General features: G+C 66.0%; 413 protein-coding genes and 4 tRNA genes (2 of these 417 cut by a window edge). 206 read left to right on the top strand and 211 right to left on the bottom strand.

Translation table 11 applies throughout. The features are described 5' to 3' along the window. Positions 1-403, top strand: the 3' portion of a protein-coding gene (locus PS060_RS04615) for a PaaI family thioesterase (protein WP_273985820.1). Its footprint begins 5 nt before the window's first position; only the last 403 of its 408 coding nucleotides appear in the window; its start codon lies off the left edge, out of view; its stop codon occupies positions 401-403. Here PS060_RS04615 and PS060_RS04610 read toward each other — a convergent pair. Together PS060_RS04610 and PS060_RS04605 are read right to left on the bottom strand one after the other, a co-directional pair. Beyond that, positions 400-939, bottom strand: a complete 540-nt coding sequence (locus PS060_RS04610) for a nuclear transport factor 2 family protein (protein WP_273985819.1) — start codon at positions 937-939, stop codon at positions 400-402. The genes PS060_RS04615 and PS060_RS04610 overlap by 4 nt on opposite strands. Beyond that, entirely contained in the window at positions 936-1,937 is a 1,002-nt protein-coding gene (locus tag PS060_RS04605; protein WP_273985818.1) for an NADP-dependent oxidoreductase, read from the bottom strand. The genes PS060_RS04610 and PS060_RS04605 overlap by 4 nt, the downstream gene beginning before the upstream one ends. A gap of 145 nt (positions 1,938-2,082) precedes the next feature. Between PS060_RS04605 and PS060_RS04600 the strand changes: the two genes are divergently transcribed. Next, on the top strand, positions 2,083-3,030 hold the full coding sequence (locus PS060_RS04600; RefSeq protein ID WP_273985817.1) for an SDR family oxidoreductase: 948 nt from the start codon (positions 2,083-2,085) through the stop codon (positions 3,028-3,030). 107 nt (positions 3,031-3,137) lie between these two features. Here the strand turns inward: PS060_RS04600 and PS060_RS04595 are convergent, their stop codons facing one another. The 3 genes from PS060_RS04595 to PS060_RS04585 all read right to left on the bottom strand — a co-directional run bounded on the left by PS060_RS04595 (position 3,138) and on the right by PS060_RS04585 (position 8,486). Next, on the bottom strand, positions 3,138-4,367 hold the full coding sequence (locus tag PS060_RS04595; protein WP_273985816.1) for an aromatic ring-hydroxylating oxygenase subunit alpha: 1,230 nt from the start codon (positions 4,365-4,367) through the stop codon (positions 3,138-3,140). Positions 4,368-4,513: 146 nt separating this feature from the next. Then, positions 4,514-6,913, bottom strand: a complete 2,400-nt coding sequence (locus tag PS060_RS04590; protein ID WP_273985814.1) for a TonB-dependent receptor — start codon at positions 6,911-6,913, stop codon at positions 4,514-4,516. Positions 6,914-7,172: 259 nt separating this feature from the next. Then, positions 7,173-8,486 (bottom strand): aromatic ring-hydroxylating oxygenase subunit alpha, encoded by a 1,314-nt coding sequence (locus PS060_RS04585; protein ID WP_273985812.1) that lies wholly within the window; start codon positions 8,484-8,486, stop codon positions 7,173-7,175. A 129-nt stretch (positions 8,487-8,615) separates the two neighbouring features. Between PS060_RS04585 and PS060_RS04580 the strand changes: the two genes are divergently transcribed. Next, positions 8,616-9,395, top strand: coding sequence for an SDR family NAD(P)-dependent oxidoreductase (locus PS060_RS04580; protein ID WP_273985811.1), 780 nt, complete (start codon positions 8,616-8,618; stop codon positions 9,393-9,395). After that, a complete protein-coding gene (locus PS060_RS04575; RefSeq protein WP_273985810.1) occupies positions 9,367-10,671 on the top strand; it encodes a spinster family MFS transporter in 1,305 nt (434 codons plus the stop codon). Before PS060_RS04580 ends, PS060_RS04575 begins: the two co-directional genes overlap by 29 nt. On the opposite strand, the gene PS060_RS04570 is transcribed toward PS060_RS04575, so the two are convergent. Both PS060_RS04570 and PS060_RS04565 read right to left on the bottom strand, forming a co-directional pair. Further along, positions 10,668-11,435, bottom strand: coding sequence for an SDR family NAD(P)-dependent oxidoreductase (locus PS060_RS04570; RefSeq protein ID WP_273985809.1), 768 nt, complete (start codon positions 11,433-11,435; stop codon positions 10,668-10,670). The two genes, PS060_RS04575 and PS060_RS04570, sit on opposite strands and share 4 nt — an antisense overlap. Continuing rightward, positions 11,435-12,082 (bottom strand): glutathione S-transferase family protein, encoded by a 648-nt coding sequence (locus tag PS060_RS04565; RefSeq protein ID WP_273985807.1) that lies wholly within the window; start codon positions 12,080-12,082, stop codon positions 11,435-11,437. The genes PS060_RS04570 and PS060_RS04565 overlap by 1 nt, the downstream gene beginning before the upstream one ends. Positions 12,083-12,234: 152 nt before the next feature. On the opposite strand from PS060_RS04565, the gene PS060_RS04560 reads away from it, so the two are divergent. Further along, positions 12,235-12,747: a PH domain-containing protein gene (locus PS060_RS04560; RefSeq protein WP_273985806.1), complete on the top strand. Its 513-nt coding sequence runs from the start codon at positions 12,235-12,237 to the stop codon at positions 12,745-12,747. A gap of 10 nt (positions 12,748-12,757) precedes the next feature. Beyond that, entirely contained in the window at positions 12,758-14,278 is a 1,521-nt protein-coding gene (locus tag PS060_RS04555) for a PH domain-containing protein (RefSeq protein ID WP_273985804.1), read from the top strand. Here PS060_RS04555 and PS060_RS04550 read toward each other — a convergent pair. Next, positions 14,275-14,592 carry a GNAT family N-acetyltransferase gene (locus PS060_RS04550; protein WP_273985803.1) on the bottom strand — a complete coding sequence of 106 codons (318 nt, stop codon included), beginning with the start codon at positions 14,590-14,592 and terminating at the stop codon, positions 14,275-14,277. The two genes, PS060_RS04555 and PS060_RS04550, sit on opposite strands and share 4 nt — an antisense overlap. A gap of 53 nt (positions 14,593-14,645) precedes the next feature. Between PS060_RS04550 and PS060_RS04545 the strand changes: the two genes are divergently transcribed. Together PS060_RS04545 and PS060_RS04540 are read left to right on the top strand one after the other, a co-directional pair. Continuing rightward, positions 14,646-15,665 carry a threonine aldolase family protein gene (locus PS060_RS04545; RefSeq protein WP_273985802.1) on the top strand — a complete coding sequence of 340 codons (1,020 nt, stop codon included), beginning with the start codon at positions 14,646-14,648 and terminating at the stop codon, positions 15,663-15,665. A gap of 20 nt (positions 15,666-15,685) precedes the next feature. Then, entirely contained in the window at positions 15,686-16,573 is an 888-nt protein-coding gene (locus tag PS060_RS04540; protein ID WP_273986843.1) for a DMT family transporter, read from the top strand. Here PS060_RS04540 and PS060_RS04535 read toward each other — a convergent pair. After that, a complete protein-coding gene (locus PS060_RS04535; protein ID WP_273985801.1) occupies positions 16,556-17,350 on the bottom strand; it encodes an SDR family NAD(P)-dependent oxidoreductase in 795 nt (264 codons plus the stop codon). The genes PS060_RS04540 and PS060_RS04535 overlap by 18 nt on opposite strands. Before the next feature lie 52 nt (positions 17,351-17,402). Between PS060_RS04535 and pepN the strand changes: the two genes are divergently transcribed. From pepN to PS060_RS04475, 12 genes are all read left to right on the top strand, one after another. Continuing rightward, the gene (gene pepN / locus PS060_RS04530) at positions 17,403-20,063 is read left to right on the top strand and encodes an aminopeptidase N (protein ID WP_273985800.1); all 2,661 of its coding nucleotides are present in this window, start codon (positions 17,403-17,405) and stop codon (positions 20,061-20,063) included. A 4-nt stretch (positions 20,064-20,067) separates the two neighbouring features. Further along, the gene (gene pgeF, locus PS060_RS04525; protein WP_273985798.1) at positions 20,068-20,817 is read left to right on the top strand and encodes a peptidoglycan editing factor PgeF; all 750 of its coding nucleotides are present in this window, start codon (positions 20,068-20,070) and stop codon (positions 20,815-20,817) included. Positions 20,818-21,049: 232 nt separating this feature from the next. Then, on the top strand, positions 21,050-21,613 hold the full coding sequence (gene petA, locus PS060_RS04520; RefSeq protein WP_273985796.1) for a ubiquinol-cytochrome c reductase iron-sulfur subunit: 564 nt from the start codon (positions 21,050-21,052) through the stop codon (positions 21,611-21,613). Positions 21,614-21,678: 65 nt separating this feature from the next. Further along, on the top strand, positions 21,679-23,040 hold the full coding sequence (locus PS060_RS04515) for a cytochrome b (RefSeq protein WP_273985795.1): 1,362 nt from the start codon (positions 21,679-21,681) through the stop codon (positions 23,038-23,040). Between the two features lie 54 nt (positions 23,041-23,094). Next, positions 23,095-23,952 (top strand): cytochrome c1, encoded by an 858-nt coding sequence (locus PS060_RS04510; RefSeq protein ID WP_273985793.1) that lies wholly within the window; start codon positions 23,095-23,097, stop codon positions 23,950-23,952. Positions 23,953-24,044: 92 nt separating this feature from the next. Beyond that, on the top strand, positions 24,045-24,596 hold the full coding sequence (locus PS060_RS04505; RefSeq protein WP_273985792.1) for an adenine phosphoribosyltransferase: 552 nt from the start codon (positions 24,045-24,047) through the stop codon (positions 24,594-24,596). Between the two features lie 142 nt (positions 24,597-24,738). Beyond that, positions 24,739-27,576, top strand: coding sequence for a monovalent cation/H+ antiporter subunit A (locus PS060_RS04500; RefSeq protein WP_273985791.1), 2,838 nt, complete (start codon positions 24,739-24,741; stop codon positions 27,574-27,576). Then, positions 27,573-27,959, top strand: coding sequence for a Na+/H+ antiporter subunit C (locus tag PS060_RS04495; protein ID WP_273985788.1), 387 nt, complete (start codon positions 27,573-27,575; stop codon positions 27,957-27,959). The genes PS060_RS04500 and PS060_RS04495 overlap by 4 nt, the downstream gene beginning before the upstream one ends. Beyond that, on the top strand, positions 27,956-29,479 hold the full coding sequence (locus tag PS060_RS04490) for a monovalent cation/H+ antiporter subunit D (protein ID WP_273985786.1): 1,524 nt from the start codon (positions 27,956-27,958) through the stop codon (positions 29,477-29,479). Before PS060_RS04495 ends, PS060_RS04490 begins: the two co-directional genes overlap by 4 nt. Next, positions 29,476-29,961 (top strand): Na+/H+ antiporter subunit E, encoded by a 486-nt coding sequence (locus PS060_RS04485; RefSeq protein ID WP_273985783.1) that lies wholly within the window; start codon positions 29,476-29,478, stop codon positions 29,959-29,961. The genes PS060_RS04490 and PS060_RS04485 overlap by 4 nt, the downstream gene beginning before the upstream one ends. After that, complete coding sequence (locus tag PS060_RS04480) at positions 29,958-30,239, top strand: K+/H+ antiporter subunit F (protein ID WP_273985782.1); 282 nt, start codon at positions 29,958-29,960, stop codon at positions 30,237-30,239. The genes PS060_RS04485 and PS060_RS04480 overlap by 4 nt, the downstream gene beginning before the upstream one ends. Further along, the gene (locus PS060_RS04475) at positions 30,236-30,646 is read left to right on the top strand and encodes a Na+/H+ antiporter subunit G (protein ID WP_273985780.1); all 411 of its coding nucleotides are present in this window, start codon (positions 30,236-30,238) and stop codon (positions 30,644-30,646) included. The genes PS060_RS04480 and PS060_RS04475 overlap by 4 nt, the downstream gene beginning before the upstream one ends. Positions 30,647-30,775: 129 nt before the next feature. Here PS060_RS04475 and PS060_RS04470 read toward each other — a convergent pair whose 3' ends face one another. The 5 genes from PS060_RS04470 to panC form a co-directional block, all read right to left on the bottom strand. After that, positions 30,776-31,507, bottom strand: a complete 732-nt coding sequence (locus PS060_RS04470) for a superoxide dismutase (RefSeq protein WP_273985778.1) — start codon at positions 31,505-31,507, stop codon at positions 30,776-30,778. A gap of 109 nt (positions 31,508-31,616) precedes the next feature. After that, positions 31,617-32,990, bottom strand: a complete 1,374-nt coding sequence (locus PS060_RS04465) for a mannitol dehydrogenase family protein (RefSeq protein WP_273985777.1) — start codon at positions 32,988-32,990, stop codon at positions 31,617-31,619. Then, positions 32,987-34,399, bottom strand: a complete 1,413-nt coding sequence (gene uxaC, locus PS060_RS04460) for a glucuronate isomerase (RefSeq protein ID WP_273986842.1) — start codon at positions 34,397-34,399, stop codon at positions 32,987-32,989. The genes PS060_RS04465 and uxaC overlap by 4 nt, the downstream gene beginning before the upstream one ends. A gap of 215 nt (positions 34,400-34,614) precedes the next feature. Continuing rightward, positions 34,615-34,688, bottom strand: a tRNA-Gly gene (locus tag PS060_RS04455). A gap of 62 nt (positions 34,689-34,750) precedes the next feature. Further along, positions 34,751-35,629: a pantoate--beta-alanine ligase gene (gene panC / locus PS060_RS04450; protein WP_273985776.1), complete on the bottom strand. Its 879-nt coding sequence runs from the start codon at positions 35,627-35,629 to the stop codon at positions 34,751-34,753. 95 nt (positions 35,630-35,724) lie between these two features. Between panC and PS060_RS04445 the strand changes: the two genes are divergently transcribed. The 7 genes from PS060_RS04445 (at position 35,725) to PS060_RS04415 (ending at position 45,297) form a co-directional block, all read left to right on the top strand. Further along, entirely contained in the window at positions 35,725-36,591 is an 867-nt protein-coding gene (locus PS060_RS04445; RefSeq protein ID WP_443112414.1) for a division plane positioning ATPase MipZ, read from the top strand. Continuing rightward, on the top strand, positions 36,591-36,908 hold the full coding sequence (locus PS060_RS04440; RefSeq protein ID WP_273985775.1) for a J domain-containing protein: 318 nt from the start codon (positions 36,591-36,593) through the stop codon (positions 36,906-36,908). Before PS060_RS04445 ends, PS060_RS04440 begins: the two co-directional genes overlap by 1 nt. A gap of 157 nt (positions 36,909-37,065) precedes the next feature. Beyond that, complete coding sequence (gene pgmG, locus PS060_RS04435) at positions 37,066-38,481, top strand: phosphoglucomutase/phosphomannomutase PgmG (protein ID WP_273985774.1); 1,416 nt, start codon at positions 37,066-37,068, stop codon at positions 38,479-38,481. Positions 38,482-38,530: 49 nt separating this feature from the next. Continuing rightward, on the top strand, positions 38,531-40,237 hold the full coding sequence (locus tag PS060_RS04430) for an Hsp70 family protein (protein ID WP_273985773.1): 1,707 nt from the start codon (positions 38,531-38,533) through the stop codon (positions 40,235-40,237). After that, positions 40,234-41,874, top strand: coding sequence for a hypothetical protein (locus tag PS060_RS04425; RefSeq protein ID WP_273985770.1), 1,641 nt, complete (start codon positions 40,234-40,236; stop codon positions 41,872-41,874). The genes PS060_RS04430 and PS060_RS04425 overlap by 4 nt, the downstream gene beginning before the upstream one ends. Positions 41,875-41,933: 59 nt before the next feature. Next, positions 41,934-42,827, top strand: coding sequence for a DUF2059 domain-containing protein (locus PS060_RS04420; RefSeq protein WP_273985767.1), 894 nt, complete (start codon positions 41,934-41,936; stop codon positions 42,825-42,827). Between the two features lies 1 nt (position 42,828). After that, the gene (locus tag PS060_RS04415; RefSeq protein ID WP_273985765.1) at positions 42,829-45,297 is read left to right on the top strand and encodes a ligase-associated DNA damage response DEXH box helicase; all 2,469 of its coding nucleotides are present in this window, start codon (positions 42,829-42,831) and stop codon (positions 45,295-45,297) included. Here PS060_RS04415 and PS060_RS04410 read toward each other — a convergent pair. The 6 genes from PS060_RS04410 to PS060_RS04385 all read right to left on the bottom strand — a co-directional run bounded on the left by PS060_RS04410 (position 45,294) and on the right by PS060_RS04385 (position 49,213). Continuing rightward, positions 45,294-45,893 carry an ExbD/TolR family protein gene (locus PS060_RS04410; RefSeq protein ID WP_273985764.1) on the bottom strand — a complete coding sequence of 200 codons (600 nt, stop codon included), beginning with the start codon at positions 45,891-45,893 and terminating at the stop codon, positions 45,294-45,296. The genes PS060_RS04415 and PS060_RS04410 overlap by 4 nt on opposite strands. Next, entirely contained in the window at positions 45,893-46,324 is a 432-nt protein-coding gene (locus PS060_RS04405) for an ExbD/TolR family protein (protein ID WP_273985763.1), read from the bottom strand. The genes PS060_RS04410 and PS060_RS04405 overlap by 1 nt, the downstream gene beginning before the upstream one ends. Positions 46,325-46,564: 240 nt before the next feature. Then, a complete protein-coding gene (locus PS060_RS04400; RefSeq protein ID WP_273985762.1) occupies positions 46,565-46,996 on the bottom strand; it encodes an ExbD/TolR family protein in 432 nt (143 codons plus the stop codon). A gap of 24 nt (positions 46,997-47,020) precedes the next feature. Next, positions 47,021-47,551 (bottom strand): ExbD/TolR family protein, encoded by a 531-nt coding sequence (locus tag PS060_RS04395; protein ID WP_273985761.1) that lies wholly within the window; start codon positions 47,549-47,551, stop codon positions 47,021-47,023. Positions 47,552-47,676: 125 nt separating this feature from the next. Beyond that, positions 47,677-48,459, bottom strand: a complete 783-nt coding sequence (locus tag PS060_RS04390; RefSeq protein ID WP_273985760.1) for a MotA/TolQ/ExbB proton channel family protein — start codon at positions 48,457-48,459, stop codon at positions 47,677-47,679. Between the two features lie 76 nt (positions 48,460-48,535). Continuing rightward, the gene (locus tag PS060_RS04385) at positions 48,536-49,213 is read right to left on the bottom strand and encodes an energy transducer TonB (RefSeq protein ID WP_273985759.1); all 678 of its coding nucleotides are present in this window, start codon (positions 49,211-49,213) and stop codon (positions 48,536-48,538) included. Positions 49,214-49,609: 396 nt separating this feature from the next. On the opposite strand from PS060_RS04385, the gene PS060_RS04380 reads away from it, so the two are divergent. Continuing rightward, complete coding sequence (locus PS060_RS04380; protein ID WP_273985757.1) at positions 49,610-50,473, top strand: hypothetical protein; 864 nt, start codon at positions 49,610-49,612, stop codon at positions 50,471-50,473. A 72-nt stretch (positions 50,474-50,545) separates the two neighbouring features. Then, complete coding sequence (locus PS060_RS04375; RefSeq protein WP_273985756.1) at positions 50,546-51,871, top strand: homoserine dehydrogenase; 1,326 nt, start codon at positions 50,546-50,548, stop codon at positions 51,869-51,871. On the opposite strand, the gene PS060_RS04370 is transcribed toward PS060_RS04375, so the two are convergent. Genes PS060_RS04370 through PS060_RS04360 form a run of 3 tightly spaced genes read right to left on the bottom strand, consistent with a single transcriptional unit; the run spans position 51,868 to position 53,571 of the window. Beyond that, positions 51,868-52,302 carry an Imm39 family immunity protein gene (locus PS060_RS04370; RefSeq protein ID WP_273985755.1) on the bottom strand — a complete coding sequence of 145 codons (435 nt, stop codon included), beginning with the start codon at positions 52,300-52,302 and terminating at the stop codon, positions 51,868-51,870. The genes PS060_RS04375 and PS060_RS04370 overlap by 4 nt on opposite strands. Positions 52,303-52,306: 4 nt before the next feature. Continuing rightward, positions 52,307-52,996: a hypothetical protein gene (locus tag PS060_RS04365; RefSeq protein ID WP_273985754.1), complete on the bottom strand. Its 690-nt coding sequence runs from the start codon at positions 52,994-52,996 to the stop codon at positions 52,307-52,309. 11 nt (positions 52,997-53,007) lie between these two features. Continuing rightward, positions 53,008-53,571, bottom strand: a complete 564-nt coding sequence (locus tag PS060_RS04360; RefSeq protein ID WP_273985753.1) for a hypothetical protein — start codon at positions 53,569-53,571, stop codon at positions 53,008-53,010. A gap of 143 nt (positions 53,572-53,714) precedes the next feature. On the opposite strand from PS060_RS04360, the gene glpX reads away from it, so the two are divergent. Together glpX and PS060_RS04350 are read left to right on the top strand one after the other, a co-directional pair. Then, positions 53,715-54,731, top strand: a complete 1,017-nt coding sequence (gene glpX / locus PS060_RS04355; protein WP_273985750.1) for a class II fructose-bisphosphatase — start codon at positions 53,715-53,717, stop codon at positions 54,729-54,731. Positions 54,732-54,787: 56 nt separating this feature from the next. After that, positions 54,788-55,726, top strand: coding sequence for a hypothetical protein (locus tag PS060_RS04350; protein ID WP_273985748.1), 939 nt, complete (start codon positions 54,788-54,790; stop codon positions 55,724-55,726). 9 nt (positions 55,727-55,735) lie between these two features. Here PS060_RS04350 and PS060_RS04345 read toward each other — a convergent pair whose 3' ends face one another. From PS060_RS04345 to PS060_RS04335, 3 genes are all read right to left on the bottom strand, one after another. Beyond that, positions 55,736-56,824 (bottom strand): hypothetical protein, encoded by a 1,089-nt coding sequence (locus PS060_RS04345; RefSeq protein WP_273985747.1) that lies wholly within the window; start codon positions 56,822-56,824, stop codon positions 55,736-55,738. Between the two features lie 210 nt (positions 56,825-57,034). After that, positions 57,035-58,666, bottom strand: a complete 1,632-nt coding sequence (gene groL / locus PS060_RS04340; RefSeq protein WP_273985746.1) for a chaperonin GroEL — start codon at positions 58,664-58,666, stop codon at positions 57,035-57,037. Positions 58,667-58,719: 53 nt separating this feature from the next. Further along, a complete protein-coding gene (locus tag PS060_RS04335) occupies positions 58,720-59,007 on the bottom strand; it encodes a co-chaperone GroES (protein WP_273985744.1) in 288 nt (95 codons plus the stop codon). 206 nt (positions 59,008-59,213) lie between these two features. Between PS060_RS04335 and PS060_RS04330 the strand changes: the two genes are divergently transcribed. After that, on the top strand, positions 59,214-60,077 hold the full coding sequence (locus PS060_RS04330) for a mechanosensitive ion channel family protein (RefSeq protein WP_273985742.1): 864 nt from the start codon (positions 59,214-59,216) through the stop codon (positions 60,075-60,077). Here PS060_RS04330 and PS060_RS04325 read toward each other — a convergent pair. Then, complete coding sequence (locus tag PS060_RS04325; protein WP_273985740.1) at positions 60,074-61,480, bottom strand: MATE family efflux transporter; 1,407 nt, start codon at positions 61,478-61,480, stop codon at positions 60,074-60,076. The two genes, PS060_RS04330 and PS060_RS04325, sit on opposite strands and share 4 nt — an antisense overlap. Before the next feature lie 332 nt (positions 61,481-61,812). Between PS060_RS04325 and PS060_RS04320 the strand changes: the two genes are divergently transcribed. After that, entirely contained in the window at positions 61,813-63,264 is a 1,452-nt protein-coding gene (locus PS060_RS04320) for a hypothetical protein (protein ID WP_273985738.1), read from the top strand. A 12-nt stretch (positions 63,265-63,276) separates the two neighbouring features. On the opposite strand, the gene csgH is transcribed toward PS060_RS04320, so the two are convergent. The 15 genes from csgH to PS060_RS04245 form a co-directional block, all read right to left on the bottom strand. Next, entirely contained in the window at positions 63,277-63,633 is a 357-nt protein-coding gene (gene csgH, locus PS060_RS04315) for a curli-like amyloid fiber formation chaperone CsgH (protein WP_273985737.1), read from the bottom strand. Further along, positions 63,630-64,439 (bottom strand): hypothetical protein, encoded by an 810-nt coding sequence (locus PS060_RS04310; protein ID WP_273985736.1) that lies wholly within the window; start codon positions 64,437-64,439, stop codon positions 63,630-63,632. The genes csgH and PS060_RS04310 overlap by 4 nt, the downstream gene beginning before the upstream one ends. Then, the gene (locus PS060_RS04305; protein ID WP_273985734.1) at positions 64,426-65,076 is read right to left on the bottom strand and encodes a hypothetical protein; all 651 of its coding nucleotides are present in this window, start codon (positions 65,074-65,076) and stop codon (positions 64,426-64,428) included. Before PS060_RS04305 ends, PS060_RS04310 begins: the two co-directional genes overlap by 14 nt. A 66-nt stretch (positions 65,077-65,142) precedes the next feature. Further along, complete coding sequence (locus PS060_RS04300) at positions 65,143-66,801, bottom strand: beta strand repeat-containing protein (RefSeq protein WP_273985732.1); 1,659 nt, start codon at positions 66,799-66,801, stop codon at positions 65,143-65,145. 117 nt (positions 66,802-66,918) lie between these two features. Continuing rightward, positions 66,919-68,466, bottom strand: coding sequence for a beta strand repeat-containing protein (locus PS060_RS04295; protein ID WP_273985731.1), 1,548 nt, complete (start codon positions 68,464-68,466; stop codon positions 66,919-66,921). A gap of 70 nt (positions 68,467-68,536) precedes the next feature. Beyond that, positions 68,537-70,621: a beta strand repeat-containing protein gene (locus PS060_RS04290; protein ID WP_273985730.1), complete on the bottom strand. Its 2,085-nt coding sequence runs from the start codon at positions 70,619-70,621 to the stop codon at positions 68,537-68,539. A gap of 23 nt (positions 70,622-70,644) precedes the next feature. Further along, on the bottom strand, positions 70,645-70,818 hold the full coding sequence (locus PS060_RS04285) for a hypothetical protein (RefSeq protein WP_273985728.1): 174 nt from the start codon (positions 70,816-70,818) through the stop codon (positions 70,645-70,647). Between the two features lie 212 nt (positions 70,819-71,030). Continuing rightward, positions 71,031-72,005 carry a CsgG/HfaB family protein gene (locus PS060_RS04280; RefSeq protein WP_273985721.1) on the bottom strand — a complete coding sequence of 325 codons (975 nt, stop codon included), beginning with the start codon at positions 72,003-72,005 and terminating at the stop codon, positions 71,031-71,033. A gap of 8 nt (positions 72,006-72,013) precedes the next feature. Continuing rightward, positions 72,014-72,433, bottom strand: a complete 420-nt coding sequence (locus tag PS060_RS04275; RefSeq protein ID WP_273985719.1) for a curli assembly protein CsgF — start codon at positions 72,431-72,433, stop codon at positions 72,014-72,016. A 524-nt stretch (positions 72,434-72,957) separates the two neighbouring features. Next, on the bottom strand, positions 72,958-73,332 hold the full coding sequence (rplL, locus tag PS060_RS04270; protein WP_273985716.1) for a 50S ribosomal protein L7/L12: 375 nt from the start codon (positions 73,330-73,332) through the stop codon (positions 72,958-72,960). Positions 73,333-73,406: 74 nt separating this feature from the next. Beyond that, positions 73,407-73,922, bottom strand: coding sequence for a 50S ribosomal protein L10 (gene rplJ / locus PS060_RS04265; RefSeq protein WP_273985715.1), 516 nt, complete (start codon positions 73,920-73,922; stop codon positions 73,407-73,409). Positions 73,923-74,243: 321 nt separating this feature from the next. After that, on the bottom strand, positions 74,244-74,486 hold the full coding sequence (locus PS060_RS04260) for a helix-turn-helix domain-containing protein (protein WP_273985713.1): 243 nt from the start codon (positions 74,484-74,486) through the stop codon (positions 74,244-74,246). After that, on the bottom strand, positions 74,486-75,031 hold the full coding sequence (locus tag PS060_RS04255) for a DUF2975 domain-containing protein (RefSeq protein WP_273985712.1): 546 nt from the start codon (positions 75,029-75,031) through the stop codon (positions 74,486-74,488). Before PS060_RS04255 ends, PS060_RS04260 begins: the two co-directional genes overlap by 1 nt. 22 nt (positions 75,032-75,053) lie before the next feature. Beyond that, complete coding sequence (locus tag PS060_RS04250; RefSeq protein ID WP_273985711.1) at positions 75,054-75,191, bottom strand: hypothetical protein; 138 nt, start codon at positions 75,189-75,191, stop codon at positions 75,054-75,056. A 113-nt stretch (positions 75,192-75,304) separates the two neighbouring features. Further along, complete coding sequence (locus PS060_RS04245; RefSeq protein ID WP_273985710.1) at positions 75,305-76,369, bottom strand: 50S ribosomal protein L11 methyltransferase; 1,065 nt, start codon at positions 76,367-76,369, stop codon at positions 75,305-75,307. Between the two features lie 342 nt (positions 76,370-76,711). On the opposite strand from PS060_RS04245, the gene rpoB reads away from it, so the two are divergent. Together rpoB and rpoC are read left to right on the top strand one after the other, a co-directional pair. After that, on the top strand, positions 76,712-80,902 hold the full coding sequence (gene rpoB / locus PS060_RS04240; protein ID WP_273985709.1) for a DNA-directed RNA polymerase subunit beta: 4,191 nt from the start codon (positions 76,712-76,714) through the stop codon (positions 80,900-80,902). A 71-nt stretch (positions 80,903-80,973) separates the two neighbouring features. Then, positions 80,974-85,275 (top strand): DNA-directed RNA polymerase subunit beta', encoded by a 4,302-nt coding sequence (gene rpoC / locus PS060_RS04235; RefSeq protein ID WP_273985708.1) that lies wholly within the window; start codon positions 80,974-80,976, stop codon positions 85,273-85,275. An 88-nt stretch (positions 85,276-85,363) separates the two neighbouring features. On the opposite strand, the gene PS060_RS04230 is transcribed toward rpoC, so the two are convergent. Further along, positions 85,364-87,013, bottom strand: a complete 1,650-nt coding sequence (locus tag PS060_RS04230) for a hypothetical protein (RefSeq protein WP_273985706.1) — start codon at positions 87,011-87,013, stop codon at positions 85,364-85,366. A gap of 173 nt (positions 87,014-87,186) precedes the next feature. On the opposite strand from PS060_RS04230, the gene PS060_RS04225 reads away from it, so the two are divergent. Together PS060_RS04225 and gltX are read left to right on the top strand one after the other, a co-directional pair. Further along, a complete protein-coding gene (locus PS060_RS04225) occupies positions 87,187-87,627 on the top strand; it encodes a DNA-directed RNA polymerase subunit beta' (RefSeq protein ID WP_273985704.1) in 441 nt (146 codons plus the stop codon). Positions 87,628-87,667: 40 nt separating this feature from the next. Continuing rightward, a complete protein-coding gene (gene gltX / locus PS060_RS04220; protein ID WP_273985703.1) occupies positions 87,668-89,014 on the top strand; it encodes a glutamate--tRNA ligase in 1,347 nt (448 codons plus the stop codon). Here gltX and glgX read toward each other — a convergent pair. Genes glgX through PS060_RS04190 form a run of 6 tightly spaced genes read right to left on the bottom strand, consistent with a single transcriptional unit; the run spans position 89,011 to position 99,742 of the window. Further along, positions 89,011-90,789 carry a glycogen debranching protein GlgX gene (gene glgX / locus PS060_RS04215; RefSeq protein ID WP_273985702.1) on the bottom strand — a complete coding sequence of 593 codons (1,779 nt, stop codon included), beginning with the start codon at positions 90,787-90,789 and terminating at the stop codon, positions 89,011-89,013. The genes gltX and glgX overlap by 4 nt on opposite strands. Continuing rightward, positions 90,786-92,417, bottom strand: coding sequence for an alpha-D-glucose phosphate-specific phosphoglucomutase (locus tag PS060_RS04210; protein ID WP_273985701.1), 1,632 nt, complete (start codon positions 92,415-92,417; stop codon positions 90,786-90,788). The genes glgX and PS060_RS04210 overlap by 4 nt, the downstream gene beginning before the upstream one ends. Further along, a complete protein-coding gene (gene glgA / locus PS060_RS04205) occupies positions 92,414-93,874 on the bottom strand; it encodes a glycogen synthase GlgA (protein WP_273985700.1) in 1,461 nt (486 codons plus the stop codon). Before glgA ends, PS060_RS04210 begins: the two co-directional genes overlap by 4 nt. A gap of 3 nt (positions 93,875-93,877) precedes the next feature. Further along, complete coding sequence (gene glgC, locus PS060_RS04200; RefSeq protein ID WP_273985699.1) at positions 93,878-95,137, bottom strand: glucose-1-phosphate adenylyltransferase; 1,260 nt, start codon at positions 95,135-95,137, stop codon at positions 93,878-93,880. 31 nt (positions 95,138-95,168) lie between these two features. Beyond that, a complete protein-coding gene (glgB, locus tag PS060_RS04195) occupies positions 95,169-97,331 on the bottom strand; it encodes a 1,4-alpha-glucan branching protein GlgB (protein WP_273985697.1) in 2,163 nt (720 codons plus the stop codon). Continuing rightward, positions 97,328-99,742, bottom strand: a complete 2,415-nt coding sequence (locus PS060_RS04190; protein WP_443112403.1) for a glycogen/starch/alpha-glucan phosphorylase — start codon at positions 99,740-99,742, stop codon at positions 97,328-97,330. Before PS060_RS04190 ends, glgB begins: the two co-directional genes overlap by 4 nt. A 240-nt stretch (positions 99,743-99,982) precedes the next feature. Between PS060_RS04190 and malQ the strand changes: the two genes are divergently transcribed. Beyond that, on the top strand, positions 99,983-101,956 hold the full coding sequence (gene malQ, locus PS060_RS04185; protein WP_273985694.1) for a 4-alpha-glucanotransferase: 1,974 nt from the start codon (positions 99,983-99,985) through the stop codon (positions 101,954-101,956). Between the two features lie 69 nt (positions 101,957-102,025). Here the strand turns inward: malQ and PS060_RS04180 are convergent. Further along, positions 102,026-102,100: transfer RNA gene (locus PS060_RS04180), tRNA-Gly, on the bottom strand. A 215-nt stretch (positions 102,101-102,315) separates the two neighbouring features. On the opposite strand from PS060_RS04180, the gene PS060_RS04175 reads away from it, so the two are divergent. Next, positions 102,316-103,248, top strand: a complete 933-nt coding sequence (locus tag PS060_RS04175) for a tetratricopeptide repeat protein (RefSeq protein WP_273986840.1) — start codon at positions 102,316-102,318, stop codon at positions 103,246-103,248. Next, the gene (locus PS060_RS04170; RefSeq protein WP_273985692.1) at positions 103,245-103,856 is read left to right on the top strand and encodes an LON peptidase substrate-binding domain-containing protein; all 612 of its coding nucleotides are present in this window, start codon (positions 103,245-103,247) and stop codon (positions 103,854-103,856) included. The genes PS060_RS04175 and PS060_RS04170 overlap by 4 nt, the downstream gene beginning before the upstream one ends. Positions 103,857-103,859: 3 nt before the next feature. Here the strand turns inward: PS060_RS04170 and PS060_RS04165 are convergent, their stop codons facing one another. From PS060_RS04165 to PS060_RS04145, 5 genes are all read right to left on the bottom strand, one after another. Beyond that, complete coding sequence (locus PS060_RS04165; RefSeq protein WP_273985690.1) at positions 103,860-104,933, bottom strand: hypothetical protein; 1,074 nt, start codon at positions 104,931-104,933, stop codon at positions 103,860-103,862. Positions 104,934-104,937: 4 nt separating this feature from the next. Beyond that, complete coding sequence (locus PS060_RS04160; protein WP_273985688.1) at positions 104,938-105,987, bottom strand: phosphotransferase; 1,050 nt, start codon at positions 105,985-105,987, stop codon at positions 104,938-104,940. 64 nt (positions 105,988-106,051) lie between these two features. Beyond that, positions 106,052-106,411 (bottom strand): hypothetical protein, encoded by a 360-nt coding sequence (locus PS060_RS04155; RefSeq protein WP_273985686.1) that lies wholly within the window; start codon positions 106,409-106,411, stop codon positions 106,052-106,054. Between the two features lie 17 nt (positions 106,412-106,428). Next, on the bottom strand, positions 106,429-107,295 hold the full coding sequence (gene mtnP / locus PS060_RS04150; RefSeq protein ID WP_273985684.1) for an S-methyl-5'-thioadenosine phosphorylase: 867 nt from the start codon (positions 107,293-107,295) through the stop codon (positions 106,429-106,431). Positions 107,296-107,328: 33 nt separating this feature from the next. Beyond that, on the bottom strand, positions 107,329-108,033 hold the full coding sequence (locus tag PS060_RS04145) for a glutathione S-transferase family protein (protein ID WP_273985682.1): 705 nt from the start codon (positions 108,031-108,033) through the stop codon (positions 107,329-107,331). A 190-nt stretch (positions 108,034-108,223) separates the two neighbouring features. Between PS060_RS04145 and PS060_RS04140 the strand changes: the two genes are divergently transcribed. From PS060_RS04140 to PS060_RS04125, 4 genes are read left to right on the top strand one after another with little or no spacing between them, the layout of a single operon-like run. Further along, entirely contained in the window at positions 108,224-109,651 is a 1,428-nt protein-coding gene (locus PS060_RS04140; protein WP_273985681.1) for an aldehyde dehydrogenase family protein, read from the top strand. 49 nt (positions 109,652-109,700) lie between these two features. Further along, positions 109,701-110,471, top strand: a complete 771-nt coding sequence (locus tag PS060_RS04135; protein ID WP_273985679.1) for a M48 family metallopeptidase — start codon at positions 109,701-109,703, stop codon at positions 110,469-110,471. Beyond that, positions 110,468-111,811 carry a phosphotransferase gene (locus PS060_RS04130; protein WP_273985678.1) on the top strand — a complete coding sequence of 448 codons (1,344 nt, stop codon included), beginning with the start codon at positions 110,468-110,470 and terminating at the stop codon, positions 111,809-111,811. Before PS060_RS04135 ends, PS060_RS04130 begins: the two co-directional genes overlap by 4 nt. Before the next feature lie 3 nt (positions 111,812-111,814). Then, entirely contained in the window at positions 111,815-113,101 is a 1,287-nt protein-coding gene (locus PS060_RS04125; RefSeq protein WP_273985677.1) for an acyl-CoA dehydrogenase family protein, read from the top strand. Positions 113,102-113,184: 83 nt separating this feature from the next. Here PS060_RS04125 and PS060_RS04120 read toward each other — a convergent pair whose 3' ends face one another. Beyond that, positions 113,185-114,144 (bottom strand): bile acid:sodium symporter family protein, encoded by a 960-nt coding sequence (locus PS060_RS04120; RefSeq protein WP_273985675.1) that lies wholly within the window; start codon positions 114,142-114,144, stop codon positions 113,185-113,187. 117 nt (positions 114,145-114,261) lie between these two features. Between PS060_RS04120 and PS060_RS04115 the strand changes: the two genes are divergently transcribed. Continuing rightward, positions 114,262-117,045 carry a DUF3857 domain-containing protein gene (locus PS060_RS04115; RefSeq protein WP_273985673.1) on the top strand — a complete coding sequence of 928 codons (2,784 nt, stop codon included), beginning with the start codon at positions 114,262-114,264 and terminating at the stop codon, positions 117,043-117,045. Positions 117,046-117,073: 28 nt separating this feature from the next. On the opposite strand, the gene PS060_RS04110 is transcribed toward PS060_RS04115, so the two are convergent. The 6 genes from PS060_RS04110 to PS060_RS04085 all read right to left on the bottom strand — a co-directional run bounded on the left by PS060_RS04110 (position 117,074) and on the right by PS060_RS04085 (position 122,365). Continuing rightward, on the bottom strand, positions 117,074-117,799 hold the full coding sequence (locus PS060_RS04110; RefSeq protein WP_273985672.1) for a sigma-70 family RNA polymerase sigma factor: 726 nt from the start codon (positions 117,797-117,799) through the stop codon (positions 117,074-117,076). After that, the gene (locus PS060_RS04105) at positions 117,796-119,898 is read right to left on the bottom strand and encodes a flagellar biosynthesis protein FlhA (RefSeq protein ID WP_273985670.1); all 2,103 of its coding nucleotides are present in this window, start codon (positions 119,896-119,898) and stop codon (positions 117,796-117,798) included. Before PS060_RS04105 ends, PS060_RS04110 begins: the two co-directional genes overlap by 4 nt. An 8-nt stretch (positions 119,899-119,906) precedes the next feature. Beyond that, a complete protein-coding gene (locus tag PS060_RS04100) occupies positions 119,907-120,953 on the bottom strand; it encodes a transglycosylase SLT domain-containing protein (RefSeq protein WP_273985668.1) in 1,047 nt (348 codons plus the stop codon). A 104-nt stretch (positions 120,954-121,057) separates the two neighbouring features. Continuing rightward, positions 121,058-121,423: a flagellar protein FlgN gene (locus PS060_RS04095; RefSeq protein ID WP_273986839.1), complete on the bottom strand. Its 366-nt coding sequence runs from the start codon at positions 121,421-121,423 to the stop codon at positions 121,058-121,060. Between the two features lie 13 nt (positions 121,424-121,436). After that, positions 121,437-121,742 carry a flagellar biosynthesis anti-sigma factor FlgM gene (locus tag PS060_RS04090; RefSeq protein WP_273985666.1) on the bottom strand — a complete coding sequence of 102 codons (306 nt, stop codon included), beginning with the start codon at positions 121,740-121,742 and terminating at the stop codon, positions 121,437-121,439. A gap of 77 nt (positions 121,743-121,819) precedes the next feature. Next, positions 121,820-122,365: a flagella basal body P-ring formation protein FlgA gene (locus tag PS060_RS04085; RefSeq protein WP_273985665.1), complete on the bottom strand. Its 546-nt coding sequence runs from the start codon at positions 122,363-122,365 to the stop codon at positions 121,820-121,822. Positions 122,366-122,529: 164 nt separating this feature from the next. Here PS060_RS04085 and PS060_RS04080 point away from each other — a divergent pair, with 164 nt between their 5' ends. Continuing rightward, positions 122,530-123,606 carry a GGDEF domain-containing protein gene (locus PS060_RS04080; protein ID WP_273985663.1) on the top strand — a complete coding sequence of 359 codons (1,077 nt, stop codon included), beginning with the start codon at positions 122,530-122,532 and terminating at the stop codon, positions 123,604-123,606. Positions 123,607-123,640: 34 nt separating this feature from the next. Here the strand turns inward: PS060_RS04080 and PS060_RS04075 are convergent, their stop codons facing one another. Beyond that, the gene (locus PS060_RS04075) at positions 123,641-124,117 is read right to left on the bottom strand and encodes a hypothetical protein (protein WP_273985662.1); all 477 of its coding nucleotides are present in this window, start codon (positions 124,115-124,117) and stop codon (positions 123,641-123,643) included. Next, positions 124,114-124,788 carry a MotA/TolQ/ExbB proton channel family protein gene (locus PS060_RS04070; protein WP_273985661.1) on the bottom strand — a complete coding sequence of 225 codons (675 nt, stop codon included), beginning with the start codon at positions 124,786-124,788 and terminating at the stop codon, positions 124,114-124,116. The genes PS060_RS04075 and PS060_RS04070 overlap by 4 nt, the downstream gene beginning before the upstream one ends. Before the next feature lie 238 nt (positions 124,789-125,026). Between PS060_RS04070 and flgB the strand changes: the two genes are divergently transcribed. The 13 genes from flgB to PS060_RS04005 are packed head-to-tail and all read left to right on the top strand — an operon-like array spanning position 125,027 to position 134,798. After that, the gene (gene flgB / locus PS060_RS04065) at positions 125,027-125,383 is read left to right on the top strand and encodes a flagellar basal body rod protein FlgB (RefSeq protein WP_273985660.1); all 357 of its coding nucleotides are present in this window, start codon (positions 125,027-125,029) and stop codon (positions 125,381-125,383) included. A 1-nt stretch (position 125,384) separates the two neighbouring features. Then, the gene (gene flgC / locus PS060_RS04060) at positions 125,385-125,795 is read left to right on the top strand and encodes a flagellar basal body rod protein FlgC (protein WP_273985659.1); all 411 of its coding nucleotides are present in this window, start codon (positions 125,385-125,387) and stop codon (positions 125,793-125,795) included. Continuing rightward, a complete protein-coding gene (locus tag PS060_RS04055) occupies positions 125,795-126,118 on the top strand; it encodes a flagellar hook capping FlgD N-terminal domain-containing protein (RefSeq protein WP_273985658.1) in 324 nt (107 codons plus the stop codon). Before flgC ends, PS060_RS04055 begins: the two co-directional genes overlap by 1 nt. A 37-nt stretch (positions 126,119-126,155) precedes the next feature. Next, complete coding sequence (locus tag PS060_RS04050; protein ID WP_273985656.1) at positions 126,156-126,971, top strand: flagellar hook-basal body complex protein; 816 nt, start codon at positions 126,156-126,158, stop codon at positions 126,969-126,971. Positions 126,972-126,977: 6 nt separating this feature from the next. Next, a complete protein-coding gene (locus tag PS060_RS04045) occupies positions 126,978-127,724 on the top strand; it encodes a flagellar basal body rod protein FlgF (protein ID WP_273985655.1) in 747 nt (248 codons plus the stop codon). Between the two features lie 18 nt (positions 127,725-127,742). Continuing rightward, on the top strand, positions 127,743-128,534 hold the full coding sequence (gene flgG / locus PS060_RS04040; protein ID WP_273985653.1) for a flagellar basal-body rod protein FlgG: 792 nt from the start codon (positions 127,743-127,745) through the stop codon (positions 128,532-128,534). A gap of 20 nt (positions 128,535-128,554) precedes the next feature. Continuing rightward, positions 128,555-129,271, top strand: a complete 717-nt coding sequence (locus tag PS060_RS04035; protein WP_273985650.1) for a flagellar basal body L-ring protein FlgH — start codon at positions 128,555-128,557, stop codon at positions 129,269-129,271. Positions 129,272-129,294: 23 nt separating this feature from the next. Next, a complete protein-coding gene (locus PS060_RS04030; RefSeq protein ID WP_443112413.1) occupies positions 129,295-130,401 on the top strand; it encodes a flagellar basal body P-ring protein FlgI in 1,107 nt (368 codons plus the stop codon). Further along, positions 130,398-130,730 (top strand): hypothetical protein, encoded by a 333-nt coding sequence (locus tag PS060_RS04025; RefSeq protein WP_273985648.1) that lies wholly within the window; start codon positions 130,398-130,400, stop codon positions 130,728-130,730. Before PS060_RS04030 ends, PS060_RS04025 begins: the two co-directional genes overlap by 4 nt. Further along, positions 130,730-132,070: a flagellar hook-associated protein FlgK gene (gene flgK / locus PS060_RS04020; protein WP_273985647.1), complete on the top strand. Its 1,341-nt coding sequence runs from the start codon at positions 130,730-130,732 to the stop codon at positions 132,068-132,070. Before PS060_RS04025 ends, flgK begins: the two co-directional genes overlap by 1 nt. Before the next feature lie 14 nt (positions 132,071-132,084). Further along, positions 132,085-133,005, top strand: a complete 921-nt coding sequence (locus tag PS060_RS04015; RefSeq protein WP_273985646.1) for a flagellin N-terminal helical domain-containing protein — start codon at positions 132,085-132,087, stop codon at positions 133,003-133,005. A 13-nt stretch (positions 133,006-133,018) separates the two neighbouring features. Further along, positions 133,019-133,882: a flagellar motor stator protein MotA gene (motA, locus tag PS060_RS04010; RefSeq protein ID WP_273985645.1), complete on the top strand. Its 864-nt coding sequence runs from the start codon at positions 133,019-133,021 to the stop codon at positions 133,880-133,882. Between the two features lies 1 nt (position 133,883). Beyond that, positions 133,884-134,798, top strand: coding sequence for a flagellar motor protein MotB (locus tag PS060_RS04005; protein WP_273985644.1), 915 nt, complete (start codon positions 133,884-133,886; stop codon positions 134,796-134,798). Here PS060_RS04005 and PS060_RS04000 read toward each other — a convergent pair. Both PS060_RS04000 and PS060_RS03995 read right to left on the bottom strand, forming a co-directional pair. Then, positions 134,795-135,475, bottom strand: a complete 681-nt coding sequence (locus PS060_RS04000; RefSeq protein WP_273985643.1) for a response regulator — start codon at positions 135,473-135,475, stop codon at positions 134,795-134,797. The genes PS060_RS04005 and PS060_RS04000 overlap by 4 nt on opposite strands. 57 nt (positions 135,476-135,532) lie before the next feature. Next, positions 135,533-137,419 (bottom strand): sensor histidine kinase, encoded by a 1,887-nt coding sequence (locus tag PS060_RS03995; RefSeq protein WP_273985642.1) that lies wholly within the window; start codon positions 137,417-137,419, stop codon positions 135,533-135,535. Between the two features lie 175 nt (positions 137,420-137,594). On the opposite strand from PS060_RS03995, the gene PS060_RS03990 reads away from it, so the two are divergent. Both PS060_RS03990 and PS060_RS03985 read left to right on the top strand, forming a co-directional pair. Beyond that, on the top strand, positions 137,595-137,918 hold the full coding sequence (locus tag PS060_RS03990) for a hypothetical protein (RefSeq protein WP_273985641.1): 324 nt from the start codon (positions 137,595-137,597) through the stop codon (positions 137,916-137,918). 46 nt (positions 137,919-137,964) lie between these two features. Further along, positions 137,965-138,732 carry a hypothetical protein gene (locus PS060_RS03985; RefSeq protein WP_273985639.1) on the top strand — a complete coding sequence of 256 codons (768 nt, stop codon included), beginning with the start codon at positions 137,965-137,967 and terminating at the stop codon, positions 138,730-138,732. A 173-nt stretch (positions 138,733-138,905) separates the two neighbouring features. Here PS060_RS03985 and PS060_RS03980 read toward each other — a convergent pair whose 3' ends face one another. The 3 genes from PS060_RS03980 to PS060_RS03970 form a co-directional block, all read right to left on the bottom strand. Continuing rightward, positions 138,906-140,327 carry a beta strand repeat-containing protein gene (locus PS060_RS03980; RefSeq protein ID WP_273985638.1) on the bottom strand — a complete coding sequence of 474 codons (1,422 nt, stop codon included), beginning with the start codon at positions 140,325-140,327 and terminating at the stop codon, positions 138,906-138,908. Between the two features lie 225 nt (positions 140,328-140,552). Then, positions 140,553-141,944 carry an MFS transporter gene (locus PS060_RS03975; protein WP_273985636.1) on the bottom strand — a complete coding sequence of 464 codons (1,392 nt, stop codon included), beginning with the start codon at positions 141,942-141,944 and terminating at the stop codon, positions 140,553-140,555. A gap of 78 nt (positions 141,945-142,022) precedes the next feature. Further along, positions 142,023-142,853 (bottom strand): flagellin N-terminal helical domain-containing protein, encoded by an 831-nt coding sequence (locus PS060_RS03970; protein ID WP_273985634.1) that lies wholly within the window; start codon positions 142,851-142,853, stop codon positions 142,023-142,025. 291 nt (positions 142,854-143,144) lie between these two features. On the opposite strand from PS060_RS03970, the gene PS060_RS03965 reads away from it, so the two are divergent. From PS060_RS03965 to PS060_RS03880, 18 genes are read left to right on the top strand one after another with little or no spacing between them, the layout of a single operon-like run. Further along, on the top strand, positions 143,145-144,470 hold the full coding sequence (locus PS060_RS03965) for a sigma-54 interaction domain-containing protein (RefSeq protein ID WP_273985632.1): 1,326 nt from the start codon (positions 143,145-143,147) through the stop codon (positions 144,468-144,470). After that, positions 144,467-144,832 (top strand): flagellar hook-basal body complex protein FliE, encoded by a 366-nt coding sequence (fliE, locus tag PS060_RS03960; protein ID WP_273985631.1) that lies wholly within the window; start codon positions 144,467-144,469, stop codon positions 144,830-144,832. Before PS060_RS03965 ends, fliE begins: the two co-directional genes overlap by 4 nt. Positions 144,833-144,835: 3 nt before the next feature. Further along, complete coding sequence (gene fliF, locus PS060_RS03955) at positions 144,836-146,539, top strand: flagellar basal-body MS-ring/collar protein FliF (protein ID WP_273985630.1); 1,704 nt, start codon at positions 144,836-144,838, stop codon at positions 146,537-146,539. Beyond that, on the top strand, positions 146,536-147,579 hold the full coding sequence (gene fliG / locus PS060_RS03950; RefSeq protein ID WP_273985628.1) for a flagellar motor switch protein FliG: 1,044 nt from the start codon (positions 146,536-146,538) through the stop codon (positions 147,577-147,579). The genes fliF and fliG overlap by 4 nt, the downstream gene beginning before the upstream one ends. Continuing rightward, the gene (locus PS060_RS03945; RefSeq protein ID WP_273985627.1) at positions 147,566-148,228 is read left to right on the top strand and encodes a FliH/SctL family protein; all 663 of its coding nucleotides are present in this window, start codon (positions 147,566-147,568) and stop codon (positions 148,226-148,228) included. Before fliG ends, PS060_RS03945 begins: the two co-directional genes overlap by 14 nt. Next, positions 148,192-149,559, top strand: coding sequence for a FliI/YscN family ATPase (locus tag PS060_RS03940; RefSeq protein WP_443112402.1), 1,368 nt, complete (start codon positions 148,192-148,194; stop codon positions 149,557-149,559). Before PS060_RS03945 ends, PS060_RS03940 begins: the two co-directional genes overlap by 37 nt. Further along, the gene (locus PS060_RS03935) at positions 149,552-149,989 is read left to right on the top strand and encodes a hypothetical protein (protein WP_273985626.1); all 438 of its coding nucleotides are present in this window, start codon (positions 149,552-149,554) and stop codon (positions 149,987-149,989) included. Before PS060_RS03940 ends, PS060_RS03935 begins: the two co-directional genes overlap by 8 nt. Before the next feature lie 29 nt (positions 149,990-150,018). After that, on the top strand, positions 150,019-151,551 hold the full coding sequence (locus PS060_RS03930) for a hypothetical protein (RefSeq protein ID WP_273985625.1): 1,533 nt from the start codon (positions 150,019-150,021) through the stop codon (positions 151,549-151,551). 35 nt (positions 151,552-151,586) lie between these two features. Further along, complete coding sequence (locus PS060_RS03925) at positions 151,587-152,186, top strand: flagellar basal body-associated FliL family protein (protein ID WP_273985624.1); 600 nt, start codon at positions 151,587-151,589, stop codon at positions 152,184-152,186. Then, positions 152,183-153,142 (top strand): flagellar motor switch protein FliM, encoded by a 960-nt coding sequence (locus PS060_RS03920; protein WP_273985623.1) that lies wholly within the window; start codon positions 152,183-152,185, stop codon positions 153,140-153,142. Before PS060_RS03925 ends, PS060_RS03920 begins: the two co-directional genes overlap by 4 nt. After that, positions 153,139-153,564, top strand: coding sequence for a FliM/FliN family flagellar motor switch protein (locus PS060_RS03915; protein WP_273985622.1), 426 nt, complete (start codon positions 153,139-153,141; stop codon positions 153,562-153,564). The genes PS060_RS03920 and PS060_RS03915 overlap by 4 nt, the downstream gene beginning before the upstream one ends. Positions 153,565-153,580: 16 nt before the next feature. Continuing rightward, on the top strand, positions 153,581-153,868 hold the full coding sequence (locus PS060_RS03910; protein WP_273985621.1) for a flagellar biosynthetic protein FliO: 288 nt from the start codon (positions 153,581-153,583) through the stop codon (positions 153,866-153,868). 53 nt (positions 153,869-153,921) lie between these two features. Then, complete coding sequence (gene fliP, locus PS060_RS03905; protein WP_273985620.1) at positions 153,922-154,674, top strand: flagellar type III secretion system pore protein FliP; 753 nt, start codon at positions 153,922-153,924, stop codon at positions 154,672-154,674. After that, entirely contained in the window at positions 154,671-154,943 is a 273-nt protein-coding gene (locus tag PS060_RS03900) for a flagellar biosynthetic protein FliQ (protein WP_273985618.1), read from the top strand. The genes fliP and PS060_RS03900 overlap by 4 nt, the downstream gene beginning before the upstream one ends. Next, a complete protein-coding gene (locus tag PS060_RS03895) occupies positions 154,940-155,728 on the top strand; it encodes a flagellar biosynthetic protein FliR (protein WP_273985617.1) in 789 nt (262 codons plus the stop codon). The genes PS060_RS03900 and PS060_RS03895 overlap by 4 nt, the downstream gene beginning before the upstream one ends. A 1-nt stretch (position 155,729) precedes the next feature. Further along, complete coding sequence (locus PS060_RS03890) at positions 155,730-156,869, top strand: EscU/YscU/HrcU family type III secretion system export apparatus switch protein (RefSeq protein ID WP_273985615.1); 1,140 nt, start codon at positions 155,730-155,732, stop codon at positions 156,867-156,869. A 30-nt stretch (positions 156,870-156,899) separates the two neighbouring features. Then, entirely contained in the window at positions 156,900-158,330 is a 1,431-nt protein-coding gene (fliD, locus tag PS060_RS03885) for a flagellar filament capping protein FliD (RefSeq protein WP_273985614.1), read from the top strand. Between the two features lie 15 nt (positions 158,331-158,345). Continuing rightward, complete coding sequence (locus PS060_RS03880) at positions 158,346-158,741, top strand: hypothetical protein (protein WP_273985613.1); 396 nt, start codon at positions 158,346-158,348, stop codon at positions 158,739-158,741. Positions 158,742-158,818: 77 nt separating this feature from the next. Here the strand turns inward: PS060_RS03880 and PS060_RS03875 are convergent, their stop codons facing one another. From PS060_RS03875 to PS060_RS03855, 5 genes are all read right to left on the bottom strand, one after another. Continuing rightward, positions 158,819-159,691, bottom strand: a complete 873-nt coding sequence (locus tag PS060_RS03875) for an alpha/beta fold hydrolase (RefSeq protein WP_273985612.1) — start codon at positions 159,689-159,691, stop codon at positions 158,819-158,821. Positions 159,692-159,758: 67 nt separating this feature from the next. Next, complete coding sequence (locus tag PS060_RS03870; protein ID WP_273985611.1) at positions 159,759-161,273, bottom strand: lipopolysaccharide biosynthesis protein; 1,515 nt, start codon at positions 161,271-161,273, stop codon at positions 159,759-159,761. Further along, positions 161,266-162,378, bottom strand: coding sequence for a GNAT family N-acetyltransferase (locus tag PS060_RS03865; protein ID WP_273985610.1), 1,113 nt, complete (start codon positions 162,376-162,378; stop codon positions 161,266-161,268). Before PS060_RS03865 ends, PS060_RS03870 begins: the two co-directional genes overlap by 8 nt. A gap of 99 nt (positions 162,379-162,477) precedes the next feature. Next, a complete protein-coding gene (locus tag PS060_RS03860; protein ID WP_273985609.1) occupies positions 162,478-163,590 on the bottom strand; it encodes an S-(hydroxymethyl)glutathione dehydrogenase/class III alcohol dehydrogenase in 1,113 nt (370 codons plus the stop codon). A 54-nt stretch (positions 163,591-163,644) separates the two neighbouring features. Continuing rightward, positions 163,645-163,830: a DUF5522 domain-containing protein gene (locus PS060_RS03855; protein WP_273985606.1), complete on the bottom strand. Its 186-nt coding sequence runs from the start codon at positions 163,828-163,830 to the stop codon at positions 163,645-163,647. Positions 163,831-163,974: 144 nt separating this feature from the next. Between PS060_RS03855 and PS060_RS03850 the strand changes: the two genes are divergently transcribed. Both PS060_RS03850 and PS060_RS03845 read left to right on the top strand, forming a co-directional pair. Continuing rightward, on the top strand, positions 163,975-166,401 hold the full coding sequence (locus PS060_RS03850; protein ID WP_273986837.1) for a M1 family metallopeptidase: 2,427 nt from the start codon (positions 163,975-163,977) through the stop codon (positions 166,399-166,401). Next, a complete protein-coding gene (locus PS060_RS03845; RefSeq protein ID WP_273985605.1) occupies positions 166,398-166,925 on the top strand; it encodes a DUF6702 family protein in 528 nt (175 codons plus the stop codon). The genes PS060_RS03850 and PS060_RS03845 overlap by 4 nt, the downstream gene beginning before the upstream one ends. A 2-nt stretch (positions 166,926-166,927) precedes the next feature. Here PS060_RS03845 and PS060_RS03840 read toward each other — a convergent pair whose 3' ends face one another. Together PS060_RS03840 and PS060_RS03835 are read right to left on the bottom strand one after the other, a co-directional pair. Next, complete coding sequence (locus PS060_RS03840) at positions 166,928-169,123, bottom strand: putative bifunctional diguanylate cyclase/phosphodiesterase (RefSeq protein WP_273985604.1); 2,196 nt, start codon at positions 169,121-169,123, stop codon at positions 166,928-166,930. A gap of 121 nt (positions 169,124-169,244) precedes the next feature. Further along, positions 169,245-170,024, bottom strand: a complete 780-nt coding sequence (locus tag PS060_RS03835; RefSeq protein WP_273985602.1) for a citryl-CoA lyase — start codon at positions 170,022-170,024, stop codon at positions 169,245-169,247. 104 nt (positions 170,025-170,128) lie between these two features. On the opposite strand from PS060_RS03835, the gene PS060_RS03830 reads away from it, so the two are divergent. The 12 genes from PS060_RS03830 to PS060_RS03775 all read left to right on the top strand — a co-directional run bounded on the left by PS060_RS03830 (position 170,129) and on the right by PS060_RS03775 (position 181,822). Then, on the top strand, positions 170,129-171,289 hold the full coding sequence (locus tag PS060_RS03830; RefSeq protein ID WP_273985601.1) for a CaiB/BaiF CoA transferase family protein: 1,161 nt from the start codon (positions 170,129-170,131) through the stop codon (positions 171,287-171,289). Further along, positions 171,270-172,091: an IclR family transcriptional regulator domain-containing protein gene (locus PS060_RS03825; protein WP_273985599.1), complete on the top strand. Its 822-nt coding sequence runs from the start codon at positions 171,270-171,272 to the stop codon at positions 172,089-172,091. Before PS060_RS03830 ends, PS060_RS03825 begins: the two co-directional genes overlap by 20 nt. 361 nt (positions 172,092-172,452) lie before the next feature. Then, positions 172,453-174,669 (top strand): TonB-dependent receptor, encoded by a 2,217-nt coding sequence (locus tag PS060_RS03820; protein WP_273985598.1) that lies wholly within the window; start codon positions 172,453-172,455, stop codon positions 174,667-174,669. Between the two features lie 11 nt (positions 174,670-174,680). Further along, the gene (gene wrbA, locus PS060_RS03815; RefSeq protein ID WP_273985597.1) at positions 174,681-175,283 is read left to right on the top strand and encodes an NAD(P)H:quinone oxidoreductase; all 603 of its coding nucleotides are present in this window, start codon (positions 174,681-174,683) and stop codon (positions 175,281-175,283) included. Positions 175,284-175,309: 26 nt separating this feature from the next. Further along, entirely contained in the window at positions 175,310-175,855 is a 546-nt protein-coding gene (locus PS060_RS03810) for a VOC family protein (RefSeq protein WP_273985596.1), read from the top strand. Between the two features lie 24 nt (positions 175,856-175,879). Further along, on the top strand, positions 175,880-176,695 hold the full coding sequence (locus tag PS060_RS03805; protein WP_273985595.1) for an alpha/beta fold hydrolase: 816 nt from the start codon (positions 175,880-175,882) through the stop codon (positions 176,693-176,695). After that, positions 176,692-177,813, top strand: a complete 1,122-nt coding sequence (locus tag PS060_RS03800; protein WP_273985594.1) for a cobalamin-independent methionine synthase II family protein — start codon at positions 176,692-176,694, stop codon at positions 177,811-177,813. The genes PS060_RS03805 and PS060_RS03800 overlap by 4 nt, the downstream gene beginning before the upstream one ends. Positions 177,814-178,338: 525 nt before the next feature. Beyond that, entirely contained in the window at positions 178,339-178,584 is a 246-nt protein-coding gene (locus PS060_RS03795) for a helix-turn-helix domain-containing protein (protein ID WP_273985593.1), read from the top strand. Positions 178,585-178,765: 181 nt separating this feature from the next. Next, complete coding sequence (locus tag PS060_RS03790) at positions 178,766-179,911, top strand: hypothetical protein (RefSeq protein WP_273985590.1); 1,146 nt, start codon at positions 178,766-178,768, stop codon at positions 179,909-179,911. Beyond that, positions 179,892-180,512 carry a thermonuclease family protein gene (locus PS060_RS03785; RefSeq protein ID WP_273985588.1) on the top strand — a complete coding sequence of 207 codons (621 nt, stop codon included), beginning with the start codon at positions 179,892-179,894 and terminating at the stop codon, positions 180,510-180,512. The genes PS060_RS03790 and PS060_RS03785 overlap by 20 nt, the downstream gene beginning before the upstream one ends. 165 nt (positions 180,513-180,677) lie before the next feature. Then, positions 180,678-181,472 carry a type IV toxin-antitoxin system AbiEi family antitoxin gene (locus PS060_RS03780; protein ID WP_273985586.1) on the top strand — a complete coding sequence of 265 codons (795 nt, stop codon included), beginning with the start codon at positions 180,678-180,680 and terminating at the stop codon, positions 181,470-181,472. A 200-nt stretch (positions 181,473-181,672) separates the two neighbouring features. Continuing rightward, positions 181,673-181,822, top strand: a complete 150-nt coding sequence (locus tag PS060_RS03775; RefSeq protein ID WP_273985585.1) for a hypothetical protein — start codon at positions 181,673-181,675, stop codon at positions 181,820-181,822. A 35-nt stretch (positions 181,823-181,857) separates the two neighbouring features. Here PS060_RS03775 and PS060_RS03770 read toward each other — a convergent pair whose 3' ends face one another. Both PS060_RS03770 and PS060_RS03765 read right to left on the bottom strand, forming a co-directional pair. Continuing rightward, on the bottom strand, positions 181,858-182,763 hold the full coding sequence (locus tag PS060_RS03770) for a hypothetical protein (protein WP_273985584.1): 906 nt from the start codon (positions 182,761-182,763) through the stop codon (positions 181,858-181,860). A gap of 4 nt (positions 182,764-182,767) precedes the next feature. Beyond that, positions 182,768-185,062 (bottom strand): AAA family ATPase, encoded by a 2,295-nt coding sequence (locus PS060_RS03765; RefSeq protein ID WP_273985583.1) that lies wholly within the window; start codon positions 185,060-185,062, stop codon positions 182,768-182,770. 162 nt (positions 185,063-185,224) lie between these two features. On the opposite strand from PS060_RS03765, the gene PS060_RS03760 reads away from it, so the two are divergent. The 7 genes from PS060_RS03760 to PS060_RS03730 all read left to right on the top strand — a co-directional run bounded on the left by PS060_RS03760 (position 185,225) and on the right by PS060_RS03730 (position 192,690). After that, positions 185,225-185,359 carry a hypothetical protein gene (locus tag PS060_RS03760; protein WP_273985582.1) on the top strand — a complete coding sequence of 45 codons (135 nt, stop codon included), beginning with the start codon at positions 185,225-185,227 and terminating at the stop codon, positions 185,357-185,359. A 299-nt stretch (positions 185,360-185,658) separates the two neighbouring features. Further along, positions 185,659-185,850, top strand: coding sequence for a helix-turn-helix transcriptional regulator (locus tag PS060_RS03755; protein WP_023836545.1), 192 nt, complete (start codon positions 185,659-185,661; stop codon positions 185,848-185,850). A gap of 45 nt (positions 185,851-185,895) precedes the next feature. After that, positions 185,896-186,408, top strand: a complete 513-nt coding sequence (locus PS060_RS03750) for a hypothetical protein (RefSeq protein WP_273985575.1) — start codon at positions 185,896-185,898, stop codon at positions 186,406-186,408. A gap of 204 nt (positions 186,409-186,612) precedes the next feature. Further along, on the top strand, positions 186,613-186,984 hold the full coding sequence (locus tag PS060_RS03745) for a hypothetical protein (RefSeq protein ID WP_273985573.1): 372 nt from the start codon (positions 186,613-186,615) through the stop codon (positions 186,982-186,984). Continuing rightward, complete coding sequence (locus tag PS060_RS03740; protein WP_273985571.1) at positions 186,981-188,825, top strand: type IV secretion system DNA-binding domain-containing protein; 1,845 nt, start codon at positions 186,981-186,983, stop codon at positions 188,823-188,825. The genes PS060_RS03745 and PS060_RS03740 overlap by 4 nt, the downstream gene beginning before the upstream one ends. After that, positions 188,825-191,572 (top strand): MobF family relaxase, encoded by a 2,748-nt coding sequence (gene mobF / locus PS060_RS03735; RefSeq protein ID WP_273985569.1) that lies wholly within the window; start codon positions 188,825-188,827, stop codon positions 191,570-191,572. Before PS060_RS03740 ends, mobF begins: the two co-directional genes overlap by 1 nt. Positions 191,573-191,793: 221 nt before the next feature. Then, positions 191,794-192,690: an ArdC family protein gene (locus PS060_RS03730; protein WP_273985568.1), complete on the top strand. Its 897-nt coding sequence runs from the start codon at positions 191,794-191,796 to the stop codon at positions 192,688-192,690. A gap of 75 nt (positions 192,691-192,765) precedes the next feature. On the opposite strand, the gene PS060_RS03725 is transcribed toward PS060_RS03730, so the two are convergent. The 4 genes from PS060_RS03725 to PS060_RS03710 all read right to left on the bottom strand — a co-directional run bounded on the left by PS060_RS03725 (position 192,766) and on the right by PS060_RS03710 (position 203,203). After that, positions 192,766-198,225, bottom strand: a complete 5,460-nt coding sequence (locus PS060_RS03725) for an ATP-binding protein (RefSeq protein WP_273985566.1) — start codon at positions 198,223-198,225, stop codon at positions 192,766-192,768. Continuing rightward, positions 198,222-199,733: a hypothetical protein gene (locus tag PS060_RS03720; RefSeq protein ID WP_273985565.1), complete on the bottom strand. Its 1,512-nt coding sequence runs from the start codon at positions 199,731-199,733 to the stop codon at positions 198,222-198,224. The genes PS060_RS03725 and PS060_RS03720 overlap by 4 nt, the downstream gene beginning before the upstream one ends. Continuing rightward, positions 199,730-201,292, bottom strand: a complete 1,563-nt coding sequence (locus tag PS060_RS03715) for a hypothetical protein (RefSeq protein WP_273985563.1) — start codon at positions 201,290-201,292, stop codon at positions 199,730-199,732. Before PS060_RS03715 ends, PS060_RS03720 begins: the two co-directional genes overlap by 4 nt. A gap of 558 nt (positions 201,293-201,850) precedes the next feature. Then, a complete protein-coding gene (locus tag PS060_RS03710; protein ID WP_273985561.1) occupies positions 201,851-203,203 on the bottom strand; it encodes a DNA cytosine methyltransferase in 1,353 nt (450 codons plus the stop codon). A 761-nt stretch (positions 203,204-203,964) separates the two neighbouring features. Between PS060_RS03710 and PS060_RS03705 the strand changes: the two genes are divergently transcribed. Genes PS060_RS03705 through PS060_RS03695 form a run of 3 tightly spaced genes read left to right on the top strand, consistent with a single transcriptional unit; the run spans position 203,965 to position 204,942 of the window. Continuing rightward, the gene (locus PS060_RS03705; protein ID WP_264392712.1) at positions 203,965-204,153 is read left to right on the top strand and encodes a hypothetical protein; all 189 of its coding nucleotides are present in this window, start codon (positions 203,965-203,967) and stop codon (positions 204,151-204,153) included. Beyond that, the gene (locus tag PS060_RS03700; protein ID WP_273985557.1) at positions 204,150-204,533 is read left to right on the top strand and encodes a DUF3768 domain-containing protein; all 384 of its coding nucleotides are present in this window, start codon (positions 204,150-204,152) and stop codon (positions 204,531-204,533) included. The genes PS060_RS03705 and PS060_RS03700 overlap by 4 nt, the downstream gene beginning before the upstream one ends. A 22-nt stretch (positions 204,534-204,555) precedes the next feature. Next, the gene (locus tag PS060_RS03695; protein ID WP_273985555.1) at positions 204,556-204,942 is read left to right on the top strand and encodes a hypothetical protein; all 387 of its coding nucleotides are present in this window, start codon (positions 204,556-204,558) and stop codon (positions 204,940-204,942) included. A 48-nt stretch (positions 204,943-204,990) separates the two neighbouring features. Here the strand turns inward: PS060_RS03695 and PS060_RS03690 are convergent, their stop codons facing one another. Beyond that, complete coding sequence (locus PS060_RS03690) at positions 204,991-205,821, bottom strand: HNH endonuclease (protein WP_273985553.1); 831 nt, start codon at positions 205,819-205,821, stop codon at positions 204,991-204,993. Positions 205,822-206,057: 236 nt separating this feature from the next. Here PS060_RS03690 and PS060_RS03685 point away from each other — a divergent pair, with 236 nt between their 5' ends. Beyond that, entirely contained in the window at positions 206,058-206,300 is a 243-nt protein-coding gene (locus PS060_RS03685) for a hypothetical protein (RefSeq protein ID WP_273985552.1), read from the top strand. A gap of 339 nt (positions 206,301-206,639) precedes the next feature. On the opposite strand, the gene PS060_RS03680 is transcribed toward PS060_RS03685, so the two are convergent. After that, positions 206,640-206,783 (bottom strand): hypothetical protein, encoded by a 144-nt coding sequence (locus PS060_RS03680; RefSeq protein ID WP_156443348.1) that lies wholly within the window; start codon positions 206,781-206,783, stop codon positions 206,640-206,642. Positions 206,784-206,983: 200 nt separating this feature from the next. Between PS060_RS03680 and PS060_RS03675 the strand changes: the two genes are divergently transcribed. Together PS060_RS03675 and PS060_RS03670 are read left to right on the top strand one after the other, a co-directional pair. Then, on the top strand, positions 206,984-207,598 hold the full coding sequence (locus tag PS060_RS03675) for a hypothetical protein (protein WP_273985551.1): 615 nt from the start codon (positions 206,984-206,986) through the stop codon (positions 207,596-207,598). Continuing rightward, positions 207,599-208,531: a hypothetical protein gene (locus PS060_RS03670; protein ID WP_273985549.1), complete on the top strand. Its 933-nt coding sequence runs from the start codon at positions 207,599-207,601 to the stop codon at positions 208,529-208,531. It abuts the gene before it with no gap. A 486-nt stretch (positions 208,532-209,017) separates the two neighbouring features. On the opposite strand, the gene PS060_RS03665 is transcribed toward PS060_RS03670, so the two are convergent. Continuing rightward, complete coding sequence (locus PS060_RS03665; RefSeq protein ID WP_273985548.1) at positions 209,018-213,379, bottom strand: hypothetical protein; 4,362 nt, start codon at positions 213,377-213,379, stop codon at positions 209,018-209,020. A gap of 280 nt (positions 213,380-213,659) precedes the next feature. Between PS060_RS03665 and PS060_RS03660 the strand changes: the two genes are divergently transcribed. Further along, positions 213,660-214,235: a histidine phosphatase family protein gene (locus tag PS060_RS03660; RefSeq protein WP_273985546.1), complete on the top strand. Its 576-nt coding sequence runs from the start codon at positions 213,660-213,662 to the stop codon at positions 214,233-214,235. Positions 214,236-214,500: 265 nt separating this feature from the next. Here the strand turns inward: PS060_RS03660 and PS060_RS03655 are convergent, their stop codons facing one another. After that, entirely contained in the window at positions 214,501-215,703 is a 1,203-nt protein-coding gene (locus tag PS060_RS03655; RefSeq protein ID WP_273985545.1) for a tyrosine-type recombinase/integrase, read from the bottom strand. A gap of 177 nt (positions 215,704-215,880) precedes the next feature. Beyond that, positions 215,881-215,967, bottom strand: a tRNA-Leu gene (locus tag PS060_RS03650). A gap of 258 nt (positions 215,968-216,225) precedes the next feature. Here PS060_RS03650 and PS060_RS03645 point away from each other — a divergent pair. Further along, a complete protein-coding gene (locus tag PS060_RS03645) occupies positions 216,226-217,188 on the top strand; it encodes a complex I NDUFA9 subunit family protein (protein ID WP_273985543.1) in 963 nt (320 codons plus the stop codon). 378 nt (positions 217,189-217,566) lie between these two features. Here PS060_RS03645 and PS060_RS03640 read toward each other — a convergent pair whose 3' ends face one another. From PS060_RS03640 to PS060_RS03625, 4 genes are all read right to left on the bottom strand, one after another. Then, positions 217,567-218,028 carry an SAM-dependent methyltransferase gene (locus tag PS060_RS03640; protein ID WP_273985542.1) on the bottom strand — a complete coding sequence of 154 codons (462 nt, stop codon included), beginning with the start codon at positions 218,026-218,028 and terminating at the stop codon, positions 217,567-217,569. Then, positions 218,029-218,475, bottom strand: a complete 447-nt coding sequence (locus PS060_RS03635; RefSeq protein WP_273985540.1) for a GNAT family N-acetyltransferase — start codon at positions 218,473-218,475, stop codon at positions 218,029-218,031. Positions 218,476-218,740: 265 nt separating this feature from the next. Further along, positions 218,741-219,244, bottom strand: coding sequence for a hypothetical protein (locus PS060_RS03630; protein ID WP_273985539.1), 504 nt, complete (start codon positions 219,242-219,244; stop codon positions 218,741-218,743). Further along, entirely contained in the window at positions 219,241-220,119 is an 879-nt protein-coding gene (locus PS060_RS03625; RefSeq protein WP_273985537.1) for a dienelactone hydrolase family protein, read from the bottom strand. The genes PS060_RS03630 and PS060_RS03625 overlap by 4 nt, the downstream gene beginning before the upstream one ends. Before the next feature lie 166 nt (positions 220,120-220,285). Here PS060_RS03625 and PS060_RS03620 point away from each other — a divergent pair, with 166 nt between their 5' ends. Continuing rightward, complete coding sequence (locus PS060_RS03620) at positions 220,286-222,406, top strand: PQQ-dependent dehydrogenase, methanol/ethanol family (RefSeq protein WP_273986835.1); 2,121 nt, start codon at positions 220,286-220,288, stop codon at positions 222,404-222,406. Beyond that, positions 222,406-222,867 (top strand): beta-lactamase hydrolase domain-containing protein, encoded by a 462-nt coding sequence (locus tag PS060_RS03615; RefSeq protein WP_273985535.1) that lies wholly within the window; start codon positions 222,406-222,408, stop codon positions 222,865-222,867. Before PS060_RS03620 ends, PS060_RS03615 begins: the two co-directional genes overlap by 1 nt. A gap of 40 nt (positions 222,868-222,907) precedes the next feature. Here PS060_RS03615 and PS060_RS03610 read toward each other — a convergent pair whose 3' ends face one another. Beyond that, a complete protein-coding gene (locus tag PS060_RS03610; protein WP_273985534.1) occupies positions 222,908-223,309 on the bottom strand; it encodes a VOC family protein in 402 nt (133 codons plus the stop codon). A 49-nt stretch (positions 223,310-223,358) separates the two neighbouring features. Continuing rightward, positions 223,359-223,907, bottom strand: coding sequence for a DUF2306 domain-containing protein (locus tag PS060_RS03605; protein ID WP_273985533.1), 549 nt, complete (start codon positions 223,905-223,907; stop codon positions 223,359-223,361). 125 nt (positions 223,908-224,032) lie between these two features. Between PS060_RS03605 and PS060_RS03600 the strand changes: the two genes are divergently transcribed. Then, positions 224,033-224,839, top strand: a complete 807-nt coding sequence (locus PS060_RS03600; RefSeq protein ID WP_273985531.1) for a LytTR family DNA-binding domain-containing protein — start codon at positions 224,033-224,035, stop codon at positions 224,837-224,839. On the opposite strand, the gene purU is transcribed toward PS060_RS03600, so the two are convergent. The 6 genes from purU to PS060_RS03570 form a co-directional block, all read right to left on the bottom strand. Further along, a complete protein-coding gene (gene purU, locus PS060_RS03595) occupies positions 224,829-225,695 on the bottom strand; it encodes a formyltetrahydrofolate deformylase (protein WP_273985529.1) in 867 nt (288 codons plus the stop codon). The two genes, PS060_RS03600 and purU, sit on opposite strands and share 11 nt — an antisense overlap. 1 nt (position 225,696) lies before the next feature. Continuing rightward, a complete protein-coding gene (locus PS060_RS03590) occupies positions 225,697-226,710 on the bottom strand; it encodes an NAD(P)H-dependent flavin oxidoreductase (RefSeq protein WP_273985528.1) in 1,014 nt (337 codons plus the stop codon). Positions 226,711-226,721: 11 nt separating this feature from the next. Then, positions 226,722-227,906 (bottom strand): formate-dependent phosphoribosylglycinamide formyltransferase, encoded by a 1,185-nt coding sequence (gene purT / locus PS060_RS03585; protein WP_273985526.1) that lies wholly within the window; start codon positions 227,904-227,906, stop codon positions 226,722-226,724. A gap of 38 nt (positions 227,907-227,944) precedes the next feature. Continuing rightward, complete coding sequence (locus tag PS060_RS03580) at positions 227,945-228,865, bottom strand: sensor domain-containing diguanylate cyclase (protein ID WP_273985524.1); 921 nt, start codon at positions 228,863-228,865, stop codon at positions 227,945-227,947. 277 nt (positions 228,866-229,142) lie between these two features. Next, positions 229,143-229,826: a helix-turn-helix domain-containing protein gene (locus tag PS060_RS03575; RefSeq protein WP_273985522.1), complete on the bottom strand. Its 684-nt coding sequence runs from the start codon at positions 229,824-229,826 to the stop codon at positions 229,143-229,145. Positions 229,827-229,991: 165 nt separating this feature from the next. Next, positions 229,992-231,263 (bottom strand): aspartate kinase, encoded by a 1,272-nt coding sequence (locus PS060_RS03570; RefSeq protein ID WP_273985521.1) that lies wholly within the window; start codon positions 231,261-231,263, stop codon positions 229,992-229,994. A 318-nt stretch (positions 231,264-231,581) separates the two neighbouring features. On the opposite strand from PS060_RS03570, the gene ubiG reads away from it, so the two are divergent. Further along, positions 231,582-232,319 (top strand): bifunctional 2-polyprenyl-6-hydroxyphenol methylase/3-demethylubiquinol 3-O-methyltransferase UbiG, encoded by a 738-nt coding sequence (gene ubiG, locus PS060_RS03565; RefSeq protein WP_273985519.1) that lies wholly within the window; start codon positions 231,582-231,584, stop codon positions 232,317-232,319. Here ubiG and PS060_RS03560 read toward each other — a convergent pair. The 6 genes from PS060_RS03560 to PS060_RS03535 form a co-directional block, all read right to left on the bottom strand. Next, positions 232,316-233,353, bottom strand: coding sequence for a glycerophosphodiester phosphodiesterase family protein (locus tag PS060_RS03560; protein WP_443112401.1), 1,038 nt, complete (start codon positions 233,351-233,353; stop codon positions 232,316-232,318). The genes ubiG and PS060_RS03560 overlap by 4 nt on opposite strands. After that, positions 233,346-234,326 (bottom strand): AAA family ATPase, encoded by a 981-nt coding sequence (locus PS060_RS03555; protein ID WP_273985514.1) that lies wholly within the window; start codon positions 234,324-234,326, stop codon positions 233,346-233,348. Before PS060_RS03555 ends, PS060_RS03560 begins: the two co-directional genes overlap by 8 nt. Further along, positions 234,323-234,898: a nicotinamide riboside transporter PnuC gene (gene pnuC, locus PS060_RS03550; protein ID WP_273985513.1), complete on the bottom strand. Its 576-nt coding sequence runs from the start codon at positions 234,896-234,898 to the stop codon at positions 234,323-234,325. The genes PS060_RS03555 and pnuC overlap by 4 nt, the downstream gene beginning before the upstream one ends. Positions 234,899-234,914: 16 nt before the next feature. Further along, positions 234,915-235,262 (bottom strand): Spx/MgsR family RNA polymerase-binding regulatory protein, encoded by a 348-nt coding sequence (locus PS060_RS03545; protein ID WP_273985512.1) that lies wholly within the window; start codon positions 235,260-235,262, stop codon positions 234,915-234,917. 88 nt (positions 235,263-235,350) lie between these two features. Further along, positions 235,351-235,833: a crossover junction endodeoxyribonuclease RuvC gene (ruvC, locus tag PS060_RS03540; protein ID WP_273985509.1), complete on the bottom strand. Its 483-nt coding sequence runs from the start codon at positions 235,831-235,833 to the stop codon at positions 235,351-235,353. A gap of 97 nt (positions 235,834-235,930) precedes the next feature. Further along, positions 235,931-236,674 (bottom strand): YebC/PmpR family DNA-binding transcriptional regulator, encoded by a 744-nt coding sequence (locus PS060_RS03535; RefSeq protein ID WP_273985505.1) that lies wholly within the window; start codon positions 236,672-236,674, stop codon positions 235,931-235,933. Positions 236,675-236,853: 179 nt separating this feature from the next. On the opposite strand from PS060_RS03535, the gene PS060_RS03530 reads away from it, so the two are divergent. Then, positions 236,854-237,471, top strand: coding sequence for a CPBP family glutamic-type intramembrane protease (locus PS060_RS03530; protein WP_273985502.1), 618 nt, complete (start codon positions 236,854-236,856; stop codon positions 237,469-237,471). Positions 237,472-237,474: 3 nt separating this feature from the next. On the opposite strand, the gene PS060_RS03525 is transcribed toward PS060_RS03530, so the two are convergent. From PS060_RS03525 to PS060_RS03515, 3 genes are all read right to left on the bottom strand, one after another. Continuing rightward, the gene (locus PS060_RS03525; RefSeq protein ID WP_273985501.1) at positions 237,475-237,822 is read right to left on the bottom strand and encodes a heavy metal-binding domain-containing protein; all 348 of its coding nucleotides are present in this window, start codon (positions 237,820-237,822) and stop codon (positions 237,475-237,477) included. Positions 237,823-237,896: 74 nt separating this feature from the next. Continuing rightward, positions 237,897-238,133, bottom strand: a complete 237-nt coding sequence (locus PS060_RS03520; RefSeq protein ID WP_086606733.1) for a DUF2312 domain-containing protein — start codon at positions 238,131-238,133, stop codon at positions 237,897-237,899. 82 nt (positions 238,134-238,215) lie between these two features. After that, a complete protein-coding gene (locus tag PS060_RS03515; protein ID WP_273985499.1) occupies positions 238,216-238,527 on the bottom strand; it encodes a DUF1244 domain-containing protein in 312 nt (103 codons plus the stop codon). Between the two features lie 65 nt (positions 238,528-238,592). Here PS060_RS03515 and pyk point away from each other — a divergent pair, with 65 nt between their 5' ends. Next, complete coding sequence (gene pyk, locus PS060_RS03510; RefSeq protein WP_273985497.1) at positions 238,593-240,065, top strand: pyruvate kinase; 1,473 nt, start codon at positions 238,593-238,595, stop codon at positions 240,063-240,065. A 4-nt stretch (positions 240,066-240,069) separates the two neighbouring features. Here the strand turns inward: pyk and PS060_RS03505 are convergent, their stop codons facing one another. Further along, entirely contained in the window at positions 240,070-241,725 is a 1,656-nt protein-coding gene (locus tag PS060_RS03505) for a ShlB/FhaC/HecB family hemolysin secretion/activation protein (protein WP_273985495.1), read from the bottom strand. A 178-nt stretch (positions 241,726-241,903) separates the two neighbouring features. Between PS060_RS03505 and PS060_RS03500 the strand changes: the two genes are divergently transcribed. From PS060_RS03500 to PS060_RS03475, 6 genes are all read left to right on the top strand, one after another. Further along, positions 241,904-243,346, top strand: a complete 1,443-nt coding sequence (locus tag PS060_RS03500) for a FecR domain-containing protein (RefSeq protein ID WP_273985493.1) — start codon at positions 241,904-241,906, stop codon at positions 243,344-243,346. Positions 243,347-243,366: 20 nt separating this feature from the next. Further along, entirely contained in the window at positions 243,367-245,715 is a 2,349-nt protein-coding gene (locus PS060_RS03495) for a putative bifunctional diguanylate cyclase/phosphodiesterase (RefSeq protein ID WP_273985491.1), read from the top strand. A gap of 133 nt (positions 245,716-245,848) precedes the next feature. Next, positions 245,849-246,178: an I78 family peptidase inhibitor gene (locus tag PS060_RS03490; RefSeq protein WP_273985490.1), complete on the top strand. Its 330-nt coding sequence runs from the start codon at positions 245,849-245,851 to the stop codon at positions 246,176-246,178. Further along, the gene (locus PS060_RS03485) at positions 246,175-246,564 is read left to right on the top strand and encodes a RidA family protein (protein ID WP_273985489.1); all 390 of its coding nucleotides are present in this window, start codon (positions 246,175-246,177) and stop codon (positions 246,562-246,564) included. Before PS060_RS03490 ends, PS060_RS03485 begins: the two co-directional genes overlap by 4 nt. Continuing rightward, entirely contained in the window at positions 246,564-247,157 is a 594-nt protein-coding gene (locus PS060_RS03480) for a DUF1214 domain-containing protein (RefSeq protein ID WP_273985488.1), read from the top strand. Before PS060_RS03485 ends, PS060_RS03480 begins: the two co-directional genes overlap by 1 nt. Continuing rightward, on the top strand, positions 247,154-247,747 hold the full coding sequence (locus PS060_RS03475) for a DUF1254 domain-containing protein (RefSeq protein ID WP_273985487.1): 594 nt from the start codon (positions 247,154-247,156) through the stop codon (positions 247,745-247,747). Before PS060_RS03480 ends, PS060_RS03475 begins: the two co-directional genes overlap by 4 nt. Here PS060_RS03475 and PS060_RS03470 read toward each other — a convergent pair. Beyond that, on the bottom strand, positions 247,741-248,118 hold the full coding sequence (locus PS060_RS03470; protein ID WP_273985484.1) for a hypothetical protein: 378 nt from the start codon (positions 248,116-248,118) through the stop codon (positions 247,741-247,743). The genes PS060_RS03475 and PS060_RS03470 overlap by 7 nt on opposite strands. Before the next feature lie 126 nt (positions 248,119-248,244). Here PS060_RS03470 and PS060_RS03465 point away from each other — a divergent pair, with 126 nt between their 5' ends. From PS060_RS03465 to mmsB, 5 genes are all read left to right on the top strand, one after another. Beyond that, the gene (locus tag PS060_RS03465; RefSeq protein WP_273985482.1) at positions 248,245-249,390 is read left to right on the top strand and encodes an acyl-CoA dehydrogenase family protein; all 1,146 of its coding nucleotides are present in this window, start codon (positions 248,245-248,247) and stop codon (positions 249,388-249,390) included. Then, on the top strand, positions 249,391-249,786 hold the full coding sequence (locus PS060_RS03460; RefSeq protein WP_273985481.1) for a VOC family protein: 396 nt from the start codon (positions 249,391-249,393) through the stop codon (positions 249,784-249,786). It begins immediately after the preceding gene. Continuing rightward, positions 249,783-250,841 carry an enoyl-CoA hydratase/isomerase family protein gene (locus PS060_RS03455; RefSeq protein WP_273985479.1) on the top strand — a complete coding sequence of 353 codons (1,059 nt, stop codon included), beginning with the start codon at positions 249,783-249,785 and terminating at the stop codon, positions 250,839-250,841. The genes PS060_RS03460 and PS060_RS03455 overlap by 4 nt, the downstream gene beginning before the upstream one ends. A gap of 126 nt (positions 250,842-250,967) precedes the next feature. Further along, positions 250,968-251,762 (top strand): enoyl-CoA hydratase-related protein, encoded by a 795-nt coding sequence (locus PS060_RS03450; protein ID WP_273985478.1) that lies wholly within the window; start codon positions 250,968-250,970, stop codon positions 251,760-251,762. A 123-nt stretch (positions 251,763-251,885) separates the two neighbouring features. Further along, positions 251,886-252,752 (top strand): 3-hydroxyisobutyrate dehydrogenase, encoded by an 867-nt coding sequence (gene mmsB, locus PS060_RS03445; RefSeq protein ID WP_273985477.1) that lies wholly within the window; start codon positions 251,886-251,888, stop codon positions 252,750-252,752. On the opposite strand, the gene PS060_RS03440 is transcribed toward mmsB, so the two are convergent. From PS060_RS03440 to PS060_RS03390, 11 genes are all read right to left on the bottom strand, one after another. Then, positions 252,749-253,483: a hypothetical protein gene (locus PS060_RS03440; RefSeq protein ID WP_273985476.1), complete on the bottom strand. Its 735-nt coding sequence runs from the start codon at positions 253,481-253,483 to the stop codon at positions 252,749-252,751. The two genes, mmsB and PS060_RS03440, sit on opposite strands and share 4 nt — an antisense overlap. Next, entirely contained in the window at positions 253,480-254,790 is a 1,311-nt protein-coding gene (locus PS060_RS03435) for an O-antigen ligase family protein (RefSeq protein ID WP_273985475.1), read from the bottom strand. The genes PS060_RS03440 and PS060_RS03435 overlap by 4 nt, the downstream gene beginning before the upstream one ends. Before the next feature lie 145 nt (positions 254,791-254,935). Beyond that, positions 254,936-255,217, bottom strand: a complete 282-nt coding sequence (locus PS060_RS03430; protein WP_273985474.1) for a hypothetical protein — start codon at positions 255,215-255,217, stop codon at positions 254,936-254,938. Positions 255,218-255,391: 174 nt separating this feature from the next. Beyond that, positions 255,392-255,835: a lasso peptide biosynthesis B2 protein gene (locus tag PS060_RS03425; RefSeq protein ID WP_273985472.1), complete on the bottom strand. Its 444-nt coding sequence runs from the start codon at positions 255,833-255,835 to the stop codon at positions 255,392-255,394. A gap of 12 nt (positions 255,836-255,847) precedes the next feature. Then, the gene (locus tag PS060_RS03420; protein ID WP_273985471.1) at positions 255,848-256,126 is read right to left on the bottom strand and encodes a PqqD family protein; all 279 of its coding nucleotides are present in this window, start codon (positions 256,124-256,126) and stop codon (positions 255,848-255,850) included. 68 nt (positions 256,127-256,194) lie between these two features. Continuing rightward, positions 256,195-257,358, bottom strand: a complete 1,164-nt coding sequence (locus PS060_RS03415; protein ID WP_273985470.1) for a 50S ribosomal protein L11 methyltransferase — start codon at positions 257,356-257,358, stop codon at positions 256,195-256,197. Then, positions 257,355-258,146 (bottom strand): hypothetical protein, encoded by a 792-nt coding sequence (locus PS060_RS03410; protein WP_273985469.1) that lies wholly within the window; start codon positions 258,144-258,146, stop codon positions 257,355-257,357. The genes PS060_RS03415 and PS060_RS03410 overlap by 4 nt, the downstream gene beginning before the upstream one ends. Before the next feature lie 220 nt (positions 258,147-258,366). Next, the gene (locus tag PS060_RS03405; RefSeq protein ID WP_273985466.1) at positions 258,367-258,516 is read right to left on the bottom strand and encodes a lasso RiPP family leader peptide-containing protein; all 150 of its coding nucleotides are present in this window, start codon (positions 258,514-258,516) and stop codon (positions 258,367-258,369) included. 32 nt (positions 258,517-258,548) lie between these two features. Further along, positions 258,549-260,423 carry an asparagine synthase-related protein gene (locus PS060_RS03400; protein WP_273985465.1) on the bottom strand — a complete coding sequence of 625 codons (1,875 nt, stop codon included), beginning with the start codon at positions 260,421-260,423 and terminating at the stop codon, positions 258,549-258,551. Beyond that, positions 260,420-262,090, bottom strand: coding sequence for an ABC transporter ATP-binding protein (locus PS060_RS03395; protein ID WP_273985464.1), 1,671 nt, complete (start codon positions 262,088-262,090; stop codon positions 260,420-260,422). Before PS060_RS03395 ends, PS060_RS03400 begins: the two co-directional genes overlap by 4 nt. A gap of 1 nt (position 262,091) precedes the next feature. Next, on the bottom strand, positions 262,092-263,246 hold the full coding sequence (locus PS060_RS03390; protein WP_273985463.1) for a nucleotidyltransferase family protein: 1,155 nt from the start codon (positions 263,244-263,246) through the stop codon (positions 262,092-262,094). Between the two features lie 226 nt (positions 263,247-263,472). On the opposite strand from PS060_RS03390, the gene rfbA reads away from it, so the two are divergent. The 4 genes from rfbA to rfbB are packed head-to-tail and all read left to right on the top strand — an operon-like array spanning position 263,473 to position 266,807. After that, a complete protein-coding gene (gene rfbA / locus PS060_RS03385) occupies positions 263,473-264,369 on the top strand; it encodes a glucose-1-phosphate thymidylyltransferase RfbA (protein ID WP_273985461.1) in 897 nt (298 codons plus the stop codon). Beyond that, entirely contained in the window at positions 264,366-264,911 is a 546-nt protein-coding gene (gene rfbC / locus PS060_RS03380) for a dTDP-4-dehydrorhamnose 3,5-epimerase (protein ID WP_273985460.1), read from the top strand. Before rfbA ends, rfbC begins: the two co-directional genes overlap by 4 nt. Next, positions 264,908-265,765 (top strand): dTDP-4-dehydrorhamnose reductase, encoded by an 858-nt coding sequence (gene rfbD, locus PS060_RS03375; RefSeq protein ID WP_273985459.1) that lies wholly within the window; start codon positions 264,908-264,910, stop codon positions 265,763-265,765. The genes rfbC and rfbD overlap by 4 nt, the downstream gene beginning before the upstream one ends. Then, entirely contained in the window at positions 265,758-266,807 is a 1,050-nt protein-coding gene (rfbB, locus tag PS060_RS03370) for a dTDP-glucose 4,6-dehydratase (RefSeq protein WP_273985457.1), read from the top strand. Before rfbD ends, rfbB begins: the two co-directional genes overlap by 8 nt. Positions 266,808-266,810: 3 nt before the next feature. Here the strand turns inward: rfbB and PS060_RS03365 are convergent, their stop codons facing one another. After that, positions 266,811-267,536, bottom strand: a complete 726-nt coding sequence (locus PS060_RS03365; protein ID WP_273985455.1) for an SGNH/GDSL hydrolase family protein — start codon at positions 267,534-267,536, stop codon at positions 266,811-266,813. Positions 267,537-267,648: 112 nt separating this feature from the next. Here PS060_RS03365 and PS060_RS03360 point away from each other — a divergent pair, with 112 nt between their 5' ends. The 3 genes from PS060_RS03360 to PS060_RS03350 are packed head-to-tail and all read left to right on the top strand — an operon-like array spanning position 267,649 to position 270,647. Next, entirely contained in the window at positions 267,649-268,143 is a 495-nt protein-coding gene (locus tag PS060_RS03360; RefSeq protein ID WP_273985454.1) for an acyltransferase, read from the top strand. A 22-nt stretch (positions 268,144-268,165) separates the two neighbouring features. Further along, positions 268,166-269,425 (top strand): polysaccharide pyruvyl transferase family protein, encoded by a 1,260-nt coding sequence (locus PS060_RS03355; RefSeq protein WP_273985453.1) that lies wholly within the window; start codon positions 268,166-268,168, stop codon positions 269,423-269,425. Beyond that, positions 269,376-270,647, top strand: a complete 1,272-nt coding sequence (locus tag PS060_RS03350) for a Coenzyme F420 hydrogenase/dehydrogenase, beta subunit C-terminal domain (RefSeq protein WP_273985451.1) — start codon at positions 269,376-269,378, stop codon at positions 270,645-270,647. The genes PS060_RS03355 and PS060_RS03350 overlap by 50 nt, the downstream gene beginning before the upstream one ends. A gap of 45 nt (positions 270,648-270,692) precedes the next feature. Here PS060_RS03350 and PS060_RS03345 read toward each other — a convergent pair whose 3' ends face one another. The 6 genes from PS060_RS03345 to PS060_RS03320 form a co-directional block, all read right to left on the bottom strand. Then, positions 270,693-271,529, bottom strand: a complete 837-nt coding sequence (locus tag PS060_RS03345) for a 2OG-Fe(II) oxygenase (protein ID WP_273985448.1) — start codon at positions 271,527-271,529, stop codon at positions 270,693-270,695. 40 nt (positions 271,530-271,569) lie between these two features. Beyond that, a complete protein-coding gene (locus PS060_RS03340) occupies positions 271,570-272,418 on the bottom strand; it encodes an acyltransferase (protein WP_273985445.1) in 849 nt (282 codons plus the stop codon). A gap of 27 nt (positions 272,419-272,445) precedes the next feature. Then, complete coding sequence (locus PS060_RS03335; RefSeq protein WP_273985444.1) at positions 272,446-273,354, bottom strand: hypothetical protein; 909 nt, start codon at positions 273,352-273,354, stop codon at positions 272,446-272,448. Positions 273,355-273,374: 20 nt separating this feature from the next. Further along, positions 273,375-274,586 carry a lipopolysaccharide biosynthesis protein gene (locus tag PS060_RS03330; RefSeq protein ID WP_273985443.1) on the bottom strand — a complete coding sequence of 404 codons (1,212 nt, stop codon included), beginning with the start codon at positions 274,584-274,586 and terminating at the stop codon, positions 273,375-273,377. Between the two features lie 243 nt (positions 274,587-274,829). After that, entirely contained in the window at positions 274,830-277,322 is a 2,493-nt protein-coding gene (locus tag PS060_RS03325) for a hypothetical protein (protein WP_273985442.1), read from the bottom strand. After that, a complete protein-coding gene (locus PS060_RS03320) occupies positions 277,322-277,588 on the bottom strand; it encodes a spike base protein, RCAP_Rcc01079 family (RefSeq protein WP_273985441.1) in 267 nt (88 codons plus the stop codon). The genes PS060_RS03325 and PS060_RS03320 overlap by 1 nt, the downstream gene beginning before the upstream one ends. Before the next feature lie 328 nt (positions 277,589-277,916). Here PS060_RS03320 and PS060_RS03315 point away from each other — a divergent pair, with 328 nt between their 5' ends. Further along, on the top strand, positions 277,917-279,248 hold the full coding sequence (locus tag PS060_RS03315; RefSeq protein WP_273985440.1) for an O-antigen ligase family protein: 1,332 nt from the start codon (positions 277,917-277,919) through the stop codon (positions 279,246-279,248). Between the two features lie 16 nt (positions 279,249-279,264). Here the strand turns inward: PS060_RS03315 and PS060_RS03310 are convergent, their stop codons facing one another. The 4 genes from PS060_RS03310 to PS060_RS03295 all read right to left on the bottom strand — a co-directional run bounded on the left by PS060_RS03310 (position 279,265) and on the right by PS060_RS03295 (position 284,119). Beyond that, entirely contained in the window at positions 279,265-280,227 is a 963-nt protein-coding gene (locus PS060_RS03310) for a glycosyltransferase family 2 protein (RefSeq protein WP_273985437.1), read from the bottom strand. A 10-nt stretch (positions 280,228-280,237) separates the two neighbouring features. Beyond that, a complete protein-coding gene (locus PS060_RS03305; protein ID WP_273985435.1) occupies positions 280,238-281,110 on the bottom strand; it encodes a glycosyltransferase in 873 nt (290 codons plus the stop codon). 116 nt (positions 281,111-281,226) lie between these two features. Then, a complete protein-coding gene (locus PS060_RS03300) occupies positions 281,227-283,431 on the bottom strand; it encodes a GumC family protein (RefSeq protein WP_273985433.1) in 2,205 nt (734 codons plus the stop codon). A 4-nt stretch (positions 283,432-283,435) separates the two neighbouring features. Next, the gene (locus tag PS060_RS03295) at positions 283,436-284,119 is read right to left on the bottom strand and encodes a polysaccharide biosynthesis/export family protein (RefSeq protein WP_273985431.1); all 684 of its coding nucleotides are present in this window, start codon (positions 284,117-284,119) and stop codon (positions 283,436-283,438) included. Between the two features lie 312 nt (positions 284,120-284,431). Between PS060_RS03295 and PS060_RS03290 the strand changes: the two genes are divergently transcribed. Continuing rightward, a complete protein-coding gene (locus PS060_RS03290; protein WP_273985429.1) occupies positions 284,432-284,977 on the top strand; it encodes a hypothetical protein in 546 nt (181 codons plus the stop codon). On the opposite strand, the gene wecB is transcribed toward PS060_RS03290, so the two are convergent. From wecB to PS060_RS03235, 11 genes are all read right to left on the bottom strand, one after another. Continuing rightward, positions 284,974-286,110, bottom strand: coding sequence for a non-hydrolyzing UDP-N-acetylglucosamine 2-epimerase (gene wecB / locus PS060_RS03285; protein WP_273985427.1), 1,137 nt, complete (start codon positions 286,108-286,110; stop codon positions 284,974-284,976). The two genes, PS060_RS03290 and wecB, sit on opposite strands and share 4 nt — an antisense overlap. Beyond that, a complete protein-coding gene (wecC, locus tag PS060_RS03280; RefSeq protein WP_273985426.1) occupies positions 286,107-287,411 on the bottom strand; it encodes a UDP-N-acetyl-D-mannosamine dehydrogenase in 1,305 nt (434 codons plus the stop codon). The genes wecB and wecC overlap by 4 nt, the downstream gene beginning before the upstream one ends. 104 nt (positions 287,412-287,515) lie before the next feature. After that, entirely contained in the window at positions 287,516-287,989 is a 474-nt protein-coding gene (locus PS060_RS03275) for a glycosyltransferase (RefSeq protein WP_273985424.1), read from the bottom strand. After that, the gene (locus tag PS060_RS03270; RefSeq protein WP_273985423.1) at positions 287,986-288,444 is read right to left on the bottom strand and encodes a glucuronosyltransferase; all 459 of its coding nucleotides are present in this window, start codon (positions 288,442-288,444) and stop codon (positions 287,986-287,988) included. The genes PS060_RS03275 and PS060_RS03270 overlap by 4 nt, the downstream gene beginning before the upstream one ends. A 96-nt stretch (positions 288,445-288,540) precedes the next feature. Next, positions 288,541-289,851: a UDP-glucose dehydrogenase family protein gene (locus PS060_RS03265; RefSeq protein ID WP_273985422.1), complete on the bottom strand. Its 1,311-nt coding sequence runs from the start codon at positions 289,849-289,851 to the stop codon at positions 288,541-288,543. Positions 289,852-289,912: 61 nt separating this feature from the next. After that, on the bottom strand, positions 289,913-290,659 hold the full coding sequence (locus PS060_RS03260) for a 3'(2'),5'-bisphosphate nucleotidase CysQ (RefSeq protein WP_273985421.1): 747 nt from the start codon (positions 290,657-290,659) through the stop codon (positions 289,913-289,915). Further along, the gene (locus PS060_RS03255) at positions 290,656-290,922 is read right to left on the bottom strand and encodes a DUF2061 domain-containing protein (protein WP_273985420.1); all 267 of its coding nucleotides are present in this window, start codon (positions 290,920-290,922) and stop codon (positions 290,656-290,658) included. Before PS060_RS03255 ends, PS060_RS03260 begins: the two co-directional genes overlap by 4 nt. A gap of 21 nt (positions 290,923-290,943) precedes the next feature. Continuing rightward, complete coding sequence (gene cysN / locus PS060_RS03250; protein ID WP_273985418.1) at positions 290,944-292,887, bottom strand: sulfate adenylyltransferase subunit CysN; 1,944 nt, start codon at positions 292,885-292,887, stop codon at positions 290,944-290,946. Continuing rightward, complete coding sequence (gene cysD, locus PS060_RS03245; RefSeq protein WP_443112400.1) at positions 292,887-293,789, bottom strand: sulfate adenylyltransferase subunit CysD; 903 nt, start codon at positions 293,787-293,789, stop codon at positions 292,887-292,889. The genes cysN and cysD overlap by 1 nt, the downstream gene beginning before the upstream one ends. 104 nt (positions 293,790-293,893) lie before the next feature. After that, complete coding sequence (locus PS060_RS03240) at positions 293,894-294,667, bottom strand: class I mannose-6-phosphate isomerase (RefSeq protein ID WP_273986834.1); 774 nt, start codon at positions 294,665-294,667, stop codon at positions 293,894-293,896. Positions 294,668-294,705: 38 nt separating this feature from the next. Then, positions 294,706-295,752, bottom strand: coding sequence for a mannose-1-phosphate guanylyltransferase (locus tag PS060_RS03235; RefSeq protein WP_273985416.1), 1,047 nt, complete (start codon positions 295,750-295,752; stop codon positions 294,706-294,708). A 220-nt stretch (positions 295,753-295,972) separates the two neighbouring features. Here PS060_RS03235 and PS060_RS03230 point away from each other — a divergent pair, with 220 nt between their 5' ends. Beyond that, the gene (locus PS060_RS03230; protein ID WP_273985415.1) at positions 295,973-297,052 is read left to right on the top strand and encodes a CaiB/BaiF CoA transferase family protein; all 1,080 of its coding nucleotides are present in this window, start codon (positions 295,973-295,975) and stop codon (positions 297,050-297,052) included. Here PS060_RS03230 and PS060_RS03225 read toward each other — a convergent pair. From PS060_RS03225 to PS060_RS03210, 4 genes are all read right to left on the bottom strand, one after another. Continuing rightward, positions 297,049-298,461, bottom strand: coding sequence for an efflux transporter outer membrane subunit (locus tag PS060_RS03225; protein ID WP_273985414.1), 1,413 nt, complete (start codon positions 298,459-298,461; stop codon positions 297,049-297,051). The two genes, PS060_RS03230 and PS060_RS03225, sit on opposite strands and share 4 nt — an antisense overlap. Positions 298,462-298,465: 4 nt before the next feature. Continuing rightward, positions 298,466-299,449: an efflux RND transporter periplasmic adaptor subunit gene (locus PS060_RS03220; RefSeq protein WP_273985412.1), complete on the bottom strand. Its 984-nt coding sequence runs from the start codon at positions 299,447-299,449 to the stop codon at positions 298,466-298,468. 63 nt (positions 299,450-299,512) lie between these two features. Then, positions 299,513-300,262 carry an ABC transporter ATP-binding protein gene (locus tag PS060_RS03215; RefSeq protein WP_273985410.1) on the bottom strand — a complete coding sequence of 250 codons (750 nt, stop codon included), beginning with the start codon at positions 300,260-300,262 and terminating at the stop codon, positions 299,513-299,515. Beyond that, positions 300,259-301,395, bottom strand: a complete 1,137-nt coding sequence (locus PS060_RS03210) for an ABC transporter permease (RefSeq protein ID WP_273985409.1) — start codon at positions 301,393-301,395, stop codon at positions 300,259-300,261. The genes PS060_RS03215 and PS060_RS03210 overlap by 4 nt, the downstream gene beginning before the upstream one ends. Before the next feature lie 131 nt (positions 301,396-301,526). On the opposite strand from PS060_RS03210, the gene PS060_RS03205 reads away from it, so the two are divergent. From PS060_RS03205 to PS060_RS03195, 3 genes are all read left to right on the top strand, one after another. Continuing rightward, on the top strand, positions 301,527-302,165 hold the full coding sequence (locus PS060_RS03205; RefSeq protein WP_273985408.1) for a TetR/AcrR family transcriptional regulator: 639 nt from the start codon (positions 301,527-301,529) through the stop codon (positions 302,163-302,165). Positions 302,166-302,272: 107 nt separating this feature from the next. Continuing rightward, on the top strand, positions 302,273-304,240 hold the full coding sequence (gene ftsH, locus PS060_RS03200) for an ATP-dependent zinc metalloprotease FtsH (RefSeq protein ID WP_273985407.1): 1,968 nt from the start codon (positions 302,273-302,275) through the stop codon (positions 304,238-304,240). Positions 304,241-304,311: 71 nt separating this feature from the next. Further along, positions 304,312-305,229: an aspartyl protease family protein gene (locus tag PS060_RS03195; protein WP_273985405.1), complete on the top strand. Its 918-nt coding sequence runs from the start codon at positions 304,312-304,314 to the stop codon at positions 305,227-305,229. Between the two features lie 9 nt (positions 305,230-305,238). Here PS060_RS03195 and PS060_RS03190 read toward each other — a convergent pair whose 3' ends face one another. From PS060_RS03190 to PS060_RS03175, 4 genes are all read right to left on the bottom strand, one after another. Further along, the gene (locus PS060_RS03190; protein ID WP_273985404.1) at positions 305,239-306,294 is read right to left on the bottom strand and encodes a DUF3667 domain-containing protein; all 1,056 of its coding nucleotides are present in this window, start codon (positions 306,292-306,294) and stop codon (positions 305,239-305,241) included. 67 nt (positions 306,295-306,361) lie between these two features. Then, positions 306,362-307,093: a ParA family protein gene (locus PS060_RS03185; RefSeq protein WP_273985403.1), complete on the bottom strand. Its 732-nt coding sequence runs from the start codon at positions 307,091-307,093 to the stop codon at positions 306,362-306,364. Between the two features lie 211 nt (positions 307,094-307,304). After that, entirely contained in the window at positions 307,305-307,649 is a 345-nt protein-coding gene (gene rpoZ / locus PS060_RS03180) for a DNA-directed RNA polymerase subunit omega (RefSeq protein ID WP_141457295.1), read from the bottom strand. 95 nt (positions 307,650-307,744) lie between these two features. Further along, positions 307,745-308,629, bottom strand: a complete 885-nt coding sequence (locus PS060_RS03175) for a hypothetical protein (RefSeq protein WP_273985402.1) — start codon at positions 308,627-308,629, stop codon at positions 307,745-307,747. A 139-nt stretch (positions 308,630-308,768) separates the two neighbouring features. Between PS060_RS03175 and PS060_RS03170 the strand changes: the two genes are divergently transcribed. Beyond that, positions 308,769-309,947, top strand: coding sequence for a phospholipase D-like domain-containing protein (locus PS060_RS03170; RefSeq protein ID WP_273985401.1), 1,179 nt, complete (start codon positions 308,769-308,771; stop codon positions 309,945-309,947). Here PS060_RS03170 and PS060_RS03165 read toward each other — a convergent pair. Continuing rightward, positions 309,917-310,957: a CDP-alcohol phosphatidyltransferase family protein gene (locus PS060_RS03165; protein ID WP_273985400.1), complete on the bottom strand. Its 1,041-nt coding sequence runs from the start codon at positions 310,955-310,957 to the stop codon at positions 309,917-309,919. The two genes, PS060_RS03170 and PS060_RS03165, sit on opposite strands and share 31 nt — an antisense overlap. A gap of 103 nt (positions 310,958-311,060) precedes the next feature. Here PS060_RS03165 and PS060_RS03160 point away from each other — a divergent pair, with 103 nt between their 5' ends. Beyond that, positions 311,061-312,014, top strand: a complete 954-nt coding sequence (locus tag PS060_RS03160; protein WP_273985398.1) for a CDP-alcohol phosphatidyltransferase family protein — start codon at positions 311,061-311,063, stop codon at positions 312,012-312,014. Here the strand turns inward: PS060_RS03160 and PS060_RS03155 are convergent. Continuing rightward, entirely contained in the window at positions 311,957-313,129 is a 1,173-nt protein-coding gene (locus PS060_RS03155) for a glycosyltransferase family 4 protein (RefSeq protein ID WP_273985397.1), read from the bottom strand. The two genes, PS060_RS03160 and PS060_RS03155, sit on opposite strands and share 58 nt — an antisense overlap. Positions 313,130-313,429: 300 nt before the next feature. Between PS060_RS03155 and PS060_RS03150 the strand changes: the two genes are divergently transcribed. From PS060_RS03150 to PS060_RS03075, 16 genes are all read left to right on the top strand, one after another. After that, complete coding sequence (locus PS060_RS03150) at positions 313,430-314,530, top strand: inositol-3-phosphate synthase (protein WP_273985396.1); 1,101 nt, start codon at positions 313,430-313,432, stop codon at positions 314,528-314,530. A gap of 79 nt (positions 314,531-314,609) precedes the next feature. After that, on the top strand, positions 314,610-315,377 hold the full coding sequence (locus PS060_RS03145; protein ID WP_273985395.1) for a phosphocholine cytidylyltransferase family protein: 768 nt from the start codon (positions 314,610-314,612) through the stop codon (positions 315,375-315,377). Continuing rightward, a complete protein-coding gene (locus PS060_RS03140; RefSeq protein WP_273985393.1) occupies positions 315,374-316,645 on the top strand; it encodes a glycosyltransferase in 1,272 nt (423 codons plus the stop codon). The genes PS060_RS03145 and PS060_RS03140 overlap by 4 nt, the downstream gene beginning before the upstream one ends. Beyond that, positions 316,645-317,814 carry a hypothetical protein gene (locus PS060_RS03135; protein WP_273985391.1) on the top strand — a complete coding sequence of 390 codons (1,170 nt, stop codon included), beginning with the start codon at positions 316,645-316,647 and terminating at the stop codon, positions 317,812-317,814. Before PS060_RS03140 ends, PS060_RS03135 begins: the two co-directional genes overlap by 1 nt. A gap of 2 nt (positions 317,815-317,816) precedes the next feature. Next, positions 317,817-318,635: an ABC transporter permease gene (locus PS060_RS03130; protein WP_273985390.1), complete on the top strand. Its 819-nt coding sequence runs from the start codon at positions 317,817-317,819 to the stop codon at positions 318,633-318,635. After that, positions 318,632-320,050, top strand: coding sequence for an ABC transporter ATP-binding protein (locus PS060_RS17005; RefSeq protein WP_337960232.1), 1,419 nt, complete (start codon positions 318,632-318,634; stop codon positions 320,048-320,050). The genes PS060_RS03130 and PS060_RS17005 overlap by 4 nt, the downstream gene beginning before the upstream one ends. Then, a complete protein-coding gene (locus PS060_RS03120) occupies positions 320,047-320,946 on the top strand; it encodes an FkbM family methyltransferase (protein ID WP_273985389.1) in 900 nt (299 codons plus the stop codon). Before PS060_RS17005 ends, PS060_RS03120 begins: the two co-directional genes overlap by 4 nt. After that, positions 320,943-321,605, top strand: coding sequence for a hypothetical protein (locus tag PS060_RS03115; protein ID WP_273985388.1), 663 nt, complete (start codon positions 320,943-320,945; stop codon positions 321,603-321,605). The genes PS060_RS03120 and PS060_RS03115 overlap by 4 nt, the downstream gene beginning before the upstream one ends. Further along, entirely contained in the window at positions 321,602-323,845 is a 2,244-nt protein-coding gene (locus PS060_RS03110) for a glycosyltransferase (RefSeq protein ID WP_273985387.1), read from the top strand. Before PS060_RS03115 ends, PS060_RS03110 begins: the two co-directional genes overlap by 4 nt. Further along, positions 323,838-324,227: a hypothetical protein gene (locus tag PS060_RS03105; RefSeq protein ID WP_273985386.1), complete on the top strand. Its 390-nt coding sequence runs from the start codon at positions 323,838-323,840 to the stop codon at positions 324,225-324,227. Before PS060_RS03110 ends, PS060_RS03105 begins: the two co-directional genes overlap by 8 nt. 9 nt (positions 324,228-324,236) lie before the next feature. Next, entirely contained in the window at positions 324,237-325,106 is an 870-nt protein-coding gene (locus PS060_RS03100) for an FkbM family methyltransferase (RefSeq protein WP_273985385.1), read from the top strand. Beyond that, entirely contained in the window at positions 325,103-325,933 is an 831-nt protein-coding gene (locus tag PS060_RS03095) for a Stf0 family sulfotransferase (protein ID WP_273985384.1), read from the top strand. Before PS060_RS03100 ends, PS060_RS03095 begins: the two co-directional genes overlap by 4 nt. A gap of 30 nt (positions 325,934-325,963) precedes the next feature. Next, entirely contained in the window at positions 325,964-327,331 is a 1,368-nt protein-coding gene (locus PS060_RS03090) for a glycosyltransferase family 4 protein (RefSeq protein WP_273985383.1), read from the top strand. Beyond that, complete coding sequence (locus PS060_RS03085; RefSeq protein ID WP_273985382.1) at positions 327,328-328,512, top strand: polysaccharide biosynthesis/export family protein; 1,185 nt, start codon at positions 327,328-327,330, stop codon at positions 328,510-328,512. The genes PS060_RS03090 and PS060_RS03085 overlap by 4 nt, the downstream gene beginning before the upstream one ends. Before the next feature lie 92 nt (positions 328,513-328,604). Next, complete coding sequence (locus tag PS060_RS03080; RefSeq protein WP_273985381.1) at positions 328,605-329,750, top strand: GGDEF domain-containing protein; 1,146 nt, start codon at positions 328,605-328,607, stop codon at positions 329,748-329,750. Positions 329,751-329,880: 130 nt separating this feature from the next. After that, entirely contained in the window at positions 329,881-330,441 is a 561-nt protein-coding gene (locus tag PS060_RS03075) for a hypothetical protein (RefSeq protein WP_273985380.1), read from the top strand. Positions 330,442-330,450: 9 nt separating this feature from the next. Here the strand turns inward: PS060_RS03075 and PS060_RS03070 are convergent, their stop codons facing one another. After that, on the bottom strand, positions 330,451-331,971 hold the full coding sequence (locus PS060_RS03070; RefSeq protein ID WP_273985378.1) for a replicative DNA helicase: 1,521 nt from the start codon (positions 331,969-331,971) through the stop codon (positions 330,451-330,453). 137 nt (positions 331,972-332,108) lie between these two features. On the opposite strand from PS060_RS03070, the gene PS060_RS03065 reads away from it, so the two are divergent. Genes PS060_RS03065 through PS060_RS03055 form a run of 3 tightly spaced genes read left to right on the top strand, consistent with a single transcriptional unit; the run spans position 332,109 to position 333,790 of the window. Further along, entirely contained in the window at positions 332,109-332,642 is a 534-nt protein-coding gene (locus PS060_RS03065) for a UPF0262 family protein (protein ID WP_273985377.1), read from the top strand. Between the two features lie 3 nt (positions 332,643-332,645). Then, positions 332,646-333,368, top strand: coding sequence for a glycoside hydrolase family 25 protein (locus tag PS060_RS03060; protein ID WP_273985375.1), 723 nt, complete (start codon positions 332,646-332,648; stop codon positions 333,366-333,368). Next, complete coding sequence (locus tag PS060_RS03055) at positions 333,365-333,790, top strand: cytidine deaminase (protein WP_273985374.1); 426 nt, start codon at positions 333,365-333,367, stop codon at positions 333,788-333,790. The genes PS060_RS03060 and PS060_RS03055 overlap by 4 nt, the downstream gene beginning before the upstream one ends. A gap of 22 nt (positions 333,791-333,812) precedes the next feature. Here the strand turns inward: PS060_RS03055 and PS060_RS03050 are convergent, their stop codons facing one another. After that, on the bottom strand, positions 333,813-334,952 hold the full coding sequence (locus tag PS060_RS03050) for a M14 family metallopeptidase (RefSeq protein ID WP_273985373.1): 1,140 nt from the start codon (positions 334,950-334,952) through the stop codon (positions 333,813-333,815). Next, positions 334,949-335,584, bottom strand: a complete 636-nt coding sequence (locus PS060_RS03045) for a hypothetical protein (RefSeq protein ID WP_273985372.1) — start codon at positions 335,582-335,584, stop codon at positions 334,949-334,951. The genes PS060_RS03050 and PS060_RS03045 overlap by 4 nt, the downstream gene beginning before the upstream one ends. Before the next feature lie 90 nt (positions 335,585-335,674). Between PS060_RS03045 and galE the strand changes: the two genes are divergently transcribed. The 3 genes from galE (at position 335,675) to PS060_RS03030 (ending at position 337,599) form a co-directional block, all read left to right on the top strand. Further along, entirely contained in the window at positions 335,675-336,676 is a 1,002-nt protein-coding gene (gene galE, locus PS060_RS03040; RefSeq protein ID WP_273985371.1) for a UDP-glucose 4-epimerase GalE, read from the top strand. Between the two features lie 105 nt (positions 336,677-336,781). Beyond that, the gene (ykgO, locus tag PS060_RS03035) at positions 336,782-336,907 is read left to right on the top strand and encodes a type B 50S ribosomal protein L36 (RefSeq protein ID WP_017666014.1); all 126 of its coding nucleotides are present in this window, start codon (positions 336,782-336,784) and stop codon (positions 336,905-336,907) included. 89 nt (positions 336,908-336,996) lie between these two features. Beyond that, positions 336,997-337,599 carry an HAD-IA family hydrolase gene (locus PS060_RS03030; protein WP_273985369.1) on the top strand — a complete coding sequence of 201 codons (603 nt, stop codon included), beginning with the start codon at positions 336,997-336,999 and terminating at the stop codon, positions 337,597-337,599. Positions 337,600-337,885: 286 nt separating this feature from the next. On the opposite strand, the gene PS060_RS03025 is transcribed toward PS060_RS03030, so the two are convergent. Then, entirely contained in the window at positions 337,886-338,230 is a 345-nt protein-coding gene (locus tag PS060_RS03025) for a CC_3452 family protein (protein ID WP_273985368.1), read from the bottom strand. A gap of 208 nt (positions 338,231-338,438) precedes the next feature. On the opposite strand from PS060_RS03025, the gene PS060_RS03020 reads away from it, so the two are divergent. Continuing rightward, positions 338,439-338,990, top strand: coding sequence for a winged helix-turn-helix transcriptional regulator (locus PS060_RS03020; protein WP_273985366.1), 552 nt, complete (start codon positions 338,439-338,441; stop codon positions 338,988-338,990). Between the two features lie 76 nt (positions 338,991-339,066). Further along, positions 339,067-340,866, top strand: a complete 1,800-nt coding sequence (recQ, locus tag PS060_RS03015) for a DNA helicase RecQ (protein ID WP_273985364.1) — start codon at positions 339,067-339,069, stop codon at positions 340,864-340,866. Here recQ and PS060_RS03010 read toward each other — a convergent pair. Next, entirely contained in the window at positions 340,863-341,717 is an 855-nt protein-coding gene (locus PS060_RS03010; protein ID WP_273985363.1) for a hypothetical protein, read from the bottom strand. The two genes, recQ and PS060_RS03010, sit on opposite strands and share 4 nt — an antisense overlap. Positions 341,718-341,764: 47 nt before the next feature. Then, positions 341,765-343,255, bottom strand: coding sequence for a YifB family Mg chelatase-like AAA ATPase (locus tag PS060_RS03005; RefSeq protein WP_273985360.1), 1,491 nt, complete (start codon positions 343,253-343,255; stop codon positions 341,765-341,767). 179 nt (positions 343,256-343,434) lie between these two features. Here PS060_RS03005 and PS060_RS17000 point away from each other — a divergent pair, with 179 nt between their 5' ends. The 6 genes from PS060_RS17000 to yihA all read left to right on the top strand — a co-directional run bounded on the left by PS060_RS17000 (position 343,435) and on the right by yihA (position 347,995). Next, on the top strand, positions 343,435-344,490 hold the full coding sequence (locus PS060_RS17000) for a hypothetical protein (RefSeq protein ID WP_337960231.1): 1,056 nt from the start codon (positions 343,435-343,437) through the stop codon (positions 344,488-344,490). A gap of 99 nt (positions 344,491-344,589) precedes the next feature. Next, positions 344,590-344,724: a 50S ribosomal protein L34 gene (gene rpmH, locus PS060_RS02995; protein ID WP_026092078.1), complete on the top strand. Its 135-nt coding sequence runs from the start codon at positions 344,590-344,592 to the stop codon at positions 344,722-344,724. A gap of 126 nt (positions 344,725-344,850) precedes the next feature. Further along, positions 344,851-345,240, top strand: a complete 390-nt coding sequence (gene rnpA / locus PS060_RS02990; protein WP_273985358.1) for a ribonuclease P protein component — start codon at positions 344,851-344,853, stop codon at positions 345,238-345,240. After that, positions 345,237-345,446 (top strand): membrane protein insertion efficiency factor YidD, encoded by a 210-nt coding sequence (gene yidD, locus PS060_RS02985; RefSeq protein ID WP_273985357.1) that lies wholly within the window; start codon positions 345,237-345,239, stop codon positions 345,444-345,446. Before rnpA ends, yidD begins: the two co-directional genes overlap by 4 nt. A gap of 73 nt (positions 345,447-345,519) precedes the next feature. Further along, the gene (gene yidC, locus PS060_RS02980; RefSeq protein WP_273986833.1) at positions 345,520-347,310 is read left to right on the top strand and encodes a membrane protein insertase YidC; all 1,791 of its coding nucleotides are present in this window, start codon (positions 345,520-345,522) and stop codon (positions 347,308-347,310) included. A 4-nt stretch (positions 347,311-347,314) separates the two neighbouring features. Then, positions 347,315-347,995 carry a ribosome biogenesis GTP-binding protein YihA/YsxC gene (gene yihA / locus PS060_RS02975; protein WP_273985355.1) on the top strand — a complete coding sequence of 227 codons (681 nt, stop codon included), beginning with the start codon at positions 347,315-347,317 and terminating at the stop codon, positions 347,993-347,995. Positions 347,996-348,008: 13 nt separating this feature from the next. On the opposite strand, the gene PS060_RS02970 is transcribed toward yihA, so the two are convergent. From PS060_RS02970 to PS060_RS02955, 4 genes are read right to left on the bottom strand one after another with little or no spacing between them, the layout of a single operon-like run. Beyond that, positions 348,009-349,157, bottom strand: a complete 1,149-nt coding sequence (locus PS060_RS02970; RefSeq protein ID WP_273985352.1) for a M14 family metallopeptidase — start codon at positions 349,155-349,157, stop codon at positions 348,009-348,011. 26 nt (positions 349,158-349,183) lie between these two features. Next, the gene (locus PS060_RS02965) at positions 349,184-352,240 is read right to left on the bottom strand and encodes a TonB-dependent receptor domain-containing protein (RefSeq protein ID WP_273985351.1); all 3,057 of its coding nucleotides are present in this window, start codon (positions 352,238-352,240) and stop codon (positions 349,184-349,186) included. Positions 352,241-352,242: 2 nt separating this feature from the next. Continuing rightward, entirely contained in the window at positions 352,243-353,181 is a 939-nt protein-coding gene (locus tag PS060_RS02960) for an alpha/beta hydrolase (RefSeq protein WP_273985349.1), read from the bottom strand. Continuing rightward, positions 353,178-354,560, bottom strand: a complete 1,383-nt coding sequence (locus tag PS060_RS02955) for a dicarboxylate/amino acid:cation symporter (RefSeq protein WP_273985348.1) — start codon at positions 354,558-354,560, stop codon at positions 353,178-353,180. The genes PS060_RS02960 and PS060_RS02955 overlap by 4 nt, the downstream gene beginning before the upstream one ends. 211 nt (positions 354,561-354,771) lie before the next feature. On the opposite strand from PS060_RS02955, the gene PS060_RS02950 reads away from it, so the two are divergent. The 3 genes from PS060_RS02950 to PS060_RS02940 are packed head-to-tail and all read left to right on the top strand — an operon-like array spanning position 354,772 to position 358,556. Beyond that, positions 354,772-356,448 carry a sensor histidine kinase gene (locus tag PS060_RS02950; protein WP_273985347.1) on the top strand — a complete coding sequence of 559 codons (1,677 nt, stop codon included), beginning with the start codon at positions 354,772-354,774 and terminating at the stop codon, positions 356,446-356,448. Next, a complete protein-coding gene (locus PS060_RS02945) occupies positions 356,445-357,770 on the top strand; it encodes a sigma-54-dependent transcriptional regulator (protein ID WP_273985346.1) in 1,326 nt (441 codons plus the stop codon). Before PS060_RS02950 ends, PS060_RS02945 begins: the two co-directional genes overlap by 4 nt. A gap of 30 nt (positions 357,771-357,800) precedes the next feature. Then, complete coding sequence (locus tag PS060_RS02940) at positions 357,801-358,556, top strand: energy transducer TonB (protein ID WP_273985345.1); 756 nt, start codon at positions 357,801-357,803, stop codon at positions 358,554-358,556. On the opposite strand, the gene PS060_RS02935 is transcribed toward PS060_RS02940, so the two are convergent. Beyond that, positions 358,553-358,972 carry a VOC family protein gene (locus PS060_RS02935; protein WP_273985344.1) on the bottom strand — a complete coding sequence of 140 codons (420 nt, stop codon included), beginning with the start codon at positions 358,970-358,972 and terminating at the stop codon, positions 358,553-358,555. The two genes, PS060_RS02940 and PS060_RS02935, sit on opposite strands and share 4 nt — an antisense overlap. A gap of 106 nt (positions 358,973-359,078) precedes the next feature. Between PS060_RS02935 and PS060_RS02930 the strand changes: the two genes are divergently transcribed. Then, positions 359,079-359,741, top strand: coding sequence for a glutathione S-transferase family protein (locus PS060_RS02930; protein WP_273985342.1), 663 nt, complete (start codon positions 359,079-359,081; stop codon positions 359,739-359,741). Here the strand turns inward: PS060_RS02930 and PS060_RS02925 are convergent. Both PS060_RS02925 and PS060_RS02920 read right to left on the bottom strand, forming a co-directional pair. Further along, positions 359,738-360,358: a LysE family translocator gene (locus tag PS060_RS02925; RefSeq protein WP_273985340.1), complete on the bottom strand. Its 621-nt coding sequence runs from the start codon at positions 360,356-360,358 to the stop codon at positions 359,738-359,740. The genes PS060_RS02930 and PS060_RS02925 overlap by 4 nt on opposite strands. Continuing rightward, positions 360,355-360,822, bottom strand: a complete 468-nt coding sequence (locus PS060_RS02920) for a cupin domain-containing protein (RefSeq protein WP_273985338.1) — start codon at positions 360,820-360,822, stop codon at positions 360,355-360,357. Before PS060_RS02920 ends, PS060_RS02925 begins: the two co-directional genes overlap by 4 nt. A 28-nt stretch (positions 360,823-360,850) precedes the next feature. On the opposite strand from PS060_RS02920, the gene dapE reads away from it, so the two are divergent. Genes dapE through PS060_RS02905 form a run of 3 tightly spaced genes read left to right on the top strand, consistent with a single transcriptional unit; the run spans position 360,851 to position 364,090 of the window. Further along, complete coding sequence (gene dapE / locus PS060_RS02915) at positions 360,851-362,002, top strand: succinyl-diaminopimelate desuccinylase (protein WP_273985337.1); 1,152 nt, start codon at positions 360,851-360,853, stop codon at positions 362,000-362,002. A gap of 24 nt (positions 362,003-362,026) precedes the next feature. Beyond that, positions 362,027-363,355: a dicarboxylate/amino acid:cation symporter gene (locus PS060_RS02910; protein ID WP_273985336.1), complete on the top strand. Its 1,329-nt coding sequence runs from the start codon at positions 362,027-362,029 to the stop codon at positions 363,353-363,355. 18 nt (positions 363,356-363,373) lie between these two features. Beyond that, a complete protein-coding gene (locus PS060_RS02905; protein WP_273985334.1) occupies positions 363,374-364,090 on the top strand; it encodes a hypothetical protein in 717 nt (238 codons plus the stop codon). A gap of 7 nt (positions 364,091-364,097) precedes the next feature. On the opposite strand, the gene PS060_RS02900 is transcribed toward PS060_RS02905, so the two are convergent. The 6 genes from PS060_RS02900 to dapB form a co-directional block, all read right to left on the bottom strand. Next, positions 364,098-364,529 carry a hypothetical protein gene (locus PS060_RS02900; protein WP_273985331.1) on the bottom strand — a complete coding sequence of 144 codons (432 nt, stop codon included), beginning with the start codon at positions 364,527-364,529 and terminating at the stop codon, positions 364,098-364,100. Between the two features lie 73 nt (positions 364,530-364,602). Beyond that, complete coding sequence (locus tag PS060_RS02895; protein ID WP_273985328.1) at positions 364,603-366,351, bottom strand: vWA domain-containing protein; 1,749 nt, start codon at positions 366,349-366,351, stop codon at positions 364,603-364,605. 127 nt (positions 366,352-366,478) lie between these two features. Further along, positions 366,479-367,126, bottom strand: coding sequence for an endonuclease III (gene nth / locus PS060_RS02890; protein WP_273985326.1), 648 nt, complete (start codon positions 367,124-367,126; stop codon positions 366,479-366,481). Between the two features lie 3 nt (positions 367,127-367,129). Beyond that, complete coding sequence (locus PS060_RS02885; protein WP_273985325.1) at positions 367,130-367,774, bottom strand: DUF6891 domain-containing protein; 645 nt, start codon at positions 367,772-367,774, stop codon at positions 367,130-367,132. Positions 367,775-367,790: 16 nt separating this feature from the next. Continuing rightward, complete coding sequence (locus PS060_RS02880; RefSeq protein ID WP_273985324.1) at positions 367,791-368,966, bottom strand: M48 family metalloprotease; 1,176 nt, start codon at positions 368,964-368,966, stop codon at positions 367,791-367,793. A 58-nt stretch (positions 368,967-369,024) separates the two neighbouring features. Beyond that, the gene (dapB, locus tag PS060_RS02875; protein WP_273985323.1) at positions 369,025-369,756 is read right to left on the bottom strand and encodes a 4-hydroxy-tetrahydrodipicolinate reductase; all 732 of its coding nucleotides are present in this window, start codon (positions 369,754-369,756) and stop codon (positions 369,025-369,027) included. Positions 369,757-369,883: 127 nt separating this feature from the next. Here dapB and PS060_RS02870 point away from each other — a divergent pair, with 127 nt between their 5' ends. Beyond that, entirely contained in the window at positions 369,884-370,585 is a 702-nt protein-coding gene (locus PS060_RS02870) for an NAD-dependent deacylase (protein ID WP_273985321.1), read from the top strand. Here PS060_RS02870 and PS060_RS02865 read toward each other — a convergent pair. The 5 genes from PS060_RS02865 to mutM all read right to left on the bottom strand — a co-directional run bounded on the left by PS060_RS02865 (position 370,574) and on the right by mutM (position 375,014). Then, positions 370,574-371,347 (bottom strand): HesA/MoeB/ThiF family protein, encoded by a 774-nt coding sequence (locus tag PS060_RS02865; RefSeq protein WP_273985320.1) that lies wholly within the window; start codon positions 371,345-371,347, stop codon positions 370,574-370,576. The genes PS060_RS02870 and PS060_RS02865 overlap by 12 nt on opposite strands. Next, positions 371,344-371,763, bottom strand: a complete 420-nt coding sequence (locus PS060_RS02860) for a DUF983 domain-containing protein (RefSeq protein WP_273985319.1) — start codon at positions 371,761-371,763, stop codon at positions 371,344-371,346. Before PS060_RS02860 ends, PS060_RS02865 begins: the two co-directional genes overlap by 4 nt. A 97-nt stretch (positions 371,764-371,860) precedes the next feature. Further along, positions 371,861-373,264 (bottom strand): chromosomal replication initiator protein DnaA, encoded by a 1,404-nt coding sequence (gene dnaA / locus PS060_RS02855; protein ID WP_273985318.1) that lies wholly within the window; start codon positions 373,262-373,264, stop codon positions 371,861-371,863. 522 nt (positions 373,265-373,786) lie between these two features. Beyond that, entirely contained in the window at positions 373,787-374,047 is a 261-nt protein-coding gene (rpsT, locus tag PS060_RS02850) for a 30S ribosomal protein S20 (RefSeq protein ID WP_273985317.1), read from the bottom strand. Positions 374,048-374,198: 151 nt separating this feature from the next. Then, positions 374,199-375,014 carry a bifunctional DNA-formamidopyrimidine glycosylase/DNA-(apurinic or apyrimidinic site) lyase gene (gene mutM / locus PS060_RS02845; protein ID WP_273985316.1) on the bottom strand — a complete coding sequence of 272 codons (816 nt, stop codon included), beginning with the start codon at positions 375,012-375,014 and terminating at the stop codon, positions 374,199-374,201. A gap of 71 nt (positions 375,015-375,085) precedes the next feature. Between mutM and PS060_RS02840 the strand changes: the two genes are divergently transcribed. The 7 genes from PS060_RS02840 (at position 375,086) to PS060_RS02810 (ending at position 382,024) form a co-directional block, all read left to right on the top strand. Then, on the top strand, positions 375,086-375,841 hold the full coding sequence (locus tag PS060_RS02840) for a class I SAM-dependent methyltransferase (protein WP_273985315.1): 756 nt from the start codon (positions 375,086-375,088) through the stop codon (positions 375,839-375,841). Positions 375,842-375,845: 4 nt separating this feature from the next. Next, positions 375,846-377,402 carry a 2-polyprenylphenol 6-hydroxylase gene (ubiB, locus tag PS060_RS02835; protein WP_273985313.1) on the top strand — a complete coding sequence of 519 codons (1,557 nt, stop codon included), beginning with the start codon at positions 375,846-375,848 and terminating at the stop codon, positions 377,400-377,402. A gap of 17 nt (positions 377,403-377,419) precedes the next feature. After that, positions 377,420-378,568, top strand: a complete 1,149-nt coding sequence (locus PS060_RS02830; RefSeq protein ID WP_273985312.1) for a hypothetical protein — start codon at positions 377,420-377,422, stop codon at positions 378,566-378,568. Between the two features lie 27 nt (positions 378,569-378,595). Then, entirely contained in the window at positions 378,596-379,096 is a 501-nt protein-coding gene (locus PS060_RS02825; protein ID WP_273985310.1) for a hypothetical protein, read from the top strand. A 148-nt stretch (positions 379,097-379,244) separates the two neighbouring features. Next, on the top strand, positions 379,245-380,903 hold the full coding sequence (locus PS060_RS02820; protein WP_273985308.1) for a bifunctional phosphopantothenoylcysteine decarboxylase/phosphopantothenate synthase: 1,659 nt from the start codon (positions 379,245-379,247) through the stop codon (positions 380,901-380,903). Beyond that, positions 380,900-381,352: a dUTP diphosphatase gene (gene dut, locus PS060_RS02815; protein ID WP_273985306.1), complete on the top strand. Its 453-nt coding sequence runs from the start codon at positions 380,900-380,902 to the stop codon at positions 381,350-381,352. Before PS060_RS02820 ends, dut begins: the two co-directional genes overlap by 4 nt. 60 nt (positions 381,353-381,412) lie before the next feature. Beyond that, on the top strand, positions 381,413-382,024 hold the full coding sequence (locus tag PS060_RS02810; protein ID WP_273985305.1) for a hypothetical protein: 612 nt from the start codon (positions 381,413-381,415) through the stop codon (positions 382,022-382,024). On the opposite strand, the gene PS060_RS02805 is transcribed toward PS060_RS02810, so the two are convergent. After that, positions 382,021-382,980, bottom strand: a complete 960-nt coding sequence (locus PS060_RS02805; RefSeq protein ID WP_273985304.1) for an energy transducer TonB — start codon at positions 382,978-382,980, stop codon at positions 382,021-382,023. The genes PS060_RS02810 and PS060_RS02805 overlap by 4 nt on opposite strands. A 187-nt stretch (positions 382,981-383,167) precedes the next feature. Between PS060_RS02805 and PS060_RS02800 the strand changes: the two genes are divergently transcribed. Continuing rightward, on the top strand, positions 383,168-383,881 hold the full coding sequence (locus tag PS060_RS02800) for an RBBP9/YdeN family alpha/beta hydrolase (protein WP_273985303.1): 714 nt from the start codon (positions 383,168-383,170) through the stop codon (positions 383,879-383,881). Positions 383,882-383,979: 98 nt separating this feature from the next. Here PS060_RS02800 and PS060_RS02795 read toward each other — a convergent pair whose 3' ends face one another. The 4 genes from PS060_RS02795 to secB all read right to left on the bottom strand — a co-directional run bounded on the left by PS060_RS02795 (position 383,980) and on the right by secB (position 387,973). Then, positions 383,980-384,636: a DUF4136 domain-containing protein gene (locus PS060_RS02795; protein ID WP_443112412.1), complete on the bottom strand. Its 657-nt coding sequence runs from the start codon at positions 384,634-384,636 to the stop codon at positions 383,980-383,982. Positions 384,637-384,770: 134 nt separating this feature from the next. Then, positions 384,771-385,787: a tryptophan--tRNA ligase gene (gene trpS / locus PS060_RS02790; protein WP_273985299.1), complete on the bottom strand. Its 1,017-nt coding sequence runs from the start codon at positions 385,785-385,787 to the stop codon at positions 384,771-384,773. 1 nt (position 385,788) lies between these two features. Then, positions 385,789-387,408 carry a murein biosynthesis integral membrane protein MurJ gene (gene murJ / locus PS060_RS02785; protein ID WP_273985298.1) on the bottom strand — a complete coding sequence of 540 codons (1,620 nt, stop codon included), beginning with the start codon at positions 387,406-387,408 and terminating at the stop codon, positions 385,789-385,791. Positions 387,409-387,439: 31 nt separating this feature from the next. After that, the gene (gene secB / locus PS060_RS02780) at positions 387,440-387,973 is read right to left on the bottom strand and encodes a protein-export chaperone SecB (RefSeq protein WP_273985296.1); all 534 of its coding nucleotides are present in this window, start codon (positions 387,971-387,973) and stop codon (positions 387,440-387,442) included. A 273-nt stretch (positions 387,974-388,246) separates the two neighbouring features. Here secB and PS060_RS02775 point away from each other — a divergent pair, with 273 nt between their 5' ends. From PS060_RS02775 to PS060_RS02765, 3 genes are read left to right on the top strand one after another with little or no spacing between them, the layout of a single operon-like run. Then, positions 388,247-388,903, top strand: a complete 657-nt coding sequence (locus PS060_RS02775) for a Tim44/TimA family putative adaptor protein (protein ID WP_273986832.1) — start codon at positions 388,247-388,249, stop codon at positions 388,901-388,903. 45 nt (positions 388,904-388,948) lie between these two features. After that, positions 388,949-390,145 carry a murein transglycosylase A gene (gene mltA / locus PS060_RS02770; protein ID WP_273985295.1) on the top strand — a complete coding sequence of 399 codons (1,197 nt, stop codon included), beginning with the start codon at positions 388,949-388,951 and terminating at the stop codon, positions 390,143-390,145. Then, positions 390,142-390,723, top strand: a complete 582-nt coding sequence (locus PS060_RS02765; protein WP_273985294.1) for a Smr/MutS family protein — start codon at positions 390,142-390,144, stop codon at positions 390,721-390,723. The genes mltA and PS060_RS02765 overlap by 4 nt, the downstream gene beginning before the upstream one ends. A gap of 82 nt (positions 390,724-390,805) precedes the next feature. On the opposite strand, the gene PS060_RS02760 is transcribed toward PS060_RS02765, so the two are convergent. From PS060_RS02760 to PS060_RS02750, 3 genes are all read right to left on the bottom strand, one after another. Further along, positions 390,806-393,412 (bottom strand): hypothetical protein, encoded by a 2,607-nt coding sequence (locus PS060_RS02760; RefSeq protein ID WP_273985293.1) that lies wholly within the window; start codon positions 393,410-393,412, stop codon positions 390,806-390,808. 27 nt (positions 393,413-393,439) lie between these two features. Further along, on the bottom strand, positions 393,440-394,261 hold the full coding sequence (locus PS060_RS02755) for a molecular chaperone (RefSeq protein WP_273985292.1): 822 nt from the start codon (positions 394,259-394,261) through the stop codon (positions 393,440-393,442). A 106-nt stretch (positions 394,262-394,367) separates the two neighbouring features. Beyond that, positions 394,368-394,859 (bottom strand): DUF4402 domain-containing protein, encoded by a 492-nt coding sequence (locus PS060_RS02750; protein ID WP_273985290.1) that lies wholly within the window; start codon positions 394,857-394,859, stop codon positions 394,368-394,370. A gap of 282 nt (positions 394,860-395,141) precedes the next feature. Here PS060_RS02750 and PS060_RS02745 point away from each other — a divergent pair, with 282 nt between their 5' ends. Then, positions 395,142-397,166, top strand: coding sequence for a PAS domain-containing hybrid sensor histidine kinase/response regulator (locus tag PS060_RS02745; RefSeq protein ID WP_273985289.1), 2,025 nt, complete (start codon positions 395,142-395,144; stop codon positions 397,164-397,166). Then, entirely contained in the window at positions 397,166-397,777 is a 612-nt protein-coding gene (locus PS060_RS02740) for a response regulator transcription factor (protein WP_273985288.1), read from the top strand. Before PS060_RS02745 ends, PS060_RS02740 begins: the two co-directional genes overlap by 1 nt. Positions 397,778-398,139: 362 nt before the next feature. Here PS060_RS02740 and PS060_RS02735 read toward each other — a convergent pair whose 3' ends face one another. The 3 genes from PS060_RS02735 to PS060_RS02725 all read right to left on the bottom strand — a co-directional run bounded on the left by PS060_RS02735 (position 398,140) and on the right by PS060_RS02725 (position 402,324). Beyond that, positions 398,140-399,066: a hypothetical protein gene (locus PS060_RS02735; protein ID WP_273985286.1), complete on the bottom strand. Its 927-nt coding sequence runs from the start codon at positions 399,064-399,066 to the stop codon at positions 398,140-398,142. 89 nt (positions 399,067-399,155) lie between these two features. Next, on the bottom strand, positions 399,156-400,058 hold the full coding sequence (locus PS060_RS02730; RefSeq protein WP_273985285.1) for a CsgG/HfaB family protein: 903 nt from the start codon (positions 400,056-400,058) through the stop codon (positions 399,156-399,158). Between the two features lie 55 nt (positions 400,059-400,113). Further along, entirely contained in the window at positions 400,114-402,324 is a 2,211-nt protein-coding gene (locus tag PS060_RS02725; RefSeq protein WP_273985283.1) for a transglycosylase domain-containing protein, read from the bottom strand. Positions 402,325-402,920: 596 nt separating this feature from the next. On the opposite strand from PS060_RS02725, the gene PS060_RS02720 reads away from it, so the two are divergent. Genes PS060_RS02720 through PS060_RS02700 form a run of 5 tightly spaced genes read left to right on the top strand, consistent with a single transcriptional unit; the run spans position 402,921 to position 416,772 of the window. Beyond that, positions 402,921-404,585, top strand: a complete 1,665-nt coding sequence (locus tag PS060_RS02720) for a S8 family serine peptidase (protein WP_273985282.1) — start codon at positions 402,921-402,923, stop codon at positions 404,583-404,585. An 11-nt stretch (positions 404,586-404,596) separates the two neighbouring features. Then, the gene (locus PS060_RS02715; RefSeq protein ID WP_273985281.1) at positions 404,597-408,109 is read left to right on the top strand and encodes a DUF6603 domain-containing protein; all 3,513 of its coding nucleotides are present in this window, start codon (positions 404,597-404,599) and stop codon (positions 408,107-408,109) included. Beyond that, complete coding sequence (locus PS060_RS02710; RefSeq protein ID WP_273985280.1) at positions 408,109-410,847, top strand: hypothetical protein; 2,739 nt, start codon at positions 408,109-408,111, stop codon at positions 410,845-410,847. The genes PS060_RS02715 and PS060_RS02710 overlap by 1 nt, the downstream gene beginning before the upstream one ends. Further along, entirely contained in the window at positions 410,844-415,433 is a 4,590-nt protein-coding gene (locus PS060_RS02705) for a hypothetical protein (protein WP_273985279.1), read from the top strand. Before PS060_RS02710 ends, PS060_RS02705 begins: the two co-directional genes overlap by 4 nt. A 4-nt stretch (positions 415,434-415,437) precedes the next feature. Then, positions 415,438-416,772, top strand: a complete 1,335-nt coding sequence (locus PS060_RS02700; RefSeq protein WP_273985277.1) for a hypothetical protein — start codon at positions 415,438-415,440, stop codon at positions 416,770-416,772. A gap of 17 nt (positions 416,773-416,789) precedes the next feature. Here PS060_RS02700 and PS060_RS02695 read toward each other — a convergent pair whose 3' ends face one another. The 11 genes from PS060_RS02695 to PS060_RS02645 all read right to left on the bottom strand — a co-directional run bounded on the left by PS060_RS02695 (position 416,790) and on the right by PS060_RS02645 (position 431,263). Continuing rightward, positions 416,790-417,977, bottom strand: a complete 1,188-nt coding sequence (locus PS060_RS02695; RefSeq protein ID WP_273985276.1) for an acyl-CoA dehydrogenase family protein — start codon at positions 417,975-417,977, stop codon at positions 416,790-416,792. Between the two features lie 412 nt (positions 417,978-418,389). Then, a complete protein-coding gene (locus tag PS060_RS02690) occupies positions 418,390-419,571 on the bottom strand; it encodes a GIY-YIG nuclease family protein (RefSeq protein ID WP_273985275.1) in 1,182 nt (393 codons plus the stop codon). After that, positions 419,564-421,636 (bottom strand): DEAD/DEAH box helicase, encoded by a 2,073-nt coding sequence (locus PS060_RS02685; RefSeq protein ID WP_273985274.1) that lies wholly within the window; start codon positions 421,634-421,636, stop codon positions 419,564-419,566. Before PS060_RS02685 ends, PS060_RS02690 begins: the two co-directional genes overlap by 8 nt. Further along, positions 421,633-422,820: a hypothetical protein gene (locus PS060_RS02680; RefSeq protein ID WP_273985273.1), complete on the bottom strand. Its 1,188-nt coding sequence runs from the start codon at positions 422,818-422,820 to the stop codon at positions 421,633-421,635. Before PS060_RS02680 ends, PS060_RS02685 begins: the two co-directional genes overlap by 4 nt. After that, positions 422,817-425,576 carry a class I SAM-dependent DNA methyltransferase gene (locus PS060_RS02675; RefSeq protein WP_273985272.1) on the bottom strand — a complete coding sequence of 920 codons (2,760 nt, stop codon included), beginning with the start codon at positions 425,574-425,576 and terminating at the stop codon, positions 422,817-422,819. Before PS060_RS02675 ends, PS060_RS02680 begins: the two co-directional genes overlap by 4 nt. Positions 425,577-425,973: 397 nt before the next feature. Continuing rightward, positions 425,974-426,132, bottom strand: coding sequence for a hypothetical protein (locus PS060_RS02670; protein WP_273985271.1), 159 nt, complete (start codon positions 426,130-426,132; stop codon positions 425,974-425,976). A gap of 221 nt (positions 426,133-426,353) precedes the next feature. After that, entirely contained in the window at positions 426,354-427,253 is a 900-nt protein-coding gene (locus tag PS060_RS02665; RefSeq protein WP_273985270.1) for a haloalkane dehalogenase, read from the bottom strand. Next, the gene (locus PS060_RS02660; RefSeq protein WP_273985269.1) at positions 427,250-427,609 is read right to left on the bottom strand and encodes a hypothetical protein; all 360 of its coding nucleotides are present in this window, start codon (positions 427,607-427,609) and stop codon (positions 427,250-427,252) included. The genes PS060_RS02665 and PS060_RS02660 overlap by 4 nt, the downstream gene beginning before the upstream one ends. A 14-nt stretch (positions 427,610-427,623) precedes the next feature. Beyond that, on the bottom strand, positions 427,624-429,891 hold the full coding sequence (locus PS060_RS02655; RefSeq protein WP_273985268.1) for a molybdopterin-dependent oxidoreductase: 2,268 nt from the start codon (positions 429,889-429,891) through the stop codon (positions 427,624-427,626). Continuing rightward, the gene (locus PS060_RS02650) at positions 429,888-430,481 is read right to left on the bottom strand and encodes a TetR/AcrR family transcriptional regulator (protein ID WP_273985267.1); all 594 of its coding nucleotides are present in this window, start codon (positions 430,479-430,481) and stop codon (positions 429,888-429,890) included. Before PS060_RS02650 ends, PS060_RS02655 begins: the two co-directional genes overlap by 4 nt. Before the next feature lie 691 nt (positions 430,482-431,172). Continuing rightward, positions 431,173-431,263 (bottom strand) — tRNA-Ser (locus PS060_RS02645). Between the two features lie 277 nt (positions 431,264-431,540). Here PS060_RS02645 and PS060_RS02640 point away from each other — a divergent pair. The 3 genes from PS060_RS02640 to PS060_RS02630 all read left to right on the top strand — a co-directional run bounded on the left by PS060_RS02640 (position 431,541) and on the right by PS060_RS02630 (position 434,153). After that, positions 431,541-432,341, top strand: a complete 801-nt coding sequence (locus PS060_RS02640) for a DUF1134 domain-containing protein (protein ID WP_273986830.1) — start codon at positions 431,541-431,543, stop codon at positions 432,339-432,341. A gap of 72 nt (positions 432,342-432,413) precedes the next feature. Beyond that, positions 432,414-433,592, top strand: a complete 1,179-nt coding sequence (locus PS060_RS02635; protein WP_273986829.1) for an amino acid aminotransferase — start codon at positions 432,414-432,416, stop codon at positions 433,590-433,592. Between the two features lie 12 nt (positions 433,593-433,604). After that, positions 433,605-434,153, top strand: a complete 549-nt coding sequence (locus PS060_RS02630; protein ID WP_273985266.1) for a GNAT family N-acetyltransferase — start codon at positions 433,605-433,607, stop codon at positions 434,151-434,153. Here the strand turns inward: PS060_RS02630 and PS060_RS02625 are convergent, their stop codons facing one another. The 7 genes from PS060_RS02625 to PS060_RS02595 form a co-directional block, all read right to left on the bottom strand. After that, complete coding sequence (locus tag PS060_RS02625; RefSeq protein ID WP_273985264.1) at positions 434,154-437,504, bottom strand: S41 family peptidase; 3,351 nt, start codon at positions 437,502-437,504, stop codon at positions 434,154-434,156. It lies immediately after the preceding gene. A gap of 70 nt (positions 437,505-437,574) precedes the next feature. Beyond that, positions 437,575-438,198, bottom strand: coding sequence for a riboflavin synthase (locus PS060_RS02620; protein ID WP_273985262.1), 624 nt, complete (start codon positions 438,196-438,198; stop codon positions 437,575-437,577). 12 nt (positions 438,199-438,210) lie between these two features. Further along, the gene (gene ribD, locus PS060_RS02615; protein ID WP_337960241.1) at positions 438,211-439,182 is read right to left on the bottom strand and encodes a bifunctional diaminohydroxyphosphoribosylaminopyrimidine deaminase/5-amino-6-(5-phosphoribosylamino)uracil reductase RibD; all 972 of its coding nucleotides are present in this window, start codon (positions 439,180-439,182) and stop codon (positions 438,211-438,213) included. Positions 439,183-439,196: 14 nt separating this feature from the next. Continuing rightward, positions 439,197-439,664, bottom strand: a complete 468-nt coding sequence (locus tag PS060_RS02610) for a hypothetical protein (protein WP_273985258.1) — start codon at positions 439,662-439,664, stop codon at positions 439,197-439,199. Between the two features lie 56 nt (positions 439,665-439,720). Beyond that, on the bottom strand, positions 439,721-440,455 hold the full coding sequence (locus PS060_RS02605) for a M48 family metallopeptidase (RefSeq protein WP_273985257.1): 735 nt from the start codon (positions 440,453-440,455) through the stop codon (positions 439,721-439,723). Further along, positions 440,452-440,928, bottom strand: coding sequence for a YcgN family cysteine cluster protein (locus tag PS060_RS02600; RefSeq protein WP_273985256.1), 477 nt, complete (start codon positions 440,926-440,928; stop codon positions 440,452-440,454). Before PS060_RS02600 ends, PS060_RS02605 begins: the two co-directional genes overlap by 4 nt. Then, a complete protein-coding gene (locus tag PS060_RS02595; protein ID WP_273985253.1) occupies positions 440,916-441,524 on the bottom strand; it encodes an SCO family protein in 609 nt (202 codons plus the stop codon). The genes PS060_RS02600 and PS060_RS02595 overlap by 13 nt, the downstream gene beginning before the upstream one ends. A 164-nt stretch (positions 441,525-441,688) precedes the next feature. Here PS060_RS02595 and PS060_RS02590 point away from each other — a divergent pair, with 164 nt between their 5' ends. From PS060_RS02590 to ssb, 3 genes are all read left to right on the top strand, one after another. Beyond that, positions 441,689-442,273, top strand: coding sequence for an ankyrin repeat domain-containing protein (locus PS060_RS02590; RefSeq protein WP_273985250.1), 585 nt, complete (start codon positions 441,689-441,691; stop codon positions 442,271-442,273). A 1-nt stretch (position 442,274) separates the two neighbouring features. Next, on the top strand, positions 442,275-442,937 hold the full coding sequence (locus PS060_RS02585) for a COQ9 family protein (RefSeq protein ID WP_273985248.1): 663 nt from the start codon (positions 442,275-442,277) through the stop codon (positions 442,935-442,937). Positions 442,938-443,102: 165 nt separating this feature from the next. Continuing rightward, on the top strand, positions 443,103-443,636 hold the full coding sequence (gene ssb, locus PS060_RS02580; RefSeq protein ID WP_273985246.1) for a single-stranded DNA-binding protein: 534 nt from the start codon (positions 443,103-443,105) through the stop codon (positions 443,634-443,636). Positions 443,637-443,681: 45 nt separating this feature from the next. Here ssb and PS060_RS02575 read toward each other — a convergent pair whose 3' ends face one another. The 3 genes from PS060_RS02575 to PS060_RS02565 form a co-directional block, all read right to left on the bottom strand. Further along, a complete protein-coding gene (locus PS060_RS02575; RefSeq protein WP_273985245.1) occupies positions 443,682-444,326 on the bottom strand; it encodes a DUF2490 domain-containing protein in 645 nt (214 codons plus the stop codon). A gap of 118 nt (positions 444,327-444,444) precedes the next feature. Next, entirely contained in the window at positions 444,445-444,942 is a 498-nt protein-coding gene (locus PS060_RS02570) for a YceD family protein (protein ID WP_443112411.1), read from the bottom strand. A gap of 32 nt (positions 444,943-444,974) precedes the next feature. After that, a complete protein-coding gene (locus tag PS060_RS02565; RefSeq protein ID WP_273985243.1) occupies positions 444,975-445,502 on the bottom strand; it encodes a ubiquinol-cytochrome C chaperone family protein in 528 nt (175 codons plus the stop codon). Positions 445,503-445,768: 266 nt separating this feature from the next. On the opposite strand from PS060_RS02565, the gene PS060_RS02560 reads away from it, so the two are divergent. The 4 genes from PS060_RS02560 (at position 445,769) to PS060_RS02545 (ending at position 448,666) form a co-directional block, all read left to right on the top strand. Beyond that, positions 445,769-446,260 carry an outer membrane protein assembly factor BamE gene (locus PS060_RS02560; protein WP_273986828.1) on the top strand — a complete coding sequence of 164 codons (492 nt, stop codon included), beginning with the start codon at positions 445,769-445,771 and terminating at the stop codon, positions 446,258-446,260. A 60-nt stretch (positions 446,261-446,320) separates the two neighbouring features. After that, complete coding sequence (gene hslV / locus PS060_RS02555; protein ID WP_273985242.1) at positions 446,321-446,878, top strand: ATP-dependent protease subunit HslV; 558 nt, start codon at positions 446,321-446,323, stop codon at positions 446,876-446,878. 118 nt (positions 446,879-446,996) lie between these two features. Beyond that, the gene (gene hslU / locus PS060_RS02550) at positions 446,997-448,295 is read left to right on the top strand and encodes an ATP-dependent protease ATPase subunit HslU (RefSeq protein ID WP_273985241.1); all 1,299 of its coding nucleotides are present in this window, start codon (positions 446,997-446,999) and stop codon (positions 448,293-448,295) included. Continuing rightward, the gene (locus tag PS060_RS02545) at positions 448,292-448,666 is read left to right on the top strand and encodes an ACT domain-containing protein (protein ID WP_273985240.1); all 375 of its coding nucleotides are present in this window, start codon (positions 448,292-448,294) and stop codon (positions 448,664-448,666) included. Before hslU ends, PS060_RS02545 begins: the two co-directional genes overlap by 4 nt. On the opposite strand, the gene PS060_RS02540 is transcribed toward PS060_RS02545, so the two are convergent. Next, entirely contained in the window at positions 448,667-450,652 is a 1,986-nt protein-coding gene (locus PS060_RS02540; RefSeq protein ID WP_273985239.1) for a S9 family peptidase, read from the bottom strand. It abuts the gene before it with no gap. Positions 450,653-450,694: 42 nt separating this feature from the next. Further along, on the bottom strand, positions 450,695-451,627 hold the 3' portion of the coding sequence (locus tag PS060_RS02535) for an ABCB family ABC transporter ATP-binding protein/permease (protein ID WP_273985238.1). It continues 921 nt past the right edge of the window; only the last 933 of its 1,854 coding nucleotides appear in the window; the start codon falls outside the window, past its right edge — the gene reads right to left on this strand; it ends in the stop codon at positions 450,695-450,697.

Below are 451,627 nucleotides of genomic sequence, written 5' to 3'. Positions count from 1 at the left end.
GATACCTCAAGGCTTCGAACCCGCCGGCTTCACGCCCGGCTTTCTCGACCACGGCGGGCCTTACTATCTGGGGCCAGCGGTGGGCGGGGTGCGCGTGGTGGGCTTGGCTGTCTGCCCGCACCACATCAACTACCAGGACGCCGCCCACGGCGGGGTGATTTCGACCTTCGCCGATGTGGCGCTTTCGCACGCCGTGTATGATGCCGAGCGCCCCCGGCTCGCCCCGTCCACCGTGACGCTGACGGTCAATTATCTCGCGGGCGCAAAGCTGGGCGACTGGTTGGAAGCGCGCGTGCGGATTGATCGGCTGGGCGGGCGCACGGCCTACACCTCGGGCGGGGTGTGGCGCGGCGAGGAGCAGGTGGCGACGATGAGTGGGGTATTTGCGATCAAGCGGCCTTAGCCGAGCCACCGCCTCACCGCCGCGGTCGAGGGATCGCGCTCGTCGTGGTATCCCGCCGCGCCCTCGGGCGTGTCGGAGAGGTCGACGCCCTCCACCACCCGGAACTCGCGCCAGTCGTAAAGCCCCGTGCGCTGGGCGATGCGCCATTCTCCTGCCCGCTTCTCGAACCGGTCGACATAGCGCCCTGCGACGATCGCCGAGTAGATCACGCCCTTGTCGGGGAACACCGCCGCCAGCGGGTAGCCGGAGGGGATGGTGTGCATCGCGGTCATGTAAGTTTCGGTGTGGCAGATGGTGTCGCCGTCAAAGCCGAACACCGTTTGGCCAAGCTGGTGCTGGGTCGCGAGGCAGGGGTCAATCACCGCGCGGGCCTGATCGACGAAGCCGCGCCAATCGCCCTCGATCATCCCGAAGCGGAAGGTAGCGTCCGCGTGGAACAGGCGCTCCATCATCCCCCAGCGCCGCCGGTCGATGGCGTGGGCATAGGCGGCAAGAATGTCGCGGATCGCCTCGCGGTCTTCCAGGGTGCCGGTCATGGTTCAAGCTCCACGATCACCTTGCCGATATTCGCGCCATTGAACAGCTTGGCATAGGCGGTGAGGGTGTTTTCGAGGCCGTGCGTCACATCGTAAGGCATCACCAGATCGCCGCCTTCGGTCCATTCGCGCAGGCGGCGGGTGAGGGTTGGGCCTTCGTGCATGAAGTCGGGCGAGAAGAAGCCCTCGATCCGCAGGCGGCGCATCAGCACCTGATCGAATTCCTTGGGGGCGGTGCGGGTGCCTGCGGTGTAGTCCGCCAGCAATCCGCACACCGCGATCCGGCCATAGTGGTTCATGCGGGTGAGCACCGCATCGAGCAACGGGCCTCCGACATTGTCGAAATAGACATCGAAGCCGCCTGCTGCATCGAGTTGCCCGGCCAGATCACCCGATTTGTAATCGACCGCCCCGGCAATCCCCAATTCCTCCGTCAGGTAAGCGCATTTCGCTGCGCCGCCCGCGATGCCCCATGCCTCGCAGCCGAGCAATCTGGCGATCTGCACCGCGAGGATGCCGGTCGCCCCGGCAGCGGCGGAGACCAGCACCCGCTCGCCCGTTTGCGCAGCGCCGGTCTGCTCGATGCCCCACAGCGCGGTCCACCCGTTCATGCCCAGCGGCCCGAACCACGCACGCCGGTCAGCGACGGTGGGATCAAGCAGCAGCGCGCCCGACATGACCGCATCGACCGTGCTGATGTCGGCCCACTGCCCGAAGGCGCGCACCAGATCGCCCTCGGCGAAACCCTCGGCCCGGCTCTCGATCACCTCGCCGAGCACAAGGCCCGTCATCGGCCCGCCCACGGGCAGCGGCGGCTGATAGCCGTCCTCGCGGTCGGAGAGCCACATCCGGGTGCCTGCGTCCATCGACAGGTGGGTGTTGCGGATGCGGATCTCGCCCATCGCCAGCGGGGCGAGCGCGGTGTGCTCCAGCGCCAGCGCGGCGGCGAAATCGGTGCCCTCGGGGCGGCGCGCGATGCGCCAGATGCGGTTGTCCATGGCGGTTTGATGGCCCCCCAGACCGCTACGGCAACCTCGCCTTTTCGCTAGGGGCGGGTGGCCGCCCGGCTATCACTTTGGCGCGGTGCGGCAGGCGAGGGGGCTACCTAGTCTCGCCAGCACACAACATAAGGGAGAGAGACCAATGGCACTTGTTACAGTGATCGGCGCAAGCGGGCGGCAAGGCCTTGCGCAGGTGCGTCAGGCGCTCGCCGCCGGGTATGATGTCCGCGCGATCTCGCGCCGCCCCGATGCGCTGGAAGGCGCGCCGGTCGAGGGCGTCGAGCGGGTCGAGGTGCGGCCGATGGACCTCTACGACACCTCCACCTTCGAGGCCGCGCTCGAGGGCAGCGACTACATCTTTTACACCCACCCCCTGCAAGCCCGTGCCGACCGCGCCTACCTGATCGGGGAAGTCGGCAAGGTCGCCGCGCATCTGAACGTCAAGCGCGTGGTCTGGAACACCTCGAGCTGGATCCCCGACAAGCCCGGCGATCCCTTCACCTATGGTGAGAACACCAAGGGCATCAACGCCCTGTGGCGCTCCGGCGCGCCGGGAACGGTGTTCGGCAGCGTGCTGTTCATGGACAACCTGCTGACCAATTGGGCGCGGCCCTTCATCGTCAATGAGGGGCGCTATGTGTACCCCCACAACCCCAATCTGGAAGCCAACTGGATCAGCCTCGACGATGTCGCGCGGTTCATGCTGGCGAGCCTCGAACGGCCCGACATGGAAGGCGCCTGGCTCAACATCGGCGGCCCTGAGCGGCTGGTCGGCAAGCAGGTGACGCAGTGTCTGTCCGATGCGCTGGGCAAGGAGATCACATACGACCCCTGCTCGCCCGCGGAGTTCGGCCGCTACCTCGTCGAAGCTGCTGGGGATTCGATGCCCGCCGAAATGCGCGAGACCTTCGCCAAGGGGATCGAGGACTTCTACGAATACAACAACACCGCCCCCACCAAACCCTTCGCGGTCGACATGGACCACGTCTACGAACGCTTCCCTGAGCTTGAGGGCAAGCTTCAGACGATGGGCGAATGGACCAAGGCGCAGGATTGGGGCGAGAGCAATTATCGCCCGGCCTTCGGGTGATCTAACCCGGCCCCACCCCTAACCCCTCCCGCAAGCGGGAGGGGGATTGGGTGGCGCGAATTACCTCCCCTCCCGATTGCGGGAGGGGTCGGGGGTGGGAAAGCGGCCTACTCCGCCGCCTGCCGGTGTTCCTGTGCGAAAATCTCGACCAGATCATCGTCGCTGGCGTCCACGAGGCGCTTCACCCACTGGTGAAACACCTGGCCGCCCTTCTCGTTCTTGCCGAACAGCACTTCCTTCATCAGCCCTGACGCCAAGGCCTGCTGCTGGCGCTTGCCGGTGGCGTAATCCTCGTCGCGCACAACGATTTCGAGGAAGTTGAACTGGTCGTGCGCGGCCTGGACCTGCTCCGGGGTCTCGGGCTGGTTTTCCATGACGTAGAACTGGGTGGTATAGCTCTCGCCCACTGTGTCGCCCGGGAACAGTTGGCTGATCATCGCCCCGCGCTGGCCGCCGCCGTAGAAGCTGGCGATCGAGATGTGCGGGAAGATCGTCCACACGCCCTGCACCAGCACTTCCTGCGGCAGTTCGTCGTCGGCCATGGCTTCGAGGTCCATCTGCTGGTCGTCGTCCCCCTGCACCTTGATCGCGAACTTCGACGGGGTGCTGAGGCGCTGGTGCGGGCCGAAGGCGAAGTAGTTGGCGCGGTTGTAGAAATCGGCGCCGAAGGTGTCCTTGTGGAGCACGGGCAAGTGGTAGAAATCGAGATAGCCGTCATAGGCCGTCTTCCAGTTCGGCCCGGCGAGCGTGCGCTGCGAGAACAGCGTCCAGCCTTCGAATTCGAAGGCCTTCAGAAGCTCGTCATAGCCGCACAGATAGTCCGCGATGCTGAGCTTGGAATGGGGATCGAGCGTCACCCAGATCAGGCCCGCGTTCTCGTAGACCGGGAACTTGGTGAGGCAGTGCTGGCTCTTGTCGATCTTGCCGAAATCCTGCGGGCTGGCGACACCGATGAGGTCGCCATCGGCCTTGAAGGTCCAGCCGTGATAGCCGCAAGTGAAGCGGCTGGCATTGCCGCAGCCGGCGGCCAGAGGATTGCCGCGATGGGTGCACATATTGAGGAAGGCGCCCATGCTGCCGTCCTTCTGGCGGCTCAAAAGCAGCGGCACGCCGCAGATGTCCATCGCCTTGAAGTCGCCCACATTCGCCAGCTCGCACGAAGGGGCGACCATCAGCGGCAGGCGGCGGAAGATCTGCTTCTTCTCGGTCTCGAACACGTCCGGGTCGGTGTAGGCGCTGGCGGGCACACGCACGACCTCGTCGGCATATTCCATCGTGTCGGCCGCACCGTGGGCGACCAGATTGCGGGTCATTTCGACCAGCGTTTCGCGTGACATTGCCGTTCCTCCCAGATGTCTTTTGCAGGGCAGCATCCGCCTTCGCGCAGGTCACGGCAATGATCACTTTTGGCAAAGCAAGCCGGCCCAAGCAAAAGGGGCGAGCCATCGCTGGCCCGCCCCCCATGTTCCCCTGTTGAACCCGGTCAGAAGCGGAAGCTGACTTCCGCAAACACCTGACGGCCGCGGTTCTGTGTCAGGAAGATGTCGTCCCCGGTCGGCGACAGGAACGGACGCCCGCCGCTGGTGATGACGATGATCTTGTCGCTGAGGTTCTGGCCGACCAGCGACAGCTTCCAGTTGCCGTCCGGGTGGCCGATCGAGACGTTGGCATCGAACATCCAGAAGCTCTCCTGAACAAAGTCGTTCAGCGAGGTTTCGTCGGTGATGTAGCCATCATTGTAGGCGGCGTTGCCCGACAAGAACAGCTCGAGGCTGTCGCTGAGCGGGATCGCCCAGTCGGCGGCGACGTTGCCCGACCATTCGGGCGCCTGGCTGCCGCGACGGCCCTTGAGGTTGATGGTGCCGCCCTGACCGCCCGGCTGGAGGAAGTCATCGGTGTACTTCGCGTCGAGGTAGGAAATGTTCGACGAGAAGCTCAGCCCGTCGACCGGGGTGCGCCACTTGGCTTCGAGATCGACGCCCTTGGTGGTCAGTTCGCCCGCGTTGCTGGTGACGAACTGGATGGTCTGCGCGTTGAAGTTCTGCACCTGCAGATCCTTGAACACGTATTGGTAGGCGGTGACGTTCAAGGTCACGTCGCGGTTGTTGAACTGCGACTTGAAGCCCACTTCGCCGCCGATCGCTTCTTCCGACTTGAAGATCAGCGAGCTGAAATCACCGCTTGCCGCTGCCTGGCTAAGGCTGTTCGACGGCAGCGCGGAGTTGTCGATCCCGCCCGACTTGAAGCCGGTCTTGAACGAGGCGAAGACGTTGAAGTCCTCGCTCGCCTGATACTTCAGGGTCACTTCGGGCGAGAAGTTGTCATCGGCAAAGTTGATGGGGCCCGAGAAGAAGCCCGGCCGCACGAAGGCGGGGCCCTGCAGGAAGGTGTGCACGTAAGGCACGCTGATGGTCTGCACCTTCTGCTCGTCGGTCCAGCGGATCCCGCCCGACAGTTCGAGCTGTTCGGTCAGGTCGAACATCACGCTGCCGAAGAACGACAGGGCTTCGGTCTTGGTGAGGTGGGTCTTGTCCCAGTCATAGGTGAAGCCAGTCGCCGGGTCAGGCCCGAGGAACGAGATGTTCACGCCCTGTTGCGAGGTGTCGAAGGTGATCGTGCGATCTTCGTAGAAGGCGCCGAGCATGAAGTTGAACGGCCCGTCATTGTCCGAGGACAGGCGCAGTTCCTGGGTGTATTGTTCCAGGTTGTTGATCGGGTCGGACGATCCCGCGCCGCCCGGCAGGCGGGTGCCGTTGGGGCCGGGGATGAAGCCGCCGTAGGAATAGCTCTCGAAGTCGACCGCCTTCATGTTGAGCAGGCCCGTGACCGAGGTCAGCTTGAGCTTTTCACTGAGGTCGAGTTCGAACTGCAACCGGCCGAACCAGATGTCGGTCTCGCCGAAAGGCACGCCGTTGCGGCCAGCGGCCTTCGACGGGGTCGGCACGCCGCCGGCCAGCGGGGCGGCGGTGTCGGTGAAGTAGTAGAGCTCGTCATAGACGTTGCAGTTGTAGCCCGCGGGCAGCTGCACCGCCCCCTGGAGCAGGAAGATCGGATCGGCCACGCCGTTCGCGCCGCACGAGACTTCGCCGGTGCCCAGCGCGCCGTCATTTTCATGCTTGGTGTATTGCAGCTTGAAGTTGGCGCGAAACATATCCGAGGGCTGCCAGTCGAGCGTCAGGCGGCCGATGAAGTCGGTCAGGCCACGCTTCTGGTTGACCGCGGGCGATCCCGGCTGGGCCAGCTGGAATTCGTCGATGTCGTTGAACTGCGCGGCCAGACGGATGCCGAGCGTGTCGGTCAGCGGGCCGGAGATATAGCCGTTGAGGAGGTAGCCCTTCTCTTCGAATTCGTAGTTGGCGCGCATCCCGACTTCCCAGTCGGAGGTCGGGTTGGCCGAGCGCAGCGACAGCACGCCCGCGGTGGCCGACTTGCCGAAGAACAGCGATTGCGGGCCGCGCAGCACGTCGATCTGCTCGACGTCGAAGAAGCCGGCCTGCACCATGCGCATGGTCGAGACGACCACACCGTCATATTCGAAGGCCACCGCGGAATCGAACGCCGCCGAGATGTTCGACGAGCCCACACCGCGCAAGCTCAGCTGGCCGCCCGAGCCCGAGCCGCCGACCTGCACGTTCAAGGTGGGCACGCGGCTGGTGACGTCGGCGACCTGGTCGATGTTGAAGCGCTGGAGCGTCTCGCCGCCGATCGCGGTGACGGTGACAGGGACTTCCTGAAGGCTCTCGTTCTGGCGGCGGGCCTGCACGACGATCACGCGATCTTCCTCGGGCGCGTCAGCGCTTTCATCGGCATCCTGCGCATAGGCGGCAGACGGCATCGCAGCGAGGCCGCTCAGCGCGGCGCCGCACAGCAGGGCACGGCGCATTCCGGAGGCACGGGTTGCGCACGCAAATCGGGCACGAAGTGTGTTCATGGTTCTCTCTCCCCATCGGGCCGCGGCTCCCCCGCGTGCCCTGGTTTCCCCAACCCTCGGGCGTGTCTCCTCACGCCTTTCGGTATGGTGTGCAGGTGTATGTTCATGCGGCGAGCGCACCATCAGCAAAAGCGATAGTGACCCGGCGAAACTGCGACAATTGCGCCACACCCCGCTGTCAAAGCGGGCCGAACGCAGCAAAGCCGTAACGTCACTCTGCCGCCTCGCGGGGCTGTGCGGCCTCGCGCGACATCTGCGCGCGGCGCGGATCATTGGGCCACACCCACTCCGGCCCGATCACCTGTTCGACCTGGAGATGCGCGGGAATATTGGCCGCGCCGATCATCCGGTCGAGACTCTGGTGGAACGAATAGATCCGCGCCTCCTGATAGGACAGCGGCACCGAGCGGAAGGCCGAGCCCTGCATCGAATGCTGGATCGCCTCGCCGAACTGGGTGTCTTCGAGGATGATCGGGCTCATCTGGCGACCGTTCGGCTGGCTGGCATCGGGCACGGTCCAGAGGTCGGGCGCGGGCGCGTCGCCCCAGTCGAGTGCCATCGTCACCAGCTCCAGCCGGGTGGTGTTGAGGGACGTGGGCCAGAACAGCAGCGGCGGGACAAAGTAGTTGCTCAAGGGGCTGACCCAGTTGGGGAACAGGGTGTAGCTCTGGGTGCAGGTGCGGCCCAGCTCGCCGACGGTATCGATCTGCTGCCAGCCCGGCGGCGAGTCGATCGCGCGCACGTGCTCGCGGTCGGTTGCAAGCGGCGGCGGGGCGAGCATCCGCGCGTGGCCATTGGGATAGATGGTGTTGTAGTTGCGGGAACTGTCGACCAGCGGGGCGACCGTGTTGGGATGGATGAAGGGCACATGGTAGACCTCCATGTTGGCCTCCATTGCCACCTTCCAGTTGCACTTGAGGTCGAAGCTGTGCCGCGCCGCCAGCCTGATCCGGTCGAAGGCGAACTCGTCCCACTCGCGGGCGATGGGGCCGAGCCAGTCGAGCAGCGGCATCGCCTCCATATCGAAGTTGACGAAGATCACCTTGCCAAACAGCTCGCAGCGCACCGGCAGGAGACCCCGGCAGCTCATGTCGAAATCGGCCGGGAAGTCGCGCCTTTCGGGCACGCCGACGAGGCTCCCGTCGGTCTTGTAGGTCCAGTTGTGATAGCCGCACATCAACCGGCTGGATTTGCCGCGGTCTTCGGTGACCACCGGCGCGCCTCTGTGGCGGCAGGTGTTGTGGAAGGCGCGCACCACCCCGTCCATGCCGTGGACGATGACGATCGGATCGCCCGCATTGTGCCAGCGCATATAGCAGCCGGGTTCGGGAATTTCGTCGAGATGGCCGGCAAACAGCCAGCTCTTGCGGAAGATGTGCTGCTGTTCGAGCGCGAAATATTCCGCGCTGGTGTAGCGGCCGGCGGGCATATCGGGCAGCACCGGGAAGCCGTCCGGCACGGCGGTGCGGCGCCCCTCCCACTCCATCAGCGCCTTCAGCTGCGCGACTTCCTCGGCCTCGATCATGCTCGCCTCTCCCTTGCGCGGCAGAATACATTGCGAGCTGCGTTCGGCGCCCTCGCGCTTTCGACAGTGGCGGGTGCGCCTGCGCCCGATAGGCTGCGGACAACGGAAAAGCTTTTGGGAGAGAGCGCAATGGCAGGACGGGTAGCGGGCAAGGTTGCGCTCGTGACAGGGGGCGCAATGGGTCTGGGCAAGGCCGATTGCGAGGCATTGGCGCGCGAGGGCGCGAAGGTGATCGTCACCGACCGCGATGCCGAACTGGCGCACAAGGTGGCCGATTCCATCGGCGGCGATGCGCTTGCCCTCGACGTCACCAACGAAGAGCAATGGATCGAGGTGATGCGCGCGGTCGAGGAACGCCACGGCGGGCTCGACATCCTCGTCAACAATGCGGGCAACGTGATCTTCGAGAGCATCGAGGATTGCAGCCTTGCGCATTTCCGCCTGCACCTCGACATCCATGTGGTCGGCACCTTCCTCGGGTGCAAATATGCCGTCCCGCTGATGAAGCATCGCCACAAGACCGTGGGCGGGGGCGGCTCCTCGATCATCAACATGGCCTCGACCGCGGCGCTGATGGGCTATGGCAACATCCCCGCCTATGCCGCGTGCAAGGCCGGGATTGCGGGGATGACCCGCAGTCTGGCGGTCGACTTTCAGGACAAGGGCTACGGCATCCGGGTCAATGCGCTTGCGCCCGGCGGGATCGAGACGCCGATGGTGCGCGACATTTCGGGCCGGGCGGGGCAGGAATTGATGGCCGTGCCCGATGGCCCGCTTGACGCCAATGCACTGGGCGCACCCAAGGACGTCGCTGCTTGCGTGCTGTTCCTCGCCTCGGATGAAGCGCGCTTCCTCAACGGCCTGACGATCCCGGTGGACAATGGCCTCTACGCCCGGCCGCACCACTGAGGGAAGCAGACCCGGCGCATACCGCTGGTATGTGCTTGGCCTGCTGACGCTGACGAGCGCGTTCAGCGTTGCCGACCGGCTGGTGTTCTCGATCCTGCTGCAGGACATCAAGGCGGCCTTCAGCCTGACGGACACCGAGCTGGGCCTGCTCGGCGGAGCGGCGTTTTCGATCATCTACGTGATCGCAGGCTTCCCCGCCGCGCGGCTGGCCGACCGATCGACCCGCAAAACCATCGTCGCTGCCGCAATCAGCTTCTGGAGCCTGATGACGGCGGGTTGCGGGCTGGCGACGGGGTTCTGGACGCTGTTCCTCGCCCGCACCGGTGTGGGCGTGGGCGAGGGGTGTTCCGGCCCTTCATCGCAAAGTCTGGTCGCCGACTATTTCACCCGCGCCGAGCTTGCCAAGGCGATGGGGTTCCTGACCATCGGGGCGAGCATGGGCACGGCTGGCGGGCTCCTGATTGGCGGGCAGCTTGCCGAAATCTTCGACTGGCGCTGGGCCTTCGTGCTGATGGGCCTGCCGGGGGTGGTGCTGGGCGCGATCATCTATGTCACCATGCGCGAGGCGCCGCGCGGACGCTATGCCCCGGCGGGCACCGACATGGCGCAAAGGCCATTGGGTGAGACGATCCGCAGCCTTGCGACCAATCGCGTGTTCACCGGGCTGGCGCTGGGCTGGGCGGTGCAGATCATGATCGGCTATGCGCTCGCCTTCTGGATGGCCCCCGTGATGCTGCGCACCTTCGGCATCTCGACGGGCGATGTGGGTCTTTATCTGGGGCTGACCTTCTTTCTGGGCGGCATACCGGGGCCGATCCTCGGCGGCTATGTGACGCAATGGCTGTGCCTGCGCGATGAGCGCTGGCGCGCGTGGTTGCCGGGGGTGACGAGCCTGGGCTGCCTGATCCCGCTCGCTCTCAGCCTGACCTCGGAGAGCTTCGGCGCGTTCCTCGGCTGGTTCGGGCTTGCCTATGCGATCTATGTCGCCAGTCAGGCGGGGATCATGTCGGGGATACAGGCCGCGGTCGAACCGGCGAGCCGGGGCTTTGCGGTCGCCACCGCGCTGTTCTTCAACAACCTCATCGGGCAGGCGTTGAGCCTGTTCGTGATTGGCGCAATGAGCGACGCGCTGACCCCGATGCAGGGCGAGAGCGCGCTCGCCATCGCGATGTTCGGGGTGTCGCTGGCGGCCGGGATCGCCAGCCTGGCGATCTTCGTCTGGACCGCCCGCCAGATGGGGCCGAGCGGCTATCTGGAGAAGATGCGCGGCGGCTAGAACCCCGGATGGATGGCCATCATCCCGCCATCGACCAGCAGTTCCGCGCCGGTCATGTAAGGGCATTCGTCGCTGGCGAGGAAAGCAATCGCCGCCGCCGTTTCCGCCGGGTCGGCCAGCCGGTTCAGCGGCGAGGTCTTCGCCACCGCCGCCTTGAGCCCCGGCGTCACGCCCTCGGCATGGGTGAGGATGCCGGTATCGGTCGCGCCGGGGATCACCGTGTTGCAGCGGATGTCATAGCCCTTCTGGGCGCAATGCACAGCGACCGACCGGGTCAGCACTCTGACCGCGCCCTTGCTCGCCGAATAGGCGACATCGGTCGGCAAGGCGGCCATTGCGGTGGTCGAGGCGATGTTGACGATCGCCCCTTTCGATCCCCCCGGATTGCCCTTCATCGCGGCGATGGCTGCGCGGCATCCGGCCATCGTGCCCTTGACGTTGATGCCGAAAATCAGGTCCCACGCCTCGTCGGTGACATCCTCGATACTGAGCGCCGAGACGGTGCCGGCATTGTTGACGAGGATGTCGAGCCGTCCCCAGCGTTCCACCGCAGAAGCGACAATCGCGGGCCAGGCGGCGATATCGGCGACGTCGTGAGCGGCAAACCGCGCGCCTACCGCGTCGCACAGGGCTTGCCCCGCAGCCGCGTTCACATCGGTGCCGAGCACTTCGGCCCCGTCGGCGCGCAATCGCCGCACCGTCGCTGCGCCGATCCCGCTCGCGCAGCCGGTGACGATCGCCACCTTGCCGGACAGGTCGGGCATTATTCGGCCTGTTGCCAGATGGCGGCGCAGGGGCGCTGGTTGTGGGTTTCGACAAAGCGCGCGAGGTTGTCCGTTCCCTCCGGCAGCTTCCAGCCGACGGTGAAGCCGAAATTGGCAAAGGCGAAGATGATCAGGTCGGCAAAGGTGAAGCGGCCCAGCGCGATGTGGTTGCTGTCTCCCAGTATGGCATCGAACATCCGCCACTTCTCGTCGGCGAGAGCGAAAAGTTCCGCCCCGGCTTCGGGCGAGACGACCGTCATGCGCGGTTCGAACATCGGGCGGCCGGTGGTGGCCCGAAAGCCCATGGTCATGGGCACGACCACCTCCTGATCGAACAAGCGCACCCACTTGCGCACCGCGGCGCGTTCGAGCGCGGTCTCGCCAAACAGGTTGGGCGAGGGGTGCAGCTCCTCGACATATTCGCAGATCGGCCAGCTTTCGGTGAGACAGGTGCCGTCCTCGAGCTCGAGCGTCGGGGTGGTGCCTTGGGGATTCTTCGCCATGTAGCCGGCATCCTGCCGGTTCTGGCCGGTGATGATGTCGTAATGCACGCGGGCAAAATCGCGGCCTTCCTCAAGTCCCTTTTCGACCATGAACATCCGCACGAGGCGGGGGTTGGGCCCGAGGCTGGAATGGAGCGTGATCATGGCTTTGCGGCTCTCCCTGATAGTCGTTGGCGCTGGTTCTAGGGGGCTGCGCGGCCAGCGTCGCCCTCATAAATGCGCTAGGGGGCAGGGCAGGCGGGGCGTTCGATCAAAATTGCTTGCACGGGCAGGCTGTGTTGCGCACATAAACCACCATGGATCACGCCCCCACCCCCGCTCCGGCCGCGCTCGATGACGATGGCCCGCTCACCCGGCTGCACCCCAATTACGCCCATGCGTTGCGGGTGCGCACGACGCTGACCGCGATCCCCTTTCTGATCGGGGCGCTGGTGCTGGAAAGCGCGTTTCTGGGGGAGGGGCTGTTCCCGAGCGGGATCATCGCCGGAACGGTGCTGGTGATCGCGCTGGTGCTGATCATCCGCATCCCCGCGACACGCTACAATGCGCGCGGCTACCAGATCAGCGCCGACCGGCTGCGGGTGGTGCGCGGGCTGATGTTCCGGCGCGACACCGTGGTGCCGTTTGGCCGGGTGCAGCATATCGATCTCAACCAAGGCCCGCTCGACCGTTTCTTCGGCATCGCCAGCCTCACGCTGCACACGGCGGGCAATCACAATGCCAGTGTCTCCCTGCCGGGGCTCGGCGCGGATCTGGCGGCCACCATGCGCGAGGACATCCGCGCGCATATCCGGCGCGAGACGCAGTGAGGCGCGCCGCATGAGCGAGCCGCAACGCACCGCGCCGCTCAGCGTCGTGCTGGGCGGGCTGGGGGCCATCCGCAGCGCGATCTTCCCGGCCATCGCCATCGCCTTCTCGGGCATTGGCGGCGGCGGGCGGTTGTGGATCGCGCTGGGGGTCGGCCTTGCTTCGGCGGTGATCGGCTTTGCCTTCAGCTATGTCGGCTGGCGGCGCACCACCTATACCATCGGCGCGGCCGACATCCGGGTGGAAAGCGGGATCTTCAGCCGCTCGGCGCGCTCGGTGCCCTATGAGCGGATTCAGGATGTCAGCCTCGAGGCCAAGCCGATCCCCCGCCTCCTCGGGCTGGTGGCGGTCAAGTTCGAGACCGGTGCAGGCGGGGGCGATGATCTCGCGCTTGAATACCTCACCGCTGCGCAGGGCGAGGAATTGCGCCAGGTGGTGCGCGAGCGCCGCGACGAGGAGGCGGTTGCTGTGGCCGCGTCCGGCAGCGAGGCTGCGCCCATCGCACCGGTCGAAGGTGAGGGCGAGGTGCTCTACGCCCTCACGCCTGCGCGGCTGGTGACCTTCGGCCTGTTCGAGTTCTCGCTGGCGGTCTTCGCGGTGCTGGGCGGCGCGCTGCAATATCTCGACAATGTCAGTTCGATCGATGTCTGGGACGCCGATCTGTGGTGGGGCTGGCTGAAGGAAACCGGAAGCACCGCTGCCAGCCTTGGCCCCTATGCCCAGGCGGCCGGGGCGCTGGCCGGGCTGTTCGGGCTGGTGGTGATCGGCTTTGCCACCGGCGTGGTGCGCACGGTGATCCGCGACTGGGGCTTCACCCTCACGCGCTCGGCGCGCGGGTTCCGGCGGCAGCGCGGGCTGCTGACCCGCACCGATGTGGTGATGCCCGCGCACCGGGTGCAGGCGCTGGTGATCGGCACCGGCGTGCTACGCTATCGCTTTGGCTGGCACGGCCTCAGCTTCGTCAGTCTCGCGCAGGACGCGAAGGACGAAAGCCACATCGTCGCGCCCTTCGCAAGGATGGAGGAGATTGCCCCCATCGCCAGCGCGGCGGGGTTCCGCCTGCCCGGTGACGCGACACCCTGGCACCGCGCCAGCCCCCGGCAGCGCACCGATAGCCTGGTGCTGGGCGCTGGCCTGTTCGTGCTGGCGGCGATCCCGGTGGCGCTGTTCGCCCCGCCGGGGGTGTTCCTGATCCCGCTCGGCATCGCGGTGTTTGTGGCCGGGGCGAGCCTATACGCATGGGAATTCCGCCGCCACGCCATCGACGACAGCCAGATCTACGCCAGCCACGGCTTCCTTTCGCCCACCCGCACCATCGCCACCCGGCTCAAGCTGCACTCGGTCGAGATCGCGCAGAGCCCGCTGGCGCGCTGGCGAGGCTATGCGACGCTGCATCTGGGCCTTGCGGGCGGCACCATGGCGATGCGCGGGGTGCCGCTCGCCGAGGCGCGGGCGATCCGCGCGGCTGTGCTGGAGACGATCAGCGCGACCGATTATTCGCGGCTCGATTCGCCCGCAGGTGCCGCAACCTAGGCTCTGAGGTCGGCCCAGTCGGGGTTCTCGGCGAACTTCCTGGCGACATAGGAGCAATCCGGGCGGATGAGGAAGCCCTGCCGCCGGGCATCATCGATCAGGCGATCGACCAGAGCGCCCGCCACCCCCCGGCCGCCGATGGCGCGCGGCACGATGGTGTGCGCGGCGATCCGCACTTCCTTGCCATCGCGCGTGCCGCCCGCTTCCCATTCGAGATAGCCCTGCTCGCTCGCGCCTTCGAGGCAGGCCAGATAGCGTCCGCCCGTGCCGGCCACGTGGTGGGTGATGGTCAGCGCTTCGCTGTCTTCGCTCATGTGGCTGTGCTCCCGCTTGCCAAGCCCGCGCGCGCGGCTAGAGGCCTTGGCCGATGACTCTGTCCAAGCCCTTCCTGTCCGACAACGCCGCCGCCGTCCACCCCAAGCTGTGGGAGGCGATGCGCGCGGCCGATGCGCCGGACAATCCCTATGACGGGGACGCGCTCTCTGCCGAGCTCGATGCGCGCTTCACCGCGCTGTTCGGGCGCGAATGTGCCGCGCTGTGGGTGGCGACGGGGACGGCGGCGAATTGCCTCGCGCTGGCGACAATGTGCGCGCCCCACGGCGGGGTGGTGTGCCACCGCGAGGCGCATATCGAGGTGGACGAGGGCGGCGCGCCGGGGTTCTTCCTCCACGGGGCCAAGCTGATGCTGGCAGAAGGCGAGGGTGCGAAGCTGACCCCTGAGGGCATCGCCGCTCTGATCGACCCGATCCGCAATGACGTCCATCAGGTGCAGCCCCACGCCGTCGCGATCACGCAGGCGAGCGAATATGGCCGCGCTTATTCGCCCGCTGAGCTGGCGGCGTTGGGGGCTTTCGCAAAGGAACGTCGTCTCGGCCTGCACATGGACGGCGCGCGGTTTGCCAATGCGGCGGCTTTCCTTGGCGGTTCGCCCGAGGATGCCGCGCGCAATGCGAGCGGCCCGGTCGACAGCCTCGCCTTCGGCTTCATCAAGAACGGCGGGATGGGGGCGGAAGCCGTGGTGCTTTTCGATCCCGAGGCGGCGCATCAGGTGCGCTATCGCCGCAAGCGCGCCGGGCATCTGCAATGCAAGGGGCGCTATCTCGCCGCGCAGATCCTCGCGATGCTCGATGACGGGCTGTGGCTCGCCAACGCGACGCACGCCAATGCCGCCGCGCAAGAGGTGGCCGCGGGCTGCGGCGACCGCCTGCTCCACCCGGTCGAGGCGAACGAGCTGTTCGTCCGCCTGACGCCTGCCGAGCGAGAGGCGCTGCGGGCGCAGGATTTCGCCTTCTACGATTGGGGCGCGGATAGCGCGCGCTTCGTTACCGCATGGAACACCCGCAGCGAGGATGCCGTCGCGCTGGGCAAGGCGATTGCCGCGCTGTGAGTGACACCGCCGCTCCGTCGATGCTCAGCCCCAAGGTGCTGATCCCGTTCCTCGTGACGGGGACGATCTGGGGTTCGACCTGGTTCGTCATCACCGGCCAGATCGCCGATGTGCCCGCCGCGTGGGGTGTGTTCTACCGCTTCATGCTGGCGACCCCGGCGCTGTTCGCGCTGGCGATGGTCATGGGCCAGCGGTTGCGGCTCAACCGGCCCGAGCATCTGTTGGCGCTGGGCGTGGGGATCGCGCAGTTTTCGGGCAACTTCCTGTTCGTCTATCATTCCGAGCAGCACATTACCTCGGGCATCGTCGCGGTGATGTTCGCGCTGCTGATGGTGCCCAATGCGATCTTCGCACGGGTGTTTATCGGCGAGCGGGTGCAGGGCGGTTTTGTCGGCGGCAGCCTGGTGGCGATTGCAGGTGTGGCGATGCTGCTGGTGCACGAATGGAACGCCGCGCCGCTCGGTGGCAACGTGTTGCTGGGGATCGTGCTGGCTGTGGGCGGGATGATGGCGGCCTCGATCGCCAATGTGGTGCAGGCCAACCCCACCGGCAGGGGCGTGCCGATGGTCAGCTTCCTTGCCTGGGCGATGGTCTATGGGGTGCTCTTCGATCTCGTCTATGCCCTCGCCACCGAAGGCCCACCGGTGGTGCCGAGCGGGTGGCAGTTCTGGGCGGGGACGGCCTATCTCGCGATCATCGGATCGGTGGTGACCTTTCCGCTGCACTACAATCTGGTGCGCCAGATTGGCGCGGGGAAGACCGCCTATAACGGCATCGTGACGGTATGCGTGGCGATGGGGCTGTCGACCCTGTTCGAGGGCTTCGTGTGGGACGCGCTCTCGGCCGGCGGCATGGCGCTCGCGCTGCTCGGCATGGGGCTGGCGCTGCGTTCAAAGCAGCGCCGCTAACCCCTCGACATAGGTGGGATAGCGCGGCGACCACCCCAGCACCCGCTTGGCCTTGCCGTTGGCGACCCGGCGGTTCTCCATGTAGAACCCGCGCGCCATCTCGGAGAGGTTCGCTTTCTCCAGCGACTCCAGCGGCGGCAAGGCTAGGCCGAGCAGCCGGCACGCGTGCTCGGTGACTTCATTGCCGCTGCACGGCAGGTCGTCGCCCAGATTGTAGGCTCCCGCCGGGGCATCCTGCACCAGCGCCGCGACCACCCCGCTGGCGATGTCGTCGACGTGGACGCGGCTGAACACCTGTCCGGGCAAGTCGATCCGCCGCGCCTTGCCTTCCCTCACCCGGTCAAGCGCCGAGCGTCCCGGGCCGTAAATGCCCGGCAGCCGGAACACCCGCGCGCCCATGCCGAGCCATGCGAGGTCAGCCTCGGCCCGGGCGTTTCGGCGGCCTTCTCCGCTTTGCGCGATGGTCGGCGTCGCCTCGTCCACCCATGCGCCCGCGCGGTCGCCATAGACGCCGGTGGAGGAGAGGTAGAAGAGAGCCTTGCCTTGCAGCGCTTCGCCATAGGCCTCCAGCACCGGATCGCCGCCGCTCGCCCGTTCGGGCGGGACGGAGGAGAGGATATGCGTCGCCTCGCCCATCGCTGCCAGCACCGCATCGCGGTCGGCAAAGGCGATGTCGCCCGCGCTCCCTGTGGCGGCTACCTGCCAACCCCGCGCCCGCATCGCGGCGGCAATACGCCCGGCGGTGTAGCCGAGGCCGAAGATCAGCAAATGCGCCATGCGGCCAACCTAAAGATTGGACGCCCGTGCGAATCAACCTAAATCGGCGCTCATGGACATCGCAAGCACCCCGATCACCCCCGAAGCCAACCCCGAACTGGCCGACGCCGCCCCCACCCCGCACGAGCCGCCCGTCATTCGGCGCGAGGACTACACGCCCTTTGCCTGGGCTGTGCCGACGACGAAGCTCGATTTCCAGCTGGGGCTGAGCGCGACCCATGTCACCGCGACCCTCGCAGTCGAGCGCAACCCCGCCGCCGCGCCGACGAACGAACTGCGCCTCAACGGCGACAGCCTCACCGCGACAAGCGTGACAGTGGATGGCGCACCGGCCGAGTGGCGGATGGATGGGCCTGACCTGATCGTGACCCTGCCGGGCGACAAGCACATGGTCGAAGTGGTCACCACCATCGACCCCAGCGCCAACACCCAGCTGATGGGCCTCTACGCCTCGAACGGGATGCTCTGCACCCAGTGCGAATCGGAGGGCTTCCGCCGCATCACCTTCTTCCCCGATCGGCCCGACGTGCTTTCGACCTATGCGGTGCGGATGGAGGGTGACAAGGCGCTCTTCCCGATCCTGCTGTGCAACGGCAACCGCGTGGCCGAGGGCGAGAACGCCGACGGCACCCATTGGGCCGAATGGCACGATCCCTGGCCCAAGCCGTCCTATCTCTTCGCGCTGGTGGCGGGCGATCTGGTGGCGAACTCCAAGCCTTTCACCACCCGCTCGGGCCGCGTGGTCGAATGCAATGTCTGGGTGCGCAAGGAAGACCTCGAACGCACCGACCATGCACTCGAATCGCTCCACCGCTCGATGAAGTGGGACGAGGACACCTTCGGCCGCGAATATGACCTCGATCTCTACAACATCGTCGCGGTCAGCGATTTCAACATGGGGGCGATGGAGAACAAGGGGCTCAACGTCTTCAACACCAAGTATGTGCTGGCCGATCCCGACACCGCGACCGACGCGGACTTCGACGCGGTCGAGGGCGTGATCGCGCACGAATATTTCCACAACTGGTCGGGCAACCGCATCACCTGCCGCGATTGGTTCCAGCTGAGCCTCAAGGAAGGCTTCACCGTGCTGCGCGACCAGCTGTTCAGCCAGGATATGCGGGGCGAGGCGGTCAAGCGGATCGAGGATGTGCGCATCCTGCGCGCCGCGCAGTTCCCCGAGGATGCCGGGCCGCTCGCGCACCCGATCCGGCCTGACAGCTACCGCGAGATCAGCAATTTCTACACAGCCACCGTCTACAACAAGGGCGCGGAAGTCATCCGCATGATGCGCGCGATGGTGGGCGAGGCGCGGTTCCGCGCAGGGTGCGACCTCTACTTCGACCGCCACGATGGCGAGGCGGCGACCTGCGAGGATTTCATCAAGGCCATCGAAGACGGCGCGGGGATCGATCTCACCCAGTTCCGCCGCTGGTATGCGCAAGCCGGTACGCCGCGCATTGCCGTATCGCAGGTGGTCGCGGGCGACACGCTCAAGCTCACCCTCAAGCAGACAGTCCCTGTCACGCCGGGCCAGCCCGACAAGCTGCCGATGCCGATTCCCCTGCGGGTCGCCCTCCACGCACGCTCGGGCGCGCTTGGGGCTGAGCAGCTGATCGTGCTGACCGATGAGGATCAGTGCTTCGATCTGCCGCTCGCCGGCGCCGATCCGGTGGTCTCGATCAACCGCGGCTTTACTGCGCCTGTCGTGATCGAGCGTGATCTGGCGCGCGAGGATCTGGTGTTCCTCGCCGCGCATGACGATGATCCTTTCGCCCGTTCGGAAGCCTTGCAGGAACTCGCCGTCGGGCACCTCGTGGGCGCGGCGAGTGGCACGCTGTCGGCAGAAGCGCAGGCGGCGGGTGAGGCGGCGATCATCGGCGCGTTCCGGTCAAGCCTTACCGACAACGCGCTCGATGATGCGATGCGCGGCGAATTGCTGGTGCTGCCGTCCGAAACCTATCTGTTCGAAGCGATGGCGGTCGGAGAGCGCAAGGCCGATCCCGGTGCGATCCACGCCGCGCGCGAGGGGCTGAAGGCTGCCATCGGCACGGCGCTCGCGGCTGAACTCGCCGCACTCCACGCCCGAGCATCGGCGATTGCGCTTGACGATCCGGCCGGGCGCGGGGCGCGCAAGGTCAAGACCATCGCGCTCGCCCTGATCGCGGCGGCCGACCCGGCGACCGCGGCCACGCTGGCGGCGGCGCAATACGACGCCGCCGACAACATGACCGACCGGCAGGGCGCGCTGATGGTGCTGTGCGGGCTCGATTGCCCCCAGCGGCCTGAGCGGCTCGCCTCGTTCTACCAGCGCTACAAGGGCAACGAGCTGGTGATCGACAAGTGGTTCACCTTGCAGGCCTTGTCGCTCCACCCCGATGTGATCGCCCATGTCCGCCAGCTGGCCGAGCATCCCGACTTCACCATGAAGAACCCCAACCGCGTGCGCTCGCTGCACATGGCCTTTGCGGGCAACCCCAAGGGTTTCCACAAGGCGGATGGCGAAGGGTATCGGATGGTGGCCGATGTCATCCTCGCGCTCGATCCGATCAATCCGCAGACGGCGGCGCGCTTCGTCCCCTCGCTGGGGCGCTGGCGGCGGATCGAGGCGGGCCGGGCGGCGCTGATGAAGGGCGAGCTGGAGCGGATCCTCGCGGCGGGGAACCTGTCGCGCGATACCTTCGAGCAGGTCAGCCGCTCGCTGGAAGGTTGAGCAGGTGACGTTCCAGACCGACACCGCGCCGCTGCTTGAAGGCGTGCCGCATGGCTTTTTCGGCAGCAGCGGCGGCGCCCACCAGTTCGGTTTCGGCGGGCCGGGGGATGGGGCCGAGGTGCGGGCGCTGCGCGCCGCAGCAGCCGATGCGATCCTGCCCGGCGGCCAGCTCGCCGCGCCCCATCAGGTGCATTCGCCCGATGTCGTCACCGTCACTGCAGCATGGGACGACAGCGCCGAGGGCCGTCCGGTCGCCGATGCTGTCGTCACCGCCACGCCCGGCATCGTGCTCGGGATCGTCACGGCGGATTGCGGGCCGATCCTGTTTGCCGACCGCGCCGCAGGTGTCGTCGGCGCAGCCCATGCCGGGTGGCGCGGGGCCGTGGACGGCGTGCTCGAAAACACCATCGCCGCGATGGAGGCACTGGGGGCCACGCGGGCGAACATCGCCGCGGTGCTCGGGCCGACCATCGCGCAGGCGAGCTACGAGGTCGATGCTCCCTTCCGCGCCCATTTTGCCCCCGATGCCGCGCGCTTCTTTGCCGCGGCGCCTGACCGAGAGGGTGCCCCGCGCTGGCAGTTCGACCTGCCCGGGTTCATCATGGCGCGGCTGGCTGCGGCGGGGCTTAGCAAAATTGCTGATGTCGGGCGGGATACATTCTCACACGTCGCGCGTTACCATTCGCACAGGCGCGCCACCAAGGCGGGTGAGGCGAATTATGGCAGGCAGATCAGCATGATCGCGCTGCCCTGAGGTTGGCTTGCACGCTGCCGAACGTGGCTTGCTTAAAACACGGTTGGAATCTTGCTGGATTGCCGTTAATTGCCCCGCCCAAGTTTCGGGGGGAGGGTGCCGCAAGGCGCTCCAAACTCCGGAACAGGGACCAATCGACGGATACGCACCCCGGGGCGCAAGCCTCGCCATTGGAACATCACGCCGCGCGGGACGCCTCTCCGCCGCGGCAAAACGAGCAGGGTAAGACGAAATGGCTACTGACACGGCCGCCTCCAACGAACTCAGCACCGCCGATGGCGTGCGTCGCCGCGACTGGATCCACATTGCGGCACTGAGCACCGCGGGCGTTGGCGGCGCGTCGCTGCTGTTTCCGCTGGTCAGCCAGATGGCCCCTTCGGCCGACGTCAAGGCGGCGAGCACCACCGAAGTCGATGTCAGCGCGATCGCCGAAGGGCAGGCGATCAAGGCCGTGTTCCGCAAGCAGCCGCTGTTCGTGCGCCGCCTCACCGCCAAGGAAATCGAAGAGGCCAACAAGGTCGACGTCGGCAGCCTGCGCGATCCCCAGACCCTCGCCGAGCGCACCAAGGCCGGTCACGAAGACCTGCTCATCACCATGGGTGTCTGCACCCACCTCGGCTGCGTCCCGCTGGGTGCGGCCGAAGGTGAGAACCGCGGCGAGTTCGGCGGCTATTTCTGCCCCTGCCACGGTTCGCACTACGACACCGCCGCGCGCATCCGCAAAGGCCCGGCGCCCAAGAACCTCGTGGTTCCGGATTACGAGTTCACCTCCGACACCGTCATCCGCGTCGGCTAAGCCTGCGTATCTGACCGCACACCATAATCGACCCATCTTTTCATCGATCAAGCCGAGAGAACGCCATGAGTTTCGCCTGGGCCAAGCAGTACGAACCGCAAACCGCCTTGACCAAGTGGCTTGACGAGAAGCTTCCGCTTCCGCGTCTGGTCTACAATGCGGTCGGGGCCGGTTATCCGGTGCCGCGCAACCTCAACTATATGTGGAACTTCGGCGTGCTCGCCGGCTTCTGCCTGATGATCCAGATCGTCACTGGCGTCGTGCTTGCGATGCACTACGCCGCCAACGCGCAGGTCGCGTTCGGCACGGTCGAGCACATCATGCGCAACGTCAACTACGGCTGGATGCTGCGCTACGCCCACGCCAACGGGGCGAGCTTCTTCTTCATCGTGATCTACCTGCACATCTTCCGCGGGTTCTTCTACTCCTCCTACAAGGCCCCGCGCGAGATGATCTGGCTGCTGGGCGTGGTGATCTTCCTGCTGATGATGGCGACCGCCTTCATGGGCTACGTGCTGCCGTGGGGCCAGATGAGCTTCTGGGGCGCACAGGTCATCACCGGCCTGTTCAGCGCGATCCCGCTGGTGGGCGAGCCGCTGCAGATCTGGCTGCTGGGCGGCTTCGCGCCGGACAACGCCGCGCTGAACCGCTTCTTCTCGCTGCACTTCCTGATGCCCTTTGTGATCGCGGGCGTCGTGATCCTGCACATCTGGGCGCTGCACATCCCCGGCTCGTCGAACCCGACCGGCGTGGAAGTGAAGCAGGAATCGGACACCGTGCCGTTCCACCCCTACTACACCGCCAAGGACGGCTTCGGCCTCGGCGTGTTCCTGATCCTGTTCACCACCATGGTGTTCTTCCTGCCCAACGCGCTGGGTCACCCGGACAACTACATCGAGGCGAACCCGCTCTCGACGCCTGCACACATCGTGCCCGAATGGTACTTCTGGCCGTTCTACGCGATCCTGCGCGCCTTCACCGGCGACCTCAGCATCCCGTTCACCGGCATCGTGCTGATCCCGGCCAAGCTGCTTGGCGTGATCGCGATGTTCGGCTCGATCCTGCTGTGGTTCATCCTGCCCTGGCTGGACAAGAGCCCGGTGCGTTCGGGTCACTATCGTCCGATGTTCCGCAAGTTCTTCTGGTTCGGCCTGATCCCGACCATGATCGCGCTGTTCATCTGCGGCGGTGCGCCGGCGGAAGAGCCCTACGTGATCATCAGCCAGATCGCGACGGCGTACTACTTCCTGCACTTCCTCGTCGTGCTGCCGATCGTCAGCCAGATCGAGGTGCCCAAGCCCCTGCCCTTCTCGATCACCGAAGCGGTGGTCGGCAAGGACAAGGCGGCCGAAGCCCCGCGCGCTGGCAATGTCGACGGCGGTGACGCCGGCACCCTTCCTGATGGTTCGCTGCAACCGGCCGAGTAATCGGCCGGGGGCACGCCCCAGCAATCTGAACCGATAACGAGAAAGAGTTCGGTCATGTCTATTCGTCTCGGCGGCATCATTGCAGGCCTTGCCATCACCGCGGTGCTGGTGCTCTGGTCGCTCCTGCCCGGTGCCTACAACTTCGCCTTCGGCCCGGCGCCGGAAAAGCAGCCGTCCTATGCCTTCTACGAGCATGGCCATGGCCCCGAAGCCGGCTTCTCGTTCGACGGCGTGTTCGGCAAGTGGGACTATGCCCAGTTGCAGCGCGGCTATCAGGTCTACAAGGAGGTCTGCTCGGCCTGCCACAGCCTGAAGTTCGTCGCCTTCCGCAACCTGCAGGAACTCGGCTACACCGAAGCCGAAGTTGACGCCGAAGCGGCGGCCTGGACCGTCCCCGGCATCGACCCGGCGACCGGTGAGACCACCACCCGTCCGGGCGAGCCGACCGACGCTTTCCCGAGCCCCTACCCGAACAACATCGCGGCGGCTGCGGCCAACAACAACGCCATTCCGCCCGATCTTTCGCTGATGACCAAGGCGCGTCATGACGGTTCGAACTACGTCTATGACCTGCTGACCGGCTATGGCGAGCCCGATCCCGCCAAGGCAGCCAAGGTTGGTTTCGAGACCCCCGCGGGCCTCTACTTCAACAAGCACTTCCCCAACGTGAACATCGCCATGCCCCCGCCGCTTTCGATTGACGGGCAGGTGACCTATGCCGATGGCACCAAGGCGACCATCCCGCAGATGTCGGCTGACGTGGCCGCCTTCCTGACCTGGACCGCCGAGCCTTCGCTGGTGGAGCGCAAGCAGACCGGGATGTTCGTGATCGGCTTCCTGCTGTTCGCCACCGTGCTGGCCTTCCTCAGCTACAAGCAGATCTGGGCCGGGATGAAGCCGAAGAAGTCGTAAGCTTCTCTCGCTCCGGCACGCATTGGCGCCCCGTCATCCCTTGCGGATGGCGGGGCGCTCTGCTTTGAGGGGGCAAAAGGGGCTTCTCGGACATGGCATCACCGCATCTCTCTCCCGCCGAGCTGAAAGCGCTGGTGCGCACCGTGCCGGACTTTCCGCAACCGGGCATCCAGTTCCGCGATATCACCACGCTGATCGGCCACCATCAGGGCATGGCCGCGAGCGTCCACCACCTTGCCGCGCTCGCCGGTGATGTGGGCGCGCACAAGATCGCCGGGATGGAAGCGCGCGGCTTCATCTTCGGCGCGGCGGTGGCGGAGCAGCTGGGCGTGGGCTTCGTGCCTGTGAGGAAGCCGGGCAAGCTGCCGATCAATACCATCGGCATCGACTATGCGCTCGAATACGGCACCGACCGGCTCGAGATGGACCCTGGCGCGGTTGTGCCCGGGCAGAGCGTGGTGATCGTCGATGACCTGATCGCCACCGGCGGCACCGCGCTTGCCTCGGCGGAGCTGCTGCGCAAGGCGGGCGCTGTGGTCAGCCATGCGCTGTTCGTGATCGACCTGCCCGACCTCGGCGGTGCCGATCGCCTGCGGGCTGCGGGGATTACCGTCGCCTCGCTGATGGAATTCGAAGGCGACTGAACGCGCTGCCGCACGCCGGGGGAACCCGGGCGAGCCGCGCGGGGTTGTAATCATGTAACCCGCTCGTCTAAGCCCCTAATGGGTGCCGGGCGCGCCCGCTCGCCTCGCCGATCCACGCCAAAGGGAACCACCGGAACCGCCAATGGCTTATGCCTTGACGCTCTTGCTGCTGGTCACGCTGCCCTTTGCCGCCGCGCTCGCAATTGCGCTGCTGCACACGGCATCGCGCGCGCTCCATGCGGCACTGGCGGCAGGCGCAAGCGCGGGCGGGCTGGCCTTGCTGGCGAGCCTTGCGGGGCCGGTTATGGGCGGCGAAGTGCCCTCAGCCGCGTGGGCATGGGTGCCGGCCATCGGCCTCGATCTGACACTGATGGTCGATCCGCTGGGCTGGATGTTCGCGCTGCTGATCCTCGGGATCGGATTGCTGGTGGTGATCTTCGCCTATTTCTATCTCTATCCGGGCGAGGCGACCGGGCGCTTCTTTGCCAGCCTGATGCTGTTTCAGGGCGCGATGCTGGGCATCGTGATCGCGGGCAATGTGCTGCTGCTGCTGATCTTCTGGGAAATGACGAGCCTTGCCTCCTTCCTGCTGATCGGTTTCTGGCAGCACAAGCCCGAAGCGCGGCAGGGCGCGCGCATGGCGCTGGCGGTGACAGGCGGCGGCGGGCTCGCGCTGATTGCGGGGCTGCTGCTGCTGGGCATGACGGCGGGGAGTTTCGACCTCGCGACGATCCTGACGCGGGCGGAGGCGGTGCAGGCATCGCCGCTCTATCCGGCGATGCTGACGCTGATCCTGATCGGCTGCTTCACCAAATCCGCGCAGTTCCCGTTCCACTTCTGGCTTCCCCACGCGATGGCCGCGCCGACCCCGGTCAGCGCTTACCTGCACTCCGCGACTATGGTGAAGGCGGGGGTGTTCCTGCTCGCGCGGCTGTGGCCGGTGCTGGCGGGAACCGAACTCTACACCGTGACCGTCACCACGGTCGGTCTTGTGACGATGGTGTTCGGCGCGGGCGTCGCGCTGTTCCGGCACGATCTGAAGAGCATCCTTGCCTATTCCACGATCTCGCAGCTGGGGATGCTGGTGATGCTGCTGGGCTTCAGCCTTGAGGCGGCGGCGATGGCGGCGGTGCTGCACATCCTCAACCACGCGGCGTTCAAGGCCGCGCTGTTCATGTCCGCCGGGATTGTCGAGCACGAAACCGGCACGCGCGACATCCGCCGCCTTGGCGGGCTGGCCAAGGCCATGCCGATCACCGCCGCCGTCGCGACGCTCGCCGCCGCGTCGATGGCGGGGCTGCCGCCGCTGGGCGGGTTCATTTCCAAGGAGCTGATGCTCTACCAGACGCCCAAGCTGGCGCTGTTCGGAATGGCGTGGCTGCTGCCGGTGCTGGCGACGATCGGGGCAACATTCTCGGTCGGCTATTCGCTGCGCCTCGCCGGGCACCTGTTCTTCGGCCAACCGCGCGAGGCCGAGCCCTTTGCCCGCGCGCATGATCCGGGCGCAGGGATGTGGGCCGCGCCCGCCTTGCTGACCACGCTGGCGGTGCTGCTCGGCCTTGTCCCGATGGCGCTGGCCGCGCCGCTGGTGGGGGCGGTGACGGGGGCTGTCACCGGCCTGCCTCGCCCCGCGGTCGAGATTGGCCTGTGGCACGGGGTCAACCTCGCGCTGATCCTCAGCCTGATCGCGGTCGCGGGCGGGGCGCTGATGCTATGGCAACACAGGCTGCTGTTGGCCGCATGGGAGAGCGCCCGCCTGCCCGATGCCAAGCGCCTGTTCGAGCGGGTGATGGCCTTTGCCGACCGCTGGGTGCGCAAGGCGATGGTCGCGAGCCATACGCCCTCGCTCCAGACCATGCTGCTGGCGAGCTTCGCGGTGATCGCGCTGCTGGTGATCGAGGGGGCGATGATCGGCGGCGGCGTGCTGACCGGCGCGCGCCCCGGCATCCCCGCGCCCGTCCCGGCCGTGATCGCCTGGGCGCTGCTGATCGCGGCGACGGCTGCCGTGGTCAACGACAGCCGCAACCGGCTGCGCGTGCTGATCTATGTCAGCGTCATCGGCCTCGTCGTCAGCCTCGCCTTTGCCGTACTGTCCGCCCCCGATCTCGCGCTGACGCAGATTTCGGTCGAGGTGGTGACGATCCTGCTGATGCTGCTCGCGCTGCACCTCTTGCCCAAGAGCCCGCCGATGCTGTCCTCTGCCCCGCGCAAGTGGCGCGACGGGGCTTTGGCCGTGGGCCTTGGCGTATTGGTCGGCGGGATCGCCTGGGCGATGCTGACGCGCGATCCGGGCGCGAGCATCGCCGCCTTCCACCTCGCCAATGCCAAGCCCGGCGGCGGGGGCAGCAATGTCGTCAACGTCATCCTCGTCGACTTCCGCGCCTTCGATACCCTCGGCGAGATCATCGTGCTGGGGATCGCCGGCCTCGGCATCTTCGCGCTGCTCGACACCGCGGCGACCGGAGCGGCAGGCGCGCGGCTCAGGGCGTGGCGCGCGGATATGCCGCTCTCGCCCGAGCGCCATCCGATGATGCTGCTCATCGCGAGCCGGATCATCCTGCCGCTGACGCTGCTGGTGGGCATCTATCTGTTCCTGCGCGGCCACAACCAGCCGGGTGGCGGGTTCATCGCCGCGCTGGTGGTGGCAGCGGCGTTCCTCGTCCAGTATCTCGCCGCCGGGTTTGACTGGTCGGACGCGCGCAAGCCCTTCGCCGAGCACAGCCTGATTGCCTGGGGCGTGCTGGTGGCGATGGCCACGGGTCTCGGGGCGATGGCGCTGGGCGCGCCGTTCCTGACCAGCTGGTTCGACTATTTCAGCCTTCCGCTGATCGGCAAGTTCGAGCTCGCAAGCGCGATGCTGTTCGATACTGGCGTGTTCTTGACGGTGCTTGGCGCGGTGATGCTGGCGCTGGCGCAGCTGAGCCACATTTCCAAACGCGCTGACAGCGCCGCTGCCAAGGCGCAGGAGGACGCGGCATGAGCTACGAATTCCTCGTGGCGAGCGCGATCGGCGTGCTCGTGGCAGGCGGCGTATTCCTCGCCCTGCGAGCGCGCACCTTTCAGGTGGTGCTGGGGCTGACCCTGATCTCCTATGCGGTGAACCTGTTCCTGTTTGCCAGCGGCAGGCTTGTGATCGGCCGCCCGCCGATCTGGGACAAGACCGTGAGCGCCTATACCGATCCGCTGCCGCAGGCGCTGGTGCTGACGGCGATCGTCATCACCTTCGGCATGACGGCCTTTGTGGTGATCCTCGCCCTGCGCAGCTTCCTTGAGAGCGGCAGCGACCATGTCGACGGTGCGCGCGTCCCCTGCGATCCGCAGGACGGGCTGGCTGCGGACGAGGCGGAGGGCGACCAGCCGTGACCCTCGCCGATCATCTGCCGGTCGTTCCCATCGCGATCCCCGCGCTGGCAGCACCGATTATCCTGCTCATCATGCGCCGGCGGCGCGCGCTGGGCGCCGGGCTGGGCTTTGCCGCGTGCCTCGCCATGCTGGCCGCCGCGCTGGCGCTGATGGTTCAGGCGGCGGATGGGACGGTCTCGGTCTATGCGCTGGGCGATTGGCCCGCGCCCTTCGGGATCGTGCTGGTGGCAGACCGGCTCGCGGCGATGATGCTGGTGCTGACCGCGGTGCTGGCGCTCATAGCGCTTGCTCATGCGACAATCACGCGGGCCTCGGCCAAGGGCCAGCACTTCCACGCGCTGTTCCAGTTCCAGCTGATGGGTCTGAATGGCGCGTTCCTGACCGGCGACCTGTTCAACCTTTTCGTCTTTTTCGAGGTGCTGCTGATCGCCTCCTACGGCTTGATGCTGCACGGGCAGGGCGCGGCGCGGCTGAAGGCCGGGGTGCAATATGTGATCGTGAACCTCGTCGGCTCGGCGGTGTTCCTGATCGCGCTGGGGATGCTCTACGCGCTGACCGGCACGCTCAACATGGCCGACATGGGCCTGCGGGTTGCTGAGGTGCCGCCTGCTGACCAAGGCCTGCTGCGGATCGCCGCGCTGCTGCTGGTGAGCGTGTTTGCGCTGAAGGCCGCAGTGGTGCCGCTGCACCTGTGGTTGCCGCGCACCTATGCGGTGGCCACCCCGGCGGTCGCGGCGCTGTTTGCGATCATGACCAAGGTCGGCGTCTATGCCATCATCCGCGTGGTGCCGCAGGTGTTCGGCGTGGACGCGGTCGCAGCGGCGGGGGCGGGTTACGAGTGGCTGTGGATCGCCGCGCTGGTGAGCGCCTGCGTCGGCTTTGCCGGGGTGTTCACCGCGCGCAGCATGGCCGAACAGGCAGCTTACGGCGTGATCGGGTCGACCGGCACGCTCTTGATCGCGGTCGCCGCCTTCACCCGCCCGAGCCTTGGAGCGGGGCTCTATTACCTCGTCCATTCGACGCTGGCAGCCGCCGCGCTGTTCCTGATCGCCGACATTGCCGCTCGGCGCAGGGGGAGCTTTGGCGATGCCGCGCAGCCCGGCCCCGACTTTGCCGGGCGCAGCGGGGTCGCGCTGTTGTTCATGCTTGCCGCGATTGCCGCGGTCGGCCTGCCGCCGCTGTCGGGCTTCATCGGCAAGCTGCTGATCCTCACCGCCGCCGGAGGGCAATCCGGCTGGGGCTGGGTGTGGAGCGTGATCCTGGGGACGACCTTCATCGGCGTGGTCGGCTTTGCCCGCGTGGGCAGTGCAGTGTTCTGGAAGGTGCGGGAGGACTGCGATGCTCCAGCCCGGACGGTGTCCCGCCTCGACCATTTGCCCGCTGCTGTCGCACTGGCACTGCTGGCGGCGCTGTCGGCGGGTGCGGGCTGGGCGAGCGCCTATGCCGACGAGACGGCCTGGCAGGTGCTCGAACCGCTGGTCAACCGCGCTGCGGTGCTGGGACAGGAGCCTGCACCATGAGCCGCCTGTTGCCGCATCCCGGCCTCTCTGTCCTGCTGGTCGTCATGTGGATGGTGATGGTCGGCGACCTCACCTTCGGCGCGCTGTTCCTCGGGCTGGTGTTCGCCGTGCTGGTGCCGATCTTCACCGCACCCTGGTGGCCGGGGCGACCGCGGGTGCGGTTCGGCAAGGGGCTCGCTTTCTGCGCGCTGGTGGTGCGGGACATCATCGTCGCGAACTTCGAGGTCGCGGCGATCGTGCTGTTCAAGCCGACCCGCGATCTGCGCCCCGCATGGCTGACGATCCCGCTCGACCTTGCCTCGCCCGAGGCGGTCACGGTGCTGGCGGGCACGATCAGCCTGACCCCCGGCACGGTCTCTGCCGATGTTTCCGCCTGTGGCCGTTTCCTGCTCGTCCACGCGCTCCATGCCCCTGATCCGGCAGCGGAAATTGCCAAGATCAAGGCGCGCTACGAAGCCCGGCTGAAGGAGGTTTTCGCATGAGCCTGTCAGTGCTTGAGGGGGCGCTCGCCTTCGGCTTTGCGGCGCTGGGGCTCGCATTGGCGATGAACCTGTGGCGGCTGTTCAAGGGGCCGGGGGTGGCCGACCGGATCCTTGCGCTTGATACGATGGTGATCAATGTCATCGGCCTGATCGTGCTCGCCGGGATCGCCACCGGGAGCGGCACGTCCTTCGAGGCGGCGCTGCTGCTGGCGATGGTCGGTTTCATCGGCACGGCGGCCTATGCCAAGTTCGTGCTGCGCGGGAATATCATCGAATGACCGCTGCCGAGATCATTGTCAGCGCGTTGATCGTGCTGGGGGCCGGCTTTGCGCTGGTGGGCAGCTGGGGGCTGGTGCGCCTGCCTTCGCTGATGGAGCGGCTCCACGCCCCGACCAAGGCCACGACGTTGGGATTGGGCGCGATCCTTGTCGCGTCGGTGGTGTGGTTCCAACTTGGCGAGGGGGTGTGGACCACCCACGAGATCCTCGTTTCGGCCTTCCTCTTCCTCACCGCGCCGGTCAGCGCGAACCTGATCGCCAAGGTGCATCTGCACCGGTTGCGGCTGGGTGAGGGGGGCGAGGTGCCCGGCCCGGCAGGGCTTCCCGAGCGCCCTTCGCCCGATGCCGATTGGGCGACGCATGAGGCACCGCAACTGGGCAGCACAGGCGACATGGCGGGCGATTAGCCCCGCCGCGCCTCCTGCGATAGCGCCAGTGTTTCACGTGAAACATCACCGCAGCGCCGGTGCTTGCCGCGCCAGCGCTGCGTAACACCTGCGTAAAACCTGCAATGGCAGGGCAGCGCCAGCCGCCAATCAGCCCGCCTTGGTCGCCGCCGCATAACGCGCCGAGACCTTGCCCCAGTCGACCACCTGCCACCAGCCATCGAGATAGTCGCCGCGGCGGTTCTGCCACTTGAGGTAATAGGCGTGCTCCCACACGTCATTGCCCAGCACCGGCGTGCCCTTGACCTCGGCTGCGTCCATCAGCGGGTTGTCCTGATTGGGGGTCGATGTGATCGCCAGCTTGCCGTCCGCGCCCACGATCAGCCACACCCAGCCCGATCCGAACCGCGCCGTGCCCGCGGCCTTGAACGCCGCCTTGAACTTGTCCATCCCGCCGAACTGTGCGTCGATCGCCGCGGCCAGCTCAGGGGAAATCGCGCCGACCTTGTCTGCCGGCGCCATCGTCTCCCAGAAGAAGGTGTGGTTCCAGTGTCCGCCGGCATTGTTGCGGATCGCGGCCGGCAGCGTGCCCGCGCGCGCGACCAGCTGTTCAAGCGGCACCCCCGCGAGCGACGGATCGGCGGCGATCGCCTTGTTGAGATTGTCGACATAGGCCTGATGGTGCTTGCCATGGTGGATCCGCATCGTCTCGGCATCGATCACCGGTTCAAGCGCCTCGGGCGCATAGGGCAATGGCGCGAGCGTAAAGACGGCAGGCGCAGGCGCAGGCGCGCTCTGCTGTGCGCTCACCGCCAGCGGCAGCGCGGCAGCGGGCAGGGCGAGCGCAGCGATTGCGAGCGAAAAGGCCTTGGCACGGGTCATCACGAATTCTCCTGATCGGCGCGCGGGCGGGCCGGCGCGGCACCTTGTCTTGGCCTCACATTTGGCGACGGCGGCGCGCATGGCAAGGCCTGCTGCGACAAGCCGAGCCCTATGCGCTGGCCGGTGCCAGACGCGCGGCGATGAAGGCGCTCTCGTCAGGGGTGGGCACCCATGCCGAGCGCAGCAGCCCCTGCGGCCCGAACAGCGCGGTGACGATCCCGCCCGTGCCTTCCCTTGCCCACACGGCCGCCAGCTGATCGGCCAGCGGATCATCAACCGGCCCGTTGTCGCCGCGCACATGGCGCAGCCAGGCGGCAAGCGCGGTGAGGATCGCCGGGCAGCCGCGCTGCTGCGCCTGCGCGTCGGCCAGCGTCGCCAGCCAGCGCTGCGGGATCTTCTGGCTGCCGTCGATCGCGATCTGCGCCAGCCGGTGATTGAGCGCCGCATTGGCAAAGCGGGCGATGAGGTCATCGGCATAGGGGTCAAGGCGCTGGCCCGGCCCGGCGGCGATGGTGGGTGCGGCCTCCTCGCGCATCAGCGCCTCGGCCAGCGCGCGCAAGGCCGGATCGGCGATGGCCTGATGAACATAGGCGTGCCCGCGCGCCAACCCGCAATAGGCCAGCAGCGAATGGGCGCCGTTGAGCATCCTGAGCTTGGCGTTCTCGTAAGGCGCGACATTTGCGACGATCTGCACGCCGTGGTGCTCCCACGCGGGACGCGGCCCGGCAAAGCGTCCGGCGATCACCCACTGGCTGAACGGCTCGGCAAACACCGCGCCCTCGTCGCGCATCCCGATCATGGCCGCGATGTCATCACGATCGGCGGGAGAGGAGGCAGGCACGATGCGGTCGATCATGGTCTCGGGCGCGGTGCATTCCTGCGCGAACCAGCGCGCCAGCGCCGGATCGGCGGCATCGAGCCATGCGCCGACCAATTGGCCCAGAATCGTGCCATTGCCCGGCAGATTGTCGCAGCTGAGCAGGGTGAGGCCGGGAAGGCCCGCAGCGCGGCGGCGGCGCAGCGCCTCTTCCAGCAGCGGGTAGAAACCGCCAGCGGCCTGCGCCCGGTCAAGCGCCCCGTCAGGCGCGCGGGCATAGCCCTTTTCGGTGATGGTGAAGCTGGCGATGTGACATTCGGGTGCGGCCAGCCGGGCGATGATCGCCTGACGGTCAGGAGAGCCGACCAGCACCTCGCGCACCGCCCCGATCACGCGGGTCTCGGCGCGCGCTCCGGTGCGCGTGGTGAGGGTGTAGAGCCCGTCCTGCGGGTTCAGCTGCCGGGCCACGCTGTCCGATCGCAGCGACACGCCGCTGATCCCCCATTCCTGCGCGCCATCCGCGATGCAGGCCTCGGTGTACCACGCCTGATGCGCGCGGTGGAACGCGCCGATCCCGAAATGGACGATACCGCTGGCCTGCGGCAGCCGCTGCGGCCGCAGCACCGCGGGCGGCAGATGATCGAGCTGCGCGCGCGACAGCCTCACAGCCGGTAGGCCTGCTTGGCGAGGTTGTAGGCGAGATCGCGCGCCAGCTCGGCGGCCTCGTCCTCGCTCAGCCGGTGTTCGGCGACCAGTTCGGCAAGATAGCCGCAGTCGATCCGCCGGGCGAGATCGTGGCGCGCGGGGATCGAGAGGAAAGCGCGGGTATCGTCGTTGAAGCCGACCGTGTTGTAGAAGCCCGCCGTCTCGGTGGTCATCCGGCGGAAGCGGCGCATCCCCTCGGGGCTGTCATGGAACCACCACGCCGGGCCCAATCGCAGCGCGGGGTAATGCCCGGCCAGCGGTGCGAGTTCGCGGGCATAGGCGCTCTCGTCGAGCGTGAAGAGGATGATCGTCAGCCCCGCTTCGTTGCCGAACTTCGCCAGCAGCGGGCGCAGCGCGGTGACATAGTCGGTGCGGGTCGGGATGTCGGCGCCCTTGTCGCGGCCGAAGCGGTGGAACAGCTGCGGGTTGTGGTTGCGGAAAGATCCGGGGTGAATCTGCATCACCAGCCCGTCCTCAAGGCTCATCGCCGCCATTTCGGTGAGCATCTGCGCGCGGAACAGCTCGGCATCGGCGGGGGTGGCCTTCCCGCCGCGCACGCGGGCGAACAGCGCCGCGGCCTCGGCGCGGGGCAGGTCGGCGGTGGCTGCGGTGGGGTGGCCGTGATCGGTCGAGGTTGCGCCCATCTGCGCGAAGAACGCGCGGCGCTGGCGATGCGCGGCGAGATAGCCGTCCCAGCTCTCGCAGTCCTCCCCGGTGATCGCGGCAAGCTGGGCGAGATTATCGGCGAAGCCTTCGAATTCCGGGTCGACCACCGGATCGGGGCGATAGGCGGTGATCACCCGGCCCTGCCACCCGCTGTCGCGGATCGCCTGATGGTGGGCGAGCGGATCGAGCGGGCTTTCGGTGGTGGCGATCACCTCGATCCCGAAGCGTTCAAACAGCGCACGCGGGCGGAAGGCATCGCTGGCGAGGCGATCGGTGATGTGGTCGAAATAGTGATCGGCGGTGGCGGCGGAGAGCCGCACATCGAGCCCGAAGGCCTCGGCGAACACCCAGTCGAGCCAGATCTGCGAAGGCGTGCCGCGGAACAGGTGGTAATGGCTGGCAAACAGGCGCCACGCCGCGCGCGGATCGGCGCGGCTCTCCTCGCCGACCGGGGCAACGCCGAGGTCTTCCATCGCAATCCCTTGCGAATAGAGCATCCGCAGCACGTAGTGATCGGGCACCAGCAGCAGCTCGGTCGCATTGCCGAAGGGGGCATTGGTCGCAAACCAGGCCGGATCGGTGTGACCATGCGGGCTGATGATCGGCAGGCTTTTGACCGCGTTATAGAGCCGCCGGGCAATGTCGCGCATCGCCGGATCGACCGGCAGCAGGCGATCGGGGTGGAGGGTGAGGGCAGGCGTCATCATCGGCTCCGACATTGATTCGCGCGCGATCATTGCCACGCACGCGTTCTCTATGACACCGGTTTCTTCAAATCGGCCTGCACCGTCAGATCGCGCCGTGTTCGGACAAGGTGGCCAAGGTCGGCGGCACACACCTGCCCGCCGTGATCACAGCACGAACCGCCGAGGCGAAGTCGCCTCGGTGGGTGGCAAGATGGGGTTGGGAAAGGGAGGGCTGGAGCGGGTAGCGGGAATCGAACCCGCATAGCCAGCTTGGAAGGCTGGAGCTTTACCACTAAGCTATACCCGCTCACTGGGCTGGCGGCCCAATGCCATTGTTTGGCTTGGCAGGTCAACGGCGATTTGCCGGTGTCAGGACTGGCGCGGGGTGACCGCCATGTTGTCGATCAACCGTGTCCCGCCGATCCGGGCGGCGACCAGCAGGCGTGCGGGGGTGGGGCCGAGCGCGCCAAGCGGGGCGAGCGATGTGCTGTCGGCCAGCACGGCGTAATCGACGCTGGCAAAGCCTGCCGCGATCAAGGCGGCCTCCAACCCGGCGAGGGTGGCGGTTACCTGCGCGCCGCCCTCGATCGCGGCAATCGCCGTCTTCATCGCGCGGGGCAGCGCCGCTGCTGCGGCGCGCTGTTCGGGGGTGAGGTAGCGGTTGCGGCTGCTCATGGCGAGGCCGTCCGGCTCGCGCACGGTGGGAACCCCGATGATCGCGTCGACGTGCGGCGCGGTCAGATCAAGGTCGCGCGCCATCGTCCGGATCACCGCGAGCTGCTGGAAGTCCTTTTCCCCGAAGAAGGCCACATCGGGCTGCACCTGGTTGAACAGCTTGCACACCACCGTTGCCACGCCGTCGAAATGGCCGGGCCGGGCCGCGCCGCACAGGCCATCGCTGACCCCGGCGACGCTGATATTGCTGGCAAAGCCCGCCGGATACATCGCCTCCACCGTCGGCGCCCACAGCAGCGCCACGCCCTCGGCCTCCAGCAGCGCCGCGTCGGCGGCCAATTGGCGGGGGTAGGCGTCGAGATCCTCGTTGGGGCCGAACTGCTTGGGATTGACGAAAATCGAGGCGACCACGTGATCGGCCGCGGCCCGGGCGCGGCGGACCAGGGTCAGATGGCCTTCGTGCAGCGCGCCCATCGTGGGCACCAGCGCGATGCGTGAACGGGGCGATCCGCCTCCGCCGCGCAGCTGTGCCAAAGCGGTTCTCAACATCAGCAACCCATTGACCGTTTGCACCGCCACGCCTCCACGGTTAGACCGAAACCGCGCCCTAGCGGCGCTTCCTGTCCCAATTCAAGCCGATCCGCTGCCAGAGAGCCCCCGTGACTGCAATGCCGCCTGCATCGAGCGTCCAGCCTGCCGAACCCGTGCTCGCCGGGCGTCGCCTGCGCAAGGGGCAGGCGCATCGCATCGTCTTTGCCAATGAAAAGGGCGGCACCGGCAAGTCGACCACGGCGGTGCACGTGGCGGTGGCGCTGTCCTATCTGGGCGCGCGGGTGGCCGCGATCGACCTCGATCCGCGCCAGCGCACCACGCATCGCTACATCGAGAACCGGCTCGCGACGCTCGAAAAGCGCGGCCTCACGCTGCCGACCCCGGCGTGCGAGGTGTTTCGCGGGGAGACCACCGGCGATCTGATCGCGATGATCCGGCGGATGGAAGCCTCGTGCGATTTCCTCATCGTCGACAATCCGGGGCGCGATGATCCCTTCGCGCGGATCGCGGTCGAACACGCCGATACGCTGGTGACCCCGATGAACGACAGCTTCGTCGATTTCGACCTGATCGGGCAGGTCGATGCCGAGACCTTCAAGGTGCGCAAGCTTTCGTTCTTTGCCGAGTTGATCTGGGAGGCGCGGATGAAGCGCAGCCGGATGACGATCGAGCAGCAGCGGCCCGAGATGGACTGGATCGTGGTGCGCAACCGCACCGGCCACGTCGAGGCGCGCAACCAGGCGCGTCTGCACAAGGCGCTGAACGAGATGGCCAAGCGCGTCGGTTTCCGGGTGACGCAAGGCCTGTCGGAGCGCGTGATCTATCGCGAGCTGTTCCCGAGCGGGCTGACCTTGCTCGACAAGGGGCACCTCGGCGATCTTGGCACCAGCCACCTCGTCGCGCGGCAGGAGTTGCGCGCGCTGGTGAAGGCCTTGAGCCTGCCGGCCTTCGATCGTGAACAAGGGGAGCTGGAGTTGGCCTGATGCTGCGCGCGGTGATCCTGATTGCGGTGGCGTGCTTCTTCTGCCGCTGGGCGACCGGCAAATGGCCGTGGGATTTCCTGCGACCCACGCCGACCCGCAGCCAGGCGATCTTCCGCGCGCGCAAGCTGCTCGGGGTCGAGGCCGGGGCGGGGCGGGACGAGATTATCGCTGCCCATCGCCGGCTGGTGACGCTGGTCCATCCCGACAAGGGCGGCACCACGGCCGCGATGCAGGAAGCCAATGCGGCGCGCGATCTGCTGCTGGCCGAACTGCCGGGCGCACCGCTGCCGACTTCGGATGATGATGGCCTGCGGTAACCCCGCAATTGACACAAGGGCATCCTGGGGGTCTGACGATCCGGGCCGGGAATGGTGGGAATAGCCGGGAGGTTCAATCCGTTATGGATGCGAACATCGGCACGATCCTGCCGCCCGTCGGGTAGCCAGCCTGAGGCAAAGAGGAGCATCGCCCACCATGCAACATCATTTCCACCCGACCGTGCTGCGCGAATACGACATTCGCGGGATCATTGGCGAAACCCTAGGCGCCGATGATGCGCGGGCGATCGGCCGGGCGTTTGGCACGCTGCTGCGCGAGGCGGGCGGGAAGACCGTTGCGGTGGGTTACGACGGGCGCGTGAGTTCGCCCATGCTCGAACACGCGCTGGTCGAGGGGCTGACGGCGAGCGGTTGCGATGTCGTGCGGATCGGCCTCGCGGCGACGCCGATGCTCTATTACGCCGAAGCCTCAGCCGAACAGGTGGATGGCGGCATTCAGATAACTGGCAGCCACAATCCCCCCAATTACAATGGCTTCAAGATGGTATTTCTTGGCCGGCCGTTCTTCGGCGCCGATATCCAGAAGCTCGGGAAACTGGCAGCAGACGGCGCGTTCGCCAGCGGCATGGGCAGCGTCACCACGCGCGACATCCTCGGCGAGTATGTCGAGCGTCTGCTCGATGGGCTGGCCGGGATCGATCCCGAGGCGCTGGAGAAGATCCGCGTCGGCTGGGATGCGGGCAACGGCGCGGCTGGCCCCGCGCTCGAAGCGCTGGCGGCCCGGCTGCCGGGAGAACATCATCTGCTGTTTACTGATGTTGATGGACATTTTCCAAACCACCATCCTGATCCGACTGTGGAAGCCAATCTGACCGATCTGCGTGCGCTCGTCGCGGCAAAGAACCTCGATTTCGGAGTGGCTTTCGACGGGGATGGCGACCGGATCGGGGCGATCGACGGCACGGGCCGGGTGATCTGGGGCGATCAGCTGCTGATGATCTATGCCGAGGATCTGCTCAAAAACCGTCCGAATGCGACGATTATCGCCGATGTGAAGGCCAGCCGGGCGCTGTTCGACCGCGTGGCCGAACTCGGCGGCGAGCCGCTGATGTGGAAGACCGGCCACTCGCTGATCAAATCCAAAATGAAGGAAACTGGTGCGCCATTGGCGGGCGAGATGAGCGGCCATGTGTTCTTTGCGGACGAATATTACGGCTATGACGATGCGCTCTATGCTGGGGTGCGCCTGCTGGCGGCGGCGGCGCGACTCGGCAAATCGGTGACCGAACTGCGCTCCGCGATCCCGCCGATGCTCAACACCCCCGAACTGCGCTTTCAGGTCGATGAGGCGCGCAAATTCGCCGCGATGGCCGAAATCGCCGAGCGGCTTGCCACGGCGCCGGGGCCGGAGGTTGAAAGCGTCAACACCACCGATGGCGTGCGGGTGAACACGAAGGACGGCTGGTGGCTGCTGCGCGCGTCCAACACGCAGGACGTGCTGGTGGCCCGGGCGGAAAGCGACACGCAGGCGGGGCTCGACCGGCTGCTCGCGCAGATCGACGCGCAGCTTGCCGCATCAGGCCTCGAACGGGGCGAGAGCGTCGGCCACTAGCCCTGCAATTCCAATTGCCTGACGCGGGCGGTCGGCTATGACAACCGCCATGCTCGTAGGGATTGATCTTGGCACCACCAACAGCGCGGTCGCGGTGTGGAAGGATGGTGCGCCGCAGCTGGTGCCCAATGCGCTGGGCAAGGAGCTCACCCCCTCGGCGGTCAGCCTTGCCAAGGGCGGGCAGAGCTGGGTGGGAGAAGCCGCGCTAGACCGCATGGCGACCCATCCGGCGGACACCGTCACCAGCTTCAAGCGGATGATGGGCACCGCCTCCACCGTCACGCTGGCGGGGACGACCCTCAGCCCCGAAGACCTCTCGGCGATGGTGCTGCGCTCGCTGGCCGACGATGTCGAAGCGGCGATGGGCGAGCGGCCCACAGCGGCAGTCATCACTGTCCCTGCCTATTTCAACGAACGCCAGCGCCGCGCCACCCGCCGCGCGGGCGAGATCGCCGGGCTTGAGGTCAAGCGCCTCATCAATGAACCCACGGCCGCCGCGCTCGCCTTCGGCCTTGCCGACCGGGGTGACCGCGAGCCGTTTCTGGTGTTCGACCTTGGCGGGGGCACCTTCGACGTCTCGATTGTCGAGATGTTCGAAGGCATCGTCGAAGTGCGCGCCTCGGCGGGGGACAACCGGCTGGGCGGCGATGATTTCGACGAGGCGCTGGTGAAGCTGGTCGAGCCGCTGCTCGACAACCCCGGCGCTCTGGATCGCATCCCGGCAGACCGCCGCCGCGCGCTGCTCAACCTCGCCGCCGAACGCACGCGGCGCGCGCTCACCACCTCCGAAGCCGCCGACTTCAACGTGGTTGCCGATGGCACGCCGGTCACCGCAAGGGTCACCACCGAAGCCTTCGAGGAGGCCGCCGCCGGCCTCGTCAAGCGCCTGCGCGATCCGGTGATCCGCGCGCTGCGGGACTGCCATATCGATGTGAAGAGCCTGTCGGACATCGTGCTGGTCGGCGGGGCGACGCGGATGCCGGTGGTGAGGAAGGCGCTGACCCGGATGTTCGGGCGCTTCCCCAATTCCACCGTCCACCCCGATCATGCCGTCGCGCTGGGCGCGGCCATTCAGGCGGGGCTCTTGTCGGGCGGGGATGGGCTGGAGGAAATCCGCATCACCGACGTTGCGCCCTTCACGCTCGGGGTCAACACCGCCACCCGCGATGCGCATGGCCGGTTTCACGACGACATCTTCGCCCCGATCATCGAGCGCAACACCCCCGTGCCGGTGAGCCGGATCGAGCGGTTCTTCACGCTCGGCGACAACCAGCGCAAGGTGCTGTTCGCGATCTATCAGGGCGAAGCGCGTGACGTGAAGAAGAACGTCAAGCTGGGCGAACTTGAGGTTCCCGTCCCCCCGCGCCCGGCAGGCGAGGTGGGGGTCGATGTGCGCTTCACCTATGATACCAGCGGGCTGCTGGAGGTGGATGTCGAGGTGCCCGTGACCGGGCTCAAGCGCAATCTGGTGATCGTCGACGAGGATGACCGCCGCAGCCAGAAGGACATCGAGGCGCGGCGCAAGGCGCTGGACAAGCTGAAGGTGCATCCGCGCGATGAAGCGGAGAATGTCGCCATGCTGGCGCGCGCCGAACGCGCCTATGAAGGCTTCACCGGCCCGGTGCGCGATTATATCGGGCAGGCGCTCACCGAGTTTCAGGGCGCGCTCGACAAGCAGGACCCGCGCATCATCGCCGACGCGCGCGACGCGCTGGGCGGGCTGCTTGACCAGATCGAGGCCAATCCGCCGCTATGAGCCGGCCTTTTCCGTGGAGCCGGCTCGGGATCGATCCCACCAGCGATGCGGGGGCGATCCGCAAGGCCTATGCCGACATCCTGCGCGCGACCAATGTCGACGAGGATATCGCCGGCTATGCCGAACTGCGCCGCGCGCGCGATTCTGCCTTGTGGCTGGCGGCGCAGGGCGTGCGCGAGGACGCGGAGGAAACGGACGAGGACGAGGATGAGGGCGAGCTCTACGGCCTCGGCGCGCTTGACGATGATCCCGATGACGACTGGCTGGATGATGGCGGCGCATGGGACATCGCGCCCGGCATCCAGCGTCCCGGCGAGGCCGACCCGGATTTCGGCTCCGCGCCCCAGCCGGAGCTGACCGAAGACCAGCGGCGCGCCCGCGCGGCGTGGAACACGCTGCTCGATGTGCTCTATCCCGATGGCGCCAACAGCGACGAGGCCGTCACTCATGCCGAGCTGGAGGAAGGCCTTGCCGCGCTCGATGTGCTGATCGCGCGGGCCGAGGTCGCCGATCTGGCCGAAAATGATGCGCTTGATGACGGGCTGGCCGAAGTCTTCGCGCGCACCTGGCCGCGCTCGGCCCCCTTCGTCGAGCCTGCCAACGCCGCCTTCGGCTGGCTGGGCGAGGCTGGCGCGCTGGAGGAACGCCCGGCGCTGATGTTCCTCAACCAGCGATTGAAGGGGATGCGCTTCCACGAGAATGTGCAGAAGCCCGAACACCCGCTGCACAAGGCGTGGACGGAACTCTCGCGCCCCGGGCGGGCGGGGTTCTTCGACCGGCTCAAGGTCAAGCGGCTGGAGGTCGACAAGCTGCTGACCGGCATCCGCCAGCGCTATCCCGAACTGGAAAGCCACCTCGATCCCGAACGGGTCGCCTCGTGGGACAAGGGCGGGGCGCTGGACGGGACACCGGGCGGCACCGGGCCGAGCGTGGTGCGGTGGATTTTCATCCTGGTGCTGGTCGGATCGGCACTGGTGCGGCTGGCGGGCAATCTTGCCAGCGACGACAGCGACGGTTCGGCACCTTCGAGCGAAGAAGTCTCGCAGGCGCTGATCGAGGCCCAGTTGAGCATCGCGGCGGCTGAAGTGTTCGGCCCCGGCACCGATCTGGCTACCGTGCGCAAGGCCGATCCGGTGTTTGTCGATCAGTGGAAGCTCGCCGTCGGGCAGGGCAGCAACACCGATGCCGCGCTCGCCTTCGTGCGGTTCCGTGCGGCGGCTTCGGCCGAGGTGGCCGAGTATGACGAGCTGGTGGTGCGCGCCGACCTGCGCGGTAGCTGGATGCGCGCCGCGCTCGCCCAGTCGCCCGATGTCTGCCGCAACATCATGGCCGCCGACTTCGCGAGCTTGCCCTTGAAGCTCGACGAGAAGCAGCGCGGGAGGGAACAGGCGCTGCTCAAGCAATTGCTCGAAGCCAAGGTGCTGAACCACAAGCCAGAGGGCAGGCAAATCCGCTATTCGATCCCGGGCTGGCTGGTGGACCAGACCATCAAGGGCAGCGGCCTGCCCGAGGAGCGGCTGGTCGCTGCCCTGACCAAGCCCGATCACCCCGATCGCTGCAAGGCCGAAACCGCGCTGATCGAGGCGACGCTCAAGGCGCCGGGGCGGGTATCGAAGGAACTGCTGCAATCGCTTTAACCCCTATCCAGAGGGCCGATGCTGGGGCACTTAGGCTCCATCGAAATGGAGAGAATCGCATGAAATCCCTGCGCCTGATGCTTGCCGCCGGTTCGGCTCTGTCGCTGCTGGCGGCCCCTGCCACCCTTGCGGCGCAGGACGAAACCGTGCCGATGATCGAAGCCGAACCTGCAACCGATGACGGCGAGCAGCTTTCGGACGACGAGCAGGCAATGGCCGCGCTCGCCGGGATGATGGGCGGGATGGCGAAGGCCGAACCGCTCACCGCCGAACAGCAGGCACGCCTTCCTGCTGCCGAAAAGCTGATCGACCGGATCATGCCCAAGGGCGCGATGGCCGAGCTGACCAGCGGGATGTTCGACGGGCTGGGCGGACTTGGCGGGCTGGGGGATATGCCCTCCGGCCCCAAGCCTGCGCTCGCCCGCGCCTTGTCGCTGTCGCCGTTCGATGTGGAGCCGCTCTCCGATGAACAGGCAGCCGAGGCGCTCGCCCTGCTCGATCCGGCGTGGCAGGAGCGTGAGGCTGCCACCAAGGCGATGATCCCCGAACTGCTGGGCGAGGTCATGGACGTGATGGAGCCGCCGATGCGCCGCGCCATGGCCGAGCTTTACGCGATCCGCTTCTCCGAGACCGAACTTGCCGCGATCGACACCTTCTTCACGACCGAAGCGGGAAGCAAGTATGCGCGCGAATCCCTCTCGATGGCGAGCGACCCGCGCCTGATGGCCGCCAGCATGGAGGCCATGCCCGCGCTGTTTTCAATGATCGGCCAGATGGAATCGCGCATCACCGAGCGCACCGCGAACCTGCCCGCGGCGCGCAGCTTTTCTGATCTGAGCAAGGCCGACAAGGCCAAGGTCGCAAAGCTGACCGGCATGAGCGTCGAGGAGATCGAGAGCAGTATCGTCTCGACCTCCCCGGTGATGGCGCCCGAGCCGCCGCAAATCGACTGATGTGACCGCCGCCGAGGCCGCCGCTCCTCCGCTGCCGCCTGCCATCGCCGCGTGGTTTTCCGCGCGGGGGTGGCGCGTGCGCCGCCATCAGCTCGATATGCTCGCCGAGGCACGCGCGGGCCGCCATGCGCTGCTGGTGGCTGATACCGGGGCGGGCAAGACGCTCGCGGGCTTCCTGCCGACCCTGTGCGACTTTGCGGGCGACACGCCGCCGCATGACGGGCTGCACACGCTCTACGTCTCGCCATTGAAGGCGCTGGCGCAGGACGTGAAGCGCAACCTGCTGACGCCCATCGAAGAGATCGGCCTGCCCATCAAGGTCGAGACCCGCAGTGGCGACACACCTTCGGATCGCAAGAAACGCCAGCGCGAGCGCCCCCCGCACATCCTGCTGACCACGCCCGAGAGCCTCTCGCTGCTGCTCTCCTACCCCGAAAGCGCCGAGCTGTTTGGCGGTTTGAAGCGGGTCGTGATCGACGAGGTTCACGCCTTTGCCACCGACAAGCGCGGTGATCTGCTGGCGCTGAGCCTCGCGCGGCTTCACGCGCTCGCGCCTCAGGCCCAGCGGGTGGCACTGTCAGCCACTTTGGCCAACCCGCGCGACTTCCAGGAATGGCTCGCACCCCAGTCCGGCGCAGACGGCGAGATCGCGGCGGCGGCGCTGGTGCTAGGCGAGGAGGGCGCGGATCCCGAGGTCGAGATTCTGCTCCCGCAGGAAGAGCGCGTCCCTTGGGGCGGCCATGCCGGGCGCTGGGCCGTTCCGCAGCTTTACGAGGCGATCAAGGCCAATCGCACCACGCTGGTCTTCACCAACACGCGCTTCCTCGCCGAATTCATCTTCCAGTGCCTGTGGGAGGCGAACGAGGATCACCTCCCCATCGGCATCCACCACGGCTCGCTGAGCACCGAGGCGCGGCGCAAGGTCGAGGAGGCGATGGCGCGGGGGGACTTGCGCGCGCTGGTGTGCACCGCCAGCCTCGATCTCGGGATCGACTGGGGCGACATTGATCTGGTGGTGCAGATGGGCGCGCCCAAGGGGTCATCGCGCCTGCTCCAGCGGATCGGGCGCGCGGGGCACCGGCTCGATGTGCCGAGCCGCGCGGTGCTGGTGCCGGGCAACCGCTTCGAATTCCTCGAAGCCATGGCGGCAAAGGAAGCGGTCGACCAAGGCCAGCGCGATGGCGAGGCGTTCCGCCCCGGCAGCCTCGATGTGCTCGCCCAGCACGTGATGGCTTGCGCCTGCGCGGGGCCGTTCCATGAGGATGTGCTTTTGGCGGAGGTGCGGTCTGCGCTGGCCTATAGCTGGGTGGACGCGGCGACCTTCCAGCGCGTGCTGGGGTTCGTCTCCAACGGTGGCTATGCGCTCAAGGCCTATGACCGGTTCCAGCGGATCGTGCGGGGCAAGGACGGCGTGTGGCGACTCGCGCACCCCAATCAGGCGCAGCGCCACCGGATGAATGCCGGGATCATCGTCGATAGCGAGATGCTCAATGTGCGGTTCAAGAACGGCCGCAGCCTCGGCAAGGTCGAAGAACGCTTCGCCGCGCAACTCTCCCCGGGCGACACCTTCTTCTTCGCTGGCATGAGCCTTGAGGTCGAGGGTGTGAAGGACATGGATGTGACCGTCCGCGCCGCGAAGAAGAGCGCGACGATCCCCAGCTATGGCGGGTTGCGGCTGCCGCTCACCACCCACCTGTCCACGCGGGTGCAGGCGATGCTCTCCGACCGGGCGGGGTGGGCGCGCTTTCCCGATGATGTGCGCGAATGGCTGGAGATGCAGGACTACCGCTCGCGCCTGCCTGCGCCGGGCGAGCTGCTGGTCGAAAGCTTCCCGCACGGGGGCAAGCAATACACTTGCTACTACACCTTCGAGGGCTGGAACGCGAACCAGAGCCTCGGGATGCTCATCACCCGGCGGATGGAGGATCGCGGATTGCTCCCCGGCGGCTTCGTGGCGAACGACTATTGCCTTGCGGTGTGGGGATTGAAGCCCGTCACCGACCCCGCGCCGCTGCTCTCGCCTGACATTCTGACCCACGAGTTCACCGAATGGGTCACCGAAAGCCACCTGTTGCGCCGCGCCTTCCGTGAGGTCGCGGTGATCTCCGGCCTCGTCGAGCGTCAGCATCCGGGGCAGAAGAAGACCGGCAAGCAGGTCACCTTCTCGACCGATCTGATCTATGATGTGCTGCGGAAATACGAGCCCGATCACGTGTTGATCGAAGCCGCCTGGGCCGATGCGCGGGCGCGGATGACGGATGTGGGGCGCTTGGCTGACCTGCTTGAGCGCTCGGAGCGCGAGTTGGTCCATGTCGAGCTGGAGCGGGTCTCCCCGCTCGCGGTGCCGGTGATGACCATGATCGGGCGCGAGGCGGTGCCGCAGGGGGCGGTGGATGACGAATTGCTGCTCGAAGCCGAAGGGCTGATCGCCGCCGCGATGCGCCCGGATGCACCGCTCGAGGGGGATTAGCGCGGCTGGTGGAGCGGTGCGGGGATGCAGTCGGTATCGGTTTTCGGCAGCATCGCCTCGGCCCCCGGAACATCGAACTGGGGCCGGCCCTCCAACCGCAGGCTGAACAGCAAGGGCATGGGATGGCCGTAGCTCTTGCCGAAGTCCTTGTGCTGCCTCATCCCGTCCATGCAGAACCATTGGTCGATCATGCCCGCTCGCTGGATCAATGCGAGCGTATGGACAGAGAGATTATAGGAGGCGTTCCCATCGGGTTCGAAGGCCAGCAGCGCGCGCGGTTCGAGTGTGCTGGCGTGATTGAGCAGCACCTCCAATTGCCCGGAATCCACCGCCACGCCGTTGAACAAGATGGCATCCTCAGGGGTGACCCTTATGCGTAGCACGATTGGCGGATCGGCCTCGTCTGGCAGATTGGCGGGCGGGGGGCGCAGATCCACCAGCAGCGCGTGTGTGGGGACCTGGCTTGCGGCGAGCAGGAACACCACCGCGATGAACAGCGCGACGAACAGCATCGGGCGCGTGTCGATGCCGCGGATCGGTTGGCCGTGGTCGAAGCGCCGCGGTGCGGGGCTGCGGCGCATCGCCGGGTGGGGCATCAGTCGAGGTTCCGGAAGCGGTCGTTGCCGACGAAGGTGAAGCTTTCCGCCCCCTCCTCGCGGATCAGGGCGATGGTGCGCGCGGCCACATCGTAACTGGCGAGGGCATCGGGATCGAAGCGCAGCACGGGCTGATCGGCGCGCGCGCTGGCGGCGGCGATCTGGGCGCGCAGATCCTTGGCCGAGACGGCAGTTCCGTTCCATGACAGGCGGTCGTCGGCGTCGATGGTGACGGTATTGCTCTCCAGCACCGGGAGCCTCGCTTCGCCCTTGGGCAGGTCGACCGGGGTGACATTGACCGGGGCGGGGATGGCGAGGATCAGCATGATCAGCAGCACCAGCAACACGTCGATGAAGGGGGTGACGTTCATGTCGCCCATCGGGCGGGGGCGGGGGCCGTAGAGGTTGGGGCGGGACACGGTGTGCGGCATGGGGCGCTCTCCTCATTGCAGCATCGGCGGCAGGGGGCGGCCGTGCTGCTGGATGGAGTTTATCGCAAAACCAAGCAGTTGCCTAATGCGTACCGGTATCAGGACAGCAACCGAACAGCGCGCCGCGGCGCCCATGAAAAAGGGGCGCCGCGATCACTCGCAGCGCCCCTTGTCTCTGTGCAAAACCGTACAGCAGCGGTGCAAAACCCGACAAGGCGGGCCACCGCGTGACGGCGCGGCTTACTTGCCGAAGTCGCGGTAGCGGTCGTTGCCGACAAAACCGAACTTGGTCACGCCCGAGCCCTTGATGATCTGCAGCACGCGGGCCGACAGGTCATAGCTTGCGAGCGGTTCCGGTTCGAACTGCAGCTCCGGCTCAACCGCCATCGCCTTGGTCTGTTCGAGGATGGTCATCAGCTGACCTTCATCGACGACCGTGCCGTTCCACAGGATCTGCTCGTTCATGGTGAGCACGACCTTGTTCTTGACCGGATCGATCGGCGGCGGATTGTTGATCGGCGACGGGGTCGGCAGATCGATGTCGACCGAGTGGGTCGCCACCGGGATGGTGATGATGAACATGATGAGCAGAACGAGCAGAACGTCGATCAGCGGCGTCATGTTCATGTCCATCATCGGCTCGCCGTCGAGCTTGCCTCCAGACATACCCATGTCAGTTACTCCCTAGTGGCCGCGTCAGGCGCCCGGATCGACCGGGTTCGAAATGAACCCGACCACCGGATAGCCAGCGCGCTGGATGTTGTAGATCGTGCCCGCAACGCACTTCCAGGGCGCGTTGACGTCGCCACGGATGTGAACCTGGGGAATGTCCTCGGGGTTCTTCATCAGGTTCTCGGCCCCGCCTGCGCGCTTGACGATCGCGTCAAGCCGCTCGAACGCCTGCTTTTCCAGCTCGGCCGAGGTCACCGGAGTGATGTTGTTGAAGTAAACCCGGCATTCGCCGTTGCGCGAGGCGCCGGCAAAGCCCGGTTCCCCGGCTGCGCGGCCGGCATCGTCGGTGGTGCTGACCGTGAGCAGCAGGTTTTCCACCTTGGTCTTCGATTCGACCGATTCGAAGACCGGGATCTCCAGCTTCTCGATCGTCTGGATCGCCACGGGAACCGCGATGAGGAAGATGATCAGGAGCACCAGCATCACGTCCACCAGCGGCGTGGTGTTGATGTCGGACATGGGGGTATCGGCCCCGCCTCCCGTAGAAATCGCCATTGTGAATTCCTAGCCTGTCAAAACATTGACTTGATGAGCCTTCCCGGCGGCGGCGCGGTGCGCTGTGACCGGGGCAGCGGCGGGAGAGGCCGAAGCCAGCTCCCGCCGAGCAAAGGCAATGACGATCAGGACTTGTTGAGCGTCGGGTTGGCAGCGGGCTTGGCAGCCGGCTTGGCCGCCGGGGCCGGAGCCGCCGTCACAGCCGGCTTCACCGCGCCGTTCGAGTTCATGTAGGCGAGCAGGTCGGTCGAGAAGGTGCTCAGCAGCGCCGCGATCTTGCGGTTGCGGCCCTGCAGCCAGTTGAACGCGAACACCGCAGGCACAGCGACGAGCAGACCGATCGCGGTCATGATCAGCGCTTCACCGACCGGGCCGGCGACCTTGTCGATCGAGGCGTTGCCGGCGATGCCGATGTTGATCAGCGCGCGGTAGATCCCGATCACGGTGCCGAGCAGACCCACGAACGGCGCGGTCGCACCGACGGTGGCGAGGAAGGGCAGACCACCGGCCAGAACGGCGTTGATCGAATCTTCCGAACGCTGGAGCGAACCGTGCATGTAGTCATGCGATTCGAGGCTGTCGGTCATCTTGCCGTGGTCTTCCTGGGCCTTGACGGCGTCGTCGGCCAGCTGGCGCCATGCGCTGTTCTTCTCGAGCTTGGTCGCGCCTTCCTTGAGGCTCGGCGCGCGCCAGAAGGCGGTCTCGACAGTCTTGTACTGCTTCATCACCTTGTTCTGTTCGAACAGCTTGGTGAACATGATGTAGAACGAGCCGACCGACATGATCACCATGATGGCAAGGATCGACCAGGCGACCGGGCCGCCTTCCTTCATGGCTTGCACGAAGCCGAACTTGCTTTCGGGGGCTGCTTCGGCGGCGGCGCCGGCGGCGAGAAGGTAAAGGTTCATTGCGAAAAGTCCTCTTGAAAGAATTGTCTGGGTGGCCGGCGGCCCGAATGTCGGGGCCGCCCGCGCGATTGATCCGTCAGTTCAGCTTGTAGGTAATGCGGGTCGACCAGCTGGCGCTGATCGGTTCGCCCGCATCATTGAGCGCAGGCTCAAACCGGGCGTAGCGTTCCACCGCCTTGCAGGCAGCGCTGTCGAGAATGTCCGAACCGCTCGACGAGCTGACCGAACAATTGGTGGCGCGGCCTTCAGCGGTCACAGTGACGCGCACACCGACGGTGCCCTCGATCTCTTCCTGCGCAGCACGACGCGGATAGTCTTCCTGAATGCGCGCGGCCCAGCCACGTTCACCCTTGGTCTTCACCCCACGCGCCTTGGACGGCGGCTTGGGCTGGGTCGGCGGGCCCACGGGAGCCGGCTGCGGCGTGCTCGGCCGCGGATCGACGGGGGCAACCGGCGTGGGATCACGCGTGGTTTCTGCCTGGTTGTTGGTCGGCAGATCGAACGGCATCGGCGGCGCGTTGGGCGGCGGCGGCGAAGTCGGTTCGGGGGTGTCTTCCGGCGGCGGCGGCGGCTCGTCCGGTGGCGGCGGCTCTTCTTCCTTGACTTCGACGGTGGTGACGCGCTCGGCAATCTGCTTCACAGCGTCAATGGCAAGTCCGGTCACAAGCAGATACCCGACCGCGATGTGGATCAGCGCCACCATCACGATTGAGGTCGTCTTGTTCCCGGCCTGGGCTTGGCTAGCGTAGGACATCCAGCGCTTTCTCTCCAAATACTCGCCGATCATGCGATCGGCACACTCCCCACCCAGCCGGCCTTGCGGTCGGCGAGCGGATCCCGGTCATTTCGGTCCTCCCACGCCGGATGAGAAGCAGGGCGGCCTGCGCAATAAACGCAAAGCCCGAACTCTCCCCGGCTGGCACATACAGGGCTTAGGGACCCTATACGCAACCTGAACTGTCTGAGCGGCAATGTCCCCAGTCCCGCGCAATCAGCACTGCGGGCTTTAACGGGCAACCCCTAGTCGATCAAACGCTTTTGCGGTTCAGCGCCAATTCACTGCGAGCGATGTGCAATAAGACATGATAGGGGAGCATCGTTCGGGCGCCGTTCGCAGGCACCGGCAGGGCCACAGGTTAAGGATGAATTAATGCCGTTTTTCAATCCTCTGAAGCTTTCCATGACAGCGGTGGCAGGGCTGATCTGGGTGCCCGTTGCAGGGCAGGCGCAGACCCTTCCGGCCGCGCCCGCGGTGTCCGAAAACGGGCCGACCTATGCCGATCTGGCGACCCTTTCGGAGGCTTCCGAGCTGGTGATCCGGGTGCAGATTCGCGCCGCTACGGCTCTCAAGCCCGAGCGCGCGCCGGGCCTCGCACCGGGATTCGCGCGGCTTTATGTCGAGGCGCAGACCGTGGCGCTGATCGCCGGACGCAGCAGCATCGGGGGCGCGCTCAACTATGTCGTCGACGTTCCGCTGGACGCCAAGGGCAAGGTGCCGAAGCTGAAAAAGCGGGAGTTTCTGCTGTTCGCGCGCGCCGTGCCGGGCCGGGCGGGATCGGTGCAGCTGGTCTCGAAGCAGGGCCAGCTCGACTATTCCCCCGCGCTCGAGGCCCGGCTGCGCCCGATCCTGACCGAGCTTTACGGGCCCGACGTGCCGCCCCGGATCACCGGGATCAGCGACGCGCTGGCGGTGCCGGGCACGCTGGTAGGCGAATCGGAGACGCAGATCTTCCTCGCCACCGAAACTCGCGCACCGGTCGCCATCACGATCCTGCGCCGTCCGGGGCAGGCACCGCAGTGGGGCGTGTCGTGGGGCGAGATCATCGATTCGTCCGCACGCGCGCCAAGCCCTGAGACATTGCGCTGGTATCGCCTCGCCTGTTCGCTGCCCGATCAGCTGCCGAGCAGCGCCAACCTTGCCCGCGAGTCCGACGAGCGGCGGTTGGCGGCGGGCGATTATGCCTTCGTGCGCGCGGCACTCGGTGCTTGCGAGCGGCGGATCACGCAGGGCTAGGAAGACGTATCCACGCTTGACCGCAGGCCCGGCACGGTTAAGCGCCTGTCCCCGTCATTGATGGAGGGCCGCTTGACTACCGCCAACACCGCCGCCGCACCGCTGCGCATTGCCATTGCCGGGCTCGGCACCGTCGGCGCAGGCGTGATCCGGCTGCTCGATACCAACGCGAAGCTGATCGCCGCGCGCGCCGGGCGCCCGATCGAGGTGGTCGCGGTCAGCGCGCGCGAGCGGGGCAAGGATCGCGGCGTCGACATCGCCCGCTTCGCCTGGGAAGACGACATGACCGCGCTCGCCCGGCGCGATGACGTTGACGTGGTGGTCGAGCTGGTCGGCGGGTCGGATGGCCCGGCGCTCGCCTGCTCGCGCGCGGCGCTCGGGGCGGGCAAGGGGCTGGTCACCGCCAACAAGGCGATGATCGCGCATCACGGGCTGGAGCTTGCCCAGCTGGCAGAGGCGAACAATGCCGCGCTGAAGTTCGAGGCGGCGGTCGCGGGCGGGATCCCGGTCATCAAGGGCCTGCGCGAAGGCACCTCGGCCAACGCGCTCACCAAGGTCTACGGCATCCTCAACGGCACCTGCAATTACATCCTGTCCGAGATGGAAGCGACCGGCGCGGACTTCGCCGCCGTGCTGGCCGAAGCCCAACGCCTCGGGTTTGCGGAGGCTGATCCGGCCTTCGACATCGAGGGCGTGGACGCGGCGCACAAGCTCGCCATCCTCGCCGCGATCGGCTTCGGCACGCAGGTCGATTTCGCCAGCGTGCGGGTGACGGGCATCACGCAGGTGCGCGCTGCCGACATTGCCCAGGCCGATGCGCTGGGCTTTGTCATCAGGCTGATCGGCGAGGCCGATGTCGAGGAGGCCGCCGATGGCCCGCGCCTGCTCCAGCGCGTGCGCCCCTGCCTCGTCGCCAAGGGCCACCCCTTGAGCGCCGTCGATGGCCCCACCAACGCCGTGGTGGCCGAGGGCAATTTCTCCGGCCGCCTGCTGTTCCAGGGCGCAGGCGCAGGCGACGGCCCCACGGCGAGCGCGGTCGCCGCCGACCTCATCGACATCGCCCGCGACGAAGTGGGCGCGCCTTTCTCGATCCCCTCGGCCCAGCTCGCCGCGCTGCCGCCGGCCGAGCCGGGTGACCGGACCGAACGCACCTATCTGCGCTTCATGGTGAAAGACCGCCCCGGCGTGCTCGCCGAACTCACCGCCGCGCTGCGCGACGGGGACGTGTCGATCGAGAGCCTGATCCAGCAGGGTCGATCGCAGAGCGGGGGCGAGGTGATGGTGGCGATGGTCACCCACGAAGGCCCGGAACGCTGCGTCGCCAAGGCGCTGGCGCTGCTGGAGGGGTCGGAAAGCCTCGCTGGCGATCCGCTGGTGCTTCCGATCCTGCCGCTTTAGTTAAGCGAGCTTCCACGCAAAGTGCCTTGGTCAGCAAGGTCGCGCAACGCATTGATTGGGCGGTGATACTTCTCGCCAGCATGGATCAATGCACGAAGCGATGCCCGGCGAATGACAACCTTCAACTCATCCAAGGACGCTCCGAGCATCTCATGGACATCAACTTCCAACGACAAGGGTAGATCGCCATACTTTTTGGAGATCCGACCGTAGTGGGGCTTCTCCTCGTTCCTGAGGCCGTATCGTATCGCAAGGGTGATCCAGGAAAACGGCGCATCCTTGAAAAAGCCTGACGCGACCAATATCGGCTCCAGCTCCGCCTTTACAGCCGCAAACGCCTCGTACGTTGTCTTTGGCAGGCGTGCCGTTGTCAGCGCGACACCCGTGAAGCCCAGTTTGGTGTCATGAGGAGGTTTGGCTGGTGGCTGCATAAGCTTATTCCTCCTCCGGTCGACCAGCCTCCGGCAACCCCAGCTCCGCCGCGATCCGCCCTCGTGCGTCGGCATCGAGCGGCGCGTCGTCGCCTTCCACCGGCTTGAGCCCCTGTGCGACCCGCTCGGCGTCCGAGCCTGCGGGCGGGGTTGCAATCGCCTCGACATCGATCATCAGCGCCGGGGGCTTGGGGCAGGGGCCGAAGAAGCAGCCGATAATGGTGATCATCGGCACCATGCCCGCAGGCAGCCCGCTGCCATCGACATCGGGGGTGCTTGGCCCCTTGGTGCGCTCGGCATAGGCCTTGAGCCACGCCTCGCGGCTGCCGGAATAGAGCTGCGAGGTATCCGCCGGAAGCGCGCGGCACACCACGATCTCGCCCGCCACGACCCCGCGCTCGGTCTGGTCTTCGCACTCCTTCAACTCGGCAGCATTGGCGGCCTCGGAGGTTTGCGGGGGCGCGAGAATGTCGATCTGCTGCGGCGGTTCGGCCATCGGCGCATCGGGGCCAAGGTCGATCGGGATGCGCGGGCGTTCAGGCTCGGCGCGCTCGGCAGGCTTGGCGGGCTTGGGCGGCGCGGTGCCGGTCGGCAGGCGAAGCGTCTGCTGGGGCGGCACATAAGGCCCGATCGGCACCTGCGGTTCGGTGGCGACCTGGGCGGCCAGAGCGGCCACGATGAGGGCGGCAAGCACGGCGGGCGCTCCTATCCGCCCTTCCCCTTCTTGGGTCTGGGCGGCACGCTGGTCTTGATCCCCGCCGCCTCGCGCCGCGCCTTTTCTTCCTCTTCGGTGAGCTCGCGCTCCTCGCCCAGCGGCGCAAGCCCGCGCGCGATGCGATCCGCGTCGGAGCCTTCCGGTGCCTTGGGCAGCGCCGCGACATCGATCATGATTGCAGCCGGCGGCGGCTTGCCGAAGCCGATCCCCTTGCCATTGTCGGGGATGCCGAAAGCTTCGGGTGCGCGCGGTGCGCCCTTCAGCGCGGTTTCCTCGGCATAGCGCTTCTGCGTGGCGGCGCGATCCCCGGTCAGCGGGGTCTTGCCGTCCTGCCTGACTTCGCGGCAGACCACGATTTCGCCGCTGATCGTGCCCGCGTCGGTATCGTCACGGCACTCCTGCAATTGCGCCTCGCTGGCATCGCTGCGCGGCACGGTGACCATCAGGTCGATTCGCGGCCGAGGCTCGGCTGGCGCCGGCGGAGGTGGGGGTGTTTCGGCAGCGGGCGCAGGTGTCTCGGTCGTGTCATCCTGCGCGGCCAGTGGCATCGCCATCGTTCCGGCGATAACGGCCAGCACAATCCGCAATTGGGTGCGGGCAGACGTTGCTTTGCTCGACAAACCCGTCTCCATCCGCTTAAGCGCCGGTCTGATACATGGCTGGGACGCAACCAGAGCGAAGAAGGGCTGAATTGGACATGAACTCGACACCCGATACCGACCTCGTGCCTGCCGGGCAAGCTTCCGCCGAAAACGCGATCCAGCGCGTCCTGGTGCTGGAGATGGTGCGCGTCACCGAAGCGGCGGCGATTGCGGCAGCGCAGCTGGTCGGGCGCGGGGACGAGAAGGCGGCTGACGCAGCCGCGGTGGAAGCCATGCGCAAGGCCTTCGACAACCTCTATATCGACGGCACCGTGGTGATCGGCGAAGGCGAGCGTGACGAGGCACCGATGCTCTATATCGGCGAGAAGGTCGGCATGGGCAAAGGCCCGAAGATCGACATCGCATTGGATCCGCTCGAAGGCACCACCATCACCGCCAAGGCGGGGCCCAATGCGCTTGCGGTGCTGGCGGCGGCGGAAGAAGGCTGCCTGCTCAACGCACCCGACGTCTATATGGACAAGCTGGCGGTCGGCCCGGGCTATCCCGAGGGCATCATCGATCTCGCCAAGTCGCCCACCGAAAACGTCTGCGCGGTCGCCAAGGCCAAGGGTGTCGAACCGTCGCAGATCAACGTCTGCGTGCTCGATCGTCCGCGCCATGCTGACCTCATCGCCGAGCTGCGCAGCCTCGGCTGCGGCGTGGTGCTGATCGGCGACGGCGATGTCGCGGGGGTGATCGCGGTGACCGACGAGGAAACCACCATCGACCTCTACATGGGCCAGGGCGGCGCGCCCGAAGGCGTGCTGGCGGCGGCCGCGCTGCGCTGCGTCGGCGGGCAGTTCAACGGGCGGCTGGTGTTCCGCAACGATGACGAAAAGGCCCGTGCCGCCAAGTGGGGGATCGAAGACCTCAATCGCATCTACAAGCTGGAAGACCTCGCCAAGGGTGACTGCATCTTCGCCGCCACCGGGGTGACCGACGGTTCGCTGCTGGGCGGGGTCAAGCGCCGCCGCAAGCCGACCGGACAGACGATCCTGACCACCGAAAGCGTGGTGATGCGGGCCAGCTCTGGAACGGTGCGGTGGATCCGGGGCGAACACCGGATCGGGTGATCAGCGCGCACCGACCAGGCAGGACATGGTTGCGCCTGCTGGCGTGAACGGGGATCATGGTAACGCGCCCACCACCGACAAGCGAAACGCATCCGTGGACGACCTTCGGGCTCCAATTGCTGGCGCTCGGTTCGGTCGTTCCGGTCGCTTCCAAGCTGCTCGACAAGTTCTTTCCGGGCTGGCTCGGATCAATTCCGCAGTCTGGTAAGATCGCACTAGGTGTTTTGCTGGCTGCCATACTCGTTCTGCCCCTGATCCTTCTTGTCAGCCGCTTCCGACAGATCGTTCGCGAGGGCAAGGCACGGCAGCACGACAGGGATAGGGCGGCGCATCGTATTGCAACTACGCTCGCGTCTCCAATGGTCAGCGTAGAACCCTACGCCTTCTATGTGCGTCCATTCTTCTCGGATGACCGGTTCGCATGGGAGACAACCGACATCGGCAGCGATGATGTGGTGCGCTACGGCTTTCGCGTCGCGATTGAAGATATGCTGGCGCGAGCGATCGAGCCCCGACTGCCGCTAATCGCGCTATCCGGCAAGGGGGTCGGATTTGGCCCGGGCGAAATCAACAGCACGGATGCCGAATGGGAGGACAAGGCTCTGCTGCTGATGGAGCAGGCGCAGATCATTTTTGCCTTGCCATTCACTCAGCCCTCGACCTTGTCTGAGCTTGAGGTCATCCTGTCGTCCGAATACATTGAAAAGACGATTTTTGTCGTTCCGCCCCTGTATCGGCCACCAGTGACGAGCGGGCCGATCCGAGAGAGCTTTCTGGGCCGTAAGGCGGAACCGCTGGAAATCTACCGCGAATCTCACAAGATATTGTCCCGGATCGCGCCTGATATGCCTGTGTTTGCGAAGCCTGGGGGAGTCTTCTGGCATGAGCCCGGCCGATGGCGATCTCACCCCTTCAAGCGGCGTGAAGACTGGACGGAGGCGTGCTTGCGGGACGTTTTCTCCCTGAACGACCGGCTGCTGCCCTTTCTGGATTGAGGGCCAGCTTCAGCGCACCAAGGTGCCCGGTCGGCGTTCGGGCACTGCGGCCGCAAGGCCCGGCGCGGCCAGTAGGTCGGCGAAGGTCAGCGGCTCGGCCACCAGTGTGGGGTGCGGCGAGTAGCCGTCGTGCCAGTATTTGGTGTCGAGATGATCGCGCGCGATGCTCATGCCGAAGAACCGTCGCGGCTGGCCCGACCGGTTGTCCGGCCCGGCGTGGAGCAGGTCGCTGCGGTAGAGGATCACCGTCCCCTTGCGCGGCGCGACCTGTACCGGGCGGAACCGCTGATCGAGCGTCGCGCCCTTGCGCCACAACTGCCACAGCGTCCTCGGGCAGAGGTGGCGCAGGCTGAACTGCGAGTTCTTGCCCGCGAGGAAGCGCAGCAGATTGGGCTGGTGCTGATCCCACTTCATCGAGAACACCCGGTCGCGGAATTCGCCCGGTGCAAGCGGCGCCTCCGCCGATCCGCGCATCGCCCGCAGCTTGGCGAGATTGTGGCGGAAAATGCGCGCGTTGCACAGCGTGCGGAACAACTCCATCTGCCCGTAGGCACCGCCGCCATGCCGATAATCGGCCCCGCCAAACTGATGCGTGCCGGGCACGAACACCGTGCCGCCTTGCTGCGGCGAGATGTCCTCGACCGCCGCAAACATACTGATCACCCCTGCTGGATCGCGGTGGATATACTGGTGCGAGGAGCCAAGGTAGCTTGTGAAGGTCGCGATCTCGAGCACGGGGCGCGAGCGGCCGCAATATTCGCCGATCACGCCCTCGAGCCGCTGGGCGAGCATCGCCGCAAAGCCGGTTACCTCGGGGCTTGACGGCAAGGAGCAGAAATCGCGCCGAACGTAGAGATTGTCGGTCTCGCTGGCAAAGGTGCTGCGGGCGCGATCGGGATCGTCGATGGTCTGGCGGATCAGCGACAGCCCCGCATCGGCCTCGGCGCCGGACAAGAGCCCGGTGAGGACGACAAGGCCGTGGGTGTCCATCATCGCCAGCGCGCGGGCGACGCAAGCCGCCGTCAGCCGCCCCGCGCCATCGAGCGCGGCGGGGACTTCATAGGCCGAGGTGTCGTGGGAGATGCGCAGACCGTCCATGGTGCCGCTATGGCAGGGGAAGTTCACTAAGGGGTAAATGGAGGCTGGCACAGAAAAACCCCGGCGGATCGCTCCGCCGGGGTTTTCTTGTGTCTGGCTTGGGCCGCCTCGGGCAAAGCTCGAGTCGTCAGACGGGGCGTGGGCGCCCCGCTGACCGGCCTTGGGCGAGTGCGGAGCCAGCTTGCGCTGGCTCGCGCCCGCCCTAGCGGCTTAGAACCCCATGCCGCCCATGTCGGGCATGGCGGGGGCGGCCGGCTTGTCTTCCGGACGCTCGACGATCGCCGCTTCGGTGGTGATCAGCAGGCCGGCGACCGAAGCCGCATCCTGCAGCGCGGTGCGGACGACCTTGGTCGGGTCGATCACGCCGGCCTTCACCAGGTTCTCGTAGGTGTCGGTGGCGGCGTTGAAGCCCTGGGTTTCGTCATTCTCGCGCAGCAGGTTGCCCGCGACGACCGCGCCATCGTGACCGGCGTTGGTCGCGATCTGCTTGATCGGGGCGGTGATCGCCTTGCGGATGATGTCGATGCCGCGGGTCTGGTCTTCGTTCGCGCCCTTCAGCCCTTCGAGAGCCTTGGTGGCGTAGAGCAGCGCGGTACCGCCGCCCGGAACGATGCCTTCTTCCACCGCAGCGCGGGTCGCGTGGAGAGCGTCGTCGACGCGGTCCTTGCGCTCCTTCACTTCGACTTCGGTCGCACCGCCAACCTTGATCACGGCCACACCGCCGGCGAGCTTGGCGAGACGCTCCTGGAGCTTCTCGCGGTCATAGTCGCTGGTGGTGTTGTCGATCTGGGTGCGGATTTCGGCGACGCGCGCCTTGATGTCGTCAGCCGAACCGGCGCCATCGACGATGGTGGTGTTGTCCTTGTCGATCGAGACCTTCTTGGCCTGACCGAGCATGCCGACGGTGACGTTTTCCAGCTTGATGCCGAGGTCTTCGCTGATCATCTCGCCCTTGGTGAGGATCGCGATGTCCTGCAGCATCGCCTTGCGACGATCGCCGAAGCCCGGAGCCTTCACCGCTGCAACCTTGAGGCCGCCGCGCAGCTTGTTGACCACGAGGGTCGCCAGCGCTTCGCCTTCGATGTCCTCGGCGATGATCAGCAGCGGACGGCCCGACTGCACCACGGCTTCGAGGATCGGCAGCATCGACTGGAGGTTCGACAGCTTCTTCTCGTGGATCAGGATGTAGGGGTTATCCAGTTCCACGGTCATCTTGTCGGGGTTGGTGATGAAGTAGGGCGACAGGTAGCCGCGGTCGAACTGCATGCCTTCGACGACATCGAGTTCGAACTCGAGGCCCTTGGCTTCCTCGACGGTAATGACGCCTTCCTTGCCGACCTTTTCCATGGCTTCGGCGATCTTTTCGCCGACTTCACGGTCGCCATTCGCGGAGATGATGCCGACCTGCGCGATTTCCGAGCTGTCCGACACGTCCTTCGAACGGGCCTTGAGGTTTTCGACCACGGCGAGCACGGCCTGATCGATGCCGCGCTTCAGATCCATCGGGTTCATGCCGGCCGCGACCGACTTCATGCCTTCGGTGACGATCGCCTGAGCGAGCACGGTGGCGGTTGTGGTGCCGTCACCGGCAGCGTCATTCGCCTTCGAGGCCACTTCGCGCAGCATCTGCGCGCCCATGTTCTCGTACTTGTCCTTGAGCTCGATTTCCTTGGCGACGCTCACACCGTCCTTGGTGATGCGCGGCGCGCCGAAGCTCTTGTCGATGACAACGTTGCGGCCCTTGGGGCCGAGGGTCACCTTGACAGCGTTGGCGAGGATATCGACGCCGCGCAGAATGCCTTCACGGGCTTCGCGGCCGAACTTCACGTCCTTGGCAGCCATTTCGTTTCTCCTGAGATTTGGTTGTGTTTAGAAAGGGAAGAAGGGCGCGGCGCTTAGCCGACGATCCCCATGATGTCGCTTTCCTTCATGATCAGCAGGTCTTCGCCAGCGATCTTGACTTCGGTGCCCGACCACTTGCCGAACAGCACGCGGTCGCCGACCTTGACGTCGGGGGTGATGCGGTTGCCGGCATCGTCACGGGCGCCTTCGCCCACGGCGATGACTTCGCCTTCGCTCGGCTTTTCCTGAGCGCTGTCGGGGATGATGATGCCGCCGGCAGTCTTGGTGTCGGCTTCGATGCGACGGACCACAACGCGGTCGTGCAGCGGACGAAATGCCATGAGTATGACCTTTCCTTGAAATGGTGAGTTGGCTTGGCACTCTCCGTCCGAGAGTGCCAACGCGGGGGCATTTGGTCGTGGGGGCGGAATGAATCAAGCCCTGCGCGCGCAAAAAATTTCGCGCCGGATGCGATTTTGGGCGAGGGGTGGCCAGCACCCTTGGGGATGGTTATTGCAAGGCGCTCGCAAGCAGGAGCCCCGATCCCATGTCCGCCCCCAAACTGCCGCCCAAGATCGCCGCCAGTCTCGGCGACGAGATCAATTTCGCCCATGAGGCATGGCTGTGGCTGAAGACCAACCTCGCCTATCTGACCGGCGCGGTGGCGGTGCTGGTGATCGGGGTGATCCTCGCCCGGTGGCTCTCGCGCTGGGCCGACCGCGCGCTGACCCGATCGGGCCGGATCGAGCCGACGGTTGCCAAGTTCCTCAGCAATATCATCAAGTATGCGCTGTGGGTGGTGGTCGGCATCACGGTGCTGACCCAGTTCGGGGTGCAGACGACCTCGATCATCGCAGCGCTGGGCGGCCTCGCGCTGGCTGTGGGGCTGGCGCTTCAGGGCACGCTGTCGAATGTCGCGGCCGGGGTGATGATCCTGATCCAGCGGCCCTTCCGCGTGGGCGAGGCGATCACCGCGGGCGCTGTCACCGGGGTGGTTCAGGGCATCGGCCTGTTCACCACCGAACTGCTGCAATATGACGGGCTCTACGTCATGGTTCCCAATAACGAGCTGTGGAACAAGCCGATCATCAACTTCTCGCGGATGCCCAAGCGGCGGTTCGAGCTGCTGATCGGGATCGGCTATGACGACAGCATCGAACAGGCGCGGGCCGAGCTGCTGGCGCTGGCCAATGCCGATCAGCGGGTCTTGTCCGAACCCGCGCCCACCGTGTTCGTGGCGGCGCTGGCCGATAGTGCGGTGACGATGGGCCTGAGGGTATGGTGCAAGACCGAGGATTATCTCGGCCTGTCCTGGGCCTTGACCGAAGCGACCAAGCGGCGGTTCGACGAGGTCGGCATTTCGATCCCCTTCCCGCAGCGCGAGGTCAGGGCGCTGCCAGCCAAGTCCTAGGCCGCAGCGGCGTAGTCCGTCAGCCCCAGACGGTCGCGCCGCGCCCAGCGCCACAGCAGCCCGGCCGCAGCGAAGAACAGCCCGGTGGCAAGCCCGATCCACACGCCCGTTCCCTCAAGCGGGGTGTAGAAGCCAAGGCCGATGGCGAGACCGAAGCCGGGCACCCAATAGCTGAAGATCGCGATCCACATCGGCACCTGGGTGTCCTGCAAGCCCCTGAGCGCCCCCGCGCCCACCGCCTGCACGCCGTCGGCCAGCTGGAAGATCGCCGCCCACAGCAGATATTGCAGCGCAAAGCCCACCAGCGCTGCATTGGCCGGGGCGGCCGGGTCGATATAGACCTTGAGCAGCAGCGTCGGCATCAGCAGCATCGCAAGCGCGGTGGTGCTCATGAACCCCGTGCCGATCGCGAGCGCGACCCAGCCCGCCCGGCCCGCCGCTTGCGCGTCACCCGCACCATGGTGGAAGCCCACGCGGATCGTCGCCGCCTGTGCGGTGCCGAAGGGGATCTGGAAGGCGAGCGCGGCGAGGTTCAGCGCCAGCGTATGCGCGGCAAGCTCGGTCTCGCCGAAGCGGCCCATGAGCAGTGCCGCGCCGCTGAACAGCCCGGCCTCGGCCAGCACGGTGAGCGCAATCGGCGTGCCGATCACCATGATGTCGCGCAGCCGCCGCCATTCCGGCCGCCACCAGCGCCCGAAGATGCGATAGCGCCTGAGCGTGCGATCGCGGGTGATGACGACGACATAGGCCGCCAGCATCGCGAGCGCTGTGATGACGCTCGACAGCGCCGAGCCCATCAGGCCCAGCGCAGGCAGGCCGAGATTGCCGAACACCAGCGTCCAGTTGCCGAGGATATTGGTGCCCAGCGCCAGCAGCGTGATCGCGGTGGCATAGCCGGGCTTGCCCAGCGCGGCGACGAAGATGCGGAACACGCCGGCAAGGATCATGGGGATCATCGCGAAGGCCAGCACAAACAGGAAATCGCCCGCCATCGCCGCAATCGCGGGATCCTGACCGCTCGCCAGCAGCAGCCGCTCACCGGCAAAGGCAATCCCCATGCCGACGCAGCCGAATCCCGCGGCCACCCACATTCCCATCCGCACCGTGCGGCGGATCTCGCGCACCGCGTGCAAGCGCCGCCCGCGCTCGGCGGAGATCAGCGGCGCGCAGGCGCCGACGAGGCCGGTCATGGCCCAGACCGTGAGGCCGAAGATCGCGATCGCAAGGCTCGATGCGGCAAGCGGCGTGTCGCCGAGGCGCGCGATGAAGATCACGTCGACCGCGTGGATCAGCATTTGCAGCAGATTGGTCGCAGCCAGCGGCACCGCCAGCGCCAGCGTCGCGCGGATCTCCTGCCCCCAGCCGGGCGTGTCGAGAGTGGTGGTGGTATCGTGCATGGTCATAACGGTGCGCGCCGCAAGGCGAGCCGGCCCGGATAGGCGCAGGGGCGATTCGGGGGAAGCGCAATCGTAATCTGCGCCAAATTGGCACCACTGCCGCGCTGGTGTCCCCGTTGCCTCTTAGCCGGATCATTGAATATCAGCATCTTAGCAAAGTCGAATCCCGATCCGGGACGGATTTCTCTTTGCCGAATCGTTGCAGCGCCGCATAGGAACGTGCTCTGGGGGCTTTTGTGACAGATTGCAGACCACCACTCGATGCTGAGGCTGACGCGTGCGCAGACGGCGCTGACGCGGTTGCGCCCGTGCGTCGCAAGGGTCTGGGTCGGCGGGTGATGGCGCGGGTCGTCCCCGGCAGCGTGGTGGTGATCGCTGCGCTGACCGTTCCGGAATTCTCGGTGGGTGCCGGCGATGTCGACGGGAGCCTCGGGCGTGACGGGCTGCCCCCTCCGGTCCCGGCCAAGGATCCCGCCGCCAAACGGTTCGGCGTTGCAGCGGTATCTGGCCCTGCGCTGACAGGTGTGCGCTATGCCGCCTTGATCGCCGCAAATCCGTCGGCGGGCCTTGCTACCCTTCCGGCACAGACAGAACGCCTGATCGAGCCTGCGCCCTTGCCCGAGCCTGTGGCGCCTGTGCAAATGCCGCCCGCGCAGCTTGCGCCGCCAAGCTTGCCGCGCGCCGAGAGCAGCGCTCCGGCGCTGGTTGCTCCGGCCGCGCGCGTCACCGCGCTCGGCGAGGATGCGGGCGCGCTTGACGCTGTGACCGCGCCGTCCGCCCCGCAGGTGGAGCCGGTTGCCCGCGCCGTCCTGCCGGCCCAGCCCGTAGCGGTGACAACCGGAGCCGCCGCACCTGCCAAGCTCCCCGCAGCCGAGCCAGCGCCGCCAGCCGCGCGCCTTGCCGCTGCCGCGCCCGTGCCTGCCGCACCGATCAGCGCAGGCGGGGTGAACGCCGGTGTCGCGGTAGAACCGACAGCGCCATCGACCCCGGCGAGCGCTGCTCGTCCCGCGCCAGTGGCAGCAGCGCCATCGGCGCCGCAGGTCACGCCGACGGCAACGCTTGCTCCTGCATCCCCGCTGCCCGCCGCTGGCAGCGCCACCGGCCGCGCGCCTGCGCCGCGCGGGGCGATCGATCAGGTGACCACCGCGCAGACCATCGCGTCCCGAACCGCGCCGCCCGCCGCCACAGCTGCGCGTCCGGCCTCCGCACCCGCCAGCGCGCCGCTTGCAGCGGCTGCGCGTCCGGCCGCGCCAGTCAGCGCGAGCGCTGCTGCGGTGCCTGCCGCGCGCGCGCCGATTGCCGCGCCGCGCCCGGCGGCTGCTCCGGCCCCCGTCGCCGCGCCGACACCGACGGCAAAGCCCGCCAGCGTTCCTGCACCGGCACCAGCGGCCGTCGCCGCTTTGCCGAAACCCAAACCTGCGCTTGCCGCACCCGCTGGCGCGGCGAGCAGCCGCTATCAGCAGACCATCACATCCCGGCTTCTCACCCGGGTTGACGGCAAGACTGCCGGCATGGTCGATTTCCAGCAATCGCCCGAGGGGCTCAAGGTACGGCTCGGCTCGGTGGTCGAGCTGCTCGCCAACCGCTATGATCCCGCCCAGCTGGCCCGCATCCGTCAGTCATCGGCGGGCGACACCTATGTGGCGCTGTCCGCCTTGCAGGCGCAGGGCATCCCGATCAGCTATGATCCGGTCTATGACGAGTTCAATGTCGGCCTTACCGATACCCGGCCCAAGAATGCGCACAAGGTGCACATGGAGCAGATCAGCACGCCGATGCTCGGCCCCTGATCGGCACAATACCTACGGGGTGGGGCAAGCCCCGCGCGTGATCTCGTATGGCGCGCGGCCTTCTTCTTCGGCGACCAGTTTCACGCACCAGTCCGCCCCTGCCTTTGTGCGCATGGTCGAAAGCACCGCGCGGGTATCGGGCGCGAGCGTGGTCGAGCCGCGGTGGCGCGCGGTCGATTGCCCGGTCACTTCGAGCGCATAGCTGACCGCCTGCGCGCGCGGCGACAGGCCGATCAGCTGCACTTCGACCAGGCCGTCGTGTTCGTGGACATCGAGCGAGAGCGCGTGGGGCTGGTCGGTCATCGGGGCTCCTGTTGCCTGCGCAAGCAGAGCCAGCGCCGCAGCATAGGGCGGCAGGGCAGGGGTCATGGCGCGCCGCCTCCCAGCTGGTTGATGAGTGCATTGATCAGCGCCTGGGCCTCTTCGCCCAGACCAGCAGTGCTCTCGGGCTTTTCCTCGCGCGGGGGAGCAGGCTGGATGGTCGGATTGGAGCCCAATGCGATCGAGGCGATGGCCTGATTGCTGAAATCCCCGCTTGATGCCCCGCCGCGCGCCAGCCGTTCGATCACCTGCGCGACGCTGGGCAGCGAGGTGCTCTCAAGATTGCCGCGCAGCAGCTGATCCTCGGCGCTCGCCGAGGCGGGCGCAAGATTGGCAAACTCGCCCGAGCGGGTCTCGATCCGGTTGAGACAGAGCGCCTGAATGGCCGGGACATCGGGCGGGTTATCGCAGATGTCTGTGCCCTCGATCGCCTGCAACAGCACCCGGCGCTCGGCCGGGGAAAGCTGCGCGAGGGTGGCGTCGAGATCGACCTTGGACAGCTGGACCATGCCCGGCCCGCCTTGCCCGCGCGCGCTGATCTGGCTGGCGGGCGCGTTGCTGTCGCCGCGCGAGATCTGGCCGCCGGCGGTCTGCACCAGACTGGCGCGCGGCTGTGCGGCAGTGGCGGGGCGTCCGCTTTCGTCGAGATAGGCGCGTCCTGCGGCGCTGCTGCCCGAGGCCTGCGGCATTTCGATCTGGCTCGCCTCGGTGCGGCTGGCAGGCGGGAGCGCGTCGTCCTGCTGCGCGGACGCACCCGTTGTAAGACTGGCGAGGGCCAACCCAAAACCTGCCCCAAGGCCAGCAAGGCGCATCGGCTGCATCATCCCCGATCCGCCGACCTCAGCCGCCTGCACCGGCTGGCGGCATGAACTGCACGCCTTCGCCGGTGTTGCTCTGCGTGATCTCCATCGTCGCGCCGCCCGTTTGCGAGATCACGAGATCAGCCAGAGCATTGCCGTTCTGGGTCCATTGCAACGTATTGCCGCTGTCGATCTGGGTCGCGGTCATGGTGTTGCCGTCGCCCTGCTGGGTCAGGCTGGCGGTGTTGTCGCTGCCATCCTGTGCAAGGATGATGCGATTGCCATTGCCGCTCTGGATGATCTCGGCGCTGGTCGTAGCGGTCGCTGAGCTTTCCCGCTGGAGCACGAGGGCGGTATTGCCCAAGCCGTCCTGCAACAGCGCAAGGTCGGTCGCGCCGGCACCATCCTGCTCTGCCTTGACGACATTGTTGTCGCCATCCTGCACGATCCGGGCGCGGTGCGCGGCGATGCCGGTCTGGGCGAGGTCGACCTGGTTGTCGTTCCCCTCCTGCACGATGTTGGCGAGGCTGTCGGAATTCTGCTGGCTGACGGTCGCGCGGCTCCCATCGCCAATCTGTGCGACGAAGACACCGCGTGAGGGCTCTTCGCTCTGCGCGAGGGCGGGGACGGCGATAAGCGCTGCGGCCAAGGTGCCGCTGCGGACCACATCGAGGGGGGATCGCGCCATCATTCACCCTTCCATACTGCATAAAGCTGCCCCGGGCGAGAGCATTGCTCCCGCCCGGGCGCTTCGGGCTTACATACCCTGTGTGACCGTGGCCATGTTGCCAGTGCCCGTCTGGGTGACGAACGACTGGTGATCATCGCCGGTCTGCGAGACCTCGGCCGAGTTGTTGGCACCGTTCTGCGTGACGGTGCTGAGGTTGTCGGCGCCCAGCTGGGTCACTTCAGCCGAGTTGAAGCCGCCCAGGGACAGCGTGTCCGACTGGGTCACAGTGCTCGAGTTGCCGCTGCCGGTCTGAGTGATGTTGGCAGCCGTGTTGTCATCGCCGAGCACGTTGTTGCCGACCAAGTCGATATCGCCCTGCTGCACGGTGCTGGTGTTGACCGGCCCGCCGGTGTTGGTCTGGATCACCGTCGCCGAGTTGCGGCTTCCGGTGCCCTGACCAATGAACGAGTTGTTGAGGCCCGTCTGGGTCACATCGGCGGTGTTGTTGCTGCCCGGGCCGACATCGCCCTGGTACACCCGGCTGTAACCGCCCGTGCCGATCTGGTCGACAAAGGCGACGTTGCCCGAACTGCCCTGCACAATGCCCGAATCACCACCGGTGCCGCTCTGCGTCACGGTCAATTCGTTGCCGCTGCCGCTCTGGATGCTCTGCGACAGGTTGTCGGTGCCCGACTGGGTCACGCTGGCGATCTGGCCCGAACCACCTTGAATGACGAAGGCATCGCTGCCCGTGCCCGACTGGATCACGGTCGATTCGCCCGTATCCCCGTTCTGCTCAATGGTCGCATCCAGCTCGACGCCGTCCTGATTGACGCTCGAGTCGTTGAAGGTTCCGCTCTGGGTGACAGTTGCGGCATTCGACGAGGCGCCGGCCAGAACCGCGGTGTTGGCCTGGGTGATGGTGCTGTCGTTGTCGTCACCGTTCTGCGTGCTGGTGGCGGTCATCAGGCGGGCCGAGATGGTCGCCGTGCCGGGGCCGTTCTGGTTGATCGTGCTTTCGTTGCGATCACCGCCCTGGTTGATGGTCGCCGTCGCAACGCGCGGATCATTGCCGCCCGGAGGATTGGGCAGGTTGTTGACCGTCTGATTGATCGTGGCGATGTTGAAGTCGCCGCCCTGATTGACAAAAGCGTCCGACAGCTGGCCCGACTGGGTCACGAAGGCATCATTGTCGTTGCCCGACTGGTCGATCCCGACAAGCGCCGGATTCGTATCGTCGCCCGAGCTGTTGTCGAAGCCCGACTGGGTCAGCGTCGCATCGTTGTTGTTGCCACTCTGCGAAATGCTGAGATCGCTGCTGGTGCCCGACTGATTGGCGATGATGCCGTTGTCATCCCCGGCCTGCACCAGCAGTGCTTGCTGGCCGTTGGTCTGGTTGTTGCTGTTGGCAGCACGGCCCTGGATCAGCGATGCCTCGTTACGATCACCCGACTGCTCGATTTCGGCGACCGAATTGAGCGCGGTCTGGCCCACGGTTGCATTATTGTCGGCGCCGGTCTGAGTCACCGTGGCATCGCCGCCGGAATTGGCTTCCTGCGTGATCGTAGTGGTATTGTCGGCATTGCCCTGAACCACCGTCGCAGCGGCGTTCTGGCCGGTCTGCTGGACGGTTGCCGTCTGGGTTCCGCCCGTCTGGGTGATGGTGGACGAATTGTCCTGCGCAGCAGCAGGTGCCGCCATCGCGAAGGCCAGCACTGATACGCCGGCCAGAATTGCATACTTCATCTCAAATTCCTTCGAAGAACGAATGGCTTGGAAGTGAATGCGACGTCGGCACAGGCACAAGGCGACTGGGCCGAGAGAGCCCCGGGGCGATCAAAACCGCGCCCGGGGCTCCAGGCATTACATTCCGCCCTGCGTGACCGTCACCGAACCGCCGGTGCCCGACTGAACGATGTTCGACACGTTGCCGTTGTTGTTCTGCGTCACCAGTGCATCGTTCGACAGACCGCTCTGGGTGATGTCCGAATCGTTGCCGATACCGGTCTGCTTGACGTCGGCGAGGTTGTCGTCCCCGCCCTGGTTCAGCAGCGCATCGTTGAGCGAGCCCGACTGCATCACGTCGGATTCGCCGTTGGTGCCGGTCTGATTGACCGTTGCACGGTTGCTGACCGCCGTCGGTGCCAGATCGACATTGCCGGTCTGGGTGACTTCACTGTCGTTGCCGGCACCCGACTGGGTGATTTCGGCACGGCTGTTGAAGCCGGTCTGCGTCGCGACCGAGATGTTGTTGATCGCCGACTGGGTCACGAAGACATCATTGTTCTGATGCGTGGCGCCCACACCGTTCTGGGTGACGGTCGACTGCGAGCCGTCCGAACCCACCAGCTGGTCGATATAGGCCGCATTGCTGCGCCCACCGGTCTGGTTGACCGTCGAACGGACATTGTTGCCAGCCTGGAAGATGTCAGCCGTCTGGGTGTTGCCGATCTGATCGACCTTCGAGAAGTTGTCGTCACCGGTCTGCAGCACGGTTGCCGACATGAAGTTCGAACCGTTCTGCATCACCTCGCTCTCGTTGTTGTTACCCGACTGGGTAACCGAGGCATTGGCGATCTTGTTGAGCTGGTTCACGGTCGAGGTGTTGCCATCACCCGTCTGGGTGACGGTCGCGCTCAGCCGCTCGTCCTGGAAGCCGGTGGCGGGCAGCACGTCGTCCTGAGTCACGGTCGATTCGTTGCCGGTGCCGCGCTGGAACACGGTGGCGCTGTACCGGTTGGAATTGCCCAGCAGGAAGGTCTGTTCGACGGTCGAGGTGTTGACCCCGTCCTGATCGATGATCGCATCCTGGTTGATCGCCGATGCCCCGCTTGCCACCTGCGTGACGGTCGAGGTCGCGCCATTGGCCTGAGTGACGTTGGCGTTGAGATCGCCCGAACCTGCACCGCTGGCCGACTGGGTCACGGTCGACTTGCTGCCGTCGCCACTCTGGTTGACGCTGGCGATCAGGTCGAAGCTGACAGCGCTGTTGGTCTGGGTCACGGTCGACTCGTTGGAGTTGCCGGTCTGCGTGACGAAGGCTTCCGGATCCGAACCCGGCACGCCCAGGGTGCCGCCCGCATTCTCGTCGGTCTGGGTGATGTCGGACTGGTTGCTGTTACCGGTCTGCTCCACTTCGGCGAGGCCATCGATGGTGTCCTGCGTGGTGTTGGCGCGGTTGGTGTTGCCGGTCTGTGCGATCGTGGATTCGCCGCCGGTGCCATCCTGATCGACGGTCGCGGCGTTGGTCATGCCGTTCTGGTCGATGTCCGAGGTGTTCTGGCCGGCTTGCGTGACCGTTGCGCCATTGCTGGTGCCCGTCTGGTCAATCGTCGACACGTTCTGAGCGAGGCCGGGAGCGGCGATGGCAAGAGCCAGCACCGAAGCCCCGGAAATGATGATGTTCTTCATGGTATCATATCCTTTCGACGGACCGGAGGGGCATCACTCGGAGCCCCGTCCGGCACGATTGTTTCGATGCTTAGTTCTGGATCACCGTCGCCGTGTGGGTGTTGCCCGTCTGGCTGATCGCCGAATTGTTGCCGGTGGCGCTCTGGGTCACGTCGGCAATGTTGTTGTTGCCGTTCTGGGTGATGGCCGAGATGTTCGACATACCGCCGTCGAGCTGGTTCACATTGGCGGTGTTGAAGTCGCCGTTCTGGTTCACGCTCGACTCGCCATCGTCACCCGACTGGATCACGTCGGCAATGTTGCCGTCGCTCGCCGTGGTGCGGACCACGTTGAAGTCACCATTGGTGCCCTGGTTGATCGTCGAGGTGTTGCCATCGCCTTCCTGCAGCAGGGTCGCGAGCTGGTTTTCGCCCACCTGGGTGATGCCGGTCGCACCGCCGGGAACGCCCGAGGTGTTGCCTTCACCGATCTGGGTGATCGAAGCCACCTGATTGCGGCCGTACTGATCGACCTTCGACAGGTTGTTGTCGCCATCCTGCGTGACGGTCACGCTCTGGTTTTCGTTGATGATCGGCAGGTTGACGAAACCGACGCGGAGCAGCGCCGAGTTCTGATCGACTTCCGAACGGTTGCTGTTGCCATCCTGATTGATGGTCGCATCCGAACCGTTGGCGGTGCCGCGGACATCAGCGAAGTTGTCGTTGCCGTCCTGATCGACCAGCACGTCGGCGCGGCCAGCCAGCTGGCTGATCGTCGAGGTGTTGCGTTCGCCGTTCTGGATGACGTCGGCGTTGGTCAGACCTTCGAGCAGCACGCCCGTCTGGCCGACGGTGCTGTTGTTGTCGGTGCCGGTCTGGCTGACGTTGACGGTCGAGCCTGCACCGGTGCCGGTGACGCGCGAGACGTTGGTCTCACCGTCCTGGAAGATGTCGACTTCCGAACCGGCGCCGTTCTGGGTCACGCCCGAATCGTTGCCGGTGCCCAGCTGGGTGACAGCCAGGTTGGAGGCCGCGCCGGTTTCGCTCGCGGTCGAGATGTTGCCTTCGCCATCCTGGCTGATCACAGCAACCGCACCGAGGCCCGACTGGGTGATGCCCGAGTTGTTGAGGCTGCCGTTCTGGGTGACGTCGGTATCCGAGTTGATGCCGCTCTGCGTCACGGTCGAGGTGTTGCCGACCAGCATGGGATCGCTGTTGGTCTGCGTGACAGTGGTCGACGAGTTGAGGCCGCTCTGGCCCACGGTCGAAGTGTTGCGCGTGCCGTTCTGGTCGATGGTGACATCGGCAAGGCTGGCCGACTGGGTCACGGTCGAGTTGTTGCGGTCGCCATCCTGATCGACATTGGTCACCGAGCCCGAACCCGACTGGGTCACGGTCGACTTGTTGAGTTCGCCGTTCTGGACGATGTCGGTCACCGAGCTGACGCCGGTCTGGCCGATGTCGGACTCGTTGCCTTCACCCGTCTGGGAAACGAAGGCGTCGGCGAGCGATCCGCCCTGGATCACGCTGCTGTCGTTGCCGACACCATCCTGAGTGACTTCGGTCAGCGAACCGGCACCGGTCTGGGTGATGTTCGAGATGTTGCCCTGACCGGTCTGGCCGACGGTGGCCGACGAACCGTCGCCGCTCTGGGTGATGGCGGAGTCGTTGCCGTCGATCATGGGCTCGGTGTTGGTCTGGGTGACGTTCACGGTGGCGTTATCGCCGGTCTGGCCGACACTCGAGAAGTTGGCATTGCCATTCTGCGTGACGATCGTGGTGGCTTCCAGCGCGTTCTGGGTCACGCCCGAAACGTTGTCGGTGCCGTCCTGCGTGACTTCGACCGTGCTGTCGGTGCCCTCTTGGGTCACGTCGCTGTCGTTGCCTTCGCCCGTCTGTTCGACGGTCGCGGTGTTGCCGCTGGAGCCAGCGGCTTGCAGGATGTCGGAAACGTTGGTGCCGCCCGAAACGCTCGTCTGCGTGACGGTTGCGGTGTTGCCGCTGCCGTCCTGATCGATTTCGCTGTCGTTGGTGCCGGTGCCGCTCTGGGTCACTTCAGCGATTTCGTTCACGCCGGTCTGTTCGACATCGGACGTGTTGGGCACGGCCTGCGCCAGTGCCGCGCCCGCGAGGGACAGCGCCATCAGCGACACGCCTGCTTTGATTGCCTTCTTCATTGCCTAGTTCCTTCTGCTTTGGATCACTTGAAGTTGTGCGACAGGTTCAGGCCCAGCTGACGTACTTGCGTCGCTGGTGCCGGAATGGTGATGCGGGTGCGGTTGGTGCGGGAAGGACGGGCATGGCCAACCACAAGGCCAATGCGGGCCGGGTGGGTCGTGCTGGAGATGGCCGTCAATTTCCGCCGGGTATTCATGGTTGCATCCGCCCTAACGATAGGCGATACCCGGCGTTGGCCACGGCGCGTCAGACGCCGGACCAAACAGGTGATCGCATACCTTTTCCTCGCGCGCATCGGAGTTGCCGCTCCTTTGCGTGCTTTATTTTGCGGCCCAGCCGGCACCTTGCGGTGCTCTTCTGGTCTATCCCGTCAGACGATGAAGCCCCCCCGGGAATTCCTTTGCAGAGCTACGAACCGTCGCTCCGGTCATCCTGTTTGTCGCCATCGACCACCGTCAGGGCCGTGAGCGAACCCGCCCGCTTGACCGCTTTCTGGATGTCGCTGGCGTCATAAAGTCCATCGCGCTCGGCGCGGTAGGCGGCAAGCAGCGGCATGGCGGCGGCCATGTCGTTGAAGCGCCACAGATCGAGGTCCACGCCCTCAAGCACGAGGCCATAGACGGCCTTTTCGATCGCCTGCTGCAAGGCGACCTGATCGGGCTCGTTCGACGTGATCCCGGCCTCGGCCTCAAGCAGTTCGCGGAAGGCCACGAACTTGAAGGCACTGGCGCCGAGCGCCTGGCTGGCGATGGTCTTGGAAGCGGTGACGTTGGCCAGCACCTCGCCGGTGCGCACCGAAACGGCGCGCAGATAGACGGTCACGGTGTCCTGGCGGTATTCGGTGCGCGCGCCAATCCCGAGGAAGGCCGCGCCTGCGCCGCCGGTGACGGTGTTGGTGTCGTAGCCGACAATCCCGCCTTCCAGCAGCACGCCGGCAAACAGCAAGGCGGGCAGGGCATTGGGATCGACTTCCTGTTCGCCGAGATAGCGCTTGCGCATCTCGCCAATGATCTGGCGTTCCTTCAGAAGGTTATCCAGCCGCTCGCGCTCGACCACGGTGAACCAGCCACGGTTGCCCGCATCCTGCAACGCCTTGACCAGCATTGAACTGGCCCCTTGCGTCACGGCGCGCGACAGCGTCTGCCCGGTTTCGCTCGGCTTGAACTGGCCGGTCTGATCGGTGAAGCCATAGACCGCGATCGCCACCGGCCGCTGCGGAGCAGGCAGCTGGTTGAGCAGGGTCTGGGTCTGGGTCTTCTTCGGGAAATAGGCGAGGCTGGTGGTGGTCGCCATCGAATTGCGGCCGTCCTGCGGCATACTCATGCAACCCGACAGCGCCAGCGCGGTCACGGATGCCAGAGCAAGGGAGGCGAGCTTGCGCATTTCCGGCCTCAGTTCACTTCGATGAACAGCGGAACGACGATGCGGGTTTCCTCACCCGTGGTGTCGTTCTTGATGATGAGGGTCACTTCTTCCAGCGTGCGGAAAAACTCGATGGTCTGACCGCCAAAGCTGATCGTGCCGCTTTCCTGCGGGTTCTCGCCGAAGATGGCATCGACGATCTGCGACGACAGCGCCGAGAGCAGGCGCGATTGCAGCTGGCGGGCGAAGATGTCGGCCTGCGAGTTGCTGCTGGCGGCGCGCGGATCGCGGAAATCGTTGTTGGCGTTGGCAACGCCAAGCACGTGCTGCGAATTGAAGGGGTTGCCGCCAAAGGTGGGGCTGATCGGCTCATGCACGAGATCCTGCGCGGCCACCGGAGCAGCAGCAAGCAGTACGCACGCCACAAGGCCTGTCTTGCAGATCGACATCAAACCCCCCAAACTTACCGAGGAACCGCTGCTTGGGGTATCTTCCCCATTGCCACGTTCAAAGTCTTTCGACTCGGCGACTCGATGAGACAATGTTAGGGGTTATTAACAGGGTGTAAAGTAACTTCCCGTAGCCGCCGCAAAACCGTCCTTCGGCTAGACACCTGCAATCTTTGCACTTTATCTGCGGCCCCGAGGGCGGAGAGAAACCTCCAAAATGGTGGTTTTGTGCGAAAAATCACGGGCTTCCACGCCATTTCCGGCCTGTGGCACGCGTCAGGGGTGTCCTCGCACAGACCGGTTTGCGGCTCGTTTTCGTGCTTCGATGCATCCCATGCAAGCGGTTAACCTTATGATCCGGCTTGCACCGCGCGCTTCGGCCTGGAGTTATGCACAGGCGCGGCGGCGGCGGGCGAGTGCGCGCGGCATGGCGGCCGAGCCTCAACTGCCGCGACGCAAAAAAGGGCGGCGCCATTGCTGGCACCGCCCTTCTTGTTGTCGACCTGAAGGCCGCGGTTTCGAGCTTACTTGAGCTCGACGGTGCCGCCGGCTTCTTCGATCTTCTTCTTGATGTCTTCGGCTTCGGCCTTCGACACGCCTTCCTTGACGGCCTTCGGCGCGCCTTCGACAAGCGCCTTGGCTTCGGTCAGGCCCAGGCCGGTGATGGCGCGGACTTCCTTGATGACCTGGATCTTCTTGCCGCCGTCGCCGGTCAGGATGACGTCGAACTCGGTCTGCTCTTCGGCAGCCGGGGCATCGCCGCCAGCGGCGGGCGCAGCAACGGCAACCGCAGCAGCGGCGCTCACGCCCCACGCTTCTTCAAGCGCCTTGGCGAGGTCGGCGGCTTCGAGCACGGTCAGCTTCGAAAGTTCTTCAACAAGCTTGGCAATATCGGCCATGATGGTTCACTCCAAATTGGTGGCGGGGCGGGAAAATGCCCCAACAGATTGTTTCGTCTGGCGAAAAACGTCTCTTACGCTGCGTCCTTGTCCGCGTAGGCGGCGAAAACACGGGCGACCTTCGCAGCGGGTGCGGTGACGACCTGGGCGATCTTCGTCGCCGGGGCGTTGACCAGCCCGATGAGCTTGGCGCGCATCTCGTCGAGGCTCGGCATCGTGGCGAGCGCCTTGATCCCTGCTTCGTCGAGCACGACCGAACCCATCGACCCGCCGACGATTTCGAGCTTGTCGTTCGTCTTGGCGAAATCGACAGCGGCCTTGGCAGCCGCGACCGGGTCGGTCGACCAGGCCAGCCCGACCGGGCCGGTGAGCATATCACCGAGCCCGACATAGTCGGTGTTCTCGAGGGCGAGCTTGGCGAGACGGTTCTTCGCAACCTTGTAGGTGGCGCCAGCATCGCGCATCTTCCCGCGCAGGTCGGTGGACTGGGCCACCGTCATGCCGAGATTGCGGGTGACAACCACCACGGCAACCTCGTTGAAGACCGCATTGAGCTGGGCAACCGCGTCGGCTTTCTGCGAACGATCCATGCCATACTCCTTCACAAATGGCCTTGGCGGGAATGGCTCCCCGCCGAGACCGGCTACGTTATGTCCGCGCACAGGGCCGCGAAGGCTCCGTACACGGGCGAGTCCGTCGATAGGGAAGGAGGGTGTGCCATCTGGCACGCGCGGGGCAGGCCCATGCGGGGCTGCCCGGCAAAATCTCGTTTCCCCGTCTAGGCTGGAAATTAAGAAGACCCGATTGCCTTCACCAACTGTCTCGGACGGATGACGCGGCACAAGCACGAGGCCCGCCGGTCGGGGCGGGCCTCTAGAAGATCGGGCGTCAGAGTCAAGCGAATTGGCGGCTCAGGTCTCGTCCCCGCGATAGCCCAGCAGGTCACCTGGCTGGCATTGCAGTTCGCGGCAGATCGCAGCGAGGGTGGAAAAGCGGATAGCCTTGGCCTTTCCGGTCTTGAGGATCGACAGGTTGGCAAGGGTCAGCCCCACCCGGTCGGCCAGTTCAGTGAGGGTCATGCGGCGGGCATGGAGCAGGTCGTCAAGCTTGACCATGATGCGGGCTCCTTCGAGGTCGTCGTTGCTGGGGGGCATCACACTGTCCCTTCGAGGTCTTCGCGCATCGCGGCGCCATGGCGGAACACGCGGGCAAGGATGAACAGCACGATCACCATCAGCACCGGGGTCAGGCTGATATCGAAGCCTCCCTCGAGCGTGGTATCGGTAAACTGCGCCGCCCAGGCCGAGACGATTGCGGCCGTTGCGGTCGATACGAAGGTGAGGGCGTGGATGCCGATCAGGATCCAACCCATCGCGCTCAGCCGGTCGGCGTTCTCGGGCACGAAGGGATCACCTGCGGCGACCGTGTCGATAATGCCGCGCAGCTTGCCGAAGAACAGGAACACCGCCGCGCACAGCACGCAGACCACCGCCAACAGCACGAGCACCGCGCCGAACGGCATGGCGGTGATGTCAGGGCCGAATTCGGCGCGCGCTTCGATATTGATGCTGTCGTGATAGAACGGCAGCGCGATCATAACGAGAATGATGGTGGCACTGGCCAGCGCCATCAGGCCCTGGATCAGCAGGGTCAGGGATTTGCCGGCAATCAGCAGCAGGTCGTTTCCGGGGGATTTCATCGGCGTGCTCCTTTCAGGGCGATCAGGCCAGAACCGGCAGGTCGAGCGCGGCAGGCGCGGCGGCCTGCGCGGGCGGCACCGTCACGACTGCGCCGATCGACGCGAGCGAGAGAAAAACCGCAGCGCAGGCGGCAAGGGCGTGGTTGGCGAGGCGGGGCATATCGATCTCCTTTATCTTTCACATTGTGATTCGATAAAGGTCGTGTAATCCGATTTGCGGCTTATCGTCAATCAATAATATTGAAAAACGATATTGAGCGTGTCGTTTTTCGATTAGGCCCGACCGACATCCTCCGGCGCGCACCACAAGGAAAGGGTGTCGGCGGCATAGGCGCCGCCCGCGCGGAAATGGTCACCGGGGGCGGTTTCGAAAGTCGCACCGGGGGCAAGGCCGATCATCCAGTGCAGATCGGGCGCGCTGCCGGGTCGGTTCTCGTAAGCGATGCCGTCGGCAAAGGTCAGCCTCAGCCATTGCGCCAGCCCGTTGACGGTGCCTCCGGTGCTGACGAGCCTCGCTTCGCCCGCCCCGACCGGATCGAGCGCGCCCGTGTTGAAATCGAAAGCGAACAGGCTGGCCGGGGCGCTGTGCAGGTGCAGCGCCGGGCTGTCCGCCGGACACCAGCGCGCTGTGTGAAGGTGCGGGCCGAACGCGCCGAGATCGAAGCCTTCGACCGCGCTGATGTCGGCGGTGAAGGGCGGGAACTGCGCCAGCGCGACTTCGATGCTGGCGCGTTCGGGCACGAACAGCGCGCCGGGTGCGGCGAGCTCAGCGCGGGCATGACTGAGCGAACCGAGCACGCCTTCGCCGATAAGGGTGTGGCAGAACAGCTCCGATACCACCAGATCGACCCCGCCGCCCAGATCGCGCACCCGGTCAAGCGCAGTGGAATGACGGTCGAACAGGGTGATCCGGTCTGCGAGGCCATTGGCCGCGATCACTGCCCGCGCGCTGGCGGCGAGCAGCGGGCTGGCCTCGCAGGCATAGACGTGCGCGGCCCCGGCGCGGGCGGCCATCATCGCCAGCAGCCCCGATCCGGTGCCGATGTCGAGCACCACCCTGCCGCGCGCCAACCGCTCGATCGCCGCGCGATAGGCGGCGTTGCGGGCATGGTCGCGCAGCATCCGGGCGTGGAAATCGGGCACATCATGGCGCAGCACCGTCCCCGCCAGCGCCTGCCAGCGCGGATCATCGCCGTGCCGCGCCAGCGCCCGTTCGACGAGCGCGCGGGCAAGCCCGCCGGTCACGCCCTCGGCGAGCCCAAGCCCGAGTTCGAGGAAACGCACCGGGTCTTCGACCGGGTTGGGGGGTGGAGGGGCGGGGGCGGCGGGCTTGCTCATGGCCCGCGCTTGTAGCAAGCTTTGCCCGCCCTGCCGCAAGCCCATTCTGGGTGCGTGGACGCAGGGCGTTGACAGGGCGGCGGGCTGTTCCTAAATGCCCGTCCTCGCCCGCTTCGAGCAGGGCCGATTCATGCGCGGGAATCGGCTTTCGGATGGAAGCGGCGACACGCCACTATCGCGACGCTTGACGAATGCTGCTGCCGACCTGCGACAATTGCGGGGCTGGGCAAGCGGCTTTTGTGCGTTCGGCATGGTGGCTTTTTTCGCGTCGAACGACCGCGTTTTTCCCGTCCGCGTGAGGCTTCCCCTCTCGCGGCCCAATCGAAGAGGCAAGACCCCTCCATGGCCACCAAGGCGAAGCCGCCCGTCACCCGCAGCCGCAAGGCGCAAGGGACCGCCAAGAAGCGCATCCGCAAGATCTTCGGCGACATCCACGAAGTGGTGCAGATGCCGAACCTGATCGAGGTTCAGCGCGAAAGCTACGAGCAGTTCCTGCGTTCGGACAAGGCGACGGGCTATGTCTCGGGCCTTGAAAAGACGCTGCGCAGCGTCTTCCCGATCCGCGATTTCGCCGGCACCGCCGAACTCGATTTCGTCCACTACGAACTCGAAGAGCCCAAGTACGACACCACCGAGTGCCGTCAGCGCGGCATCACCTATGCCGCCCCGATGAAGGTGACCCTGCGCCTCATCGTGTTCGAGGTGGACAGCGAAACCGAAACCCGCTCCGTCCTCGATATCAAGGAGCAGGACGTCTACATGGGCGACATGCCGCTCATGACTGAGAACGGCACCTTCATCATCAACGGCACCGAGCGCGTGATCGTCTCGCAGATGCACCGCTCGCCGGGCGTGCTGTTCGATCATGACCGCGGCAAGACCCACTCCTCGGGCAAGCTGCTGTTCGCCGCGCGCGTGATCCCCTACCGCGGCTCGTGGCTCGACTTCGAGTTCGACGCCAAGGACATCGTTAACGTCCGCATCGACCGCAAGCGCAAGCTGCCGGTCACCGCGCTGCTCTATTCGCTCGGCCTCGATGCCGAAGACATCCTCGGCTACTTCTACAACACCGTCACCTGGGACCGCGCCAAGGACGGGTGGAAGATCCCCTTCGTGGCCGAACAGTGGCGCAACGCCAAGCCGACCTTCGCGCTGGTCGATGCAGCCACCGGCGAGGAAGTCTTCCCCGCTGGCCAGAAGATCAGCCCGCGTGCTGCCAACAAGGCCGCCAAGGATGGCCTCACCGAACTGCTGCTGCCGACCGAGGAAGTCGTCAGCCGCTATGCCGCCGCTGACATGATCGACGAGAGCACCGGCCGCATCTACATCGAAGCGGGCGATGAAGTGACGCTCGAGCACGTCGACATTCTCGACAAGGCCGGGATCGACCGTCTCCCGCTGCTCGACATCGACGAGATCAACACTGGCCCGTGGATCCGCAACACGCTGAAGGCCGACAAGGCCGAGAACCGCGACGAAGGCCTCGAGGCGATCTACAAGGTCATGCGCCCGGGCGAACCGCCGACGAAGGAAACCGCCGAGGCGCTGTTCGAAGGCCTGTTCTTCGATGCCGAACGCTATGACCTCTCGGCCGTGGGCCGCGTGAAGCTCAACATGCGTCTGGGCCTCGAATGCGAGGACACCATCACCACGCTGCGCAAGGAAGACATCCTCGCGGTGGTGAAGGAGCTGGTCGGCCTCAAGGACGGCAAGGGCGAAGTCGACGACATCGACAACCTCGGCAACCGCCGCGTGCGTTCGGTGGGCGAGCTTCTGGAAAACCAGTACCGCGTCGGCCTGCTGCGCATGGAGCGCGCGGTGAAGGAGCGCATGAGCTCGGTCGACGTGTCGACTGTGATGCCGAACGACCTCATCAACGCCAAGCCCGCAGTGGCTGCGGTGCGCGAGTTCTTCGGCTCCTCGCAGCTTTCGCAGTTCATGGACCAGACCAACCCGCTTTCGGAAGTCACCCACAAGCGCCGCGTTTCGGCGCTCGGGCCGGGTGGTCTCACCCGCGAGCGCGCCGGCTTCGAAGTCCGCGACGTTCACCCGACGCACTATGGCCGCATCTGCCCGATCGAAACGCCGGAAGGCCCGAACATCGGTCTGATCAACTCGCTCGCGAGCTTCAGCCGCGTCAACAAGTACGGCTTCATCGAAACCCCGTATCGCAAGGTCATCGACGGCAAGGTGACGGCGGACGTGATCTACCTCTCCGCAATGGAGGAGCAGAAGCACACCGTTGCGCAGGCCTCGGCTGAACTGAACGCGGATGGCAGCTTCGTCGAAGAGCTGGTCTCGGCGCGTCACAACGGCGACAACCTGATGGCGCCGCGCGAGCAGATCACGCTGATGGACGTGAGCCCCAAGCAGCTCGTCTCGGTTGCGGCCTCGCTGATCCCGTTCCTCGAAAACGATGACGCCAACCGCGCGCTGATGGGCTCGAACATGCAGCGTCAGGCCGTACCGCTCGTGAAGGCGGAAGCGCCGTGGGTCGGCACCGGCATGGAAGAAACCGTGGCGCGCGATTCGGGCGCGGCGATTGCCGCCAAGCGCGGCGGGATCGTCGACCAGGTCGACGCGACCCGTATCGTGATCCGCGCGATCGGCGATGTCGAACCCGGCCAGTCGGGCGTGGACATCTACACCCTGCAGAAGTTCCAGCGTTCGAACCAGAACACCTGCATCAACCAGCGTCCGCTGGTGAAGGTGGGTGACGTGATCGAACAGGGCGACATCATCGCTGACGGTCCCTCGACCGATCTGGGTGAACTCGCGCTGGGCAAGAACAGCCTCGTCGCGTTCATGCCGTGGAATGGCTACAACTACGAAGACTCGATCCTGATCAGCGAACGCATCGTGAAGGACGACGTCTTCACCTCGATCCACATCGAGGAGTTCGAAGTCATGGCCCGCGACACCAAGCTCGGGCCGGAAGACATCACCCGCGACATTCCCAACGTCGGCGAGGAAGCCCTGCGCAACCTCGACGAAGCGGGCATCGTCTATATCGGTGCGGAAGTTCACCCGGGCGACATCCTCGTCGGCAAGATCACCCCCAAGGGTGAATCGCCGATGACCCCGGAAGAAAAGCTGCTGCGCGCGATCTTCGGCGAAAAGGCGAGCGACGTGCGTGACACCTCGCTGCGTCTGCCCCCGGGCGTGGCGGGCACCATCGTCGAAGTCCGGGTGTTCAACCGCCACGGGATCGAGATCGACGACCGTACGCGTGCGATCCAGAACGAGGAAATCGAACGCCTGCGCAAGGACGCCGCGGACGAGCGCAACATCCTCAACCGTGCGACCTACAACCGTCTCAAGGATATGCTGATCGGTCAGACCGCTTCGGCAGCACCCAAGGGGCTGAAGAAGGGCGCCGAGATCACGGCCGAGATGCTGGAAGAGGTCGACCGCCACGAATGGTTCAAGTTCGCGGTCGCCGACGACAGCCGTCAGGCGCAGATCGAAGCGGTCAAGACCCAGTACGACGAAGCCGTCGCGGTGATCGATGCCAAGTTCCATGACCGCAAGGAAAAGCTGGAGCGTGGTGACGAACTCGCGCCGGGCGTGCTCAAGATGGTCAAGGTCTTCGTCGCGGTGAAGCGCAAGCTGCAGCCGGGCGACAAGATGGCCGGCCGTCACGGGAACAAGGGTGTCATCAGCCGCATCCTGCCGATCGAGGACATGCCGTTCCTCGCCGACGGGACACACGTTGACCTCGTGCTCAACCCGCTGGGCGTGCCGTCGCGCATGAACGTCGGGCAGATCTTCGAGACGCACCTTGGCTTTGCCGCGCGCGCGCTCGGGCACGAGATCAAGGGGATGCTGGACGAATGGCACGCTGCCAATCCGAATGCAGCGCGCGATTACGCCAATGTCGCCCCGCCAGCTGCCGTGCTGGATCGTCTGAAGGACATCTACGGCGAGCAGTATGTCGAGGATCTCGAAAGCCGCTCGACCGCCGATATCGTCGAACTCGCCGGCAACCTCTCGGCGGGTGTGCCGATGGGTACTCCGGTGTTCGACGGCGCGCGTGAAGCCGACGTTTCGGATATGCTGGTCAAGGCGGGGATCGATTCCTCGGGCCAGAGCGTCCTTTATGACGGCCGCACCGGCGAGGCGTTCGACCGCAAGGTGACCGTGGGCATCATCTACATGCTGAAGCTCCACCACCTGGTCGACGACAAGATCCACGCCCGTTCGATCGGCCCTTACTCGCTCGTCACCCAGCAGCCGCTGGGCGGCAAGGCGCAGTTCGGCGGCCAGCGCTTCGGGGAAATGGAGGTCTGGGCGCTCCAGGCCTACGGCGCGGCCTACACCTTGCAGGAAATGCTGACGGTGAAGTCCGACGACGTGGTCGGCCGCACCAAGGTCTACGAAGCGATCGTCAAGGGCGACGACACCTTCGAGGCCGGCATTCCCGAGAGCTTCAACGTGCTCGTCAAGGAAATGCGCAGCCTCGGCCTCAACGTCGAACTGAAGTCGATCCTCGACGAGGACGACGACGGCGAGATGCTGGAGGCAGCGGAATAAGGGGCGCGGGGGCGGAAATCGCCCCCCGTCACCGCCGCAAACGAATTTCATCCCCCTAAGGGAACACAGTCATGAACGACCTGACCAAATTCACCAACCAGCTGGCGAAGCCCGAAACCTTCGACCAGATCCAGATCGGCATCGCCTCGCCGGAGCGCATCCGCTCGTGGTCCTATGGCGAGATCAAGAAGCCCGAGACGATCAACTACCGCACCTTCAAGCCGGAGCGTGACGGGTTGTTCTGCGCGCGCATTTTCGGCCCCGTGAAGGACTACGAGTGCCTGTGCGGCAAGTACAAGCGCATGAAGTACAAGGGCGTCGTCTGCGAAAAGTGCGGCGTCGAAGTCACCGTGACCAAGGTCCGCCGCGAGCGCATGGGCCACATCGAACTGGCCGCGCCCGTCGCGCACATCTGGTTCCTGAAGTCGCTGCCCTCGCGCATCGGCCTGCTGCTCGACATGCAGCTGAAGCAGCTCGAGCGCGTGCTTTACTTCGAAAGCTACATCGTCACCGAACCGGGCCTGACCCCGCTCGAGAAGTACCAGCTGCTGACCGAGGATGAACTCCTCGAAGCGCAGGACGAATATGGCGAGGACGCCTTCACCGCCGACATCGGCGCGGAAGCCGTGCGCACCATGCTGATGCAGCTCGACCTCGAAGCCGAGCGCGAAGCGCTGATGGACGAGCTTGCCACCACCAAGTCCGCCCTCAAGCCCAAGAAGATCATCAAGCGCCTCAAGGTCGTCGAAAGCTTCATCGAATCCGGCAACCGCCCGGAATGGATGATCCTCGAAGTGATCCCGGTCATCCCGCCCGAACTGCGCCCGCTGGTGCCGCTGGATGGTGGCCGCTTCGCGACCTCCGACCTCAATGACCTTTACCGCCGCGTCATCAACCGCAACAACCGTCTGAAGCGCCTGATCGAGCTGCGCGCGCCCGACATCATCGTGCGCAACGAAAAGCGCATGCTGCAGGAAGCGGTCGACGCGCTGTTCGACAACGGTCGCCGTGGCCGCGTCATTACCGGCGCGAACAAGCGTCCGCTCAAGTCGCTCTCCGACATGCTCAAGGGCAAGCAGGGCCGTTTCCGCCAGAACCTGCTCGGCAAGCGCGTCGACTATTCGGGCCGTTCGGTGATCGTGACCGGGCCTGAGCTCAAGCTGCACCAGTGCGGCCTGCCCAAGAAGATGGCGCTCGAGCTGTTCAAGCCGTTCATCTACGCGCGTCTGGATGCCAAGGGTCTGTCGATGACCCTCAAGCAGGCCAAGAAGTGGGTCGAGAAGGAGCGCAAGGAAGTCTGGGACATCCTCGACGAGGTGATCCGCGAGCACCCGGTTCTCCTGAACCGCGCGCCGACGCTCCACCGTCTGGGCATCCAGGCATTCGAGCCCGTGCTGATCGAGGGCAAGGCGATCCAGCTGCACCCGCTGGTCTGCTCGGCCTTCAACGCCGACTTCGACGGTGACCAGATGGCGGTCCACGTGCCGCTCAGCCTCGAAGCCCAGCTCGAAGCGCGCGTGCTGATGATGTCGACCAACAACATCCTCTCGCCCGCCAACGGCAAGCCAATCATCGTGCCTTCGCAGGACATGGTTCTGGGGATCTACTACCTCTCGATGGAGCGGCAGGAGAAGCACCCCGAATACATCGAGGAAGCCGACGGCACCAAGATCGAGAAGCTCCCGCGCTTCAGCGACATGGCCGAAGTGCACCAGGCGCTCGAAACCAAGGCGGTCACGCTCCACACCCGCATCATCGCCCGCGTTCCGCAGGCCGACGAGAACGGCGTGGTGTCGATGAAGCGCTTCGTCACCACCCCCGGTCGTATGCTGATCGGCGAGTGCCTGCCGAAGAACCACAAGGTGCCCTTCGACATCATCAACCGCCTGCTCACCAAGCGCGAGATCGGCGACGTGATCGACCAGGTGTATCGTCACACCGGCCAGAAGGACACGGTGCTGTTCGCCGACGCCATCATGGCGCTGGGCTTCCGCCACGCGTTCCGCGCCGGGATCAGCTTCGGCAAGGATGACATGATCATCCCCGACGCCAAGGAGAAGCTGGTCGAGGAGACCAAGGAACTGGTTGCCGGTTACGAGCAGCAGTACCAGGACGGTCTCATCACCCAGCAGGAAAAGTACAACAAGGTGATCGACGCCTGGTCGAAGTGCGGTGACATGGTCGCCGACGCGATGATGGCCGAGATCAAGGCGCAGCCGATCGACAGCGAGACGGGCAAGGAAGCCCAGATCAACTCGATCTACATGATGAGCCACTCCGGGGCGCGTGGTAGCCCGGCGCAGATGAAGCAGCTTGCCGGGATGCGCGGTCTGATGGCCAAGCCTTCGGGCGAGATCATCGAGACCCCGATCATCTCGAACTTCAAGGAAGGTCTGACCGTTCTTGAATACTTCAACTCGACCCACGGCGCCCGTAAGGGTCTCGCGGACACCGCGCTGAAGACCGCGAACTCGGGTTACCTCACCCGCCGTCTCGTCGACGTGTCGCAGGATTGCGTCATCGTCGAGGAAGATTGCGGCACGCAGAACGCGCTCGAAATGCGCGCCATCGTGCAGGGCGGTTCGGTGATCGCCTCGCTTGGCGAGCGTATTCTCGGCCGCACGGTCGCGGAAGACATCGTCAACGCGGCGACCGGCGAAGTGATCGTTCCGGCGGGCACCCTGCTCGACGAAGCGATGGTCAAGGCGATCGAGGCGGCTGAAGTGCAGTCGGCCAAGATTCGCTCGCCGCTGATCTGCGAAGCCGAACAGGGCGTCTGCGCGACTTGCTATGGCCGTGACCTTGCCCGCGGGACCCCGGTGAACATCGGCGAAGCGGTGGGCGTCATCGCGGCGCAGTCGATCGGCGAGCCTGGCACCCAGCTGACGATGCGGACCTTCCACATCGGCGGCGCGGCGCAGCTCAACGAAACCTCGCACCTCGAGGCGATTTCGGAAGGCCGTATCGAATTCCGCGATATGCCGACCATCACCGACAAGCAGGGCCGCATCCTCAGCCTCGCCCGTAACGGCGAGCTGGCCGTGATCGACGCCGAAGGGCGCGAGCGCGAGATGCACAAGGTGCCTTACGGGACGGTGCTGAAGTTCAAGGATGGCGATCAGGTCAAGGTCGGCGATCGTCTCGCCGAGTGGGACCCGTTCACCCTGCCGATCATCACCGAACAGTCGGGTGTGGTGAAGTATCAGGATCTGGCCGAGGGCATCACGCTCGAGGAACAGATGGATGATGCCACCGGCATCGCCCAGCGCGTGGTCACCGAAAACCGCGCCACCGGCCGCAAGAAGAAGGAAGATCTGCGTCCGCGGCTCACCCTTCTGGCGGAAGGCAGCGGCGAAACCGAAGCGGCGCGCTATATGCTCGCTCCGGGCACCACGCTGTCGGTCGAGGATGGTCAGATGGTCGAAGCGGGCGACATTCTCGCCCGTGCGAGCCGCGAAGCCGCCAAGACCCGCGACATCACCGGCGGTCTGCCGCGCGTGGCCGAACTGTTCGAGGCGCGTATGCCCAAGGACGTCTCGGTCATTGCCAAGATCTCCGGCCGGATCGAATTCGTCCGCGAATATAAGGCCAAGCGCAAGATCGCGATCATTCCCGAGGAAGGCGATCCGGTGGAATACCTGATCCCCAAGACCAAGGTGATCGACGTGCAGGAAGGCGACTACGTGAAGAAGGGTGACACCCTGATTTCCGGCTCGCCCAACCCGCACGACATCCTCGAAGTCATGGGCGTCGAGGCGCTGGCCGAGTATCTCGTTGACGAGATTCAGGAAGTCTATCGCTTGCAGGGCGTGAAGATCAACGACAAGCACATCGAGGTGATCGTTCGCCAGATGCTGCAGAAGGTCGAGATCACCGATGGCGGGGACACCACCCTGCTGCCGGGCGAACAGGTCGATCTGGCCGAGATGCTGGAAATCAACGGCAAGCTGGCCAAGGGCAAGCAGGGTGCGAGCGGGACTCCGGTGCTGCTCGGGATCACCAAGGCTTCGCTCCAGACCCGTTCGTTCATCTCGGCGGCCTCGTTCCAGGAAACCACCCGCGTGCTGACGCAGGCGGCGGTCGAAGGGAAGAAGGACACCCTGATCGGGCTGAAGGAAAACGTGATCGTCGGCCGTCTCATCCCCGCCGGTACCGGCGCGGGCATGAACCGTCTGCGCGTCACCGCCAACAGCCGCGATGCGGCGCTGAAGGCGGCCTGGAAGAAGCAGCAGGAAGCCCTGTCTGCCTCGGGTCAGCGCGAAGTCGAGCCGGAAGCCGATGCGATCGGTTCGGAAGAGAAGATGAAGGCTGCGATGGCCGCGATGGCGGCTTCCGCCCCCGCAGCCGAAGTTGAGGACGACGGCGAGGAATAAGCCCCTCGCCTGAGCCTCACGGCCCAACAAAAAAGCCCCGCCGGAGCCAATGCTCCGGCGGGGCTTTTGCTTGCGGGGGATGCGCCGGCTATTTCGCCCGGCGCTTCTTGCGCAGTTTCAATTCCTCAGGCGTGGGGATCACCTGCGACAGCTCGGCGATCACTTCGGCCGCCGGGATGAAGGCATCTGCCGGCGCGCCGGGTTCGCCGGGATTGGCGAAACGGGCATAGCCAACGGTCGGCGGGGGGTAATAGCCGGGTGTGGAGCGCGGCAGGACGATGAACATCGTGAAGCCCTCCTTGCCGCGCGCCTGTGCCTGCAAGGCGGCGTGGAGCATGATCGCATCAATGGCCGAATAGATGTCGCCGCCCGCCCAGATCCGCCACTGGCCATCCTCGTCGGCTTCCTTGGCCATCATCTTGGACTTCTGGATCTGCCAGGTCGCCTTGCTGCGCCCTTCGAAATCTCCGACCCGGCTATAGGGCTGGATCAGGTCGAACAGCCATTCATTATTGGTGTCGCGCTGCAGGCGCACCGCGAGCAGATCGTCGTAGCGCGCCTGCCACATCCCTTCGGGCGTCTTGGACAGCGCGCCGAAGAGTTCAGCCTCCGCCGCGCCTTCACGCAGGCGGCGGGTGACTTCCACGGTCGATCCAAAGCTGGGTGCGGCCCATTCCGATCGCGCGGCAAAGTTGCGCCGGGCGGCCGTCAGATCGCCGTTCTGCGCGAGTTTGACGATGTCGAACAGGTCGAGGAGTTCGATCACTTCTGCCGCATCGTCCTCGGGCTTGCCCTCGGCGCGGCGGCTGGTCATGTTGGCGCGGGCAAAGCTGGCGCGGGCATCGGCCTTGTCCCAGTCGCCTGCCAATGCGTGCGCAAGCGCGGCGCGGGCGTAGTAGTCCGAACTCTTTTCTTCGGGATTGAGCCCTTCGATCACTTCGATAAGGGCTTCGTACTTCGCCGCAGCCTCGGGGAAGCGGCCGACCTCGGCCAACCGCGCGGCGTAGGTCATCAGCAGCACCGGCAGCACCTTGGCATTGGCTGCAATGCGGGCTTCTGCCGCCGGGGTCAGCTCGCGCACGAAGACGCCGTAATCCTTGATCACGATGCTGGGGACGAAGCTGTATTTGATCCCCCCGATCGCACCGAGCGAGGCATCCTGCGCGGCGGCGGCATTGCCCATGCGCAGGTGGATTTCGGCTTCGATGTTCGAGAAGGACAGGCCCATCGAGCGATCGAAATAGGCATTGCCAGACAGGCCGGCCGCCTTGGCTTCGGCGCGGGCCTTTTCGACATCGGCAAGCGCGGCGGGGTAATTCTTGGCCTCGATCTGGTGGAGCGCGCGGGCAAGGATCAGCGGGATGCGGCGCACCGCGTTGCTTTCGCCCTTGTCGCCGCCGTCGATCAGTTCCGAACAGACCGCGACCCCGGCCTCGCCGAACTGGCGCTTGGAGGGATCGGGCGATTCCGGGGTGGGCGCGAACAGGCCGAGCAGCGTCACCGCACCCAGCAGGCGGGCAAAGGTCTCGCCCCCGGTGACATTGTTGGGCTCGCCGTCGCAGCGCAGATAGCGCGAGCCGAGCTGTTTGTCGGTCAGCGCGGTTGTGGTGGTGGTGACCTTGGTCGGCGGCGGGGCGGCGGGTGGCGGCGCGACGGGTGGCGGCGCGCTTTGGGCCTCGGCAATAACGGGCGTGCACACGAGTGCAGCCAATGCGGCTGTTGCAAGCAGATTCTTCATGGATGGACCCCCTGATTCGATTGCCAGATGTCTGACAAGCTTTGCCTTTTGGCAATGGGTCTTGCGCCGGCAGGGCGAGAATGTTGAACACGAGAAAACGCTATTGCGACACATTCGCAATTAAGCTAGGCAGTGCTCAACGCGCCGCTCCCTCTGACATTCAACGAGGTATCATGTCCCACTCCAACGCCCCCTCTGCCGCCGCCCGCAAGGTCATTGCCGCACTTGCCGCAGCGCCACGGATCGAGGAATGCGGCCCCATCGCCGGACGCTTCATCCACGCCCTCAGGCTGATTGCGCTGCATGACCGGCTCGGTCGCGATCCCGTGCCCGAACTGGCGGCACGGCTTGGCAGCGTTGCGGTGGCGGCCAAGGCGCTGATCCTTGCGCAGGCCATCTCTGCTGCCTGGCCCGAGGACATCCACGTCTCGCGCTTCTGTTGCCGCCTGCTCAGCCATGACGAAGCCACCATCGCGGCCTTCGTCGATGCCGCCGCGAGGGGCGACCGAGGTGGGTTCGAAGCGGCGCTCGCCGGGTTGCTCCGACCCGACCGGATGCCCCGCCTGTGGGAGGGCGCGCTCGCCCTGACCGCAGCGGAAGTCCGCGGGCTCTGAGCGCTTGCGGGTCGCGGCGGCGCGCTCTACCTGAGCGCGCATGACCACCACCCGCTTTGCCCCTTCGCCCACAGGCCGTCTGCACGTCGGCAACATCCGCACCGCGCTCCACAACTGGATGCTGGCGCGGCAGGCGGGCGGCACCTTCATCCTGCGGATCGACGACACCGATGCCGAACGTAGCCGCGAGGACTATGTCGAAGCGATCCGCGCCGACCTCACCTGGCTGGGCCTGACGTGGGATCGCGAAGAGCGCCAGTCGGCGCGGCTCGATCGCTATGCCGCAGCCTTCGATGTGCTGCGCGCGGCGGGGCGGATCTACCCCTGCTACGAAAGCGCGCAGGAGCTGGAGGTGAAGCGCAAGATCGCACTGGGCCGCGGCCTTCCGCCGATCTACGACCGCGCAGCGCTGAAGCTGACCGCCGAAGAACAGGCCGCCAAGGAGGCCGAGGGCACCGCACCGCACTGGCGCTTCCTGCTCGATCATGCCGAGCCGATCCAGTGGAACGACGGCATTCGCGGGCTTCAGAAATTCGATCCCGCGCAGCTTTCCGATCCCGTTATCCGCCGCGCCGATGGATCATGGCTCTACATGATGCCGAGCGCGGTCGACGACATCGACATGGGCGTGACCCAGGTGCTGCGTGGCGAGGACCATGTTTCGAATACTGCCGTTCAGATTCAGATCTTTACCGCACTTCATGCTGCAGGTTTCGGTGCAGCAAAAACCATCCCGGCCTTTGCGCACGAGGCGCTGCTCGTGGGCAAGGAGGGCAAGCTTTCGAAGCGTCTGGGCTCGCTCGGTTGCGATGCCTTCCGCGAGCGCGGGATCGAGCCGGAAGCGATCATCGCGCTGCTGGCGCGGCTCGGCACCTCGCAGCCGGTGGAGCCGATTGCAGACCGCACGGCGCTGACCGTGAGCTTCGATCTAGGCACTTTTGGCCGTGCGCCCGCCAAGTTCGACGAGGAGGATCTGGAACGCCTCAACGCCGGGATTGTCCACCAGCTGCCCTATGAGGCCGTCGCAGCGCGCTTGCCCGCCGGGATGGACGCGGCGGGCTGGCACGCGGTGCGGCCCAATCTCGCGCATATCGGCGAGGCGGCCGATTGGTGGCGGCTGGTGACGGGGCCGATCACGACGCCGGCCTTCACCGATGAAGACAAGGCCTTTCTCGCCGAGGCGGCGCGGCTGCTGGCGTGGGGCGAAAACCCGTGGGGTGCGCTGACCACTGCGCTCAAGGAGGCGACCGGGCGGAAGGGCAAGGCGCTGTTCCTGCCGCTGCGTCAGGCGCTGACGGGCATGGATCACGGCCCCGACATGGGCGAGCTGCTCCCGCTGATCGGCGAGGCCGAGGCGCGCGCGCGGCTGGCGAGCGCGGCGGCCTAGATCAGGCCGGCCTCGCGCGCGCTGCGGCTGATGCGCAGCGCCGGGCGGGCGCTGCCGGATGGCGGCTGATGGGTGAAGCCGTCGGTTGCCGGATCGTCCCAGTCGTGCGGCTGCATCGCCGCGCCCGAGGGGGCGAGCCACTGGCCGTCATCGGGAAACTGCGCAAAGGCGTCTCCCGCCGCGGCTCGCCGCGCCGCCAGTGTTGCGACATGGGCCTCTAGCGCCAGATCGCGCGCGCTCCAGTCGACTGGCATATCCTGACAATAGGCGTTGTTGTTGCCCTGCTGGCTCCGCCCGAATTCGTCCCCGGCGGTCAGCATGATCGTGCCGGTCGAGGCGAACAGCGTTCCCAGCAGCGCGCGGACATCTTCAGCGCGGCGGACGAGGATGTGCGGATCATCGCTCGGCCCTTCGGCGCCGCAATTCCACGTGAAATTCTCGCCATGCCCGTCGCGATTGTCTTCGCCGTTGGCGTGATTGTGGCGCTGTTCGTAGGCGAGGGTATCGGCGAGGGTGAAGCCGTCATGCGCGGCGAGGAAATTGACGCTGCGACAATCGCTGCCGAACAGATCGGATGATCCGGCGATGCGGGTGGCGAGCGTCCCGAGGCTCCCGTCACCGCGCCAGAACCGGCGCACATCGTCGCGGAAACGGTCATTCCATTCGAGCCAGTTCGGCGGGAAGTGGCCCAGCTGGTAGCCGCCCGGGCCGATGTCCCACGGCTCGGCGATCATCACGCGGTCAGCGAGGCAAGGCTCGGCGGCGAGTTCGGCGAAGATCGGGGCGTGGGCGTCAAACCCGGGGCCGCGCGCGATAACGGGGGCGAGGTCGAAGCGAAAACCGTCTATCCCGCAATGCCTTACGAAGTGCGTCAGCGTGTCGATCATCAGCTGGCGCACCGCAGGTTGGCTGAAGTCCAGAGTGTTGCCGCAGCCGGTATCGTTGATCAGGCTCCCGTCGGGCGCGCGGGCATAGGCGGCAGGGTCGAGCCCGCGCAGGGAGAGCGTGCCGCCGTGGACATCGCTTTCGCCCGAGTGGTTGAACACCAGATCGAGGATCACGCCGATGCCGCCTTCGTGCAGCGCCGCCACCGCCTCGCGCAATTCGGCCACCCCGCCGGGGGCGAGGCCGGGATCGAGCGCCATCATCGCCACCGGATTATAGCCCCAGTGGTTCGCCAGCTCGAGCGGCGGCAGGTGGCGTTCGTCGATCCATGCGACGACCGGCATCAGCTCAACCGCGCTGACGTGCAGCTGCTTGAGGTGCGCGATCACCGCCGGGTGGCCGAGCGCGGCGATGGTGCCGCGCTGTGCCTCGGGCACATCGGGATGCAGCAGCGTGAAACTGCGCACGTTGACCTCGTAGATCAAGCCGCCGCGCCGGAACCGGGGCGGGGCGGGGGCGGCTTGCTCAAGCGGCCCGGTCACCACCGCGCGCGGCACCAGATCGGCGGTGTCCTCACCAAGCTGGCCAAGGCGCGGGTGCTGGATGAAGCGGCGGTCAAGTTCCAGCGCGTGAGGGTCAACCAGCAGCTTGGCCGGGTCGAACCACAGGTTGCCCACCGGATCATATCGCCCATGGGCGCGGTAGCCATAGCGGGTGCCGGTCAGATCGCCGTCCAGCTCGGCCACCCAGAGATCGCCCTTCCGCGCCATCGGCAGGCGGGTTTCGGCATTGCCATCAAACAGGCACAGGTCCAGCGCCTCGGCCAGCGGGGCGCGCACGGCGAAGCGGGTTACGCCGCCTGCGACATGCGCGCCGAGGTGCTGCGTCACGTCACCACATCGGGCGCCGTTCGCCCGGTATGCGCGGCGATGCCCGCCACGGCTTCGGCAGCGGCGATCAGGTCGGCGAGCATGGCAGGGGTCTCCTCCGCCAGCCGCCCGTCCGGGGCTTCATAGCGTTCGAGATAGACCCGCAGCGTCGCCCCCTCGGTGCCCGTGCCTGACAGGCGGAACACGATCCGCGATCCGCAGGCGAACATCACCCGCACGCCCTGATTGCGGCTGACCGAGCCATCGACCGGATCGGTGTAGGCGAACTGGTCGGCAGCGCTTACGGTCAGCGGGCCGAACGCCTTGCCCGGCAATCCGCCAAGCGAAGCCTCAAGCGCCGCCATCAGGGTGTTCGCCTTGTCGGTCGCGATCGCCTCGTAATCATGGCGCGCATAGTAATTGCGCCCGAACCGCGCCCAGTGCTCCTGCGCGATCTGCGCCACCGGCTTGCCTGTCACGGCGAGGATGTTGAGCCACAGCAGCACCGCCCACAGCCCGTCCTTCTCGCGCACGTGATCGCTGCCGGTGCCCGCGCTTTCCTCGCCGCAGATCGTCGCCTTTCCGGCATCGAGCAGCGTGCCGAAGAACTTCCACCCGGTCGGCGTCTCCCACAGCGGGATGCCGAGCGCCTCGGCCACCCGGTCGGCAGCGGCGCTGGTGGGCATCGACCGCGCAATGCCCTTCAGCCCCCCGGCATAGGCCGGGGCGAGATGCGCATTGGCCGCCAGCATCGCCAGCGAATCCGAGGGGGTGATGAAGACCCCCTTGCCGATAATGAGGTTGCGGTCGCCATCCCCGTCCGAGGCCGCGCCGATGGTGGGCGCGCCTTCGGCCATCATAGCCGCGTAAAGCTCTGCCGCGTGGACGAGGTTGGGGTCGGGGTGATGCCCGCCGAAATCCTCCAGCGGCACGCCATTGCGCACCGTGCCAGCCGGAAAGCCTAGACGGCCTTCGAGAATTTCCCGCGCGTAAGGCCCGGTCACGGCGTGCATCGCGTCGAACGCCATGGTCAGCGCGCCGCTCGCTGCTGCCGCGCGGATTGCGGGGAAATCGAACAGTTCCTCCATCAGGTCGGCATAGTCGGCGACCGGATCGATCACGTCGACCGCCATGCCCCCCACCTGCGCCACGCCGATCCGGTCGAGATCGATTTCGGCGCTCTCCGCCATCAGCCAGCGGTCGATGGTTTGGGTGCGGGCATAGATCGCCTCGGTCACCGCCTCGGGCGCGGGGCCGCCATTGGCGATGTTGTACTTGATGCCGAAATCCTCGTCCGGCCCGCCGGGGTTGTGGCTGGCTGAAAGGATCAGGCCGCCCGATGCGCCATACTTGCGGATCACATGGCTCGCCGCCGGGGTCGACAGGATGCCGCCTTGCCCCACCAGCACCCGGGCATAGCCATTGGCAGCAGCGATGCGGATCGCCTGCTGGATCACGGTGCGGTTGTGATACCGTCCGTCGCCGCCGATCACCAGCGTCGACCCCGCAGGCCGCTCGGCCACGTCGAACACGCTCTGGATGAAGTTCTCGGCATAGTTCGGTTGGGCAAACACCCGCACCTTCTTGCGCAGGCCCGAAGTGCCGGGCTTCTGCCCGTCAAAGGGCGTGGTGGCGACAGTCGTGATCATCCCTGTTCCTCGATCAATTGGCGGTAGAGCGTGGCATAGGCAGCGCCGCTTGCTCCCCACGAGAAATCCGCCTTCATGCCGTTGGTCTGGAGCCGCTTCCATGCGGCGCGGCGGTTGTAAAGCTCCACCGCGCGGCTGACCGCCATGGCGAGGGCATTGTGGGTCACGGCGTTCATCTGGATGCCCGTGGCGACCCCGGCGGCCAGCGCGGCGGGGTTGGCGTCGATCACCGTATCGGCGAGGCCGCCAGTGCGCGAGACGACCGGCACGCAGCCGTAGGCGAGGCCGTAAAGCTGGGTCAGGCCGCAGGGCTCGAACCGGCTGGGGATCAGGATCGCATCGCCCCCGCCCTGCAAGCGGTGCGAGAGCGCCTCGTCATAGCCCAGCCGCACGCCCACGCGGCCCGGATGGCGCGCGGCGGCGGCGAGGAAGGCCGCCTCGATCTCGCCATCGCCGGAGCCGAGCAGAGCGAGCCGCCCGCCGATCCCGACGAGGTGATCGAGCACGCCCGCCAGCACGTCCATGCCCTTCTGCCAGGTGAGGCGGCTGACGACGATGAACAGCGGGCCGTCATCGCGGGTAAGGCCGAATTCTTGCTCCAGCGCGCGTTTGTTCTTCGCCCGCGCGGCCAGCTTTCCGGCGGTGTAGGTGGCGGCAAGGTGCGGGTCGCTGGCCGGGTTCCATTCGGCGGTGTCGATGCCGTTCAGGATGCCGTGGACGCGGTTGGAACGGGCGAGCACCAGCCCTTCGAGCCCCATCCCGAATTCGACCGAGCGGATCTCGCCCGCATAGGTCGGGCTGACCGTGGTGATCGCATCGGCGAGCTGCATCCCCGCCTTCAGGAACCCGACCCCGCCATAGCTCTCCACCCCGTCGACCGTCCATGCCGATGCGGGCAGGCCGAGCCGGGGAAAGACTTCGGCGGGGTAGTATCCCTGAAACGCCATGTTGTGGATGGTGATGACGCTCGGCACCGGGCGGCTCCCGGCGAGCGGGGCGAGCTTGAGGTAGGCGGGCACCATCCCCGCCTGCCAGTCATGGGCGTGGACAAGGTCGAAGGCGCGGCCGTTCACCGCGCCGCCCGCGATATCGGCGGCGGCGCGAGCGAAGGCGGCGAAGCGGTGCCAGTTGTCCTTCCAGTCGCGCCCCGATGGATCGGCATAAGGCCCGCCCGCGCGGCCGAACAGCGCAGGCGCATCCAGCACAAGCAGCGGCTGCGCGCCAAGCTTGCCCGCCAGCAGCCGTGCAGGCGTGCCGAGCAGCGCGTCCCATGTGTGCACCGCCTTTGCCTTTTTGCCCAGCTTCGCCAGCACCGCTGGATAGCCGGGCACAAGGCTCGTCACCTCCACCCCCTGTGCGGCGAGGGCGGCGGGCAGCGCGCCCGCGACATCGGCGAGCCCGCCGGTCTTGACCAGCGGGGCAGCCTCGGACGCGACGGAGAGGACGCGCATCGCCATGGCTTACAGCCTTGCCATCATGTCGCGGGTGACGAGCACCACGCCTTTCTCCGACACCCGGAACCGGCGCGCGTCGAGTTCGGGATCCTCTCCGATGATCATGCCTTCGGGGATTCGCACCCCGCTATCGATGATCACCTTGGAGAGGCGCGCCCCGCGTCCGATGTTGCAATAGGGCAGGATCACTGCCTCGTTGACGTTGGAGTAGCTTCCGATCTTCACCCCGGTGAACAGCAGGCTGCGGCGCACCTCTGACCCTGATATGATGCAGTCCCCCGACACCAGCGAGGAGACGGCGAACCCACGCCGCCCGTCCTCATCATGGACGAACTTGGCAGGCGCGGCCACGACGGCATCCGTCCAGATCGGCCAGTCGCGGTCATAGAGATTGAGCTTGGGCACGGTGTCGGTGAGGTCGAGATTGGCCTCGAAATAGGCGTCGAGCGTACCGACATCGCGCCAATACTCCTCGATTTCCTCCGCCGCGCGGATGCAGGAGTTGGTGAAGCGGTGCGCGACCGCTTTGCCGTGCTTGACGATGTAGGGGATGATGTCGCCGCCGAAATCGCGCTTGGACGCGGGATCGTCGGCATCGCGGCGCAGCTGTTCGAACAGGAAGTCGGTGTTGAAGACGTAGATCCCCATCGACGCCAGCGCCATTTCCGGGTTGCCCGGAATGCCCGGCGGGTCTTTCGGCTTTTCGACGAAGGCGGTGATGGTGTCCTTTTCGTCGACCTGCATCACGCCGAAACCGGTCGCTTCCATGCGCGGCACGACAAGGCAGCCGATGGTGACATCCGCGCCCGAATTGACGTGCTGCTGCAGCATCAACTCGTAGTCCATCTTGTAGATGTGATCGCCCGCGAGGATCACCATGTATTTGGGCGCGAGGCTGGCGATGATGTCCATGTTCTGGAACACCGCGTCGGCCGTGCCTTCGTACCACTGGTTCTCCGACACGCGCTGGCTGGCGGGCAGGATGTCGAAGCTTTCGTTACGTTCGGGCCGCAGGAAGGTCCACGCGCGCTGCATATGGCGGATCAGCGAGTGCGCCTTGTATTGGGTCGCAACGCCAATGCGGCGGATGCCGGAGTTGATCGCGTTCGACAGCGCAAAGTCGATGATGCGCGACTTGCCGCCGAAATAGACTGCGGGCTTGGCGCGCCGGTCGGTCAGTTCCATCAAGCGGCTGCCCCGCCCACCTGCCAGCACATAGGCCATGGCATCGCGCGCCAGTGGCCGCCCTGAAGTTCTCTCGATCATCCCATTCTCTCCCCAGAGTGTTTTTGCGTGTTTATCCGGTGAATTGCAGCATTATCGTGGCAAGCGGCGGCAGCACGATATGGGCTGCGCCGCCGGATGCGGTGACCTGTCCCATGTTGCCCTGCCCGCTGCCGCCGTAGATTTCGGCGTCGGAGTTCAGCACCTCGGCCCACACCCCGTCATGTGGCAGGGGCAGGCGGTAGTGGGTGTGGAGCGCAGGAGTCATGTTGGCGATTACCGCCACAGGCGCCTCGCCCGGCGCCTTGCGGAGCCAAGCGAACACCGAATTGTCGGCATCGTCGGCGATCAGCCATTCGAACCCCTCACCCTCGCAATCGCGCGCATGAAGCGCGGGGGTGGTGCGGTAGAGGCGATTGAGGTCACGGATCAGGTCAGCAACGCCCCGGTGTGCGGGCGCGTCCATCAGGTGCCAATCCAGCGCGCGCTCCTCGCTCCATTCGCGGCGCTGGGCGAATTCCTGGCCCATGAACAGCAGCTTTTTGCCGGGGTATCCCCACATCATAGCATAGTATGCGCGCAGATTGGCAAATTGCTGCCAGTTGTCACCGCTCATCTTGCCGAGGATCGTGCCCTTGCCGTGCACCACCTCGTCATGGCTCAAGGGCAGGACGAAGTTCTCCGAGAAGGCATAGACGAGGCCGAAGGTGATCTCGGAGTGGTGGTATTTCCGGTGGATCGGATCACGCGCCATGTATTGCAGCGTGTCGTGCATGAAGCCCATGTTCCACTTGAACCCGAAGCCCAAGGCCGTGCGCGGGCCTTCGTCGAAGGCGGGTTGGGAGACGCCGGGCCATGAGGTCGATTCCTCGGCGATTGTCATGGTGCCCGCGTGCGTGCCGTAGAGTGCGCGGTTGGTGGCGCGCATGAATTCGACCGCTTCCCAGTTCTCGCGCCCCCCTTCGGCATTGGGGATCCACTCGCCGTCCTTGCGCGAGTAATCGCGGTAAAGCATCGAGGCGACGGCATCCACGCGCAGTCCGTCGACATGATACTGCTCGGCCCAGAACAGCGCATTGTTGACGAGGAAGCTGCGCACTTCCTTGCGCCCGAAATTGTAGATCGCGGTGTTCCAGTCGGGGTGGAAGCCGAGGCGCGGGTCTTCGTGCTCGTAGAGCGCGGTGCCGTCGAACCGGGCGAGGCCGTGCTCGTCGACGGGGAAATGGGCGGGCACCCAGTCGATCAGCACGCCGATCCCGGCGCGGTGCGCGCCGTCGACGAAACGGGCGAACCCCTCGACGTCCCCGAACCGGGCCGAGGGGGCAAAGAGCCCGGTGGTCTGGTAGCCCCAGCTCGGGTCATAGGGGTGTTCGGAGACCGGCAGGAACTCGATATGGGTAAAGCCCATGTCGAGCGCATAGGGAATCAGCCGCGCGGCCATTTCGTCCCAGGTCAGGAACCAGCCATTGTCGTCGCGCTGCCATGATCCGGGGTGAACCTCGTAGATGGAGATGGCCTCGCGCCGGGGATCGACGCTGGCCCAGTGCGCGCGGTGGGCATCGTCACCCCAGTCGCGCTTGCCGGGGCGGGCGACGACGCTGGCGGTCTTGGGCCGCAGCTCGCTGGCGAAGGCGAAGGGGTCGGCCTTCAGTGGCTGCACTGTGCCGTCGGGGCCGGTGATGCGATACTTGTAGGCCGTGCCTTCGCCGATGTCGGGGATGAAGATTTCCCACACGCCGATGTCCACGCGGCGGCGCATCATGTGGGCGGCGGGGTTCCAGCCGTTGAAATCGCCCACCAGATTGACGCTGCGCGCGTTCGGCGCCCAGACCGCAAAGTGCACGCCGCGCGCGCCCTCGTGCGCGATCACATGCGCGCCGAGCTTGTCGAACAAGCGGAAGTGCGTGCCCTCGGCGATCAGGAAATCGTCCATCGGGCCAAGCACCGGGCCGAAGGAATAGGGATCGGTCACCCACCATTCCTGCCCATTCCCTCGGCAGCGATAGCGCACCGGCTTGGGCTTGCCCCGCAATTTGCCTTCAAACAGCGGGCCATCCACCCGCACCATCTTGCCGAGCCTGCCGCCCTTCAGCGAAAACGCCTCGGCCTCTTCCGCCCCGTGCAGAATGGCGCGGGCGAAGGTGCCTTCCGGCCCTTCGTGCGGCCCCAGCAGCGAGAACGGATCGGCGTGCGATCCATCGAGCAGTGCAGCGATGGCCTCAGGCGGTGGCTTCACAGCACGCCCCAGATCTCGCGGGCATATTCGGAAATGGTGCGATCGGACGAGAACCAGCCGACATTGGCGATGTTCTGGATCGCCGATTGCCGCCAGGCTGCGCGATCATTCCAGCGCCGGTCAACCTCGCGCTGGGCGGCGGCATAGGCGTCGAAGTCGGCGGCGACCATGAACCAGTCCGAGGTGTAGATCGCATCCATCAGCCCTGCATAGCGCGCCGGATCATCGGGGCTAAACACCCCGCTGGCGATCGCATTGACGGCTTGGCACAGCTCGCGGCTGCCTTCGATCACTTCGCGGGGGTTGTAGCCTTCCGCCCGCTTGGCGGCGACTTCTTCAGCCGTCAGCCCGAAGATCACGATATTCTCCCGGCCCACTCGCTCCATGATCTCGATATTCGCCCCGTCGAGCGTGCCGATCGTGAGCGCGCCGTTGAAGGCGAACTTCATGTTCCCCGTGCCCGAAGCTTCCATCCCTGCGGTCGAAATCTGTTCGCTGAGGTCGGCAGCGGGAATGATCCGCTCGGCGAGGCTGACGTTGTAATTGGGGACGAACACCACCTTCAGCACCTCGCCCACGCTGGGATCGGAATTGATCCGCCGGGCGATATCGTTGGCGAGTTTGATGATGAGCTTGGCGTTGTGATAGGTCGGAGCGGCCTTGCCGCCGAAGATTTTGACGCGCGGCACCCAGTCACGTTCGGGGTGGCTGCGGATCTGGTCATAGAGCGCGACCGTCTCGATCAGATTGAGCAGCTGGCGCTTGTATTCGTGGATGCGCTTGATCTGCACGTCGAACAGCGCGTCGGGATCGAGCCGGATACCGGTCAGCTCGCGCAGATGATTGGCAAGGTCGACCTTGTTGGCGCGCTTCACCTCGTCGACCCGCTCGCCCAGCGCCGCGTCGCCCGCCATGGCGGCGAGGGCCGACAGTCCCTCGGCATCGGCCTTGAACCCGTCTCCGATCGCCTCGCGGATCAGCCCCGTCAGACGCGGGTTCGACTGGTGCAGCCAGCGGCGCGGGGTGACGCCGTTGGTCTTGTTGTTGATGCGGTCGGGGTAGAGCTTGTGAAGGTCGGCAAACACCGTCTGCTTCATCAGATCGGTGTGGAGCGCCGCCACCCCATTGACCGAATGCGCACCCACAAAAGCGAGGTTCGCCATCCGCACCCGGCGCTCGCCATGTTCGTCGATCAGCGAGATTGCGGCGACGGCGGCGTCATCGAGGCCCGCCTTCCTCGCCTCGCGCAGGACATGGGCGTTGATCGCATAGACGATCTGCATATGGCGCGGCAGCAGCCGTTCGAACAGCGGCAGCGGCCAGCTTTCGAGCGCCTCGGGGAGCAGGGTGTGGTTGGTGTAGGCGATGGTCGCCTTGGTGATGGCCCAACTTTCCGCAAAGGTCAGGTGCTGTTCGTCCATCAGCAGCCGCATCAGCTCTGCCACCGCGACCGAGGGGTGGGTGTCATTGAGCTGGATCGCTGCCTTGTCGGGCAGGGTGCGGATGTCGCCGTGATACTGGATGTGGCGGCGGACGATGTCCTGGATCGACGCGCTGGAGAAAAAGAACTCCTGCCGCAGCCGCAATTCCTGCCCGGCGGGGGTGGAATCGGCGGGGTAGAGCACCCGCACCAGACTGTCGGCCCGCACCTGCGCGGCGAGCGCGCCGGCGTGGTCGCCCGCGTTGAAAGCGGCAAGCTGGATCGGATCGAGCGCGGCGGCATTCCACAGGCGCAGGGTGTTCACCCGCTTGCCCTGCCAGCCGACCACCGGCGTATCGAAGGCGGTCGCCTCGATCACTTCTGCCGGGTTCCAGCGGATCACGCCCTCATCGCTGGCCACCTCGCCGCCAAAACCGATGCGGTAGGAACTCTCGCGCCGCTCGAACTCCCAGGGGTTGCCGTGAGCGAGCCAGGTTTCGGGCAGCTCGACCTGCCAGCCTTCGTCGATGCGCTGGCGGAACATCCCGTTGATGTAGCGGATGCCATAGCCAAAGGCGGGGATGTCGAGGCTGGCGAGGCTTTCCATGAAGCACGCCGCCAACCGCCCGAGCCCGCCATTGCCAAGCGCAGCGTCGGGTTCCAGCTCTTCCAGCCGGGCAAGGTCGAGCCCGTGCTGTTCGAGCGCCTGCTCCATCGCGCGGCTGCATCCGAGATTGGCAAGCGCATCGCGCAGCAGCCGCCCGATCAGGAATTCGAGGCTGAGATAATAGACCCGCTTGCCGCCCGCCGCGTGGGTGCGGCTGGTCGAAGCGAACCAGTTGTCGATGATGTCATCGCGCAGGGCGAGCACAGTGGCATTGTACCAGTCGTGCGGCTTGGCCGCCGTCTCGGTCTTGCCGACCCGGTGACGCAGCGCGCGCAGGATGCCGGCTTCGAGATGCTCGGTTGTGCCAGTCGGGCTTGAAGTCACTGAGGCCAAACTCCCTGATTGATGCCGTCGCGGCTGAGGGGCGGGTGGTCGTGCGTGCGTCTGAATAGATCGTGAGGTGCCCCCCGGCCCGTGCTGCACACTAATCAGGTGCGCTGCCGTCCAGCAATCGCAGAAGTAGGACGACAAACGTATTCATGGGAGGATTTGCGCCATTGGCGGCAGCCTGCGCTTGCCAGACGGGGCAATTCGCAGGATGCGAGGGGTCGCAAGGAGGCGGCGATGGAGCAGTTGCACGCGCTGGCGCAAGCCTGCGGGGTGGCCCGCGAGTGGATCGACGTCGAAGGTCGCGAGCAAGCGGTGGATGATGCAGCGCTGGCAGCGGTGCTGGCGGCGCTTGGCCATGAGGCGGGCAGCGCGCAGGCGATCGCGCGCAGCCTTGCGGCCCTTGCCGCGCAGGCCCGCGCGCTCCCGGCGCTGCTGGTGGGCGATTGCGGGGGGTGGCTGACCCTGCCTTTCCCCGTGACCCGTGCCGAGGCGACCGGCGAGGACGGCATCACCCGCCCGCTGGTGGTGGAGGGCGCGCGGCTGCATCTCCCCGATGCGCCGGGCTATTATGATCTGGCGCTGGATCGCCATGTCACCCGGCTGGCGGTCGCTCCGCCGCATTGCCCGCTGCCATCGCCTGGCAATCGCCGTCCGTGGGGCGTATCGGTGCAAATCCCGGCGCTGCGGGGCGCGGCGGCTTCGCCCTTCGGCGGCTTTGGCGAGCTGGCCGAAGCCGCGCGGGCCTTTGGCGCGGCAGGGGCGGATGCGCTGGCGATCAACCCGGTGCACGCGCTGTTTCCCGGGCACGGGGTGGGATACAGCCCCTATTCCCCGTCGAGCCGCCTGTTTCTCAACGGCGCGCTGGCCGATCCGGCGTTGGCGGGCCTGCCGCCGCTTGAGCCTGCCGAAGGGCCGCCGCTGATCGACTGGGCGAGCGCCCTGCCGCAGCGGCTGGCGCAGCTTCGGCAGGTCTTCGCCGCGCTCGACCCCGCCCGGCGCGCGGCGCTGACCGCGAGCGATGATGCCATGCTGCGCCGCCATGCGCTTTTCGACGCGCTCGATTGCCACTTCCGCGCGGCCACCGGCGCGCATGGCTGGCGTAATTGGCCCGCAGCCTACCATGACCCGGCGGGTGCGGCAGCACAGCGCTTTGCCGCCGAGCATCCCGACGAGATCGCCTTCCACCTGTTCGTGCAGGCGCTGGCACGCGCAGGGCTGGCGGCTGCGCAGGCTGCGGCCAAGGGTGCGGGCATGGGGATTGGGCTGATCGGCGATCTGGCGGTCGGCGTCGATCCGTCAGGCAGCGACGCTTGGTCATTGCGTGATGCGATGCTGGACGGACTGACGATTGGCGCGCCGCCCGATCCGCTGGGGCCGCTGGGGCAGAACTGGTCGATCACCAGCTTCTCGCCCGATGGCCTGCGGGCGACTGGCTACGCCCCGTGGATCGCGATGATCCGCGCCGGGCTGGCAGCGGGCGGGGGGCTGAGGATCGACCACGCCTTCGGCCTCGCCCGGCTCTGGGTAATTCCGGACGGCGCACCGACCGGCGCGGGAGCCTATCTCTCCTATCCCTTCGCCGATCTCGTCCGCCTCGCCACGCTGGAGGCGCATCGCGCAGGCGGGCTGGTGATCGCCGAGGATCTCGGCACCGCGCCGCCGGGCTTCACCCATGCCGTGACCGAGCGGCGGATGCTGGGGATGCGCGTGCTGTGGTTCGAGCGCGCGGCCGATCACGGCTTCATCGGGCCGCAGGATTACGCCCCTCTCAGCGCCGCGATGAGCGGGACGCATGACACGGTGACGGTGGCGGGATGGTGGAAGGGGCGCGATCTCGACTGGGCACAGGAACTGGGACGACTGCCCGAAGGCGTATCCCGCGCCGAGGCCGAGGCGATTCGCGAATGGGACAGGGGGCTCCTGTGGTCGACCCTTGATCATACCGCGCCGCGCCCTGCGCCTGATAACCCTGCGCCGGTCGTCGATGCCGCGCTTTGCCACATCGCCCGCACGCCATCGGCGCTCGCGCTGGTCTCGCTGGAGGATCTGCTGGGGGAGGCCGAGCAGCCGAACCTGCCCGGCACCATCACCGAACACCCCAATTGGCGCCGCCGTCTCGAACAGCCTTTGGCCGAAACGCTCGCCGACCCCGTCATAGCCAATCGCTGCGAGACGATCGCCGCGCTGCGGAGCGTGCCGGAGGGCTGATCCGGGCGCGAATCCGGAACCCACCGCTGCTGCGCGGTGGCCGGATCAATCACATCTGGTCTGGAAATATGGAGCGGGCGAAGGGATTCGAACCCTCGACCCCAACCTTGGCAAGGTTGTGCTCTACCCCTGAGCTACGCCCGCTCACTGGCGCTGACAGAAACCGCGATTGCCGCCGTTCCTGCCGGAGAGGCGGCGCGATTAGCAGCGTGTCTTGCACCCTGCAAGCGCAAAATTGGCGCGATTGGGGGTTGATCGCATATCGCTTAGCCGCCAGCACAATTCGCGCGCTTCACATATCCGCAAACCGTCCCACATTGGGGCCAGCATCACAGCAGGAGCATACCAAAGTGGCCAGCATGGGACTGAGCATCGACGAACAGAAGGCGGTTGACCGTTTCCGCAAGGCGGTGGTCGAACCTTCGCAGAGCAAGCTCGTCATCCTTGATTTCTGGGCCGAATGGTGCGGCCCGTGCAAGGCGCTGACCCCGGTGCTGGAAAAGGTCGCGGGCGAATATGCCGACAAGGGCGTGGTGCTCGCCAAGATCAATGTCGACGAGGAACAGTTCATCGCCGCGCAATTCCAGGTGCGCTCGATCCCGACGGTCTATGCCATGTTCCAGGGCCAGCCGATCGCCGACCTGACCAATGCGCGCAGCGAATCGCAGCTGAAGGCGATTCTCGATCAGCTGCTTGGTCAGCTGCCGGTTCAGGCTGGAGCGGTGGACGGAGCGGGCGCGCCGCAAGGCCCATCGCCCGAAGAGCTCGCGCAGTTCGTCAAGCTGGGCGAAGAAGCGCTGGCCGCGGGCGATGCCCAGCGCGCGGCGGGCATCTTTGCCCAGATCACCGAATTCGCCGAGGGCAACGCCCCCGCCCATGCCGGGCTCGTGCGCGCACTGGTGATGCTGGGCGAGGTCGATCAGGCGCGGCAGGTGATGGAGGTGATCGACAGCGATCCGCGCCTTGCCACCGATCCCGCGATTGCGCCTGCGCGCGCCGCGCTGGAGCTGGCGGGCGAGCGCGTGGATGACGGCGAGCTTGCCGCCCTGCGCGCCGCTGCCGCCGCTGATCCTGCCAATATGGACGCCCAGCTCGCCTTTGCCGAAGCGGCCTTTGCCGCAGGCGCGCGGGATGAAGCCGCCGACACTCTGCTCGCCATGATCGCTGCCGACCGCGAATGGAACGAAGGCGCCGCGCGGACCAAGCTGCTCAAGATTTTCGAAGCCACCGGCCTTGAAGACGAATGGGTCGTCAGCGTCCGCCGCCGCTTGTCGCGCGTATTGTTCGGATGACCAAGAGACTTGCCATCTTCCCGCTGACGGGCGCGGTGCTGTTTCCCGGGATGCAGCTCCCGCTCCACATCTTCGAGCCGCGCTACCGCGCGATGGTCGGCGATGCTTTGATTCGCGACCGGCTGATCGCGATGATCCAGCCCCAGCGTCCCGTCGAGGGGGCGCCGCTTTATCAGGTTGGCTGCGTCGGGCGGATCGGCGAGATCCAGGCGATGGACGACGGGCGCTACAACCTCATCCTCGAAGGCACGGGCCGGTTCCGGATCTTGCGCGAACTGGATGTGACCACTGCCTATCGTCAGGTCGAAGCGGAAATCTACGACGAGGATGACGACGAAACCCTGACCCACGCCCAGCGCGGCGGGTTCGAGCGCGAGGCGCGGCATTTTGCCGATTCGCAGGGCTACAGCGTCGATTGGGATTCGGTCGAGCGGCTCGACGATCGCTCGCTGATCAACGGCGTCTCGCAGATCGCGCCCTTCGATCCGGCCAGCAAGCAGGCGCTGCTCGAAGCGCAGACCCTTGCTGACCGGTGCGAGTTGCTGGTGCAGTTGATGCAGTTCTACGGCCGCCACGACGGCGGCGAGGAAATCGTCACGCTGCAATAGGCGTTAGTCGCGGCCCGAAAGCCCTGTCAGCCCGAGCGGCGCATAATCGCCGATGGCCAGCTGTTCGAACACACCCAGACCTTGCTCCCCGCGCACGTCGGTGACGCGGCACAGCATCTGCACGTGGAGATTGTCGGGCCGCGCGGGATCGATGCCCGCCAGATCGATGTCCTCACGCTCCACCTCCAGCGCGCCGTGATCGAGGCCGTGGCCCCACTTGGGCGAGGTGTAGCCAAGCCCGCGCATCTGGAAGCGGCTGAGGGGTTCCAGGCTGAAACGCTCGCCCGCGATGGTGAGGTCGCCGTGTGCGGGCCAGCGGGTGCCATCGGCCAGCGGGGCCACCATGATCGGGGCGTGATCCTCGATGAAGGTCTCCGCCGTGCCGCCATCAGGCGCGATCACCGCGCGGGTGTTCCATGCGCTGCCGTCGGCATGGGCATTGAGGTGGAAGAAGGCGCTGCGGGCGGGCAGGTTGATCGGGGTCCATTGCCAGAAGAACTGCGGCACGGCGCGCCCGGCGAATTGCGGATCGGCCGCGCCGACGGGCCGCACGCCCCAGCTGCGGTCGCGGGTGCCCATGCTGCCCTGCGGCAGCGCCTCGCGCACGCCGTCGACCGCGATCCATCCTTCGTAATGCCCGTTCTGGGTCATCCGGGTGTAGTCCATCACCGTGCGCGGGCCGACGCGCCAGGTGAAGCGCGGCTCGGCAATCGGGGCAGCGCGGCCGGTGAAGGTGAGGTCGGCGGCGATGCCTTCCCCATCGACGATCACGCGCAGGGTCTTGAGCGGCTCCACAATTTCAATGCGGATCGGGCCGCAGGACAGCTCCATCCGCTCCATGCCCAAGCGGCGGCTGGCATGGAGGCAGTGCTGCACGCCGTCCCGCACCACGCAGAAATGCGCGTCCGCCACATCGAGCGCGGGGTAGATCCCGAAGGCGACCGCAAAGAAGCTGCTGCCATCGGGCGCATAGCCGTTGAAGAAATAGCGGTCGTAGAAATTGCGGTCGGTGCCCGCAAAGGCGACCGGATCGGGGGTCTGGTGGATCGGGTAATCGTCACCCCGGCTTAAGGCCATCGCATTATCCCTTCTTGAGCAGGTCGAGCGCGCCGTGCTCATGGCACAGCGCGCAGGCGCCGCGCGCCATCGACAGGAAGTTGGCATCGCCGCGCTCGGTGCGGACCACGAAGGCGCTGGAGAACACCGCGGTCGACACCCCATGGAGCGCGCCCACCACATAATCGCGCCAGATCTGATCGACGGTCAGCGGCACGCCCAGCGCGGTCATGCGGGCGCAGTAACGTTCGAGCAGGTCGCGTTCATGCGCGCGGCGAAGCGTGTCGCCGATCCCGCAGCCGAGGAAGTATCCCACATCGGTCAGGCCATTGCCGATGGTTAGCGTCTGCCAGTCGAGCACCGCCACCGGCTCGGCCCCGCCCTTGATGTCGAACAGCACGTTATCGAGCCGGAAGTCGCCATGGACGAGGCTGACCTTCTCCGTCACGCGGTCGGTGGTGGCCGTGTGTTCGGCCAGCGCCTCGCACAGGGCCATGAATTCTGGTTCGAGGCTGTCCTTGTAGCGCTCCCGGAAGATCGCATGCGCCTGGGGGTAGAGCGCCTTGACCTGCCCAGCGGCAGCGGGATCGGGCTGGAGCCAGTCGGCATCGAGCATCGCCGGATTGTGCCAGCTGGGTGCGTGGAGCGCTGCGGCCTGATCGATCACCGCTTCGGCATCGGCAAGGTTGCACCCGGCAATCTGGTTGCCGCCGCGCGCCGGGCCGAGATCCTCGAACAGCAGGCAGAAGCTCGCGCCATCCTCGGCGATGTCGGCCACATGGGTGCGCGGGGTGCGGATCGGCAGCAGCGGGGCGAGGTCTCGGTAGAAGCGGACTTCCTTGGTGTAGAGGCCGAGCATTGCCGCCGTGCCGCGGCTGGTCGGATCAGCCGCAGCAAACTTGCCCGCCAGCGTCATGGGTGCATCCTCGCCCGCAAAGTCGAGCGTGAAGCGCACCGAATCGCCCACCTGCCCGGTGCCGATCGGCTCCCACCGCCAGCGGCTTGGCACACGGCCCAGCACCCGCTCCCACCACGCATCGGTGATGTCGTCCGGATGCGCCGGAAATCTGTCCATCCTGTCCTCTCCCGCCATCGGGATAGGCAGCGATATGCGCGCTGGCAACGGCCAGCAGCGGGGACTATCCTTTGCGCGAGTGGAGCAGGCTGTCGATCAAGGCGGCGATCTGCCGCTGTTCTTCGGCGGCGCTGGAACCGTGATACTGCTCCGGATCGCGGCTTGCCCAGCCTTCGCGGATCACCACGCCGTTCGCAGCCGGTTCGAGCCTGACGGCAAAGATGCAGAAGCCCGTCCAGCTGCGGTGGAAATAGAGCCAGTCATCCTCGACAAAGATCGACCACTTGTCGTCCATGTCGCGCGGGATGAAACCGCGGCGGATGCATTCGACCTCGTCGGTGTCGAAGCTGAGGGCAAGGTAGAGCGCCTGCCGCTTGGCAGGCATGGGGAGGTGTTTCCAGGTGGCGCGGGTGGCGATTGTCATGCTGCCCGCGCGTTTCCTTACCCGAACAATCGCCCGGCGACCGCGTCGAGCTTGGCCATCAGTTCGGGATCGTGTTCGTCAGGCGCGGTGATCACCGCATCGTCCAGACTCGTGTCGATGGGGGAGGGCTCGCGTGTCTCGGGCAGGCTCTCGATGAAGTTCAGCACCATCGCCCGTGCGAGCGCGCCGTTGGCCTGCATCTGCCCTACCACCTGCGCCACATCCACCGCCTCGCCATCGCGCCAGCAATCATAATCGGTGATCATGCCGACGAGCGCGTAGGGCAGCTCCGCTTCGCGCGCGAGCTTGGCTTCGGGCATGGCGGTCATGCCGATCACGTCCGCGCCCCACTGGCGGTACATCCGGCTTTCCGCGCGGGTCGAGAACTGCGGGCCTTCCATCGCGAGATAGGTCGCCCCCACGGCCACCTTGCCGCCCGCCGCTGCAATGGCATGGGCGGCCATGTCCGACAGGCGCGGGCAGACAGGATCGGCCATCGAGACATGGGTGACAAAGCCGCTGGTGTAGAAGGTGGAGGGACGCGCAAAGGTGCGGTCGATGAATTGTTCGACCACCGCAAAGCGCCCCGGCTCCAGCTCCTCGCGCAAGGACCCCACCGCGCTGATCGCGAGGATATCGGTGCACCCGGCGCGCTTCAGCGCATCGATATTGGCGCGGGCGTTCAGTTCGGTCGGGCTGATCGGATGGCCGCGGCCATGACGCGGGAGGAAGCGCACTTTGACCCCGCCCAGCGTCCCGCACAGAATCTCGTCCGAGGGGTCACCCCACGGGGTTTCGATCGCGATCCACTGCGCGTCCTCGATCCCGTCGATGGCGTAGAGACCCGATCCGCCGATGATCCCGATGCACCACTCGCTGGCCATGCGCCCTGCCTGTCCTCTCTCGTGTTCAGCGCCTTAGGTCAGGTCGAACGGCGTCGGCAAGGCCTTGCGAACCATCTTTTCCGCCGCCGCATAGGGCTCTGCCACCAGTGGCAGGCCTCGCATCGCGGCAAAATGCGCGGCCAGACCGGGCCAGCGCGCCAGCGGCGTCTCGGCTACCAGTGAAATCTGCATCAGCACGCAGGCCACCGTGATATCGGCAATCGACAGGGCATCGCCCGCAAAGAAGGCGCGGCCATCGAGGCGCTTTTCCAGCACGTCGAAGATCGGCGGCAGTTGATTGGCCCAGGCCTCGCGCGCCTTGTCGAGCCCCGGTTCCTCGCCCTTGGTGATCGCGAAGAAGATCGGGCGGAAGATGCCCAAGCCCCCTGCCATCGCCAGTGCAGTGTCGGCATATTCCTCGATGAACAGCGCCTCGCCCAGCGCCATCGGGTTGTCCGGGTAGAGCGCAGGCGCAGGGTGCTTCTTCTCGATGAAGGCGCAGATCGCGGAACTGTCGGCGATGGTGCCGGCCACGCCTTCCTCAGCCACGCTGCGGTCGCGCAGCACCGGAATGCGCTTCATCGGCGAGATGTCATGGAACCAGGCGGGGGGCGCGAAGACGTTGATCGCCTCGACCTCGTAGGGAGCGCCCTTGGCGATGCACACCCCTGCAACCTTGCGCACGAAGGGCGAGATCGGGCTGCCGTAAATCACGAGGTCGGGGCGGGTATCGGTCATTCTCGAACTCCTCTCGGTGTGCGCCAGTGGCCTCACATAGGCGCGTGCGGCAATAGCGCAATCGTCAGGTGATCCGCGCCATGCCTCGCGCTAGCGTGCCGCGCAAAGCTTGCGATTGCGTTTTCGAATGCAACGCGCCAACCTGCGCGGGAGAGAGACGACTCCCCCATTCGTTAGAGAGGACACGAACATGGTCACCCAGTACAAGAACCTTATCGGCGGCGAGATGGTGGCAACCGACCGCTGGCTCGACGTGGTGAACCCCGCCAACGAGCAGGTGATCGGCCAGGTGCCCCATTGCGGCAAGGCCGAGCTCGACAAGGCGGTCGCCGCTGCCCGCGCTGCCTTCAAGATCTGGAAGAACACCCCCATCGAAGAACGCCGCGCCGCGATCATGGCGATTTCGGGCGCGATCAAGGCCAATGCGGAAGAACTCTACCGCCTGCTGACCAGCGAGCAGGGCAAGCCCCACGATCAGGCGCGCGGCGAAATCTATGGCGCAGCCGCCATGAGCGCGGCGCAATCGACCCTCAGTCTCGATGACGAAGTGAACGAGGACAGCGACACCCGCCTCAGCCGCACCCGCCGCGTGCCGGTGGGCGTGGTCGGCGGCATCGTGCCGTGGAACTTCCCGGTGATGATGGCGATCCAGAAGATCGTCCCCGCGATGCTCTCGGGCTGCACCATCGTGCTCAAGCCCTCGCCCTTCACCCCGCTCACCACCCTCAAGATCGCCGAGCTGATCGCGGACAAGGTGCCCGCGGGCGTGGTCAACATCATCACGGGTGAGGACGACCTCGGCCCGCTGATCACCAGCCACCCCGATATCGACAAGATCACCTTCACCGGCTCGACCGCGACGGGGAAGAAGATCATGGAAGGCGCCTCGGCCGACCTCAAGCGCATCACGCTGGAACTGGGCGGCAACGATGCTTCGATCGTGCTGCCCGATGCCGATCCCAAGAAGGTCGCCGAGCAGCTGTTCTGGTCGAGCTTCTCCAACGCCGGGCAGATCTGCGTCGCGGCCAAGCGCGTCTACATCCACGAGGACATCTATGATGAACTCAGCGCCGCGATCGTCGAGTATGCCAAGACCGTGAAGGTCGGCGACGGCAGCGAGCAGGGCACCGGCGTCGGCCCGATCCAGAACAAGAAGCAGTATGACCGCGTGCTCGAGCTGATCGAGGACGCCAAGTCGAACGGCTACAAGTTCCTGCTCGGCGGCAATGTCGATCCCTCGGGCACCGGCTACTTCGTGCCGCTGACCATCCTCGACAACCCGCCCGAAGACGCGCGCATCGTCGCTGAGGAACAGTTCGGCCCGGTCATGCCGCTGATGAAGTTCTCGACCGAAGAGGAAGTCATCGCCCGCGCCAACAACTCGGAATATGGCCTCGCCGGCGCGGTGTGGACCGGCAACCCGGAAAAGGGCGTGGAGATCGCCGAGCAGCTCGAAACCGGCACGGTATGGGTCAATGAATACCTCCACCTCTCGCCCTTCGCGCCGTTTGGCGGGCACAAGCAGTCGGGCTTTGGCGCAGAATACGGCAAGGAAGGCCTCAAGGAGTTCACCTATGCGCAGGTGATCACCGTCAAGAAGGACAACGTCCCGGCTTGATCAAACGCCCTTTGGCAGGCACCCTGCATGGCAGAGGGAGGGGATGATCATGCGTAAAGCTATCAGACTGTTGGCCGCTGCCGTGCCGGTGTTTGCTGTCGCCGGATTGGCCGGGGGAGCGCTGCTCGCCCCGGCTCATTCGCAGAGCCTCAATGACATCATGGGGGCAGGCCAGAAGGTGATTCAGGCCGCCACCGTCTCCGACGCGGAGATCGTCGCCTATTTCGGGCAGATGTCCGACGAGATGGACAAGCAGAACCCGCTGGCCCCCGCCAAGAACCCCTATGCGGTGCGGCTGGCCAATCTGACCAAGGGGCTCGATGCCTATGATGGCCTTACGCTCGACATCAAGGCCTACCTGGTGGACGAGGTCAACGCCTTCGCCATGGGAGACGGGACGGTGCGGGTCTATTCCGGCCTGATGGATAAGATGACCGATGACGAAGTGCGCTGCGTGATCGGGCATGAGATCGGTCATGTGAAGCTCGAACACGGGGCCAAGCGCATGAAGCGCGCCTTGCAGCAGGATGCGGCATTGAGCGTGGCAGGCACGGCCAGCAGCGGGGTGCGCAACTTCACCAATTCGCAGCTCGGCGCGCTGCTCCAGAATGTGGTCTATGCGCAATATTCGCAGGCGGCCGAGACGCAGGCGGATGATTACGCGCTGACCTTCATGAAGGCGCGCGGCTATCCGCAAGCGGCCTGCGCGACCGCGATGGACAAGCTGGCGGCCTTGGGCAGCGGAGGCGGGATCGGGCTGCTCAAGACCCACCCCGACCCGGCCAAGCGCGCCAAGCGGATGCGCAAGCTGATCAAGTGATCGATACCGGGACGTTGCACGAAGGGCTGGCGCGGCTGTGTGCCCGCGCCGGGCTGGGGCTGCTGGCGGGCGAGCCGCAGCGCCTGACCGGCGGGGCGGTGATGGAGAGCTGGCGGTTTGCAGCTGGTGGCTGCGATTACGTGTTGCGCCGCGCGCCGAGCCTCGCCTTCATGGAGGGGCGGCCTTACGGGCATTCCACCGAGGCCGCGCTGATCGAGGCCGCCCGCGCCAAGGGCGTGACCGCTCCGCAAGTGGTGGCAGTGCTGGAGGAGGCGGACGGCCTCGGGAGCGGCTTCGTCATGCGCGCGCTGCCGGGGACGGCTGATCCCAAGGTCATTCTGGCCTGCGACGACCCCGACGGGCTGCTGCGCGGCATTGCCCGCGACTTGGCGCGCATCCACCGGCTGAGGCAGGCCGATGTGCCCGAAGGCGTGCCGGTGATGGACTACCGCGCCGCCATCGCTGATCTCAAACAGCAGTTCATGGACGCGGGCGGGGATCGCCCGATCATCGCGCTCGGCCTGAAGTGGCTGGAGGATAATTGCCCGCCTGAAGTCGAACCCGTCCTCAACCATGGCGATTACCGCATGGGCAATCTGCTGGTCGAAGGCTCGCACCTGACCGGCGTGCTCGACTGGGAAATCGCCCATTTCGGCGATCACCACGAAGACCTCGCCTTCGGCTGCATGGCCGTGTGGCGCTTCGCCCGCTACGACCGTCCTGCGCTGGGGCTGGGGAGCTTCGCGGACTACATCGCCGCCTACGAGGCTGAGGCAGGGGTCACCATCGACCCGGCGCGCTTCCGCTTCTGGACGATCTACCGCACCGTGTGGTGGGCATTGGGCTGCCTCAAGATGGCGGCGCAATGGCGCTCGGGCGCCGACCGGATGCTTGAACGCGTGGTGATCTCGCGCCGGACGAGCGAGCAGGAGCTCGATCTGCTGCTGCTGCTGGAGGAGGACGCGTCGGAGGAAGAGCGGGGACGGCCAGTTGTCCTCCCCGATATGTCCTGCACTTATCTCGGCGAGGCCAATCAGGCGGAGATGGCTACCGCCATCGCCGAGTGGCTCGATACCCTGAAGGACAAGCTGACCGGGCATGACCGCTTTCAATTGGCGGTCGCACGGAACGCACTTGGCATGATCGCCCGTGAGGATGACCTGCTGCACTATCCAGGCGACTACCTGCTGTCGGAGGCACTCTTGGTGGGCGAGAAATCGGTCAAATCATCGGGATTGCTAGCTGACTTGAGATCGTCGGCACTACAAAAGTTGAGCGCAGACGTTCCCAAATACCCTGCGCTCAAAGCGGCGCGGAAGAAGTGGCTTGGAGAGGAATAACCCATGGACTTCGCGCTTCCCCCCGACCTGCAAGCCTACCTCGACGAACTCGACGCCTTCATCGCCGCCGAGATCAAGCCCCTGGAGCAGCAGGACGACAACATCCGCTTCTTCGACCACCGCCGCGAATATGCGCGGACGGACTTCGAAGCGGGCGGGTTGCCCCGGCACGAGTGGGAGGAACTGCTGAAAGAGGCCACCCGCCGCGCGGACAAGGCGGGCCATTGGCGCTTCTCCGCGCCCAAGCGCTATGGCGGCAAGGACGGCAGCAACCTCTGGATGGCGGTGATCCGCGAGCACTTTGCGCGGGCTGGCCTCGGGCTGCACAACGATCTCCAGAACGAGCACAGCATCGTCGGCAACTTCCCCTTCGTCGCCATGTTCGACCAGTGGGGGACGGAGGAGCAGAAACAGGAATTCATCCTCGGCGGCTTCGAGCGCACGCGGCGCGTCGCCTTCGGGTTGACCGAACCGCATCACGGATCGGACGCCACCCACATGGAGACCCATGCCGTGCGCGAGACCCGCGATGGGGTCGACGGCTGGCTGATCAACGGCGAGAAGATGTGGATCACCGGGATGCACGTCGCCACCCACTGCGCGATGTTCGCGCGCACCAGCGGAAGCGCGGGGGACGCGAGCGGGATCACCTGCTTCCTCGTCCCCAACCCCACCCCCGGCCTCGCAATCGAGGAGTGGATGTGGACCTTCAACATGCCCACCGATCACCCGCGCCTCAGCGTGACCAACGTCTGGGTGCCCGATAGCGCGATCCTCGGCGTGGAAGGCCGCGGCCTCGCGCTGGCGCAGAGCTTCGTCCACCAGAACCGCATCCGGCAGGCGGCGTCAAGCTGCGGCGCGGCGCTCTACTGCATCGACGAGAGCGTCAAATACGCGCGGGAGAGGAAGCCCTTCGGAGAGGAATTGGCCCGCAATCAGGGTATCCAGTTCCCGCTGGTGGAACTGGCGACGCAGGCGGAAATGCTGCGGCTCCTGATCTTCAAGACCGCGTGGGAGATGGACAATATGCCCCACGAGCAGATCGAGAAGACCATCTCCGACAAGGTCTCGATGTGCAATTACTGGGCGAACCGGCTGGTGTGCGAGGCGGCCGACCGGGCGATGCAGGTCCACGGCGGCATTGGCTATTCGCGCCACAAGCCCTTCGAGCACATCTACCGCCACCACCGCCGGTATCGGATCACGGAAGGCAGCGAGGAGATCCAGATGCGGAAAGTGGGGGCCTATCTGTTCGGCTATCTCGGGCCGAAGCGGGGCCAATTCTCCTGATCGTCACCCCGGCGAAGGCCGGGGCCCAGTGGGTCAGGGGCGGCGCCTGCCGCTCTGGGTCCCGGCCTTCGCCGGGATGACGACTATCGCCGCCGCCAGATCCCCGCGAGCAGGCTCCCGATCAGCACGTGCCACACCGCCGAGATCGCGGCGGGCACGGGCGCGAGGGCGGCTTGCGTCGCGTTGGCGAACTGCGCGGCGAAGGCGGGGGTTTTTGCGAGGCCCGAACCGAGACCCGAATTCTGCATCCCCACCTCAATGCTGATCGTGCGCGCTTCCACCTCGCCCAGCCCCAGTACGCGGGCCAGAAGGTAGCCCAGTGCAAAGCCCAGTGCGTGCAGCAGGAAGGTCGCCAGCAGCAGCACCCCTGCGTGCTCCATGATTTGCGCCTTGGAGCCGCCGACGATCCCGCCCACGATCAGCACCACCAGCACGATTGCGACCAGCGGCAGCACCCCGTTCACCGCCTCGGCCGCGCGCGGGAAGAGTCGGTTGAGCAGGGTGCCCAGCACCACCGGCACCAGCACCACGCCAACCATCTGGACGAGCAGGTTCAGCCGGTCGATCTCGACGTAAGCCCCGGCCAGCCACCCGGTCAGCAGCGGGGTCAGCACTACCGCGGCCAGCGTCGAGGCCATCGTCATCGCCACCGAAAGTGCCACGTGACCGCGGGCTATATAGGTGACGATGTTCGACGCGGTGCCCCCGGGGCAGCAGGCGACAAGGATCAGGCCGACCGCCAGCCCCGGCTCCAGCCCCAGCACCTTCGCCACGGCAAAGCCCGACAGCGGCATGATGGTGAATTGCAGACCGACCCCTGCCAGCAGCGCGCGCGGCATCCTGGTCAGGCTGCGGTAATCCTCGAAGGTCAGCGTCAGGCCCATTGCCAGCATGATGAGGCCCAGCGCCAGGCTCAGGAGCGGCTGGCCGGCAAAGCGGATGCTGCCGTCGGTCATCCAGGTGAAGGCGGGCGGATAGAACCACGCGCACGCCACGCCCGCCAGCGTCAGCGCGGCGAAATTGTTGGTGATCCTGCCCAGCATGGCCCGTTTTCGCATTCCCCCGGCGATCCTGCCCTTAGACCGGCCAATCGCACATACGCCCACTAGCAATATCCATCAGCCGCGCTAGTCTGCGCCTTGAAAACAGGGAGACTTTTGATGCGCTATCTCGCCGCGGCCTTGCTTGCCGGAACCGCCAGTGTGGCGGCCCATGCTGGCGACACGGTGATCTACGACAAGGCGCCTGCCTGGGTCGATGCCGCTACGGTTGCGCCGAAAAAGGCCGATGCCAACACCATCATCGTGCTGCTCGACCAGCAGGCGCGGATCGAGGAGGGCCGGTTGTGGACCTTTGCCGATACCGCAGTCGCGCTCGATTCGCCCGAGGCGCTCACCCAGTTCGGGACGCTGACTGCCAGCTGGATGCCCGACAAGGGCGATCTCATCATCCACCGGGTCGAGCTGATCCGGGACGGCACGGTGATCGATGTGCTGAAGGATGGGGCGAAGTTCGAGGTGCTGCGGCGCGAGGCGGGGCTTGAAAGCCGCCTTGTCAGCGGCGCGCTGACCGCGACCATGCCGGTGCCGGGCGCCAAGCTCGGCGATGTGCTGCGGCTGAGCTATTCGATCACCCTGTCCGATCAGGCGATGGCTGAAAACGTGCAATGGCAGGCGGGGCTGATTTCCGCGCCCTTCCCGCTTCAGCAGGGGCGGGTCGCGGTGTCATGGCCCGAAGGGATGGCGGTCAAGCGCCTGAAGCTCGGCAAGGCTGTGCTGCCCGAACCGGTCGCCAAGGACGGGTTCCTGACCTGGACGGCGACGCTCCCCGCGCCCGAAGGCGACGAAATGCCGGGTGATGCCCCCTCGCGCTTCCAGCTTGGCGAGTTGATGCAGGTGTCGACCTATGCCGATTGGGCTGCGGTCTCGCGCAACCATGCCAAGCATTACCAGACCGCCGGGCAGATCAAGCCGGGCGGCGATCTGGCTGGCCGCGTTGCCGGGATCGCCAAGGCAAGCAGCGATCCGCTGACCCGCGCGGCGATGGCGCTCAGGGTGGTGCAGGACGACATCAGCTACCTGATGAACGGGATGGAAGGCGGCAATTACATCCCGCAGACCCCCGAGGAGACCTGGGAAAAGCGCTTCGGCGACTGCAAGGCCAAGTCGCTGCTGCTGCTGACCATGCTGCGTGAATTGGGCATCGAGGCCGAGCCGGTGCTGGTTCGGTCCGAGGGCGGCGATGCCTTGCCGCTCCTCACCCCCATGCCCGGCAATTTCGATCACGTGATCGTGCGCGCGGTGATCGGCGGCAAGAACTACTGGCTCGATGGCACCACCTCGGGCGTGCGGATCGCCACCATCGACGAAGTGCCGCGCTTCTTCCACGGGTTGCCGCTGCGCGATGAGGGGGCGGATCTGATGCCCTTCGACGTGCGCGTGCAATCGACCCCCGACCGGGTGGTCAACCTCAAGCTCGATCACAGCGCGGGGCTGCGCGTGCCTGCGGTCTATGATGTGACCATCGAATATCGCGGCACGATGGGTTCGCGCTGGCGGGCGATCGCCGATCAGGGCAGCCCGGAAATGGTCAAGGATGCCGTGATCAACGCGGTCGAGGAGGTGCTCGGCGATGCGCAGGTGATCGACAATGCGGTGCGCTATGATGCCGAAGCGGGCCTCGCCACCGTCACCGCGCGCGGGGTGATGACCAGCACCTGGAGCCGTGACGGCAGCGATTACCGCTTCGAACTCCCCGCACAGGCAGCGCGCGATGTCGGGTTCGAGGCTGACCGCGCGCGGGCCGCGTGGCGCAAGATCCCGCTGCGGCTGGCCGGGCCGGTCTATTTCAGCAGCACGGCCGAAGTCTTGCTGCCGTCCGATGATGCCAACGTGAAGCTCGAAGGCGCGACCGCCCCGGTGGCTGCGACCATCGGCGGGGTCGAACTGGCCTCGACCGCCTCGCTTGATGGCCGGCGCTTCACCGTCACCCAGTCGATGCGCAGCCTCAATGAAGAACTTCCCGCCGAAGGCATCGGGACGGCCCGGCGCGAACTCAACCGGTTCGACCGGCAATTGCCGGTGCTTCGCTCGGCAGGCGAAGTGCGCGAGCTGTGGCAGTATTTCGGCAAGGATCGCGCGCGCCTGTCCGCGATCGAGGCGCTTTATGCCAAGGCGATTGCGGCGGCCAAGCCGGACGAATCCTACCAGCTGATCAACCGCGCGTGGTTCCGCATGGGGGTCTATGATCACGCCGGGGCGCTGGCCGACATCGAGGCAGCGATGAAGATCGAGGATTCGCGCGATCTCATCCTCGCCCGCGCCAGCCTCAAACGCGAGCTGGGCGATCTTGAAGGCGCACTCGCCGACCTGGTCGAGGCCGAAGCGCTGCAGCCCGATGGCGAAACCTATTACGACCAGATCGAATTGCTCGGCCTTCTGGGGCGTCCCGATGAGGGCGTGATGCTGGCCGAGGATTTCGATGCCCTCACCAAGGAGCGCGGGGAAGGCGTGGCGGTCATGGCGACCGCGCTGGGCTGGCAGGGCGCGGCGACCGAAGGGCTCGACCTGCTGGACGACATGATCGCCCAGCGGCCTGCCGATGGCGCCTTGCTCAACAGCCTGTGCTGGCAGGCGGCGATCTGGTCGAAGATGGACGAAGCGCGGCTGGAAGCCTGCACCAAGGCGGTCGAAAAGAGCGACAATGCACCCTCCGCGCTCGATAGCCGGGCGATGGCGCATCTGCGGCTGGGCAATCTGGCGGCGGCCAAGGCCGATGCCGATGCCGCGCTGTTGGCCGAGCCCTATCAGGTCGAAACCCGCCTGCTGCGCGGGATCATCCTGACCCAGATGGGCGACAAGAGCGGCAAGGACGAAATCGCCCTCGCGCTCAAGATGCGCCCCTCGCTGGCGGCGACCTACAAGGCGTTCGGGCTGAAGTTCTGAGCGAGGATGGTTGCCCGGAGCGGGGCCTTCACGCCCCCTCCAGCAGCGCCCGCAGATCCTTCAGCGCCTTGGCGCGGAGCTGGTGGACGCGCGGCACGCTGACGTCGAGCACGGCGGCGATTTCGGTGAGGTTCAGCTCCTCGACGAAGAACAGCTGGAGCACCAGCTTCAGCCGGTCGGGCAGCAGTGTCATCGCCCGGATCAACCTTTCGCGATCCTCCGATGCGCACAGCGCCTCGAAAGGGTCGGGATCGTCGCTGGCGAAGGCGAGGCTGGTCTCGTCATAGGCGTCCTCGATCGGGGTCAGCCTGACGCCTGAGGCTTCGATGGCGAGCAATTCGGCGTCGGTCACATCCATCGCCTGCGCCAATTCGGCGCGGCTGGGTTCGCGGCCCAGTGACCCGCGCAAGCTGGCGAGCGCCCGCTCATAGCCGTTGCGCTTGGCGCGCGCGGTGCGGCTGTCGTGGGCGGTGCGGCGCACTTCGTCGAGCATCGCCCCGCGCACCCTGATCTTTGCATAGGCGGCGAACCCGTCCTCGGTCGGCCCGGCGTGGCGCTGGGCACATTCGGTGAGTGCGAGGATGCCGGCCTGCACCAGATCCTCGATCTCGAGGCCTTCGCGCCCACGCCCGTTGATGTGCCAAGCGGTGCGGCGCACCAGCGGCAGAAAACGGCGCACCCGGTCTTCGACCTCGGTCCGGCTTGGCGCATAGGGATGGGCGGGCACCCCGAAGCTGGCGTGATCGTGCTTCATGCCGCGATCCCCTCAGGCGCGGCCAGCGTCGGTACCTCCGCGGGAGCGCCGATCACGCCGACCACGGCAATCGGCTGGGTCGCGGGCAGTTCGTTGATCGAGAGCACAAGACAGCGAGGCGCACGCAGCTTGAGCAGCGCAGCCAAAGCGCGGCGCGCGGGCGGCTGGACGATCAGCGCGATGGCGCCCTTCTCGGCATCGGCGATGGCGTTGATCTCGCGCAGGATCATCGCCCCGCAATCGGGTTCGATCAGCGGCTGGCCGGTCGCCGGATCGATCATCCCGCCAAGGATCGCGCCTTCAAGCCCTGCATCGAGCGTGACGACCTTCAGCGCCTCGTCCGGGCCGGCGATCCGAGACACGATACGCGCAGCCAGATCTGTCCGTACCGCGTCGATGACGGCATCGAAGTCGGTGGTCTTCTGGAGCGCCAGCGCCAGCGAAGTGAACAGCGGCTGGGGGTGGGCAAGGCCGATCCCGTCGGCAATCAGCGCGCGCAAGGTGCGGGTCAGCGCGGCCAGCGGCAGCGGGTCGGGGGTCACCGCCTCGACCAGCGCAGGCGCACGCGCCTTGAGCCCCTCGACCCACTCGCGTACTTCATCCGGCCCAAGCAGCTGATGCGCCTCGCCCAGCAAGGCCTGGTTGGCGTGCGTGGCGATCACCGAAGCCGGGTCGACCACGAGAAACCCTTCAGCCACGGCATGATCGCGCGCGGCGGGCGCGATCCACAGCGCGGGGCAATCGAAGCTGGGATCGCGGGTCGGCTCGCCGGTGAGGCCATGGCCGGGCCGCACATCGCCCGCGTCGATGGCGAGGAGCTTGCCGGGACGGACATTGCCCCGCGCGATGCTCACCCCGCCCATCAGCACGGCGTAATCCTGCGCAGCGAGATCGAGCGAATCCCGGATCCGGAACTGCGGCAGCACGAAGCCGAGATCGCGCGAGAGCTGCTTGCGGATGCCGGTGATCCGCGTGATCAGCGGTGCGCCTTGTGCGGCATCGACCAGCCCGACAATGCCATATCCCAGCTCGATGGTGACCAGCGTCCCGTCCGCCACATCGGCCAGCGCGATGGCGTCGGGTGCGGGCTCTTCGGCGGGTTCGGCAGCCGGGGCGGGCAGGGCGGCGCGGCGCTTGAGGTTCCACCAGATCGCAGTCGCAATCGCCGCGCCGGGGAGGAAGATGGTCTGCGGCATGGCCGGCACCACGCCCACCGCGCCAAGGATCAGCGCCACCGGCAGCCACCCGCGCGGATCGGCGAACTGGCCGCCGATCTGTCCGGCAAGGTCGCGGCTGTCAGCCACCCGCGTGACGATGGCGGCAGCGGCGATCGAGAGCAACAGCGCGGGCACCTGCGCCACCAGCGCATCGCCCACAGCCAGCGTGACGTAAGCCTCCCCCGCCTCGCCCGCGCTGAGGCCGTGGCTCAGCATCCCGATGGCGAAACCGGCGACGATGTTCACGCCAAGGATCAGCAGCGCCGCAACCGCATCGCCCTTCACGAACTTGGAGGCACCATCCATCGAGCCGTAGAAGTCGGCCTCGATGGTGACCTCGCGGCGGCGCTCGCGCGCTTCGTCGGCGGTTATGAGGCCGGCGGCGATATCGGCGTCGATCGCCATCTGCTTGCCGGGCAGCGCATCGAGCACAAAGCGCGCCGAGACTTCGGACACGCGGCCCGCGCCCTTGGTGATGACGATCATGTTGATGATCATCAGGATCGCGAAGACGAACAGCCCGACGACGAAGTTGCCGCCCACGAGGAACGCCGCGAAGCTTTCGATCACATGGCCCGCCGCCGCGCCGCCCTCGTGGCCGTGAACCAGCACGACGCGGGTCGAGGCGACGTTCAAGGCGAGCCGCAGCAAGGTTGCGAACAGCAGCACGCTGGGGAACGACGAGAAGTCGAGCGGGCGCCTTGCGTTCAGCGCCACCATCAGCACCGCAATCGAAATCGCGATGTTGAGCACGAAGAAGATGTCGAGCAGCAGCGCCGGGATCGGCAGCACCATCAGCGCCAGCAGCGCAAAGATGCCGACCGGCAGGCTGAGCGCGGCGGGCATGGCGCCGAGCCGCGCGAGGGGAGAGGGAGCGGTCATCGCTTGAGTCACAGGCCGAGCGCTTTCAGTCGTTCATAGGCGCGCCGCACCTGCGGCGGGGCAGCGGCGGAATCGGTGCCGAAGGTCGCGCCGAGGATCTGCGACATGGGTGCCCGGCTGCGTCCATTGCGCGGCGGACTGCCCATCGGCGCGGAAGCGCTCTGGGTGAGAGCGGGCGGCATCCCGGGGCCGAACACGGCCTCGTCGGCGATGAGGTAAGGGGTCTGGCTGTAGCTTGCTGCGGTTGGGAGGCCCGCTGCGTAGCCCACGCCGTAATCCGCGCGTGCAAACCGCGCCGCGCGTCCGTCACTCGCCCGGTCGAGCGCGCGGTCGAGCTTGCCGCCGATCACATCCATCACCTGCGCCAGACTGCGCGGGGTGCCGTCGGGGCTGTAGAAGATCGCGCGATTGGCCGCGGCGGGCCGTGCGAACAGTGCCGGTGCGCTTTGCGAGGGGTCGGCCTGAAGCTCGCTCAGGAAGCGCCCTGCGCCGCCCGCACCGAGGAAGTGGGCGAGATAGAGCTCGGCATGGCTCGGCTGGCGACCGAGGATTGGCAGCAGATGCGCGCGGTTGTCCTCGGCCAGCCCCGCCGCCATCAGGCTGGCGATGCGCGGATCGCGGCGCAGCGCCAGGATCGCCTCGCGCTGGGCGGGGTCGGCGACAAAGGCACTGCCTGAAGGTGTGAGGCTGATCTGATCGGCCAGCGCGCTCATGCCGAAGCGCGGCCCGTGCTTCTTGACGGTGTCGAGCCAGGTGCTCTCGATGAACTGGTAGAGCCCGGTCGCGCTTGAAGTCGCCGCGCGGGCTTCGGGGTTCATCGCGGATTCGACCTCGGCCTGCGCGAGCAGGTAGTTGAAATCGACGCTGGTTGCCTCGGCTGCCCCGGCAATCGCGGCCTCCACGGACCCTGCGGGCGCGGTGATCGAACGTGCCGCGGGCAGGGCGCGGCCCTCAATCGCGCTCTGCGCGGCGGCGTGGGTGCGGGCTGCGGTCTCGAACCCGGCCCGGATCGAGCCGGTGGGCATCATGCCGAAGGAAGGGGAAGGTTGGCTCACGCGCTCTCCGCCTGTTCGCAGACGCCGCGGGATGCGGCGCCATCTCAGACGGTGAGTGCAAAGCGTGTGCCAGTTGCCGGGCTTCGCGACCTCCGTATCAACCCTTAGACGCGTGCCGGGATGTAGGTGGCCTGGGGCAGGCGGCCCCTCCGGCTGCGTCCTGCACCCAGCGCCTCGATCCGGGCTGCGACATTGGCGGCCAGCAGGTTGCGCACCCGGCGGTTGACTTCGTTGAGCTGGCGCGCGGTCTCGGCAAGGCTGCGGGTCTCGCCGTCCAGCGCTTGCGGCGCGATTTCGGCCAGCGCGTCGCACAGGGCTTCCTTCTCGCGCGCGGCCCCGATCAGATCATCGGCATCGAGGGCGGCAAGCGCTTGCCGCTCGCGTTGCAGGACGGCAATCATCTGCCGCAGATTGCCTGCCAGCGGGCTGGCGGTTTCGATCGGTGCAGGGATGTGCGCAGGCACGAGCATTTCGGCCACCGGATCAATCCTTGTCGGGCAGCGCAAGGCTGACCTGCGCCGCGATCATGGCATCGGCGATCTTGGTCGGCACCAGCGGGTAGGAGCCGTCGCGCAGTGCCTCGCGGATCTGCTGCACGCGGTCGGCATCGATCGGCGGGCCGAGGGTTTCCGGGCCACCGGTCACTTCCACGCTGATCCCGCCCGGCGTGCCCGGCGAAGGCGCTGCGGCGGTTGCGCGGGGGCGCGCTTCGATCTGCGCGCGGTCGCTGGCGCTGAGCGCGCGGGGCGCGGCGATGCCAGGCAGTTTGCTCAGTTCGACAGAGGACATCTTGGTTTCCTTTACGGCGGTTCCAGTCGGCAGAACGGCCGCCCGGAGGGTACTTTAAGAGGGGGTGGTGCGGCGCGTCACTCTGCGGGGATGACCGCAAGCCCGGGGCGTTCGATCCGGGCGCGGAGCGGATCGGCCTTGCGCGCGGTGCGCACCACGATCCAGTCGCCCACCGCGCCTGCCTCCATTGCCTCGCCGGGCTGCTGGACACTGAAGCCGGGGCCGCGCACCATCACGGTGATGGCATCGCCGCGCTTGACGGCGGGTGCGGGCTTGGCCGCCGGCGTGCCGCTGGCCGTGCTGCCCGCGGGCGTAATGGCAATGAAGATCCGCCAGCTGGTCGGCCCCGGACATTCGACCTGCACCGCCGTCTTCGCTGACGTGTGCCAACTCACCGCGAGCGGCCCGCCGCAGGCCACGAGGCGCAGGCGCGGGTCGGTTGGCACCCGTGCGCCACCGGGCGAACCGATCGCAGCGCCGGTGAATTCGGCCACAGCGCGGTCGATCTGCGCCGGGTCGGTCACGGCCTGCGCGCGGGTCGGGGTGTCGCACAGCGTCAGCAGCATCGGCAGGACGAGCGGGCTCAGTCGCCAGCCATCGAGCCAGTCGGAGGTTGTATCCACAGTCAGGCGCTCCTTGGATTGCGCGGAAGTGATGCGCCCATGTGCAGCAAGGGCCATGCCAAGCCCTGGCCTACGTAGTAACCCGTGGATGCCCTGCGGCACGACTTAAGCCGGCCCTCGCTAGGGCGGGCGGAACAGAACACAATTGGGCGCGATTGCCTCTCATGCCATTTCCCGCAGGTTACCTTTCCCGTTCCCCGCGCACCCGCGACGCTGCCGCCGCGTCTGCGCCGCTTGCGCCTGCCACCAGTCGCGCCGATGCGGCGCGCCGCGATCTGCTTGATCGGATTGCCGATTTCGTCACGCGCCACGACCTCGCGATGACCGCGTCCAATCTGGCGACGATCTGCGGCGCGCTATCGGGATCGCATCCCGAACTGGCCGGCGCGATGATGCGGCGTGAAGCGGCGGGTGAGCCGATCGATCAGGCCTGGCTCGATTCGCTCGCGCAGCTCGACGTTGACACTCATGCCAATGTGGCCGCCTTCGAGACGCTGTCCGACACGCTCGAATATGCCATCGCCCGCTTTGCCCAGACCGCGCGCACGGCGCAGACCGAGACCAGCGATCATCGCGGGGCGATCGACGCGCAGATTGCCACGCTGGCCGGCCCGGACGGGTTGGCGCAGGTGCTCGATCTGTCGCGCGCGATGCTGGTGCGGATCGAGCAGATCGAGGCGGCGATGGCGCGCAGCGAGGCCGAGATGGAGCGGCTGCGCGAAAGCCTCGCCCATGCCCGATCCGAGGCCGATGTTGATCACCTCACCCGCTTGCCCAACCGCCGCGCCTTCGAGCGCAAGCTGGCGGCGGCAGCGATTGAGGCGCGCGAGACGGGCGCGCCCTTGAGCCTTGCCTTCTGCGACGTCGATCATTTCAAGCAGATCAACGACCGTCACGGCCATGCCGCAGGTGACCGGGTGCTGTGCGCGCTGGCGGGGAGCTTTGCCGAAGCCGCCGGGGAGCACTGCTTCGTCGCGCGCCATGGGGGCGAGGAATTCGTGCTGCTGTTCCGCGGGCTCCGCAAGGAGGCAGCGCGCGGGCGGCTCGATGCGATCCGCCGGGCGCAGGCCGCGCGTCAGCTGATGAACCGCGAGACGGGTCAGCCCTTCGGGAAGATCACCTTCTCGGCCGGGGTCGCCGAAGTGACCGAGGATCCCGACACCCGCAGCGCGCTCGCCCGGGCCGATGCCGCACTTTACCGGGCCAAGCAGCTTGGCCGCAACCGGGTGGAACTGGGCTAACCGGCCCGCGGTATCCGGCGGAAGGGCCGCCTTGTCACGACCTGCGGCGCGGTGTCTCCGGCTGCGCTTCCACCACCGCGTCATAGCCGAGGCTGGCATAGACCTCGTCCTGCACCCCGGCGCTGATGATCGTGCGCACCCGTGCGCCCTGTGCGCGCGCCTGAGCAGCGAGCGCCTGCGCGCGCGTCCAGGCAGCCGTCTCCTGCCCACGTGTATGAACCGCAACGATCGTCAGCGTCGCGCGCGGATCCGCCTGCTGCTCGGCAAGCCACGCGCTGAGGTCGGGGCCGCCGGGCACCTGCCGGTACAGCGCCTGCGCGGCATCGACCTGCGGCATCAGCGCCCCTTGCGCTTCCTTCTCCCGCGCTTCGGTATCGGCCAGGCGCCTGCCGCTCTCGGCTTCGGCAGCGGGCAGGGCCGAGAGCGTCAGCAGGAACAGGATCAGCGCCAGATCGGCGAGGATCAGCTGCCAGCCATTCCCGCCGCGCGCGGTGGTCGTGAGGCCGTTCATGCCACCCCCCTGAGGCGCGCGCGGCGGGCCTGTGCGGCGCTGTCGGTCGCCGCGATCTGGAGCGTGAACCACTCGGCCAGCGCCTCGCGCTCCTGCTCGTCGGCTAGGCCGCGGCGTTCGATGGCGCTCGCCAGCGGGTGGCACACAAGATGCGCGACCAGCGCGCCGTAAAGCGAGGTGAGCACGGCGGTGGAGACGGCCGACATGATGTGCGCAGCGGGATTGCCACTATCGGCAGGCGCGAGCTGGGTGAGGCCGTATAGCGTCCCGATCAGGCCGAACACCGGAGCAAGCTCGCCTGCCCAGCAGAACACCTGCGCCGCGCTGACCCGGCGCGCTTCGTCCAGCGCGCGCTCGGCCCGGCGGATCTGGCCGAGCGAGGCCAGCGTGCCATGGCGCAGATAGGTTTCGAGCATCAGCCCCAGCATCCGGTCGGGCGGCAGGGCGGGCGAGGCGCGGTGATGGCCGTCGCGCTGGATCGCCTGCACCGCCTGCGCCAGCGCCCGGCGGTTGGCTTCGCTGCGAAAGCCCGGCCGGACGAGTCCTCCGATGGCCCGCAAGGCCGCACCGAAATCGTGCCACCCGCAGCGCGCGACGGTTGCGAGCACCGTCCCCGCCAGCACGATTGCCAGCGCTCCTGCATCGAACAGGGGCATGATGGTGGGCGGCATGGCAGGATCCCTCTCGCGTGGCGGCTTGTCGTCGCAGAACGGCCGCGTGCCGCGCCGATTAAGCCCGGCCGGCGCGGCGGCAGCGCTTTGCCATGGGGCAGCGCGCGATCCGGCAAACGCTTGCCGCCCTGCCGAAACGCCTGCCCGTTGCCCCCGCAACCGCCGTGGTTTGGCACGCTTCCTGCTGATTGACTGCGCGAAAGCGGAACGACCCCGCCACAGACAGGAGCAACCCAGCGTGAACGAGCGACTTTTCGGTATCCACGGCGCCGCGCTCACCCTGCGATCCGAACGCATGGGAGTGATTGCGTCCAACATCGCCAACGCCGCCACCCCCGGTTACAAGGCGCGCGATATCGACTTCAACGCCGCGCTTGACGCCCGGCTCGCCAATGCACGCGGCAACATCGCGCTTGGCGGCAGCGATGCGAAGCTCTTGTTCCGCAGCCCGACCATGCCCTCGCTCGATGGCAACACGGTCGAACTCGCGCGCGAACAGGTCGCCTTTGCCGAAAATGCGGTCGCCTATTCGGCCACGCTCAGCTTCGTGCAGGGCAAGGTCAACACCATCACCCGCGCGCTGAAGGGCGAATAAGATGCCCGAACGCACCCCCATGACCCTGTTCTCCATGACCACCCGCGCCATGAGCGCGCAGATGGTGCGGATGAACACCGCGACCTCGAACCTTGCCAATGCGGGTTCCGTCTCTTCGACCGAAGAGGGCGCTTATCGCCCGATCCGCGCGGTCTTTTCGGTCGAGCTCGACAAGGCCTCGGGCCTTGCGGGCGTGACCGTGGGCAGCCTGGTGCGCGCCGATACCGCGCCGACCAAGCGCTATGATCCCAGCCACCCGCTCGCCGACAAGGACGGCAACGTCTTCGAAGCCCCGGTCGATGAGACCGCCGAGATGGTCGAGATCATGGAAAGCGCGCGCCAGTACCAGAACATGGTTCAGGCGCTCCAGACCGCCAAGCAGCTGATGCTCGAAACCCTGAGGAGCCAGTGATGACCACCACAAGCACGACCACCACCGTGAACGCCGCCGCGCAATCCACGCTCGACCGGCTCAACACCCCCTCGCGCCTCTCGAACGGGATGCAGTCGCTCGGGCAGGCCGATTTCCTCAAGCTGCTGACCACCCAGCTGACCTTGCAAGACCCGCTCGAGCCGACCGACAACAAGGATATGCTCGCCCAGATGGCGCAGTTTTCCGCGCTCGCGGCCACCACCGAAAGCGGTGCGACGCTGGAGGACATCTCGGCCAAGCTCGACCGGCTGATTGCCGCGCAGGAGGCCACCGCCCGCGCTGTCACCTCGCCGCAATCCTGACCCCACCCCTTCCCCCCGCTGAAAGGATCACGCCCCCATGTCGTTCTTCACCTCGCTGTCCGGCCTCAAGAATGCCGAGACCGATCTGCGCGTCATTGCCAACAACATCGCCAACGCCGAAACCGTGGGCTTCAAGAAAAGCTCGGCCCAGTTTGCCGATCTGGTCGCCACCGGTTCGGCCACCGATCCGCGCCGCAGCCCGGGCATCGGCGCGACGATTGCCGGGATCACGCAGGATTTCGTGCTCGGCCCGCTCGAACAGACCGGCCGCGCGCTTGACCTTGCGATTGACGGCGACGGCTTCTTCGCGCTCGCCAACCCCTTTTCGGGCGATGTGAGCTACAGCCGCAACGGCAACTTCCGCCTGACCGCGGCGGGCGAGCTGGAGGACAGCTGGGGTAACCGGCTTCAGGCCTATCCGGTCGATGCCGCGGGCAATCCGACGTCTGCGGTGCCCGCCGATGTCGATGTGCCGATCACCAATGCGGCAGGATCGACGCTGGCCAACGTCACCATCAACGTGCGCGGGATCGTGATTGCCGCCTATGCCGATGGTTCGACCCAACCGGTCGGGCAGGTCGCGCTGGCGACTTTCCCTGCCCCCAACGGCCTGCGCTCGATCGGCCAGACCAAGTGGCAGGCGACCGGCGAAAGCGGCGCAGCGGTGCTCGGCAACCCCGGCATCGGCACCTATGGCGAGATGATCAGCGGCGCACTGGAACGCTCGAACGTCGATCTGGCCGAGGAAATGGTCGCGCTCCTCACCGCGCAGCGCAATTTCCAGGCCAATGCGCGGGCGATCGACACCGCGACGCAGATTTCGACCACCGTCATCAACCTGCGCCAGCAGTAAGACGCGATGGATCGGCTGATCTACACCGCCATGACCGCGATGAACGCGGCGATGGACCGGCAGCGGGTGACGGCGAACAATCTCGCCAACGCCTCGACGCCGGGCTTTCGTCAGGAAATCTTCGCGGTCACCCCGGCAACCCTCAAGGACGGCTCGCTCGAAGCGCGAGCCCAGGCGCGCGGCAATGTGCGCGGCGCGGACATGAAGGCCGCGCGCGTCGTGCCGACCGGCAATCCGCTCGATGTGGCGCTGGAGGGCAATGCGCTGATCGCGTTCCAGTCCCCCGACCGTCAGGGCGAGATCTATTCCCGGCGCGGCGACCTGCGCGTGGCGGCCTCGGGCGTGCTGGAAAACGGCGAGGGGCTGGCGGTGCTGGGCGAGGGCGGCACGCCGATCACCGTGCCGCCGGGCTTCAGCATCAGCCTTGCCGCCGATGGCACGATCCTCGCCAGCGATCCGGCTGCACCCAATGCCGCGGCCGAAGCGATCGACCGCATCCGGCTGGTGAACCCCGAAGGCAGCCCGCTTGCGAAGGGGATCGACAGCTTTCTCAAGGTGCCGGGTGGCGGCGTGCTGCCCCCCGATCCGACTGCGCGGCTGAAGCCCGGCGCGCTCGAAATGTCCAATGTCGAGACCGCCGACACCCTCGTCCAGATGATCGAGGCGCAGCGCGCCTTCGAACAGCGCGCCAAGATCATCGCCACCGCCGGAACGCTCGATGAAGCCTCCGCCGGGCTGATGGCGCTTCGTTAATTCAGGGAGTTCTGATCCATGCCCACTTCTGCCCTTCACGTCGCCCGCACCGGGCTTGAGGCGCAGGATGCGCGGATGCGCGTCATCGCCAACAACCTCGCCAATATCGGCACCACCGGGTTCAAGCGCGACCGCGTGGACTTTGCCACGCTCGCCTATCAGGAACAGCGCGTCGCGGGGCAGGCGTCGACCGGGCAGACCGCCTTTGCGGTGGGTCTCAACCTCGGCACCGGGGTGCAGGTGCAGGGCACCTCGCGCATTTCGACCAACGGGACGCTCAACCGCACCGACAACCCCTTCGATCTGGCGCTGGATGGCGACGGGTTCTTTCAGGTGGAACTGCCGCCGGGCGGGCAGATCGGCTTCACCCGCGCAGGCAACTTCGCGCTGGCGAATGATGGCACGCTGATCACCGCGCAGGGCTATGCCTTGCAGCCGCCGGTGCAGATTCCGGCCGGGGCGCAGTCGATCAGCGTTGCCCCCGATGGAACGATCAGCGCGCTCACCCCCGGCAATACCGAGCCGACGCTGCTCGGCCAGCTGACCGTGGCGAGCTTCGTCAATCCGGCAGGGCTCCGGGCGATCGGCGACAACTTCCTGGTCGAGACCGCCGCCTCCGGCCCCGCCGAACTCGGCTTTGCGGGCGAGAACGGGCGCGGGCAGATCCGGCAGGGGATGCTGGAGGCCAGCAACGTCAACGTGGTCGAGGAGCTGGTCGAGATGATCGAGGCCCAGCGCGCCTACGAGATCAATTCCAAGATGGTGAGCGCGGTCGACGAGATGCTGCGCAACGCCAACCAGACCTTGTGAGGCAGGCTGTGAGGGATCGCATGACGGGTCGCATCATCATCCTTGCCCCGGCGCTGCTGCTGGCCGCGTGCGGCGGGCTGGGGGGCAAGGGGCCGCAGGCGGGCTTCACTGCGCCGCCGCCACCGGGCGCCGCGATGGTCGCGCCCGGCACCAGCCAGCCGCTCGCCGTCGCCGCGCCGCAGCCGATGGTGCCTGCCACCAGCGCGGGCGCGATCTTCCAGACGGGCTCGGGCTATGCCCCGCTGATCGTCGGCACCCGCGCCCGCCAATTGGGCGACATGGTGACGATCATCCTCACCGAAGCGACCACCACCTCCAAGTCCACCACCGGACGCACGGCGCGCGAAGGCAGCTTCGGGATTACGCCCCCTGCCGCAGGGCCGCTCGATTTCCTCAACCCCGAAGCCCTTAAAGCTGCGGCCGAAGGGTCGTTCACGGGCGGAGGGAACGCCGCGCAGCAGAGCCGCCTCAACGGCGCGGTCGCGGTCACGATTGCCGCGATCTACCCCAACGGCACCGCCGAAGTGGTCGGAGAAAAGCAGATGATGTTCAGCCAGGGTGACGAATGGGTGCAATTCGCCGGCCGCATCCGGCTGATCGACATCGACAGCGACAACCGCCTTGCGAGCTCGCAGGTCGCCAATGCCCGGATCATCTATTCGGGCAAGGGCGCGGTGCAGCAGGCGAGCCGCCCCGGCTGGCTCTCCCGCTTCTTCAACATGATCTCGCCGTTCTGAGGGAGGCCGCGACCATGAACCGCATGCGTATTCTGCTGCCGATCCTCTATCTGCTGATCGCCGTCATCGCCGGGCAAGTCCCGGTGCCCGCCGCTGCCGAGCGCATCCGCGATCTCGGCCAGTTCGAAGGCCTGCGCGCCAACCAACTGACCGGCTATGGCGTGGTTGTCGGCCTGCAAGGGACGGGCGACAACAACCTCGAATATGTCACCGAGGCGATGCGCGGGGTTTCCGGGCGGCTCGGGCTGCAATTGCCCCCGGGCGTCTCGCCGATTTTGCGCAACGCTGCCGCGGTGATCGTGACAGCGGAGCTGCCGCCCTTTGCCAAGCCGGGGCAGCGGATCGATATTACCGTCTCGACGCTGGGTCAGGCGCTGTCCTTGCGGGGCGGGGCGCTGATCCTGACGCCGCTCTATGGCGCGGACGGGCAAATCTATGCGATGGCGCAGGGCAATGTCGCGGTCGGCGGGCTTGGGGTGACGGGGCGTGATGGCTCGCAGGTCAGCGTCAATGTCGCGACCGTGGGCCGGATTGCCGACGGGGCGACGGTGGAGCGTGCCGTGGCGACCGGCTTCGACCTTGCCCCGACCTTGCGCTTCAATCTCCACAAGGCCGATTTCCTCACCGCCGCCCGTGTCCGCGATGCGGTCAATGCCCGCTATCCCGGCATCGCCACGATCGGCGACGGGGTCAGCATCGAACTCGCGCTGCCGCAGGGCAATGATGTGCGGTCAGGGATGATGGCCGATATCGAGATGCTCGCCGTCAGCCCCGCGCCGGTCGCGGCCAAGGTGATCGTCAACAGCCGCACCGGCACGGTCGTCATCAATGATGCGGTGCGCCTTGCGCCAGCCGCCGTCAGCCACGGCAAGTTGGTGATCCGGATCGACGAGAACCCTGCCATCGTCCAGCCCGCGCCCTTCAGCGATGGCCAGACGGCGCAGGAGGAATCGACCGACATCACCGTCGAGGAACGATCCGACCGGGTTGCCTATATGCCAGGCGCCGCCTCGCTGACCGATATCGTCGATGCGCTCAACCTGCTGGGCGTGGGCGCGTCGGATCTGGTGGTGATCCTTGAAAGCCTGAAGCAGGCCGGCAGCCTGCAAGCCGAAATGGTGGTGCTGTGACCGGGCCGCTTGCCCCGTTCGGCCCGGCCGCGCCCACCAGCGGCGCGGCACGCTCCCAGCCCCTTTCCAGGGAGCGTGCCGCGCTGCGTGAGGCGGCGGAAGGGTTCGAGGCGATCATGGTGCGCAAGCTGCTCGCCACCGCGCGCGCCGCCAGCTTCGCCGAAGAAACCCCGCTCACCGGCGGCGGATTGAAGCAGTTCGAAGCGATGCGCGATGAACATTTCGCCGACATCGCCGCGCAATCCGGCGCCTTCGGGTTTGCCCGGAGTATCGAGGCGAGCCTCGCGCAACACCTGCCCGCTACGCAAGCGTCTCAAGGGGATAGCTGATGCCAACCGCGATTTTCACCATTGGCCGCTCGGGCCTCAGCGCGTCGCGCCGCAGCCTTGAGCTGACGGCGCAGAACATCGCCAATGCCTCCAACCCCGATTATTCGCGCCGGGTGCTGACCCAGGGCGAGCTGGTGATGACCGGTTCGATCGGCACCAACTCTGTCGATTCACTGGGCGGGGTGAAGCCGGGCACCATCGAGCGCGCGGAGAGCGCGCTGGTGCAGCGGCAGGCGCGCGATTCCGCCTCGGCGCTGGCAGCAGCGGAGGCCGAATTCTTCGCCTTGCGCGAGGCCGAAAGCGCGCTCGAAACCTCAGGCGTCTTCACCGGGATCGTTGATTTCGAAGCCGCACTGACCCGGCTCCAGAACAACCCGACCGAACCTGCACTCAGGCTTTCGGCGGTCGAGGCGGGGCGCAAGATGGCGGGCAATTTCCGCATCGCCAACGGCACGCTCGCCAATGCCCGGGGTCTGGTGCAGGCCGAAGCCAGCGCCGAGGCGCTGACTGTGAGCGAACGCGCCGCCGAACTTGCCAAGATCAACGCCGATCTCGTCAGCGCGCGCGAAGGCACTGCCGGGCGCGCGGCGCTGCTCGATGCGCGCGACAAGGCGCTGCGCGGGCTGGCCGAGGAATTCGCGATCACGCCCACGATCAACGCCAACGGCACCGCAGACGTGACGCTGACAGGCGTGCCCCCGGTTGCGCTGGTGACCGGGGCGAGCGCGCAGAATGTCAGCGTGACCTTTGCGGCCGATGGCACCGCCAGCTTCAGCGTCGGTGGCACGCCCTTCGTGCCCGGTGGCGGGGCGATGGCGGGGCGGGCGAGCGCGCTTGCGGAAATGGCCGATCTGCAAACCAGCCTCGATGCGCTCGCTTCCTCGGCGATCAGCCTTGCCAACACCGCGCAGGCGAACGGCGTGGGTCTTGACGGCAATCCCGGCCAGCCGCTGTTCGGCGGCACGGGCGCAGGCGACATCAATGTCGTGCTGGCATCGGCCGATGGTCTTGCGACCGCCCCCGCGGGCGCGCCTGCGGGCAGCCGCGACGTGGCCAATCTTGCCGCGCTGATCGCCAGCTATGCCGGGCCGAGCGGGCCTGCGACCGGGGCTGACAGCCTGTTGCTGGGCCTTTCCAGCCGTGTCTCCGCGCTCGAAACGCGCGCCGAGGGGCTCAGTGTCGTTGCCGCCAGCGCCGAGGCGGAGCTGCTCCGGGAAACCGGGGTCGATCTGGACGATGAGGCCGCCAACCTGGTGCGCCTCCAGCAAGCCTTCGAAGCCAACGGCCGGGTGATCCAGGTCGCCGCAGAGCTGTTCGATACCATCCTCGGCCTCAGGTAAGGGAGCGCGCTGCCATGGGTTTCGTCACCAATTCCGCCGGTTCCTTCTTCAACCGCTCGCTCGCCCAGATGGCTGACCTGCGCGCCGGGATCGAGCGCACGCGCGCGCAGATCGCCACCGGGCGCAAGCTGGAGCGCGGCTCGGATGATCCCGCCGCCGCCGCGCAGCTGCGCAGCATCGCCCGGCGCGAGGCGCTGGCGCGGGTCGAGGGCGATAATGCCGCGCGGCTCGGACAGGATCTGGCCGCCGGCGCGAGCGAGATCGAGGCGGTTACCGCGCTGCTCCAGCGGGCGCGCGAACTGGCGGTGCAGGCCGCGAGCACCCCCACCGGCCCCGACGGGCGGCAGGCGATCGCCTTCGAGCTCGAGCAGCTCGGGCAGGAATTGTTCAGCCGCGCCAACGCCGTCTCGCTCACCGGAGAGCCGCTGTTCGCCGGGCAATCGACCGGCGCGGCCTTCACCCGCGATGCGGCCGGCAACGTCACCTATGTCGGCACGCCGGAAAGCGGCGCGGTGCCGGTTGCGCCGGGCACCGCCATCGAGCGCGGGCTGCCGGGCAGTTCGGTGTTCGAATTCGACCTCAATGGCACCCCGTCGAGCGCCTTTGCGGTGCTCGGCACCCTGACCACGGCCTTGCAGGGCGGTGCGCCCGATCCGGTTGCGGCGGCCAATGCCGCGCTGGAAGGGATCGACGCCGCGCTCGACACCACCAACCGCGCCGTCACCATCCTCGGCACCCGCATGGCCTGGACCGAGCAGGTCGAAGCGCAGCAGGGCGAACGCATGATCGTGCTCGCCGAACGCCGCAGCCGGGTGGGCGATACCGACATCGCCGACGCTATCGCCCGCCTCCAGCAATCGCTGACGGCGCTTGAGGCGAGCCAGTCGGCCTTTGCCCGCGTCAGCTCGCTGACCCTGTTCGACGCGCTGCGCTGAGGAGTTTGCCGCTGTGTTCGTAGCCATTGGCATAGTCGTGCTGCTCGTCATGGTGTTCGGCGGGTTCCTGCTCGCCGGCGGTGCCATCGGACCGGTGCTGGCGGCGCTGCCGTTCGAATTCATGATGATCGGCGGCGCGGCGGTGGGCGCGACGGTGATCGGCAACTCGATGCACGAGATCAAGCTGCTCGGCAGTGCGATGGGCCGTATCTTCAAGGGGCCGAAATACACCGATCAGGATCACATCGACGCGATCGCGCTGACATCCAAGCTGATGAAGCTGCTGCGCTCGGAAGGCGCGGTGGCGCTGGAAAGCCATGTCACCGAACCCGCCAATTCGACGATCTTTTCCGAATATCCCAAGCTTCAGGCCGATCCGGTCGTGACCGCGATGATCTGCGATCCGCTGACCTTGATGGTGGTATCCTCGGGCACGCTCGATACCCACGCGGTCGAGGACATCATCGACAGTTCGATCAAGACCCAGCTGCACGAAATGGACGAGCCGCAGCACATGATCCAGTCGCTCGCCGATGCGCTGCCCGCGCTGGGGATCGTGGCGGCGGTGCTCGGGATCATCAAGACCATGGGTGCGATCAACGAGCCGCCCGAAATCCTCGGCAAGATGATCGGTTCCGCGCTGGTGGGGACATTTCTGGGGGTGCTGCTGGCCTATGGCTTTGCCGGGCCGCTCGGCGCACGGCTGAAGCAGATCAACGTGCACGATCAGCAGATCTTCCACTCGATCAAGCAGGTTATTGTCGCCAGCTTGCACGGCTATCCGCAACCGCTGGTGCTGGAAGCGGCGCGTTCCGGCCTGCCGCCGGCGCACCGCCCCAAGCTGACCGACCTGCTCGACATGATGCGGGGCCGCTGAGGTGGCCGAGGCCGATCCCAAGAAGCTCGCCATCCCCGCGCCGATCATCGTCAAGAAGATCACGGTGGTCGAAGGCGGCCACCATGGCGGGGCGTGGAAGGTCGCCTATGCCGATTTCGTCACCGCGATGATGGCGTTCTTCCTGCTGCTGTGGCTGCTCGGGGCGACCGAGGAAAAGCAGCGCAAGGGGATCGCGGATTACTTCACCCCCACGCTGGTCAAGCTGCGCCAGAACAGCGCCGGGTCGAACGGCCTGTTGGGCGGATCTTCGCTGACCGATCCCGACAATTACCCCAACCAGCAGGGCCAGACCGGCACGCGTTCGATCACCATTCCCCGCGGCGTCACTGGCGGGCCTTCGGAGGCGGGCGGGCGCGGGGAAATGGAATCGAAGAAGCTCAAGGAGCTGCAGGACAAGATCGAGCAGAAGCTCGTCCAGCGCCGCCAGCTGCGGCATCTGGCGCGGCAGGTCAGGGTGATGCGCGCGCCCGAGGGCATCCGCATCGACCTGATGGACAATGCCGATTTCTCGATGTTCGAACTGGGCACGACGATCCTCACCAAGGAAGCGCGCGGGTTGCTGGAGGTGATGGCCGAGACGCTGAAGGACGAAAGCGCCCCGCTGATTCTGCGCGGCCACACCGATTCGCTGCCGTGGCGCGGCGGGGTGAGCGCGAACAACTGGTCGCTCTCCACCGGGCGGGCCGAGGCGACGCGGCAGGCGCTGGTGCTGGGCGGCGTGGCGCAGAAGCGCTTTGCCCGGATCGAGGGCGTCGCCGATACCGAGCCGCTGGTGGCAGAGGATCCCGCCGATCCGCGCAACCGGCGCATCTCGATGCTGCTGCTGGAGGGGCGCGGTGCGGCCTCGGCCGGCCCGGTGGCCGCGGCGTCGCCTGCGCCCGCAGCCAAGCGTTAACGCCCGGGCTTCATCCCCGCGGCCCGCAGCGCCTCGCTGCGCGAGGAGACTTCGAGCTTGCGGTAGATCGACTTGACGTGATTGCCGACCGTGTGCGGCGATATGCCGAGGATGCGCGCCGCCTCCTTGTAACTGTGCCCGGCGGCGAAGGCCTGCAACAGATCGATCTCGCGCGGGGTCAGGCGGGTGTCCTCGGCGAGCGGCGCGGCTGGCGTGGGCCGCGGCCCCTCGCGCAGCAGCTCGATCAGATAGACCGCTGCTGCCGGGCTGACCGGCGCGCCGCCATCGAGCGTGATCGCGATGCCATCGAGCACCTGCGCCGGGGTGCTGTCCTTGAGCAGATAGCCATCCGCCCCCGCCGCAAGCGCGCGCACCACCGTGTCGCGATCTCCGAAGGCGCTGATGATCAGCGCCTTGGCCGCCGATCCGGCCTTGATCTCGGGCACCAGATCATAGCCGCTGCCGTCGGGCAGGCCGATATCCATCAGGAACAGATCGGGCTTGAGCGGGATCAGCGCGCGGCCGGTGGCGAGGTCAGGGGCGATGCCGACAATGTCGAAGCCCTGATTGTCCGACAGGATGCGGACGAAATATTGCCGCACCATCGGATCGTCCTCGATGATCGCGATGCGCGGGAGCCGGACGGTGGGGGCAGCAGGTTCAGCAGGGTGTGACATGGGGAGGGGCTAACACTCCCGCACGGGCAGCGCCATGCCATGACATGGCAGGCGCGCTCATGCGGCAATGGCCTCGGGTGGCGAGAGACGCAGGCTGACGCGCGTGCCCTTGCCCGGCTCGGACATCACCGCAAAGCCTGCGCCGATCGCTTCGGCCCGGCGCGCCATATTGCCAAGGCCGCGCCCCGCGCCGCTTTGCGCCGTCCCCGCGCCGTCGTCGGCGATGTGCAAGGCGATTGCTCCGTCGCTATCGCGCGTCAGGGTGATGGTGAGGGTCTTCGCGCCTGCGTGCTTGAGCGCATTGGTGACCGCTTCCTGCATGATGCGGAACAGCTGGAGCACATCGCGCGGGCCGTAATCGGGCAACGTCAGGCCGTCGTCCTGCCGCCAGTCGAAGGCGATCCCCGCCGCCGTCACCCGCGGCTGCATCCGCGCGCGGAAGGTGCCGAGCGCGGCTTCGAGCGATTCGCCGACCGAATCCATCGAATCCACCATCAGCCGCATCTCGTCGATCACCGCCTGCAGCCCTTCAGCGACCGTGGCCGGCTCCGCCTCGCCCAGCCGCGCGGCGAGCATCATCGACATCAGCTGGCTGCCGAGCCCGTCGTGAATGTCCTGCATGATCCGCCGCCGCTCGGCATCATGGGCCTGTTGGCGCACCAGCTCCTGCTCGCGCGCATAGGCCACGGCCAGCTCCGCCTCGCGCTCGGCAACCCTCGCTTGCAACATCGTGCTCAGCGCCGCCTGCGATTGGAACAGGCGGAAATTGCGGGCGAGGAAGGCGGCCACCATCGCCAGCATCAGGAAGGGCGCGGCGGTGAGCAGGTTCTGCTCCGAAAAGCCCGCATCCGGGAACCAGTCCTCGGCTGCATCGAACAGCCCGGCTGCCACCAGCACGCTCATCAGCGCGCTTTCGAGCAGGCGGTCTTCGCTCTCCCGCGCGAAATGCCAGAGCAGCCGGGCGAGCGTGGCAAGGCTGAAGGCGGCGAGCATCCACGACCACACCATCGTCGGCGTATCGAAGGCCTCGGGCATGGCCGTCGCCAGCAGGCGCCACACGACATAGGCGAGCGCCGCGCCATAGACGGCAAGCGCGGCGGGCATCAGCCAGCGCAAGGGGCGGCCTGTCCAGGCGTCGATGAAGCCGAGCAGCGCGACGGGAATGAACATGTTGATCGCGAAGAAGGCCACCATCCGGCCCCACCCCCCGAAGGGTGGATCAAGTTCGATGCCATAGAGGTAATTGGCCACGATCGCGCCGCTCAGCACACTGAGCCAGGCGGCAAAGCGCCAGTCGTCGGAGCGGAACACCATCACCGTCGCCAAGAGGCCCAGCAGCCCCAGCAGCATCGCGGCATAGCGGGGGAAATCGTTGAGCACCCACAAGCGCGGCGAGGCAAAGGCGCGCATCGCGTCATATTCGCCGATCAGCGGCGGGTAGATGTCGGTATAGGGAAAGCCATCGCGCAGGGTGATGTAGGTCAGCCGGTTCTCGCCCGCCGTGAGCATTCCGGCGGGGATGCGGGTGAGGAAGGTCTTCTGCCCGTGGAACGTCCCCGCGCCGGGCGTCAGGCTGCCCTCTCCCACCAGCAGGCTGTCGTTCACATAGAGCCGGTAATTGTCGACCTGAAGGGTCGAGATGATGCCGAGCCCCGCAGGCGGCACGTCGTCGAGACGGATGGTGATCTCGGCGGCGAACATCGCGGTGTCGCAGCAATGGGTGAAGGGGAGTTCGGCTTCGGCGAACCGCGCGGTGTAGGGGGCATCGAGGGTCGGGCTGTCCAGCCTTGCGATGCGGGTGCCCAGCTGTTCGACCGGCGGCGGCGCTTCGCCCGGATCGGCGTGGAACAGCGGCCCTTCGATCCCCAGCCAGTACACCGCCTGCACCAGACAGATCATCGCCACCAGCTTGCCCAGCTGGCGCCAGTTCAGATTCCCCAGCAACCCCCGCCCCCTCGCGAATATGTCGAGTTGCGTCGTTAACACCCTGCTTGGCGGATGCAACGGCCAGCGGATGCCACGATATGGCATCATGCCACATGGCATATCGGCCCGGCCCTCGGCGGCCTAGCTCCGCGGCATCGGCCTGACCCACCCAAGGGGGGATGGGGGCGGCCCCATGATCGGAGAATCTCACATGAAGCTGCGTCTTGCCCTTGGCCTTGGCGGCCTGCACCTCAGCCTGTTGTCCGCGCTCGCCCTGTCGAGCCTCACCGCGCCTGCCAATGCGCAGGGCCAGAACCGCGAAGGCGTGGCCAAGACCAACAAGACCTATGGCTGCCCGAGCGGGTGGAGCAGCACGAAGAACAACGAGACCGACACCTCGATGTGCTTCCCGCAGGGCAGCCTCGCGCCCAAGATCTACGCCAAGAAGGAAAAGGAAACCTGCGTGGAGGGCTATTACGAGGTCTACCGCGTGTGGTGTTCGACCAAGAAGCCCTGATCGGCCGCCGGCCCGATTATCCGCGATCTTTCAGGAGCTTCACACCATGAAGATGATCACCACGCTCGCCGCCGGTGCGGCCATGGCGTTTGCCGCCATTCCCTTTGCCAGCCCTGCCATGGCGCAGGGGGCTGAGGCAAAGTTTCCCGTTCCGCGCGCGGGTTGCCCGAAGACGCATTTCAAATCCCGGCGCGGGTCGGACACGATATTCTATTGCTATCCTAAGGAAAGCTCAGACGACGAGGCTTCGCCTTCGTCCAGCGGTTCGAGCGGACCGGCCTACAAGGACCCGACCTTCGGTGCCCTTGCCAAGGCGGACGAATATGATCGCTGCCCGGTCGGCTATCACACCAGCGACACAGAACGCACCACTTGCGTGTCCTACCATCAGGGCAAGTCGCCCGCCTCGCGCCTGAAGAAGGGCAGCGCTTGCGGCGCGGACGAAGTCGACGAATGGGGCCTGTGGTGCACCTCGAAATCGACGACCCTGACCCGCGCCGAGGCCGAGGACGAGGCGATTTCGGACGTGAACATCATCTTCGCTCCCGAAGGGCGCGGCGCGACCCAGGGGCCTGAATACGAGAACACGCCCGGCATCATGGCGATCTTCGGCCCCAAGGGCGGCGCGCAGGCGAGCAATGCAGCGGCATCTTCCGGCGATCAGCCCGCTGCCCAGCAGGCCGCGCAATGCACCACCGACAGTGCCTCTGCCACCGGTGCCACCATCGGCGGCGCGGTGGGCGGCGATACGGGCGCGGCGATCGGCGGAATGCTCGGCGGGCTCGGCAAGAAGAAGAAAAAGAAGGGCTGCTGACCGCGGCCCCCGTCACAGGCTCAACGGTCTCCTGCGTCATTGCGACCCGGCGCTGGAGATAGCACTGAGGGTGTGCGCAGCCGGGCTGCGCACACCCTCTTTTTTGCTCGACTGCCCGCGATCAGCCCGTGCCGCCGCGCTGGGGCAGCGGCAGGGCTGAATGCAGGCGTCGGTTACGAACCCTGCGTTACTGTGGCGGTGTGGCCCGTGCCGCCCTGCGTGATGAAGGACTGGTTGCCGTCCGAATTCTGCGTCACCGATGCGGTGTTGCCGCTCCCGGTCTGCACGATGTTCGACAGGTTGTCCTCACCCAGCTGATCGACGTTGGCGGTCTGGCTGGTGCCGCCCTGATCGACCAGCGAGGTGTTGTCAGCGCCGTTCTGGAGCACGTCGGCATTGAGCAGCACAGCGCCGCCGGTGCCCGACTGGAGCACGGTGCTGGTGTTGCCGCCATTGCCGCCCTGCGTGACGGTGGCCGACAGGCTCTCGCCCTGCTGGTTGGTCAGTGCGCGGTTGCCGTCCGAAAGCTGGGTGATGGTGGCGTCATTGTCACGTCCCGAAGCATCGCCCTGGATGATCTGCGCGCCGTAGACGAAGGTGCCCGATGCGGCATTGTCGTCGCCGATCTGGCTGATGATCGCGCGCTGGTTGAACCCGCGCTGCACCACATCCGAGCTGTTGCTGCTGCCGTCCTGACGGATTTCCGCCGTATGATCGGTGCTCACGGCCCCGCCCTGATTGATCCCGGCGATGTTGAGGCTGCCGCCCTTCTGTTCGATGAAGGCCGATTGCAGCCCGCCGTCCTGAACGACCGTCGCGGTGCCATCGTCGCCGCTCTGGATCACCCCGGCATTGGCAATCGAGCCAGCCTCGTTGCCCGCGCCGAACTGGGTGACGCTGGCGGTGTTGCCGTCACCGTCCTGCAGCACGTTCAGGGTGTTGGCACCGACCCCTGCCTGGAGCGCGGTGGCGGTGTTGTCACTGCCGGGCTGGCGGATGATGGCTGTGTTGAGGCCGCTCGTCTGGGTGAGATCGGAGGTGTTGCCGTCCCCGCCCTGCGCGATTGTTGCGGTGTTGAGGTTGCCGGCCTGGTCGACGTCGGATTCGTTGTCAGACCCGTCCTGAGTCACCGACGCGACATCAAGATCGCCCGACTGCAATACGTCGGAGTCGTTGCTGACATTCTCTTGAATCACGGTGGCGGTCGAAAAGTCATTGGTCTGCGTGACGACCGAGATGTTGTCGCTGCCGCTCTGGGTGACATTCGCGGTGTTGTTGTCGTCCGAACTGCCGGTGCCGTCGTCCTGATTGACCGTGCTTTCGTTGTCGTTGCCCGACTGGTCGACTGTGGCCTTATTCGTGTTGCCACCCTGGTTGATGGTCGAGATGTTGTCGGTGCCGTCCTGCGTCAACTTCGCATTCGCAGCTACGCCGCCCTGCAAAATCGTGGATTCGCCGCTCGCACCGGTCTGGGTGACGGTGGCGATCGCGCTGGAGCCGGTCTGGGTGACGTTCGATTCGTTGTCCTGTGCCAGTGCGGGCGCAGCAGCAATCATCGCCAGCGCCGATGCGCTGGGCAGCAAGTAAGCCTTCATTCTAGTTCCCCCCCTTGCGGGCTGCCGGTTGAAGGGCTGGCTTGCGTATGTTCCCACGCAATGCCGCACATCATCCGAGCCTTAATGGTCTGAGTTGGTGCGAGGCGCGACTCGACGTCTTTGTTATGCGGGGCACCTTACGCGTAGTTAACAGGGCGTAAAGCGCGAAAAAGGCACCACTCCTGCTTTTATGAGCCTGCCGCTGCGACAGGGGGCATCGGGCGCTCAGGCGGGCGGTGCCTGCGTCCTGTCGGCTTGGGCCTGTGCCAGTGCGGCGCACAGCTTGCGGTAGGCGGGCGAGCTCCACGCGGCGGCGGTCAGCACCATGCCGAGCACCCCCGTCGCCACGAAGATCAGCGCCATCCCGCGCTCCGGCCCGGTGCCGAACCAGCTGCCGATCCAGTCCGCGCCTGCGCCATCGGACATGAACGGGATCGCCCAGAATTGCGTCAGCGGCCCGATCAGGAAGGCGGTCAGCGGCGCGGCGGATTGCTCGACGCTCTGGGCAAAGCCGAACACCCGGCCCTGCCGCTCGAAGGGGACGACCTGCTGCAAGGTGGTCTGCTCGGCGGCTTCGGCAAAGGGGCTGAGCAGCAGCCACAGCGTGCTCCCCAGCGCCAGCAGCACGATCGAGGACTGGATCGCGAACAGCGCGGCCACCAGCCACACCACCACATTGACCAGCATCAGCGTTCGCAGCGGATTGGCGCCAAGGCCCATCCGGGCGATGATGAGGCCCGCCGCGATGAAGGCGGTCGAAGCAGCGGCCCACAGCAAGCCCCACGCCTCCACGCTCATCAATGACAGGCCATAGCCGTCCATAAGCGCCATGAAGACACCGCCAAGCAGGTTATTGAGGCACGCAAACACGATCAGCGCGCCCAATCCGGGCACCGCCGCGATCACTGCGAGCGTGCCGGCAAGGTCGATCCGGCCCGGCTCGCCCGTGGCGGCGCGCTGGGGTGCGGGCTCGTCGAGCCGCAGTGTCAGCAGATGCGCAAAGGCCAGCGCCGTCCCCGCCAGCGCCAGCACCAGCGTGCCGCGCATCCCGTCCCACGCCACCAGAAAGCCGCTGATTCCCGAGGTGAGCAGGAACCCGATCCCCGACACCATCCCGACCTTGCCATTGGCCTTGTCGCGTTCTTCCGGGGCGATCAACGCCGTCACCAGCGTCGGCAGGGCGATAAGGCGCAGGTTGCCGATGATGACGCCGATCATCACCACCGTCATGAAGCCCCACAGCACCGCGCTGTCCTGCCGGGTCAGCGCCGCTTCGGGCACGGCCAGCAGCCATGCCAGCGCGGCGGCGTAGAGCACGAATGACCCCGCGCTCGAGGCGAGCATGACGCGCTGCTTGCGATGGTGATCGACCAGCGAGCCGAACCAGATCGCAAGGCTCGCCCCCAGCACCAGATAGATGCCCCCGATCACCCCGGTGACGAACACCGAGCGGGTTTCGAGAAATGCCCAGAAGATCAGCGCGAACCAGACGGTCAGATTGACGAGGTTCTGCACCAGCGCATTGGCAAGGATCAGGTGAAAGGCGCGCATCAGGCCAAGCATCGCGGTTTGTGCGCGCTTGTCCAGCGCACTCGCCACGGCTTGTGTGTCACCCATCGAAAAAGGCCCGGAGCCTTGCGGCTCCGGGCTGGTGGTGCCGCCCTCAGGGGGTGAGGCGGCGCAGGAAGGGGCGGCTTAGCGCAGCAGCGACAGCACGTTCTGCTGCGACTGGTTCGCCTGGGCGAGCATCGCGGTCGAGGCCTGACCGAGGATCTGGGCCTTGGCGAGCGCGGTGGTTTCGGCCGAGTAGTCGGTGTCCTGGATCCGCGAACGGGCGTCGGACAGGTTGGTCGACACGTTGGTGAGGTTGTTCACCGCCGATTGCAGACGGTTCTGGCTGGCACCGAGCGTCGCCCGCGTGGTCGAGATCGATTCGATGTCGGCATCGATGTCGGTCAGCGCGGTTCGGGCCGCCGAACCGTCGGTGCCGGTCACGTCGAACGAACCGGCAGCGCCGCCACCGGCGGTCAGCGCGGTGAGGTCGTCAAGGGTGATGTCGACGGTGTCGGCATCATTGGCGCCCGCCAGCACGGTCACGGTGGTGAGCGAACCGTCGAACAGGGCCACGCCGTTGAACTCGGTGTTCGAGACGACCTGACCGATCTGGGCGGTCAGTTCGTCAACTTCGACCTGGATGTTGTCGCGGTCGGTGTCGGCGTAGGTGTCCGAACCGGCCTGCACCGCCAGTTCGCGGATGCGCTGAAGCATATTGGTCACTTCGTTCAGCGCGCCTTCCGCCGTCTGGGCGAGGCTGATGCCGTCGTTGGCGTTGCGGATGCCCTGCTGCATCCCCTTGATCTGCGAGGTCATCGAGTTGACGATGGCGAGGCCGGCGGCGTCGTCAGCCGCGCTGTTGATGCGCTTGCCGCTCGACAGGCGCTCCATCGCGGTGCCGAGCATCTTGCCGGCAGCGACAGCCGAGTTGGTGGCGCGCATCGCCGAGGTGTTGGTGTTGATCACGTTCATTGTTCAAACTCCCGAATGGTCAGGCAGGACGAACAGGCCCGTCGCTGCTGGCCCTAAGAGCGGCCGCCGCCGGAAATGTTTAAGCCGGAAATATTCATTCGGAAAAACAATGGTATGAATGGCGATCCCCGCCCTCATGGTGATGGGCAAGGGAACGTCGCTAGGTGTTGGCCGCGGGGTTTCTAGGGGAAGCTACGGGGGCTTAAATTTGCCTCCCGTCCAGCCTGTATGCGGCAGAGCTTTGCCGAGACCAGGGCGCGGAATTGACCACCGGGCCAGACCACAGGGGCAATGATGATTCAACCGGCAATGACAGCGGGGCGCAGGGTCGCGGGCGAGCTTGCCCCGGTCTGCGGCGCCAGCGGCGCGCATGACATTCTGATCGGCATGACCGTGCCGCTGATGGGCAGCAGCTGGCAGCGCGACCGCATCGTGATCGGCGATTCCCTGCCGCCCGCGATGGCTGCCGGGATTGCGCGCAGCGGCAAATTGGCGATTGCCCTTGCCCATGCCAGCACGCCTGCCATCGCGCTGGATGGGGCCAACCGGGTAAGCCTCCGCTATGACACGGCGGCCCCCGAGACCGCGCGCCCGGCACTGATCGCGGCGGCGGCGCAGGGCGGCTGGCCGGTCGCGGGCGATCCGCAATCGCTGGCGCTGCTGACGCTGGCAGAGCGCATCGCCGCCTCCGACATCCCGGTGCTGCTCGAAGGCCCGACCGGCACCGGCAAGGAAGTGCTGGCGCGTTTCGTCCACCGCCTGTCCGCGCGCCGCGAGGGGGCGTTCGTCGCGGTCAATTGCGCCGCCATGCCCGAAGCGATGCTCGAAGCCCTGCTGTTCGGCCACAAGAAGGGCGCCTTCACCGGCGCGGCCGAAGCGGGCGAGGGGCTGTTCCGCGCCGCCGATGGCGGGACGCTGCTGCTCGACGAGATCGGGGAACTGCCGCTGGCGCTGCAATCCAAGCTGCTGCGCGCGTTGCAGGAGGGCGAGATCCTGCCGCTGGGCGCGACCAAGCCGGTGACGGTCGACGTGCGGATCATCGCCGCGACCAACCGCGACCTTGCCGAAGAGGCGAGCGCCGGGCGCTTTCGTGAGGACTTGCTCTACCGCCTCAATGTCTTCCCGCTGCGGCTGCCCGCCTTGCGCGACCGGCCCGGCGACATCGCCCCGCTCGCCTTTGCCATGCTGCTGCGCCATGCGCGCGCACCGGGGCTGCCGGGCTGGATCGACCGAAACGCGCTCGCCCAGCTTGAAGGGCACGCCTGGCCGGGCAATGTCCGCGAGCTGGAAAATGTCATCCGCCGCGCGATCCTGCTGGCGGACGGCGCGGGCGCGATCGGCGCTGCGCAGATCGTGTTCGACACGGCCGTGCGTCCGGTAACCGAAGCCGCCGCGGCGCCCCGGATGCAGGGCAAGGCGGCCGGCACCACGCCCTCGCTTTCCGACGTCGCTTTCGCCTCCGAGGCGCGCGCGATCCTTGAAACGCTCGCGCGCAACGGCGGCAACCGCGCCGCGACCGCGCGCAGTCTGGGCATTTCCGAACGCACCCTGCGCTACCGCCTCGCTTCGATGCGCGGGGCCGGAATGCTGGCTTCGGCCGCAGGAGGCGCGGCATGAGCCCGGTGAGCTTCGGCGTTGCCGATGTCATGGCGCTGCGCAGCCAGGTGCTCGCTCGCAGTGCGGCCCTGCGCGATGTGCGCGCGGCGAGCGAGGCGGGGCGGGCCCCCGGTGCCCTTGGTGCCCCCGTACAGGCGCCCGGATCAGGCTTTGCCGACACGCTCCACACGGCGCTCAAGCAGGTCAGCGCGGTGCAGGAACATTCGAGCGCGATGCAGGTCGCCTATGAACGCGGGGCGGTGACCGACATCGCGCAGGTCATGCTCGCGCGGCAGGAAGCAGGCGTCGCGTTCGAGGCGACCTTGCAGGTGCGCAACAAGCTGCTCACCGCCTATCAAGACATCATGCGGATGGGGGGCTGATAGATGGCTGACGCCTTGCCCGTTCCCACCGATCCGCCCGGCCTGCCGGTCGCGCCACAGGGTGCGGCCAGCGGTTGGCGCACCATGCTGCCGCCGCAAATGCAGGGCTTCGTCAGCCAGCCCGCGCTTGCCCGTTCGCTGCCGGCACTCGCCGGGCTGGGCGCAGTTGCGGCTGCCGCGGCGCTGTGGATGACGCTCGCCTCCGGCCCTGACCGGGTGCTCTATACCAGCCTCACCGACGCTGACCGCGCCAAGGTGGTCGAGGCGCTGGAGGGCGGCGGGATCGCCTATTCGATCGACAGCGGCACCGGCGCGCTCTCGGTCGCGGAGGAAGACCTTTACCGCGCCAAGATGCTGGTTGCCAGCAACGCCGGGATCGCCGCGCCCGAAGGGGCCGAGGCGATGCTCGACGCGATGCCGCTCGGCACCTCGCGCACGCTGGAGGGCGAACGCCTGCGGCTGGCGCGTGAACGCGAGCTGATGCTGACGATCAAGGAGATCGACGGGATCGAAAGCGTGCGCGTCCACCTCGCCACGCCCGAACGATCGGTCTTCGTGCGCGAGAACAATCCGCCGTCCGCCTCGGTGATGGTGCGGCTGGTTGCCGGACGCAGCCTCTCGCCCGATCAGGTCGGCGCGATCGTCAATCTGGTCGCCGCCAGCGTTCCGGGCATGAGCCCCGATGCGGTGCGGGTGGTCGACCAGAACGGCCGCCTTCTGTCCGACCCGCGCGAGGCGGCGGGCGAAGGGCTGACCTTGCAACGCGAGCACGAAGCCAAGCTCGCCCAGCAGATCGACGCGCTGCTGCTCCCCCTGCTGGGCGAGGGCAATTACAGCGCGCAGGTGCAGGTCGAGCTCGACACAGCCGAGGTCACCACCGCGCGCGAGACCTATGAGAAGGAAGGCGCGATCCGGGCCGAAAGCGCGCGCAATGCGCAGCGCACCGGAGCAGCGCCCGCAGGCGGGGTGCCGGGGGTTCCGGCCAACACGCCGCCCCCGCAGGCGCAGCTGGTTGACGGCGCGCCCAATCCGCAGCCGCCCGCAGCGGCGACCAGCACCGACACCGAGACCGCGACCGACCGTTCCTATGAACTGGGGCGCGAGGTCGCCGTCACCACCGCCGGGCCGGGCGCGCTCAAGAAGCTGTCGGTCGCGGTCGCGGTCAGCGATGCGGCGCTCAAGGCTGCCGCGCCTCTGACCCGCCAGCAATTGCAGGAACTGGTCAGCGCGGCGGTCGGCGCCAATGCCCAGCGCGGCGATATGGTGCAGGTGGTCGCGAGCAAGTTCGAGCCCGCCGACCTCGCGCCGCCTGCCTTCTATGAAGAGCCGTGGTTCGCGATGCTGGTGCGTTATGGCACGGCGCTGATCGCGGTGCTGCTGGTGTTGCTGCTGGCGGTGCGGCCGCTGGTGGGCAAGCTGACGGGCACCGGCAAGGCCAAGGCGAAAGCCCGGGGCAAGGCGGATGGCGCGGGCGACAGCCTCGCCAGGGACGACGAGGCCGAAACGCCGGCTGCCGATGCGGCGAGCGATGATCCCGCCGCAAGCCCGATGGCCGCCAGCGACAATGGCGTTCCGCTCGATGATCTCCCGCGGCAGGTCGAACTCGCCCGCAGGCTTGCGGCACAGCAGCCCGAACGCGCGCTCGAGGCGCTCCAGCGGATGCTCGAAGCGCCCGATCCGCGCGCTGCGGGGGCAGGTGCACCATGAGCCTTGAGGCACCCCTTGGCGATGCCGTCACGGACGCCGTCCCCGCCCCGCTGCTAAGCCGGGTCGACCGCGCCGCCGTGTTCCTGATGCTGCTCGGCGACGAGGAGGCGACCAACCTGCTCGCCCGCCTCAGCCCCGCCGAGCTGGAAAAGCTGGGCGCCGCGATGATGGCGCTGGGCGAGATCGAACAGCCGCACATGGTCGAAGCCCTCGCCGACTTCGCGGGTGAGGCGGCGCGGGAAATGCTGCCCAGGCGTGGCCGCACCGATCGGGTGCGCACCCTGCTCGACAAGGCGCTGGGCCCGGCGCGCGCGGACAGCATGATGCAGCGGATCGAGCCCGATGCGCCGCCCCGCAGCCTTGAACTGGCGCAATGGCTCGCCCCCGGCGTGCTGGTGCGCCTGATCCTCGACGAACACCCGCAGGTGATCGCCGCGCTGTTGCTGCTGATCGAGCCGGAACCCGCTGCCGAAGTGCTCGCCATGCTCCCGCTCGAACTGCAATCGCTGGTGGTCGAGCGCGTGGCGAAAAGCGGCGCGATCTCGGCCCGGGCCATCGCCACCATCGACACGCTGCTGACCCAGCGCATCACCGCGACCTATGGCACCGCGCCGCTGATGCTGGGCGGGCCGCGGGAGGCTGCGAACCTCATCAACCTGGCCGCGGGCGAGATGCGCAACACCGTGCTGCCCGCCATCGCCGAGCGCGATGCACCGCTCGCGGAACAGATCGAGGAGGAGCTGTTTACCTTCGAGATGCTGTTCGCGCTCGATCCGCAGTCGATGGGCCGCCTGCTGCGCGATGTCGACAACGAGAAGCTGGTCGATGCGCTGAAGGGTCTCAAGGAACCCGACCGCGCGCCCTTCTTCGCCGCGATGTCGAGCCGCGCGGCGGACGGCGTGCGCGACGAGATCGAGCTGCGCGGACGCCTCGCCAAGAGCGAGGTTGCCGCAGCGCAGAAGGCCATCGTCGAAATCGCACGGGGTCTTGCCGATGCGGGCGAAATCGTGATCGGAAGCGGCAGTGGTGAATTCGTCTGATTGGCTCGGCGCGCTGGTCGCCGCGCCCGGGCCTGACCTTGCCGCAGACACCGCGCCCGGCTGGCTGACGCTGCTGGACGAGACGGACGCGGCGGCTTTCCGCGAAGCCCCGCTGTTCGGCGAGCCCGAGGAGTCCGCCCCGCCGCCGCCCACGCCCGATGCCGTGCCGGATGACGCCGTGCCCGACCCTCACGCCGAAGCGCTGGCCCGCGCCTATGCCGAGGGCGAGGCTGCTGGCCGCGCTGCTGCCGCCGCCGAAGCCGAGGCGCGCACGGCGCGGCAACGCGCGCTGCGGCTTGCGTTCCGGTCGCTCGATGAAGCCGCGCTTGGCGTGCTGGCCGATGATCTCGAAGCGACCGTGCGGCACCTGTGCGATAGCGTTCTGGCAGAGGCGGCGCGCGATCCTGCTGGCTTGCGCGACCGCTGCATCGCTGCCGCGCGCCGGATCGGCGGGGCGGCCGACAGTCTGCTGCTGCACCTCCACCCCGATGACATCGCTCTCTTGGGCGAAGATGCGCTGGCCGGGATGCGGCTGGTGCCCGACCCTGCGCTTGAACCCGGCAGCCTCGTGATCGAGGGCGGGGAGGGCACGATCAGCGATGGCCCGGAGGAATGGCGCCGGGCGATTGCGGCGGCGCTGCGCGGATGATTGCCGAATTGCAGCTCGATCTGGCGCGGATGCGCGCCGCGCCGGTCAGCGCCGGGCCGGTGCTGACGGGCCGGGTGGTCGCCTGTGATGGCGGGCTGATAGAAGTCGAAGGCCTGCCGCTTCCGGTCGGCTCGCTGGGCCTGATCGAAAACGAAGTCGGCTCGGAATGTCTTGCCGAAGTGATCGGCTTTCGCGCCGGACACTCGCTGATGATGCTGCTGGGCGATGCGATGCTGCTGCGGCCCCGGGCGCGGGTGCGCGCGCTCGGCGCTCCGGGAGAGGTGCGGGTCGGCGATGCGTTGCTGGGCCGCGCGGTCGATGCGCTTGGCGAGGCGATTGACGGCGGCCCGCGGCTCGATCTGCCGCACGCGTGGCCGCTTGCGGGCAAGCGCGAAGGCGCGCTGGAGCGGGCGAGCGTCGCGGTGCCGTTCGATTGCGGGGTGCGCGCGATCAATGCGCTGGCCACCATGGGCGTCGGCCAGCGGCTCGGGATCATGGCGGGATCGGGCGTGGGCAAATCGGTGCTGGTCGATACCATTGCGGGCCACGCGGTCGCCGATGTCACCGTGGTTGCCCTGATCGGAGAACGGGCGCGCGAAGTCTCGGACTTCGTCAATCGGCACATGGCCGGGCACCGGCGCGGGGGGATCGTGGTGGTCGCGGTGCCCGCCGACCATGCTCCCAATCTGCGCCTGCGCGCCGCGCAATATGCCAGCAGCATCGCCGAATACTTCCGCAGCACAGGCAAGCGGGTGCTGCTGATCCTCGACAGCCTCACCCGCGTCGCCCACGCCGCGCGCGAGCTGGGGCTGGTGCTGGGCGAGCCGGGCGCAGCGCGGGGATATCCGCCCTCGGCGCTCGCCGCGATCACGCGCCTTGTCGAGCGCGCGGGCAATTCGGCGCGCACCGGCGGGGCGGTGACGGGGGTCTACACCGTGCTCGCCGATGGCGACGACACCAATGATCCGGTGGTCGACACCGCCCGCGCCATTCTCGACGGGCACATCGTCCTCTCCCGCGAGCTGGCGGCGCGCGGGCATTATCCCGCGATCGACATTCCCGCATCCCTCAGCCGGGTGATGGATGATCTGGTGCCCGGCGATGTGCGGGCGGCGTCGCGCCACTTGCGGGCGCTGATCGCCGCGCGCGAGAGCGGGCGCGATCTGGTGATGATGGGGGCATACCGCGCCGGCGGCGACCCGCTGCTTGATGAAGCGCTGGCGCTCAGCGGGCCGATTGATGCGTTCCTGACGCAGCCACGCGGTGAGGCTGTGGCGCTGGCCGCGAGCCATGCGGCGCTGCTCCAGCTGATCCCGCCGACCCATGCGTGAGGCCCGCCGCCTTGCGCTGCTGCGACGGCAGAGCCTGATTGCCGAGGTCGCGCGCAAGCAGGCGCTGCGCACGCTGGCCGAGGCGATCGAGGCCGAGGCGCGCCACCATGCGCTCGCCGCGCGCGCCGAGGCGCTGGTGGCGGCTGCTGCGCCGACGGCGGGGGTGACGGTGGGCGCTGCCTTGCAGGCGCGCGCCGGGTTCACTGCCGGACTGGCTCAGATTGCGCGGCAGGCGGCGGACACGGCGCGCGATTCGGCCTTGCAGCGCGCCTGGCAGGTAGATGCGCTCGCCGCCAGCGAGGCCCGCGCCAGGCGTCTGGCCGAGCGCACCGCCGAAGCCCGCGCCGACCTTGCCGCCGCGCTGGCCCGGCGCGAGGCGGCCCGCGCGCTGCCGCTGGCACGCAAGTTGCACAGATCCTCGCAAGACTGATCCCGACCCGCTCGCCCAAGGAGGCGCCGATGATCCCGTTCCTGCCCGAAATGCCCAGCCCCGCCAGCCCGCTTGCCGCCGGTGGCGGGCTTTTGCCAGCGGCTGCGCCCGGTGCTGGCAGCGCGGGAACAGGGGCGGGGAGCGACTTTGCCGGATTGCTCGGCGCGGCGCTGCTCCCGGTGCCGGGCGATCCCGCAGGCCCGGTGCCGGGTGCTGCCATGCCGCTTGCCGCCCCCGATCCGGCCACCCCGGACAGCGCGCGCGTCGCCGTGTTGCCTGCCTTGCCGGGCGGCAAGAGCTTGCCGCCTGCGGGCGCGGATTTGCCGCTGGCCGGGCCTGCCGAGACGACCGAGCCTCTCGCCGAAGCCGATCCCCTGGCCGCGCCGCGGCTGCATCCACGCGCACCTGCTGCGGGCGCAGCCGCGTGGCTCGGGCGCGAACAGACGCTCGCGGAAGCCCCGCGTATGGCGGCGACAGTGCCGGTCGCAGAGCAGGTCGCGGGGCGCGGTCTGGGTGCAGGCGAGGCTGCCGACGCGATCGAAGAGGAGTCCGGCGAGCCTGCCCTGCTTCAGGCGGACGCGGATGCGTCTGCGGCTGAGCCCATGCCGGGGCAGGCGCTGGTGCCCCCCGCTATCGCCGCGCCGGTGCCGCTGACGGCGCTCGTGTCCGGCCGATCCGATCCGCCTCAGCCCACGCCAGCCACCCCCGCCCCCACCGCTGTGCCCGATGCGCTCGATCCGGCGGCAGTCCTCGCCCTCGCCCCCGCTGTGCCCGCGCGCACGCTCGCCGCACTGCCGCTTCCCGCCTCGCCCACGCTCCCCGTGCAGAGCGCCCCGCCGCCGGTGCGTGCCGCCCTTGCGCCGATGCCCGCCGCACCCGCGCTGCCCGATGCCGCGCCGAGCGAGGCGAGCGATGCGCCGCCCGGCTCGGCTTCGCCCGCCAGCGCTGCCGCTCCGCCTTCCGGGTCACCGGCCGAGCCGGCCGCTCCGCCTGCTCTTGCCGCCGCCTCCGCCTCCGCATCTGCTCCCCCGCCGCTCGCTGCCGCTGCGCCGGTGGCTGCGGCGACCGGAGGCGAGCGGGTCGAGACCCCGCGCGCCGCTGCCGCCACTGGGGCGCAGCAGGAGCAATCCATCGCCCAGGTCGACGGCTTGCGCGAGGCGCTGCGTTCCGCGCGGCCGGAAATGACGATGCGCCATGCCGAGTTCGGCTTCGTCTCGCTGCGGCTCGAACAGGCCGCACCCGACCAGTGGCGCGCGGTGCTGGCGAGCCGTGATCCGGGCTTCGTGCCCGCTGTTCAGGCGGCGCTTGCCGACCGGGCGATCACCGCTGCGGCTGACAGTTCTGCGGCCCAAAACGGCACATCGGAGCAACGTTACGGGGCTTCCCCTAATGGGGGGCAAGGGGGCCATTCACCACACCTGGGCCATTCGGGTGGCCGTGACGGCGAGGCTGCGCCGGACCACCGCCGCCCCTCGACCGCCGCTGCTCTGGCCGCGCGCACCGAGGTGGACGACGAGGGGTCTGCCGGCCGCAGTGCCTCACCGGGCGGCCTGTTCGCCTGATCGCAAGCGTAACACGACGAAGGAGCTGACGGGGCATGGCCAAGGGAAAGGACAAGGCCGAGAGCGCAGGCGAGGGCGGCGGCAAGTCCGGCAAGGGCGGGGTGATCAAGCTCGCGCTCGGCGCGGTGCTGCTGCTCGGTGTCGGCGCGGGCGGAGCCTATGGCGCCTTCGCGATGGGCCTCTTGGGCGAGGCCGCCGAGCACAAGCCTGACGAGCCCAAGCTGGTGCTCAAGGGCGAGGAAGACCCCTATACCCTGCCCGGTGCGGAGAAGGAAAAGGATGCAGCCGCCCCGGTCTATGGCGAGGGCGGCAGCAAGTATCGCACTGTCTATTACAGCTTCACCGACAGCTTCACCTCGAACCTTGCGGATTCGCCGGGTCTGATCCAGGTCGAACTGGCAGTCTCCACCCGCCGCGATGGCCGGGTGCTGCAATGGGTCAAGAACCACGAACTCGCGATCCGTTCCGCCATCCTCGCCCAGCTGGCCGCCACCACCGAGGCGGAGGTCTATGACGTCGAGGGCAAGAAGCGGCTCGGCCAGCGGTTGACCAAGGCGGTCAATGCCGTGCTGGAGGAGAACGAGGGCTTCGGCGGGATCGATGCCGTCCACTTCCGCGGGTTCCTCGTCCAATGAGGATGGGCCACAGCTTCCAGCCCGCGCGGGCCGCAGCGGTGCATTGCCCCGAGCTGACCAATCGCGGCCCGCGCCCTGAAGAAAGCGCGGCGCTGATGGCGGCATGGCGGCGCGATCTGGCGCGGCTGCTCGCCGATGATCTGTCCGGCCTGCTGTCGGGCGACCGGCTCGACGTCAGCATTACCGAGCCCGAACGTGTCAGCGGCGCGGATGCGCTGCGGCGGATCGGGCAGGTCGCGGCCAATTCGCTGCTGCGGGTGGGTGCGAGCGCCGAGACTGCGCTCCTCAGCTTCGATTTCGCCACCGCCATTGCGCTCACTGACCGCAGCTTCGGCGGTGACGGTCGCACCACCGGCAGCGTGCCCGATGCCCTGCCGCGCTCCGCCGCGCTGCTGGTCGAGGAAGCCGCGACCATGATCGCCGGTGCCATCACCCGCGCCAGCTTTGGCGATATGCCCCCGCCTGCGGGCGCATCGCTGCGCGGCAAGGCGCAGGGCGGCGAAGTGATCGTGCGCAGCGAAAGCGCCGCCCGGCTGAAGCCCTTTGCGCTCGATGCCGAGGCGCTGGTCTTCATCATCGACATCGCCAACCGCCAGGGCTGCACCTGGCGCGCGAGCCTTGCGGTGGCGTCGGACAAGTTGCCGCGCCTGCTCCCCGGCGGTGGCCGCCGTCCCCGCGTCCGGGTGCCGCGCACACCGGCGACCGGCATGGCGGCGCCCTTTGCATCAATGCCGCTGCCGCTGCACGCGGTGCTGGCGGAGTTCGACCTGTCGCTCGCCCGGCTCCAGACCTTGAGCCCCGGCGATACCATTCCGCTCGCGATGGGCCGGCAAGTGCCGCTGATGGTGGGCGAGACGATCCTCGCCCACGGCGCGGTCGGCACCTGCGAGAACCGCATGGCGCTCCGCCTGACCCGCCTTCCTGTTTCCGCTTCTGCCGAAGGGTTCGCACCATGACTTTCCAGCCCGCTGCCTTTTCCCGTTTCGGCGATGTTGCCGTGCGCCTTTCGGTCGAACTGGGCCGCACGGAACTGCCCTTGCGCGATGTGCTGATGCTGGGAGAGGGGAGCACCGTGGCGCTCGACCGGCTGACCGACGAATTGCTCGATGTCACCGCCAATGGCCGCGTGATCGCGCGTGGCGAGGTGGTGGCCGAGAAAGGCCGCTTTGCCCTCAGGATCGTCAGTCTGGTGGGCGAGGACGGGAAGGACGTGCCGCCGATGCCCGGCGCTGCCCCGGCTGCGACGCCCGACCATGGCGCAGCCGACGACCTTGCCCCGCCACCTGTCGAAGCGGCGCCCGCCGCGCCTGCCCCGGCGCCCGCCCCTGCCGCGCCCCCGGTCGATCCGCTGACCAGCGCGCTCGACGATCTGCTCTGAGCGGCGGGGCGGGGCGATGCTCGAATATCTCCTGCGGCTGGCGCTGCTGCTGCCGGTGCTGGCGGGGCTGATCTGGGGGAGCCTGTGGCTGACCCGCTGGCTCCAGACCCGGCTTGGCCACACCGCCGCCGATGGTGGCGGGCGGCGGATGCAGCTGGTCGAAACCAGCCTGATCGCACCCGGCATGAAGCTCGCCGTGGTGCGGTTCCATGATCGCGAGATCCTGCTGGGCTGCACCCGGCAGGGGATGGTGCGGCTCGGCGAGGCTGCCGTGCCGACGATGGCGCAGCCGGAGTCCGAGTGATGCCGCGCCTGCCGCTTCGCCTGTGGGCCGCCCTGTGCGCGCTCGCGTTAACCATGTTTCTCTCGCCTGAGGCCGCCATGGCCGCCGCGCCGCCCGCCGCGCCTGATCCGGTCGCGGCAGGCGTCGGCACCGCGATCGAACGCGCATTGGGCAATGATGGTGCGGGAGAGGACAGCCCCCTGAGCACCTCGCTCCAGCTGCTGGTGGTGATGGGCCTGCTCACCATCCTGCCCGCGCTGGTGCTGATGATGACCAGCTTCCTGCGCATTCTGGTGGTGCTCGCGATCCTGCGGCAGGCCTTGGGCTTGCAAGGATCGCCGCCGGGGCAGGTGCTGGCGGGGTTGGCGCTGTTCCTCAGCCTGTTCGTCATGGCCCCGACTTTGGACGCGGTGAACGTGCAGGCGATCGCCCCCTATGCCAGCGGAGCCCTGTCGGCCGATGCCGCCATCGGCAAGGCGGGCGAGGCGTTCCACGCTTTCATGATGGCCCAGACCCGCGAAGCCAACCTCATCATGTTCACCGATATTGCTGGCGGCGGCACCTTCCAGAATGGTGCGGATGTGCCCTTCTCGATCCTGCTCCCGGCCTTCGTCACCAGCGAGCTGGAGACGGCCTTCCAGATCGGTTTCATGATCTTCCTGCCCTTCCTCGTGATCGACCTCGTGGTGGCGAGCGTCTTGATGAGTCTGGGCATGATGATGCTCTCGCCGACAATCATCTCGCTGCCGTTCAAGCTGTTGCTGTTCGTGCTGGTCGATGGCTGGGCGCTCTTGATGGGCAGTCTTGCGCTGAGTTTCGCCACATGACCGAGGATGCCGCCCTCCTTGCGCTGGCCGATCAGACCCTGTGGGTGACCGCGCTGATCGCCGGGCCGGTGCTGATCGCGACGCTGGTGGTGGGCCTTGTGGTCGGCATCATCCAGGCCGCGACATCGGTCAACGAACAGACCCTCAGCTTCATCCCCAAGCTCGCGATCACCGCGCTGGTCTTCGTGGTGCTGGGCGCGGCGATGATGGGGCTGCTGGCGGACTTCACCCGCGAGATCATGGCGCAGGTCGCCAATTTGTCGGCATGAACGTCCTCGATTTCGGCTTCGGCAGCCTTGAGGCGCAGCTGTGGCAGATATTCTTCCTGTCGATCCGCTGCGGCGCTGCCCTGATGGCCGCGCCGATGGTGGGCGGCACGGCGGTGCCCGCGCCTTTGCGCATCCTCCTCAGCCTGACGCTGGGCTTCTTCATCGCCACCTGGGTGCCGCTCTCCGCCCCGCCGCCCGAAATGCTGAGCATCGCCGCCATCCTCGCCATCCTGCCCGAGATCGCGGTGGGCCTGATGCTCGGCTTCGTGCTGCAACTCGCCTTCGCCATTCCCCTGATCGCCGCCGAGCAGATTTCGGGCACCATGGGCCTTGCCATCGCCACCTCGATCGACCCGGCGAGCGGCGCGCAATCGGGCGCGCTGGGCACCTTCTTCGGGCTTGTCCTCAGCCTGCTGTTCTACGCCACGGGCGCGCATCTCTTGTGGTTCGAGCTGCTGATCGAGAGCTACCGCCTGCTGCCTGCCGGACAATTCGCGTTCGGCGCGTGGCGGGCCGAGGCGGTGGTGATGTTCATGGGATATGGCCTTGCCGCCGCCGCCGCCATCGCGCTGCCGGTGGTGCTGGTGCTGCTGCTGGTGCAGATCGTCACCGGCCTCATCGCCCGCTCCGCCCCCTCGCTGAACCTCTTCGCCTTGGGCCTGCCTGCCGGAGTGCTCGCGGGGATCGCCGCGCTGATCATCGCCATGCCGGTGATGGTCGGCCAGCTGCGCGGCGTGATCGAGAGCGCGCTCGAACAATCCTCCGCCCTTATCGAGGCGCGCTGACATGGCCGAGGAAACCGCTGGCGAAAAGACCTTCGCCCCCACCGCCAAACGCCGTCAGGACGCCGCCAAAAAGGGCGACGTGCTGCGGTCGAAGGAACTCGCCACCGCCGCCGCCACTGGCGCGGGGGCGCTGGGGCTGTGGGGGCTGGGGGCGTGGCTGAACGAGGGGCTGGGGCAGGTCGCGCGCGCGGGCTTCCACTTCGACCGGGCGGCGCTGGACGGCTTCACCCCCGGCGCGGCGATGGGCGATGCCGCGCTCGCCGCGCTGCCGCCGGTGCTGGCGCTGGGGCTGATCGTCGCCGCGGTCACCACGATATCGCAACTGGCGCTAGGGCAGGACGGGCGCTGGGTCGCGGGCAATGCGGGGTTCAAGGGATCGCGCATCAATCCCCTGTCGGGCTTCAAGCGCATCCTCGGCTGGCAGGGGCTGATCGAACTGGGCAAGGGGCTGGCCAAGCTGGCGCTGCTGGGCGGGATTGCATGGGTGTGGGCCAAGGACCGCCTGCCCGAACTGCTCGCGCTCGGCACGCTGACGCTCGAAGGCCAGCTGGGCGTTGCGACCGATGCCATCGCCAGCCTTGTCGGCGCGCTGCTGATCGGCCTGCTGATCATCGCCGGGATCGACTACCCCCTGCAACGCTTCCAGCGCGACAAGCGCCTGAAGATGAGCCTTCAGGACATGCGCGAGGAGAACAAGGAATCCGAAGGCTCGCCCGAGATGAAATCGGCCCGCCGCCAGCGCCAGCGCGATCTGGCGCGCGGGGGTGTGGCCAAGGCGATGCAGGAGGCGCAGTTCATCATCGTCAACCCGCTGCACTTTGCGGTGGCGCTGACCTATGACCCGGCCCGCGCGCCCGCGCCGCTGCTGCTGTGCAAGGGGCGGGGGGAGACGGCGCTCGCCATGCGCGAGATCGCGACGGAAAGCGGCCTGCCGGTGCTGGAATACCCGAGCCTTGCCCGTGCGGTCTATTTCACCACCCGCCCCAATCAGATGGTGCGCGAGGAACTCTATGTCGCGCTCGCATCCCTCGTGGCCTTCGTGATGGCGCTGAAGCGCGGCCAACGCCCGCGCCGCCCGGTGGTGGAGGTGCCGCAAGCCCTGCGCTTCGATGGCGATGGAAGACCACAGGATCACCCTTAATCACCGGCGCAAAGGCCCGTTCTGACGATCATGGAAACCGCAGGCTCATCGATCATTTCCGCGCTCGGCGCCGGTAGCGGCGTTGATTTCACCAAGCTCGCCTCGGACATCTCCGCTGCGACCTATGCGGCGCAGCGCAACCAGATCACCGCGCGCAAGACCTCGCTGGAGGCGCAGGTTTCCGCTGCCAGCCAGCTGCGCGGCGCGATCACCGGCCTTGCCAGCGCGCTGGGCGACCGCGTGCGCACCGGCGATCTGGCCCCCAAGGGCACGCTCGCCAACCCTGCTGTCGCGACGGTAACCGTGCCCCCCGGCCTGTCTCCGCGCGGCAGTTTCAGCCTTGAAGTCACGCAGCTCGCCCGCAGCCAGACGCTGCTTTCACGCCCGCTCGCCAGCCGCGATGCGCTGGTGGGGGAGGGCACGCTGACCCTGCGCTTCGGCACGGTCAGCGGCACAAGCTTCACCCCCGATGCCGCGCGGGCGGGGATCGACATTGCCGTGACCGATACCGACACCCTCGCCACGCTCGCGAGCAAGATCAACACGGCCAGCGGCGGCGCGGTGCAGGCCTATGTCGCCACCGGCACCAATGGCGCGCAGCTGGTGATGAAGGGGCGCGAAGGCGCGGCCAACGGCTTCCAGCTCGAAGCGACCGGCATGGGCGGCGGGCCGGTTGCGGGCGATCTCGAATATCTCGGCTGGACGCCCGCCAGCGGCGGCGCGCTGCTGCAATCCACCGCGCGCAATGCCACGCTGTCGCTGGATGGCGTGGCGATGACCAGCCCGACCAACCGGGTGACCGGCCTGCCGGGCGGCTTCACGCTCGATCTTGCCGCCACCAACACCGGCGCGCCGACGACGCTGAGCTTCGGCACCAGCACCACCGCCATCACCAGCGTGATGGAAGACTTCGTCGTCGCGCTCAACGATATCGTCGGCCAGCTCAATGATCTGGCCGCGCCGATTGGCGGCGAGCTGGGCAATGATCCGGGCGCGCGCGAGTTCCGGCGTGATCTGGCTGGGCTGTCGGGCCGCGTGGTCATGCCGGGCGCGGGAACCAATGACCCGCGCACGCTCGCCGATCTCGGCCTCGCGCTCAACCGCGACGGCACCTTCAAGCTCGATACCGCGCGGCTCAACCGGTCGCTCGAAACCAACCCCGATGCGGTCGCGGCGATGTTCACCACCGGGGTCAACGGGGTGTTCGCGACGGTCGATCGCTTCGCGCGCGAAAGCAGCCTGGTGACCGATCCGGTCTCGCTCGGCGGGTCGCTCAGCCGCTACGAGAAGCAGCTGGCGGCCAGTGACGAGCGCCTGACCCGGATTGCCGAGCAGCAGGAAGCCCTGCGCGAACGGCTGACGCGCGAATTCACTGCCTCGGAACGCCGGGTGGCGGCCTCGCAATCGACGCTCGCCTTCCTGCGCCAGCAGGTCGACATCTGGTCGAACAGCGATAATTGAGGGGAGTGACGCGCGATGCAGATGCTCAGCCGCAACCCCGCCGCCGCCTATCGCCGGGTCGCGCTCGAAGCGCGGATCGAGGCTTCGGGCGGGGCCGATCTGACGCGGATCTGTCTGGAAGAGGCGCAGGCCGCGCTCGGGCAGGCGGTGATCGCGATTGAACGGTCTTTGGCCGATCGCAGACAGGCTTTGGGCGGGTCTTGCGCAAGCCGTGAACCGCTGACGCGCGCGCAGACGATCCTGCTGTGGCTGGCCGGATCGGTCGCCCCGGACCACCCGCTCGGGGCGAGCCTCAAGGCGTTCTATGGCGGGTTGGCGGGGCAGGTCGGCGAGCAGATCCTTCACCGGGACATTAGGAAAATGGCCGAAATCCGTCAGGATATCAGCGATGTGCTGAAAGCGGCGGGTTGAGGAATCGCCAATGTTTCACGTGAAACATTCTGCGAACATGGACTTTGGGGCGGGGGGTCTGCGCCACCAAAGGTGGCCTAGACAATAAATTCCGCGATGATCTTGGCCGCATCCGCCGGATCCTGGAAGGGGTGGAAGTGGGTCATGTCCGGCCGGTAGAGGTCGGTCCCCTGCGGCAGGACATTTGCCAGTTCGGGCCAGGTCGGCGAGCTCTTGAAATCGTTGAGATTGGTGTGCTGCGCGCGCACCACCAGCACCGGAATATCGACCGTGCGGGCGGCATCCAGAATGGCCCCATTGCTGCGGCTTGAGGCATAGACGCTGGCCTCGACTTCGGGCGGGCAGGCGAGTTCCATTCCCTCACCCGAGGCGGCGGGGACGAGGCCGTAGCGGCAGTAATCTGCGAAAACGCGGGCGTCGAACAGGTCATAGGGGTCGCGGGCGCGGAAGCGTTCGATCATCGCCTCGGCGCTGGCGAAGTCGCGCTTGCGGCGGATCGCGGGGTGGGGGTTGTCGGCGGTGAAGATCGGCGTGCCATCGCCGTAGTAATCGGGCGCGAGGATCACGGGGTCGAACAGCACGAGGCGGCTGAAGGCCTCGGGATGATCCGCGGCGGTCTGGAGCAGGGTGTGCGCGCCCATTGAATGGCCGATGCCGACCACCCCGGAGAGGCCGGATTGTGCAAGAAATTCAGCAACATCGCTCGCCAGCACCCGCCAGTCCGCAATCGGCGCGGCGCGCGACAGGCCGTGGCCGCGCATATCGATGCCATAGGCCGGGTGATCGGCGAAATGGTCGACCAGAGCGCCCCACACGCGCCCATGAAACCCGGTCGCGTGGGCGAACACCAGCGGCACGCCCGCTCCGTCAGAGGCCCATTGGTGGACGGCAAGATCGATGCCGTTGACGGGATAGGTGCGGGTGACGGGAGCGGGCCGGGGCGTGGTCATCCCCTGCCCCAAGAGCATCGCAGGCGGGGTGTCAATTGCTCAGCTTTGATAGCGAGAGGAGGATGGATCACTCCGCCGGAAGCGGTGCCGGCGCATCCTCGCTGGCCCCGCGATTGCGCACGAAGCGCAGCGCTTCGGCGAGGCGATCCGGCGCGATCAGGTGCAGCGCGCCGAGGTAGAGCGCCACGCCCAGCGCCACCGCAGAGGCCAGCGCTGCGAGCGGCGGCAGCGTCTGAGGGAGCGCGCGCAGCATCAGCGCGACGCCCCCCGCCATCACCAGCGCGGCGGCCAGCGGCGGCAGGATCGCGCGGCCAAGGCCGGCCAGGCTGAAGCCCAGCACGCCGCGCGACAGCGCGATGGTCGCCGCGAGCAGCACCGCCATTCCGCCGACCCAGCCCCAGACGAACCCCGCGACGCCCCAATAGGATCCGGTGAAGAAGGCGAGCGGCATCACCACGCTCCCCAGCATCGTCACCTTCAGCGCAATCCCCGGAAAGCCGCGCGCGTTTGTGGCGGGCGAAAACAGGATTTGCAGCGTCAGCATCGCCATTGCGCCCGCCAGGATCGGCAAGAGCGGGACGATCCCCACCCACTTGTCGCCCAGCAGCACCGGCACCAGCACCGGCGCGACCACGGCCAGACCGGCATAGGCGGGTAGGCCCACCAGCATCACCAGCCGCACGGTCGCCAGCAGGGCCGGGGCGATCTGATCGGCCTGCCCTTCGGTCTGCTGCCGCGAATAGGCGGCATAGGCGACCTCGTTGATCGGCGGCACGAACTTGGCCGCCATCAGCTGCGCGAGGAACAGCCCTGTGGTGTAAACCCCGAGACTGTGCGGATCGAGCACGCGCCCGGCGATCATCACATCGGCCTGGCTCTGGACGAACCAGAAGATCTGGGTCGCCGTCATCACCCCGCCAAAGCCCGCGATATGGCGCGCGCCGGTAAAGCGGAAACTGGGACGGATCGGCGCGCGGGCGGCCCAGGTCATGCCGACCGCTTCGGTCAGCAGCATCATCATCGGCGCGCTCACCAGCGTCCACACGCCCCAGCCGCTCAGCGCCCCCGTCAGCGCCGTGATCGCCCCTGCGAGCGCCGCGGCAAGGCGCACCTGCGCCGGGCGGCGGAAGTCCATGCGCCGCGAAAGGATCGCGTGCGGCAGCGCACAGAACGGCACCGCGAGGTAAAGCAGCGATTGCACCCGCAGGAGCTGCGTCACCATCGGCTGTTCGAACCACGCGGCCACCAGCGGCGCGGCGATGAACTGGGTGAGGGCAAGGCCGCCATTGAGCAGGATCAGCATCCCGAGCGTCTGGCGCAGCCGTTCCTCGCTGACCTCGTCCTCGCGGATCAGCGCGCTGGCGAGACCCCAGCCGTTCATGGTGCTGAGCAGCGTCAGCATGACCTGCGCCATCGCGAACAGACCGTAATCCTCCGGCGCGAGCAGGCGGATCACGATCAGGGTCGAGGCCCATGACACGATCTGGGTCAGCACCTGGCTGCCCGATCGCCAGATCACCGCGGTTCGCACCTGCGCGGCGAGCGAGGGGCGGGGGGCGGGGGTTTCGGTCGGGTCAGCCATAGGGGAACCTGCCCGGCATCAGCGCCCGCGTGGCGGCGGTCGGCAGCAGCTCCGGCCCCCAGGCCTGCGCCAGCATCATTGCAGCGGAACGATTGCGCACGAACAGCAGGTCGGACATCGCATAGCCCTCGAGGGCGCCCATCGCCTGCTTGTAGCCGGTATCGCCCACGCCCATGTCCATCACGCTCTGCCCATCGGCGATCGCATCTTCCATCGCGCGGTAATTGGTGAGCTTGCCGATCCCGAGGTGCCCCAGCGCTTCGACATAGCTGCCCGCAATGCCATATTGCAGCGCGCCATCGTCGAGATCGAAGCTGAAGGCGATCGGGCGGTTATCGAGCATCAGGATGGTGGCGCACAGCATCTCGGCCAGCATCGGATCGGTCAGCGCATAGCTCCACAAGGAACGCTGGGCCGAGGTCATGAACTTCGCCCCGCTGCCATCGGTAAGGCGCGCGATCCAGCTGCCTGCCTCGACCGTCCCCATCGCCTCGAGCGCGGCGGTGTCCCATTCCGCGCCCCTGACATAGCGCCAGCTGGGCGTGCCCTGTTCTTCAAGCTTGCGCCACACCGCACGCAATTTGCGGGCGGTGGCGCTGCTCGGCCAGCCGCGCGCGCGGGCGGCATCAAGGTCGATCACCCAGCTTGTCCCGGCAGGCCGCGACAGCACCGCCCAATTGGCGAGCTGGGCGGCCGCGATCAGGAGCTCGGTGGCGGGCGCATCGCCCCGCACCGGGCCGACCCGCCACACCCCGCCAAGGCAGCGCGCGGCGGCGGGATGGTCGAGCGCGTGGGCCAGTTCGAACACATCGCAATCCGGCGCAATCAGGGGGCTGCGCAAGGGCCAGTAGGAACCCGGCACCTTGCGCGCGCGGCCGATCACCGGGCCGAAGGCAATCGTGGGGATCGCCGCGAGCGCAGCGCCGTCATCCTCGCGCCGCAGCAGCAGCGTGCGGCCCTGTTGCGGAGAGCGGGCCGCATACCATGCCGCGCGCAGGAAGCCATGCCCTGCCAGATTGCAGGCGGCGAGCGTGTTGAGTTCGGGCGGAAAGCCCTCAACCGCCGTGACCGTCAGATGGTCGGCTGCAATCCTGCTTTCGTACATTACGTGTCCCGGGCGCCGGTTTGGGGCTCGGGACAGGCTATAGTGATACGGTGTAACCAGCGGGTTAACCACGCCCCCGGCAGGGGCGGGGACGCAGGCTCAGAACACCACTACGGAACGGATCGACTTGCCTTCGTGCATCAGATCGAAGGCGGTGTTGATCTCTTCGAGGCCCATGACGTGGGTGATCATCGGGTCGATCTCGATCTTGCCGGTCATGTACATGTCGACGATCTTGGGCACATCGGTGCGGCCCTTGGCCCCGCCGAACGCCGTGCCGCGCCAGTTGCGCCCGGTGACGAGCTGGAACGGGCGGGTGGCGATTTCCTTGCCCGCTTCGGCGACCCCGATGATGACCGAGGTGCCCCAGCCGCGGTGGCAGGCTTCGAGCGCCGTGCGCATCACTTCGGTGTTGCCGGTGGCATCGAAGGTGTAATCCGCGCCGCCATCGGTCATCTCGACCACCTTGGCGACCACCTCCTCGCGGCTCATGCCCTTGGAGTTCAGGAAGTGGGTCATGCCGAAGCGCTTGCCCCATTCCTCGCGCGCGGGGTTGATGTCGACCCCGATGATGAGGTTCGCGCCCGCCAGCCGCGCGCCCTGGATGACATTGAGGCCGATCCCGCCGAGGCCGAAGACCACGACATTGTCGCCGACCTGCACCTTGGCGGTGTTGGTCACCGCGCCGACCCCGGTGGTGACGCCGCAGCCGATGTAGCAGGCGCTCTGGAACGGCGCGTCTTCACGGATCTTGGCGACCGCGATTTCGGGCAGCACCGTGAAGTTCGAGAAGGTCGAGCAGCCCATGTAGTGGTAGATCGGCTTGCCCTTGTAGCTGAAGCGGGTGGTGCCATCCGGCATCAGCCCCTTACCCTGGGTGGCCCTGATGGCCGTGCACAGGTTGGTCTTGCCGCTGAGGCACGACTTACACTGGCGGCATTCGGGGGTGTAGAGCGGGATCACGTGATCGCCCGGCTTCACGCTGGTCACCCCCGCGCCGACCTCGCGCACGATGCCTGCGCCTTCATGGCCCAGCACGCTCGGGAAGATGCCCTCGGAGTCGAACCCGTCGAGCGTATAGGCGTCGGTATGGCAGATGCCCGTCGCCATGATCTCGACCAGCACCTCGCCCGCCTTCGGGCCTTCGAGATCGAGCTCGACGATTTCGAGCGGCTGCTTGGCGGCAAAGGCAACGGCGGCGCGGGTCTTCATGGGCGGAACTCCTTTGCGTCCGCCTATTCCCGCAGGTGTGCAGCTTTGCAAGTGTCAGGCTTTGCCGGGCACCGCCGCGTGGTCGTAAGGGCAATGGCGGCAGCCCGATCCGCAGCACTTGCCGCGCTTGAGATGCGCCAGACGGGTGAACACGGTGTATCCGGTCTCGGGATCGGTATAGGTCGCCTCTCCGCGCGCGCAGGCGGCTTCGTGCAGGGCGTGCCAAGAGGGCTCGGTCATGGCCGCAGGCGGTAGCGGCAAAGTGGCCGCAATGCCATGGATGATACGGAATATCTCCGCCTCGTCGATCCGCGCTTGCGCGGCTAACGGATTTGCGCTCTTTCACGCGCCTGCCATTGATACCGGAGAGCGCCCTTGCGTTTCGTGCTGTTTGTCGCCGCCCTGCTTTTCGCCGTTCCTGCCAGTGCGCAGGGCATCCAGCAGACCAAAGGCAATTACGAGGACAAGTTCCGCCAGCTCGATGAAGTGCTGCCTGACCCCAGCAGCACCCGCAATGCCAGCGGCGCTCCGGGGCATGAATATTGGCAGCAGAAGGTCGATTACTCGATCAAGGCCGAGCTGGACGAGGCCAAGCGCCGCCTGACCGCGCGCGCCACGGTGCGTTACACCAACAATTCGCCCGACAGCCTGCCGTGGCTGTGGATGCAGCTCGACCAGAACATCTTCAAGCGCGATTCGATGGCCGAGCTGACCGATGCTTTCGGCGGCCCCGGCCGGCGCGGGCCCAAGGTCACGCTGGGCAGCGGGAGCGAGCCGACCAAGCTCTCCTTCGACGAGCTGCGCCGCCAGCAGTCGATGGCCGACAATGACTATGGCTATGACATCAACGCGGTGACGAGCATGGACGGTGCGAAGCTGCCGCACACCATCGTCGGCACGCTGATGCGGATCGACCTGCCCCAGCCGCTTGGCCCCGGCCAGACGGTCGAATTCGCGATCGACTGGGCGTTCAACATCGTCGAGGAAGACGCGGTCAACGCGCGTTCGGGCTACGAACATTTCCCCGATGATCCGCGCAAGGGCGGCAACGACATCTTCCTGCTCGCCCAGTGGTTCCCGCGCATGGTGGTCTATTCGGACTATGAAGGCTGGCACAACAAGGAGTTCCTCGGGCGCGGGGAATTCACGCTGGAGTTCGGGGACTATACGGTCGATCTGACGGTGCCGAGCGACCACATCGTCGCCGCCACCGGCACGATCCAGAACCCCGACGTCGTCCTGACCGCCGTCCAGCGCCAGCGGCTTGAGACCGCGAAGAACGCCAAGGAGCCGGTGTTCGTCGTCACCCCGGCCGAAGCCGCTGCTGCCGAGGCCGGCAACCCCAAGGGCACCAAGACCTGGCAGTTCGCCGCCACCAATGTGCGCGATTTCGCCTGGGCCTCCAGCCGCAAGTTCATGTGGGACGCGCAAGGGGTGAAGCAGCCGGGTGCCGAGCATGAAACCGTGCTCGCCATGAGCTTCTGGCCCAAGGAAGGCGGCGATCTGTGGAAGAAGTATTCCACCGCTGCCGTCGTCCACACCCTGAAGGTCTATTCGCGCTTCAGCTTCGATTACCCCTATCCCACCGCGCAGTCCGTCAACGGGCCGGTCGGCGGGATGGAATATCCGATGATCACCTTCAACGGCCCGCGCACCACCCTCAACAAGGACGGCACGCGGACCTATTCGCTGGCCGAGAAGATGTTCCTCGTCGGCGTGGTGATCCACGAGATCGGGCACATCTACTTCCCGATGACGGTGAACTCGGACGAGCGTCAGTGGACCTGGATGGACGAAGGCCTCAACTCCTTCCTCGATTCGGTCGCGGGCTACGAATGGGATCCGAATATGCCCTGGACGCGCAGCCTCGCGCGCGATCTGGTGCCCTACATGGTGTCGAACACCCAGCAGCCGATCATGACCCAGTCGGATTCGATCACCGACCTCGGCTCCAATGCCTATGGCAAGCCGTCGGCGGCCTATCACGTCCTGCGCGACACGGTGATCGGGCGCGAGCGGTTCGACTTTGCGCTCAAGGAATATGCCCGCCGCTGGAAGTTCAAGCGGCCGACTCCGGCGGACTTCTTCCGCACCATGGAAGAGGCTTCGGGCACCGATCTCGACTGGTTCTGGCGCGGGTGGTTCTACACCACCGATCACGTCGATATCAGCCTCGATTCGATCTACCGCCTCAAGATGGACAGCAAGGACCCCGACATCGACCTGCCGCGCCGGCGGCAGGAGCGGGCCGATGAGCCGACCCCGGTGGGCATCCGCATCAACGAGCAGCAGGGTCTGCCGATCTGGGTGCTCGAAAACCCGGGCGTGACGGACTTCTACGACAAGAATGACGAATTCACCGTCACCCCCAAGGACACCAAGGGCTACAAGGATTTCCTCGATGGCCTGCTGCCGTGGGAACGCGCCGCCTTTGACCGCGCGGTGAAGGAGGATGCCAATTACTACGTCCTCAACTTCAGCAACAAGGGCGGGCTGGTGATGCCGATCATCCTCGGCCTGACCTTCAAGGATGGGTCGAAGGAAAAGCTCAACATCCCGGCCGAAATCTGGCGCCGCAACAGCCGTGAGGTGGCCAAGCTGCTGGTCTATCCCAAGGGCAAGGAGCTGGTTTCGGTGATAGTCGATCCCGATTGGGAAACGGGCGATGCCGACCTTGAGAACAACCACTACCCGCGCCGCATCATCCCGAGCCGGATCGAGGCCTTCAAGGACGAAGCCAGCAAGAGCCGCGTCAGCCGCGACCTGATGGGCGAGGCTGCCGGGGCCGAGCCGGAGAAGAAGAAGAAGTGATCCTGCGCCGCTGGCTGGTGCTCCTGGCGCTGGTGCTGGCCCCGCTTGCCGGGGCTGGCACGGCGCTGGGCCACCAGCAGAAGATCACGATCAGCACCATCGCGCATAACCCGCGCACAGGCATGATCGAGATCATCCATCAAGTGCCGGTGCACGATGCCGAACACGCGCTGGTGGTGCAGCGCACGGGCAATGCCGACATCCACACGCCCGACATCATCGGCAGCGAAGACAGCCGCGAGGCCTTTGCCCGCTATGTCACGCGGCGGTTCCTGTTCCAGCTGAACGGCGCGATCATCACCCCCGATTATGTCGGCAGCGAGATCGTCGGCGGCAGCCTGTTCGTCTATCAGGAGACCCCGGCGCCTGCCGAGGGCGCGCTGCGCCTGCGGGTCAATTCGCAGATCCTCACCGATGTCTGGGCGCGGCAGGAAAATCGGGTCAACCTCGGCAACGGCACCAGTGTCGACACCCTCATCTTTCATGGCGGCGACGCGCCTGCCGAGGGCGATTTGCCGCGCTAGAATCAGGCGCGGCGGCGCTCGGTGCCGGTGCCGGTGACGGTGTGGGTCGCAAAGCGGGCCGTGAGATCGCCGAGCAGCGCCGGCTTGCCATAGCGATAGCCCTGGACATGGCGGCAGCCGATGCCGCGCAGGAAGGTCTCCTGCTCCTCGGTCTCCACCCCTTCGACGACCACCCTGAGGCCCAGCGAGTGGCCCATCTGCACGATTGCCTGAATGATCAGGCGTGACTGGTGATCCTCACCGATCCCCGCGATGAAATCGCGGTCGATCTTGACCTTGTGGATCGGGAAGGCGCGCAGGTGGGTGAGCGAGGAAAAGCCCGTCCCGAAATCATCAAGGCAGATCGTGAAGCCGCATTCATCGAGCATCGCGAGACTGGCGTGGAGATTGCCGCCGGCATCGAGCAGCATCGTCTCGGTCACTTCGATGGTGATGTTGTTCGGCGTGAGCGCGCTGTCGTCGATCACGTCGATCATGTGCCGCACGAAATCGCCGCGCCGCAAATCCGCATCGGACAGGTTCAGGCCGATCCGCGTGTCAGGGCCGAACAAGGCGAGGATCGCGGGGCCATCGGCAATCACGCAGTCGAGCATGACCCGGCTGACCCGGCGAGACAATTCGGGATCGAGCAGCGCGGAGAAGACCTGACTCGCCGCGATCAGATCGCCGTTCTCGTCGCGCAGCCGCAGCAGCGCCTCGACCGACACCACCCGGCCCGTCTCAAGCTCGACAATCGGCTGGTAGGCGGCGGTCGCCCGCCCGGCGTTCAGCGCGCCGCGCAGCTGGGCAATCGCCCGCTGGCGCTCGGACTGGCGCGCTTCGATCTGGCGATCCCACCACACCACCGCGCCGCGCCCGGCCTCCTTGCCGCGGTACAGCGCTAGGTCGGCGCGCCGCATGATCTCTTCGCTGCTGGCCCGGCTGGTCATGCGCGCCACCCCGCAGGTCGCGCCGATCCGCAGCAGCGAATTGCCCAGCGGCGGCATATTGCTGAGGTCGATCAGCAGATCATCCAGCAGCCGGGTGACGTCGCGCTGGGACATGGTCGGGGGGAACAGCAGCGCGAATTCATCCCCGCCCCAGCGCGCCAGGAACACGCCCGGCGCGGTCTTGAGCTTGAGCTGTTCGGCGATGGTTTCCAGCACCCGGTCGCCCACCAGATGGCCGAGCGTGTCATTGACATCCTTGAACCCGTCGAGATCGAGCAGGGCGATCGTCACCGGCTCGCTTTCCACCCGCTGCATCGCCTGCGCCAGCCGCCGGTCGAAGCTCGCACGGTTGTAGAGCCCGGTCAGCCGGTCGCGTTCCGCCGCGCGCTTGAGCGCGACATTGCGCAGGTGCTCCTCGGTGCAGTCGAGAATGATCCCGGCGACGCAATCGGGCTTGCCGTCGACATCGACCCGCTCGCCCACCACCCGGATCCGCCGCGCCTCGCCATCGCGGCGGTGGATCGTGGTCTCGAACATGAACGGCTTGCCGCCCTCGATGGTGTCGTCCATCGCCTTGCTGACCATCGCGCGATCCTGCGGCTGGTAAAGCTGCACGACATCGCGCACGTCGATCGAGAGGCCCGGCTCCAGCCCGGAAATGGCATAGACCTGATCCGACCAGTGCAGCTGCCGCGTTTCGAGATCGACCCACCAGCTGCCGACATTGACCGCGCGTTCGGCCTGCCGGAAGATCTGGCTCGATTGCTGGAGCGCGGCGTTGGCAAGGCTGAGCGCGCGGGTGCTGGCGTGGAGCGCGATGCTCTTTTCCGCCAGCTCCGCCAGCATCGCCAGGGGCGCGATCTGTTCGGGACTGAAGGCGTCAGGCTCGGGCGAGATCACGCACAGCGCGCCGATCACCACCCCGTCATCGGTGCGGATCGGAACGCCGAGATAGGAGCGGATAAAGGGCGCGCCGGTCACCAGCGGATTGTTGCTGAGGCGCGGGTCGGCCTGGGCGTCCTCGATCAGCAGCGGCCCTTCGCCCAGCACGCAGACGGCGCAGAACGAATCGTCGATCGGGGTTTCATCAAGATCAGTGCCAGTGCGGCCCAGAAACCACTGGCGCTCCTTCTCCACCACCGAGAGCAGCGCAATCGGCCCGCCGGCCATCGTCGCGGCCAGCAGGGTGATGCGCGAAAACAGATCCCGGTCTGGAATCGCCTCAAGCCCGAGACTGCGGATCGCGTCGAGGCGGATATCACTTGGCACGCTCGCCCTTTGCAGCCCAAGCCCTTAAAAAAGCGTGGCTGTCAGCCAAGGTAATCGTGGCAGACTGATTTTTTCCGGCCTTTGGGCGAGGGCGCGGCTGGCAGGGTTGCGCGGTTCGGCCTTACTCTGCCGCCTCGAACCCGATGCGCTCGGCGGCCGCGCCCGACATGATGAAGCCGATCGGGCGCTCGGTCTCTTCCTGAAGGTGGGCAATGAGGCTCGCGGTGCGGGCGAGGAGCGAAATGCCCTTCAGCGCTGCCAGCGGGAAGCCTGCATCGAGCATCACCGCAGGGATCGCGCCGTTGACGTTGATCGGCAGAGAGCGGCCAATCGCCTCGGGCAGGACGCTTTCGATCGTGCGCAGCATGGCGATATGCTGGCCCTCCATCCCGTGCTCCCTCGCGAGCGCCAGCAGGCGGTGCGCGCGGGGATCGCCGCCCGAATGCTGGGGATGGCCGAAGCCGGGGATCGCCTTCTTTTCGGCCCGCAGTGCCTTGATGGCGGCCGTTGCAGTGGCGGCGGGATCACCGCCCTCGGCGTCGGTCAAAAGCTGCGCGTAGAACCGGCCCGCGACTTCGGCGCTGCCCAGCACCACGCTGCCGCAGCCCAAGAGCCCTGCGGCAACCGCGCCGTGGAAGGCTTCGGGCGCGGCGGCATAGGTCATGCGGGTGGCGACGACGGAGGGCACGAGGCCGTGTTCGGCGATGGCGCACAGCACCGCATCGGCCAGCGCCTTCTGCGGCGGCGTGGGCATGGTGCCCGTCACCAGCAGCCAGAAATAGCTCGTGAAGTCGACATGGCCGATCACCTCGGAACACAGGTCGAGCCCTCGCACGGTGATGCTGGTGGCATCGGAGGTGCAGATCGAAGTGACGGCGTTGTCCTGCTTGCCGATGCGCATGAATCTTCCTTTTCGATATTCGAAGTTGATTTCGTTATGCGAAGAATATAGTATCACATCGGCAGGCTGGCAAGATCGTCAGGCAAGCAGATGGGATGTGTTGGATGACCGCAAGACCCCTACAGGGCGTGACCGTGCTCGAGATGGGCACCTTCATCACCGGGCCGGCTGCCGGGATGCTGCTGGCCGATCTCGGCGCGGATGTCATCAAGGTCGAGCAGCCGGGCACGGGCGATCCGTTCCGCAGCTTCAAGGGCGAACTCTATTCGCCGCACTTCCAGACATACAACCGCAACAAGCGTTCAATCACGATCGACCCCAAGAAGGAAAGCGATCTTTTGGTGCTCGACCGGCTGGTCGAGGATGCGGACGTGTTCATCCAGAATTTCCGTCCGGGCGTGGCTGACCGGTTGAAGGTCGATGCCAAGCGCCTCCAGAGCATCAATCCGGCGCTGGTCTATGCCTCGATCTCCGGCTTCGGCAGCGAGGGGCCGGAGCGCGATCGTCCCGCCTTCGACACTGTCGCGCAGGCAGCATCGGGTTTCCTCAGGCTGCTGGTCAACCCCGAACACCCCCGCGTCGTCGGGCCGGCCATTGCCGATGCGATGACGGGTTTCTACACCGCGCTGGGGATCCTCGCCGCGCTCAACGAACGGCACGTGACGGGCAAGGGCCGGGTGGTCGAAACCTCGATGTTCGAGGCGATGTGCCACTTCAATCTCGACGATTTCACCCACCTGTTCTCGGCCGACCAGGTGATGGGCCCCTATTCGCGCCCGCACGTCTCGCAGAGCTACGTGTTCCAGTGCGCTGACGGCAAGTGGCTGGCGCTGCATATGTCCTCGCCGCCCAAGTTCTGGGAGAATCTGGCCACCGCGGTGGGCGTCCCCGATATGCTGGAGCGCCCGGAATTCGCCAGCCGCGAGGCCCGGATCGCGCATTACGAGGATGTCGTCGCTTTCCTCGCGCCGATCTTCGCCACCAAGCCCCGGGCCGAATGGGCCGAGACGCTGACCCGGCTCGAAGTCCCCAATTCGCCCGTCTATGACACCACCGAGGTGCTCCAGACCGAGCAGGCCCGGGTGCTGGGGCTCGAAGTCACCGATCCCGATGGGCCCAAGGGCGCGTTCCGCACCATACGCTTCCCTGTGTCCTTCGACGGCGCACGGATGGACTCTGTCACCGCGCCGCCCCTATTGGGGGCAGACGATGCGGCGATCCGCCGCTCCATCGAAAGGCCGGTGCATGGGATCCGCAGGGGCTGAAGCCGCGACGACGAGTAAAGACCCGGAGTTCCTCTCGACCCTCGAACGCGGATTGCGCGTGCTCAAGGCCTTCGACGAGGATCACCCGGAAATGACCTTGTCCGAAGTTGCCGCCAAGACCGGGCTGCCCCCCGCCGTGGCGCGGCGCTGCCTGATCACGCTGGTGGAGCTGGGCTATGTCGGCCAGCACGAACGCAAGTTCCTGCTGCGCCCGGCGGTGCTGACGATCGGATCGGCGTTCCTGGCCTCGATGCAGATTGAACAGGTGGTGCTGCCGCCCTTGCAATCTTTGCGCGACCAGACCGGCGACAGCGCCAGCCTCGCCGTGCTGTCGGGCACCGATATTCTCTACGTCGCCCATGTCTCGACCGACCGACGGTTCCGGGTGGCAGCGGGGGTGGGCACGCGCTTTCCGTTCCACGCGACGTCGCTGGGCAAGGCGATTGCGGCGCATCTGCCTGCCGACGAGCTGGCCGAACTGACCGCCAGCGCCCCGTTCCAGCGCTTTACCGAGCGCACCGTCACCGAGGGCAGCGCGCTGGCCGAACGGCTGCGGCTGATCGCCGAGCGGGGCTATGATTCGGCGCTCGACGAACTCGATTACGGGATCGTCTCGGTCGCGGTGCCGATCTTCGGGCGCGACAAGCGCGTGATTGCGAGCATCAACTGCTCGACTTCCACCACCCGCATCTCGCAGGACGAGCTGGTGCGCACCCGCTTGCCCCTGCTGCGCCGCGCCGCCGGCGAGATCGAGGCGGCGCTCAGGCGCTGGCCCGCGCTGGAAGCCTCGCTGCGCCCGTAAGGGGCGGGGAAGGCGCCTGCCTGCCCGGTGTAGGCCATCTGGGCCGCCATTTGCGGGGCGATTGCGCATCGCACAGCGCCGTGACGGCTGCGCAAAACCCGCGATGAGACGACAAGACGCGCATTGGCGGCGTGCAAGGGCGCGGTGCGCTCTGCCGCGCGTTTTTGCCCGCCCAAGTCCTACGCCGACTGCTGCTGCGCCGCTCTCAGGCCGCCCCGGCACCGGGTTTGCGTTGCCTCTGCGCCACAGGTCGCATATTTCGCATATCGAAGTTGACTTCGCATTGCGAAGTTCTTAATCCGGCAATCGGGAGGGATCGCCACAAGAGCGACGCGTATTCGCGCGCACAGGGGAGAGAATTATGACGTTTTCGGGCATGAGCCGCGCCGCTCGCACTGCCGCCAGCACCACCGCGCTCGCCATCGCCACGCTCGCCGCCACGCCGCTCGCGGCGCAGGAGGCTCCGGCGGACGAGACGGTTGCGGATGAAGGCATCGTCGTGACCGCCTTGCGCCGCAGCGAGACCTTGCAGGATACGCCGGTTGCGGTGACCGCGTTCGATTCGCAGACGATCGAGAATGCCGGGATCGAACGCCCGGCCGATTTCATCGCGCTGACCCCCAACGTGAACCTCGTCGAGACCCAGAACGCGGGCAACGCCTTCGTCATCATCCGCGGCATCACCCAGAACCGCAATTCCGAACCCTCGGTCGCGGTGATCGTCGACGGGGTGCAGCAGGTGAACCCGGCGCAGTTCAATCAGGATCTGTTCGACATTGCGCAGATCGAAGTGCTCAAAGGCCCGCAGGGCGGCCTTTACGGGCGCAACGCCATCGGCGGCGCGATCATCATTTCGACCAAGAAGCCGACCGACGAATTCTCCGGCAACTTCACCGCCGGGATCGACAATGGCTTTGGCTATTTCCTGCGCGGCGGGGTGAGCGGCCCGCTGGCCGAAGGGGTCAAGTTCCGCATCGCCGGATCGTGGTATGACACCGACGGTTTCATCCCCAACACCTTCCTCGGCGAAGATGCCGACCCGGTGCAGGACTTCTCCCTGCGCGGCAATCTCCTGATCGAGGCCAGCGACCAGCTGACCTTCGATGTGCGCGCCAGCGTCAACCAGCTGCGCACGCAGGGGCTCTATTACAACATCGTGGGCGATGTGAACACGATCGCCGATGTCGAGGTCAACAACCCCGGCCAGAACGACCGCGACATCTACAACGTCGCCTTGAAGGTCGAGTATCAAGGCGACAACGCGGTGTTCACCTCGGTTTCGTCCTACGACACGCTGAAGGAAGTGCTGACCGGCGACGCCTTCGACTTCAAGCCGATCCCGGACAGCTTCTTCTTCAACCTGTTCGAGGCGATCTTCGGCCCGGGCAACGGGTTCGACCTCAACCAGAGCCAGTATCTGAACGTCAAGGCGTTCAGCCAGGAAGTGCGTCTCGCCTCGCCCGAGGATGGCCGCGCCTTCAACTGGATGGCGGGCGCCTATCTGATCGATACCGACCGCTTCATTTCCACCGGCAACATGATCGACACCGGCAACGGGGTCTTCCCGGTGTTCCGCTCGCCCTCGACCAACCCGCTGAACCCGCAGTTCAGCTTCCTCTCGGACGGGCAGGACAACTTCGCCTGGGCGGTGTTCCTGAATGCGGGGTATGAATTCTCGCCCGAATTCCGGGTCGATGGCTCCTTGCGCTATGACCGTGATCGCCGCCGCCAGACCACGCTGACCCCGCAGGCCTTCCTGCCGGTGGTGCCCGGCGTGCCGCAGGCGCAGAGCGGCGAGGTGCGCACCGCAGTGTTCAGCGACTGGCAGCCCAAGCTGACCCTGACCTATGAACCGACCCCCGATCTCACGATCTATGGCGGCTATTCGCGCGGCTTCCGGTCGGGCGGGTTCAACCAGACCGGCGTGGGCGCGGAAGCGGTCAACAACGCCATCGTCGGCGTGGGCGATCTGTTCCAGGCCGAAACCGCCGACACCTTCGAGATCGGGGCCAAGGCCCAGCTCGGCCCGGTGCGGCTCGCGGGCGCGGCCTACACGACCAAGTCGAAGAATTCCTATTTCTTCGTCTTCCTCGCCCAGTCCTCGACCCAGAACCTCGGCAACATCCCCGAGACCCGGATCAACGGTTTCGAACTCGAAGCGACCGCCGAGGTGCTGCCTGATTTCGACATCAACGCCGCGATCGGCGTGACCGACAGCGAGATCAAGGCCTTCCCCGATGCCACCGTGATCGGCAACGAGGCGCCGCAGATCTCGCGCTACACGATCAACCTTGGCGCGCAGTATGCCGGGACGATCAGCGACGGTGTCGATGCGCTGGTGCGGCTCGATTACCGCCGGATCGGCAAGACCTGGTGGGAGCCGTTCAACACCACTGTGCGCCAGCCCGTCGATCTGGTCGATGCCCGCGTCGGGGTGAAGCTCGACAGCGGCGTATCGGTCACCGCCTTCGCGCAGAACCTGTTCGACGAGACCTACAACGCCGAATTCTCGCCCGGCGGCTTCGTGTTCCGGGCGCGTCCGGCCCGCTACGGGATCGAATTCGGCTACAAGTTCTGAAGGATGACACGATGACCAAGGTGCTGGTGCTCTACTATTCGAGCTATGGCCATATCGAGGCGATGGCAGCGGCTGTGGCCGAGGGCGCAGCCAGCGTCCCCGGCACCGAGGTGACCGTGAAGCGTGTGCCCGAACTGGTGCCCGAAGAGGTTGCCAAGGGTGCGGGGATCAAGCTCGATCAGGCGGCCCCCCTTGCCGACCCGAACGAGCTGGCCGATTATGATGCGATCATCTTCGGCACCCCCACCCGCTTCGGCAACATGGCAGCGCAGATGCGCAACTTCCTCGATCAGACCGGCGGGCTGTGGTTCGCCAAGGCGCTGGTGGGGAAGGTGGGGAGCGTGTTCGTCTCCACCGCCAGCCAGCACGGCGGGCAGGAGACGACCATCACCTCGTTCCACACCACGCTCCTGCACCACGGCATGGTGATCGTCGGCCTGCCCTATACCTTCGAAGGCAATGCCGAGATGGGCGAGATCAGCGGCGGCACCCCCTATGGCGCGAGCACATTGGCGGGTAATGACGGCAGCCGGATGCCGAGCGACAACGAACTGGCCGGGGCGCGCTTCCAGGGCGCGCATGTGGCGCAGATTACCGCAAAGCTCGCCGCCTGACTTTGGGATTTGAGGGAGACAGCACGATGACGAAAATTCTGGCCAACCGCCTGCACCACACCGCCTATGTGACCAAGGATCTGGAGGCCACCCGCGCCTTCTATGAAGACGTGCTCGGCTTCCCCTTGATGGCGACCTATTGCGAGAAGGACGAGCTGTTCGGCAAGGAACGCACCTATTGCCACGTCTTCTTCGAACTGGCCGATGGTTCCGCGCTCGCCTTCTTCCAGTTCGCCGATCCCGAGGATCAGGCCGAATTCGGCCCCGACATTCCCTCCAGCCCCTTCATCCACATCGCGCTGCATGTCGACAAGGACGGGCAGGACGAACTCGCCCGCCGCATCGCGGCTGCCGGGATCGTCGAGCCGCAGACCTATGTGCTCGAACACGGCTATTGCCGCTCGCTCTATGTCACCGATCCCAACGGGATGATCCTCGAATTCACCCATGACGACGAGCGCGCCGCGCCGCTCGATGCCGAGCGCCGCGCCAGCGCGCACGCCGAACTCAAGCGCTGGCTGGCGGGCGAACACCACAATAACAACCCCTTCCGCGCCGCAGAAGCGGCGTAAGGCACGGGAGGGACGCAGCCGCCCATGCTTGCCGCGCGCGTCCCTTCCCCGGCCGAACTGTCCTATGGCGAAGTCGCCGTGGCGGGCGGAACCCTTCCGGTCGCGATGGCGGGGGAGGGCGCGCCTGCCATCCTGCTCCACGGCTGGACACTCGATCACCGAATGTGGGCGCCGCAGGTTGAAGGGCTGGCCGCAGACCTCTTCCTCGTCATGCCCGACCGGCGCGGCTGCGGGCGTGCCACCGCGCCCAGCGATCTGGCGCGCGAGGCCGATGACGTCATCGCCATCGCCGATTTCCTGGGGTTCGAGCGGTTCGCCCTCGTCGGCCTGTCGCAGGGCGCGGTGGTGGCGCTCGATGTCGCGCGCAAGTTCGCCTCGCGCCTGACCGGTCTGGTGGTCTCGGGCGCCCCGTTGCCCGCGCTGGTGGAGCGGCAGGAGGTGATCGATCTCGACCGCTTCCGCGCGCTTGCCGCTGCCGGTGATCTTGAGCGGCTGCGTGCCGAATGGTCGCGCCATCCGCTGATGGAGACCCATACGCCCGCGGCGCGCGCGCTGATGCTGGAGATGCTCGCCGATTACGACGGCCGCGATCTGCTCAATCCCAGCCCCGTCCCCGGCTTTCCGCGCGAGGCGGCGGCGCTGCTCGCCATGCCGGTGCTGGCCATGACCGGTGCGCACGACACCCTGTGGCGGCGCGAATGTGCGCGCGTGCTCGCGAGCCTCGCTCCGCGCGCGCGGCACCTCGAGATTCTCGCCGCCGGCCACCTTGCCAATGCCGACAACGGGCCAGCCTTCAACGCCGCGCTCGTCCAGTTCCTTCAGCCAAAGGCCAGCCGATGACCACCACCTTCCGCACCACCCATGTCGGCAGCCTGCCGCGCCCCGAAGCCCTGCTCGACCTTGTCTTCGCGCGCGAGGGCGGCGAGACCGTGTCGGAGGCCGATTTCGACGCAGCGGTGGAGGAGGCCACGGCCTATGTCATCCGCCGCCAGATCGAGGCGGGCATTGCGATCGTCAATGATGGCGAGCAGTCCAAGCCCTCCTACGCCACCTATATCAAGCACCGGCTCTCGGGCTTCGGCGGGGAGGCGGGGCAGTACGAATTCGCCGACCTCGAAGCCTTCCCGGGCGCAAAGGCCCAGGTGTTCGGCAACAAGGGCCGCGCCAAGCGCTCCGCCCCGGCCTGCACCGCGCCCATCACCGTGATCGACATGGAAGCCCCGCGGATCGACGCGGAACGCCTGAAGCGGCTGGCGAACGGCCACGCCACCTTCATGTCCGCCGCCAGCCCGGGCGTGACCGCGCTGTTCTTCCCCAACCAGTATTATGCCAGCGACGAGGAATATGTCTTCGCCCTCGCCGAAGGCCTGCGCCACGAATACGAGACCATCGCCGCTGCGGGCATCACGCTGCAGGTCGACTGCCCCGACCTAGCGATGGGCCGCCACGTGCAGTTCACGCATCTCTCGACCGAGGAGTTCCGCAAGCGCATCGGCATGAACATCGCAGCGCTCAACCACGCGCTCCAGAACATCCCCGCCGAACAGCTGCGCATGCACCTGTGCTGGGGCAATTACCCCGGCCCGCATCACTGCGACGTCGCGCTGGACGAAATCGCCGACATCGTGTGGGAAGCGAAGCCGCAGACCGTGCTGCTCGAAGGCGCCAACCCCCGCCACGCCCACGAATTCGCCTTCTTCGAGCGCAATCCTCTGCCGGACGACAAGGTCCTGTGCCCTGGCATGGTCGAGCCGCAGAGCCCCTATATCGAGCACCCCGAACTCATCGCCCAGCGCATCGGCCGCTATGCCGACCTGCTTGGGGCAAGCCGCGTGATGGCAGGTGTGGACTGCGGCTTTTCAGTCCACGCGGGCAGCAACGCGCTCGACCCCGAAATCGTCTGGGCCAAACTCGCCGCCCTGGCCGAAGGCGCGGAAATCGCCAGCCGCCGCTACTGAGAAACGCTGCCGGACAGCGGTGCCGGACAGAAGCCCTCCGAGCAGTCCCACCCCAGCGCAGTTCCCACGTCAGCAAGCCGGCAGGAAAGCCGAAGCTTTCCTGTAGGTTGGTGAATGCGTGGGGAAGAAATGGTGCAGAAGAGGACAAACAAGTAAAAAGTAAGTATTTTATATACTTACTATCTACACATTTCGAATATTGAAATGCCACTTGTCATGCCCCCAAGTCTGAATTGCTTACAAGATTTGGGTCTCTAAGCGCTGTTTCAGGCACATTCATCATATAGCACGGTGTATCGTTCCAATGCAAGTTTCTTGGTCCGATTTATTTGTGCCTACTTGTTGCAATACGTACAGGTTTTGTGTCCTTGCGGGTCGATCGCGCCATGGCATGGCGCCTTCGGCCATGAGCCGCTGACCATGCTCCCCCAGTCGAAGAGCTGTCGAAAGGGGCACGCTGACCCCCCGCAGGGTATATTGCGGGTTTATACCTTCCAGGGTATAGAGTGGCCAACGGAGGCAGTGATGGATCAGCTTGTACGACTGCCGAGGCAGCTAGGTGCAATCATCCAGAGCGCGCGTGTGCGGCAGGGAATGACCCAGTCAGACCTGGCCGGTATCTCCGGCACACAGCAGAAAACCATATCAGGCATCGAGAACGGCAGCGTCGGAGTAAAGCTCGGCACGCTGCTCCGCGTGATCGCGAGCCTCGATCTCGATATGAAGATCGGGCCGCGAGAGAGTGGCCCTGCCATTGAGGATGTTTTCTAAGGACATTCGATAGCTTTGCGTTGCAGCTCCTTCCCGCGCCCGCTGCAGCGTCCCGCTCAAGCTGTGACTCAACGGAGAGACATTAAGAGATCCAAAAGATCGGTGTGCCACATAGAAAGCTGCGGGATATCTGAGTTGTAGATACCATCAGTGCGCATAACCCCAGACGTAGCGGAGGGCCATGACACAATCTCTGCGCGGCGATTTGGCGAAACGCTATCTTCTGGAAGACCTGCCCGGCGCGTCTCAATTGGGAGCTCGCTTGAACGGGATCTTGTTGAAGATCGATTCTGGCGAGCAATTGACCGCGTTGCAGCGACAGTTTCTCGTCGCGTCGGGTCTTCACGCCCTCTGCGCCTTGTCCGATGGCAAGATCACTCAAGGAGAGTTTCGCCCCCAAGCCGAGCAGGAGCAGGCAGCGCGCATTGAGGAAGCTTCGGCCAAGGCCGTGAAGGATGCGGCCGAAAAGGCGGCATGCGATGAGGCACAAGCCGCTGCGATCAGGGAGACCTTTGCCGCCATGGCGAATGATCCCGTGCTGCGCCGGAAGCGGGAAGCAAGGGAGCTGCGGCAGCGCTTCGGCATAGGATATGTCGAAAGCGAGGACTATCCGCGCGTGATGGCGCTTCTCAGGCAAGTCGCCAATCGGCAGCGCCTCAAGGCCGAGGACGTCGCATGGCTGAAGACTGAGGCCGATTACTGCTGGACAGACTCGCTGCAGAAAGCCTTCAATGCATTGGAAGCCGAAGCCGTCACAAAAGCATGGGAAACCAGCGGTGATCCCTGGGATGCCGTGAACGCGAGCGCGCATTGGCGCAAGGCAGATGAACCCGAGCAAGCCTTGCGTCTGACCGAAGCGGCGCGGGCGCAGATCGGGCCAAATCCCAAATTACATTCGGCCCTTGCAACAACGCGTGGCGGAGCAATGCGTGACCTGCGCCGCCTCGACGACGCGAAGGCATTGGCAAACGACGCGCATCGATTGACCCCGAGCGACTACAGGCCCTGCACATTGTTGGGCGCAGTCCACATCGAGCTTGGTGACCTCCTGGCAGGGCACGAATGGTATGCCAAGGCCGAGAGCCTTGGCGCTTCGCGCCAAACGATCGACAATGATTTGCGCGGGCTGCTGATGCGCTCCCCCATTGAGGAGCAGCATCGCATCCGCGAATACCTTCTCCAGCATGATCCTCAGCGCTTTGCTTGGCTCCGGCGTTGGCCTGGGACCGGTCAATCGCCTTCGCGTCCAAAGTCCGCACACTCGATAAAGAGAAGAAACGACACCGCATTTGTCGAGGCAGGTCAGCATGATCATCGTTCCCGATGATCCGGGCCCTGCAGGTCCCGACGACGTCTTCAAGGCGGCCGTCCGAAAAGTCTTCGACGGCGATGGCTTTCTGGCAAGCGTCTGGCATCCCTACCGCCAGGCTTGGGTTGAGCGCGTTCCGTTCCGCTTTGCGTTCATCGATGCGCCCGAAATGGCGCAACCATTCGGTCAGGAAGCCAAGGACTTTCTGGCCGGTCTCATCGCGGACAAGGAGCTGCGACTCGACCCGGTCGGCAAGGAGTCGACCGGCTACATGCCCATCGATTTTTACAAGCGGGTGCTGTGCATGGCATTCCTGACGGAGCAGATGGATGTCGGGACGGTTGACTATTATCACGAGGGCAAGCGGGGCGGCGGATTGGTCAAGCGAGCGCGTCCCGTCACGCGCAACATCGAGCTCGAGATGATTGTGAACGGCTGGGCTTGGGTAGCCGAGCAATACACGTTCGACCGTGAGACGGAGTATTTTGCGGCGCAAGACGATGCCCGGCGTGATCGGCGAGGCCTTTGGGCGATGGACAATCCCGAGCCGCCATGGAGCTTCAAGCGTCGGCAGAGACGTCGGAGCAAGTTGCCTGAGCGACAGGGTCAATTGATCTGACTCGAGGTTGCCGAGTCTTCGGCGCGCACCCCAATCTGTGGGGCATCGAGAACCATGACGCCGATGCCTCTGGTTTAACAATGAGAAAAAATGCTAAGCATAGCTTAGCGAAATCGACTAAACTTAAACTCGACGTTGGTTTGAGAATGTGCCATAAGGCTAAGCATGGCTACGTGTTTTGAGGGAAAACTAAACCAGCTGCAGCAAAAGCTCCCCGATGGGCTGCTAGTGGATGCTGCCTGGTTAGAGGACCAAGGCTATTCTTCTGCACTGCGCAGCCAATATGTGCGTGCAGGATGGCTCCATAGCCCAGCGCGCCGCGTCTATCGCCGATCCCAATCCCCGCTGACCTGGGAACAGGTCGTCATATCGCTTCAATACCTCATGGATCTGCCGCTCACCGTAGGCGGGCGCACTGCGCTCGAGGAGCTTGGCTATGCGCATTATCTCTCCTCGCGGATGCGCGAGGTCCACCTTTATGGACCGACACGCGCCCCGACCTGGCTGGCCGACCTGCCCCTCGATATAGACTTCCAGTGGCACAACAGCCTGCGCCTGTTTCCGAGCGATGCTGATGCCCCACCAGCGCCGCAACCTGTGATGTACAGTGCTGCCGGCATGAGCCTCCCAATACGATATTCCAGCAAGGAGCGTGCGCTGCTCGAACTTCTCGACGAGCTCCCGCACCGCGAAAGCTTCCATCAGGTCGATATGTTGATGGAGGGCATGGCTGACCTCAGTCCGCGTCGATTGCAGACCCTGCTCGAGGCCTGCGCAAGCGTGAAGGTGAAGCGGCTTTTCTTCTTCTTTGCTGACCGGCACCGCCATGCTTGGCGATCGCGGCTCGACATGGAACGGGTCGATCTAGGGACGGGCAAGCGCGTTCTCGTGAAAGGCGGTAAGCTCGATCCCACCTACCAGATAACCGTTCCGTCTGACCTGGGAAGCGGGCGTCCATGATTGCGTCTAGCTACGGCCTGTGAGCCAATAGGATGATTTCATGATGGTGTCAAAAATTCACTAAAAACATAACATAATCGTCGGGATTTGGCCAAGCTCACTCGTTAGAAAAAATGAGGCTAATTTCTAACAGAAAGAAATGAGTCGGTGGCCGCCTTTGCCGACAGCATCATTAAGCGCGTACGAAGGAAGGGACTAGGTTGGACCTTTATCTGCTCGCTCTTAGCTATATTGATATGAAAGACTGGACTTCGATCTTTCAGAATGCTGAGAAGCTTGCAGCGCGCCTCAACCCGTTCGTAGCTCGAACCGCTGATGACCTCGCCCTTGTCGACACCGCAAAAGTTTGAGGTGGATCGTACGAATGAGCCATCCGGCCTACGGCTCATTGCAGCGCCGTGGTCACTTCATCTTCCAGTTGCTTGCAGAATGCGCGGGCCATTCCGGCAAAAGCCTGGTCCTTTCCGCAGCTCGCCTTGAGGTCTTCGATATCCTCTAGAACGATCTGTAGTGCCTCGCTGGCTGCCACCTCGGTATCGGCGTCGATTATCTTCCTTAAACGTGACCGAATACGGGTGCGCCTTTTGCGCAGGGCGTTGAGTACGGTCACGCGCGTTTCTGTCAAATCGCGGCGATTCAGGCCGAGAATATCGATCGTCGCCTCGCCGCGCGGATCGTTGGCCCGCGCTTTGACCGTCGAAAGCGCGTCATCGAATTCCCATTCGAGTAGATCCTCGGGATCAGTCACGCAAGGATCGATCAGCAAAGCTGCCTCATTAGCGACGTCCTGCGTATGATCGACGATCCAGCCATTGTTCTCGACCGGGAAGCGGTTTTTCTTGCCCGAGGTGACGAGCTGACCTCCGCGCAGGATCGCTTCGATTTCCTCGCTCGTGGCGCCGTGCGGTATAATAACCTGCTTGCGATACTGGTTGCAATGCTGGCAGCTTAGCAGAAGGTTATCCCAGCGCATCGCGAGCCACCAGTATCCGGGATGGGCGATACCCGCCTCGTCGGCCTCGGTGACGCCCTTCTTGGGACGGTAGTGCTCAATGTCGCTATCGTGGCCGGCGCTTGCAAAGGTTTCGCAATAGCCGCATTTGCGGCTAAAGACGTCTTTCAGCATCTCCTTGACGTCGTGATTCGAGTAGGCGTTGAAATCCATCTTGGCGGGCAGCACGCCGTTCTCCCCGAGAAAGTCGACGATCTGCGCGAGTTCTCGGCTGGCCGGACTCGCCGGATCGTCGAGATCGAGCGAAGCGGGAAGACCTTGGCGATCAACCTTGATCATGCCGTTAGTCCACGCTCAACCGAAGCTTGGCCAGTGCCTGCTCGACCATTGCTTTGCGACCCGGCCGGGCGTCGGGATCGAGCACTAATGGTACATCCTCGCGCTCGTCAGTAAAGGCGCGCATGGCCACGGCCTCGGCCTGTTCTTCGACCGATTCTCCGACAGCCATTCGCCGTTTGAGCTCGGATGCGAGCAGCTCCTTTTCGTCCTTTTCGGTGGCGCTGAGCTCGTCCTTGCGGACGAGGAATTGGTAGCGCATCAGGCGCGCGTCGGTTTCCGGATCGGTCGAGCCCAGTCCGAAGAATTCCGAAGTAAGGATCTGTTCGGCGCGCATGCCGCGCACATCAGGAAGCTCTTGCAGCGATTCTACCGCCGCATCATCGGTGTTGCGCTGGAGTACGAACACCTCGCCTTGGTACATGCCACGCAGGCACAGCGGATCGTGCGTCGTCAGGATGAACTGGATCTGCGGGAAGGCTTCCCGCAAGGAGCTAACGATCTGCATCTTCCAGCGCGGATGAAGGTGCGTCTCGATCTCGTCAATAATCACGACCGCGCGGGCCTCCTCGAGATTGTCGAAGTAGTAAAACATCTCGCGGATGATATCGATCGCCATCGCGACGACCGACTTGTAACCAACCGACAGTCGCGACATCGGGACGCTGCCCTGCGGCGTATCGACCAGGATCATGTTCTCGCCGCGCAGCACGCGGGCATCAGCCTTGAGCATCAGCACGGAGCGCAGCGCCCTGACTGCCGCATCGAAGCGGCCCTCGTCGCGCAGCTCGAGGAGCCACTGCATCGGGTTGGGGATCACGGCCATCGGATCGAACAGCGAACGGACACGGTAGGCGGGTGCCCGAAAACGGCGCATCGGTTTCTTCCGGAAGAACCGTCGAGGCCCGTACGCCAATACGATCGTGGATGGAAAGGGGGTGCCTTCGAACAGGTCATCTCCGGCATGCCCGCTGAGTTCCACCTTCTCCTCGCAATGCGCGAACCCGATCTCGACGCGCAGTGGTTGCTTGCTGGGAACCTCCCAATTTCCGACATCGGGGCGATGGATAAAGGCACTGGGCTCTATCTGCTCGTCTTCAAGCAACCAATCGAGCTGCTGGGCCTCGTCGGTCCCGATAAGCGCGAGGGTAATCGCTTCGAGCACGGTGCTCTTGCCCGTCGCGTTTTCGCCAAGAACGAGCATGCAGGGGGCAAGTTGGGGGTTCTCAACTACAGCGGGCAGGTTAAACTCGATCCGCTTCAACGCCTTGAAGTTCTCAATCGATACGCGCGCGATCGGGAAGTTGGCAGTCTTTAGCGCGCGAGGATCTAAGGCCCGCGACGGGGCGTAAGGACGCGCCAGCCCGTCTTTCGGCGAAGCCTCGAGAAGGACTGCCTTGTAGCGACTCTCGAAATCGCGCGCGGAACCGAAATAACGGGCAAGTACATCAAGCTTTTGAGCCCCGGTCAGACGATCGAGGAGATTGAGCGCGTCGGGCAGATCCCTGAGTTTGCGATCGAGAGGTGAGAGCACGTTCCTCAAGCTTAGTGCAAATGCACCCAAGTGACCGTGTTCCAGATCAGGAAAGCGGGCGACATGCGATCCCCAACCGTCGCCCCATCCGGTGTCTTCGACATGCGGGCGTTGGTGGTGATCGATTAGGGCCACTGCATAAGCGCGGAACGCCCTCAGGCGACTTTCGACGAGCTGCGAGCGATCAAGCTGCAGGATCCGGATAGTGGCGTCGCCGATTTCGTTGCGGCCCTCGACAGAACCGTCGGGAGAGAAAGACAGGCTCGCCGCAATATCCGAATGACAGGGGTCGAGAAGTAGGGGGCGCTCGATCTCGCGCAGCTCGGCGATCGGAGCTCCGATCCTGCCGCGCCGCTTGTCGCGGAGCGGAAACTGGTTGCGCTTGGCGCGGTTGCACGAAGGACAAGCCAAGACCAGATTGTCCCACTCATAGGCCAGCCAAGCGTAATAGATAAATTCGCTTTTTCCGCGGTGGTCGGACGCGTTCTGGCGCGGACGGAAATGATCGGTCGCGACGTCCAAGCGCTTGTCGGAGAACGCGTGGACCGGCGTCTCGCAATATGCGCAGACGGAGCAGAATAGCTCCAGCAAAGCTCCCCGGACCTCCGCTCCGTCGATCAATTCTTGGTCGAAAAAGAAGCGACTTTGCGAGCGCAGCTTCTCGTCCGCCTGGAAAACGAATTCTTGCAACTGCCGGCGCGCTTCTTCGGCCCGCTTCGAGTAGAATATTTGAGGCTCCGCGAAGGACGAGCGATCGACGAAACGCACAGCAACTCTCTCCATCAAGAACACTGTGTCATTGCCCTTCTATCATATCTCTTTCAAGCTTGGCCTTCAGACCTAACCGGATTTGCATGGTACGACCCGCGCGGCATCTGGCTTAGCAATCAAACATTTCTTGGATTGGAACTTAATGACCGACGAACCCGAATGGACGAGCAAACAGGTCAGCATCTGCGCGGCGTGTGCAAACACCCCGAGATAGAGACGTTGGTGAAGAGCGATGTCGCCATGCTGCGAGTCGCGCAGATTTCGGCCATAAGCGCCGCCAAAATGCGACACTGATGCTGCCGATCATCGACGAAACCGAGCCTTGGCTTCCCATTCGTGAGATCTGTTCCGGACGCGATCCGTCTCGCTGCGTCCACAGCTGTCCGCGCGCCAAACGGAACGCCATTTGATCCTGTTTTGTTCTTTCCAACAGCCGGACGTCGCACATAGCTTCTGATGGTCACTGAAGCTCAGGCAGGGGCGTCGGGTTGAATACAGGACCGTCGTGCGGCTCGCCGCGCGACGTTCGACCCGCCACTCAGGAAGGGGACGACGGCGCCAGTGGCAGAACCTTGAACCATGAGGAATCTGTCATGTCGAATACCGAACTGATCACCTGCCAGGAGGTGCTGCGCCTCACCGGCATCCGCAGCCGCTCCACCATCTGGAGAAAGATGCGCAAGGGGGGCTTCCCCCACCCTGTCGACATCGGTGGGGGCCGTATTCGCTGGCGCGCCGCCGACATCTCGGAATGGATCAACGCCCTTCCGCTGCGCCGCTACTGACCCCCCTCAATTGGCGGGCAGTGGCCCGCAGAAAGCACTCTCACAATGTCCATCTATTCCATGTTGAAGGCCGCCTTGCGCGCGCAAGGCTGGATCCTCGCCCGCGTCCCTGAAGATGACGAGCTGCACGCGGCCGAGCTCGTCGACCTTCTTACCGAGGACAACGCGGACGGACGCGCGCGGCGCTTCGCTCTTGCGTCCTGGCTGACCTTTGAGCGCCCTGTCATCGCGCGTTTTCTGGGCGAGACCTGCATCCTCACCATCGAAGGTCCGATCTACCTCAAGGACGGCTTTGGCTATCCTCTGGGAAGCCAGATGCAGACCGAGTTTGGCTGGCTCGCGCTTGCCCCGGTGGAGACCGGTCAGCTCATCGATGAGCTCCGCGCTGCGATCGATCTGGTGCTTATGCGCTGGTTCACGGACCCCGCCATGGTGCCTCGCCAGACGTCGTCACGACAGCCGCGCGAGCGGTTCTTCGATGACCATCTCGCCAGGACCCAGATCCGGCTTGCGACGCCTCCCGTCCGTCACGAGGAGCAAGCCGCCGATGACCAGTAACCTCGGAAAAGCGGGAACCATGAAGGGCCACGATGCGATGCATCGGGCCCGGAAAAGGGATACACACCCCACGCACGCGTGCAGCGAGGATTTCTGCGGGTTTGACGGGATGCGGATAGCATCTCGTCTCCGCCTATCTCCCGGCGCCCACGCAATTCCGCCATTTTTCGCGATGGCGGATCGCATCGCCCCGGAGGCGGTGCAATGAGCGCGCGGGTGCAGACGGTGCGCCTCAATCCGTCGCAATACCGGGTGCTCGCCGAGTTCGCGCAGCGGCGCGGGCTCAGCCAGTACGCCATGCTTGGCCGCGTCGTTGAAGAGGGGCTTCTGGCCTTGATCCACGACGCTGACCGGGAGACCGATCTTGCCGAAATGGCGAGTGTGATCGGGTCGATATCAGCGCGCCTTGCCGATGCCGAACGGGTGCTTGACCGCACCCTGTTCACGGCCTGCGCAGCCTATGCCTATGCCCGCTCGTCAGCGCTCGGCGGACGCACATCCGACGAGGTCATTGCCGCCGAAGCGCGGGCCGCATTCGCGCGCCAGCGCAAGCTGGCAGAGGAGAGCGAGCGATGACGGCAGGCAACGACTTCATCACCCGTGCCCACGCGCTGTGGCGCGTGCGCATGGCGCAGTGGCAGCAGCGTTTCGGGTTCTTTGCGAAGCTCGTTCTGCTGTCAGGCGGCGCAGGCGCAATCATCGCGCCGCAGTTCGTCATGAGCGCTCCCGAGCTCAAGGTGGCGGGGCAATGTCTGATGGCCAAGGCCCTCGTCATTCTGGGCGAGATAGCGGGCAGGGACCTGATGATGAACGTGTCGCTGGAGGGGTACCGTGCTACCGTCTCAGCGGCTGCTTTTGCCAACGAGCCATTCATCGCAGGAACCTTCTCCAAGGCTGTCGCTGTGCTCATCATCGGGGCAGTTCTGGGCTGCGCCCTGGGGCTTCTGGTGGTCTGGCTGATCCAGCGCACCATGTCCTCGCAAGGGCGCGATACGCTGGCCGACAGGGTGATCGGCGGTACCCGTCTGGCGCGCCAGGAAGAGGTTGCCGCGCGGACCCGCTCGATGTCCGGCGGGGGTGCGCTCCAGATCGGGCCGGTCCCCATCCCGCAGCGGATCGAGACCCGGCATTTTGCCTTACTCGGTACCACAGGGAGCGGCAAGACCACGGTCCTGCGTCAGATGCTCGACGGTATCGAAGCGCGCGGCGAAGCCGCCCTCGTCTACGACACATCGGGCGAGTTCATCGCGCACTATTACAACCCTGCGCGCGGCGACATTATCCTCAATCCCTTCGATGCCCGCTGCGCCTTCTGGTCGCCCTTCGACGAGATATCGCACCCCGCCGATGCCGACCGGATCGCGCGCCAGCTGGTCTCCGAAACCGGCAGTCAGGATGATGATGTCTGGCTCGAGACGAGCCGCATTCTGGTCGCCAATATGATGCGCTCGCTCTGGGCTGAGAAGAACGGCAGTCTCGAGGCCCTGCTCGATGCCTTACAGGTCAAGAGCAAGAAACAGCTGAAGGCCTGGCTCGGGCATACATCCTCCGCCCGCACCTTCGCCGATGACGCCGACCGCGCCACCGGCAGCGTGCTCTTCATGCTCGCCAAGGCGGCCAACCTGATCCAGTTCCTGAAGGTCGAACAGGAGAACGCGGCGCGCTTTGCCTTCCGCGATTTCATTGTCGGGCTGGACCGGATCGAGGGTGCCAAACCCTGGATCTTCGTGCCGCGCAAGGAGGACTATTTCGAGGCGGCCAAGCCGCTGAAGGCATGCTGGCTCGAATGCGCGGCGAGCGCCGTGCTGGGCCTCTCGCCATCGCCCGAGCGGCGCATCTGGTTTGTGCTCGATGAGCTTGCGGACCTGCCCCGCGTCGAAAACCTCGCGCGCCTTCTGCCCGAAGGTCGCAAGTTTGGCGCGGCGATCGCCCTCACCTTTCAGGCGCTGGGGCAGATGCGTCATCGCTATGGTGACAACATCGCCGAGGCCATGCTCGCCTGCTGCAACACCAAGCTGTTCTTGCAGACCGTTGACCGCGAAACCCGCCAGTGGGCGAGCGAGACGATCGGCCAGTGCGAAGTCGAAATGCGGATGGCAACCGACACCTTGATGGTCGGCAAGGAGGTACCCCGCACCGCCATTGCCACGCAGCGCCAGTTCCGCGCGGCCGTACTCGAAAGCGAACTGCGTCTTCCTCCGCATCAGGGCTTTCTGCTGCTGCCCGACGGCCTTCCGGTTGCGCGGATCGGGCTCACGGCTGAGCACATCGCCCGGCGGGGCTCGCCGCGCCAGCCTGCCTTTATCGCGGGCGATCCGGCGAGCACCTTGTGGAGCCGGGTCAGCGTGATTGCCGTCCCCTCTGACTCCGAACCGGAGTCAGGTACCAAGGACGGCCATGAGGCGGGACCGGTCTGATGGTGGCTTCGGTCTCCTCGCTCACCAGCGCCGGTCAGGCAGCCAGCTACTACGAGGCCGATGACTACTATGCCGAGGGCGGCTTTGCGCCCTCGGAGTGGTTCGGAGAGGCCTCAGCTGCGCTGGGCCTGTCTGGCGAAGTAGACCGCGTGGAGTTTGCCGAGCTGCTCGAAGGCCGCGTTGCCGGGCAGCAGCTTGGCACCACCCGCGATGGCAAGATCGAGCACCGACCGGGTTGGGATATCACCTTTTCCGCGCCCAAGTCGGTCTCGATCATGGCCGAGGTTGCGGGCGACAAGCGGCTGATCGCTGCGCATGCGGCAGCGGTCAAAGCCGCGCTTGGCCATGTCGAGCAGCACATGGCGGCAACCCGGGTGCGCGAGGGCGGGGAGGTGCGGCGGGAGGAAACCGGCAACCTCACCATCGCCACCTTCCGTCATGCCACAAGCCGCGCGCAGGACCCGCAGTTGCACACCCATGCGGTGATCCTCAATGCGACACAGGACAAGGACGGTAACTGGCGCAGCCTTGAGCCACGCGCGCTCTACCAACTGCAGAAGGAGATCGGGGCGATCTACCGGCAGGAGCTTGCGCACGGTGCAGCTGAGCTGGGGTACCGGATCGAGGCTGCCAGGGATGCCATGTTCGAGATCACAGGCGTTCCTGACAAGGTGATCGAGGCCCTCAGCCAGCGCACGGCTGCCATCGATGCGCGGCTTGCCGAGCGCGGCACGAGCCGGGAGGAGGCCAGCGCCGCCGAAAAGCAGATCGCCGCGCTTGATACCCGAGAGGCCAAGAGCCAAGTAGATCACAAGACCCTACGGGCAGAATGGCGCGCCACCGCCGAGGCCAAAGGTTTTGGCGAGGCGGCGCAGGCGCGCGTCATCGCCGAGGCCGAAGAGCGGGCAAAGACAGGCGAACTGGCAGCGAGCCCTGAGATGCTCGCAGCGCGCGCTGTCGCCTGGGCTGCCGCCAAGCTGTCCGAGCGTCAGGCCGTGTTCCCGGCCAGCACGCTGGCGCGTGAGGCGGGCGACTATGCCTTTGGCAGGCTCAGCCACAGCGCCATCAGCTCTGCCATTGCCGAAGCGGGCGAGCGCGGTGCGCTAGTGCCGCGCGCCTTTCTCGACCGGCGCGGGGCAGAGTTTGCGGGGTTTACCACGCCCGACGCGATCGCAACCGAACAGTCCATGCTGCGCCTTGAAGCTACCGGGCGCGGCGTTAGTGCGCCGCTGGCTTCGCCGCTAGCCGCTGCACGCGTGATCGAGCGCGCCGCGCGGCAATCCGCGCGCGCGGGGTTTGCCTGGACCGACGATCAGAAGCGCGCCACCTCTGCTTTGCTGACATCGCGCGACCGTGTGGCGGCCGTGCAGGGCTATGCCGGGACCGCCAAGACCACTACCGTGCTGGCGACCTATGCCCGCGAGGCGGCGAAGAGTGGGTTAGAGGTTACCGCACTCGCGCCGACTGCGTCGGCGGCGACTGTGTTGGGAGAGGCTCTGGGGCTTCGCGGTGATACGGTGACGCGGCATCTCGTGTCGCCGGAAGCCAAGGGCCTCGGCAAGGGCGCGGTTTGGATCGTCGATGAGGCTTCGATGCTGTCTGCGCGCGACATGGCGGCGCTGATGGCCAGCGCCGACAAGGCCGGTGCGCGGCTTGTCCTGGTCGGCGACGTCCGGCAGCTCGGATCGGTGGGCGCGGGAGCTGCCTTTGCTCAACTGCAGCAGGCTGGCATGGCCACTGCCAAGCTTGCCAGCGTCGTGCGGCAGACAAATGCCGACACCCGCGAAGCCGTCATGGCGTCAATCGAGGGCCATGCCGGCAACGCGCTTGCCGCGCTGGAGCGGGGTGGGGGCGAAGTGGTCGAAGGTGCAAGCCGAGATGCACGGCTTGCGGAGATGGCGCAGCGCTACGTTGCTCTCAGCCCTGCGGAGCGTGCCCGCACCCTTGTGATCGAGCCCTCGCGCGATGGGCGCGATACTCTCACCGGTATGGTCCGCCAGCAACTGGCGCAGCGCGGTGAGCTGTCAGCAGCAGCCGTCCGGTTCGAGGCGCTGGAAGCCAAAGGCCTGACCCGTGCTGAAACCCGCCAAGCCGCAAGCTATGCCATCGGCGATGTCGTCCGTTTTGCCCGCGACTATGCCGACAAGGGCGTCTCGCGCGGGGCCGCCTACCGGGTCGAGAAGATCGATCCGGACAAGGCCGCTATTGCATTGAAGGCCCCCGACGGGTCAGCCGTCGACTGGCGGCTGCGCCAATGGGGCGCGGGCAAGGTCGAGGTGTTCGAGCCAAAGGCGATGGAATTGCAGGCGGGCGACCGCGTGCAGTTCACCCGCAACGACCGCGAGGCAGGACGCATCAACGGGTTGCGCGGCACCATCACCAGGATCGATACTGAGCGGCAGCAGGCGACCATCGCGCTGGCCAATGGCCGGGAGCAGCGGCTTGATCTCATCGACCCCCGCGACGCCCATCTGCGCCATGCCTATGTCCAGACCGCCCACGCAGCGCAGGGCCAGACTGCCGAGCGCGTCCTGATCCACGCCGACAGTCGCTCTGCCAATCTGGTCGATCAGAAGATGCTCTACGTCGCGCTCTCGCGTGCGAGGTCGGAGGCTATTGTCGTGACCGACGACAAGGCGCGGCTGATTAGCGCCATCCATGAGCGCGCGGGCGAGAAGCAGACGGCCATGGAGGTGAGTGCTCCAGCCGCGTCCAAGGCAAAGTCTCTGGGTGCTGGTCTCGGCTGATCGGATGATGCGTGAATACAGGGCCATGACATCCTTCGCCCTGCCAATGGAATGAACTGCTCCCTGAGTGACGGCCCGTGCCGGGCGGGATCAACAGCCTGCCCGCTCCATTCGGGCTTTGCCCTCCCGTGTTGGCTGTTCCGCGCTTCGCGCTGACCCACCCGGCCATCCGGCCCGTCCCTTCATCCGCGTTCCCAACGACAGGACGAAGGATTACCACCATGGCCAGCTCCGCAACCGCCAGCATCTACGACACCATCACCAACCAGATCATCGCCGCGCTGGAGCGCGGCACCGGCGGCTGTACCCTTCCCTGGCACCGCAGCAGCGCCCCGCTCACCCGACCTGTCAATGCGGTCACCCGCAAGGCCTATCGCGGCGTCAATGTCCTTGCCCTCTGGGCCAGCGCCGAAGCGCAGGAGTTCGGGCACGGTCTCTGGGCAACCTACCGCCAGTGGCAGTCTCTGGGCGCGCAGGTGCGCAAGGGCGAGAAGGCCTCGCCGATCGTGTTCTACAAGGTGCTGGACAAGGCCGAGGGCGGCGAAGACGAAGCGCGCGAGGGCGCGGGCCGGATCTTCGCGCAGGGCTCGCATGTGTTCAACATCGCACAGGTCGAAGGCTACGCCTTGCCCGGAGTGCCCGAAGTGCCCGAAGCCGAGGCCTTCGATCCCATCTCCGATGTCGAGGCCTTCATCGCCGCCACAGGGGCTGCCATCCGCATTCAGGGCGACAGCGCTCACTACACCCTTTCGACCGACACGATCACCATGCCTGATCGCGAGCGGTTTTTTACCACCACCACCGCCAGCGCCGAGCAGAACTGGTATGCCATCCTGCTCCACGAGCTGGTTCACTGGACCGGGGCTGATCATCGCCTAGCCCGCACCTTTGGCAAGCGCTTCGGTGACGAGGCCTATGCCATGGAGGAGCTGGTCGCCGAACTTGGCTCAGCCTTCCTCTGCGGCGACCTTGGCTTGTCGGTCACCCCGCGTCCGGATCATGCCTGCTACCTCGCAAGTTGGCTGAAAGGCTCAAAGGGGACAACCGCGCGATCTTCACCGCTGCCAGCGCGGCGGCCAAGGCTGCGGAGTGGTTGGGGGATCTTTCACTGCCTGTAAAAACCTAACGAAGAAAGAGCTTTCTCCAGCCAATATGTGCGGAAGACGCCCGCGTCGGATTTTGTGCGGACATGTTTAACTTGAATCGCGCTTTCGCTGTGCCATCAGTTCGAAAAATGGCAGTCCTCGAACGACCTCCCCTGAAACGTCAAACGACTTGTATAGGCACTGGTGCACCTGAAGCGATTTCACACGTTCGGCCAACTCAGCTGCGCTTCCCGTTAGGCCAAGGGCGGAGAGTTCTGCCGGGGTAACGTTGGGCACCTTGTGTAAGAACCAGCTCAAGAGCGGCTCGCGATAGTCGGTCGCGTTCACTTTGAAGTGACGCAGGTATTGTGAGGCAAGTATGACGCCGACCCCGAACTCGCGACCCTGCAGCAGCAGCTTTCTCAGGACGTCGAATTCATATCGCATGATGTTGTCTGCTTCATCGACCAGTAGGTAGGAATCAACTGCGCGCAGCTGCGGATCCGAGCCGATGAATGGCCGCTTGGGGGTGCGGAGCATATTTTCATAGAACATGTTCAACATCACGGCGACGAGCATGTTTTTGCTGCGGTCGTCCTGACCGAGAGCATCCAAAGAGATTACGACCACTCCGTCAAGAAACTCGTCGAACGGCTGGGTATCGCTCGTCTTGGCAGCAAATACCTCCATGTCTACCAGATCGTCTATGATCGCCATTGGCGAATCTGATTTGCCATCGAGCAGCTCGGCGTAGGCCGAATGCACATCATACAATGTTGGCTGCTCGCCAGAGAGGCAGGACTCGTAGGCAGCGCGCACAGCCTTCTTGAGCTTGTCTCGCTGTACCGGACCGATCCCGCTGTATATCTTGTCTAAAACGTCGGCAAAGAAGCGGAACCTATCAAGCCATGGAGCTGCAGCGTCGCCGAGCGTACTGGTATCAAAGAGATTTAGTGGAAGGCGATAGGGTTTGACGACGCGTGCGCCAGTCGCCTCGACAAAATCCGGGCTGCTGTAATCTCGCTTGTAATCGAAGATCAGAAACCTAGGGCGAATGCCCCGGTTGGCGGCCGCAGCATCGGAGATCTGAAGGATTAACGACTTAAGCAGCTGCGTCTTGCCAGTTCCCAAATCACCAACGACGCCCATGTTCAGTTGGTTCAGCCGTGTGTCCGAGATGTTCAATACGATTTCACTCGTTTTGAAGCTGTCTACGGTGGAGCCAATAGAAAGAGCGATTCCTGACGAAGCGTCTGCCTCAACATGGCGTTCCGGACCGGCGGGACCAGCCGCATCACCGGAGGGCGGTGCAGGCCGTTCGGCGACGTCGTCTAGGCAAACTGTATCTCCAGAGACGTTCTCAGCTGAATCGGTTGCCGGCGGTCGCGCTTCGCTGATGAGTTGGGCCGCTCCATCCGGGAAAAAGCCCCACGAGCCAACTTTAGCTCGAACGCTATCGTAAAACGTAAGAGGATCACCAGCCACGACACCACCGGCATCGGCGCTGCCTATCGTAATGGTTTCGTCGAAGCCGTCCTCATCGCGGTCCCGAACCCCGCTGCGCGGACTGTCGTCGACAATGATGAGTCGGCCGCGTTGGTCAATCGAGACACAGGGATCGGGACCAAGGATCGCTGATGCAAGGCGTTCGTGCAGTAAGGACCATTGTCCCTCACGTCCCTTTACGTCGGGATGTTGGCTGTAGACCCTCATTCCGAAGCCAATAACTGACAGCAACAGATGCTGGAAACCTAGCGACCAGGCGACTGGCTGCTTGTCGTGCGGTAGCATGCTGGTCAGGAGCCTTGAGAAGGTTCTGGCCTGCTCTAGCGCGTCGTCGACTTCAGAGGCCGGAAAAATCGATCCCGGTCGGCACTTCACTTCAACGGGTGTCAAATGGATCCGGACGCCGCTCTGCCCCACCTTCGCGCCGACAACCAACAGGTCAGGGCGCGACAGGGAGGTGTCCTTTCGATCCTTTCCAAGTGACTTCGCGAGATCGGAAAAATAGCCTCGAAAAGGATCCACAGGCACGATGATGCAGACAGAAAGTTCGTCACCGCTTCCCTCGATTACGGGGATCAGGCTTTCCCCGATGTTCGAGAGCCGAAACCGATCCTGCAACATCCGGACAGCTACAAAGAGCCCAAGATCACCGGTGGCTCCGGCATTGTCGCCCGCTAGACCCCGGATCGTGGGAATTCCTCGGCGAGCGATTTCAAGCAGCACATCCTGAACTTGGTTGGGGGTGATCGATGTACATCCCGGCAACCGCGCTAGTGCTTTCGAAAGCGCCTCGCGATCCGCCTGCTTGACGCGAGACAGAAGGTAGTAGCCATTCGTATCACCCGCTCGGTGCGAATAGGACGGCATGTCGTAATCCCAGAGGTATGCTTCCTCCAGCCAACCACCAAGGAAGCAAGCGGGATCAATCGCAGACGATGATGCCGCGACAAAATCGGTCCGGCGCGTCTCGAGCATGTCGCGAACAGCATTGACATTCGGGGCAAAGCGCAGCCCGGTGCGGCGCTCACCAAGGCTTTCCAACGTACCGATACAATTCGCTACCTTGTCGGCCAGAACATCTCCCGATGCAGCAGAAGGCAATGCTTGTCTGGTCTCGCTTAGGAAAGCTCCCGGAAGCTGGCGGCGGATACGATGCCGGAGTAGTCCGCCTCGTCCCAAGGGTGAGCGGCCTTCCACCTGCGCAGCGCTCGGTTCAGACATGTCGAGTTGGGCTATGATGCCTAGATCTGGCTGCGCGTTGGCTGGCTGACCGACAAACCAGCGCACGCCGTTGCGCGTATCTTCTGCCAAGTTGGCGATGGTAGCGTCGTCTGGTTTGGCTTCGCCGTCGCGGTGGTCATAAATTTCAATGAACCGAGGACCTGCAGCCTGACGCAGTGTACGGGTGTCTTCATCGCGATACTTGCTAGAACACCATTCAATGAGGCCTTCGTTGCAGGCATCCGTTGTCCCGCCTGCACTTGCTACAACAACGCCCACGACGGGCTTGGCGGCCAAAAGTCCAGAGACGTCCTCAAGGGCCCTGCCGACTTGGGCCGCGCTGAAACCGACCGAAATACCACCGACCGAGATGCCGAACCCGTCACCAAACGGCGCAAGTCTGGAACGACTGGGAAGTCGCCCAAGCCGATCGCCGTTCCACAAGACTGACCAATAGTCCGTGCCATTCTCAACCGCGAGGAAGTCGACCTTCTCGATTCCTCCCGGCGAACGCAACGAAAGGGTTATGAGGTCTGGCACACAATCCGGGTCGAGGACGCTAACTGCGGGACAGGGATTGCCGCCCGCTTCAGCTTCGACAAGAACCCCTTGCGCAACCGCGTGCCAGGCAATCCGGACCGGATGAAGCGGGGAAAGCAGTATAGCGTCAGGAACACGCGATATGGTTCTGCGATCGTCCTCAAGTGAGGTCACAACCGCTACGTCAACCCAACACGCAACATCTGGCTCGGCGGCGAGCCATGCCTGATAGGAATCCAAATATTGCTCGACCAGAGCGCGAAAATCTTGGTCGGCCGCAAGCCATTTTCCGAGCTCAGCGGACTCGACGAGTCCGTTTTGATCGCCGCTACCTCGGACGCGGGCTGCCAATTTCTGACGCGCCTCAACAAACCCTGCTGGCGGAATAAACTCAGAAGCAAGCGGACGGGGATCCTGCAGAAACCGTCCTCGGGAGAAGATAGGGCCGTTGTCCTGACTCCAATTCGGCTGCACCCACGCATCGACATAATCGTCAGCCAGCACGATCGGAAGATAGGATTGGCCAACGGACTCCTCCGATAGCATCCAATCCTGAAGGCTAGAGGATCGGGCACTACGGTTGAGCTGCACGACAGGTTTGGCTTCTGAGGGCTCAATCACACGGCGATTTGCGCGAATGAGGCGTTCGAACTCGCTTCGGCAGCCCTGCTCCACCACGTCTTCAACAGTGACGAGCACTCGGCATGTACCGTGTGTTTCAGAACCGTCTGCAGCAGTTCGCCTGAAACTGATATCGGCTTGATAGTTTGTCTCGGCTTCGATCTCTAGCTGATGGAAGCCATCCCGTACGGGTCGGACCATAAGCGTTTGGCGAGCATCTTCGCGGTCTTGCCCATCTTCCAAGGTGCCTATGGCCGTTTCGTCCAGTTCAACTCCTGGGGAAGTGAAGATCAGCAGCTCGTATCGGCCACTCCCCGGCACGTTTAAGGTCGTAACGAGGTCTGGGCCACCTCTAACGCGACCAGTAGGCTTCTTGGGCGGCGTTAGTTTCTTAGCCAGTCTGCAGGTGACAAAGATTCCAGCGTGCCAGCTCGCTAGCGAAATGACCTTGATCGCTCCCGGCTTGAATCCGTCCGCCGTAGCGGAATAGCGGATGGGTGCTTTGTGGATGGGTGGAGTACCATCTACGAATATGGCCTCCTCTTCGCCGACAGTTACTTCGCCGAGCCTATTGTTCTTGCCGCGATCGATGCAGACGACTGTGCCTGTGGCGTCTGGTCCTACTGTTTCGAATGAAAGAGCGACTTTGCTTTCGACAAGCACCGGCATTCCCTTCCCAGTAGGGATGAGGCTGTTGGTGCAACCCATACGGATGTCGCCTTGGGCGACAGTTTCCTCGGTAAGAAGCTCGGACCACTTCTCGGTCGTCAGTCCGCGCCACCAATCAGGTGGAGGGGGCACCGTCGATCCATTTTCGGGTGCATAAAAGGCACTTGTCGCTCTTTCGAACGCGGTCGGAAGATCACATGCTTCCTTTAGATGTGCCAGAAACGCTTCGAGGTGACGAATGTCTTCCTCGTCGGCATTGTCTTGGGCGCGGCGGATACCGGGGGCAAAGCCATCGGACATTGCGTCAGCAATTTTCTCCAGAATGGCCATCTGCTCGCGCGATGAAATCGAGCCATCGCGCGTCGGAGGCGCCCCGCAAGCTAGACTAATCAAGCTTCCAGAACCAAGGCCGTGCAGCCCTGATTCGATCGAGAACAAGCGTGCTAGAAGTCGCCAAACAGCCGAACGCTCATGCTTTCGCTGGTCCATCTCATCCGCAGCTGCGGCTGCCTTGCCGATCAGGGAGCGAGCCTCGTCTTGCTGCTGGAGAGGAATACCTGCTTGGCGGATGGCTAGGCTAACCAAATGTTGGACGAACTCATCGGCCCACCAATCTTCGAAGGGCACGTTGCCGCCATTGTTAACGGCAGAGACTCCAAATTCGTCGGTGGTCGACGTGACGGAGCGCATGCTGTGCTGGCCCGGAGGGACTAACGCCAAGAATGTCGGCTGTGCTGGTGAATTCCGCAGATTGAGCAGGTGCGTATCGTTGCAGTAGCCTGAGACGCCAATTGCTGGATTTTCTTGGCCTTCTGGTAAGATCGGCAGCTGCAATAAGATCGGCACGCCATGATTCTCAGCGGAGTCCGCGGTCAGCTCGAGAAAGACTTGATCCAAGATTTCTCGCTGAGGGCCATGGAAGATTAGTCGGATTTCGCCGCGTGCCTCATCAGGTGCCTGCGCCAGTTTATCTCGAACGATTTCGGCAATGATCGTCGCCAATCGGCTCATGCCGCTTCCTCCTGAGCGTTAGGGAATGGTGGCACGAGTAGCATTCCGCTCTCAGCGTCGGGGCTATCTAGCACTAGACCCAACATCCTCAGCTGGTGACCGAGATCGTTTGTTGGGATGTCCTGATAATCCACAATTACCCCATAGCCACCAAGATGCTGCGTAAGCCGCCGGACCGACCTCGGTCCTGTGGTTCCCGCAAGCGCGCAATGAACGAGTGCGAGAACGCTGACCGGCCCGAGGCCCACCACCCAGGGGCTTGAATTGTGCGTGCCACGCTTGCGGAGCACAAAGCCTTGATCGTAGCCACGCAGTACAGGATTAGCAGCCTGTCGTTGCCCGAGGACATGTCGTGCAAATTCCATAATGTTTGACCCGATGCCCTTCTTGCAAAGCAGGGCTCGGGTTTCTCGCTCGTCCACCTCACTCATGATGTGGCTAATCTTCAGGGAAGCGAGCGCGTCAGAATTCTCTCTCAATTGATGGCAAACTTCGGCGATGGCTTTAGACGATGAGATCGAATTGGGTTCAACGCCAATCGCCTCTAGCGCCCATAAAGCTGCATTAATGCCAAGGCGTGCTTGGAGGAAAGCCGAAGCGCGGTCCTTGATCCCAGGCAAGGCTCGATCTCCATAGGAGAGGAAGTCGAATGACCTTGGGAAGATTGTTGCCCTGACTTCCTCTTCGTCCGCTGGCCCGACCCCTTTCATTGCCGCGCGGATGCATTCCCACGATTTGGCGTGGACATCGCACAGCCATGCAACGTGTGCCACGGAGGCCAGCCTGATTATGGCTTCGAGCAGGCTCGTCCACTGTCGCCGCGTCATGGATCCCTTAGCAGCGATAACGGCATCTAGATCGCGAACGAAGCGCTTTGCCGGATAACTTAGCCCTCTCGCGTCCAATGGATCGAGTAGTGGTTGTTCTTCGGGATCGACTGGTGCCCATTTGGGGGTGGGAGACCACGCTTCGATTTCAGATTGGAGAAAACGAGCAAAAACATCATCGGTTTCGGTGACGGTTAAAGCATCGAACAGCCTTTGCCACATTGCGACCGCCGACTGGCTATTTGGCGATCCCAACCAAACCATGCGCCGGATCAATGATCCTGCTGGCCAAGAATTGCTGCTCAGCCGGGCCGAACCCGAGAAGATTGCGGCTTGTGGTACCAAGGGCGTCACTTGCACGAAGCGCTTTGATGACTGGTTCGGTAGCTTGGGACTCTCGAGCACTGCATGCAGCATCATATGAAATGTGTCGGCATCCATGGCAGCAGCGTCGGGTTTCCTTGAGCGGTCGCGACTTTTCTGCACCGTTCTGTCTAGCTCGCGTCCACTTTGCGGCACGGTTCGCTCGGACGCTCCTTCAAGTCCAATATGCCGGTATAGCGACGAAAGAATGACCTCCGAGCTCGCATATTCAGGAGCAGGAGACATCGCGAGAGCCGAGTCTTGATACGCGCGGTGCGAGTTTCGCCAAGGATCGTCTCGGAATTTTTCGAGTGTCATCGGCCAGTGCCTTCCTTGCGAGAAGCAAATCCCGCACGTCGCTGAACAACCTCCTGCCCGCTTGTGCCGATCCGGATCCGTGCCTGATCTAGGACGAGCCGGTCCCTAACAATTGGACCTGACAAGCGCGCTCGTGTCGTATCGAGCAGCGCGAGCACAGACCGAGGCAGGGATGCTACGGACATTCCCTTTTCGAGTTCTTTCACAGCCTTGAAGAGGTCATAGGTTAGCGCAATTGGTTGGCTCGATTTGCTGTCACCCACTCGCAGGAAGCAAATCGGCGAAGCAGGTCGGCCATCTTTATCCCCCTCTAGCGGCTGCACGGGGCGAGAGGGCACGACAAGTGTCGCACGACGGATCGAAGGAGGCAGTGGTTGGCCGAATGTCGTGGTGAGCGAAATCTCGAAGTCTTGGTTGTGATTGAGCAACTGCCGTACTTCCTGAGCAACGTCGTATAAGTCGTCCCCCGCAGCATCCTCGATGACCCGCTGAAAGTCTGCAAGGATCGCTGCGTCAAGCACTCCAGCCGCCTTGGTGCCGAGCGCGCGCCTGGTCAGGCGGCCCGCAAAGTCTCGTATGAAGCGTTGGACATTTGAAGCGGATGCAGGACGTCTCCGGCGTATCGCGCCAATAGACAGGTCTGCGTCAAGTTTGGCCAATCTCTCGATCAATTCGACTTCTATCTTCGAGAGAATTCGATATTTTCGAATATAATCAAGGCCCTCAGTAACCGAACGACTGAAACGAACGTCGAGCTCGCGTAGCGCGAAGCTGTTGTTGTTAGTGGCTTGAACTTCAATGTTAGGGTCTGTGAGGGCTGGGTCCAGAAGTTCCGCGATACCTTCAAGCGAACTGCTTATCATCGCCGGCAAGTAAGAAGTCCTCCGCGATGAAAGAAACCACTGCAATCCCATTGCAGTGTTGTCGTCATCTAGCCCAAGCTCCTTGATCTCACGCAGCAGTGAAGGGCCCGCATCTCGATCCCACTTGTGGAAAAGCGCATGCTGATATTGTGACGCAACCAAGTCAAATATGGCTGTTGAATGGTCCTTTGATGGCTTGCCGCCGCGCTGGGCAATCGCGTCCTTTTGGACAAGCTTTGCTGCCCATTCGCATGGATCTAGGGTCGCCTCTCGTGAGGAGACTCTGTGTCCCGCCAAAAGGTAGGACATTAGTGAGAAAAGATCGCGGAAGCTCCAGCGTTTGCCACTAGCCACCTCAAACCACCGCAAGATTTGAAGGAACGATGTCTGCTCGCGGTCGCGCGAAAGGCGTTCCCGACTCCCGCAGAAGGGGCATGCGGTGCCGGCTGCGCATGAGCCCGCCTCCGGCCATTGCTGCTCATCCAGTGCGGTTTGCAATACTGCCCTCGCAGGCACCTCTCCGCCTGCTGCCGGAGCGCGCAGTAGAGACTCCGAATCCATTGGCCAGACAGCAACTTCGGGATGACCTGCCAACGGCCAGCAGGACGGTGCATCGGGAGCTAGGCTCACCGCTCGTGTGACACCTTCAAGTAAACGCCGGATGTTGGTTCGATCAGTGTCGATGGCCTCGATCAAGGCGTCGTCAAGTATGCCGCGGTTCACACAGCAAAGGTATGCCTCTTTCGCTCCCTTACTCTGAATTGCGTCTAGCTCGTCCAGCAATAGCTGTGATGCCTGTTTCCCGCTTGAGCCAACTACCGCTGACGCATCCTGAACAAGGGACAACGTTAGCGGTCTTGATGACAACCCTTCAGTATGGACATCGACACGAACCAGTCTTGGCACAGCGGCGCCGTCGCTCGGCAGAAATGACTTTCGGAATGCATCGTTGAGCGCGCCTCGAGCGCTAAGGGCCTCATCGATCCAGCCGACAGTTGACTCAATCGCTTCAGTCTTTCCGTTTCCTGGGCCTCCTACCAGCAGCAGTATTCGCGGAACGTCGTGCCCTCCTGCAGCGATAGATTCAGCCCAAGACCTGAGGCGGTGCAGGAGGTTCGTCTGAAACACCGCTCCACCTGGGCGCCCGCTTGTACTATCAAAGAGACGGCGGACGCCGCCAGAACGGTTGCCCGCCCAATTCAACAGCTGCGCCGGATATGGCGCTGCGATGTTTTCTTCCGTCACTACGTCCCCCTAACGCTCCCGCGCCGATGCCTGTTTTCTTACGTCCTCATCGAAAATAGATCGCGCTACGGCGACCTCATCCAAAAGTTGGCGAATAGCCATGCCGATCGCACGCGCCAGAAAGGGGGGCACGGCATTCCCAACCTGTGTGTATCGGGGACACTCTTTTGTTCGGCGCTCTCCTCCAGTCGTAAACTTCCCTTTAAACTTAAACCAATCGGGAAATGACTGGAGACGGGCGGTTTCTCGCACCGTCAGGATTCGTGGCTCGGAGTAGTGCAAGATGTCGTCAGGCAAGGTCGTGACCGTTGGGGCAGGCTCATCACTAGCCATGGGGTAGATCCGATGCTTTTTGAGCCCATACGTCTTTCGGCTCTCGTCATCCATCCGAACACCCTTGCGGCATTCAACCAATATGCGCGCAAATCGATCGCGCACATCGTCGCGATGTCGAGCGAGTCGCATGCTATCCATCCGCCCGACATGACCTGCATGCATCAATTTTTGATAAGCCGTTCTGGGGCGACGATAGCTTATTTCTTGAAAGGGCCTCGACAAGTCGGGGTCGGTGCTTGCGATTAGTTCATGACCAGCAATTTCGAGATCAGAAATAGCGGACTTAGCGCTCACTGAATCGGAAAGTCTGAATTCTGCCAGCTGGGCAACACGAGCTTGTTCAAGAAGTTCGAAAACACGTGATATCCCGCCCTCAATCCATGGGGAGAGGTCTTTCCGAATACCAATAGCAATCAATCGCGATCGCCGCTGAGGTACGCCGAACCTCGAACAATCGACCAACATCGCGTCGATCTGATAGCCTTCCTTATCTAGACTTGAGACAAGTTTATCATAGTAGGATAGAGGTCTAGGATTGTTTTTTCTAGACCCTTCGAGATCGACAGAACTTTTTTTAGAATGTGCCACGCGCATTCCTGGTACGTTTTCTAAAATTAGCGCTTGGGGCTGCAGCACACTGACTACTTCGACATACCTTTCGAAAAGCGAGTTTCTGGGGTCGGCCTCGACACGTCGCCCTGCAAAGCTAAAGCCTTGGCAGGGTGGCCCGCCAGCCAAAACATCGACCTGACCTTGCAAACTCAATAGGTCGTCCTTGTGCTGATCTAGCAGAACTTCGATGTCCCAGGCTTTCGCCGCAAGCCAGTTCGGCCATTTGAAGCCGATGGAATATGGCGGGTTGTCCAAAAAATTCATTCGGAACGTTTCAAATGCCATGGCGTCACGCTCAATTGCGAAGCGACCTGTTAAGCCAGCATAAGAAAGACCGAGCGACAAACCGCCGCATCCTGCGAACAAATCAACGAAGTTATATGCTTTCACTGGCGCATTGATTCCTGACTGCATTACAAAAATCTTTGTTCCATACTGCTCTTGCTTCGCGATTTCCGCAGCGTATTCCGCAGAGGCGATACTGCATCAGGCAATAAGTCGGGCCATGCAAGTTCGAGTCGATTTTCTCATACTTTTAAGCGGTATGTAGTTCGTTGGGTGTCGGCAAAAGCGCGAAACTCATGGGCCCTCACATCGTCCGAATTTGGTCTTGGCGCCTGCTCATGTGCACCATTGCTGCCCGCGCGTCAAAGCCGCTTGACGGTCAATAACTTCAAGCAGTTCAGAGCGCTACCCTGCCGGGCAACCTGCTCTATCCGCTGGCGCGGACCGGGCCTGTAGTCCCGGCCCATCCGGGTGACGATCAGGAGCGGGTGCAAGCGGAGCGGGAGTTCCCGGAGGGCGCGCTCTGTCCCGCATGGCCGGTGGCCATGCTCCTGAGGGCGCGGTGTTTCTGAGCTGACCCGCAGGCGCTCTTGCCTCTCTCATCGCCGGACGCCCGCTGGCCCACTTGGCCCGCGCGCAGGGCGTCCGGCGGCTTCGCGCCGTGCAAGGGCGCCGTTCCTGTGCGGATCGCTGCGGCGATCCTTGAGGGGAACGCCAAGGGCTTTGCCCTCTCGTTCCCAAACCCCAATCATCACCCCCGTGTGGCGGGCTGTGCCCGCTGGCCCGCGCCAGGGCATCGATTGGGATTTTCCCTCCCCCTCCCATCCTCGCCGGAAGGCAGAGCCGCATGCCGCATGACGGATGCGGCTTTGCCGGATGGAGTTTGGACCATGGGTGACCTGATCTTGAATTACCGCGCATGCGGGGCCGAATGCCGGGAGGACTGGCTGCGCATGCTGGCGCATGACAATGGCTTGCCGCTGGTGGCAGTGCAGCAGCTGGCGGACGAGCTTGGCGAGCGTGAGGATTTTGGCGAGCTGGTCCGCCTGTGCGAGTGCGGCGGGAGCCTTGCGTCATGAGCGGCGCGGTTTTGTCCCGCGCGGAGCGGATTGCGCGGCTCAATGATCTGGCGCGGCGTGCCATGGGCATTGCCTGTGTGGTGGTGGCGACCGAGGGCATTCGGGCTTTGACCGAGGCCGATCAGTCACGCCTGCGCGAGTTGGTCGAGACCTTCGATGTCTTCACGCCGGACAATGATCCCTATGGCGAGCGCGACTTCGGGGCGATCTATCAGGCTGTGGACGGTGTTTGGTCGACCTTGCGGCCTGTTGATGTTGCGGTGACCGTGTTCTGGAAAATCGATGCCTATGACCAAGAGTTGCGGTTCGGCAGCGAGGACCCGACTGATCCCGCCGTGACCCGGCGGGTGCTGACCATTATGTTGGCGAGCGAGTATTGATATGGCTTGCCTTTCCCACACAGTGGAACCCTCGCGGCTTTCTTTCGGTGCGTGGTGTCACGCCAGCGAGAAGCAAATCGGCGAAGGCGATATTCAGGCCAGCTACAGCGCCGACCGCATCGGCATGGGTCAGCCCATCCGCAAGCCGTTCCGATATGCCGGAGCGCTTTGGGTCTGTGTCGGCACTGGTCCTGCGGGAGTAGAGGCCTATCGGCTCGTGCATCCATCGCTCTATGGCGGCGCGGCGCGCAGCTATCATGATCGGTGCCACGATGGCGAGCGCGCGCGCGGTGATCCGGCAGGCCTTTATGATGGCATTATCGTGCGTCACGCCGGACGGGAACTCGTGATGTGTGGTCCGCCCGTCATGTTCGTCGCAGGCGAGGAGGCGCAGCTGTCGCTGTTCTGATGGGATCGGTGGATTGGGGTCTGCTGGCCAAGCGCGCCGCCTGACACGTCAGGCGGCGCGGTGATCCACAAAGCAGTGTTCATTGTGCCAGTCGAGAAAGGCTGGTTCAGGATCGAACCGCGCCGCCGGGCGCAAGGTGGCTTTCTCGAATTGCTGGAAATAGTCGCGGGTCTCGCGGCTGCGGCTTTCGCGCAGCTGGCGCGAGACATGAATGCGGCGGGCGCGGTCGACCGTTATCAGCCCGCGATCGAAGGCGCGGTCGAGCGTTGCCGACAGCAGCAAGCCGTTTGCCGGATTGTGCCGGTTCTGGCTATCTTTGCCCCACGGCTTGATATGGCTGGCGGTCAGCAGGCGGGGATCGGCAATACCGGTGATGCAGCACGCCTCTTCATAATTGGCGAGCACTGCGCGGCGGAAGAAGTCCTGGCCGACCCGCTGGTTTACCACCGCCTGCATGGTGGACTCGCCCTGCCACGGCTCGAATTTGAACTCGCTGCGCTGTTCGTGGAGGAGATGGCTGGCGGACGGCGGCAATTGCGCTGCGGCGATTTGGCGGTCGACCTGGCTGGACCAAAGCTCTTCGGCCCGCGCCACTAACCCCGACCAATCCTGCCCGAACTCGGCATAGGTTGCGCGGTCGAGCTTCGATGCGCCGTCCAGCCCCTTGCGCCCGCTCTCGGTGATCTTCGGATCGAGGCTCGCGAAGTTGCACAGCTTCATGGCCACCGAGCTGCTCGACCGGTCAATGGCAGCGGCCAGCGTCTGGATCTCCGGATTGCCCGAGTGCAGCTTTCCGAACGGCAGCTGGAAATAGAGGTAGAGCGCTAGCACCGTCTCCTCCTCGCTCCAGCGTTTCCGCGCGGTGCCTTCCATTGCCATGACAAGGGTTTGGGCCAGAGCGCGGCGCGGTGCAAGCGGGGCTGGGATGATGGCATCATTGCTCTTCGGTCTGGTTGCTTCGTTTTGAGCACCCGAACTGGCCGCGCGCGGGCGAGGGTCAATGCCCGGCCCGCGCCGGTTCCGTTCCGTCACCCGTGTTGAACATGACCCCGTGCCCTTTGCTGCGCGGCCTTTCTGTCAGGTGCAACGAGCCACCAACACGAAAGGAACATCTCATGGCCCGTACGTCCCAAGCACCTGCACCCGCAACCGCGCCCGAGCCCAAGGCCCCCGATTTCATCGCCTGGCACGTCAGCAATCGCGGCGACAAAGCCTTCTGGACCAAGGTTGGAGCCGCATGGTTCCACCGCGACCGCAAGGGCCTGTCGCTCCAGCTCGAAGTCGTGCCGATTAATGGTCGGATCGTCTTGCGCACCCCGGTGGACGACGAGGCCAAGGAGGTGCAGCCGGGCGCTTAGCGCCCGGCGATGCCGGTTGTTAGATGTCGAATGCAGTGTCGGCAGCCGCACCTGCTCGGCATGAGACTGCCTTGTCGGCGGAATGGCGAAATGTGGGACGAAGCCGTCATTCCCGAGCGGCTGCTTCAGCGGCAGGTCGATTGCCAAAACCCGACATGCGACGAGCGCTCCACTGGGCAGGAATCACGCCCACAACCGGGCCGGTTGATGTCAGGAGGCTGCCGATCACGCTGCTGCGAGAGCGGACATCGTCCAACGCGGCCCCTGAATGGGTCTATCAGGCCCCTAGCGTAAAGCGCTTTAAAGTTGGTGCGGATAGAAAGCGGAACCGCGTAACTCTCAGCTCAGCGTGATTGCTGCGATGAGAATGAACGCAACGATGCCAGCAACCACTACGGCGTGACTGCCCTTCGCCTCAATGCAGACAGGCTTGGTCGCCCAGGGGACCGGAATCTCGAACTTGATCGACGACTTTTCACGCATTGGGATGCTCCCTTCGCGCAAATATCTGATGCCACTTTTTATCGCGGTCCACGGGACAATGCTGCTGATCCAGGGCGCCGATCAACCCGTCCGGCCCGGCGTTCCGGAAAAACGCTCCGGCACTTTACGTCGGAGAAAATGTCTGATGGCGAGTCCACCTAAGATGCGGCATGATCAACTCGCGAAAGGACCAGATGCCGATGGCCAAACTCAGTGTCGCGAGCGCCGGCAATTCGGCCGCTCCCTCCAATCCGGCTGTATCGTCTGTGGCGGCGGCGATGACGCCGCCATCAAACAACATGGCCATCGCGACCGAGACCGTCAGCGCGCTAGTGACAGTTACCGGCATGATCGACATGGCCGGGGTCTGGCAAGGGCTGCTTATTGACACGGTCTTTCCCGAGACGTTCATCGAGCATGGCACTAATCGCGTCACTTTCCAGCGTCGGCTACTCAGTGAGCAAGCGATGCGCATTCTGATGATAGTGTGGAAAGACAGTGAGCATGTCTGCGATCATGCGATCGATGCGGCAGGGGTGAGCAGGGTCGGATCGGACTGCGCACCAATCAACTGCCATAATCTCGCCAAGCGCATGGCAGCGGATGCGAACGACGTCGATCGGCAGGAAAAGAAAATCCAGGGCATTATCAAAGCGGCGGAAGCCTATGGGCTCGTTGCCAAGGAGAAGTTCAAGAACACCCGGCAACAGGCGTTGCGCGGAACTGAACGGCTGCACAGGCTGATGCTCGACATCGACGGCGAGGTGCGTCCGATCTGCACGGAGATCGCGGCAAGCGGTCCGGGAGGTCTTTAGATGACCAACGACAAGCTGGACAACGCGCGTAGCCAAGGCGCGCGCGCACTTAAGATCCTCACTATCAAAGACAACCCCTCGGCGTTCGATGCGCTTGATGATGCGATCCGGGCGCGGCTGATGCATGTCGCCGTCGGCGTGATTGGCATGGGCGGTATCGGCAGCGTGGTGCGCATGCTGGTCGATCTGTCGGTGCATGTGTCGCTGAACGAGACTAAGCTGGTCGAGCAGGGCAACGTAGCTCATGGTGTGATTGTGCTGCATGGTGGAGCCGCGCAGGCGTCGGCTTATGATTGCGATGCGACGATCTGGGAGCGCGCGCATACGGTGGTGCCCAAGTGGTCGAATGTCGCCACGCATACGCATCTCAGCAAGGTGCTACGCACCGACTTTGATCCGACCATGGTCGAGCCGATGACCTTGCGGCTATTGTTCGACGCGCAGACGAGTTGTGGGGCTAGCCAGATGGCCGAGCAACTTTGCTCGCGCTTCTCCGCTTGGCATGCCGCGACCACCAGTCTTAAAGAAGCAATGGAGGCGATCCGCACGACGCTGATCATTCCCGCGGCCTATCCCTCCGCCTCGTGTGAGCGGATGATCTATCGGTCGGCATCAGTGTGCAAAGGCTGGCATGAGCGCATTATCGATCCGGCACATTTCCTGCACTCGGGCTTCGAGGATGACGCATGGCTGGAGCCTCGGCTCCCCGCGCCGATCGCTGCGCTTTGTAAGGAGCGAGTCGAAGCGGTTTGGCATGAGACTGCCAAGGCCTTTGTAGTGCCCGAGCCGCTGAGCGACGAAGCCGGAGACAGCGAGGACGGCGACAGCACCGACCTCGCCACCAGCAGCGATGCAGTCGATGACTTCGTGTGCGCCGATCGCATGGCGTCGCTCTGGTATGGTAATAAGCGACATCCACATCGCAGGCGTTGAACGGGCATCAAACTGCCCCAGTCAGCCCTAACTTTCGGGCGGATCGAGAATATCGTAGAGGCTGGGCTCGGCGGCATCACCGTAGGCTGGGTGGCTGCATTCTGCGGCCTGCTAGTACCCGTGAAGCCGCCAGCGATCCTTATGTCTCGATGATATGGCCGAGGCCTTGGCTTCCCGATCCGCGCGTGTGGATGCAGGAAACGTGCACCAATCGTACCGACTGAACCGGACTAAAGGCTTGACCATCATTTCGAGGCGCTTCGACGTCTGATTTCAGTCGATCGGCGCCGGAACTTGAATGACCGAGATTGGGGCACTTTGCTGACCTTCTGCTTCGACCAACGCGAAGGACCGCTTTCGGATAACAACGACGTTCAACGCTACCGATGCAAGAGTCTGGGTTTGGGTCGTAAGCATGCATTCTGGCAGCCGCGCTAGAACGACTGGGTTGATAGTCCGACGAGCGCCTTATGTCCGAAACACGCATTAGCCTGCCAAATCAATGCCAACGACCGCTAGCCGGACTTGGTGGTTCATTTCCGTCTCGAGCCTAGTGGCGAGGCTCCTTAGTCGCGCCAGCAAGGAGGTAAAATCGAGAACGGATTGGTTATCTGGGCATACCCAATTGCGGCGTTTGCTCATGGTAACAAGCAGGCATCCCGCCCGGCAATTTTCGTGTTGCATGTACTGGCCGACGAGCTGGTCTCTCAAAGCCCTCTCGAAATCGACCACAGAATAGCCATTGTTGGCCAATTTCAGTTCGATCACGGTCTGGGCCTGGGAAATGACTGACAGAAGGCGGATGTCCGTCTCCTTGTCGTTGATCACCAAAGCCTCTCGATCGACATGGTAGGCGCCATTCTCGCGCTCTTGCAGTCGCTTGGCGAACCAAACCTGCATGTCTTTTTCCTTGTTGATCCCCATCAGGATCGTTCGTTCGGAAAACTCATGGGCGGCGATGTCGTGTTGAAGATCGGCAAGCCGATCCATCATCAGCTGGAACATCCCGTTCCTGTCAGCCTGCGGCGCCTCACCATACTTCTCTATCTGTGCGAGGTCGCGATCATCGAGGGGCGGTCCTTCGGCTTCGCTGGCCGCCTTCTCGCGAGCAATCTGATCCACCCTATCCTTGAAGTGGACGAACAACGGGTCGGTTCGCATGGATTGCTTGACGGCCCACGCCTCGGGACCGGTTCGAGCCAGCAGCACACTCAACACCGCACCGCGGCCATTCTGGGCCTCGTCGCGCAGGGTCGTGCTATATGGGCCACCTCCGACCCGGTCGATGTCATCCGAGAGACGAATTTGCGCATAGGCCAGCCTGACCAGAGCCAGCAGCATGGCGGGCGAAAAGACCTCGCTCGAAAGATCAGGGCAGAAGCGCGCGCTGTGGCGGTCGCCAAAGGTAGCGAATAGATTTTCAGAAAGCCGGTAGCGAGCCTGTGGCTCGAGCATTCCGATTTTCTGCTCCAGCAGCGCAATCGCGTGCTGCGGTGCAGTGCTCAACAAAAGCATGATCCATGGGAGCGCGAAGGGGTCTTGAAGGTCGTCAGAAAGACGACGCTGCGCCAGTGCGATCAACCTGGAGCGGTCAAACGGGCTGCGAAGCAGATAGTCGATCGCCCTCTCCAAATGATCGTGCATGCGTGCTTGTTGTTGGTCCCCCTCGAAGCGCGCGCCGGTTGTCGACAGCCACGTCCATACTCGCGGAACGAAGAATTCCATCACGGTCCTGTCGGCGCGAGAGAAGTCAGCGAGCAGGCCTGGAAACTCAAAGCTGACAGCATCGTCCAGCTGGGCTGACAGTTCCTTCCCCAGCGTGGCCTCGACCGCGTCAGGGTGCTGTTTGACCAGATCCGCCAGCCACGGAGGAACGCCATTCAGCTCGACAGGTGCCAGACGGGCAGCAGTCTCGGCATCCTTGCCCGAGAGATCACGTGCCCAGTCAGGTCGCTCCGCCTCTGCGTAAACACCGGCAAGCGCATGGATCCAGTTGCTCCAGATCGTACTGCGCTCGTCAGCGGGACGTTCGCTGCGCAGCGGAACCTTGACGGTGCGCCAATAGGCGCAGAATGCCGAGAGGACCCTTTCAACAATCTCATTGCTGAAATGGCTAGCCAGCGTCTGGCGGTTCCAGTGCATGCGCCAGCCTTGCTGCTCCGGGTCGCGTTCAAGGACCTGCACAAAGTCCCAAACGATTGTGGGGATACTGGTCTTTGCAAAATAGGCGTCGGGATCGCGCAAGATTTCCTGCCGCCACTCAATCCAGGTCTCGACAGCAGCGGCTTCCTTGGCCCTTTGGGCTGCGGCCTGCTTCTCCCACTCCGCTTCCCGCGCCGCGTAGGCCTCGTCGGGCTTTATGGGCACGAGCGATCGCTCTAGCTTTTCGAGCCATGACGGTTGACCCTCGGCTACGCCGCGCAGCGCTGAAGCCCGTTCCTCAACTGGCTGACCATCGACACGAGCCAGGTAAAGCGCATCGCGGAACGCCGCAGTGCGAATGCGTCCATCAAGCTCGGCGTCTGTTGCCACCTCAAGCAACCAGCTGAAATCCTCGTGGTCAAGACCACCTACGGTCGAGCCGTTGGTGAAATGCATCTCGAACTCGTCGTCACTGCGAGAAGGCACATGCGCCGCACAAAACCGCCCCTCAGCGAGGTAGATGGACTTCCGCCAGCATGTTGGCGCATTTCGGAGCCGCAGCTTCAGCTCCTCTGCAGGCTTTACGTCTCCAAATTCATTGTCCTTTAGCCGGGTCGCAATGACCCCCGCCTCAAAGAACCGCTCTTCAGGCAGGGGTTTTTGATCGATTTGTCGCAGGCAGAATGCTGCTAAGGCCGACGTCAGGTGCCGATATCTGCTCGCGAAGCGCGGCCATTGCTCGACCTGCTCGATACTATCTTCGATCATGCGCGCGAGCAGATCGCGCAATAGGGTAATCTCTCCGTCCGACAGCGACCAATTCGGGATCAGCCTTGGTAACGTCCAGTTGATGCCGCCAACACTGCGCTTGTTGACCTCAATCTGGCCGAGCATCCGGATAAAGTCCTCTGGCGAGAGATGTTTGGGAAAGAGCGGATCGATGAGCCTCTCTTTCACGTGCGATGGCCAGTGTGGCGCGTTGAGCAGCGACGCCGTAAGGTTCGAGAGGCCGCCCGGGGCCGCCATCTCCGCAAGGGCCGTTACAGCCGTCACGCGGTCGGTCGGTAGCGCTTGCGGATCCTCGGCAACTTCCTCGGCGATATCCCGGCAATCTTCCATGCGTGCCGCCTGGATCAGATCGATCAGAAGTTCGCGGACTTCTGGGCTAGTGCTTCGTTCCTGCCAAAGCTTGCGGACGGTCGCTGATAGGTCTTGCGACGCGAAGCGCAGGACTTGCGGATAGGGGATGCGCACCCCGCGCCAGCCATCTTTCCCATAGCGCTCTACATAGGCGCAAAGGATGCGCGAACGGGCGCTGATCGGAAAGCTCTCGGGATCGCCATCGTCCATCAAGGCTTCAGGCTCTCGGCGGATCAACTCATCGCGAACCGCGTCGTCTGTAATCGCCAGCCAGGCCGCCACTGGTCGCATCGACGGGAAAACCAGGTCCTGCCCATAGCATTCGCCGAACAAGAGCCGAAAGAGCGCCGCTCTTGGCATATGGCCATTTCTGCTCAGTAGACGAAGCCGCTGCGCTGCCAGGAACTCAGAAGCGGATCGATGATGAAAGCGAACCCGGCCATAACTGGCAAACCCGAACAGCGGGCGCTGCAGCAATTCGGCACGATCCCTTGGCGACCAGTCATTCAGGATAATGGAGGGATCGATCGCTGCCTCGGCCTCGTGAGCATCAAGCGAATGGTCCGAGAAGCGAATGGTTCGCTTTCGGGTGAGCACCTGCGCCAGTGCAAGGCGCTGCGCACCCTCTAGCGCTTTAGCATCGGACAGATGGATGTGGCGCTTGCGACCACCCGTTTCCTGAAGCTTTCGGCGAATGTCCTCAACAATCTGCTCAAAACGGGTGCCGAGCTTCTGATGCTCGTTCCAATACGCACAGATCTCGATCAATTCCTGGGGGCGCCGAGCAAATTCCCAAGCGCGCTTCCGTTCAATTTCGGCCAGCAGTCCGGTGATGTCCTTGACCTGCTTCTGTTCGGCGATCTGCCTGATCTGCTCGCCGCTGAGCGGCGTCAGCCCAACGATGCGAAAGCCACTTTGGAGGTCGTGATCACCCGTTACCTTCTTTGCTTGCAACTGCTCCTTTCGGTCCTCGCCGCTTATCAGTCTTCGGAAATTGGCATCAGGATCTTCGACGACATTCGGCGGCGGTGCAGGTTCGACAACAGGCAATTCGCTGGCAAACGCGTCAAAATCCAGCGCAATCGGCCGGCTCGTGACGACAATCCTGGCTCGGTGGAGCTGACCATCGACCGCGAGCGCCAGCTTACGCAGGGCAAGCCGAAAATCTCCGTGCGACAACAGCAGTTCGTCGGCAGAGTCCAAAAAGAAATGCGCTTCCGAGTGACCGTCGGCCAGCCACTGGCGATAGCGTGCTTTCTGCTCAGCGTCGAACAGGAGTGGCAACTCTGTCGTCGCGATCCCTTCGAGGGTGAGGAAGAACGCCGCCTTCCCATCAGCGAAAAGCCGCCTTGCCGTTTCTCGGCACTCGTGGGTCTTGCCGGCCCCCGCAGCGGAGATCAGCAAGACACGAGATGATGCCAGCAAATCGTCCCATGTGAGGCGTCCACCCAAGCCCAACGCTTCTAGGGCATAAAGCTTTTCGGGATCGCCGATGTCTGTGCGGTCAAGATCACGGAACAATCGCTGGACATTGAAATCTTGAGAGCGTTTTTGATTGGGCACCATTTGTTCTAAATGCTCCCCTTATGTTGCTCGCGCAAGTTCAGCCCATGCGGCGGCTTGCTCGCGTGTATCAACTGAAGGGCAGCATCTGTCCAAACCCGACAATCCTGAAGGGTGCCGCAAAGGACCGGCTCTGGGTCGGCAGCCGTCACCGCTATGATCGGGCCGCAAATGGCGGCTTTGCCTCTCTCCTGGAAAAATGCTGCCCTTCAGCAATCGACCCCGTTGCAGACATTGCGGAACGTTTGCGAACGCTCCTGCAATCGGCATACTCAAACCGCCAATGAATGAAATCTATCTGATCCGCCATGGTGAAACGGCATGGAACGCTCAGGGTCGTTTCCAGGGAAAGCTGGATTCAGCCCTCACCGACACTGGCGTCAAGCAGGCCGTGCATATTGGCCAGCGCCTCGCCGGGTTGGGCATCTCGTTCGATACCTTCGTCACCAGCCCGCTGGGAAGAACGCGTCAGACAGCAGCAATCATTGCTGAATGCGCAGATCTTCCTGCCGCTCAAGATGATGATCGTCTGGCCGAGGTGTCCTTGGGTTCATGGGACGGCCTGACACATATTGATATCGACGCACAATGGCCGGGCTTGCTCGATGGCTCCACACCATTCGACTGGTTTTTCAGGTCGCCGGACGGGGAGAGCTACGACGCCGCTTTCGACCGGGCCGAATGCTGGTTGCGCGAACGACAGGGCGTGACGCTCGCCGTGTCTCACGGGCTGGTTGGCCGGATCATCAGAGGTGCATACAGCAGTCTGCCCAAGGCAGAAGCATTGGGTCTGCCAGTGCCTCAGGACGTAATCTGGAGACTTTCCGGCGGTCGGATCGAGGCAATATCCGTCATTTGAGCATCGGCACGCAATCCGGCGCCTGGATCGAAACTGCCGTTCCGCTCCCCACCCAGGTTCAGCCACCAGCGAGATAGTGGTTCGGACCCAAAGGCCGTCTGACGGCTTTCGGCGGAAGCAGACATTGCCGTTGATGCTCGTCAACGACCGGCTCTGGGTCGGACTTGGCCGATCGGCAACGCTGCAGCTTCAGGGCAAGTCGGCGCGTTGGAGCGGTCCTGCGTCACCTCACCAAAGGTCCCGTGGTTCCGCTCCGGATGCTCGCCTAATTGGCGGCTTTGCCTACCCTTAGATCATCGAGATATTCGCTCCACCACTGCGCCATCTTCACGCGCTCATCCCAGTACTGGCCCCGGTTGTAGGTTCCACGAATAGCGTTGCTGTCACCATGCGCCAGCGCGCGTTCGATGGCATCGGGGTGCCAGAGCCCACTTTCGTTGAGCATAGTCGAGGCCGTCGAGCGGAACCCGTGCGCCGTCATTTCGTCCTTGCTGTAGCCCATGCGCCGGAACGATGCGTTGATCGTGTTCTCGCTCATCGGGCGCAGCCGTGTGTGAAAGGCTGGGAAGATGTAGCCTTGCCCCCCGGTGATCGCTTTCAGGTCTGTGAGCAGTTCAAGGACCTGGCGCGATAGGGGAACGGCGTGGGTGCGGCGCGCCTTCATCTTGCCTGCAGGGATCGTCCAGATTGCCTTCTCGAAGTCGATCTCCTGCCACTCGCCATGTCGCATCTCGCCCGGGCGCACGAACACGTGTGGGGCAACTTTGAGCGCCAGCTTGGTGATCGGGTAGCATTCGAACGCGTCGATGGCGCGCTGCAGCTCGCCCAGCTTTTCCGGTTCGAGGATCGCCGCATAGTGGCGCGCCTGCGGCGTCAGCAGCGCTCCCTTGAGGATAGCCGTCGGATCCGTCGTGCAGCGACCGGTGGCCGCGCCATAGCGGAACACTCGGCTCGCGAAGGAGCGGCACTTCTTGGCTGTCTCTCGGTTGCCGCGCGCCTCCAGCTTCTTCAGCGGGGCGAGCATCATTTGCGGGTCGACATCCGAAATCGGCATGTGGCCGATCGCTGGCTTGAGCAGATCGAGAAACCAGCGAGCCTTGAGCAGGGTAGCCTCGGCGCGGCCTTCGCCGACCATCTTGTTTTCGATGTACTCGCGTGCGACCGACTCGAAGGTGTTGGCGGCGCTGATTTTGGCAGTCGCCTTGTTCTTCTTTCGCGTCAAAGCAGGGTCTTCGCCCTTGGCAATACGGAGCCTGAGTTCGTCGCGCTCGAGCCGTGCCGCCTGAAGACTAACTTCAGGCCAAGCGCCAAGAGCGATCCTCTTTTCTTTGCCGCCTACATAATACTTCAGCCGCCAGAGCTTCGAGCCGTTGGGGAAGATTTCGAGGTAGAGGCCGCGCTCATCGGCGCGCTTGTATGCGGTAGCACCGGGCGAAAAAGCTCGGATTTGCAAGGCCGTCAGTGACATTTGGGGGCATGACCTTTCGCCAGAAAGGGGCATGTGGGGGCATATGCCCCGCTCCATGCCCCTGATTGTGGGGGCACGGCCTGAAACAGCGTGGAACACGCGGCATCAAAATCCAGCCAAAAATGGCAGAATTCTGCGGTTTTTTCAAGGTTTTTGATGCCACTCCCGCAGGAGTTTTGGTGCCCAGAAGAGGACTCGAACCTCCACGCCCTTGCGAGCGCCGCCACCTGAAGACGGTGCGTCTACCAATTCCGCCATCTGGGCACGGAGCCTGCCGGTCATCGCTGCCGGGAGGCTGGGTAGGCGCGGGCCATTAGCGAAGGGGTCGGGGGGCTGTCAATCATAACCTTGCGTTGATTCCGATCTTCGGCGAATTGCCGTGCCGAGGGGCTGTCGCACCGTCATGAGTGGCAATCGCGCCTGCTCGCCCGCGTGACGGCCTTGCCCTCTTGCGCGCCGGCGCGGCTTGCCGCTAAGCGCGCAGGCGCAACACGCGGTATCCATCAAAGGCTTGCCTGACCCATGCCCTCATCCTCCCCGCTTTCCGGCCAGCTGGTCACGATCTTCGGCGGCACCGGCTATATCGGCAATTATGTCGCGCAGAGCCTGCTCGCGCGCGGCGCGCGGGTGCGGCTCGCCAGCCGCGCTCCGGGCAAGGCGCAGAGCCTGAAGCCGCTCGCCAATCTCGGCCAGCTCCAGCTCACCCCTTGCGACATCACCCGCGAGGAACACGTCGCCGCGGCGCTTGAGGGCGCATCCTACGTCGTCAACCTGGTTGGCGCCTTCAGCGGCGATCTCGGCAAGCTGATGGGCGAGGCACCCGGCACCATCGCCCGGCTGGCGGCGGCGCGCGGGGTGAAGGCCCTCGTCCATGTCAGCGCGATCGGGGCCGATGCTGCCTCCCCCACCGCCTATGCGCGCGGCAAGGCGGCGGGCGAGGCCAATGTGCTGGCCGCCTTCCCCACGGCGACGATCCTGCGCCCCTCGATCGTGTTCGGCAAGGACGACCAGTTCATCAACATGTTCGCCGGGATGATCGAGCTGCTGCCGGTGCTCCCCGTGTTCGGGCCTGAGGCGAAGCTCCAGCTGGTCTATGCCGACGATGTGGCCGAGGCCGTGGCGGTCGCCCTGGAGCACCCCGAGACGCACGGCGGCACCACCTACGAACTGGGCGGGCCTGAAGCGCTCTCGATGATGGAGATCCACCAGCGGATCGCTGCAGCGCAGGGCCGGCAGCGCACCTTCCTCGCCGTGCCCGATGGCATCAGCGCCGCCTTCGCCGCCATGCCGCTCACCCCGATGAGCCGCGATCAGTGGACGCTATTGAAGCCCGGCAGCACGGTCGCGCCGGGGGCCAAGGGACTGGCCGATCTCGGCATCGAGGCCAAGCCGCTGGGCCTGTTCCTCGACAAGTGGATGCTGCGCTACCGCAAGCACGGCCGCTTCGGCGCGGCCAACGAGCGGGCCAAGCTGCACGGGGGTTAAGCGTTACAAAGGTGACACCGTGTCAACTTCCCAACGCCAGTAATTTCATAGAATAAACAGTATTCTAACTCCGATCCGCAGAAGCGGACGGACACGAACGCGCGGCGCAGAAACGTGCCTCTCGATGGCAGACGGCCTCGCAGGCCGGACAGGACGATGGGAAAGAGCCTTTCCGCAAGGCTACCAGCTACGCAGGCCGTAGGAAACGGACGAAAAGGCCCGCTCTCTTGGCGGACGCGCCAAAAGCGGACATTCGGCAACCGACCCCAAATCGGTCGTTCAGAACGTATCGGCTTTCGCTCACTCCAAACATCGATGCATCGCAGCCCAAACCGACTTCAGGGCCGTTCCAACTTTCCCGACACAGCAGGTTTGCTGTCACCAGTAGCTCGCCATCAGCTCGGCAACCCAAGCGGGCTGATGCACCTCGCCGCGCGGCAGGAACTCCCGCATCACCGGCTTGATATCGACCACCGGCGTCCCGCTGATCGCATCCAGTCCTTCGACATGAAGCAGGGTGCCCTCCACAGCCACGACCTTGCAGATCGTGACCCCGAGCCGGTTCGGCCGGTTCTTGCCGCGTTGGGCGAAAATGCCCGTTAGCGGCCAGTCCTTGCGCCCACGCGGGTGGCGCGCGCCGGTTTCGATCCGGTCGGGCGCGACCTTGTCGAACACGAAGATGATCTCGACATGGCTGAAGCCATCAAGCCCGGCCAGCGCCTCGGGGCCGGACTGCTCCGGGTCGAGCGCGATGACTGACCGGCTGGCCCCCCGGTCATCATCGATCGGATCAGCCCTGCCGCGCTGCACATGCCCGATGGGCTTGATCAGATAATCCATTCAGAGCCCCTCCTGAAATACAAACAGAACCGGCTGCGCATCGGGGTCATCCACATCAGCATCGACCGTCCCGCCAGCTGACGTATAGAGCGCCTTGGCTGGCCCGTTTCCGGTTTCCGTCAGCACCCATGCGGTGCGACAACCGATCGACCGGCCATGCGCAAGCAGGCAATCGAGAATGCGTCTGCCAAGCCCGCGCCGCTGATGGGTCGGCGCCACGCCGACCTCATTGATCCAGAGTTCGGCGGGCTTGTCCGGGTGAATATAGTCAACTCCCGACGCGAACCCGATAATGACGCCATCTTCGATCCCGACCGCGATGTGGTGGCGCGGGTCAGCCAGAAACGCAGCGAGATATTCGGGATTGATCGGCTCGTCGAAAACATCGTCCGCGACGTTGCCGAACAGGGCAGCATCATGCGTCGTCAGAATTCGGACATCGATCATGGCCGCGTCACCATGAACACGACGCTGGGATTTCGCAAGTAATTGGCAAGGCAGGACGGGTAAGCGAGCCGCAACCCCGCTTCAGGCTCAATGCCCCAAAAAGCCGCCCTTCGCCAAACCACCCAAACCCAGTCATTCACCTCAAGCCGCACCCGGCCCGAAAGCCGACATGGCCGCAGCCCCGGCGCACCCCGCCGCGCGGGAGCATCGAGGCTTCCGCGCGGCGGCGGTGGCGTTATGAGCAGGGCTGTCTGCCACCATCCGCTCAACGGATCAGAATTGTCCCCGAGGGTTGGCTTATCGGTGTTGCTGGCGGGATTGTCGGATTGCCGGGATAGGCGTTCCCGTCAAACCTCAGTTGCGCGTTGCGGGCTTCCATAACCCCGCCACCGTGGGCACCGACTGACAGGTCCCGCCATCCATTTGTTTTGGTATCCAGCAGGCGGATCGGAAGCTGGGTAACGGTCGTTCGGCTCACCAGACGAAATGTGCTGCCCGCCTTTTCGAGGACGAACAGAGTGCACCCGCCGCTTCCGCACCATTCAGGCGCATCCGCACGCAGAATGATCTCGTCCACGCCGTCGCCATTCAGGTCGGCTGATGCTGACTTGTAGGCCGAGACGCCCAGTTCACTCGCTGCAAAATCGCTCAGAGACGGTGGTTCAGAACCTGACGGCGCTGAGGCGCATCCGGCAAGGACACCGCAAAGTGCGAGGATGGCTGGCCTGCGCATCATTGCACACGCCAGCCACCATTTGCCGTCGTTCACGCCAGCGCGCTGGCGTAGAGCGCCTTGAGGTCGGCCTCGCCTCGCGCGGCGGCGGTGGCGTCGTAGGCGGGGCTGTCGGACACCATCCAGCCGTGGTTGCCGGGATAGACCGTGACGATCGCGCCGACCTTGGCGGCTTCGGCGGCTTCGGCGAAGGTGGTCTTGTCGGCGGGCGCCTTGGCGTCATCGTCCTGCGCCACCGCGATCAGCAGGGCGGCATCGACCTTGTCCAGCACCTTGTGCGGGCTCATCGGATTGTCGGGGCGCACCAACCCGCCGCCGTGGAAGCTTGCCGCGGCCTTGATGCGGGCAGGCACAGCGGCTGCGCTCCACACGGTGAACGGCCCGCCCATGCAATAGCCCTGCGTGCCGATGCCCTTGGCCTGATCGACGCCTTCCTGCCGATCGAGCCAGTCGACGATCGCGGTCGCATCGCGCATGATCGCCTCGGCATTCAGCTTTCCGCGCCACGGGCCGACCTTCTGGAAGCCGCCATCGGCAATGAAGGCGGCGAAATCGGCGAATTGTTGGCCGGTGACGTCGCGGTAATAGGGGTTCACGACCAGCACGGCGTAGCCTGCCTGCGCCAGTTTGCGGGCGATGTTGCGCTTCGCCTCGCGGATGCTGGCGATGTCGGGCCACAGGATCACGGCGGGGTGATTGCCGGTCTCGGGCTGGACGAAGAAGCCGTCCATCGTCCCGTCAGGCGTGGCGAAATTGACCCCGCGTTCCTTGAGGCCCGGGAGCGGCTGGGCCTGCCCCGCGCTTTCGCCCGAGGCGCAGGCGGTGAGGGCGGCAGCGCCCGTCAATACGCCGAACTGGCGGCGGCTGATGGTCTGCTTGGCCCATTCGGCCAGCTTGCTTTCCTCGCACATTGATCGTCTCTCCTGTCAGCCCCTCCGGCGAAACAGATAGTCGTGCAGTCGGGGCATGGACAAGCGGCGATTGTCTCGGCACGATGGGTTGCAAAAGAAATACGGGGAGAGAGCGATGGATGTGAGGCGCTGGGCCGCGGGGGCGGCGTTGTTGCTGTCGGCAGGGATGCTGGCGAATTGCAGCCAGATTTTCGGAGGCGGTGAGGGCGAGGGCGTGACCACCGCGATGCTGGTGGGGGCCGATGGCGATGCGGCCAACTGGATCAGCCACGGGCGCACCTATTCCGAACAGCGCTTCTCGCCGCTGGACGGGGTCAACCGCGACAACGTGGGCCAGCTGGGCCTTGCCTGGTATGCCGACATGGACACCGCGCGCGGGCAGGAGGCGACCCCGCTGGTGATCGACGGCAAGCTCTACCTCACCACTGCGTGGAGCAAGGTGAAGGCGTTTGACGCGACCACCGGCAAGCCCCTGTGGGAATATGACCCCAAGGTGCCGGGCGAGACGGCGGTCAAGGCCTGCTGCGACGTGGTGAACCGCGGGCTGGCGGCTTACGGCGACAAGCTGTTCTTCGGCACGCTCGATGGCCGGCTGATCGCGCTCGACCGCGAGAGCGGCAAGGTGGCTTGGGAAAAGGTCACCGTCGACCAGTCCAAGAGCTACACCATCACCGGCGCGCCGCGCGTGATCGATGGCAAGGTGATCATCGGCAATGGCGGGGCCGAGTTCGGGGTGCGTGGCTTTGTCGCGGCCTATTCGCCCGATGATGGCGCGGAGCTGTGGAAGTTCTACACCGTGCCCGAAGGCGGGCAGGGCGATGATGCGCCCGCGCATCTCAAGAAGGCGGCCGAAACCTGGAACATGGATGTGCTCGCCGCCAATGACGCGATCGGCGGCGGGGGGACGGTGTGGGATTCGATGGCCTATGACCCGGATTTGGGCCTGCTCTATATCGGGGTCGGCAATGGCTCTCCGTGGAACCGCGCCTATCGCAGCCCCGGCGCGGACGGGACGGGGGAGGGGGACAACCTCTACCTCTCCAGCATCGTGGCGATCAAGGCGAGCACGGGCGAATACGTCTGGCACTACCAGACCACGCCGGGCGAGACGTGGGATTTCACCGCGACCCAGCACATCATCCTTGCCGACATGGAAATCGAGGGGAAGCTGCGCAAGGTGCTGATGCAGGCGCCTAAAAATGGCTTCTTCTACGTGATCGACCGCGAGACGGGGCAGTTCATCAGCGCCAAGCCCTATGTCACGGTCAACTGGGCAACCGGGATCGATCCCAAGACCGGCCGCCCGATCGAGAACCCGGCGACCCGCGTCGACAAGACCGGCCAGCCCGCGATGGTCACCCCCGGCGCGCTGGGCGGGCACAACTGGCATCCGATGGCCTTCAGCCCCACCGAAAAGCTGGTCTATATCCCGGCCTTCGAGGCGGGGATGATGTATGCGCCCGAGGCGAACTGGAAGCCTGACCGCGCGCGCGGGTTCAATGTCGGCTTCAACCTCGGCGCGGGCGATCTGCCCCCCGATGGCGGGTTCAGGAAGCAGGTGGCGGGCAGCCTCAAGGGGATGCTGGTCGCATGGGATCCGGTCGCGCAGAAGCCGCGCTGGACGGTCGAGCATCCCGGGCCGTGGAACGGCGGGCTGCTGGCGACGGGCGGCGGCCTCGTGTTCCAGGGCACCACGGGCAGCGAGTTCAACGCCTACGATGCGGCCAATGGCAAGAAGCTCTGGAGCTTTGCGGCGCAGACGGGCGTGGTTGCGCCGCCGATCACCTACACCGTGAACGGCGAGCAATATGTCGCCGTGCTGGCCGGGTGGGGCGGCGCCTATGCCCTGTCGGTCGATGGCGACCTCATCAACCGCAAGGCACCGGTGCGCAACATCAGCCGGTTGCTGGTGTTCAAGATCGGCGGCACCGCCAAGCTGCCGGCTGAACCCGCGCTCGCCGACCTGCCGCTCGACCCGCCGCCCTCCACCGCTGCGCCGGAGATGATTGCACTCGGGCAGGCCAAGTATGGCCGCTATTGCGCGGTGTGCCATGCGCCGGGCGCGGTGGGTTCGACCGTGCTGCCCGACCTGCGCCGCGCCGGATCGCTCGAAAGCGCAGCCGCGTGGAGCGCGGTGGTGCATGACGGGGCGCTGAAGGACAATGGCATGGCCAGCTTCAAGGGCTCGCTGTCGAAGGAGGAGATCGAGGCGATCCGCGCCTATGTCATCAAACGCGCCAATGAGGACAAGGTGCTGGAGGCATCGAAGAAGGTCGCCCGGCGCTGATGCAGCCGGGCGATCCTGCCGACATCCGCAACTGGCAGCGGCGGCCGGACGGGATCACCACCTCCGGCAGGCTGGAGGCAGGTGATCCGGCCCGCCTTGCCGCCATCGGCGTGCGCCATGTGGTGAACCTCGCGCTCGACAGCCACCCCGAGGCGCTGGCGGAGGAGAGCGCGCTGCTGGCGGCCGAGGGGATCGCCTACACCCACATCCCCGTCCCCTTCGACGCGCCGACGCCCGCCCATGTGGCGGCATTGGCCGAAGCGCTGGCGGCGCATCCCGGCCCGGTGCACGTCCACTGCATCATGAACTGGCGGGTGACGGCGTTCTTCTACCTGCTCGATTGTGCTGCCGGGGTGCCGGAGGACGAGGCGCGAGCGCGGATGGCGAAGGTCTGGAACCCGCTGGAGGACGAACGCGCGCCCGAGGCGTGGCGCGCGCTGCTGGGGGGCGGGAACGCCTGAGCTCCCCCTCCCCCAACCCCTCCCCTGAAGGGGAGGGGAGTCAGGCGGCGAAGAAATTCAGCTCCAGCAGCACATTGTTCGGATCGGTGGTGAAAATCTGCCTGAGGCCGATGCTGCTCACATCATTGACCTTGTAATCCGCCCCGCGCGCATCGAGCCGCGCCTTCACAACCTCGAAATCCGCGCAGCGCAGCGCGACGTGGTGGATCGCTCCGGTCTCGGCCCCGGGCGCAACCTCGCGCGGGAAGGTGCGCGGGCAATCGACCGCGTTGAGGTGCAGGATCGCCTGCCCGCGCGCGTCATACATCCAGCGCGCGTTCTCGGGCGTGAGCGGTGGCGGGCCGTCCCGCTCTTCCAGATCGAGCAGCTCGGCATAGAAGCGCGCGGTCTCGGCCAGACGGTCGGTGATGATGTTCACATGGTCGAGGCGTTCAACGATCATGCCCGGCATCATGCCCCGATCCGGCCTCGCGCGCACCTGCCGAAATGCATCACGGCGCGCCGAACACGAAGGTGCCGAGCAAGCGGCCCGGCAGGAAGGAGAAGGCGCCTGCGATCACCAGCCCGGCATAGAGCCCGGTCATCATCCCGCGGTGCCGCGCAATCTCCCCCCGCCGCGCCGCGCGCACCGCCAGCGGCACATTCACCAGCGTCCAGACCGTGAAGATATGGATGAAGCTGAAGCCGGTGCCCGCAATCCCTGCGCCCGGCGTGCGGATGAAGGCCGAACTGATCGCCGTCACCAGCATCAGGCACACCCAGATCCGCCCCAGCAGCCGGTGCGTGGCATCGCCCTTGCGCCGCCACAGCACCACCGGACCGAGCAGGAAGGCAGGCACCACGGTTGCCAGATGGATCATGATCGGCAGCGAGAAGACGCGGGCTTGCGCCATGGCCGGACTGCCCGACCCGAAGCCGCCGAACAGCATCGAGGCCACCGTCAGCGCCGCGGTGATGCCGATGGTGATCGCGGCGGTTGCCGCAAGGCTGATCGGGGGACGGGCGGGGGCGGCGGTATCGTGGGTCAGGTGCTGGCTCATGCTTGCCTCCTCGGACGTTCGCGATTTATGGAATGGCCATGAAAAACCGCGCTGTCCGCCTGCTCGCAAGCCCCCCATTCGCGGGCTGTCGCGGCGATGCGCGGATCGTCCGCCGGGCTTCGTGAATGGTCGCGCGGCGACTATCCGGGGCCGAGCGCCTGATGGCCGAGGCGGGCGTGGTCGCCCTGATCGCCGTGGTGGTGGCGGTGTTCGATCTGATTCCCGTCGGCACAGTCTCGCTCGGCGCGCGGCTGGCGTTGTGGTTGGCAGGGTTCTTGGCGGCGTGGCTGGTCTATCTCGCGGCCGCGCGCGTGGGGATCGCGGTGGCGCGGCTGATGGGCCTCGCCGACTACTGGGGGCATGCGCTGGCGGTGCCGTTCGTCGGGCTGGCGGTCACCTATGGCGTGCTCGCCCTGATCGGCGGAGCGGACGCGATGTTCGGCGCACAGTTCGGCGCGGTCTGGGTGCAGGCGCTGCTGGTGGCGGCGGGGTTCTTCGCGCTGTTCTTCGTGCTCTATGCCCGCGCCGAACAGGCGCCTGTGCAGGAGGCGGCGCAGGAGGCTGCGCCCGATGCGCCCGCGCCGCCTGCCCCCGCACCGGCCGTTCCCGGCGTGGCGGTCTCGGCGCTGCATCAGCGGCTGGAACCGGGCTTCCCCCCGATCCTCGCGCTCGCCGCGGAGGATCACTATGTCCGCATCATCGCCGATGGGAAAAGCGCGCTGGTGCTGATGCCGCTGGCCGAGGCGGCTGCGCTCATGCCCGAGGGGAGCGGCGCGCAGGTGCATCGCAGCTGGTGGCTCGCGCAAAGTGCGGTCACCGGCCAGCGCCGTGCGGGACGCGACCTGCAACTGATGCTCCATGGCGGGATGGCCGCACCGGTCAGCCGCAGCCGGATCCCCCAATTGAAGGCGCTAGGCTGGCTTAGCCCCTGAACACAACCGTGCGGTTGCCGTTCATCAGCACCCGTTCCTGCGCGAACAGGCGCACCGCTTCGGCGAGCACGCGGCGTTCGATATCGCGGCCCTTGCGCACGAGGTCTTCGGGGCTGTCGGCATGGGTGATCCGCTCGACATCCTGGTGGATGATCGGGCCTTCATCGAGATCGGCAGTGACGAAATGCGCGGTCGCCCCGATGATCTTCACGCCCCGCGCGTGGGCCTGGTGATAGGGCTTGGCACCCTTGAAGCCGGGCAGGAAGCTATGGTGGATATTGATGCAGCGGCCCGCGAAATGCGCGGACTGCTCGTCCGAGAACACCTGCATATAGCGCGCCAGCACCACCAGCTCGGCATCGGTTGCGGCGGCCAGGGCGCGGAATTGGGCCTCGGCGGCGGGCTTGGTGCCGGGGGTGACGGGGATGTGGTGGAACGGGATGTCCCCGATATCCACCCGGATCGCGGCCTCGCGGGGGTGGTTGGAGACGATCGCGACAATCTCGATCGGCAATTCGCCGGTGCGGCAGCGATAGATCAGGTCGACCAGACAATGATCGAACTTGCTGACGAGGATGATCGTGCGGCGCGGGCGGTCTTCCGCGGCCATCTTCCACGCCATCCCGAACTCTGCCGCCAGCGCGGCAAAATCGGCGCGCAGGGCTTCGGCGGTCGAACCGTCCGGGTCGAACACCACACGCATGAAGAACCGGTCAGAGCCGCCCGCCTCGGCCCGGTCGTTGAACTGCTGCGCGTCGAGGATGTTGCAGCCGCGCTCGAACAGGAAGCCGGTGACGCGGGCGGTGATGCCGGGCCGGTCGGGGCAGGCGAGGGTGAGGATCAGCGGTGTAGCCATCCTACCGCGCCAGCGCCGCCTCGCACTGGGCCATCAGCTCGGCGATGATGTCGGCGGCGGGCTCTTCCTTGGTGACCATGCCGACCGATTGGCCCGCCATCACGCTGCCGTTCTCGACATCGCCCTCGATCACCGCGCGGCGCAGGGCCCCTGCCCAGAAGTGCTCGATCTGGAGCTGGGCCTCGGCCATGTCGATCCCGCCTTCATCGAGCAGCGCGGCGACTTCGCGCTGCTTGGCGGTGAATTCCTCGGTGCCCTTGTTCTTCAGCGCGCGCACCGGGATCACCGGCAGGCGCGGGTCGACCTGCACACTCGCGACAGCCTCGCGGGCCGAGGCGCGGAAGAAGGCCTTCTTGAAATCGGGGTGGGCGATGCTCTCGGTCGCGCAGGCGAAGCGGGTGCCGAGCTGGACGCCCGCCGCGCCCATTTCGAGGTAGGAGGCAATTGCCTCGCCCCGGCCGATGCCGCCCGCGACGAAGATCAGGTGGTCGCCGCTGAGTTCGGGCAGGATTTCCTGCGCCAGCACGGATGTGGAGACCGGGCCGATATGCCCGCCCGCTTCCATGCCTTCGATCACCAGCGCATCCGCGCCCGAGCGCAGCAGCTTCTTGGCGAGGGCGAGGGTGGGGGCAAAGCAGATCACCTTGATGCCGCTGTCATCGGCCTTGATCGCTTCGACCGAGCCCTTGGGCGGGATGCCGCCCGCCAGCACCACGTGCGTCACGCCATGCTTGCGGCACACCGCGATCAGATCGAACAGCGCCGGGTGCATGGTGATGAGGTTCACGCCGAAGGGCTTCGAGGTGAGCGCCTTGGTCGCGGCAATCTCGGTGTCGAGCAGTTCGGGAGTCATCGCCCCGCAGGCGATCACACCGAACCCGCCGGCATTGGAGATGGCGGCGACGAGGTTGCGCTCGGACACCCAGCTCATCGCGCCGCACAGGATCGCGGTCTCGCAGCCGAGGAAGTCGGTGCCGCGCTTCATCATCGCGGCGGTTTGGGGATAGGTGGTCATGGAGGCGCGCCCTAGTCGGAACCGGAGGAATAGACAATCCGCACAGCGGCGGCGGCCTGTTTGGCGAGGTCGACCGCGGTGGGCGCATCACCGGCCCGGGCGAGGGCGACCCCCATGCGGCGGTAGGGCCGGGTGACGGGCTTGCCGAAGATGCGAACGTCGGTGTCGCCGAGCGTCAGCGCCTCAGCGATCCCCTCGAAGGCGAAGCTGTCGCTGTCGCGGTCGGCGAGGATCACCGCCGAGGCAGAAGGCTGCGCGGCGATGCTGTCCGGCACGGGCAGGCCGAGGATCGCGCGGGCGTGGAGATCGAATTCGGTGAGGCTTTGCGAGGCGAGGGTGACCATGCCGGTGTCATGCGGGCGGGGGGAGAGTTCGGAGAAGATCACCTCCTCGCCGCGAACGAAGAATTCGACGCCATACAACCCCCAGCCACGCCCGCCGCCTTGCAGGGCCATGACGACCTTGGCGGCCATGTCCTGCGCGCTTGCGAGCGCGGCGGGGGACATGGCGGCAGGCTGCCAGCTTTCGCGATAATCGCCGCGCTCCTGCCGGTGGCCGATGGGCGGGCAGAAGGCGATGCCGCCTGCATGGCGCACGGTCAGTAGGGTGATCTCGTAGTCGAAGGCGATGAACTGCTCGGCGATCACCCGCGCCCTATCGCCGCGCATATTGGCGACGGCATATTCCCACGCGGCCTCCAGCGCGTCGGGCCCGTCGACCTTGCTCTGGCCCTTGCCCGAGGAGGACATCACCGGCTTCATCACCAGCGGATAGCCGATGCGCGCGGCGATGGCCTCGCACTCGGCGAAGCTCTCGGCATAGCCATATTGCGAGGTCACAAGGCCCAGCTCGCCCGCCGCCAGATCGCGGATCGCATCGCGGTTCATGGTTAGCTGGGCAGCGCGCGCCGAGGGCACCACGGTAAAGCCTTCCGCTTCCAGATCGCCGAGCACCTCGGTGCGGATCGCCTCGATCTCGGGGACGATGTGGTCGGGCTGGTGCTTCTCCGCCGCCGCACGCAGCGCCTCGCCATCGAGCATGGAGAAAACCTCACGCCCGTCCGCCATCTGCATCGCCGGGGCATTGTCGTAGCTGTCACAGGCAATCACCCGCGCGCCCAGGCGCTTGGCGGAAATGACGAATTCGCGGCCCAGCTCGCCCGAACCGAGCAGCAGGATGGTGGCAATATGGCTCATGGGGGAGTGGGTTTAGTGCCCCCGCGCGCCAAGTCCAGTTAGGCAGCGCGTCTGTGCCCCGCAGTTGCGACTTGCCGTCCGCCGCCAGCCCTTGCCAGCACCAGCCCCAGCTCGGCCTCGCGCAATGTCCAGTCGACCGTGCATTCGACACGCGCCAGCCCGGCGCTGGCGGTCAGCTGCGGCGCCTTGGCCGAGGTCGGGGCGGCAAGGCCGGCAAAGGTCGTGAGCACGTCCTCGGCCCATTCGCGGGCACAGCGCGCGGTCATCTCGGGCAGCAGCACGGCAAAGCGCTCGCCATCCAGCTGGGCCAGTTCGTGCCCCGGCGCTGTCAGGGACTGGGTCATCGTCTCGAGGAACTTGGCGAACCCCCACAGCACCTCATCCGCCGTGCGCTGGCCATAGCGCAGCAGCAGCGCGCGCATCGAATCCACCGCGAAGACCGCGACCATCTGCCCGCCGCCACGCGCGAGGTGACGCCTGAGGCTTGCGCAGAAGGCCTGCCGGTTGGCGAGGCCGGTGAGCGGATCGGTCACCGCGCGGCTGTGAAGCTCACCCTCCAGAGAGCGCAGGCGCTGCACCGAGCGCATCAGGCACAGCGCCCCGTCCGGGGTGCCGTTGGTATCGCACATCGGCCTGAGGCTGAGCGCATACCAGCGCTGGCACTGCGCCTCGCGGCAGGTATCACGCTCGGCACAGGCGACGACGGGAAATTCGATCCAGCCGATCTGCGTGCGCCCCGCCAGCACGGCGCTGACGTGTTCGCCAAGAAATCCGGCGTGATCGCGTTCGGCAAGGTCGGTGATATGCGGCAGAAGCAGCGCGCAACTGAGATCGAGACCCAGTTCGGCGATATTCGCGGATGCGTGGATCATGAAGCCGTGCCGGTCGAGCCGGATCACGATATCTCCCGAAGCTTCCTCCAGCAGACCATGCAGCACATGGCCTTCAACGTCATTCAAACCAATTTTCATACCGACAGTGCCCCAGCGGTCCAACGATAGATTCGCCAACTCGCCCTTAGTCAGATTTACTTGGTAACTAACGACCTTCGTATTTAAGAAAACTATCCCCTGTTTTCCCGAATAAGAATCATCTATTGTTTAGTTAAGTAAACTTACTAGACTAAAAAACGAATCACCTCCGGGTTTCGTTTACCATATTTTTCAATTGGGGCAGTCAATCCAATACGTATTGGCGCAGTAGGTAGGGGCTTCTAGGTGCGGGAACCCGCGCAGATCACAGTTCGACCATGATCCGCACCGCCTGCGGGTCGGTGCCATAGGCCTCGGCAATGCGCTGGCGGCAGTCGGCGATGATCGCGTCGATCGCGCGCGCGGGCGGGGCGCTGGGGGTGAGCGCATCGGGCGCAACACCAAGCGCCTGTGCAATCGCATCAATGCGTTCGGGCAGCGGACGGGCCTTGCCCTTTTCCCACGCCCACACGGTCGGCTTGCTGACCCCGAGCGCTGAGGCGACATCGGCAAGCGTCAGCCCCGCCTCGCGCCGCAAGCGATTGATCCGCGCGCCAAGGTTCTCGCCCGCGCCCGCGCCCGGTGTAGCCGGTGCAACGCTTGGCACGCCCGGAGCAAAGCCCTGCAACTGCGCCGCTGCCAGCGCCGCCGGACTGATAGCCCGTTCGAAAGCGCAGCCATAAAGCCGCTCGCTGCGCCACACGATCACGGCAGTGACGACCCCGGCCTCGGGCAGATCGAGCGCGAATTCCTCGCCTGTCCTGAGCGCGAGATCAGTTTCGAGCAGCAGGCCGGCGGCCGAGATGTTATGGATGGTGACATTGGCCTCAAGCCCGTCCGGGCCTGCGCCGGCGAGAAAGCCGCTGGTTTCCAGCCGCAAGGCCCGGCGGGGGGCTGCGCGCTGGCTGTCGCTGTTATCCAGCTGGTCGAGATGGGCCTTGATGGCCATGATGTGCGCCCTTTCGCTCACGAGGAGAGTGAGCGCACAGTCCGGCCCCAAAAGTTAAGACCGCCTCACCAGATATGGTTAAGAGCGGCCAAAGGGATTACTTTTCAGCTAACGCGCCATCCTGGCCCTGCGTAGGGCCGGGATGGCTTGCGCAAGGCGCGCCGATCAGTCCTTCGCGTCGAGCCCGTAAGCCGTGTGCAGCACGCGCACGGCGAGTTCGGTCTCGTCCTCGTCGATCATCACGCTGATCTTGATTTCGCTGGTCGAGATCGCCTGAATGTTGATGCCCCGGTCGGAGAGCGCGCGGAACATCGAGGAGGCGACCCCCGCGTGGCTCTTCATGCCGACGCCGACGACGCTGATCTTGGCGATCTTGCTGTCGGTGATGATGCGGTTGAAGCCGATCTCGCCGCGCCGATCCTCAAGCAGCGCCTGCGCGCGGGCGAGGTCGGACTGGGGCACGGTGAAGGTCACGTCGGTCTCGCCCTTGTCGCGCCCGACGTTCTGGATGATCATGTCGACATTGATCGAGGCCGCCGCGAGCGGCTCAAAGATGTTCGCCACCGCGCCCGGACGGTCGGGCACGCGGGTGAGGATCACCTTCGCCTCGTTCTTGTCATGCGCAATGCCGGTCACAAGCTGGCGTTCCATCAGGCCCTTCTCCACCAATTCGTCCATTTCCTCGTCCGAGACGATCATCGTCCCGGGCAGATCATCGGCAGGCGGCGCGCCTTCGCCGATGAAGCTCGACAGCACCTGCACCCGCACCTTTTCCTTCATGGCAAGGCCGACCGAGCGGGTCTGGAGCACCTTGGCCCCGACGCTGGCGAGTTCGAGCATTTCTTCGTAGGTCACCGCCTTCTGCTTCTTCGCCTTGGCGACGATGCGCGGGTCGGTGGTGTAGACGCCGTCGACATCGGTATAGATGTCGCAGCGGTCCGCCTTGATCGCGGCTGCGACCGCGACCGCCGAGGTGTCGGAACCGCCGCGCCCCAGCGTGGTGACGCGATTGTCCTCGGAAAGCCCCTGGAAGCCCGGAATCACCGCGATTTCGCCCGCTTCCATGCTGGCGATCAGCGCGTCTGCATCGATCGATTCGACCCGGGCCTTGGCGTGGGCTTCGATGGTGTGGATCGGCAGCTGCCAGCCGAGCCAGCTGCGCGACTTGCAGCCCAGCGCCTGCAAGGTGAGCGCCAGCAAGCCGCTCGTCACCTGCTCGCCGCTGGCGACGACCACGTCGTACTCGGCCGGATCATAGAGTGGATTGGCTTCACGGCAGAAGTTCACAAGCCGGTCGGTCTCGCCCGCCATGGCGCTGACGACCACCGCCACCTGATCGCCCCGCGCCGCCTGCGCGCGCACGATATTGGCGACGCGGCGGATGCGCTCCGTCCCGGCCATCGAGGTGCCGCCGAATTTCATCACGATACGTGCCAAGGGGTAAGCTCCCGCTGGTGAGTGTTCGCGCGCGCTGTTAGAGCCTGCGTCGGACAGTTGGAAGCATAATCATCGCGTCAGGAAGTCCGCTGGACAGGAGTGGCGCGCAGCAGGGGCTGGTTGCCCCTGCAAGGGCCGCGACGCAGCCAGCGGGCTTCCTGACGCGACCCCGAAGGGGCGGGCCGCTTTTGGCCCATCGCCACGTCGCTCGTCGGTCACTATGCTTCGGCATGGCTCCCTCCTCGCTTCTCGCGCTGGGCCAAAATCGGCTCCGTGCTAATGCTTCCAACTGTCCGACGCAGGCTCTAGGGGGGGGTTATGGGAAACGCAAACGTCTCGAATGTAACTATCCGTCCTGAAGAGGCCGATTTCTTCGCAAAGCTTGCGCGGGACTGGTGGAACCCCAAGGGGCCGATGGCCTCGCTCCATCAGGTGAACCCGGTGCGGCTGGCCTTTGTGCGCGACGCCATTGACGCGCATTGGCCTGGCGCGGCGGGCACTGCCAAGCCGCTGGCAGGCAAGTCGGCGCTTGATATCGGATGCGGGGCGGGGCTGCTGTGCGAGCCACTGGCGCGGCTGGGCGCGGCGGTCACGGGCGTGGATGCGGCGGCGGAGAATATCGCTGCCGCGGCGGCTCATGCCGAAGCGATGGGCCTCGACATCCGCTACATGGCGGGCGAGGTGGCGGGGCTCGACATCGGCCAGTTCGACCTCGTCACCAGCGTCGAGGTGATCGAACACGTCGCGGACAAGCCCGCCTTCCTGCGCGATGTTGCGGCGCGGCTGGCACCTGACGGGCTGCTCCTGATGTCCACCCCCAACCGCACGGCGGCGAGCCGCGTGCTGCTGGTCGGCGCGGCGGAAGCGGTGGGCTATGTCCCCAAGGGCACGCACCACTGGCAGGACTTCGTCACCCCCGAGGAGCTGGAGGCGCTGCTGGCGGATGCCGGGCTGAGGGTGACGGCCAAGCGCGGGATTGCATGGCGCCCGGGCAAGGGGCTGCACCTGTCGGACGACATGGCGCTGAATTACATCCTGTCGGCGCGGCGCGCCTAGGGACAGGCGCGTCCTTTCAGCGCCCCGTCACTGAACACCCCCGCCACGCCCGCAGCCCTGAGCAACGCCGCCAGCTTCACATCGCCGCAGCCGCGCCCCTTGGGATCATCCCCCGTCCGCAGCATCGCAGGCAGAAATTCGTTCTCCGGCCGCACCGTCCAGGCGTGCACCGCCAGCCCGGCAGCTTTCGCATCGGCGACCAGCGATGTGGGGGAGCCGTCCGCGTTCAGCACCAGCAGAATATGCGCCCCCACAGCATCGGCATATTTTGCCACCTCGGCCAGCCCCGTGGGCGTCACCATCTCGGCATAGCGCATCGCAGGTTCATCCGCCGGGCCTTCGCCGGGGGCGACCAGCTGCACCAGCTTGAACCCCGGCCCGCGCTGCTTCAACCGCTGCAGCGGCGCGATCTCGAAGCTCTGGATGAACACCGGATCCTCCGGCGTGATCCCCAGCTGGCGGAACTCGCGCAGCAGCAGATCGACCATGTCGATGCCCTCGTTCTGGAGCATGAAGGTGGGGTGCTTGAGTTCGGGATAAAGACCGATCCGCCGCCCCGTCTCGGCCTCCTTGGCGCGCACCAGTTTCACCACATCGGCGAAGGTCGGAATCTGATACAACCCATCGAACCGCGCATTGGCCGGGCGCAGGCTGGGGATGCGCTCCTTCGCGCGCAGCGTGCGCAGTTCGGCGAGGGTGAAGTCTTCAGCAAACCAGCCCGCGACCAGCCGGCCATCGATGGTCTTGTCGCGGCGGCGATCCTCGAACTCCTCGCGCGCGGCGACATCGGTGGTGGCCGACAGCTCGTTTTCGTGCCGCACGACCAGCACCAGATCCTTGGTCGCGACCAGATCGGGCTCGATGTAGTCCGCGCCCTGATCGATCGCGCGTTCATAGGCGGCAAGCGTGTGCTCCGGCCGCTCCGCGCTCGCGCCGCGATGGGCGATAATCAGCATTTCGCTCGCCTGCGCCTGCGCCTGTGCGGGGACGGCGGCGAGCAGCAGGGCGGCAAGGGCAAGGCGGGCGTCACGCATCAAGAGCTCCTATCGCGGCGCGCGCGGCGGCGAGCCGCTGCTGGCCTTCCCCGGCAATCCGCACGAACGGGACACCGGCATCGATCAGCACCTGCTCGACGATCATTGCGAACCTGTGACGATCGGCGGGATCGCTGAAGAAGCGGGTGCCATCGTCGACCCAGGGCAGATCGGGTTCGAGCAGGAGGTAGAGATCGGCGCGGGGCGCGGCCATGAGTTCGGGCGGACGCTGGCCCAGCAGCATTTCCGTCCAGGCGGCGGTCATCAGCGCATCGGTATCGGCAATCAGCAGCGGCCCGGCCCATTCGCTGGCGGCGGCGATCATCGCCTGCTGCGCAGCGCCGATCAGCAGCAGATCGCCAAGCGTCAGCGGTTCCTTGTGCGCCTCGCAATGGCTGCGACCATATTCGCCCACGGTCAACGCCCCGGTTTCCTGCGCGAGCCGAGCGGCCAGTGTGGTCTTGCCGGTGCTCTCCGCGCCGTGGAGGCAGATGGTGCGGCGGTAGTGCGCCTGCACGGGGGCGGGGAGGTAGGGCCAATGCGCCGCCGGATCGGCGCGCACCGCGCTGGCGGAAAGGCCTGCGACGGGATCATCGCCAAGGCCCAGCACCCGGCCCCCCAATGGCACGAACAGCCCGCCCACCGCCTGCGCCAGCTCTGCCCCGTAATCCTCGCCAGCGAACAGGTAGTCGATGGGTTCGGGATGCGCAGCGGTGACAATGCCGCGCCAGATCGGCCAGAAATCGGCGCTGTCTTGCGGTGCCTGCGGCACCACTTCGCCATGGCCGACGAAGCGGGCATCCGGGCACAGATCGCGCATCCATTGGAGCCGCGTCTCTCCGGGGATGGGATCGCCGGGCAGCCAGCACACCAGCACCGTCAGCTCGTCCACCAGCGCCCGCGCCGCGCGGATCAGCGAGAGGTGCCCGGCGTGCGGGGGCATGAACTTGCCGAGCAGGAACCCGCGCTTCATGCTGCGATGGCCTCACCGGCTCGCGCGGCTTTCGCCCATTCCCTGAGGCCCGCCACCGCCATCACCAGGAACACCACGTAAAGCCCGGCGGTGAGATAGAGCTCGCGGTTCACATAGACCCCCACCGACAGGACATCGATGGCGATCCACAGGCCCCAGTTCTCGACCCGCCGCAGCGCCAGCAGCACCTGCGCGACGACGCTTGCCCCGGCGATGGTGGCATCGGCAAAGGGCAGCGCGGCATCGGTGTAACGCGCCATCGCCCAGCCGATGGAGAGGCTCGACCCGGCCACCAGCGTGATCGCGACCATGCGCGCGCGCCACCCCATCCACTCGACCGCCACCATCTGCGCCAGCCCCCCGGCGCGCGCCCACAGCCACCAGCCCCAGCCCTGCACAACGAAGAAGAACACCTGCAAGCCTGCCTCGCCATAGAGCCGCGCCTCGGCGAATATGACGAAATAGAGCGCCACCATCGCGAGCCCGAAGGGGTAGTTCCAGATCGAGCGGCGCACCAGCAGGCCGACATTGGCCAGCCCGAGCACGACGGCGATGATCTCCAGCGGGTTCATGGGTCGTGGGCGCGGATCAGCCGAGTGCGGCGGCCCATTCGTCCGCCTTGAACCCGACCAGCAGGCCGCCAGCGTGCTCGACAATCGGCCGTTTGATGACCGAGGGGTTGGCGGCGAGCAGGGCAGGGGCGGAGGCGGCATCGGCGGCGCGGGCCTTGTCGTCGTCCGACAGCGCGCGGAAGGTCGTGCCCTTGCGGTTCACCACGAGGTCGAGCCCAGCCGCCGCAATCCAGCCTGCGATCTTTTCCGGGTCGGCCCCTTCCTTCTTGTAGTCGTGGAAGGTGTAGGCCTTGCCCTGACCGTCCAGCCACGCGCGGGCTTTCTTCACCGTGTCGCAATTGGGGATGCCGTAAAGGTGGATCACGCAACAATCTCCGTTCGCCCTGAGCTTGTCGAAGGGCTGCTTTTGACTTGAGGGCTTCGCTAGAAGAAAGAGCGGCCCTTCGACAAGCTCAGGGCGAACGGGTCAAGGGCGAAAGATGCGCATCGGCAATCGCCACCGCCAGTGCATCCGCCGCGTCGCTCCCGGCAATCGCCACGCCGGGCAGCAGCACCTTGACCATCGCGGCGACCTGCGTCTTTTCCGCCGCGCCGGTGCCGGTGACCGCCTTCTTGACGAGGCGCGCGGCGTGTTCGTTGACGCTGAGGCCCGCCGCCCCGCACGCCGCCAGCACCGCGCCGCGGGCCTGCGCCAGCTTGAGCGTGGACTGGGGATTCTTGTTGACGAAAATCTCTTCTGCCGCCGCGCGGGCAGGGCGGTGCGCGGCGATCACCGCCGCCAGCCCGCTTTGAAGCGCCGCCAGTCGCTCAGGCATGGGTGCGGCCGCATCGGTCTTGATCTGGCCGTTGGCGATGTGGCTGATCCGCGCGCCCTCAGCCCGGATCACGCCCCAGCCGGTCGAGGACAGCGAGGGATCGAGGCCGAGGATCAGCAAGGCCCCCCCTCCCGCCTGCGGGAGGGGGCCGGGGGGTGGGAAAGAGGTTGGCGCAGGCCCACCCCCAGCCCCTCCCGCAAGCGGGAGGGGAGCAGGGTCAACCCAGCTTCTCCATCACCTCGTCCGAGATTTCGTAATTGCCCCACACGGTCTGGACGTCGTCATCGTCTTCGAGCGTGTCGATCAGCTTCATCAGGGTGGCGGCAGTGGCTTCATCGGCTTCCACCGTCAGCACCGGCTTCCATGCGAGCTTCACGTTATCTGCGGGGCCGAGCACCTTCTCAAGCTCGCCTGCCACGCCGTGCAGGTCTTCGGCGGCGGTCCAGATGGTGTGGCCGTCTTCGGACGATTCGACATCATCCGCGCCAGCCTCGATGGCGGCTTCGAGCACCTTTTCCTCGTCGCCCACGTCGGCCTTGTATTCGATCAGCCCGCGCCGTTCGAAGCCGTGGCTGACCGAGCCCTCGCTGCCGAGGTTGCCGCCGTTCTTGCTGAAGGCAGTGCGCACGTTGGTGGCGGTGCGGTTGCGGTTGTCGGTCAGCGCCTCGACGATCAGCGCCACGCCGCCCGGACCGTAGCCTTCATAGCGCATCTCGATATAGTCCTCGCCGCCCGCCTGCGCGGCCTTGTCGATCGCGCGCTGGATATTGTCCTTGGGCATCGACTGCGCCTTGGCGGCGTTGACCGCGAGGCGCAGGCGCGGGTTCATGTCGGGATCGGGCATCCCCATCTTGGCCGCCACGGTGATCTCGCGCGAAAGCTTGGAGAACATCGCGGCGCGTTTCTTGTCCTGCGCGCCCTTGCGGTGCATGATGTTCTTGAATTTGGAATGGCCTGCCATTGGACGATGTCACCGGAAATGTTGAAGCTGTGAGCGCGGCCCTTACTCCGTCAGCGCGGCGGGATGCAAGGGTGGGCGTGGGCGTTCTGACCCTGCGCGAGCGGCTGGCGGATGTGGCGCGGTTTATCATGCGGCCCAGCTTTGTGGCGCGACCGATGGCTTGGCGGCCCGGGTTCGTCATGACCTGGGCGGTCCTGACCGTGCTGACTCTGCTGGCGGTGCTGCTGGCGAGGGTGTTGATCGAGGCAATCCTCGGGCCTGCCGGGGTTCTGCCCGAATCCACCCTCACCGCCCGACCTGACCTGCGCCAGGTGGCGCTGGTAGTGATCGTCGCCCCGCTCCTGGAGGAGACTCTGTCGCGCGGCTGGCTGAGCGGACGGCGGGCGGCACTGCGCTTTGCCCTGTATGGCGCGGCGGCCCTTGGGCTGCTGCTTGCGGCTTTGATTGCACCGCAGGGCTTGCGCAAAATCGTTGCGCTGGCGGGGGCGGTCACGGTGTTGGTCGGGTTGATCCAGTGGAGCATCACCCGCCACCGTCAACGCAACCGCGTCGTGCCCGGCTGGTTCATCCGCAACTTCCGCTGGCTTGCGTGGGGCTCGTCACTGGCCTTTGCGTTGCTGCATCTAGGCAATTACGAAGCGCTGACACACCCGCTGGGCCTGCTGGTGGTCTCCCCGCTGATGCTGGGCGGGATGCTGCTGGCCTATACCCGCACTCGGTTGGGGTTGCGGGCGGCGATGGCGCACCATGCCGCCTACAACGCGGTGCTGGTCGGCCCGGCGTGGGCGTTCGGGTAAGGCCTAAACCCTGACCGCCGTCCCGCTGGCGCTCACCATCAGCATCGATCCATTGGGCCCGATCACCTCGTAATCGAGATCGATGCTGACAACCGCATTGCCGCCGAGCGACGCGGCTTCGGCCTGCAATTCCTCGATCGCCTGCTTGCGCGCGTCGGCGAGGATGCGCTCATAGCTGCCCGAACGCCCGCCGACGATGTCGCGGATATTGGCGAACAGATCGCGGAACAGGTTGGCGCCGACGATCACCTCGCCCGTGACGATGCCGAGGTAGTCCTGGATTGGCCGCCCTTCGAGCGTGGGCGTGGTGCTGACGATGATGCCGCGCGAATCTTTCCAGGGGGATGCCATTGCTGTGTTTCCTCTCAATGCTGTCTTATTGCGATAACACAGCGCTGCGAAAGTTCAATGACATCCCGCGAGGCTTACGCCATCCCAAGCGCGTTCTTGTAGGTTTCCAGCAGCATATCCTGCTCGCTGCGGTCGTCGGGCTTCATCTTCCTGAGGCGCACGATCTGGCGCATGATCTTGGGATCATAGCCGACCGCCTTGGCCTCCATGTAGACATCGCGGATGTCGTCGGCGATGCCCTTCTTTTCCTCTTCGAGGCGTTCGATGCGCTCGATCAGCAGGCGCAGGCGGTCGTCGGTGGCGTCAGCCATGGGGGGGTCTCCATCGGAATTTGAGAATCGGTTGGCAGGGGCGATAGCCAGAGCCTGCCGCCGATTGAACCGCCCGCGAAAATTATTCCTGTGCGTTCTTCGCTACGCTGGCCTGCATCCGGGCGAGTTGCTCGTCGGTCGCGGGGGTCTGGCGGGTCGCCTTCCATTCGGCGCTCGGCATCCCGTGGATCACTTCGCGCGCCTCCTCCTTGTCGCCCGGATAGCCCGCCTCGCGGATCCAGTCGGCAAGGCAATTGCGGCAGAAGCCGGCGAGCCCCATCAGATCAATGTTCTGCGCATCGTGGCGATGCTGGAGGTGGCGCACCAGCCGGCGAAAGGCGGCGGCGGCCTGTGCGTCATCCAGCGCATCGAGCGGATCGGCATTGCTATTCATCGCGGCTTTTCCTTGAGTTGAAATGCGCCTGTGCCATAGGCCATCTTCAAGAGGGATAGCCAATAATGTCACGACGCGATCAGTCACGGATCGACCCGCGCGGCCGCAAGGTCAAGATTCTCGCCACCATCGGCCCGGCCAGCCGCTCGCCCGAGATGCTGGAACGGCTGGTGCGGGCCGGCGCAGACGCCTTCCGCCTCAACATGAGCCACGGCGTTCATGCCGATCACGAGCCGGTGGTCGCCGCCATCCGCGCGCTGGAAAAGCAGTATGCGCGGCCCATCGCGATCCTCGCCGACCTGCAAGGGCCGAAGCTGCGCGTCGGCACCTTCAGGGATGGGCAGGCGGTGATCCGCCATTCGGGCCACTTCGTGCTCGACCGCGACGAGACGCCGGGCGATGAAAACCGCGTCTGCCTGCCGCATCCCGAACTGTTCGGCATCATGGAGCGCGGGCAGCGACTGCTGATCAACGACGGCAAGATCCGTCTGAAGGTGCTGGAAGCCGATGGCAGCCGCATCCTGTGCAGCGCCGAAGTCGGCGGGGTGATCTCCGACCGCAAGGGCGTCAACGTCCCCGATGCCGAAGTGCCGATCCCGGCCATGACCGAAAAAGACCGCCGCGACCTCGCCTTCGCCACCGAGCACGGGGCGGACTGGATTGCGCTCTCTTTCGTGCAACGCCCCGAGGACATCGCCGAAGCGCGCAAGCTGATCGGCCACCACGGCACCGCGATCTGCGCCAAGATCGAGAAGCCCAAGGCGGTCGACCGGCTTGAATCGATCATCGAACTGGCCGATGGCATCATGGTCGCGCGCGGCGACTTGGGCGTGGAGCTGGAACCCTATGAGGTGCCGCCGCTCCAGAAGAAGATCGTCAGCATGGCGCGCCGCGCGGGCAAGCCGGTGATCGTGGCGACGCAGATGCTCGAAAGCATGATCGAAAGCCCCTCGCCGACCCGCGCCGAAGTCTCGGACGTGGCGAATGCGGTCTATGACGGGGCGGACGCGGTGATGCTCTCGGCCGAAAGCGCGGCGGGCGCGTGGCCGGAAGAATCGGTCGCGATGATGGACCGGATCGCGGTGCAGGTGGAAAATGACGAGGATTACAAGGCGCGTGTGCGCTTCCTCGATACGCCGCCCGATGCGACCACCTCCGACGCGCTGGCCCATGCCTGCATGACCATTGCCGATACCGTGCCGATCAGCGCGATCACGGTGTTCACCACCTCAGGCTCGACCGCAAGGCGCGTGGCGCGCGAGCGGCCCGCGACCCCGATGCTGGTGCTCACCCCCTCGCCCCGCACCGCGCGCCGGGTGGCGCTGCTGTGGGGCGCGCACGCGGTGGCGACCAAGGATATCGGCAGCTTCGAAGAGATGATCGGCAAGGGCAAGCGCATGGCGCTGCGCCACGGTTTCGCCAGCGGCGGGGCCAAGCTGATCGTGCTGGCAGGCGTGCCGTTCGGGACGCCGGGGGCGACCAACCTGCTCCATGTCGTCAGCGTCACCGGCGACGAACTCGACAAGCACAAGAGCTGACGCGTCAGAACGACTGGCTGACCCTGAGGTTCAGGCGCGGCGAGTTGTCGCCCGTGTCATAGCGGTCTTCGGTGAGCGGCACGGCGACTTCGAAATCGAGGTCGAGATCGCGGGTGATGTCGGTGCGCAGGCCTGCGCCGCTCGACGCCAGCGTGCCGCCGCCCAGTCCGCCCTCGAGGTTCGAGACCGTCCCGCCATCGGCAAAGGCGTAAAGCTGCACCTGCCTGACCGCACCCAGCGCGCGCGGCCAGTCATAGCGCAGTTCGATCAATCCGGCCGCGCCCTCGTCGCCCACGCGCTGGGCAAAGTCATAGCCGCGCAGGAAGCTGTTGCCGCCCAGCGTGAAGCTTTCGCCGATCAGCAGCGGGGCGGTCGAGAGCTGGCCGACGCTTGCCAGCTGAAGGCTGACCCGCGGGGCGATCCCGCGCCGCCAGTTGAGCCACCAGCTCAGCGTCGTGAAATCGGGCGCGGCATCGAGGCGCGAGGCGAGCGGGTCGCCGGTGTCGGTCGCGGCGAGGATCGGCAGCCCCTGGCTCACTGTCGCGCGGCCCTGAAGGTTGCCGCCCGCCAGCCGCCCGAAGCCATAGAACCCCAGCCGGGCGAGCGCGATCCGGTCATGCCGGGCAAGCGTGCCGAAGCGGTCCTGCCGCAAGTCCTGCACCTCGCCGCTCGCTTCGAGCCACAGGCTGCGCTGGGGTGCGCGCATCAGCGGGTGGCGCAGCTTGAGACCGCCCTGCCACGCCTCGCCCAGCAGTTCGCGGTTGGCGAGGTAAGCCCCTGGCTCGGTGCGTGAAAAGGAACCGAAAGCGCCCAGGCTGGTGCCGGCATCGTTCACGATCACGCTGTACCGCGCGCTGAAGAAGGCCAGCTCCTCCGGATCGAGCGGGGTCAGCGAGATGCTGAGATCGACCCGGTCGCGCGGCGAGATCAGGCCGTTGGCGTCGAAGTCGATACGGGCGCGCACCGGGCCCAATGGCTTGGTGCCGTCGGTCGCCAGCTGCACCGCGCCGCTCGCGTCACTGCGTCCGGCATCGACCACCAGAATGCGGCGCTGGCCCTCGCGCTCGAAGCGGGTGGAGCGGATCCACACGCCGGGCAGGTCGTCGGCCAGCAGCACCGCGCGCTGCAAGGCGGCGAGCGTCAGCGGGCGGTCGTTGACGAGCCGTTCCAGCTGGCGACGGATCGCAGGATCATCCGAGCCTTCGACCCGCACCGCATCGATCGCGCCTTCATCGACCCGCACCCGCAGCATCCCGCCGGTGAGGGTCTGTTCGGGGATCCATGCGGTGGCAAGGACGTAGCCTTCGGCACGCGCCCGCGCCGCGATCGCATCGGTCAGGCGCGCCAGCTCGGCGCGGGCCAGCGGGCGACCGGCAAAAGGCTCGATGGTCGCTGCAAAATCGGCGCGGTTCATTGCCGTCAGCCCGTCGATCACGATGGCGCCGACATCGAGCGGCGTATCGGCCCCGGTGGCGGCGAGCGGGGTATCGAGCACCGGCAGCACCTCGATCCGAACGGGCTCGGCGGGAGACGGCGGCAGCGTGTCGCGGGCAAGATCGGCGCCGGGATTGGTGCGGTCGAGCACATCCTGTGCGGCCAGCGGAGTGGTGGCCAGCAGCAGGATCGTTGCACCGCAGTGATTAACCGCACCCCGAATCAAGGCATCATCCCGTTTGCAGATGTAGCCTGTATCCTAGTCCCGAAAGGTTAATGATTGCCGCGCGTAAAGCGTCGTTAACTATCTGCATAAACGGGATGTGCGCCTCTTTGACTGTATCGGGCAGGGTCGGAGAGTTTGTATGCGTATCTTGTCTCGTCTTTTATTGCCGCTGCTTGTGATGCTGTTCAGCCCGACCGTGGCGCTGGCTGCCAATGGCGGCTGGACAGTCAGCGAGGTCAAAGGCAGCGTCACGCTCATCGACGCGCGCGGCACGCGGGCGGCGACGGTCGGCGCGGCCTTGCCCGCCGGCACCGCCATCCGCACGGGCGAGCGCGCCTCGGCGGTGCTGGTGCGCGGGCGCGAATTCGTGACCATGCGCCAGAACGCCCAGCTCAGGATCGTCCCGACCGAAAGGTCGCGCGGGGTGATCCAGATCCTGCAGGACTTCGGCAGCGCGCTGTTCAACATCGACAAGCAGGACAAGCCGCATTTCGGGGTCGAGACGCCCTATCTTGCGGCGGTGGTGAAGGGGACGACCTTTGTCATCACCGTCACCGACGAAGGCGCGAGCCTGCAGGTGACCGAAGGCGCGGTCGAGGCGGCGACCAATGACGGCGGGGTGCGCGAGTTGATCCGCCCCGGCACCGTGGCGATGATCGCGGCGGCCGATCCGCTGCGCATGGTGGTCGAAGGCGAGGGGCGGCGCGTGCTCGATTCCCCCGCGCGCGCCGCGAGCGGCGCGGCTCCGGCGGCGGTGCAACCGGCTGCGGCGACCTCCAACCGCAGCGGCCCGGTACGGATTGAGGCGCCCATCGTCAGCGCCCCGCGCGATCTGGGCGAAGTCTCGAATGGGTTCGCCTCGGGCGAGGTCGCAGTGCTCGCCGCGAATGTTGCGGCCGATAACACCGCGCGCGGCAGGGATGCCCCGGTGAACGACAATCGCGGCCGTGTTTCCGATGGCGAGGTCTGCGCGGGCGGCTCGTGCAGCAACGGGAACGGTAACGGGAACGGTAATGGCAGCGGCGGTGACGGCTCCAATGGTAACGGCGGCGGTGGCGACGGCTCCAATGGGAACGGCAACGGCAACGGCAACGGGAACGGGAACGGCAACGGCGGCGGTGGCTCCAACGGCAACGGTGGTGGCGACGGCAGCAACGGTAATGGGAACGGCAACGGCAACGGTGGTGGAGGCGGTTCCAACGGTAACGGCGGCGGCGGCGACGGCAGCAATGGCAACGGCAACGGCAATGGAGGTGGCTCCAACGGCAACGGGAACGGCGGCGACGGCTCCAACGGCAACGGCAATGGGAACGGTGGCGGGAACGGGAACGGAAACGGCGGCGGCGACGGTTCCAACGGCAACGGCAACGGCAACGGCAACGGCAACGGCGATGACAATGGCAACGGCAACGGCGGCGACGATGGCAACGATGGTAACGGCGACGACGACGGCGATGACGGAAACGGCAACGGCAACGGCAACGGCAACGGCAACGGCAACGGGAACGGGAACGGGAACGGGAACGGAAACGGGAACGGCGGCGGGCCTCGCAACCTCATCGGTGGTGCCCCGCCGCTCGACATTCGCCTGAGCAGCCCTACCGCCAACGTGCGGCCCTGAGCCGATAGCTGTTGACCGCGATGACCTCCCGGCACACCTTTGCTCCGCTCGCCGCGGCGGCCCAGCGCGGCGATGCCTGGCATATCCGCCTGCTGATGGTCGCGGCGCTTGCGCTGGCGGTGACCACCGCGGCGCTGACCGGAGCGTTTCGCGGCACCGAAAGCCGGATCGAAGAAGCCTCTTTCAGCCTCCTCAGCCGCCCGGCCAGCGGGCAGGTTCATGTCGTCGAGATGGACGCAGCCTCGATGGCGGCGATCCAGCGCTGGCCTTGGCCGCGCGGCAATTACGCCGAAGTCGTCCGCGCGCTCGATGCCGCAGGCGTGCGCTCGATCAGCTTCGATGTCGACTTTTCCAGCGGCGCCGATCCTGAAGGCGACCGCGCCTTTGCCGACGCGATTGCCAATGCACGCGCGACGGTGATGCTGCCGACCTTCAGTCAGAGCACCGGCTTCGGCGAGGCGCGCCAGCTCGACACGCTGCCCATCCCGATCCTGCGTGATGCCGCGCATCTTGCCTCGGTTTCGGTCCGGCACGACCCGGATGGCTATGTCCGGCGGATGCCGTTCGGCACGATCACCGGCGATACCGCGCGCCCCTCGCTCGCGGTGCTGGCGGCAGGCCGGGCGGGGATGGCGGATGCGACCTTCCCGGTCGATTTCGCGATCGATCCGGCGACGCTCCCGCGGCACAGCTTTATCGCCGTTGCGCGCGGCACGCAGCCGTTGGACGGCCTTGCCGGCAAGGACGTGATCATCGGTTCGACTGCTGTCGAGCTGGGGGATCGCTATCTCGTGCCGCGCAATGGCGTCATTCCCGGCGTCATCATTCAGGCGCTGGCGGCCGAGACCCTGCTGAGCGGTGTGCCGACCTATGGCGTGTGGCCGCTGCCGTTGCTGCTGGCGGCGGTGCTGGCCTATGGCGTGCTGGGCGCAAGGCAGCGCCATGCGGCGCTGGTGCGCGCGGGCGGCGCGCTGCTGGTGCTGCTGGCGGCCTGGCTCGGCGCGCGCGTGCTGTTTCATATGTGGTTCGCCCTGGTGCCGGCCATGCTGCTGGTCAGCGCGGCGGGTGCGATCCGCTATGTCACGCTGACCCAGCGCCTTGCCGCGCTTGGCCGGCAGATCGATCCCGAAAGCGGCCTGCCCAACCGCATTGCGCTCTACGCGCGGGCAGGGGCCGAGGGCGAGCGCTTCCTCGTCGCTGCGCAGATCGACGATTTCGACGCGCTCAAGCTGGCGGTTGCCGCGGACGACTTCGGCACCCTGCTGCGCCGTATTGCCGAGCGTCTGCAGGTCGCAGGGGGCGGCAACACGGTCTACCGGATCGAAGATCGCACCCTGCTGTGGGTGTCTGCGCTGCCGATCGACGAGCTGGAAGCGCAGCTTGCCGGGATCCGGGCGCTGATGCGCAGCCCATTCGAGATTGCCGGGCGCAGGCTGGGCGTATCGCTGACATTCGGCGCTGCCGAGGTCAAAGGCGCGGGGGCGGTGGTCAATGCTGTCCACGCCGCCAGCCAGGCGCGGCGCGCGGGCAAGTTCTGGCGGCTCCACACGATTGGCGAAGGCGAAACCGCCAGCCAGCAGTTCTCGCTGCTGGGCGAGCTGGAAGAGGCGCTGCGCAGCGGCAATATCATGGTGCTCTATCAGCCCAAGCTCAACCTGGCGACCCGCCAGATCGATGCGGTCGAGGCGCTGGTGCGCTGGAACCATCCCGAGCGCGGTCTGTTGCCGCCCGATTGCTTCATTCCGGTGATCGAGGAGGCGGGGCGGATCGACGATCTGACCATCGCGGTGCTGTCCCGCGCGCTGGAGGATATGCGCGGCTGGTGTGATCGCGGGCTGACGATCGGGGTTGCGGTCAATATCTCGGCCGCGCTGCTCACCTCCGAAAACTTCGCCAACCGCGCGCTGGCGGCGGTGGTGCGCGCAGGTGCTCCGGCGCAGCGGATCACCTTCGAAGTCACCGAAACCGCGCAGTTCGAGGACACCGATGTGGCCATCGCCACGCTCGAACGCTTCCGCGCGGCTGGTATCCGCATTTCGATGGACGACTACGGCACAGGTCAGTCAGCGCTCAACTATCTCAAGCTGCTGCCCCTGTCTGAGCTGAAGATCGACCGGATGTTCGTGGCCCAGGCCCATGTCGACAAGGGCGATGCGCTGCTGGTGGGATCGACCGTGCAGCTGGCGCACGAGCTGGGCCTCAAGGTCGTGGCCGAAGGGATCGAGGAGGCCGCGTGCCTCGCTTTCCTCGAAACGATCGGTTGCGATTATGCGCAGGGCTATTTCGTCGGACGGCCCTTGCAGGCGGATGATCTGGCGGCGCTGGCGGCTGGCGAGGCAAGCACGCCCCGCCCCGCAGCGGCGGCCTGAGAGCGCTTCTCGACCAGCATCCCAGCCGGCCCGTCGAAGCGCTCCGTCACCCCTTCATTTGCGTCATACGGGCTGATAGGTGTTGCCTGATCCTCCGGCAGAGGCCGGATCGCGACAGGGAGGCTCCAAGGATATGAGGCAAGCGTTCAAGAGTGTGGCGATGGCCGGGACGATGGCTTTGGGCCTTGCCGGCTGCGTGGTCAGCATCAACGACGATGCGCCGGACCGCGCCGACGCGGTGCCCCCGCCGCCGGTGCCGATGACCTGCAATGCGGCCAAGGCACAAGATTACGTCGGGCAGAACGCCACCCAGTCCAAGGGCGAGGCGATCCTCAGGGCGAGCGGCGCAAGGTCGTTGCGCTGGGGGCCGCCGAATGGGGCGTGGACAATGGACTACCGCGAAGACCGGGTGAATGTGCGCTATGACGCGGCAATGACAATCACCGAGATCACCTGCGGATGAGCATGAGACAGCGGGCGACTTCGGGCTCGCCGTTCGAGGCGACCTTCGGGTTCTGCCGCGCGGTGCGAACCGGCAATCGGATCGTCGTCGCGGGAACCGGGCCGGTTGAGCCCGACGGGTCGACCACCCCCGGCGGCGCGGCGGAACAGGCCGAGCGGTGCCTGACGATCATCGTTGCCGCGATCGCGGAACTGGGCGGCAGTGCGGCTGATGTGATGCGCACCCGGATGCTGCTGACCGACCCGGCCGATCAGGATGCGGTCGGCGCGGTTCATGCCCGCTTCTTTGGCGGAGCGCCTCCGGCTGCGACCATGGCGGGAGTGGCCTGGCTGTGCCGCCCGGAATGGCGGGTCGAGATCGAAGCCGAAGCGGTCATCGCTGACTGATGCGCCGGGCGTTGCACTATGCAGGGGCGATCATCGCCGGGGCGTTGTCCGGTCTGGGCAGTGCGCTGTGGGGCGCGGGGCTGTGGCCAGCCTCGAGCAATATGGCCTTCGGCAACGTCGATGCCGGCGGCTGGCGCAGCGATTTTGCGGTGGGGTCTGAGGCGGCCGATCCCTACACCCGGCTGCGCGTCGCCCGCCACGGCTTGCTGGCGCTGGCCAAGAGCGAGGCCGTGTACTTCACCCGCACCACCGATGATGCCGGAGCGCCCTTGCGCGAAGCCTGCACCTATCGCCTGAGCGGCGGGGCAATGCCTGCGCAGTGGTGGTCGGTGACCCTCTATGATGCCCGCAGTATGCTCCCGGCCAACACGGACAATGCCCTGAGCGTCAACGCTCAGAGCTTTGGCGAAGGCGCTTGGTCTGCGGTGATCGGGCCGAGGCGGCCGGCGGACGGCGCGGCGTGGATTTCAACCAGGGGTGCAGGAGACTTCGACCTGACCCTGCGGCTTTACGTCCCCGAAGCGGCACTGCTGCGCGATCCCGACAAGGTTCTCGCCCCGCCCCGCATCGAGCGACTGGCGTGCGGCGCATGAGGCGCTGGATCGCCCCCGCGCTGGCGCTGGTTCTCACCGCCGGGCTGACGCATGGCCTGACGCTCGCGCTTGGCCCCGGCGTCATCATGGACCGCGCAATGGCCGCGCTGGAAGCGCGCGGCGTATCGCTCCACGCCTTCACCACGCCGCAGCGGGTGACGCCGACGACGCAGCAGGTGGTGCGCTCCTCGCCCGATCTCTACTACGCGCTGTGCCGGTATGACCTGACCAAGCCCGCGGGCAGCGGCGCCGTAGCGCCGCGGGTCGAGATCACGATGGCCAAGTGGGACGCCTACCAGTCGCTCTCCTTCTTTGACGCGCGCACCAACAACTTCGCCACGATCCGGGGGGAGGGCAAGGCGATCCGCGTCAGCCTCAGGCGCGGTGTCGGTGAGAGCGGCCCAGTCGAGGCATTCCGCCCTGACGATGCCGGGCGCAATGGCCGTGATTTCGTGGTGAACAGCCCGACCGATACCGGCATCATCCTGATCCGCCGTCTCGCGCCGTCAGCCGAAGCCTTTGCCAAGGCGTTGGAAGCGGGCAAGGCCGACGACTGCCAGTTCGCGCTGGTGCCAACGATCGTCTACTGACGCTCCGCCAGCCGCGCCTCGACCAGCGCGATCAGTGCGGCGAGATCGGGCAGTGCGTCCAGTTCTGCCGCGCTTGCCAGCACGCGCGGGGGCGCATCGCCCTCGGCCAGCAGGATTGCGGGCAGGGCGATGGCGAGGCCGGGGAAGGCGGCGGCAAAATCATCCTTGTGGTGGAACACGCGGGCCAGCGGCAGCCCGTCCAGAAACCGCCGCCAGCCCCCGTGCATCGACACCCAGCCATAGGTCAGCGCGCATAGCGAGCAGGGGTAGGTTGCAGGCCGCACCACCTTCCACACCGCGTCCTTCACCGCGTTCAGCCAGCCGCTGTCGGCATTGTAGACGAGGATCAGGCGGGCAGCGTGGGTGGTCATGGTGTCAGCTTCGTATCCACATGGCCGGAAGGTTGCAGCAATTGCCTCGCGCCTAGCAAAAAACCACCCGTGAACGCGGCCCGCCAGCCTTTTCCAAGCCCCCAAACCCGGTTAGAGCACCTGCCCATGACTGGCCAATTCCAACTCACCGACGATCAACTGGCGATCCAGGAGGTCGCGCAGCGCTTCACCGCAGACCGCATCACGCCCTTCGCGGCCGAGTGGGACGAGAAGCACATCTTCCCCCGCGATGTCATCAAGGAGAGCGCCCAGCTCGGCTTCGGGGCGATCTATGTCTCGGAAGAATCGGGCGGGATCGGCCTCGGACGGCTGGAGGCGGCGCTGATCATGGAGGCGATGGCCTATGGCTGCCCTTCGACCTCCGCCTTCATCTCGATCCACAACATGGCCGCGTGGATGATCGACCAGTTCGGCGGCGCGGACGTCAAGGCGAAGTATCTCCCCGACCTCGTCACGATGGAGAAGATCGCGAGCTACGCCCTGACCGAACCCGGCAGCGGATCGGATGCGGCGGCGCTCAAGACCAGCGCGCGGCTCGATGGCGATCATTACGTCCTCAATGGCACCAAGCAGTTCATCTCGGGCGGCGGGGTGAATGATGTCTACGTCACGATGGTGCGCACCAGCGACCACAAGTCGAAGGGCATCACCTGCCTCGTGATCGACAAGGACACCCCCGGCGTCAGCTTCGGCGCGCCGGAGAAGAAGCTCGGCTGGAACGCCTCGCCCACCGCGCAGGTGATCTTCGAGGATGCGCGCGTGCCGGTCGCCAACCGCGTCGGGGACGAGGGCGAGGGCTTCCGTTTCGCGATGATGGGCCTCGACGGCGGTCGCCTGAATATCGGCGCTTGCTCGCTCGGCGGGGCGCAGCGGTGCCTCGACGAGGCGATTGCCTATACCAAGGATCGCAAGCAGTTCGACCAGCCGGTGGCCGATTTCCAGAACACCCAGTTCATGCTCGCCGACATGGCGACCGATCTGGAAGCCGCGCGCGCGCTGCTTTACCTCGCCGCGGCCAAGGTGACCGACAACGCGCCCGACAAGTCGCGCTTTTCCGCGATGGCCAAGCGGCTGGCGACCGACAGCGGATCCAAGATCGTCAACGACGCGCTGCAATTGTTCGGCGGCTATGGCTATCTCAGGGACTACCCCATCGAACGCTTTTGGCGCGACCTGCGCGTGCACTCGATCCTTGAGGGCACCAATCAGGTGATGCGCATGATCGTGGGCAGGGATCTGCTGCGGCAGTAAATGGGCACTCGGCTGGCCCTCACGACATTGCTGGTGCCCGGTTACGACGCGGGCATCGCCTTTTGCGTGGGCGGGCTCGGGCTCGATCTGATCGAGGACAGCGACATGGGCGGCGGCAAGCGCTGGGTGGTGGTCGGCGGCAAGGATGGCGGGCGCTTGCTGCTTGCCAAGGCCGCCACTGACGCGCAGAGCGCTGCCATCGGCAACCAGACCGGGGGGCGCGTGGGCTTTTTTGCTCACACCGATGATTTCACAGGCACCCATGCACGGCTCGTCGAAGCAGGGGCGAAATTTGAAGAACAGCCGCGCCATGAAAGCTACGGCACGGTGGCAGTGTTCAGCGATCCTTTCGGCAATCGCTGGGACCTGATCGAACCGAAAGAAACGGGGCAATGACTGACGACGTTCTGATCCGCACCAATGGCCCGGTCGGCCATATCAGCCTCAACCGCCCGAAGGCGCTTCATGCGCTGACGCTGCCGATGTGCCACGCGATCAGCGCGGCCTTGAGCGAATGGGCGGCTGATGATGCCATCAAGGCGGTGATCATCGACCATGCCGAGGGCCGCGGCTTCTGCGCCGGGGGCGACATCGCCTTCCTGCGCGATTCGGCACTGAACGATGGCGGCGTGTCGGGACGGAAGTTCTTCCACGACGAATATCAATTGAACCACCAGATGTTCACCTACGCCAAGCCGATCGTCGCCTTCATGGACGGCATCACGATGGGCGGCGGCGTCGGCATTTCGCAGCCCGCCAAGTTCCGGGTGGCGACCGAAAACACCCGCTTTGCCATGCCCGAGACCGGGATCGGCCTGTTCCCCGATGTCGGCGGCGGCTGGTATCTTGCGCGCCTCGGCCAGCGCTTGGGCCAGTTCCTCGCCTTGACCGGGGCGCGGCTCGACGGGTCGGAGTGCCTGTGGACGGGTCTGGCGACGCATTACGCCCCGCACGAGATGCTCGAGGATTTGAAGGCCCGAATCCACGATCACCCCGACCGCATCGCGGGGGTGCTGAGCGAGCCGGTCGGCACTCCGCCCAAGGCGCGGATCGAGGCCAATGCCGCGACCATCGCCAAGCACTTCGCCTCCGACCGCTACGAGGACATCCTCGCCAGCCTCGAAGCCGCCGCCGAAGCGGGCGACAACTGGGCCGCGACCGAGCGCAACACCTTGGGCACCAAAAGCCCGCAGACCTGCAAGGTCGCGCTGCGCCAGCTCGCCGAGAGCGCCAAGCTCAGCGATTTTGCCGACAATATGCGGATGGAATACCGCATCGCCAGCCGCGTCCTCACCCGCCCCGACTTTGCCGAGGGCGTGCGCGCGGTGATCGTCGACAAGACCGGCGATCCCAAGTGGAACCCCGCCACCCCCGAGGAGGTCACAGACGACCTGCTCGACGCGATCTTCGCGCCTCTGCCGCAAGGCGAGGAGTGGACGCCGCTGGCCTAGCAAATTGCGGGTTGCCCGCTTCGTCATTGCGAGCGAAGCGAAGCAATCCATGGACCATCGCCATGGACTGCCGCCCCGGTCTGGTAAGGGCCTGCGGATCCTCGCGATGACGAACGGGGAAGAGAAATGACCTACGAAACCATCACCGCCGAAACCGATGCCCGCGGCACCAAGGGCGTCACGCTGCTGACGATCAACCGCCCGCAGGCGCTGAACGCCCTCAATTCCAAGGTGCTCGAAGAGCTGATCCACGCCTTCGCCGCCTATCAGGCCGACAGCACCCAGCTCTGCGCGATCCTCACCGGCAGCGGCGACAAGGCCTTCGCCGCCGGGGCCGACATCAAGGAAATGAGCGAGAAGGCGGCGACCGACTTCTACCTCGACGATTTCTTCAGCCCCTGGACCAGCGAGATCGTCAAGAAGACCCGCAAGCCCTGGATCGCCGCGGTCAACGGCTTTGCGCTGGGCGGCGGGTGCGAGCTTGCCATGATGGCGGATTTCATCATCGCCTCCGACAAGGCCAAGTTCGGCCAGCCGGAAATCAAGCTTGGCGTGGCGCCGGGCATGGGTGGCAGCCAGCGGCTGACCCGCGCGATCGGCAAGTCGAAGTCGATGGAAATGTGCCTCACCGGCCGGATGATGAACGCCGAGGAAGCCGAGCGCAGCAATCTGGTCGCGCGCGTCGTGCCGCATGAGGAGCTGATCGCAGAGAGCCTCAAGACCGCCGCAACCATCGCCGCCATGCCGCCGATGGCGACCATCGCCAACAAGGAGATGGTGAATTCGGCCTTCGAAATGACGCTCGATCAGGGCCTGATCGTCGAGCGCCGGATCTTCCAGATCCTCACCGCCAGCGAGGACAAGGCGGAAGGGATGGCCGCCTTCATCGAAAAGCGCGAAGGGCAGTGGAAGGGGCGGTAAGCAAGTCCCCCTCCCGCTTGCGGGAGGGGTTAGGGGTGGGAATGCACCTCGCGCCTTTGCATTAATCTCGCGGGAAGCGGGCCCACCCCCGGCCCCTCCCGCAAGCGGGAGGGGAGAGACAGCATGAAAGTAGCCTTTATCGGCCTCGGCAACATGGGCGGCGGGATGGCCGCGAACCTTGTGAAGGCTGGCCACGACGTCCGCGCCTTCGACCTCAGCGACGCCGCGCTTGCCGCCGCGCGCGAGGCGGGGTGCGCGACCTTCGCCACTGCGAAGGAGGCCTGTCAGGGCGTCGAAGCGGTCGTCTCGATGCTGCCGAACGGGCAGATCGTCAAAGCGGTCTATTGGGACAATGTGATCGGCCATGCCCCCGAAGGCGCGATTCTGCTCGACTGCTCCACCATCGACGTCGCCACCGCGCGCGAGGTGATCGAAGTGACCGAAGCGCACGGCTACCAGATGGTCGATGCCCCTGTCAGCGGCGGGATCGCGGCGGCGGCGGGCGGCACGCTGACCTTCATGGTCGGCGGCTCTGACGAAGCCTTCGCCCGCGCCCAGCCGATCCTTGCTGCGATGGGCAAGGCGGTGATCCACGCAGGCGGACCCGGAACGGGTCAGGCGGCCAAGATCTGCAACAATATGCTGCTGGCGATCCACATGATCGGCACCTGCGAAGCCTTTGCCATGGCCGAAAAGCTCGGGCTCGACGCGCAGACCTTCTACGACATCTCCAGCGTCTCATCCGGCCAGTGCTGGTCGATGACGTCCTATTGCCCGGTGCCCGGCGTCGGCCCGGTGACGCCCGCGGACAATGGCTATCAGGGCGGGTTTGCCGCCGGGCTGATGCTCAAGGATTTGAAGCTGGCGATGGAAGCGGCTGCGGGCGCGGGGGCCAAGGTCGAGCTGGGCGAGCACGCCCGCGCGATCTATGAAGCCTTCGCCGCCGAGAACGCCGCGACCGACTTCTCCGGCATCATCCGCACGCTCTAGCGCGGCAATCTGGGGCAGCGCCGTTCGGCGGCGGTGCGCAAACTGGCGGCGGCCGCGGGATCGCGCCGCTTGAGCACGCGCACCGACTGACCAAGCGCGGCGCAATCAAAGGCTGCGCCGCGCGCAAGGCTGTCGGCCGTGATCGCACTGAATGCCGCTGGCGGCATCACCCGCGGACCGCGCCCCAGAAAGGCCGCGTGCCACCGTTCACCGCCGACCACGATCGCCACCATCGTGGACTGCCCGAGGCCGCCGGGCTTGGCCAGCACTGCCGTGCCGAGCTCGCTCAGCAACGGCTCTGGTGTGCCATCGCGCAGGAAGAGAGCCGCATAGCGGCGTGCCGCCTCAGCCTCGTCGCCAGCCGCAAGTGCAATCCGGAGCATGGCTTCCTGCGCAAGCGGCTCTCGCCAGCCACGCTGGGCAGCGATCTGAATGGTCTTGGCGGCGTCCTCGGCCTTGCCAGCCTTGGCTTGGCTCACGGAGAGCAGGACGAGGTTCCGCGCCGGAATCGGGCGGCGCTGCACCAGCCGCTCGGCTTCGGCAAGCGCGCGCGCGCTGTCGGTTCCGGCTAGCGCGGCGCGGGTTATCGCGACCTGCGATTCGTTGCGCAGCGGCGAGGGCACGATAGGCACAACGCCCGGTGCCCGCGCTGCCATCAGATCAAGTTGCAGCACTGCGGTCAGCAGCGCGATGGCGGCGAGGCCCGCAAACCAGACAAGACGCCCGATCATCGCCGCGCCCTCGCTTCGTGCATCGCGATCCTGGTCAGCAGCAACAGCGCGAAGCCTGCAAAGGCGAGGATCGTCTGATTGCGCAAGGGGTAGTCCGTGATCGACTGCAAGGCGATCGCCAGCAGGAACGTGCCGGCGGCCCAGGCGGGCCAGCGCATCGTGCTCCCCCGGACCCGCGACGCCAGCCAGCCGATCAGCACCGCCCACAGCGCCGCTAGCGCGAGGCCCGGCGCGCCCGCTTCGATCGCGAGTTCGATATAGTCGTTATGCACCCGCCCCGGACGGCGGCTGGTGAGGTTTTCGAGCGATTCGTCGACCTGATAGATCTCGTCGTAGGTGCCCATCCCTGATCCTGCCGGCCAATAGCGTCCGGCGCTGTAGGTGGCGTCGTCCCAGACAAAGCGGCGGGCGTCGTCCTTCGCTTCGAAGCGTTCGAGCGCGTCGCCGACACGGCCAGGGGCGGTCACCACCAGCGCGCCGGCTCCGGCCACCACCAGCGCCAGTGCGCCAAGGCCGATTGCCAGTCCGCGCCCGGATGATCGGCCTTCGCTGCGCGCTGGCACCATCACGCCAAGCGCACGGATCAAGCCGAGCGTCACCGGCAGCAGGGCGAGCACGATCGACGTGCGCGACAGGGTCAGCACCACACCGAGCAGCAGCAGGGCACAAACCCCCAGCCGTGCAGGAAGCACCGCGGGATGTTGCCGCGGCGCTGGCAGCAGGGCAGCCAGGCCGAGCGTGGAGGTCAGGAACAGGCCCGTCGAGTTGCGATTGGCAAAGGTGCCGAGCAGGAACGACCCCGGCGAGCGCGCGCCATACAGCGTCGTGCTTTCGGTCGCCGTCATCAACTGCACCGCACCGAGCAGCACCGTGGCGATGCCGCAGCCGACCACCAGCCAACCCAGATCGAGCAGCCGGTCGCGCGGCAGCGACCAGCCTGCAAGCAGCACGGCAAGCGGGGTCACAAGGGCGGTCAGTGCGAGCAGGGTGCGAAGCGGGTTGACGCTGTATGTGGACCAGCCGCCCGCTGCGCCTGCCAGTTCGCGGGCGCTCGCGACCAGATCGCGGCTCGGCAGGGCGCGCCACAGCGAATCGGGGAGGGGCAGGATCTGGAGGATGGGCAACGCCAGCGAGGCGACAATCAGCGCCCGCAGGGCGCGTGGCGATTCGCGCCAGAACGAGGCAAAGCTGGCCTGCCGGGCCGCCAGCACCCCGAGGGCGACGACCTGAACCGCGAGGTTTCCGAGCGCGGCGCCAATGCCGCCGCCGCCACACAGGAAGGCGGCCAGCAGGATGGCCGCGAGCAACCAGAAGCCACTTCGGTCTGCTGCGGGTCTATCCAAGTCCAGTCTCGCAGAGTTGTCGGGTATCGCGCTTCGGCTCTGCCCGGGACTCAAAGAAAAACGCCCGGCACCAAGGCACCGGGCGTTCTATTCGTTAGCGGCTTGAGACTTAGTTGCAGGCGCCCGGCGAGATGCAGTCGTCATCGTCGCTGTTGATGACGCCAGCCGCTTCGAGCGCAGCATAGGTCGCGAGCGCGGCAGCGCCGGCACCGAGGAAGTACACGATGGCGCCCGGGCCTTCTTCGGCCTGACCTTCGCCAGCAGCGGCGCGGCCGAGACCCGGAAGCGCCTTCGAGGTGCTGTAGACGGCACCGCTGTCACCCGCGCGGGTGTTGGCTTCAGCCACGAACGGCGCGGCAACGAGGCCAAGCGCGGCGGTGGCGGTCAACATGCGAGACACGGTCTTCATCATCTTCAAACCCTCTTGAAATCTCAATCCGTGGTAATCCTTAGTGCACTGCAGCAAGCTTTGCAACCTTGCTCTAGCCGAAAACGGTAAACGCGGCGTGACTGGGCAACAACTCGTCGCAAGACAGCGATCCTTCGCGCAGCCGTGAATGGGCGATCAGCGCAGGTCGTGGGGGAATTGGTCGGGATCGAGCAGGGGCTGGAGATCGGCAACATCGCCGCCCAGCACGACCCTGCCTTCCTGCCGCAGCCACGCATGGGCGTTGAGCGATCCATCGGCCCGCTTGGCCGCCCCCACGGCGATCTCGCTTGCGATGCCGCCCCACGCGAGCCAGCGCTGACCGGCGAGCGCCTGCACAAGGCAATCGGAACGCCACGGCACCCGTGCCGCCATGCGATTGATGAAGAACGCCACGTCATCGCATTGGCGAATCACATGATTTGTTGGGGTGTGGGTGCCGATTCGCGCAGCGATCCGCTGGTTGCGGGCGATCACGGCCCGCGGTGTGATTCGTGCAAGTTCAATCCGCGCCAAGCCCAAAAGGACGGTCGCGGTCAGCGCGCCCGCCAGCAGGCTGGGAAGGGCATGACGGCTGGGCACGCGCTGTGGGCCTCACGCCTGGAGGATCAGATCGCCCTCTGCCAGCTCGCCGAGGAACTGCCGCAAGTCCTGTTCTGCCGTCGCGCGGTCGATGTCGTAGCGTTCGAGAATCGTATCGCAGGCGTCTGCGGGTGATTGGCCCCCGGCGAGCGCTTCCCACAGGATCTTGCCCACCGGATCCAGGCCGAAATAGGTGCCATTGCCAAGGTGCAGCACAACCATCTCGTCGCCCACAGTGTTGGCGATGGCCTGGTCACTGATTCGCCATTGGGCCTGCAGGATGTCGGTCACTCGAATACTCCATTTTCCGGCGACCTGTCGTCCGCGCAGGCCGGGCCGATCATGCGGGATAGTCCCCGTCAGTCCTCTGCATAGCGGCCGAGCAGCGAAACCACGCTGTCGAGCGCCGCTCGGTATGTCGGAAGTTGCTCCGGGTAGCGTTCCATCAGAGCCTTCGCAATCCCGTCCTGATCGGTGCCGCCATCGACCATGGCGAGGCAATCGGCATCGATCTGCATCCGCACCGAGGGTTGCGGGACGGCCAGATTGGAGCCGGCCGCAGCGGCCTGCTTGGAAATCACGCGGCTTGCAAAGGTCGATTGCTGGAAAGGATTGCGGGCCGCGCCGGTTTGTCCGTCGATCACCTTGCCGTCCCATGACCACAGGTAATTCCGGTCGACCAGATTGCCGCGGAACCGCGCCATGACCCGGTCGCCTGCCTTCAGTCGCGGCGGATCGGCAAAGGGCAGCAGCATCTGGCCATAGACCAGTTCCGGCTGGCCGGGCGCGTTGGAATAACCCAGCCCCTCGGCGATTTCGGCATCGAACCATACCAGCAGTCCGTGCGCGACTCCGTCCTTTTCGGCCACAAGCTCGACGGTCGAATCGACATTGGGTTCCACCACGGTGCGATAGTCGATCACCGCGAGATCGCGGGGCGCGCTCAGCAGGGAGCGCGGCTTGAGATAGGCCTTGAGTTCGGTGTTGGCGGCAAAGGACTGGCCCGCGGACAGATCGAGCCCATAGGCGTTCGCGCGCCACGGATAGTGGCAGGTGCGGTAGAGTTTGGGCGACCGCACCAGAGCCATCCTCAACGTGTCGCGCATCGGCAGCAGGGTGCCCCCCGGCGCCAGAAGCCGCTCGCGCGCATCCCTGATCGTCGCAATGTGATGCTCGTAGAGATTGACCGTGCCGCGGCAGTCGGAGACGATCACGTCGGCCTTGTGCTCGGGAGTGTAGCGGGTGGAAACGTCGCGGATGACGGTGATCCGGTCAGCGCAGCCATTGGCCTGGGCCATCGGCATCAGCAATTGGATGCTGGGATCGGGTTCGATCGCGATCACCTTGCCCGCCCCGAACTTGCAAGCCAGCAGCGCGAACACGCCAAACCCCGCGCCGAGATCGATCACGGTGCAGCCCGGCGTAATCGCCCGCCGCAGCGCCTCGACATAGACGCCCATGCGCGGCTCGCAATCGATCATCTCGCCATAAGAGGCGACATCGTAACCGGACACGCGGATCATTGTGAACATTTCTCCTGATGGCTGACAGGCATGGCTGGGACGGGCGCGTTCAGCGCATCGGCAATGGCCGCATGGACCCTTGCGAGGACAGAAAAGTCATGCGGGTAAGACAGCGTGAAGGCCGGAACCGCCAGCGCGAGCTGCGACAATTGCGCAAGGCGGCGCGCGGCACACTGCGGATCACGCGGATCGAGTGTAAAACTCTGCTCGACCAGCTTGATGCAGGCCAAGGTGCTTTGCAGGGGCTGCACCTCCACGCCTCTGGCCGGCGCCCCGTCAGCCGTGGTGCCGGACAAGAAAAAGATCGCCGCCAGCGGCAGCGGCGGCTCTGTCACCGGCGGCCGGGTGGCAAGCCGGACGTGCTGCTTGTCCGAATAATCGGCCATGGGCGCTGTCGTTGCTCCGGCGCCAATGAGTCGCTCGATCGATTCGGGATAGAGCCGCAGACTGGGATAGACAGCTTGCGCCAGATAGTGCTCAGGCGTCCGGGTTACGGTCACTGCATCATCGCCCAGCAGCACCTGCCCGGCCTGATGCAGGCTGGTTGCCAGTGTCGACTTGCCTGCGCCGGTTTCGCCCAGAAACAGAGCGATCCGATCATCGAAGCGGACGGCGCTGGCGTGCAGCACGAGTGCGCCCAGTTCCGCCAGCAGGCGCGGAGCGATATGATCGTTGAGAATGTGCTCGATCACGCAGTCTGCGGTGTCGGGGGCAATGTCGAATGCGGTGATCTTGCGATCCGCAAAGCCGATTCGGAACCGGCCGACATCGTGAAAATGCAGGGTCACGGAGCCATCCCCGCGCTCGACCGTGGGCGGCGGGGTCTCATCATCGTCGGAGAGTTCGGGGAGGCCATCGGGGATTCTGAGGCCAGCGGGAATCGCTGAACCGAAGTTTTCGATGCGCCAAATGGAAAGGGGGCCCGAATGGAACGGGCCCCGCTTCAAAATCTGTTCCAGCATATCAGACGAATCGATGTAGGAAAAACCTTCGACCGCCTTTCAGAGATTAGGCGCGACGCATCAGCGCCGTCATCATCATCCCTTCAACGAGCGAGCCCGTGCCGCCAGCAGTAAGGTTGGCGAACTCGCCATAGATCGAAAGCTTCGGCTTCGAGTACTGGGCCTTCGCCTGCGGGGTCGCGGTTGCCTTCGCCATATCGTAAACTCCGTAATGTCACCCAATCCCGGTTAACGGGACATCCACCAGTAGAGATAGCCCAAGGTCATTCTTGTTGCAACCGCTAACTCGTCGTTCCGGCTGCTCTGAGCAACGACTAGCCGCTTTTCGTCAACAAAAGGTGCCACTCGTTTTGGCCATTCAGCACCGGCGTGCGCCAGCCAATGGGCGTTCATCGCATCGTCAAAGCGCCAGCCGACGTGCTCTTTGCCGGTGCGCCAGCGCACGCTGTCCGGCAGTCGTCCGGCCATGGCACGGCGCAGGATGATCTTTGGCCAGCCGTCCCATTCGACCTGATCTGGCGGTAACGAGAGGCAGAAATCCAGCACGCGTCGGTCGAGGAAGGGATCGCGAGGCTCGATCGCCAGCGTGGCTGCGACCCTGTCGTAACGCTCACGCGCGACCACGGCATAGGGATGCGTAACCAGCGCTCGCCGGTCAATGCAGCGCCCATCAAGCCGCAGTGCGACATGACGTTGATGCGCGGTCCGGCGCGCGGGCATATCAATTCGTGCAGCGAGTGCTGGAGCGACCATGCTGGCGGAATCCTGCTCGCGCTGCCTGGCCCGCGATGTCATGTTGCGGCGCAGCATACGCAGCCATTTCGGCACAATGACGTGCCGTGCACCGGCAATGAAGGACTGCATTGCGGGATACTCCGGCCCCCAGAACCGGCGCAGCCCTGCCGCTTCGCGCCAAGCGCCGGCAATATCCCCGCGCCTCAGCCGCCAGGCTACCATATCATCGGCCATCAGCGTCGTATCGCCGCAGGCTCCGTCCAGCACGACCGAACACCCGGCCTTGTGCGCGGCCAGATAGACCGCGCGCAGCATCACCATATGGCCGTCGAAGGGTTCTCCTGTGCCCTGTGTCAGGCGCAGAAGATCGTCCGCGAAGTCGCCGAAGTCCTCGAATGCAATGTCGTGCGCGGCCAGATGGTTCATCGTCTGGGCCATGCGGATCGCTCGTGTTTCGGCACAATCCGCAGAGTCGCAAGTCGCTGAAAAGGTGGGCAGGGGCGGGGCACCTGCCTGTTCCAGCAGTCCGGCAGCCACTGCGGTGACCGAGCCTGAATCCATCCCGCCGGAAAGCATCGCCCCGAGCCTTCCGGCCGGCGCCCTGAGGCGCGCCCCCACCGCTTCGGTGAAGACCGCAAGGAAGGCTTCGGCATAGGCCTCGTCGCTGCCGAGGGTTAGGCGGGTCGGCGGCTGCTGTTCCCAATAGCGCCACATGCGCATCCTGCCGCCCGCCTCCACCGTCAGGGCGTGCGCCGGGGGCAGGCGGAGGATATCAAGGTAGAAGGTCGAGGTAAGGTCGTAGGCTTCGAGATCTTCGAGAAAGTCGGCAATCCGCGCTTCGTTGATCCGCTCCGGCACGTCACGAAGGGCCAGCAGCGCCTCGGCCTCGGTCGCAAAGGCGAAGAGCGAACCGGGCTGGTGGTGATAGAGCAGTTGGCGCATACCGAGTTGATCACGCGCGCACAGCAGGCGGCGGCGCGGCGCGTCCCAGATCGCGAAGGCGAAGTCGCCGAGCAGCCGTGCAAGGCTCTCCTCGCCCCAGCGCAGATAGGCGTGCAGCACCAGTTCGGCATCGCCGATCGGGCGCCCGCCATGGGCAAGGCCGAGCGCTTCCAGCAGATCCTCGCGATTGTCGATGCGGATGTCGCCGGTGATGAGGCACCCGCTCGGGGCATGGCGCAGCGGCAGCCGCTCGGCCGCCGCTTCCGGGGTGGTGGCGAGCAGCGTGTGGCCGAGCGCCAGCGGCCCATCGCAGACGACCGCGTTGCCTTCAGGCCCGCGGGTGTGGAGGTGGGCCATCATGCCCGTCAGCTGCTCTGCCGTCGCAGGAGCGCCGCCGAGATTGAGGACGCCGCAGATCCCGCTCATGCCGGCGGCGCTTCATCACTTGGATTGACCGTCACCAACCCATCAGCCGTGACCTTGATGACGCGGTCGGCAAGCGCGAGGCTGGCGGGGCGGTGGGTGATGATGATCACCGTGCGATCCGCCAGCAGCTCGGCGCAGGATTCGATGAACGCTGTCTCGCCGTCGAGGTCGAACATACTGGTCGCCTCGTCGAAGATGAAGATCGGCGGATCGCGGTAGAGTGCCCGCGCCAATGCCAGCCGCTGGCGCTGGCCGCCCGACAGGCGCACCCCGCCGTCGCCGATCTCGGTTGCAAGCCCCTTGGGCAAGCGGGCGATGAATTCCGAGGCCTGCGCCAGATGGGCGGCCCGCTCGATCGCGGCGGAATCGGGCGAAGAAACGCCGAAGGCGATGTTCTCGGCAACGCTGCCATAGACCAGCAGCGGGCGCTGCGGGACATAGCCGATCTGTCGCCGCAGATCCTGCACCTGCAGATCGGCAATATCGACCCCGTCGAGCGTGATACGCCCTGCATCCGGGCGGTAGAAGCGCAGGATGAGATTGACGAGCGTGGACTTGCCGACCCCGTTGTCGCCGGTCAGGGCGATGGTCTCTCCGGCCCGGATCTCCAGATCCGCGCTGCGCAGCACCGGGGGTCTGCCCGGATAGGAAAAGCTCACGCCTTCCAGCGCGATCGCACCCTTCGCCCGCGCGAGCCGCTGGGGGCGGGCATAGCCTGGCTCCGGCTCCATCGCGTACAGCGCTTCGAGCCGACCGAGCGTCCCCTTGGCGATCTGGAAACTGCTGTAGGTGTTGGCAAGGCTGCCGACGGGCCGGGTGAGCAGCGCAGCATAGAGCAGGAAGGCGAACAGCTCTCCCGGACTGCGCGTGCCCTCAGCCACAGCGGCGCTGCCCATGACGAGAATGGCAATCGCGGCCCCCGCTGCGGCCAGCACGATCAGCGGCGCGATGAAGGCGGTGATGCGGGTCTGGCGCAGCTTGAGCGTGCGCGCCCGCTCGATCGCCGCATCGAAGCGTTCGCGGTGCTCATCCTCGACCGCGAAGGCCTTGATCGCAGGCAGGACATCGATGTCGCTCTCCGCCATCCAGACAATATCGACCTCGGCGCGCCGCACCTGCCGCCCCAGCACCCGCAGGCGTCGGCCAGACCATTTCAGGGCGAGGAAAAAGGGCGGGATCAGGGCGGGGACGGCAAGCGTGAGCAGCGGATCGATCAGGAACAGGATGACGAAGGCGCCCGCTGCTGTCATCACCATCGCCGGGATCTGCGCGAGCGTGGCGGTCAGGAAGGTGCTGAGGTTTTCGACCTCGTAGCTCATCAGCCCGAGCAGGTCGCCGCTGCGGCTGCGGTCATGGAACGCCATCGGCATCGCCAGTAGCTTTTTATGCGTCTCTTTGCGCAGTTCTGCCAGGATTTGTCCGCCTGCCTGTTCGGACATGATGGCAACCGCAATGCTTGTCGCGGTCAGCCCCGCCAGAGCGAGGCCAAGCAGCAGCAAGGTCTGGCCAAGATCGACCGAGGTCTCGCCGATCACGCGCGCCGCCAGTTGCGCCGCGAGCCAGGGCAGCACCAGGGTCACGCCCGAGCTTGCCAGCGACAGGCCGCCAATCAGCGCCAACTGGCGCCGGAAGCGCCCGATCCACTGGCCGAGGAAAGCGCGGCGCACGTCAGCTCCTTCCGATCAGCAGCTTTCCGGCCCCTTCGCACCAGCGGCGCAGGTGCAGTGCCGGGCGCGGCCAGCCGGAGGCTTCGGGGAAACGGGCCTGCAAGAACTCATCGCTCGGCAGAGCGACATAGCGCAGCACCCGGCCCAGTTCGCCCAGACTGGTGCAAGCCGCCAGATCGGCCTTCAGCCGCCACAGGTGCGACGACGAACCGAGGTAAGCGGCAAGATCCGGGTTCGCCGGCGCCGCGGCCAAGGCCTGCGTTATCGATGGCGGCACAAGCGTTCCGAGCGCGCGTTCTGCAAAAGCCAGACTGTCGCTGACGAGTTTTGTCGTCCCCGTGCGCGTCGCCCGGTCGGTTAGCGTCTGCCATTCATCAGGCCCGAACGACCTTGCGAGAAGGTGGGTGTCTATTGCCCAGACAAGGCGGTTGGATTCAAAGATCCGGTCACTATCGCTGAAATAGCCAAACTGGCCGTGGGCGCTGCGATTGATGGCGGTGAGAATAAGATTGTCGACCGGGCTGACGCCGCGTGCGCGGGGCGACAGCTTCTCCAGCGGCACGGTGCTGTCGAACCGCAATTCGGCCTCGAGCAACCGCGAGACGGCCGCGCTGGCATTGATCCGCCAATGGATATCGACCGCCGGTTCAAGGCCGATGGCGCTGTCGGCCTGCCAGCTTTCCTGCAGCGCCTTGGTGTCGCCCGCCTCCCAGAAGCCGCAGGCGCGCAGCACGCGGCGCACCTTGCCGCGATCGGCCTGCGGCAAGAAGATGTCGGTATCGCCGCGGCGCCGAACGGCGGGATCGGCATAGGCCGAATAGGCCAGTGCCGTGCCCTTGGTCACCACGGCGGTGATGCCCGCATCGGCCAGGGCTTCGAGCAGGCGGGCGATGGCCGCGCGGTGCCCCGCCTCCCAAAAGGTCTGGAGCCCGGCCTGTTCGCGCAGTTTGCGGGCGAGCTCTTCGGGCCAGCTGTCGAGCGCTCCGGGTGCCTGCGCGATCAGCAGCGCGATGCCATGAAAACCGATCCGCGCTGCCGCGGCCCGACTATCGCCGCTCAGGTCTGCGGGCCAGGGCGGCACGACCTCACCGCGCAGGATCGCGGAAGTGCAGCGGGCAAGATAGGCGTCAAGCGCAAGGCTGTTCATGACGACCATTTCAGGCGCATTGTCTTCCCGGCCTTTACCCGTGATCTTGTGGCACCCCCATGGCAGGGCTCTTGCCGCAACCTGCGACACCCGCCCGCGATAAGCCAATTTCAAACTACTGCAACCCGCGAAGGCACTTTGCGATTGACCCGCAACACCCATGCTGCAATGCAGCGCGCGGTCGCATTGTCGTCCACCGGGCGCAATTCAACCAAGAGGCAGTCGGGCAATCACAATGGCATCTGACACGACCAGACGGGGCATCATTCTCGCAGGTGGCTCCGGCACCCGGCTTTATCCTTTGACGCGCGGCGTCTCCAAGCAATTGATGCCGATCTACGACAAGCCGATGATCTATTATCCGCTAAGCACGCTGATGCTTGCCGGTATCCGCGAGATTCTTATCATCACGACGCCTGAGGACTCAGGACAGTTCCAGCGCGTTCTTGGCGACGGGTCGGACTTCGGTGTTTCGCTGACCTATGCCGTCCAGCCCAAGCCCGAAGGTCTCGCGCAGGCGTTCCACATCGGCGCGGACTTCGTGCGCGGCCGCCCCAGCGCGCTGATCCTTGGCGACAACATCTTCTACGGCCACGGACTGCCTCCGCTGCTCCGGAGCGCGGCGTCCCGCCCGAGCGGAGCGACAGTCTTCGCCTACCGGGTGAGCGACCCGCAGGCCTTCGGGGTGGTCGAATTCGACGCGAATGGCACGGCTGTCTCGATCGAGGAAAAGCCCAAGGTTCCCAAATCGAACTATGCGGTGACCGGCCTCTATTTCTACGACGAAACCGTCGCTGACCGGGCGCGGGATCTCAAACCGTCGGCGCGCGGCGAGCTTGAGATTACCGACCTCAACCGGCTCTACCTCGATGAAGGCGCGATGTCGGTCGAGATCATGGGGCGCGGCTTTGCCTGGCTTGATACCGGCACCCACGCCTCGCTGCTCGATGCGGCGACCTATGTGCGCATCACCGAAGAGCGGCAGGGTCTCAAGATCTGCTGTCCGGAAGAAATTGCGTGGCGGCAGGGCTTCATCACCTCCGACCGCCTGCGCGAAATCGCCGAGCCGCTGCGCAAGTCGGGCTATGGCGAATATCTGCTCAACATTGTGGAGCAACCGGTTCTGCCATGAACATTGTCGAGACGGCCATTCCCGGCGTGCTGATCATCGAACCGCGCGTGTTCGGCGATGCGCGCGGCTTTTTCATGGAAACGTGGAATGCGGCTGCCTTTGCTGCTGCGGGGCTCGATCTGACCTTTGTGCAGGACAACCATAGCCGCTCGCAGAAGGGTGTGCTGCGCGGCTTGCATTTCCAGAACCCCGGCCCGCAGGGCAAGCTGGTGCGCGTGACCAATGGCGCGGTGTTCGACGTCGCGGTCGATCTGCGCGCCGCCTCGCCGACCTTCGGCAAGTGGGTCGGTGTTGAATTGAGCGCGGCCAACAAGCGGATGTTCTGGGTGCCTGAGGGCTTTGCCCATGGCTTCCTGACGCTCGAAGACGATACGGATTTTCTCTACAAATGCACCGCGCCCTACGCGCCGCAGAGCGAGTTCACGCTGGCATGGGACGATCCGTCCGTCGGGATCGAATGGCCGGTTGCCGGGCTCGATCCGCTGATCTCGGACAAGGACGCGCGCGGCCTTGCGCTGGCTGACGTGCCGGTGTTCGCATGAGAGTGCTGATCACCGGGGCGAACGGCCAGCTCGGCGGAGCGTTGCAGCGCACCGCGCCTGACTGGGCCGACATCAACGCCATCGATGTCGAGGATGTCGACCTCACCGACAGCGCGATGCTGACCGCGCGGCTTGTGGTCGAGGCGCCTGACGTGATCATCAACGCCGCCGCTTACACCGCGGTCGACAAGGCCGAAAGCGACGAGGACACGGCGCGCGCGATCAATTCTGCGGCGGTCGCCACGATGGTCGAGGCGATGGCGGCCAGCGGCGGGCGGGTGGTGCACGTATCGACCGACTATGTCTTCGATGGCGCCTCCGCGCAGCCCTATACGCCCTTGGCCGAGCGCAACCCCCAGTCGGCCTATGGCCGCACCAAGGCCGAAGGCGAGGATCATCTGCGTGCCTGTGACCTGCTGGTGCGCACAGCATGGGTCTATGAAGCGGGCGGGGCAAACTTCGTGCGCACCATGATTCGGCTGATGAACGAACGCGAAGAGCTGGGCGTGGTCGCCGATCAGGTGGGCTCGCCGACCTGGGCCACGGGCCTTGCGCGCACGATCTGGGCGCTGGTGGAGAAAGGCGCGACCGGCACCTTCCATCACAGCGATGACGGCGCGACCAGCTGGCACGAATTCGCGGTTGCCATCGCCGAGGAAGCCTACGCCCTCGGGCTTGTCAAACGCATCCCGCGGATCAAGGCGATCACCACCGCCGATTATCCCACACCGGCGCGCCGCCCGGCCTACTCGCTGCTCGATTGCAGCACGACCCGCGACCTGCTGGGCGATCAGCCGGTTCCCTGGCGCACCAACCTGCGCCTGATGCTCGAAGAGGAAGCGAAGCTTGGCTAATCTGCTTGTCACCGGAGGGGCCGGCTTCATCGGCGGCAACTTCGTCCACTACTGGAACGCGAAGCATCCCGAGGACCGGGTGATCGTGCTCGACGCGCTGACCTATGCCGGCAATCGCTCGACGCTGGAGGGCAGCAAGGCCGACCTGATCGAAGGCGACATCCGCGACACCGCGCTGGTCGAGAGCCTGCTGCGCGATCACGCGATCGACACGCTGGTGCACTTCGCTGCCGAAAGCCATGTCGACCGCTCGATCAGCGGGCCGGATGCCTTCATCGACACCAACATTCTCGGCACCAACAGCCTCTTGAAGGCCGCGCGTGCCGTGTGGCTGGCGGGCAGCGGGGTGCCGCACCGGTTTCACCACATCTCGACCGACGAAGTGTTCGGATCGCTTGGCCCCAATGATCCGGCCTTCAGCGAAACCACGCCCTACGCGCCCAACTCGCCCTATTCGGCGTCCAAAGCCGCGTCCGACCATCTGGTGCGCGCCTATCACCACACCTTCGGGCTGGAGGTGACGACCAGCAATTGCTCGAACAATTACGGGCCTTATCAGTACCCCGAAAAGCTGATCCCGCTGTTTCTGCTGAACGCGCTGCACGGCCGTCCTCTGCCGATCTATGGCGATGGGATGAACGTGCGCGACTGGCTCCATGTCGAAGACCATTGCCGCGGGATCGAGGCCTGCCTCGTCAACGGCAAGCCGGGCGAGACCTATAATATCGGTGGCGGGGCCGAACTGCCCAACATGACCGTGATCGACACCATCTGCGCCGAGGTCGACCGCGCCTTCGCCGAGATCGAAGGTCTTGCCGCGCGCTATCCCGATGCGCCCGCAGCCAAGGGCGTGGCGAGCGCCAGCCTCAAGACCTTCGTGACCGACCGCGCAGGCCATGACCGCCGCTACGCGATCGACGAGACCAAGGCGCGGGCTGCGCTCGGTTATGCCCCGGCGCACGCTTTCGAGGACGGACTGCGGCAAACTCTGCGCTGGTATCTGGATACGGAAAACTGGTGGCGTCCGTTGCTGGCGCGGTGAGGTTCAGCGATGTTGAGGACACAGCCGCTGCGCCAGCCATTCGCCGAGGCATTTGTGCCCAGCCGCATTCATGTGCAGCGCATCATGCGTCAGGACGGGCTGCGCTGCGGAGCAGGCAGCGAAAGCCTCGGCGGGATCGAGCACCGCAACGCCAAGGCTGGTGCCAAGCTCGCGCACAGCGATGCGATATGGTGCCAGCCGCCGCGTGATCGCCGCGCTTCCGCCTGGTGGCGGCGCCAGCAGCGCGACCGGGTGACCCTTGGCACGCCAGCCTTCGATCATCTGCGTCATCACCGCCTTGAAGTGACTGGTCGGAACGGGTGTCTTGCTCCGCAGCCATCCGCGCGGCGCTGCATCATTGGTGCCGAAGGCGAGAATGACGAGGCCAACCTCTGGCAAATCGCGGCCCTGCCAGCGACGGGCGCCGTCTGCCGCGGTGGCTCCGCCGATGCCATAGCGCTCGACCTCAACCTGTCCCGCAAGCGTCTTGGCGAGCACAGCGCCGAAGGGCGCGCCTGCCCCCCCCATTCTGCTCCCTGCGACATGACTGTCACCGATGATCGCAACCCGGGCCGATTGCCGGGGGCAGCCGGGCGCGATGTCCGTGCCTGCGATTGCCTCCACGGGCGTGCTGCGTGTTCCGGATATACGCCAGTGGGGGATCTCGGGCGCGAGTGCCACTATCACGCCCAGCAGCACGATCACGGCGCCGATTGCAGTGATTTTCATGGCCGTTATGCGAATGATCGTGGCCTCCCGGTGCCTGCAGGTACCGGTTGCGCCAGCCACAAAACTGGGTCAAGCGCCAATGGGGCCGCGATGCCGACCGAGGAAGATTGACATGAGCCTGGCACGCCTATCGTTCCTTCGCAAACTGCTGACTGGCGCGCGTCTGCGGTTCTTCCGCGGGGTGATGAAGATGGACATTCACCCCACGGTCGAAATGTCGCTCAGCGCCAAGCCGGACATGACCTTTCCCAAGGGCGTCCACATCGGCGAATACACCTATGTGGCGTTCAACGCGCGTATCCTCACCCATGACCGCACGCGCGGGATGTATATGCATACCCACGTCGGTCGGAACTGCTTTATCGGTGGTGAGAGCCTCATCCTTCCCGGCCTCACGATTGGCGACAACTGCGTGATCGGGGCTGGCAGCGTGGTGACGAAGGACGTGCCGCCGCGTTCGATCGTTGCGGGAAATCCGGCAAAGGTGATCCGCAGCGATATCGATGTCGGGCACTATGGCCGGTTTATCGATGCCGATGAGACCGAGCGGCGCATAAGGGAGACCGACCCCTCAGCCGCAGACCTGCCCAACCGAATGGCGCGTTAGACGCCAGAGACCTCTTCCTCTGTTGCCTGAACCGGGCAAAGGACGTTCAATGCCGCCCCTCTCCAGCCAAGATCAAAACTCCGACGCACGGCCGCTTCACGTTGGCCTCCTGTGGCATTCCTGCCTGTCGGAGAACCTCGGTGTCGGCGCGCTCAGCGTCGCCAACGCCAACCTCATCGCCGAAGCCGCGCACAAATCCGGGCGCCGTCCCGTGTTCCACCTCATGGGTGTTCGCGGGGCGTTCGATTACAGCCACGAGATCGTTTACGAGAACCGCTTCGAGAACATCGGTTACAAGGCGCTCGCGAACCCCTTCTCGAGCCTGCATCGCACACTGGCGCAGTGCGACGTTGTCTTTGACATCGGCGGCGGTGACAGCTTTTCGGACATCTATGCCCCGCGGCGGTTCTGGCTGATCATCGGGTCCAAAGTTGCGGCCCGCCGCAGCAAAGGGCCGCTGATCCTCAGCCCGCAGACAATTGGACCGTTCCACACCGCCGCAGCCCGCCATGCCGCAGTGGGAGTGATGAACTTGTCGGACATGGTCTTCGCCCGCGACGAAGCATCCTACAAGGTGCTCGAACAACTGGGCATGGCGCATCGTTCGGCGCTCACCACTGATGTAGCCTTCGCTCTCCCGTTCACGCCCGCGCCAGACAAGGATCAGCGCGACCTTGCTGGCGGGCCGATCAAGATCGGCCTCAATGTTTCGGCCTTGCTGTATCGCCGCGATCTTGCGAGCGGTGACCGGATCAGGCTGACGGTTGACTATCCCGCGTTGATCGATGCTCTGATCGATCGCATCATGCGCGAACCGCGCGCCGAGCTGCATCTCGTGCCGCACGTCCTCGCCGCCGCAACACCTTATGAGGACGACTACGCGCTGGCCGAGGAACTGAAGGCCCGCTATCCGGCCGCCCATCTGGCCCCGCGCTTTTCCGGCCCCTCCCAGGCCAAGAGCTATATCGCAGGACTCGACCTGTTTGCAGGCAGCCGGATGCACGCAACAATTGCGGCGATTTCATCCGGAACAGCGGTCGTCCCGCTCGGCTACAGCCGGAAGTTCAGCGGTCTTTTCGATTCGCTTGGCTATCCTTGGAACGCCGACCTGACGTCCGAGAGCAATGCTGCCGTTCTGGAACGGTTCGACTCCGCTCTGGCCGATCTCGCAAGCCTGCGCGCGCAGGCGGTGGCGGCCAATGCCGAGGCGCAGCGCCGCCTTGGCAGCTACCGTGCTGCTCTGGATCGGATCATCGCCGAAGTGGCAGCGCGCAATGTTTGATGTCGAAACGATCAAGCGCAACGGACTTTGCGCAGGTTGCGGGTTGTGCGCAGGGATCGCTGATCGCAGTGATCCGGCGATTGTCATGGAAACCACTGACACCGGCTATCGACGCCCTCGGGTCGTTGGCCCTGTTGCGCCTGCGCTCGCGCAGCAGATCGACGCCGTCTGCCCTGGTGCCAATATCCGCCATGAGCGGGACGAGCACGAGGCCGAATACCACCCTGTCTGGGGGCCGCTGATTGCCGCGCGCCTCGGCTGGAGCACCGATACCGAATTGCGCCGCAATGCGAGCTCTGGTGGCGGGATTTCGGCCATCCTCGTCCACCTGCTCGCCAGTGGCGAAGTCGATTTTGTCCTTCAGACCGCAGTGTCGCCAGACTCGCCCGTCCGCAATGCGCTTGCCGTCAGCACCGGGCGCGACGATGTTTTTCAGGCCGCCGGGTCGCGTTATGCCCCCTCCTCGCCATTGGAGGATATTGCAGCCCACTTGGACAAGCCCGGCCGTTTTGCCTTTGTCGGCAAGCCGTGCGATGTCGCCGGTCTGCGTCAGCTTGCGCGTATCGATCCTCGTGTGAACGAGAAGGTGCCGTATATGCTCGCCTTTATGTGCGCCGGCGTGCCGAGCTATGCTGGCACATCAGCCTTGCTGAAAGAGATGGGTGTGCAGGATGAGAGCGCTGTGACTGCGTTCCGCTATCGCGGCGACGGTTGGCCCGGTTTTGCCACTGCACGGCTGGCTGACGGCACCACCTTCAAGATGGACTATGACACCAGTTGGGGCCACATCCTCAACCGTCACTTGCAGTTTCGCTGCAAGATCTGTCCGGACGGGATCGGAGAGTTCGCCGATATCGTCTGTGCCGACGGTTGGCATTGTGACGAAAGCGGCAATCCGCTGTTCGACGAGCAGGACGGCCGCAGCATCGTCATCACCCGCACCGCGCGCGGCGAGGCGCTGCTGCAGCGCGCCGTTACCGCTGGAACGCTTTTGACCGAGCCCGTGGCGCTCGGCTCGCTCGAGCATATGCAACCGTTTCAGTCGCGTCGCAAAGGCATGGTGGTGGCGCGGCTTGGCGCAATGATGCTGACAGGGTGGCGCCGGCCCCGCTATGTCGGGCTCGAATTGGCCCGCAATGCCCGCAGGTTGGGGTTGAAGGCGCTTGCACGTAACCTTGCCGGGACGCTGCGGCGACTGGTTGGTAAAGAGACGCTCGACTAAGCGGCGGGGGGCTGGACGTGTTCGGCCAGCCCCCCGCCCAGCCGATCACCAGGCGGTATCGCTGTCGGTCGAAATGTTGATGTAGAGGAAGTCGCGCGCCGCGCTTTGCGACTTGAGCGCGTTGACACCGTGATAGCTGTTGTTTGAGCACGGGAAAAACACGCCAAGGTTTTCCTTGGGCGACAGGGTCGCCACCACGTCGACATCCTCGGGCCGCGGGTGCCGGACGTGCTTGGCGGGTTCGCGCTGCTCCTTGAGCGCATAGATGTTGAGCTCTCCGCCCTCGATCCCTTCTGCTTCGAGATCGGTGAAGTAGACGATCAGCGAGCACAGCCGATTTTTGCGGTCGCAGTGCGGGGGCTTGAAATAGCCGCCGATGCTGCGCTCGATGTCCAGTCGCGAAAACAGCCGCACGGGCTGCTTGCCACCCTTGGCCGAACCGAAGATGCCCTTGAGCATGTCCTTCGCCTTCTCCGACAGGGTCTGCCCGTCAGTCAGGACTTCACGCCCTTCTACAAGACCACGATCATAGGCGGCCGGATCGACTTCAACCGAACAACCCAGCGCATCAAGGTGATCGCCGAACAGCTCAAGGAACTTCTCGACGAAGGCCGGCGAGTTGATCCAGGCGTCAAACTCGGCCCAGGCGGGCGATTGAGCGATCAGACGATCATAGCTGTCATCGCCGCGATAGATATCGAAACCCGTGTCCTTGCCCGTGCGGCTGCCAAGGCCGCCGCTTTCGGCGTGCTGTTCCGCGAACACATCAGCCCGCGGGAAATCGGCCTTCAGTGCACTGAACAGCTCGGGGGGAAGAATGCCGCGTTTGACGGCATGAGGGAACGGGGTGGACGAGACGTCCGACTTGCTCAGGTTCAGCATGGCACGTGTTTCCTCTTACGTCTTGGTCCTCGGGGCGGCCTTAGAAGCTAGACTTGGTCCCATCAATCTCAATTGTGCGTTGCAACAGGTCTCTCACCTTATCGATTTCCGCAGGGTCGGGCTGGCGGGCAAGGCTCCAGCAGATTCCGTCGCGGACGGCGCGTGCGGGTGTTCCTGCGATGATCGAAAAGCGCGGCAATGCGGAATTGACGACCGATCGCGCCGCGATCACCGAACCGCCGCCTACATGGGCGCCCTTGAGCACCAGAACATCCTGGCCAAGCCAGCAATGCGGTTCGAGATAGACTGGCGCGGGCGCATTGAGCCATGCACCGCTTGCGATGTCGTACATCCCATGAAGATCCGAACTGCGGATCGTTGTGCCAGGCGCGAAAAGACATTCGCGACCGATCTCGACCCCGCAGCCATTGCCTTCGACAATAATCGCGGTGCCGTTGTAGATCGAACCGTGACCAAGACAGATGACTGCATCGTCGGAGATAAAGCGCATTGTCACCTGCGCCCACTGAATGTCGTTTCCGCAGATCGCGATATTGCCCGATCCTTCAAACCGGATTTCACGCGGCAGATCCGAACGCTCGCCGAAAATGATGATATTGTTTTGGGAAGTCGGGAAGAACATCAGCTTGGTCGTCATCCGGCGCTTACCGCCTTCGAAGATCAGCCAGTTGGTGCGACCATTGTCTTGCAAACGCAGGACGGTCGCCTTTGCGAGCGAGGGGAGGGCATGGAATTGCTGACGAGGGCTGGTCAGCCTTTCAATCGCCTCCAGCAATTCAGGATATTGGCTAATTGGTCGAGCCTGCACCAGCCCGATCCGCCGCGCCAGAGCAGCAAGCTTCTTTCTCACGGAATCAATGCCAGACATTGTCGTCGTGTTCCCCTGCTTCGCCCGCTATTCGGCCCATTCGTAGCCAAGACTGCGCAGGTCGACGGGGGCAAAACGCTGCAAGCGCCGGTTGGATTCTCCGTAGCGCCCTGCGAGGCGCGAGCGAATGCTGTCGTTCATGGCTTTGTCTGCACTGTCGCTACCGAGGGTCCACGCATAGGCTAGCTTGTGCAACGGTCGGCGCAGAAAGGCTGCGCTCGAAATGCCCTCGGGATTGAGTGGCTGGCGTCCTAAGATGTTGGCGGCTCGCATAAGCCGGATGCCGCCAGCCGGTGGACTGACACCGCGCTCCGACCCGAAAGTTATCGACCTGGCCTGCGCAAGGTCTGCAACACCGGCGAACTGAAACAACAGGCCAAGATACTCCGGCTGCTGCGACTTCAGCAATTCCTGTGGCAGAACGATGACGTTGTCGGCGCCAAAGCGATCTGCATAGGTCTCGGCCAGCCGATCAAATTCAAGCACACCTGGCTCGAACCAGAAATAGCCCGGCTCCGGCTTGTAATCCAGAAACTCGTCAATCGACATCCGGCCACCGCGCTTCACATATTGCAGGTAGACCGACTTCATGATCGAACGCTGCGAACGGACGGTGAGCAGGATTTTTGCTTCGCCGACAACGGCTTGCAACCGATCCGCAAGGCGCAGCGATTCCCGTGAACCTGTAAACATGGTTCCCGAAAGGATCTCCGACGAAATCACGTCGACGATCCCCGGCTGGCCGCCCTCGCGCAGCCCCGCGATCCGGGCCTTTGCTGCTTCCGCGTCAAACGCAAGATCGTGCGGGCGAACCAGCAGCTCGTCGATCTCGTGATGCGTCATCAGCGATCGGAACAAGCGGTTTTCCGCAAACACCACATCCTGAAGCCAGCTCGTCGCGGTCTTGTGAAAGCCAGGGTGAAGCAGCAAGGTCACTGCGTTTGGTTCCTCATGTGTCAGGCGCGCACCGCACCACTCCAGATGCCGATGCCAAGTTTGCTGCGAACGACCCCGTATGCGATTATGTTGCGTAGCAGCATGATTACCGAAATGCACACGGCAATTCCCGGCAATCCGCCAAATTTAGCGGCTGCGGGGACGGCAAAGAGCAGGGCGACCGTGCCGCTCACCGTTATCGCGAGATTGATGCGCTCGTTGCCCGACATGGCCAGCACGAGGCCGCAAGGGCCAGTCAGTGTGAAGGCCAGCTGGCCGATTACAAGAATGGCGATCAGCGAAAAGGCTTCAGCGAATTCTGCACCGATCTGATCGAGTACGAAGGGGCTTGCGATCATCAGCAGGGCTGCTGCTGGCACCGCCGTCACGGTGCTGAGACGCACCGAGGTGCGCGCCAGCCGTGCGACTTCGGCGAGATTGTCGGCATGGAAGGCGGTGCTGATCTTGGCGGAATAGACCGAGAAAATTGCGATCGAGATGATCTGCAAAGTCGCCGCTATCTGGGCGGCGACGCGGTAAATGCCGGCATCGGCGGCGCCGAGCATTTGCGCGGCAACGGCAAGGCCGTACCAGTCGCCGATATTGTTGGCGATCCCCACGCCCCATAATGGGAGCGAGGAGGCCACAAGCGGACGCAATTCTACTGTGAGCGCATCGGGTGTGCGGGCGACATGGCGCCGCATGGCGGCAGCGCCGACGACCATCGAAATGACGCCCCCTGCCGCAGCGGCCCAAAGCGCTTGTTCGACCGTGGCAGCCAAACCGGCAAGCAGGGCAGCTGCCGTTGCAGCAGGAATGGTCAGGGCAGCGATCGCCTGTCCGAGCGTGAAGCGGTGCTGTGATCGAAGCAGCCCGCCAAACAGCTGGGTTCCCCCGCGCGCGACCAGCAAGACGCATAGCACCGGCAGAAAGCTGCGGGAGACGGCGGTGCCGAATAGCGGCTCCCAAACCCATTCCCCACCCAACCAGAGCGCGACAGCAATGACGAGCATGAACCCGATGCCAAGCCCGGAAACCTTGAGTAGCCCCGCCAACGCGACCGGCGTCTTGAGTGCAACGGCTTTGGCGAAGTGCCGCACGACGCCGACTTCAAGTCCGATCAGGCCCAAAACTGACAGAAACATTGCGGTCTGACTGACCAATGCGAACTGGCCATTGGCCGCAGCCCCCATCTGGTTGCCAATGATGAACGTCACCGCAAACCCGGCCACCACTGCCCCTGCTCTGACGGCGAGCGCTACCAGCGCGGTCGTGTGCGGGGTAACCATGCGCATGACCCTGAGCAAAGCCTGCTTTGCGGATCGCGGCTTGCCTTGCGGCGCTGGCTCATCGTCAGGAAGGGGGGCGTTCATGGTGCCCCCCTTTGACTTCATTCTCCGGGAAATTCGAGAGCGAAGTTCCCGATTCTGCGCATTGGTTTGACGGGTCGATGCTGGTGCCTGCGCAAAGCCTGCTCAGTTGGTGAAGACGCCCGTGCCTGCCTTCCAGGGATCAGCGTTGGCAAGCGCGGCAAGGTTGCTGATCGTCTTGTATGTCACACCATTGTAGTCGAGCGAGAGATCGCCGAACTGCGTCCCGGAAGGAAGGGCTGTCAGCCCGGTCGCGCTTGCGAGAAACGAGGCCTGACGGTTGCTCTGGAAGGTGCCATTCCCCGGCACGGCGAAGGGCGTGACAAAGGTTGCATTGTCGACGGTGAGGCGAACTTCCTTGGTGACCTGATTGACATCGAAGACGATCCTTTGGCCGATGTTCGCCTTGATCGTTCCGGGCGGGGCGACCTGCGCGTTCAAGAGTACAGCAAGGCCAGCGCCGTCCTCGACTGTCGCGTTAAGCGCTCCTGTGCCCAGCACGATGAGGTCGCAACCGGTGCTCGCCTGGGCGAAGGGCTTGACCGTGTTGGGGACGCTGCCTGCGAAGCGGAACCATCCCCTGAACGTCATCCGATTGACGGCAGGTGGTACATTTGCCTGATCAACGAAGTATCCCAACAGCGCGGGCTGGGTGAGCGGTGTGGCCGGAGTGTCCGATGTCACAGTGGTGACTGTCTGCGGGAAGCCGTTGATTGTCACCGTCAGCGTCGAGGTGGCGGCGCTGACCACGGCCGTCATGCCTCTGATCTGGATGAACTGGTCGGGCTCGATGGTGCCGGATGCCGTTGTCCACGATTGCAACTCTGTGGTGCCGTCTGCCGCGACCTTGCGCCACTCGGTGCCCGCGCCGACGCTGACGGTCTGCCCTGCGCGACGGTTCAGTATCTTCCGCAAGGGCAAGGTGATCAGCGTGCTGATTGGTTGCCCGGCGAGCGTGTTCCAGTGTGCGCCGCTTGGCAACATGTCCCAGCGGATCACCGCTGTGTGATCACTGGTCTCCCAATCGATGGCGCTGCCGGTCGCGGCAGCGCCGATCCCCGCGCCGACCCCGACGGTCGTCATGGCCGCGTCGATGCTGGCCCGATCATTGGCGGCCGACAGGTTTGCGATGTTCGGCAACGTCGCCGGCGTCACTCCGGAGAGGTTGCCGTCGAGCAGAAGCGGGGCATCGGTCGCGATCATGGCCGGGGCAAGGCATTTGCCGACATAGACCGAACCGTCGCCGTCGTGGTCGATCGTCAGCGTTGGGCCCGTCGCTGACGGATCGCGCCCGTCGATCAGCGTTGCCCCATAGATGAAGGCATTGCGGGTCTTGAAAGGCGTGCCTGCCTCTCCGATCGAAATCGCCCGCGTCGCGCCGCCGGTTTGCATCGTCGAGATGATGTAGAGGTTGTCAAAGCAGGGATCGACATCATTGTCCGACCAGAAGATGCCCTGACTTTGTGCACCTGGCCGTCTCGGCGTGAGACGAATGCGATTGCCGGCATAAAAGACGGGCCCAATGGCTCCTGTGCCCGAATTGCTGAACAGCTGGCATTGGTCGCCATGCGGATCGCGTGCATCGCCTTGCAGGTCTTCCGCGATGCCCGAGCGCGAGAACGGCAGGCTTTCGATATTGCGGAGAAAGTAGCTCGTCGCGCTGCTGTCCGGAGCGAGCGAGATGATGTCCTGGTAAATCCGGTCGAAATCGCAATCCATCGCAACCAGACTGACCCGAGGGCGCAGGCCTTTCAGACCATTATCGAGATCGCGGAACACGCAACCGCGCAGCTCGATGTCTTCAATGATGGCTGCACCAGTTTGCTGGAATGCCGCAGACAGGTATGCGCTGAGGCCGATCTCTGTCCGAGCGTTGACCTCGCTGGTGCCACTTGTGGCAAGCACGGCAAAGTGGGTGGAGGTGCCGGGCGAAATGCCGGTCTGGAGGCGTGCCCTTGCGCCCGCTGCGACCAGTTGGCTCGTGCCGGTCGCCACCACCCCTGATCCGCCGACCGCCACGCGCACGCTGTTGGTGCCGCGGTTGAAGAACTCGATCCAGCCCGAGGGTGCCGCAGCGCTCTTCCAGGTGAGCGGAAAGGTCTGGCTGGTCGTCGTGGCCGTGCGGACGTTGCTGACCCGTTCGTACTCCGGCAAGTCGGCATCGGTGTCGAAGTCGACCAGCGACGTCCCGTAGCCATGTCGGAAACTGGTGCCATTCAGGAACCGCAGCTTGCCGAAAGTGCCATTATTGAAGATGACGCAGGCCGCCCAGGAGGCGGGCCAGCCCTTCATCTGGAAATTGAGGGCGGCGAAGTCGATTCCCCGCACAACCCCGTTGAGAATGACCGAGGGAAGTTTGGCTGCCTGGTTCGCCCCGCGGATCGTCAGCCGGCCTCCAGCGGCCCAGATGTCCTTGTCGGTGATTTCGCGTTGGGTGAAGTTGTCGCCGACAATCTCCACGATCTTGCCCGCCAACGTCGCGGCAGTGTTGGCGAACACCGCATTCCACTCCGCGTCGTTTGCGACGACGTAGTCGGCAGAGGCACGCGGAGCAGCGGCGAGGAGCGACTGGGCGCTCAGGATCATCTGCGTCAGCATCAGGCGCAGGCAATGATCGAAGAAGCAGTGGTGCCGTTCGCGCGGACGTGGCTGGCCCTGACGAAAAGGTAGGCTCCGGCGGGCACGTTCTTGAAGACGACGTCCGCCGCACTATCGGTGGTGCGGAGCGCCACGTTACCGGCGGTGCCGATATAGAGATATTTCGGCACGAAGGCGAGCGGCTGAACGTCGTCGGGCACGACGGGATAGGCGTTCTCGCTCGGCGTGAGCATACTTGCCGAATATCCCTGAAACTTGTCAGCCATGTCGATAACCTTTCCTAGTTACGATTCGGGCAACAAGTAACCAAATAGGTTATTTGTAGGAAAGCTGTTTCTGAAGCGGCTCTGGACTTGCCGTCGGCGCGGCTCGCTTATTTTCGAGAGGGGCGTGACTGCGCGCGAGCGTCCGGGTAAGAACCGTCGCGGATGTGCGCATGGTGGCACCCGGCATTGGGTTACCGCGTGTGCTGTTTGGCGCTTGAGCCTTTGATCTGGCCACTTCGGTGGTGCGAGGCGCCTGACGAACGAAGATTGATAGGTCCTGCAGCGTATGAGCCTTGCCCAAGCAAATCCGAGTCGCCCTCATCCGCAAATGCGGGTGCGGGCTGCCGCAAATGATGACAGCATGAAGCGGGTCTCGATCGCGGCTGTGGTGCTCTATCTTCTGTTGGTGCCGCAGCAGTTCAATTTCGACGTGGCCGGCATTCTGATGTCGCCATATCGGATCGCCTTGCTGGTACTTAGCATTTACATCGCTTCGAGCGCTCTCAAGTCGAAGGTGAGGTTCGCATGGCCAGACCTCCTTGTGGTGCTGGCGATCGCCTGGATCACGCTGGCCTCCTACGTAACCAGCCAATCGCTCGCAGACACTCTGGTCCAAGGCGGCTCGCACCTCGTGGACATCGGGCTTGCCTATTTCCTTGCGCGCACAACGATTCAGACCCCGGATGATCTCAGAAAGTTCCTGATTCTTGTCGCACCGGGAATCATATTCACCGGGGTGATTGTCGCGGCAGAGGCGATCAGTCATCGGCCGATCATCCATCCCTTGGCGTCTGCCCTTACCGGCAAATTTGGCGGCCCCGGTCGTTGGGACGTCAGAATGGGGTTCATGCGCGGCGTCGCGTCGCTACCTCACCCGATCTTGACCGGCATTTTCCTTGCCAGCTTTCTGCCGCTCTACATGTTTGCCGGACTTCGAGGTTGGCCAAAGGCATTCTCGCTGATCGCCTCACTTCTGGGCGCTTTCACCATGAGCTCGGCGGCGATGCTCGGACTTGTGGTTGGCGCGCTGCTGTGTGGCTATAACTGGCTGGTGGAGCGGGTTGCCAACCTCACGTGGAAGCAGTTCGTCGGTGCGATCACGATGTTGTACGTCATGGTCGAGAGCTCGAGTAATTCCGGCTTTTACAACCTGTTGGTTCGGTACGCCTCGCTGAACTCCGTGTCGGCCTACAATCGTGTGCTTATCTGGAAGTACGGCTCGCAGAACGTTGCCGACAACCCCTGGTTCGGGATCGGTTATGCGAACTGGGACAGGCCAGATTGGATGCATTCGGATTCGTTTGACTGGTTTTGGCTCATCCTGGCTCTGCGATTCGGAATTCCGGTGGCGATCCTGGCGCTCGGGGCGACGCTGATGGGTGTTGTTGCGGTTGCCTTGCGTTCGTCGCGTATGCCGCCGAGGGACCGACGTCTCCTCATTGGTGTGGCGATTTCGGTCGCGGTCTTTGCGCTCGGCCTGAATTCGGTTTCCCTGTGGATGGCCAGCCTTGCATGGTTCTTCATGCTGCTCGGCCTGACGGTCACCCTTGGTTTCCAGGCTGCGCCTGCGCCTGTTCCCATGCGTCCGATGCCGGTGCCTGCACCGATGCCGGGGCAAGACCGCCCGGGCACACACAGCCGACCGTCAATCGCCCGTTAGTGCTGAACTGCCGGTTTCAGCGCGGGAGTTTGGCGAGCAATCCGCGCACTGGATCATAACCATACCCCCAGTATCCGGGGCGCAGAGCAATGTCCCGGTGACTCTCGCCGACGAGCGCAATCCGCGGTCTCCAGCGCCCGAGCAGGCGGCCTGCGATAAGCCTTTGCCACGCTCCGATCCAAGTGAACAGGAAGGCAAGGAACTGACGAGGCTTGCTCCAGTGCGAGCGCGCAAACTGCATATTCCCTGCAGCACGGTAGAGCATCCGCTTTGCGTTAAGCGCCTCGCCATGACCGATGTCATGATAGGCCCGCGCCTGTCCGATCCTCCAGAACGAATAGCCGCGCTGTGCCAGCCGGTAGAACAGATCCACTTCCTCGCAGTAGAGGAAATAGCGATCATCAAGCCCGCCGACTTCGTCCCATGCGGCGCGTGAGAACATCACGAAACTGCCGCTCAGCACGCCCACTTTCGTGTCTGTATCGACACCTTCGATTTCACTGCGCGCCGCACTGGATGTGCCGATCGTCCGGCTGGCCATTTCGGCAAGTGATGGCACGTGGACAGTGTTGCCGAGATCGGGGCGGTCGTTCCGATCAAGCGTGACGCCGCCCCAAGCCGCCGCCTCTGGATACGCCGATGCCGCATCAAGGAGGAGGTCGACAGCGCCCGGCTTCAGTTCGACATCCGGGTTGAGGAGCAGGAGATACGCTCCGCGGGCGTGCTCTGCCAGAATGTTGTTGCCGCCCGCAAACCCGACATTGCCACGGCTCGGGGCAATCCGGACATCGGGAAAGTTCGCCTTCACGAAAGCCTCGGTCGAACCGTCGCCATTGTCGACCAGCAGAACCTCATAAGTGTGGCGCGTACAGGCGTGGGCGATCGAACGAAGGCAGGCAGCGATGATGGCCGCCGAATTATAGGCCACCACCATGATGCTGACATGGGGCGCAGGTGCGTTCGAATTTTCGTCTAGCATCGCTGTTATGTCATGCCTCGCGGGTCGATAGATCGCGAGTCCAGGTAGACCCGCGCCCCCGTTGACGGTTCCACCGGGCAAGAGTGCGCGCGGCAAACTTTATCGCGAAAAAGATCAGCAGGTCGATCGGTCCTGCTCCGCTGCGCAGGGCAGCAGATAGTCCACCGCCATTGTTGGCATTGGCGAAGTAAGGGCTGGGATAGAGCCGCTTGACCTCGGCATTCCCGTTTTGTCGTCGCGCCTCGACCCGCACCTGCTCGCGGGCGGTGCGCGGAGGATAGACGACCGAAAAGACCGGCTGCCCATGTCTGTCCCTAGCGAGAAAACGCTTTTGTTCGTCGGGGAAACGCGTGTGGATCCAGATGTCATCACCAATGATTGGCGGAAATTCTCCAACGGCCGCGAGAGCCGCAGCCGACAATCCGTAGCAACCCGCCCCGCCTTTGCCCGCGCGTGCATAGGGCTGGAGAGACCACGCGCGGTAATAGGCCTTCATCAGAAAGTTGCACCTCGAAAGATCCATTCGGATCGCAGGCGCAGCCGTCATCACGCCCGGTTCGGCGAGTGCCTCCGCAAGTGCCACGAGCGTGTGGTATCCGCATTCGACATCTGCATCGACATAGATTCGGGGGAAGTGGTCAGCCCGTAGATTAGCGGCATTGATGGCCGCCGTTTTCGAACCGACCGGCAGATCGAGAACCAGCGCCTCGGGTGCCGCTTCACGGGCAATTTCAACGGTTCGATCGGTGCAGCCATTGGCAGCAACGATCACCTGCAGCGCGCCCGGCGGGGCTTGATCGAAGATATTCTTGAGGCAGCGGGCGATCACTGCTTCTTCGTTGTGCGCAGGAATGATGACCGTGAAGGGTGCCGTTTCCAACATCGCCTGCGCCTTCGTTCCAATCCGGATTAGCGGGTCTGGATCGCGACACGATCCGGGAGAGGTCGGGGCGGCCGGCAAGCGCGATGCACCTGCCGACCCATGCCATTATGCGGGGGTTACTTGTCCCGTCCGTATTCGTAGTAGCCGTATTGGTAGCTGTAGGACTGACCTGCCTGCAGGGCGCGGTACTTCGTCAGCACAACCCCGATCATCTTTCCGCCCGCAACCGTGATCCGGCGCACGGCCGAACGGGCCTGACCGAACGGAAGGCGATTGGCTTCGAGGACGAACACCGTGCCGTCGACCAGGTGAGCGAGGGTCGGTGCATCTGCGAGGCCCATCACCGGGCACGAATCGAAGATGATCAGCGAATATTCGTGGCGGTACTTCTCGATGAAGTCCCGCATCTGGCGCGAAGCGAGGATCTCGGTCGGATTGGGCGGAATTTCGCCAACCGGCAGAATGTCGAGGTTCTCGTGCACGCCCTTCACGATGGCAGCTTCCAGTTCCACGTGGCCGAGCAACACCTCGACAACGCCAACCTTGGGGCGTTCGATATCGAGCAGGCCCGCCACCGAAGGGCGCCGCAAGTCGGCATCGACCAACAAGGTCTTGCGTCCGAGATTGGCGAAAAGCTCTGCCAGGATCACGGCCGTGGTGCTCTTGCCTTCGCTCGCCTTGCTGCTGGTGAGCTGGATCACGTTGCGATTGCGCGGCAACGAAAAGTCGATGGCAGCCCGGATTGAGGAATAGGCTTCCATCAAGGCGCTGAAGCGGTTGGTGCCCAGCAGCTCGATGTCGCGATTTTCCACGTGAGGGGTGTAGCCCAACAGCGACAGGCCGAGCTTTGTCTCGATTTCGTCGAGCGACCGGATCCGATCGTCGAGCGTTTCGCGAAGGACAGCAAGCGCTGCCCCCAGCGCAAGACCAAGCAACAGCGACAGGCCAAGGTTCTTGAAGAGGTTGGGCGAGAACGGCGCCCCCGGCACCATCGCCGAATCGATCTTGGTGATCGTGCCCGGATCAATCGCGGCCGCGCTGTTCACCTGGTTGTAGCGATCCAGCAGCGACTTGAGCTGGTCGCGCAGAGCCTGCGCCTCGCGCTCGAGCACGGTCAGTTCAACCTGCTGATCCTGTTCGACCAGACGATCCCCGGTCAGGGCGTTCAGCTCTGCCTCGAGCGCCTGCTCCTGACGCTGCGCGACCAGGAACTGATTGCGCACGGTGGCCTTGATGTCGCTGCTGATCCGGTCGATCTGCGTGTCGAGCAAGGCGACCTGCGACAGCAGGTTCTGGATCTGCGGGAAGTCGTCATTGTAGCGCTGCCGCAGCTCGACCAGCTGGCTCATCTTCGCAGAGCGATCGCCGATCAGGTTTTGCAGTGCCGGATTGGACTGGACTTCAGGAAGCTGAGCAGCCGGGAGCGACTGGATTGCCCGCCAGCGCTGCTCGGCTTCAATGCGGGCAGCGCGTGCGTTCGAGACGCGCGCGTTGATGCTCGCAAGGTTGCTGGCAGTGAGCGTGGTGGGTTCCGTGTTTTCCTCACCGCCCGCAGATTGGACGATGATCCCGCTGTTGCGGGCATAGCCATTGGCGGCCTGCTCGGCCTCTGCTAGGCGCAGGCGCGTCTCGTCGATCTGCTTCTTGAGGTAATCGACGGCGTAGGTGCTGCTTTCGATCGATTTGCTCGATCCCGTCCGCACGAAGGCATCGGCGTAGCCATTGGCGATTTCCGCCGCCAGCGTCGGGCTTTCGGACTGGAAGCTGATCGTCAGCACCCAGTTCTTCGTCGGCACTTCAGTGACCACACCAGACGTGAGAATGCTGACCGCGAGTTCCTTTTTCGCCTTCAGCCACTGCTCGTCGGTCATGTTCGGCGAGCGGCCTTCCTCGACATCCTTGCCGAGCAGGTCGGCACGATTGGCGAGATTGAGCTGATCGACCACGGATTCAGCGAGGCTGCGGCTCCGGATCACCTCGGCCTGCGTTGCCAGGTAGTCGTAGATCTGCACCGGATTGAAGCCGGGATCCGTCTCCTGCCCTTCGACGATATACTGCCCATAGGGCTTCACGCTGACCTTGGCGTCAGCCTGATACATCGGTGTCGCGAGCAGCGTGAGCGCCAACCCGCCAAGCATAGCGACGACCAGCGCCGCGGCAAACACCCAGCGTTGCCGATAAATGACCCCGCGGATCGATTCGAAGGTGACCGCCCGCGCACGCGGTTGGACCGGCCCCAGCGGGCCGTCCGGCATATAGGAATCAAGCCAAGTGCCCTGCGGGGCAGCATTGGACGCATCGACAATTGATCGTTCGTTCATAATCTTAGTTGCTGTTCACGCCAGCCGCGGCAAATACGCCAAATGCGGGCAAGGCCTTCAGCAGATCCTCCCAGAATACCGACAGGCCGTCGGTTCCCATCACGACCCGGTCACCGGGCTGAAGAACAGGGTCAAGCATCGTGCCCTGCGACATCTGATTGTAGTCGAACTTGGCGACCATGATGCCTTCGGGGCTCTCACGGAAAACCGCGACCTGATCGGTCTTGGCGGTCCGCTTCGGACCGCGCGCCATCGCGATCGCCGCCGACAGGCGGGCACCGGGCTGGAAGGTGTAAACCCCCGGCTCCGTCACAGCTCCCTCGACCGTCACCATGTGCGAGGCATATTCGGCGATGTTGACGCTCACGACGGGCGACTTGAGGCCCGCTGCGGCGAGCCGCCGGGTGACATCCTGCTCAAACTGCCGCGCGGTCATGCCGGCCGCAGGGATCGAGCCCAGCATCGGGAGCGAAACGTTGCCTTCCACGCCGATCTGGATCGAGGCGATGGAAAACTCCGGCTCGCGGAAGACGCTGATCGAAATCTTGTCCGCAGGACGCAGCAGATAGGTCGTCGGGCGCTGGTACGAATAGTCGCCCTGGCCCAGTTCGCTGCGCGGTTGCACCACGCTCGGCCCGATCACCGGATCCGGGGTCGATGCGCAACCTACCAGCAGGGCCATCGTCATGGCGATCACTGAAGCGTTCCGAACGGCTGTAGGTTTCAGTGTCACGTTATCCTCCCTTTGAGCGCAGCGTGGCTTATACGTAGGAATACCGCAGTGCAACAGGATTGCGTTCCGCGTGGGCCTGAATGCGCCCGCGACGCTACGTCATCTGCCCACTCTCAGGCGCCACCGCGCGCCATGCGAGGGATGCGCCTTGAAGTCCGGATTCGAAGGCTTCATGGATGCCCGCGCCAATCATGGAGCCACCGTGCGGAACCGGTTTCCCGGCCCGCGCAAGAGGGTGCCGCTCTGCAGGAATTGACAGGAACGTCGATGACCACAACCCCATCGCTGCTCGCCGTTGCTGCCAGCGGGTTCTACCTTCTCGTGTTGCTGGCCTGCACCGCCGCAGCAATCGTCGCAGGGCAGAATCGCCAGCAACCATCCCACACGCGCTGGTGGCTCCTGCTGGCGGTCTTTTTTGCGGTGCTGATCGTGCTGCGCTTGCTGGCAGTGGAGGAACTCGTGCGCGATCATATCCGGGATACCCTGCGGGCCTCCGGCTCCTATCGCGAACGCCGCAGCATTCAGGGGCCGATCGTCGTGTCGATTCTGTTCATCGCAGCCGGTGCGGGGAGCGTCCTGCTCTACCGGTGGGGTCGAAGCTTGCGGGGGAGGCGCAATGTCATGGTGTTCGCCGCCATTCTGGCGAGCCTCGCGATGAGCTTCCTGATCGTGCTTCGGCTGACGTCGCTGCACGCGATTGATGCGTTGCTGTATGGGGTTCTCAAACTCAACTGGGTGGTCGATCTCGGATCGAGCCTGGTCGTTCTGCTCGCGGCGCTCGGCTATATCCGGCTGGTGCGCGCCCGCCCCTAGCCGGCCCCTGCGAGGATGGCGGCGATGCGGCGGCTGGCGGTGCCATCGCCGTAGGGATTGTGCGCGCGTGCCATTGCCTCGTAGGCTCCGGCATTGTCGAGCAGATGAGCCGTTTCTCGTGCGATAACAGACCCATCGGCGCCCACCAGCCGCGCGGTTCCGGCGGCCACGCCTTCGGGGCGCTCGGTCGTGTCGCGCATGACCAGCACCGGCTTGCCGAGGCTGGGGGCTTCCTCCTGAATCCCGCCGCTATCGGTCAGGATCAGATCGCAGGCCTCCATCATTGCCACGAAATCGAGATAATCGAGCGGTTCGATGAGCGCGATGTTGTCGAACCCCGCAAGAGCCGGGCGCATCACGCCGCCGACGTTGGGATTGGGGTGGAGCGGGTAGATGATCGCTACATCATCCCGGGAAGCAAGAATCTGTAAACCCTTGGCAATTTCCGCCATTCCTGCGCCGAAGTTCTCTCGCCGGTGGGCTGTGACCGCGATAATGCGCCGACCGGCAAAGCGCGCGCGCAAGGGGGCGATCGCGGGGGCGAGTGCGGGGTTGGCGGCGATCTTGTCCTTGGCAAACAGCAGGGCGTCGATCACGGTATTGCCCGTCACATGGATCGCGCTTTCGGCAACGTTTTCAGCACGTAACGCCGCCGCCGCGGTCTCGGTCGGCGCGAAGTTGAGATCGGCGATCACGCCGGTGACCTTGCGGTTCACCTCCTCGGGCCAGGGCGAGTAGATATCTCCACTGCGCAATCCCGCCTCGACATGGCCGACCGGAATCCGGCGGAAATAGCACGCCAGCGAGGCCATCATCGTGGTCAAGGTATCGCCGTGAACCAGCACACGATCAGGCGAAAGTTCGTCCAAGACCGCGCCAAAACGCGACAAGAGGCGCGTAGAGAGCGCATCGAGCGACTGATCGGGCTGCATCAGATCGAGGTCGACGTCCGGCACCAGCCCGGCCAGAGCCAGCACCGAATCGAGCAGGTCGCGGTGCTGCGCGGTCACCACCACCTTGACGTCAAACCGACCGGTTTCGCGCAAGGCGGCAACCACCGGGAACATCTTGATCGCTTCGGGCCGCGTGCCGAAGGTCACGACGATGCGGGGCAACCCGCTGCTGGATGTCATCGCCGCAGCATACCCCGCGTGTCGAACACCAGCTTGCCTGCCAGATCGACCGGCGAGAGATGTTTGAACGCAGTGTGATCGACCAGCACCACCACAATCTCCGCCTGCCGCAGCCCTGCGTCAAGCGTCACCAGCTCAGCCCCGGTGCCCGCAAAGGCGGCCGGCAGCTCATCGGTGAAGGGCTCGACCACCAGTATCCGATCCCCATGCGTGTGGGAAAGGGCTTCGGCGATTTCGAGCGCCGGGCTTTCGCGGAAGTCGTCGATGTCGGGCTTGAAGGCGAGGCCGAGCAGCGCGACCTTGCCCGCGGGCGCGGCATCGAGCAGCGCGCGGATCTTGCCTTCGGTGTGCACCGCCTTGTGGTCATTGACCTCGCGCGCCGTCCGCACAAGCCGGGCTGCCGCCGGAGCGCCCGCGACCAGAAACCACGGGTCGACCGCGATGCAATGCCCGCCCACACCGGGGCCGGGCTGGAGGATGTTGACGCGCGGGTGACGGTTGGCGAGGCGGATCACCTCCCATACATCCACCCCGATCACATCGGCGATCATCGAGAGCTCGTTCGCAAAGGCAATATTGACGTCGCGGAAGCTGTTTTCGACCAGCTTCACTGTCTCGGCCACACGGGCCGTGGTGTAGAGGCAGTCGCCCTTCACGAACGAGGTATAGAGCACCGCCGCGCGCTCGGCACAGGCCGGGGTGACGCCGCCGATCACGCGGTCATTGTGCACCAGCTCGTTGACGATCCGGCCCGGCAGCACGCGTTCGGGACAATAGGCCAGCGCAATGTCGGCATCGTCAGCGCAGCCGTCGCGCGGCACCACGATGTCGGGGCGCAGTTCGCTGATGATCTGGGCGACCCGTTCGGTGGTGCCGACCGGCGAGGTGCTTTCGACGATCACGCAGGCACCGGGGAGGATCTTGGGAGCGATCGCGCGCGCGGCGGCCTCGACATAGGTAATGTCGGGCGCATTGTCCGGCCCCAGCGGGGTCGGCACGGCGATCATGTAGAAGCTGGCGGTGGGCACCTCGGTCGAGGCGACCAGCGTTTGCGCGGTGATCGCGTCATGCACCAGCTTGTCGAGATCGCGCTCCTCGATGTGCACGCCGCCCGCATTCACCGTCTCGACCACCTTGGGCGAGACATCGACCCCGCACACGCTCCAGCCATAGGAAGCGAGCAGGGCCGCCGTCGGCAGGCCGATATAGCCCAGCCCGATCACCGCGACCTGATGGTCGGGGGCAGGGTGGGCCAGAGCCTTGCGCCCGAGCGCAGCGGTGGCATCGAAAGGAGCGTTCATGCGAAATCTGTCCCGGTCGTCTGCCGGTCAGATGGCCGCAAAGCCCTTAAAATCGCGTTAGGCTTGCTGCGATTTTCACCATGGGTGGCCTGGTGTCAGGCCGGTCAGGCCTCGATGAAGGCCGCCAGCGCCTGATGCAGCTGGCGCGCGGTCGGGGATTGGACGGCGGTCCAATCGGTCAGCGCCAGGCCTTCGGCGATGCGCGCTTCCAGCTCGCTTTCGTCAGCGGCCACCACAATGCCGGGGCGGCCCGCGAGCTTGCCGACTGTCGCCATCTGGTGATCATTGCGGTGCTCGCCCAGATCGGCGCGGCGCGGCATCAGCAGGATCGGCTTCTGGCAGCGTGCGGCGGTCAGCACCGTCCCGATCCCGGCATGGGCGACTATCAGCCGCGCCTCGCCCACCAGCGTTTCGAATTCGGAAGGCGCGATCTTCACCCGTGCTTCCATGTTGCGCGGGGCATAGCTGCCCTTGCCGGTCTGCGCGATCACCGGCATCCCGAGCCGCGGGGCGAGTGCGTCCATCGCTTCGATAAGCCGGTCAAAGCCCAATTGCATCCCGACCGTGACGATGATCACAGCACCGCTCCGTGATAGCGCGGGCGATCCGGCCCGGCGAGGTGTTCCCACTGCGTCCAGCATTCATGCGCGAAACGCTTGGACAGCTTGCCGCACATCGACAGTTCCTCGCCATTGGCGACGGAATCGATCCACAGCGTGCGCGCGCCGATCAGCCTTCCGGCAAGGATGCAGAAGAAGCCGGGGGCAGCGCCGGTGGAGAGGATCACGCGGGGCCGGTGCTTGAGCACGATCCACAGCGCCTTCACCGCGCACAGAGCGGACTCGATCGGCTTGTTCTGGTTGCAGTCCGGCAGGCTTTCGACTGCGGTGATGCCATGCTGTGCAGCGACGGCGGGCTCGGTGGTGGCGAAACGGATGTCATATTGCGTCAGCGTCGGGCGCAGCAGCATCAGCTGCTCCCAGTGCCCTCCGCCCGATGCGGCCGCGAGCACTCTGATCCGGTCATTCCCCATGTACGGGCGTCCCCATTCGCTGCAGTGCACAATTGTCTGCTGCACCCCTTCTGACAAGAGGCACACGCTGTCAATCGCGGCGGGCGCTTGGCCGGGTCAGGCCCGCCCGACGCTCGTGTATTCGAACCCGGCGGCGCGCATGTCTTCGGGCTTGTAGACGTTCCTGAGGTCGACCATGACCGGCGCCTTGGCGAGTTCCTTGACGCGGCGGAGGTCGAGCGCGCGGAAGGCGTCCCATTCGGTCACGATCACGACGACGTCCGCGCCGGTGATCGCTTCGTAGGCGCTCTCGCACATGGTCACCTGCGGCAGCAGCGGGCGGGCCTGTTCCATGCCCTCGGGGTCATAGGCCGCAACCGCCACGCCCGCGTCCATCAGCGTCTGCGCGACCGCGATCGCCGGGCTGTCACGCATGTCGTCGGTGTTGGGCTTGAAGGTGAGGCCGAGCAGCGCCGCCTTCTTGCCGCGCGCCGCCTCCATCCCGCCGAGCGCATCGACCACCTTGCGGCCCATCGCGCGCTTGCGGGTGTCGTTGACCTTGACCACGGCTTCCACGATCCGGGTCGGGCTGTCGTAATCCTCGGCGGTCTTGAGCAGCGCGAGCGTGTCCTTGGGGAAGCACGAGCCGCCATAGCCCGGCCCGGCGTGCAGGAACTTCGAGCCGATCCGGCCATCCATCCCGATCCCGCGGCTGACGTCCTGCACGTTGGCGCCGACCTTCTCGCACAGATCGGCCATTTCGTTGATGAAGGTGATCTTGGTCGCGAGGAAGGCGTTGGCCGCATACTTGATCAGCTCGCTGGTGCGGCGGCTGGTGAAGAGGATCGGGGATTCGTTGAGGAACAGCGGGCGATAGACCTCACGCATCACCTCGCGGCCGAAATCGTCCTCGGCGCCGATGACGATGCGGTCGGGGCGCTTGAAATCGCCGATCGCCGCGCCTTCGCGCAGGAATTCGGGGTTGGAGACGACCGAGACCTTATGCGCCGTGCCGGTCTCCTTGATGATTCGTTCCACCTCGTCGCCGGTGCCGACGGGGACGGTCGACTTGGTGACGACGACGGCATCACCCGCCAGGCTCTCGCCCACTTCGCGCGCGACTTCGTAGACGAAGGTGAGGTCGGCGTGCCCATCGCCCCGGCGGCTCGGCGTGCCGACCGCGATGAAGATCGCGTCGGCACCCTTGATGCCCTCGGCCAGCGAAGTGGTGAAGGCGAGCCGCCCGGCCTTGACGTTGCTTTCCACCAGCGCGTCGAGACCGGGTTCGTAGATCGGCATGATCCCGGCGTGCAGGCGGTCGATCTTGCCCTGATCCTTGTCGATGCACACCACATCATGCCCGAAATCGGCAAAACACGCGCCCGACACGAGGCCGACATAGCCCGAACCTACCATCGCAATCTTCATGAAATCCGTCCTTCGCGAGAATGGGGAGCGGTAAGCACACTCGCAGAAAAAGCGCTAGCGCCTATTCCACCGGTGCGAACCGGGCGACTTCCGCCAGCACCTTTTCGACCCATTCCGGGCGGCAGATCAGGAGGTCTGGCATATAGGTGTCGGAGCAATTGTAGATCAGCGCGCTGCCGTCGATGCGCGAACAGTGCAGGCCATGTGCAGCGGCGACTGCGGCGGGCGCGCAGCTGTCCCATTCATATTGACCACCGGAGTGGAGATAGACTTCGGCCTCGCCGCGCACCACGGCCATCGCCTTGGCCCCGGCGCTGCCCATCGGCACCAGCTCTCCGCCGAGCGCCGCCGCAACCGCCTCGGCCTCGGGCGCGGGACGGGTGCGGCTGACGAGAAAGCGCGGGCGCGCGGCCATCGCCGGGAGCGGTTGCGGCTGGTCGGAACGCAGCACGATGCCGCCGTCGAGACCGGGCAGGGCGACCGCGCCGACGCTGGCGACGCCGTCAACCGCGAGCGCGATATGGACTGCCCAGTCGGCGCGCTCCTCGCCATATTCGCGCGTGCCGTCCACCGGATCGACGATCCACACCCGGCTCTTGGCGAGGCGGACGGGATTGTCCTTTTCCTCTTCCGACAATAGCCCGTCATCGGGGCGCTGATGGCGCAGGGCGTGGCACAGGAACTGGTTGGCGGTGGCGTCCCCGGCATGGCCAAGCGCCTTGCCGGTGAACATCGCGCTGTCCCGCACCGCGAGGAGCAGGCGTCCCGCCGCTTCGGCGAGGTGGGCGGCCAGTTCGGCATCGGTCATAGCGCGGGCTCTTCCCGGAGTTCGCCGGGCGCTTCGGGTTGATCGCTGCGCACGCCCCAGCGCACCGAGCTCCACGCGCGTTCGTGGAAATAGTAGAGCACCATCTTGGTCAGCACCTCGGTAATCGCGATCGCGCCTGCCGCCTTGGCCGAGCGGGTGAACAGCCAGCTCAGCAGGAAGGTGTCGATGCTGCCGAGAATCCGCCAGCTCAACGCCTTGGCCAGCGACCGGCTATGGGCCTCGCGGCCACGGAAAACAAACATCGCAAGGCCCCCCTTGAATGGTTACTTGAGCGGCAGGATCCGCTCGATGATGTAGCGTGCGGCTTCCTGCGGGCTCATGTCCACGGTGTTGACGCGGATCTCCGGGTTCTCGGGCGCCTCGTAGGGGCTGTCGATCCCGGTGAAGTTGCTGAGCTGGCCGCTGCGCGCCTTCTTGTACAGTCCCTTGACGTCGCGCGCCTCGGCGACGTCGAGCGGCGTGTCGACGAAGATCTCGATGAACTCGCCTTGCGGAAGCATCTCGCGCACCATCCGGCGCTCGGCCCGGAACGGCGAGATGAAGGCGGTGAGCACGATCAGCCCCGCATCCGCCATCAGCTTCGCGACTTCGCCGACGCGGCGGATGTTCTCGATCCGGTCAGCCTCGGTGAAGCCGAGATCGCGGTTAAGGCCGTGGCGCACATTGTCCCCGTCGAGCAGGAAGGTGTGGCGGTTCATCAGGTGGAGCTGCTTTTCGACCTCGTTGGCGATGGTCGACTTGCCGCTGCCCGAAAGCCCGGTGAACCACAGCACCCGCGGGGTCTGGTTCTTCATCGCGGCATGATCCGCGCGGGTGATCGTCACCGGCTGCCAGTGGATGTTCTCCGCCCGGCGCAGACTGAAGGCGATCATCCCCGCCGCGACCGTGGCGTTGGTGAACTTGTCGATCAGGATGAACCCGCCGAGCTGGCGATTATCGGCATAGGGCTCGAAGGTGATCGGCCGGTCGGTGGCGAATTCGACCACCCCGATGGAATTGAGCCCGAGAGTCTTGGCGGCAAGGTGTTCGCGGCTGTTGACGTCGATCTCGTATTCGGGCGGCTGGACGGTGGCGGTGACCATCTGCGTGCCGAGCTTGAGCCAGTAGCCGCGCCCGGGCTTGAGCGCCTCCTCGTCCATCCACACCAGGGTGGCGCGGAACTGGTCGGAGGCCTGCGGCGGATCGCCCGCAGCGGCAATCACGTCGCCGCGGCTGCAATCGACCTCGTCGGCGAGGCTGATGGTGACCGACTGGCCCGCGACAGCCTCGTCGAGATTGCCGGAGCCACCGGTTTCGCTTGCGAAACGGCCACTTGGCATAACGGTGATGGTCTTGACCGTGCTGGTCTTGCCCGAAGGCACGATCCGCACCGCATCGCCGACCTTCACCGTGCCGCTGGCGATCAGCCCGGCAAAGCCGCGGAAGTCGAGATTGGGGCGGTTGACCCACTGGACCGGCATCCGGAACGGCCGGGCCTGCTCGGTAGCATTGTCGAGCTCGACGCTTTCGAGATGCGCGATCAGCGCCGGGCCCGCATACCACGGCGTGTTGGGCGACAGCGCGGTGATGTTGTCGCCCTTGAACCCGGAAATCGGAATCGCGGTGAAATCGGCGATGCCGATGCTTTCGGCAAAGGCGCGGTAGTCGGCGACGATGGCGTCGAAAGTGGCCTTATCATAGCCGACCAGATCCATCTTGTTCACGGCCAGCACCACGTGACGGATGCCGAGCAGGTGGACGAGCCACGAATGGCGGCGGGTCTGTTGCAGCACACCCTTGCGCGCGTCGATCAGGATCACCGCGAGATCGGCGGTCGAGGCGCCGGTCACCATGTTGCGGGTATATTGTTCGTGCCCCGGCGTATCGGCGACGATGAACTTGCGCTTTTCGGTGGTGAAGAAGCGATAGGCGACGTCGATCGTGATCCCCTGCTCGCGCTCGGCGGCGAGGCCGTCGACCAGCAGTGCGAAGTCGATTTCCTCGCCCTGCGTGCCGTGGCGCTTGCTGTCGTTCTCGAGCGCGGCGAGCTGATCTTCGAAGATCATCTTGGAATCATAGAGCAGCCGCCCGATCAGGGTCGACTTGCCGTCATCCACGCTGCCGCAGGTGATGAAGCGCAGCAGGCTCTTGTGCTGGTGCGCTTCGAGATAGGCGTCGATGTCCTCGGCGATCAGGGCATCGGTCTGGAAGGAGGGGTGGTCGTTCATCAGAAGTACCCCTCCTGCTTCTTGTCTTCCATGCTGGCCGACTGGCCCTTGTCGATCGCGCGGCCCTGGCGTTCGGAACTGGTGGCGAGCAGCATTTCCTGGATGATATGGCTCATTTCCGTGGCCTCGCTGATCGTCGCGCCGGTGAGCGGATAGCAGCCCAGCGTGCGGAAGCGCACCGAGCGCATCACCGGTTCCTCGCCCGCTTCGAGCCGGAAGCGTTCGTCATCAACCACCAGGATCAGCCCGTCGCGCTCCACCGTCGGGCGCGGCTTGCTGAAATAGAGCGGCACGATGTCGATGTTTTCGAGCGCAATGTATTGCCAGATGTCGAGCTCGGTCCAGTTCGAGATCGGGAAGACGCGGATGCTTTCGCCCTTCGCCTTCTTGGCATTGTAGAGGTTCCACAGCTCGGGGCGCTGGTTCTTGGGATCCCAGCGGTGCGCGGCCGTGCGGAAGCTGAAGATGCGTTCCTTCGCCCGCGCCTTTTCCTCGTCGCGCCGTCCGCCGCCGAAGGCCGCATCGAAGCCATGCGCGCTCAGCGCGCGCTTCAGGGGATCGGTCAGCTGGGCCTGCGAATAGAGCGCGCTGCCGGTGTCGAAGGGGTTGATGCCCTGCGCTTCGGCCTCTTCGTTCTGGGCGATGATCAGCTTCAGCCCATATTCGCGCACCGTACGATCACGGTGGGCAATAAGGTCGGCAAAGTCCCAGCCGCTTGCCACGTGCAGCATCGGAAATGGCGGCGGCGCGGGATAGAACGCCTTGCGCGCCAGATGCAGCATGACCGATGAGTCCTTGCCCACCGAATAAAGCATGACCGGGTTTTCGGCCTCGGCCACGACTTCGCGGAAAATATGGATGCTCTCGGCCTCAAGCCGTTCGAGATGGGTCAGGGAACGCATGTGCGGTGCAGTTACCTGTTGCACTGCACAACGCAAGTATATTTCCTTAGGCCACCCAATGGCAGAGCTTCAACGCTGAGACACGTTCCGATCGGAAGCGGCCGTCACGCCGCGCGGGTCAGCAGGGTCACCTCAGCGCTGCCGAAATCGAGGCTGGCAAGGCTGGGGGCGAAGAGACATTCCCCGGGGCCTGCCGTGGCTGAACCGTCTTCCGCACGCACTTCGCCTGCCAGCGGCAGCACCAGCAGCGCGCCCGGATAGGCCGCCAGCGTCGCCGCATCGGGCGCGCCGGTCACCCGGTCGAGCCGGAAATGCGGGCCGTCGACCAGCGCCTGCCCCTCGGCAATCGAACGCTTGTTGGCTGGCTCATAGGGCGCGCCGCGCGCGACAGCGAGGGCTCGCTCCACATGCAGCTCGCGCGGGCGGCCATAGTCATAAAGCCGGAAGGTCGTATCGCTGGCCTGCTGCACTTCGACCAGCGACAGGCCGGGGCCGATGGCATGGACGGTGCCTGCGGGCAGGTAGAACAGATCGCCGGGCCGGGCGGGATGCCAGGTGAGCAGGCTTTCGATCGTGCCGTCCTGCGCAGCGGCGGCGATTTCATCCGGGGCGACATTGCGCTCGAACCCGATGGCGAGGCGCGCGTCCGGCTCGGCATCGAGCACCAGCCAGCACTCTTCCTTGCCCGCCTCGCCGGGAAGCGCGTTGCTGTCCGAGGGGTGCACCTGCACAGAGAGCTTTTCGGAGGTGAACAGGTATTTGATCAGCACCTGCGGCATTTCGGGCGGTGGCTCGAACCAGATCTCGCCGATCCGCTTGCCGCCTGGCGCGGCGAAGGGCGCGGGCAGCACGTCCCGACCCCAGACCTTGTCGACCATCCGGGTCGCCAGCTGGCGGGGGCGGAACGCGGGGGCGTTCACTGGACGAGGGCTCCGGGCAGCTTGCCGACGAGCTGCGCTGCCTCACGTGTGGTGACGAGCACTTCGCCGTCCTGAACGATGATGCACACGCCCTCCAGCCCCACGGCCGAAACGCGCGGCCCATCGGTCAGCGCGAGGACGTCCTTGCATTGCGCGAAGTCGACCGCGCCCTTGCCCCGCGCCAGATTGCCGCTCGCGTCCGCTGCGCCTTCGAGCGCTTCGGCAATCGCGGCCCAGCTGCCGATGTCCGACCACCCCATGTCGGCTGGCACCATGGCGGCGCGGGCGGTGTTTTCCATCACCGCATAGTCAATCGAAGCCCCGACGATCGCAGCGAAGGGCTCGCTTGCCGGGTGGAATCGCGCTCCATCGGTGATGCCGCCTTTGACCGCCTCGGCCACCAGCCGCGCCATGTCGGGCCGGTAGGCGGCGAGTTCGGCGAGCAGGTGTCCGGCGCGAAAGGCGAAGATCCCGCCGTTCCAGCTGTAATCCCCGCTCGCCAGATATTCTGTCGCGCGCGCCAGATCGGGCTTCTCGACAAAGCGGCGGATCGCATAGCCGCCCGCCAGCGGCGCGCCGCGCTGGAGATAGCCGTAGCCGGTTTCGGGGCGGTCGGCCGCGATGCCGAAGCTCACGAGATAGTTCTCACGCGCCAGCGCGGCAGCGGCGAGGGCCGCGGCGAGGAAGGCGTCCCTGTCGGCAATGTGATGATCGCTCGGGCAGACCAGCATCACCGCGTCTTCCGGCAGCAAGCAGGCGGCGAGCGCGATGGCAGGCGCGGTGTTGCGGGCGCAGGGTTCGACCACCAGCCGCGCGCCCGGCGTATCGCCCAGCTGCGCCATGATGAGATCGGCATGATCCGCGCCGGCGACGACCATCGGCGGAGCGAAGCGATCATCGCCTGCCACCCGGCGCACCGCCTGTTCGAACAGGGTCTCGTCCCCGACCAGCGGCAGGAACGGCTTGGGCACCGCCTTGCGGCTGACCGGCCACAGCCGTGTGCCGCTGCCACCGCACAGGATCACCGGATGGATTTGCATCACACCTTTCGCCTTCGCCAATTTGCAGAGCGCTACCTAACCTGAACAAGTTGCGCCACGCTTAAGGTTACCGATTGCATCCATTCACGACCAATCCCGCCGCCCCATTCCCTCCGCCCATTCCCGCTGCCCCCTTTCCGTCTACATGGCGCAAAGTCGTTAGCTTGCCAGCGCGCAGCGGCTTTGCAATGACCCGCCCAGACTGTTCGGGAGAGACATTATCATGCAGCACACGTCCGGGCCGCTGGCGGGCCTCAAGGTCATCGAATTTGCCGGGATCGGGCCGGGGCCGCACGTTGCCATGCTGCTCGCCGATCTCGGGGCCGAGGTTGTTCGCATCGACCGGCCGGGAAGTGCGGCCAGCAACCCGGTGGTCGAACGGGCGCGGCATCGGCTGGCGGTTGATCTCAAGAGCGAGGAGGGCAAGGCCCAGGTTCGCGCTGCCGCAGCTGCTGCCGACGTCCTGATCGAAGGCTTCCGCCCCGGGGTGATGGAGCGGCTGGGACTGGGGCCGGATGTGCTGCTCGAAGCCAACCCGCGGCTTGTCTATGCCCGCATGACCGGCTGGGGGCAGGAAGGCCCGCTGGCGCAGGCCGCCGGGCACGACATCAACTACATCGCCATCACCGGCGCGCTCGCCGCCGTGGGCAAGGCGGGCGAGACCGCGACCCCGCCGCAGAACCTCGTTGGCGATTTCGGCGGCGGGTCGATGTATTGCGCCTTCGGGATCATGGCCGCGCTTTATGAACGCGAAAAGTCGGGCAAGGGTCAGGTCGTCGATGCCGCCATCGTCGACGGGGCGACCAGCCTGATGAGCTTCTTCTTCGGGGTGCGCCAGGTGCCGCATCTCAGCACCGAGCGCGGCAAGGGAATGCTCGGCGGCGCGGCGCATTTCTACCGCTGCTTCAAGTGCGCTGACGGCAAGGAAATCTCGCTCGGGTCGATCGAGCCGCAGTTCTATGCCGAAATGCTCGCCAAGGCGGGTGCGCCGGAGGAACTGGCGCAGGGTCAGATGAACCCGGCCAACTGGGACGACTATGCCGACAAGCTGGCAGCGCTGTTCCTCACGAAGACGCAAGCTGAATGGTGCGACCTTTTGGAAGGCAGCGACGCCTGCTTTGCCCCGGTGCTCGGGATCGAGGAGGCGCGCGAGCACCCGCACATGAAGGCGCGCGGCGCTTACGTGGAGCATGACGGCATTTGGCACACCGCGCCCGCGCCGCGGTTCAGCCGCACGCCGGGCGCAGTGCGTTCGAGTGCGGATGACGGCGCGGACGTGGTCGCGCGCTGGCAGCAGGCCTAGTCGGTCGCCGCTGGCTCCCCGCCGAGCGCCTGCCACAGCACCACCCGCGCGCGCGCGGATCGGCCCAGGGCAGCAGCAGCGGCCTCGCCGCTTGAATCCGCCGCGCGGCGGGCTTCGAGCACTTCGAGGAAGCTGGCGAGCCCGGCCTTGTAGCGCGTCTCGGCAATCGCGGCGGCGCGGGTCAGCTGATCGCGCTGGGCGACGGCGAGCTTGGCCTCGGCATCAGCGGCGGTGACCACGCCATAGGCCGCCTCGGCATCGCCAAGGGCTTGATAAACCGCCCCGCGATAGGCGGCGAAGGCAGCGCGCTTGTCGGCAGCGGCAGCATCGATCCCGGCGCCGACGCGTCCGAAATCGAGCAGCGGCCCGGCGATCCCGGCGGTGAGCGTGCCGATGATCGAATCGTCGAACAGGTCTTCCGGATCGAAGGCCAGCAGCCCGATCACCCCCGACAGCGTGATGCGCGGGAAGCGCGCGCGGGCGGCAGCGGCAAGATCGGCATCGCTGGCGGCGAGGTTGGCGGCGGCAGCGGCAACATCGGGCCGGTTGGCGAGCAGATCGGACGGCAGCGTTGCGGGGGCAGCGGCAAGCTCCAGCGGCGCGCCGGGGGTGGCCAGCGCCGCGGTGACCGCCGCGGTGCCTTGACCGGTCAGCGTCACCAGCCGCCCGATCAGGCGCGCGCGCTCGCTCTCGAGCGCTGCGAGGCGCGTGGCCGAGGCACTCGCCGTGGCCTCGGCGCGCACCCGGTCAAAGCCCGGCGCGATCCCTGCATCTTCACGCACCTTCGCCAGCCGGGCGAGAGCATCGGCCGCCTCGGCATCGGAGCGGATCTCGGCGGCGCGCGCTTCGATCACGCGCCAGTCGATCACGCTCGCGGCGATTTCGGCGAGCAGCGCCAGCCGCACGCCTTGCGCCTGCGCGGTGGCGGCATCGATCCGGGCGATGGCGGCGCGTTCCTCGGCCTTCAATCGCCCGAAGATGTCGGGATCCCAGCTCGCGGTGATGTTCGCGCCGTAAGCGGTCTGTTCGCGCGGGATGAAGCCCTGCTGGCCCGCGGCCCCGAACTGCGCGGGGTTGATGCGGTTGCGGGTGACATCGGCATCGGCGGTGATATTGGGCAGGCGCTCGGCCCCGGCGCGGCGTGCGCCGGCGCGAGCGGCATCGATCCGCGCAGCGGCTTCGGCAAGGCTCGGCGCATCGGCCAGCGCGGCGGCAGAAAGCGTCCGGTAGGCCGGGTCGCCCTCGGGCAGCAGAGCGGCGAGCGCGGTGGCGGTGCCTTCCTCGGGCCGGAAGAAGTAGGCCGGGGCCAGCTCCGGGGTGGGCGTGGCGATCTCGGGTGCAGGCTGCAGGGCGCAGGCGGCGAGCGCCAGCGGCAGCAGGGCAACCCCGGTCAGGTTGAGGCGGCGCATGGCCCTACTTCTCGCTCTTGGCCGCAGCGGCCTTGGCCGGGATGAAGGCATCGATCTGCTGGCCCACCCGGAACGCCTCGGACGGGGGCAGGGCATAGATCAGCTGGAGCACACGCACGTCGACGCGTTCGGCGGCGGAGTTGGTGAGCGAGCGCTTGGGCACCACCTGCGGCTCGGCGCGCACGAAGGTGGCATTGACGTGCATCTCGGCGGCCCCGCGCGGGCTGATGACGGCGGGCTGGCCGAGCGCGACCCGGCTGATCTCGTTCTCGTCGATATCGATCCGCACGTGGAGCGGGTTGGTCTCGCCCATCTGGATGAAGGGCTGGGAATTGCCGCCGCCCTGGGTGGCAACGAATTCGCCGCTGCGGATGTTGACCGCAAGGATCTCGCCCGAAATCGGCGCGCGGATGGTGAGGCGTTCGATTTCGGTGCGCGCAGCGGCAGCGCCCGATTGGGCAGCGGCAAGGCGCGCACGGGCAAGGCCGAGGCGGCTGGTGGCGGCGGCCTCTTCGCCCTCGGCGCGGATCACCTCGGCGCGGCTCACGGCAGCCGGATCGGCAAGCCCGCGGTAGAGCGCCAGCTGCTGGCGCGCGGTGGCTTGCGCGGCGGCGGCTTCGGCGATGGCCGCGCGCGCTTCACCGATCGCGGCATTGGCCTGATCGAGGCTCGCACGGGCAGCGCGGGCATCGACCGTGAACAGCACATCGCCCTTCGCCACGCGGTCGCCCGGACGCACGCGCACATCGGTGACAAGGCCCGACAGCGCCGAGCCGATGTCGATCACCTCGCTCGAGGGTTCGACCACGCCGGCGCCCGCCACGCGCGGTTCGTTGGCGAGCTTGCCCACGGCCTTGGGCGGCTGCTCACCCGGTTCGGCGGTCGAACGGTCGGGCAGGCCGACAAGGATCAGCCACACGGCCACCGCAAGGCCGAGCAGCGCTAGGGCCGGAAGGATCTGGCGGGCAAAACTTAGATTGCGGGGCATGGCGTCCTCGGCGGGTTCGGGAGGGAGAGGGAGAGGGAGAGGGAGAGGGAGAGGGGGCGGCGATCAGTGACCATCGGGCATTTCCTTGCCGTCATGGGTGATGCGACCGTCTTCAAGCACGATGATCCGGTCGGCCAGATCGAAGATGCGGTTGTCGTGAGTGACGATGATGCAGGCGCGATCCGGCGCGACCGCCACCTCGCGCAGCAGGTCCATCACCCGGCGGCCCGAGGAGGCATCGAGCGCGGCGGTCGGCTCGTCACACACCACCAGCCGCGGCTCGTGAACGAGGGCGCGGGCGATGGCGACGCGCTGCTGCTGCCCGCCCGAAAGCTGGCGCGGCAGCTTGTCGGCCTGATTGCCGATGTTGAGCTTGTCGAGCAGCACCTTGGCCTTTTCGCGCGCTTCCTCGCGCGGCATCCCCTGCGCGATCAGCGGCACGGCGGCATTGGAGGCCACGTCGATCGAGGGGATGAGGTTGTACTGCTGGAAGATGAAGCCGATGTTCTTGAGGCGGAAATTGACCAGATCAGTATCCGACAGCTTGTAGATGTCTGTGCCGAACACCTTCACCTCGCCCTCGGTCGGCCACAGGATGCCGCACATGATCGAGATGAGGGTGGTCTTGCCCGACCCGCTCTCGCCCACGACATAGGTCAGCTCGCCGGAACGGATGTCGGTGTCGATCCCGTGGAGGACGCGGATGGTGGTCTGCCCCGCCTCGAAATCGCGGATGATGCCGCGCGCGCAGATGGCCGCTTCGGGGGCGCAGGCGCTGCTGCCTGGGGTGTCCATGATGGTTGTCTCGCTCACCGGAACACCGCCGCCGGTTCGGTCTTCAGGACGGATCGGATCGCGATGAAGCCGGTGATGGCGAGGATCACGACCACCGCCGCCAGGCTGATCAGCGGGATCTGCCAGGGGATGTAGAAGCCCTTGAAGAAGGGGTTGGAGCCGAAGCCCTTGATGAAGGCGACCGTGCCGATCACGCCCAGCGCATAGCCGATGGTGCCGACCATCCCGGCCTGCGCGGCGACCATCTGCACGATCTTGCGATTGGTGACGCCGATCGCCTTCAAGGCGCCGAATTGCTTGATGTTGTCGCGCAGGAACAGGCTGAAGGTCAGGCCGACGATTGCCACGCCGACGACGAAACCGAGAAACACGGTGATGCCGAAATTGGTCGGGATACCAGTGTTCTCGATGATGAAATCGATCCCGGCGCGGGCGAATTCGTTGCGGGTCTCAGCTTTCAGACCGGTGGTCTCCTCGATCCGTGCGGCGACGCCTTCGGGGGTTTCGCCGGGGGAAATGCCGACCAGCACAAAGCTCAGCCGGTTGCGCGTGCCAGGGACGAAGTTCAGCGCGTTGGAATAGCGGGTGTAGAGCACCACGGTGCTGGTGAAGCTCGGGATCGCGTCGGAAATGCCGCGGATCACGGCGCGCTGGTCGTTGAGCTCAAGCCGCTTGCCCATCGCCTCCTCGGCGCTGGGGAACAGGCGCGTGGTGCCGACATCGTCGATCACGACCGTATCGGGAGCGAAGAACACCGACTTGTCGCCCACCGCCATGCGCTTGGGCAGGCCGATCAGCGTTGCATCGTCCACACCGATCACCCCCACGCCTTCAAGGTCGCCGTCGGAGGTGCGGACATTGGCCTGCGCGCGCAGGTGCGGCACGGCCCATTCCACGCCCTTCACCGCGCGCACCTTGTCGAGCGCAGTTGAAGGCATGGCGTAGCTGACGTCGGTGGTGCGGCTGACCGGGTCCATCACCCAGACCTCGGCCTCGGGCGCATTGTAGACCCCGCTCGCCCCGCGTTCGACGAGGTTGACGAAGATCGTCATCTGCTGGGTGATCAGCAGGGTCGAAAAGGCGATGCCGAACAGCAGCCCGTAGAACTTCTGGGCATCACCGGTGAGCATCCTGATGGCGATCCACAGCACGTGCGGGGGAACCTCTGCGACAAGGGAGGGTTGCAATCCTGAGCCGTGCGGCCCAATATTGAACGGTGGCGTTTAATTGAACGGGGCCGTTCATTTTGTCAATCGACGAATCATCAGTTGCGAAAAAAAACGTGTGCTCGCGCCGCGCCGGGCGTCCGCTTGACGCGGCCAAGCGCGCGGCCATCGTCGAGACAGCCGCGCATCACTTCTTTCATCACGGTTTTGCCGCCACCGCGATCGAGCAGATCGCGACTGATGCGGGGGTTTCGAAGGTCACGATCTACAACCAGTTCGGCGACAAGCGCGCGCTGTTCGCTGCCGCTGTCGAGTGCGAGTGCGAGAAGATGCGGGGCTATTTCTCGCTCGATGCCATGCCGTCCGGCTCGATTCGCCAACGCCTGACCGCAATCGGCGAGGCAGTTGTCGCCTTCCTTGCCCGCCCCGAGATGATCCGTTTCGACCGCCGCATCGCTGCCGAGACCGAGCACGAGCCGACCATCGGCGTCGCCTTTCTTGCCGCCGGGCCGTGGCGCATGAAGCACGCCTTTGCCGCCTATCTCAGTCACGAGGTTGAGGCCGGCGCCTTGCGCATCGCCGATCCGCTGCTGGCCGCCGAACAATTTGTGTCGCTTTGCAAGGGCATGGGTGATCTCGAACGGCGCTTCGGCGCAGACGTCGCGGCCGAGACCGTGCGCGAGCGGATCGAAGGCGCGGTTGAGGTGTTTCTGGCGGCCTATGCTGCCCCCACAGCTTCGCACGACCATCGATAAATCGCATCACGCTGTTCGAAAATTAGCATCGCAGCCCAAGGGGCGCATTATCTTGCCATTCAGCCGTGGCATCCTACATTATTGGCGCACGAAAGGATTTCCTCGCGATGAGTCAGCAAAACGATCCCCAGCCGCAAGGCGATGGCCCCAACCCCTGGGTCAAGCAGCTGATGATCTGGGGCGGGATTTTCCTCGCCCTGCTGCTGGTCGTGACCATGTTCAGCAATGCTGGTCAGGCGACCGGCACCGCGATCCGCTATTCCGATTTCCGCGCGGCTGTGGCCGAAGGCGAAGTGCAGGATGTGCAGATGAGCGACGAGCTCATCACCGGCACCCTCAAGAATGGCGAGTCCTTCAGCACGGTGCCGGTGCCCAATGACATCGAAATCACCAAGCTGATGGAAGATAACGGCGTGCGCTTCACCGGCAAGCAGCGCGAAGGGCAGAATGTCCTGTTGTTCATCCTGCTGAATTCGCTGCCGTTCATCCTGATCCTCGGGATTGCCTTCTTCGCGCTGCGTCAGGTGCAGAAGGGCGGCGGCGGCGGCGCGATGGGCTTCGGCAAGTCCAAGGCCAAGATGCTGACCGAGCGTTCGGGCCGCGTCACTTTCGACGATGTTGCCGGGATCGACGAAGCGCGCGAGGAATTGCAGGAAATCGTCGAGTTCCTGCGCGATCCGCAGCGCTTCTCCAAGCTTGGCGGCCAGATCCCCAAGGGCGCGCTGCTGGTCGGTTCGCCGGGCACCGGCAAGACCCTGCTCGCCCGCGCCATCGCGGGTGAGGCGGGCGTGCCGTTCTTCACTATCTCGGGCTCGGACTTCGTCGAAATGTTCGTCGGCGTCGGCGCGAGCCGCGTGCGCGATATGTTCGAACAGGCCAAGAAGAACGCGCCCTGCATCGTCTTCATCGACGAAATCGACGCGGTCGGTCGCTCGCGCGGCCATGGCCTTGGCAATTCGAACGACGAGCGCGAGCAGACGCTGAACCAGCTGCTGGTCGAGATGGACGGTTTCGAGGCCAACGAAGGCATCATCATCATCGCCGCGACCAACCGTCCCGATGTGCTCGACCCTGCGCTGCTGCGTCCGGGCCGCTTTGACCGTCAGGTCGTGGTGCCGGTGCCCGACATTGATGGCCGCGAGAAGATCCTCGGCGTGCACATGAAGAAGGTGCCGCTGGCCCCCGATGTGAACCCCCGCGTGATCGCGCGCGGCACGCCGGGCTTCTCGGGCGCGGACCTTGCCAACCTCGTCAACGAGGCAGCCCTCCTCGCCGCGCGCCGCAACAAGCGGCTGGTGGCGATGCAGGAGTTTGAGGACGCCAAGGACAAGGTCATGATGGGCGCCGAGCGCCGCTCGATGGTGATGACCGACGACGAAAAGCGCATGACCGCCTATCACGAGGCTGGCCACGCGATCGTCTCGGTGCATGAAGCCGCGTCCGATCCGATCCACAAGGCCACCATCATCCCGCGCGGCCGTGCGCTGGGCATGGTGATGCGCCTGCCGGAGCGTGATTCCTATTCTTACCACCGTGACAAGATGCACGCGAACCTCTCGGTCGCGATGGGTGGCCGCGTGGCGGAAGAGATCATCTTCGGCCATGACAAGGTCAGCTCGGGCGCGTCGTCCGACATCCAGTACGCCACCAGCCTGGCGCGCAACATGGTGACCCAGTGGGGTATGTCGGACAAGCTCGGCCCGCTCCAGTACGAGGAACAGTCCGAGGGTTACCTCGGCATGGGCGCCGCCCAGCGCACCTTCCGCTCGGGCAAGACCAACGAGCTGATCGACACCGAGATCAAGGGGCTGGTCGAAGGCGCTCATGCCCGTGCGACCGACATCCTCAGGACCAACGAGGATCAGCTCCATCTGCTCGCGCAGGCGCTGCTCGAATATGAGACGCTGACGGGCGAGGAGATCAAGTCGCTGCTTGAAAACGGCAAGATCGACCGTCCTGACGCGCCGCGGGGGCCGATGATTGCCGCACCCGTGCGTGGCTCGGCGATCCCCAAGGCGGGCAAGCGTTTCGGCGCCAAGGACGCAGGCGGCGACGAGGCTCCGCAGGGGGCTTGATCGGCCCGCACCTTTGACTCCTTCTGTATTGCCGTGCTAATACGCTAGCACGCAATCAGAGGGGGTAGGCCGTGCTGCATTCAATCCGGTGGGGGCTCGCCGGCCTCGTGCTCGCTCTGCCTGTCGGGCAGGTCTTGTCTGCCGAGCCCGAAGCTACCAGCCCGGCCTGCGCGCTCGCCGCAGAGCTGACCGCGACGGACATGACCGGCGCTGCGGTCGACGTTCCGTTCCGCACCATCGAGGGGCGAATCTACCTCGACGTTGTGGTCGACGGTAAAGGGCCGTTCGTCTTTGCCGTCGATACCGGGGCAAGCGGGGTTGGCCGGATCGATGCGAGCCTCGTGGCCGAGCTGGGCCTGCCGCCGGGGGAGAGCAGCCAGACCTCTGACGGCGTGGCAACCGCCAAGGTCGATACGGTGCGTCTCTCCAGCCTGACGCTGGCTGGGCTGGCGCATCAGGACATCACCCTCATCGCCCGCGATTATCGCAGCAGGGTTTCCGACGCGGCGGCCTTTTCCGGAATTCTCGGGCGCGGGTTCTTTGCCGATGGCCTGCTCGTGATCGACTTTCCGGCCAAGCGACTGCGCTACTTCACCGGACGGGCGCTGGCAGCGGATCAGCCGGGCGCGCTGGCCTATGATCGCGCCTTCCGCATTCCGGTGACGCTCGGCAGCATGGCCACCACCGCCAATCTCGATACCGGCGCGGATGTGATGGTGATGATGCCGACGGCGCTCTACGATCAACTCGGCGGCACCCCGCTCCAGCCGGCGGGGAATGTCAGCCTCACCAACTCGCGCATTCCGTCATTCTCGGGACGGCTGGCGAGCCCGCTCCGCCTCGGCGATGCGACGCTGGAGGCAGCGACTGTGCGAGTGGCCGAGGCCTATCCCGAAGTGCTGGTCGGGGCGCAGGCGCTCGCGGGGCAGCGTGTCCTCATCGATCAGCGGCACCAGACCGTCGCGGTCTGCCCGGCGGCTGCGGCCTAGGCCGCGATCTCAAAACGCTCCGAGCGCACCCACGATCAGCAGGAACAGCGTCAGCACGATCTGCATCGAGAAGAACAGCAGCACGCATAGCCGCCAGAAGGCCGAGAACCGGCTCAGGCCATAGGCATGGCGCAGCTGCTTGTAGAGATGCAGCGGCACCCCGAACAGGAACAGCAGCGCGGCCCAGGCTCCGCCCCCCGGCACCGTGCTGAGGATCGACATCACGATAAACAGCAGTGACATGAAACTCAGCGAATAGGTCACGAACACCGCGTGGTCATAGGCCTTGTACTGCCGCCGCCAGGCGAACATCAGCCACACGAAGGGGATCGAGAGCGGGATCAGCAACCAGCTGAATTTGTAGCCATTCGATTGCAGCTTGTAGAGCATCAGGCTGGGGTTCTTCTTCCACTTGGCGATCAACCCCTTGTCGAGCCAGTCGATGCCGGTGGTCATACTGACCGAACTGTCCGATCCGCTGCCATCGCTCCCTGCCTTGGTGAGCACATAATTGAGGCCTTTGAGCTGGTTATCGATCTCAGTCCGGCGGGGGCTTTGGGCAGGAAGCGCCAGCCGCTCCTTCTCCAGCGTGTTGATCTGTTCGATCACCTGGCTCCGGAACGGATCATCCTTGTCCGCACCGAACAGATCGTTCGACAGGTCGCTCGGCGTGCCGATGCCAACCATCTGAAAAACCGCAAACATCGCGAAGACGGTGAACAGGAACATCGACATCGGGCTGACGAACTTCGCCCGTTCGCCCGCGATGTAGCGGCGGGTGAGATCACCCGGCTTGAAGGTGAGGAGCGGCAGCGTCTCCCACAGCTTGCCGTCGAGGTGCAGCACGCCGTGCATGATGTCGTGCCCGATCGCGGCAAGGCTGCGGTGGATATGCGCCTTCTGCCCGCAGTTGGGGCAGAAATGTCCTGTGAATTCAGTGCCGCAATTGGCGCAGGTGACATGGCTTCCGGCGTGTCCGCTGGCTTCCCCGGCCCCCGGTTCGACCGCGCGGCTGAGCAGGCCGCCCTCGATCACTGTCCCGATACCATCGCCAAATCCGCTCATCGCCCTTGCGCCCCTTGAACCCGAACAGCGCAACTATAGGCGCGTTTGCCGCACCTGCGAAAGCGGCTTATTTCTCGGCCAGCTTGCGTTCGATCGCGGTCCAGAGTTGGGAAATCGCCCGCGCGGCAGGCGAGCGCGGGGCGAAGGCACCTACAGGCTTGCGCTCCACCGCGCACTGCTCGACCGCGCTGGCGAGCGGGATCGCGGGCCAGCGCGGATTGGCCTCGCGGGCCTCCTTGTGCAAGGTTCTGCGCAGATCGAGCATTGATAAGACAGGCAAAATCGGCGGATGCCCCTTCCCGCTGCCCTGCACCTCCTCGACCACCACCTCGAAGGCGCGGGCCGAGAGCGGGGAGGGGGGCAGGGGCACGATCACGAGGTCGGCCGCGCGCATGATCTGGGCGCTCAACTCGTTGAGAACCGGGGGACAATCGAAGATGATCCGGTCATAGTCCTTGGCCATCTGCGCGGTCAGTTTGGCGAGCCGCTTCTTCTTGCCGAGCCGGTCGAGCTGGCGGTCGAGGCTGCGGATGCTTTCATCCGCCGGCAACAGATCGAGCCCCGCATAGGCGCTTGGCCGGATCAGCCGCGCGGGATCGCTTCCCTCGGCGAACATCTTGTCTGCGCTGTGTTTTTTGCGCGGATCGACCCCCAGCAGAAAGCCCGATCCATTCGCCGCGTCCAGATCCCACAGCAAGGTCTTGCGGCGCGACATGGTCGCCGAGACCCATGCGAGATTGGCCGCCAGCGTCGTTTTCCCGACCCCGCCCTTGACGCTGTAGATCGCAATCGATGCCATGCGCGCGGGCCTCGTGGTGTTACTGTTTGGTGACAGCCACAAGGGATAGTCGCCCCGCTGCGCTTGGCAAGCGGGGTTGGATGCGTGTCAGAAAACGGTCAATGAGACGGCGCGGCCCGGCAAAAACCCGGCAACAGCCGTCAAAGACGCGACAAGGGCGTGCAAAGACCGGCCAGCGAAAGGGGCCGGGTCACCAGCCCGCCGCTGATCGTCAGCCGTCGTAATCGCCGCCCAGCGACGAGGTGCGCGCCGGGGCCGATGCGGTGATGCGCAGCGCTTCGGCCGACTGGCTGAGCGAGCCGATTTCGTCGGCTTCGTCTTCATCGTCGGGGAGGATCTTCTGCAGGCTGGTGACGAGCGATTCGTGAAGACCGCGCGGGGTGATCGTTTCTTCCGCGATTTCGCGCAGCGCCACGACCGGGTTCTTGTCGCGATCGCGGTCAATGGTCAGCTCGCTCCCGCCCGAAATCTCGCGCGCACGCTGCGCAGCGAGCAACACCAGGTCGAAGCGGTTCGGAACCTTGTCGACGCAATCTTCAACGGTAACGCGTGCCATGGGCGGCCTTTTTTTCAGAATCGCGGGAGAATGGGCAAGCGCGCAGCTAGGCATGAGGCCGCGCGAAGTCAAGGAAAAGGGGGCAGGCCCGCCCGCTATGGTGCCTCTAGGGGTGCCTCTGGGGGCGCGTCTAGTGGCGTGTCCGGCGCCGCGCCGCCCTGCGCCAGTGTGCGGGCGGTGGTCATCACCACTTCCATCGCATTGGCATTGGCGCGCAGCCGGTAGAGCGTTGCCAGCCAGGTGCGATCAAAGCGCGACATTTCTGCCTGCAAGCGCCCCGCCGGGCGATAGAGCGCGAGGATTGTGCGCGGTGCGCCGGTGGCAATCTCCTCCATCTCGCGCGTCGGGCCGAGCAGGCGCATGGTGATGTAATCGGCCAGCTGCACCGGGGTGAAATCCGCGCTCGCCCCCGCGTCGACCATGACGGCAGCGGCGCGGATGTTCTTGTATGTGGTGCGGTCGAGCCGCCCCCTCGGATTGCTGCTGATGACCTCGATGTCGCCGAACACATAGACCGGATCGCGCGAGCGCAGCACCCGGTCGACCTGATGGCGCTTCAGCCGCCCGATGAAGCGGCGGCCGCTGGCGCGGTAGTCGATGATCCACTGCTTTACATCGGGGCGGATCAGCACCAGCGCATTGGGGCGGCAGCCGGGCTTGGCGATCCTGACCCCGGCTGCGCGGGCATTGGCGATGATCCGCTGGCCGATCAGGCGCCCGCGTTCGGGATCGTCAATCGCGAGGCTCATGCACAGCGGCGCATTGAAGCGCGGCAGCGGGTCGCGCGAGGCGGCACGGCCCGCGACCGTCCGGGCGAGCGCGACCGCGGCCCTGAGGTCGGCGATGCGTTCCTGTTCGACCACGATTTCGCTGATCGTCTCGGCGCTCGCAGCGGGCTCGGGCGGGTTAGCCACCTCCTGCGCCGTTCCTGCCTGCGCTGCCGCGACCTGCGCCGCGCAGACCGCTGCCAAACCACCCATGATGTGCCGTGCGCCGCTAAGCATAGAGGCATGATCTGCAACAGCTTTTCTGACCGCGGGGTGAACCGTGCACGATGTGCGGTGCAGGCTGTGACAGATGGCCTGTCGCTTTGCGGAGGCTTGGCGCTACAAGGGAGACATGGCCCCACCTGCTCCCCCTGCTTCGCCCTATCGCGACCTTGATCCCTTCAGCGTCGATGCGGCCGGGCACGGATTCACCTTCTACCCCCACGGGGCCGACCGGCTGGAGGCGCTGGTCGCGCTGATCGACGGGGCCGAGGCGAGCCTCAGGGTGTTCTACTATCTGTTCGACAGCGATGCCTCGGGCACCCGCGTGCGCGATGCGCTGGTCGCGGCGGCGCGGCGCGGGGTGGCGGTGGAGCTGATCGTCGATGATTTCGGCAATGATGCGGGCGCGGAATTCTTCGCGCCGCTGACCGAGGCGGGCGGTCATTTCGCGATCTTCTCGCCCAAGTGGGGCAAGCGCTATCTGGTGCGCAATCACCAGAAGTTCGCGATTGCCGACGAGGCGCAGGTGTTCACCGGCGGGGCCAATGTCTCCGATCACTATTTCGATGCGCCCGACAAGAATGGCTGGTGCGATCTGTCGGTCACGATCACCGGGCCGGTGGTGGAACAGTTCGTGCGCTGGTTTGCGCTGCTCAAGGACTGGGTGGCGAGCGAGGCAGCGGGCCGGGTGACGCGGCTGCGGCGCCTGCGCGACATCGTCAAGGCGTGGGAGGGCGGCTCTGGCCCGGTGCGCTTGCTGGTCGGCGGGCCGCTGGTGCGGCGCGGGCACTGGGCCTGGGTGTTCCGGCAGGATCTGATCGCGGCAAAGCGGCTCGATCTCGTCTCGGCCTATTTCTCACCCCCGCGCAGCTTCCGCCGCCAGTTCCGGCGGGTGGCGCAGCGTGGGCAGGTGCGGATGGTGATGGCGGGCAAGTCCGACATTTCCGCCGCGATCGACATGGCCCGCCTGCTCTATGGCAAGCTGCTGCGCGCCGGGGTGCAGATCGCCGAGTTTGCCGTGTGCAAGCTGCACATGAAGCTGCTGGTGGTGGATGATGTCGCCTATGTCGGCAGCGCCAATCTCGACAAGCGCAGCTTCCGGGTCAATCTGGAGCTGATGGTGCGGATCGAGGATGCGGCGGTGGCTGCGGCCCTGCGCGAATTGATCGACCATCTGGAAGCGGCGAGCGAGCCGATGACGCGCGAACGCTATGCCCGCGAGGCGACCTTCCTTGCCAAGATGCGCTGGCGGATCGCCTATTGGCTGAGCCTTGCCGATTATCGCATCAGCCGCGCCGGAGCGGGCTGACGCTGGGCCAGCAGCACGAAAGCCAGCCACACCGCCGATCCTGCCATGAACACCGCCGCGGCTGCGCTCAACTGCCCGGCAAGGGCGGCGAGCATGAAGGCAAAGGCGTAGAAATCGCGGCTGGTGATGTCCTTGATCGCCCGAGCAGGGCCGCGCCCCGCAGGCGCGAGCGCGGATTTCGCCCCGTCGAAATGCACCACGCCCTCGCGCAGCCACGCGGCCCGGCCAAGGATCGCGAGCCCGGTCACCTGCAACCCGGTCGCGCCCGCGCAGACCAGCGCGCCGGTGGTATCGCCCTGCAGCGCAAGACTGATCCCGGCCCCGGCGAGGAAGGCGCAATTGGTGGCGGCATCGGTCAGGCTGTCGAGCGAGGCGCCGCGGCGCGAGGTGCGCTGCGCGGCGCGGGCGATCTCGCCATCGACCCCGTCGATCACCGAGGCGATCTGGAACAGCACCGCGCCTGCGGCAAGCCCTGCGGGGGTGGGGAAAGCGATCAGGCAGGCGAACATCGCGAGCCCCGCCAGCGCGGTCAGCCCGGTGGCATGGCCGGGGCGGATCCATGCCAGCCGCAGCAGTTGGCCCGAGATCGCTTGTGACAGCGGGCGGTTGATATGCCGCGCGATCATGCCGTCACCCGGCTTGGCGGTGGCGCGGATGATGGTTGTCGCAATCCGGCCCAGCACCGCATCGGGATCGGCGGGGGGAGGCGGGGGCGGCGCGCGCCCGGCCAGCAGCGCGGCAAGGGCCGCAGGATCGACCAGCACCTCGCCCGGCCATGCCTCCGCTGGCGGCTGCGCGGTGATCGTCACGCTCACCGCGGGGGCGAGCCGGGCGATTGCGGCGCGGGTGCGGGGGGCAAGGAGTGCCGCATCCTCACTCACCAGCACCAGCCCCATGCCGGGCCGCAGCGCCCCCAGCGTGGCGGCGACCCGTGCGGCAGCAGGAATGCCGGCGACCAGCCGGTTGGCGGTGCGCGCATCGGCGAAGCGGGCGATGAGCGGCGCGGTCATGCGATGCCGTAGCCTTGCGTAATTGCGCGGGGTGCGCGGGAACGGGATAGTGCGATGCGGGCGGGGCGGCGGCAATTCCGCGTTTCTACGGAAGGGCATTTGCGTGACAGAACCGGCAGCGATCCGCACGCGCCTCCCCTCGCCGCCCACCGGCAGGCCGCCGCGCCGTCCGCCCGAGCTGGAGGATGCGCTCAACAGGTGGGCCTATCATCCGCTCGCCGCGCGGCTGGCGCGGGCGCTTGCGCCGACGGCGGTAACGCCGGATATGGTCTCGGCGGCGGGTGCGCTGGCGATCATGCTTGCGGCGCTCGCCTACGGGATGGCGCAAGGGCCGGGGCTGGTGCTGCTGGGCCTCGCGCTGCACATGGGCTGGCACGTGCTCGACGGCGCGGACGGCGATCTGGCGCGGATGAAGGGCTGTGCCTCGCCCCATGGCGAGCTGTTCGACGGCATTTGCGACTATGCCGGGCACATCGTGCTCTACCTGACGCTGGGGGCGCTGGCGGCGGGGCAGATCGGTGCAGCGGCGTGGGCGCTGATGCTGGCGGCAGGCGCTAGCCGGGTGGTGCAGGCCGCGCATTACGAAGGCGCGCGGCGGCAATATGCGCTGGCGGTTCACGGCACCGGCTGGATGGCGAGCGAGACGCCCGAAGCCGGCGCGGGCGAAGCAGCGCCGGCGCGGCGGCATCCTTTCGTCGCCTATTACCTCTGGCTCACCGGGCTGATCGTGCCCCACAGCGCCCCGCTGCTGGCGGCGGTGCGCGATCCGGCACGCGCGCTGCTTTTGCGCGAGGCGATGCGCGCGCGCGGGCCAGCGTGGCTCGGCCCGATCAGTCCGCTCAGCGCCAATTACCGCACGCTGGCAGTGGGCGCGGCGATGTGGGCGGGGCGGCCGCAGTGGTATTTCGTGTTCGAGGTGGTGGTGCTGGGCCTCGTGCTGGCCGCCTCGCTGGTGCGGGTGCGGCGGGCCTTTGCAGGCGCGCTGGCCGATGCGCAGGCTCAGGCGGGAACGGGCAGCCGCACCGCCGGGGACTGTTCCGCCAGCACGCTGCGATAGAGCGCCAGATAGCCGGCCGCGCAGGCCTGCCAGTCGAGCATCGCGGCCCGTGCCAGCCCGCGTTGCCGCAAGGCCGCGCGCAGGGTCATGTCGCCGGTCACCCGCATCAGCGCGGCGGCGATGTCGCCAATGTCGCCGGGGTCGACCAGCACCGCCGCTCCGCCCGCGACTTCAGGCATGGCGCTGACGTCGCTGGTGATGACCGGGCAGCCGCAGGCCATCGCCTCGGCCACCGGATGGCCGAAGCCTTCGCACAGCGACGGGTGGAGCAGCACCTCTGCTCCGGCATAAAGCTGCACCAGATCGGCGCGGGCAACGGCGGGGAGGATATGCACCCGGCCCGCCACCCCCAGCCGGTGCGCGAGCCGCTCCAGCCCGGCGCCGCTCGCCCCCCGACGGCGCACCAGCACCAGATCGATCCCCGCGCGGCTGCCCAGCGCGGCGGCGAAGGCGCGCAGCGCCATCGCGTGGTTCTTGTAGGGTGCGCCCTGACCGACCATGAGCACGAAGCGGCGCCCCTTGGGCACCCCGATCCGGGCGAGCGCAGCGGGATCGCGCGGGACGGGGGTGAAGTCCGCCGCGACACCCGAAGGGATAACCGCAAGCCGGCCTGCGACGTGGGGGGCGTGGGCGGCGATGGCATCGCGAGTCGCGGCGCTGACGGTCGCGATCCGGGCCGATCGGCCCAGCGCGCGGGTGATCCCGTGGCCATAGAAGACCCGCTCGACCCGACCCCAGAGGCTGGGATTGCACCATTTTGGATGCGTTAGCCACATGATGTCGTGCACCGTTGTGATGCTCGGCATCCTGAGCCCGCCTGGCAGGATGTTCGCCGGGGCATGAAACAGGTCGATCCCGGTGAGGTCGACCGCCAACGGCAGGCGCGCCAGCGTCACCGGCCCGTTGGCCGCCGCGCGCACCACCACCTCGCGCACATTGGCCGCCCCGCTGAGCGGGCCTGCCGCATCCGCCGCGCGCAGCAGCGTGAAGCGGCAGTCGGGCGCCATCCCCGGCAGATGCGCGACCAGCGCGGCCACCATTTCGCCGATCCCGCTGGGCCGGGGGCCGAGGTAGCGGCAATCGAGCGCGATGTTGATTGGCCGAGAATCGGGCATTTTTCCCTTAAACAACAGAATTTTGATCCGTTTCCGATGGTCGGAAATTCGGTGCGGTTGGCCGCATCCTCATGCGCCACCTGCGCCCCTCCGGCACCTCCGGATAAGCCGCTAGGGGAAATTCCGGGGTTGTCGGCCTGGCCCGCAGAATTCCGCGCGCAACACCGCTGCCGGATGCGTCCACGCTGCGCCAATCTGACCCATTTTGGAGGCTGCGGCAGTGGCTTTTGCCGCAATTCCAGCGGATTGACAGGTATGCGCAATTCGCAGACCCCTGTCGAAGTATTACAGGAACACCCCATGAACACGATCAGGACTGCCATTGTCGGGTTGGGAAATTGTGCGTCCGCCCTCGTCCAGGGCGTGGAGCATTATCGCAACAAGTCCGAAAGTGCCGGTCGTATCTTCAGCCGCATCGCGCAATATCAGGTCAGCGATGTGCAGTTTGTGCTTGGGATCGACGTCGATCAGCGCAAGATCGGTCGTCCGCTCGGTGAAGCGATTTTCGCTCCGCCGAATAATACATCCATTTTCGAGGGAAATATTGCGTCACCCGCTGCCCCGGTGATGATGGGCCGGATCCTTGATGGGGTCGCTCCGCACATGACCGCTGCGGGAGAACGCGGGTTCCAGCCCGCCGCCGTGCCCGAGGCAAGCGCGGCCGAGATCATCGCCGCGCTCCGGCGCGAACGGGTCGATGTGCTGGTCAACTTCCTTCCCGTCGGCTCGCAGGCGGCGAGCGAATTCTACATGGAATGCGCGCTTGAAGCCGGGGTGGGCGTGGTCAATGCGATCCCGGTCTTCATCGCCAGCGACGCAGGCTGGGAAGCGCGCTTCCGCCAGCGCGGCCTGCCGATCGTGGGGGACGACATCAAGGCGCAGATCGGGGCGACGGTGATCCACCGCACGCTGGCCGCACTGTTCGCCGCGCGCGGGGTCGAGGTGGCGCACACCTATCAGCTCAACACCGGCGGCAATACCGACTTCCTCAATATGCTCGATCGCGAGCGGCTGGCCGACAAGAAGGAATCCAAGACCGAAGCGGTGCAGGCCGCGCTCGCCGCCCGGCTCGAAGATGCCGATATCCGCATCGGCCCGGCCGAATATGTCCCCTGGCAGAAGGACAACAAGATCTGCTTCCTGCGGATGGAAGGGGCCGGCTGGGGCGGGGTGCCGATGCATATCGAACTGCGCCTCTCGGTCGAGGACAGCCCCAATGCGGCCGCCTGCGTGGTCGATGCGATCCGGTTCTGCAAGCTTGCGCGGGATCGGGGGGAGGGCGGCGCGCTGATCGCCGAGAGCGCCTTCTACTGCAAGCACCCCCCGCGCCAGATGGCCGAGGATGCCGCGCTCGCCCTTCTCGATGCGCGCGCGGTGCCGCAGCTGGACGCCGCCGAATAGGAGCCCGCGCGCCGCCGATCCGATCCCGCCCTGCCTCACGCCGCCCCCGTTCTCTCTCCCGCTCGAGGTCGTCCTTGCCATGAACGCTTTGATCCTTGCTGCTGGTTATGGCTCCCGGCTGGCTCAGTCCGTGGCCGAACCCAAACCGCTGGTGATGGTGGCCGGCCGAAGCCTGCTGGAATGGGGCGTGTGGCAGGCAGCCCGTGCGGGGGTGCGCCGCGCCGTGGTGGTGACCGGTCACCGCGCCGAAGAGATCGAGGCGCACCTGCCTGCAATCGCCGAGCGCTGCGGCGTGCCGATCACGCCTTGCCGCCTCGCCGATTGGTCGCGGCCCAATGGCCACTCGGTGCTGGCCGGGGCCGCGCAGATCGAGGGCAATTATCTGCTGATGATGGCCGACCATCTGTTTGCGGCCAGCCTGCTCGCCCGGTTGGTTGCGCAAGGGACGCGCCGTCAGACCGGCGCGCTGCTGGCGATTGATCGGGCGTGCGATGGCCCGGCAATCGATCCGGCTGACGCAACCTGGGTGCGCACCCGCGCGACTGGCTTGATCGCCGCCATCGGCAAGCACCTGACCCAGCGCAACGCGGTCGATTGCGGCGCCTTCATTGCCACGCCCGATCTTGCCGGCGCAATCCGCGCCGCGGTGGCGGGCGGTGCGGCAGGCAGCCTGTCGGACGGGATGCAGAACCTCGCCGCGCGCGGGCTGGCCGATAGCCTCGATGTGACCGGGCACTGGTGGATCGATGTCGACGAGCCTGCGATGCTGGCACTGGCGCGCGCGCAAGCACCGCAGTTCCTTGATGCGGCCCCGTCCGCGGCGGAGTCGCAAGGGGCTTTGGCATGACAATGCGGGCCGGTTTGCCGATCCTGTTCGATTGCAGCCGCATGGTCGCGCGCGGTCTTGCGGGGCGGATGCCGACCGGTATCGACCGGGTGTGCGAGGCCTATCGCGCGCATTTTGCGGCGCGCGCGCAGACCCAGGCGGTGGTGCAGGTGCGTGGCCGCGCGCGGGTGCTCTCGGCAGCCCATTCGGCCCGGCTGTTCGATCTGCTCGCAGCGCCGGGGGAGGGGTTCCGCCGCCGCCTTGCCGCGCTCGCCGCGCAGGTTGTCGCCAGCGGTGCTGGGCCTGCGCCCACGCCCGGGGCGCTTTATCTCAACGTCTCACATTCGGACTTTGATCGCGACGCGCACCATGGCTGGCTGCGCGCAGGCGGCGTGCGGCCGGTCTATCTGCTGCACGATCTGATCCCGATCGCGCATCCCGACTTTACCACCGCGCACAAGACCGCGCGCCACGAAGGACGGGTGCGCCGCGCGCTGGAGGCGGCGAGCGGGATCATTGCCAATTCCCACGCCACCGCCGCAGCCATCCGCGCCTATGCGCATAGTGCAGGGCTTCGCTTGCCGCCGCTGCTTGAAGCACCGCTTGGCGCGACGGACTTGCCTGTTCCGGCCCTGCCCCCCGGCCTGCCGCCGCGCGCGACCTTTGTCTGTGTCAGCACGATCGAGACCCGCAAGAACCATATGCTGCTGCTTGATGTGTGGCAGCGGCTGATCGCCCAGCTGGGGGAGCGCGCGCCGCGGCTGGAGCTGATCGGGCGCTGGGGGCTGGGAAGCGAGGCGGTGCGGCGGCGCTATCGCAGCGATCCCTACCTCCACCGCTTCATTACCATCCGCAACCAGTGTGATGATGATGCCATCGCCCGCGCGCTGGTCGGCGCGCGCGCTTTGCTTGCGCCGAGCCGGGCCGAGGGCTTCGGCCTGCCCGTGGCAGAGGCGCTGCGGCTCGGGGTGCCGGTGATCGCGAGCGATCTTGCCGCTTTCCGCGAAATCGGGGGCGCGGTGCCGACCTATCTCGATCCTGCGGCTTGCGAAGCATGGCTGCGCATGATCCGCGAATTCGCCGCCGACGGGCCGGAGCGGCAGCGCCAGCTGGCGATGCTGCGCGCCTGGCGCGCGCCCGACTGGCGCGATCATTTCGCGCTGGTCGAAGCCTGGCTCGAACGTCTGCTGCGGCCGGTGCCGATCACTCTGGCGGAGCGCGCGCAGCCGGCGGTGGACTGGCCCGCACCCATCGCGCCCGACCGGGCTGTGGCCGGAGGGCGGCGCTGATGCGGATGGCGCCGATCCTGCCCGCGCTCGGCGATGCGGGGGCGGCTGTGCCCGCACCCAGCCTTGCGGCGCGGCTGCTGGCGCGGCTGCGCGCCCTCGACCCGCTGTTTGCCGCGCTGGTGATCGTGCCGACACTGCTCGCCGCGCTCTATTTCGGGTTCTTCGCCAGCGACGTCTATGTCTCGGAAAGCCGCTTCATCGTCCGCAGCCCGACCAAGCCCAACCTCTCCCCGCTGGGCGTGGTGCTGAGCGGGGGCAACATCGTCGGCGCGAGCGAGGAAAGCGCGGCGGTGAGCGAATTCATCGCCTCGCGCCAGGCGCTGGGAGCGGTCAATGTCGATGGCCTCGTCACCCGCGCCTGGGGCAATGACGGCGTGTTCCGGCTCGACCGCTTCGGCGGGCTGGGCGCTGACACGGGCGAGGATCTGTTCGAATATTACCGCGATTCCGTCGCCGCCGAGGAAGCCGATCAGACCATGGTGACGGTGCTGACCGTGCGCGCCTTCGATCCGGTCAGCGCGCAGACCATCAACCGCCGCCTGCTCGAAGCCTCCGAAGTGCTGGTCAATGACCTGTCCGAACGCGCGCGGCGCGATGGCATCGCGCTCGCCGAGGCGGAGCTGGGCCGCGCGCGCACCGCCGCACGGGATGCGGCGCTGGCGCTCGGGGCGTATCGCGATGCGGAAGGCGTGATCGACCCCGAATTGCAGGCGAGCGCTGGCCTCCAGATGATCGGCAAGCTGCAAGACCAGCTGATCGCCGGGCAGACCCAGCTGCTGCAGCTCGAAACCTACACCCCGCAGGCCTCACAGATCCCCTATCTGCGCACCCAGATCCGCAAGCTGGAGCGCGAGATCGACGCGCAGACCGCCTTGCTGGCGGGCGGGCGCGGGTCATTGTCGGCGGCCTCGGTGCGCTATCAGGAGCTGCGGCTGGCATCGGAGTTTGCCGAAAAGCAGCTCGCCGTGGCGCTCTCCGCCTATCAGGAGGCCACCGCGGAGGCGCGCCGCAAGCAGGCCTATGTCGAACGCATCGCCCAGCCCAGCCTGCCCGACGATGCCGCCTTTCCGCGGCGGCTGCGCGGGGTGGCGGCGACCTTTGCGCTGGGCCTGATCGCCTGGGGTGTGGCGGCGATGCTGCTGGTCGGCGTACGCGAGCATCGGGAGTGAGCATGGCCGAAGCCGCCCCCCTCCCGCCGCCGCCGCCTGTTCCCGCTCTGGCCGCCAGCCTCGCCGTGCATCGCCGGGTGCTGGGCGCCTTGCTGGTGCGCGAGCTGCTGACCCGCTACGGGCGGCACAATATCGGCTTCCTGTGGCTGTTCGTCGAACCGATGCTGTTCACGCTCGGGGTGACGGCGCTGTGGACCGCGACCAAGGCGGTCCACGGCAGCGACCTGCCGATCGTCGCCTTTGCGCTGACGGGCTATTCCAGCGTGCTCTTGTGGCGCAATATGCCGGGGCGCTGCATCGGCGCGCTGATGGCCAATCTGGCGCTGCTCTATCACCGCAATGTCCGGGTGCTGGACATCTATCTGGCGCGGGTGCTGATCGAATTCGCCGGGGCGACGATCTCGTTCATGGTGCTGGGCAGCCTGTTCATCCTGGGCGGCTGGCTGACCCCGCCCGAAGATGTGCTGATGGTGATTGCGGGCTGGCTGCTGATCGCGTGGTTCGGCGCGGCGCTGGCGATCCTGCTGGGTGCCTTGAGCCACGAGTTTGAGCTGGTCGACAAGCTGTGGCACCCGGCCTCCTACCTGCTGTTCCCGCTTTCGGGCGCGGCGTTCCTCGTCAGCGGGCTGCCCAAGCAGGCGCAGGATATCGTGCTGCTGCTGCCGATGGTGCACGGGGTGGAGATGATCCGCGAGGGCTTTTTCGGCTCGCGGGTGGCGACGGTGTTCTCGGCCGGTTACGCGCTGACCGGTGCAGGGGTGCTGAGCCTTGCCGCGCTGATCGCGGTGCGCTGGACGGCGCGGCGGGCGGTGCCCGAATGATCGTCGCCGACCGCATCGCCAAGACCTACCGCACCCGCAGCGGCCCGCGCCGGGTGCTCGATGATGTCAGCTTTACCCTCACCATGGGCGAAAGGCTGGGCGTGCTGGGGCGCAACGGGGCGGGCAAATCGACCTTGATCCGGCTGGTCGGCGGGGCGGAGCAGCCCTCCGCCGGGCGGATCACGCGGGGCATGTCAGTATCATGGCCGCTGGCCTTTGGCGGTGCGTTCCAGCCCGCGCTGACCGGGGCCGACAATGTCCGCTTCATCAGCCGCCTCTATGCGCAGGATCCTGACGCGAACCTCGCCTTTGTCGAAAGCTTCGCCGAGCTGGGGGCATATCTGCGCGAACCGGTGCGGCACTATTCCTCGGGGATGCGGGCAAGGCTGGCCTTTGCGATTTCGATGATCATCGAGTTCGACTGCTTCCTGATCGACGAGATCGCCGCGGTCGGCGACGCGCGGTTTCACGAGCGCTGCAATTACGAGTTGTTCGACAAGCGCGGCGAGCGGGCCATGATGATCATCTCGCACGATCCGGGCTACCTGCGCGATCACTGCAACCGCTGGGCAGTGCTGGATGGCGGGCGGCTGACCGACTTTGCCGATTTCGACGAAGCGCAGGATCATTTTCTCGCGCGGATGGCGGCGGGGGCGGATGATGTCGCCAGTCCGGCCGCGCCGCTGTCCTTCGCCCGGCGGCTCGCCGCGATTGAGGCGCTGCGCCGGGTCGCCCATGCCGATGCGGCCTTCATGGCGCTGGTGCGCGCCGGGGATGCCGCGCGCGATGCGCATGACTGGGCCGCGGCCGAGCGCGACTATGCCGCTGCGCTGACGCTCCACCCGCATGAACGCAGCTATTGGGCGCAGCTTGGCCATGTGCTGCGCGAACAGGGCAAGGCCGCCTGCGCCGAAATCGCCTATCGCACTGCGGCAGCCTATGGCGAGCCTGTGCGCGCGCTCGCGCCGTTCGTGGCAGCGGTTGCCGTCGAGGGCGAAGCGGCAACCATCGCCGCGCCCGACAATGGCCCGACCGCGCAGCAGCCCCCCGGCTTCCCCGATCTCGCGCTGCTCGCCGCCGCGCTCCATGGCACCGCGCGTCTCGATGCGGCTGACGCGCTTGAATGGATGCGCGGCGAACAAACCCTTGTCGAGGTCTTCACTGCGTTGGCCGCGCGCGCCGATGCGTCACCATCTGCCCTGCCTCCTGCGATCGCGCTGGTGCCGGGCGAGGACGCGCCGCTGCGCGGTGGCTGGCGGGATGATCTTGCCCGGCTGATGGGTGCCGATGCGCGCGTGATGGCCGATGCCTTGGAGCAAGGCGCGCCCGTGCTGGCGGCGCTCGACGCAGCAGGGGCCGCCAGCGGCTGGCCGATCCTCACCACCCCCACCACGCCGGAGCCCGCCCCCGCATGAGCAATTTGCGCCGCATCCTCCTCGATCAGCCGCGCCCGGTGGCCGAGGCCCATTTCATCGAACGCACCCGCAGCCAGTATCTCGGGCGCGGCACCCTGCTGTGTCAGGTGCTGGGCGGGCTGAAGCTCTTCGCGCTTGGCGATGATGTCGGCTTCACGCCGCACATGCTGTTCGAAGGCTATTGGGAATATTGGCTCACCCGCCACTTCGCCGCCGCGATTCGTCCGGGCGACACGGTGATCGATATCGGCGCGAACCTTGGCTACTACACGCTGCTCGCGGCCGATCTGGTGGGGCCGGGCGGGCGGGTTGTGGCGGTTGAACCCAATCCGGAGGTTTTTCGCTGCCTTGCCGCCAGCATCCAGGTCAATGGTTTTGCCCCCCGTGCCGAGGCGCGCCAGATCGCTCTGGCCGCCCCTGGAGAGCACGGCGCACGCCCCTTTTTCGTGCCCACAGGTGAGCCCAAGAACGGCCGCCTGCTGCTGCCGGGGGAGGATTCCGCCTTCCTCGCAAGGCACGGCAGCGTCAGTCAGGTGCCGCTCGGCCAGCTTTATCCCGATGATTTTCAACGGGTTGATTTCATCAAGATCGACGTCGAGGGCGCGGAGCTCGCGGTGTTGGAAAGCCTGCACCCGATCCTCGCCCGGTTCCGGCCCAAGGTGGTGTGCGAGGTCAACTTCGCGCGCGGTTATGGCTGGGACGATGTCGCGCGCGCCTTCGGCACCGAGGCGCTCGCCTTCCTCGACTTCGACAGCACCGTAAAGCCCCTTACTCGCGCGATGGCCGAAACCCGGCAATGCGGGGAGGACTGGCTGGTGTGCGTCGACCTTGCGCTTGCGCACCCCGGCCCAGCACCCGCGACGCACCCTGAGGCTGACCGAGGAGTTCCGGCATGAAGCCTGCCCGAGAGATGTTCGCGCTCAGCGCCCCGCGTCGCCGCCCGGCGCGGATCGATGAACCCACCAGCCCGCGCCGCGCGCCGCCTGCGCTGTCCTTCGCCAGCCGCGAGGCGCTGCTCGATAGCGCGCAGGCCGCCGCATTGGCCGATCCCGCCTTCTGCGCCTTGATCGCCGAGGGCGATGCCCTGCGCGACGCGGGCGACTGGAAGCCTGCCGCCGATGCCTATGGCGCGGCGCTGAAGCTCTATCCCTATGAGGCGAGCTACTGGACGCAGCTCGCGCATATGCTGAAGGAGCAGGGCTATTTCGCGCTGGCCGAAATCGCCTATCGCACCGCCGCTGCCTTTGGCGCACCACCGCAGGACGTGCGCCCGCATTTCGCCTTCGTGATGGAACGGCAGGGCACGGATCCCGGGCGCTGGCCGCTGCGCTTCCGCGAGCCTGCGGCGCTGCACCGGCAGGCGCCCGGACGCCCCGATCTGCTGGCTCTGGCGCGGTTATTCTGGGACGCGCAGGATGTCGCCGATGACGAACAGCTCGCCCTGCTGCGCAGCTGCGGCACGCTGGATGAACTCGCCGCCGCGATGATCGCCGATGGTCGGTTCGAGAAGGTCAACCGCGTCTGGCTGGAACTCCTGCGGGAGGATGAGCTGTGAGCCGCTTCCTGCCTGATGCCGCCTCGCCCCCGGTGTCGGTGGTGATCAACACCCTGAACCGCGCCGATCTGCTCGACGATGCGATCACCGGGGTGATGCAGCTGGATTACCCCGCCTTCGAACTGGTGGTGGTGAACGGCCCGTCGACCGACCATTCGGAAGAGGTGCTGGCCCGCTGGCAGGGGCGGATCAAGCACCTGCGCTGCGCCGAGGCGAACCTTTCGGTGTCGCGCAATGTCGGGATCGCCGCCGCGTCGGGGGATATCGTCGCCTTCCTCGATGACGATGCCGTGCCGCACCCCCTGTGGCTGCGCTATCTCGCCAAGGCCTTTGCCGATCCGGCAGTGGGCGGGGCGGGGGGCTTCACGGTCGATAACACCGGCCAGCGCTGGCAGGTGCGCAAGACGGTGTGCGACCGCTTCGGCAATGCCTATTTCCCGCCCGACAGCTTTGACGAGCGGGTGTTCAACTGGCCCGGCACGCCGCTCTATCCCAGCCTGCTCGGCACCAATTCGAGCTTCCGGCGCGATGCGCTGGCGGCGATCGGCGGGTTCGATCACACCTTCGCCTATCTGCTCGACGAGACCGATGTGTGCCTGCGGCTGGTCGATGCCGGGTGGAGTGTGGTCTATGAACCGGCCGCGCTGATCTTCCACCAGTTCGCCGCCAGCCACATCCGGTCGAGCACGCGCAAGGCCAAGACGCTTTACCCGTCGGTCGTCAGCAAGACCTATTTCATCAACCACCATGGCCGGGCCGAGGGCTATGGCAAGGTTGCGCAGGCCTTGCAGGATTATTGCGAGGAACTGCGCCGCGCCAACGCCTGGCTGGAGGAACATGGCGAGATTTCGCCGCATCACCGCCAGGCGCTCGACAGCGATGTCGAGGCCGGAACCGAAGCGGGGATGGAAGCCGTCAGCCGCGCCCGGCTGGAAGGCAAGCGGTGCGGCGATCTGGCTGCGCATGGCGCGCTTGAGGCAGGCGCCTTCCTGCCTTCCTCTCAGCCCCCGCCCTTGCGCGTCGCACTGGTCAGCCAAGGCCTGCCCCCGGATAACGAGGCCGGGATCGCGCGCTGGACGATGCTGCTGGCCGAAGGGCTGCGTGATCAGGGCGTGGCGGTGCATATCATCACCCGCGCCAAGGACTTGCCCAGCCGCCGCTTTGTGGGCGGCATCTGGTATCACTCCATCGCCGCCGCACCCGACGAGGCCGAGGCGCTGGCGGCCGCCTATCAGGTGCCGCGCGCCGGGGTTGCCGAATGGATGGCCGCGGTGATGCGCGAGATCGCCTTTCTCAAGACCTTCGGGCTCGATCTCGTGTCCTTCCCGATCTGGGATCTGGAGGCGCTGCCGGTGCTTGACGATCCCGAGGTCGCGACAGTGCTGAGCCTGCACACCTCCTACCGCCTCGCCCGACCGTTCAAGCCGGAATGGAGCGCGCGGGTGATCTATGGCCGCAGCTTTGTCGAACCGATGATCGCCGCCGAAACGCGCGCGCTGCGCCAGGCGCCGCACATCCTCGCCAATAGTCAGGCGGTGATCGGCCAGATCGAGGACGAATATGCCGTCACGCTGGATGGGCGGGCGCAGATCGTTCCGCATGGAACGCCCGATATCCTCGCAAGACTGGGCATGGCACTGGAGGACAAGCTGGCGCGGCTGAAGCGCGGCGATCCTTTGCGGGTGCTGTTCGCGGGCCGGTTCGAACCGCGCAAGGGGCATGATCTCGCGTTCAGAGTGGCCGCCCGCTTCAAGAGTGACGGGAGGCTGCGCTTCGAATTTGTCGGCGCGCTGCCCGATGCCGCGCTCACCGCGCAGATCGCCGAGGATTTCGGGCGTGAGAACCGCCTCGTCTTTCATGGCGAGGTCGAACGCGGCACGCTCGAAGCGCTCTATGCCGCTGCCGATGTGGTGCTGATGCCAAGCCGGTTTGAAAGCTTCGGCCTTGTCGCGATCGAGGCGATGTCGGCGGCCACTCCGGTGCTGGCGCTGGCCTCGGGCGGGCTGGCCGAAGTGGTCGAGGATGGCGTGTCGGGCTTTCTGTTTGCGGGCGAGGAGGCCTTCGTCGCCGGTGCCGCCGCAAGGCTGTCGGCGCTTGCGACCGACCGGGCAGGCCTCGCGGCGCTGGCGGCGAGCAGCCATGCCGCGTTCCAGGCGCGATTCTCGGACGAGGTGATGGCCCGCGATGTGGCGCAATTCTACCGCGCGATCATCGCCAAGCGGGGAGGCGTGGATGTGTGAGCGTGACGGGTTGATGCTGGCAGCCATGCTCGCTGGCGTGCCGATTGCGGCAGAGGAGGCGGGTCGCCTTGCCGCACAGCTGGGCGAACCGCGCGAGGTGTTGCCGCATCTGCTGCTGCTGCGCGGCGGCTTTGCCGATTGGCCCGCCACCCGCGCGGCCTTCTCGCAAGCGTCGCGCGCGGTGATCCGTCCGCGCGTGCTGGCACCTCAGGCCGCCGGAGCCGGTGCACTGCCAGCGGTGCGCGAGGGCTGCCGGGCCGCCGGATTGCGGCTGCTCGCCCCTGGTGATGTGGAAGACAACTGGGCCGCTGACACCATGATCGCACTGCGCCCGCGTCTCTCGCGCCGCCCGCAACCCAATGATTTCATTGCGACGAGTTGATCTATGGATATGCCCCAGCACACGCTTTTGCAGGATCAGATCACGGCCCTGACCCAGCGGCTTGACGAAATGACGCGGCTGGTGCGGGAAACCCGCCAGCTGGTCGGGCCGTTCGCCGTGCCGTTTCCCGATGGCTCGCTGCTGACCCAGACGATCCACGGGATCAAATATTTCATCGACCCGCATGATCTGATCATCGCCCCGCAGATGGTGGTCTATCGCCAGTGGGAGGCGGACATCTCGCACCTGTTCCGCAGCCTGTGCCGCCCCGATTCGGTGGTGGTCGATGTGGGCGCGAATTTCGGCTATTTCTCGGTTCTCGCCGCCAATCTGATCGGCACGGGCGGGGGCGGACAGGTGATCGCGGTCGAGCCGAACCCCAAGCTGTGCGACCTGCTGCGCCGGAACCGCGACATCAACTGGTCGATCGCGCCGCTCACCCTGCACGACATCGCGCTGGGCGAGGCCGAGGCGGAGCTGCTCTTGCATATCCCGCGCGAACGCGGCGCCAATGCGAGCCTGTCCGCGCCCGAGGGGCTGGCCTGTGACACGATCACGGTCAAGGTCCGCCCGCTCGATGCGGTCTTGCCGCCGGGGTTGGCGGTCGATCTGATGAAGATCGATGTCGAGGGCCATGAGGCAACCGTGCTGCGCGGCGCGCGCGAGGTGATTGCGCGCAGCCCCGATCTGCACCTCATCCTCGAATGGTCGCCGCGCCAGATGCAGGCCGCCGGGATCGCGCCGCGCGATGTGCTGGCGCTGCTCGAAGGCTTCACCCCGCACCGTATCGTGCTGGGCGCGGGGCCGCTCGATCATCCGGAAACGACCGAATGGCTGATGGCGCAGGACTATACCGATGTCCTGCTGGTGCGGCGATGAGCGGACGGGCTGCTGTGCGCCCCGCGCTGCGTGCGGTTGAGCAGCTTGCGCCCGATGCGGTGGCGAAGGCGGTTCCTGCACCGTCGCGCCCCCTCAACTCCCGCGTGCAGATCATGCGCAAGGCGCTCGCCGCCGCCGGGGTGGAGCGCACCGTCCTGCTTGCGAGCACCTTCCGGTCTGGCAGCACCTATGTGGCTGAACTGCTGCGCCAGAACGGGATCGTCGGCCTCAGCCTCGAAAAGTTCAACATGATCTGGGAGAGCGCGCCTGCCCCTGATGCCGCGTTCCGCAAGGCGGTGGCAGCGATCGGGGCGACGCAGGAGGACGGACTGCTCGCGGCCAAGATCATGTGGCCGCACCGCAACGATCTGGCGCGCTGCCTGCGGCTTGAGCGGGCCGATAGCGCGGTGCTGGCGGGCTGCTTTCCCGATGCCAGGTGGTTATGGGTCAAGCGGCGCGACAAGGTGCGCCAGGCGATCAGCTTCTGGCGCGCGCGGCGATCGGGCCGCTGGCACGTCTTCGACAGGAGTGACGAGCCGCGCATCGCCTATGATTATGACGAGATCCGCGAATGCTATCGCGAGATGGTGACGCATGATGTCGCGTGGGAGGACTTCTTCGCCGAGGCCGGGATCGTGCCGCACCTGATCGAATACGAGGATTTCAGCGCCAACCTCGCGGTGCAACTGCGCAAGGCGCTGCGGTTTCTTGAGGTGCAGCCGGTCGGCCGCAAGCTCGCGACCGAGGTGCGACTGAAGAAGCAGCGCGACGCTTTCACCGAGGAAATCCGCGAGAGGTTCATGGCGGATTGCTACCGCTATGGTTGAAGCTGGTGCCACCTTTCCGGGTGTCTCGGCATGAGCGCGGTGCTGATCGATGCCTACAACATCGTCCGCCCACACGGGACGGGGGTGGCGACCTATGGCCGCAACCTCGCCCGCGCGGCGGCGGGGCTGGGGCATGAGGTCGGGTTGCTGTTCGCTGCTCGCACGGGTCGCGGCGGCGATCCGCTGCTCCACGAAATCGCGCTGGCCGAAGGCGAGGAAGGCGCAGGCGCCGCAGCGCGCAAGCCGGGGCTGGCGGGGCAGGTGGCGCTGGCCGCGCGCGGGGTGCTGGCCGGGCGGCGGATCGAGGAAATCGCGCTGTCGGGCGAAGTGATCCTGCCGCCGGGCCTGTCGGTGCCGGGGGCGCGATACTGGAATGCCGCCCAGCTTTATGGCCTCGCCCATGGCGCGTTCCGCCTGAGCGGGCGGCTGACCCGCATCACCGCCCCGCGCGCCGATCTGGCGCATTGGACCTACCCCCTGCCGATCGCCGCGCGCGGGGCCGCCAATGTCTACACGCTGCACGATCTGGTGCCGCTGCGCCTGCCGCACACCACCGCCGATCGCAAGCGCACCTACCTTGCCCTGATGCGCCGCATCGTGCGCGAGGCCGATCATATCCTCACCGTCTCCGATCATTCGCGCGCCGACATCATCCGCATCCTCGGGGTGGAGGAGGGGCGCGTGACCAATCTCTACCAGTCGACCGATATCGCCGCGCTGATGGCGGGCGTTCCCGAAGCGCAGATCGCGCGCGAGGTCGAAGGCCTGCTGGGCGCGCCTATGCGCGGCTATTATCTGTTCTTCGGCGCGATCGAGCCCAAGAAGAACGTCGCCCGCCTGATCGAGGCGCATCTCGCCAGCGGTTCGCCGCACCCGCTGGTGATCGTCGGCGCGCCCGGCTGGGGCAGCGCGCGCGATGTGGCGCTGATCGAGCAGCTGGCCAAGCTGGACGGCGGGCAGCGCATCCGCTGGCTCGGCTATCTCCCGCGCCAGACCTTGGCGACGGTGATTGCGGGGGCAAGGGGCGTGCTGTTCCCCTCGCTCTACGAAGGTTTCGGCCTGCCGGTGCTGGAGGCGATGGCGCTCGGCACGCCGGTGGTGACCAGCAATACCTCGTCGCTGCCCGAGGTCGCGGGGGAGGCGGCGCTGCTGATCGACCCGCTTGATACGCGGGCGCTGGCGCAGGCGATCCAGTCGCTCGACGGTGATGACGCGGCGGTGGCGCAGCTTTCGCGCGCGGGGCTGGTGCAGGCCGAAAGGTTCAGCGCGGCAGCCTATCGCGCGCGGCTGGCGGGGTTCTATGCCGGATTGCTCGGCACTGCGCCGCCGCCGTCCCGCTCGGTCGCCGTCACGGGGGATGATGCCCCCGCCCCTGCTCCGACGGCGAGGGCGGCATGAGCGTGCCTCTTCCCCTGCACGCCCTGCTTGCCGCCACGCTTGCCGCGCTGCTGGCGGGCTGCACGTCGCTTGGTGCGGCGGGGCCATCGGCGGGGCAGATCACCCGGATCGAAGGGCAGGACTATGCCGGCGGGCAGATCGCGCTGATCCCGCTCGATCCCGCCAGCCGCAGCCGGGTGGCGGCCTATGAAAGCTCGCTCGGCCTTGCAGCGCAGCTCGGCGATGGTGGGGCGGGGGCGTGGCTGATCGGGCCGGGCGACACGCTGGAGATCGCCTTGTGGGAAGCGCCGCCCGCCGTGCTGTTCGGCAGCGGCGGGGTGATCCCGGGGCTCGATGCCGGGGCGCAGAACCGCGCCGTGGTGAGCCAGGTGGTCGATGCGGGCGGCACCATCACCGTGCCCTTCGCCGGGCCGATTGCGGTGGGGGGGCGCACGCCTGCCGAGGTCGAACGCGCGATCATCGCCCGGCTCAGGGGCCGCGCCAATGATCCGCAGGCGAGCGTGCGGCTGGCGCTCAACGATTCGCGCAATGTCACCGTGCTGGGCGAGGTCGCTGCCAGCAGGCGGGTGCCGCTCGGGCCGCGCGGAGAGCGGCTGCTCGATATCCTCGCCAGCGCCGGAGGGCCGCGCGCGCCGGTGCATCAGACCACCGTCAAGGTCAGCCGCGCTGGCACCTCGGCGACGATGCCGCTGGAAGCGATCATCGCCGATCCGGCGCAGAACATCCGCATGAAGCCCGAGGACGTGGTGACCGTGCTGCACCAGCCCTACAGCTTCATCGCGATGGGCGCGCTGGCCCGCAGCGCCGAAATCCCCTTCGAAGGGCGCGGCATATCGCTGGCGCAGGCGCTGGCCCGCGTGGGAGGCTTGCGCGACGACAAGGCGAGCATCCGCGGCGTCTTCATCTTCCGGCTCGAAGACCCGGCCGCGCTCGACCCGGCCCAGCGCGCCGCCACGCCGCTGACCGGAGACGGGCGGGTGCCGGTGGTCTACCGGCTCGACCTGTCGGACGCGCGCGGGTTCTTTGTCGCGCAGGATTTCCGCATCCGGGATCAGGACGTGATCTATGTCTCGACCGCGCCGGGGGCCGAGCTGCGCGAATTCCTTGCCACCGTCACCAGCCTCGCCTTCTCCGCCATCGCGATCGGCAATGTCGTGGCGCAGGACGGGGGCGGGAATTAGCCGCAGGGCGAGGCGCGCCATTTCTTGCCGTTAGCTTGCCGGCTCCCTTGCGGTTAACCCGGATTTTACCACAGCGATTTACCCCCTCGGGAATGAGAGGGGACATCGCCAGCCTGCGCCAGCGGATCATGCCGCCGATCCCGGAGGCGATCCGCGACGACTTCACCGTGCTGCGCGCCCGGCGGGTCGAGACCCAGAGCACCGTCATGTATCTGATGCTGCTCGCCACCACGCCGACGGCGGCCTGGGCGGGGGCGGCCGATCTTCACTGGGGGATCCGATACGGGATGCCCGCGCTGCTCGCCGTGCTGTGCGTGCTTGGCCTGATCGAGAACCGGATCAGCCGTCGCCGCCACCTGAGCCTGCGCCGCGCGCAGTTGATGGTGGGCAAGACCGCCAGCGTTTCGGGCTGGGTGGGGGTGATGTGCAGCACGTGGGCGGTGATCAACTGGTTCGCCTCCCCGCCCGAAACCCATGCCGCCTTCGCCATGATCATCGCGATGGGATCGCTGGCGACCGCCTATTGCCTGTCCTCGATCCGTTTCGCCGCGATCCTCAATCTGGTGATCGGGGTGGTGCCGATTGCGGCGCTGATGCTGCTGTCCGGGCGCCCGGCGGAGGTGGCTGCTGCGACCAGCCTGCTGCTCGCCACGCTGATCCTCGTGCGGTTCATCCTGCAAGGCCATGCGATGCTGGTCGACCTGCTGCAATTGCAGCACCAGACGCGCGACCTTGCGCATACCGATCCGCTCACCGGCCTTGCCAACCGCCGCGCGCTCGACGGGCGGATCGCCGGTCTGCTGCGCAAGGGGACAGATGCGTCGGGGTTCAAACTCGCGCTGCTCGATCTCGACGGGTTCAAGCCCGTCAACGACCGCTATGGCCATGCCTTCGGCGACAAGCTGCTGTGCAGCGTGGCCGAGCGGCTGCACGGATGCATCGGGGAGGATGGCCTCGTGGTGCGCCAGGGGGGCGATGAATTCGCGGTGCTGATCCCGCCGCACTCGCCGCTCTGCGATGCCCCGCTGGCCGAGCGCCTGCTGATCGCACTGGTGCGGCCGCACATGATCGAGGGCGTGCCGGTCCATGTCGGCGCGAGCGTGGGCGTGGCGCAATGGCCCGCCGACGGCGCGGATGCCGAAGCCCTGTTCCAACACGCCGACCGCGCGCTCTATCAGGCCAAGGCCGAGGCAGGCGGATCCCGGCATACAGTGGAACAGAGCGCGTTGAGCGCCTGAGGCTACGAACCGGTCTTCCAAGCGGTCTCCGGTGCTTCAGCCTGTCGCTCCGGCAAGAAATTATCGTTGTTTGGCAGCGGGCTGTCTGCGATGATCGGTCGCACGACGCACATTCAAAAGGGAGCAAGTCATGATCGCCAGCCTGATCGCCAGCCTGTTGATGACGAGCCCCGCAGTCCTTCCCGCCCCGTGCCCGGCTGAGCCGCGATCAGGCAATGGCTTCACCCTTGGCGTGTGCGATGATTGGCTGGAAGGTGCGCCCGCCTATGCCGCAACCTTCAGCGCCAGCCTGACGCCGTTCCCTGCGGCCCAGCAGGTGATCATCTTCCGTTACAAAGGCGGCTGGCGGATGGCGATGGCCGGTTATCACCGGACCGCCGACGGGGCGATGGAGACGCGGCGCAAGGAAGTCGAGATTTCCGCCGGCGAGGCCGAGACGATCGCGCGTCTGGTAGATCAGGCCGCGCTGCAACGCCTCGCGGCGCTGCCCTATTATGGTTCGGACAACCGGATCTGCATGGACGGGGCGAACCTGCGGATCGAGACGGCCGCAGGCGGACAGCGCATGGAAGCGAGCCAGCATAGCTGTGCCGGAAAGACCGAGATCAACACCGTCGCCGCCGCCTTCCGCGATCTCGCGCTGAAGCATGACCGCGACATGAGCGATCACCTTGACGGCCTCAGGAATTAGGCCCGCCGGCTACTCGTACCCGTAATCCGAATAGTCCTTGTAATTGGGCGAAGTGAACTTGGTGATGTCGCTCTGGAAGTGGAGCGGCACGTTGCCGGTCGAGCCGTGGCGCTGCTTCGCCACGATCAGCGTCGCGCGGCCCACGAGGCCTTCGAACTTCTCTTCCCACAGGCGATATTTCTCCTGCACGTCCGGCGGGCTGCTCGCGTCGGGCGTGTCGGGCTTGACCAGCAGGTGGTAATAATCGCCGCGGAAGATGAACCACACCATGTCCGCGTCCTGCTCGATCGAGCCGGACTCGCGCAGGTCTGACAGCTGCGGCCGCTTGTCCTCGCGGCTTTCGACCGCGCGGCTGAGCTGCGACAGGGCGATCACCGGAACCTGCAATTCCTTCGCCAGCGTCTTGAGGCCTCGGCTGATCTCGGAGATTTCGTTCACGCGGTTGTCGTTGGCGCGGCCCGAACCTTGCAGCAGCTGCAGGTAGTCGACGATGATGAGGCCGATGTCATGCCGCCGCTTCATCCGCCGCGCGCGGGTGCGCAGCGCGGCGATGGTGAGCGCAGGCGTATCGTCGATATAAAGCGGCAGTTCGGCAAGCCGCTGGCTGGCGTAGGACAGCTTCTGGAAGTCTTCGCGGCTGAGTTTACCGCTGCGCAGCGCTTCCGAGGAAATCTCGGCCTGTTCGGCGAGGATACGCGTCGCCAGCTGGTCGGCGCTCATTTCGAGGCTGAAGAAGGCGACCGGCGCGCCATAGTTGAACTCGCCTCCGTCACGTTGCCATTCGAGGTGTTTCTCGGCGCAGTTGAAGGCGATGTTGGTGGCCAGCGAGGTCTTGCCCATCCCCGGACGCCCGGCGAGGATGATGAGGTCGGAATTGTGGAGGCCCGAGGTCTTCTGGTCGATCGTGGCAAGCCCGGTGGTCTTGCCCGACAGGCCGCCGCCCGAATTCATCGCCGCTTCGGCGAGCTTGATCGCGTGCATCGCCGCTTCGCGGAAGGTCGATGCCTCGCGGCCTGTCGCTGCGCCCTCGGCGACCTTGAACAGATCGGCCTCGGCCTGCGCGATGCGATCCATCGGCGAGGTGTCTTGCGAGGTGTCGAGCGCGCCCTCGACCAGCCCGCGGCCCACGCTCACCAGCTCGCGCAGCAGGGCAAGGTCGTAAATCTGCTGCGCCAGTTCCCGCGGGGCGAGCAGGCCTGCGCCGCTGGCGGTCAATTGGGCGAGATAGGACGTGCCGCCCAGCTCGCGCAGCGCCTCGTCCGCTTCGAAATAGGGGCGCAGCGTGACGGGCGAGGCGGTGGCGTTGCGTTCCAGCAACGCGAGGATGCGGATGTAGATTCGTTCGTGCAGCGGCTCGAAGAAGTGCTCGGGCCGAATCGGCACCTGCAATTCCTCCAGCACCCGGTTGTCGATCAGCACCGCCCCCAGAAACGCGGCCTCGGCCTCGAGATTGGCGGGCAGCTTGCGTGCCACCACGTCGCCCTCGGCGGCTTGCGGTTTGATCGGAGTCACTTTTTCGGGTTCGGCCATGGCGGCCTGATGCGCTTCGGCAGGGGCTCAGTGCAAGGCCGAAAGGCAGCAATATTTATTTCTCACGCTGTGGATAGTGGGGAGAGCGTGTTGAAGTGCTTGAAGTGCGTGCCCTGCATCTGCGAAGGCAGCACATCATGGCCGACACGCCGCCCGATTCCCTGCCGCCTTCTCCCGCGCCCGGTGCTGCGGGTGCGCAGCGCATTGCCCAGGTCACCCTCGATGAGGCGACGATCCTGTGGCGCAATGCCGATGTCGAGCAGGAACGCCGCGTTGCGATCTATGACCTGATCGAGGAAAACACCTTCAAGCCGCTGCGCAGCGCCGAGCGCGGGGCGCCGGGGCCCTATCACCTGCACCTGTCTGTCACCGACGGGCGGCTGGTGATGGATATATCGGGCACCGACGGCCAGCTGCTGGAGACGCTGCTGATCGGCATGGCGCGTTTTCGGCGTCCGATCCGCGAGTATTTCGCGATCTGTGACAGCTATTATCAGGCGATCCGCAAGGCGACCCCGGCCGAGATCGAGACGATCGACATGGCACGGCGCGGCATCCACAACAATGCGGCGGAACTGCTGCTGGAGCGGCTGGAAGGCAAGGTCGATACCGATTTCGCCACCGCGCGGCGGCTGTTCACGCTGATCTGCGTGCTCCACATCAAGGGCTGAGGCATGGCACGCGGGCGCAAGTCGGGGGCGCGCCGGGCGTCGCGGCGCTGGTTGCTGCGGCTGGCGGCGGTGGTGGTGCTGGTGGGCCTCGCCTTTGCCGCCTGGCTGTGGTGGGATATGCGCAGCTGGCACCCGGACGAGGCCGCCTATCCCGAACAGGGCGCGCTGGTGCCCGCGGGCGGGGGCGAGGTGCGTTTTGCGACCCTGAAAGCGATCGGTGCGCGGTTTGTCTATCTGCCGCTGGTGGGCGGCCCGGCGCCGGGCGCACCTGGCGGGTTTGCCGATCGCTTCGCCGCAGCGCGCGCGGCGGGCTTGCAGGTCGGCGTGGTGCTCGATTTCGACCCCTGCGCCGGGGCCGACGCGCAGAGCGGGATGTTCGCGCAGATGGTGCCGCGCGATGCCAAGCTGCTGCCGCCCGCGATCAGCCTCGCCCGGCTGGCGGACGGGTGCGACCCCAAGGTCAGCGATGCCGCGGCGGAAAGCGAGCTGATGACGCTGATCAACCAGATCGAGATTCACGCCGGCAAGCCTGCGATCCTCAAATTGTCGCCCGCGTTTCAGGCGCGGCACAACACCGCCAATGCGCTCGCCCGCGACCTGTGGCTGGCGCGGGATCGGGCGCGGCCGGACTATGCGGGCCGCCCGTGGCTGCTATGGAGCGCCAACTCGGCGCGTGTGACCGAGGCGAGCGCGGAGCCGGTCGAATGGGTGGTGGTGCAGAAATGAGCCTTTCGGACGCGCAAGAAACGGCACTGATCGCTGCCGCCTATTCTGCGGCCGAAAACGCCTACGCGCCCTATTCCGACTACCCCGTGGGCGCGGCGCTGCTGTTCGATGACGGCGCGGTGATCACCGGCTGCAATGTCGAGAACGCCAGCTACGGCCTTGCCCTGTGTGCAGAGACGGTCGCGATCGCCAAGGCGATGGGCGAAGGGCGGCGCGGCGGATTGGTCGCCGTTGCGGTGGTGGGCCTCAAGGCCGACCGCGAGCCGATCACCCCCTGCGGCCGCTGCCGTCAGGTGCTGAACGAAGTCGCGGCCCTTGGCGCGACCGACCCGCTGGTGCTGTGCGTCAGCAAGGACGACGTGCGGCGGGTGACGCTGTCAGCCCTGCTGCCGCACGCCTTCGGGCCCGCGCACCTCGGCTAGGCATCTGGGTCAGGCGGGGCGCTCAGGCGCCTTTGGCCTCCAGCCACTCCACCAGAGCCGCGAGGCACTCACGGCCCAGCAGCTTGCAGCGTTCCGGGCTCCAGCCCTGTTCGGGCTCGGGGAAGTCCGCGAGATCCTTGTAGGGCATCTCCAGCGTCATCGCGACCGCGCCGAAGCGTTCGGCGAGCTGGTTGGTGCTCATGGTGAGGTTCGCGCGGCCCGGTGAGGCCTTGGGATAGCCGAGCTTCGTCTGGAAATCGGGCGTGCGGCGGTCGAGGATCGCCTGATAGCGGTAGAAGCCCTCGCCCTGTTCTTCCTTCCACGAAGGAATGCCCTCGAACCCGGCAAGGAACACCGCCGGAATCGCCTCGTCGGCGTGGACGTCCATCGCGAAATCGACCCCGGTTTCGTCCATCCGGTTACGGATCGCGAGCACTTCGGGCGAGCGTTCGGGGGTGGGATCGGCCCATTCGCGGTTGAGGTTGGTGCCAACCGCATTGGTTCGTAGATGCCCGCGCCGCGAACCATCGGGGTTGCAATTCGGCACGATATGCAGGCGACACTTCTTGCGCAGCGCCCGCGCGACCGGATCGGCGGGATCGGTCAGGCATTCCAATGCGCCCTCCATCCACCACTCCGCCTGTGTCTCGCCCGGATGCTGGCGGGCATAGAGCCAGACCTGCGTATCGCCTTCGCCCATCTCCAGACAGTCGATCGGTTGGCCATCCAATGTGGTGCCGAGCCGCACGTAATCCACGCCCTCCGAGGAAGCCGCCTCGGCGATCAGATCGTGGTGCCGCTCCATCGAATAGGGCGCGAAATAGGCGCACCAGAACACGCCCGATGCGGGGAGGTAACGCACGGTCAGCGTGCCGCCGTCCTCGTCCTTGTCATAGGTGCTCGCCGCGCGCGCCCAATAGGCGCGGTCTTCGCTGACGCAGGCGTCGTAATCCGGCCAGCCACCCGGATAGGCGCTCGCGCCAAGGCCGGTCAGCTTCAGCACCACTTCCTCGCCCGCAGGCGCGCTGACGCGGAAGTGGAACCACTGGAAGAACTCGGACGCGTTGTCGCGCCGGATCGCCAGCCGGGCGGTGTTCCCGGCGATTCCGAGCACGTCGATATTGCCGCTGTCAAAGCCAGCGTCGATGAAAATTGCGGTCATTTGGTTCCCTGAAGCTTCTTGGCTGAGATCGTCACGACCTCGCCATTGCCACCGGGGAAGTCCTTGAACAACCCGGCGGCGAGCGTGCGGGCGCTGGTTGAGACCTGAGAATAGGGCGATTTGACGCCGGTGGCGATCTGCGCGCGGCCTTCCCACAGGGTTTCGCCCCCCGTGCGGGCGATGCGCACCGAGAGTTCGGTCAGCGCGGCCGGGCCTTCGCGCCCGCCGCCAAGGTTGATCCCGACCCCGAGGCCGAGCCCGCTTCCGAAGCTGCCGGTCGATCCGCCGATCCCGACATTGACCGGGCCGGGGCGGTCGACCGGGGCAGCGGCGATGGGGTTGCGGGTGCTGCGCACTGTCGCGGTCTGGCTGGCGGGCGTGCCTTCGGGGACGACGGTGTAGCCGAGCCGCGTCAATTCGGCGGTGACCGATGCGGCAACCGCGCTGCGGGCGGCTTCGTTGCGCACCTCGTCGGGGAAGACAATGGCGATGGTGCCCTGGCCCAACTCGCTTGTGGAAGGGGCGACAAAGCGGGTGATCTCGACCGGCCCGGTGTAGGGGGCGGAGGCGCAGGCCGACAGGGTCAGAGCAGATGCGGCGGCGAGCGGAGCAAGCAGGCGGGGGGAAGGCATGGGGCGGGGTTCCTTTCGTCCATCGCCGCTTATAAGGCGGCGCCTTGATGTTTTCTAAGCGGAATCGGTGATAGGTCAGCCCACATGAACATGAACCGCAAATGTCCCGTGCTGGTCACCGGCGGTGCTGGCTATATCGGCAGCCACGCGGTGCTGGCGCTGGTCGATGCCGGCTGGCCGGTGGCGGTGATCGACAATCTGACGACCGGCTTCCGCTTCGCCATCCCGGAAGGCGTGCCGCTGTATGAAGGCGACATCGCCGATGCCGATCTGCTGGCGCGGATCTTTGCCGATCAGGGCACGCAAGCGATCATGCATTTCGCCGGTTCGATCGTGGTGCCCGAGAGCGTCGAAAATCCGCTCAAGTATTACGAGAACAACACCGCCAAAAGCCGTGCGCTGATCGCGGCGGCGGTGCAGGCGGGGGTGGCGCATTTCATCTTCTCCTCGACCGCAGCGACTTATGGCATTCCCGAGGTCGCCGCTGTGTCGGAGGACACACCCCAGCGCCCGATCAATCCCTATGGCTGGTCGAAGCTGATGACCGAGCAGATGCTCGCCGATGTCGCCGCCGCCCATCCGCTCAACTTCGGCGTCTTGCGCTATTTCAATGTTGCGGGGGCCGATCCTAAGGCGCGCAGCGGGCAATCGACCGCAGGTGCGACGCATCTCATCAAGGTCGCGATCGAGGCAGCGCTCGGCAAGCGCGAATCGGTGAGCGTGTTCGGCACCGATTACGCGACGCCCGATGGCACAGGGGTGCGCGATTACATCCACGTCAGCGATCTGGCGGCGGCGCACGTGCTGACGCTGGAGGCGCTGATTGCCGATCCGGCGCGCTCGTTGACAATGAACTGCGGCTATGGCCGAGGGTTCTCGGTCAATGAGGTGCTCGACGCGGTCGACCGGGTGACGAATCGCAAGCTCGACCGCCGCATCGAAGGGCGGCGCGCGGGCGATCCCGATTCGCTGATTTCGAACCCTGGGCGGCTGAAGGCGACGCTCGGCTGGGAGCCGGCGCACGCCGATCTCGACACGATCATCGCCCATGCCCTCGCCTGGGAGCGCAGATTGAGCGATCTGAGAGGGTGAACCGACCAGACTCGGATTGACCTGAGCCGCCAGCGTCGCTAACGGCACGCTTCAATTTCCGCGCGTCGGGGCTGATCCGGCGCGCTTCTTGTTTGGAAAACCGCCATGAAGATCGTCAACAGCCTCAAGTCGCTCAAGGGCCGTCACCGCGACAACCGCGTGATCCGTCGTCGCGGCCGCACCTATGTGATCAACAAGACCGACCGTCGCTTCAAGGCCCGTCAGGGCTGATTTGGCGCTGCTGCCCGATGGGCGGCTGACGGATTTGGCGGCCCGCCTCCTCACCGGAGCGCGGGCCGCAAGCGTTTGGGATTGCCGCAATGCGTAAGGCCGTGGTGTTCGATATCGGGCGGGTGCTGTTCCACTGGCAGCTCGGCGCGCTGTTCGAAAAGCTGATCGATGATCGCGCGGAGCTGGAATGGTTTCTTGCCAACGTGGTCACCGAGGAATGGCACTTCGAGCATGACCGCGGCCGTGCGCTGGCCGACATGGTGCCCGAGCGAATCGCGCTTTACCCGCAATACGAGACGCACATCCGCGCCTATGCGACGCGGTTCAACGAGACGGTGCCGGGCCCGGTCGAGGGCTCGCACGAGTTGGTCGAGCGACTGGCGGCGGCGGGAGTGCCGCTCTACTGCCTGACCAATTTCGGCGATGAGTTCTTCGCGATGTTCCGCCCGACCCAGCCGGTGTTCGATCACTTCGAAGACATCATCGTCTCGGGCACCGAAAAGGTCGCCAAGCCCGATGCGCGGATCTACGAGATTGTCGAGGAACGCAGCGGGCGTAGGGCTGAGCAGCTGTTCTTCACCGACGACAACGCCGCCAACATCGCCGCCGCGAGGGCGCGCGGGTGGGACGCGCATCTGTTCACCGATGCGGTGAGCCTTGAGGCGCAGCTGGTCGCGGCAGGATTGTTGTAGAGGGCGCGCGTTGAAGCGCTGACCCGGTCGCGCAGCGACCGCAAGGCCGACCGGCCGCCCGCAGCGATGCGGCCTTCAGGCCGCGTGAGCGAGGATTTCGCGCGCCGGACGGCGTGCGGAACAAAAGAACTCACCGAGGACGAACCCGCGGATGCGGGTTCGACAAACAAGCACCAAGCCCTAAAAAAACAACCCCCGGTGCCGGGGCACCGGGGGTTCTGGCTCCGTCCGGGTTGGAGAGGGGGGACGCCCGGACAGAGAGGGACTTCGTGCGGTCAGGCGGCGATCAGCCGTTGCACTTGGCCAGTTCTTCGGCTGTGATTTCCTGACCGTCGACCTTGAAGGTAGCGACTTCACCGAACTTGCGGTTCAGGCCGCGGCACACGCGCAGCGGGCGGGCGGTGGTCTTGTTGGCAACGCAGGTCGCGTCCTTGCACGCCCATGCCACGCCATCGGCCACGGCCTTGGTTTCGCTCGCCGGGGCCGACAGCGTCGCGGTGTAATAGGGCGCGCCAGCAGCCTGCAGGGGCGCAGCGCCGCTGGCGACGCCGAACGAAAGGCCGGTGTACAGCAGCGCCGAAGCGAGGATTGCGAACTTGCCGCTGCGGGGGATCGAGAGGGTGTTGATCATCGGGGAATCCTTTGCCTGTTTTTGTGTGGGGCGGGTGCCCCTGTGGTCTCACTCACCGTATTTTGCAATGCAACATTTCGATTCGAAACCAGTTGCTATTCGCTACCTAACAAACTAGGTTGTGAGTTGCAACTGAAAACTGAAATTTTTTTGTGTGGCCTCGAAAATCGGTTATACATCACCCCGGAAGGGGAAGGGACACAGACCTATGGGTGATTTGAGAGAACCGCTGCGCGAACTCATCGAATGCGGGCTGCCGCAGGCGCTCGAGGTGATGGGGGAACGCTGGTCGTTCATGATCCTGCGCGCCAGCTTCAATGGTCTCAAACACTTCGAGGAATTCCTGAGCGAGCTGGGCATTGCCCGCAACATCCTCTCCAACCGCCTCGCCAAGCTCGTCGAGCATGGGATCTTGAAGCGCGAACCCTGCGCCGATGATCGCCGCAAGATCGAATATCGCCTGACCGAAAAGGGCTTCGACCTGCTGCCTGCGATGCTCGCGCTGCGGCAGTGGGGGCAGCGCTATGGCGCAGAGCACGTGGTCGAAGACCCGGTGCTGGTCGACGAACGGGATCGCTTGCCGATCGGTCCGGTCTCGATCCTCGCGCATGACGGGCGCATCCTCGGCCCGCAGGATCTGTGGCTGGTGCGCCCGGCCAACCTCGGCAAGCGCGCCGACGGCAGCATTGCAACGCCTGGCGCTGACCTTGCCAAGGGCGACGTTGTCGATCTTGCGTCCAAGAAGGCAGTCTCACGCTGAATTCTCAGGGATAAGCGGTCGATAGGCGCCATGCTGCGGGTGCCCATCACGCCCCGCTTCGGCTAGAGCGGCGGCCATGCGTGTGGCCGTCCCTCCTGAATGCCATGAAATCCTCCATCGCACCTTCGGTTATCCCGCCTTCCGCGGGCAGCAGGAGGCGGTGATTTCCCGCGTCATGGCGGGGGCGAATACGCTTGCGCTGATGCCGACGGGGGCGGGCAAGAGCCTGTGCTACCAGATCCCGGCGCTCGCCCGCTCTGGCACCGCCATTGTCATCTCCCCACTGATCGCGCTGATGCACGACCAGATCCGCTCGGCACGCGCGGCGGGGATCCGCGCGGCCTCGATGACTTCGGCGGATTCGGACAATGCAGCGACCGCCGAGGCCTTCCGTTCGGGCGAGCTCGATCTGCTCTACGTCGCCCCCGAACGCGCCTCGACGCCCGGATTTCAGAGCCTGCTCGAACGCGCACCCGTGTCCCTGTTCGCCATCGACGAGGCGCATTGCGTGTCCGAATGGGGGCACGATTTCCGCCGCGATTACCGGATGCTGCGCCCGGTGCTCGACCGCTTCCCGCAGGTGCCGCGCCTCGCACTGACCGCCACCGCCGACCGGGCGACGCGGGCGGACATTCTGGTGCAGCTCGGCATCCCCGACGAGGGGCTGATCGTCGCCGGGTTCGACCGCCCCAACATCCGCTACGCCATCACTCCGCGCGACAACGGCCCGCGCCAGATCACCGAACTGCTCCAGCGATTGGACGGCGCCGGGATCGTCTACGCCCCAAGCCGTAAGCAGGCCGAGGACTTGGCCGCCGCCATCACCCGCGCAGGCCGCGAGGCAGGGTTCTACCATGCGGGACTGGAGCCCGAGCGCCGCGCCCGCGTGCAGGCGGAATTCGTCGCTTCCGAAAGCATGGTGATGGTCGCGACCATCGCCTTCGGCATGGGCATCGACAAGCCCGACGTGCGCTTCGTGGTCCATGCCGGGCTGCCCAAGTCGATCGAGGCCTATTATCAGGAAACCGGCCGCGCTGGGCGTGACGGCGACCCTTCGGAGGCGCATCTGTTCTGGGGTGTCTCCGATTTCGCCCGCGCGCAGCAATGGCTGGCCGAGGTCGAGCCAGAACGGCTTGCGACCGAGAAAGCCAAGCTTGCCAGCCTCTCGGCGCTGGTCGAGACACCCGAATGCCGCCGCGCGGTGCTGCTGCGCCATTTCGGCGAGACCCCACCCGGATCTTGCGGCAATTGCGACAATTGCCTCAACCCGCCTGAGGTGATCGACGCGAGCGAACTGGCGCAGAAGCTGCTCTCGGCGGTCTATCGCACCGGGCAGAGCTTCGGGATCGGCCATATCGAAAAGGTGCTGCTGGGCCGCGCCGATGATCGGATCACGGCGCGCGGGCATGACAGGCTTTCGGTGTTCGGGATCGTCGGCGCGGGCGAGGCGCGGCTGCTGCGCCCGCTCGCCCGCACGCTAGCGGCGAAGGGAATGCTGTCCGCGACCGAGCATGGCGGGCTGATGCTGGGGCCGGAGGCACGCGGGGTGCTGAAGGGTGAACAGGCCGTGGGCATTGCCGAACCGCCGGTAAAGCGCGACCGTCGCAGCCGCCGTGCGCGGGACGGTGAGGGCGGCGCGCCCAACCCCGTCGGCAACCCGCTGTTCGAGGCGCTACGGGCCAAGCGCAAGGCGCTTGCGAGCGAACATGGCCTGCCCGCCTATGTCATCTTCCACGATTCGGTGCTGCGCGACATGGCGCTGCAATGCCCCGAAACGCTGGCCGAGCTGGGAACGATTCCGGGCGTGGGGGCCAAGAAGCTGGAGACCTGGGGGCCGGACTTCATCGCAGTCGTACGCGAGCACCTGAGAGGTTAGGGCTTGGCCCGCCGCACCGTGTAGTCGATCCTGATCCGCACCCACGTGCCGAACTGCTCGCGCCCGCCGAGGCGCGCGGGGCGGACGCGGAACTGCCATGCGGCGGCCAGCACGGCGCGGCCCATCATCGAACCCTGCGGGCCTTCCGCCAGTAACCCGCAATCCTCGACGTAATAGCCGCTCACGACCTTGCATTCGATCAGCGCATAGCCCGGGCCGTTGGCGGTCGAGAGATAGCCGGCCAGCTCCTGATCGGTCGGTTCGCGATACCAGCGCGCGGCATAGAGCGGCTCGCCGTTGCGCGCCGTGCCGACCTTTTCGCTGTCACCGACCGTGCGCGGATTGCCGGTGTCTGCCGGGCCAATCGCCGCGCCGGGCCTGATTCGCGCCCCGATCTTGGGCGAGGGGCTGGCGCTGGGCCTGGCCTCGGGTTGGGGCTGGGCGGGCGGTTGCGGCGGCGGGGCAGGCTGCGGATTGCGGCTCAGCGGAGAGGGCCGCGGCGCTTCGGGCAGTGGGAGCGCGGTATCGGGCACCGGCTGCTGCGGCGCGGCGGCGCTGGCCTGCTCCTCGGCGGCGGGGGGCTGCGCGGTCTCGGGCTGCGGTTCGGGAGGCATTTCGATCGCGACGAACGGCGTGAATACCTTTTCCTCATCCTCCTCGCCGGCGATCTTTGCGCCGAGCGTCAGCAGCAACAGCACAATCAGCGATTCGAGCAGGAGCGCGATGGCGAGGCTGGCGAGCTTCCTCTGGCGCGAGGCATCGCGGATCACGGCAAGCCAATGCGCTGGCCAGCGCGCAGGGCCGCGCGGCTGTTCCATCGCCAGTGCTGAAGGGTCGTCGGTAATCGCCAATGCGCCTTGGTTCGGGCCGGGGGGAGGGGCGGCCCTGATGGCGCTCCTTAGCCCGTCATCAGCCGATAGGATAGCGCCTCGGCAATATGCACACGGCCCACGGTCTGCGCCCCCGCGAGATCGGCGATGGTGCGCGCGACTCGCAGCATCCGGGTGTAACCGCGCGCGGACAGGCGCAGCTTTTCCGCGGCTTGCAGCAACAGCTTGCGCCCGGCCTCGTCAGGGGTGGCGTGGTGTTCGAGGGTTTCTCCCTCCAGCTCGGCATTCGACCTGACCCCGCGCGCGGTCTGCCGAGTGCGAGCAGCAGCGACCCTGGCGGCAACCTCGGCGCTGCCCTCGGCGGGCGGGGGGAGCGCCATGTCGAGCGCGCTCACAGCACCGACATGGACGTGAAGATCGATGCGGTCGAGCAGGGGGCCGGACAGGCGGGCCTGATAATCGCCCACGCAGCGCGGATACTTGTTGCAGTTGCGCGCCGGATCGCCGGCATAGCCGCAGCGGCACGGGTTCATCGCGGCGACCAGCTGGACGCGGGCGGGGAAGGTGACATGGGCATTGGCGCGGGCGACATCGACCTGGCCGGTTTCGAGCGGCTGGCGCAGCGAATCGAGCACCGGGCGCTGGAATTCGGGCAGTTCATCAAGGAACAGCACGCCCAGATGCGCAAGGCTGACCTCGCCGGGGCGAACCTTCAACCCGCCGCCCGTGAGAGCCGCCATGCTGGCCGAATGGTGCGGCGCGCGGAAGGGCCGCGCGCGGCTGATGCGGCCTGCCTCAAGCATCCCTGCGACCGATTGCACCATCGACACCTCAAGCGCCTCGGCCGGGGTGAGCTCGGGCAGGATGCCGGGCAGGCATGAGGCGAGCAGGCTCTTGCCCGATCCGGGCGGGCCGACCATCATCAGATTGTGCCCGCCTGCCGCGGCGATCTCGAGGGCGCGCTTGGCGGTTTCCTGCCCCTTCACTTGCCGCAGGTCATTGCCGTGGGCCGCGCCCGTCACCTGCCCGCGCGCAGGCTCGGGGAGGACGAGGCTGCCCTTGAGGTGCCCCAGCAGGCTGGTGAGATCACGCGGCGCCAGCACCGGCACCCCGCTTGCCCAGCGCGCTTCCGGGCCTTGCTCCATCGGACAAATCAGCCCAGCGCCGACCGTGCTCGCATGGAGCGCGGCGATCAGCACGCCGGGGCTGGCGACCACCCGGCCATCCAGCGCGAGTTCCCCCACCGCGATCCAGTCTCCCAATTGTTCGGCATCGGTCGCGCCCATTGCGGCGAGCAGGGCAAGCGCAATCGGCAGGTCGAAATGCGATCCGTCCTTGGGCAGATCGGCGGGCGAGAGGTTGATGGTGATCCGCTTGGGCGGCAGCGCTAGGCCGATGGCGGCGATCGCGGCATAGACCCGCTCGCGGCTTTCGCTCACCGCCTTGTCGGGCAGGCCGACCACATTGAAGCGCGGCAGGCCGGGGCCGATGTGGCACTGCACCTCCACCTCGCGCGCTTCCAGCCCGAGGTAGGCAACCGTTCTCACCAGCGCGACCATCGGCAACCCCCGTCTTCCGCCCCGACCGGGTTTGTGCAGGTTTCTGAGAGACTTGTCGAGCGTTTCGCCGATGTTGCGACGATCCCCCTCCGGCAGCGCGGCTAGGTGCGGATACTAAGGCTTTTTTAAAGCATAAATCTTGGCGAATTCGGAAGGGGCGCGGGGCGATTGTCCGGGGCATGAACCGCGCTCTTGCCCTTATTTGTGCTGCGCTCGCCCTGCTGCTGCCAAGCAGCGCGGTGCTGGCGCAGTCCGGTGCGCGGGTCGTCTCGAGTGTCAGCTGGGTCGAGGAATGGGATCCGGCCACCGGCCAGTGGGTGCGGGTCGATGATACCCCCGCCGCAGCCCCCGTGGCCTTCGCCCCCGCCGTAACTGGCAACGTCACCACGACCGTGACCCGCGCCGGTTCGCAGACCATCACCGAGACCGTGATCGAGCAGCCGGTGCGTTTCATTGCCGGCGCGCCCCGCGTTCCGGCAGCAGGCGCGGGGATCGCGCGGTTCGGGCCGTTCCGGGTGATCGATGGCAGGCGCGCAGCGATTGTCGGCACCACCGACGCTGCCAGCCCGCAAGCCTTTGCTGCGATGCTCGCCGCCTTCCCCGGGATTGAAGTGATCGAATTCGCCGACGCGCCGGGCACTTCGCATGATCTTGCCAACCTGCGCCTTGGCCGCGCGATCCGCGCCGCCGGCCTTGCGACCCATGTGCCTGCCGGCGGATCGGCCCGCTCGGGCGCGGTCGAGCTGTTCCTTGCCGGCACCCGCCGCACGGTCGATCCGGGCGCGCTGTTCGCCGTGCATTCGTGGCGCGACGAGCGCGGGCGCGAGCCTGCCGATTTCGCCCCCGATGCGCCCGAAAACCGGCTCTATCTCGATTACTACGCCGAAATGGGCATGGCCCCCGATCAGGCCCGTGCCTTTTATGCGATGACCAATTCGGTGCCGCACGCGGGCGCGCTGTGGCTGGAGGGGGCCGAGATGGCGCGCTGGATCGCGCCTGAAGCGGACGCGGGCCAGCGCGTTCCGGCATCGCGCTCGGCCCCGGCTTCGCTTGCTGACCCCCTGCGGCTGGCGCTCGCGCGGTCAGGCCTTGCTCTGGTCGATGCGCTGCGGGCGCCGTGGCGGAACGGCGCGGATGGTTCTGCGGTCACGCTGGCAGCCCCGCAGCTCGCCTATGCCGACCTTGGCGGCGATCTTCGTTGGGGGCTGCTTGACTCAGGGGCGGCTTTCCCATAACGGCCCCGGTCTGTTTTGCGGTCCGCAGCGATGCGGCCCCGGTTGGCGTGTGAGTGATTCTCTGCCGCACGTTCCGCCGGTCAGCTTTTCGAGGATGATATGAAGCGTACCTTCCAGCCCAGCAATCTCGTGCGCGCCCGTCGTCACGGCTTCTTCGCCCGCAAGGCCACTCCCGGCGGCCAGAAGGTGCTTCGCGCCCGTCGTGCGCGCGGCCGCAAGAAGCTCTGCGCTTAATTTTCTGGCGCCCTCAGGCGCCGGGCGCGGGCCGTCCGGCCCGCTTGGCTTTCGCGGCATAGGCCGCGGCGGGCAGTCGCCCTTGCGGGCTCCCTTCGGGAGCCCGTTTGCGTTATCGGCGAACCCATGATCTCCGTCCTCACAAAGCGCGCCGATTTTCTCAGCGCCAATTCCGGCACCCGTAATGCGCGGGCGGGGTTTGTGCTGCTTACCCGGCCCAACGACGGGCAGGGCATCCGCTTCGGGATCACCGTCACCAAGAAGATCGGCAATGCCGTGGTGCGCAACCGCATGAAGCGGCGCTTTCGCGAGTTGCTGCGTGCTGCGCTGCCGACCGCTGGCCTGCCCGATCACGATCACGTGCTGATTGGCCGCGCGGGCGGGATCGAGCGGGACTTTCACCTGATGGCCGATGAACTCGCCAAGGCGCTTGAACGCGCGCGCGACGGGCGCGGCGATCCGGCGGGTGGGCGGCGGCCCCGCAAGGGCAATCGGAGCGGGGGGCGCCGCAAATGAAGCAGCTGCTCATCCTCATCGCGCGCGGCTGGCAGCTTGGCCCGTCGCGCATCCTGCCGCCCTCGTGCCGCTACTATCCATCCTGCAGCCAATACGCGATCGAAGCGATCGGGAAATACGGCGCGCTTAAGGGTGGATGGATGGCAGCGAAGCGGCTAATGCGCTGCCACCCCTGGGGCGGCTGCGGGCATGATCCCGTGCCCTAGGAGCGCTGGGAGGGGTGGTAAAGCACCGCCTTATCCCCATAATACACTTTGCGTCGCATACTCTCGGGGCTTGATCTTGAACAATCGCAATCTTCTGCTCGCTGTCGTGCTTTCGGGCCTGCTCATTCTCGGGTGGGACATGGGGATGCGCTACATGTATCCCGAGGCCACGATTTCGACGCAGGCCAATCCGGGCACGGCGGCGCAGGCCAAGCCAGGTGCGACGGCGACGACACCGGCTGCGGGCACTGCCCCCGGTGCCAGCGGGCTGGGCGGCGAAGCGGCTGCGGCGGCCAAGGTCGATCTCAAGACCGCGCTCGCCAGCGCCAACCGCGTCACCATCGATACGCCCCGCCTTGCCGGGTCGATCAACCTCGTCGGCGCGCGGATCGATGACATCGTCCTCAAGGATTACCGCGAGACGGTGAAGAAGGATTCCGGCCCCGTCCGCCTGTTCGCGCCCGAGGGCACGCCAGTGCAATACTTCGCCGAGTTCGGCTTTGTCGCAGGCGGCGTGCGGCAGGCGCCGAACCTGGTGTGGCAGGCCGACGGCACGAAGCTGACGCCGACCTCGCCGGTGACGCTGACCCACACCGACGCCAATGGGGTGACCTATTCGCAGCGCTTTGCGATCGACAAGGATTACATGATCACCGTTGCGCAATCGGTGACCAATGCCAGCGCGGCCCCGGCGGTCGTCCAGCCCTTTGCGCTGATCAAGCGCACCAGCGTCAATGCGACGCTTGACCAGTTCGTCTCCCATTCCGGCCCGGTCGGGGTGTTCGGCGGGACGCTGTGGGACCCCCATTCCTATGACGAGCTTGCCGAACTGGGCGCCGAGAATCCCGCGGGCAAGCCTGACTGGCTCGGCTTTGCCGATCAATACTGGCTCGCCGCACTGGTGCCGGGCGACGGCAAGGGCAATGTCAACGTCGGTGAAGCGGGGTTCAAGGCGCTGCCGGGCACGGGCAAGCTGTTCCGCACCGATCTGCTCTATGGCACCACCACCGTCCCTGCAGGCGGCAGCATGGCGCAGCAGACCCGCCTCTATGCCGGGGCCAAGGACAGTCTGATCCTCGACAAGTACGAGGATGGCGGCATCACCTATTTCGGCAAGGCGATCAGCTGGGGCTGGTTCGAGATCTTCGAAAAGCCGATCCTGTGGCTGCTGCGCACGCTCAATAGTCTCGTCGGCAATTTCGGGGTGGCGATCATCCTGCTCACCGTCATCATCCGCGGGCTGATGTTCCCGATCGCGCAGAAGGGCTTTGCCTCGATGGCGGCGATGAAGGCGGTGCAGCCGAAGATGAAGGAGATCCAGGAGCGCTTCAAGGACGACAAGCAGCGCCAGCAGCAGGAGATCATGAAGCTCTACAAGGACGAGAAGGTGAACCCCTTGTCCGGCTGCCTGCCGATGCTGATCCAGATTCCGGTGTTCTTCGCGCTCTACAAGGTGCTGGTGCTGGCGATCGAGATGCGGCACGAGCCCTTCGTGCTGTGGATCAAGGATCTCTCGGCGCCTGACCCGGCGCATATCCTCAACCTGTTCGGGATGCTGCCTTACGATGTGCCCGCGGGCTTCCTCGCCATCGGCCCGCTTGCGGTGCTGCTGGGGATCACCATGTGGCTGACCTTCAAGCTCAATCCGGCGGCCATGGACCCAGTGCAGCAGCAGATGTTCGCGATCATGCCGTGGATCCTGATGTTCGTGATGGCGCCCTTTGCCGCGGGCCTGCTGCTCTACTGGGTGACTTCGAACATCCTGACGCTGGCGCAGCAGAGCTATCTCTATTCCAAGCACCCGCAGCTCAAGGCGGCGAACGCGGCGGCGGCAGCAGCGGCGGAGAAGGCCGGGAAGGGATAGCGGCGTGACCGATCCCGAACGTCAGGCCGAGGCCGAGGAAGCGGCATCGCGGCTCTTTTCAGGGCCGGTCGATTTCCTGCGCTCTGCCCCGCAGCTGCAATTCCTGCCTGATCCGGTGGTGCCCGAGATTGCGTTCTGCGGCCGGTCGAACGTCGGCAAGTCCTCGCTGCTCAACGCGCTGACGGGGCGCAAGGCGATTGCGCGGGCTTCGGTGACGCCGGGTCGGACGCAGGAGCTCAACTTCTTCGATGTCGGCAGGCCCGAGGATGAGGGCGCTCTGCCGCTGTTCCGGCTGGTCGATATGCCGGGTTATGGCTTTGCCAAGGCGCCGGTAAAGGTGGTCGAGAAGTGGAAGGCGCTGGTGAACAGCTATCTGCGCGGGCGGCAGGTGCTGGCGCGCACGCTGGTGCTGATCGACAGCCGCCACGGCATCAAGGACGTGGACCGCACGATGATGACGATGCTGGATCAGGCTGCGGTCGGATACCGGATTGTCCTCACCAAGACCGACAAGATCAAGGCGAGCGACCTCGAAAAGGTCGCAGGCGCCACCGCCGCCGAAGCGAAAAAGCACGTCGCCGCGCACCCGGACATCCACCTCACCAGCAGCGAAAAGGGCATGGGCATCGCCGCCTTGCGCGCAGCCGTGGTGGCCGACGCTCTGGGTGAGGAGTGGATGGGCTAGGCGCGCGCTCGCCTTATTCGCCCAACGCTTTCAGCATCCCCTCTGCCAGCGCCTGTGCCGCCGCTCGGGTCGCGGCGCGGTCAGCCTTGTCGCCGACCTCATAGGTATAGGCGGGGATGGCGTAAGTCGCGTGAAACCAGTTCTTCGTCGTGCCGCTGCCCGGATTGGCGTTGCGCTTTTCGATGGTGAAGGGATAGCCCGCGAAGGCCGCTTCCTTGCCCTCCAGCCATGCGCCAAGGAAGCGCTGCTGCGCCGGGGTCGCCTCGGCATCGCCCTGCACATAGAACAGGTTGCGGCTGGTGGAGTGGAAATCCACCATCAGCACCGGACGCACGCCTTGGGGCAGGGCATCGAGCCATGCCTTGACGCTTCGGGTTTCGGGCTGGGTGAAGGCGCCCCAGTCGCGGTTCAGATCGACTGCGCCACGGTTCGCGCGCCAGTGCCCGCGCACCACGCCATCGGGGTTGAGCATCGGTACAACCAGCACCTGCACATCGCCTAAGTCCCCCGCTCGGGCGGCGAGGGCACCCACAAAGGCCTCCATCGCAATTGCGCCAGTCACTTCAGGAGGGTGCTGCCGTCCGAGCAGCACCACCAGCCGGGGCGCATCGGGGCGGCCCAGCCGGATCGCGTCAATCGGGCGGCCATCATGCGAAGTGCCGAGGGTGAACACCTCTGTCCCGCCCTGTTCCGCCCAGCGCGAGAGCGCCTGCCGGGCCAGCACCGGCTCCATCAACTCCTGCGCAGCAATGACGCCTGCGCCGGGCGGCAGATCGATCCGCGCAGCTTTGCCATCGGCGCTGACTTCGGCCGGAATCTCGCGCCAACTGCCGTCGGTGGCGAGCTTGGGGGCGTAGCGATGCCCGCCTTCGAGATAGCGCAAGGTCACGCTGACAGGGCCGTCGCCCTGCGCGGTGTAGCGGAAGGCATACCACGGGCTGGGGTTGATCGGCGGGGCGTGTTCGGGGGTGACGAGCAGTTCGAAGGCGCGCTCCCCCGTCACCGCGCAGGCGAGGGGAGGCGCGCCGTCGAAATCATAGGCGATGGTGACGCTGGCCGAACGGCAGCTGTTCGCCCCCGCCGCCGCCATGTCGGGCGCGGGAGGCGGCGATGCCGCGCAGCCCCCCGCCAGCAGGGCCAGCCCGGCCCAAAGGTGTCGCATCGCAATCCCCATGGGCCGGGAGCCTGTCAGAACGACTTGCGCACTTCAACCCGGAACACCCGCCCGCGCGGCGAGTGCAGCGCGCTGAGGTAGCCATAGGTGTCGTCGGCCAGCGGCGGATCGACGTCGAAGATATTGTTCACCCCCAGCCGGATGCGGGTGCCTTCGAGCAGGCCTTCATCCTCGAAGCTGTAGCTGACCGTCGCGTTGATGGTCAGCATATCATTGACGCGCCAGAAGTTGGCATTGGGATCGTCCGACACCAGCGGCACATCGCGGGTGACGCTGGTGTTCCAGACCGCACCGACATATTGCGCGAACAGACCCACATCGACCGGGCCGTTGTCCCAGTTGACCGAACCGGTGAAGCGCCACTTGGGCCGCCCCTCGATCTCGAGCAGCTGCCCAAGCCCTTCGATCCGCACTTCGGGCGGCAGCGCGCCGGAGGCGACCGCATCGAGCAGGGTTTGGCCGTCCGGCCCGGCGGACTGGACAAAGCTTTCCAGCCGCGCCGCGTTGAACCGCAGGCGGAACTTGCCGATCCCGAAATCGGGGACGTTGTAGGCAAGGCCGAAGTCCCAGCCCTTCGACACGCGGCTGTCGAGGTTGAGATAGGGGTCAAGCACGCGGATGATGTCGCCCGCCGCTGCGAGGCCGGTGCCGGCGTAGAGGTCGATCTGTTCCTGCGTCGGCGTGGCGCGGATCACGTTGGGGTTGCTGCTGCCGGTCTGGCGCAACAGCAGGTCGAGCGCGATTGCGTTATCGTCGCCGAAGGTGCCGACAAGGCCGGTCTGCTTCACGCGCCAGTAATCCGCGGTCAGCGTCAGGCCCGGAATGAACGCGGGTTCGAGCACCGCGCCCAGATTGATGCTCTCGCTGTCTTCCGGCTGGAGCTGGTCGGTGCCGGAACGGAAGCTGATCACGCCCTCGCCCGGACAAATGCCGAGGTTGGCGAGCTGGCCCTTGATGACCTGCGCCTGACACCGCACGAAATCGTCACGGGTGTTCGACCGCGTGGTGCCTTCGTCATTGACCTGCACGAGGTTCGGCGCGCGGAAGCCCTGTGACCATGCGCCGCGGAACATCAGCCCCGGCACCACGGTCCACGAGGCGGCCGCGCGCGGGACGATGGCGGTCTCGTCAATGTCGCGGAAGTGCTCCATCCGGCCAGCCAGCTGGAGGTTGAGCGCGGCGATCAGCGGGATCTCCATGTCCTCGCTGACGAGGGGCACGAAGGTTTCGGCAAAGGCCGACCACACCACGCGCGTTCCGCTGGTGTCGGGCGAGGCGCTGGTGCCGACCACGTCGCTGCCGTCGAACACGCCGGTGACGCTGTCGGTCCAGGTGATGGTGCCATCGATGCGCGGGTCGCGGTCATCGAAGAAGGTCTCGCGGCGCCACTCGATCCCGGCTGCCACCCCGACATCGCCGCCGGGCAGAGTGAACAGGCTGGAATTGCTGACCTTGAAATCGGCGAGCGCAAGGCTGGTGCCGCCCTTGCGGAACACGCTGATGCGGAACGGGTCGATGCTGCTGGTCGGGTTGGGGGTGCAATCGTCATTGCCCGGATCGCCGGTCACGCAGCCGCCGTTGAACGGGTTGTAGGCATCGGGCGTCGACTTGTTGATCGCCTGTTGCAGCAGGGTGAGCGAAACGCGGTTGCCTTCAAGGTCGGTCGCGCGGGCTTCGGAATAGACGAAGCCGGTGTCGAAATCCCAGTTGCCGAAATTGCCCTTCAGCCCTGCGACAAGGCGATAGCTGTCCTTGTCGACATCGACCGTACGGTTGCCCGCGTCGACGAAGCGGTAACGCTCCATGATCACATCCGCGCCGCTGGCGGGGACAGTGAGGCCCGGCAGGCGGTTGGGGTTGGCTGCGCCGCCGGGGAAGGTCACCGGGCCGAAGGGGTTCCAATAGGCATTGCGGCTGATGCCCACCGGCACCGCGCTGAGGATCGCGGCGGGCGTGATGTTGCGGCTGCTTTCCGAGCGATAATAGGTGCCCTCGAAATAGCCTTCGATGTTGTCGCTGAACTCATAGTTGAACAGCAAGGCCGCGTTGTAGCGGGACTTTTCGCTGATCAGCGTGGTGCCGAAGGCGCGGTTGTAGCGCACGGCGGCTGTCGGGTTGTCGCCGTTGCGCGCGCACAGCCCGTTGCCGAATTCGAGGCGGCAGCCCGTGAAGGTCGAGGGCTGGAGATAGAAATCGTCATCGCGGATCGGGGTCTGGTTGTTGTTGGTGATCTGGATGTCGAACTGGCCGAACGGGCCGAAAGTGTTGCGGTTGTTGAACTGCGTGTCGCCTTCGAAATCGGTGCCAACCAGCAGCGGGGTCTTGTCGTCATCGGCGGAGTAGGCCCGCTCGGACGCGTCCATGCCGTTTTCGTAGAAATAGCCGCCATAGACGGTGAGGTTCGCGCGCCCGTCGGCAAAGTCGAAGCCGTAGCCGCCGTTGATCTGGGTGCTGTAAAGTCCGGTGCCGTCGGAATCGCGGTATTCGCCTTCGATGAAGCCGCCCTTGCGGTTGCCGCGCAGGACGGTGTTGACCACGCCCGCCACCGCATCCGCGCCGTAGATCGCCGAAGCGCCGTCGCGCAGCACTTCGAGCCGGCGCACGCTGCCCGGGGCAATCTCGTTGGTGTCAGGGCTGACCACCGGCACCAGCAGTTCGGTCTGGAAGCCGGGGTTCAGCACCATGCGCCGCCCGTTGATCAGCAGCAGGGTGTTGCCCGTGCCCAGATCGCGCAGGTTGATCGAGGCGGCATCGCCGCGGGCATTGTTGGAGGTGACGTCGTTCTGTTCGTTGAAGGCGACGCTGCCCGCCTGCGGGATCGCGCGGAACAGCTCATCGCCCGATGTCGCAGCGACGTTGGCAATGTCGATCTCGTCCACCACGGTGACGGGCAGCACGTCGTTGATCTTGGCCCCCTGGATCTGGGTGCCGGTGACCACGATTTCGCGGCTGACGTCTTCCTCGGGCGTGGTCGGCGGCAGTTCGACAGCGTCCTGCGCCTGGGCGGCGGTGGCAGCAATCAGGCTGGCCCCGCACATCAGCGCGAACCTGCTCAAGAGATTGGTGGACATGATTATTCTCCCCGTTTTTCGATGATTTTGAGTGATTGTGCCCAATGTGCGAACAGCCCCGGCCATTGGCTGATGACCTGATCGGGCGTGCCCAGTCCCCAGCCATGGCCGCCATCGCGGAACAGATGCAGCTCCGCGCTTGCCCCGGCGGCGATGAGGGACTGGAACAAGAGGATGCCGTGCCCCGGCGGCGTGGTCGGATCGTCGGCGGCGGCGAAGATGATGGTCGGCGGCGCGTCCTTGGCCGCATAGGTATCGAGCGACCACGCGGCCTCGGCCTCGGGCGTGGGTTTGTCACCCACGATCTCGCGGCGGGTGCGGGTGGTGTCGTAAGGCGCGCGCAGGGTGACGACCGGGAACAGCAGCACGGCAAAATCGGGCCGGGCCGAGACGTGTTCGAACCTGTCCTTGCCCTCATACAGCGCGCGGGCGGGCTGATAGGCGGTGAAGCCCGCCAGATGGCCGCCTGCCGAAAAGCCCATGATCCCGATCCGGTCGGGCGCGATCCCGAATTCGCCTGCGCGGGTGCGGATGATCTTCATCGCCCGCTGCGCATCCATGAAGGGGGCGGCAGCGTCCCACCCGTCATTGGGCAGGCGGTAGATCAGCTCGAACACGGTAAAGCCCTGCGCGGCGAGCCATTCGGCCGCAGGCGTGCTTTCCTTCTTGAGCTGGATGCGGAAATAGCCGCCCCCGCCCGCGACCAGCACGGCGGCGCCATTGGGCTGGGCGGGGCGATAGACGCGCATCCGGGGGACGGATACGTTCGAGACCGCGCCAAGCCCGCTGCCCTCGGTGCCGATTTTCTCCTCGCCCGCGACCTTGCCCAGTCCCGGCGGCGTACCGGGCCACAGACGAATCTCCTCACGCGGCGGCGCGGTCTCAGCCGCCAGCGCTACGGGTGCGAGCAGGGCGAGGAGGGCGAGCAGCGCGCGGATCATGCCGATTTCTCCAGCACCTTGGCGATTTTCTCGCTGACCGAGCCGGAGCGTTCGTGGCGCTCGATATCCTCAGGCGGCAGCGGCATGGGCGTGCCGGCAAGGGCTGCGGCAAGGCGCGTCTCGTCGAGCGCGCCTTCCCACTTGGCCACCACGATCGTCGCCACCGCATTGCCGATGAAATTGGTGAGCGCGCGGCATTCGGACATGAAGCGGTCGATGCCGAGGATCAGCGCCATCCCAGCCACCGGCACCCCCGGCACCACCGAAAGCGTCGCGGCAAGGATCACGAAGCCCGATCCCGTTACCCCCGCAGCGCCCTTGGAACTGATCATCGCCACCAGCACCAGCGTCAGCTGATCCATCAGCGAAAGCTCCACGCCCACGGCCTGCGCGATGAACAGCGCGGCGAGCGTCATGTAGATGTTGGTGCCGTCGAGGTTGAAGGAATAGCCCGTCGGCACGACAAGGCCGACCACCGCCTTGCGGCATCCGGCGGCTTCCATCTTCTCCATCAGGCTCGGCAATGCGGCCTCCGACGAGGATGTGCCCAGCACCAGCAGCAATTCGGCGCGCAGGTAGCGGATCAGGGCGAGGACCGAAAAGCCGGTGAACCACCCCACCAGCCCCAGCACCACGATCACGAACAGCAGCGAGGTGAGATAGAAGGTCGCCACCAGCGCCGCGAGGTTGGCGAGGCTGCCGATCCCGAACTCGCCGATGGTGAAGGCCATCGCCCCGAAGGCGCCGATCGGGGCCAGCTTCATCAGCATCCCCACCAGCTTGAACACCACCGCGCCGAAGGATGTCAGCACGTCGGTGACAAGATCGCTCGCGGGCCGGGTCGCGGCAATCGCGACTCCGGTCAGGATCGCCACTAGCAGCACCTGCAGGATCTGCCCGTCGGTGACCGCGCTGAACAGGGTTTCGGGGATGATGCCGAGCAGGAAGCCGGTGATGCTGGTCGCCTCGGCCTTGTCGGCATAGTCGGCAACCGCCGCGGTATCGAGCGTCGCCGGGTCGATATTCAGCCCTTCGCCCGGGCGCACCAGATTGGCCACGGCCAGCCCGATCACCAGCGCGAGGGTCGAGAAGGTGAGGAAATAGGCAAAGGCCTTGCCCGCCACGCTGCCGACCGCCTTCAAGTCGCGCATCCCGGCAATGCCGGTGGCCACGGTAATGAAGATCACCGGGGCAATGATCATCTTCACCAGCTTGATAAAGCCATCGCCCAGCGGCTTGAGGCTGGCGCCGAATTCGGGGGCGAAGTGCCCGACGCAGGCACCCAGCGCGATCGCGGCCAGCACCTGCACGTAAAGCTGCCGGTAGAGCGGCTTGCGCTCCGGCGGTGTCACCGGTGAAATGACGCTGTGCGAACCCATTGGTCGCTCGCTCCCCAAGGCTATCTGCTCTCCGCGCGCAAGGATCGGCGCAGCGATAGCGTGGTGCAAGCTTCGCGGTGTCCGGATGCGTCTTGCGTCTTTTCAGAAACTTGGGGGCGTTCCCGGAGTCCGTTGTGCGGAAATCCGCACAATTTTCTTGCGCCCTGTGCGGAAAAGCGCACAAGGCTGGGGCAGGAGGGAGCGCCATGCAATGCAGGTCAGGCTAGGGCGCTGGTATCTGGCCGGGATCGCGGCCCTGGCGGTGCTGCTGATTGGCGGCCTTGCCATGCTCGGGCTCGACCGCGCGATGCGGGTGAGTGCGCTGGCTGAAACCCGCACGGTCGCCACCAGTCAGGCCGCGATCCTTGCCGCCGGACTGGAAAGCGAGCTCAACAAGTTCAGCCTCGTCCCGCGCGTGCTTGCCGCCGATCCCGAGGTTGCCGCCTTGCTGGCGGGCGAGCGCGGACAGCAGGCCGTGCTCAATCGCCGCCTTGCCGCGCTCGCGCAGCAGACCCGCGCGGCGGCGATCTATCTGATGGACGCCAAGGGCACGACGCTTGCGTCGAGCAACTGGGATCGGCCCGACAGCTTTATCGGATCGAATTACGGGTTCCGTGACTATTTTGCCGGGGCGCTGGCCGATGGCACGCGCAGCGAGTTTGCGCTCGGCACGGTGAGCCGTCGCCCGGGGCTCTACCTTGCCCAGCGTGTCGGCCCGGCGGAAAGGCCTCTCGGGGTGGTGGCGGTCAAGGTCGAGTTCGATAGTCTCGAAGCGCGCTGGCGCGATGCCGAGGATGGCGTGTTCGTCACCGATGCGGGCGGGATCGTGCTGCTGGCGAGCGATCCTGACTGGCGGTTCCGCGCTGTCCCGCCCAGCACAGGCGCGGCCAGCCTGCGCGATCCGGCGCGCGATGCGGTGCGTTACGGCGTGGCCAAGCCGCGGCCCTTGCTGCTGCCCGGCAACGACCAGCCCGGCGCACCGGTGCGGATGATCGAGAAGATCCAGCCGATTGCGCCGGTCGGCTGGGAGCTGCATCTGCTGGCCGACCCGGCGCCGCGGGTGTCGGTGGCGCTTGCCAATGGCCGGCTGGCAGGGGTGAGCGCGCTGGCGCTGCTCGCGCTGCTGGCGGCGGGCGTGTGGCAATGGCAGCGCCTGCGCGAAACCCGCGTTGCCGCTGCAACCGCTGCGCAAACCGCGACACTGCGCGAACAGCTGCGACAGGCCAACCGCCTTGCCACACTCGGCCAGATCACCGCCGGGCTGGGCCATGAGATCCGCCAGCCGCTCGCCGCGATGCGGGTGTTTGCCGAAAATGGCGAACGCCTGCTCGCGGCCGACCGCACCGACGAGGCGGCGGCGAACTTTGCCCGCATCGCCGGGCTTGCCGCAAGGATCGGCGAGATCACCGAGGAACAGCTCAACTTCAGCCGCCGCCAGATCGAGGAGCCGCGCCTTGTTACCCTCGCCGAGGTGATCGACGGGTCGCTGCTGCTGCTGCGTGACCAGATCCGGCAGAAGGGCATCGCCCTCACGCCCCCTGCCGCAGAGGCCGCCACCGCCACGGTGCGGGCGCGGCACGTCCAGCTGGAGCAGGTGCTCGTCAATCTCCTCCAGAACGCGGTGCAGGCCTGCGAGACGGGCGGCGCGATTGTGCTGGCGATCGCGGCGGAGGGCGCTGCGCTGCACCTCAGCGTCACCGACAGCGGCCCCGGCGTTCCGGCAGACCTCGTCGATACCCTGTTCCAGCCCTTCGTCACCAGCAAGCCTGACGGCATTGGCCTTGGTCTTGCCATATCGCGCGACATCATGCGCCAGCTGGGCGGCGACCTCCGCCATGAGGCGGTGCCCGCCGGCGCGCGCTTCACCATGGTCATGCCCGCCGCATGAGCGCCGCCCCGATCCATGTCGCGCTGGTCGAGGACGAGCTGCCGCTGCGCGAGGCGACGATGCAGATGCTCAGCCTCGACGGGGCCGAGGTCACGGGCTTTGCCGATGCGCGCGCGGCGCTCGACTGGCTGACGGCGGATTTTCCCGGTGTGGTCGTCAGCGATGTGCGGATGCCCGGCATCGACGGGATCGCCTTCTTCGCGCGGCTGCGGGAGATCGACCCCGATCTGCCGGTGATCCTCACCACCGGGCACGGCGATGTCGCGATGGCGGTGGCGGCGATGAAGAACGGCGCGGCGGATTTCCTGACCAAGCCCTATTCCTCCGCCGATCTGATCCTCGCCGTGCGCGCCGCTGCCGAGCGCCGGGCGCTGGCGCTTGAAAACCGGCGTTTGCGCGAAGAGGCAGGGCGCAGCGCTCACAGCGCGATCCCCGGCACCTCGCCCGCCGCCCAGCGGCTGCGATCGGTGATCGAGGGGGTCGCGCGGTCGGAAATCGATGTCGTGCTGACCGGCCCGGCCGGCACGGGCAAGAGCCACGCCGCGCGCGCGATCCATGACCTCAGCCCGCGCCGCAGTCGCCCCTTTGTGACGGTCGATGCCGGCGTGCTCGCGCATGAGGATGCCGAACTGCTGCTGTTCGGCCGCGATCCGGGCGGGCCCGGCGGGGTGGGACTTTCGCGCACCGGGCTGATCGAGCGTGCGCAGGGCGGGACGCTGTTCCTTGACGAGATCGAGGCGGCCAGCGGGGTGCTGACGACAAGGCTGTTGTCGCTGGTGGAAAAACGGCAGGTGCTGCCGATCGGCGCGGCGCAGCCCCGGCGGCTCAACATCCGCATCATCATCGCCCAGCTCGCTGGAGGGGCCGCCGAAGACGCGCGTGATCCGCTGTGGCACCGGTTGGGCGCGGTGCAGATCGCCTTTCCGGCGCTTGACGAGCGGCGCGAGGATCTGCCGGAGCTGTTCCGCCGCTTTGTCGCCCGCCATGCCCGCGAACTGGATATGCCCGCGCCGACCATCGGGGCGAGCCAGTGGCGGCACGTTCAGACCCACAAGTGGCCGGGCAACCTCCACGAATTGTCAGGCTATGCGCGCGCTTTCGTGCTCGGCCTTGCCGATCTCGACACCCTGCCAGCTGCCCCCGGTTCGTCCGAGCTGTCGCTCCAGCAGATCGTCGCAGATTTCGAACGCACCGTGCTCGAAGACGCGCTGCGCCGCTGCCGGGGTGATATTGCTGCCTTGCAGGCGCAGTTGCAGACCCCGCGCAAGACGCTCTACGACAAGCTTGCGAAATACGACCTCAAGCCCGCGCACTATCGCTGAGGGGGCTTCAGGCAGAGAGGAATGTGCCCGATGGTTCGCATGATGATCCGCGCCGCTGGTCTGGCCATCGCGGCCGTGCCGGTTGCCGCCCTGGCGCAGGGCGCGCCCGCGCAGCTGGAATGGACGGTGCGGGAATCGCCCTCCAGTTGCTCGGTTTCGGGGCAGCCGGACGGCGGATTCCTGTTCCTTGCGATCAATGCCGAGGGCGGCAGCATCTGGCGCGTGCACCATCCGGACATGACCATCGCGCAAGGCGACGTGGTGCCGGGCGTTCTGGAAGTCGACGGTGCCGCACTGGCTTTCGAGGCCCGCGGCGCGCGCACCAGTGACGGCACACCCGGCTTCACGGCGGCGGCGACCGAAACCGTGCGCGCCGCGCTGGGGACGGGCGGTGAGGTGACCATCAGGCTGGAAGGCGGGCCGCCGATCGCGATGGGTCTTGCAGGACTGCCCTCTGCTCTGACCGCCATGACGAACTGCGCTGCCAAGCTCAAGCCGCGCGATCCGGCGACGATCCCGGTGGTGCGCGCGCGGGCGCTGTCCTTCCCGTCGATCACCCGTTCCGACCTGCCCACCGCAGGTGCGACGGCGCGGGTGGTGGCCTTCCGTCTTGGCGTTGCGCCCGACGGGTCGGTGTCAGGCTGCACGATTGTCGAATCCAGCGGCGCTCCGGCGCTCGATGCCAGGGTGTGCGAGATGCTGGAGGAAGGCGCGCAGTTCGAACCGGCGCGCAATGCGACGGGCGATGCGGTGGCCGATACCTTCCAGTCGCGGCTGAAGTTCTAGGTCGCGAACAGGCTGGCGGGGTCGGCGAAGGCCTTGAACTCCAGCGCATTGCCGCTGGGGTCGCGCAGGAACATGGTGGCCTGCTCGCCCGGCAGGCCCTTGAAGCGGATGGTCGGTTCGATCACGAAATCCGCAGCCCCCGCCCGCAGCCGATCAGCCAGCGCTTCCCAGTCGGGCATCGACAGCACCAGCCCGAAATGCGGCACCGGCACGCCGTGCCCGTCGACATGGGTGTTGGCGCGGTCACCCGCCTTGCCCGGCGCGAGGTGGGCGACGATCTGGTGGCCGTGGAAGTCGAAGTCGATCCATTCCTCCGAAGACCGCCCTTCGCCGCAGCCCATCACGCCGCCATAGAAGCGGCGGGCCTCGGCCAGATCGTCGACCGGGAAGGCGAGGTGGAAGGGGGGCAGGGTCATCGCGGCGGCTCCTTGTTCGCCTGCGATAAACCGTTCAGCCTCGACAGCGCTAGTCTGAATTCCTAGGGAGCCTTCACAAACCGTCTCGCAGGTGGAGCGCAGACCCATGAAACTCATCATCGGCAACAAGAACTATTCCAGCTGGAGCCTTCGCGGCTGGCTGGCGGTCAAGCAGTCCGGCCTGCATTTCGAAGAGCTCACCGTGCCGATCATGGGGGAGGAGTGGGAGCGGCTGAAGCACGACATGGGCGAGGTGCAGCCCTCCAGCGGCAAGGTGCCGATCCTGTGGGATGGCGATGCGGTGGTGTGGGATAGCCTCGCGATCCTCGAATACCTCGCCGACAAGGTCGGGCGGGCGCGGTTCTGGCCGAAGGAAGAGGCCGCGCGCGGCATGGCGCGGGCGATGGTGGCCGAGATGCACTCGGGCTACCAGTCGCTGCGCCGCGAGCTGCCGATGAACATTCGCCGCCGGGTGGAGCTGCCGGGCCTGTCTGACGCGACCCGCCACGATATCGTCCGCATCCTCACCCTGTGGGCCGAAGCCCGCGCGCGCCATGGCAGCGCGGGGCCATACCTGTTCGGCACTTTTGGTGCGGCGGATATCTTCTACGCGCCGATCGTCACCCGCTTCGTCACCTATGGCATCGGCGTTCCCGGCTTTGCCCAGGCCTATATTGAGGCCATCGCCGAGCATGACTGGATGCGCGAATGGATCGAGGCGGCGGGGCGTGAGGAATGGGTGATCGAACAGTTCGAGGTGGTTCGCTAGAACGCCTTCGACGCGAACCACACGCCCACGCCCAGCATCGCCAGCGCCAGCACCCGGCGCACCGCCCTGGCCCGCGCCTCGGCCATCAGCGCCCCCCGCGCGCGTCCGGCCCCCAGCACCAGCGCGCAGTGGACAGCGGTGGCGATGGTGACGCTCACTGCGGCAAGGCTCAGCCCTTGCCCAAGGCTCGGTCGTCCGCCGGTCACGAACTGCGGCATGACCGTGATCAGGAACAGCGCCGATTTGGGGTTGAGGAAATTGATGACAAAGCCTGCGAGCGCGTGACGCGGGCTATCGCTGCGCGGCGGCTGTGCGGTGGAACTGATGCCCGCATCGCGCCACGCCTCCCACGCCAGCCACGCCATCATCGCCGCCGCGAGCAGCGATACGGCGCGCTCAAGACCTGCTCCCTGCCCGAGGATCAGGCTGGCCGCGATGACACTGAGGACGGCATTGGCCGCCAGCCCCAGCGCAATCCCGGCAATCGCGCCGAGCCCCGCGCGCCGCCCTTGCGAGAGCGTGAGCGTGACGATCCACGCCATGTTCGGTCCCGGCGTCAGCTCGATCAGCAGCACCGCAAGCGCAAAGCCAGCCCAATCAACCCCGGCGTCGATCACGGGATGCGGTGCGCCTCGTAACGGGTGCCGTCCTTGCGCGCATAGCCTTCAGCGTCGAACACCATGTCGATGTCGGAATATTCGCCGCTGTCAGCCTCGCGCCCGCCTGCGCTGACGGCGACGAAGATGCACGGCGCATCGGATCGGTTGTGCAGATGGTGCCCGTTTTCCTCCCCCGCCGGGAAGGCGAGCACATCGCCCGGCCCCACGGGTGTCTCGCCGTGATCGTCGATCAGCACCGCATGGCCGCTGATCATCACCACCAGCTCGTCCTGCCCGCGGTGCCAGTGGCGCTGCGAGGAGAAGGCGCCCGGCGCGAGGGTCACATGGCTCGCCCCCATCAGCGTCAGCCCCGCGGGCGGCGCGAGGCGGCGATACCAGCGCCCTGCGACCGCCGCGTCAAACGGCGGCGGATAGCCGGTCGCATTGGTTTGGGGAATCGCGGTGAGATCAAGCTTGGGCATTGCCGGAAACTCCTGCTAGGCAAGCACCATGCTTGACGTCACCGACCTTGCCAAGCGCCTGATCGCCGCGCCATCCGTGACGCCAGCAACCGGCGCCGTGTTTGCCGAAATGGAAGCGATGCTGTCCCCTCTGGGCTTTGCCGTCCACCGCTTTGTGCGCGGGGACGGGCCGGAGGGTTCGGACGAAGCCCCGGTCGAAAACCTCTTCGCGATCCGGCCCGGCCCGGCGGGGTCGAAGCATTTCGCCTTTGCCGGGCACCTCGATGTGGTGCCGCCGGGTGAGGGCTGGGCCTCCGACCCCTTTGATCCGCAGGAGCGGGGCGAGCTGCTCCACGGGCGCGGCGCGGTCGACATGAAGGGCGCGATCGCGGCGATGGTCGCCGCCGTCGCCGAAGTTCCGCAGGAGGCGGGGACGATCAGCTTCATCATCACCGGCGATGAAGAAGGCCCGGCGCTCCACGGCACCCGCGCGCTGATCGATTACATGGCGGCAGAGAGCATCCGCCCCGACCTGTGCCTTGTCGGCGAGCCCACCTCGGTCAACCGGCTGGGCGACATGGTGAAGATCGGGCGGCGCGGATCGGTCAACATCTTCATCGACGTGGAAGGAACGCAAGGCCACGTCGCCTATCCGCATCTGGCCGACAATCCGCTGCCCAAGCTGGTGGCGATCCTCTCCGAGCTGGACGCGCTGACGCTGGATACCGGCACCAGGTGGTTCCAGCCGAGCAACCTCGAAATCACCGACATCAATGTCGGCAACAAGGCGCACAACGTTATCCCTGCGGCGGGGGCGGCGCGCATTTCGATCCGGTTCAATGACCTGCACACCGGCAAGAGCCTGTCCGACCGCGTCTGCGCCATCGCCGAAAAGCACGGCGGCAGCGCGCGCCCGGTGATCTCGGGCGAACCCTTCCTGACCGAGCCGGGCGCCTTCTCCAAGCTGGTGAGCGCAGCGGTCGAGGCTGAGACCGGCATCGCGCCCGAACTTTCCACCACCGGCGGCACATCCGATGCACGGTTCCTGCGCAGTATATGCCCTGTGATCGAATTCGGCCTGTGCAACGCGACGATGCACAAGCGCGACGAGGCGGTGGCGATCCCCGATCTGGCCGTCCTCGCCCGCATCTATGCCCGCATCGCTGCGGCGGCGCTGGCGCTTGAAACGATTGAAGAATAGCCGCCGCGGCGGACGGGAGCGAATATGGACCGCAAGCTGACCCTCTATATCCTCGTCGGCATGGTGCTCGGCGTGATCGTCGGACAGGTGCTCAACCAGAGCGTCCCTGCCGATGTGATCAAGGCCGACATCGCTCCGTGGTTCAAGCTGCTGTCCGACATCTTTTTGAACCTCATCAAGATGCTGGTCGCGCCGCTGGTGCTGTCCACCATCGTCGTCGGCATCGCCCACATGGGCGACAGCGCGGCGCTGGGCCGCATCGGGGTGCGGGCGCTGACGTGGTTCATCACCGCGAGCCTGATCTCGATTGGCCTCGGCCTTGTGCTGGTCAACCTGTTCCAGCCCGGCGTCGGCGCGCCGATCCCCGATGCTGCCGCTGCCACCGCTGCGGTGGGCGAGGTCAAGGAGCTGAAGGCGACCGACTTCATCCTCTCGATCTTCCCCAAGAACGCGGTCGAGGCGCTGGCGACCAACAACATCCTGCAAATCCTCGTCTTCTCGATCTTTGCCGGGGTCGCCCTGTCGGCCATCGGCGATCGCGGCAAGGCGCTGGTGACGGGGGCGGATGCGCTCGCCGAGATGATGCTGCAAGTGACGGGCTACGTCATGCGCTATGCGCCCGTAGCGGTGTTCGGCGCGCTGGCGAATGTCGTGGCCGCCAGTGGTCTGTCGATCCTCGGCACCTACCTCACGCTGCTGCTCGAATTCTATTTCTCGCTGGTGCTGCTGTGGGCGATCCTGCTGGGGGCGGGGGCGGTGTTCCTGGGGCGGCGCATCCTCGCGCTGATCCGCTATATCCGCCAGCCGCTGATGATCGCCTTTTCGACCGCTTCATCCGAAGCCGCGCTGCCCAAGCTGTTCGAACAGCTCGACCGCTTCGGCGTGCCGCGCCGGATTTCAGGCTTCATGCTGCCGCTGGGCTACTCGTTCAATCTCGACGGTTCGATGATGTACATGAGCTTCGCGACGATCTTCATCGCGCAGGCTTACGGGATCGAGCTGAGCATCGGCACCCAGATCATGATCCTGCTGACGCTGATGATCTCGTCCAAGGGCATCGCCGCCGTCCCGCGCGCGAGCCTTGTGGTGATCACCGGCACGCTTGCCATGTTCGGCCTGCCGGTCGAGGGCGTGGCGATCATCCTTGCCATCGACCAGTTCCTCGACATGGGCCGCACCGCGACCAACGTGGTGGGCAATGCGGTGGCGACTGCGGTGATCACCAAGTGGGAAGGGATGCTCGAAGTCGAAGAGCCCGAGGTGGTCGAACACCCCCACGCGCCGGCGCACACCGCCGCCGATGGCCGTGCGGGGCTGGATCTCGACCCGAGCAACTTTGAAGAGGGGCGGTAAGCCCAAGAAAGGGGGGCAATGGATCAGGAGGATATTGCAGGTGGCAGCAGCCAGATCGTCGACGTCAGCTTCAGCAAGTTTCCTGAGAGCATAGACCGCAGCTCGGAAGCCTTTGTTGCGGTCATCACCGGGGACGGCGGCAAGGCCTATGCCGGGCTCGGCGGCATCGCCTGTGCCGGGATCGTCGGAGAGGCGCATGTCCAGAAGGCTGGGATCGCCATGTGCGGGCCTGGATTGGACAACAAGAAGGGCCTCGCCAATGGAGGGGCTGGCTGTGTCGTCTTTGCTCAGGCTGGAAGTAATGCAGTCGGTGGCGACGAGTCGGTGGCCATCTGCGCAAGAGGCGGCGATGCCACCTGCGGCACCTATGGCATTGCGGCGACCATGGACGGCAAGGCGATGTCCGCCCGCCCGGCGGCGGTTGCCATTGCCCGCAGGCGCAACGCAAAGGGCGCCGAGGCCCGCGTCGCGACCGGCGGCGTGGCCATCGCGCGTGACTACCTGCCTGATCTGATCAAGAGCGGCCCCGCGCGCGCGCACGCCGGAACCTGCGGCGTCGCCATCGCTTTCGAGGATAACCACCTGTCAGGCGATCTCGGTGCGCTGCTGGTCGGCACCTATCGCGGCAAGGACGGCAGCACCCGCTTCGCGACGGCGGTGGTGGACGGCAAGGCGATCCGGCCGGGTGTGGTCTATGAGGTCGACCGCAGCGGCCAGTTCGTAACGGTCGGCTGAGGCTGGCCTACCCCTTCGCTTTCCGCACATACTCGACCGGCACAAACTCGCCCAGCGAGCAGCCTGCGCCGCGTTGCGGCACGCCGGCGATGTTTTGCAGGGAATAGACGATCTGCTGGCTGCACAGCTGGTCAATCGAGGTTTCGTAGGTGATCGCCCGGTCGAAGGCGAGGCTTGGGCAGCGGCTTCTGAGCGTGTTGCGATAGACCTTCCCGCCCTGCATTTCGAAGTCGATCACCATGTCCGATCGCACGATGGTCTGGCGGATTTGCGAGCGGGGGATGCAGCGCTCGCCTGCTCCCTTCACCGTGGCCGCAGGCGCATCCGCAATCGCGGCGGCGGTGCGCGCGGCGTCGACGGCAGGATCGGTCGGCGCGCAGGCGGCGAGCGATGCCGCAAGTCCGATCATTGCGGCGGGGGCGTAAAGGCGCAGGGTCATGGCATCGTTCTCCCACAGATGACACGCTGCCATCAAACGCCTCCGTGCTTGAACCGGAGCTTAAGCCCGCGCCTCAACTGACCTCGCGCACCATCTGGATTTCCACCCCATCGAGCGCGTTCTTCAGCACCAGCCGGTCGCCCCGGATGCGATAGTTGAACACCAGATCGGTGCCCTCGATGTGCAACTGCCGTTCGTTGATGGCGAACTCCTGATAGATTTCGTCCCCGGCGGCGCGGCCCTTTGTGCGTTCGGTGATAAATTCGCCGTCGCGGGTGATTTCGACCCGGTCGCCGCGCGAAATGTCGTCCACCCCCTTGTGCATCGCCACGCGCCAGATGCCGACGACCTCGTAAGGCTCGGTCTTGCCGTCGGTCATCAGCCCGGCAAGCTTGGCCGCGCGGGTCTGGAGCGTGCCGACCAGCTTCTGCTCCTCGCCCAGCCCCTCGATGTCGGCGGCGGCCATGCGCTGCGACAGATCGCCGAGGATGCTGGCGGCGGCGGCGGGGTCGTTTTTCTCGTGATAGGCAGTGAGCGCCGCCTGCGTGCTGCGGAACTGGTCGACCAGCATTTCGGCCTTGGCGAGATTGGCAGGCGGCGGGCCACTGGCGGCGATCACCGGCTTGGCATCGCTTTCGCGCTTGTCGGTGATCGCGTCGGTATAGGTCACCGACACCTGCGCCAGCGCGCTGCCCGGCTGGGCGGGCGTGCCTTCCAGCGTCGCGAAGATCCCGCCGCCATTGCTCGACAGGAAGGCGCTGCCGATGGTGACTGTCACCGTGCCGGCGCCCGCATCGGCGATCACCTCGCCCGGCACGCCATAGATCGCGCCGACTTTCATCCCGTCGGCCGGGTCGATCGAAAGCACCAGATCATAGGCGACCGCGCTGACCATGTTGGCGAACTCGCGCTCGAACAGCGCCTTGCCCGAATCCGCGGAGGGCAGGAAGAACATGTTCCCGCCGCGCACGCTCGAGATCTTCACCGCCAGATCGCTGCGGAAGTGATCGCCCACCCCGATGGTGGTCATGTCCACGCCCTTGCGCGACCCGTCCAGCGCCTGCCCCATGAAGCCTGCCGCCGAGGTATCGCCGACATTGGGGTTCTCGTCGGTGAACAGCATCAGGCGGGTCTTGCCGCGGCTGCTGCCCAGTTCGGCAAAGGCGGTTTCGAACCCGAGTTTCAGCCCGGCTTCCATATAGGTCGAGCCGTTGATTTCGATGGCATCGATCGCGCGGTGCAGCGCTGCGCGGTTGCCTTCGACATCGACCACCTGCTGATGCACGCGCGTGTCGCTGCCATAGATGACGATGCCGAACCGGTCGCCCTCGCGCATCTGGTCGAGCGCGGCGTGGAGCCCTGCCTTGACCTGCGCGATGGGCGGCCCCGACATCGAGCCGGAACGGTCGATTACCGCGATCAGGCTCAGCGGTTCGGCCTTGTAGCTGTCCGCATCGACATTGCTGTCGAAGCCGATGCCAAGGAACTGCGTGCCCGCATCCCAGCTTGCAGGCTTCGCATGGGGGACGACGCAGAACAGCTGTTCGCATGGCCCGGCGGGGGGCAGGGCGAGATCGTGCTCGCTGAGCAGCCCTTCGGCGGTGAGGCTTGTGGCATCGGGCAGGCCGTCGGCAAAGTCGCTCAGGGCAATCGAGCGGAAGTGCTTCACATCCTTGGCGCCGCCTGCGGTGATGCGGGTGGCGGTGACGATCACCGCATCATAGGCGCTCTGGTCGTCAGCCTCAGCCTCGGTCTCGTCTTCGGGTGGGGCAGCGTCCTGCGCGATGGCGGGGAGCGCCGCGAGCGACAGGCAAGCGCTCACAAGCAGAGCGCGGCGGGACGACGTGACAAAGCGCATGGGCTTCTCTCCCCTGATATGTCCGGGGAGGTTAACCCGATTCGCGCAGGCCGCCTAATGGTATGGTTTTGCAACGGAACCCGCAGGCGGATCAGCCGCGCGGGTTCTCCAGCACCTTCTTGCGGAAGCTGCACAGGTCAGCGACCTTGCAGCGCCAGCACTCGGGTTGCCGCGCCTTGCAGACATAGCGCCCGTGGAGGATCATCCAGTGGTGCGAATCCCGGCGGAAGGGGGCGGGCACGCGCTTTTCGAGCTTGGCCTCGACATGATCCGGGGTCTTGCCCTTGGCCATGCCGGTGCGGTTGCCGAGCCGGAAGATGTGTGTGTCGACCGCGAAGGTCTCCTGCCCGAACCAGCAATTGAGCACCACATTGGCGGTCTTGCGCCCCACGCCGGGCAGCTTCACCAGCGCCTCGCGGGTGTCGGGCACTTCGCCGTCATGTTCATCGACGAGAATCTGCGAGAGCGCGATCACGTTCTTGGCCTTGGAGTTGAACAGGCCGATGGTCTTGATGTGCTCCTTGAGGCCCTCCTCGCCAAGGTCGAGCATCTGCTGCGGCGTTTCGACCTCGCGGAAAAGCGCGCGGGTGGCCTTGTTGACCCCCACATCGGTCGCCTGCGCCGATAGCGCCACGGCGACCAGCAGCTGATAGGCATTGCCATATTCCAGCTCGGTCTGGGGCGAGGGGTTGTCTTCCGCGAGACGGCGGAAGAATTCGAAGATCTGGTCCTTTGTCATGCCTCAGCCGAACAATCGCCGCCAAAGGCCGTTCCCGCTCGACCCGGCCTGCGGTGACGGGGCGGGGCGCGTCCAGCGGGTGCGGCGCTGCCAGACGATGCCAGGCACTTCGATGCGGGTTTCGGGATCGCGGTTCCAGTTCGCGGCTAAGCGCTCGGCAGCAAGCGCGGCAGTGATGGCATCCCCGATCGCCTGCTTTGCAGGAGCGCCCTCGGCCACGGCATCGAAGCCGATGAACAGCCCGCCGCCGCCGACCGCACGATCCACGTCCTGCCCGTGGTAGAAGGCAAAGCCCCGCCAGCGGCCGGGCGGGCTGCGGCCGATGGTGTCCCACGCATCGCCATGCGCATCGCTGGTGGTCACCCCGGCATTGTGGAGCGCGAGGATGCCGTCCGCTTCCAGCGCGGCGAAGGCCCGGTCCAGCCGGTCGCAATCGGTCTCGGCCGGCCAGCCTGCCTCGGCGGCGCGCTTGGCGACCATGGCCGCGCGGGCGTGATCGCGCACGGCAGCAGCGTAGGGCGCTGCGTCGGGATCGAAGGCCATGTCGGCGATGTAGGTTTCGAGGTCATCCTCGTTGAAAAAGCCCCCCGCGATCAGCGCGCTCACATGGTCGCGGTGATAGGCCAGATCATCGAAATCGTCCTCCATGCCCGCTTTCCCCTCGTTACTTCGCTGCGGCCTTGGGGTGCGCTGCCTTCCACTCCATCGCCATCAGCGCACGCTTTTCGACCGAGGGGTGGGTGTAGAACAAGGCTTCCTCGATCGCCGAGGGGCGCGGGTAGCGGTATTCGGCGGTCTTCACGAGAGCGGTGGCGAGCGCATCGGGCTCGTTCACGGTCTCCAGCGAATATTGATCGGCCTCGGTCTCGCCCACACGGGTGAGGGTGTTGGTGAGCGGCGTCACCAGCAGGCCGAGGATCGATCCGACCACCGCAAAGGCAGGCAGGCCGCGCGCCTCGTCCAGCCGGGCATCGCTCCCCAGCAGACGCGCGGTCGGGGCGAACAGCCGGTCGAGCAGGAAGAAGAACGCCATCGCCAGCAGCGGGAAGATCACCGCATAGCGCCACACATGGCCAAGCTGGTAATGCCCCGCTTCGTGCCCGGTCACGGCGCGCACTTCGGCAAGGCTCGCCTGCTTCAAGGCCACGTCCGAAATCGCGATCCGCGCGCTCGGCCCGATGCCGGAAACATTGGCAGTGAAGCGATCCGACTGGCGCGAGCCATCATACATGAAGATGCGGTCTTTCGGGATGCCGACATCATCGGCGATCTGTTCGAGCGCGGTGCGCACCTCGCCCGGTGGCACGGGCTTGTATTCGTTGAACAGCGGCTCGATCAGCGGCGGGGCGGCCAGCAGTGCCAACAGCACCGTCACCCCCGCCAGCCCGCCGCTCCACAGCCACCAGCGCGCGCCCGTCTTGCGGATCAGGGCATAGACCCCGGCCAGAAACAGCCCGCCCATCACCATGCCGAGCCCCTCGCCGATCGCCATCTGGCCGAGGAAATCGCCCAGGGGCTGGCTGGAGAGGCCATAGCTGCGCTCGCGGTGCCAATCGGTGTAGAGCGTCCAGGGCAGGGCGATGAGGGCGGAGATCAGCATGAACCCGGCGCTGACGGTGAAGGTCGCGAGGAACCCCTCGGGCCGGGCAAAGCGGGCCGCGATCCGGTCAAGCAGCTTCAGGCGCACCATGATGAAGGCGACGAGGATCGAGACGAGCACCCCGCCCAGCAGCAGCCAGTGATTGCCGGTGGTGTAGGCCTGCGCCTGCGCCAATGCCTCCGGCCCGAGGCTGTCGACCATCTGCGCGGCCTGCTGCGCGGGCGTGAGAATTGTTGTCATGTCTGAAGATCCCCTTGTGTATTACACCAATAATACACCCGCGCTCTAATCGGTCAAGCTAGAGCCCCAGCACATCTTCCATCGTATAGCGCCCGGCGCTCTGCCCGGTCAGCCATTCCGCCGCGCGCACTGCGCCGCGCGCAAAGATCATGCGGTTTTCCGCCGAGTGCGACAGGGTGAGGCGCTCCTCGCTCCCGGCAAAGATCACCGAATGTTCGCCCGCCACGGTGCCGCCGCGCAGGGTGGCAAAGCCGATTGCGCCCTCGGCGCGCTTGCCCGTCATGCCGTGGCGACCGCTTTCCATGTTGTCGCTGAGGATGATCCCGCGCCCCTTCGCCGCCGCCTCGCCCAGCAGCTTGGCGGTGCCGCTCGGCGCGTCGACCTTCATGCGGTGGTGCATTTCCAGCACCTCGATGTCCCACTCCGGCCCCAGCCTTGCGGCGGCCTCGCGCACCAGATGGGCCATCAGCGTGACACCCAGCGAGAAGTTCCCCGATTGCAGCACCGGTATGGCGCGCGCGGCTTCGGCGAGCATGACGAAATGCGGCTCTTCCAGCCCCGTGGTGCCGACGACGATGGGCTTGCCCGCCACCTTCGCCGCGCCGAGATTGGCTGCGAGCGCATCCGGCGCGGAGAAATCGACCAGCACGTCGCACTGCGCGGCGTGCGGCCCGATGCTGCCGCCCGCATCCACGCCGACGCACAGCGCGTGCCCCGCCTCAGCAATCGCCACCTCCAGCGCCTGCCCCATGCGGCCCTTGTGCCCGATCACTCCGAATCGCAGTGCCATGATCACTCCCCGTTCGTCCTGAGCTTGTCGGAAGCGAAGCTGGGCGTTGCCCAACGACGGCTTTTCCTTCTACGTCCTTTGAAGAAAGGGCAGGGCTTCGACAAGCTCAGCCCGAACGGAAGGCAAAATGAGCACACCGCGCAGCATCGTCATCCTCACCGGGGCCGGGATTTCCGCCGAAAGCGGGATCGACACCTTCCGCAGCGCCGGCGGCCTATGGGAGCAGCACCGGGTGGAGGATGTCGCCACGCCCGAGGGCTTCGCGCGCAATCCCAATCTGGTGCTCAATTTCTACGATATGCGCCGCGCCGCGCTCGCCAATGTCGCGCCGAACCCGGCGCATGACGCGCTGGCGCGGCTGGAGCGGGCGTTTGCGGGCGATCTGCTGCTGGTGACGCAGAATGTCGATGACCTGCACGAACGCGGCGGATCGGCCCGCGTGCTGCACATGCATGGGGAGCTCAAGAGCGCGCTGTGCACCTCCTGCGAGACCCGCTCCCCGTGGCTCGGCACCATGATCGAGCGCCCCCCGTGCCCCGTCTGCCGCGCGCCGACACTGCGCCCCGACGTGGTGTGGTTCGGCGAGATGCCCTACCAGATGGGCCGCATCTATCAGGCGCTCGAGACCTGCGACCTGTTCGTCAGCATCGGCACATCGGGTGCGGTCTATCCCGCAGCAGGCTTCGTGCAGGAGGCGCGGGGGGCGGGGGCGCGGTGCCTCGAACTCAATCTCGAACGCTCGGAAGGCTCGCGCTTCTTCCACGAAACCCGCCTCGGCCCGGCGAGCGTGCTGGTGCCGGAATGGGTGGAAGAGGTGCTAGGCGGCTGAGCCACACGCGCGGCAGGCGGGGTCCTTGGCAATCCGGATCGCGCGCATCCCCGGGTCGAGCCCGTCGAGGATATGGAGCTTGCCAAAGCCCGGATCGCCCAGCGCGCTCACGCCCGCCAGCAGCACCTTGACCGCCTGCATCGCGGCGAAGGTCGCGACCCAGCCCGCCATCGCGCCGAGCATCCCGTCATCGGCGCAGGTGTCGCAGTCCTCGGCGTCGAAGGCATCGCCGACGAAGCAGCGGTAGCAGGCCTGATCGTCGAGGTGCCCGGCCCATGCGCCGACCTGTCCCTGAAAGCGTCCCACCGCGGCCGAGAGCAGCGGGATACCTGCGGCAACGCAAGCGTCCGAGACGGCGAGGCGGGTGGCGAAATTGTCGGTCCCGTCGAGCACCAGATCGGCGCCCGCGATCAGGCTCGCGGCGTTCTCCGGCGTGATCCGCGCGTCGGACACATCGACTTGCAAGGCATCATCGAAGTTCGCCAGCCAGCGCCGCGCCGACACCGCCTTGCCATAGCCCACATCGCGGGTGGTGAAGATCGTCTGGCGCTGGAGATTGCTCACATCGACCACATCATCGTCAACCAACGCCAGCCGCCCGATCCCGCTCGCGGCGAGGTATTGGAGGGCAGGGCTGCCGATCCCGCCGAGGCCGATGATCGCGACCTTGCACGCGGCGAGGCGCACCTGCCCCGCGCCGCCGACTTCGGGCAGCACGATATGGCGGGCAAAGCGTTCGAGCCGTGCTGGCGAGAGGCTCACGGCGTCTTGTCCTCCTTGCGCCGCTCCTGCTTGAAGGCGCCGATGCCGTGCCACCACAGGAAGGCGATCACCGCGCCCTTGGTCGGCTGGAGCATGGCGAGCAGCATGATGATCGACACCGGAAGCAGGATCGCCAGCGTCAGCCACGCCGACACGCCGCCCGAAATCATCGCGATCACCACCGGCGCGAGCAGATGGCCGACCACGAAGATGCCGATATAGGCCGGAAAATCATCGGCCTGCTGCACCGACCAGTCCTGCTTACAATGGCTGCAGCGGTCGACCGGCTTGAGCCATGCGCGGAACAGCGGTGCCTCGCCGCAGCGCGGGCAGCGGCACTTGGCCCCGCGCAGGAGGGCGGGAATCCAGCCGGTGGGTAGCTGGATAAGCTCGGGAGAAAGGCGCAGATGAGGCATGGACGGGCTGTTTACAGCCTGTGCAGAGCCTGTCGACAGGCCTGTGGGCAGGCCTGTCGAAAGAGTGGTGCAAAGTTGGGGGATAGCCTGTGGCGGATCAGCTCTCGAGCTGCCGCAGCAAGCTCCTCACATCGCCGTCCATGTCCGCGTCGCGCTGGCGCAGGTCTTCGATGAGGCGCACCGCGTGGATCACGGTCGAATGGTCGCGCCCGCCGAACTTGCGCCCGATTTCGGGGTAGCTGCGCGGGGTCAAGACCTTCGAGAGATACATCGCCACCTGACGCGGGCGCACCACCGCGCGGGCGCGGCGCTTGCTGCTCATCTCGGCGCGGTCGATGCGGTAAAATTGGCACACGGTGCGCTGGATTTCATCGATGGTGATCCGGCGGCGGTTGGCGCTGAGGATGTCGGTCAGCTGTTCTTCGGCCAGCTGCAACGACACGTCCTGCCCGGTCAGCTGGGCATAGGCGATCAGCTTGTTGAGCCCGCCAACCAGCTCGCGCACATTGCGGGTGATGGTGCGGGCGAGGAAATCGACCACATCTTCGGGCACGCTCAGCGGCGCAAAGCGGGTGAGCTTGCTGACGAGGATCTTCTTGCGCAGCTCGATATCGGCGGGCTGGATATCGGCCACCAGACCCATCGACAGGCGGCTGAGCAGGCGCGGCTCCACCCCGTCCAGCGCCTGGGGCGCGCGGTCGGCGGCGAAGACCAGCCGCTTGCCCTCGGCCAGCAGCGCGTCGATCGTGTAGAGCAGTTCTTCCTGCGCGCTCGCCTTGCCGATGATGAACTGGATATCGTCCACCAGCAGCAGATCGAAGCTGCGCAGCCGCGCCTTGAACTCGATCGTCTGGCTCGATTTCAAGGCCTGCACGAATTCGACCATGAAACGCTCGGCCGAGCAGTAGAAAATCCGCGCGCGAGGGTGCGACTGGAGATAGCCGTGGCCGATCGCGTGCAGGAGGTGGGTCTTGCCCTGTCCGGTCGCCGCCTTGAGATAGAGCGGCGAGAATTGCGGCTGTTCGAGCGCCGCCATGCGCTGCGCGGCGTTGCAGGCGAGAATGTTCGCCTCGCCGGTGATGAAGGCGGCAAAGGTCAGCGAGGCATCGAGCCCGACCGATGAGGTGAAGGTCGCATCACCCAGCGCGCCTGCGGCCATGGCAATCGCGCTCGCGCCGTCATTGGCGGGGCGGCGGCCATCGTCGAGACGCAGGTCGGGCAGCTGGCGGCGGCCCGGATGGACCATGATGTTGACCTCGCGCACTTCGCTGCGCGCGATGCTCCACGCCAGTTGCAGCCGGTCGTGGAACCGGTCACGCACCCAGTTGGCCGAAAATTCGGTGGGGAGATAGAGATCAAGCGCCCCGGTCTCGCGGTTCAGCGCACCCAGCTGGATCGGCTTGATCCACTGACTGTGAAGCTGGTGACCCAGATCCTTGCGCAGACCCTGACTGATATCGGACCAATCGGCAGCGAGATTTACGGCTTCGACATCTTCCATCAAATGCTCATCGGCATGGCGGCCACTCGTCCGCGCCTTGTCAGTCCTGTGCACAAGCTCATCCCCAATTCACGCGCGGCCGGCTGGACCCTCCCAGATCCGCCGACACTATTTCATCCCATTGCGACAGGCACTGCCTTTCCACTTCCCGGAATCAGAAATTCCGGGAACCCCCCTGTCGGTCAGTTTGTAAAAGCACCCGGACTGTCCCGCGCCGGATGGAGGTTCTGTAAAGAACGCTGCGCCGCTTTGCGCAAGCGCGGACTTTTAAAAAAAGTGAAATAATCCTGTTGACTCGCGGCAGGCCCGCAGACTTGCGTTGAAGTCTATGATTTTGCTGAATAAACCTGCCATTCACCATGCGAATCGCGAGGAATCCTGACGTTTGTGGATGATAGGCCTGTCGCAAGTGTCACAAACGAAACGGGCCGCGCCTGTTCAGCGCGGCCCGTTTGGGATTTCCGGCCTCGGCAACCCGTAATCACACGCAGTATGTGGTGATCCGGGGTGCAGCGATTCGGTTCAGAGCGTGGCGACTCGGCGAGTCAGGCGCGACATCTTGCGGGCCACGGTGTTCTTGTGCAGCACGCCGCGCGCAACGCCGCGGGCCATTTCCGGCTGGGCCGCCTTGAGCGCAGCGGCAGCGGCTTCCTTGTCGCCGGCTTCGCAGGCGGCTTCGACCTTCTTGATGAAGCTGCGGATGCGGCTGATGCGCGCGCCGTTGATGGCGGCGCGGTTGGCGTTGCGGAGGATGCGCTTCTTGGCTTGCGGCGTATTGGCCATGTTCGTGTCTGTCTCGCGTTTGGTTCAGGCCGCTTGCGACGACCGGGAAATGAGGTGGCGGTTGCTCGAAAAAGGGCGAGCGGACGCATGGCCCAACCGCCGGAAAGCAGCGCCCTTAGTCAGAATGGCGCTTGAGGTCAACGATTCTCGCCTACTTCTGGCAGATGGGGCAGAACCAGGTGCTGCGTCCGCCTTGCGCGATGCGCTGGATCACCCCGCCATCGTCGCGCCGGCAGGCCTCGCCTTCGCGCCCGTAGACGTCGAAGGAGCTGGCGAAATAGCCCAGCTCGCCATCGGGCCGGGCATAGTCGCGCAAGGTCGAGCCGCCGTCGCGGATCGAGGCTTCGAGCACATCGACAATCGCCGGGACGAGGCGCGCAAGCTGCGCCCCTGTCACCTTGCCCGCAGGCTTGGTCGGGCGGATCCCGGCGCGCCACAGCGCCTCGCAGACATAGATATTGCCCAAGCCCGCCACGATCCGCTGGTCGAGCAGGCACAGCTTGATGGATTGCGTCTTGGCCTTAAGCGCGGCCTTGAGGTGGCCCGCGCTGAGCCCCGGCCCCAGCGGCTCCGGCCCGAGCGCGGCGAATTGCGGCCATGCCTCAAGCCCGCCCGTCTCGACCAGATCGACCGAGCCGAAGCGGCGCGGATCGCACAGGGCGAAGCGGTGGCTGGCGGTCTCCAGCAGCAGGTGATCGTGGGTGTCGGCGCTTTCGGGATCGATCCGCCAGCGCCCGCTCATGCCGAGGTGGAAGATCATCGTTGCCCCGCGATCGAGGTGCATCAGGCCATATTTGGCCCGCCGGGACAGCGACATCACGGTCGCCCCGGTCATCACCTGCACCAGATCGGCCGGGAAGGGGCGGCGCAGGTCGGCTCGGTTCAGCTGGACGCGCGTGATCCGCTCGCCCTCAAGGAAGGCGGCCAGACCCCTGACCGTTGTCTCGACCTCGGGCAGCTCAGGCATTGCAATCTTCGCACATGGCGCACCCTGTAACACCCTTTGCGCCCGGCTCAATTCCCTCTAGGGAACGCCGCATGACACAAAGCACCGACGATACCGTCTCCTTCGGCTTCGAAAATGTCTCGCCCGAGGAAAAGACCCGCCGTGTGGGCGAGGTTTTCTCCAGCGTCGCGAAGAAATACGACATCATGAACGACGCGATGAGCTTCGGTATGCATCGCGGCTGGAAGGATCGCTTCGTGCGGCGCGTGAAGCCGCAGCCGGGCGAGAACATTCTCGACATGGCGGGCGGCACCGGCGACATCGCCTTCCGCATGGCGGATCGCGGGGCGAACATCACCGTCGCCGACATCAATCAGGATATGCTCGATGTCGGCGCGGAACGCGCGATGGAGCGCGACGAGGCGGAAGGGGCGGGCAGCCTCGTCTTCTCGCACCAGAACGCGGAAGCCGTCAGCTTCGCGTCCAACACCTTCGATGCCTACACCATCGTCTTCGGTATCCGGAACGTCACCTTCAAGGACAAGGCGCTGGCCGAAGCCTACCGCGTGCTGCGGCCCGGCGGGCGGTTCTTCTGCATGGAATTCTCGGTCACCGACTGGTCGGGCTTCCGCGAGATCTATGACTTCTATTCGCTCCACATCATGCCGCGCATGGGACAGGCGATTGCGGGCGATGCGGACAGCTATCGCTATCTCGCCGAATCGATCCGCAAGTTCCCGCGCGCCCCCGAGTTCGAGAGCATGATCCGCGCGGCCGGGTTCGTGAACACCAAGGCCGAGATCATCCTTGGCGGCGCGGTGGCGATCCATTCGGGGTGGAAGATCTGATCCAGTGACCTCTTCCGTTGTCCACCTCTCCCGCCTTGCGCGCTGGGGCGTCACGCTTGCCCGGCGGCGCGCGCTGGTGGGGATCGAGAATGATCCCAATGCGCCCGCGCCGGTGCGCAGCCTTGTGCGGCTCGCGCGGCTGGCGACGCTGACGGGCAAGCGCGGCAAGCCCGACTACGCGGGCGCCTTCCGCGCCATCGGTCCGGCGGCGATCAAGCTGGGGCAAAGCCTCGCCACCCGCCCCGATCTGGTCGGCGAGGAAGCGGCGAACAATCTCTTGAGCCTTCAGGACAGCCTCCCCCCGGTGCCCTTCGCGCAGATCAGGGCCGCGATCGAGAGCAGTTTCGGCCAGCCGCTTGAAGCGCTTTTTGCCGAGATCGATCCTGAGCCGGTCGGCGCAGCCAGCATCGCTCAGGTGCACAAGGGTGTCACCACCGATGGCCGCAAGGTCGCGATCAAGGTGCTGCGCCCCGGCATCCGCGAGAAGTTCGCGCGCGATATCCAGACCTATGAATGGGCCGCCGCCCATGTCGAGGCGATGGGCGGAGAGGCCGCGCGCCTGCGCCCGCGCCTCACCATCGCCAACTTCAAGCGCTGGACCAATTCGGAACTCGACCTGCGGCGCGAGGCGGCTTCGGCCTCCGAACTCGCCGAGCAGATGGCAGGCGTCCCCGGCTACCGCATCCCCAATGTCGACTGGGATCGCACCAATGGCCGGGTGATGACGATCGAGTGGATCGACGGGATCAAGATCAGCCGCGTCGACGAATTGCGCGCGCGCGGACATGATCTGGCGGCGATCTCGGAAAAGCTGGTCATCAGCTTTCTGACGCAAGCGATCAGCGCCGGGTTCTTCCATGCCGATATGCACCAGGGCAACCTGTTCGTGGAGGACGACGGCACCATCGTCGCGATCGATTTCGGGATCATGGGCCGGATCGACCGGCGCGCGCGGCAGTGGCTGGCGGAAATCCTCTATGGGCTGACCACCGGCAATTACCAGCGCGTCGCCGAAATCCATTTCGAGGCGCAATATGTGCCGAGTTACCATTCGGTCGGCGAATTCGCGACCGCGCTGCGCGCCGTGGGTGAGCCGATGCGCGGCAAGCCGGTGAAGGAATTGAGCGTCGGCCAGATGCTTGACGGGCTGTTCGCCATCACCCGCGATTTCGATATGCAGACCCAGCCGCACCTGCTGCTGCTGCAGAAGACGATGGTGATGGTCGAAGGCATCGCCACCCAGCTCAACCCCGACATCAATATGTGGGATACCGCCGCGCCCTATGTCCGCTCGTGGATCCGTGACGAGCTGGGGCCGGAGGCGGCCCTCGCCGACCGGCTGAAGCAGGATGCCGAAACCCTGCTGCGCCTGCCGGGCCTGATCCGCCGCGTCGAAGAAATGTTCCCGCCCAAGGGCGGCGCGCCCGAACCGCCGCCGCTGCCGGACATCCCGCTGCTGACCGACAAGCGCGAGGGCCGCGGCTGGCTGGGCTATCTGGTCGCCACGCTGCTGGGCGGGGGTGCGGTCTGGGGCGCGCTGGCGCTCGGCTGGATCGGATGACCCGGCCAGCCGGGCCCATGACCCTGCTTGATCGTTGGGAGGCGCTCGGCCGCCCCTTGGCGCATCTGCCGCGCTGGGCGGCGGGGCTGGTGCTGGTGCTGCTCGCCGCGGCGATGGTGTGGAGCGTTTCGGCGGCCAACGCGGTCGATGCGGCCGAGCGCGGGCGGATCGCCGCCAAGGCACAGGCGGACGCGAAGACCGCATCTGCGACTGCCGCGACCAAGCCCAAATCCGCCGACAAGGGCAAAGGCGACCTTGCCCTCTACGACCGCATTGCCGCGCGGGTCGCGGCGGGCGAGGGCTACTATGCTGCCGCGATGGACGAGCAGCGGTCGAGCAATTACCCGACGCGGCCCTTCGTTGCCGTGCGCCAGCCGACGCTGGCCTGGCTTCAGGCGCTGATCGGCGTGGGCGGCGTTCGCTATCTCGAGATGGGACTGGTGCTCGCCTGTCTGTGGGCTGCCAATAGCCGTCTGACGGGGCAGGTTGCCGTGCCCGAACGGCTCGCTGCCCTGCTGGTGCTGATGCTTGGCGGGGCGGCGGTGATCGTGCCGAGTGCAGGGCTGATCCACGAATTGTGGGCGGGACTGTGGCTGACCCTGGCGCTGCTGCTCTACCGGCCCGAGCGCTGGTGGCCGGCGCTGCTCGCGGCTGCCGCTGCTCTGGCCGTGCGCGAGCTGGCGGTGCCCTTTGTCATGCTGTGGCTGGTCTTTGCACTGGCCGGCCAGCGCTGGCGCGAGGCGGCGGGGATCGCTGGGCTGCTGGTGCTGTTTGCGGGCGGGATGGCGCTTCATGCGCTGGCGGTCGAGGCCGGGCGGCTACCGGGTGATCCTGCATCGCAGGGGTGGGATGCGATGATCGGATACGGCCTGCCGCTGATGGCGCTGGCGCGGCTGACGGGGCTGCTGCTGCTGCCCTTGAGCCTTGCCGCGCCGCTGGCGATCCTGCCGCTGGTCGGCTGGGCGGCAATCGGCGGGCGGCTGGGTCTGTTCGCGCTGCTGTGGTGCGGCGGGATGTTCACCATGACCGCGCTGTTCGCGCGCCCCGAGAACTTCTACTGGACGCAGCTGGTGCTGCCTGCCTACGGAATCGGCATGGCCTTTGCCCCGCGCGGGATCGGGGAGCTGGTGGCACGAGCTGCGGGTAAGGTGCCTTTGTCCTCGTAAACTGAGGATACGAAAGAGGGGGGAGGTATGTCATCTGACGAACGAACGGTCGTGGACAAGTTCAAGATTGCCCAGGCGGTCGCCGATCAGATCGCTGTGGAACAGAACCTGCGGTCAAATCGCATGAGCTGGAACCTGACCTTTCAAGGGTTCATGATGGCGGCTTTCGCTCTGGTCGTTGCTGAAGACCTCAATCCTGCACGAATTGCGTTGGAAATCATCATCTGCCTTGCGGGCCTTTCTGTGACTCTTGCCACATGGCACGGCGTCAAGGCGGCTGAGCTAAAGTCCGATGACCTGAAGTTTCATTGGAACATCCACAATCTCAACCAGTCCCGGTTTCCCCCGCCTTTCTCAGTTGGTTATGGTTCAAAGCTTGGGCGACGGCCGCCCCGTATCATTTGTTTGACCACAAGCCTCATGTGGATTGCCCTGTTGGTTATCACGATCATCTTTTGGCCGCAGCCTTTCACGGATGGCCAACAGGGCCACGAGAAATGTATCGGGATTTGCCGTAACGCGTCGTAAGGTCGAGGCTCGGCGCCAACCGGGCGACGCTTCGCGCAAATGACACGGTTTTCGCCCGCTCTAAGGCAAACTTAACCAAGCTTTGCGATGGATGCGGCTTGGATTATGGCTGGCACCCCGGATGCGAGGCGTGAGAGGCAGTAACACTATGGGCAAACAGGACAGGGGCGATGGGCAGAACCCGCGCATCCTGCTGGTCGTCGGCGGCGGGATCGCGGCCTACAAGGCCTGCGAGCTGGTGCGCCTGATCCGCAAGGGCGGGGGAGAGGTGACCTGCGTCGTCACCAAGGGCGGGCAGCAATTCGTCACCCCGCTGGCCTTGGCCGCGCTGTCGGAAAACCAGGTCTACACCAACCTGTTCGATCTCAAGAACGAGGCCGAGATGGGCCATATCCAGCTCAGCCGCGAAGCCGATCTGGTGGTGGTCTGTCCGGCGACGGCCGATCTCGTCGCCAAGATGGCCAATGGCATAGCCGATGATCTGGCGACCACGTTGATCCTGGCCACCGACAAGCCGGTGATGGCCGTGCCCGCGATGAACGTGCGGATGTGGGAACACGAGGCGACCCAGCGCAATATCGCCACGCTGAAAGCGGCGGGGGTGACCGTGCTCCAGCCCGATGAAGGCCCGATGGCCTGCGGCGAATTCGGCTATGGCCGCCTGCCCGAACCCGAGGCGATCTGGCGCGCCATCGCGGCGCATTTCGGCCTGCTGCTGCCCGAACCGCGCGCGCTGCCCGAGGTCGAGGCGCTCGAGCCCGAGGACGCAGATGACTCCAGCGCCGCGCTGCCCGAAGGTGCGCTCAGCGGGATGCTCGCGCGGATCATCCCGCGCTCGACCGCCAAACGCACGCACGAGGAAATCGAGGCCGAATACGAGGAACTGCTCCCGCCCGAGGGTGAGGATTTCCCGTTCGAACCCGAGGACGAAGAGCCCGCGCCTGAATTCAAGCCGGACTTCGGCGGCCCGCTTCTCGCCCGCAAGGGCAAGGCCGGGGCTGCCCCGCCGCTCGATACCAGCGCGCTCAATCACCTCATCGACCCGCGCAAGGCCGCACCCGCCGCCGCAGCGCCGCTTGTGCCGGACGAGATCGAAGCCGATTACGGCGAAGTCGCAGACGGCAGCGATCTCGGCGTGGCGGAGGGCTATCGCCCGCTGACCGGACGGCACGTTCTGGTCACCGCCGGGCCGACCTGGGAAGCGATCGATCCGGTGCGCTACATCGCCAACCGCTCGTCGGGCAAGCAGGGTTTCGCCATCGCGGCTGCCGCTGCGGCGCTGGGCGCACGGGTGACGCTGGTGGCAGGGCCGGTCGCGCTCAAGACCCCGGCGGGCGTTGCGCGCATCGACGTCGAAAGCGCGCGCGACATGGCCGATGCGGTCAAGCGCGCGCTGCCCGCCGATGTCGCGGTGATGGTCGCGGCGGTCGCCGACTGGCGGCCCAAGGAATACCGGGGCGAGAAGATCAAGAAGCGCGGCGATGCCCCGCCGGCGCTGATGCTGACCGAAAACCCCGACATCCTCACCAATGTCGCCGCCGCACCCCGGCGGCCCGAACTGGTGATCGGCTTTGCGGCTGAAACGCATGATATGCTCGACCACGCCAAGGCCAAGCGCAAGCGCAAGGGCGCGGACTGGATCATCGCCAATGATGTCAGCGGGGACGTGATGGGCGGGGATCGCAACCGCGTCACCATCGTCCGGGGCGAGGGGATCGAGACGCTTGAGGATATGCCCAAGTCCGCCGTCGCCATGGCATTGGTCGAACGGATCGCCGCGAGCCTGACCGCGCAGGCCGCCGAATGAGCATCAAGGTTGAAGTCAAGCGCCTGCCCCATAGCGCAGGCCTGCCGCTTCCGGCCTATGCCACTGAGGGCGCGGCCGGGATGGATGTGGTGAGCGCTGAATCGGTGACGCTGGCACCCGGCGCGCGCCACGCGGTCGCAACCGGCCTCGCGCTGGCGATCCCGGCAGGGTATGAGGTACAGGTGCGCCCGCGATCGGGGCTGGCGCTCAAGCACGGGATCACCGTGCCCAACACCCCCGGCACGATCGACAGCGACTATCGCGGCGAGCTGAAGGTGATCCTCATCAACTTGGGCAGCGAACCCTTCGTGATCCAGCGCGGCGACCGCGTCGCCCAGCTGGTGCTTGCGCCGGTGGTGCAGGCGGCGTGGGACGAGGTGGCCGAACTGGACGCAACCGAACGGGGCGAGGGCGGGTTCGGTTCGACCGGGGGCCATGCCAAGCTCTGACAGGCGGATTGCTGTCTATTGCCCAATGGCTTAGCCTCGCCGATCAAGGGAGGCCTGCCGATGGTTCTGCGCATGATGTTCGTCGCCGCTCTGGCCCTGCTGCTGGGCGGGTGCAATGGCTGGTGGTCCGAGAACCGGCTGATCCCCGTCGCCGCGCGCGATACGGCGGGTCTGAACGGGCTCTATGGTTCCGAGGAGGAGCGCGTGATCCTCGCGCCAGGCCCGCAGGGTCTCGTCCGCGCCATCGATCCCGCAGGCGAAGCACCGCCAAGCGAGGCTGCCCTCGCTCTGCTGCGCGAGGAAGCGCCTGAACCCTCGCTCTCCGGAGAAGCTGCGCCGGAAGCGGGCGCGCCGCCGCAGGTTGACCGGCCTGACAAGTCCTACCTCATGGAAATCGCGGTCGAAGGCGATCAAGGAAAGTCCGCCTACATCTACGCTATCGCCCGGATCGCATTCGCCGAGGACGGGACTGCCGACCGGATCACAATGTTCACCCTGCTATGCTCCGGTGCATCCGAAAGGTTCGCTGCCCGCAAGGAACAGAAGGCGTGCATCTTCGACGACTACGACCGCCTGCGCGCCGCTGCTCTCGATGCGCTGGCGTGGCAGGACGACGCGCGCATGGAAATCGAGACGACCATCTGGGACCGGAAGGGCGGGGCCGCACCCTAGGGCGAGGCTCCGGGGACAAGGACGATCTTCGACTCCGGTATCTCCGGGAACTTCCAGTTCACCGGGAAAGCCATGGTCGCGGCTTGGGGTTGGCCGATCAGATCGGTGGCCGGCTGGAACCGGGCGCGGATCAGCATGGCGGCGCAGGTCGCTTGGTCGAGCCGGACAAAGCCGCTCGACTGGCGCACCTTGCAGGAGGTGGCCCGCCCTTCGGCTGACACCTCGACCAGCACCACGACGCGCCCCTGCTCGTCCTCGCGCATCGAGGCGCGGGGGTAATCCTCGGGCAGGATCCAGTGCTCCTGCCCCAGCGCGCGCGGTCGTTGCCACGGCTCGAACGGCCCGGCCAGATCAGGCTCGGGGATCGCCGGGCGGGCGGGGTGGGCGGGAACGGGGGAGAACAGCTGCTCGTCCGGCCACTGCGCGGCGCAGTCCGCCAGCTTCGCCAGCGCCTCACGGGTGCCGTCCAGCACAAAGCGGGCGAGCAGGCGGCCGTCGTGTTCCACCGTCACCACCTCGGCCTTGGCCAGAGGGCCTAGCACCTCGGCCGCCGTTCCTGTCGCCCAATAATGCGCGGTGGTCCCTTCCAACGTCAGCGGGGCGGCAAAGGCCGTCTTGCCTGCCCGCAGGGTCACGGCCGCATACATCACATCGCGGTCGCTTGGCGTGACCCGCAGCCGCACCGGACCGCGCCCGGACTGCATCACGCCGAACACCACACCGCTCGCCTTATCGCGCAGGCGCAGCGCGCAGAACTTCAGCTTCTGCGCCGCGAACAAGTCCCATTGGCCCTCGCGCCAGATGATCGGGTTGTTGGTGGGGGGCGCGGGGGTGGATGGCCCGTAAAGCATGGGGCGCGCCGGCTCGGGTTCCAGCGGCATCGGCACGCTCTGCGCCCAAAGCGCGGCAGGCGCGGCAAGCGCGATCAGGGCGAGGGCGGGGCTGAAGCGGCGCATGGGGCGCACAATACCCCGAAAACAGGCGACAAAAAAGGCGGTGCGATCCCCTGCGCCGCTTCGGCAATTCGTCGCAAAAATTCGGGCACCTGTCGCCGCCTACTTGTCAACCAAATCAGTTGAGTTATTTTGCCTGCGTCGGACCATTCCAATGGACGGCCATTCACACGCTTCAAGGAGCACTGAAATGGCCAACACCCATACTCTCGAACTCACCCCCGAGCAGCTGGCGCTCGATCCGCAGATTCTCATCATCCCCGGCCTCGGCAACAGCGGCCCGCGGCATTGGCAGTCGCACTGGGAAGCCAGAGTGCCCGATGCCGAGCGCGTCGAACTTGGGATGTGGGACGATCCGCATCGCAACACCTGGGTGAACAAGATCAACCTTGCGGTGCACCGTGCCGGGCGTCCGGTGATCCTCGTCGCGCACAGCCTCGGATGCCTCGCGGTCGCGTGGTGGGCGGAATACGAGCAGCCCGCGCATGGCAACCCCGTGGTCGGCGCGCTGCTGGTCGCGCCGCCCGATGCCGAGCGTCCCGGCGTGGACGAGCGGATCGCCCGCTTCGCCCCCGTGCCGCGCCGCACGCTGCCGTTCCCGACCTTCCTCGCCGCGAGCGAGAACGATCCCTATGCCTCGCTGCGTGTGGCGCGCGGGCTGGCGAGCGATTGGGGCGCGACCTTCGCCTATGCCGGTTCGATCGGACACATCAATGCCGACAGCCGGATCGGCGACTGGGATTTCGGCCTGCTGCTGCTCGGCCAGCTGGTGCGCGAGCATCGCAGCCGCCAGCGTCCGGGCGAGGACGGCGGCTCGCTGCGGCGGCATTTGGCGCATCGCGGCCGGATTCCGCTGCCCTGGGCGTTCGAAAACCTCGACCCGGAGCGCAGCCGGGGCTGGTGATCACGCGCCCTGAAAACAGGCAACAAAAAAGGCGGCGCGATCCCCTGCGCCGCCTTCTTGTTCCCGTCCAAGGGTCTCTTGCGTACGCTCTTACACCATCAATCGACGGCGCGCACGGTCTTTTCGTTGTCGTCGCGGATGGTGATGCGCACGGTCTCGCCCGAATTGCCGGGGAAGCCGGTGAACAGCGCGTCCACGAGGTTGGGCACGAGGCGCGGCAGGCGGTTCGAGCGCGACACGGCTTCGGCCTTGCCTTCGAACAGGCGCTGGCCATCGGCGCGGCGATCGATCTTCACGTCCACGCCGCTGGTGTAGATGGTGTAGCTGCGCACGTCCGGCCCGCCGAAGAACGGATCGTTGAAGCCGAAGCCCCACGCGCCGAAGCCGCCGCCCCAGCCGCCCCACCGGCCCCAGGGGCCGAAGCCTGCGCCGTTCAGGTCGGTGCGCACCCGTTCCCGGCCGCCGTCGACGCGGTAGTCGAAGCGCACCAACATATCGGCGGTTTCGGGCGAGGACGCGCGGGCATAGCCCAGCTGCGTCATTTCGGCTGCGACTTCATTGGCATAGGTCGCAAATTCCAGCCCGCCAGCCAGCTTGGGGTCTTCCGCGACCACGGCAAAGGTCTGGCCCTGCGGCGCGGGCAGCGGCACGGCAAAGCGCGACACATCCGCCTTGAACGGGGTAGCGCAGGCCGAAAGCCCGACAACGAGCGCCAACGGAAGGGCAAGGCGGGTAAAGGTCTTCATTGAAGGCATCATGGCACAACCCTTGTCTGCGGGCCATTGCAATGATGGCAACGACCCTTACGCGCGATACTCTATTACGTCCGAATGAACCGGAATTGAATATCCGGCGCGCGTCCGCCTCGGTTCGTCGCAGATCGCCGCGGTCAGTGCCGCACCAGCCCCAGCGCCGTATAGGCCGCATCGAGCGTCGGCGCGCCGCGTTCGCGGGCCTTGGCGGCGCCGCGTGCGAGGATCGCGTCCAGGGCCTCACGGTCGCCCTTCAGTTCGACGAAGCGATCACGGATCGGCCCGAGCTTGGCGACCAGCAGATCGGCGAGCGCCGGCTTGAACGCGCCGAAGCCCTGTCCGCCATATTGCGCCAGCACGGCGGCCACCGATTCGCCCGCCAGCGCGGCATAGATGCCGACGAGGTTCTTCGCCTCGGGCCGCCCTTCAAGGCCTGCTTCCTCGGAAGGCAGCGCCTCGGGGTCGGTTTTCGCCTTCCTGATCTTCTGCGCCATGGTGTCGGCATCGTCGACAAGGTTGATGCGGCTCATGTCGGATGGATCGGACTTCGACATCTTCGCCGCCCCATCGCGCAGCGACATGATCCGCGCGGCCTCGGCCGGGATGATCGGCTCGGGCAGGGTGAAGACGGGGGCGTCCTCGGGGCAGAAGTCGTTGTTGAACTTCTGCGCGATGTCGCGCGCCAGCTCCAGATGCTGCTTCTGATCCTCGCCCACGGGAACATGGGTCGCCTGATAGAGCAGCACGTCGGCGGCTTGCAGCACGGGGTAGGTGAACAGCGCGACCGACTGCCCCTCGCGGTTCTTGCCGGCCTTGTCCTTCCACTGGGTCATGCGGTTCAGCCAGCCCATCCGGGCGGTGCCGTTCAAGAGCCATTGCAGCTCGGCGTGCTGGGGCACTTGCGCCTGATTGAACAGCACGCTGCGATCCGGGTCGATCCCGCAGGCGACCAGCGCCGCGACCATTTCCAGCGTGCCCTGATGCAGCGTTGCCGGATCATGCGGCTGCGAGATTGCGTGGAGATCGGCGAGGAAGAACAGCGCCTCGGAGCCTTCGTCCAGCGAATCCTGCATCGCCGCCCAGTTGCGGATCGCACCGAGGTAATTGCCCAGATGCAGATTGCCCGTCGGCTGGATGCCGGAAACCACGCGCATTTTATTCAACCTCCAAGATTTCGTCGTCGGCCTTGGTGCGGGCCGGTTTGCGCCGCCGTAGCTGGCCGATCAGGTCCTTGTCGAGCGCACCCACGGCAAAGGCAGCGCCGAAGAACACCGCGCCGCCCACGCCCACCAGCACGCCGAGCGACCAGACCTTCTCGATGATGTTGCCGCTGTAGCGCTCGGTCATCAGCGGCATCAGCAGCCACAGCACCGCTGTCATCGCACCCGTGGCGATCAGCTGGCGCGCGACGCGGCTCACCAGCTTGGGGGTGAAGTGGAACCACCCGCGCTTGTGCAGGATCACATAGAGCAGCAGGCAATTGAGGCTCGCCGAGGCTGCGGTTGCGCCGGCAAGGCCGACGATCCCGTAACGCTCGACCACATAGAGGTTCACCGCGATATTGAAGATCAGCGAGGCGAGCGCGGTCCACACCGGGGTGCGCGTGTCCTCGCGGGCGAAGAAGCCGGGGTTCAGCACCTTGACGATGACATAGGCGGGCAGCCCCGCGACCAGCGCGACGACGATGTTCGCCATGATCGCGCCGTCAGCGGGGGTGAACTTGCCGCCCACGAAAAACGCGGTGCAGAAGGCAGGCGCGCACACCGCCAGCGCGGCGGCGGCGGGGAGGGTAAGGAGCGTCGCGATCTCGAAGGCATTGCCCTGCAAGCGCTGCGCCTCGGCGGCATCGCCTGTGTGGATATGGCGGCTCAGCATCGGCAGGATCGCGGTGCCCAGTGCAATCCCGACAATCCCCAAGGGCATCTGGTTCAGGCGGTCGGCCAGCTTCAGCAGCGTCAGCGATCCCTGCGGCAGCGAGGTCGCGAAGAAGGTGTCGACCAGCTGACTGATCTGGTAGATCCCCGCCCCGAAGGTCGCAGGCAGGATGAGGAGGCCGAGCTTCTTCACCTCGGGCGTGAAGCGCGGCATCTGCACCTTCAGGCGCACCCCCGCGCGGCGCGTTTCCCACGCCAGATAGACAAGCTGCGCCAGCCCCGAGAGCGAGACGGCGGCGGCAAGGATCTGCACCACCACCACATCATCGCCGCTTGTCCCGCGCAGCCAGTCGCCCAGCAGAATGCCCGAAATCAGGAAAATGTTGAGCAGCACCGGCGCCGCCGCGCCGGGGCCGAAGCGCGAGCGCGCGTTGAGCAGGCCCGACAGCATCGCGACGAGGCTGATGAAGAACAGGTAGGGGAAAGTCACCCGGCTGAGCAGCACCGAAAGCTCGAACTTGCCGGGCACCTCGCCATATTCGCGCGCCAGCGCCCAGACGATCGCGGGCATGAAGATCATGCACACGCCGCTGAAGGCCAGCAGCACCCACAGGAACACGCTCAGCACATCATCGGCAAAGCGGGTCGCGGCCTCCTCGCTCCCCGGCTCGCCATCCTTGCCGTGGAGCGCGCGGCTGTAGAGCGGCACGAAGGCGACGCTGAAGGCGCCCTCGGCAAACAGGCGGCGGAAGGTGTTGGGCAGGGTAAAGGCGAGCTGGAACGCGTCCGCCGCCAGCCCTGCCCCCAAAGCGCGGGCGAGCAGGATGTCGCGGGCAAAGCCGAACACCCGGCTCACCGCGGTCAGCCCGCCGATGGTGCCGACGTTGCGTATCAGGCTCATGCGTCAGCCACCCTGCCTGCTGATGCGGCGATCAGGCGTTGCCCGTGACCGGCTTGATCGGCTCGCCACCTGCGGCCGCTTCGGCCTGACGCGCGGCGAGCTGCTGGGCGTAGATTCCGCCGAAATCGACCGGATCGACCATCAGCGGCGGGAAACCGGCATCGCGCACCGCGCTCGCCACGACCGCGCGGGCAAAGGGGAACAGCAGGCGCGGGGCTTCGGCATAGAGGAAGGCGTGGGCCTGATCCTCGGGCACGTTGCGCATCCCCACCAGCCCGCAATAGGCCAGATCGACGACATAGACCGTCCCGCGCTGCGAGGCGGCGGTCAGCGTCAGCTTGAGCGTCACTTCGTGCACGTCCTGCCCGGCGCTTTCGGCGGCGATGTTGAACTGCACGTCGATCTGCGGCGGCTCGGGCCACTGGAAGGCGTCGGGCGCGTTGGGGTTCTCGACCGACAGATCTTTCACATATTGCGTGATGATCCCCACCATCGGCGCGGTGTCGGCGCCATTGGGCACAGGGCCGGTGTCGAGATTGGTGAGCACGCCTTCTTCGTCGGCCATGATGTCGTCGTTCTTTCCAATGGATAGCTAGCAGGAATGGAAGGGCGGGGGTTGTGCGGCCCTTCCGATTGCGCAAGCCGCCTAGCAGGGGCGAAAGCCTCCCGCAACCGCGCGGGCGTGGCCGCCCCGGCACAAGCCCTTGCGATTTCGCCGCGTGCGGCAACCTATTGGCCGTTGGCGAATTGTAATCCAACCCCATTTAAGGCAGGGTGGCATCCTTGGACAAAGGTGCGCCGTAGCTTTGCCTCTCTCGCCTACGAAGATCGGATCGGTATAGTGCTCGAAATCGTCATCCTCGCCATGGTCGCCGCCTTCCTGGGCCTGCGGCTCTACTCGGTGCTGGGTCGCCGGGCCGAGCAGGAAGAAGAGCCCGTGCCGCAGCGCTTCGAATCGGATGACAAGCCGGTCGGCATCCGCCCGGCCGCTGTCCCCGCCCCGGTTGTGCCGCCGCGCGCTGTCGAGCTTGAAGGCGTGATGCCCGCGGTCGAACGCGCGCTGCGCGAGATTTCCGCCGCCGACAGCAAGTTCAACCTCGCCCAGTTCCTCGAAGGCGCACGCGCGGCCTATCGCATGATCCTCGAAGCCTTCTGGAAGGGCGACCGCGAGACCCTGCGCGAACTCTGCGACGATGATGTCTACGCCGGCTTCACCGCCGCGCTCGACGCGCGCGAGGCGGCGGGCGAGACGATGGACAACACCCTCATCCGGATCGAGGAAACCCGCATCCATTCAGCCTCGCTCGACGGCAAGACCGCGCGCATCGCGCTGCTGTTCGTCGCCGATATTGCCGCTGTCACCCGCGACCGGGAGGGCAATGTGATTGCCGGATCGCTCGACGATGCGATCGAGAGCCGCGATGTCTGGACCTTCTCGCGCAATATCGCCTCGCGCGATCCCAACTGGCTGCTCGACGAAACCGACGAAGGCTGATCCGCAGCCGGGCCTCGCGCCTGCTGCACCATAGGGGAGTTGTCGATGCGCAGGGTGCTGGCTCTGGCCATGATGCTGGCGCTGGGGGCTTGCGGGCGGATCATTCCGCAAGGCAGCACGCCGCCGCCGGTTGTCACCGCGCCCTCCGCGCCGGTTGCAGCCAATGCCATGCTCGCCGGCATCGCGATCGGGCCATCGCCCGGCGCGCTCGATGTGAGCGATGCCGATGCGCAAGGCGCGCTGGCGAGCTTCATCGAATCCTGCCCGCGTGTCACCACCCGCGAGGATGCGAGCGGCCTCACCCGGCCCGATGACTGGAAGGGGCCATGCGCGCGCGCCGCAACCACGCCGCCATCGCAGGCGCGGGCGTTTTTCGTCAAGGAATTCAACATCGTGAAGGTCGGTGACGGCAAGGCCTTCGCCACCGGCTATTTCGAACCCGAGATCGCCGGCAGCCGCACCCGCCGCCCCGGATACGAGGTGCCGGTCTATGCCCTGCCGACCGATCTGGTGCGCGGCTGGCCTGACGATGTCCCCGCCGCCGAACGCACCGGCCGCCCGCCCTTGGGCCGCTATGACGCGCAGGGGCGGTTCGTGCGCTATTTCGACCGGGCCGAGATCGAGGACGGGGCATTGATGGGCCGGGTGCCGATCATCGCCTGGGCGGCCGATCCGGTGGAGTTCTTCTTCCTCCAGATTCAGGGATCAGGGCGGCTGCTGACGCCCGAGGGCGAGGTGATCCGCATCGGCTATGCCGGGCAGAACGGGCGCGAATATGTCGGCATCGGCGGGGTGATGCGCGAGCGCGGATTGCTGGGCGAGGGGCCGGGCAAATATTCGGGCTCGATGCAGGGGATCATGGCCTATATCCGCGAAAACCCGCGCGAGGGCCGCGATCTGATGCGGCTCAACAAGAGCTGGATCTTCTTCAAGGAATTGCAGGGCGATGGCCCCTTGGGCGCGCTGGGTGTGCCGGTGCGGCGCGGGTCTTCTCTCGCGGCGGACCCGGCCTTCGTGCCGCTGGGCGCGCCGGTGTGGCTCGACCTCGACCGGGCCGAGGCGGACGGGCTGTGGATCGCGCAGGACACCGGCGGGGCGATCAAGGGGCCGAACCGGTTCGACACCTTCTGGGGCGCGGGCGCGGATGCGCGGGTGATCGCGGGCGGGATGAGCGGGCGCGGAACCGCCTATGTGCTGATCCCCAAGGCGGCCGTCACGCGGTATCTCGAGAACCTGAGATGAGAGCCCCGCGCGGGCTTTCGGTCGGAGAGCAGGCGGCCTGGGCGCACCTTGCTGCGAGCGTCAAGCCGCTGCCGGGCAAGAAGCGCCCCAAGCCGCCCGCGCCTGCGGCAGCGCCGGTCGAGGCCAAGGCCAAGCCTGTCCCCGCGCCGCCGGGCAAGTTCGTCAAGCCTGCCAAGCCGGTGAAGCAACCCGCGCCGCCTTCGCCGCCGCCCCTACCGCCAGCGCCTTCAGCCGCGCCGGGCCTCGATTCGCACTGGGATCGGCGGGTGAAGGCCGGGCGGCTGGAGCCTGACCTGACGCTCGACCTCCACGGCCATACGCTCGATACCGCTTACGACCGGATCATGGCCGCGCTCGATCAGGCGCGCAGCATGGGCGCGCGGGTGGTGCTGGTGGTGGCGGGAAGGGAACGCCCGGTCGATCCGGCGGACCGCATGGCACGGCGCGGGGCGATCCGCGCCAAGCTGCTCGACTGGCTCGCCGCGAGCCGCCACGCCGATGCGATCACCGCGGTGCGCCGCGCGCATATCCGGCATGGCGGGGAGGGCGCGCTCTACCTCATTCTGCGGCGGCGGTGACGTCGCCATCCCTGGCGGGTCTTGCGCATCCCTTGTCGTGTTTTTGCGGCCTCCAGCCTGTTTCACGTGAAACAATCGCGGCTCAAGCCGGGGCGATCAGCAGGCGGGTGGCGGTGTCGGGGGTGTCGCGGGTGACGGTGAGGACGGCGCTGGACTGGCCCGCGGCCTCGGCCCGGTAGGCGCCGAAGGCGAGGCCTTCGAACAGCGCGAACCCATCAAAATCGGTCCGCCCCCGCGCCGCCTCGCGCCCCTGCGGGTCGCGCAGCACCACGGTGACGCCCGAGCGCGGGGTGCGCTGGTCTCCGGCGACCAGCACCACCTGCACCTCGATGCTGCCGGTGGGGCGCAAGGGCATGGAAAGATGGCGGATTTCTCCGGGCCGCAGTTCCAGCCGGTCGCCGCTGCGGGCGGGGCGCAGGGTGAAGTCGGTGAGGCTCGACAGCTGGGTTTCGACATCGACCGCAGGCCCGGGCGCGATCCCGCCGATCAGCACCGCGCCGCTGGCATCGGTCTCCTCGCGGCGCAAAGCTGCCCCGACGATGAAGCGGCCGCCTTCGACGCCTGCTTCTGTAGGATCGCGCGTGCCATCGCCGTCGTCATCCACGAACATTTCCGCCAGCACGGCCCCTGACCGCGCGACCCCGGCAGGGGCGGTGCGCCAGCGATCGGCCCCGCGAAACAGGCCGAGGGTGAGGCCAATTCCCGCGCGCCATCCGTCCCCCTCGCGCCCGGCAGAGGCGCTGAGGCCGAGTGGGCCAAACTGGCGCGCAAAGGTCACTCCGCCGCCGATCCGGCCGCTGTCGGCCTGCCAGTCGAGATCGAGCGCGAGGTTGCCCCCCGCCACGCGCCGCGCGGCGCTGATCGCGGCGCTGTCGATCCGCCAGCCGTTGCGGTCTGAGGCGGCAATCCCGCTGCGCAGCCGCCATTCGCCCTGCCGCGCCGTCACCCCGAGCGCGGCGGTGCCGAGCCACGGGGCGCTCCCCTCGCGCACGGCGCCAAAGGCGAGGTTGGCCTGCCAGTCGGCCATCGGCAGCACCAGCCGCGTGGCGGCAACCTCGCGCGATCCGCCGCGCCGCAGCGCGCCGCTTTGGTAACGCGCCTGCCAGGGGAGGCTGAGCCGCCCAAGCCCGATGCGGCCCTGTCCGCTGATCGCCATAACCCTTTCAAATTCGCGCACCTGCGGGGGCAGGCCGGGGCCATCGTCGCGGCCATGATCGGCAAGGTCGAAGGTCACATCCTGCGCCCCGATCCGCCGCGCCAGCCGCACCGCGCCGCCCAGCCCGCCTTCCCGGTCGCGTGCGCCGGTCACCGCCCACAGTCCGCCGCCGAGCGACCCGTTGAACCCCACCGCCACCGCCGGATCGCCCGCCGTCCCGGCGCGCAGATCGAGCCGCGCGGTGAGATCGCTCGCCATGCCCCAGTCGAGGCTGGCGAAGGCGGTCGGCCCGGCGGGCTCTCCGGCAAGGCTCTCGCCCAGCAGCGGGCGGCCGCCATCGACCACGCCGAAGCTGTAGCCGACCTCGTTCTCGGCGTTCATCTCGGTGCCGACGAGGCGCGTGAAGACCTGCTCGTCCACCTCGCCATTGGGGCCGTAGAGGCGCACCACCCAGCGGTTCTCGCCGATGCGCACGGGAATGTCGCCAAACTGCCATTGCCCTGCGGCATCGCCTTCGCGGGTGACGGCGACGAGGCGTTCCTCGTGCCACAGCTCAGCCTCCCAGCCCTGCGGGAGCGGGCCGGTGAGGGTGATGGTGTCGACCAGATCGGCCCGCCACGGCGCACGGCTGGAGACCACCAGCCCGCGGCCCGACAGCGCATCGGCGATCAGCGGCTGCGCGGGCGCGGCAATGTCGCCCAGCGCCAGGCTGCGCGCCTTGAGCGGGCCGAGCAGTTCGGGCGTGTCGCGCGCGTCGGAGAGGGTGAAGCCGGGGGTGATCCGCCCATCCTGCGTGGCCGCGAGGCTGAGCCGCCCCGCCAGCCCCAGCACCGCGCCGCTCGCCAGCACGCTGCCGGAAATCTGGCGGCCCTGCGGGGTCAGCGCGATCCCGGCGCCAAGGTCGGCGCTCCACAGTTCCACGGTGCGTTCCGGGCGGGCGAGCAGGGCGTAGGCGGGGCGCGCCGTCTCGGGCCGCAGCCGCGCCTGACGCTCCTCGCGCGCGAGCCGCATCAGCACCGGCAGAGCGGCGCTGGGGGCGAGGGTGAGGCGTTGGCTGACCGTGTCATGAGTCAGGCTGGCGGGGAGATAGGCCGGCACATCGGCCAGCGGCAGGCACCCGCCCGAGGGGCTCGGCAGCAGCGCGGCAGCGGGGATGGTAACGCTGCGGCGCGGTTCGGGCAGAGCAAGAGTGATGTCGGCGGTCTCGCCCGGCTGCTCCCACGCCAGTTCGAGCGCATCGAGCAGCGGGGCAATCGCCACGCAGGCGCCCGCGCCGGGGCCGAGATCGTGCAGCGCGATGGTGTCCGCGATCAGCCTGCCGTCGGCGAAAAGGGCCGGAAGGGCGAGCCCGTCAGCGGCCTGACCGGCGCGCTCGCTGGCGGGGTCGTTACCGAACAGCCGGTCGAACAACCCCCCGTCCGCATTGGCGTCGGCGTTCTGCGCCCGAACTGGGGCAGCGACGGCTCCCACCAGGCCGGCTGCACACAGCAGCGCGAGCAGCCAGCGCAGCGGCCTGAAGGGGTGGCGGGACATGGGTGATTACCGGGCCGGGTCATGGCGTCAGAGCGCTGCGGTCAGACTGGCGAGGCGCTTGCCGACAGTCGCCGGCTCGCCCGCGTCGGTCGAGGTGTAGTCGATCCGCACGCGCTTGCCGGTGAGCTGCGCGCGCACTTCGGGCGGCAGCGGCACGATCACATCGCGGCTGGTGTTGGGCACATAGATCGCGACGCCGCGCACCACCCAGGCGGGCTCTTTCGCGCCTTCGGGGGTGAAGCTGACATCGCCATAGGTGGAACGCGTGCCCGAACGGGTCAGGCGCACCACCAGCTGATCGGGCGCGTCGGCGGCCATTGCGGCCGTATCCATGGTGACGCTGGCGTCGAGGGTGCCGACCCGCAGGATCACGGGGATGGTGATCGAACGGATCGCGACCAGTTCGATCGAGAGGCTGTTGTCGGTGTTCGCCTCGCCCGCGATCTGGGGCGTGCCCGCGCTGACGGGGGCCGACATCAGGCGCAGGTGCGAGCGGTATTCGCCCGCAGCCAGCGTGCCCGGCGCATTGGCCATCACGCGCACCACCTGGCGCGCGCCCGGCTCCAGTACCAGCTGGCGCGGGGAATAGCGCAGCTTGTCGTCGGCGAAGAGTTCGCCCTCCTGCGGGGTCGGCGCATCTTCAAGGCTGCCATCTTCGCGCATCCGGCGGTTTTCGATGGCGATGCGGAAAGCCGCGGTTTCGGTGCCCTTGTTGACGAGAACGAGTTCGGTCGAGCGCGCCTCGGGGGTCAGCACCACGCGGGTGGGGGCGACCAGCAGTTCGGCGGCGGCAGGAACAGGGGCGGCTAGCACCGCGGCCAGCGCGGTGAACAGGGAAAAGCGGAACATGGGCTGAAGACCTTACATTGGCAGGGGTTGGTCTTGGACGTGGCGCAGGGGATCCAGGAGCCGCGCGGGGGGGCGCGGCTCCCTTCTCCCCCTGCCAGGGATCGGCTTACTGGTATTCCACCGCGACGGTGAAGCTGCCGGTGTACTTGCCGGCTTCCTGACGGACGCCGACGTCGAGCGTGCCGCCGACGGTGAAGCTGTCTTCACCCTTCAGAAGCTGGCCGCCGTCCTTCGAGCCGTTGAAGTCCGACACGCGCATCGCGGTGCCCTTGTCGTTGACGATCTTGATCTCGCGGGGGAGCGAGATCGTGTAAAAGGCGTCGGCTTCACCGGTCACCGCGAAAGCCGCGGCGGTGTGGTCGGCGGTCAGGCAGGTCAGCGCCGGGCCGCACTTGCGGCTGCCGTCGGCCAGCACGACGACGCTGTCGGCGACGGTGGTCGAAGGCGCGATGGTGCCGAAGTAGAGGTCGGCCGTGTTGCTGATTTCCAGCGGCGCGATGATCTTCGCGCCAGCGCCGGCGTCAGCCGACTGGGCCTGCGCCGAAGTGGCGGCGGCGAGCGAAGCGAGAACGGTGGCAACGGCGTAAATCTTGGTCATCTGTTTGGTCCTTTGGTCATGGTCTTGTCCAGCGGCGGTCTTGCCGTGGCTGAACCCCATGTGGCGGACCGGGCCGGGGCTGTCTTGATAACGCAAGGCTAGCCAGCGGCGCGGATGGGTTAACCGCGCTCGCCGCCGGGATAGCGGCGATCCCGAAGGAAGGGGGTCACCTATACGAAAGGATAAGGTTTCTCCGCCATAAGGCCGGATTGCGCGCCCCGTGCGCGTACACCACGCAAGGCTCCTGTTTGACGCGACCAACCAACCGGATTGCACATCATCATGCTTGAGCCCGATTTTACCCTGTTCCCGATTCCCGGCGATCCCGCCGAAGGGCCCGACGACCGCCAGCTGCGGCAGGAACGGCGCATCGCCCAGCTGATCGCCCAGACCACCACCGACGCCTTCGTCTGCGCCGACGGGGCGAGCCGCATTACCTTGTGGAACCGCGCCGCCGAAGTGATGTTCGGCTGGAGCGAGCAGGAAGCCCTGGGGCAAAGCCTCGACCTCATCATCCCGCAGGTGCACCGCAAGGGCCATCACGCGGGTGTTGCCCGGCTGCGTGCGCGCGGGGATACCAAGCTGGTCGGCCAGACGGTCGAAGTCCCCGCGCTGTGCAAGGGCGGGCACGAGATCCCGGTCGAACTCAGCCTTGCCATGTGGCCCGAGGATGAGGACGGCATCACGCCTGCCGGATTTGCTGCGATCATCCGCGATGTCTCCGCGCGCAAGCAGGCCGAGGCCGAGCGCGTCGCCGCCGAAGCACGCCTTGCCCGGCAGGTCGCCGCGATCGACGCCTCGGACGACGGCATGGCGCTGACCGATGCCGAGGGTCGCTTCATCTTCATGAACCGCGCCCATGCGGTGATGTTTGGCTATCCCGACCCGGACGCCCTTGTCGGTCAGCCGTGGAGCGTGCTCTACACCCCTGACGAGGCGCAGCGGATCAATGACGAGGTCATGCCGATCCTCTTCGCACAAGGCCAGTGGCGCGGCGAGACTCAGGGTCTGAAGGCGGATGGCGCGCCGCTCGAACAGGAAATCGCGCTCTCGCTCGCGCCCGAAGGCGGGATCGTCTGCGTCACCCGCGATGTCGGCGAGCGGCGCGGGATGGAGCGCGAGAAGGCACGGCTGCGCGAGCAGCTGATGCTGGCCCAGCGGCAGGAAGTCGTCGGCCAGCTGGCGAGCGGGATCGCGCATGACTTCAACAATCTGATCGCCGCCATCTCGGGCACGGCGGAGCTGCTGCGCCATATCGACGACAACCGCGTGCGCCACCACGCGCTGCGCATCCAGTCCGCCGCGACGACCGCTGCCGGGCTGGTGGAGAAGCTGCTGACGCTGGGCCGCCGGACGCCGCATCCCAAGCTGGTCGATCTGCGCCGCATCCTGTGGGACGTGCGCGATCTGGTTGCGCCCAGCCTCACCGATCCGCTCCACCGGATCGAGCTTGACCTCCCGCCCGCGCCGCTGATGGCGCTGACCGACGATACCGAGCTCAATCAGGTGGTGCTCAACATCGCTCTCAACGCCCGCGACGCGCTGCGTCCGGGGGGGACGCAGCGCATCAAGCTTGAAGTGATGGCGGCCGAGGGACGTCAGCCGACCGGAAAGCTGGTGCTCGGCTCGCTGCCGCAGGTGCCCGCCGCGCTGATCCGCATCAGCGACACCGGCATGGGCATCCGCCCGGAAGAGCTGGAACAGGTGTTCGAACCCTTCTTCACCCACAAGGGCGAGGCTGGCACGGGCCTTGGCCTTGCGGTGGTGGCGGGGATCATCGCCAGCAATAACGGCGCGCTGGCGATCCAGTCGTGGCCCGATTGCGGCACGGAATTCGAGATCTGGTGGCCGCTCCAGCCGAGTGCCAGCGCCGATCCGGCTGACGGCGGCGATGCGCCGGCGCGCTCCGGCCCGGGCCTAGTCGGCAAGGCGGTGCTGGTGGTCGACGATAATCCTGCGGTGGTCGATACGCTGGCCGCGATGCTTGAGCGGCTGGGGGTCGAAGTCGGCCCCTGCATCGATCCGCACGATGCGATCGACACGCTGAAGGATGATCCCGCAGGCTGGGATCTGGTCATCACCGACTATGATATGCCCGCCATGAACGGCGCCAGACTTGCCCAGCAATTGCGCAAGATCCGCAGCGATCTGCCGATCCTGCTGCTCACCGCGCTCCCCCGCGTGCATCAGCTGCACCAGGGGCCGGAGGGCGTGTTCGATGGCGTTCTGGGCAAGCCCACCAGCGCCGCACGGCTCGCCACAGCCGCCGCGGGGGCGATTGCGGCGGCGCGTGAGAGGAATTCCTGATGCGTATCCTGATAGCCGACGACCACGAATTGCTGCGCGACGTGCTGCGCTCCTACCTCGAGGCCGAGGGCGGCTTTGCGGTCGATACCGTCGCCGATCTGCCCACCGCACTCGCCCGCATTGCCGAGGCCGCGCCGCCCTATGATCTCGTGGTGCTCGATTACGGGATGCCGGGGATGGATGGCTATGCCGGGCTCGATGCCGCGCTGGCGGCGAGCTTTGGCCGGCCGGTGGCGCTGATGAGCGGGCTTGCCCCGCCGGGGGTGGCCGAACAGGTGCTGGCGTCAGGCGCGGCGGGCTATCTGCCCAAGACGCTGCCCGCGCGCTCGCTGGTCAACGCGATCCGCTTCATGGCTGCCGGCGAGACCTATATGCCGATCGACCTGCACCGCCCCTCGCAGGCACCGGCCGAGACCGCCTCAGGCCTGTCGCCGCGCGAAAAGCAGGTGCTGGCCGGGCTGTGCGCCGGGCAGGCCAACAAGGAAATCGCCCGCGACCTCGACCTGCGCGAGCCGACCATCAAGCTCCACGTCAAGCTGATCTGCCGCAAGCTCGGCGCCAAGAACCGCACCCACGCCGCGATGATCGCGCGCGAACGGGCGCTGTGCTGAAGGGCGTCCTATCGGGGGTCACCCGCAGGTAAGCCTGCCCGTGCCCGCGCCTCGGCACGCTTGCGCTCCTGCGCTTGCTGCTGCTCGCGGGCACGCTGTTCAGCCGCCTTTTCGGATGCATGACGCTTTCTGGCCGAAGCAATACACTGTTGGCGTATCGTTTCGCTTTGGCCCGTATCTCGCACATTCTTGTAACGCTTGCGGCTTTGAAATGCCTCTTCGCAAGCCTTCAGGTTGATCTCGAGCCATTCGTCCGCTGTCCGGCGTTGCGCCTGAACCGGAGTGGGGGCGAGCGCTAAGAGCACCAAAATCTGAAGCAACCACCGCACTGGTCGTTCCCTTCTTCCCTTTTGTCTATAGGATCACGGCAGCTCCACGCTCGGGATGGACGACTGGTCGGCGTAGGGGTCTTCCTCCTCCGCGAAGAAGGCGGCCGAGCCGATCGTCACGTCTGCCACGCTCGCCATCACCGGGCTTTGCGCAACCGCGCGGCCGGGCAGGGCGCCGGTCACCACCAGCCGCGTGGGCATCAGCGAGCGTTCGCCCGACACCATGATCGCAGCCCCCATCGGGATCAGCGGCGGGCCGTAGTTGAAGGCCACCGCCCGCCCGTCATTGGCAACGACGCGCAAGGGTTCGAAATGGAACAGGATCTGCCTTGCGACGGCATAGCCCAGCTCCTCCTGCAGCTGCGAGAACACCGTGCGGCCCGATTGCGACTTCTGGAAGGTCGCGTTCCCGGTCTGCATCATGGTCGAGACGTTGAAGCTTTTGGTCAGCGCGCCGCCATAGACGATGTTCCCCTTGGCATCGCGCACCTGATAACTGACGCTGACAAGGATGTTGTCATTGGCTTCCGAGGTGGAATCGCTGTCGTAGGAATTGTTCTCGTAGCCGAAGTCGGTGAGGAAGCCGTCGACCGAATAGGTGCCGTCGCCCGGATTGACCGAGCCGTTGGAGGCAAGGGCGGATGCCATGGTGGTGCGGATGCGGGGGAAGTTCTGGGTGCAGATCTCGTTCAGGATCGTGCCCCATTCGCGCAGATAGGCCGAACTGCTTTCGCTCGAGGATTGGCGCGCGGCGCTGGTGCCGTAGGGCGTCCGCGTCACCGTGCCTGCCGATTGCGACGAACCTGCGGCTACGCCGACCTCGCGCTCCCATTCGGTGACGATGTAACGGCAGCTGTCTTCGGTGGTCCATTTGCCCACCGACAGCGAGCCCGCCTCGGCATTGGTGGCCCCTGCAAGCAGCATGGCGGCGAGCGTGGCTGAACGAAGATTGCGGATCATGGCTGGCATCCTTTTCGAGTGGAGAGGGGCTTCACGTCCTTGAAGCTTCAGGCCGCAACCGGGCGGGTTGCGGCCTGATCCGCGCGGCATCAGCGCTTTTTCTTTTTCTTGTCGGTCTTCCCCGGTTCCTGATTGGCATCGATGCTGGCGGTCGCGCCGACGGTGATCTGGCCCGCTTCCCCCTCGATCGCGCCGCGCGCGGTTTCGGCATTGGCGTTGGTGATCTTCACCCGGCCCAGAAAGGGGCCGTCCATCGTCAGCATCTTGCCATCCGAAAGGATTTCCTCCGAAGGGCCGAAGATCTTCACATAGGTTTCCGCAGGCAGGATGCTGTCGCCATAGTTAAACACCAGACCGCCGTCGGCCTGGATTGCGATGACCTTGATCGGGACGATCTTGAGCGCAAATTCCTTGGCCAGATCATTGGCAATGGCGCGCATCACCACCGGATAATCGACCGCGCCCCCGGCCCGGCGACATTCGCTGGTGAGCGATTTGGTGAGGCTCGCGGCATAGCGGATTTCCTGCGAGCCGATGTTCTTCACCACCACGTCGATGCTGACCGAGAAGGTCCCCGCCACGCAGCCGCCGGCAACTCCCTTGCCGCCCAGCAGGAGGCCGTCGAGCACGGCGCCGGTGACGTCCTTCTTCTCGCCGAACTGGACCGAGGTGATCGACCCTTCGATCGAGTAATCGAAGGACTCCGCCTTGGGCTTGACCCCCTTGGCCCCGCGCGTGGTCTTGCCGGCGCGGGCCAGCTGGGCTTCTTCTTCGGCCGAGGCGAAATCGCGCGAGATCACGGTGAACTTGCCGCTGTTGATCACCGCGGTGCTGATCATGTCGCGCATCTGGACGCCAAGGCCGGTCTGGTTGGGGTCCCTGAAATTGTAGACCGCAACCTTGGGCTGGCCGAGCGCCTGAGCGGTTGCGGCAGAATGAAGGCCGATCAGGGCCAGCACACCCAGAAACACGTGCAGTAGTCGCTTCATCATGTCCTCGCTTGTCGACGGGTCAGGCTTGCGCCCGGTGGTGGGGAGAGATGTGGGATCAGCATGAGTCGTTGCCGCAATCGATGGTGAAATCCTCGTCCTCGTCGCCGGTATCGCGGCGGCTGCTGCGGCGCTGCGGCTGCTGGACGATGGTGGATGGCGGCGGACGCTGCGCGGTGGGCAAGGGCAGGCGCTGGGGCGTGCCGGAGGGCTGCTGCTGCCCGGCGCTGATGTCCTCAAGCTCGCGCCGGGCGCGCCGCAGCGCTTCCTCGCCTCCGCCCTCGAACCCGGCGCTTGAGGGCACGCCGATGGCATTGCCGGGCATCGGGCGGCTTTCCGCCTCAAGCTGGTCGAGCGTGCGGGGCACGCCATTGCCGCTTGAGTCGATCCCGCGCGTGCTGGAAACGGGGCGGAAGGGGGTTCCGGTGGCCGGAATCTCGACCGTCCGCCCATCGTCGCCGCGCAGGGGCGGGAGGGCGGGAAGTGTGCTGCCGTTACCCGCTGTGCCGCCACCATCGCCGCTGCTGCCGCCGCCGCCGCCGCCGTTGCTGCCGCGACCAGCCGCGCCGCCGGGATCGGCACCGGCCGTGGGGATCATCAGCCGGTCGGCTGCGATCGCGCGCAGCATGAAGTCGCGCCACAGCCGCGCTGCTGCATCCCCACCGGAGATTTCCGGGTTGGCGATGCCGGTGTCATTGCCGAGCCATACCCCCACCACCAGCTCGCCGGCATAGCCGATGAACCAGGCGTCGCGGTTGTTCTGGGTGGTGCCGGTCTTGCCATAGGCGGGGACAGGCAGCTTGGCCGCCTTGCCGGTGCCCCCGTCGATCACCGCGCGCAGCATCGCGCGCATATCGCTTGCCGCCTGCTCTTCGAGCGGCTCGGCGGTCTGCGCAGCGGCGGCGCGGTCTTCCTTTTGCGCATCGGTCACCGGTTGCAGGCCATAGGGCACCACCCCGGCCTTGCCCGCCGCGACCCCGGCATAGGCCGCCGTCATCGCCATCGGCGATGCACCGATCGTGCCCAGCGCCAGCGAGGGGTTCATGTCCACCGCCCCGGTGATCCCGAAGCGGCGCATCATATCGACCACCCGGTCAGGCCCGACCTCTTCGAACAGGCGCACCGCGGCGACGTTGCTTGAAGAGGCAAAGGCCTGCGTGAGGCTGATTTCGCCCCCATATTGGCCATTGGCGTTGGCCGGACGATAATCGCCCTCGGTGATCGGGGCGTTCGACACCAGCGAACCGGGACGCATCCCGGTCTCGAGTGCGGCAAGGTAGGTGAACAGCTTGAAGGTCGATCCCGGCTGGCGGTTGCCGCTGGTTGCGCGGTTGAATTGCGAGCGGCTGTAATCCCGCCCGCCGATCATCGCCACCACCTCGCCATTGGGGCGCATCGCCACCAGCGCGGCTTCGACCCCGTCATAGGGCAGCGCGCGGATGGCCTCTTGCGCGGCGATCTGGAGGCGTGCGTCGAGCGTGGTGGTGACCCGCTGCTCGGCATATTCGCGCCCGACCATCGCGCGCGCATCGGCCATCACCCAGTCGGAGAAATAGAAGCCCGTCTTCTGGGGCGGATCGCGCCGGATATCGAGTTCGGCAATGGCGGGGAGGCCATCCCGGCCGGGCGGGAGATAGCCGGCCGCCTGCATCGCCTCTGCCACCCGCATTGCCCGTTTGCGCGCCTTGGCCTCGTTGCGCGCCGGATCATAGGCGCTCGGCGCCTGCACCAGCCCGGCCAGCATGATCGCCTGTTCGAGCGTCAGCCGCTCCGGCTGGCGGCGGAAATAGTGGAGCGAGGCGGCGCGCAACCCGTAAACATCCTGTCCGAACGGCACCATCGAGAGATAGCGTTCGAGGATCTGATCCTTGGTCAGCCACATCTCCAGCCATACCGCAATCGCCGCCTCGCGCGCCTTGCGGCCGTAGCCGGGATCGGGATTGCCCGTCTCCGGATCGCGCAGATAGGCGTTCTTGGCGAGCTGCTGGGTGATCGTGCTGCCGCCCTGACGCGGCCCGCCGGTCAGGTTGTTGTAAAGCGCGCGGCCGATGCCGATGGGGTCGATCCCGATGTGGCTCGGGAAGCGGCGATCCTCGATCGCGTAAAAGGCCTGCGCGACGTGCTTGGGCAGCTTTGCCACCTCCACCGGCCGATCCATCCGGTAACCGGCCTCGGCAAAGGGCACGCCCTCGCGGGTCAGCAGGATCAGGCGGCCCGGCACCATCGGCTGCGCCGAGGCCGCGATCGGGACAGTCCACCAGAGCCACACGGTAACAGCGACAAGAAACGCGGCAAGTAAAGCTGCGCTTATGACAGCAACACGACGCAAGCGTTGCCAGCCCGAGCGAGTTGGCGCGGCAAATCCTTCGGCTTTTTGACTTGCCCCTTGCAACATAATGGAATCGCTTGCCCCTTGGGCAAAACGTGGCAACTCGTTAGCAGGGTGTCAAACGCAAACTCATGGTGGCAGGGGCAGTTAAACTTGTCGGGCAGGCCTTGCCGCACTTGGCAGCGCAGCATCAGCGCGCGGATCTGATGTTGCGCAGGCGGGCGGGGCGGGCTGCGCTGCTGCCAATTGCGGATGAAGGCAGGCCCGCACCGCAAGTAAAGTTCTTCATTCGTGCTGACCAGCCCAAGTCATTCTGACGCTGGTCATCGGCAGGTGGGCGCGTAAGCTAACACGAAATTACTGTTTTTTGTCGCATTTCGCCAATCTGCTTTGGTGGGTCGAGGTGATGATAAGGGCATAAAAATCACACGGTCGTAACGTGGTGGGCTCTATCCTGAAAATGCGCGCGTGATCCGTCCAACGGACGGATGTGGCTATCGGGAAACGGCTCTGATCTTCGATCGTGAGGTTTTCCGATGGCCGTAGGTTTTGCTCCAGGCGCTCCCAATCCGATACCGGTCACGGCGGCTCAGCCGCATGACAAGCCGAACGAGCCGTGGGAACTGCGCTTCAGCCGCTTTGTCAACGAAGGCGGGGAGACTGGGGCGCATAACCTGACCGGCGGCGTGGGTCAGCGCGGCGCGGGGATCACCATCGCGCATCTCGATACCGGCTACACGCTGCATCCGGAACTGATGCACGGCGGCCGGGTCCGGACGCAGGACGCCCGCACCTTTACCGACCCGGCCCCGTCCTACCTCTCACTGAAGAACCTCCCGTCCTATCTTGAGCAGACGCTTAACGTCCATATCGGCGCCGGAATTGTCGTGACCAGCAACTCGGTGCAGATCACCGCCGGAGCGTCCGCGCGGGTCGTTTTTCCCGATAACGGGATCGATATGCTGCTCGGGCTGAACCCCAGCCACGGCTGTTCGACGGCGAGCCTGTTCATGAGCCCGGTTGCTGTTCCGCCGGCGACCAATCCCGGGAACAACCCGCCCCAATATCCGGTGACGGCGCCGCAGGTCGCCGAGGGGCTCGGGGCGAACCGCATCGACATCATCGGAACCGCGCCCGAAGCGCAATACTTGCCGGTACGGGTGACGGATTCGGTCATGGTCGACCCGATCGTTGCCAACAACATGGCGACAGGTCTTCGTTATATCCTCGATAAGGCGAAGACCGATTCCAGCATCGGGGTCATTTCGATCAGCCTTGGAATGGCTGCCGGTGAGGCGTTGAAATATGCGGTGATCGAACAGGCGATCGGGGCGGTGGCAGACGCCGGAATCATCGTCTGCGCTGCCGCAGGGCAGACCGTGGAGGGTCATCATTCGCTGTTCGAAGGCTGGGCTCAGACAGCCGAAAGCCTTGCCGGCACCGCCAACCAGGGAAGCGCAGCGGCGCAGGAGGCGGCCCGGGTTGCGCGAATTGTCGAGGTAGTGGCCGACTTCACCGGCCTTGCCCTCGGTAGCAGCTACCCCACGATGAAGGCCTTGTGCGACGATCTGGTGGCAAAGGCCAAAGCTGCTGGGCGAAGCGCACAAGAGATTGCCCGGTACCTGCGCTTTCTTGAACTGCTGCTGGCCAACGAGGCGCGGGCAGCACGGATCATCGGGGGGCCGGCCTATCCCGGGTCGGATATCAATACGATCTGCTGCGCCGCTTGCGACGTTCACGGCAACCCCTTGAATACCGGACTTTACGGCATCGAAGTGGATATTACCTCGCCGGGCGTGCAGACCTTCAGCGCGCGCAGTGTGCTGAATGGCCAAGGCGGGGTCGATCATTTCGTTCATCGCAGCGACGGCACTTCCTATGCGACCGCAATTACCGCCGGGGCCTGCGCGCTTTGGCAGGCGCATCATGGACGCCAGAATCTCATCACCCGCTTTGGCAAGCACCTGATGGTTCACGCCTTTCGCTGGGCGCTCAAACATTCGGCGGCAACGCAGACGGTGACCGGGGCGCAGGCACCTTGGGATGCTGCGCGGCGCGGCTTCGGGATGCTCGATGCCGCTGCGCTGTTGCAGGTGCAATTGCCTGCCAATGCCAATCTGCTGATCGAAGCGCTGCATAATGAGGGCGTTATCGATGTTGTCACGCGGGCGCGGCTGCGCACGCTCTCTAACCTGAACTGAGGGAGCAAGTCATGCCCAGCGATCCCATGGCAAAAGTCCTCGTCGGTTTTGTGACCGAAGCGCTGCACTTCGTCTCGCCGATCATCGCGGCGACCGAATCGGTGGACGAACTGCGCGCGCTGCTGGCCGAGATGGGCTACGATCCCACCGCCGTCGACACGACGCAGCTGCAGAATGCGCTGGGCGGCATGAACCCGACGCTGCTGGACAGCCTTGAGGATGTGGTGACGGGCGGTCCGGATATGCTCGCCAGGCTCGGGGCGTTGCTGGGACGGATCAAGGATCTCGACGGGCTGCCCGCCCTTGCCGACGTCGTCGACGATCCGGCGGACTTCTTTGACGAGCTGTTCGACCGGTTGTGCTACCGTTATATGCTCTCGCGCGCACCGATTTCCCTGACGGTGCTCGACGCTCTCGGGGTGCTGGCGACCAAGCCGATCAAGCCCAAGCCCTCGGACCCGGATGGGCGCGATGTGGCCTATACTTCGGTGCGGCTCAATTGGGACGTGCTGGGGCTGTTCTTCCGCGACAATCGGCAATGGGGGCACGAAATCTATGGCTGGGGGCCGACCCCTTCCGGCGGGCAGCCCAAGGCCTTCGATCACGTCAAGGCGATCACCAAGATTTCCAATATCGTGCGGGCAACCCACCTGGCGATCGTCTATAACCAACCGCTCAGCGCGGCGGAAAAGGCGCAGTTCCTGCAAGGCGCGGGCGGCGATGAAGTACTGCGCATGAACCTGCCCTTCAGGCAGGACGATTTTGCCGGCTTCCGTCCCGATGGCACCCCCGAGTTCCGGGACGAAATCGGGTTGTCGCTGCTGCCCTTCGGCGATCTGGCGCAGCCCGATGATCTGGGGCTGGCCGTCGGGCCCTATGCGCGGGGCGGCGACGACATGACCATCCCGCTGAGTCCCGAACTGGATCTCAGGCTGAAGGCCGGAGTGGGAGGCACGGGCGGGGCCTATGTCACCATCCAGCCGGACGGTCTGGATGTGAAGGTCGGCGGTGCGGTGGACGCGCAGTTCGAGATCAGTGCGCTCTACAAGCAGGCTGACGGCGCCCCGACATTCCTGATCGGCGCGGAGGGCGGCACCAACATCCGGGTCGACCGCATCCTTGGGACAGTCGGCGGATCGATCACGGCGGCGAGCGCGGGAAGCGGCACTGGCGATCTGTTCGTTGCAGCAGGTGTCGAAGGGCTGGCGGTCACGATTGACATGGGCGAGGACGGGCTGCTGTCCACGGTCATTCCCGAACCGGTCGAAATCGACGCGGGCGACATCCTGCTGGGCTGGCGCACCGGGCGCGGGGTCTATTTCGAGAGCGGCTCTTCGCTGACGGTGACCGTGCCGCTCGATCTTGCGCTCGGGCCGGTCAACATCTTCGAGGCGACGCTCGCGCTGGACTGGTCGCAGGACACGCGCATCGATTTCATGCTGACGGCCGATCTCACCATCGGGCCGGTCTATGCCTATGCCGAGAATATCGGGGTCTCCGCAACAGTGACCCCCGCGCCGGCGGGCAACGGGCTCTTGGGCAAATACGATCTGGGCTTCGCCTTCATCCCGCCCACGGGTTACGCGCTGTCACTCGATGCCGGGGTGGTCAAGGGCGGCGGGTTGCTGAGCGTGCGCGAGGATGAGTATCGCGGTGCGCTGGCGCTCAAGTTTGCAAGCTTCGGGCTGAGTGCCTTCGCGATCCTCAACACCCGCCTGCCGGGCGGCCGGTCGGGCTTCAGCCTGGCGGCCTCGCTGTTCGCCGACATCAATGTGCCGCTGGGCTATGGCTTCTTCCTGAGCGGTCTTGGCGGGGTGATCGGCATCAACCGCACGATCGACACCGACGCCTTGCGCGAGGTGCTGTTTGCCGGGCGGCTCGACAATATACTGTTCCCGGTCGACCCGATTGCCAGCGCGGTGACCATCCTCGATGACCTTGCCGCGATCCTGCCGCCGCGCGAAGGGCAGCACCTGTTCGGCCCGGTGGCGCGGATCAGCTGGGGCGTGCCGCAGATCATCGATATCAAGCTGGGCGTGGTGCTCGAAGTGGGCACAGAGTTCCGGCTGCTGATCCTCGGCGGCATGGGCCTCAATCTGCCCGATCGCAACGTCGCGCTGGTGGCGCTCAACCTGTCGTTTTTCGGCGAGATCGACTTCACCGCCGGGACGGTGAGTTTCGACGCCACGCTGGAGGGCAGCCGCGTGCTGGCCTTTACCGTGACAGGCGACATGGCGCTGCGCACGGGCTGGGGGCAGGGGATCACCCATATCGCCAGCTTCGGCGGCCTCCACCCGCGCTATCCGCGCCCTGCCAATCTGCCGGAACTGCGGCGACTGTCGATCGCATTCGGCACCAACAACCCCAAGATCACGCTGTCGGCCTATCAGGCGATTGCGCTGAATGCGGTGATGTTTGGCGCGCGCGCGGATCTCTACGCCAAGGGGCCGGATATCTGGCTGCTGGGACAGGTCGCCGCGCGCGGGTTCATCGCGTTCGACGCGCTGGTCTATTTCAACCCCTTTGCCTTCGATGTGATGCTGGCCGGCGGGCTTTCGCTGCTGGTCGACGGCAAGGAGCGCGCCTCGCTCGGTTTCCGCCTGTCCTTGCAGGGGCCCAATACCTTCCGCATTTCGGGCAAGGTATGGGTGACGATCTGCGGGATCGACGTCGATTTCGGCATCACCCACACCTGGGGGCAGAAGCAGACAATCGCGCTGCCGCAGGTGAGCGCCGTGGCGGAGCTGCGCAATGCGCTGGAGAAATCGGGCGGCTTTACGCCGGTCGAGGATACCGGGCGGCTGGGCGGGGTCAGCTTCGCCGTTGCCGAAGCCGGCGCGGTGCTGATCGATCCGGCCGGTGGGATGCGCCTGTTCCAGAACGCGGTGCCGCTGAACCTTGCCATCGAGAAGATCGGCGAGGCGGTGGTGACCGGCCCGCGCAAGGTCGATCTCGAAGTCCTGCTCGGCGGGCAGAAGCAGACGCTCACCAATGAGACGGCAGAGTTCGTGCGGAGCCATTTCTTCGCCACCGACGATGCCGCGCGCCTGCGCCTACCGAGCTTCGAGACACACAAGGCCGGCTTCGAAGTCGCGCCCTCGTCGCTGACGCTGTCGGCTGCCACGCCGATCATCGAGGACTATGCCTATGAGGTGATCGAGATCGAGGCCGATCCCGAGGTGCCGAGGCCTGCCCGCATCAACCCGCGGTTTGCGATCAAGCAGCCCTTTGCCGACCGTTACACGCGCGAGGCCTATGGCCTGTCGAAACGGCCCGCGACCCGGCTGCCCGATGTCTACAGCGCGCTCGCGCCGGTCGCCGTGGCACCGCAGGGCTTCGTTTCGGCTGACGTGGTCGAACGCGCGGTCAGCGCAAAGGTATCGGTGGCCGAGCTGCTCGAACGCGAACCGGCATGGGGAACCACGCTTGGCGCGATGGCCTTCGAGACCGAGCGATCGAGCCGCTTCGCCAATGACAGAGTGCAAGGATATGTCGCCGGTGCGGCGGTGCGGGGGAGGATCTGATGGCCGGTCGTTTTGGCTTGTTGCCGCACGCGCGCACCGCAATCGCCAGCCAGACAGCACGCAGCGGGGTGCGGCTCACGTCGAGTTTCGAGGTCAGGGTGCTGGGCGACGGCGCGGTTCAGGGCGCGCCGGTGCCGATGCCGGTCAGCCTGCGCGGGCCGGGCGATGTCACGGGGATCGCTGCGGCGCAGATCATCCGCTGGGAACCCGAGCCGGGCCAGCGCGGGTTCGAGCCGAGCTATTTCCCCTTCGTCGAGTTCATGGACGTCGACCTGCCGTGGCGCTTCTCGCTGACGATCGGCAATCCCGCCCGGCTTACGCCCTGGTTGGCGCTGCTGGCGCTGGCCGATGACGAGGTGCAGGCGCTCGATCAGGGGCGGGCGCCCCTGCCGCGGATCCTCGTGAAGTCGGCCGCGCGCAGCCTGCCCGATCCGGCGCAGGCCTGGGCGACGGCTCATGTGCAGGTCAACATGGACGACGCAGGCAGCCGCAGCGCGGCCCAGATGCTCGCGGATGACCCGGGCAACGGCTTCTCGCGCCTGCTGTGCGCCCGCAGGCTCGCCCCCCGGACGCGCTATCAGCTGTTTGTGGTGCCCCTTTACGAAGCCGGGCGGCTCGCAGGGCTCGGGCAGACGGTTGCTCCTGATGTGGCTGACACCTTCGCATGGACATTCGGCAGCAATGCATCCGTGGAACTGCCCTATTACGCTCATAGCGAACTGACCACCGACGATGGTGCCAATGTCGAACAGCTCCTGCGCAAGCTGCGCGCCTTCAGGGCCGATGCCGATGACGAGCCCGGCGCGCCGCAGCGGGCGCTGGCTGACCGGACGCGCTACTATGCCGACAACACCGGCCCGAGCCGCAGTTTCGAGATCCAGACCGCCTTGGTGCAGGCCGATCATTCGCCCGAAGGCTACAACACCGATCCGGCGCTGGCCCAGGCGATGGCGGCCACGCTCACCGAAGTGATCGCGGGCGAGGGGGCTGACGCTGATGATGACCCGCTCGTCGCCTTCCCGCCCTATGGCTTCCGGTTCCGGCTGGAGACCGGGGTGCAGCCCGCACGCGCGGCGCAGGGCCGGTGGTTCGACCGGGTCAACCTCGATCTCAAGATGCGCCATGCCGCCGCGCTCGGTGCGCGGGTGGTCGAGGAGAATCAGGACACCTTCATGCAATATGCATGGGATCAGTATGACAGCCTGCAGGAGGCCAATCAGGCGCTCCGGCAGCTCGGGCTGGCCCATGATCTGGCGCAGCGGCTGAGCGCGAAGCACCTCGCCAAGCTGCCGCCCGATATCGTCACCGTGCTCGCCGAGCCGTTGCAGCCCTATGTTGCGCTCGACAAGCGCGACGGTGGGCTCACCATCGCCGATACGCTCGCGAGCCATGGCTCGCCCGCGGCCTATGCTTCGATTGGCTTGCGACGACTGGCATCAAAGCGCCCCGTGCGCGTGGCGGCCGATAGCGGCACGGGCGCGGCCAGAGGGGCGGGCTGCGTCGTCCCGGCCCCGGCGATGAAGGGCGATCGGGACGCGCCGGACACGGCCAAGGGCTTGGCGCCCGCGGCGTCCCCGTTCATCAGAGATGGCAAGCTCACCGACGAGGTGGCCGGGCTGTTCATCAAGCGCTTCGGGCCCGAAGTGCAGGTGCAGCGGCCGATGCAGCATGGTTTCAAGGTTACCGCGTTCAGCGCCGCGACCTTCGCCGCTGCGGCTGTGCGAACGGTGGAACTGCTCCCCGGGCTGAAGGCGGACTTTCTGATCCGCGGCCTGTCCGAGGCTGAAGCGCAGGTGCCTGCTCCGGTGTGGCGTTCGCCGCGTATTCCCGTGCCGCTGGCTGACCGGCTGACCGCCGTGGCGCGCGGCGCGATCCTTTCGGGGATCGGCGATCTGCCGGACAACACGGTGGCGATCTTTGCCGAGAACCGGGCCTTTATCGAGGCCTTCATGGTCGGAGCCAACCACGCCATGAATGACGAGCTGCGCTGGCGGGAATTCCCGGCCGATATGCGCGGCACGATCTTTGACCGGTTCTGGAACCGCGCCGCAGCGCCTGACGACACCGCCAGCGCCGACATTGCGCCGATCCATAGCTGGGTATCGTCGCTGGGCAGCAATCCCAATCCGGCCAATCCCGACGGCAATCCGGCGCTGGTGATCGCGATCAAGGGCGACATCGTGCGCAAGCTCGGCCTGCCGCACATCGTCATCAACGAGAGCGCGGCGGCCCAGTGGGCGCCGGGGCAGGGCACGGATTACGAGGCTGCCTTCTTCGGCAAGACCTCGCGCGATCTGATGTATGTCGGGTTCGATCTGCCCAATGCGCGGGTCTTGCAGAACCCCGGCCATTTCCGGCTGGTGATGTACGAGCCGATGGGGCGGCTGCGGTTCGGGCTCGATGTGGGTTCGGCCAAGGTGCGCCATGAACGGCTGGCACTCGGCGCGCGCAGCCTGCCCTTTGCGATGCAGCACCGCAGCATCGACAAGCGGCTGATGCCGCCCGCCCCGGCGCTGGCGATCCGCCCGCCTGCGGCCCCAGCGCTGACGGACTGGGACCAGCTGTCCTGGGAGCACATGACGATCGGCGCGTCCGATTATGTCGATTTCCGCAGCACCCTTGCGCCGCTGGCCGGAGCCGACCTGTGGGGCACGGGCAAGACATCGGCGAGCCTTGCCCGCAGCTTCTGGCAAAAACCGCTCGCCGGGGTTGTGCCGTTCACGAGGATTTTGCCATGAGACCGCCGACGCGCCGCCCCGGAGGGATCCTCCGCCCGACCATCGTCCGGCCCGGCACCGTGGTGCCCTCGCCGACGCCAGCCCCCACCCCCTCTCCCGCGCCGACACCGACGCCCGCGATGCCCCTTGATCCGACCGTGATCGGGGGCAGGGTGATCCGCAATCCGGCAAGACCGGGGGTGGTGATCAATCCCGGCATCGCCATCGATCCCGGTCTGGTGCAGGCCGCGCTCCAGTCGGTCGACCCCTTGCTGCTGTTCCCGATGCGGCTCGAATACCGCGTGGTGCGGCGCAAGGAGCCGGTGACGGTGCTCGACAGCGCGGAGGCGGTAGGCCTCATCAAGAATGCGCGCACAGCGCCGGTCGGACGCACGGCCGCAGAACGCGCGAAGTTCGCCGCCCATGCGGCCAAGGTGCGGCGCGCGCAGGAAGAGGCAAGACCCGGGCTCGTCCAGAGCAAGACCGAAACCGAAGACCACATCTGGTTCCGCTGGTATCCTGACAGCAATTTCTCCGAATCCGGCGTGGCCGCCATCACGCCCGAGGAAATCGCCGCCCGCGATGCCTTTCTGGCTGCGGATGCTGCCCGCGCGTGGCCTGATCTGAGCGATGAGCGGGTCAATCAGGCGTGGCAGTCCTTTGCCGGTGCGGTGGGGCTGGTGCGGGCCGTGCATCTGATGCGCAGCATGAACGATGCGGCTGATCCCGACTGGGCGGCGCGGGTAGGGCGGATCGCGGCGCTGCCTGATCGCGTCGCGCTCTATGCCATCAAGGACGGTGCCCTGACCCCGCTCGCAACAGGTGCGCCGATCCCGGCCAACGGCTCGGCCGGTGGGCCTGCGGGCGGGGCGGGCCCGGTGTCCTATGCGCCCGGCCAGATCAACGCGATGGAATGGCTGACCGATTTCAACGCCGCCATTGCCGAGGGCATGGGCCTGCGCCTGACCGATCAGGCCAAGGTCAAGGCCGCTCTTGATGCCGACTGGATCGTGGCCGTGGGCCTGCACAAGGGCGCAGCCGAGGCCGAGGTCGATGCACTGCTGCGTGATCGCATCGCCAATGGCGAGGCCGAGATTCTCGCGCAGGATGCGCCGACCAACAACTCCCCGACCGCGACCACCGGCTATCGCCGGCAGGTGGCCGATGCCGTGGCCGAGACTGCGCGGCTTGCGCCGACCGGGGCCGTTCCGGCAAGCGGCGCGGCCGGGCTGCTGGCCGAAGCGCTCGGCCTGCCGCCCGGCACGCTCGACCGGCTGGTGAACGCCGCCGACCCGGCCTTCGCCGATGCGCAGGCGATGATGCACGTGATTGGCCCGGCCTTGCTCGACGGGGCGATGGACGGCGAGACGGCGATCGACGGGGTGGACGAAACCGAGTTTCTCGACGCGCTGGCCGCTGCCACCGTGGCGCGGGGCGCGCTCTCGCCGATGCGCTTTGGCAACAGCGCCTACGGCATCGTGCCGATGACGCTGACCAGCGAGTTGCGGCCCGACAAGGGGCCGGGCGCCGGGACAGTGCGCGCCGCGGTTGAAACCTACATGGCCGGGCGCGTCAATGAACTGCGGCCCTTTGCCGTCAGGCAGGCCGAAGCCACGGCCCTGCGGATTGCGCCCGATGATCCGCAGGCGTCTGAAAAGCTGGACGAGATCCTCAAGCGCAGCCGGGCCTCGGTGCGGTTGGATGTCTCGACCGGCGATGTGTCCAAGGGCGAGCTGATCGGCTGCCCGCACGTTCTGGGCCGCAAGCCCGAATACAAGCCCGAAGCCTATCTGCGGCGCTTGCGGGAAGATCCGATCAAGGCGCTCCCCGATCCCACCAGCGCGCAGCCGGAATGGCCGATGCTCTATCGCCTCGCCCGGCTGAGCCTGACGCTCAACACGACCGCCTATGTCATCGGCCCGGTGCCCGGCACCGGCACCCGCACGCGCGGACGGATCGGCGCGCTCGAAAAGGCGAGTGCAGCGGAAAAGAAGCGCGCCCGTCAGGAAACGAAGGAAGTGCTCGGCTTTTCGGTCGAAGCGCTCGGCAAGGCGCCAGCGGGCGCGCTGACCCGGATCGACGTGCGGGCAAAGGCGTTGATGCAGAGAGCAAATTCGCGCTTTGCGGCCGCATTGAAGCACCTTGAGGGGGTGGCGGCGCGGCCGCAAGGGGCGGCGCTGCTCGATACCTTGATGATGGAAACGCTCGACCTGTTCCAGCACCGCATCGATGCCTGGGCGACAGGGCTCGCCTATGCGCGGCTGCGTGCCGTGCGCGCCGAGAGCCGCGACCAGAGCCTTCATGCAGGCTGGTATGGCATGATCGGAAAGCTGCGCCCCACCGGGGTGACGCGCCAGCATGACGGCTATCTTCAGGCGCCCAGCGTTGCGCAGGCGACTTCGGCGGCGGTCATGCGCTCGGCCTATCTGCGTCACCGCGCGGATGGGGCTTTTGCCATCAACCTGCGGTCGGAACGCGCCAACCGGGCGCTCAAGCTGCTCGATATGCTGCGCAAGGGCCAGACCCTTGCCGAAGCGCTCGGGCTGCGCGGGGAGCGGTGGCTGCGCGACAATCGGGGGGCGGGCGAGATTCTGCCGATGCGGCAGGCCTTCCCGCTGCTGGCGGGCGGCTCCGATCCCTCCCCGCAACGGCTGTTCGACGGCCTGCGCTTTGTGAGCGGGCCGGTGCCGACGGGCAATGCCGTCCGCGCCGGACTGCACCGGGCGTTGAGCAATGATCTTGATGCGCTGAGCGACCTTGTTGTGGCCGAAGCGGTGCACCAGCGCGTGGCCGGATCGGTCGATGCGGCGGCGGCGTGGCTCGATGTGCTGTCGGGCGGCTGCGTGCCGGGCCGACCGGCGGTGCTGCGCACGCAGCGGTATGGGCATGGGTCCGAGCACCGCGTGGTGCTGTTGCTGCCAGAGGTCGATCCGGCGCAGCCCGTCGCGGCACGGCGCGGCGTTGCAGACCCGGCCTTTGCGGCGATGGCGCAGGCGCTGATGCCGACTTTCGGCGATGCCTATGTCGAGGTGACTGCGCGCATAGTCGACCCGCCGCAGGCGGCCGTGAGCCAGCGCTACGGGCTGGCTGCCGACCTTGGGCTGGAGCCGATCGACCTCGTGGTCGGCGGGCTGGCCGAGATCAAGGCGCGCGCCGGGCATCTGGCGCGCAGGGGCTGGATCGAGGGGGCGCAGCCCTTTGCCGCCCTCGGCCAGCTGCCGCAGGAGGGGACAGCGGCGGCGCTGGCGGCCGAGGTGATCTGGCAGTTCGACACGAGCGATCTGGAAACCCGGCTGAAGCTGACCGAACAGGCCGAGCGGTTGCGCAAGATCGGGCAATCGGCGCGCTGTCTCGACCCTGCCGATCTCAATGCCGCAGCCGATCCTGGACATGCGTTGAGCGAGCCTGTGGCGGCGCCGGTCTGGGCGGCGGCCACGGCCGATATGGCGGCCCGTGCCAAGGCACTGCTGCTGCGCGTCGAAGCGCACGCGCAAACGCTTGTTGCCGCGCGCACGCAGTTTTTCCGAGATGCCTATGCGGCTGAAGCGAACACTGCCACGCTGACCGAGGCCGAACAGGCCGCGCTGGCAGCACGGTTGCGGCGGCGCTGGTCGACCTTGCAGGCGGCGCTTTGGGATGGGGCCGGATACGGCCTTCCGCAGGCGCTGCGACTGCAAAGCGTAGGCGATATGCGCGGCAATCTGTGGGATGCAGAAAGCGGGGTGATCGCGATCGAGACCCAGCTCCACGACAAGGCCACCGGGCTGTCGCGGGCGCTGGCGAACGCGGCAGGCGCAGCGGGCGCGGTCGTTGCACCTTATCGCGCCGCGCTCGGCGACCTCACGGCTGCGATCCGGGCTGCGCTCGACGGCGAGGCCGTGCCTCTCGCGCCGGTGTTTGCCCGCTCCGATGCCGTCGCGCCCTTGCTCGAAGCCCCGATCCCGACCGCGACGGCGCTCGCCCGGTTTGCACCCGTGCGTAAAGCTCTCGGCAATGCAGCGGCACTGCTGGCCGGGGTTGCCGAGTGGCAGGCCTTCCCGGTTTCGAGCAAGGCCGTGCCCCCGCCCGATGCTGCGGAAGATGCGGCCGTCGAGCCCCCGGTGCAGCACTTCGGCCTGTTCCTTTCGGGCGATGCGAAGCCCGGTCAACGCAGCCACTTCAGCGGCTTCGTGGTCGATGACTGGAGCGAGCAACGCCCCAGCCAGACCCAGAATGCCGCCGTCGCGGTCAATTACGACAGCCCGCAGGGCGAGGCACCCAATTGCCTCATCCTGTGCGTCCCGCCGCGCACGGGCCAGCAGCCCTGGAGCGAAGAGCGGGCGGCGGCGATGGTGCAGGAGACGATCGTCTGGATGATGGTGCGCGCGCTTTCGGTGCACGATCAGGTCCAGCCGCACACCCTCCACCCCGGCACCAATGAGGTGCCGTTCAAGGGCGCGGGAACCCCGACCCCGCGCATTCCCGAAGCGGCCATGCTGTGGACCAAGATCCGGCCCGGATTGGGGTTCGACGGAGTGTTTCAGGCGGTGCCGGGAAGCCTTCCGGTCGACGCCCGATTTACCGCCAGCCTGGCCCAGCGCAGCGGCTTTACCCGGATCAAGGAATAGCGCCATGCCGGTCGAACCGATCAAGACCCAGCGGCTCCATGCCATCGACACCACACCCGACATTCGCGAGGCGCTTGAGGCGCGGGTCAAGGATCCCTTGTGGTTCCTCGCCCGCCAGTGGCAGACCGGCGAATTCGAGGCCGAGAACGGTGGCCGTCCGGTGCAAATCCATGCCGATGCCGAAGAATATGCCTTCGAAGCGCTGCAATTTGCAGGCGGCGGCGGGGCAGTGGTCGATCCGGCTGTGCCGCTCGATTTCCTGATCGAGGCCGAGACCGGCGGCAGCACCCCAAGCGCGCCCGCGTGGAACGCCTTGGCGCTGGAGTATGAATTCGGCCTGTCGGCCCGCGGCCACCAGTTCGCTGCAAGCGAGTATGACGGGCGCGCGCTCGACTGGCATGATTTCGGTCTGACCAAGCAGCACCGGTCGGCAACGCCTCCGGGCGCGGTGACGAGCATGACCATGATCCCCAACCGCTTGCGCTTTCCGGGCTCGCCGGACCCGCGCTGGTGGGCCTTCGAGGAGGGGGACGCCTATTTCGACACGCCCGAAGATCCCGAACCCAATATCCTGTCGATGCTGCTGCCGGAGTTTTCCTTTGTCGATGTCGATAACTGGTATCTGATCCCGGCGCCGATGCGGGCTGGCAGCCTGCGCAAGATCGCGGCGCTGCGGGTGGTCGACAGTTTCGGCGTGGTGACCCCGCTTGATCCGATCGTCGATGACCGGGCCGATGCTGACTGGGCGATGTTCGCCATCGACGGGCAGGGGCAGACGGCGGGACTGGACGGATCTGTGCTGATGGCACCCAATGTCGCCTTGCAGGTGGTCGAGAACGACGAGGTCGAGGAAGTCCGGTTCCTGCGCGATGAAAGCGCCAATCTGGTGTGGGCGTGGGAGCGGCAGATCGAGGGGCCGGATGGGCGCGCCATCGGCACCGGCAATGACGTGGCAGCGGCAGGCGGCGGGCCGCGCGCCACGGCCAGCGGTGCGCCGGAGTTCCGGCTTACGTCCGAGACCGCCCGTGCATGGATCCCCTATGTGCCGCGCCAGATCGATCCGCAGCCGGCGCTATCCGGGCAGATTGTGCTGCGCCGAGGTCGCACCGACGCGCAGGCCTCGGATGCCGCGCCGCAATATCGTTCGCTGATCGTCAGGGAAGCACGAAGCGTCGCTGAAGAGCAGATCCCGCTGACCCCGCTCCGGGTGCGCCGGGTTCATCGCTATGCCATCGGATCGGACGGGACGGCGCATTTCTGGATCGGCCGCGACCGCGAGATCACGACTTCCACCCCGCGCCCCGGCCTCAGGTTCGACTATCTGGAGAACTGGGAATAGGCCGCAGGGCCCGGTCGCTACTGCTCCTGCGCCGCCTTCCAGTCGCGCCGCAGCTTCTTGGCGAGGCTCCACTTGTGGACTTCGGTCGGGCCGTCATAGATGCGGAAGGCGCGGATTTCGCGGAACATTGTCTCGACGATGGTCTTGTCGGTCACACCCGTGCCGCCCATCACCTGGACGCATTTGTCGGCGACCCGCATCAGCGCCTCGGATACCGCGACCTTGGTCATCGAGCTTTCGACCGTGCCCAGTGATCCGGTGTCGAGCACGCCCGCGCACCAATCAATCATCAGCTCGCATTGCTTCAAGTCGATCATGTTCTCGGCGAGCATGAAGCCCACGCCCTCGTGGTCGATGAGGGCTTTTCCGAAGGCCATGCGGCGGTTGGCGTAATCGGTCGCGATCTCCTGCGCGCGGATGCAGCCACCCAGCCACCTCATGCAGTGCGACAGGCGCGCTGGGCTGAGGCGGATCTGGGCGTATTTGAACCCTTCGCCCGCTTGCCCGAGCATCTGGTCGGCGGGCACGCGCAGGTTGTCGATGGTGATCTCGGCATGACCGCCGGGCATCGAGCTGTCGATCGTGTTCGGCACGCCGGTGATCTGGATCGCGGGATCGGGCAAGTCGACGAGGAACATGCAGGCGCCGCCCGCGCTGTCGGGGTCTTCCGACTTCGCCATCACGATCCCGACCTTCGCGCCTTCCGCGCCGGTGATGAAGCACTTCTTGCCGTTCACCACCCAGTGGTTGCCATCCTTGCGGCAGGTGGTGATCATCATCGAAGGGTCCGCGCCCGCGCCGTTGAGCTCGGCAGGCTCTGTCATGAAGAAGGCCGAACGCGCATGGCCGGAGACGAGCGGGGTAAGGAAGCGCTCCTTGAGATCGGGGCTGCCGACCTTGCCGATCAGGTACATATTGCCCTCGTCGGGCGCCTGGGTGTTGCAGGCCAGCATCCCGAGCGGCGTCAACCCCGACTTGATGAGGATCACCGCCGTCTCGCGCTGGTTGAAGTGGCTGCCGTCGGGGCGGATATGCGGGGTTAGCACCCCTGCCGCCCGCGCCAATTCGCGCATTTCCATGACGAGTTCATCGGTTGGCGCGCCGTGGTGGTCGCGGCGCGGATCCTGTTCGTAGGGAAAGATTGTGCCCCGGACAAAAGCCTCGACCCGCGCGGCCATCTCCAACGCTTCGGTGCTGATCGTCATGTCTGGTCGCTTCCCTCTTCCCGTCTGCCAGTGCTGGCATGGGCTGATGCGTGTCCAGCCACGCCGCGGCAAGTGTCAGAAAGAATGAGGCAGCCACCCACAAACGGCACACCGCGCGCCCGCTGGCGTTTGGTCGCCCTGATGCAAAAGGTGGCGGAGACGGAGTCCGCCTAGATTCGTCGAATTTTGTTTTAATATCAAATGTTAAATGGCAAAAAATTAAATCTTACCCACACAGTTCCCCACCTAAACCATAGTTGGCATCCAAAACCTGCCCCGTAACTGTCAAAATCGGAAGGCTTTTTCTGGCTGCAATTCATGGCTTGGGGCCGCTGAAACAACAGCCAAGATGACTTAGATTTGGCCTACGACTTGATTCGGAAGCGAGATGGCGTTGGGTCTGGTGGACAGCTCATGTCGCTGTTACCAGCTGACCGACATCCGGCGAATAGCGAAAGGCCGTGATCGACCTGTCACGGATCCGTTCGACAGCTTCGTTGATCACCGGCAGTGGGACCACAAACCACTCGCGCGGCTTGACCATATGCCCAAACCGGTCAGGGATTGTGAGATCCAGTTGCGCGGCTGCGAATACCTTGTGCAGAAGGCTTTCCAGCTTCTGGCAATTGACCCCGTAGACCTTGTAGGTCGCAACAACATCAACGCCGGCGAGGAGATAGGTAGAGCTCTTCTCGGCACCGGAAATCCGGGTCTCGACCGACCCACTGGTGACGCCGATCTTGTGCACCACCTCACGGTGCTCGGCTACGAAGGGGTGATCGGACCTGCTGCGCAGCACGTAGATGGTGCCCGTTTCCGCTTCGCCATCCTCCGGTCGATCAGCAAACAAAGGGCCAGGCGAAGGGTCTGTGATCCGGCGCCCGGCATCGTCCTCATGCAGCTGACGCTGGAGTGATCGCATCAGCATCCCGCTTTCGGTGCCGTTGTCGAAGATCACCCGCAGCCGGGCGTCGGTCCGCCCCTGCGCATTGGTGAAGATGTCGTCCATTTCGGCGACATAGCTGATGAGCCCGCCGACGATGAAGAAGGCCCCGGGCCGGATCTCAGCCTTCAGCTCAAAGGGACGGGTCACCCGCGTGCCCGAGGCGAGGTCCTGTTTCACCTGCTCGAACAGTAGTTTGAACTTCTCGAAGTCGTGACACTTGTCGCGGCGGGCAATGTCTTCAGCAGCCCGCTTTTCCTCCGCCGATCGAACATGTCGAAGCTGGGTGATGTCCGTGCCGCCAGCTAGATCCGCTAGCTCCGAGGCCAGATCGTCCACGCCGAGTTCCGCGTCGTCAGGGGCAATGGCGGCCGCCCCATCCAGCAGGCCATGCCGATCGAAGGTTGCCAAAAGATCCCGGCAGTCCTGCTGCGCACGTAGGCGATCGAGGCGGACAGCATAAAGCCGCTCAAAGATGTCGCGTCCCTCACCATGCTGCGGCACGCGGCCGTGCTCCTCATAGAAGCGCACGATATCCTCGAAGCCGGCGATGATGCGCTCTTCGCGCGCAGTGTATGTCGCCTGCTTCTTCGCTGCGGGGGCGAAATCGGCAAGTTCGCCTGCCAGCTCGTCGAGATCGAATTCACTCATAGCGGCCTTCCTCGCGAAACCGCATAAAGGCGGCCGCACCCTCTGCAAGGCGCTGTTCCCAGGCGTCGCTTGATGTGATCGACGGAACGCGGCCACGCTCCTTCTTGAATTTAACGGCGGCGACGGCGAGCTCCTTGGCCTCATCCGGCAGGATCTTGGTGCGCTTGGCCGAAATCGCTGCCTGAACCTGTTTGAGAGTGCTTTCAGTCATGGCCTTGGCCAGAACCGCGTAAGCGGCATGCCATGGATTGATGCTGTCGATGAGGTCGATGTCGAGCTCGCGGACGTCCATCGCATATTGCCGGACCCCTTCCAGCAACGCCGTGTTGGCGCGCTGCTCGCCTTCGGTCACGTCGGCCGTTCCCATCGCCAGCGATTTCGCCTTTTGGGTCAGGTTCAGCGCCGCAATCGCATGCTGGCGAACCGCCTCCTGGTCCTCGGCACTGAGGTCGGGATAGCGATCGCGGACGATCTTGCCCATGGCGACCTGAGTCATTTCCTGCGGCGCAGTGTTTTCGTCGAACAATCCGCGCTCGGCCACGCTCTTCTTCTGGACGAAGGCGGCGATCACCTCGTTCAGGTCCTGTTCGCAGATGCGGGCAGCTTCGGGGCTCTTGGGCGTGACGAGACCGGCGATCTCGAAGTGATACTGCCCACGCTCCTCATTTACGCCAACGTTTGCCTTGCCTTCCTGATAGCCTTCCGGCCCGTAGTCGAAATCGGGCAGCGGGCCCGCGTTCTTGGGGCTGAAGGTGAACCGCGGGGCCAGCACCTGTTCCATCAGCAGGCTGGCGGCGATCGCCTTGAGGGTGTCGTTGATCGCATCGGCGACGGCGGCTTCCGAGGCATCAGGCTCGGCGATCAGGTTGGTGAAGGTCGCGACCGACTTGCCGGGAGCATCGCGGGTGGCACGGCCGATGATCTGGATGATTTCGGTGAGGCTGGAGCGGTAGCCAACTGTCAGCGCGTGTTCGCACCAGATCCAGTCGAAGCCTTCCTTCGCCATACCCAGCGCGATGATGATATCGACGTGATCGCGATCATTCTTGTGTGCCGGGTCCTTCAGCGCCGCCAGCACTTTCGTCCTGCGTGCCGGATCGCTGTCGTCGACCAGATCGGCGATCTTGAGCACCCGGCCATCGGACATCGCGACCAGCTCGAAACCTGTGACAGGATCAGCGCCCTGCCATTTGCCGAGGTAGTGCAAGATCTCGTTGACCTCGGCGACCTTGTCCTTGGTGCTTTCCCGAGCGTTGACCGAAGGGATGTGCACGATCGTCTTGCGGGAGGGATCGAGGCAGTGCTCGATCGCCTCCAGATAGCGCCCGGTGTAGAAGAAATAGCCGATGTCGAGCTGCTTGAGGTGCTCATACCCGTTGAGCTGCTCGTAATAGGTGTAGGTGACGGTCTCGAACTTCGCCTCGTCCTCGGGGGTTAAAACCGGCACCGCATCGCCGCGGAAATAGCTCCCGGTCATCGCCACGATATGCACCTTGTCGCGGGCGATGAACTCGGTGAGCTGGTTGCCGAGGCGATTGTCCTCGCCGGCCGAGACGTGGTGGAACTCGTCCACGGCGATGAGGCGATCGTCGAATTCCTCGACGCCGAACCGCTCCACGACGAAGCGGAAGGTGGCATGGGTGCAGACCAGCACCTGATCATCGCTTTCGAGGAAATGGCCGGCCGCCTTGATCTTGGACGGATCAGCCTTCTCGTCATCTGCGCCGGGCGTGTTGCACAGGTTCCACTTCGGCTTGACCGACCAGTCCGCCCAGAAGCCATATTGCGACAGCGGCTCGTCGCCGAAGCTGCCGCCGATCGACTTTTCCGGCACCACGATGATCGCCTGACGCAGCCCCTGATTATGCAGCTTGTCGAGCGCGATGAACATCAGCGCCCGGCTCTTGCCAGAAGCAGGGGGCGACTTGATCAGCAGGTATTGCTCGCCGCGCTTGTTATAGGCGCGTTCCTGCATGGGACGCATGCCGAGTTCGTTGGCGTTGGTCGATGCGCCGCTGCGGGCGGTCTGGAATGATACGGCAGGGATCGGTTTGGCGGCGGTCATGGTCTCCAACCTTCTGCTGTCTCGATGCCAATTTTCCATGCTTCTTCGATTGCACGATCGGAAGCCAAAAAGAACTCGCCTCCAAGAGGTTCCGCCGCATCGACTAGGCTTCGGATCATTCTTTGCTCCCCGGCCTTGGCCGCATGAGAAGTAGCAAAAGGCTGACGCCCTTCCCTTCGTGTCGATTTCGCCACGGACCACTCGAAGGCACCCTTGGGAAGCGCACTGTTGAAGGCATCGCAGCGAGTCGTCGGGCTCTTTGAAAATCCGACTTTGATTATTCTAAGGCCCAACGAAGATCTTCCGAGGAAGTGGTCGGCGTTTCCATTCAATTGCAACATGTAGAGATGCTTGGGCCCTTCAGACTCACGGACCATAAACGCGTTCTGGGAAACGGGGCCGGGACGGCTTGGCTTCAGGGCCTCATGAGCTGGGGCAAGCTTACTTTCGACGGCTTCCCACCCCCATGGGGTTGGCTCCGGCACGAGGTCTAGATTGAGGATCCCCCGAGCCTCTTCGGGAGTGAGCCAGGCACCGTAGCGACTAAGCGGTGTGCCGCGATTGGGAGCGTATGTGGTCGGCGCAAATTCGCTGATCAGCGGCGCGCTATCAGTCGGCACACTCCATGCTCTGATGGCCTCGATCGCATAAGCCCATGACGCCGCGCTAGGCTCAACCTGTCGTTTGCGCTTCAGGCCCTGAGGCGAGAGAAATTGGTCGGTCGGCCCGGCGCGGTGCGAGCATTGATATATCCCCAAGAGGCGTCCGCGCTCGCTCTCGTGCGTTTGTCGGCTGGTGGAGCCGTAGGTTACAGCGAGGAAGCCAGGGCGGCTTTCGGCGATGATGGTATCACGGCGTCCCATATCGGTGAAGGTCAGGCATGGCCAGTCCCAGGGTGTGAAACCGAAATAGCTGGTCAGCAGAACCTTCGGCTCAGGCTCTCGCAAGACCGCAAGCGGGTCGAGAATGAAGTTCCTGTCTCGTCCGTAGGCATGGGCGAGCTCGAATGCCTCGATGCTGCGATAGGTCCCCACAACCTTTGTCGGTGCGATCTGGCTGATCACGCGCCCGTCGGTGGACCAGCCGTGCGCGTCGAACATTGCGCGCAGACCGCCGTATTGTTCCTTGGCGATGCGGTTGACTGCGCGCTTGTCCCAGCCGGGCGACCGATCCGGGGTGCTCACGCCGCTTTCCCCTTGCCGGTCATCTTGGTGTAGAGTTCGAACAGCTTTTCGAGGCGTTCGGTGTCGTTCTTGAAGCGGCGGCCGATGTAGATGCGTTCGAGGGTTTCGTCGTTCTCCTCGTGGGCGCGGCGGAGGTTTTCGGGCATGGCTTCGGGATCGTAGAGATCGGCGATGGTGGCGGGGAAGTGCGCCTCGCGCGCGAGCAGGATGTTCTCGGCGCAAACCGTGAGGTCGGCCTTGTTCTGCTCGGTCAGCTTAGGGAGCGGGAAGGTGTTCCAACCAAGGGTGTTGGAATACGAGAAGTCAGTTCTCATCCGGGCGCAAACTGTCCCTATCCAAACCCAGTGAAGGCGTGAAGCAATCAGCGCCATATTCCAAAGTGGAGCATCGTTAAGCGCGAAGCATTTGAACGTTACAACCGCTCGCTCCGTCAATAAGTCACACGGAAGATATTCGCGGTTTTCAGATGTAGTCTGCGGAACCGCTATGAACCACCGACCTGCCGAATTTTGATCACGGAACCGATAAGGTTTGTCAGCAAGTTGCTGCGCCGTTCCATCCTGAAGCTTCTCAGCGCGCATGTTGCGCACAGCATTTAGGCGATCGGCAATCGACTCCACACTCAGAATGGTTGCTGCTTGATCATCAGTCGCCCAGATGCACACGCGCGGCAGGCCAGATATGACTTCCGTTGACCCGTATATAGGGCGCAGAAACTCTCCTAGAATAGGTTCACGCTCGATCAGCTGGCGGGCTGTCTCCTTGTCGAAGATCAATGGGCCTCCGTAGTATGGGTGGTTCCCGAAATTCATCTTCGATAAGCCGGAGACCGGCGTTTGCTCCGCGCGAACGAACACGTTCGCCGCAGGAACGAGGTAACCATTTAGGTTCTCGACAACAGCAACATTTGTCAGCCCGTCTGCATCGATTGAATACAGCCGAGCTCCACCACCTGGCGCGCCTTTCGACAGGCCCACAATGATAACGGTGATCCCCGCATTCCGAGACGCCAAATTAGCCCATTTGAACGATGTGTGCGCGAAGTTGATGCGAGCACCGCGAGCGAATATCTCTGGCCAGAGAATTGGCACCTGACCGCCTTGGCAAATGGTGTTCGTCGTAACGAACGCGCAGGAAGACTCCGTCTGCTGCATGAAGAGCGCAGCTTTGAAAATCCAAGCAGCAACGTAATCGAGATTACCCCAACGCTTCAGGTGTTTTGAAAAGACGTTTTCAAGGTCGCTCTTTTGGTGAGCGGATTGCTTATTGTAGCCGATGTAAGGCGGGTTCCCGCAGATATAGGTCTCACCCCCAGCATTTTCGAAGTCGATCTCCGACTGATCCAGCGGCGTCTGGAACAAGTCATCCCCGCGCACCTTTACCCCCGTTCCGGTCGGCGGGCAGATGCTCAGCCAGTCGAGCCGCAGGGCGTTGCCGCAGGTGATCCAGTTCTGGCTGTCCAATGGCAGGAACTCGGCCAGCGCTTCCTTCTGTCCGCGATAGAGCACGTCGCACTGGTATTCGGCGATGATCAGCGCCAGCCGGGCAATCTCCGCCGGGAAGTCGCGCAGCTCGATGCCGCGGAAGTTGGTGAGCGGGATCTCGCTGCGACGATCGGGCTCGCCGCGCCGCTTGTTGATCTCGGCCTCGATCGCCCGCATCTCCTTGTAGGCGATCACGAGGAAGTTGCCGCTGCCGCAGGCCGGGTCGAACACACGGATCTTGGCCATCCGATTGCGCAGGTTGAGCAGCTTGCGCGCGTTGTCGCCCGCCTCCTCCAGCTTCGCTCGCAGATCGTCAAGGAACAGCGGGTTAAGCACCTTCAGGATGTTCGGCACGCTGGTGTAATGCATGCCGAGCGCGCCGCGCTCCTCGTCATCGGCGACCGCCTGGATCATCGAGCCGAAGATGTCGGGGTTGATCTTGGTCCAGTCGAGATTGCCGATGTGGATAAGGTATCCGCGCGCGGTGCGGCTGAAGCGGGGGACGTCGATGTTGCCGCTGAAGAGCTGGCCGTTGACGTAGGGAAAGCCGTTCGCCCACGTCTTGATGCCCGCCGCCGTGCGATCGGCCAGCGGGGTGTTCATGGCGCGGAACAGTTCCTGGATCACCTCGTGGGTGTTGTCCGCTCCGCCGCTGGTCATCCGGGTCACCGTCTCGGTGAACTTGTAGCCGGAGTGGAAGATGTCGGTGTCCTCGGCGAAGAAGCAGAAGATCAGCCGGGCCATGAAGTGGTTCATGTCGCTGCGGCGGTCGGCCGCGGCCCACTCAGGGTTGTCCTGCAAGAGGGTGACGTAGAGCTTGTTGAGACGCCCGGTGGCGCGGATGTCGAAGCTGCTCTCGCGGATCTGGGCGACGGTGGTGATGCCGGCGAGCGGGAGGAAGAAGCCAAAGTGGTTGGCGAAATCGGGGTAATCGCAGACGACGGTTTCGCCGGTGGTGACGTCCTCGGCCTCGAACCGGTCACCATCGGTGGCGAGGATGAAGCGGGCTTTCTGGCTGGTGGTCTTGGGGCTGCTGCGCAGGGCCGTCAGGGTGTCGCCGACGGTGCCGGGTTGGCAGGTGGCGATGTGGATGTGGCTGCGCTGGAGGACGGCGCCGGGGATGTCGGACTGGTTGGTGTTGCCCTTGCGCAGCCGGTCGATCGCGGTCTTCTTGTTGCCGAAGGCTTCGAGGAACTGGAACGGGAACTCGGCAGCGTCAAACGGCTGCTGCGCGAGGTCGGTTATGGCGTCGCCGATTTCTACGGGGTTCATGTCGGCTGGTTACGTCGAGCCGGTTGAAGCAACAACCATTTTTGGCCAATTTGGCCGGGGCACCTTTCGATCCGACCGCATCCGACGGAGTCCGGCAACGTTCGACACGCGGGCCGTGGAAAGGCTGAAGTTTGCGGTAGGCTGGCGAAGCGCGATGAGCTGATATGGCCAGTTTGGACGCCTCTTGTCTGGCTTTGGTGTTGACGCGTGCGGGAGAGACGGTTTGGCGAAGTACGGTCTTGGTCAGGTCGACCTTAACCTGCTGGTTCAGTTGAGCCTTGCCGGTCTGGTTGACGAACCGGGCCGGCACCTTTCCAATCTGCTTCGGTCAAAGCAGCCGATCGAGGCTCGCACGCGAGAAGCATTGGCTGATGCGCTCGACGGTCGTCCAGCTGGATCAAAGCTGACGGTGCGACACACCCGCCACAGCCGCCTTGTCCGTAAGTTTCGATCGGAGCTGCACCAGATCGAGGTCGGTCGCCAAGTAACTGTAATGATGACCGAAGAAGGCAAGACCTATGACCAGGCAGTCGAGAATGTCGCTGGCGACTGCCACCGAAGCGAAAAATGGGTCCAAGCCTGCTACACGAAAGCCAACAAGCTCGAGCGTTGGATTGAAGAATGCCGATACCGAGGGCTCAACCACACAGATGATGCACTGGAGATGGCAGTCGCTTACAGCCGATTGCGAGGCGTCGACCCAGCAGACAGCCCGAAGCTAACGGCTGCCCGCCGACGTCCAGGCGATGCCGTCCTTTGTCATTCCCTGCGCCATGATCAGACTCCGAAAGCCGCGAGCGCGGCGCGGGCGATGGCATCGCCCCGCTCCTGCACGAAATGGCCCCCGTCGGGCACTCCCATCGGCGGCGGGCAGCCGCGGATGCCAGCGCGCAAGGCGGCCATGACATCGGGGCCGAGCACCGGGTCGAGCATCCCCACCGCCATGAAGCTCTCGCCCTGCCATTCCTCGCGCCAGAAGCGCACCGCCCTTTCGGCTTCGGCGATGCCGGGCATGCCGGGATCGGTCATCACCAGTTCGGGAAAGCGTCGCACCCCGGCCTTGTAGCGGGCATCGGGGAAGGGCGCGGCATAGGCCGCCGCCTCCTCTGCCGAAAGGCCGGGCTGGCTACGCAGGAACAGGGCGGCGATATCGAGATCGGGGCGGCTGCGATTGAACGCGCGCCAGCTGGCGAAGCCCTCGCTCACCGGCTGCCCGACCGGGATGGTGGTGTTCATCGCCAGCAGGCGCGTGAAGCGGTCAGGCATGGCGGGCGGGATGGTGAGGCCGAGGATGCCGCCCCAGTCCTGGCACACCAGCACCACGTTCCTCAGATCGAGCGCCGCGATCAGCGCCATCAGCATCCCGCGATGGAAAGCGAAGGTATAGGCCGCCTCGTCCACCGGCTTGTCCGAGCGGCCAAAGCCCAGCAGATCGGGCGCGATCACGCGGTGGCCGGCTCCAGCAAACACCGGGATCATCTTGCGGTAGAGATAGGACCACGCGGGCTGGCCGTGGAGGCACAGGAAGGTCACCGCCGCATTGCGCGGGCCTTCGTCGAGATAGTGGACCCGAAGGCCATCATAGCCCGGTAGATTCTCGATATAGTTGGGCGCGAAAGGGTAGCCCGGCAGGCCCTCGAAAAGGCTGTCGGGGGTCCTGAGGGCCTCCGGCCTCATGCCAAGCGGCCCAGCGAATGCGCCCGCGCCTCGCCCAGCAGCATCACCGCGACATCGCCGCGGCTGCGCCAGCTTTGAAACAGCAGGTAGCTCGCGACAAAGGGCATGCCCCCGGCGAAGACGAACAGCCCCAGCGCGATCCCGCCAAGGCTGAAATGGTGCCGCCACGCCAGCCACACCCCGCCCAGACACAGAAAGCCGAGGAAGTCGACATTGAACTGGCCGGGCCACGCCATCTCGGCCATGTCGCCGAAGAACACCGGCAGCAGGTCCAACCCGTGATTGGCGATTGTCACGGCGGTGTAGGCGCCGATCGCCACGATCCATGCGGCGAGATAGATGCGAAACAAGGTCATCGCTTGGCGCTCCTTCAGGCCACCCGCTCGATCCGGGCGGGAACATATTTGTGCCAGGGCGTGCCGACAATCGGATCGCGCCAGCGGTAATCGGTGAGATTGTTGAGCGCGACGCCCTGCCGCCGGATCGAGCCATCCGCCTGCCGCACATCGAGCCCGTGGCCGTTGGGCAGCGAGATGTGGCCCGGACGGCAGCCCTCGTGCAGCTCGATGATGGTGCGCGCCCGGCCCCGCGTCGTCACCACTTCCACCGCATCGCCATCGGCCAGCCCTAGGCTTGCGGCGTCCTCGGGGCTGATCCGCAAGGTGCTCTCCAGCGTCCCGCGCCGCAGCCAAGTCGCATCGCGGATGCTGGTGTTGCTGGTTTCGGTGCGCCGCTCGCCCGCGGACAGGATCAGCGGGAATTGCGGATCGACCGGCGGCCCGGCCGGATCGAGCGCCACCAGCAGATCGAGCATTTCGGGGATGTGGAGATTGATGCGGTGCCCCGGCTGGCGCACCAGATGCCACCCGCCAGGCTCGATCCGCGAGAACACCACGCCCGAGGGCGAGCCGAGGATTGCCTCGAACAGGCGGTTGCCCGCGAGCGGGCCGGTGAAGCCTGCTCCGGCGGCTTCCTCGGGGAAATTGCGGACAAACAGCTGGGACACGCCCCACAGCGCCGCCGCGTTGGAGAAGCCTTGCGGCAGAGCCTCGGCAAGCGCGCCGTAGAGCAGCACCGGCGCGATAGGCATCAGTTCGGGCTTGGCCGCTGTCGCCTGCGCAAAGGCCATGGCGAAGTGATCGAGATTGCCCGACGCCGCCCGCAACGGTGAAACATCGGCCGGATCGAGCGCGCCCAGCGCCTGGCACAGGCGCGTGTGGATCGCCCCTTCCTCCAGCGTGCCCGACCGCGGCGCAAACAGCGGGCGGCGCAGCTGGAAGGCGTTTTCAGCCGGTTCGAAGTTGAAGAAGCTCGCCTCGGCCTTTTCGAACTGGCTGCAAGCGGGCAGAACGTAATCGGCCTCGCTCGCCGTCTCGGTCATGGCGACATCGATCACGACGCTGAAATCGAGCGCCCGCAGCGCCTCGCGCATGCGCTGCGAATCCGCCAGTGAGTGGACCGGGTTTGCGCTTTCGACGATCATCGCGCGGAAGCGGTGCGGGTGATCGGTGAGGATTTCCTCGGTGATCGCGTTGCAGGGGATCAGGCCCATGATCACCGGAAAGCCGGTGACCGGCGAACGCCGGAAATTGCGCTCTCCGCTCGATGCGCCCGAAGCCCCGCCCGCCGCGCCGCCGCCAAGCGGGCGGAAAGGCACGAAGGCATAGCTGGTGCCCTTGCGTCCGAAACTGCCCGTCAGCCCGATGATCAGGCGGTGGAGATAGGAGCCGAGCGTCGAATGGACGCCCATCTGCATGCCCAGATCTTCCATCGAAGCCATGGTCTCGGCCTGCGCCATCCGGCGGGCAGCGGCGCGCAGCAGAGCCTCGTCAACATCGCAGACCCGCGCGAATTCGCTCACCGGAATGCGGCGCAGCAGATCGAGCACGGGTTCGGCATTGGCGACGTGTTCGTCCATCCAGGCGGCCTTGTGCAGCTCTTCCTGCACCAGGATCGCCGCCAGCGCGCCAAGGCACCAGGCATCGGTGCCCGGCCGGATCGCGAGGTGATAATCGGCCATCGCCGCTGTCTCGCTGCGGCGCGGATCGATCACGATCATCGCCCGGTCGGGATCGGCGGCGATTTCGCGCAGCACCAGCCGGGCGCGGGGAAAGCCGTTCGACTGCCACGGGTTCTTGCCGATCAGCAGCGCGACCTCGGCGTGTTCGAAATCATGGTGCATCCCGCAGCCGAACATCCGCGCCTGCACCCAGGCCTCGCCAGTCTTTTCCTGCGCGAGCGCGTTGGAGCGATACCGCACGCCCAGCGCGGCAAGGGTCGCCTGCGCATAAACGCCGGGGAGGTGGTTCCCCTGTCCGCCCCCGCCGTAATAGAAAATGCTCTCGCCGCCATGAGCATCGCGCACGGCGGCGAGCCGCGCAGCGACTTCGCTTATCGCCGTGTCCCAATCGACCGGCTCGTAAGTCCCGTCGGCCCGCCGCCGCATCGGCGAGGACAGCCGGTCGCGCCCCTGCTGGTAGGCGTCCATGCGCTGGGCCTTCTCGCAGACATAGCCCTTGGTGACAGGGTGGTTCTGATCGGGCCGGACGCGGGTGATGCGATTCGCATCGGTCTGCACTTCGATCCCGCAATTGACCGAACAGATCATGCAAGCGGTGGCTTGCCAGTCGTTGCTCATGCGTCCTCTCCCCGGTGTTCCTCGAAGGCATCGGCCAGCACGGCGCTGGCATCGCGGCAGGCGCGCAGCACGGCGTCGGACGCCGCCGCATCGGGCAGGGCGCGGGCCAGCGCCAGCCCGCCCAGCGCCAGCGCGAGCAGGGCGATATCCTCGCCCGGCGGGGTCGGCCCCAGCTCCTGTTGGCGGTCGAGCAATGAACCGGCGACGCAGGCGGCATAGGCTTCGCGGAAGGCATCGCTGCCGTGTGGAACCTCGCTCAGCAGCGCCGAAAGCGGGCACCCGGTTTCGGGATGATCGCGATGAGAGCGCGAAAGATAGCGCGCCGCGAGCTGCTTGCGCAGCTCTGCGCGGGGAAGGTCGGACGGCAGGTGCCTGGCGGGATTGCCGATGCTCGCCATCGCCCGTTCCAGCGCGGCAATGTCGAGCGCCTCCTTGCTGGTGAAATGGACGTAGAAGCCGCCATGGGTCAGCCCGGCATCGCGCATCAGGGCATGGACGGCATTGCCCGCAAGCCCGTCGCGCCGCAGCCGTGCGGCGGCCAGATCGAGGATGCGTTCGCGTGTGGCGGCTTTCTGTTCGGCTCGGCCCATGGGGTGCTCCTTTACCGTCCAGATTTTCACATGATAATTATCATGTCAAATGGCGAATAGGGCCGTTCTCGGCAAATTCCGCCGTTCGGGATTTCGCTGTGAACGTCTGGAAAGTCCCAAACTCGGCCATTGAGGGCAGATCTATCGTCGTTCGCCGGAATGATCTGTCATCAAGCATAAGGCGCGAGGTTAATGCGGGCAGTGGCCGACATGGCTACGGGTACCGGACCCGCGGCGATTTGATGTTGCGAAGCTCGGGCGGGGTGTCTGACTGAAGGCGATCCATGCAGCCTAGCAGTGGCCGACCTCCGGTTTGCAGCCACCTGGTCAATCAAAACTGATTTGCCAGCCACGCGCAAAAATGCCTCGTCGTTTCAGAGGGCTCAGTGCGCTTCACTCGGATCTGATTGGCAGATTTCGGCCTATCCGAACCTCATTGGGAAACTGCCATCTATAGAGATGCTGGTTATCTCTCTGTTACGCAAAGCATATCTGCGCGAATAGATGCTGCGATCCGTCGCGTAGGGTGTGTACCGTTCTCACCTTCCAAGCCGCTACCGGTATGTGATCCAGATTTGGGCAGAGAGAATTGCGCCGCCATGCCGCTCGACCCAAACAAACCTCGTATCGGGGAGCGTTTATGGGAACTGGCGCCCCTTGAGGGGAAAAACCCAATCTTTCCAGAGGCCGGTGGCGGAGACGGAGGGATTCGAACCCTCGGTACCCTGATAGAGTACGGTTCCTTAGCAGGGAACTGGTTTCAGCCACTCACCCACGTCTCCGGGCATCAGCTTGGGCTGCGAGGGCGGGGCTATAGTCGGCCCGGCGCGGGGCGGCAAGGTGGCATTCGCAAAAATCGTTGCACCCGCCGCAAGGGGCGCCGGGCGCGCCGACGAGCGTCCCGGTTCGGCACGGGTTCAGGCTTGGCACGATAGCCCGGCACGGCTCGTCGCAAATCCGATTCGCTCCGGCGACGAGCGGTTGCGGGCGCAATGCAAAGCGATTCTGCTACGCTGCGCAACAATCCGGGGCTGACACGCGCTTGCGAAAGGCTGCATGATGAGCACAATGATCGCCCGCCTTCCTGATTTCGGCCGCCGCGCCCTGAGCTATGCGCTCGGTGCCTTGGCAGCGCTGGCGCTGACCGCACCTGCCGCGGCGCAGGATGTCGAGACCTTCGATCCCGACATCACCTATGGCCAGCCCGCCGCGCAGGGGATCGACGGCGATCTGTCGAACCCCCAGCCGCCTGCGCAGCCGCAGCCTGCCGAACCGTCGGTCGACAGCACTTTTGGCGATTATGCCGCGCCCCCGACCGGTGCGAACGCGCCCCCCGCCGATCTCCCTGCCCCGGTCGCAACGCCTGCGGCCACCGGACAAACCTATGGCGAGGACGATCTGATCGGCGCGGCCGAGGGCGTGTTCGGGAAGGGTGCGGAAGGCCTCGCCAAGCTAATCGAGGACCTGCTGAAGAAGCAGGGCGAACCCAATGGCTATATCGTCGGGCGCGAGGCGGGCGGGGCGTTCATCGTCGGCGCGCGTTACGGCTCGGGCACGCTGCATCACAAGATCGAGGGCGAGCAGAAAGTCTACTGGACCGGCCCGTCTATCGGGTTCGATGCCGGGGCCAATGCCGCGAACACCTTCGTGCTGGTCTACAACCTCCATGACACCGAGGACCTGTTCAAGCGCTTCCCGGCAGGCGAGGGGCAGGCCTATTTCGTCGGCGGGCTGCACGCCAGCTATCTGCGGCGCGGCGATGTGGTGCTGATCCCGATCCGGGTCGGCGCGGGGCTGCGGCTCGGGGTCAATGCGGGCTACATGAAGTTCTCCAAGGAACAGAAGTGGCTGCCCTTCTGACCGCAAGAATCTGTCGCTGAATACGAAAACCCGGTTGCGATACGTACGCGCGGGGGCCATGCGCGCCTCATGATGCTTGAACGACTCAGCCCCCAAGCGCCTGACGCGCTGCTCGCCCTGATCCGTCTCCACGCAGCCGATCCGCGCGCGGACAAGATCGACCTTGGCGTCGGTGTCTACCGCACCGATGACGGTGCGACCCCGGTGTTCGCGGCGATCAAGGCGGCCGAACAGGTGCTGGTCGATACGCAGGACAGCAAGTCCTACCTCGGCCCGGAAGGCGACATGGGCTTCGTCAACGCGCTGATGCCCTATATTTTCGGTGCGGGCGACCCGACCATGGGTGGTCGCATTCAGGGAATGCAGACCCCGGGCGGGACGGGCGCGGTGCGGCTCGCGCTGGCGCTGGCGCAGAAGGCCGGGGTGAAGCGCGTTCACATGGGCGTGCCGAGCTGGCCCAACCACGCGCAGATCCTCGCCGATCTGGGCATGGAGCTGGTGCCGTTCGATCACGCGCAGGCCGATGGCACCGCCAACCTCGATGCCGTGCTCGCCGCGATCAATGGCGCGGCGAGCGATGAAGCAGTGCTGCTCCACGCTTGCTGCCACAATCCCACGGGCATTGATTACACCGCCGACCAGTGGGCGGCGATTGCCGAGGCCTTTGCCGCCAGCGGCACTTTCCCGATCATCGATTCGGCCTATCAGGGCCTGGGGCATGGGATGGAGGAAGACGCCGCCGGAATGCGCGCGCTGCTGGCCGCCGTGCCGGAGGCCTTCATCGCCTATTCCTGCGACAAGAACTTCGGCCAGTATCGCGACCGCGTGGGCGCGTTCTACATCATGGCGACAGAGGCCGGTGCGCTCGATACCGCCTTCTCCAACGCCAATGCGCTGGCCCGCGCGGGCTGGTCGATGCCGCCCGATCACGGCGGTGCGGCAGTGCGGATCATCCTGCGCGATCCCGACATGACCGCGCAATGGCTGGCCGAGCTCGACACCATGCGTGCGCGGATGCGGCAGGTGCGCGATGCGCTGGCGGCAGCCGGCACGGCGGGGCGGGTCGATCTGACCCCGTTGGGGACGCAGAACGGCCTGTTCTCGATGCTCCCTGTGACCAAGGAAGAGGTCGCCACCTTGCGCGAAGAGCACGGCATCTACATGGCCGCTTCGGGACGCATCAACATCGCCGGGCTGACCATGGCGAACCTGCCCAAGTTCATCGCCGCGCTGGCGGCGGTGGCGGTCTGAGAGGGCGCTCCGGTGCTCGACCGCCAGCCGGTGCTGGAGGGCGAGCATGTTACCTTGCGTCCCCTGCGTCCGGAGGACTGGGAGGCGCTGTTCGCCGTCGCGTCCGATCCGCTGATCTGGGAGCAGCACCCGGCGCATGATCGCTGGCAGGAACCCGTGTTTCGCGCCTTCTTCGAGGATGCTTTGGCGAACAGGGGCGCGCTGGTGGCCTTGGATGCGGCGACCAGCGCTGTGATCGGTTCCTCGCGCTTTCAGGGGCTGGAGGACGCAGGCGGGGGATCGGTCGAGATCGGGTGGACCTTCCTTGCGCGCTCGCATTGGGGCGGGCGCTGGAACCACGCAATGAAGCGCCTGATGCTCGCCCATGCGCTGGCGAGTGTGGCCGAGGTGCGGTTTCTGGTCGGCGAAACCAACACCCGCTCGCGCCGCGCGCTTGAAAACATCGGCGCGCAGCTGACCGACCGGCGCGAGGAGCGCATCATGGCGGGCGGGGAGGTGATCCCGCACCTCACCTATGTCATCACCCGCGAAAGCTTTGCGACCGGGCCGCTGGCGGCGTGATCAGCGCGGGGGCAGCGGCTTTACATCCTCACCCGGCGTGCCCAGCGGGGGCAGCGGCTTGGGCACCAGTGGCGGCACGGGCTTGGCGGCAATTGTCTGGGTCAGCACCTCGACGGCAGTCTTGAGCTGCGCGTCCTCGCCCCGGAAGGCCGCGTTGGGCAGGTTCTCCACCTCGACATCGGGCGAGACGCCGCGCCCTTCGAGGATCCAGCGACCGTCGATCGAATATTGCGCATTCTCCGCCGCGCGCAGCATGCCGCGGTCGGCAAGGCTGTTGCGATCCGACAGCCAGATCCCTGCGCCCGCCGTGCGGGTGCCGATCAGCGGGCCGATGCCGAGGGACTTGACCGCGGCGGCAAAGGTCTCCCCGTCGGAATAGGTGCGTTCGTCGATCAGCACGGCGATGTGGCCGCGATAGGCGTTTTGCATATTGGTGGTGGGGACACCGCGCCCGTCCGGCTCGGCCCAGAACGCCCACGCCCGGCGCAGCAGCATGGCGACGATCAGGCTGTCGATGTTCCCGCCGCTATTGCCGCGCACGTCGATGATGAGGCCGGGCTTGGAAAGCTGCGGGAAGTAATCGCGCGCAAAGCTGGCAAGGTCAGCGCCGCCCATCGCGCGCAGATGCAGATAGCCGATCTGCCCGACAGACAGCTTCTCGGTCAGCGCGCGCTTGCCTTCCACCCAGTCGCGGTAATGGGCCTGGACATTGCCTTCGCTCGTCATCGGCTCGATGATCGCGCTGAGCTTGGCCGTCCCGCGGCTGAGATCGAGCCGCACCTGCTGCCCGGCCTTGGTGGCGAGCGCGGTCTGGAGATCGGCAAGGCTGGCAACTGCGCGGCCATCGACGCGGCGGATCACGTCGCCCTCCTTTACGTCGACACCGGGGCGGCGCAGCGGGGGGAGCCATGCGACCATGTCAGGCTCGGCACGCAGGATCGTGTCGATCCGCAAGCCCTCGGGCACCGGCGTGACCGACGCGCCGAGATAGGCCATCGCCGGGTTTTCGCGGTCACTGCGCACTTCGCCGCCGCGCACCTGGCTGTGGAGAATGCCGACCTGCGCCGCCATCTCGCCCAGCACAGCATCAAGCTCGCTGCGGCTGCCGATCCGGTCGAGGAAGGGCTCGCGCGCGGCGCGCACCGCGTTCCAGTCGACCCCGCGCATTTTGGGATCGTAGAGGAAGTCGCGGTGCAGGCGCCATGCGTCGATGAACATCTGCCGCCACTCGGCGCGCGGGTCGATGGTGAGGCGCCAGTCACCCAACCGCACCTGATGCGGGGCAGGCTTTTCGGGGAACTTGGCGGCGGCGGGCACCAGTGCGAGCTGCGGCTTGTCGCCCGGGCTGCTCAGAACCAGCGCAGTTTCGCGGTCGGCGGAAAGCTCCATCCCCCGCGCACCCGCAGCAAAGACTTCCTCGCGCGGGTCCTTCTTGTCGATCGCGATCGAGACGATGTTCTCGCCCCGGCGGGTGTAGAGGAACTTCTCGTTGGCCAGCAGAAAGCTCTCGACCCCCGGCTTGACCGGCAGCTTCCACAGCCGCGTGGCGACGCCATCGAGGACGATCTTGGCAGGCTTCGCCTTGTCGTCCTTCGCGTCCTTGTCGCCCTTGGCTTTCGCTTTGGCGGGGGCTTCCTTCTTGTCCTCGGCTGCGCCGGCATCTTCCGCCTCGGCCTCTGCGGCCGAGCGGGCCAGCTCATTGTCCTCGCGCATCGGGAATTCGGCGGCGGGATCGAGTTGCAGGGCATAGGCCTCGCCCCGCTCGCTGAAGGCGGTGCCCATGTTGCGGTCGCCCCACGGCGCCGAGGGTTCGGGGGTGAAGTTGCGATCGGACAGGAAATAGAGCCACGCCCCGTCATGCGCGAAGGCGGGGGCATAGCTGTTGTACTTGCCTGAAGTGGCCTGAACCCGCGCAGCCGTGGCGAGGTTCTGGATCATGATGTCGGCGGTGTTGCCGCCCACGCTGGTCGAGACCTCGGCATAGGCAATGTGCGAGGAATCGGGGGCGAAGGCGATGTCGCCGAAGGCATCGTCGGCCCCGCTTTCGTTGCGCGCGAGCAGGGTGACGCGACCGGTCGCGACATCGACCTTCTGGAGCCGCGCGGCCTTGTCCCACACCACGATGGTCTTGCCGTCGGGGGAGGGGGCGAAGGACCAGATATGCGCGTCATAGCCCTTGGTGATCGGCGTCGGTGTGCCGGTGCCATCGGCGGGCATGGCGACGATGTCGCCGCGGTCGCCCTGGTCGAGGATCATGAAGACCTGTTTGCCATCGGGCGATTGCACCACCTGCCGGGCGCGCGCGGCAAGGGGCACGGGCAGTTCGATCCGGCGCAGCTGGCCCGGAGCCGCCAGCGCCGCGCGGCCACGGGCGGTGACCGCGACCATCTCGCCCGATGCCGAAATGCGCGCGCCTTCAAAGAAGCGCAGCGGATCTTCCAGCGCCCGCACGCGGGTCTGTTCGCGGTCGGTAACGAGGTCGATGTCGAGCTTTCGGATGCCGGGGCCGTAATTGGGGTAGAACACCATGATGTCGGCCCCGTTCTGGAGGTAGATCCGGCCTGAGTCCTGATAGGCCTGCAACACCGGGAAGGGCAGGGGGTCGGACTCCAGCCGGGCATCGCCGCCAGCTTCATCGACCGACCACACCATGTCCTTGCCCGCCTTGTCCGACACGAACCAGATGCGCCCGGCATGGGCCATGGGAAAGCGGATCGGGGCGCCGAAGCCGGGGAGCATCTGCACCGCCTCGTCAGTGCTGCCCAGCTTCCAGCGCCACAGCTGCTCCATCCCGCCGCCGCGATAGAGGACGGCATTGTCGCGCGCGCGCGCCGCGAGGCCCCGGCGCGTGAAGTACATCAGCCCCGGATTGGCCCACGAGAAGGTCGCGTCATTGGCGCGCCACAGCGGCAGCGCCTTGGGCTCGCCGCCAGCCGGATCGACGGTATAGAGCACCTCGCCCTGCCCGCCCCCGGTGATTGATGAGGCAAACACCAGCTTGCCGTCATAGGTCCAGCCGATCGTGCGCACCGATCCGCCTTCGAAGGTCATCCGCCGGGGCGTGCCGCCTGCCAGCGGCATGACATAGACATCCCGGTCGCTGTCATAGCTGGCGGTAAAGGCGATGGTGGTGCCGTCGGGCGAGATATGCGGCTCGCTCTCCTCGCCCTCGTGATTGGTCAGCCGGATCGCCGACCCGCCCTCGCGCGAGGTGCGCCACAAGTCACCCTCGCTGGCGAAGACCAGATATTCACCGCTTGCTGCCGGGTGCTGGTAATAGCCCTGCTCTGCTGCAAGCGGTGCTGCGATCAGGGCAGCAAGGCTGCAGGCGGCTTTGAACACTGGCTTCATTCTGGCAGGCTCCCCTTGGCTGACAGGCCTTTACCTGTCGGGGTTCCTCCGATTGCGCAAGAGGGCCGCGTTACCCCGCCGCAGCGAGGCTCTGCATCCGCTTGAGATAGCGCGCCAGCACGTCGATTTCGAGGTTCACCCGGTCGCCTTCGGCTAGGCTGCCCAGCGTCGTCACCGCGGCGGTGTGGGGAATGATGTTGAGCAGGAAGTCGCAGGTGCGATCGGCCCGGTCGCGCACATCGTTGACCGTCAGCGACACGCCATTGACCGTGATCGAGCCCTTCTCGGCGATAAAGGGTGCCATCTCGGCGCGGGCGCGGATTGCGACCTGCCAGCTGTCACCATCGCGGCCGACCTTCACCACCTCGCCAACCGAATCGACGTGGCCGGTGACGATATGCCCGCCGAGCTCGTCACCGAGGCGCAGCGAAGGCTCGATGTTGAGCTGCGCGCCTGCGTTCCACATCCCCGGCACGGTGCGGCTGACGGTCTCGCCCGACAGGTCGACATCGAACCACGCGTCGCCCGCTGTGCCGCCGCGCTCCACCACCGTCAGGCACACGCCCGAGCACGCGATCGAGGCGCCGATGTCGATCCGCGCGGGATCTAGCGGGGCGGTGATGCGCAAGCGCAGGTCGCCGCGCTGCTCGGCGGCGGCGATGGTGCCGATGGCGGTAACGATGCCGGTGAACATGGGGCGTTTCCTCTAGGGGTTGCGGGTGCGCAGATAGGCGGTGAATTCGTCGCTGCCAAGCTGGCGGCGATCCCTCAATTGCCAGCGGCCATGGGCCTCATCCAGTCGCGCGAGACCCAGCGGGCCGAGCGCGCGAAGCCCGTCACCGATCAGCACAGGCGCGGTGTAGAGGTGCAACTCGTCCACCAGATCGCCCGCAAGGAAGGCCGCGGCTGTCGCTGCGCCGCCTTCGACATAGAGGTATTGCACCCCCTCCAGAGCGGCGATGTCGCCCGGCGCGGCGAGCGCAGTGACACCCTCGGGCACCGTGCCGCTGGTCAGCACCACGCGCTGCGGCGAACGGCGCTCCAGCCCCGGCAGGCGCACATCGAGACGGGGTGCGTCGGCACGCCAGGTTCCCCCGCCGACAAGAATCGCATCCGCCTGCGCGCGCCGCGCATGGACATGAGCGCGTGCGGCCTCTCCCGTGATCCACTGGCTGGTGCCATCGGCGAGGGCAATGCAGCCATCGAGCGACGTCGCGAGCTTCAGAGTGACCCAGGGCCGCCCCATCCGCTGGCGGGCAAGGAAGCCCGCGAGGCTCGCCGCAGATGCCGTGTCCCCTAAAACGGTCACGCCAATCCCCGCTGCCTCAAGCCGGGCGACGCCCTTTCCGGATGTGCGCGGATCGGGGTCGATCTGGCCGATCACGACCCGGGCCGGACGGGCGCTTGCGATCACATCGGCACAGGCAGGGCCACGCTCCGATTGATGCGCGCAAGGTTCGAGCGTGACGTAGAGCGTTGCCCCCGCAAGCGCCGCCGGCGACAGGCCCGCCAGCGCCATCGCTTCGGCGTGGGGCCGCCCGCCGGGCCGGGTCCAGCCGCGCGCGATCACCCGGCCCTCCCGCACCACCAATGCTCCGACCCCGGGATTGGGGCGCGAGGCAGGGCGCGCGCGGGAGGCGAGCCGCGCGGCGGCGGCCATCCAGTCGGCATCTTGCAGGCGCGTTTGAGCGGCTATTGTCCGGCGCTTTCGGTGCGGGGTTGCGCCGCGGCACCCTTGGCAAAGGCTTCGCGCTGCTTGGCAGCCTTGGCCTCTTCCGCCGCGCGCTCGGCTGCGGCCTTGCGCTCGATGGCTTCGACATCCATCCCGGTAGCCGCGCCTAGTGACTTGTAGATATTGCGTTTCTGCTCCGCAATCCGGGCTTCCTCAGCCGCGCGCAAATCCTTGATTTCCTGATTGGCGCGATTCTCGGCCATGATCTCGGCATCGCTGCGGTTCGGATCGAGCGAGGTGATGTATTCGATCTTGGGTCGCTCGGGCTCGCCGTAAACCGTGCTCTGCGTGCCCCAGTAAAGCATCCCTGCGACCGGCAGGCACGAGAGCACCAGGATCGGCCAGCGATAGGGATTGGGCCGTCGGAACTCGTTCCAGAAATCGGCGATCCCGTTGGTGGGATTGAAGCGGGACGGGAGGATGCGCATGGCGGCAATATAGGGCGGCGCGGCGGTGGGGGGAAGGGGGCTCCCTCAGCGGGCGCCTATCCGAAGCTGGCGTAAAGCCCGCGCCCGTGATCTTTCAGCCAACGGTCGGCGTCTTCGATTGCGCCTTCGAACATCCGCCCGAGCAGCGCGTGGAAGGCCGGGGAGTGATCGAAGTGGACGAGATGCGCGACTTCGTGCGCGACCACCGAACGGCGCACGAAATCAGGTGCTTGCACCAGACGCCAGTTGATGCGGATACGGCTTTTGTCGGAGCATGAGCCCCAGCGCCGCTGCGCCCGGGTGAGGCCGATCGGCACCGGATCGAGCCGGGCGATGGCGCAGTATTCGCGCATATCGGCCTCGGCCAGCATCAAGGCCTCGCTCTCAAGCCAGCGCTTCAACCGCTGCTCCAGCCCGGTCTGCGGGCCGCCGATACGCAGAGCATCGCCCGCGATCACCGGCCGGCGCGGTGCGCGCTGATCCCATTCCAGCCGCAGCCTCCGCCCGCGATAGAGCACCGTGCCGCCCGGCTCCGGCGCGGCACGCTTGGGCAATCTTGCGAGCTGCTCGGCCAGCCAGCCCGACCGCGAATGGGCAAAGGCGATCGCCTCGCGTCCCTCGGCCCAGACCGGCAGGGTGATGCGCACTTCGGTGCCATCGGGCGCGAGGCGTAGCGTCAGCCGCCGGGCATTGCGCAGCCGCTTGAGCACGATCGGCACGCGCGTGCCGTCCAGCTCGATCTCGGGATCGAGCAACTGGACAGGCTTGGCGGTGCGGAGCCAGTCGATCATGCGTCCTCGCCCCGCAGATCCCAGTCGCGCCGCGGCGCGGGCCATTCGGTGACGTGATGTTCGAGCGGCCCGGCATCGACCTCGCTCACCACCCGGCCGACGATCGAAACCCCCGCGCGCCGCACCGCATCGCGGTCACCCGAAAGGAGGTAATGCCACCCCGGCAGCGGGCGACCATCGGCGCGCAACCGGTAGGCGCAGGTCTGCGGCAGCCAGCTGACCTGCTCGACGATCCGCAGGGTCAGGCGCAGGCAATCGGGCACAAAGGCCTTGCGGTTGCGGTAATCGCTGCATTGCGCCGTGCCGGTGTCGAGCAGCCGGCAGGTGATGTTGGTATCGACCACTTCGCCGGTGTCCTCGTCTTCCAGCTTGTGGAGGCAGCAACGCCCGCAGCCGTCGCATAGCGCCTCCCATTCGGCGCGGCTGAGATCGCCGAGCGGCAGTTCCCAGAAGCGGTCTCTCAGTTCACCCATCGCGCCAGTTCCGCGGCCACGGCCTCGCCGCTCTGATCGGACGGCAGCAAGGCCAGCGGCTTGCCGTCGGGGCCGAACAGGTAGGTCACCCGCAGGTGATCGACCAGATAGCCGCCTCCTTCGACCGGCTTTCCCTTCGAGAAATAGATCCCGAACGCTTTGGCGGCAGCGGCGATCTGTTCAGGGCTTCCGGTCAGGCCGACGACATCGGGCGAAAAGGCGGCGGCAAATTCGCCGACGATCTTCTGGGTGTCGCGCTCGGGGTCGACGGTGATGAAGATCGGGACGATCTTGGCGGCCTTGGCTGCATCCTGCCCTTTCAGCAGTTTCAGCCCCTGCGCCACGCGCTGCATATCGGTCGGGCAGATGTCGGGGCAGAAGGTGTAGCCGAAATAGACGATCCGGTACTTGCCGGCAAAATCGCCCCAGCGAACGGTTTGGCCCTTGCTGTTCGTCAGCGTGAATTCCCCGCCGATCGCCGCGCCCGCCAAAGGCGGTTCGACCGCGGCAGGCTCGGCCGGGCCGCAGCTGCCCAGCGCGAGGGTGCCTGCGATCAGCAGGGGAAGAAGCGGGGAAGACTTGTTGATGCGGTTCATGCTCTGCTAACTGGTCGCTTGCGATGGGCGCTTGGGCAAGCCGAAGACTTGGCTTCCCGCGCCGGGCCACAGGCAAGCTGTGGCAGGTAATGCGAAAGGATCAAACCTTGGGCTTCGATGTTTTGCGCAAATTAGGGGCTCGCACCGCGATTGCCAGCGTTCTTGTGCCCGCACTTGCGCTGATGCTGTCGGCTCCGGTGGCGGCGCAGTTCCAGTCGGATGGGTACAAGTTTCTTGAAGCGGTCAAGGATCGCGATGGCGACAAGGCGACCGAAATGCTCAACGAGCCGGGCACCCAGATCGTCAACACCCGCGACATCACCAGCGGCGATACCGGTCTGCACATCGCCGTGGCACGCAGCGACATCTTGTGGGTGCGCTTCCTGCTCCAGCGCGGCGGCGATCCCAATATCCGCAACAAGAAGGGCATCACCCCGCTGCAACTGGCGACCGCGCTGAGCTTTACCGACGGCGTTGAGGAACTCATCAAGAAGGGCGCGCAGGTCAACGTCTCCGACCAGACGGGCGAGACTCCGTTGATCGCGGCGGTTCATGCGCGCAACGTGCCGCTGGTGCGGTTGCTGCTATCGAAGGGCGCGGACCCTGATCGCAATGACAATTCGGGCCGATCGGCGCGCGTTTACATGGAGCTCCAGAACGGCAATGCGCTGCTGAAGCAGGAGTTCGAGAACGCCGACAAGAAGCGCGCCGAAGCGGGAACCAAGAAAGACTACGGGCCTTCCTTCTGACATGACCGACTTTTCTGACCTCACGCTCGACGAACTGCGTATCGCGCTTGCGCCTGATATTGCCGCCTCGGCCATTTTCGATGGCTGGAACGCAACCGCGCTGATCGCCGCTGCCGAAATGGCGGGCGCCGATGTCGATGTGGCAAAGCTCGCCTTTCCGGGTGCCAAGCCGATGGACATGATCGAGGCGTGGATCGCTTCGGTCGATCAGGCGATGGAAGCCGAATGGCCGGCCGAGCGTCTGGCGACGCTCAAGATCCGCGAGCGCATCCGCACGCTGGTTGCTTTCCGGCTGGAGGCTGTGTCGCATATCGACGAGGCAGTGCGCCGCGCGCTGGCGATCATGGCTCAGCCGCAGAACGCAGCGCGGTCGCTGAAGCTCGGCTGGCATTCGGCCGACATCATGTGGCGGCTCGCAGGCGACACCGCGACCGATTACAACCACTACACCAAGCGCGCGATCCTCGCGGGAATCTACTCGGCGACGCTGGCGGTGTTCGTCAACGACGACAGCGAGGGCAAGGCCGACACCTATGCCTTCCTCGACCGCCGGATCGACGGGGTGATGAGGTTCGAGAAGGTGAAAGCGCAGTTCCTGAACAAGGACCGCGAACTGCCGAGCCTGACGCGTTTTCTCGGAAGGCTGCGCTACCCGGCGCGGTAGTTGGCCTCGGCCAGCGGAGCGCTTGGCGACAAAAGACGCGTCCGAACTGGTGATTACACCTAGGCCGCGCCTCGCGCCCGCAGCCGCTCTGGCCTATTGCCCGACTCGGATTCGCGGCGCATCTTGGCGCCCGGGGATCAAGACATTGACGGGAAGGGTATTTCGATGGCGGGTTCGCTCAACAAGGTCATGCTGATCGGTAATCTGGGCGCCGACCCGGAAATCCGCACCTTCGGCAATGGCGGCAAGGTCGCCAACCTGCGCATTGCGACGTCCGAACAGTGGAAGGACCGCCAGACGGGCGAGCGCAAGGAAAAGACCGAGTGGCACACCGTCGCGATCTTCTCCGAAGGCCTCGTCGGCGTGGTCGAGCGTTACTTGAAGAAGGGCAGCAAGGTCTTTGTCGAGGGCAAGCTCCAGACCCGCAAGTGGCAGGACCAGAACGGGCAGGATCGCTATTCGACCGAAGTCGTGATCCAGGGCATGGGCGGCACGCTGACCATGCTTGACGGCCCGGGCGGCGGTTCGGGCGGCGGCGGCATGGGCGGCGGCGGCGGTCGCTCGGGCGGCGGCAGCTACGGCGGCGGTGGCGGCGGCTGGGATCAGGGCGGCGGTTCGTCAGGCGGCGGCGGCTTTGGTGGCGGCGGGGCTTCGGCTGGCGGCGGCTACGACGATCTCGACGACGACATCCCGTTCTGATCGGGGGGCGGGTGACCGCGCCATCGGCCCGGACCTCGTGCCGGGCTAGAAGGTCATGAACAAATTGACGTTGGCGACATGGTCGCTGCGGTCTTCGCCATCGCGGAAAACCTGCTGGTTGAGATAGCCCGGCACCACCTCCACGCCTTTCGTCAGCGGGATCGAGACCCCGACGAAATTGCGCCACACCGACAGCCCCCCGCGCTGCACCGTGCCATCGTCAAGGTCGATGAAGGGCTCGGTGAAGGCGACGATCTTGTTGTTCTCGCTCACCGGCACGCGCAGCTGGACGAACTGTCGCAGCCGCCATGCGCTGTCGGGACGCTCGCGAAAGCTGCGCCATTCGAGCCGCGTGCGCGAATCGAGCGTGGTGCCGCCCTCGCTTTCAATCAGGCGCAGATTGAGCTCCTGATAGACCCGATCCTCGTTAAGCTTCGCCGGCCCCACCGGATCGGTCATCACATAGGCATAGCCCGCCCCGATGCTGGCCTTGTCGCTGATCCGGTACCCAACCAGCCCGCGCAACAACAACTGGCCGAGACGCTCGGCATCCTGTGTGAAGCGCTGCTGCGCCTCAGCGCGGACGAAGACCGCCTCGCTTGCATTGATGGTCGCGAACTGGCCGAGCCAGATGTTCCCATCCTCCTCCGCAGCGGCCGGAGCGGCGGCGAGAAGGATAACGAGGGGCACAGGCAGCAAGCGCGGCGCAGGCATGGGACGCTCCGACAATGAACGCAGGGGGTGCGCGGCGTTTGGCATGGGGCCGCTTAACGCCAGATACGGCAAAGGCTCGGGATAGGCGCGGGGCTTAGTCGCGCTTCAACCCGGCGAGCAGCGCGGCGAGCGGGCCGTCCTGTTCGCCCTCCTGCACAATCCCTGCAGCCAGCCTCGCGGCATCGGCATTCGGCCCTTCGGCATAGGGATCGATCGCAAGGCCCAGCGTCTGCGCCACCGCTTCGCCCAGATCGAACATTTCGCCTGCATATTCGATCTCGTCGCAATCGTCGGCATCGAGCTCGATTTCCTCATCCCCGGTTGCAGGGCGCTGGTTTTCCTCGATAAACCTGAGGTCTATGGCCTCGTCGATGGTCACCGGAAAATCCTCCCCGCTGATCGCGCAGGGCTGCATGATCGCTGCGCGCAGCCGCCCGGTGGCTCGGATCGCGCGGGGGCGCTGTTCGAGTGCGACCTCGGCCCGCAGCTGATCCACTGCGCCCAGCGCGAACCGCGCCGCCAGCGCCGCGCGTTCCTCAGCCGTCGCCTCGATCACCACCATCTCGCCCGGCAGGGGGCGGGTCTTGATCATCCGGGTGAGTTCGGAAGGGGGCAGGGGGGCGGTCACCAGATCGCGCTCGCTTTCAGCATTTCCGCATCGGAGAAACGGCCCAACCTTTCGAAAAGCTTGAGCAATTTCTCTGCCACGGCGCGCGCGGCGGCGGCTTCGTCGATGCCTTCGGCGAAGGTCACATTGCGCTGCACCGCAGCGGTCAACTTGTCGAGATCGCCGCCGTTGAAGGCGCTGCGATAGGCGCCCAAGCGGCCCCCGAGCACGCTCATCAGCTTGCCGATGCGCTTGCCCACGACCACGTCATTGACCCCGAATTCGCGCAGCTGGCCGTCCATATCCTCGACGAACAATTCGGCCAGAAGCGCACTTTCTGCGCGCATATCAGAGGCTTCCACCCGCACCATCACCGCGCTCAACACGGCGGTGATCATGTCGAACCGGCCCGCAATCGAATCCGCCACCCCTGCCTGCGTGAAGTAATCGGGATCGCGCGCCAGCTCGATCACGCGGTGCCACAGCGGCCGCACGCTTTCGCGCGGGTCAGGAGCGGTTCCGAGCAGGCGGGAGAGGAAGGACATGGGAAACGGGAGCCTTTCATGCGATTTCAGCGATAACGGACTGGTTACGGGCGGGCAATGACTGCGCAACAGGCGTCGATGCTACGACAACGCACGACAAGCGGATGCGTTCAAGCGTCATTCAACCGGGACGGGCCACCGCAAGAGCCATATGGTGCGTTGCAAGCTTGCGCCTAGCCCCTTAAAGCACCTCGCCCAAGGGACAAGTGCGCCATGCGGCGCGGATGCATGACGGGATTGAACGGTTGGTGCAGATGAACGCGGAAATGAACGGCACCGGCGCGGGCCAATCGGCATGGCGCAAGGCGCGGCTTGCCCTGCTGCTGGCAGGGGCTGCGGTGGCCCTGCCGGGGTGCAGCGCGATCCGGGAATCGCGTGGCTATATTGATGATCCGGTGCTCACCGCCGCGATCCAGCCCAAGATCGACAACCAGCAATCGGTTGAAGGCACCTTGGGCCGCCCGACCTTTACCAGCCAGTTCGGCACCCCGACCTGGTACTACGTCTCCTCGATCACCGGCCAGCGCCCCTTCAGCCGTCCGCGCATCCGCGAACACGCGGTGCTGGCGGTGCAGTTCGATGCGACGGGCAAGGTGACGCAGGTTACCCGCAGCGGGGTGGACAAGGTCGTCTATCTCGACCCCAACGGCGACAAGACCCCGACTCTGGGTCGTGAGCGCGGGTTCCTCGAAGACCTGTTTGGCAATATCGGCCAGGTCGGCGGTGCGGGCGTCGGCGGCGGACCGGGCGGCCAGTAACGGCGCTGCCTTGCGCCTGCCTGCCTTGATCCTGAGCAGGCGCGCGCCATATCTGGCCGCATGACACACGATCCTTCGGCCCACGGCCTCGTGCAGTGGCACGGCACCACCATCATCGGCGTCCGGCGCAATGGCACCACCGTCATCGCGGGTGACGGGCAGGTGAGCATGGGCAACACCGTGATGAAGCCCAACGCCCGCAAGGTGCGCCGCATCGGCGATGGCAGCGTCATCGCGGGCTTTGCCGGCGCGACCGCCGATGCTTTCACCCTGTTCGAGCGGCTGGAGAAGAAGCTGGAGCAATATTCCGGCCAGCTGATGCGTGCCTCGGTCGAACTCGCCAAGGACTGGCGCACCGACAAATACCTGCGCAACCTCGAAGCGCTGATGATTGTCGCCGACAAGGACACGCTGCTGGTGCTGACCGGTAATGGCGATGTGCTCGAACCCATCGGCGATATTGCCGCGATTGGCTCTGGCGGCAATTTCGCGCTCGCCGCCGCCCGCGCGCTCGCCGATTACGAGGCCGATGCCGAGACAATTGCCCGCAAGGCGATGGCGGTCGCGGCCGACATCTGCGTCTTCACCAATGGCAATCTGACCGTGGAAACGGTTTGATTTTCTCCCGTTCGCCCTGAGCTTGTCGAAGGGCTGCACTTCTATGGCCGACGGTGCTGAAGCAAGACGGTGCTTCGACAAGCTCAGCACGAACGGATTTATCTCGGATCAGGCTCTCATGGACAACCTCACCCCCAAGGCGATTGTCGCCGCATTGGACGAACACATTATCGGTCAGGCCGAGGCCAAGCGCGCGGTTGCGGTGGCGCTGCGCAATCGCTGGCGGCGGCAGCGGCTGGGCGCGGATCTGCGCGATGAGGTGACGCCCAAGAACATCCTGATGATCGGCCCCACGGGCTGCGGCAAGACCGAGATCAGCCGCAGGCTTGCCAAGCTCGCCGAAGCCCCCTTCATCAAGGTCGAGGCGACCAAGTTCACCGAGGTCGGCTATGTCGGCCGCGATGTCGAACAGATCGCGCGTGATCTGGTGGAAGAAGCGATCCGGCTGGAAAAGGAACGTCGCCGGGAGAAAGTGCGCGAGGCTGCCAGCGCCGCCGCGATGGACCGGCTGCTCAACGCGCTGGTGGGCGAGAACGCCTCGGAAGCCACCCGCGAAAGCTTCCGCCAGCGCATCGTCCAGAACGCGATGAACGATGTCGAGGTCGAGATCGAGGTGCGCGACACCCCTGCCACCCCCTTCGACATGGGGCAGATGGGCGGGCAGATCGGCATGATCGACCTCAGCGACATGATGGGCAAGGCGCTGGGCCGGAAAAACACCCGCCGCCAGAAGCTGCGCGTGCCCAATGCGTGGGACAGGCTCGTCGATGAAGAGGCCGACAAGCGCCTCGATCAGGACGATGTCGCGCGCGCTGCGCTTGCAAACGCCGAGACCAACGGGATCGTGTTCCTCGACGAGATCGACAAGATCGCGGTCAGCGACGTGCGCGGCGGGAGCGTCAGCCGCGAGGGCGTGCAGCGCGACCTTCTCCCGCTGATCGAGGGCACCACGGTCGCCACCAAATATGGCCCGATGAAGACCGATCACGTGCTGTTCATCGCCAGCGGCGCGTTCCATGTCGCCAAGCCGAGCGATATGCTGCCCGAGCTTCAGGGCCGCCTGCCGATCCGGGTCGAACTGCGCGCGCTAACCGAAGCGGATTTCGTCCGCATCCTCAGCGAAACCCGCGCCAACCTAGTGGCGCAATACAAGGCGCTGTTGGGGACGGAGCAGGTGACGCTCGACTTTGCCGATGATGCGATCCCCGAGATCGCCCGCATCGCCGCGCAGGTAAACGGCACGGTCGAGAATATCGGCGCGCGGCGCTTGCAGACGGTGATGGAGCGGCTGCTGGAGGAGATCAGCTTCGAGGCCGAGGATCATGTCGGCGAGACGATCACCATTGATGCCGCCTATGTGAAGCAGCGCCTCGCCGGGCTGGCGGGGAACACCGACCTCAGCAAGTACATCCTGTGACCGGCGGCGCAGGCCCGGTCAGCGACCTTGCGGGGATGCTGGCGGGCATGGCGCCTGTGCTGGACGCGCAGCGGTGGGCGTTTGTGGTGGTCGATGGCGAGCCGCCCGCTGACGCCTTCGCGCTGATCCGCGAGGACGAGGGCACCACCGCGATTCTGCCGCAGGATGGCGGCGCTTTCGCCCGCATCACGCTGATGGTGCACTCCGCATTGGATGGCGTGGGGCTCACCGCGGCGGTGGCAGGCGCGCTCGCCGCGCAGGGGATTGCCTGCAATGTCGTGGCAGGCTTCCACCACGATCACCTGTTCGTGCCGTGGGCGCGGCGCGGAGAGGCGCTGGATGTTCTCCAGCGCCTCTCGCAGGTTGGGTGATTATTCCTCCAGCAGGTGCCGCTTCCAGAACACTAGCTGCGCGAGGAAGGCGTAGTCTGCGTTTGCCTTCTTGGCGAAGCCGTGGCCTTCGTCCGCGGCGACCAGATGCCATGCCTCGCCGCCGTTCTTGCGGATCGCGGCGACCATCTGGTCGGCTTCGGACTTGGGCACGCGCGGATCGTTCGCCCCGGTGATGACGAACATCGGCTTGGTGATCTCGCCCACGCGGGTCAGCGGGCTGATTTCGGTGAGCTTGGCGCGCTGGGCCGGATCACGCTCGTCGCCATATTCCACCCGCCGCAGGTCCTGCCGGTAGGGGTTGGTGTTTTCGAGAAAGCTGACGAAGTTGCTGATCGCGACGGTGCACTGCGTCGCGGCGAGCTTCGCCTTCAGCTGCACCGCGGCGGCATAGCACATATAGCCGCCGTATGATCCGCCGGTGAGGCCGATCTTGGCGGGGTCAACGCCGGCATCCTTGGCCGCCGCGTCGATCAGCGCTTCCATGTCGCGCACCGAATCCTCGCGCTTGAAGGGGCCGTTGTCCAAGCTGACGAAGGTCTTGCCGAACCCGGTCGAGCCGCGGACATTGGGGTAGAACACGCCGATACCGAGTTCGTTGAGGAAGTAGTTGTTGCGCCCCATGAACCCGGCGACACTCTGCCCTTCCGGCCCGCCATGGACCGAGACGATCAGCGGACGCTTGCCCGGGAACTTCGCCGGATCGGGCAGGTAGAGCAGGCCCGAGACCTCCAGCCCGTCAAAGCTTTTGGTGGTAACGATGCGCGGTTCGACATTCACCTGCGGGTCGAGCCCGCCGGTCTCGCTCTGCGTCCAGCGGGTCAGTTGCATGGTCTTGGGGTCGAGGCTCCACACATCCGCCGCGCTTTTGGCGCTGGAGAAGCTGAAGCCGATTTCGCCCCAGGGCGCGATCTCGATCCCGCCGATCTGGCCTGCGGGCAGGGCATCGACGCTGGTGACCTTGCCGCTCGCCACATCCATGATCCGCATCCGGTCAGACCCGGCTTCGTTCACTTCATAGACGATCGTGCGGCCATCGTCCGACAGGTCGAACCCGTCGACGTCCCACTTCTCGCGGGTGACGGCGGTGAATTTGCCCGTCACCGGGTCAAGCCGCCCGAGCCGCTGGAAATCGCTGCCCTCGTCGCTCGTCACCCACACGGTGCCGTCGGGGGCGACTTCCATGCCGGTATAGGCGATTTCGGCCTTGGGGTCGCCGATCGGGGTCATCGCCCCGGTGGCAAGATCGAGCCGGTAGAGGTCGGCATTCTGCACCGATTGGTAATCGGCGACATAGGCGATGGTCTTGTCGGGCGAGAAGGCAGCGATGGCCCAGCCGCCGCCCTTGCTCTCATGCACCATCCGCGCCGAGGCGGGATCGCGCGGGTCCATCACATAGAGGTCGGAATCGACCGCGTTGCGGCGGGTCGAACTGAACCCGATCAGGCTGCCGTCGCTGCTCCACGCGTTGATCTGGTTGCGGCTCTTGCCGTCGGTCAGCAGGGTGAGGCGGCCGTCCTTGAGGGTGTGGAGCTGGAAGTATTCGTCCCCGCCGCGATCCTTGGACACCAGGATGATGTCGCCCTTCTTCGGCGCATAGGAGCCGCGCACCGGCTCGGCCTCGAAGCTGATCTGGGTGCGTGCGCCCATCGGCTGGGCGACGCGGTGGAGCTGGTTGGTATTGGCAAAGCGGGTCGAGATCAGCACCGCGCGGGTGTTCGGATCCCATCCGGCAAAGCCCGCGCCGCGCGCTTCGAGATAGGGGCGGGCACGCTCGGCCAGATCGAGTGGGATCGGCGGCATTTGCTCGGCTGTCAGCGCGGCGGGGATCGGGACGGCGGGGGCGGGTGCGGGGGCTTCTTGCGCGGCAGCCGACACGGCGGTTGTCGCGAGCAAAAGGGCAATCAGACGAAGGTGACGCATCGTGACGGGTTCTCTCTCCATGGGCACCGCGCGCGGCGCGGGCATGGGGGAGAGGTAACGGGCGCCCGCCAGCGGGGCAATGCTCTGTTATTCAGCCGCCTCGGCGTCGATCTCGTCGCGTCGTTCGCTCGCCTGCCGTGTCCACATTTCGGCATAGAGCCCGCCGTGCTTCAGCAGCGCCGCATGGTCGCCGTTTTCTGCCAATCGCCCGTGATCGAGCACCAGAATGTTGTCGGCATCGGCAATGGTCGACAGCCGGTGCGCGATGGCGATGGTGGTGCGCCCCTTGGCGATGCGGCGCAGGGTGGCGAGGATTTCCTGCTCGGTGCGGGTATCCAGCGCGCTGGTCGCCTCGTCGAGCAGCAGGATCGGCGGGTTCTTGACGAGGGTGCGGGCGATGGCGACGCGCTGCTTTTCCCCGCCCGACAATTTCAATCCGCGTTCGCCCACCATCGTCGCGAAGCGATCGGGCAGGCGGTCGATCAGCGGGGTGAGCGCGGCATCGCGGGCGGCCTGTTCGATCATGGCCTGATCCGCGCCCTCCGCGCCATAGGCGATGTTGTAGGCAAGATCCTCGTTGAACAGCACCGAATCCTGCGGGACGATGCCGATGGCCGCGCGCACACTCTCTTGCGTGACGCCCGCAATATCCTCACCCCCCACCAGCACGCGGCCGGACAGGGGATCATAGAAGCGGAACAACAGCCGCCCGATGGTGCTCTTGCCCGCGCCCGATGGGCCGACGATCGCCGTGGTGCTGCCCGCTGGCACTTCAAAGCTGAGACCGTTGAGGATGGTGCGCCCCGGATCATAGCCGAAGGTGACATTGTCGAACACGACCGTGGGGCGATGCACGATCAGTGCAGGCGCGCCCGGCTTGTCCTTCACCTCGATATCGGTGTCGATCAGGCGGAACATCTCGGCCATGTCGATCAGGCCCTGGCGGATGGTGCGGTAGACCCAGCCGAGCACGTCCAATGGGCGGAACAGCTGGATCAGGTAGGTGTTCACCAGCACCAG

It is taken from the genome of Erythrobacter sp. BLCC-B19 (genome assembly GCF_028621955.1).
Lineage (GTDB): Bacteria > Pseudomonadota > Alphaproteobacteria > Sphingomonadales > Sphingomonadaceae > Erythrobacter.
This window is presented reverse-complemented; position numbering and strand designations above follow the sequence as displayed.

Excerpts from the sequence above, each read along its gene's own strand:
- PS060_RS04610 (WP_273985819.1), bottom strand. The coding sequence starts at position 939 with ATGACCGGCACCCTGGAAGACCGCGAGGCGATCCGCGACATTCTTGCC.
- PS060_RS04605 (WP_273985818.1), bottom strand. The coding sequence starts at position 1,937 with ATGGACAACCGCATCTGGCGCATCGCGCGCCGCCCCGAGGGCACCGAT.
- PS060_RS04600 (WP_273985817.1), top strand. The coding sequence starts at position 2,083 with ATGGCACTTGTTACAGTGATCGGCGCAAGCGGGCGGCAAGGCCTTGCG.
- PS060_RS04595 (WP_273985816.1), bottom strand. The coding sequence starts at position 4,367 with ATGTCACGCGAAACGCTGGTCGAAATGACCCGCAATCTGGTCGCCCAC.
- PS060_RS04590 (WP_273985814.1), bottom strand. The coding sequence starts at position 6,913 with ATGCGCCGTGCCCTGCTGTGCGGCGCCGCGCTGAGCGGCCTCGCTGCG.
- PS060_RS04585 (WP_273985812.1), bottom strand. The coding sequence starts at position 8,486 with ATGATCGAGGCCGAGGAAGTCGCGCAGCTGAAGGCGCTGATGGAGTGG.
- PS060_RS04580 (WP_273985811.1), top strand. The coding sequence starts at position 8,616 with ATGGCAGGACGGGTAGCGGGCAAGGTTGCGCTCGTGACAGGGGGCGCA.
- PS060_RS04575 (WP_273985810.1), top strand. The coding sequence starts at position 9,367 with ATGGCCTCTACGCCCGGCCGCACCACTGAGGGAAGCAGACCCGGCGCA.
- PS060_RS04570 (WP_273985809.1), bottom strand. The coding sequence starts at position 11,435 with ATGCCCGACCTGTCCGGCAAGGTGGCGATCGTCACCGGCTGCGCGAGC.
- PS060_RS04565 (WP_273985807.1), bottom strand. The coding sequence starts at position 12,082 with ATGATCACGCTCCATTCCAGCCTCGGGCCCAACCCCCGCCTCGTGCGG.
- PS060_RS04560 (WP_273985806.1), top strand. The coding sequence starts at position 12,235 with ATGGATCACGCCCCCACCCCCGCTCCGGCCGCGCTCGATGACGATGGC.
- PS060_RS04555 (WP_273985804.1), top strand. The coding sequence starts at position 12,758 with ATGAGCGAGCCGCAACGCACCGCGCCGCTCAGCGTCGTGCTGGGCGGG.
- PS060_RS04550 (WP_273985803.1), bottom strand. The coding sequence starts at position 14,592 with ATGAGCGAAGACAGCGAAGCGCTGACCATCACCCACCACGTGGCCGGC.
- PS060_RS04545 (WP_273985802.1), top strand. The coding sequence starts at position 14,646 with ATGACTCTGTCCAAGCCCTTCCTGTCCGACAACGCCGCCGCCGTCCAC.
- PS060_RS04540 (WP_273986843.1), top strand. The coding sequence starts at position 15,686 with ATGCTCAGCCCCAAGGTGCTGATCCCGTTCCTCGTGACGGGGACGATC.
- PS060_RS04535 (WP_273985801.1), bottom strand. The coding sequence starts at position 17,350 with ATGGCGCATTTGCTGATCTTCGGCCTCGGCTACACCGCCGGGCGTATT.
- pepN (WP_273985800.1), top strand. The coding sequence starts at position 17,403 with ATGGACATCGCAAGCACCCCGATCACCCCCGAAGCCAACCCCGAACTG.
- petA (WP_273985796.1), top strand. The coding sequence starts at position 21,050 with ATGGCTACTGACACGGCCGCCTCCAACGAACTCAGCACCGCCGATGGC.
- PS060_RS04515 (WP_273985795.1), top strand. The coding sequence starts at position 21,679 with ATGAGTTTCGCCTGGGCCAAGCAGTACGAACCGCAAACCGCCTTGACC.
- PS060_RS04510 (WP_273985793.1), top strand. The coding sequence starts at position 23,095 with ATGTCTATTCGTCTCGGCGGCATCATTGCAGGCCTTGCCATCACCGCG.
- PS060_RS04505 (WP_273985792.1), top strand. The coding sequence starts at position 24,045 with ATGGCATCACCGCATCTCTCTCCCGCCGAGCTGAAAGCGCTGGTGCGC.
- PS060_RS04500 (WP_273985791.1), top strand. The coding sequence starts at position 24,739 with ATGGCTTATGCCTTGACGCTCTTGCTGCTGGTCACGCTGCCCTTTGCC.
- PS060_RS04495 (WP_273985788.1), top strand. The coding sequence starts at position 27,573 with ATGAGCTACGAATTCCTCGTGGCGAGCGCGATCGGCGTGCTCGTGGCA.
- PS060_RS04485 (WP_273985783.1), top strand. The coding sequence starts at position 29,476 with ATGAGCCGCCTGTTGCCGCATCCCGGCCTCTCTGTCCTGCTGGTCGTC.
- PS060_RS04480 (WP_273985782.1), top strand. The coding sequence starts at position 29,958 with ATGAGCCTGTCAGTGCTTGAGGGGGCGCTCGCCTTCGGCTTTGCGGCG.
- PS060_RS04475 (WP_273985780.1), top strand. The coding sequence starts at position 30,236 with ATGACCGCTGCCGAGATCATTGTCAGCGCGTTGATCGTGCTGGGGGCC.
- PS060_RS04470 (WP_273985778.1), bottom strand. The coding sequence starts at position 31,507 with ATGACCCGTGCCAAGGCCTTTTCGCTCGCAATCGCTGCGCTCGCCCTG.
- uxaC (WP_273986842.1), bottom strand. The coding sequence starts at position 34,399 with ATGACGCCTGCCCTCACCCTCCACCCCGATCGCCTGCTGCCGGTCGAT.
- PS060_RS04445 (WP_443112414.1), top strand. The coding sequence starts at position 35,725 with ATGCCGCCTGCATCGAGCGTCCAGCCTGCCGAACCCGTGCTCGCCGGG.
- PS060_RS04440 (WP_273985775.1), top strand. The coding sequence starts at position 36,591 with ATGCTGCGCGCGGTGATCCTGATTGCGGTGGCGTGCTTCTTCTGCCGC.
- pgmG (WP_273985774.1), top strand. The coding sequence starts at position 37,066 with ATGCAACATCATTTCCACCCGACCGTGCTGCGCGAATACGACATTCGC.
- PS060_RS04430 (WP_273985773.1), top strand. The coding sequence starts at position 38,531 with ATGCTCGTAGGGATTGATCTTGGCACCACCAACAGCGCGGTCGCGGTG.
- PS060_RS04425 (WP_273985770.1), top strand. The coding sequence starts at position 40,234 with ATGAGCCGGCCTTTTCCGTGGAGCCGGCTCGGGATCGATCCCACCAGC.
- PS060_RS04420 (WP_273985767.1), top strand. The coding sequence starts at position 41,934 with ATGAAATCCCTGCGCCTGATGCTTGCCGCCGGTTCGGCTCTGTCGCTG.
- PS060_RS04410 (WP_273985764.1), bottom strand. The coding sequence starts at position 45,893 with ATGCCCCACCCGGCGATGCGCCGCAGCCCCGCACCGCGGCGCTTCGAC.
- PS060_RS04405 (WP_273985763.1), bottom strand. The coding sequence starts at position 46,324 with ATGCCGCACACCGTGTCCCGCCCCAACCTCTACGGCCCCCGCCCCCGC.
- PS060_RS04400 (WP_273985762.1), bottom strand. The coding sequence starts at position 46,996 with ATGGGTATGTCTGGAGGCAAGCTCGACGGCGAGCCGATGATGGACATG.
- PS060_RS04395 (WP_273985761.1), bottom strand. The coding sequence starts at position 47,551 with ATGGCGATTTCTACGGGAGGCGGGGCCGATACCCCCATGTCCGACATC.
- PS060_RS04390 (WP_273985760.1), bottom strand. The coding sequence starts at position 48,459 with ATGAACCTTTACCTTCTCGCCGCCGGCGCCGCCGCCGAAGCAGCCCCC.
- PS060_RS04385 (WP_273985759.1), bottom strand. The coding sequence starts at position 49,213 with ATGTCCTACGCTAGCCAAGCCCAGGCCGGGAACAAGACGACCTCAATC.
- PS060_RS04380 (WP_273985757.1), top strand. The coding sequence starts at position 49,610 with ATGCCGTTTTTCAATCCTCTGAAGCTTTCCATGACAGCGGTGGCAGGG.
- PS060_RS04370 (WP_273985755.1), bottom strand. The coding sequence starts at position 52,302 with ATGCAGCCACCAGCCAAACCTCCTCATGACACCAAACTGGGCTTCACG.
- PS060_RS04360 (WP_273985753.1), bottom strand. The coding sequence starts at position 53,571 with ATGGCGATGCCACTGGCCGCGCAGGATGACACGACCGAGACACCTGCG.
- glpX (WP_273985750.1), top strand. The coding sequence starts at position 53,715 with ATGAACTCGACACCCGATACCGACCTCGTGCCTGCCGGGCAAGCTTCC.
- PS060_RS04350 (WP_273985748.1), top strand. The coding sequence starts at position 54,788 with ATGGTAACGCGCCCACCACCGACAAGCGAAACGCATCCGTGGACGACC.
- PS060_RS04345 (WP_273985747.1), bottom strand. The coding sequence starts at position 56,824 with ATGGACGGTCTGCGCATCTCCCACGACACCTCGGCCTATGAAGTCCCC.
- groL (WP_273985746.1), bottom strand. The coding sequence starts at position 58,666 with ATGGCTGCCAAGGACGTGAAGTTCGGCCGCGAAGCCCGTGAAGGCATT.
- PS060_RS04335 (WP_273985744.1), bottom strand. The coding sequence starts at position 59,007 with ATGGCATTTCGTCCGCTGCACGACCGCGTTGTGGTCCGTCGCATCGAA.
- PS060_RS04330 (WP_273985742.1), top strand. The coding sequence starts at position 59,214 with ATGTCCGCCCCCAAACTGCCGCCCAAGATCGCCGCCAGTCTCGGCGAC.
- PS060_RS04325 (WP_273985740.1), bottom strand. The coding sequence starts at position 61,480 with ATGACCATGCACGATACCACCACCACTCTCGACACGCCCGGCTGGGGG.
- PS060_RS04320 (WP_273985738.1), top strand. The coding sequence starts at position 61,813 with ATGGCGCGGGTCGTCCCCGGCAGCGTGGTGGTGATCGCTGCGCTGACC.
- csgH (WP_273985737.1), bottom strand. The coding sequence starts at position 63,633 with ATGACCCCTGCCCTGCCGCCCTATGCTGCGGCGCTGGCTCTGCTTGCG.
- PS060_RS04305 (WP_273985734.1), bottom strand. The coding sequence starts at position 65,076 with ATGATGGCGCGATCCCCCCTCGATGTGGTCCGCAGCGGCACCTTGGCC.
- PS060_RS04300 (WP_273985732.1), bottom strand. The coding sequence starts at position 66,801 with ATGAAGTATGCAATTCTGGCCGGCGTATCAGTGCTGGCCTTCGCGATG.
- PS060_RS04295 (WP_273985731.1), bottom strand. The coding sequence starts at position 68,466 with ATGAAGAACATCATCATTTCCGGGGCTTCGGTGCTGGCTCTTGCCATC.
- PS060_RS04290 (WP_273985730.1), bottom strand. The coding sequence starts at position 70,621 with ATGAAGAAGGCAATCAAAGCAGGCGTGTCGCTGATGGCGCTGTCCCTC.
- PS060_RS04285 (WP_273985728.1), bottom strand. The coding sequence starts at position 70,818 with ATGAATACCCGGCGGAAATTGACGGCCATCTCCAGCACGACCCACCCG.
- PS060_RS04280 (WP_273985721.1), bottom strand. The coding sequence starts at position 72,005 with ATGCGCAAGCTCGCCTCCCTTGCTCTGGCATCCGTGACCGCGCTGGCG.
- PS060_RS04275 (WP_273985719.1), bottom strand. The coding sequence starts at position 72,433 with ATGTCGATCTGCAAGACAGGCCTTGTGGCGTGCGTACTGCTTGCTGCT.
- rplL (WP_273985716.1), bottom strand. The coding sequence starts at position 73,332 with ATGGCCGATATTGCCAAGCTTGTTGAAGAACTTTCGAAGCTGACCGTG.
- rplJ (WP_273985715.1), bottom strand. The coding sequence starts at position 73,922 with ATGGATCGTTCGCAGAAAGCCGACGCGGTTGCCCAGCTCAATGCGGTC.
- PS060_RS04260 (WP_273985713.1), bottom strand. The coding sequence starts at position 74,486 with ATGCCCCCCAGCAACGACGACCTCGAAGGAGCCCGCATCATGGTCAAG.
- PS060_RS04255 (WP_273985712.1), bottom strand. The coding sequence starts at position 75,031 with ATGAAATCCCCCGGAAACGACCTGCTGCTGATTGCCGGCAAATCCCTG.
- PS060_RS04250 (WP_273985711.1), bottom strand. The coding sequence starts at position 75,191 with ATGCCCCGCCTCGCCAACCACGCCCTTGCCGCCTGCGCTGCGGTTTTT.
- PS060_RS04245 (WP_273985710.1), bottom strand. The coding sequence starts at position 76,369 with ATGAGCAAGCCCGCCGCCCCCGCCCCTCCACCCCCCAACCCGGTCGAA.
- rpoB (WP_273985709.1), top strand. The coding sequence starts at position 76,712 with ATGGCCACCAAGGCGAAGCCGCCCGTCACCCGCAGCCGCAAGGCGCAA.
- rpoC (WP_273985708.1), top strand. The coding sequence starts at position 80,974 with ATGAACGACCTGACCAAATTCACCAACCAGCTGGCGAAGCCCGAAACC.
- PS060_RS04230 (WP_273985706.1), bottom strand. The coding sequence starts at position 87,013 with ATGAAGAATCTGCTTGCAACAGCCGCATTGGCTGCACTCGTGTGCACG.
- PS060_RS04225 (WP_273985704.1), top strand. The coding sequence starts at position 87,187 with ATGTCCCACTCCAACGCCCCCTCTGCCGCCGCCCGCAAGGTCATTGCC.
- gltX (WP_273985703.1), top strand. The coding sequence starts at position 87,668 with ATGACCACCACCCGCTTTGCCCCTTCGCCCACAGGCCGTCTGCACGTC.
- PS060_RS04210 (WP_273985701.1), bottom strand. The coding sequence starts at position 92,417 with ATGATCACGACTGTCGCCACCACGCCCTTTGACGGGCAGAAGCCCGGC.
- glgA (WP_273985700.1), bottom strand. The coding sequence starts at position 93,874 with ATGGCGATGCGCGTCCTCTCCGTCGCGTCCGAGGCTGCCCCGCTGGTC.
- glgC (WP_273985699.1), bottom strand. The coding sequence starts at position 95,137 with ATGATCGAGAGAACTTCAGGGCGGCCACTGGCGCGCGATGCCATGGCC.
- malQ (WP_273985694.1), top strand. The coding sequence starts at position 99,983 with ATGGAGCAGTTGCACGCGCTGGCGCAAGCCTGCGGGGTGGCCCGCGAG.
- PS060_RS04175 (WP_273986840.1), top strand. The coding sequence starts at position 102,316 with ATGGGACTGAGCATCGACGAACAGAAGGCGGTTGACCGTTTCCGCAAG.
- PS060_RS04170 (WP_273985692.1), top strand. The coding sequence starts at position 103,245 with ATGACCAAGAGACTTGCCATCTTCCCGCTGACGGGCGCGGTGCTGTTT.
- PS060_RS04165 (WP_273985690.1), bottom strand. The coding sequence starts at position 104,933 with ATGGCCTTAAGCCGGGGTGACGATTACCCGATCCACCAGACCCCCGAT.
- PS060_RS04160 (WP_273985688.1), bottom strand. The coding sequence starts at position 105,987 with ATGGACAGATTTCCGGCGCATCCGGACGACATCACCGATGCGTGGTGG.
- PS060_RS04155 (WP_273985686.1), bottom strand. The coding sequence starts at position 106,411 with ATGACAATCGCCACCCGCGCCACCTGGAAACACCTCCCCATGCCTGCC.
- mtnP (WP_273985684.1), bottom strand. The coding sequence starts at position 107,295 with ATGGCCAGCGAGTGGTGCATCGGGATCATCGGCGGATCGGGTCTCTAC.
- PS060_RS04145 (WP_273985682.1), bottom strand. The coding sequence starts at position 108,033 with ATGACCGATACCCGCCCCGACCTCGTGATTTACGGCAGCCCGATCTCG.
- PS060_RS04140 (WP_273985681.1), top strand. The coding sequence starts at position 108,224 with ATGGTCACCCAGTACAAGAACCTTATCGGCGGCGAGATGGTGGCAACC.
- PS060_RS04135 (WP_273985679.1), top strand. The coding sequence starts at position 109,701 with ATGCGTAAAGCTATCAGACTGTTGGCCGCTGCCGTGCCGGTGTTTGCT.
- PS060_RS04125 (WP_273985677.1), top strand. The coding sequence starts at position 111,815 with ATGGACTTCGCGCTTCCCCCCGACCTGCAAGCCTACCTCGACGAACTC.
- PS060_RS04120 (WP_273985675.1), bottom strand. The coding sequence starts at position 114,144 with ATGCTGGGCAGGATCACCAACAATTTCGCCGCGCTGACGCTGGCGGGC.
- PS060_RS04115 (WP_273985673.1), top strand. The coding sequence starts at position 114,262 with ATGCGCTATCTCGCCGCGGCCTTGCTTGCCGGAACCGCCAGTGTGGCG.
- PS060_RS04110 (WP_273985672.1), bottom strand. The coding sequence starts at position 117,799 with ATGAAGCACGATCACGCCAGCTTCGGGGTGCCCGCCCATCCCTATGCG.
- PS060_RS04105 (WP_273985670.1), bottom strand. The coding sequence starts at position 119,898 with ATGACCGCTCCCTCTCCCCTCGCGCGGCTCGGCGCCATGCCCGCCGCG.
- PS060_RS04095 (WP_273986839.1), bottom strand. The coding sequence starts at position 121,423 with ATGCTCGTGCCTGCGCACATCCCTGCACCGATCGAAACCGCCAGCCCG.
- PS060_RS04090 (WP_273985666.1), bottom strand. The coding sequence starts at position 121,742 with ATGTCCTCTGTCGAACTGAGCAAACTGCCTGGCATCGCCGCGCCCCGC.
- PS060_RS04080 (WP_273985663.1), top strand. The coding sequence starts at position 122,530 with ATGCCATTTCCCGCAGGTTACCTTTCCCGTTCCCCGCGCACCCGCGAC.
- PS060_RS04075 (WP_273985662.1), bottom strand. The coding sequence starts at position 124,117 with ATGAACGGCCTCACGACCACCGCGCGCGGCGGGAATGGCTGGCAGCTG.
- PS060_RS04070 (WP_273985661.1), bottom strand. The coding sequence starts at position 124,788 with ATGCCGCCCACCATCATGCCCCTGTTCGATGCAGGAGCGCTGGCAATC.
- flgC (WP_273985659.1), top strand. The coding sequence starts at position 125,385 with ATGCCCGAACGCACCCCCATGACCCTGTTCTCCATGACCACCCGCGCC.
- PS060_RS04055 (WP_273985658.1), top strand. The coding sequence starts at position 125,795 with ATGACCACCACAAGCACGACCACCACCGTGAACGCCGCCGCGCAATCC.
- PS060_RS04050 (WP_273985656.1), top strand. The coding sequence starts at position 126,156 with ATGTCGTTCTTCACCTCGCTGTCCGGCCTCAAGAATGCCGAGACCGAT.
- PS060_RS04045 (WP_273985655.1), top strand. The coding sequence starts at position 126,978 with ATGGATCGGCTGATCTACACCGCCATGACCGCGATGAACGCGGCGATG.
- flgG (WP_273985653.1), top strand. The coding sequence starts at position 127,743 with ATGCCCACTTCTGCCCTTCACGTCGCCCGCACCGGGCTTGAGGCGCAG.
- PS060_RS04035 (WP_273985650.1), top strand. The coding sequence starts at position 128,555 with ATGACGGGTCGCATCATCATCCTTGCCCCGGCGCTGCTGCTGGCCGCG.
- PS060_RS04030 (WP_443112413.1), top strand. The coding sequence starts at position 129,295 with ATGCGTATTCTGCTGCCGATCCTCTATCTGCTGATCGCCGTCATCGCC.
- flgK (WP_273985647.1), top strand. The coding sequence starts at position 130,730 with ATGCCAACCGCGATTTTCACCATTGGCCGCTCGGGCCTCAGCGCGTCG.
- PS060_RS04015 (WP_273985646.1), top strand. The coding sequence starts at position 132,085 with ATGGGTTTCGTCACCAATTCCGCCGGTTCCTTCTTCAACCGCTCGCTC.
- PS060_RS04000 (WP_273985643.1), bottom strand. The coding sequence starts at position 135,475 with ATGTCACACCCTGCTGAACCTGCTGCCCCCACCGTCCGGCTCCCGCGC.
- PS060_RS03990 (WP_273985641.1), top strand. The coding sequence starts at position 137,595 with ATGATCGGAGAATCTCACATGAAGCTGCGTCTTGCCCTTGGCCTTGGC.
- PS060_RS03985 (WP_273985639.1), top strand. The coding sequence starts at position 137,965 with ATGAAGATGATCACCACGCTCGCCGCCGGTGCGGCCATGGCGTTTGCC.
- PS060_RS03980 (WP_273985638.1), bottom strand. The coding sequence starts at position 140,327 with ATGAAGGCTTACTTGCTGCCCAGCGCATCGGCGCTGGCGATGATTGCT.
- PS060_RS03975 (WP_273985636.1), bottom strand. The coding sequence starts at position 141,944 with ATGGGTGACACACAAGCCGTGGCGAGTGCGCTGGACAAGCGCGCACAA.
- PS060_RS03970 (WP_273985634.1), bottom strand. The coding sequence starts at position 142,853 with ATGAACGTGATCAACACCAACACCTCGGCGATGCGCGCCACCAACTCG.
- PS060_RS03965 (WP_273985632.1), top strand. The coding sequence starts at position 143,145 with ATGATGATTCAACCGGCAATGACAGCGGGGCGCAGGGTCGCGGGCGAG.
- fliE (WP_273985631.1), top strand. The coding sequence starts at position 144,467 with ATGAGCCCGGTGAGCTTCGGCGTTGCCGATGTCATGGCGCTGCGCAGC.
- fliF (WP_273985630.1), top strand. The coding sequence starts at position 144,836 with ATGGCTGACGCCTTGCCCGTTCCCACCGATCCGCCCGGCCTGCCGGTC.
- fliG (WP_273985628.1), top strand. The coding sequence starts at position 146,536 with ATGAGCCTTGAGGCACCCCTTGGCGATGCCGTCACGGACGCCGTCCCC.
- PS060_RS03940 (WP_443112402.1), top strand. The coding sequence starts at position 148,192 with ATGGCGCCGGGCGATTGCGGCGGCGCTGCGCGGATGATTGCCGAATTG.
- PS060_RS03935 (WP_273985626.1), top strand. The coding sequence starts at position 149,552 with ATGCGTGAGGCCCGCCGCCTTGCGCTGCTGCGACGGCAGAGCCTGATT.
- PS060_RS03930 (WP_273985625.1), top strand. The coding sequence starts at position 150,019 with ATGATCCCGTTCCTGCCCGAAATGCCCAGCCCCGCCAGCCCGCTTGCC.
- PS060_RS03925 (WP_273985624.1), top strand. The coding sequence starts at position 151,587 with ATGGCCAAGGGAAAGGACAAGGCCGAGAGCGCAGGCGAGGGCGGCGGC.
- PS060_RS03920 (WP_273985623.1), top strand. The coding sequence starts at position 152,183 with ATGAGGATGGGCCACAGCTTCCAGCCCGCGCGGGCCGCAGCGGTGCAT.
- PS060_RS03915 (WP_273985622.1), top strand. The coding sequence starts at position 153,139 with ATGACTTTCCAGCCCGCTGCCTTTTCCCGTTTCGGCGATGTTGCCGTG.
- PS060_RS03910 (WP_273985621.1), top strand. The coding sequence starts at position 153,581 with ATGCTCGAATATCTCCTGCGGCTGGCGCTGCTGCTGCCGGTGCTGGCG.
- fliP (WP_273985620.1), top strand. The coding sequence starts at position 153,922 with ATGTTTCTCTCGCCTGAGGCCGCCATGGCCGCCGCGCCGCCCGCCGCG.
- PS060_RS03900 (WP_273985618.1), top strand. The coding sequence starts at position 154,671 with ATGACCGAGGATGCCGCCCTCCTTGCGCTGGCCGATCAGACCCTGTGG.
- PS060_RS03895 (WP_273985617.1), top strand. The coding sequence starts at position 154,940 with ATGAACGTCCTCGATTTCGGCTTCGGCAGCCTTGAGGCGCAGCTGTGG.
- PS060_RS03890 (WP_273985615.1), top strand. The coding sequence starts at position 155,730 with ATGGCCGAGGAAACCGCTGGCGAAAAGACCTTCGCCCCCACCGCCAAA.
- fliD (WP_273985614.1), top strand. The coding sequence starts at position 156,900 with ATGGAAACCGCAGGCTCATCGATCATTTCCGCGCTCGGCGCCGGTAGC.
- PS060_RS03880 (WP_273985613.1), top strand. The coding sequence starts at position 158,346 with ATGCAGATGCTCAGCCGCAACCCCGCCGCCGCCTATCGCCGGGTCGCG.
- PS060_RS03875 (WP_273985612.1), bottom strand. The coding sequence starts at position 159,691 with ATGACCACGCCCCGGCCCGCTCCCGTCACCCGCACCTATCCCGTCAAC.
- PS060_RS03870 (WP_273985611.1), bottom strand. The coding sequence starts at position 161,273 with ATGGCTGACCCGACCGAAACCCCCGCCCCCCGCCCCTCGCTCGCCGCG.
- PS060_RS03865 (WP_273985610.1), bottom strand. The coding sequence starts at position 162,378 with ATGTACGAAAGCAGGATTGCAGCCGACCATCTGACGGTCACGGCGGTT.
- PS060_RS03860 (WP_273985609.1), bottom strand. The coding sequence starts at position 163,590 with ATGAAGACCCGCGCCGCCGTTGCCTTTGCCGCCAAGCAGCCGCTCGAA.
- PS060_RS03855 (WP_273985606.1), bottom strand. The coding sequence starts at position 163,830 with ATGACCGAGCCCTCTTGGCACGCCCTGCACGAAGCCGCCTGCGCGCGC.
- PS060_RS03835 (WP_273985602.1), bottom strand. The coding sequence starts at position 170,024 with ATGCGCATCGGCAAGCAGGACAACGCCGTCACTTCGATCTGCACCTCC.
- PS060_RS03830 (WP_273985601.1), top strand. The coding sequence starts at position 170,129 with ATGACCGCAAGACCCCTACAGGGCGTGACCGTGCTCGAGATGGGCACC.
- PS060_RS03825 (WP_273985599.1), top strand. The coding sequence starts at position 171,270 with ATGGGATCCGCAGGGGCTGAAGCCGCGACGACGAGTAAAGACCCGGAG.
- PS060_RS03820 (WP_273985598.1), top strand. The coding sequence starts at position 172,453 with ATGACGTTTTCGGGCATGAGCCGCGCCGCTCGCACTGCCGCCAGCACC.
- wrbA (WP_273985597.1), top strand. The coding sequence starts at position 174,681 with ATGACCAAGGTGCTGGTGCTCTACTATTCGAGCTATGGCCATATCGAG.
- PS060_RS03810 (WP_273985596.1), top strand. The coding sequence starts at position 175,310 with ATGACGAAAATTCTGGCCAACCGCCTGCACCACACCGCCTATGTGACC.
- PS060_RS03805 (WP_273985595.1), top strand. The coding sequence starts at position 175,880 with ATGCTTGCCGCGCGCGTCCCTTCCCCGGCCGAACTGTCCTATGGCGAA.
- PS060_RS03800 (WP_273985594.1), top strand. The coding sequence starts at position 176,692 with ATGACCACCACCTTCCGCACCACCCATGTCGGCAGCCTGCCGCGCCCC.
- PS060_RS03795 (WP_273985593.1), top strand. The coding sequence starts at position 178,339 with ATGGATCAGCTTGTACGACTGCCGAGGCAGCTAGGTGCAATCATCCAG.
- PS060_RS03790 (WP_273985590.1), top strand. The coding sequence starts at position 178,766 with ATGACACAATCTCTGCGCGGCGATTTGGCGAAACGCTATCTTCTGGAA.
- PS060_RS03785 (WP_273985588.1), top strand. The coding sequence starts at position 179,892 with ATGATCATCGTTCCCGATGATCCGGGCCCTGCAGGTCCCGACGACGTC.
- PS060_RS03780 (WP_273985586.1), top strand. The coding sequence starts at position 180,678 with ATGGCTACGTGTTTTGAGGGAAAACTAAACCAGCTGCAGCAAAAGCTC.
- PS060_RS03770 (WP_273985584.1), bottom strand. The coding sequence starts at position 182,763 with ATGATCAAGGTTGATCGCCAAGGTCTTCCCGCTTCGCTCGATCTCGAC.
- PS060_RS03760 (WP_273985582.1), top strand. The coding sequence starts at position 185,225 with ATGGACGAGCAAACAGGTCAGCATCTGCGCGGCGTGTGCAAACACCCC.
- PS060_RS03755 (WP_023836545.1), top strand. The coding sequence starts at position 185,659 with ATGTCGAATACCGAACTGATCACCTGCCAGGAGGTGCTGCGCCTCACC.
- PS060_RS03750 (WP_273985575.1), top strand. The coding sequence starts at position 185,896 with ATGTCCATCTATTCCATGTTGAAGGCCGCCTTGCGCGCGCAAGGCTGG.
- PS060_RS03745 (WP_273985573.1), top strand. The coding sequence starts at position 186,613 with ATGAGCGCGCGGGTGCAGACGGTGCGCCTCAATCCGTCGCAATACCGG.
- PS060_RS03740 (WP_273985571.1), top strand. The coding sequence starts at position 186,981 with ATGACGGCAGGCAACGACTTCATCACCCGTGCCCACGCGCTGTGGCGC.
- mobF (WP_273985569.1), top strand. The coding sequence starts at position 188,825 with ATGGTGGCTTCGGTCTCCTCGCTCACCAGCGCCGGTCAGGCAGCCAGC.
- PS060_RS03730 (WP_273985568.1), top strand. The coding sequence starts at position 191,794 with ATGGCCAGCTCCGCAACCGCCAGCATCTACGACACCATCACCAACCAG.
- PS060_RS03725 (WP_273985566.1), bottom strand. The coding sequence starts at position 198,225 with ATGAGCCGATTGGCGACGATCATTGCCGAAATCGTTCGAGATAAACTG.
- PS060_RS03720 (WP_273985565.1), bottom strand. The coding sequence starts at position 199,733 with ATGACACTCGAAAAATTCCGAGACGATCCTTGGCGAAACTCGCACCGC.
- PS060_RS03710 (WP_273985561.1), bottom strand. The coding sequence starts at position 203,203 with ATGCAGTCAGGAATCAATGCGCCAGTGAAAGCATATAACTTCGTTGAT.
- PS060_RS03705 (WP_264392712.1), top strand. The coding sequence starts at position 203,965 with ATGGGTGACCTGATCTTGAATTACCGCGCATGCGGGGCCGAATGCCGG.
- PS060_RS03700 (WP_273985557.1), top strand. The coding sequence starts at position 204,150 with ATGAGCGGCGCGGTTTTGTCCCGCGCGGAGCGGATTGCGCGGCTCAAT.
- PS060_RS03690 (WP_273985553.1), bottom strand. The coding sequence starts at position 205,821 with ATGGCAATGGAAGGCACCGCGCGGAAACGCTGGAGCGAGGAGGAGACG.
- PS060_RS03685 (WP_273985552.1), top strand. The coding sequence starts at position 206,058 with ATGGCCCGTACGTCCCAAGCACCTGCACCCGCAACCGCGCCCGAGCCC.
- PS060_RS03680 (WP_156443348.1), bottom strand. The coding sequence starts at position 206,783 with ATGCGTGAAAAGTCGTCGATCAAGTTCGAGATTCCGGTCCCCTGGGCG.
- PS060_RS03675 (WP_273985551.1), top strand. The coding sequence starts at position 206,984 with ATGGCCAAACTCAGTGTCGCGAGCGCCGGCAATTCGGCCGCTCCCTCC.
- PS060_RS03670 (WP_273985549.1), top strand. The coding sequence starts at position 207,599 with ATGACCAACGACAAGCTGGACAACGCGCGTAGCCAAGGCGCGCGCGCA.
- PS060_RS03665 (WP_273985548.1), bottom strand. The coding sequence starts at position 213,379 with ATGGTGCCCAATCAAAAACGCTCTCAAGATTTCAATGTCCAGCGATTG.
- PS060_RS03660 (WP_273985546.1), top strand. The coding sequence starts at position 213,660 with ATGAATGAAATCTATCTGATCCGCCATGGTGAAACGGCATGGAACGCT.
- PS060_RS03655 (WP_273985545.1), bottom strand. The coding sequence starts at position 215,703 with ATGTCACTGACGGCCTTGCAAATCCGAGCTTTTTCGCCCGGTGCTACC.
- PS060_RS03645 (WP_273985543.1), top strand. The coding sequence starts at position 216,226 with ATGCCCTCATCCTCCCCGCTTTCCGGCCAGCTGGTCACGATCTTCGGC.
- PS060_RS03640 (WP_273985542.1), bottom strand. The coding sequence starts at position 218,028 with ATGGATTATCTGATCAAGCCCATCGGGCATGTGCAGCGCGGCAGGGCT.
- PS060_RS03635 (WP_273985540.1), bottom strand. The coding sequence starts at position 218,475 with ATGATCGATGTCCGAATTCTGACGACGCATGATGCTGCCCTGTTCGGC.
- PS060_RS03625 (WP_273985537.1), bottom strand. The coding sequence starts at position 220,119 with ATGTGCGAGGAAAGCAAGCTGGCCGAATGGGCCAAGCAGACCATCAGC.
- PS060_RS03620 (WP_273986835.1), top strand. The coding sequence starts at position 220,286 with ATGCTGGCGAATTGCAGCCAGATTTTCGGAGGCGGTGAGGGCGAGGGC.
- PS060_RS03615 (WP_273985535.1), top strand. The coding sequence starts at position 222,406 with ATGCAGCCGGGCGATCCTGCCGACATCCGCAACTGGCAGCGGCGGCCG.
- PS060_RS03610 (WP_273985534.1), bottom strand. The coding sequence starts at position 223,309 with ATGATCGTTGAACGCCTCGACCATGTGAACATCATCACCGACCGTCTG.
- PS060_RS03605 (WP_273985533.1), bottom strand. The coding sequence starts at position 223,907 with ATGAGCCAGCACCTGACCCACGATACCGCCGCCCCCGCCCGTCCCCCG.
- PS060_RS03600 (WP_273985531.1), top strand. The coding sequence starts at position 224,033 with ATGGTCGCGCGGCGACTATCCGGGGCCGAGCGCCTGATGGCCGAGGCG.
- purU (WP_273985529.1), bottom strand. The coding sequence starts at position 225,695 with ATGGCTACACCGCTGATCCTCACCCTCGCCTGCCCCGACCGGCCCGGC.
- PS060_RS03590 (WP_273985528.1), bottom strand. The coding sequence starts at position 226,710 with ATGACCACCTATCCCCAAACCGCCGCGATGATGAAGCGCGGCACCGAC.
- purT (WP_273985526.1), bottom strand. The coding sequence starts at position 227,906 with ATGAGCCATATTGCCACCATCCTGCTGCTCGGTTCGGGCGAGCTGGGC.
- PS060_RS03575 (WP_273985522.1), bottom strand. The coding sequence starts at position 229,826 with ATGGCCATCAAGGCCCATCTCGACCAGCTGGATAACAGCGACAGCCAG.
- ubiG (WP_273985519.1), top strand. The coding sequence starts at position 231,582 with ATGGGAAACGCAAACGTCTCGAATGTAACTATCCGTCCTGAAGAGGCC.
- PS060_RS03560 (WP_443112401.1), bottom strand. The coding sequence starts at position 233,353 with ATGCGTGACGCCCGCCTTGCCCTTGCCGCCCTGCTGCTCGCCGCCGTC.
- PS060_RS03555 (WP_273985514.1), bottom strand. The coding sequence starts at position 234,326 with ATGAAGCGCGGGTTCCTGCTCGGCAAGTTCATGCCCCCGCACGCCGGG.
- pnuC (WP_273985513.1), bottom strand. The coding sequence starts at position 234,898 with ATGAACCCGCTGGAGATCATCGCCGTCGTGCTCGGGCTGGCCAATGTC.
- PS060_RS03535 (WP_273985505.1), bottom strand. The coding sequence starts at position 236,674 with ATGGCAGGCCATTCCAAATTCAAGAACATCATGCACCGCAAGGGCGCG.
- PS060_RS03530 (WP_273985502.1), top strand. The coding sequence starts at position 236,854 with ATGACCTGGGCGGTCCTGACCGTGCTGACTCTGCTGGCGGTGCTGCTG.
- PS060_RS03525 (WP_273985501.1), bottom strand. The coding sequence starts at position 237,822 with ATGGCATCCCCCTGGAAAGATTCGCGCGGCATCATCGTCAGCACCACG.
- PS060_RS03520 (WP_086606733.1), bottom strand. The coding sequence starts at position 238,133 with ATGGCTGACGCCACCGACGACCGCCTGCGCCTGCTGATCGAGCGCATC.
- PS060_RS03515 (WP_273985499.1), bottom strand. The coding sequence starts at position 238,527 with ATGAATAGCAATGCCGATCCGCTCGATGCGCTGGATGACGCACAGGCC.
- pyk (WP_273985497.1), top strand. The coding sequence starts at position 238,593 with ATGTCACGACGCGATCAGTCACGGATCGACCCGCGCGGCCGCAAGGTC.
- PS060_RS03500 (WP_273985493.1), top strand. The coding sequence starts at position 241,904 with ATGCTGTTCAGCCCGACCGTGGCGCTGGCTGCCAATGGCGGCTGGACA.
- PS060_RS03495 (WP_273985491.1), top strand. The coding sequence starts at position 243,367 with ATGACCTCCCGGCACACCTTTGCTCCGCTCGCCGCGGCGGCCCAGCGC.
- PS060_RS03490 (WP_273985490.1), top strand. The coding sequence starts at position 245,849 with ATGAGGCAAGCGTTCAAGAGTGTGGCGATGGCCGGGACGATGGCTTTG.
- PS060_RS03485 (WP_273985489.1), top strand. The coding sequence starts at position 246,175 with ATGAGCATGAGACAGCGGGCGACTTCGGGCTCGCCGTTCGAGGCGACC.
- PS060_RS03480 (WP_273985488.1), top strand. The coding sequence starts at position 246,564 with ATGCGCCGGGCGTTGCACTATGCAGGGGCGATCATCGCCGGGGCGTTG.
- PS060_RS03475 (WP_273985487.1), top strand. The coding sequence starts at position 247,154 with ATGAGGCGCTGGATCGCCCCCGCGCTGGCGCTGGTTCTCACCGCCGGG.
- PS060_RS03470 (WP_273985484.1), bottom strand. The coding sequence starts at position 248,118 with ATGACCACCCACGCTGCCCGCCTGATCCTCGTCTACAATGCCGACAGC.
- PS060_RS03465 (WP_273985482.1), top strand. The coding sequence starts at position 248,245 with ATGACTGGCCAATTCCAACTCACCGACGATCAACTGGCGATCCAGGAG.
- PS060_RS03460 (WP_273985481.1), top strand. The coding sequence starts at position 249,391 with ATGGGCACTCGGCTGGCCCTCACGACATTGCTGGTGCCCGGTTACGAC.
- PS060_RS03455 (WP_273985479.1), top strand. The coding sequence starts at position 249,783 with ATGACTGACGACGTTCTGATCCGCACCAATGGCCCGGTCGGCCATATC.
- PS060_RS03450 (WP_273985478.1), top strand. The coding sequence starts at position 250,968 with ATGACCTACGAAACCATCACCGCCGAAACCGATGCCCGCGGCACCAAG.
- mmsB (WP_273985477.1), top strand. The coding sequence starts at position 251,886 with ATGAAAGTAGCCTTTATCGGCCTCGGCAACATGGGCGGCGGGATGGCC.
- PS060_RS03440 (WP_273985476.1), bottom strand. The coding sequence starts at position 253,483 with ATGATCGGGCGTCTTGTCTGGTTTGCGGGCCTCGCCGCCATCGCGCTG.
- PS060_RS03430 (WP_273985474.1), bottom strand. The coding sequence starts at position 255,217 with ATGTTGACCGCCACCGCCGCGCTTGGCCTCGTTGCCGCGCCGTTCGTG.
- PS060_RS03415 (WP_273985470.1), bottom strand. The coding sequence starts at position 257,358 with ATGATCCGCGTGTCCGGTTACGATGTCGCCTCTTATGGCGAGATGATC.
- PS060_RS03405 (WP_273985466.1), bottom strand. The coding sequence starts at position 258,516 with ATGGCGAAGGCAACCGCGACCCCGCAGGCGAAGGCCCAGTACTCGAAG.
- PS060_RS03400 (WP_273985465.1), bottom strand. The coding sequence starts at position 260,423 with ATGAGCGGGATCTGCGGCGTCCTCAATCTCGGCGGCGCTCCTGCGACG.
- PS060_RS03390 (WP_273985463.1), bottom strand. The coding sequence starts at position 263,246 with ATGGTCGTCATGAACAGCCTTGCGCTTGACGCCTATCTTGCCCGCTGC.
- rfbA (WP_273985461.1), top strand. The coding sequence starts at position 263,473 with ATGGCATCTGACACGACCAGACGGGGCATCATTCTCGCAGGTGGCTCC.
- rfbC (WP_273985460.1), top strand. The coding sequence starts at position 264,366 with ATGAACATTGTCGAGACGGCCATTCCCGGCGTGCTGATCATCGAACCG.
- rfbD (WP_273985459.1), top strand. The coding sequence starts at position 264,908 with ATGAGAGTGCTGATCACCGGGGCGAACGGCCAGCTCGGCGGAGCGTTG.
- PS060_RS03365 (WP_273985455.1), bottom strand. The coding sequence starts at position 267,536 with ATGAAAATCACTGCAATCGGCGCCGTGATCGTGCTGCTGGGCGTGATA.
- PS060_RS03360 (WP_273985454.1), top strand. The coding sequence starts at position 267,649 with ATGAGCCTGGCACGCCTATCGTTCCTTCGCAAACTGCTGACTGGCGCG.
- PS060_RS03345 (WP_273985448.1), bottom strand. The coding sequence starts at position 271,529 with ATGCTGAACCTGAGCAAGTCGGACGTCTCGTCCACCCCGTTCCCTCAT.
- PS060_RS03340 (WP_273985445.1), bottom strand. The coding sequence starts at position 272,418 with ATGTCTGGCATTGATTCCGTGAGAAAGAAGCTTGCTGCTCTGGCGCGG.
- PS060_RS03325 (WP_273985442.1), bottom strand. The coding sequence starts at position 277,322 with ATGCTGACGCAGATGATCCTGAGCGCCCAGTCGCTCCTCGCCGCTGCT.
- PS060_RS03320 (WP_273985441.1), bottom strand. The coding sequence starts at position 277,588 with ATGGCTGACAAGTTTCAGGGATATTCGGCAAGTATGCTCACGCCGAGC.
- PS060_RS03315 (WP_273985440.1), top strand. The coding sequence starts at position 277,917 with ATGCGGGTGCGGGCTGCCGCAAATGATGACAGCATGAAGCGGGTCTCG.
- PS060_RS03310 (WP_273985437.1), bottom strand. The coding sequence starts at position 280,227 with ATGCTAGACGAAAATTCGAACGCACCTGCGCCCCATGTCAGCATCATG.
- PS060_RS03305 (WP_273985435.1), bottom strand. The coding sequence starts at position 281,110 with ATGTTGGAAACGGCACCCTTCACGGTCATCATTCCTGCGCACAACGAA.
- PS060_RS03300 (WP_273985433.1), bottom strand. The coding sequence starts at position 283,431 with ATGAACGAACGATCAATTGTCGATGCGTCCAATGCTGCCCCGCAGGGC.
- PS060_RS03295 (WP_273985431.1), bottom strand. The coding sequence starts at position 284,119 with ATGACGATGGCCCTGCTGGTAGGTTGCGCATCGACCCCGGATCCGGTG.
- PS060_RS03290 (WP_273985429.1), top strand. The coding sequence starts at position 284,432 with ATGACCACAACCCCATCGCTGCTCGCCGTTGCTGCCAGCGGGTTCTAC.
- wecB (WP_273985427.1), bottom strand. The coding sequence starts at position 286,110 with ATGACATCCAGCAGCGGGTTGCCCCGCATCGTCGTGACCTTCGGCACG.
- wecC (WP_273985426.1), bottom strand. The coding sequence starts at position 287,411 with ATGAACGCTCCTTTCGATGCCACCGCTGCGCTCGGGCGCAAGGCTCTG.
- PS060_RS03270 (WP_273985423.1), bottom strand. The coding sequence starts at position 288,444 with ATGGGGAATGACCGGATCAGAGTGCTCGCGGCCGCATCGGGCGGAGGG.
- PS060_RS03265 (WP_273985422.1), bottom strand. The coding sequence starts at position 289,851 with ATGAAGATTGCGATGGTAGGTTCGGGCTATGTCGGCCTCGTGTCGGGC.
- PS060_RS03260 (WP_273985421.1), bottom strand. The coding sequence starts at position 290,659 with ATGACCGATGCCGAACTGGCCGCCCACCTCGCCGAAGCGGCGGGACGC.
- PS060_RS03255 (WP_273985420.1), bottom strand. The coding sequence starts at position 290,922 with ATGTTTGTTTTCCGTGGCCGCGAGGCCCATAGCCGGTCGCTGGCCAAG.
- cysN (WP_273985418.1), bottom strand. The coding sequence starts at position 292,887 with ATGAACGACCACCCCTCCTTCCAGACCGATGCCCTGATCGCCGAGGAC.
- cysD (WP_443112400.1), bottom strand. The coding sequence starts at position 293,789 with ATGCGTTCCCTGACCCATCTCGAACGGCTTGAGGCCGAGAGCATCCAT.
- PS060_RS03240 (WP_273986834.1), bottom strand. The coding sequence starts at position 294,667 with ATGGTCGACAAGGTCTGGGGTCGGGACGTGCTGCCCGCGCCCTTCGCC.
- PS060_RS03230 (WP_273985415.1), top strand. The coding sequence starts at position 295,973 with ATGCAGCACACGTCCGGGCCGCTGGCGGGCCTCAAGGTCATCGAATTT.
- PS060_RS03225 (WP_273985414.1), bottom strand. The coding sequence starts at position 298,461 with ATGCGCCGCCTCAACCTGACCGGGGTTGCCCTGCTGCCGCTGGCGCTC.
- PS060_RS03220 (WP_273985412.1), bottom strand. The coding sequence starts at position 299,449 with ATGCCCCGCAATCTAAGTTTTGCCCGCCAGATCCTTCCGGCCCTAGCG.
- ftsH (WP_273985407.1), top strand. The coding sequence starts at position 302,273 with ATGAGTCAGCAAAACGATCCCCAGCCGCAAGGCGATGGCCCCAACCCC.
- PS060_RS03190 (WP_273985404.1), bottom strand. The coding sequence starts at position 306,294 with ATGAGCGGATTTGGCGATGGTATCGGGACAGTGATCGAGGGCGGCCTG.
- PS060_RS03185 (WP_273985403.1), bottom strand. The coding sequence starts at position 307,093 with ATGGCATCGATTGCGATCTACAGCGTCAAGGGCGGGGTCGGGAAAACG.
- rpoZ (WP_141457295.1), bottom strand. The coding sequence starts at position 307,649 with ATGGCACGCGTTACCGTTGAAGATTGCGTCGACAAGGTTCCGAACCGC.
- PS060_RS03175 (WP_273985402.1), bottom strand. The coding sequence starts at position 308,629 with ATGGGTGGTTTGGCAGCGGTCTGCGCGGCGCAGGTCGCGGCAGCGCAG.
- PS060_RS03170 (WP_273985401.1), top strand. The coding sequence starts at position 308,769 with ATGGCCCCACCTGCTCCCCCTGCTTCGCCCTATCGCGACCTTGATCCC.
- PS060_RS03165 (WP_273985400.1), bottom strand. The coding sequence starts at position 310,957 with ATGACCGCGCCGCTCATCGCCCGCTTCGCCGATGCGCGCACCGCCAAC.
- PS060_RS03155 (WP_273985397.1), bottom strand. The coding sequence starts at position 313,129 with ATGCCCGATTCTCGGCCAATCAACATCGCGCTCGATTGCCGCTACCTC.
- PS060_RS03150 (WP_273985396.1), top strand. The coding sequence starts at position 313,430 with ATGAACACGATCAGGACTGCCATTGTCGGGTTGGGAAATTGTGCGTCC.
- PS060_RS03145 (WP_273985395.1), top strand. The coding sequence starts at position 314,610 with ATGAACGCTTTGATCCTTGCTGCTGGTTATGGCTCCCGGCTGGCTCAG.
- PS060_RS03140 (WP_273985393.1), top strand. The coding sequence starts at position 315,374 with ATGACAATGCGGGCCGGTTTGCCGATCCTGTTCGATTGCAGCCGCATG.
- PS060_RS03135 (WP_273985391.1), top strand. The coding sequence starts at position 316,645 with ATGCGGATGGCGCCGATCCTGCCCGCGCTCGGCGATGCGGGGGCGGCT.
- PS060_RS03130 (WP_273985390.1), top strand. The coding sequence starts at position 317,817 with ATGGCCGAAGCCGCCCCCCTCCCGCCGCCGCCGCCTGTTCCCGCTCTG.
- PS060_RS17005 (WP_337960232.1), top strand. The coding sequence starts at position 318,632 with ATGATCGTCGCCGACCGCATCGCCAAGACCTACCGCACCCGCAGCGGC.
- PS060_RS03120 (WP_273985389.1), top strand. The coding sequence starts at position 320,047 with ATGAGCAATTTGCGCCGCATCCTCCTCGATCAGCCGCGCCCGGTGGCC.
- PS060_RS03115 (WP_273985388.1), top strand. The coding sequence starts at position 320,943 with ATGAAGCCTGCCCGAGAGATGTTCGCGCTCAGCGCCCCGCGTCGCCGC.
- PS060_RS03105 (WP_273985386.1), top strand. The coding sequence starts at position 323,838 with ATGTGTGAGCGTGACGGGTTGATGCTGGCAGCCATGCTCGCTGGCGTG.
- PS060_RS03100 (WP_273985385.1), top strand. The coding sequence starts at position 324,237 with ATGCCCCAGCACACGCTTTTGCAGGATCAGATCACGGCCCTGACCCAG.
- PS060_RS03095 (WP_273985384.1), top strand. The coding sequence starts at position 325,103 with ATGAGCGGACGGGCTGCTGTGCGCCCCGCGCTGCGTGCGGTTGAGCAG.
- PS060_RS03090 (WP_273985383.1), top strand. The coding sequence starts at position 325,964 with ATGAGCGCGGTGCTGATCGATGCCTACAACATCGTCCGCCCACACGGG.
- PS060_RS03085 (WP_273985382.1), top strand. The coding sequence starts at position 327,328 with ATGAGCGTGCCTCTTCCCCTGCACGCCCTGCTTGCCGCCACGCTTGCC.
- PS060_RS03080 (WP_273985381.1), top strand. The coding sequence starts at position 328,605 with ATGAGAGGGGACATCGCCAGCCTGCGCCAGCGGATCATGCCGCCGATC.
- PS060_RS03075 (WP_273985380.1), top strand. The coding sequence starts at position 329,881 with ATGATCGCCAGCCTGATCGCCAGCCTGTTGATGACGAGCCCCGCAGTC.
- PS060_RS03070 (WP_273985378.1), bottom strand. The coding sequence starts at position 331,971 with ATGGCCGAACCCGAAAAAGTGACTCCGATCAAACCGCAAGCCGCCGAG.
- PS060_RS03065 (WP_273985377.1), top strand. The coding sequence starts at position 332,109 with ATGGCCGACACGCCGCCCGATTCCCTGCCGCCTTCTCCCGCGCCCGGT.
- PS060_RS03060 (WP_273985375.1), top strand. The coding sequence starts at position 332,646 with ATGGCACGCGGGCGCAAGTCGGGGGCGCGCCGGGCGTCGCGGCGCTGG.
- PS060_RS03055 (WP_273985374.1), top strand. The coding sequence starts at position 333,365 with ATGAGCCTTTCGGACGCGCAAGAAACGGCACTGATCGCTGCCGCCTAT.
- PS060_RS03050 (WP_273985373.1), bottom strand. The coding sequence starts at position 334,952 with ATGACCGCAATTTTCATCGACGCTGGCTTTGACAGCGGCAATATCGAC.
- PS060_RS03045 (WP_273985372.1), bottom strand. The coding sequence starts at position 335,584 with ATGCCTTCCCCCCGCCTGCTTGCTCCGCTCGCCGCCGCATCTGCTCTG.
- galE (WP_273985371.1), top strand. The coding sequence starts at position 335,675 with ATGAACCGCAAATGTCCCGTGCTGGTCACCGGCGGTGCTGGCTATATC.
- ykgO (WP_017666014.1), top strand. The coding sequence starts at position 336,782 with ATGAAGATCGTCAACAGCCTCAAGTCGCTCAAGGGCCGTCACCGCGAC.
- PS060_RS03030 (WP_273985369.1), top strand. The coding sequence starts at position 336,997 with ATGCGTAAGGCCGTGGTGTTCGATATCGGGCGGGTGCTGTTCCACTGG.
- PS060_RS03025 (WP_273985368.1), bottom strand. The coding sequence starts at position 338,230 with ATGATCAACACCCTCTCGATCCCCCGCAGCGGCAAGTTCGCAATCCTC.
- PS060_RS03020 (WP_273985366.1), top strand. The coding sequence starts at position 338,439 with ATGGGTGATTTGAGAGAACCGCTGCGCGAACTCATCGAATGCGGGCTG.
- recQ (WP_273985364.1), top strand. The coding sequence starts at position 339,067 with ATGCGTGTGGCCGTCCCTCCTGAATGCCATGAAATCCTCCATCGCACC.
- PS060_RS03005 (WP_273985360.1), bottom strand. The coding sequence starts at position 343,255 with ATGGTCGCGCTGGTGAGAACGGTTGCCTACCTCGGGCTGGAAGCGCGC.
- PS060_RS17000 (WP_337960231.1), top strand. The coding sequence starts at position 343,435 with ATGAACCGCGCTCTTGCCCTTATTTGTGCTGCGCTCGCCCTGCTGCTG.
- rpmH (WP_026092078.1), top strand. The coding sequence starts at position 344,590 with ATGAAGCGTACCTTCCAGCCCAGCAATCTCGTGCGCGCCCGTCGTCAC.
- rnpA (WP_273985358.1), top strand. The coding sequence starts at position 344,851 with ATGATCTCCGTCCTCACAAAGCGCGCCGATTTTCTCAGCGCCAATTCC.
- yidD (WP_273985357.1), top strand. The coding sequence starts at position 345,237 with ATGAAGCAGCTGCTCATCCTCATCGCGCGCGGCTGGCAGCTTGGCCCG.
- PS060_RS02970 (WP_273985352.1), bottom strand. The coding sequence starts at position 349,157 with ATGCGACACCTTTGGGCCGGGCTGGCCCTGCTGGCGGGGGGCTGCGCG.
- PS060_RS02965 (WP_273985351.1), bottom strand. The coding sequence starts at position 352,240 with ATGTCCACCAATCTCTTGAGCAGGTTCGCGCTGATGTGCGGGGCCAGC.
- PS060_RS02960 (WP_273985349.1), bottom strand. The coding sequence starts at position 353,181 with ATGATCCGCGCGCTGCTCGCCCTCCTCGCCCTGCTCGCACCCGTAGCG.
- PS060_RS02955 (WP_273985348.1), bottom strand. The coding sequence starts at position 354,560 with ATGGGTTCGCACAGCGTCATTTCACCGGTGACACCGCCGGAGCGCAAG.
- PS060_RS02950 (WP_273985347.1), top strand. The coding sequence starts at position 354,772 with ATGCAGGTCAGGCTAGGGCGCTGGTATCTGGCCGGGATCGCGGCCCTG.
- PS060_RS02945 (WP_273985346.1), top strand. The coding sequence starts at position 356,445 with ATGAGCGCCGCCCCGATCCATGTCGCGCTGGTCGAGGACGAGCTGCCG.
- PS060_RS02940 (WP_273985345.1), top strand. The coding sequence starts at position 357,801 with ATGGTTCGCATGATGATCCGCGCCGCTGGTCTGGCCATCGCGGCCGTG.
- PS060_RS02935 (WP_273985344.1), bottom strand. The coding sequence starts at position 358,972 with ATGACCCTGCCCCCCTTCCACCTCGCCTTCCCGGTCGACGATCTGGCC.
- PS060_RS02930 (WP_273985342.1), top strand. The coding sequence starts at position 359,079 with ATGAAACTCATCATCGGCAACAAGAACTATTCCAGCTGGAGCCTTCGC.
- PS060_RS02920 (WP_273985338.1), bottom strand. The coding sequence starts at position 360,822 with ATGCCCAAGCTTGATCTCACCGCGATTCCCCAAACCAATGCGACCGGC.
- dapE (WP_273985337.1), top strand. The coding sequence starts at position 360,851 with ATGCTTGACGTCACCGACCTTGCCAAGCGCCTGATCGCCGCGCCATCC.
- PS060_RS02910 (WP_273985336.1), top strand. The coding sequence starts at position 362,027 with ATGGACCGCAAGCTGACCCTCTATATCCTCGTCGGCATGGTGCTCGGC.
- PS060_RS02905 (WP_273985334.1), top strand. The coding sequence starts at position 363,374 with ATGGATCAGGAGGATATTGCAGGTGGCAGCAGCCAGATCGTCGACGTC.
- PS060_RS02900 (WP_273985331.1), bottom strand. The coding sequence starts at position 364,529 with ATGACCCTGCGCCTTTACGCCCCCGCCGCAATGATCGGACTTGCGGCA.
- nth (WP_273985326.1), bottom strand. The coding sequence starts at position 367,126 with ATGACAAAGGACCAGATCTTCGAATTCTTCCGCCGTCTCGCGGAAGAC.
- PS060_RS02885 (WP_273985325.1), bottom strand. The coding sequence starts at position 367,774 with ATGGAGGACGATTTCGATGATCTGGCCTATCACCGCGACCATGTGAGC.
- PS060_RS02880 (WP_273985324.1), bottom strand. The coding sequence starts at position 368,966 with ATGACAACAATTCTCACGCCCGCGCAGCAGGCCGCGCAGATGGTCGAC.
- dapB (WP_273985323.1), bottom strand. The coding sequence starts at position 369,756 with ATGGCACTGCGATTCGGAGTGATCGGGCACAAGGGCCGCATGGGGCAG.
- PS060_RS02870 (WP_273985321.1), top strand. The coding sequence starts at position 369,884 with ATGAGCACACCGCGCAGCATCGTCATCCTCACCGGGGCCGGGATTTCC.
- PS060_RS02860 (WP_273985319.1), bottom strand. The coding sequence starts at position 371,763 with ATGCCTCATCTGCGCCTTTCTCCCGAGCTTATCCAGCTACCCACCGGC.
- dnaA (WP_273985318.1), bottom strand. The coding sequence starts at position 373,264 with ATGGAAGATGTCGAAGCCGTAAATCTCGCTGCCGATTGGTCCGATATC.
- rpsT (WP_273985317.1), bottom strand. The coding sequence starts at position 374,047 with ATGGCCAATACGCCGCAAGCCAAGAAGCGCATCCTCCGCAACGCCAAC.
- mutM (WP_273985316.1), bottom strand. The coding sequence starts at position 375,014 with ATGCCTGAGCTGCCCGAGGTCGAGACAACGGTCAGGGGTCTGGCCGCC.
- PS060_RS02840 (WP_273985315.1), top strand. The coding sequence starts at position 375,086 with ATGACACAAAGCACCGACGATACCGTCTCCTTCGGCTTCGAAAATGTC.
- PS060_RS02830 (WP_273985312.1), top strand. The coding sequence starts at position 377,420 with ATGACCCTGCTTGATCGTTGGGAGGCGCTCGGCCGCCCCTTGGCGCAT.
- PS060_RS02825 (WP_273985310.1), top strand. The coding sequence starts at position 378,596 with ATGTCATCTGACGAACGAACGGTCGTGGACAAGTTCAAGATTGCCCAG.
- PS060_RS02820 (WP_273985308.1), top strand. The coding sequence starts at position 379,245 with ATGGGCAAACAGGACAGGGGCGATGGGCAGAACCCGCGCATCCTGCTG.
- dut (WP_273985306.1), top strand. The coding sequence starts at position 380,900 with ATGAGCATCAAGGTTGAAGTCAAGCGCCTGCCCCATAGCGCAGGCCTG.
- PS060_RS02810 (WP_273985305.1), top strand. The coding sequence starts at position 381,413 with ATGGTTCTGCGCATGATGTTCGTCGCCGCTCTGGCCCTGCTGCTGGGC.
- PS060_RS02805 (WP_273985304.1), bottom strand. The coding sequence starts at position 382,980 with ATGCGCCGCTTCAGCCCCGCCCTCGCCCTGATCGCGCTTGCCGCGCCT.
- PS060_RS02800 (WP_273985303.1), top strand. The coding sequence starts at position 383,168 with ATGGCCAACACCCATACTCTCGAACTCACCCCCGAGCAGCTGGCGCTC.
- PS060_RS02795 (WP_443112412.1), bottom strand. The coding sequence starts at position 384,636 with ATGCCTTCAATGAAGACCTTTACCCGCCTTGCCCTTCCGTTGGCGCTC.
- trpS (WP_273985299.1), bottom strand. The coding sequence starts at position 385,787 with ATGCGCGTGGTTTCCGGCATCCAGCCGACGGGCAATCTGCATCTGGGC.
- murJ (WP_273985298.1), bottom strand. The coding sequence starts at position 387,408 with ATGAGCCTGATACGCAACGTCGGCACCATCGGCGGGCTGACCGCGGTG.
- secB (WP_273985296.1), bottom strand. The coding sequence starts at position 387,973 with ATGGCCGACGAAGAAGGCGTGCTCACCAATCTCGACACCGGCCCTGTG.
- mltA (WP_273985295.1), top strand. The coding sequence starts at position 388,949 with ATGCGCAGGGTGCTGGCTCTGGCCATGATGCTGGCGCTGGGGGCTTGC.
- PS060_RS02765 (WP_273985294.1), top strand. The coding sequence starts at position 390,142 with ATGAGAGCCCCGCGCGGGCTTTCGGTCGGAGAGCAGGCGGCCTGGGCG.
- PS060_RS02760 (WP_273985293.1), bottom strand. The coding sequence starts at position 393,412 with ATGTCCCGCCACCCCTTCAGGCCGCTGCGCTGGCTGCTCGCGCTGCTG.
- PS060_RS02755 (WP_273985292.1), bottom strand. The coding sequence starts at position 394,261 with ATGTTCCGCTTTTCCCTGTTCACCGCGCTGGCCGCGGTGCTAGCCGCC.
- PS060_RS02750 (WP_273985290.1), bottom strand. The coding sequence starts at position 394,859 with ATGACCAAGATTTACGCCGTTGCCACCGTTCTCGCTTCGCTCGCCGCC.
- PS060_RS02745 (WP_273985289.1), top strand. The coding sequence starts at position 395,142 with ATGCTTGAGCCCGATTTTACCCTGTTCCCGATTCCCGGCGATCCCGCC.
- PS060_RS02740 (WP_273985288.1), top strand. The coding sequence starts at position 397,166 with ATGCGTATCCTGATAGCCGACGACCACGAATTGCTGCGCGACGTGCTG.
- PS060_RS02735 (WP_273985286.1), bottom strand. The coding sequence starts at position 399,066 with ATGATCCGCAATCTTCGTTCAGCCACGCTCGCCGCCATGCTGCTTGCA.
- PS060_RS02730 (WP_273985285.1), bottom strand. The coding sequence starts at position 400,058 with ATGATGAAGCGACTACTGCACGTGTTTCTGGGTGTGCTGGCCCTGATC.
- PS060_RS02720 (WP_273985282.1), top strand. The coding sequence starts at position 402,921 with ATGGCCGTAGGTTTTGCTCCAGGCGCTCCCAATCCGATACCGGTCACG.
- PS060_RS02715 (WP_273985281.1), top strand. The coding sequence starts at position 404,597 with ATGCCCAGCGATCCCATGGCAAAAGTCCTCGTCGGTTTTGTGACCGAA.
- PS060_RS02710 (WP_273985280.1), top strand. The coding sequence starts at position 408,109 with ATGGCCGGTCGTTTTGGCTTGTTGCCGCACGCGCGCACCGCAATCGCC.
- PS060_RS02705 (WP_273985279.1), top strand. The coding sequence starts at position 410,844 with ATGAGACCGCCGACGCGCCGCCCCGGAGGGATCCTCCGCCCGACCATC.
- PS060_RS02700 (WP_273985277.1), top strand. The coding sequence starts at position 415,438 with ATGCCGGTCGAACCGATCAAGACCCAGCGGCTCCATGCCATCGACACC.
- PS060_RS02695 (WP_273985276.1), bottom strand. The coding sequence starts at position 417,977 with ATGACGATCAGCACCGAAGCGTTGGAGATGGCCGCGCGGGTCGAGGCT.
- PS060_RS02690 (WP_273985275.1), bottom strand. The coding sequence starts at position 419,571 with ATGAGTGAATTCGATCTCGACGAGCTGGCAGGCGAACTTGCCGATTTC.
- PS060_RS02685 (WP_273985274.1), bottom strand. The coding sequence starts at position 421,636 with ATGACCGCCGCCAAACCGATCCCTGCCGTATCATTCCAGACCGCCCGC.
- PS060_RS02675 (WP_273985272.1), bottom strand. The coding sequence starts at position 425,576 with ATGAACCCCGTAGAAATCGGCGACGCCATAACCGACCTCGCGCAGCAG.
- PS060_RS02665 (WP_273985270.1), bottom strand. The coding sequence starts at position 427,253 with ATGAGGCCGGAGGCCCTCAGGACCCCCGACAGCCTTTTCGAGGGCCTG.
- PS060_RS02660 (WP_273985269.1), bottom strand. The coding sequence starts at position 427,609 with ATGACCTTGTTTCGCATCTATCTCGCCGCATGGATCGTGGCGATCGGC.
- PS060_RS02655 (WP_273985268.1), bottom strand. The coding sequence starts at position 429,891 with ATGAGCAACGACTGGCAAGCCACCGCTTGCATGATCTGTTCGGTCAAT.
- PS060_RS02650 (WP_273985267.1), bottom strand. The coding sequence starts at position 430,481 with ATGGGCCGAGCCGAACAGAAAGCCGCCACACGCGAACGCATCCTCGAT.
- PS060_RS02640 (WP_273986830.1), top strand. The coding sequence starts at position 431,541 with ATGAGCACAATGATCGCCCGCCTTCCTGATTTCGGCCGCCGCGCCCTG.
- PS060_RS02635 (WP_273986829.1), top strand. The coding sequence starts at position 432,414 with ATGCTTGAACGACTCAGCCCCCAAGCGCCTGACGCGCTGCTCGCCCTG.
- PS060_RS02625 (WP_273985264.1), bottom strand. The coding sequence starts at position 437,504 with ATGAAGCCAGTGTTCAAAGCCGCCTGCAGCCTTGCTGCCCTGATCGCA.
- PS060_RS02620 (WP_273985262.1), bottom strand. The coding sequence starts at position 438,198 with ATGTTCACCGGCATCGTTACCGCCATCGGCACCATCGCCGCCGCCGAG.
- PS060_RS02610 (WP_273985258.1), bottom strand. The coding sequence starts at position 439,664 with ATGCGCATCCTCCCGTCCCGCTTCAATCCCACCAACGGGATCGCCGAT.
- PS060_RS02605 (WP_273985257.1), bottom strand. The coding sequence starts at position 440,455 with ATGATCGACTGGCTCCGCACCGCCAAGCCTGTCCAGTTGCTCGATCCC.
- PS060_RS02600 (WP_273985256.1), bottom strand. The coding sequence starts at position 440,928 with ATGGGTGAACTGAGAGACCGCTTCTGGGAACTGCCGCTCGGCGATCTC.
- PS060_RS02595 (WP_273985253.1), bottom strand. The coding sequence starts at position 441,524 with ATGAACCGCATCAACAAGTCTTCCCCGCTTCTTCCCCTGCTGATCGCA.
- PS060_RS02585 (WP_273985248.1), top strand. The coding sequence starts at position 442,275 with ATGACCGACTTTTCTGACCTCACGCTCGACGAACTGCGTATCGCGCTT.
- ssb (WP_273985246.1), top strand. The coding sequence starts at position 443,103 with ATGGCGGGTTCGCTCAACAAGGTCATGCTGATCGGTAATCTGGGCGCC.
- PS060_RS02570 (WP_443112411.1), bottom strand. The coding sequence starts at position 444,942 with ATGATCAAGACCCGCCCCCTGCCGGGCGAGATGGTGGTGATCGAGGCG.
- PS060_RS02565 (WP_273985243.1), bottom strand. The coding sequence starts at position 445,502 with ATGTCCTTCCTCTCCCGCCTGCTCGGAACCGCTCCTGACCCGCGCGAA.
- PS060_RS02560 (WP_273986828.1), top strand. The coding sequence starts at position 445,769 with ATGAACGGCACCGGCGCGGGCCAATCGGCATGGCGCAAGGCGCGGCTT.
- hslV (WP_273985242.1), top strand. The coding sequence starts at position 446,321 with ATGACACACGATCCTTCGGCCCACGGCCTCGTGCAGTGGCACGGCACC.
- hslU (WP_273985241.1), top strand. The coding sequence starts at position 446,997 with ATGGACAACCTCACCCCCAAGGCGATTGTCGCCGCATTGGACGAACAC.
- PS060_RS02540 (WP_273985239.1), bottom strand. The coding sequence starts at position 450,652 with ATGCCCGCGCCGCGCGCGGTGCCCATGGAGAGAGAACCCGTCACGATG.